Origin of the sequence: Streptomyces sp. 3214.6 (assembly GCF_900129855.1) — a bacterium.
Classification (GTDB): Bacteria; Actinomycetota; Actinomycetes; order Streptomycetales; family Streptomycetaceae; genus Streptomyces; species Streptomyces soliscabiei.
Genome location: NZ_LT670819.1, coordinates 6452820 through 6914192 on the forward strand (window position 1 = coordinate 6452820; position 461373 = coordinate 6914192).

Here is a 461373-nt window from a genome sequence, read left to right on the forward strand (position 1 = left end):
ACCCCGCCGAAGGCGCGGAGCAGGGTGCCGTACCACTCGTCCCATTCGTCGCGCCGCAGCACCCGCATGCCGTCCGCCGCCGGGGTTTCGTCGCGCCTCGCCTCAGTCGTCATGGGCTCATGCCTAGCAGTCCATTGCGGGACGAGCCAGGGAATTTCTCCCTCCTGGCAGCGCGAGCGCTTTCCGTGAAGTTCACTGTGAAGTTGAACCTCGGACGGGGGACAAGTGGGGCCTCCCGTGCCAAGCGGCGGGTTCGATGGATAGGGTCCCGAACTAATGGCAGCAGGACGACAGCGGCGCGCGGAAGCCGAGACGTTGGCGGCCCGGTTGAAGCACTGGATGCACCGGGTCCGCACCGGCGTGCGCAGAAGCGCCGTGGACTACTTCCGCGGCGACGGCTCCGACTGGATCGCGCTTGCCTTCCTGCTGCTCACCGTCCCGCTCATCGCCGCCACCACGCTCGCCAACTCGGTGTGGTGCTCACCGGCCGCCTTGGTGCTGCCGATCGTCGCCGGCGGCCTGCTGCTGCGCCCGTCGAGCCTGCTCGGTCTGTACGCGGCGGCGGCCACGGCCCTCATCGTGGAATCGGTGCAGCTCGGCCCCTACACCGAGGGCCCCTCACGCGTGACGCCCGGCGTGGTCCTCGTCGTCGCGGCATGCGGTTTCTTCGGCCTGCTCATCGCCCAGTTCCGCAGCCGGGTCGGCGTGCCCTGGCGGCGCGGCGGCACCATGCTCTTCGACCTGCGCGAACGCATCCGCGTGCAGAGCAAGCTGCCGAGTCTGCCACCCGGCTGGCACCGCGAGATGGCGCTGCGGCCGGCGGGCGGCCAGTCGTTCTCCGGCGACTTCGTCGTCGCGGCCCGTACCAACGGCGGCCGCACCATGGAGGTCGTCCTCACCGACGTCTCCGGCAAGGGCATGGACGCCGGTTCGCGCGCGCTGCTGCTGTCCGGCGCCTTCGGCGGCCTGCTCGGCTCCCTGCCCCCGCACGCCTTCCTCCCGGCCGCCAACGGCTATCTGCTCCGCCAGGACTGGGACGAGGGTTTCGCGACCTCCATCCACCTGGTCCTCGACCTCGACTCCGGTGACTACGAGCTGTACTCCGCCGGCCACCCGCCGGGCCTCCAGCTCAGCGCGGGCAGCGGCCGCTGGGAGGAGAAGGCCGCCGAGGGCCCCCTCCTCGGGGTGTACGACGGCGCCCAGTTCGACCCGGTGAAGGGCTCCCTGCGCCCGGGTGACGTGCTGATGCTCTTCACCGACGGCCTGGTGGAGACCTCCGACCGGGACATCGTCGAGGGCATCGACCGCCTCACCGGCGAGGCCGACCGCTATGTCGCCGGCGGCTTCCAGGGCGCCGCCTGGCACCTGATCGAGGCGGTGGCGAAGGACGTCAACGACGACCGCGCCCTGCTCCTGGTCTGCCGCGAGGGCCCGACGGCCCAGATGGCCCCGCTGTCCTGAGACATCACTCTCCCGAGGCGGAACTCTCCTGAGACGTAAGGGGACACCCATGCTCACCCTGGCCGAGGTCGAGGCCCTCGCCCGCGCCGCCCACGAGGGGCAGACCGACAAGGCGGGCCGGCCCTACGCCGAGCACCTTCAGGCGGTCGCGGAGGGCGTACGCGCGCGGGGCGGCGACGCCGACCAGATCGCGGCCGCCTGGCTGCACGACGCCGTCGAGGACGACGCCCTGTCCGCGGCCTGGCTGGACGGCGCCGCGCTGAGCGACCGCACCAAGGCGGTCGTCCTCTCGGTCACCAAACGGGCGGGGGAGACGCCGGAGGCGTACGCGGCGCGCATCCTGGCCACACCGGGCGCGCGGCTGGTGAAGGAGGCGGACCTGGCGCACAACGCCGACCCGGCCCGGCTGGCGGTCCTGGACCCGCCGACCCGCACCCGCCTGACCGAGAAGTACACCCACATGCGGGCACTCCTCGGCCTGTCCCCCTGACCGGCGCGTCTAGACGCCGGCCTTCGCGCGCTCGCGGGCGAGTGCGGCGGCGTCCCGCTTGAAGGCCCACTCCATCTTCGGTTCCACCACGAACCCGAGCACCCGCCGCACGGGCCTGGTGCACAACAGGGTGACGATGACGGCCACGAGGACGGTGACGGCGATCTCCCCGAGCGGGCGGTGCAGGGCCGGGTGGTCGAACCAGCCGCGGTAGTCGGCGGTCTTGAGCAGCAGACCGTGCACCAGATAGCCGTAGAGCGTGCCCGCGCCGAGCGCCGTGAACCACATCGTGCGCCCCGGCACCCAGGCGAGGAAGCAGGCGGTCAGCAGCAGGGAGCAGCCGAACAGGGCGAGCTGCATGACGGGACCGACCCACCACGGCACGCCCAGTTCCTGCGCGGAGCTGCGGTGGTAGAGCCACCCGCTGTTCATGCGCGGCACCGCCCACCAGCAGAAGGCCAGCGCGAAGACGAACACCGGCACCGCCGCGATCCGGACCGAGCGCCGGCGCACCAGCCGGAAGTGCTCCGGCTTCAGGTTCAGCCCCAGCACGAAGAACGGCAGGAACTGAAGAACGCGCTGGAGGTCCAGGTCGTCACCGATGTTCGGGGTGGCGGACGCCAGCATGGCGATGCCCAGCGCGAGCGGCACCGGATACCGGACCAGCTTCCAGATGGGCGTGGTCAGTCGCCAGATGAACAGCGCGCACAGGAACCAGGTCAGGTAGTAGGGGTCGAGCAGACTGATGTCCTGCGGGGAGCCGTCGACGTACGTCTTCAGCAGCGGGTAGGCGGTCTCGAAGACGATGTACGGCACGACGACGCCCGTCACCAGCCGCTTCAGCTTGCCGGGGCTCGCGTCGAAATTGCGGGAGAAGAAGCCGGAGATGAGGATGAAGGCCGGCATGTGGAACGTGTACACCAGCACGTACGCCGCCGTGAGCACCCGGCTGTCGCCCTTGAGGGGTTCCCAGGTGTGCCCCATCGCCACCAGCACGATCGCCAGGTATTTGGCGTTGTCGAAGAACGCGTCACGCTTGGTGACCGGCCGTGGCGACGGCTGCCCGGCGGATCTGTCCCCGGACGGATCGTGCAGATCGTGTTCGTCGCGTTGATCTTGTTGATCGTGTTGATCGTTCTGGCTCGGAACGAGAGACGGAGCGGCGGAGAACATTCGAGGCACCCTAGCGTCGCGTGCGCGTATTCGTAAAACCCCCCAGGTCATTCCTCGTTATTGCTCTCCGAGTACCTCACGGCTGCCCTTGATGTCACGATTCATCCCGACTAAAAGGTGCATAACGCCGGTTGTGTGCCTGTAGTTGACGTACCTGCGGCCATCATTCGAATTACCTGCGCACATGTTGTGTGGACAGGGAAACCAACTGCCCAGATTTTCACTGCGGATGGGCCCTCGAATTGCCGTACGGGGCACTCGTGCTCGGAAGGTCCACGCGATGATGCGTCACGGGCCGCATAGGGAGGCCGGGTTGGTGGCACGATGGTCTCGGGAGTGCGGACCGATCGAGGGTGTGTGATCAGTTGTGGCCATTTCACTGTCAGTGGTGCTGCTGTTGGCGATCATCCTGGTGGTACTGATCCGGGGAGGGTCGATCAAGGCGGGTCCGGCGATAGTCGCGATCCTCTTCGGCTTCTTCCTCGCCTCGACCGGCATGGCCCCGTCGATCAACCGCTTCCTCAACTCCCTCGCGGAGTCGATCAACTCGATCAGCTTCTGAGGCCGGCCCTCGCCGTGTTCCGGACATGTGCCCGAACGCGACGAGGGCCGGGTCGGAGAAGTACATCTCCGACCCGGCCCGGGCCGTACAGAGCGGGCGACGGGAATCGAACCCGCGTAGCTAGTTTGGAAGATCGCGTATGCGGACCGGGGCTGAGCTGGCAAGTTGCTGACGTGCGGGTTCTCGGGTGCCTCTCCGGTGTTCCCCGCTACTCCCCGCCGGTCGCTGCTCGATCAGACACGCAGAGGGCACGGGGCCGGGCACTCTGCTCACTGTCGTGGGAGCTACGGCTCACCCCACTCGGGGATGCACATCATGCGGTGAGCCGGCACGACGGGTTCGCTCGGTAGCGGATCGATTCCACGGACCCGTACGGCCACGATATCCGTGAGGATGGGGGATCGTCCCGGAAGTCTCGTCAAACGCCACCTGAAGGCCTCTGGGACGTCTTTGGCGGGCAACTCCACCATGGCGAGACTGACCCACCGGTCGTAGTTGGTGGGATAGATACGAACCAATGCGCCACATTCGGGGCAAAGTGGTGGCTCGATCCATGTCACGTCGTCGGGGTCGGGATCCGGTCTGGGTGCGGCTGTGGCCCCATCGGCTTCGGCCATCTCGTTGGCCAGGGTGTTCCAGCACCCCTCGCAGTAACTCGCCATGAGGCCGAACCGACCGCGCTCACGCACGGCATGGCTGGTCTCCCCGCAGCGATGGCACGCCAACTGGTCACGATCTCGAATCGCCCCCATGTGTTTGAGTGTGAGCGAATCTGACTGGATCCCAGTAGGTCGCGATTTGGCCGTATTCGATGCTCGGGGGCGCAGGTGGCCATCCATGCCCGGTGATGGGCTCGACCCGAGCCCGTGCCCTGAGGCGTCACCCCTCGAAAAAAGATGGGCTCGCCAGTCGCTTAGTCGGTACGATCCGCCTGGTCACGAGTCGTTTAGCGGCCTAAGACGTCGCGCTCGGGTTCGCCCCGACGCGGAAACCCCGGTTCGAATCCGGGCCGTAGCCACCCCCCTTCCTGGGGCGCGATCCCGCCTCAACCCACCACTCACCCCAGCTCCCATCCCGTCTGCCGTCGGCCCACACACCGTGGAGCGGGCGCGGTTCCTGGCGTCCAGGTGGAGCGCGCCACTGTACGAACGACCTGGACGCCAGGGGCCGTGTCTGCTCGGCTCTGCCTGGGTCGATGGCAGGCGGGATGGGAGCCTCCAGCGCACGCCCTCCACGGGCCGGCACCCGCTGATGGTGCCCCCGCCATCTCGGAGCCTGAGCGCCCCCGCCGGAGGCACTGCTGTGACGTGCTGCCGCCCTGCGGTGATCACCCCATGACCCCCGGACCTACCCGCTGTGGGCGCGCGTCGGCGCAGCGCGGGCGGAGCGGGCCGGAGGCAGGAGCGTCGCCCGCGGCGGAGCCGGGAGCGCGCCCGGCGGAGCGGAGCGCAGCCGGGGCTTGATGAGGTAGGGAAATCTGTAACAAGATCGGCTAGCCAACCGCGCTCCGCTCGGCCAAGTTGCGCAGGGCGTCGGGAACACGAGGTTCGGAGAGCTGCACCAAATCGCGGATGACCTCACGGGCTAGGTGATGATCGTGGATCTGCTCAGGTGCCCAGCTCTCGGCCTCCAAGAGGGCGGCTGTGGCCTCGCCGACGTGTCGCCGCTGCGCGTGTGCTCGCGCCACGTCCAACAGGAAACGCGACTGCCGTTCAGGCGAGAGACTCGACGCGTCAACCTGCTGGGCCACCTCCAAGGCCAATCCGGCGTCCCCCAGCTCCACAGCCGTACTCACTGCGTGGATCTCCACGTTCGTCGGCCCGAACTCGGTGTCGAAGTCGTTTCGATCCTCACCCAACCGGGCTGCGATTCCTCGCGCCCGCTCAATGTGCTCATGGGTCCGCCCTCGGTTGCCTTCTTTCGCATTGATCACTGCGAGTACGAGGTTCATGGCACCAAAGAGTGAGAGTTCCTCGGGCGGGCATGTGGGGGCCTGCGCTCTCGGTGCCATGACGGCTGCGGCGGACTGCGCTGCTTGCTCGGCCTGCTCCATGTGCTGTTGCCTCATGAAGGCGTGCGCCATGCGAAACAGGCTCGCCACCACCTCCAACGGCTGGCCCGCAAGCTCGGCTGCCTGTAGAGCTCGGTCGGCCGCGACCCACGCCGCGTCACCCTGGTCCTGCCGGGCGAAGCTTGCCGCGGCTACCTGGTACGCCTTGGCGAGGAGGGAGTGAAGTTCCGTGCGGTCGCCGGCTGGTGCGTGGCGTACTGCTGCCTCGATGCTCGGAAGCAACCCTGACAGGTGCTCGCTCAATGCCGCGTAGCTCGAAGAATGCGCGAGCGTCCAAGCCTCCTCTACGCGCTGGCGGAAGTCGGCCAAGGAAGGAATCGGGGCCGCCGGTGGCTGCGCGAACAGACTGCCCAAGGCGGGGTGCCCCGTGAGGGCTACCCGAAGTCCTTCGAGGTCGTTGCTCCTGCGGGGTTCCTCGGGCTGGGTCTGCTCAGTCGGCGCGGCATCCGGCCGCACCTCGCGCACGGGCACGTTGAGTGCGTCGGCCAGGGCCTGAAGGACCGACAACCGCTCAACGGGCTGTACACCCCTCTCGACCTGCGACACCCAGCTTTCGGAGCGTCCCATCGCGGCGGCAAGGTCGCTCTGCGACATGCCTGCGTCGCGGCGCAGCTCCTTGATTCGTTGACCGAGTGTTTTGGTGTCGGACCCGGTCACGCCCCGGCTCCGGTGGGGTACTTGCCGGCGTACGGCTGAAGCCGGTCAACCTCGGTCTTCTCGACGTACTTGGTGCGTTCCGTGAGGAAGTGTCGCGTGTGGGGCTGACGCTCGTGCTCCTCGAACGCCTCATGGTCGGCGTACAGCTCAAAGAAGATCCGCTCATTGGGCGCGCCCTCGACCTCGTGGCACGCGTACACCAGCGTGCCGGGCTCGTGAGCCTGGATGCCCGCTGCGGTCTCCCGGATCAGGGCGTCAAACGCCTCGCCTGCACCCTCGCGAAGCGTGAAGCGAACAAAAAGACCAAAGTTGTTCATTTCTCCTCCTTCTCGTCGCATTCAGTCTCGCAGAGGAAGACTTCTTCTGCTAGTCGCAGGTTTTCTGTTGACTCGCAGTTTTTCTGCGAGTAGCTTCGGTGGTGTCGGAACAACAAGACACCCCGGGCTACGTGCATCCGCCAAGATCACAACGCAGCCCGGGGCTCATCCCACTAGGGGAGACTCCATAATGCCGTCCTTCAAGATTGACGTGTCGACCGCCGTGGTGTTCGTGGCAACTGCGCCTGTGCCGAAGGTCGTCAGCCAGAAGACCGGTGAGCGGGCCATCGACCGGGAGACCGGTGCCGGCCTCTCGACCGTGGGCCTGCTGATCTCAGACGAGGGTGAGGGCAACCTCTACCAGGTGACCGTTCCGGAGACCGGTGTCCCGGAGGGCCTTGCGCCGGGCATGCCGGTGCGGGTGATCGGGCTCAAGGCCCGTGACTGGGAGAACGAGTTCAACGGCCAGAAGCGTCACGGGATCTCGTTCCGCGCGGTCGCCCTCACGGTGGGTGCCTGACCATGACGGACCTGTCCATGTGGCTGGAGGCCGGGGGCTTAGCGGCCGGTGCCGGCGGCCTCGGCTACGCGAAGGTGCGTGCCCCGCGCGTGTACTGGTCGCTGGTCGGCCTGCCGGTCGCCTGGGGTCGGTTCACCGTGACGTACTCCTCCACGATGGAGGTGTGCGGGCTGACGGTGCAGCCGTCGAGGATGCGAGCCTTCGTGACCCGTAACCTGGCCCGCCAGGAGGTCCGTCCGGTGCCGCCGAAGGCGCGCCGGGTCCGCCCGACTTCGACCGGCCTGCGAGTCACCTTGCGTCTTCCCGCCGGCCTCGAACCCGCCGACGTCGCCGCCTCCTGTGAGCGTCTTCGGCACGCCTGGGGTGTCCGTTCGGTGACCGTGGCTGAGGTCAAGCCGGGATACGTCGAACTGCGAATGACCGGCTACGACGTGCTCAAGCGGGTTCGGATGCCGCGTTCGGCCACGCCTCGTGACCTGGTCGTCCCGGTCGCGCTGCGGGAGGACGGCACGGTGTTCGAGCGGGACTACCGCAAGATCCCGCACGCCTTGACCCTGGGTGCGAACCAGTCGGGCAAGTCCATGCTTCAGCGCAACCTGGTCAAGGGGCTGGCTCGACTGCCGGTCGCCCTGGTTGGGATCGACTGCAAGCGTGGCGTCGAACAACGCCCCTACGCGCCCCGGCTGTCCGCGCTGGCCACCGACCCCGAGAGCGCTGGCCGCATGGTTGACGCCCTGGTCAAGGAGATGGAAGACCGCTTCGACCTGCTCGCCCTTCACGGGGTCTCCGACCTGTGGGCACTGCCGGACGATGTCCGCCCGGTGCCGCTGGTGGTCCTGATCGACGAGGTGGCGGAACTGTTCCTCGTAACCTCGAAGAAGGACGAAGCGGCCCGCGACCACACGGTCACACAACTGGTCCGGCTCGGCCAGATGGCCCGCGCGATCGGGATCTATCTGGAGGCATGCGGCCAGCGCTTCGGCTCCGACCTCGGCAGGGGCGCGACCGCCCTGCGCGCCCAGCTCACCGGCCGGATCGTGCACCGTGTCAACGACAAGCAGACGGCTGACATGGGCTTGGGCGACATCGCTCCCGATGCCGTGTCCGCCGTGACCGCGATCCAGCCGGATCGTCCGGGCGTCGCGGTCGCCGGTGACGCCTCCGGAGGCTGGTCGCGCATCCGCACCCCTGAGATCACCCCGGACGAAGCGGCGGCGGTCTGCCGGGAGTACGCCCACCTGACCCCCGAACTGCCGTTCCTCGCGCCGTTCCGTCCGCTCGTGCGGCCGGTGCCCGTTCAGGAACCCGTCTCGCCGCTGGTCGTCCCTCGCTCGGTCGCGGAGTGATCGCCGTGGCCGCGCGAAAGCCCGCCGCGACGAAGCCCGTCCAGTGCCCGGTGTGCAAGGGCACGGGGGAGGTCTCCCGGACCGTCCGTGTCGGCCGCAAGCGTCGCACGGTCGGCGCACAGACCGGCCTCTGCCTGAACTGCCTTGGCAGTGGCGAAGCCCCCTCGAACTGATCCCGTCGGCCCCGGGCGGCGCTGCCTGGCCCGCCCGGTCGGCCCGACTTCCCTCGAAGGGAGGTGAAGACCGTGTCTCGCTCGATCCGCTTCGACGCAGTCCTCATTCAAGCTGTGATCGCCGGTGCCCTGTCCTTCGCCCACCTGCACGACCTCGCCGCCGCTGCCGGACAGTCCGGCTGGAAGGCTTGGGCCTACCCGATCTCGGTAGACCTGCTGTTGGTCGCCGCCTGGCGTCGGCTGCGCACGGCTCGCCGGGATCGCTCGGCCTGGACCTGGTTCGTGATCGCGCTGACCGCCTCGCTCGGGGCGAACGTTGCGACCGCCGGCCTGCTCGACCTCACCGCCGTGCCCGCCTGGCTGCGCATCCTCGTCGCTGGCTGGCCCGCCCTGGCCTTCCTCGGCGGAACCCTCCTGGTCCACACCCCCGCGCCGCAGCCCGCGCCCGTGGCCGAAGCTCCGTCGGTGCCTACCGCGGACCGCCCGCCGGTGCCTACGCCCACCCCGGAGATCGTCACCCCGGAACCCGCTGCGGCCCTGCCGGAAGCGCTCCCGTCGGTGCCACCGGCCCTGATCGACCACGCCCGCAAGGTCGCCGCTGACCACCGAACCCGTACCGGCACCGCCATCGACACCGCCACTCTGCGCGCCCGCCTCGGAGTTCCTGAAGACCTCGCCGGCGCGATCGCTGCCCAACTCGCCTGACAAGTAAGGAGGTTCACCCGATGCGCCCGAACCGTTTCTACGACGTGATCCGCATCGGCCCGGTCAAGGTCGGCACGTTCCACAACGGCCGTGGCCAGACCAAGCACACCGCCGCCTGCACCGCCCCGAACTGCGGCTTCTCCACCGAGTACCGCGACCGTTCCGCCGCCGAACTCGCCGCCCGTACCCACAAGTGCACCTGAGGAGGGCCGACCCGTGCAGTTGCCCGAAGACCAGTTCCGTGCCGGCCACATCCCCGCCGACCTCTACCGCCGCATTCCCGCCGGTACCGACGTCCGCAAGGTCGTGATCGTCCAGGAAGCCCCGCGCTCCTACAAGGGCCCGATCGTCCTGACGGTCCTGATCGTCACGGGATCGGTTGCGGTGCTGCTGGTGCTCGCCTTCGTCGTCCAGGTCATCGCCGGCGCGGCCGTCGCGGTCCTGTCGGCCACCGGCGGCCTGAGCTACACGATCAACCGCGCGTCCAAGCGCAAGTAACGCCCTCCGGGACGGCCTCAACCGCCAAGTATCCGCCGCCCCGGACGGCTCCACCCATCCAGATCCAACGGACCCGAAAGGGAAGTCTCATCATGCCTCAGTACGCCCAGATCGCGTGCGTCTGCCGCGACTGCGCCGGCTTCGCCTCGACCATGGTCACGACCGGTGCCCGCCACCTCGATGGCACCCGCGCCACGGTCCGCGTCGACTGCCCGACCTGCAAGGGAACCGGCACCACCAGCCCCACCACGGCCCTCGTCCAGGCCGGTAGGTGACCGCGTGAAGAGCCTCACCACCTCGGCCCACATCGAGCCGGAAACCCGCTGCCGCGTCACGCCCTTCCCGGACCGCACCAACCCGTTCGTCAGCCTCCGCATCGAGGGCGACTCCATCGAAATCGCGCTGCTCGCCCGCGCCGGCACCTCCGAGACCCTGCGCGATCTCGCCGCCGCGGCGATCGAAGCCGCCGCCGCCCTGGACGCCATGGTCATCGACGCCCCGAAGGTGATCGGCCGTGGCTGACCTCACCCCGACCCCGGACCGTCCCGGCCTGCACGTCAGCAAGCCGTCCCCGTCCACCCCTGCGACCGCCTCGGCCGTCTGCCACTGCGGCGCGAGCGCCACCGCCACCGGTGACGCCCAGGTCCGCGCCCTGGTCGAGGGCTACACCGCCAACCACGGCCCCGCGCACGGCAAGAAGGGTCGGTGATCGGCATGAGCCTCCTGAACTGGAACTCCAGCCAGCACTACGACCCGAACGACAAGCCCTGCACCCAGTGTGACGGCCCGACCAATCTGCGCTCGCACAATGGTGAAGTCGTCCACAAGGTCTGTGCCGAGGACTGGAACGACTGCAACGCCACCGCGCCCCGCTTCGAGCACGAGGGCCGCGACCTCGGCACCACGCAGTTCCACTCCGACCTCCCGCGCAAGAACCGCGACGAGGGCACCGCATGACCACCGCCACTGCGGCGGGCCTGGACCCGGCCACCCTCACCGACGTGCTGAGGCTGGCCGGGTCCCCCGGCTTTGACCGCATCCAAGACCAGATCCGCCGAACCGGTGGGTGCACCGACCCGATCCATCTCCAAGGCTCAACCGTCACCCGCGACGCAACCACCGGACAGGTCCTCTACTCCTACAGCACCGACGCCGAGCCTGGCGGCCGACTCCGTGTCGCGTGCGGCAACCGCCGTGCCTCCCGCTGCCCGTCCTGCGCCTGGACCTACGCGGGCGACACGTACCACCTCATTCGTGCCGGACTCGTCGGTGACCCCGACAAGGGCACTCCGCACACGATCCGCGATCACCCCCGCGTCTTCGCCACCCTCACCGCACCCTCGTTCGGCCCGGTCCACAACCGCCCCGGGAACCGGTCCTGCCGCTGTGGCACCCGCCACGGAGAGGACGCGCCCGAACTCGGCACCCCCCTCGACGCCGGCACCTACGACTACGCCGGCGCGGTCCTGTGGAACAACCACGCATCCGACCTGTGGCGCTACTTCACGATCTACCTACGTCGTGAGATCGCCCGTCGCGCTGGCCTCACGCAGAAGGACGCTCGCGAACAGTCGCGGGTCTCGTTCGGGAAGGTCGCCGAGTACCAGAAGCGCGGTGCCGTGCACTTTCACGCCGTGATCCGCTTCGACGGTCCCGACGGACCGGACTCCCCGCCCCCGGCCTGGGCCACCCTCGACCTGCTCACCGACGCGATCCAAGCGGCTGCGGCCCGCGTCGCGGTCGACGTGCCCCCGGCAGGTGATCAGCCCGCACGAACCCTGCGCTGGGGCACCCAGCTCGACGTACAGCCCATCGGAGCCTTCGGCCGGGGCGAGGAGATCACCGAACAGGCCGTGGCCTCCTACGTCGCCAAGTACGCCACCAAGGCGGCTGAGACCACCGGCACCGTTGACCGCCGTGTCGGCAACAAAGAGGCCCTTGTCCTGCTCGGGGTGCCCGACCATCCTCGTCGGCTGATCGAAGCCTGCCTCGAACTTCACGTGGTCTACCCGGATCGCAAGCTCCGGGACTGGGCTCACATGCTCGGCTTCCGTGGCCACTTCTCCACCAAGTCGCGCCAGTACTCCACCACCCTCAGCGCGCTTCGCCAGACCCGCGCCGACTATCGGGCCGCCCAACAGCGCGAAGCCCTCGGCTTGCCCGACCCCGACGCCCCGGAGGCAAGCACGCTCACCCTCGCGCACTGGACCTACGCCGGCCACGGCCACACCCCCGGCGAATCCTGGCTCGCCGCCAACATCCGCCGCGACATCCAACTCAACCGCGAGACAGCACGCGAAGAACTGCTCAACGACGATTCGGGGAGGCACGAGGATGACTGACCGTTTGCTGAACGTAGCGGAAGTTGCCGTACTGCTCGGCACCTGGGAGGACAGCGGGGAACGCTTCCCTCGTCGCCTGGTCGAAGAGCGCCGGATCGAGTACGTCAAGGTCGGCCGATACGTCCGCATCCGGGAGAGCGTCGTAGAGGCCTACATCGCGGTCAACACCGTGCAGCCCCGTCGCCGCGTCTCCGCCCTCCGGGGGGTGGCTGCCTGATGGCTGGCAAGCGTCGACAGTTCGGCCGCGTCCGCAAGCTTCCGTCCGGCCGCTACCAGGCCCGCTACGTCGGCCCTGACGGGCTCCTGCGGCCCGCCCCGGACACCTTCGCCACCAAGCGGGACGCTGACGACTGGTTGGCCGACAAACAGACCGAGATGCGGCGCGGTGACTGGCACGACCCGGACGCCGGAAAGGTGCCGTTCAGCGAGTACGCCGCTGCGTGGATCAGGGAACGCGAGTTGGCCACGACCACACGACAGCTCTACGGGTCGCTCCTGCGTCACCACCTCGAACCCACCTTCGGCGCGGTCAACGTCGCTGAGATCTCGCCGCCGCTCGTCCGCCGCTGGCGCGCTGACAGGCTCGCCGACGGTGTGGGCCCGACCACCGTGGCAAACGCGTATGCCCTGCTGCGTGGGATCATGCGCACGGCCGTGAGTGACCTGCTGATCCGGCGCAACCCGTGCACGATCAAGGGAGCCAGCACCGTGCACACCCCCGAAAGGCCGACCGCGACCGTGCAAGAGGTCTACGACCTGGCCGACGCAATCCAGCCGCGCTACCGGGCGCTCGTGCTCATGGCAGGCTTCCTCGGTCTCCGCTTCGGTGAGCTGGTCGGACTGCACCGTCGTGACGTCGATCTCGACGGCGGGGCCGTCCGCGTCCGCCGGGCCGTCGCCGAACTGAACAACGGGCAGCGGGAGATCAAGGCACCCAAGAGCGCGGCCGGCAAGCGCACGGTAGCCATTCCGGCCGCGATCCTCCCGGAGATCCGCGCGCACTTGGCGGTGTACGCCGAACGCGGTGCCGACGGTCGGGTGTTCGTCGGTGCCAAGGGTGCGACTCCTCGCCGGAACCACTTCAACCGGCTGTGGCACAAGGCGTGTTCGGACGCCGGAATCAAGGGCCTGCACTTCCATGATCTCCGCCACACGGGCAACACCCTCGCCGCGTCGACCGGTGCCAGCACGCGTGAGCTGATGTCCCGGATGGGTCACAGCAGTGCTCGCGCCGCGCTGATCTATCAGCACGCCAGCGCCGACCGTGACCGGCTGATCGCCGATGCCGTGAGCGGGCTCGTCGACAAGGGGCGGAAGAAGGCTCGCAAGGCCAAGAAGAAGCAAGATCGAAAGCCCAAGGGGCACGAGGGGGACACGGCGGGCTGATCGGAGTCCCCGGAAACGATCAGGGCCAGGCGGAGAATTCAACCTCCGACCTGGCCCTGAGTCGTACAGAGCGGGCGACGGGAATCGAACCCGCGTAGCTAGTTTGGAAGACTAGGGCTCTACCATTGAGCTACGCCCGCACAGGACGCGCCGCAGGTCAGCCGACCGCGGCACTGCAGGCATCGTAGCGGGTCGGCGCCCTGTGTCGCACACCCCGTTTCCCGGCCCGGCCGCGGCCCGCCCCGACGCTCGGCAAAAGCGGCGGTCAGACGGCCTGCGGGCATGTACCCTACGTGTCGCACCAGACGGGGTGTGGCGCAGCTTGGTAGCGCGTCCGCTTTGGGAGCGGAAGGCCGTGGGTTCAAATCCCGCCACCCCGACCACCGACCGACACATCTGCGCGGTCACCTCGCTTGATCGCCTTTGGGGCGTGTCCTCGCTGCCGTTACTATGCAAGCTGCACGCCCGTATGTCCTCATCCACTGAAGTCTCCGGGCGGCGAAATCCGCCGGGCCGGTCTGGCTCCGGCAGAACCCAAGAAGTCAGCCCCCAAGGAGACCGAACCGTGAAGAGCGCCGTGGAGACCCTGAACCCGACTCGGGTTCGGCTCAGCATCGAGGTGCCCTTCGAGGAGCTCAAGGACAGCCTCGACGCGGCGTACAAGAAGATCAACCAGCAGGTCACGGTGAAGGGCTTCCGTAAGGGCAAGATCCCCGCCCGGGTCATCGACCAGCGGTTCGGCCGCGGTGCCGTGCTGGAGGAGGCCGTCAACGACGCGCTGCCGAAGTTCTACACCGAGGCGGTCAACGAGGCCGAGATCGACGTCCTCGGCCAGCCCGAGGTCGACATCACGGAGCTGAAGGACGGCGAGACGCTGAACTTCACCGCCGAGGTCGACGTGCGTCCCGCCCTGGAGCTCCCCGAGGACTTCTCCTCCATCGAGGTCGAGGTCGACGCCGTCGAGGTGACGGACGAGGACATCGACAAGTCCGTCGAGCAGCTCCGCGAGCGCTTCGCCTCGACCTCCCCGGTCGAGCGCGCCGCCGAGGACGGCGACGTCGTGACCGTCGACCTGGAGGCCAAGGTCGACGGCGAGGTCCTGGAGGACGGCGTCGCCAGCGGCGTCTCCTACACCATCGGCTCCGGCGAGCTGCTGGAAGGCATCGACGACGCCGTGAAGGGCCTGGAGGCCGGTGGCGAGGCCACCTTCACCTCCGAGCTCAAGGGCGGCTCGGCGGCCGGCAAGGAGGCCGAGGTCACCGTCAAGGTCACCCAGGTCGCCGCCCGTGAGCTCCCCGAGCTGGACGACGAGTTCGCGCAGCTCGCCTCCGAGTTCGACACCCTCGACGAGCTGAAGGCGGACAGCCGCAAGCGCCTCGAGAACATGAAGCAGTACGACCAGGCCACGCAGGCCCAGGAGCGCGTCCTGGAGAAGCTGCTGGAGCTCGTCGAGGTGCCCGTCCCCGAGAAGCTGCTCGAGGACGAGATCAACACCCGCAAGCACAACCTGGAGCACCACCAGCTCGGCCAGATGGGCCTCGACCTCGACAAGTACCTGGAGATCCAGGGCAAGACCGCCGAGGAGTTCGAGACCGAGACCCGTGAGGCCGCGGTCAAGGGCATCAAGACCCAGTTCGTGCTCGACGAGCTCGTCAAGCGCGAGAAGCTGAACGTCAACCAGGAGGAGCTCACCGAGCACCTCATGCGCCGTGCCGCCTCCTCCGGCATGTCGCCGGACCAGTTCGCCCAGGCGGTCGTCGAGGGCGGCCAGGTTCCGCTCCTGGTCGGCGAGGTCGCCCGCGGCAAGGCTCTGGCCACGGTCGTCGAGTCCGCCACGGTGAAGGACACCAACGGCGAGGTCATCGACCTGGACGACGAGGAAGAGGTCGAGGCCGCCACAGAGACGGTCGAGGCCGTCGAGGGCGCCGGCGAGCCCGAGGAGAAGCCCGAGGCCTGAGCGGCCTCGCGTCACTCCTGAGGCAGATCCGACGTAGACACGAGGGGCCCTGGGGCGGGATTCGCCCCGGGGCCCCTCTGTCGTACGCCGGGACGGCCCACCCGCGGGGCGCGGGGATCACGCTGCGTCCCCGGCGACTACGCCCCCGGCGAACACTCCTCTCTCCGGGATTCCCCGAAGGGACCCGCGCGTTAGGGTCCATGAATACGAGGGCAGGGGAGTCCCCGTTGCCCCCGGCAGTACACGTGAGACGGCCCGGCGCCGTCGTAAGACGAGCAGGTGGATACGTGACGAATCTGATGCCCACAGCCGCCGGCGACCCTATCGGTGGTGGCCTCGGCGACCAGGTCTACAACCGGCTGCTCGGCGAGCGGATCATCTTCCTCGGCCAGGCGGTCGACGACGACATCGCCAACAAGATCACCGCACAGCTGCTGCTCCTTGCCTCCGACCCGGACAAGGACATCTACCTATACATCAACAGCCCCGGCGGCTCGATCACGGCCGGCATGGCGATCTACGACACCATGCAGTACATCAAGAACGACGTGGTGACCATCGCCATGGGCATGGCGGCCTCCATGGGCCAGTTCCTGCTCAGCGCGGGCACCCCCGGCAAGCGCTTCGCGCTGCCGAACGCCGAGATCCTGATCCACCAGCCCTCGGCCGGTCTCGCCGGCTCCGCGTCGGACATCAAGATCCACGCCGAGCGGCTGCTGCACACCAAGAAGCGGATGGCGGAGCTGACCGCCTTCCACACCGGCCAGACGGTGGAGCAGGTCACCATCGACTCGGACCGCGACCGCTGGTTCGACCCGATCGAGGCCAAGGAGTACGGCCTGATCGACGACATCATGCCCACCGCGGCCGGCATGCCGGGCGGCGGCGGTACCGGGGCGGCCTGAGGGCCGCTGACGGCAGCAGGGCCGCCCAGGGCGCTCCCCGGAGCACCTTGAGCCTCTTCCGAAGCCGGAATCCGAAAGCCCAGGAGCCCAGGAGCCCCAGGGGTCCGGAAGCCCAGGAGTCCGAAAGCCCCAGAAGCCCAGCGGTCCGGAAGCCCCAGGACTTCAGAAGCTCCAGAAGCTCCAGGGGTTTCAGGAGCCTCCGAGAGGCTGAGGCCTCCCGGAGGCTCCAGGAAGCCTCTCGGGCCCTCCTGGAGGCCCTTAGGAGCCTCAGGCCCCCTGGGGTCACCCCGGGAGCCGCCCGGGGCCTCGGAAGCCGTCAGCACCCCGTCCAGCCCCTCCAGCCCACCGCCTCAAGCCCTCTCTCCAGGAGACACCGTGAACGACTTCCCCGGCAGCGGCCTCTACGCCCGCACCGAGGCCGAATACACCGGCCCCCGCGCCGAGTCCCGCTACGTCATCCCGCGCTTCGTCGAGCGCACCTCCCAGGGCGTGCGCGAGTACGACCCGTACGCGAAGCTCTTCGAGGAGCGCGTGATCTTCCTGGGCGTGCAGATCGACGACGCCTCCGCCAACGACGTCATGGCGCAGCTGCTGTGCCTGGAGTCGATGGACCCCGACCGGGACATCTCGGTCTACATCAACAGCCCCGGCGGCTCCTTCACGGCGCTGACCGCGATCTACGACACGATGCAGTTCGTGAAGCCCGACATCCAGACGGTCTGCATGGGCCAGGCGGCCTCCGCCGCCGCGATCCTGCTGGCCGCCGGTACGCCGGGCAAGCGCATGGCGCTGCCGAACGCGCGCGTGCTGATCCACCAGCCGTACAGCGAGACCGGCCGCGGTCAGGTCTCCGACCTGGAGATCGCCGCCAACGAAATCCTCCGGATGCGCGCGCAGCTGGAGGAGATGCTGGCCAAGCACTCCACCACGCCGATCGAGAAGATCCGCGAGGACATCGAGCGCGACAAGATCCTCACGGCCGAGGACGCGCTGTCGTACGGCCTGATCGACCAGATCATCTCCACCCGGAAGATGAACAACGGCTCTCTGCGTTGACGCAGGGGTTCGTCCCGTTCGGGCCCTCCTCGGCACGGTGTGACACGGTCCACGTCGCAGTGAACCGTGCCAAGGGGGACCCGAACGGGGGCCCAGGCAAGGTACCGTCGGAATAAGGCAGCACCAGGAGCCGCTGGATTCGAAAGCGTCCAGGCGTCTCCCAGGCGAAGGGGAAGCACACCGTGGCACGCATCGGTGACGGCGGCGATCTGCTCAAGTGCTCGTTCTGCGGCAAGAGCCAGAAGCAGGTCAAGAAGCTCATCGCAGGGCCCGGTGTGTACATCTGCGACGAGTGCATCGATCTCTGCAACGAGATCATCGAGGAAGAGCTCGCGGAGACGAGCGAGGTCCGCTGGGAGGAACTCCCGAAGCCGCGCGAGATCTACGAGTTCCTCGAGGGCTACGTGGTGGGCCAGGAGCCCGCCAAGAAGGCCCTGTCGGTCGCGGTGTACAACCACTACAAGCGCGTCCAGGCCGGTGAGAACGGCGGCGCCCAGGGCCGCGACGACGCCATCGAGTTGGCGAAGTCCAACATCCTCCTGCTCGGCCCCACGGGCTCGGGCAAGACGCTCCTCGCCCAGACCCTGGCGCGCATGCTGAACGTTCCGTTCGCCATCGCCGACGCCACGGCGCTGACCGAGGCGGGGTACGTCGGCGAGGACGTCGAGAACATCCTGCTGAAGCTGATCCAGGCCGCGGACTACGACGTCAAGAAGGCCGAGACCGGGATCATCTACATCGACGAGATCGACAAGGTCGCGAGGAAGAGCGAAAACCCCTCCATCACGCGCGACGTGTCGGGTGAGGGCGTTCAGCAGGCCCTGTTGAAGATCCTGGAAGGCACCACGGCCTCGGTTCCGCCGCAGGGCGGCCGCAAGCACCCGCACCAGGAGTTCATCCAGATCGACACGACGAACGTGCTGTTCATCGTGGGCGGCGCCTTCTCGGGCCTGGAGAAGATCATCGAGACCCGGGCCGGCGCCAAGGGCATCGGCTTCGGCGCGACGATCCGTTCCAAGCGCGAGCTGGAGTCGAAGGACCAGTTCGAGGCCGTCATGCCCGAGGACCTGGTCAAGTTCGGCATGATCCCGGAGTTCATCGGCCGTCTGCCGGTCATCACCTCGGTCCACAACCTGGACCGCGAGGCGCTGCTGCAGATCCTGATCGAGCCGCGCAACGCGCTGGTGAAGCAGTACCAGCGGCTCTTCGAACTCGACGGCGTGGAGCTGGACTTCGAGCGTGAGGCCCTGGAGGCCATCGCCGACCAGGCCATCCTCCGCCAGACGGGCGCCCGTGGCCTGCGCGCCATCATGGAGGAGGTCCTCCAGGCGGTCATGTACGAGGTCCCGTCCCGCAAGGACGTGGCACGCGTCGTCATCACCGCGGACGTCGTCCTGTCCAACGTCAACCCGACGCTGATCCCCCGCGACGCCCGCGGCGGCCGCGGCCCGGGCGAGCAGAAGACCGCCTGATCCACCCCCGTACACCGAAGGAGCCCCGGTCAACCGACCGGGGCTCCTTCGTCGTTGAGGCAGCGGCTCGGGCCGTCAGGCCTTGACGCGGACCTCGTTGCGCAGCTTCGTGGTGATGTCGATCGCGACGTCCTTGGTGATGCCCTTCGTGACGTCACCCGGCGAGACCATGGCGATGGTGCTGTAGTCGGCCCACGCGCAGAACCAGTCGGTCTTCTCCTGCTTGGTTGCCTTGTCGGTGCCCTTGGCCGCCTGGCACTTCATGACCGCGCCGTCGAGGTCGACCTTCTCCGGCTCGCCGACCAGCTTGGCGTCCGAGGCGGTGCTGCTGCCGGAGGAGCTTTTCTCGGACGACGCCTTGAAGTTGGCGAAGAACGCGTCGAGCGCCTTCTCGGGGTCGGCGATCGTCCCGTAGGCGCCGGCGTAGGTGATGCCCTTGGCCGTCGCGAGCTCGGACGGGTTGGGAGCGGTGCTCGGGTCGTTGGGGTCGTACCCGGTCAGGTCCGCCGTCGAGTAGACGCCGACCACGCTCTTGCCGTTCTTGACACCGCTCTTCTCCAGGTCGGCGGCCGAGTCGTCGCCCGCGCTCGCGCCGTCCTTGGACGCCCGCTTGTAGTCGGTGAGGACGGTCGCCGGGGTGTCCAGCTTGTGGGCGCCGTCGTCCTTCAGGCCGCCCGCGCCGCCGCCTCCGCCGATCACGAAGTACGCGCCCACGCCGATCGCCGCCACGACCGCGACCGCGCCGACGACGATGGCCGCCTTCTTGCCCCCGCCGCCGCTCGGCGCCGGGGGTTGCGGGACGCCGTAGGGAGGCTGGCCGTACGGCGGCTGCTGCCCGTAGGGAGGGGTCGGGGGCTGGCCGTACGGCGGCTGCTGGCCGTAGGGCGGGGCCTGCGGGGGGACGCCCTGCGGGGGCTGCTGCGGGTAGCCGTAGCCGGGCTGCGGGGCGGGAGGCTGCTGGGGGTAGCCGTAGCCGGGCTGGGGCGCCTGCGGCGGCTGGCCGTACGGACCGGGCTGGCCGTACGGTCCGGGCTGCTGGGGCTGCCCGCCGTACGGGCCCGGCTGGTTGTGACTCATCTCTGGGTTCCCCTCCAGATGCTTATGTGATTTTCACATCCTGGCTCAAAGCCAACACCTGCACGGCAGCGGGGGCCCGACCGTTACACGGCAAACACGTTTCGGGACGGCCCGGTGACACCCCTAAACTGGGCCCGTGACCGAGAACGCTCAGCAGCAGCCACCAGCGCCCCCCACCGAACTGCCGACCCAGTACGCGCCGGCCGACGTAGAGGGGCCGCTGTACGAGCGCTGGGTAGAGCGCGGTTACTTCGAGGCGGACGCGAAGAGCGACAAGCCTCCGTACACGATCGTCATCCCGCCGCCGAACGTCACGGGCAGCCTGCACCTGGGCCACGCCTTCGAGCACACGCTCATCGACGCCCTCACCCGCCGCAAGCGCATGCAGGGCCACGAGACGCTGTGGCAGCCCGGCATGGACCACGCGGGCATCGCCACACAGAACGTCGTCGAGCGTGAACTGGGCAAGGAGGGCAAGTCCCGGCACGACCTCGGCCGTGAGGCGTTCGTCGAGCGCGTCTGGCAGTGGAAGGGCGAGTCCGGCGGCCAGATCAGCGGCCAGATGCGCCGCCTGGGCGACGGCGTCGCCTGGTCGCGCGAGCGCTTCACCATGGACGAGGGCCTCTCCCAGGCCGTCCAGACCATCTTCAAGCGGCTCTACGACGACGAGCTCATCTACCGCGCCGAGCGCATCATCAACTGGTGTCCGCGCTGCCTGACCGCGATCTCCGACATCGAGGTCGAGTACCAGGACGACGACGGCGAGCTCGTCTCCATGAAGTACGGCGAGGGGGACGACACCATCGTCGTCGCCACCACGCGCGCGGAGACGATGCTCGGTGACACGGCCGTCGCCGTCCACCCCGACGACGAGCGCTACAAGCACCTGGTCGGCAAGGAGATCCGCCTTCCGCTGACCGACCGCTTCATCCCGGTCGTCGCCGACACGCACGTCGACCCCGAGTTCGGCACCGGCGCCGTCAAGGTGACCCCGGCGCACGACCCGAACGACTTCGAGATCGGCCAGCGCCACAACCTGCCGTCCCTCACGATCATGGACGAGCACGCCGTCATCACCGCCCACGGCCCCTTCCAGGGCCTGGACCGGCTCGAGGCCCGCTCCGCCATCGTCGCCGCCCTGCGTGCCGAGGGCCGGATCGTCGCCGAGAAGCGGCCGTACGTCCACAGCGTCGGCCACTGCTCGCGCTGCAAGACGACCATCGAGCCGCGCCTGTCCATGCAGTGGTGGGTCAAGGTCGGCCCGCTCGCGAAGGCGGCCGGTGACGCCGTCCGTGACGGCCGGGTCAAGATCCACCCGCAGGAGATGGAGAAGCGCTACTTCGACTGGGTCGACAACCTCCACGACTGGTGCATCTCGCGGCAGTTGTGGTGGGGACACCGGATCCCGGTCTGGTACGGCCCCAACGGCGAGGTCGTCTGCGTCGGTCCCGACGACGAGGCTCCGGCCGGCGAGGGCTGGCACCAGGACACCGACGTCCTCGACACCTGGTTCTCCTCCGGCCTGTGGCCCTTCTCGACGCTCGGCTGGCCCGAACAGACCGAGTCGCTCGCGAAGTTCTACCCGAACTCGGTCCTGGTCACCGGCTACGACATCCTCTTCTTCTGGGTCGCCCGGATGATGATGTTCGGCCTGTACGCGATGGACGGCACCCCGCCGTTCCACACCATCGCCCTGCACGGCATGGTCCGCGACCAGTTCGGCAAGAAGATGTCGAAGTCCTTCGGCAACGCGGTCAACCCGCTGGACTGGATGGACAAGTACGGCTCCGACGCGCTCCGGTTCACCCTGGCCCGTGGCGCCAACCCCGGCGTCGACGTCCCGATCGGCGAGGACTGGGTCCAGGGCTCCCGCAACTTCGCCAACAAGATCTGGAACGCCACGCGCTTCGCGCTGATGAACGGCGCCACGGTCGACGGCCCGCTGCCGGACGCCTCGAAGATGTCGGCGACCGACCGCTGGATCCTCTCCCGCCTCAACTCCGTCGTCGCCGAAGTCGACGCGCTCTACGAGGACTACCAGTTCGCGAAGCTCTCCGACGCGCTGTTCCACTTCGCGTGGGACGAGGTCTTCGACTGGTACGTCGAGCTGTCCAAGACGACGTTCATGGCGGGCGGCGAGCCGGCCGAGGTCAGCAAGCGCGTCCTCGGCGAGGTCCTCGACGTCACCCTGAAGCTGCTGCACCCGATCGTCCCGTTCGTCACGGAGACGCTCTGGACGACGCTGACCGGCGGCGAGTCGGTCGTCATCGCCGAGTGGCCGAAGGACAGTGGCTTCCGGGACGCGGTCGCCGAGCGGGAGATCGAGAGCCTCCAGTCGGTGATCACCGAGGTCCGCCGCTTCCGCGCCGACCAGGGTCTGCAGCCCGGCCAGCGGGTCCCGGCCCGCCTCACGCTGGACGGCACGCCGTTCGCCGCGCATGAGGCCGCCATCCGCCAACTCCTGCGCCTCCAGCCGGAGGGCGAGAGCTTCTCGGCGACGGCGACCCTGCCGGTCGCGGGCGCCACGGTCGCGCTGGACCTGTCCGGCACGATCGACGTGGCCGCCGAGCGCAAGCGCCTCGCCAAGGACCTGGCCGCCGCCGAGAAGGAGAAGGCCCAGGCGAACGCCAAGCTGGGCAACGAGGCGTTCCTCGCGAAGGCCCCGGACCAGGTGGTCGACAAGATCCGCACCCGCCTCGCCAAGGCGGACGAGGACATCGCCCGCATCCAGACCCAGCTGGAGCGCCTGCCCGAGGCGTGACGGCCGGCACCTGGGCGAAGGCCCCCGGAACCAGTACGGCTGCCAGTGCGGCCCATACGGCCCATACGGCCAGTACGGCAGCACGGTTCCGGGGGCCTTCGCCCGCGTCTGTCAGTGGCCGTCCGTAGACTGGCCCTGTGACTGAAAGCGACCCCTTCGACGAGATCGTCGCCGCCGAGACCGACCGCGACCCGGACCTCGCGGTCATCGAGGCAGGCAGCCGCACCCTCCGTACCCAGGGCGGCGCGCCGCAGGCCGACGTGCCGGGGCGTCCCGAGGACCCCGAGGTCGACAAGGCCCTGCGCGAGGTCGAGGCGGAGCTGGCCACCCGCTGGGGCGAGACCAAGCTGGAGCCGTCCGTCGGCCGCATCGCCGCGCTGATGGACGTGCTGGGGGACCCGCAGCGCTCGTACCCCTCGATCCACATCACGGGGACGAACGGCAAGACGTCCACGGCCCGCATGATCGAGGCCCTGCTCGGCGCCTTCGAGCTGCGCACCGGCCGGTACACGAGCCCGCACGTCCAGTCGATCACCGAGCGGATCAGCCTCGACGGCGCCCCGATCTCCGCCGAGCGGTTCATCGAGACGTACCAGGACATCAAGCCGTACATCGACATGGTCGACGGACAGCAGGAGTACCGGCTGTCCTTCTTCGAGGTGCTCACCGGCATGGCGTACGCCGCGTTCGCGGACGCGCCCGTCGACGTCGCCGTCGTCGAAGTGGGGATGGGCGGCTCGTGGGACGCCACGAACGTCATCGACGGTGACGTCGCCGTCGTCACGCCCATCGACCTGGACCACACCGACCGGCTCGGGGAGACGCCCGCCGCGATCGCCGTCGAGAAGGGCGGGATCATCAAGCAGGACGCGACGGTCATCCTGGCCCAGCAGCCCGTCGACGCGGCCCAGGTGCTGCTGAAGAAGGCCGTCGAGGTCGATGCGACCGTGGCCCGGGAAGGGCTGGAGTTCGGGGTCGTCGCCCGGCAGGTCGCCGTCGGCGGGCAGCTGGTCACCCTGCGCGGGCTGGGCGGCGAGTACCCCGAGGTGTATCTGCCGCTGCACGGCCCCTACCAGGCGCACAACGCGGCTGTCGCGCTCGCCGCCGTCGAGGCGTTCTTCGGCGTCGGCTCCCAGCGGCCCGAGCCGCTCGACATCGACACGGTCCGCAAGGCCTTCGCCGCCGTCTCCTCGCCGGGCCGCCTCGAAGTCGTACGGCGCTCCCCGACGATCGTCCTGGACGCCGCGCACAACCCGGCCGGCGCCCGTGCCACCGCCGAGGCGGTCGGCGAGGCCTTCGACTTCAGCAGGCTGATCGGCGTGGTCGGGGCCAGCGGCGACAAGAACGTACGGGGTCTGCTGGAGGCCTTCGAGCCGATCTTCGCGGAGATCGTCGTCACCCAGAACACCAGCCACCGCGCGATGGACGCCGACGAGCTGGCGGCGATCGCCGTCGAGGTGTTCGGCGACGACCGCGTGCAGGTCGAACCGCGGCTGCCCGACGCGCTGGAGGCGGCGATCACGCTCGCCGAGGAGGAGGGCGAGTTCGCCGGCGGCGGCGTGCTGGTCACCGGGTCCGTCATCACCGTCGGCGAGGCCCGACTGCTTCTCGGGAAGGGCTGAGGTCCCCGCCATGCGAACGCTCTGCTCCTCGACCCTGATCGGCGAGTTCTTCATCATCGGCTTCGCCGGTCTGGTCGCCATGAAGGACGCCGACCTGTCCACGTCCACGGTGTGGACGGTCTGTGGCATCGCCATGCTCCTCAGCGTGCTGCTGTGCGGTGTGGTCACCCGGCCCGGGGGCGTCGCCCTCGGCTGGGCGCTGCAGATCGCCCTCGTCGCCTCCGGCTTCTTCGTCCCCATCATGTTCTTCATGGGGGTCCTGTTCGGGGCCCTGTGGTGGGCGTCCGTGCACTTCGGCAGAAAGATCGACGAGGCCAAGGCCCGCTTCGCCGCGCAAGCCGCAGCAACCTCTCCGGATACTGCTGACGCTGCGTAACAGGCACCGGGACACGCCCTGTAACCTCATCCCACCGCACACACCGGCCGTACGAACCGGCTGTGGAATCCGGCAGTAGAAGGAGTCACCTCGTGAGCCAGCGCACCCTCGTCCTGCTCAAGCCCGACGCGGTCCGTCGTGGCCTGACCGGCGAGATCATCAGCCGTATCGAGCGCAAGGCCGGCTGGCAGATCACCGCGCTGGAGCTGCGCACCCTGGACCAGGACACGCTGGAGCAGCACTACGGCGAGCACAAGGGCAAGCCGTTCTACGAGCCGCTGGTGGAGTTCATGGCCTCCGGCCCGGTCGTCGCGCTGATCGTCGAGGGCGAGCGGGTCATCGAGGGCGTGCGCGCGCTCGCCGGTCCGACCGACCCGATCGCCGCCGCCCCCGGCTCCATCCGCGGCGACTACGGCGTGATCGTCCGCGAGAACCTGATCCACGCCTCCGACTCCGAGGAGTCCGCCGAGCGTGAGGTGAAGATCTTCTTCCCCGGTCGCGTCTGACACCGACCGCAGCCGAGTGGCCCAACTGGCCCAACTGGCCCAACTGGCGGAAGCGGCGAAGCGGCTGAAACGGGCGATCGAGGGAACGCGAGCCCCCGAACGCCCGTCTCCAGAAGCGAACCCACACAGCATCTGCAAACAATGGCGGAGACCGCTCCGCAGTGTTCGTGCAGGCGCGTTTACGATGGAAGCCTTCACGTCACAGCACCCACCACGCCGACCTGAAAAGCCCTCAAAGCTCATGGAAGGCCAGTCGAATCCTGATGGGGAACTCAATGTCGTTCATCGGCCGTGACATGGCTGTCGACCTCGGGACCGCCAACACGCTGGTGTACGTCAGGGGTCGCGGGATCGTACTCAACGAGCCGTCCGTCGTCGCGATCAACACCAACACCGGTGGCATCCTCGCGGTCGGCGCCGAAGCGAAGAAGATGATCGGGCGCACCCCCGGCAACATCGTTGCCGTGCGTCCGCTGAAGGACGGCGTGATCGCCGACTTCGAGATCACCGAGCGGATGCTCCGCTACTTCATCCTGAAGATCCACAAGCGGCGGTATCTGGCTCGGCCGCGGGTCGTCGTCTGCGTGCCCTCGGGCATCACGGGCGTCGAGCGCCGCGCCGTCATCGAGGCGTCGACCCAGGCCGGCGCCCGTCAGGTGCACATCATCGAGGAGCCCATGGCCGCGGCCATCGGCTCCGGGCTGCCGGTCCACGAGGCCACGGGCAACATGGTGGTGGACATCGGCGGCGGCACCACGGAGGTCGCGGTCATCTCGCTCGGCGGCATCGTCACCGCCCAGTCCATCCGTGTCGCGGGCGACGAACTGGACAACGCGATCATCCAGCACATCAAGAAGGAGTACAGCCTCCTCCTCGGTGAGCGGACCGCCGAACAGATCAAGATCACGATCGGTTCGGCGTACGACCTCGACGACGACCAGCACACCGAAATCCGCGGCCGGGACCTCGTCTCCGGCCTGCCCAAGACCGTCGTCATCTCGGCCGCCGAGGTGCGCAAGGCGATCGAGGAGCCGGTCAACGCGATCGTGGACGCCGTGAAGACCACCCTCGACAAGTGTCCGCCGGAGCTGTCCGGCGACATCATGGACCGCGGAATCGTTCTGACCGGCGGCGGAGCCCTGCTGCGCGGTCTGGACGAGCGGCTGCGCCGGGAGACCGGCATGCCCATCCACATCGCCGAGGACCCGCTGGACAGCGTGGCGCTCGGCTCCGGAAAGTGCGTCGAGGAGTTCGAGGCGCTGCAGCAGGTCCTGGACGCCGCGCCCCGCAGATGACGTAACGCTTCGATTCCGCCGTACGGGATGATCTCCTCTCGTGCGGCGGATCGTTGATATCGAGGCATAAGCTCCCACAAAGCGCCCTTGGTCATCTTGGCCCGGGGCTACCCGAATTCCTGGTTTTTCTCTCGAGGAAGGGCACGGCCGCCGCACGTGAGGGACACACGAGAGAGTCGGCTGCTCCTGGTGCTGCTGATCGCCATCGCGTTCGCGCTGATCACGGTGGACATCCGCGGCGGGGAGGACTCCCCGGTCGATGGTGCCCGGCAGGCCGCGGCCGCGGTCTTCGGTCCGATCGAGGACGGTGTGTCGTCGGCGGTGGATCCCGTCGGCAACGCCGTCTCCGCCGTCCGTGACTCCGGCGAACGCCATGACCGGCTCTCCGAGCTGGAGAAGGAGAACGCGGCCCTCAAGGCTAAACTCGGCAGTGACGACCGCAACCGCAGCCGCCTCGCGCAGCTCGACAAGATGCTGAAGATCGCCGGCGCGGGCCAGTACGGCATCAAGGGCGCCGAGGTCATCGCGATAGGAGCGGCCCAGGGCTTCTCCTGGACCATCACCATCGACGTCGGCGCGAACGACGGCGTCAAGCGCGACATGACGGTCCTCAACGGGGACGGGCTGGTCGGACGGGTCACCACCGTCGGGCCCGACACCGCGACCGTGCTCCTCGCCTCCGATCCCGACTTCACCGTCGGCACCCGTATGGAGGCGTCCGACGAGCTCGGCTTCGCGTCCGGGCAGGGCGACCGGCCGCTGCGCGTGGAACTCCTCAACGGCAAGGCCGATGTGAAGAAGGGCGACCGGCTGGTCACCTTCGGCTCGCAGGCCGACAAGCCCTTCGTGCCCGGCGTCCCCGTCGGCGTCGTCTCCCGTGTCGACCCCTCCGGCGGTGACCTCACCCGCACCCTCTACGTCACGCCGTACGTCAGCTTCACCAAGCTCGACATCGTCGGCGTCGTCGTCCAGGCCCCGAAGAAGGACCCGCGCGACACCGTGCTCCCCTCGAAGCCCAAACCGGTTCCCACGCCGACGGTGACCGTCACGGTCACTCCGAGCGCGAACGCACCCGAAGACGGCCAGCAGCAGTAGGAGCTGACAACCCCCATGCGCGTCAACCGGATCCTGCTCTCCGTCCCGCTGGTCGTCGTCGCCCTGGTGATCCAGGTGAGCGTGCTCGCCCGCCTCCACCTCCCCGGCGCCGTCCCCGACCTCCTCCTGCTCACCGTCCTGGGCCTCGCCATGGTCTACGGCCATGTCGGGGGCGCCCTCATCGGCTTCGGCGCCGGTCTGCTGGCCGACCTCGCGCCGCCCGCCGACCACGCCGCCGGGCGCTACGCCCTGGTGCTGTGCGTGATCGGCTACCTCGCCGGGCTCATCAAGCCCGAGACCGGCCAGATCAAGTCGGCCACCGGCCCCATGGTCGTGGTCGTCGGCGCCGCGATCGGCTCCACCCTGCTGTACGCGGGGGTCGGCGCCCTCGTCGGTGACACCACCGCCCGTCATGTCGGCCTCACCGGGCTGCTGTTCACGGCCGCCCTGTACGACCTGCTGCTCGCCCCGTTCGTGGTCCCCGCGATCATGTTCCTGGCGCGGCGCGCCGACAACGATCCGCTCGCGGAGACCAACTCCGCCAAGAACCCCGACATCTCCTCCGGCTGGCTCTCCTCCGGGACGGGTCTCAGGATCGGAGGCCAGCGCGGCGGCCTGAAGCTGAAGGCGGCCAAGTCTCGGGCCACCCGGGCGGGGCGCATCAAGGGGGTCAAGCGGCTGTGAGCGCGGGTGAGTTCGCTGGAAGGTTCACTCGAACGGGGAAGTTCGGGGGGAACGCGGCCTCACAGGCCGGTCGTTCATCATGCGTACGCACACACAGCCGTACGCACAGCCACACACACAGTCGTACGCACAGTCGTGCGTGTGGCCGTACGCACGTCCGTGCACACATGTCCGCACACATGTCCGCACACGCGTCCGCGCACTGAGAGGGGGAGGCAGCCGCAGTGACCAACATTCCCGAGACCGGTCGGACACCACGGGTCCAGATCCGGCTCGTCGTGATCCAGATCCTCGTCCTCTCCCTGCTCGGCACCCTCGGCGGTCGCCTGTGGTACCTGCAGATCCGGGAGGGCGCGGCATACGCCAAGGAGGCCTCCGGCAACCACGTCCAGCAGGTCGTCGAGCCCGCAGTGCGCGGCTCGATCCTGGACGCGCGGGGTGTGCCGCTCGCCGACAACGAGACGCGGCTGGTGGTCTCCGCCTCGCGCACGGACCTGCTGAAGCAGCGGGACGACGGCAAGGCGGTCCTCACCAAGCTCGCCGGTGTCCTCGGCATGAAGCCCGCAGAGATAATGCTGAAGGTGCGGCTGTGCGACGCCAAGACCCCACAGCCCTGTTGGAACGGCTCGCCCTACCAGCCGATCCCCATCACCGACGAGGCCACCGCCAAGCAGGCCCTGCAGATCCGTGAGCGCGCCGAGGACTTCCCCGGCATCACCGCCGAGCCCGAGGCCGTGCGCCGTTACGCCGCTCCCGGCAACGCCAACACCGCCCAGGTCCTCGGCTATCTCTCCCCGGTCACGGACGAGGAGATCACCAAGGCCCAGGACACCGACTCGCCGTTCCTGCGCTCCGACCAGGTCGGCCGCTCCGGCCTGGAGCGCCAGTACGACAAGGAACTGCGCGGCAAGGCGGGCGTCACCCGCTACGAGGTGGACAACCTCGGCCGTGTCATCGGCCAGGCACACGCGGACGCGGCTCAGCCCGGCTCCAACCTCGTCACGAGCATAGACGCCCGGGTTCAGCGGGTCGCCGAGTACGAGCTGAACAATGCGATGAAGATCGCCCGCACCCAGTTCGACAAGATCACCGGCGAGAATTACAAGGCCGACTCCGGAGCGGTCGTGGTGATGGAGGCCAAGACCGGCCGGGTCGTCGCCATGGCGTCCGCCCCGACCTACGACCCCAACGTCTGGGTCGGCGGGATCTCCGCCAAGGACTACAAGAAGCTCACCGGGAAAAACTCCGACTACCCGCTGCTGAACCGGGCCATACAGGGTCAGTCCGCGCCCGGTTCGACTTTCAAGGTGGTCTCCACGGCCGCCGCGGTCGAGGCGGGCTACGAGTGGGACGGCGGCTACCCGTGCACCAGTTCGTACTCGGTGGGCGGCCAGGTCTTCAAGAACTTCGAGGGGGAGAGCTTCGGCCCCATCTCGCTCGGCCGGGCCCTGGAGGTCTCCTGCGACACCGTCTTCTACGGTCTCGCCGACCGCGAGTGGAAGAAGGACGGCGGCATCAACCCCAAGAAGGGTGAGCCCAAGGACTACTTCTACAAGGCCGCCCACCAGTTCGGCCTCGGCAAGGAGACCGGCCTGGACCTCCCCAACGAGGTCACCGGCCGCGTCCCGGACCGCCAGTGGAAGGAGTCCTACTGGAAGGCCAACAAGGACTCCTGGTGCAAGTCCGGCAAGAAGGACGGAAGTTACGTCGAGAAGATCGCCTACGAGAACTGCCTCGAGGGCAACAAGATGCGCGAGGGCGACTCGATCAACTACTCCATCGGCCAGGGCGACACCCTCGTCACGCCGATCCAGGAGGCCGTGATCTACGGGGCGCTCGCCAACGGCGGCACGATGTACACCCCGACCATCGGCAAGGCGATCGTCAGCGCCGACGGCAAGTCCGTCCAGGAGATCAAGCCCAAGGCCAAGGGCAGGCTGCCCGTCGACCAGGCGACGATCAAGGGCATGGACGACGCCCTCGAGGGCGTCGTCACCCGCGGTACCGCCGCCTGGAAGTTCGGCGGCTGGCCGCAGGAGGAGATCCCACTGCACGCCAAGACCGGTACCGCGGAGGTCTACGGCAAGCAGACGACGTCCTGGCTCGCCACCTACAGCAAGGACTACACGGTCGTCATGACGATCGCTCAGGCCGGTACCGGTTCGGGTGCCTCCGGTGAGGCCGTGCGGCACATCTACAACGCGATGTACGGCGTCTCCGACGACGGCAAGATCGACAAGAAGAACGCCCTGCTGCCCACCCCGCAGACCGCCCTGCCGAAGGTGCAGGCGGACGGCACGATCAAGTCCCCGAAGGTCTCCAAGGACCCGGCGAAGGAGCAGCGCGCCAGCCAGCAGACCGCGCCGGAGCCGGACGGGACGCAGCCCGGGGCCACCGTGCAGCAGAACACGAACACCAACCGCGACACCCGCAGGCGACGGCGGAAGAGGGGAAGCCGGAGGATGTGCACATGACCGGCGCGAACAGCTTCTCCGTCTCCGGATACGGGCCCGAGCGGGCCGGCTGGACGCGGGTCTTCGCCCGCGACTCGCTGGCCCGGCGGCTGGACTGGCCGATACTGCTGTCGGCGATCGCCCTGTCCCTGATCGGCTCGCTCCTGGTCTACTCGGCGACCCGCAACCGCACCGAGATCAACCAGGGCGACCCGTACTACTTCCTCATCCGCCACCTGATGAACACCGGCATCGGGCTCGCCCTGATGATCGGCACGGTCTGGCTCGGCCACCGCACCCTGCGCAACGTGGTGCCGATCCTGTACGGCCTCTCCCTGATGGGGATCCTGGCGGTGCTGACCCCGCTGGGTTCGACCGTCAACGGCGCGCACTCCTGGATCGTGCTCGGCGGCGGCTTCTCGCTCCAGCCCTCGGAGTTCGTGAAGATCACGATCATCCTGGGCATGGCGATGCTGCTCGCGGCCCGGGTCGACGCGGGCGACAAGCCCTACCCCGACCATCGCACGGTGGTCCAGGCGCTGGGTCTCGCGGCCGTCCCCATGCTGATCGTCATGCTGATGCCCGACCTCGGGTCGGTCATGGTGATGGTGATGATCGTGCTGGGCCTGCTGCTGGCCTCCGGCGCCTCCAACCGCTGGGTCTTCGGGCTCCTCGGTGCGGGCGCGGCCGGCGCGATCGCCGTCTGGCAGCTGCACATCCTCGACGAGTACCAGATCGCCCGCTTCGCCGCCTTCGCCAACCCCAGTCTCGACCCGGCGGGCGTCGGCTACAACACCAACCAGGCACGCATCGCCATCGGTTCCGGCGGTCTCACCGGGGCGGGGCTGTTCCACGGCTCGCAGACCACGGGCCAGTTCGTCCCGGAGCAGCAGACGGACTTCGTCTTCACCGTCGCGGGCGAGGAACTGGGCTTCATGGGCGCGGGCCTGATCATCGTCCTGCTGGGCGTGCTCCTGTGGCGCGCCTGCCGCATCGCCCGGGAGACGACCGAGCTGTACGGCACGATCGTCGCCGCCGGCATCGTGGCCTGGTTCGCCTTCCAGTCGTTCGAGAACATAGGGATGACCCTGGGGATCATGCCGGTGACGGGCCTGCCGCTGCCGTTCGTCTCCTATGGCGGCTCGTCGATGTTCTCGGTGTGGGTGGCGGTGGGGCTGTTGCAGTCCATCCGGGTGCAGCGGCCCATGTCGGCGTAGGGGATCCAGGAGGCGCACGGCGTCGGACACCTTCTGGTCTCCCTGAGTTCAGCCGTGATTCGGATCCGGTGCGCACTGCCGTTCGCGCCCGACTGCGACTAGATTCGAATCATGGCGGAGACGAAACGCGAGATCGAGCGCAAGTACGAATCCGACGACAGTGGACTGCCCGACCTGACCGGCGCCGCCGGGATCACGTCCGTCCTGGACAAGGGCGTCGCCGAGCTGGACGCGACCTACTACGACACCTCCGACCTGCGGCTGGCCACGGCATCCATCACGTTGCGCCGTCGTACCGGAGGCTCCGACGCCGGCTGGCACCTGAAACTGCCGGTCGGCCCGGGTATCCGGGACGAGATCCGGGCCCCGCTCTCCGACGCCGTACCCGACGAGCTCGCCCAGCTGGTCCGCTCCCGTGTGCGGGAGGGACAGCTGGTGCCCGTGGTGCGGCTGCGCTCCAGCCGGGACGTCCGCGACCTCGTCGACGCCAAGGGCCGGCTGCTCGCCGAGGCCAGTGTGGACGCCGTACGGGCGGACCGGCTGTTCGGCGGACAGGGCACCGCCCAGTGGACCGAGATCGAGGTGGAGCTCGCCGACGGCGGCGACCCGGTCCTCCTCGACAAGGTGGAGAAGCGGTTGCGCAAGGCGGGCGTCCGGCCGTCGAAGTCGGCGTCGAAGCTGGAGCGGGCGCTGGCGGAGACGAAGGGCGGGCATCCGCGGCCGAAGGACACGGGCCCCGCCGAGCCCGTCACCGCCGGAGACCACGTGCTGGCGTACATCCGTGCCCAGCGGGACGCGATCGTCGAGCTGGACCCGGCCGTGCGCCGGGACGCCGAGGAGTCGGTCCACGACATGCGGGTCGCCACCCGCAGGCTGCGCAGCACGTTCCGCTCCTTCCGCAAGGTTCTCGACCGGGACGTCACCGACCCGATCGGGGCCGAGCTGAAATGGCTGGCCGGGGAGCTGGGCGTGGGCCGCGACCACGAGGTGCTGGCCGAGCGGCTGGGCGCGGCCCTCGACGAACTGCCCTCCACTTTGGTGTCCGGCCCGATCCACGACCGGCTGCGCACCTGGGCCAAGGCCGGCGAGCGCGGCTCCCGCCGCCGTCTGCTCGGTGTACTCGACTCGCGGCGCTATCTGACGCTCCTCGACAGCCTGGACGCCGTGGTCGCCGACCCGCCGACGCTCAAGGCAGCCGCCAAGAAGCCGGCCAAGGTGCTCGCCAAGGCCGTGCGCAAGGACTTCGGGAAGGTCTCCGCGCTGATCGAGGAGGGCATGGAGCAGCCGCCCGGCACCGACCGCGACCTCGGACTGCACGAGGCCCGCAAGAAGGCCAAGCGGACGCGGTACGCGGCCGAGACGGCTCACCCGGGCCTCGGCAAGCCGGCCAAGGCCCTCGTCAAGTCCATGAAGTCGCTCCAGAGCCTGCTCGGCGACCACCAGGACAGCGTCATGGCCCGCACAACCCTGCGGGAGCTGTCCGCGGTGGCGCACGCGGCGGGGGAGAGCGCCTTCACCTACGGCGTGCTGTACGCCCGTGAGGAGCGGCGCGCGGAGCGGGTGGAGGAGGCACTGCCCAAGAAGTGGAAGAAGACCAGCGGCTCGATGCGGGTTTAGGGCAGGTTCAGGGCCGGAATCCTCGCGGGCGGGGGAGTCCTCCGGGCGGGTTAGGCTTGATGGTCACCCCTGTCCCTGTCAGCTCACGAAGGTAACCCCGCGATGTCTGTCGAGTCGGTCTTCCCGCAGCTCGAAGCCTTGCTCCCGCATGTGCAGAAGCCGATCCAGTACGTGGGCGGCGAGCTCAACTCCACCGTCAAGCCCTGGGAGTCCTGCGACGTCCACTGGGCGCTCATGTACCCGGACGCGTACGAGGTCGGTCTGCCCAACCAGGGCGTCATGATCCTCTACGAGGTCCTGAACGAGCAGGAGGGCGTCCTCGCCGAGCGCACGTACAGCGTGTGGCCGGACCTGGAGGCACTGATGCGGGAGCACGCCGTCCCGCAGTTCACGGTGGACAGCCACCGCCCGGTGAAGGCGTTCGACGTGTTCGGCCTGTCGTTCTCGACGGAGCTGGGCTACACGAACATGCTGACCGCCCTGGACCTCGCCGGCATTCCGCTGGAGTCCAAGGACCGCACGGTCGACGACCCGATCGTCCTCGCGGGCGGCCACGCCGCGTTCAACCCCGAGCCGATCGCCGACTTCATCGACGCGGCGATCATCGGCGACGGCGAGCAGGCCGTCCTCGACATGACGAAGATCATCCGCGAGTGGAAGGCGGAGGGCCGGCCGGGCGGCCGCGAGGAGGTCCTCTTCCGCCTCGCGAAGACGGGCTCGGTGTACATCCCGGCGTTCTACGACGTCGAGTACCTGCCGGACGGCCGGATCGCGCGGGTCGTACCCAACAAGTCCGGCGTGCCGTGGCGCGTGTCGAAGCACACCGTCATGGACCTGGACGAGTGGCCGTACCCCAAGCAGCCGCTGGTCCCGCTCGCCGAGACGGTCCACGAGCGCATGTCGGTGGAGATCTTCCGCGGCTGCACGCGCGGCTGCCGCTTCTGCCAGGCCGGCATGATCACCCGCCCGGTGCGCGAACGCTCCATCACCGGCATCGGCGACATGGTGGAGAAGGGCCTGAAGGCGACGGGCTTCGAGGAGGTCGGCCTCCTCTCCCTGTCGAGCGCGGACCACAGCGAGATCGGCGACATCGCCAAGGGCCTGGCGGACCGGTACGAGGAGGACAAGATCGGCCTGTCCCTCCCCTCCACCCGGGTGGACGCCTTCAACGTCGACCTGGCGAACGAGCTGACCCGCAACGGCCGCCGCTCCGGCCTGACCTTCGCGCCCGAGGGCGGCTCGGAGCGCATGCGCAAGGTCATCAACAAGATGGTCTCGGAAGAGGACCTGATCCGGACGGTCTCCACCGCCTACGGCAACGGCTGGCGGCAGGTGAAGCTGTACTTCATGTGCGGTCTGCCGACGGAGACCGACGAGGACGTGCTGCAGATTGCCGACATGGCGATGAACGTGATCGCCGAGGGCCGCAAGGTCTCCGGCCAGAACGACATCCGCTGCACGGTGTCGATCGGCGGCTTCGTCCCGAAGCCCCACACCCCGTTCCAGTGGGCCCCGCAGCTCTCCGCCGAGGAGACGGACGCGCGCCTGGAGAAGCTCCGCGACAAGATCCGCGGCGACAAGAAGTACGGCCGCTCCATCGGGTTCCGCTACCACGACGGCAAGCCGGGCATCGTCGAAGGCCTGCTCTCGCGCGGCGACCGCCGCATCGGCGCGGTCATCCGGGCCGTCTACGAGGACGGTGGCCGCTTCGACGGCTGGCGCGAGCACTTCTCCTACGACCGCTGGATGGCGTGCGCCGACAAGACGCTGCCCGCCTTCGGCGTGGACGTCGACTGGTACACCACGCGCGAGAAGACCTACGAGGAGGTCCTGCCCTGGGACCACCTGGACTCGGGCCTCGACAAGGACTGGCTCTGGGAGGACTGGCAGGACGCCCTCGACGAAACAGAGGTCGAGGACTGCCGCTGGACGCCTTGCTTCGACTGCGGGGTCTGTCCCGCCATGGACACGACAATCCAGATTGGCCCCACGGGTAAGAAGCTGCTGCCGCTGACGGTCAAGAAGGACGCTGCGACCAGCGGACACCGGCACTGAGGTGGGTGAGGCGCTGCGGCGGATTGGCTGTGGCTGACGGTGCAGAGGATGAGGTGGCTGCGGCGCTGGGCGCACGGAGTGGTCTGACCCCGTCGTCTGCCTGAGAACGGCCTCTGCGAGCTTCTGGGCCCCCTCCTTGATCGGGAGGGGGCTCGGTCAAGTCCGGATCAGCTCTGACAGCCGCAGCCGCAGCCGCAGCCGCAGCCGCAGCCGCAGCCGGATGCCGCCTTCGCCGCGCTGACGCTGACGGTGGGGTCTGCCGACGTCTCGACCTCGGTGCAGCAGGCGTTCAGTCCGCAGCATGTGTCCGTCGATGTGTCCGTCGATGTGTCCGTCTGGGGGTCGGGCTGCGGAGTCACCGCCGGCTTGTACGCGCGGATGGTGGCGGAGTGCATGCCGTCGGCTACCGGATGCGTCGGAACGATCTCGATGTCCGTGAACCCGGCCGCTTCCAGTCCTGCGCGGTACTCCTCGAAGGAGAGCGCGCCCGCGATGCATCCCACGTAGTCGCCGCGCTCCCCGCGCTGGGTCGGGGTGAGTGAGTCGTCGGCGACCACGTCGGACACGCCGATCCGACCGCCCGGCTTGAGTGCACGGTAGGTCTCGGCGAAAACGGCGGGCTTGTCGGTGGACAGGTTGATCACACAGTTGGAGATCACGACGTCGATGCTGTTCGCGGGCAGGGGGATCGCCTCGATGGTGCCCCTGAGGAACTCGACGTTCGTCGCGCCGGCCTTCTCGGCGTTGGCGAGGGCCAGGGTCAGCATCTCGTCGGTCATGTCGAGGCCGTACGCCTTGCCGGTGGGGCCTACCCGGCGGGCGGAGAGCAGCACGTCGATGCCGCCACCGGAGCCGAGATCGAGGACGCGTTCGCCCTCGCGCAGCTCGGCGACGGCGCTGGGGTTGCCGCAACCGAGGGAGGCGGCCACGGCCTCGGCGGGCAGGGTCTCGCGCTCGTCGGCGGCGTACAGGGTCGAGCCGAAGTTCTCGTCGACCTCAATGGGCTGAGGCCCGCAACAGGCGGTGCCCCCTTCGCTGACCTGCACGGCCGCGGCCGCGTAGCGCTGGCGGACGGTTTCCCGTAGGTCGGTGGACTGGTCGGACATGGATCACTCCTGGGTGACTGGGCATGGCGGTGCCCTGAACGGCTTGTATTGACGTTCGTTGATTCAACCTTGCGTCTTGGTTCGAAAAACGTCAACATAGAAGCATGTCGAATCAAGAGCTGAAGATCCTCGGTCAGGACGGGGATGGTTCCTGCTGCGAGGGACTGGCCACTGCGCCCCTGGATGAAGAGCGGGCGGCCGACCTGGCAAAGATCTTCAAAGCCCTGGGCGACCCGGTGCGTCTGCGGCTGATGTCGATGATCGCCTCGCGAGAGGGCGGCGAGGTGTGTGTCTGTGAGCTGACCCCTGCCTTCGACCTCTCGCAACCAACGATCTCGCACCACCTGAAGCTTCTCAGGCAGGCGGGGCTCATCGACTGTGAGCGCCGCGGTACCTGGGTCTACTACTGGGTGCTGCCCGATGCCCTCGACCGCTTGGCCGGATTCCTGGCCATGCCGCAGACGGCAAAGGTATTCGCGTGAGTGCGCCCCTGGGCCGCCGCGTCGCTGCAGAGACGGTTGGTTCGGCCGCGCTGGTCGCGGTGGTCGTCGGCTCGGGGATCCAGGCGACCGAACTCTCACGGGACGTGGGGGTCCAACTGCTCGCCAACTCCACTTCCACGGTCTTCGGACTGGCCGTGCTGATCCTGCTCCTCGGGCCGGTCTCCGGCGCGCACTTCAACCCGGTCGTCACCCTCGCAGTGTGGTTCACCGGTCGGAGGAACGCGGACGGGCTGAGTCTGCGGGAGGTGGCCGCGTACGTTCCGGCGCAGATCGCGGGGGCCGTCGCCGGCGCGGTCCTGGCCGATGCCATGTTCTCCGAACCCCTGGTGAAGTGGTCTGCTCATGACCGCTTCACAGGGCACCTATGGCTCGGGGAAGCAGTGGCGACCGCCGGACTGGTTCTGCTGATCTTCGGCCTGAACCGGACGGGGCACGAGCGATTCGCTCCGGCCGCTGTGGCGTCCTTCATCGGGGCCGCCTACTGGTTCACCTCCTCCACCTCCTTCGCGAACCCTGCGGTGACCATCGGCCGGATGTTCACCGACACCTTCGCCGGGATCGCCCCGACCTCCGTCGCGCCGTTCATCGCGGCTCAACTGGTGGGTGCTGCCGTCGGCTTGAGCCTGGTGGCGTTGCTTTTCGGGCCCGCCGCTCCTGCCGAAACCGAGGTCGTCATGCCGCAGGGCGACACCGAACTCGCTGTTTCTCCTCGCTGAACCGTCTGCCAAGGAACCTCCGCCATGAGCGACTCCACTCCGCGCCCCTCCGTTCTGTTCGTCTGCGTCCACAACGCCGGGCGCTCTCAGATGGCCGCCGCCTTCCTCACTCACCTCGCCGGGGAGAAGGTGGAAGTCCGCTCGGCCGGCTCTGCCCCTGCCGACACGGTCAATCCGGTGGTGGTGGAAGCGATGAACGAAGTCGGCATCGACATCTCCGCCGAGACACCGAAGGTCCTCACGGTGGAAGCCGTGCAAGCGTCCGATGTCGTCATCACGATGGGGTGCGGAGACGCCTGCCCTGTCTTCCCGGGAAAGCGATACCTCGACTGGCAACTCGACGATCCGGCCGGCCAGGGCGTCGATGCCGTCCGCCCGATCCGGGACGAGATCGAGCAGCGGATCCGTGTCCTGATGAACGAGCTGATCGGCAGCAGGCGGGGAGCGGGCACCGTCACTGACTTGCGGTCATGAGCCGTCAGGGGTGTGCGGAGGGCCGGTCGACCGGCCCTGCGCACACCCCGTTGGCGTGTTGGCGGCCCGTCAGTTGGGTGTGACGGCTGTGCCGCTGTTGGTGGCGAGGGCCGCGGGCTGAAGGTTGACCCTCACCCAGGGCTGGGGGAGGCCCTGTGCGTCATTGCAGTTCAGGGTGGCATTGGGCTGGGTGTTCTGCTCTACGCAGGTGGTCTCCCAGACCTGGCCCAAGGTGGTGATGATGTCGAACTTGATGGGGTCCCCGGCGTTCTGGCTGTGGGCGTTGAGGCCGATGGCGCAGGCGAAGCCGACAGGGGCGCCCTGCGAATCCACACCACCCAGGGGGTAGTAGGGGTGCGTGCTGAGATCGGTCCACAGGAAGGGATGGGCATTGGTGCCCCGGAGGTCGCGGATACCCGCGAACGCCCGCGTGTCGAACAGCGCGGCCCGGAGTTCGAAGTTGTTCGAGTCCTGTGCCGCGTCGAGGTCGATGCAGGGGCCGGCAGCGCCCGTGGATCCCGTGGAACCCGTGGATCCCGTGGCCCCCGTGGCGCCGGTGGCCCCCGTAGCTCCGGTGGCCCCCGTAGCTCCGGTGGCCCCCGTAGCTCCGGTGGCCCCCGTGGCGCCGGTCGCGCCGGTGGCCCCCGTGGCGCCGGTCGCGCCCGTGGCGCCCGTAGCACCCTTGGGGCCCGTCGGGCCTGTCGGGCCCTTGCAGTGGTCCTTGGTGGCCAGCTCGGCCGCCCGGGGTTTGTGATGGCCCGGCTTGCACTTGTCGCCGCCGCTGGGGGTGGCCTCCGCCCGCGCGTAGTCGGTGACGCTGCGCGCCGCCGCGGCGGCCGGGCTGATCACGCCCGCCGCCAGGACCACGGCGAGCGAGGCCACCATGCCGGCCTTCTTGCATCTGTGCCGGGCCACCGGCCCGAGGAGAGAGTACGGTCCGAACTCAGGTCGCATTCTCGTGCTCCTTGCATCGAACGGTCCGGGTGGTCCCCGAACCTGAGGGCGAGCCTGACCCGAGGAGCGGGCTGCGGCGAGGCGCGTGACCCGAAAGCGTCTGTTTATCGACGTATCGGACTAATCGGTGCGTGCTGATGGGTCATTCTTCGCCGGGGTCGGCCGCCTGGGTGTTTTCGCGGCCGTTCGGGGAGCGTTGCGGCCCGCTTCGCGCGTGGATGAGCGGCCCCGCACCAGGCCTGTGTCACCTTGACGCCCGTGAAACAGCAGACCCTGTGCCTGTGCATGATCGTCAAGGACGAGTCGCGGGTGATCGAACGCTGCCTGGAGTCCGTCCGCCCCCTCATCGACTACTGGGTGATCTCCGACACCGGTTCCACGGACGGCACGCAGGAGCTGATCCGCAAGGTGCTCGACGGCATCCCGGGCGAGCTCCACGAGGAACCCTGGGTCGACTTCGGGCACAACCGCACGCAGAACATCCAGCACGCCCGCCGCAAGGCCGACTACCTGCTCACCCTCGACGCCGACCACGTCATGCGTCAGGACGCCCCGCTGCCCCGGCTGACGGCGGGCTCGTACATGCTGCGCTACGACACTCCGGGCACGCAGCACCGCTTCAAGCACCTCATGCGCGGCGACTGGGCCTGGCGCTACGAGGGCGTCACCCACGAGTACCCGTGCACCGACGAGCCCGATCGGCAGGAGAACCTGGACGCGCTCGTCATCGAGGACCACGCCGACGGCGGCTGTCGCAGCGACAAGTTCGAGCGCGACGCGCGCCTGCTGCGGAGCGAGTTGGAGCGCGATCCCAACAACCCGCGCACCGTCTTCTACCTCGCCAACACCGAACGCGACCTGGGACACGTGGATGAGGCGATCGCGCTGTACGAGCGGCGGGCCGGCCTCGGCGGCTGGGGCGAGGAGGTGTACTGCTCGCTTCTGGAGGCAGGGATCCTCAAAGCGGAGAAGGCCGACGACTGGCCCGGCGCCATGGACGCGTTCTCCCGCGCCTGGGAGTCCCGCCCCGCCCGCCTCGAAGCCGTCTACGAACTGGCCTCGCGACTGCGCCTGCAGAGCCGCTATCACACCGCGTACGCCCTGCTCGGCGGGGTCGTCGGCGCCCGCGAGCCGGACGACCTGCTGTTCACCAAGTCGTGGGTGTACCAGTGGGGTCTGCTCTTCGAGTTCTCCATCTGCGCCTACTGGGTCGGTGACCACACGGCCGCCGTCCGGGCCTGCGACGCGCTGCTGGCGATGCCGGACCTGCCCGACGCCATCCGTCAACAGACCGCGACCAACCGGGAGTTCTCCGTCCAGCACGTCAGGGCCGTGCCCCGGTCGGCCGCCCCGGTCCGTCGGCCGAAGGCCTCCAGGGCCGGCAAGGCGGCCAGGACCCGGAAGAGGTGACGACGCCTTGAAGGCTGCGTTCCGGCTGGTCAGTGCATCCGCCGGGGCGCCTGTAGCGTCTACGCCGACATGGACCTGCAGAAGCCGCCCGCCGCACCGCCTGCACAGGCGCCCACCGGGCCCCCCACCCGGACGCCCGACCGGGCGCCCGAGGGGTGTCTCGTCGTCGCGATCAGGCTGCCCGTGCGGATCGTCGTGCTCGTGCTGGTCGTGCCCGTGCGGATGGTGTGGGACGCGCTCGTCGTCGTCGGACGGTTCCTCAGGGACACGGTCCTCCGGCCGCTGGGGCGAGCCCTGTTGTGGCTGGGGAAGGCGCTGTTCGTCTGGCCGCTGATCGGGCTGTGGCGGTACGTCGTGGTCCCCGTGGGCCGGGTGCTCGGCCTGCTCGGGAAGGTGCTGCTCGTCGTGCCGGCGGTGTGGCTCTACGGGTACGTCCTCACCCCGGTCGGGCACGGCATCGCGTGGCTGGCGCGGGGGACCGGGGCCGGACTGGCGTGGGTGTACGCGCGCGTGCTGACGCCCGTCGGCCTTGCGGCGCTCTGGCTGCTGAAGGGGATCGGGGCCGTCCTCGCCGTCGTCGGCGTCGGCGCGTACTCCGGTGTGGCGTGGCTGGTGCGGTACCTCGTCGTCGTTCCGGCCCGCTGGGTCCACGCGTGGATCCTCGCGCCGGTCGGGCGGGCGATCGGCTGGTGCGCGCGAGGGGTGTGGCTGGGTCTGGTGATGCTGGTCAGGGGGATCGGTTTCGTCCTGTACTGGATCACCCGGATCGTGGTCGTGCTGCCCGCGCTGGCTCTGTGGCGCTGGGTGCTCGCTCCCGTCGGGCGTTTCCTCGCGGTTCTCGCGCGGGAGGTGGGGGACGCCCTCGGGCACGCCTGGCGGATCGCCGGACGGATCTCGCTCGCTGTCGGACGGTTCCTCGGCACCCTCTTCCGGTGGATCTTCGTCGAGCCGGTGCGCTGGGCGTACCGGACCGTCCTCACCCCGGTCGGGCACCTCGTCCGGGACGCCGTGCTGCGTCCCGCGGCCCGGGCCGCGCGCAGCGTGGGCCGCACCGTCCGGCAGACTCTGGCAGCCGCCCGGGAGACGGCCCGGCAGGCCCGCGAGGACGTGCGCCGGATGCTCTTCGGGCAGTCCGGGAAGCCGATCGAGCGGGAGGCCGTCGTCCGGCGGGAACCATCGGAGGGCGAGACACGTACTCTTGGTAGGAGTACGACCGCTCTCACGAAGGACTGAACGACACTGGGCAAGCGACAGCCCGAAGGCCCGCCGCCCGCACCCGCGGTGCAGCGCATCCGACTGCGCTACACCAAGCGCGGCCGCCTCCGGTTCACCAGCCACCGTGACTTCCAGCGCGCCTTCGAGCGTGCGTTGCGCCGTGCCGAGGTGCCGATGGCGTACTCGGCGGGGTTCACGCCGCATCCGAAGGTGTCGTACGCCAATGCCGCACCCACCGGCACGGGCAGTGAGGCGGAGTACCTGGAGATCGCGCTGACCGCGGCGCGTGACCCGGAGAAGCTGAGAATCCTCCTCGACGAGTCGCTGCCCGCCGGGCTCGACGTCGTCGACGCGGTCGAGGCCCGGACGTCGGGGCTCGCCGACCGGCTGACGGCCTCCGTCTGGGAGCTGCGGCTGGCGGGGGTGGACCCGGCCGACGCCGATCGCGCGGTGGAGGCCTTCAACGAGGCCGACACCGTAGAGGTCCAGCGCATGACCAAGAACGGCGTCCGCACCTTCGACGCCAGGGCCGCGGTCGTACAACTTGAGACGCACAGTGAACCTGCTGATAGGCCTACCGACCAGCCCTGTGCGATACTGCGGCTGGTTGTTCGGCACGTGACGCCTGCCGTACGACCCGACGACGTCCTGTCCGGTCTCCGCGCCGTGGCCGACCTGGCGCCGCCGGTCCCCGCAGCGGTGACCAGGCTGGCGCAGGGGCTTTTCGATGAAGAGACCGGCACGGTGACCGACCCGCTCGCGCCCGACCGCGAGGCAGCACAGGCCCCCACAACGGCCGTACCCGCTGCCGCCGCGAAGGCGCCCGCGTAGGGAAGGTTCCGCGAAGGGACGGACGTCGTAGCGCCGCCCTCGGACTCGGGAGCCACCTGGGTCGGGCAGCGCACCGACCAGAAGACTTTCGCCAGGCCGTACGCATTCGGCGTACGGAACCGGCGAGACAGGACACAGAGAGCTCCCGTGCGGCGCCCGCGCCCCGGACGGCGGCACCGCGCATCGCGCGAGCCGCGGACGTCAACGGCGATCGATCCCCCGTGATCGACGCCGGACCAGGTGCGGCGCCCGGGAGCCTGACGGGAGAAACGCCCGCATGCTCGAGCCAACAGAATCCGCAGAGTCCGTGACGGACTCCGAATCGAACACCCCCAGCGACACCCTGCCGCCGCGTCGTCGGCGCCGTGCCGCTTCCCGCCCGGCGGGTCCGCCGGTCGCCGCCGCCGACACCTCGGCCGAGATCACCACGCCGGCCATACCGGCCGTGGAGTCCGTCGAGGAGCTGGCGGAGGAGGATCTGCGGACCGCCGACGTCAAGGCCAAGGAAGCCGAAGAGGCCGCGGCGGTCGAGGAAGCCGCCGAGGCCGCGCCTCGTACGCGGCGCCGGGCCACCCGCCGTGCCTCCGCGCCCGCCGGCGCTCCGGCCGCCGCCGAGGCCGCCGAGACGGTCGTGCCCGTGGCCGCCGCCGAGCCGCTCGCCGAGCAGGCCGCCGCCGATGAGGCCGCGGTCGAGGAAACCGCCGTCGAGGACGCCGCTCCTCGCCGTACCCGCCGCCGGGCCACGCGTCGCGTGTCCGCGCCCGCCGGAGCGGCTCCGGCCGAGGTCGTCGAGACCGCCGCCCAGGAGGTCGCCGTCGTGGAACAGCCCGCCGCAGAGTCCGAGACCGCGCCCGCCGCCCCGGTGGCCGACGAGGCGCCCGCGCCCCGTACGCGGCGCAGGGCCACCCGCCGGGCGACCGCGCCCGCCGGCGCCCCGGCCCCGGAGGTCGAGACGCCCGCCGCCGACGCCGAGGCCCCTGCCGTGGCCGACGCGGCTCCCGCCGAGGCCGCTCCCCGTACCCGCCGTCGCGCCACGCGCCGGGTCTCCGCGCCCGCCGAGGCCGAGGTCACCGAAGTGACCGAGGCGTCCGAAGCGGCGGAGGTGACCGCGGCGGCCGCCGAACCGGTTGTCACCGCTCCCGCCGCCGCTGCCGCTTCTGCCGCCGCTGTCGAAGAGCCGAAGGCCGTCGAGGCCCCTGCCGCTCAGGCCGACGAGGACGCCGGTCCGCGGCGTGGCCGTCGTCGAGTGGTCCGGCGGGCCGCCGGTGGCTTCTCCGCGCCCGAGCCGGTGAAGGGCGACGGCGAGGAGGACGCGCCGCGTCGCCCTGCGCGGCCCGCGGTCGCCGTGTTCCAGGCGCCCGTGTTCGCCGAGCCGCAGTTCCAGACGCCGCAGCGGGCCGCGGCCGAGGCTGCCGCCGCCGTGGCCGAGGAGGTCGTCGAGGCCGAGGAGCCCGAGGAGGCCGCGGAGCCCCCGGTGGAGGAGCCGGCCGGTTCGCGCCGTCGCCGTCGCCGCCGCGGCGCCCCCGCGGTCGAGGAGACCGAGACCGCCGCTCCGGCCGCCGCCGTGACCGGCGCGCCCGCCGCCGAGGAGGAGCCCGAGGAGGCCGAGGAGGCCGCCGAGGACGTCGTCGAGGGTGACGACGAGAGCGAGGAGACCGGTTCGCGCCGCCGTCGCCGCCGTGGCGGCCGTCGCCGTCGTCGTGGCGATGCCGCCGACGGCGAGGGGGAGGCCGGGGACGCCGAGGCCGACGACCTCGCCGCCGAGCAGGCCGAGCAGGACGCCGAGGACACCGCCGAGCAGGAGGACGAGGACGCCGAGGACGCGGAGGACGGGGCCGGTGGCTCCACCGCCGGAAGCCGTCGTCGCCGTCGTCGCCGTCGCCGCGCCGGGGACTCCTCGACCGAGGCCGAGACGGGTGACGGAGACCCCGAGCGCACGGTCGTCAAGGTCCGCGAGCCGCGCAAGCCCTCCGAGCCGTCCGACGAGGTGCAGTCCATCAAGGGCTCCACGCGTCTGGAGGCCAAGAAGCAGCGCCGCCGGGAAGGCCGTGAGCAGGGGCGTCGTCGCGTCCCGATCATCACCGAGGCCGAGTTCCTGGCCCGCCGCGAGGCCGTCGAGCGGGTGATGGTCGTCCGCCAGAGCGGCGAGCGCACCCAGATCGGTGTCCTGGAGGACGGCGTGCTCGTCGAGCACTACGTCAACAAGGAGCAGGCCACCTCGTACGTCGGCAACGTCTACCTGGGCAAGGTCCAGAACGTGCTGCCGTCGATGGAGGCCGCCTTCATCGACATCGGCAAGGGCCGCAACGCGGTGCTCTACGCCGGTGAGGTCAACTTCGAGGCACTGGGCATGGCCAACGGCCCGCGCCGCATCGAGGCCGCCCTCAAGTCGGGTCAGTCGGTCCTCGTCCAGGTGACGAAGGACCCGATCGGGCACAAGGGCGCCCGGCTGACCAGCCAGGTCTCCCTCCCGGGCCGCTACCTCGTGTACGTGCCCGAGGGCTCGATGACCGGCATCAGCCGCAAGCTGCCCGACACCGAGCGGGCCCGGCTGAAGACGATCCTCAAGAAGATCGTCCCCGAGGACGCGGGCGTCATCGTGCGCACCGCCGCCGAGGGTGCCAGCGAGGACGAGCTGCGCCGTGACGTCGAGAGGCTCCAGGCGCAGTGGGAGGAGATCCAGAAGAAGGCCAAGAGCGGCAACGCCCCGACGCTGCTGTACGGCGAGCCGGACATGACCGTCCGGGTCGTGCGCGACATCTTCAACGAGGACTTCTCCAAGGTCGTCGTCAGCGGTGACGAGGCCTGGTCGACGATCCACGGCTACGTCTCGCATGTCGCGCCCGACCTGGCCGAGCGGTTGTCGAGGTGGACGTCCGAGGTCGACGCCTTCGCCACCTACCGGATCGACGAGCAGCTCGCCAAGGCGCTGGACCGCAAGGTCTGGCTGCCCAGCGGCGGTTCGCTGGTGATCGACCGGACCGAGGCGATGGTCGTCGTCGACGTCAACACCGGCAAGTTCACCGGCCAGGGCGGCAACCTGGAGGAGACGGTCACCAGGAACAACCTGGAGGCGGCCGAGGAGATCGTGCGCCAGCTGCGGCTGCGCGACCTCGGCGGCATCATCGTGATCGACTTCATCGACATGGTGCTGGAGTCCAACCGGGACCTGGTGCTGCGCCGGCTCCTCGAGTGCCTGGGCCGCGACCGTACGAAGCACCAGGTCGCCGAGGTGACGTCGCTGGGGCTCGTGCAGATGACCCGTAAGCGGGTCGGGCAGGGCCTGCTGGAGTCGTTCTCCGAGACCTGTGTGCACTGCAACGGGCGCGGCGTCATCGTCCACATGGAGCAGCCGGCCGCCGTCGGCGGCGGTGGCAAGCGCAAGAAGCGCGGCCGCGGTGGCGACGCCCATGAGCACGAGCACGAGACGGTGGCGGCCGAGGTCGTCGAGCCCCTCGTGAGCGTCGAGCTGGAGGCGGAGACCGAGGCCGAGATCGCCGCCGAGGTGGCCGAGCCCGTCGCGCTCGCCGCGCCGGAGTTCGCGGCCGACGAGGAGCTGTACAGCAGCATCGCCGAGGCGGAGGCCGCTGCCACGCGTGGCCGGGGCCGGCGCCGGGCGAGCCGCCGGGCGTCCGCTCCGGCGGGTGCGCCGCGCGGCGGTCAGTCGCGCAGGGCGGGCGGCTCCGGGACGTTCGCCACGCCGGAGCCCGCCGAGCCGGTCGCCGAACAGGTCGCCGAGCCGGTCGTGGAAGCGGTCGTGGAGGCACCCACCGCGCAGGAGGTCACCGTCGAGGCGGAGGCCGGGCGTCCGGTGCAGCCGGCCGAGGCCGTCGCCGCGCACGCCGAGCCGGTCGCCGTCGAGGACCCGGTCGTCGAGGCTCCGGCCGCCGAGGCCGCCGTCGTCGACGAGGCCGCGCCCAAGGGCCGTACGCGTCGTCGCGCCACCCGCAAGGTGTCCGCGCCGGCCGGTTCGCCGGCGGGGGCCGAGGCCGCCGTGGTGACGGTCGCCGAGTCGGCGCCCGCGCAGGCCCCTGTCGTGGAGGCTCCCGTCGCCGAAGTCGCTCCGGTGGAGCAGGCCGAGGCGACACAGCCCGACGAGCCCGTCGCCGAGAGCGCGGCCCCGGCCCGCCCGCGGCGCCGCGCCGTGCGCAAGGCCACCGCGCCGACCGCGTCCGAGGAGACGGCCGTCATGGTCGTCCCGTCGGCCGTGACGGAGCCCGCGACCGAGGAGGCCGCGGACACCGAGGCGCCCGCCGAGGAGGCGGAGGCCGCTCCGGCGAAGAAGACGGCCGCCCGCAAGACGGCTAAGAAGGCCACGGCGAAGAAGGCCGCCACCAAGAAGACGGCGGCAGCCAAGAAGACGGCCGCGAAGAAGACCGTCGCCAAGAAGACGACCGCCAAGAAGGCGGCGAAGGCCGTGTCGAAGAAGACGGCGGCGGCGCAGACGAGCGCCCCGGCCGTCTCGGCCTCGACGGAGGACTGACGTCCGGCTCGGGCCGACAGCGGCGGCGCGGGTACCCGGTACGTCCGGGTGCCCGCGCCGGTGCCGTAACCGCCCCGACATGCCCGCGTCGCCCTGAGTTCATGGGAGAGTTACTCTGTGTCTCGCTTGTGATGGAGGGCACCCGCGCGGTGGGTTTCGCTGTGATAACCCTGGGGAAAATCGCCGTCTCCGGGCTGGTAACGTGCACTCTGGTCCCGGTGGCCAAAGACATGCACACCGTGACCACAGCCGATGAGCGCATCCGGTCTTCCAGCCGGACACGGCTGACTTCCCGCAAGGAACCCGCACGGGGCGGGGCCCTGTGTACAAAGCCGTCCGCCCGCCCACAGGCACCGGCGGACAACCAGGGATGCGGCCGTGCTGCACTTCGACACGGTCCCTTCCCGACCATGCATGACGTGGTGCGCCTTCGAGGTCGCCGTAGAGGAGGGGATGTCGATGACCGACGCCCATGAGTTCATTCCGGCCGCCAAACCCGTGATCGGCGAGGAGGAGATCGACGCCGCGGTGCGCGTGCTGCGCAGCGGCATGGTCGTCCAGGGGCCAGAGGTGGCCGCCTTCGAGGAGGAGTTCTCGGACGTGGTCGGCGGACGCCACTGCGTCGCGGTCAACTCCGGTACCTCCGCGCTGCACCTGGCGCTGCTCGCCCTCGGTCTCGGCCCGGGCGACGAGGTCATCGTGCCGTCGTTCTCCTTCGCCGCCTCCGCCAACGCGGTGCGGCTGGTCGGCGCCGACGTGGTCTTCGCCGACATCGACCCGCAGACGTACTGCCTGGACCCGGCCGCGGTCGAGGCGGCCCTGTCGCCGCGCACCGCCGCGATCATGCCGGTGCACCTGTACGGGCACCCGGCCGCCATGGACAAGATCATGGCGATCGCCGAGCAGCACGGCCTCGCCGTCGTCGAGGACGCCTGCCAGGCCCACGCGGCCGCCCTGAACGGCACCCCGGTCGGCGCCTTCGGCGCCGTCGGCACGTTCAGCTTCTACCCGACGAAGAACATGCACAGCCTCGAGGGCGGCATGATCTCCACCGGGGACGCGGAGACCGCCCGCACCCTGCGCCTGCTGCGCAACCAGGGCATGGAGAAGCGCTACGCCAACGAGATCGTCGGCGCCAACGTGCGCATGACGGACGTCTCCGCCGCCATCGGCCGCGTCCAGCGCCGCAAGCTGGACGGCTGGACCGAGCAGCGCATCGCCAACGCCGCGTACCTCACCGAGCACATCACCGCGCCGAACGTGATCACGCCGAAGCTCGCCGAGGGCGCCCGGCACATCTACCACCAGTACACGGTGCGTATCCAGGGTGACCGCGACGCCGCCATGGCCAAGCTGACCGAGGCCGGCATCGGCAACGCCGTGTACTACCCGACGCCCATCCACCGGCTGAAGCCGTACTGGGAGCCGGACCAGAAGGCGGGTCGCACCTGGGACCTGCCCGAGACGGACCGCGCGGCCGCCGAGGTCGTGTCGCTGCCCGTCCACCCGGCCCTGTCGGCGCAGGACCTGGAGCGCATCGTCACCGCCGTCAATGCTCTGGGGGAGCAGCTGTGAGCACCGGGAAGTCGCTGCGAGCGGGTCTCGTCGGCCTCGGTTCCATGGGGCGTCACCACGCCCGTGTCCTGGCGGGTCTGGACGGCGTCGAGCTCGTCGCCGTCGTCGACCCGATGGGCGACAAGTTCGGCGCAGCCCAGGGCGTGCCGATTCTGGACACCGTCGAGGAGCTCATCGCCCTCGGTGTGGACTACGCCGTCGTGGCCTGTCCCACGCACCTGCACGAGGAGGTCGGCCTGGCGCTCGCCGCGGCCGGCGTCTGCGCGCTGATCGAGAAGCCGGTCGCGGAGACCGTGCAGGGCGCCCGTCGCCTCGTCGAGGCGTTCGAGTCGCGCTCGCTGGTGGCCGGCGTCGGTCACATCGAGCGCTGCAACCCGGCGCTGATGTCGCTGCGCGCGCGGCTGGAGGCCGGCGAGCTCGGTGACGTCTACCAGGTCGTCACCCGCCGCCAGGGCCCGTTCCCGCACCGCATCGCGGACGTCGGCGTGGTCAAGGACCTCGCCACGCACGACATCGACCTCACCGGCTGGGTCACCGGCCGCCAGTACGTGTCCATCGCCGCGCACACCGTCTCCAAGAGCGGCCGCGAGCACGAGGACATGGTCTCCGCGGTGGGTCGGCTCGACGACGACACCATGGTCAACCACCTGGTGAACTGGCTGAGCCCGCTCAAGGAGCGGTTCACCTCGGTCACCGGTGAGCGCGGCTGCTTCATCGCCGACACCCTCACCGCCGACCTCACGTTCCACTCCAACGCCGCGGTGACCACCGAGTGGGAGGCCCTGCGGGCCTTCCGCGGTGTCTCCGAGGGCGACATGATCCGGTACGCCATCCCCAAGCGTGAGCCGCTGCAGGTCGAGCACGAGCTGTTCCGGGACGCGGTGCTCGGCAAGCCCGCCGACATCTGCACCCTGCGCCAGGGCATGCGCACCGTCGAGGTGGCCGCCGCGGTGCTGGAGTCGGCGACCACGGGTAACAGCGTGTCCCTTCAGCCGGAGGACCTGGCCGCAGATGGCAGCTGAGCATCACACATCGGGGGAACGGTGCGTGCTCGGCGGGACTCCTATGTTCTGTGAGACTTTCCCCGCAGGACCCAGCCGGCCGTCGGCTGTCGGAGACCAGGAGCCGGAGAATGAGTGCTGCGCCTGACGTCAGCGTCATCGTTGCCGTCTACAACACGATGCCGTATCTGACCGAGTGCCTGAACTCGCTGGTCGGGCAGAGCATCGGCCGGGAGCGGCTGGAGATCGTCGCCGTCGACGACGGCTCCACCGACGACAGCGGGCCCGAGCTGGACCGTTTCGCGGCGTTGTACCCGGACACCGTCAAGGTGATCCACCAGCCCAACTCCGGCGGCCCCGCCGCGCCCAGCAACCGGGCGCTGGAGGTGGCCACCGGCCGGTACGTGTACTTCATCGGCTCCGACGACTACCTCGGCGAGGAAGCCCTGGAGCGCATGGTGAAGTGCGCCGACAAGCACGGCTCGGACGTGGTGGTCGGCAAGATGGTCGGCACCAACGGCCGGTACGTGCACCAGGCGCTGTACAAGGAGAGCGACCCGGACGTCAGCCTGTACGACTCCGCGCTGCCCTTCACCCTGGCCAACACCAAGCTGTTCCGCCGGGACCTGGTCGAGAAGTACAAGCTGCGCTTCCCCGAGCACCTGCCGGTGGGCAGCGACCAGCCGTTCACCATCGAGGCGTGCGTGCGCGCGAAGAAGATCTCGGTGGTGGCCGACTACACCTGCTACTACGCGGTCAAGCGGGGCGACGCCAGCAACATCACCTACCGCGCCGACCATCTGGCGCGGCTGCGGGCCACGGCCGAGATCATGGACTTCACGGCGGGTCTCATCGAGGCGGGCCCCGAGCGCGACCATGTGCTGCGCCGGCACTTCACCTGGGAACTCGCCAAGCTCGTCCAGGACGACTTCCCCGACCTGGAGCGCGAGGTGCAGCGGCAGATCTGCGCGGGCATCGCGCGGCTCGCCGACGTCTACTTCACCGACGGCATCCGCGACGCGATGGACGTCAAGCGGCGGGTGCGCATCGCGCTGGCACAGGCCGGCGCGATCGACGAGCTGGTCGAGGCGATCAGCTCGGAGCTGGACGACGGGGCGCCCACGTTCGTCGTGGAGGGCGGCCGCGCCCATGCCCGCTACCCCGGCTTCCGCGACCCGCGCATCGGCCTGGCCGACCGGGTCTACGAGGTGCTCGACGAGTCGGTGGCCGCCCCGCTCGCGAAGGGCACCCGGCTGCTTACCTCGGCCTGGGACCAGCAGGGCGAGGCGCTCACCTACACGGTGTCCGTGCGGGTGCAGGTCGTCGGCGACGTCGACGGCGCGGCGCTGCGGCTGGCGGGGAAGGCCATGCCGAAGTCGGCGGACAAGCCCGGGGCGCGCCGGCTGAAGGCGGACCACCGACTGCCCGCGCCGGTGGGCGAGATACGGTCGGAGCCCGGAGCGGACGGCGCCGGCACGGTGCTGCACGCCCGGGTTCCGCTGGACCACGTCACCGCGAAGCGGGGCGTGCGGGTATACCTGGACGTGGCAGGCGCCACGTACGAGGTGCCCGTGCGGGGCCAGGATCTGCCCATGCCGCTGGCCCGCCAGTGGGGCCGGGAGGGGGACCCCTACCGGGCGTCGGCCATCGTGAACGACAAGGGGCGGGTCGTGATCGACACGGCCCAGATGCATCCGCCGAGGAGGACCCTGGTCCTGCGGGCGCTGGCAGCTCCCGTCGAGAAGTTGAAGTCCCTGGCCGTCCGCGTGCGGGCGGTCGGCGTCAGAAAGTTGAAGTCCGCCGGTTTCAAGAAGCCGACCGGTTCCAAAAGGAAGTAGCGACCCTCCATGAACATCTGTGTAGTAGCACTCGGCAAAATTGGCCTCCCGCTGGCCGTGCAGTTCGCCTCCAAGGGCCACCGGGTCATCGGCGCGGACGTCAACGAGAAGGTCGTCGAGCTGGTCAACGCCGGCGTCGAGCCGTTCCCCGGTGAGCACGACCTGGACGTCAAGCTGAAGCAGGCCGTCGACGCCGGGCTGCTGAGCGCGACCACGGACACCGCGTCCGCGGTCGCCGAGTCCGAGGCCGTCGTCGTGGTCGTCCCGCTGTTCGTGGACGCCGAGGGCACCCCGGACTTCGGCTGGATGGACTCCGCGACGAAGGCGATCGCCCAGGGCCTCAAGCCCGGCACCCTCGTCTCGTACGAGACCACGCTGCCGGTCGGCACCACCCGCACCCGCTGGGCGCCGATGCTCGCCGAGGGCTCGGGTCTGACCGCCGGCGAGGACTTCCACCTGGTGTTCTCCCCGGAGCGCGTCCTGACCGGCCGGGTCTTCGCCGACCTGCGCCGCTACCCCAAGCTGGTCGGCGGCATCGACGAGGCGTCGACGGCCCGCGGTGTGGAGTTCTACGAGCAGGTCCTCGACTTCGACGAGCGCGCCGACCTGCCGCAGGCCAACGGCGTGTGGGACCTGGGCACCGCCGAGGCCTCCGAGCTGGCCAAGCTGGCCGAGACGACCTACCGGGACGTCAACATCGGTCTGGCGAACCAGTTCGCGCGCTTCGCCGACCAGAACGACATCGACGTCAAGAAGGTCATCGAGGCCTGCAACTCGCAGCCCTACAGCCACATCCACCAGCCGGGCATCGCCGTGGGCGGCCACTGCATCCCGATCTACCCGCGGATGTACCTGTGGAACGACCCGGCGGCGACCGTCGTGCGCTCCGCCCGTGAGGCGAACGCCGCGATGCCCGAGTACGCCGTCGACCTGCTGGCCGCCGCCTACGGCGACCTGACCGGCGTGGGCGTGCTCGTGCTGGGCGCCGCCTACCGCGGTGGAGTGAAGGAGACGGCCTTCTCGGGTGTTTTCCCGACCGTCGAGGCCCTCAAGGCGCGTGGCGCGGTCCCGTTCGTCTCGGACCCGATGTACACCGATGAGGAGCTCGCCGCGCACGGTCTGACCCCGCACGCCGGTGAGAAGGTCACCGCGGCGATCCTGCAGGCCGACCACGCCGAGTACCGCACGCTGACCCCGGCCGACCTGCCGGACGTCACCGTCCTGGTCGACGGTCGCCGTACGACGGACCCGGAGGCCTGGAAGGGCGTCCGCCGCGTCGTCATCGGCGGCTGAGGCGCAGACACGAGAACAACCCCGTGGCCCCGCCCCGGTATCCCGGGGCGGGGCCCTGGTGCAGAAAGGTTTCCCATGACCTGGCTGATCACGGGCGGTGCCGGTTTCATCGGCTCGCATGTGGTGAAGGCGATGACGGACGCAGGTGAGCGGGTCGTCGTCCTCGACGACCTGAGCACGGGCCGCGCCGAGCGGCTCCCGGACGGCGTCGTGCTGGAGGTCGGCACGGTCCTCGACGGCGACGTTGTGGCGCGGGTGCTGCGCGAGCACGCCGTGACCGGCATCGTGCACATCGCGGGCAAGAAGCAGGTGGCCGAGTCCGTGGACCGGCCGCTGTACTACTACCGCGAGAACGTCGAGGGCATGCGGGTGCTGCTCGACGCGGCCGTCGCCGCGGGAATCGGCCGGTTCCTGTTCTCCTCGTCCGCCGCCGTGTACGGCATGCCGGACGTCGACCTCGTCACCGAGAAGACGCCCTGCGCGCCCATCAACCCCTACGGCGAGACCAAGCTCGCCGGCGAGTGGCTGGTCGCGGCGGCCGGCGCCCGGCACGGCATCGCGACGGCCTCGCTGCGCTACTTCAACGTGGCGGGCGCGGCCACGCCCGAACTGGGCGACGACGGAGTCTTCAACCTCGTGCCGATGGTCTTCGAACGCCTCGACGCAGGGGAGGCGCCGCGGATCTTCGGCGCCGACTACCCGACGCCCGACGGCACCTGCGTCCGCGACTACATCCACGTCGAGGACATCGCCTCCGCGCACGTCGCCGCCGCACGCCGGCTGGCCGCCGATCCCGAGACCCGGCTGGTCCTCAACATCGGCCGCGGCGAGGGCGTTTCGGTGACCGAGATGATCGACGTCATCCGGGACGTCACCGGCCGCACGGACGCCGAGCCGAGCGTGACCGGCCGCCGCCCGGGCGACCCGGCCCGGGTCGTGGCCTCCGCCGACCTCATCCGCGAGGAACTCGGCTGGAGCGCCCGGCACGGCGTACGGGAGATGGTGGAGTCGGCGTGGGCGGGGTGGCGACTGCGGCACCCGTAGCCGCCGCTGTCGCAAACGCCAGGAGACAAACGAGGAAGGGCCCCCGGGATGTTCCCGGGGGCCCTTCCTCGTACAACCGGTCGCTGATCGTCGTCAGTTGTCCTCGATGAACAGCTTCTCGAAGTGCTTCTGCACCACGGGCCAGTCCCACACCGTCAGCGCGTGCTCGGTGGCGAGCTCGCCCGCACCGCGCCAGGACTCCTCCGTGGCCGTGACCTTCAGGATCCGCTCGGCCGCCTCTGCGGGCGAGGACACGACCCAGCCCTCGGGGTAGAGGGTGCGGGCGCTGTTGGGCTTGCCCGCGTAGAACGGCCAGTCGCGGACGACGGGGACGGCACCGCTGGCCGCGCCCTCCATCAGACCGACGTGGCAGCCCTCACGCACCGACGAGCTGAGGATCGTACCGATCTCGACGAGCTTCGACGGGACGTCGTCCGTCGGGCCGAGCCGGACCACCGCGCCGGACTCCTCCAGCGGGGCCAGCAGCTCCTCGAACTCGTTCAGGTACAGCCGGGTGGCCTGGCTGGTCTTCGGGTCCATGTCGCCGCCGACCAGCAGCAGCCGGTAGCGCTCGTCGTGCTTGCGGACCCGCTCCAGGACGTCCAGGGCCCACTTGGGGTCCTTGGCGACCTGGCTGATGCCGACCAGACCGAGGTTGAAGCGGGCCTCGGCCGGCTTCGTCCGGTTGAAGCCCGACAGGTCCATGGCGTTGTCGATGAGGTGGAACTTCGGAGCGTGCTCGCCGCGCAGCATCGGCACGAGCGTCGCGGTGAGGTCCTTCACGTGCGGGGCGACGAAGATCAGGTCGTCGATCCGGGAGAAGTCCGTCATGTGCGGCCAGCGCGTGAACGCCTCGTAGCTGTGCAGGCGCACCACGATCCGGGTGTCGCCCGGGTCGATCGAGGTGAGCATGCCGGCCGGGCCCGCCGCCCACTCCAGGAAGACGGTGTCGGCCCAGTCGAGGTGCGGGCGCATCAGACGCTCGACCTCTTCCTGGTAGTCGCTCGTGCCGTCGGCAAGACGGTCCTTGAGCATGCGCGGGGCCGCCCAGGAGATCCGCTTCAGGTGCTTGTTCGCCGCCAGGTCGAGGTACCGCAGCTCGACGCCGGGGTGATCGGCGAAGTGCTCCTTGATCAGGTGCAGGAAGTTGTCGTTGGCGCTCGTCGTCACCAGCAGCCGCAGCGGGCGGTCGGTGGGAGCGGGCGCGGCCGGCACCTTGCGGCCGCGGGGGCGGCTCAGCGCCTGGAACGCCTTGGAGCGGTGCAGCGGGGCCACGAAGCCCTCGGCGTCCTTGGCCAGCGGCGACGACAACTGGTCGATGTGCAGCACCCGGTGGAAGTGCAGGAACAGGGCGCGGTTGATCGCCTCGGCCGAGTCGTCGGTGCTGCCCTTGGCGAAGAGCGAGTCGGCGTTCGCGAGCTGGGCCGCGACCGCCTTGCCCAGGTACCGGGGGCTGATGCCCTTCCTCAGCTCCTGCATGCAGCCCTCGTAGTAGAGGTCCGCCCGCATCTGGAGATCGGAGATCTTCGCGGCGGCGTCCGCCAGGGTCAGCGCGGCGCCGCTGGTGCGGCCCGCCCACTGCATGCCCTCGGCGACATACCGCGAGGTCGCGGCGCGCACCCTGACGGGCATGCCGGGCGCGGTCACCGCCGAGCGCCACAGCCGGGCGCCGACGCCGGACCGCATCAGCGGCCGCGGGGTCGCCGTCCGCACGATCTGCGCGGGCAGCTGGTCGACCTTGCGCTTCATGCCACGGGTGACCGCGTGCAGCGGCGGCAGGACCGAGGAGCGGCGCTCCGTGACGCCGCCCTGCGCCTGCAGTTCCTCGACGGCCTTCAGCGCGGGCGCGAGCCCGAACTTGGCCGCGGCGGTGTGGTTGTACTCGGCGAGCCGCCACACCGTGTACACGGTCGCCACGTCCAGGGCGACGAGCACATCGGCCTTGCGGCCGTGCGAGCGCAGCCACCGGTCGCTCTTGATCTGCGTCCAGTTGCGCAGGCCGCGCGGGGACTTGCCGAGCCGGCGGCGGAGCGCCTGGCTGCGGTGCTTCAGGGTGCGCGGCAGCTGGTGCGCACTGGCGAGCCCTATGGCGGCGAGCTCCTCGGGGACGCCCTCCGCCTCCAGGTCGAACATGCCCGCCAGGTGCACGCGCGCGCCCTGGGCGTTGAACTTGCGCACCGCGTCGGCGAGCACGCCGAACTGCGGCCGTACGTACGCCACGAGCAGGACTTCGGTCACTTGGCGAGCTCCTCGACAAGGTTCTTGACGGCGACGGACATCAGCGCCTCACGAGTGAACTGGTCGGCGTGGGCCATCGCCTCGGCGTGCTCCTCGTCGGTCGTCTCCACCGCCATGTGGGCGGCCTTGATGAACGACTCGGTCAGGCCCGCCTCGTCGATGCCGGGGGCGCCCGTCCACAGCGGGTGACCCCGCAGCACGTTGGAGGCGTCGTGCTCGGCGGCGTGCGCCGACACGATCGGCAGGCCGGTCGCCATGTACTCGTACACCTTGCCCGAGGTGACGTACCGGCCGCCGATGAGGATCAGCACCATCGCGTCCCAGCTGGCGTAGATCGAGGAGACCTCGGCCTTGGCGGCGGGACCGCCGAAGACGACGCCGTCGGCCTCGGCCTCCTTGAAGACCTCGGCGTGCCGGTTCGCACCGCGGGTGGCGCCGTTGCCGAGGTGGCCGCGCAGCTCGAAGCGCGCGTTCGCCAGCAGCGGTTCCTTCTCCCTGGCGGCCCGCCAGGCGTTCAGCACCGTCTCCAGGTGCGGCACGGTGAAGTTGACCGTGCCGAGGTAGCCGAAGACCAGACCGGCGCCGGGGTCCGGGTTGTGCGCCCGGCCCGGCGAGCTGTCCGCGTCGTAGCCGTTGCGCACGACGTGCACCCGGCTCGCGAACTCGGGGTAGCGCTTGCGGTAGTGCTCGGCGATCGGGTCGTTGACGACCCACAGGGACACCGCGTGGTCGAGGATCTTCTGCTCCCACAGGCCCTCCGCCGAGTCGCGGGCGAAGGCCTCGACGCCGTCGATGACGTCGATGGACCAGCCGTCGCGGAAGTCCACCGCGTACGGCACCTTCGCGTCCTCCCACAGCTTCCAGGCCGCGGCGAGGTTCACGTACGGCACGCAGGAGGCGAGCAGCAGGTCCGCCGGGTGCTCCTTGTGGATGCGCAGCACCGCCTGCTCCAGGTCGCCGCGCCACTCACCGAAGTTGGGCTCCGGGAACGTCTCGGTCTGGCGGCGGCGCAGCTTTGCGACCCAGCCGTTGGGGTCCAGGGCACGCGCCTCGTCGAAGAGGCGGATGTCCGTCTCGAGGTCCTCGCGGGCCAGCGGCAGTTCGACGATCTTCACCTGGGGGTCGACCTGCTCCAGCAGGGAGAGGTCGATGCCCGAGTCGAGTTCCCAGGACTCCCGGGCGATGTTGACGACCGTGACGTCCCAGCCCGCCTTCACGAACTGGTTGGCGGTCTCCCGCATCCGGTACGTGGAGCTCTTGGCGGCCGGCGGGAAGCCGATGGCGAGGTAGATGACGTGCGGTCGCTTGCCTTCCGCAGGCGGCCCGGACGGGGGAGACGATGACATAGCGGTTGACGCTAGCACGCTGACATGCACGGATCGTGGCTCGCGTATGGCCGCCCGAAGGCGGCCGTGGACGGCCCCGGTTCCGCTGCTTCATGTCATGCGGGCCGGCTGCCCCCCTTCCATTCCTCCATGAGACGGACGACGTTGTGCGCCGCGCGGCCGTCGCCGTACGGAGTGCCGGGGTCGTCGGTCGGCACGGCACGGGTCACGGTCTCGGCCCACTCCTGGGGCGACAGCGTGTGCGGGTCGGGTACAAGGACGTTCCAGCCGGTGTTCACGGTTTCCACCCACTCCGTCTCCGGGCGGATCGTGGTGCAGATGCGCTCCAGCAGGAACGCCTCCTTCTGCAGACCGCCGGAGTCCGTGACCACGCCGACCGAGGCCAGTACGGCGGCGACCAGGCTCGCGTACGGCAGCGGGCGGCCGACGTGCAGGTTGCCCTGGGACAGGTCGATGCCGTGCTCCTCGGCGCGGGCGACCAGCCGCGGGTGGGCGGCGAGCGCCACCGGCACCGGCAGCTTGGCGAGCGAGTCGACGATCGCGGCGAGCCGCTCGGGGTCGTCGGTGTTGTCCGGGCGGTGCAGGGTCGCCAGCAGGAACGGCTTCGCCGGGTCGATGCCCTCGGGCAGCTCCGGCGCGGCGAACTCGCCGGCCCGGACCTGGTCGCGGATGCGCAGGCAGATGTCGACCATCACGTCGCCGGCCAGGCGGGTGCGCTCGGCGAGGCCCTCGTTGGCGAGGTGGCGCACGGCCTCCTCGGTGGGCGCGAGCAGCAGGTCGGCGCTGTGGTCGGTGAGGACGCGGTTGTGCTCCTCCGGCATCCGCCGGTTGAAGGAGCGCAGGCCCGCCTCCAGGTGCGCCACGGGCAGGTGCATCTTCACCGCGGACAGCGCGCCGGCGATGGTGGAGTTGGTGTCGCCGTAGACGAGCACCCAGTCGGGCTGCTCACGCTCGAGGACCGGGTCGAGCGCCGAGAGGACGGCGCCGGTCTGCACGCCATGGCTGCCGGAGCCGACACCGAGGTGGACGTCGGGGTCGGGGATGCCGAGTCCCGAGAAGAAGACGTCGGAGAGGTCGGCGTCGTAGTGCTGCCCGGTGTGCACGATGACGTGCTCGTGCTCGGTCTCGGCGAACGCCGCCGCGATGGGCGCGAGCTTCACCAACTGAGGACGGGCACCGACGATGCTGATGACTTTCACAGAGCACTCTTCTTCTGGGGGGCGGGCTTGTGAGCTTCTGGACTGTGGGGCGACTGAGCAAAAGAAATAGGCAAGGAAATGGTAGGCAGAGCGTTGGACGCACCAGGTCCGTGGGGGGTTGCCCCGCCGTGAGCGAGTCGTGTCCATGCCGTGGTGAGGCCGTGGTCAGGCCGTGGTCAGAACGCGGCTTTCGGGCTTCGACTCACTCGCATAACGATTTCGTGAATCTTACGTTTACACGGGTGGAAACCGGATCAACTCGGGCGCCTGTCGAGACGGCCCTAATGGGCGCGCTCGACGAGAGCCCCGTCCTTCTCCTCGTACAGGGAACCGGTCTGCGGGCACTCCCACACCCCTGGCTCGCCGTCCCGTTCGACCAGCCGCACACCGGCGTGCCCGACCCACCCGACCCGGCGCGCCGGAACACCCACGACCAGCGCGAAGTCCGGCACGTCCTTGGTGACGACGGCACCCGCGGCGACCATCGCCCAGCGACCGATGGTGATCGGCGCGACACACACCGAGCGCGCCCCGATGGACGCCCCGTCGGCGATCTTCACGCCGACGGCCTCCCAGTCACCTCCACGCTTCTGCTTGCCCTCGGGATCCACGGAGCGCGGGTTGTGGTCGTTGGTGAGGACCACGGCGGGGCCGATGAAGACGCCGTCACCGAGCTCGGCGGGCTCGTAGACGAGCGCGTAGTTCTGCAGCTTGCAGTTGTCGCCCATCCGCACACCGGACCCGACGTACGCCCCACGCCCGACCACACAGCCCGCACCGAGCCGCGCGCCCTCCCGGATCTGCGCGAGGTCCCACACACTGCTCCCGTCGCCGATCTCGGCACTCGCGTCGACCTGAGCGCTGGGCTGGACCCTGTAATTCACTTCTCCGCCTTCCGGTGTCTGGCTACGCCTGGCGAGCATACGGGGAGGGGCCGCCCGCGTGACGCGGACGGCCCCTGCCTGCCGAGCGGTGTGTGGTCGGTGCCCGGTCGGCGTCCGGTCAGTGTCCGTCGGTGGTGACCTGGGTGGCCGGAATCCAGTACCCGGCGAGCTCCTCCGAGGTGATCCGCACCATAGGCCGCCCGTTGACGACCGCCCTGCGGTCGAACTGGAGGGTGTGTGCCTCGGGGTACTTCAGCGTCTTGAGCGTGCCGGCGACGTTGTTGGTGCCGTAGTCGATCGCCTCGACGGAGGCGTTCGCGGCGATCGTGAGCGTGCGCGGCACCCGGTAGGTGACGGTGATGTGCTCACCGCGCAGGAACACCTTCGGGTAGGACTCGCCGACCCAGTAGCCCTTGTACGCTCCGGCGCTGATCCGGTACCAGACGCCCGCGCCCTGGATGCGCCGGCGCACGTCGATCGGCGCCTGGGTGGCCCGGGCGAAGACGACCTTCTTCGAGCTGAGGATCTTGTCGGCGCGGGACTTGTCCCAGCTGCCGTCCGCGTCGGTGTTCAGCTTGTACAGGGTGTGCGTGCCGGCCGCGATGGCGATCGCCGAGCCCGACTTCACGCCCGGTGGGATGTCCTCGATCAGCATGTCCAACTGGTGCGCGAAGACCGTGCTGTTGGTGTGCCAGTGCAGCTGCTGCCACAGCGCGATGTGGTGGTGGTGATACGTGTGCGCCGGGATCCGGTGCGTCTGGCAGTAGTACGAGAACCAGCGCGGGTTGCGCAGCAGCGTGAAGTACCGGGCGATCGTCGTGCAGGCGCCGTCGTACAGCTGGGCGGCGAGCTCGTTGCCGGTCAGCCGGAAGTAGTCCCAGATGCCGAACATGGCGAAGATCATGCCGTTGTACGTGTAGTCGCCCGTGCCGGCCGTCTTGAACGGGTACTCCTGGATCCAGAGGTAGCCCCCCTTGTCCTTGTTCACCACCCACGGGTTGGCGTTGTCGGCGCGCAGCAGCGAGGCGAAGGCGCCGTCGGCGGCCGCCTTGTACCGGGCCCGGTCGTCCGCGCTGAGCCCGTCCTCCAACGCCGCGAGCTGGGCGAAGAGGCTGATCGACTCGCCCTGGGCCATGCCGGAGTACCAGGGCGCCTTGTAGACGACACCGCTGTGCTCGGCGTGGGTGAAGTCGAACGGGTACGGGAAGTACCAGGCGCCGCGGGTCTCGACGCGCTTGGCGATCAGCCGGTCGGCCTGGGCCTTGGCGCGCTGGAGGAACACGGCCTTGCGGGTCGGGTCGTTCTCGACGCGGTAGCTGGTGAGGCAGCCGAGGCCGAACTGGATCTGCCCCACGGGGTGGTCGTAGGACTTCCCGCTCTCCGTGTACTTCATGTACACGCCGTCGGCGTTGAGGTGGTAGGTACCCGAGGAGAGGTTCGCGTTCGCCCAGGTCGTGGGCCGGTTGCGCCACGGCCGCAGGGCCTCCGGCAGATCCGGGACGATCTGGTAACCGGCCTTCTTGAACTCGAACGGCAGAGTGGTCGGAACGTCGGTCTCGGTCGGCGTGCCACCCGTGTACGGGATGCGCGTGCCGGAGCTCGGTGCGCTGACGCTGCCGCCCTCCAACGGGTCCGGCAGCGGCGGCACGGGGATCGTCTCCCCGCCTGTGCCGGACGGCAGGCTCAGCGCGATCGACCGCGGCATGTTGGCGAACGGGTCGGTCGGCGTGGGCGACTCGAAGACACCGGTGGCCATCGCGGTGACGGCCCCGCCCCCCACGGCCGCCGCCCCCGCGGCGGTGCCGCCGGCCAGTCGTATGAACCGTCTCCGGCCGTATTCGGCACGCCTCTTTCCAGCCATAACTCTGGTCCCCCCCAAGGGTGTTGATCAGCGGTGATCGACAGATGATCTTGATTGGCCGTGATGTGGATCGTATGTGAAACCTGTGGGTTTCCGTGTGGGTCAAGAGAAGTCCAACCGAAGGCGTGAGAGGGGGAGTTGGGGCATAACGGTGCGTTGCGGGATGTTCGGCGAGAGGTGAGGGTGTTCTGTGATGGAAATGTGATCTGTCGAATGTGTCGGTGCCGGATATATGCGCATGGTGCGAAATCAAAGGTCGGTAAAGGATCGAGGTCGTTTAACTGACTGTTCGGGGGCGGTGACTTTTGGTGTCCGGGGCGGGGATGGGCTTGAGGGCTGACGGGGGGACTGGTCGGGGGGCCGGTTGGCGACGTAGAGCCGCATGTGTCATATCGGCGGCATTTCTCATGTCAGGTGCATGCGGAATCGGTCCGTCGACTTCCGCCTACGCGGCGGGATGCACCGGCGGAGTGGACTCAGACTTCAACGGCGACGGCGTACGCGACACGGCGATAGCGGACCCTCAGGCCACGGTGTCGGGCCAGGAGGCCGCGGGCGCGATCCAGATCGTGCTCGGCGGCGGCAAGGGCGTGACCACGCTCACGCAGGACACCCCGAACGTCTCCGACGTCGCCGAGGCGGGCGACCAGTTCGGCTTCTCGCTCGCCGTGTACGACGCCAACCTCGACGGCTGCAGTGACATCGCCGTCGGGATGCCGTACGAGGACGTCGGCTCGGTCCAGGACGCCGGCCTCGTGCAGCTCATCTACGGCTCGACAGCGGGCCTCGGCCAGGGGACCACGGGCTCGCTCGGCTTCCGCCAGGGTGCCGACGGCAACATGGCCGACGTCTACGAGGCCGAGGACTGGGTCGGCTACTCGGTCGCGGGCGGCGTGTCGGCGACGGGCGTGCCCTTCCTCGTCATCGGGGTCCCGGGGGAGGACAGCTCGGGGCTCACGGACATGGGGCTCGCGGCGTATGTGGCAGGGGTTACTCCGGCTGTGACGTCGTTCCACCAGAACAGTCCCGACGTCTGGCACGACGCCGCGGCCGGCAACCGGTTCGGGTGGGCGGTGGCCGCGACCGGCCGCCACTTCGTGGTCGGCGCCCCGGGGGCGGCGATCGACGCAGCCGACCAGGCGGGTGCCGTCGTCGCGTTCAAGCCCTCTCTCAACGCCGACAACATCCCGCAGCCGCTCTTCGGTATCGGGCAGGACGCCACCGGAGACAAGGACCCAACGGCCGAGACCGGCGACGGTTTCGGTATCTCCGTGGCCATCGCTCCCTACCGGCCTTCGGGAGCCACCGCGACCACGGACTCGCTGGTGGCGGTCGGCGTGCCGAACGAGGACGTCGGCACGAAGATCGATGCCGGAGGGGTGCAGCTGCTCCAGATCGCGGAGGCGGGGACCGTGACCGAGACGCAGTGGATCACCCAGGACACCGCCGACGTCGACGAAACGGCCGAGGAGAGCGACTACTTCGGCCAGCGCGTCGCCGCCGCCAACACCAACCAGGGCGTGGTCGGCACGGCGACGACCATGCGGGTGGCGGTCGGCGTCCCGGGCGAGGAGACGGCCGCCGCCGCTCAGGACGCGGGAGGCGTGCAGATCTTCCCGATGCTGGGCGCCGCAGGGACCTCGGACAGCTGGCTGCAGCCGGGAAGCGGCATTCCGGCCGCCGCGGCGCCCAGGCAGTTCGCGGGCATGAGCGTCGGCGCCACCGGCTCGCTGCTGTACGTCGGCCTGCCGTACGGGCCGGCGGCAGGCAGGGCCGTCTACGGCTACGCGTGGACCGTGGCTTCGGGGGGTGCCCCCAGCCAGACCTGGAAGCCCGGTGAGGGCGGGATCCCGGCCGGGGCGGGAGCCTTCGGCGCGACGGTCCGCTGAGACGGCGGGGACGGGGACGGGGAAGAGCAGATGAGACCAAGGGTGGGGAGTTCAGGGGTGTTCGCTCTCAAGCGGCGGCGCCGAAGTCTGGCGCGTGGGGCGGTCGTGACCGTGACGGCGGGGGCCGTGCTCACGGCAGGACTGGTAGGCGTGCCCGCGAACGGGCCGACGACGCCGAAGGAAGCGGTCGCCGCCACCTCGGCGAGCGAGTCGGGTGAGACGGCCGGCGACGGCAAGGCACTGTCCGAAGAAGCGGCCCAGACGGAGGCCGCCGCGTCCGGCAAACAGGTGGAGGCCGTCAACCTGCGCACGGAGCGCAGCGAGACGCTGGCCAACCCCGACGGCACCTTCACGCTCCGGGAGTACGTCCAGCCCGTGCGGGTGTTCAAGAGCGGCAAGTGGGCGGAGCTCGACACCACCCTCGTCCAGCAGCCCGGTGGGGCCTGGACCCCGAAGGCGTCGACCGCCGACATGGCGATCTCGAACGGGGGCGACGGCCCGTTCGCGACACTGGACCGGGCCGGCAAGCGGATGTCGCTGAGCTGGCCGGGGCCAAACGCGCTCCCCAAGCCCAAGGTGGAGGGCAGCACGGCCACCTTCGCCGACGTGCTCCCCGGTGTGGACCTGACCGTCACCGCCGACGTGGACGGCTTCTCGCACCTCCTCGTGGTCAAGACCGCGGAGGCGGCGGCGGACCCACGCATGGCCGAGATCAGCCTGCCCGTCACCACCCGGGGCGTGACCCTTCAGGCCCAGGCCGAGGGAGGGCTCGTCGCCATGGACGAGGGGTCGGACGGCCCGGTGTTCGAGGCGGCGCAGCCCCAGATGTGGGACTCGGCGGGGGCATCGGGGGCCTCGGGCACTCAGCGCGGTCTGAGCTCGGCTGGCGGGAAGTCCGACCCGGCACGCGGTCGCGGCGAGGACCTCACCGAGGGCCCCGGGGAGGGCTCGCGTGTGTCTCCGGTGAAGCTGGGCCTCCGCGGTGGCGCGATGGTCCTCACCCCGGACCGGAAGCTGCTGAAGTCGGCGACGTACCCGCTCTACATCGACCCGGTGACCAAGACCTACACCCGCTCCGGTTGGACGATGGTCTCGTCGTTCAACAACCAGGCGGAGTTCTGGAAGTTCGCGGACCACGAGGGGGTCGGCCGCTGCCCCCGTACCGTCTCCGCGCTGTGCGCGAGTCAGACCGTTGACGATCTGAAGCGCCAGTTCTACGCGATCCCGACCGGAACGCTCGCCGGCAAGGACATCCTCCAGGCCGAGTTCGCGATCACGCTCGCGAACGCCTACAACGACACGGCGCGCCCAGTGGTCCTGTCGCGCGTCAACAGCACGGGAGGCGCGGCCATCGGCGCCGCGACGAACTGGGACAACCAGCCCTCGGCCAAGCAGACGATCACGTCCGCCTCCACAACGGCCCGCGCTGGATCCTGCACCGCGACGAACCAGAACCTCCGCTTCAACGTGGCCTCCGCGGCGCAGATGGCCGCGGACAACGGCTGGGCGACGACGACGTTCCGGCTGGCGGCCTCGGACGAGTCGAGCTACGCCTACTGGAACCGGTTCTGCGGAAACGGCCAGCTGGAGGTCAAGTACAACCGCCTTCCCCCGCAGCCGTCCAAGGCCGAGATGAGCATCTCGCCCGGCGGTAAGTGCGTGAACGGGGCGGGGCGTCCGTATGTGGACAGCGCGCCGACGATGACAGCAATCATCAGGGACTACGACCACAACGACGTGCCCGGGCTGGCCGAGACGCTGAGCGCCCAGTTCGTCCTGTCGAAGCTCGACGCGGCGACGGGTAAGTGGACGCAGGTGGCGGAGCCGTTCCGCGTCGCTCCCAAGACCTCGTACTCGGATCCGGCGGACAGCCAGACAGGGATGGCGAAGTTCTCCGCGAGGGCGGGGCTGACGGGGACATACAGCGCCCCCCAGACCTTCTCCCTCCAGGAGAACGTCGTCTACGCCTGGCAGGTGCGGGGCGGGGACGGCTATGGCTGGGGCCCGTGGAGCGGTCCGCCGCCGAAGGCGTGTGAGTTCGTCATCGACAAGACGACGCCGGCGGCTCCGACGGTGACATCGGCGGAGTATCCGGACGACGACGTCGCGCACGCGGGTGTCGGCGACTATGGGACTTTCACCTTCACGACGGCCTCGACCGATGTCGTGTCCTACCGCTACGAGTTCGAGGACGGCACGAGCGGCTCGGTGCCCGCCCAGTCGGGCACGGGGCGGCCGGGGACGCTGCGCTGGGCGCCGCCCAGGTCCGGTCCGCACACCCTGACGGTCACGGCTGTCGATGCGGCGGGCCGGTCGGGGCAGAGCCCGGGCGGCTACCTCTTCATCGTCGCCAACGGACGAGCACCGCGGGCCGCGTGGAGGCTGGACGACCAGGCCACCGCGACCGCCGCGGCGGGAAGAGCGGGCGACCCCTCGGCCGCCAAGGGCTCCGGGGTCACCTTCGGAGCGACGAACCTCGGCGACAGGAAGGAGAAGATCGCAGCCTCCTTCGACGGATCGCAGGGCGCTCACCTGTCCACGACGAACCCGGTGGTGGACACGGCCAAGTCCTTCTCGGTCGCGACCTGGGCCTACCTGCCCGAACTGCCCACCCGCGACATGACACTGGTCAGCCAGGACGGCACGGCGGAGCCCGGCTTCATGCTCGGCTACGACGGCGTCTCCCAGAAGTGGGAGTTCCGCTTCCCCGCCTCCGGCATCGACTCGCCCGGCGGATGGCGCGTGCTGGACGACACGAAGGCGGTCGCCGGCCTCTGGGTCCACCTGGTCGCCGTCTACGACGCGGATCAGCACACGATGCGCCTCTACAAGGGCGGAAAGGCCGCCGCGGCACCTGTGCAGCGCCGTACGTCCTGGAACGCCACGGGCGGACTGCAGATGGGACGTTCGCTGACGCTGTCGGGCTACACGGGGCATCTCAAGGGATCGCTGTCGTCGGTCCAGGTGTACGACCGGCTGTTGTCCGAATCGGAACTGGCGGAAGTGAGCGATTCGCCACCGAAGCAGCTTGCCTACTGGCCGCTCGATGAAGCGACGAACGGCGTGTCCCCGGAGACGGGTGGCACGGAAGGGCTGGCGCTGTCCGGCGGCGCGTCCATATACCGCGTGACGGACAACGCATGCGACGAGCTCGATCCGATCTGCTCGGCGGTTCCGGCCCAGCCGATGAAGGGCGACGGACACCTTCAACTCGACGGCACGAGCGGCTTCGCCCAGCGCGGCCCGGGGCTGTTCGCCGCGCGGGGCAGCTTCGCCGTCGCGGCACGGGCACGGCTGGCCTCGCCGGTGCCGGGGAAGGACCAGACGGTGTTCTCGCTGGCTGGGACACGGGGGCAGGCGGCGGTGGTCAGGTACTCGAAGGCAGCGGAGCGCTGGCAGTTGGCGGTGACCGACCGGGACGCAAACGACGCCACGACGGTGAGTGCTTCTCTACCCAGAGATCAGCCGCCACCGAACACGGAGAACTCCGGCGACCATCTGACGCTGGCTTACGACGCCGTCTTCGGCGAAGTGAGGCTCTACGTCAACGGAAAGCTGAGTGGTGTTCAGACCCTATGGCCGAACTCTTGGGATTTCTCCAGCGTGAGTATCCAGGTGGGCCGATCGCTGGTCGGCGGCACCACGGGCAGTGAGAACTTCTCCGGTGCACTTGACGAAGTCAGCGCTTATCAAGGCGTCGTCGATCAAGGCCAGGCCGCGCGATTCGTCGCTGAAGCCGACACCACCTCCTAGCAGGACCGCAGCCGTGGTGGCGGGTCAACCGCTCCGTCACCACGGCCTCCACGCCTTGTCCATTCCGTTCTTCATGGGAGCAACCATGTCCACGCCTGCGTGGTGGAGATCCCGTCCGGCGCTCTGGAACCACACAGTGCGACGCCGGGCGGCGGCCGTCCTCGGCCTGACGGTCGCGATCGGCCTGTTGCCGCAGTACGCGCCCCAAGCCGGGGCAAAAGACCGTGACCTGCCTGAACTGCAGCAGGACCGAGGCCCAGCCCGCGGCACCGACGCGAAGGCCAAGAAGCCGAAGAAGAACCCGGTCAATTCCGCCGTGGTCACCAACCCTGCGAAGGTGACCTGGCCGAACCCGGGCCGCGCCGAGACGGCGGTCTCCACCAAGCTCGTACAGGTCAAGGGCCTCCCCCTGAAGGCAGCCACCCCCACCACCTCGGGGCCGGACGAGCTGGCCGTAGAGGTCGTCGACCACAAGAAGGCGCTCGCCGCAGGCGTGGACGGCGTGCTCCTGAAGGTAGCCCGCACCGACGGAGTGGACACGGCAGGCAAGGCCAAGGTCCAACTCGACTACTCCAGCTTCGCCGAAGCGTACGGAGGCAGCTACGGCTCCCGTCTCCGCTTCGTGCAGTACCCGGAGTGCCTCCTCACGACTCCCCAGAAGGCGGAATGCTCCACTCCGCGTGAGCTGAAGAGCGCCAACTCCGCAGCGGACCAGACCCTGACGACCACGGTGGACGCGGCTCCCGACCAGACCGGCGTCACCACCCAGACCCTGAAGACGGCGTCCGCCGGCACCGCCGTCACGCTCCTCGCCGCCACCGCAGGCAGCTCCGGCGACCAGGGCAACTACGGAGCCACCTCGCTCCAGCCCTCCTCGGAGTGGAGCGTCTCCAACTCCTCCGGCGCCTTCAACTGGTCGTACCCGATGCGGACTCCGCCGGTCCCGGGCGGACTCGCCCCTTCGGTCAGCCTCGGCTACACCTCGCAGTCCGTCGACGGTCAGACGGCGGCCACCAACTCCCAGGGCTCCTGGGTCGGCCAGGGCTTCGGCTACGAGCCCGGCTACATCGAGCGCCGCTACAAGCCGTGCTCCCAGGACGGGCAGGCCAAGGCCAACGGCGACCTGTGCTGGGCGTTCTACAACGCCACGGTCACCCTGGCCGGCGGCACCTCCGGCGAGATCGTCAAGGATGACGCCAGCGGCAAGTGGCGGCTCTCCAACGACGACAACTCGAAGATCGAGAAGCTTCCCGGCGCCACCAACGGCGACAACGACGGCGAGTACTGGCGCCTGACGACCACGGACGGCACCGAGTACTACTTCGGCCTGGACCGCCTCCCGGGCTGGCGTGCCGACGACCCCGCGACCACGGGAACGGTGGACCCCGACCCGACGACCAACTCCACCTGGACCGTCCCCGTCTACGGCGACGACACGGACGAGCCCTGCCACGCCTCCACGTTCGAGGCCTCGTACTGCAGCCAGGCCTGGCGCTGGAACCTTTCCTACGTGAAGGACCCCCGCGGAAACGTGATGTCCTTCTACTACGGCAAGGAGATCAACTACTACTCGCAGAACCTGAAGTACACGGAGAACGGCAAGCCGTACGTCCGAGGCGGCTACCTCGCTCGCGCGGACTACGGACAGCGCGACGGTCAGGCGTACACGACCGCGGCCCCGGCCCGCGTGGTCTTCACGACGGACGAGCGCTGCCTCAATGCCGCCGCCGACTGCGAGCCCGGCGACCTGACAGACGCCACGGCCACCCGCTGGCCCGACGTCCCGTGGGACCAGAACTGCGCGGTCAACACGAAGTGTGAGGGCAAGAACTCCCCGACCTTCTGGACGCGCAAGAAGCTGTCGTCCGTCACGACGCAGATCCGGTCCGGTTCCAGCTACTCCGACGTGGACCGCTGGAAGCTGACCCACGTCTTCACCGACAACGGCGACGGCTCGAAGTCCCTGTGGCTGAACAACATCGACCATGAGGGCCGGGTCGGCACGGCGACGTCGATGCCGTCCATCGAGCTGTACGGCAGACAGTTGCCGAACCGCATCGACATCGCGGGCGACAACATCCAGGCGATGAACCGGTTCCGCCTGTCCGGCGTGCTCAACGAGTCGGGCGGCCAGCTCAGCGTCGTCTACGCACCCGCCGACTGCTCGGCCTCCTCGTTGCCGAAGCCGGGCGAGTCCACCAAACGCTGTTACCCGGTGAAGTGGAACCCGCCGGGCGTCGAGGAGCCGATCACCGACTGGTTCCACAAGTACGTCGTCAGCACGGTCACCCAGACCGACCTGGTCGGCGGCACCCCAGACATGGCCACGTCGTACGACTACATCGGCGACGCCGGCTGGCGGAAGTCCCGCGCGGACGGCATCACCGAGTCGAAGTACCTGACGTGGGGTGACTGGCGGGGCTACGCCAAGGTACGCGTGACGGGCTCGCAAGGGGGCGTCGCCGCGGCGAACAACACCCGTACTGAGCACACCTTCTTCCGCGGCCTCAACGGTGACACGACGTCGGCGGGCGGCACGCGCACCGAGACGCTGAAGGACTCGGCCGGCACCACATACACGGACGCGGACTACCTCTCCGGCTTCGAGCTGGAGACGACTACCTACAACGGCTCCTTCAGCGCGGACGCGATCGTCTCCAAGAGCATCAGCACCCCCTGGACCCAGCGCACCGGCTTCCGCAAGCAGGACTGGGGCACGACCGAGTCCTGGTACCTGCGCCCGAAGGACACCAACAGCTACACGGCGCTGGAGGGCTACACCGCGCAGAGCCCCAAGTGGCGGGTGACGAAGAGCACCAACACCTACGACACCGTCACGGGCCGGGCGACCAAGGTCGACGATTTCGGAGTCGACGGCGACGCCACGGACAACCAGTGCACGCTCACGTATTACGCGGACAACGCCGGCAAGAACATGCTGGCGTTCCCTTACCGGGTGCACACCACGGCGACCACCTGCTCCGACACCGCCAACCACGGCAAGGAAACACTCTCCGACGACCTCACCTTCTACGACGGCCAGGCCCTCGGCGCCGGCCCGACGAAGGGCGACACGACAAAGGTCCAGCGCCTCGCCTCCTTGACGGCCGACAACACCCCTGTCTACGAGACGATCACCGACCTCGCCCCCGCCGACTTCGACGCCTACGGCCGCCCGCTGAAGGTGAAGGACGCTGCGGGCACCGAGACCTCGATGGTCTACACGGACACAGGCGGCCTGGCCACCAGGAAGGTCGAGACGAACACGCTGGGCTGGCAGACCATTACCGACTACAACCCGGCCTGGGGCAGTCCGACAGGCCAGACCGACCCCAACCTCAAGCGCACCGACTTCGACTACGACGGCTTGGGCCGCCTCACCAGCGTCTATCTCCCGGACCTGCCGAAGGCGAACTCCGATCCGAGCATCAAGTACGCGTACACCGTCCGTAAGAACGCGCCGTCCGTCGTGACGACACAAAAGGTTCAGGTGGGCGGCGGATACACGATTCCCGAGTACACGCTCTACGACGGGAACCTGCGTCCGATCCAGGTCCAGACGGAGGGCCCGAACAGCGGCCGCATGATCGCGGACACGTTCTACGACGGTCTCGGCCGTGTGGTGAAGACCAACGCCGACTACTACACGACCGGCGCCCCCAGCGGCACGCCCTTCGCTGTGGTCAACGGTGACGTGGACACCCAGAACCTGACGCAGTACGACGGCGCGGGCCGTAAGACGGCCGACATCTTCGCGGTGGCCGGCGACGAGAGATGGCGGACCACATACGCCTACGGCGGTGACCGTGTCCATACTGACCCGCCGAACGGCCAGATGCCGACCACAGCGATCACCGACGGCCGTGACCACACGGTGGAGATGCGCCAGTACAAGGGCAGCTCTCCCTTGCCCACCGGCACCTCGGCGGACTACGTCTCCACCAAGTACACGTACAACAAGGCCGGCCTGCTGGAGACAGTGAAGGACGGCAGCGGAAACCTCTGGTCCTACGGCTACGACAAGCGTGGCCGCAAGATCAGTGCCGACGACCCCGACACGGGCCACACCGACTTCGCCTACGACGTCCTGGACCGGCTGACGTCGGCGACGGACTCACGAGGCAAGAAGACGTCCACGGTCTACGACAAGCTCGGTCGCACCACGGCCACGTGGGAGGGCGAGCCGACCACCGGCAAGCAGCTGAGCGCCTTCAGCTACGACGCGGTGGCGAAGGGACAGCCCTACGGCACCTACACCTACGTGAATGGCACGGTCTACGCCGCCAGACTGGTCACCGAGCTCGACACCTCCTACCAGCCCTTGACCATTCGCTATTCCGTGTCCAAGACGGCCGAACCGGAGCTGGGCGGCGCCTACGACTACAAGACGGTCTACAACACTGACGGAACCGTCCAGTCCACGACGATTCCGGCGGCGGGAGGGCTGTTGTCGGAGGGTCTGTTCCCCAAGTACGACGGGCTGCAGCGCCAGACCGCACTCGAAAGTTCCTACGGTTCTAAGCTCGACGCCAACCCGATCGTCAACCTGGCCAGCTACTCCAACACCAGCCAGTTGAAGCAACTGGAACTGAACAGCAACACCGATGGCGCCAAGAAGACCCGGCTCACCTACGGATACGAGCGCGGCACCAATCGGCTGACGAGCTCCCGAGTGGACAGCGAAGGCGCCACGGCGGTCACCTACGACGCCCGCTACACCTACGACCAGGTCGGCAACGTCACCTCCATCACGGACAACCCCACCGGCGGCCAGACGGACGCCCAGTGCTTCCAGTACGACTACCAGCGCCGGATGACCCAGGCGTGGACCAGTACGACGACGCCGGACAGCGCGATCGGCACGGGCACGACGAACGCGGCCTGCACCGCGACGCCGTCGGCGGCCACCGTCGGCGGCCCGGCCCCGTACTGGCGCTCGTACGAGTTCGACGACGTGACGGGCAACCGCAAGAAGGAGACGGCCCACGGTTTCGGCACGGCCGCCACACCGGACGTCACCCGCACCTACTCCTACGGCGACGCCGACCAGGACGGCACGACGGGCGAAGCCGGCGACGGTGGCCCGCACGCCCTGACCAAGGTCGAGACGCTCACTCCGGCCTACCAGGGCAACCCACAGGTCAAGTCCCAGGACACGTACAAGTACGACAGCGCGGGCAACACGACCACGCGTGTCCTGAGCGGCAACACCCAGACCCTGGACTGGAATTCGCAGGGCAAGCTCTCCAAGGTCACCGGCGCCAAGTCGACGGACTACGTGTACGACGCGTCGGGCGAGCGCCTGCTGCGCAACGTCGGCGGCGAGAAGACGCTGTACCTGCCCGGCATGGAACTGAGCCTCAACCCGACGACGAAGGCGGTCACCGCCACCCGCTACTACACCTTCGGCGGCGCCACTGTCGCCATGCGCACAGCAAGTGGCGTTCAGTTCCTGGCCGGCGACCCGCACGGCACGGCCGAGATAGCGGTCAACGCGACCACGGGCGAGATCACTCGCCGCCGCATGGACCCGTACGGCAACGAGCGCGGCAACGACGGCAAGACCTGGGTCAACGACAAGGGCTTCCTGGGCAAGACGGTCGACGAGTCAACCGGCCTGGTCAACGTCGGCGCCCGCGAGTACGAACCGGAGAACGGCAGGTTCATCTCGGTCGACCCGATCATCGACTACTCCGACCCACAGCAGATGAACGGGTACGTCTACGCCAACAGCAACCCCGTCAGCGGCAGCGACCCGAGCGGCACGATGTCCTGCGCCTCACCGGAGGAGTGCGGCGGCGGTGTGCAGTACGGCGTCAGCACACCAAGCAAGTCGCTTGAGCCGCTCAACTCTAAGAAGTGGGGCTGCAACGGCTGCACCGGTGAGTCGCCGGCCGCGCGCGCTGCGACAAGGGCGAGGGCGAGCGCCAACGAGGCCAAGCAGCGCGCAGCGGACATCGCCGGCGAACTCGCCGACATCGCGATGGAAGAACTCGGCATCAAGGACGCCCTGGACTGCTTCACCACGGGCAACCTGGGCGCCTGCGGCGCCACCGTTTTCAACGTCGCCAGCAGCTTCGCCGGCGGCCTGGCAGGCAAGCTGGCGAAGAAGTACGGGCTGCCCTGGAAGTGGGACAAGGCAGTTGCGCTCGGAAAGCGGATCTGGGGCCTGGTCAAGAAGCTCGGCAATGCGGTCACGGATTGGTTCAAGGCCAACAAGCTGGCGAAGCGGGCTGAGGAGGCGGCTGAATCGGCACTGGAAGCCGGACCGACCTGTAACAGCTTCGTGCCGAAGACGAAAGTCCTGATGGCTGACGGAAGTCAGAAGTCGATCGAGGACATCGACATCGGCGACCGCGTGGTCGCGACCGACCCGGAAACGGGCAAGACCGAGTTCCAGACGGTCACGGCGAAGATCAAGGGCACGGGTACGAAGCACCTGGTCAAGGTCACCATCGACACCGACGGGGCCAAGGGCACCAAGACCGCCTCCGTCACCGCGACTGACGGCCACCCCTTCTGGGTCCCTGAACTGCGCGAGTGGATTGGCGCAACGGACCTCCAGCCGGGTGAGTGGCTCCGCACGTCGGCCGGCACGCTCGTCCAAATCACCGCAGTCCAACGCTGGACCCAGCAGTCGGTCGTTCACAACCTGACCGTCAGCGACCTGCACACGTACTATGTGCTGGCGGGCGAGACTCCGGTACTCGTTCACAACAGCAACTGCCCTCTGTACACGGTGGGCGGGCCGAGGGTTCGCCCGGGGAAAGATATCGATGTGGATGCGGATGGCTTCGTCAATGGGCCTACTGCTGAGCAACTGAAATCTCTGGATGTGCAGGGGCTCTCGACGTTTGATTCGGTGGAGAACGCCAGCCGTATCGGACTGAAGGGGCAGGTTCGCACCCCTACGGGGCCACTTCCCGACGGGTTGGGTGTTATCGCCGACGGTAGAGGGGTCGGAGGTCCGCGCGCACTTGGTCACCACACCATCTACCCAACGCGTCGCATGTCGTTCGACGAGTACGTAGGGCTCATCCAAGGGATGAACTGGCAGAACATAGGAAAGAAGCTGTGAGTCCAGAAAGAGATGACCTGGGGATGGAGAAATGGCGTGCCTTGGTGGCAGCCGAACAAGAGGTCGCTCGATGTCGCGCCGAGGTGAACCAGTTGCCCTCGCGCGTGGACTTGCTGGCGAAGGCACTTTCAAGCAGTTCGGCGTGGGATCGGTCTTCCGCTCTGGATTTCCTCCACCTCTTCCCTGAGGACGTTCCGAAGCTGCTCGATCTGCTGGTTGACCTTTCCTTGTCGACTGGGTGGGCGCTGCCCGCCCGTGAGGCGATCCGGACAGCTCGGAAAGAAATTAATCCATCGAAATTCGCGCGGGTAGCGCTGGAGTGCCTATCTGACGGTGAAGTCGAAGACTATCTCAGGCTGGCTGACCTGCTGGCCGAGGTTGAAGCGTGGGAAGCTCTGAGTGCCGTGATCGGCAAAGCTGCCGAGAGTAGCGACGCTGAAATCCGGGAAGTTTCTCGCAGTTTCACTGAAAGTCACGGGGGCATGCTGCCTTGATTGGCGAGTAGCCTTCGTTGGTGAAAATGGGCCGAGTCCCGTGTTCGCCGAATTTCCGCCCTGCTGAAATTCGGGTCTATGACGGGTGTAGGTCTGCAAACCCGAAGCCCCGTCAGGTGCGTCCTGGCGGGGCTTCGGCACGTGGTGACGGCAGTAGTTGACGGCAACGTCAGCGGACGAGGGCGGCGCAGGGTGGCGGTTCGTCGCCGTCGGAGCGTGCCGTCTTGGTGTTCTCCGGGCTGCCGAGTGCGGTGCTGAGGGTGTCGATGGCGTCGTGCTGAAGTCGGAGCCTTACGTGGGCGTAGACGGTGGCGGTGACGCCGATGTGGGCGTGGCCGAGGAGTTCCTTGATCACGACGAGTTCGACGCCCTGTTCCAGGAGCAGGGTGGCGGTGGAGTGCCGCAGGTCGTGGAAGCGGATGCGGCGGAGGCCGGCCTTGCGGAGGAGCGCGATGAAGGTGCGGGTGAGGTTGGTTGGGTCGATCGGTCGGCCCTGCACCGTGGTGAACACGTGCCCGTCGTGCCGCGACGTGGTGCCTACGGCTTCCTGTTCGCGCTGCTGCTCATGGTGGAGCTTCAGCGACTGGACGCAGCGGGTGGGGAGAGCGATGCGGCGCTCGGACGCCCGCGTCTTGGTGGGCAGCGTTGTGAGCCCGCCTGCGGCGGTTCGCTGCAAGGTTCGGCGGATTGCGGCGGTGCCCGCGTCGAGGTCGAGGTCTTCCCAGCGCAGGCCGAGGAGTTCGCCCTTGCGGAGTCCGGTGTGGAGGGCGAGTTCGAACAGCGCGTGCAGCCGGTGGTCCTGGGCGGCGGTGAGGAACTGCCGGGCTTCTTCGGCGGTGAGGGGTTCGAAGCGTCGGGGGCGTCGGGTGCCGGTGCGGACGTTGCGGGCGACGTTGCGCGGGATCTCTTCCTCGCGGACGGCGTGTTCCAGGGCGGACTTGAGGACGGAGTGGATGTAGGTGAGCGTCAGCGGGGAGAGCAGCTTGTGGCAGCACTGGCCGGCGGCGCAGCAGCGGGGCTGGTCGCGCCGGGCGTCGATGCCGCGCGTGCAGCACTGGCAGGTGGTGCGGAGCTGGTTGAGCCAGGTTCGGACGTCCTTGGCGGTGAGTTTGGCCAGCTTCTTCTTGCCAAGGCCGGGGATGAGGTACCGGTGGACGCAGGCGGTGTAGCGGGTGTGGGTGTTCTCGCGGAGGTGGTGGACGGTGACGTTCTCCAGCCAGTACGTCAGGTACGCGGCCACGCTGCCCTGCGCGGAGGGGACGGGGAGGCCACGGTTGCTGGCGGCGATCTTCTCGGTGAGCTTGGCCAGGGCTTCCTTGCGGGTGGTGCCGTAGACGCGAACACGGCGGCGGGTGTTGCCGGGGGCGAGGACGTATCCGGCGGCTTCCCAGCGGCTGTCCTTGCGCTGGTAGACGGTGCCGTCGCCGTTGGCTCGGGTGCGGCGGGAGGCGGGGGTGTCTCGGGGTGTGGTCATCAGGCGGCGGCTTCCTGTTCGAGGCGGGTGCGAATGAAGTCGGTGAGGGCGTGGGCGGGGATGCGGCGGGCGCGGCCGAGGGTGATTGAGGCGAGCTGGCGGGTGCGGAGCAGGTCGTAGACGGCGGAGCGGCCGAGCTGGAGGCGGGCCATGACCTGGGGCACGGTCAGCAGCTCTTCCGGCGTATTCAGTCCCCGCCGGGGTGGGGCGGGTTCCTGTGCGTTCATCCGCAGCCCCCTTCGGCGATGAACCGGCGTTCCAGTTCCCGGCGATGCCAGACGTGGGCCGCGAGGAGCGCGCCGCCGGGGCTGTAGCCCGAGCCCTGGTAGGCCCAGTGGCCGACGACGAGGGTGGTGTCCGGGTCCGGCTCGGGCAGGCCGGCGTGGGCGCGGGCCTGTTCGGTGCGCCAGGCGCGGCGGGCGGCGCGCAGCGCGCCCAGGGTGGTCGAGTAGGCGCGGGACTTGGTGGAGAAGTGGCCTCGGAAGCCGAGCATGTGAGCCCACTTCCAGAGCTTGAGATCGGCGAACTCCGGCAGCTTGCCCAGCTCCCAGCAAGTGCGGATCATCTGCCGCACGTGCCGAGCGACAGCGAGCCGGGGCAACGGCCGGGCCTGTCCGGTGCCGTCGCAGACGGCGCACGGGAGCGAGGTTCCGTTAGGGAGGACGGTGGCACCGCGCCCCTGGCAGGGACGGCAGAACAGGGCACGATCGAGGGTGCCGGAGGCATCGGCGGACTTGGTGGCGTACTTCGCCACGTAGGCGGCCACGGCCTGGTCGGTGAATTCGGCGTCGGTGCCGAAGGCCGTAATCTGGCGTACGTCGAGCTGTTCGCCCCAGGAGAGTTCGCGTTCCCCGACCGCGTCCGACTCGACCCTGACGCGGACCCGCGCGGCGGCGGCGCGGACGGCGTCGGTGAGCACGGCGACGGCGGCGTACGGCGGCGGGGGCTGGCTGCTGCCGTTCGGGCCGTCGAGCCGGATGACGGCGTGGAAGTGGACCAGGCCACGCTGCTGGTACTCGGCGACCTTGGCGAAGGAGACCCGCAGGACCGCGTGGGCGGCCTTCTGGGTCATGCCGAGCCGGGCGGCGATCTCCCGGCGCAGGTAGGTGGTGAAGCGGGCCCACAACGCTCCGGCGTGGGCGTTGAAGAGGACCGCGCCCGCGTAGTCGTACGTTGCCGGGTTCAGCGGCGTCCCGAGCAGCGGGTCCGTGGGGCCGTGGAGCTTGCGGCATCGGCAGGGCCGGACGTCGCCGCCCGGGGTGGTGGGGCGGTTGTGGACGGGGCCGAAGGACGGCGGGGTGAGGGTGACGAAGACGCGGGGGTGGGTGCGGACGGCATCGGGCACGGTCTTGCCGCCGGAGAGGCCGGCGCGGATGAGGTGGTAGGTGTCCGCGGCGTAGGTGCGGGAGCAGGCCGGGCAGCGGGAGGCGCGTCGGTTGCCGCACGCGGTGAGCAGGCTGCCCGTGGGCTCGTCGGATGTGGCGTAGGAGCGCAGTACCTCGCCGGTCGTGGTGTCGACGGTGGTGGTGTGGCCGGTCAGGCGCACGGGTTCGGTGCAGCCGCCGAGGTGTTCGATCTGCTGCTGTGCGCGGTCGAAGTCGGGGTGGTTGACGAGGTGGAGCAGGTCCCGCACGGCGGGGCTTGCCACGTGGCGCAGGTCCAGGGTGACCATTCGGGGCGTGTCCCTTCTGTCGGGTGTGTGGCCCCGAGCAGTAACCGGCCGTGGATATGGGCGTGTTGGTGCTGCTCGGGGCATGGCGAGCCAGGCCCATCGGGTGGGCGTGGGGTTCAGGGAGAGGAGTTCCGGCCGGTGGCCGGGGTGGCTCAGAGCTGAGCGAGGGCGGCGGTGGCCACCGGCAGGGCGACGCCCATGCGGGTTGCAAGCTGGGCGGCGGTGACCGGCGCTCCGTGCTCGGCTTGGTGGGTGTCCGCGATGCGCCGCGCCGCACTCAGCAGTGCGGCGGGCAGGGCCGGGCGGGAGCCGGTGGCAGGCGTCTTGGCGAGGGCCGGGGCGGGCGCGGGGTCGGGCACCTCGATCACGGCAGGCACCTCGGCCCGTGGCAGCGCAGGTGTCGCGGCGGGGACCGGCTCAGGGGCCGGGGACGCCGTCTCGGGAGCGGGCGCGGAGGTGGGCACCGGCTCAGCGATGGGCGCGGGGGTATCTGTGTTGGCGTCCTCCAGGTGTGCGGCGGTGTGGAAGTGGGCGAGGAAGGCAGGGCCGACGTGGCCCCAGCCCAGGAGCAGGAGCGGGGCGACGGTATCCAGACAGGCCCGGCCGTAGCGTCCGGTCAGCAGTGGCTCGGCGGTGTTCAGCGCGAGGGTGAGCAGCCCGCACAGGTGCAGCAGCCGGGTGCTGGCTTTCAGGTCGTGCCCGGGGACGCCGCGCAGGGCCAGGAAGCGCAGCGCGACCAGGAGCCCGACGACGGACAGGTCCACCATGGGCGCGATCAGCGGCGCAATCGGGCGCGGGACGCCCAGCCGCAGGGCCAGCGCCCAGACGTTGCCGAAGGAGAAGACGAAGGCCAGGGCCGCGATGACCGCCATGACCACGGTCACGATGCGCCGGGTGAACCGTTCCTCCGCCATGCGCGGAACCTCCTCTCAAGGCGTGGAGTCAGGGCATTCAGGGCTTGGACAGGCTGACGGCCGGACCGTCCAGCCCGTCGTCGCCGGGGTTCGTGTGGCCGGTGGTGTCGAGGAGGGCGTCCAGGCACAGGGCGGGGTCGGCGGTCAGGTGGGAGGTGGCTTCCGCGATATGGGCAGCGTCGGCGTCGGAGACGTACGGGGTGCGGATGCGGGTGTAGCCGGGGCGGCCCTGCATCGCCATCACCGCGACCCCGACATAGGCGGGGTCCTGCAAGGTGACCGGGCTGGCGTCGGGCCAGTTGCGGATGTCGTCACCGAGTGCGGCCACCGCGGCTTCCACCGTCTTCTGCGCGAACGACAGCCCGACCGGACACACGTCGCGGATGAAGGTCGGGATGGCATCCCCGGTGGTCTTCTGGCTGATCAGGATCACCAGGATGCCGACGCTGCGGCCCTTCTTGACCAGGTCCTCCACCAGCCGGGCGTTCTCCGCCGTCAGTGCGGCCAGACGTTTCGTCTCGGCGTCGCTGCCCTTGTACTCGCGGAAGAACGTGTGCGCCTCATCGATGAGGACCACGGTGAGCGGCCACAGCCGCGAGGGGCCGACGTGCCACATGTTTTTCACGCCCAGCACGTCACGGATCACCGACGACCGCCGCCGACGCAGCGCCACCAGGCGCTTGAACAGCGCGTTCGCCTCGTCCAGGTCGTCACCGCAGAACGCGAACATCCGCTTGACCAGATCCGCGTAGTCGCCCTCTGAGGCCCGCGACACCTTCCCGTCGAAGCCCACGAACTGCACGGCCGCCGACGGCGCGAGGTCACAGACGAACTTGTTCACCGCCGAGGTCTTGCCCGCACCCGGGGTGCCGGCCACGGTTACCCCGGGCACGTTCGCCAAGGACACGCACACCGGCGCCGCATACTCGTCCACCCCCAACTCCCACCGCGACACCTCCTCCAGCGGGCGGCCGGTGGGACGGTGCTCGGTCGGCGTGGTCAACGGGTCGGAGCGCACGCCACGGATCACCACGCGACCGGGCCCGTCCGGCAGGACCGAGACCCGCGTGCACCGCCAGGCGTCGGCCAGGAACCGCGCCGCCTTCTGGTACTCCTCCAACCCCACCTGAGGCAGCGTCCTGGCCCGCACGATCACACCGAACCGGTCCGGCTTCACCTTGATCCTGGGAGTCAGCACCCGAGGGGCCAGCGCGGGGCCGTCCTTCTGCGCGGTGATCTGCGCGAGCAGACCCGGTGTCTTGTCGGTGACCGTCAGCCCGGCCATCCGAGCCAGGCGCACCCAGCCCCAGCGCACCCAAACGGCCTGCCGCATACTGACCCGCGTGCCCCGGTCGGCCCGCACGTAGCGGATCACGACCAGCAGCAGCGTCACACTGACCAGCATGGCCGCGACCAGCAGCGCATCCGGTCCGTAATCCGTCACGGCTTCCATGTCAGTCCCCCTCGGTCTCGGATATCAGGCGGAGGACGTCGGCCAAGTCCAGCCCGGCCGCGTCCGCCGGGGTTAGGCCGAGCACCGCGCCGGAGGTGGCGAACGTCGCCTTGCTCTCAGTGCCCGGCAGAGGCAGCAGCACAAGCAGCTCCCGCTGCGGACCCCGGTTGTCGAGGCCGGTCACTGGGCCGCCTCCGCCGTGACCAGCTCCAGGCGGGCGGCGCGGTAGGCGACGCCGTCGGAGAGCTGACCGTTGAAGATCCGCGCCCACGGGGTGGCGATCAGCTCCACAGGCCGGACCATCACGCCCGGCTTCAGTCCACCCGCGAGGCCCGTCTCCGGGACCGTGATCTTCAGGACCTCGGCCCGGCCGTCCTCCATGAGCATCACGGTCACGGTGTACAGCGACGCGCCGGTCTCCCGGTCGGTGGCGACCTCCCCGGTCTGCTGGTCCTTGATCTTCAGTACCGGCTCGGTGCCCGCGATGCACACCGCCGACGGCAGCAGAGCAACACGGATTCGAGACATGGCCATGCCATCACATCCTCGTCGTTCGAGATGGAGCCGCTTGATCGACTCGACACGACCATAACCGCACGCCCGCTACACCCGCAACACTCGATTCGTATCGATACACCTACGCGTCTCGGACGCAGGGGTGGCCGGGTATGCCGTGGGTGCTGGTCCGCCGCTACCCTCGTGTCATGACGCTGCCCCTGGACCAGGACCCCCGGCCGCCGTACGTGCAGGCCGCCGACGTCCTACGCGCCGCCATCCGTGACGGCGAGCTGCGTCCGGGCGAGCGACTGCCCTCCGCACGCGAGCTGCAACGGCGCTTCGGAATCGCGAGTTCGACAGTCCAGAACGCCCTGCGCCTGCTCAAAGAGGAGGGGCTGATCTACTCCGTCCTGGGGCGGGGCAGCTACGTGCGCGCCCACGACGGCGAGCCCGAGCCAGAAGGGGAAGAGGCCGCCGCCAGTGAGTCTGACCCCGCATACGTCGGACTCGGTGACCTTCGGCGGGGATGGCAGGTGGCACCCACCGACGACCCCCGCCCCCCCTACGTGCAGACCGCGGACGCACTCCGCCAGCAGATCCAGGACGGCCGGCTCGTACCAGGAGCCAAGCTCCCCTCCGCCCGCGAGCTGCAACAGCAGTTCGGCATCGCCAACTCCACCGCGCAGAACGCCCTGCGGCTACTCAAGGACGAGGGGCTGATCTACTCGGTCCAGGGCCGGGGCGTGTTCGTCCGCCAGCTCAGCCCGCACGACCAGTTCCTCAAGCGCTACCACGAGATGCTTGACAAGTCTGCGGCCCAGCGCCGCGCGGACGAAGAGGCCGTACGCCTCAGCGGCAAGACCGACGATGAAGTCGCCGCCGAACTGGAGGCCGCCGAGGAACGCTTCGCGAAGGCCAGCGTCGAATTCGAAGCCGCCACAGCCCACCGCGACGCGATGCGAGCCGTCATGGAGCAACGCAAGCGCCTCAGCGGCGACTGCACCCCCGAGGAGAAGGCCGCCAAGGCCCAACTCCTGCGCGACAGACTTGCCGAAGGCCGACGCCGACGCTGACCCCGAACCACGCCACGGCGTAGCAGCAAGGGGTTGACTTCCGGAGAGCTGTTCAAAGTTTCTTTACTTGATCAAGGGCGTCCCGCTGACGCGGACCGCCGCGCGCCGGCGGCCGGTGGCCGCCGCCCGCTCCTGTCTGCCGCCCCGCTGGCGACGGCCTCCGACCACTCGGCGCGCAGAGCCCGGGAGCATAGGCCGGACTGCCAACCGAAAGCCCCGCTGTCCGACCGCTCAGCAGCCGACCGGCCGGGCATCCGAGAGGCCGTCCGGCACGCTCGTACCGTGCGGCGTCAGTATCCCGGCGGTGCTGTCGTCCGGAACGCCAGTCGTGGTGCCTGGCTGGGGCCGTGACGATGGAGATAACTGGGCTGATGCCGGTGCGGGGTTGAGCGAGACACACGTGACGGGTGATCGGGCGGCATGCCCGCCATCGTGGCTGACTTTCTGGGGCTGAGGCCAGAACCTCACGGTCATGGGCGCGGCGCGCACGTGAAGGCCCGTCCCCGCCGAGGCTGACGAGGACGGGGGAGCCTCAATCAGTTACGCCCGGTAGGGACGGGAGTCGGGTGGGGCAGCGCGGTACCCGGGCGAGCAGGGTGGTCAGGTCTGCCGCCAGGCTCGCCAGGGCCGGGTGATGATCTCCCGGTAGGTGTGGTGGGACGGGTTCTGGCCGCAGTGCCGCAGCACCCAGTTCTGCGGTTCGGTGAAGTCCTCGCTTGCCGGGGACGTCTCGCCGTCCACGGCACACTGCATCGCGTACAGGACCGGCTCCGCGTCCGGCTCGCAGTCAGGCTGGAGAGTCCAGCTCTCGTAACGGAGGACCGAGCGAGGGGTCACCGTCCCCACCTCCGGTTGGCCACGGCCACCTTGGCGCTCAGCTCCTCGGACGGGGTCGGTGGACGTACGTCCTCGGGCGGCACGTCCCACTCCCGGCCACCGCGTGGCGGCCGGAGCTGCACGTACGGCCCGACATGCCCCATCACCACGCCCACCTTGCCGTTCCGCCGGTCGACCGCCACGGCGCCCACACTGGGCGAGGGGGTGCACTGGACCGCGTCAGAATTGCGGTCCGTCATCGTGACCACCCCGGCAAGGCGGTCCGCGACCGGGCATCCAGTCGCAGGGCGGGAACATAAGGGGTGGCGTACTTTCGCACGTAGACGCTCCTCAGCGGCGTGAATCCGTGCCCCTGGGCCTGTCGGTGCCGCAGGGTCGGCACCGATCCTCACGCCGGTCGCCAGGACGAAGGAACCTCCACCAAACCCCACTCCGGGACGTCCCGCACCATGTAGAACGTCCCTAGTGCCGTCCTGAGACGAAGGGGGAGACTCATGCCGAACGAAAGACTACGAGCCGTCATGTCGGCGGGAGGCTGGACGTACGCCGCCCTAGCTCAGGAAGTCGAGGTCGACCCCAAGTCGGTCGAGCGCTGGGTGAACCGCGGGCGCACGCCACGCCGGACCACAGCCCTCCAGGCGGCCCGAGCCCTGGGAGAAGACGTGCACGCACTCTGGCCGGCGCTCCGCCAGGCCCGCCCCGCCCGCGCCATCAGCCCCGAACTGGTCGCGCTCTACGAGCAGCGGGCCGACATCCCCGCCTCGACGTTCACCGACCTGATGGCCCAGGCCCGGGAGCGGATCGACATTCTCGTGTACGCGGCCGTCTTCCTCCACGAGGCGTACCCTCGGCTGAACGAACTCCTCACCGAACGCGCCGCCGAAGGCTGCACCGTCCGCATCGCGATCGGGGACGCCGCCAGCGACAACGTCCAAGCCCGCGGCCAGGAGGAGCGGTTCGGCCACGGCATCGAATCCCGCTGCCGTCTCGCCCTCATGCACTACAGGCCGCTCACCGGCAGCCCCGGCATCGAGGTCCGCACCCACGGCACCACTCTCTACAACTCCCTCTACCGCGCCGACGACCAGCAACTCGTCAACGCCCATGTCTGGGGCGTCAACGCGTACGCCGCCCCCGTGTGGCATCTTCGGCGACATGAGACAGGCGGCATGTTCGATACCTATGCCGAGAGCTTCGACGCGGTGTGGGCGACGGCGACGCCCGTACGAGAGGAAGGCTGATCGTGGCCCGCACCGAGTACTACGACGACCCGAACGCCCCCAAGCCGAACAGCATGGTCGTCGCCGCCTCCGCCGTCGTCACCGACGACCACGGCCGCATCCTCCTCCAGCGCCGCCGCGACAACGACCTGTGGGCGCTACCCGGCGGAGGCATGGACCTCACCGACTCCCTGCCAGGCACGGCCGTCCGCGAAGTCAAAGAAGAGACCGGCCTGGACGTCGAGATCACCGGCCTGGTCGGCACCTACACCGACCCGAAACACATCATCGCCTACACCGACGGCGAGGTCCGCCGCCAGTTCAACGTCTGCTTCACCGCCCGCATCACCGGCGGCCAGCTGGCAATCTCCGACGAGTCCACCGAGCTCCGGTTCGTACCGCCCGAAGAGATCGAGCAACTGCCGATGCACCACACCCAACAGCTCAGGCTCCAGCACTTCCTGGAACAGCGCGAGAAGCCGTACCTGGGCTGAACCGGCTGACGGCAGTAGCTGACGGCAACAACCCCGCACAACCACGGACCCCCACGCACGTTACCGGACCAGCAAATCGCGCTTGACCTGCATAAAAGCAGGTACAGGCGTCCGCGTAGCACACGTACTATGTGCTGGCGGGCGCTACGCCCGTCCTCGTCCACAACGTGAACAGGCGGTATGGCTGTGGTGTTGGCGGAGACGGCGACTCCTACTTTGGCAACGGCACGCCAGGACCCTACGAACGCCCGCCGGGAACGCCTACCGCTGAGCAGCGCGCGTCCGTTCAAGGAAAGCCGTGTGTGACGTGTGGCGAGATGGACGACGTGATGGTTGCCGACCACAAAGTGCCACTCGTGACGGAATGGTTCAATCGCTTTAAGATCAACATGACGCGGGCGAGATCGGTTGACGCAGTTCAACCTCAGTGCAGGGCATCTTCCGGAGCGCAAGGTGGAAAATTTTCACATCTCGCGAGGAAATGGGCGAGGGCATGGGGATTCGAAGATTGATCGGATTGGGGCAGCGTCCGGACGATGCCGAGCGCGCCATGATCGACAGGCAGCGAAAGCTGTGCTTGCGAGTCAAGGCGTCTTACTTGAGCGTCGGAAATGTGGAAAAAATCGGCGTCTCCAAAGGGGTTCTAGAAGATCCCCAATGGCCCATCCATGGGGTCAGAGTAAAGCCGGAACGAGGAACTTGCGGATGGTATATCTGGACTGGTAAACACGACCCAGACGACCCCGACTTTTTTGCGCCGGTGCATGCTAAGCATCTATTCGAGGTGCGTCCGGATATATGCGACTATCTCGGAATGTCACCTGGATGGCGCTTCTTGATCGCACCGAATCATGAAGACATCTGGTTTGATCAAGACGCACTGAAGTCCGATCATTAGCTAGCCGTTGGGCTCGGAATATTGATTCATCACACCGTGCACAGCTGACTACCTTGAAGCCCCGTCAGGTATTTCCTGTCGGGGCTTCTGAGTGAAGCGGGCCCGTGAGCTAGGCAGACTCGTCCACGACCGGCACGCGACGCCGGGGTGTGCTGGCGGGCGAGACACCCGTCTTGGTTTACAACTGCAATAAGAACCAGGGTGTGTACATCTTCAACGACCTGACCAAGCCGGGGAACGTGTACGTCGGGAAGACCAAGAATTTCGATACGCGCCTGGATCAGCACATACGTCTTGGGCGACTCAATGACAAGAGCGATGCAATATGTGTTCATGTCTGCGGTGATGACGCTGCGCTCCGAATTCGGGAACACATATTCAAGGATCAGTTTCAGAAGATGGGTATCAAGCTCAGTAGTGGCATCGAGGGGTACGGAAGGAATCTCTACAATGATCGAACATTCCGTACCACTCAACTGGAACTCCCATTCGATCAGTGAGGTGCCCTTGTGTTCGTCGATGGAAGCCGGGAACGGGAGTAGGTAGATGGGCAAGTGGGGCTACAAGCCGTTCGAGAATGACACGGCCGCTGATTTTTCTGGCGATCTTGACGAGGCGCCCGAGTCGGAGCGCCTTGAGCTGCTGCGGGCTGCCCTGTCTGCTGTGGCTGCGAGTGATGGCCATGTCGACGCCGGTCGCGCGGAAGTCGCTATCGCGGCCGCTGCGGTTGTTGCTCGCGATTTTCCTGACGGGGAACAGTTTCAATCCGCGGTGTGTGGTCCAACGCAGAGCATTCCCCCTGTGCCATCAGATTTTGTGACACTGGCAGCTAGGGCCGTCGATCGCCTGCTCGATGGGGATAACGACTTGAGCGATGACTGGAGTGGAGAGGTAGAAGGAGAGCGCTGGAACGGCACTTTGCGGTGCCTGAGCAGAGTCCTATCCGGTGAGCAGACGGATTCGCCGGAAAAGCTCTGGTAGTGCTGCAGTTTTAGTGCCGTGATCTTTCCGCGAGTCAGCAAAGGGATCGCGTTCTCAACAGCGAAAATGAAGCCCCGTCAGGTGCGTCCTGGCGGGGTTTCTACGTGGGGTGACGCTGCGGCAACGTCAGCGGACGACGGCTGAGGCGGGTGGGTCTCCGGCACCTGCGAGGATCCGCGCGCGCACGTTCGGAGATCGCTCCGTGGGGTGAAGCCCGGTGTCAGCGCGGGTCGGCCCCCGTATGCTGGCCTCGGTAGCCGCATACCGTCCTGTGGAGGTCTCGATGAGCACGCCCGACGCGGAGTACTCCGGCTATCCACCGCTTCGGCCCCGCGTTTCGGTCGAGGAGCTGCTGGCCGCGAAGAACACCCAGCCGCGCCGCCGGCACCTTCGAGTCGGACGAGGAACTGGGGGAGTTCCTGGCCTTCACGTACGCCGAGCGCCACCGCGACGTGGCCTGAGCCGCCGCCGTGCAACCCGTCATCCTTGACACCGACGTCGCCTCGCTGTCCCACAAGCGCAAGCTCGCCGGCCCGCTCGCCACCAGGCTGATCGGCCGTAAGCCGCTGATCACTTCGTGACCTTCGGCGAACTGACCAAGTGGACCGAGATCCGCCACTGGGGTGCCCGCAGCCGCCAGGAGCTCGCCGACCGGCTCTCCGGCATCCCGATCCTGCCCGGCGACGAAGCCGTCGCCGCGACCTGGGGCCGCCTGTCAGCCGCGGGCATCCAGCGCGGACGCCCACGCCCGATCAACGACATGTGGATCGCGGCCTGTGCCCTCACCTACGACCTGCCGCTGGCCACGCTCAACCTCAAGGACTACGAGGACTTCCGAGCCCACCACGGTCTGCGCATCCTCGGCGCGGAGTAGCCGCTCGCCACTGGCGTAGTCGGACCCGGCTCCCGGAACTGCGGGGAGACTTTCCGCCGGCCAATGAGTGAGGAGTATTTCTCCGCACTCGAAGAAACCGGTCGGCTCTCGCACACTGGCGAGACATTCACCTCCCCGACACATACCTGGACTATGGGGAGAGCCTGGCAGTTAAGGCCATTCGAGGGCTGGGATCCATTCCCGGCCCCGAGGCAGAACTGGCGCTAACACAGCTGCTCGATTCGGCCGAGGACGTGCTGAGGGAGCGGGCTTCCCAGCAGCTAAAGCGCCGTGCACGGTCACATTTCAGCGGTGACGCAGGCTGGTTATCAGGGCTCCGAGTTGGTGCGGGCCAGTGGTGACGATGGTTTCCGGTTCGTCGCTTTCGCGGAGGAGGATCGTTCCGGTGGGAGTGGTAGCGACGTAGACGCAGGAGGAGGCCTCCTCGCTGTATGTGGATTTCTGCCAGTTGAGTTCGGTCATGGCTTGGCCTTCAGGTGTCTTGGGCGATGCGGTGGATGAGGTCGCGGGAGGGGGCGGGTTCCAGGGTGGCCTGCTCCATGCGGTCCAGGATGAGTCGGTACTTGGCCAACTGTGCGACGGAGTCGATGAGTTCGCTGCCATGGGCCGCGTCGAGCTGGGCGGTGTCGAGGGCGGGGACCGGCCCGTGCGCGTAGTCCAGGCCGTGGCCGACGGTAGGGAAGGCCGTGCCGTCGAACGGGATCACCCGGACTGCGACGTGGGGCTGTTCGCTCATCTTCATGACGTGGTCCAGCTGGGCGCGTGCCACTTCGTGGCCGCCGAAGCCCATACGCAGGGCGGCTTCGTGGATGATCGCCGTGTACTGCGGAGGCCGGTTCCGGTGGAGGATTGCCTGGCGCTTGATGCGGTGGGAGATGCGGTACTCGATCTCATGTGGGCGTAGAGCCGGAACCACCTGGCGGAACAAGGCGCGGGCGTGCTCCGGCGTCTGGAGCAGGCCGGGGATGTTGATGACCTGGGCGACGCGTAGAGCGACGGCGTGATGCTCCATCTCCGCGACGTCCAGGAAGCGGGGTGGCAGCGTGTCCCGGTACTCCTCCCACCAGCCGCGTTCACGGTGCGTCGCCATGACTACGAGCGCGTCGACGAGGGCTTCGTCGGTGCAGTCGTAGTTGTGGGCGAGCGTGCGGATGCGCTGCTCGCTGAGCCCGAAGCGACCTGTCTCGATGTTGCTGATGCGTGCCTGGTTGGCACCGATCATCTCGCCGGCCGCGCGGGCGGTGAGGCCCGCCTGCTCGCGGAGCTTGCGCAGTTCGGCACCCAGGCGGAGTTGGCGTGCCGTGGGTGTCTGCCGTGGCGGCATGCTTCCGCTCCCTTGCCTTGCGATGTACGAGTCACCCACACGAGTGGAACGTCGGATACATCCGAAGATTCCGTAGGAACCATTCTACGAACCCCGATACGGTGAGTTCCGAGCCGCTCACCCGGCCCCGCCGATAACCCGGAAGCGCACCGCGCCGCACATCACGTGCATGTGCGGCACTGCCACCGACCGGTCGGGCCGGACCGTCGAGTGAGCCAACTTCCCCCACCGCAGGAGGCGTTCATGGTCACCGTATCCCCGTCGGAGTGCGAAGCGGTTCCAACCTGGGCGTACACACTTCAACTGCCCCATGACCCACGGGCCGCCCGGATCGCCCGCGTCACGCTCAGAGCCGTTCTCGCCGGACACGGCATGCGCCAACTACAGGACTCCGCCGAACTGTTGGCCACGGAGCTCGTCACCAACGCCTACCGGCACTCCGCAGGTCCAGCCGCCCTTCGCCTTCGCGGCCTCGGCGGCAGTCGGCTCCGCGTGAGTGTCTGGGACGCCAACCCGCACATCCCGCCTCCCTTCGACAAGCGGTCCGGGTCCCGACGTCTTCCCGTTCCGGCGGGCGCTGACGCCGAAGGCGGGCGCGGGCTCTTTCTCGTATGCCATTACGCCGAGACGTGGGGTGGGTATCCGCTCGGCGGCGGCCTCTCCGGGGGTGGTGGGAAGCTTCTGTGGTGCGAGGTGGGTGGAGGATCGTGGTGACCAGCATGTCCATGCACCCCCGGGGCATCGGCGTCCCGCCGAGCGGATCCTTCGGGGACGTGCTCCGGATCGTCGAGGAACTGGACACGCCGGCCGGATACAAGGCCGAGCTCATCCGCGGGAAGATCGTCCTGTCGCCGGGGCCGAAACTGCGCTACATGAAGGTCATCAAGTCGCTGCGGCTCCAGCTGGGGCCGCAAGCCCCCGAGGGGCACTACGCGGACGCGGCTCCGATTCTCTTCGCTTTCCCCGGCTCCGAGCGGGCATACGGGCCTGACCTGCACGTCGCCGACGAATCCGCCTTCGACGCCGAAGGCAGGCACGCCGACGGTGCCGCCCTCTCCCTCGCCGCCGAGCTGACGTCCGACCCTACCGAGGACGTCGACTGGATCGACAGGATGGAGACATACGGGCGGGTCGTCCCGGTTTACCTGCTGCTCGATATGTGGGCCGGGGAGATCGACGTCCTCTGGGATCCGTCTCCCAAGGGGTACCGGTCCCGGACCAACGTTCCCTTCGGGCGGCCCGTGCGTATCCCGGCGTCGTTCGACTTCGAGCTCGACACGTCCGGGTTCGCCGTAGGCCAGGTGTAGGTGAGGGGAGTGGCCCCGGCCCGGTTTGACCCCCGGAGAGACGGCCCGTAGCCTTGACCCTCGGCGTGTCGATTGACGTGCCACATCCCCGTAAACCTTTTCCTCCTGGTTGCCGGTACCTCGGTGGTCGGGAGAGGCCGTCCGTGTTCGTTCCCGGGTGGCTGGACTTCGGGGGTGCCGTCCCAGAGCGAGAGAGTGAGATCAGCGTGTACGCCATCGTGCGCAGCGGTGGTCGCCAGCACAAGGTTGCTGTCGGCGACATCGTTGAGGTTGACAAGATTTCCACTGCCAAGGTTGGCGACACGGTCGAGCTCTCGACCCTGCTCGTTGTCGACGGCGACGCTGTGACCAGCGACCCGTGGGTGCTGGCCGGCATCAAGGTCCAGGCCGAGGTCGTGGACCACCACAAGGGCGTCAAGATCGACATCCTTCGCTACAAGAACAAGACCGGCTACCGCCGTCGTCAGGGCCACCGCCAGCAGTACACGGCGATCAAGGTCACTGAGATCCCCGCGGCTGCGAAGTAAGGGACTGAGGAGACATGGCACACAAGAAGGGCGCATCGTCCACCCGGAACGGTCGCGACTCCAATGCCCAGCGGCTCGGCGTGAAGCGCTTCGGCGGTCAGGTCGTCAACGCGGGTGAGATCCTGGTCCGCCAGCGCGGCACGCACTTCCACCCCGGCGCGGGCGTCGGCCGTGGCGGCGACGACACGCTGTTCGCCCTGCAGGCCGGTTCGGTGCAGTTCGGCACCCACCGTGGCCGCAAGGTCGTGAACATCGTCCCGGTTGCCTGAATCAGCTGCATCACCTGATTCACGGCTTGACCGAACGTTTCGCGAGGCGGACCTCACTTCCCTTGTGGGAAGGCGGGTCCGCCTTTCGCGTGTTAGAGCAGTAGACAGAGCATTAGCTCGACCTTGACGTTTTCGTAGTGCTGGAGGCACCCACCATGACCACCTTCGTGGACCGCGTCGAACTGCACGTCGCCGCGGGTAACGGGGGCCACGGCTGTGCCTCCGTCCACCGTGAGAAGTTCAAGCCGCTCGGCGGCCCCGACGGGGGCAATGGCGGCCGCGGCGGCGATGTGATCCTGGTCGTCGACCAGTCGGTCACCACGCTCCTCGACTACCACCACAAGCCGCACCGCAGCGCCACCAACGGCAAGCCCGGCGAGGGCGGCAACCGCTCCGGAAAGGACGGCCAGGACTTGGTCCTGCCGGTCCCGGACGGCACGGTGATCCAGGACAAGGCCGGCAACGTGCTCGCCGACCTGGTCGGCCACGGGACGTCCTACGTCGCAGCCCAAGGTGGTCGCGGCGGCCTCGGCAACGCCGCCCTCGCCTCGGCCCGCCGCAAGGCGCCCGGCTTCGCGCTGCTCGGCGAGCCCGGCGATTTCCACGACATCGTCCTGGAGTTGAAGACGGTCGCCGACGTGGCCCTCGTCGGCTACCCGAGCGCGGGCAAGTCGTCGCTGATCTCCGTCCTGTCCGCCGCCAAGCCGAAGATCGCGGACTACCCGTTCACGACCCTCGTCCCGAACCTGGGCGTGGTGACGGCGGGCGAGACCGTGTACACCATCGCCGACGTGCCGGGCCTCATCCCGGGCGCCAGCCAGGGCAAGGGTCTGGGCCTGGAGTTCCTGCGCCACGTCGAGCGGTGCAGTGTGCTGGTGCACGTGCTCGACACGGCCACGCTCGAATCCGAGCGCGACCCGCTCTCCGACCTCGACATCATCGAGGAGGAGCTCAAGCAGTACGGCGGCCTCGGCAACCGTCCGCGGCTCGTGGTCCTCAACAAGATCGACGTGCCGGACGGCAAGGACCTCGCGGAGATGGTGCGACCGGAGCTGGAGGATCGCGGGTACCGCGTCTTCGAGGTGTCCGCGGTGGCCCACATGGGGCTGAAGGAGCTGTCCTTCGCCCTCGCCGAGATGGTGGGCACGGCGCGCGCGGCCAAGCCGAAGGAGGAGGCGACCCGGATCGTCATCCGTCCCAAGGCGGTCGACGACACCGGCTTCACCGTCAGCCTGGAGGAGGACGGTCTGTTCCGCGTCCGGGGCGAGAAGCCCGAACGCTGGGTTCGCCAGACCGACTTCAACAACGACGAGGCCGTCGGCTACCTCGCCGACCGGCTCAACCGCCTCGGTGTCGAGGACGCGCTGATGAAGGCGGGTGCCCGCGGCGGCGACGGCGTCGCCATCGGTCCCGAGGACAACGCGGTCGTCTTCGACTGGGAGCCGTCCGTGACGGCCGGCGCCGAGATGCTCGGCCGCCGCGGTGAGGACCACCGTTTCGAGGCCCCGCGCCCCGCGACCCAGCGCCGCCGGGACAAGCAGGCCGAACGCGACGAGGCGGCCCAGGAGTTCGAGGGCTTCGAGCCCTTCTAGCCCTTCGAGCCCTTCTAGCCCTTTAGCGCTCTTCCCTTCCCCCCTCACCCTTCCCCCTCACCTGTCGGACCCGTTGCGGCCAGCCCCGCGACGGGTCCCTCTTTGTTCGGTCACTTGTCATGCACGCGAATCCTGAATCGGGCCAATGGCAACCCCGTAAAGTCCGCCTCGCGGAACGTGTGGAATTCCGCGGTAATGGCCGACCCCTCATATGAAGAACACGTGTAGTCCGACCTCACGGGACGTGAAGATCTCGGATCGCGCCCGAGGCGGCCGCCGACGGCCTGCATGGGGCGCCGGCAGCGATGACGGCGACGACGGCTGCGGCGGCGCTGACACCCCTCCACAGACGTTAGAGTCAGCCTCGTCACCGCCGCTGTCACTGCCGTCGTCACCGCCGCTGTCACTGCCGTCATTCTCGTCACTCTCGGCAATGGGTTATGCCTTGTGGAGTTACTCACAGGATTTCCGGGAGGCTTCCAGGGGGCTTCCACGGGAAGCCGCGTCGACGGCTTAGCAATGGCCGACGGTGGAAGGTGAATGCCAGGTTGCGAGCATATTTGCAGCGAACGACGCTCACCTTGCATCGCGGTAACCGAAAGTGGGACGCTTTCACCGTCCCTGTCGTCCCAAGGTAGGTCCTCTGTGTCCCAGCGCATAGCCAAGCCCCGTACCACCGCAGTGATCCTGGCCGGTGGCACCGGTCAGCGGGTGGGTCTGTCGATCCCCAAGCAGCTGCTGAAGATCGCCGGCAAGGCCGTCATCGAACACACCTTGACCACCTTTGAGAAGGCCGACTCGGTCGACGACATCATCGTGCTGATGGCGCCGGGCTATGTGCCCGACGTCGAGAAGATCGTGTCCAAGGCCGGGTTCGAGAAGGTCCGGGCGATCATCGAGGGCGGCTCCACGCGCAACGAGACCACCGAGCGCGCCATCGCCGCCCTGGGTGAGGGACTGGCCGACGGCGAGGACCTCAACGTCCTCTTCCACGACGCCGTACGCCCCCTGCTCTCGCGGCGCGTCATCGACGACTGCGTGGCGGCCCTGGAGCGTTACCAGGCCGTCGACGTCGCCATCCCGTCCGCGGACACCATCATCGTCACACGCACGCACGGCGAGGACGGCGAGTTCATCACGGAGATCCCGGACCGCTCCCGGCTGCGCCGCGGCCAGACCCCGCAGGCGTTCAAGCTGTCCACCATCCGCCGGGCGTACGAGGTGGCGGCGGGCGACCCCAACTTCCAGGCCACGGACGACTGCACGGTCGTCCTGCGCTACCTGCCCGACGTGCCGATCCACGTCGTGGCGGGCGACGAGTACAACATGAAGGTGACCCAGCCCGTCGACGTGTTCATCGCCGACAAGCTGTTCCAACTGGCCTCCTCGGCCGCCCCCGAGCAGATGGGCGAGGAGGTCTACCGCGAGCTCCTCACGGACAAGACCGTGGTCGTCTTCGGCGGTTCGTACGGCATCGGCAAGGACATCGCCGAACTCGCCGGGTCCTACGGCGCCAAGGTCTACGCCCTGGGCCGCTCCACCACCGGCACACACGTGGAGAACCCGGAGGAGGTCGACGACGCCCTGTCCAAGGCGTACAGCGAGACGGGGCGTATCGACTACGTCGTCAACACCGCGGGCGTGCTCCGCATCGGCAAGCTGGCCGAGACCGACAACGCGACCATCGAGGAAGCGCTGAAGGTCAACTACCTGGCACCGGTGCAGATCGCACGTTCAGCTTACAAGTACCTGGCGGAGACGAAGGGCCAGTTGCTGCTGTACACCTCCAGCAGCTACACCCGCGGCCGTGCCGAGTACAGCCTCTACTCCTCGACCAAGGCCGCGATGGTGAACCTCACCCAGGCCCTGTCCGACGAGTGGGCGGGTGACGGCATCCGGGTGAACTGCGTCAACCCGGAGCGTACGGCGACACCCATGCGCACCAAGGCCTTCGGCCAGGAGCCCGCGGGCAGCCTGCTCTCCTCCGAGGCGGTCGCCCGCACCTCCCTCGACGTGCTGCTTTCCGAGCTCACCGGCCATGTCATCGACGTCCGTCAGCAGGACCCGACGGCAGCCGCGGGCAAGGCCTCCGGCTTCGAGCAGGCCCTGGCCGGCGTCCTGGACCGACAGGACGGCGTGGCATAATCAAGCGTAAATAGCCAGTGAATTTTCAGGCCTCTGTGGCTCCCTGTTTACGGAGAATTCACAGAGGCCTGAACCCGTAAAGCTTTCGAAACACCCGAAAAACCTCCGAAACCTTCACAAAGGATTTTCCGGACTTTTTAGGCACCTATGACCGGCCCCCTCCCAGAGCAGGTTTCTCCGTGATATCCACCGCTATTCGCGTAGCCCGGGTGGGCTCCGCGGCCGAACTGGCCGCGGCGGTCCTCATGATGCTGGGCTACCCCGGCCTCATGGCGGCCGCGCTCGTCCCGAGCGCCCCCGCCTTCGCCGCCGCGGCCGCCGTGACGTACCTGGCGGACCTCTACCTCCACCGCAAGGGCAGCCGCCTCATCGGCCTGCTGTCCAAGGTGCGGGCCGGTCTGTCCACCCGGTTCCTGGTCCGCGAGCTGCTGCTGATCCTGCTGCTGGCGAGACTGGACCTCTCCCAGGAGCCGGTCTTCTACGCGGCGATCGCGTGCTTCACGGTGTTCTTCGGTCTTCAGGCCCCGCAGGGCGCGCTGGTCACCCTGATCGGTAAGCGCCGTCAGATGCCGGTCGCGACCAGGAACGTCGACATGGCCTCCCGGCTGCGCATACCGGACGCCCCGCCGCGTCTCCTGCTGCGCCGCGCCACCGTGAAGATGCTCCACCTCGACCTCGCGGCCGTCGTGGGCCTGCTCGTCTGCGCGCTCACCGACTCGGTGCGCCCGGGCTACGCCGGCATCGCCGTCACGCTCGGCCTGGGCACGCTGTACGTCCTCGCCCTGGTGCCGCACCTGCGCGGGCGACGGCTCCCGCCGAGGGCCCCCAAGGTCCTGGCCGCGGTCAGCGCCTGGCTGCGCGAGTACCGCCCGGAGACGGTGCTGTACTTCTCCGGCTCCGACGACTCCGCCTACCAGGTCAACATGTGGCTGGAGACCATGGAGCAGATGGAGGCCCGGCCGCTGATCCTCCTGCGGGAGCGCACCATCCTGGAGAAGATGGCGCCCACCTCCGTGCCGGTCATCTGCGTGCCCGGCGGGATCCATCTGATGAACCTCGACCTGTCCATGGTGCGGGTCGCGCTGTACTGCGCGAACGTCGGCAAGAACATCCACCTGCTGCGCGTGCCGACCATGAAGCACGTGTTCATCGGCCACGGCGACAGCGACAAGGCCGCCAGCGTCAACCCGTTCACCAAGGCCTACGACGAGGTGTGGGTCGCGGGCCGCGCAGGCCGCGACCGGTACGCCATCGCCGACGTCGGCATCCGCGACGAGGACGTCGTCGAGGTCGGCCGCCCGCAGCTCGCGCCGATCGCGGCCGGGCAGGACGCTCCCCCGAGGGACCGGATCCCCACGGTTCTCTACGCGCCCACCTGGGAGGGCTGGGACGACAACCCGGGGAACACCTCGCTCATCCTGGCCGGCGAGAACATCGTCAAGAAGCTGATCGCGGCGGAGCCCCCGGTCCGCGTCCTGTACAAGCCGCACCCGTTCACGGGCAACCGCAGCGCCAAGGCGGCCGCCGCGCACCGGCGGATCACCGCCCTGATCAAGAAAGCGGCCGCCGAGCGCGCGGCCGACTCCCGCTTCACCGCGGACCCGGCCTCACAGGCGAAGGCCAAGGCCGAGCTGACCCGCCTCAAGGCCCGCCTGGACGGCCTTTCGCTGGCCTTCGACGAGCGCGCCGACGAGGCCGTGACCAGCCGTGACGGCATTGTCGACGTCCGCAAGCACGAGGAGGCCGCCCGGCTGCGCGCCGAGTGGAACGAGACCTACTGGCGCTCCTTCCCCTCCTTCGAGCACCGGGTGATCACCGGCGCGGGACCCCGGCTGTACGACTGTTTCAACGCCTCCGAGGCGATGGTCTCCGACATCTCCAGCGTGGTCTCCGACTTCATCGCGAGCGGCAAGCCGTATGCGGTGACGGACTCCGCGGAGCTGGGCGCGGAGGAGTTCCGGCGGCAGAACACCGCGGTGCGTGCGGCGGTGCTCCTCAGCAACAGCGCCGCCGAGCTGGACCAGCTGCTGGACGCGGTGCGCGACCCGGGGGCCGATCCGCTGGCCAAGGACCGCAAGGAACTCAAGGAGTACCTGCTCGGCACCGACGAGCCCACGTCCCTCGAACGGTTCGACACCGCGCTCACCGACCTGGCGCTGAAGGCCGAGGCACGCAACGTCGGCCAGGAGTCCCACGGCGCGGTGCTGATGGATCCGCTGGACGGCCCGCCGGACGACGAGGCGGAACTGCCCAAGGGTGTGACGGCCGTCTGACGCCCGCCTGACGGACGTGTGCTGAGGCCGGGCCCCTCGGAGGGATAATCTCCGAGGGGCCCGGCCTTTCGTGCATCCTGTGAAATGGAACACGTGGGGAAACCGAGGCAACCCTCTCTGTTCATCCATCGTCTACCGGATGTCCAGAGGTTCATTGGGGGGACAGTTGCGTGGTGAGAGGGAACAGTGACCGTTGCGCAGCCTGACGTCACCGTGGTCATCGGGGCGTACGAAGCGATGCCGTACCTGGTCGAATGCCTGGCATCGGTCGAGGCACAGACGCTGGACCCGGCCCGCATCGAGGTCATAGCCGTGGACGACGGCTCCCGGGACGGCACCGGGGAGTACCTGGAGGAGTTCGCCGCCCGCGCCCCCATGGCCGTCACCGTGATCCGGCAGGAGAACTCCGGCGGCCCCAGCGGCCCGCGCAATGTCGGCCTCGGCAAGGCCACCGGTCGCTATGTGTTCTTCCTCGACGCCGACGACAGGCTCGGCGCCGAGGCCCTGGAGCGCATGGTCGCCATGGCCGACGCCAACGGCACGGACGTCGTCCTCGGCAAGATCCAAGGCGTCAACCGCAACGCGGCCAAGTCGATGTTCGGCAAGAACGTCGGGCGTACGGACGTGTTCTCCTCCAACATCAAGTTCACGCTGAGCGCGCAGAAGCTGTTCCGCCGCGAGCTGCTGACCCGGCACGACATGCGCTTCGACGAGTCCCTGTGGACGGGCGAGGACGCCCTGTTCACCATGGAGGCCTATCTGCGGGCCGACGGCATCTCCGTGGTCGCCGACTACACCTGCTACTACCTGGTGGGCCGCACCGACGGCAAGCAGGTGACGAAGACCGGGAGCTACACGCTGCGCTTCGACTCCGCGCGCGCCCTGATGGGCCTGCTGGAGCGCCTGGTTCCGCCCGGCGCCAAGCGTGATGTGCTCATGGTCCGTCCGTTCCTGGTCACCGTGCTGCCGCAGTTCGGGCCCATCTTCCTGAAGAACGACGAGGAGATCCGGCGCACCAAGCTGGAGCTGGCCAAGCCGCTGATGGACGCCTACTGGAACGAGGGCGTGGCCCAACGCCTCAACGTCCATGAGCGGCTGCGCCTGGAGCTGGTCGCCCGGCAGCGCGCCGACCTCCTCGTGGACGTCCTCGAGTTCATGCAGGCCAAGACCGAGCCGACGCCGGTGCTGAAGAAGCGCAACACCCAGCTCTATCTGGCCTACCCGCACTACGGCTCCGCCGAGGCCGGCATCCCCGACCGCGTCTACCTCGCCGAACCCCGCGAGGCCAAGGCGTACCCGGGCTGGCGCAAGGACCCCACCGAAGCCTTCCTGCGAGGCTTCACCCGCAAGGTCCGCCGAAGGCTCAGCAGACTCCGCCGGCGCACGGTCAGACCGGGGGGACCCGCGGCGGCGTGAGGAAGCGATACGACCTTATTGCCGTACGCGAAGCGTGAGTGGGCGGTCATCGCTCCGCCACTGTCCGCGAAGTGAAACCCGCGCGCGGCCTGCGCCCCTGTTCGCGTAGATTGCCTGGCGGGTAGCCGTGGACCTACGCGAGGGGCGAAGAACAAGGTGGCAGGGGCAAGGCAGGCCGTGGGCGAGGCCCGCAGGATCGTCGTCAAGGTCGGCTCCTCGTCGCTGACCACCGCCTCCGGCGGCCTCGACGCCGACCGGGTCGACGCGCTCGTCGACGTCCTCGCCAAGAGCCGCAGCGGGGGAGAGAAGGAGATCGTCCTCGTCTCCTCCGGCGCCATCGCCGCCGGCCTCGCCCCGCTGGGCCTGCGCCGCCGCCCCAAGGACCTCGCCCGCCAGCAGGCCGCCGCGAGCGTCGGCCAGGGCCTGCTCGTGGGCCGCTACAACGCCTCCTTCGCCCGCTACGGCGTCCGCGTCGGCCAGGTGCTGCTGACCAGCGACGACATGAGCCGGCGCGCCCACCACCGCAACGCCTCCCGCACCCTGGACAAGCTGCTCGCGATGGGTGCGTTCCCGATCGTGAACGAGAACGACACCGTCGCCACCGACGAGATCCGCTTCGGGGACAACGACCGGCTCGCCGCCCTCGTCGCCCACCTCGTCCACGCCGACCTGCTCGTCCTGCTCTCCGACGTCGACGGTGTCTACGACGGCGACCCCAGCAAGCCCGGCACCTCGCGGATCGCCGAGGTGCGCGGCCCCGCGGATCTCGCGCACGTCGACATCGGCAGCGCCGGCAAGGCGGGCGTCGGCACCGGCGGCATGGTGACCAAGGTCGAGGCCGCCCGGATCGCGGCCGCCGCAGGCATCCCCGTGGTCCTCACCAGCGCCGTCCACGCGGCCGACGCCTTCACCGGCGGCGACACCGGCACCTACTTCCACCCCACCGGCAAACGCTCGGCGGACCGGCTGCTGTGGCTTCAGCACGCGTCCACCCCGCAGGGGTCGCTGACCCTGGACGACGGGGCAGTGCGGGCGGTCGTCGAGCGGCGCACCTCGCTGCTGCCGGCCGGGATCGCGGCCGTCGAGGGCGAGTTCAGCGCCGGCGACCCCGTCGAACTGCGCGACACCGCCGGGCGCGCGGTGGCCCGCGGCCTCGTCAACTTCGACGCCAAGGAGATCCCCCAGTTGATCGGCCGGTCGACCCGGGATCTGGCGCGGGAGCTCGGCGCGGAGTACGAACGCGAGGTCGTCCACCGGGACGACCTGGTGATCCTGCACCCGTAAACCGCTCGAACGGTCCGTACCGGTGGGGGACGTTCCGTGAAACCGCCCCACGAAGGCGTGCGGCCTGCTCAACTTTGTGTCAGGGACAGGCTGCGGGAGTCCGGCGGGCGACCGCGGCACACATTCCGCACGAGCGCTGCGTAAAGGAGGCCGTCGTGAGACGAGTGCGCCCTGGGGTGGCAGCGACCCGTGGGAGTACCGGCGAAACCGGATCGACGTCGTCCGTGTCGTCGGCGTCCTCGGCGTCGTCCTCGCGTACGGCCGGGTCGGCGTCGTCACGCGCGGCGGGTTCGTCGTCGCGGGCGCCCGGCGAGGAGCGCGCCCTGACCAGTGTGGCGGCCGGTGAGCGGTACCGGGCCCAGGAGGCCGCCGAGGCGAAGGGCGAGCAGCCCGTGGAGGTCGCCCGGCTGTGGCACGTCACCCTCAGCGTGTCCGGCGAGGAAGCCCCGGTGAAGGAGGTCCGGCGCGCCCTCGAACAGCTCGCCCACGACCACCCCTTCCTCCTGACCAGCAGATATGCGGGCGATCACGCCGAGATCCGGTACTGGGAGGAGGCCCGCGACCTGCATGACGCGGCCGCCGTCGCCCTGCGACTGTGGGGGGAGCACCGCCAGACGGCGGGGCTGCCGCCCTGGGAGATCGTCGGCCTGGAGGTCATCGACCGCCAGACCTACCACCAGCGCATCGCGGAAGGCTACGGCCCGGCACCGGCGACCCCCGTCGGGGTTCACCCCTATTGACACCGTTCGCGAGTGCGTCGCGGGGCGGGCGCGCTCGGGGGACACCTCGGGGAACGCCTCAGGGGTGGCCAGGCCCGCCTCGGGGGTGCCCCAGGTTCGCCTCAGGGATGTCTCGCGGGGTGGAACGCAGGGTGGACGGGTCCGCGTGGCGCACTACCCTTCCCGTATGACCACGCTTTCGCCGTACGACTCCATGTCCCCGGTCACCCGCGCCGCCTACCGCGCCAAGGCGGCCGCCGCCGACCTCGCGCCGCTGCCCCGGGCCGCCAAGGACGACGCGCTGCTCGCCATCGCGGACGCGCTGGAGGTCCGCACGAGCGAGATCGTCGAGGCCAACGCCGAGGACATCGCCAAGGCCCGCGAGGCCGGGACCAGCGAGTCGATCATCGACCGGCTGACCCTCACCCCGGAGCGGGTGCGGGCCATCGCCTCCGATGTGCGGGACGTCGTGGCGCTGCCCGACCCCGTCGGTGAGGTCGTCCGCGGCTCCACCCTCCCCAACGGCATCGACCTGCGCCAGGTCCGGGTCCCGCTCGGCGTCGTCGGCATCATCTACGAGGCCCGCCCGAACGTCACCGTGGACGCCGCCGCCCTCTGCCTGAAGTCCGGCAACGCCGTCCTGCTGCGCGGATCGTCCTCCGCCTTCGAATCGAACACAGCTCTCGTCCGGGTGATCCGTGACGCCGTCGGCGGCGCCGGGCTGCCCGCCGACGCCGTCCAGCTGGTGCCCGGCGAGGGCCGCGACAGCGTGCGCGAGCTGATGCGCTCCCGCGGTCTGGTCGACGTCCTCATCCCGCGCGGCGGAGCCTCGCTCATCCAGACCGTCGTCACGGAGTCCACCGTCCCGGTCATCGAGACCGGCACCGGCAACTGCCACGTCTACGTCGACGCCCACGCCGACCTCGACATGGCCATCGACATCCTGATCAACTCCAAGGCGCAGCGGCCGAGCGTGTGCAACGCCGCCGAGACCCTCCTGGTCCACCAGGACATCGCCCCCGTCTTCCTGCCCCGCGCCCTCGACGCCCTCGCGGAGGCGGGTGTGACCGTGCACGCCGACGAGCGCGTGCTGGCCTACGCCAAGGACTCCAAGGCGACCGTGGTCGAGGCCACGCCCGAGGACTGGGAGACCGAGTACCTCTCCTACGACATCGCCGCCGCCGTCGTCGACTCCCTCGACAGGGCCGTCGAGCACATCCGGCTGTGGACTTCCGGTCACACCGAGGCCATCGTCACCACGTCGCAGCATGCGGCCCGCCGGTTCACCCAGCTGGTCGACTCCACCACGGTCGCCGTGAACGCCTCGACCCGCTTCACCGACGGCGGCCAGTTCGGCTTCGGCGCGGAGATCGGCATCTCCACCCAGAAGCTGCACGCCCGCGGCCCGATGGGCCTGCCGGAGCTGACCAGCACCAAGTACATCGTCACGGGCGACGGGCACGTACGGCGCTGAGGTGTTCGCCGGGCCGGAGGGGCCGTGACAGGCGTCTCATCCGGCGAATGAATTTCCATACCGTCTGCCCAAATTGACCCCCCAGGTCTACTCTGGATCCGTGCCGGAGGACGTGGGGGGCATGCCGTTCCCTGACGGCTGGGAGCCCGACGACGACCACGACCGCGGAGTGTCGGACGAAGAGTTCGCCTCCGTGGTCTTCGACGAGGCCTTCGTACAGGCGGCCGTGGTGCACGAGCCGACCGCCGTCGAACGCCTCCTGGCCGCCGCGCAGGCGAGAGCCGAGGCCTCCGAGGCCGAGGCCCGCAGAGCCCGCGCCCGAGGCGACCGCTACGACGACGCCTACGGACCCGGCGTTTTCGGCCATGATCCGGATCTCGACGACCTGGATGACGCCGACCTCGTCGAAGGCCGCTACGGCGCTCCCGGGACCTATGGCAGGCAGGTCCGCTGGCACCGCCCCGTGGCCTGGATGCTGGCCGTTGTCATGGGCGTCGGCATGGTCGCGCTGGCCTTCGCCGCGGTCTACCGGGGCGCGTCCTCGGGCAGCCGCGACCCGGTGCCGCCGCCCGCCACGACCGGCCTCGAACAGGGCAGCGTGCCGCCTCCGTCGGCCTCCGCCAGCTACTCTCAGCCACCCGTCTCGGCGGACCCACGCACGCCCTGAACGCATGTGCGACGCAGGGCCGTGCGAGGGTCGTGTGTACAGGGCCGAAGCTGGTGAGAACCTGTCAGAAGTTGTCGTACAGCAGGGCGTTTACCTGGGGTCCGCGCGACCTACTCTGAAAGTATGGCCGGGCTTGGAGACCCACCGGAGGGGACACCCGAGGGCACTCCGGGAGGTGGCGAGGACGAGTACCGATCCGTCGTCTTCGACGAATCGTTCGTCCGTGCTGCCCGCCTCCAGGAATACTCCGCCCACGAGCGCATGGCAGCCCATGCGCCCGCCGTCCGCCGCCGCCCGCCCCTGCGGCGCGGGCTGTCCCGGCAGGCACTGATACTCGTCCTGCTGATCGCCGTGGCCTTCGGTACCGCCGTCTACATGGGCGTACGCAGCCCCTACCAGAGTGCGATGACGCGCGGGCCCGTCGAGCCCCTGCGGATGACCGTCATCCCGCTCTCCCCGCAGGGCGTCGTGCCCGGGGCGGCCGACCCCGAGTCCCTGTTCGCGCGCAGTCCCGCCGCGCAGTTCCGCATCGGCGCCGAGGGCATTCCGCTGCCCCCGTCGCGGAGCACCGCGCACTTCTCCGACAGCCAGGTCGTCACCGCGCTGATCACGGCCAAGGACTACATCGTGCACTCCTCGCTCTTCCCGGAGGTGCTCACCGGGCAGCAGGTGCGGCCCGTGCGCGCCCTGATCGACGCCGACCAGCTCGACCAGTTCGACGAGAGCTTCAGCCATCCGGCCGCCGACGGCAGGCACGCGCCGACCGGCTGGCTGGTCCGCTTCGACCCCGCCGAGGCCCAGCTGGCCGACAGCAGCATCCGAGTCCAGGGCACACTGCAGGCCGCCGAGACCGACTCCGCGACCCTCGAAGTCACCGCCGACCACACCTTCGTATACGCGCTACGGCCCACCGGCGCCGCCACGGCCCCGGCCTCCCTCTTCACCGTCCGCCGCGAGCTGCACTTCCGCTTCGACCGCGAGGACCTGCGCACCCACCAGGTCCAGCTGATCGTGTCCTACGTCCAGGCCGGCCCCCTGTCCTGCGCCGAGGACTCCACCAACCACCTGCGCCCCCTGCTGGCCGGCCAGACCGCGAAGGCGGGCGGACCGGCCGGCACGGACCCCTACGCGACCGGTGGCGCGACGCCCCTGTGCGGCGCTCTGGCGCAGAGCGCCCAGCCGAAGACATGAAGCGCGGGTCCCCGTCGCTCGAGCCGCAGGTTCCCGTCCGTCACGAGGGCTGACGGTGCCCGTCGCGAGGGCGGTCACTCCCCGTCGCGAGGAGGGGTGTCCGTCGGGCCGTTCGAGCCGTTGCGCGGCGGCTGGTCGTCCGACGCAGTCGGGCCCGTGAAGCCGCCGAAGCCGCGCCGCACCCGGCCGCCGAGGTCGCCCGCCCCGCCCGCGATGTCGCTGACCAACTTCATCAGCGGGTCCTTGGAGTTCTTGACGCTGGTCGCGTAGTGGGCGGCGGACTCGCGGAAGGAGTCCGTGACCGAGGTGTCCTTGTCCTCGCTGCGCCGTGTGTAGTGGCCGTCCATGATCCGCTGGTGGTCGCGGGACTCGGCCCACTTCTTCAGCTCGGCCGCACGCACGGTGGTGAAGGGGTGGGTGCGGGGAAGCACGTTGAGGATCTTCAGCACGGAGTCGCGCAGGTCGCCGCCCGCCTCGTACTCCTCGGCCTGCTGCAGGAACGCGTCCACGTTCATCTCGTGCAGGTGGTTGCCGCCGGCGATCTTCATCAGGCCGCGCATCGAGGCCTTCAGATCCTGCCCGACGAGGAGACCCGCGCGGTCCGCGGACAGCTCCGACTTGCGGAACCACTCGCGCAGCGCCGTCACGATCGCCATGATCGCGAGGTTGCCCAGCGGGATCCAGGCCACCCGGATCGCCAGGTTGGTCAGGAACAGCAGGATCGTCCGGTACACGGCGTGCCCCGACAGGGCGTGCCCCACCTCGTGGCCGATGACCGCCCGCATCTCCTCCTCGTCGAGCAGTTCGACGAGCCCGGTGGTGACCACGATGATCGGCTCGTCCAGACCGATGCACATCGCGTTGGGCTGCGGGTCCTGGTTGACGTACATCGGCGGGACCTTCTCCAGGTCCAGGATGTAACAGGCGTCCCGCAGCATGTCGTTGAGGTGCGTGAACTGCTGGTCGGAGACCCGCACGGAGTCGGACAGGAACAGCAGCCTGAGGCTCCGCTCGGGCAGCAGTGCGCTGAGCGCCTTGAACACCGTGTCGAAGCCGCTCAGCTTGCGCAGCGCCACCAGCGCGGAGCGGTCCGCGGGGTGCTCGTACGCACGCGAGGAGATTCCGGGGAAGCGCCTGCGCTGCCTGCTCGGCACGTTCTCGTGGCCCGTGCCGTCGTTGTCGTGGCCGTCGTCGGACATGTCTTCCCCCATGTGCGTCTGTGTGGCCTTTACCTGACCCTTTACGGACCCTTGTGCGGCCCTTTGCGCCCCCGAAGCAGGGCCCAGCCTAGGCGGAGTTACCTTGGACGGGCACTACACCGAAGGAGTCCCACGCCATGGAGCACCAACCCGCAGCCGCCTGGCTCACCGAAGCCGCCGGCGCCGCCCAGCAGCAGGGGGCGGGGAATCTGCTCCGCGTGGTACTGGTCGTGATGATCCTGGGCTGTGTGCTCACCGCGTGGTTCCTGCTGCGGGGCTACAAGCGGAAGGACGACTGAGCCGTCGGGAAGGTTCCCAATGGCGGAGTCGGCGTGATCGCCGCCGAGCCGCCCGCTTACGATGGGCCGACATCTTTATCCCACCCTCACCGGATAGGTCCTGCCGAAGATGAGCCTTCACAGCACCGCTGCCCAGTTGGTCACCCTCGCCGCCGAGGGCGAGGAGCACGGCGGCAACCACGAGAGCCTCAGCCCGTACCTCACCGGCGGCAGCGCTTTCGTCATCCTGCTGCTCCTGCTGTGGATCACCACCCGCTTCAACCGCGACCGCTGAGACACCACGTGTTCACCGACGGGCAGTCCGGCATAGCGGGGCGCTCCGGGCATCCGCCGGCCGGGGCCCCGGAACCGGGCCGGTAGGGTCTGCACGCATGGGAGAGCAGGACATGCCTACCGGCCCGTCGAACCCGGGCAAGCGCCGCCTCGGCGTCATGGGCGGGACGTTCGATCCGATTCACCACGGACACCTCGTGGCGGCCAGTGAGGTCGCCGCGCAGTTCCACCTGGACGAGGTCGTGTTCGTCCCGACCGGCCAGCCGTGGCAGAAGACCCACCGCAGTGTCTCCCCGGCCGAGGACCGCTACCTGATGACGGTCATCGCGACCGCCGAGAACCCGCAGTTCTCGGTCAGCCGCATCGACATCGACCGCGGCGGCCCCACCTACACCGTGGACACCCTGCGCGACCTGCGGGCCCTCAACCCCGACACCGACCTCTTCTTCATCACCGGTGCGGACGCCCTCGGCCAGATCCTGACCTGGCGGGACAGCGAGGAGCTGTTCTCCCTCGCGCACTTCATCGGGGTCACCCGGCCGGGACATGTCCTGTCCGACCCCGGCCTCCCGGAGGGGGGCGTCTCGCTCGTCGAGGTGCCCGCGCTCGCCATCTCCTCCACAGACTGCCGTGCGAGAGTCGCCAAGGGCGACCCCGTCTGGTACCTGGTGCCGGACGGTGTTGTGCGCTACATCGACAAGCGCGAGCTGTACCGCGGCGAGTGAGCCGAGAGGGGTACCGGTGAACGACCGATACGACGCGGGGTACGGCGACGACCCCTACGAACTCGTCGGCTACGACGAGTACGGGCAGCCCGTCTACCGGCAGGTCCCGCCCCAGCAGGTGCCGCAGCAGGCCTACGACCCGTACGGGCAGCAGGGCAGCCAACCGCACCAGAACCAGGGCGGGCACCAGGGTCAACCCCAGGGCCAGCCCCAGGGCCAGGGCCGGCAGGGGTACGGCTACGACCCGTACGCCACGGGCGGTCAGCAGACGCCCGCCTACGACCCGTACGACACCGGTCAGCAGCCGCCCACCTCCGCGTACGACACCGGCCGCCAGGCCCCCGTCGGCTACGACCCCTACGGCACCGCGACCCAGACCCCGTACGACCCCTACGGGCACACCGCCACCAGCGGTCAGCAGCCACGGGTCGAACAGCCCCGCGTCGCCGAGCAGACCGCCTACATCCCGCAGCAGGCCGGTCCGGTCGAGAACGAGACCAGGACCGGGACCGGCACCGGCAACGGCACTGGGAACGGGAACGGGAACGAAGCCGGGTCCGACGACGCGGCGGCCCAACGGGAGTACCACACCGAGCAGTTCGCCTTCGTGGAGGAACCTGACGGTGACTCCGAGGACGTCATCGACTGGCTGAACTTCACCGAGAACCGCACCGAGCGCCGCGAGGAGGCCAAGCGCCGCGCCCGCGGCCGCCTGGTCGCCCTCGTCGTGGTCCTGGCGGTCTTCGCGGCCGGCGGGGTGGGCTACCTCTGGTACGCCGGAAAGCTGCCCGGTCTGTCGTCGTCCTCGAACTCCGGCACCGGCACCACGACCGCCACCGCCGCCCAGAAACGCGACGTGATCGTGGTCCACCTGCACAACACCGCCGGGGGCGGCACCGCCACGGTGCTGCTCGTCGACAACACCACCACCAAGCAGGCCACCACGGTCCTGCTGCCCAACTCCCTCGTTCTCACGGACGAGGACGGCACCACGACGACCCTGGCCAAGTCCGTCGACGACGACGGCTCGGCCGGCACACGCGACGCCCTGGACACCGTCCTCGGCACCCAGATCCAGGGCACCTGGCGTCTGGACACCCCCTACCTGCAGAACCTCGTCGACCTCGTCGGCAACATCGAGGTCGACACCGACACGGCCGTGCCCGCCCCCGGCGCCAAGAAGGGCGAGGCCCCGCTCGTCACCAAGGGGGCGGACCAGACCCTCAGCGGCAAGATGGCCGTCGCCTACGCCACCTACCGTGCCGCGGGCGAGGCCCAGAACGCCCAGCTGGAGCGGTTCGGCCAGGTCATGCAGGGCGTGCTGCGCAAGGTGTCCTCCGACGCGCAGGGCGCCACCGTCACCGTCCAGACCCTGGCGCAGATCCTCGACCCCTCGCTGAGCGACAAGGAACTCGGCGCCTTCCTCGCCAAACTCGCCGAGCTCGCCAAGGGCGGCGACTACAAGACCACCCTGCTGCCCGTCCGGACCGACGGCACACTCAGCGCCGACGCGAGCGCGGGCGTCGTCAAGGACGTCCTCGGCGGCACCGCGAAGAGCCCCGACAAGGACGCGGCCGTCAGCGTCTCCGTCCAGAACGCCAGCGGCGCCAAGGCCAACACCGAGGACGCGCGCGTGGTGCTCCTCAACGGCGGCTTCACCTTCCTGGACGCCGGCACCCCGTCGAGCACGAAGGCCACCTCCCAGGTGCTCTACGCGGACGCCGCCGACAAGGAGAACGCCACCCAGGTCGCCAAGACCCTGGGCCTGGACGACGGCGCCGTGAAGAAGGGCACCGTCCCCGGGAACGCGGACGTGGCGGTCGTCCTGGGGGAGGACTACAAGCCCTCGGCGTCGGGGTGATCGCTTAATCGCGTGGGGTGCCGTCGGCGGTCCGTGAGACCCTTGAGCACAAGTGTCCGCCGACGGAAAGCCACGTAGTGACCGCCACCGACCGCTCCATCGAGCTCATCACCGCCGCCGCACAGGCGGCCGCCGACAAGCTCGCGCACGACATCATCGCCTACGACGTCAGCGATGTGCTGTCGATCACGGACGCCTTCCTGCTGGCCTCCGCTCCCAACGACCGTCAGGTCAAGTCGATCGTCGACGAGATCGAGGAGCGCCTGCAGAAGGAGCTCGGCGCCAAGCCGGTACGCCGAGAGGGCGACCGGGACGCCCGCTGGATCCTGCTCGACTACGTCGACATCGTCGTCCACGTCCAGCACAGCGAGGAGCGTGTCTTCTACGCCCTCGAGCGGCTGTGGAAGGACTGCCCCGAGCTGGAGCTGCCCGCCGACGCCAAGGCGACCCGCGGCAAGGCCCAGGAGCACGCCAAACTGCAGGCCGAGGAGGACGAGGCCGCCGGGTTCGGGGACCTGCGGTGAGTGCCCCTGCCGAAGCCGCCGACCGGGGGCCGGGCCGTGGCCGCCGTGTCATCCTCTGGCGGCACGGCCAGACCGCCTGGAACGTGGAGCGTCGCTTCCAGGGCACGACGGACGTCGAGCTGACCGAGACCGGCGTGGCGCAGGCCCGCCGCGCCGCCCGGCTGCTCGCCTCCCTGCAGCCCGACGCGATCGTCGCCTCGGACCTGTCGCGGGCCGCGAACACGGCCGCCGAGCTCGCCGCGCTCACCGGCCTGGAGGTGACCCACGACGAGGCCCTGCGTGAGACGTACGCGGGCGTGTGGCAGGGGCTGACGCACGACGAGATCATCGCCCGCCACGGAGAGGAGTACACCGCGTGGAAGCGCGGTGAGCCGGTTCGCCGCGGCGGCGGCGAACTGGAGACCGAGGTCGCCGACCGCGCCGCTCCCGTGGTGCTGCGGCACACCGAGAAACTGCCCGAGGACGGCACGCTCGTCGTCGTCAGCCACGGTGGCACCATTCGCACCACCATCGGCCGCCTCCTCGGCCTGGAGGCGCACAACTGGGAGAGCCTCGGCGGTCTCTCCAACTGCTGCTGGTCCGTCCTCGGCGAGGGCGCTCGGGGCTGGCGTCTGCTTGAGCACAACGCCGGCACCCTGCCCGAACCGGTGCTCGGCGACGACGACTGACCGCCCTGGGGGCGGCCGGGACCCGGATTTCACTTTCCGGCAGGTCGCAGGCTAAAGTTCTTCTTGTTCGCCCGCCGAGCGGGGAGAACATAAGGGGCTATAGCTCAGTTGGTAGAGCGCCTGCATGGCATGCAGGAGGTCAGGAGTTCAATTCTCCTTAGCTCCACAGATCGGCTGGTCGGTTGATCGACACTCTGTTGAGTTGTCAAAGATCGGTCGAGATCGGTTCACGAAGATCCCGTCCCTCAGGGGGCGGGATTTTTTGATGCCTCCTTCCGCAGCAGGGCCGCGCGCCGTGCCGTCTCCTCGTCGTTCGGCGTGTAGACGACGATTCGGCACTCCGGCATGCCGTTGATCGACAGTGACGTGGACGTCATCCGCAGCTCGCCCACCGCCGCGTGCCGGAAGACCTTCACGCGGCGGCCCGGCTCCGCCACGTCACCGGACCCCCACAGGCGCGCGAAGAGCGTGCTGGCCTCCGACAGCCTGCGTATGAAGTCCTCCCAGACGGGCTCACCGGCATGCAGCCCGTACGCGGCCCGCAGGGTCGCCACCATCACCGGCAGCTCCTTGTCCCGGAACATCAGCGGGCAGTCCTCCTCCCGCACCGTGAACAGCCGCCAGAGGGCGTTGTCGGGCCCCGGGGCGCAAGCTTCCACCGGCGTGATGAACAGGTCACGGTAGACGGGGTTGGCGGCGAGGATGTCGTAGCGCGAGTTGTAGACCACCGCCGGTCGGGGAGCCAGGGCGTCGATGATGCCCCGGATCTCCGGGCCCACGCTGTGCGCCAGAGCCTCCGGCGTGGGCGCGTAGGGTACCTCCGCCAGGTGGTACAGATGCTCCCGCTCCGGCGCGTCGAGGCGCAGCGTGCGCGCCACGGCGTCCAGGACCTGCGCGGAGGCGTTGATCGGCCGGCCCTGCTCCAGCCATGTGTACCAGGTCACCCCCACGCCCGAGAGCTGCGCGACCTCCTCGCGGCGCAGTCCCGGTGTGCGGCGCCGCAGCCCGGGCGGCATCCCGACGTCCCCTGGTGTCACCCGGGCCCGCCTGCTGCGCAGGAAGGCCGCCAGCTCGGGCCGGCGCCGATGTGCTGCCCCCGGCCCGGTCGTACTCCCCGTTTCCGGCTCGGTCCTCGTCCCCATCGTCACGTCCCCCATGGTCGATTCCCCACCCGTTCCCTGCCAGGTGCTGTCAGTACCAGCATCAGCGGGCTCTCGGCACCCGTACCGGATCCTCGGCACGCTCGACGGCATGACGACGACATCCCGGACAGGGCCGGTCCCCGCGACCGTGCCACCCGCTTCAAGTCCTGCTGCCAGTAAAGACCCTGGCACTGACAATCGGCCTCGGCGGCTGCTGGCGGTCGTACTCGCAGCCCAGTTCATGGCACTGCTCGACGTCTTCATCGTGAACGTCGCGGCCCCCACGATCGGTTCCGACCTGAACGCCTCCGGCGCCGACCTCCAACTGGTCGTCGCCGGTTACGCCATCACGTACTCCGTGCTGCTGATCACCGGCGCGCGCCTCGGCGACCGGTACGGGCACGGCCGCGTCCACCTCGTCGGGCTCGCGCTCTTCACGACTGCCTCGCTGGCCTGCGGGCTGGCCCAGGGCAGCACCGAGCTGATCGTGTTCCGGCTGGTGCAGGGCGCCGGGTCGGCGGTGATGATCCCGCAGGTGCTGAGCCTGATCCAGCGCACCTTCACCGGCCAGGCCCGGGTACGGGCGCTGGGCGCCTATGCGGCGGTCCTCGCCGTCGGCGCGGCGGCCGGGCAGGTGGTGGGCGGCGTTCTGGTCAGCGCCGATCTGCTGGACACCGGCTGGCGTCCGGTGTTCCTCGTGAACGTGCCGGTGGGCCTCGTCCTGCTGGCCGTCGGCAGGCGCGTCCTTCCGCGTGGCGGGGGAGCGCAGGGGGAAGCGGCGGGTGAAGGGGTGCGAAAAGGGGCGCGCGGCCTGGACTGGCCCGGTCTCGTGCTCCTGGGCGCCGCCGTCTCGCTGGTCACGGTGCCGCTCGTGCTCGGGCAGGAGGAGGACTGGCCGGTGTGGTCCTGGGTGTCGCTGGCCGTCGGCGCGCTCGTGTTCGTCGCGTTCCTCCGTTACGAGGTCCGGCTCGCCCGGCGCGGCGGTGCCCCGTTGATCGCGCCCCGTGTGCTGCGTCACGCCGGGATGGGGCTCGCCGCCCTGCGCGTCATGGTCGTCATGGCGGTCAACGGCGGCTTCCTGTTCGTGCTCACCCTGCACGTCCAGGGCGGACTCGGCTACAGCGCGCTGCGCGCCGGTCTCACCTTCGCGCCGACCGCGGTCGTCTTCGGGGTGGTCGGACTGACCTGGCGCAGGTGGCCCGCCTCCTGGCAAGGGGCCCTGGCCCCGGCCGGGTTCACGCTCACAGCGCTGTCCGTGGCCGGGGTGGGGCTGGCCTTCAGGGGCGGTGATCACGGGGGCGTGTGGCTGTACGCGGCGTACGCCGGCGTGGGCGTCGGGCTCGCCCTCGCCTTCAGCCCGACGCTCACCGGGGCGCTGGCGGCGGTGCGGCCCGAGGACGCGGCGGACGCCAGCGGGCTGCTCGCCACGGTCACCCAGCTCGGGCAGCTGATCGGCGTGGCGGTCTTCGGCACACTGTTCTTCAACCGGCTTGAGTCACTTGGGGCACCGGAGGCGTATACCTCTTCGGAAGCGCTTCTCACATGCATGTTCGCGCTCGCTACGACAGCCGTCCTCGGTGCCGTGTCCGGACTGGTACTGAGGCGTCGCTGACCGTATTGGCCCGGCCGTGGCAGAATCAAACGGCCGGAAGGGGGCGCGGCCCGACGGGAGGGAGTAGCGATGCCTGCGAGCATCTTCGGAGAGGTCGGTCACCTCTCCGAAGCGGTGGTGACACGGGACAAGGCCACCCGGCTCAGCTGCCCCTCCTGCGGTTCCGCCCATGTGGCCCAGGTTCTCGGTGACAACGGCGGGATTTCCTACGTGTGCACGGCCTGCGGCCACAGCTGGAGCTGATCGATGGGTGCACACAGGCGAAAGTGCGACTGGTGCGGAAGCGGCACCCCGATCGTCCGTGACATGGAGCCGGTCAACCCCGACTACCAGTACTGGTGCGAGGAATGCGCGCGGGCGCTGATCATAAAAGGCGACCCGATCGAGACGTACCGCGAGCTGGAGGGCGAGCCGATCTACGGCCGGCTTCTCGAGGAGCACTGCACGCTCAAGCGGTTCTATTCCTTCGTCACCGCTTGACCCCGCACACCACCCCACCTCTTATTTCGGGTGAAAGCGGACAGGGCGGAAGCGATTTGGTGGTCCGCCCCCGGACCGGTAAAGTTGGCGTCGCCGCCGGGGAAACCGGGTGGCACGGTCAAGATGCGGTTCCACCGCATGACCGCGAGGGGCTATAGCTCAGTTGGTAGAGCGCCTGCATGGCATGCAGGAGGTCAGGAGTTCAATTCTCCTTAGCTCCACAGCAGATCCCGCCGGATCGGATTCGATCCGGCGGGATCTTTTTTGCGTTCCGGACAATCCGTCAGATCCGGCCGGGGAAAGCGCGAGGGGCCGCCTGTACTCAGGCGGCCCCTCGCGTCGTTACGTCGCTCAGCGGCCCAGGGCGCGACGGCCGCGGCCCTGGGAGAGGACCGGGAGGTTGCGGGAGGGCGCCTGTGCGCGCGTGTCCTCCTCGATGCGCAGGGCCAGTGCCGGGCAGCGACGCACCGCGCGTAGAGCCTTGGCTTCCGCGTACTGCGGCACCTTCGCCTGCGCCACCGTCGGGAATCCGTCGGCGCCGAGCTGGAAGACCTCCGGGAGGATGTCGGCGCACAGGCCGTGCCCGCGGCACAGCGTCCAGTCGACGAAGATCTTCTGACGGCTGGAGCCGCTCTCCTCCGGTGCGCTGCCGCTCGTGATGCCCGCCGGGGCCATGCCCGCCTCGAAGAGCGGCAGAACGCCCTCCACGGGCCGTCCGCAGCCATTGCCGAGGACGTGCGCGGCCAGGTCGTCCGTGAACGCCTTGATGGTCGACTCCAGGAACATCGCGGAGCCGTCCGGGTGTGAGCACGCACCGCGCCGCTTGACGTTCTTGGCGACCTGCTTGAGCGCCTCCAGGGCGGCCGGGCCGCCGCCGTTGAGGATGTCCTCCATGCCGCGCGCGGCGGCCGGCAGACCGAGGTAGCAGGGACCGCACTGACCGGCGCTCTCGTCGGCCAGCCACTGTGCCACCCGCAGCGACTCGCCCAGCGGGCAGGTCTCCTGGCTGATCGGCAGGATGGCGCCGGCGCCGAGCGCCCCGCCCACCGCGTCCAGGGAATTGCGGGAGACGATCGCCTCGTTGACCGTCGCCGCGTCGATCCACTTGCCGTGGTAACCGCCGGTCAGCACACCCTGGGGCACCGGCGGAGCGCCGGCGAGCTGAAGGACGTAACGCAGCGGCACGCCGGTGGGGACCTCGATCACCATCGGGCGGGCGACCGCGCCGGAGACCGTCAGCATGACGGTGCCCGGCTCGTCGTACAGGCCGGTGTTGCCGTAGCGCTCCGGGCCGATGCGGGCGGCGATGGCCAGCTGGGCGAACGTCTCGGCGTTGGACAGCAGGGTGGGCGCGCCGCCGACGCCGTTCTGCGAGGCGCTGACCTTGCGGCCGGGCGGGATCGGCGGGCCGCCGTCGATCGAGCGGATCAGCGACGCGGCGGCGCCGGTGACCATGCGGATCGGGTTGCGCTGGACGAACGCCTTCAGTGCCGATCTACGGCCGTTGCTGAGGCCGCGTTCGGCGAGCGCGGCCTCCATGGAGCGCTGGGTGGATTCGCGGGTGACCCCCACCACGAGCGTGCGGGCACCCAACGCCTCCGCGACCAGCAGCGCGCCGTCCAGGATGAGGTGCGGGGCACGATTGATGAGCACCGTGTCCTTGCGGCAGGCCGGTTCGTCCTCACTGCCGTTGACGACGACGACCGGCCGTACGCCGCGCTTGATGGCCGCCTCGGCGACCGAGCGCAGCTTCTTGTGGAAGGGGAAGCCCGCGCCGCCGCGGCCCTTCAGGTTGATGTTCTCGGAGAGCTTCGCGAGCGCCTCTCCGCCCAGGGGTTCGAGCGGCCCATGCACCTTCAGGTGCATGGGCAGGTCGAGTCTCTCGACAAGGTCGAAGCCCGACGTGAGCTGCGGAAGGCCGACCACGCGGACTTCTGGGACGTCGGGCAGGGCCTCGTTCACCTATAGCCTCCGGAAGGCGTGTTCCAAGGTTCGCCCGAACCCGGTGCGTCGAACGACGCGCCGGGCGATGGTTCATTGGCGGGACCGCTGTTGTACGTGTCGTTCTGGTTGTACGTCCCGTAAGGGGGGTTCGTCTCACTGGTGTCGTACACGTCACGTCCACCGGTGCCCGAATTGTCATAGACCGGGATATTGAATCCGGTGTCCTGGAGCGGGTCGTAGGCCGACGGGGGCGCCTCGCCGACCGGCGGCGGGGACGGGATCGGCCAGCTGCCCGAGGTGCTGCCGCCGTTGTCGACGCGCGGCATCGCCTCGGTGGCCTGCACGTCGAACGGCATGTTCATGCGAGCCGTCTGGTCGGCCGGGAAGGGCTGCTGCTGACCGCGCGGAGGCGTGTTGACCGCGCGGTAGGCGGCCGCGAAGCCGTTGGCGGGCTCCGGGGCGGCGGGCGTGCCGTACAGCGGCGACGCCTGCGGGCTCATCCGGGTGGAGCCCGTTGTGTCGGTCAGCGGTGAGCGGGCCGGGCGGCCCTCGTAGCCGGGGAGCGCGGACGACCCGGTCTCGGCCACGCGCGCGCGTGACGCCTCGAGGCCGTCCATGGAGCGCTCCTGGGAGCCCCCCAGCAGTGCGGTGAGGCGGTCGGCGACCTTGCGCTTGAACGGGCGCGGGGCGGCGCGCAGGGCGAGGGCGGCCATGACCCCGGCCAGGCACAGTTCGTACGACACCATGAAGAACGGCTTCGCGGCGCGTCCGGCGTACAAGCCGTGGATCAGGGCCGCGCACAGGGCCGGGTAGGCCAGCATGTGCATCGCGCGCCAGCGGGCGGCGACCTCGGCCGGCGCGGCGAACTGGTTGCGCAGCGCGCCGGTGATGCCCACGAAGATCATGAGGAGTGCGGCCAGGGAGCCGAGACCGATGAGCCCGGCGCTGCCCTTGACGCCCAGGCTGAAGGGGATCAGCGCGGCGATCAGGACGGTGTGCTCCAGTGCCAGCTTGACCGTGATGTGGACCAGGAGGAACGCGATGGAGCCCACGGCGGTCACGCGGTGGATGCCCTGCGCGAGGATCCGCTGACGCGTGTTGAGGATGAGCCGGTCCTGGGCGACGAGGCCCCAGATGACCGAGCAGGTCAGGGATACCAGCGACAGGACGCCCGCACCGAAGTTGAGGAAGGCCTGCACCTGGTCGCCGCCGACCAGCACGACCACGGGTATGAGGACCAGGACGACAGCCGTCGCCAACCCGTAGACCGACCGGCCGGGCTTGGGGAGCGAGCTGTAACTAGGACGAGGGTTCATGGGGGCAACTCCGAGCAGTTTCGGGAAAGCGGTCCCGCTGCCGAACTCTAAGTGGCTCCATACCGATGGGTACGAGGTTTGAGTTATTGCGTTGTTATGAAACGACGATGTGGCTGGTGTGATGTCCTATAGCGACTGTTACGCGAAGTAACCATTGGCCTTGGCTCAGCTTCGACCCCCCCGTTCTCGCCTCCTCAACGTTGTCGCGACCATGCATACGTAAGTTCGTCGCGGCCTGCTCAAGGCCTGCGGTACCCTAACGCCATGCGTGCTGTACGCCTTCTGCTTAGCGAGCCGCGCTGATCAGTCCCGACCGCCGGTGAACGGACGGTTCGGAATCGGCGCGGCGTCCCCTCCTGTGCGAGGGGATTTTTCGTTTCCTGGACGACATGCCGCTGGCAGAGACGATCGATGGAGCTTTGAGGACCATGAGCGAGACGAACCCCGCTGCCGCCGCTGTCCCGGCGGAGGCCGCGCCGCACCGCTACACGGCTGCCATGGCCGCCGAGATCGAAGCACGCTGGCAGGACTTCTGGGACGCCGAGGGCACGTACGCCGCGCCGAACCCGAAGGGCGACCTGGCCGGTGACGCCGAGCTGGTCGCGCGGCCCAAGAAGTTCATCATGGACATGTTCCCGTACCCCTCCGGTGCGGGCCTGCACGTCGGCCACCCCCTGGGCTACATCGCGACCGACGTCTTCGCGCGCTTCCAGCGCATGACCGGCCACAACGTCCTGCACACCCTGGGCTTCGACGCCTTCGGCCTGCCCGCCGAGCAGCACGCCGTGCAGACCGGTGAGCACCCCCGGGTCACCACCGAGGCCGCCATCACCAACATGAAGTCCCAGCTGCGCAGGCTGGGCCTGGGCCACGACAAGCGCCGCTCGTTCGCCACGATCGACCCGGACTACTACAAGTGGACCCAGTGGATCTTCCTGCAGATCTTCAACTCCTGGTACGACGACGAGGCGAACCAGGCCCGCCCGATCGCCGAGCTGGTCGCCCGGTTCGAGTCCGGTGAGCGTCCCGTTCCGGGGCACACGCGCGCGTGGAGCGAGCTGACCGCCACCGAGCGCGCCGACGTCCTGGGCGAGTTCCGCCTTGCCTACGCCTCCGACGCGCCGGTCAACTGGTGCCCCGGTCTGGGCACCGTGCTGGCCAACGAGGAGGTCACCGCCGACGGCCGCTCCGAGCGCGGCAACTTCCCCGTCTTCAAGGCCAAGCTGCGCCAGTGGAACATGCGCATCACCGCCTACGCGGACCGCCTGCTGGACGACCTGGACGCCCTGGACTGGCCCGAGGCCATCAAGCTGCAGCAGCGCAACTGGATCGGTCGCTCCGAGGGCGCCCGCGTCGACTTCCCCGTGGACGGCGAGCAGATCACCGTCTTCACCACGCGCCCCGACACCCTGTTCGGCGCGACCTACATGGTGCTGGCGCCCGAGCACCCGCTGGTCGACAAGTTCACCCCGGACGCCTGGCCCGAGGGCACGCACGACGTCTGGACCGGCGGCCACGCGACCCCGGCCGAGGCCGTCGCCGCGTACCGCGCGCAGGCCGCCTCGAAGTCCGACGTCGAGCGCCAGGCCGAGGCCAAGGACAAGACCGGCGTCTTCACCGGCGTGTACGCGACCAATCCGGTCAACGGCGAGCAGGTCCCCGTCTTCGTTGCCGACTACGTCCTGATGGGCTACGGCACCGGCGCGATCATGGCCGTCCCGGCGGGCGACCAGCGCGACTTCGAGTTCGCGCGCGCCTTCGAGCTGCCGATCCGCTGTATCGTCGAGCCGACCGACGACCGCGGCACCGACACCTCGACCTGGGAGAACGCCGTCGGGTCGTACGACGCGAAGATCATCAACTCCTCCAACGAGGAGATCTCCCTGGACGGCCTGGGTGTCGTCGACGCCAAGGCGCGCATCACGCAGTGGCTGGAGCGCAAGGGCATCGGCGAGGGCACCGTCAACTTCCGCCTGCGTGACTGGCTGTTCAGCCGCCAGCGCTACTGGGGCGAGCCCTTCCCGATCGTCTACGACGAGGACGGCATCGCGCACTCGCTGCCCGAGTCGATGCTGCCCCTGGAGCTGCCGGAGGTCGAGGACTACTCGCCGCGCACCTTCGACCCGGACGACGCGAACACGTCCCCCGAGACGCCGCTGTCCCGCAACGAGGACTGGGTCAATGTGACGCTGGACCTGGGCGACGGCCGCGGCCCGCAGAAGTACCGTCGCGAGACCAACACCATGCCCAACTGGGCCGGTTCCTGCTGGTACGAACTGCGCTACCTGGACCCGCACAACAGCGAGAAGCTGGTCGACCCCGAGATCGAGCGGTACTGGATGGGCCCGCGCGCGGGCCAGCCGCACGGCGGCGTCGACCTGTACGTCGGCGGCGCCGAGCACGCCGTGCTGCACCTGCTGTACGCCCGTTTCTGGTCGAAGGTGCTGTTCGACCTGGGGCATGTCTCCTCCGCGGAGCCGTTCCACAAACTGTTCAACCAGGGCATGATCCAGGCCTACGTCTACCGCGACAGCCGCGGCTTCCCGGTGCCGGCCGCCGAGGTGGAGGAGCGCGACGGCGCGTCCTACTACCAGGGCGAGAAGGTCTCCCGGCTGCTGGGCAAGATGGGCAAGTCCCTGAAGAACGCCGTGACTCCGGAGGCGATCTGCGCCGAGTACGGCGCCGACACCCTGCGCCTGTACGAGATGGCGATGGGCCCGCTGGATGTCTCGCGCCCGTGGGACACGCGCGCGGTGGTCGGCCAGTACCGGCTGCTGCAGCGGCTGTGGCGCAACATCGTCGACGAGAACACCGGCGAGCTGACCGTCGTCGACGCCGAGCCCGACGAGGACACCCTGCGGGCCCTGCACAAGGCGATCGACGGGGTGCGCCAGGACCTGGAGGGCCTGCGCTTCAACACGGCCATCGCCAAGATCACCGAGCTGAACAACCACCTGACCAAGGCCGGCGGCGCGCTGCCGCGCTCCGTCGCCGAGCCCCTGGTGCTGCTGGTCGCGCCGCTGGCCCCGCACATCGCCGAGGAGCTGTGGCGCCGGCTGGGCCACGCCGACTCGGTCGTCCACCAGGACCTGCCGGTCGCCGACCCGGCGTACGTCGTGGACGAGAGCGTGACCTGCGTCGTGCAGATCAAGGGCAAGGTCAAGGCGCGGCTGGAGGTGTCCCCGGCCATCTCCGACGAGGAGCTGGAGAAGGCGGCGCTGGCCGACGAGGCTGTGGTGGCCGCACTGGGCGGGGCCGGTATCCGCAAGGTGATCGTGCGGGCGCCGAAGCTGGTGAACATCGTTCCGGCGTGAACAGCACCGGGACCGTCACGAAGCGTGACCATGGCGAGATTGTGACCATGGCGAGGGCGTGACCACGGCGAGGGCGTGACGATGGCAAGGGCGTGACCATCAGGGGCCGTGAGTACGGCTCCGGGTAGTCCCCTACGGGCAGGTTCGGGGTTCTTCTGGAACTCCGGGCCTGCCCGCGTCGTTTACGGTTTTAAGTGCGGCGCGCGAGCTGTGGCGCCGGATGTGTCGTGGCAGGCCGGAGGAGGAGCTGGTGGAAGCAGTGATCACAGTCGTCGCCCTGCTCTTCGTGCTCTTCCTCGTGCTCGGCGCCTACGCCACGGTTAAGGTGATCGGCGCCGCCAAGCGAGGCGTCGACCGCACCATCACCCAGGCCCGCCGCACGGTCGAGGACCACACCCTGCGGGCCAAGTCCTTCGCCCAGCTCGGACCGGCCGGGGAGATCGCCCAGCTGCGGCTCAAGCTGCGCACGTCGATGCGGGCCACACAGGACGCGCTGCACGCGGGCGTCGCCGAGGACGCATCCCTCAAGGAGTCCCTCGGTCTCTTCCAGAGGCTCAGCGCGCACGGGCACGAACTGGACGACGAGCTCAAGCGCCTGGAGTCCGAGCCGGACCGGGCGAAGCTCACCGAGCGGCTGCCCTCACTGCGGGAGCGCACCGAGCGCATCACGTCATCGGCGGAGTCGCTGCGCTGGGCGGCCCGGGACCGGGCCCGCCGCTTCGCGGACGACGACCTCGACACCCTCAGCGCCCAGATAGACGTCGAGGCCGGTGCTCTGCGGCACTGGACCACAGCGGACTCCACCCAGACATCGCCGCCTTCGCCGCCGTCGTGGCCCGAGGCTCCGGCCGCCGACGGTGCGGCGGCCGGACAGACCTGGCCGGAGACACCCGGCGCACGCACCCCGGAGGAGCCGGCCCGGCCCGCCATCACTCCGCCCGGACCGCGGCCCACCTACCCGTGGCAGAAGAAGCCGCGCCCCGAGAGCACCACCTGACGCGGGACAGCGTGGCCGCTGATGCCTGCGAGGTCCCGATCGCGGGTGTGATCGGGTCCCAAGTCAGGTGCTGCTCGGCGGTGGCACTTGATTCGGTCAAGGGTCCAGCGGCTGCGAGGGGCCGGGCTGCCGCTCGGAGGCTACGCCAGGTAACCTCCAGGTCATGTCCCGCCATGTCGCGATCGTCACGGATTCAACGGCCTACCTGCCGCAACGGACGATGGAGCGTCACGGCATCACCTCGGTGCCCCTGACCGTCGTCCTCGGCGACCAGGCTCTTGAAGAGGGCAACGAGATCTCGACCCGCTCCCTCGCCCAGGCGCTGCAGAAGCGACGCCCCGTCACCACCTCACGCCCCAGCCCTCAGCTCTTCGCCGAGACGTACCGCAGAGTCGCCGACTCCGGAGCCACCGGCATTGTCTCCCTCCACCTCTCCGCCGAATTGTCCGGCACGTACGACGCGGCGGTCCTCGCGGCGCGTGAAGCGCCGGTGCCGGTGCGGGTGGTGGACACCGGCATGGTCGCGATGGCGTTGGGTTTCTGCGCGCTCTCGGCGGCCGAGGCCGCCGGGACGGGCGGCACGGTCGACGAGGCGGTCACCGCGGCGGAGAAGCGGGCCGCCGGCACCTCCGCCTATTTCTACGTCGACACCCTTGACTACCTGCGCCGCGGCGGCCGGATCGGCGCTGCCCAGGCCCTGTTGGGCTCGGCGCTCGCGGTGAAACCGCTGCTCCAGTTGGACGGGGGGCACATCGAGCTTCTGGAGAAGGTGCGGACCGCGTCGAAGGCCATCGCCCGCCTGGAGGAGCTCGTGGCCGACCGGGCGGGCAGCGCGCCGGTCGACATCGCCGTGCACCATCTCGCTGCTCCCGACCGGGCGGGCGCCCTCGCGGACCGTCTGCGGTCACGCGTGCCCGGGCTCGCCGACCTGCACGTGAGCGAGGTCGGTGCGGTGATCGGGGCGCACACCGGGCCGGGGTTGCTGGGCGTCGTGGTCTCGCCGCGCTGAGGCTGAGGTCGAGGGTTCCCGGCTTCCCTCACTCGTGCGGGTGGCGGAGTTATCCACAACGGGGCAGTTGTCCCCGGAAATTGAGCAAGATCATCGCGGTTCGGTGAAGTGTCCCATCCTCGTGGCATGGCACTTCGATCACGCTCACGCAGCACGAACGCGACCAGCGGTCCCGGCCGGGTCCCCGGCTCCGACGGCCGCTCCCATCGTCTCCGTTCATCCGGCGGCGGCCCTGCGGGACACCGTCATGCCTCGGCGGAGCAGAACCGCCGCCGGGCTCAGGCGCTGTTCGCCCAACGGGCCCGGGAGCAAGGGGAGTCGGGGATGGGCCGCCGGGCGCGCCGAGGACGTCCGATGCGCCCGGTGTGGGGAAGGGCGACGTGGGGGAGGGCGGTGTGAGTGGGGGTGAGGGCGAGAGGCATGTCGTCGCTGCCGACGACGGCCCCCACGCGTACGACCGTGATCGTGACGTCGACGGCGACCGGGATGTCGGGCGTGGGCTCGGGCGTGGGCTCGGGCATGGGCGGGGGCGCGACGACGACGGTGACGTCGATCGCGGTCTCGGTCTCGGTCTCGGTCTCGGTCTCGACGAGGCTCGTGAGGGGGTGCCTCCTCGTGCCGCTCGGCTCTGGCAGGAGCGGGCCGGGCTGGCTCTGCGGGAGCGGATGCCGGTGTGGCTGCAGACGCGTTGCGGCCTGGAACGCAAAAGCGTGCTCGCACTCACGGTGCTACTGGTCGCCGCGGCCGCATTCGCCGTACAGCACTTCTGGGTCGGCCGGGTTCAGCCGGTAAGGGCTCCGGAGGTGGTGCGAGCCGCTGCCCCTTATGAGGCGGGTGAGCGGAGCCAGGCTGCGGAGCCGGCCGCTTCTGTCGGTTCGGTCGGTCCGCCGGGTACGGCGAGTACGGCCGGGGCCGAGATCGTGGTGGACGTCAGCGGCAAGGTGCGGAAGCCCGGGATCCACCGACTTCCGGCCGGTTCACGGGTGGTCGACGCGTTGGGTGCGGCCGGTGGAGTGCGACCGGGGACCAACACCGACGGTCTCAACCGCGCCCGTTTCCTCGTGGACGGGGAGCAGGTCGTCGTCGGCGGACCCGCGCCGCCCGGGGCCGCCGGGGCGGGAGCGGGGGCTGGGCCGGGAGCGGCGGGTGCTGCAGGTGCCGGCATGGGAGCCGGGCCCTCGGTCCCTGTCTCCCTCAACACGGCGACCGTGGATCAACTCGACAGCCTGCCCGGCGTGGGACCCGTGTTGGCGCAGCACATCGTCGACTACCGCGCCCAGCACGGCGGTTTCCGGTCGGTGGACGAACTGCGCGAGGTCAACGGCATCGGCGAGCGGCGCTTCGCCGACCTGCGGAACCTCGTGCGGCCATGAGGGGAGAAGACGCTGCGCGCACCGGGCCTGGGACGGGGCACAGCGAGGACGCCGAGGTCACCGGTGCCCGAGCCGGACGTGACTCCCGCACCCGCCAAGCCGTGCACGCAGCTTCAGGAAAGCGACTGGGCGATGCCAACCCGCGTCAGGAAGGGCCGGTGGATCTACGGCTCGTGCCACCCGCGCTCGCGGCCTGGGCGACGGCGGCGCTGACCTTGGACGCGCCACCCGCGCTGGTGGCCGGCGTCGTGACCGTCTGCCTCATGACAGCCGGCGTCCTTCTCGTCGTGGCGCGGCGGGGAGCTGGGCGCACCGAACGGTGGACCCCACGACGTGGGGCGGGTCATGGGGTGGGACGTGCTGTAGGTCAGGGCACGGGTCGTGGCGTGGGCAGTCCGCGGCCTCCGGGTGTTCGGGCCGTTGGCGGCCGGACGGCCTGGCCTTGTGTCACGGTCGCCGCGTCGCTGCTCTGCGTGGCCGCGGCTGCCGCGTCCGCCGGGCTGCACGGGGCGGATCTGCGCCGCGGACCGGTGCCGGCGTTGGCGCGGGAGTACGCGACCGTCACCGCCGAGGTGGAGATCACCTCCGACCCACGGCTCACCCGGCCCAGAGTCAGAGGGGACCATGTGACGCCGGACTCCGTCCTGATCAACGGGGAGGTGCGCAGAGTCGAAGAGGTGCTGCCCAGTGGCGCCGGAGCGGTCCGGGCGGCGGTGGCGACGCGGGCCCCTGTGCTGGTGCTCGTGGACGTCGGATCGCGCTGGGGCACGGGCGGGCAGCCTGCGGCGCTCGGTGGGCGGGAGCCGTCCGGCGTGGGGCGGGAGCCGTCCGGCGTTGGACGTGCGGCCTCCGGCATTGGGCGTGCGGCATCCGGTGGCTCGGGGGTGCCCGACGGTGGGGGTGTGGGGGCCGGCGGCCGGGCCGTGTCCGGCGGTGTGCGGGGTTCCGGAGTGAAGCCTGGGGCGGGGTCGTGGCTTGGGCTGTTGCCGTCCGCCCGGGTGCGGGTGACCGGGCGGTTGGCGCCCGCGTTGGCCGGCGGGGACCGGATCGCGGCTGTGCTGCGGGTACGGGACCGTGCGGTGCCGTCCGTCGTGCGTGAACCGTCGGCCGTACAGCGGCTGGCGGGGCGGTTGCGGGCGGGACTGCGGGCGGCCACCGAAGGACTGCCCGAGGACGCCAGGGCGTTGCTGCCGGGGCTGGTCGTCGGGGACACCTCGCGGATCACGCCCGAACTGGACGAGGCCTTCAAGGAGACGGATCTGGCCCACACCCTGGCCGTTTCCGGGAGCAACCTCACGATCATCCTCGCCCTGCTCCTCGGCCCACCCGGGCTGGCCCAGCAGGTCGAACGTCGCGGTCTGGCGCCTCGCCTCGGCGTCCCCCTGCGAGCGACGGCACTGCTGGGCGGAGCGCTCACGCTCGGATTCGTTGTCGTGTGCCGTCCCGACCCGAGTGTGCTGCGTGCCGCGGCCTGCGGAGCGATCGTGCTGCTCGCCCTGGCGACCGGCCGCCGCAGATCCCTCATCCCGGCGCTGGCGACAGCGGTGCTGCTGCTCGTGCTGTACGACCCTTGGCTGGCCCGGAGTTACGGGTTCCTGCTGTCCGTCCTGGCCACCGGGGCCTTGCTGACGCTGGCGCCGCGGTGGAGTGCCGCGCTGCGACGGCATCGGGTGCCCCCGCGGCTCGCGGAGGCCCTGGCGGCCGCGGGAGCCGCGCAGGCGCTGTGTGCGCCGGTGGTCGCGCTGTTGTCGGCGCGGGTGAGCCTGGTGGCGGTGCCCTGCAATCTCCTTGTGGAGTTCGCGGTCGCCCCGGCGACGGTGCTGGGCTTCGCGGTGCTGGCGACGGCGCCCGTGGCGATGCCGGTGGCCAAGGCGCTGGCGTGGTACGCGAGTTGGCCCGCCGGGTGGATCGCGGGCGTGGCGCGGACCGGGGCGGCGCTGCCCGGCGGGGGAGTGGACTGGCCCGGGAGCTGGGGCGGTGCCCTGTTGCTCGCCCTGGTCACCGCCGGGGTCGTGCTGCTGGGGCGGCGACTGCTCGGGCACCCGTGGCTGTGCGGGGTCTGCGGGGTGCTGTTTCTGCTCGCGGTGGTCCAGCCGCCGCCGCTGACCCGGGTGTTGACGGGTTGGCCGCCGCCGGGCTGGCGGTTGGCGATGTGCGATGTCGGGCAGGGGGACGCGACTGTCCTCGCGGCGGGCGAGGGAACCGGCGTGGTGGTGGACGCCGGGCCGGATCCGACGCTGGTCGACCATTGCCTGCACACGCTCGGGATCACCCGGGTGCCGCTCGTCGTCCTCACCCACTTCCACGCCGACCACGTGGCCGGACTACCGGGGGTGCTGCGGGGCCGGGCGGTGGGAGCGATCGAGACGACGGGGTTCGAGGAGCCCGTGGACCAGGTGGAATTCGTACGGAAGGAGGCGGAGGCGTGGGACGTTCCCGTGATGCGGGCGGTGGCCGGGGAGCGGCGGCGGCTCGGTGCTCTCGACTGGCAGGTGCTGTGGCCGCCACCGCGCCCGGCGCCGGAACCGGACGGGCCGAACGACGCGAGCGTGACACTGCTCGTGCGGTCGGCCGGGCTGCGGATGCTGCTGCTCGGTGACCTCGAACCCCCGGCCCAGCAGGCGCTGTTGCGTTCCCCGGCGGCCGCGTTGCTGCACGGAGTGGACGTGCTGAAGGTGGCCCACCACGGCTCGGCCTACCAGGACCCCGACCTCATACGCGCGGCGTCCCCACGGCTGGCACTGATCTCGTGTGGTGCGGACAATCCGTACGGGCACCCGGCGCCCAGTACGGTCGCGGCGCTGCGCGCGGGAGGGGCGGCGGTGATGCGGACCGACCGGGACGGGGCGCTGGCGGTCGTCGCGGGCACGGGCGGGGAGGTGCGGGTGGCGCGAGACTGAGGGCATGAATCCCGCCCAGACCGAGGACGGCGTTTGGACGGGTGGATTCCGGTCATGCGGGGCTACTTGTGCGTAGTACCAGCACATCTGCTGGTTTCCCGTGATGTGGGCGTGTCTTGCCTCGAAAGCCGCATCAGTGATCGAATACCTCTTCGACAACAAGTGGTGTCAAGTCGCGCAGAGGTGTCGTGGATGTTGGGCCGTTGGCTGGGAAACCGTACGAACCGGGTGCAGCGGACGAGTCCTCTCGCTGCGGTCCACACCCCGGCGAACGCCGGAGTGCTGAGTTGCCGGGTGCTCGACCCGGTCAACGAGCCGGTGCCACACGCGGAGTTCGCGGTGAGCGATGCGATGGGACGCAAGGTCGTCAGCGGCGGCATGGACCCCTTCGGGGCGTTCATGACGACGGTCCCGGCGGGGGAGTACCGGCTCGCGGTGTCCGCCGAGGGATACACGCCCTATCGGGCGACCGCGACGGTCGGGGAGAATGCGCTGGCCCAGCTCGGTGATGTGACGCTGCAGGTCGCGCGGCCGCCGGAGTTGCCGGCGCCGGGGGACTGGGAGATCGAGGCGACGCATTCCTCGATCGGGTTCACGGCGCGGCACATCGGGCTCGCCCGGATCCACGGGCGGTTCAACGCGTTCGCGGGGGCGGTGCGGATCGCCGAGCAGGTGGAGCAGTCGGCGATGCACGTGGTGATCGACGCGGCGTCCATCGACACGAACGTCAGGATGCGGGACGACCATCTGCGGTCGGCGGACTTTCTGGACGTCGAGCGGTTTCCGACGCTCGAGTTCTACAGCGAGCGGTTCGTGCACAAGGGCGGCAGCCGGTGGGCCGTCACCGGGGCGCTGTCGCTGCACGGGGTGACGCGGACGGTCACGCTGGACGCGGAGTACCTCGGGCTCGGCAACGGCATGGGCGGCGAGGTGCGGGCGGCCTGCCGGGCGCGGACCGAGCTGCACCGGGACGACTTCACCGTCAGTTGGCAGTCGATGCTGGCGCGGGGCATCGCGGTGGTCGGACCGAGCATTCGCATCGAACTGGACGTGCAGATCGTCCAGAAGGCCTGACCCACAGCCGGCAGCCCGCACACCCACAGCCCGCGGCCTGCGTACCCGCGGCCTGCGTACCCGCGGCCTGCGTACCCGCGGCCTGCGTACCCGCGGCCTGCGTACCCGCGGCCTGCGTACCCGCAGCCGGCAGCCCGCACGCCCGCAGCCCGCATGCTCGCCGACCCGCTCCTGTCCCCTGCCCGCCTACGCGGGCCGCCGTTCCCCCTCCCCCCTGACTGCCGACCCGGCCGTCAGCGCCTGCGCGTGTGCCGGAAAATGGGTGGGTGAGTGATGTGAGACATGTGTTGGTGCTGCCCGATCGTGATGCCGCGCAGGAGGCGGCTCAGGAGCTGGCCGAGCGGTTCGGGGTGCGCGAGGAGCCGCAGATCGTCCGGGACGCCCTGGCGGGGGAGGACGACGCGGAGGACGCGCAGTGGCTGGTCGTGCTGCGGGACGAGGACGGCCGGCTCGACGCGGAGGAGCTGGACGCGTTCGCGGGCGAGTGGGAGGGCTGGCGCGAGGAGCCGTAGGGGAGACGCTCGCGGGCCGCGTTGTCAGTGGCCCGTGCCATGCTTGTCGCAATGGCCAGGAAGACTGCGAATGACGACCCTCTCGCCTCGGTGACGCTCGCCGTGGGCCAGGAGGACCTCCTGCTCGACCGTGCCGTGCAGGAGGTGGTGGCCGCCGCCCGGGCCGCCGACGCCGACACGGACGTACGTGACCTGACCTCGGACCAGCTGCAACCCGGCACCCTCGCCGAGCTGACCAGCCCGTCGCTCTTCGCGGAGCGCAAGGTCGTGGTCGTACGCAACGCGCAGGACCTGTCCGCCGACACGGTCAAGGACGTCAAGGCGTACCTCGGAGCGCCCGCCGAGGAGATCACGCTGGTGCTGCTGCACGCCGGCGGGGTCAAGGGCAAGGGGCTGCTGGACGCCGCGCGCAAGGCGGGGGCGCGCGAGGTGGCCTGCCCGAAGATGACCAAGCCGGCGGACCGGCTGGCCTTCGTCAGACAGGAGTTCCGGGCGACCGGGAGGTCGGCCACGCCCGAGGCCTGCCAGGCGCTCGTCGACGCCATCGGCAGCGATCTGCGGGAGCTGGCCTCGGCGGTCTCCCAGCTGGTCGCCGATGTCGAGGGGACCATCGACGAGGCGATCGTCGGGCGGTACTACACCGGACGGGCCGAGGCATCGAGTTTCACCGTCGCCGACCGGGCGGTGGAGGGACGTGCGGCGGAGGCGCTGGAGGCGCTGCGCTGGTCGCTGGCCACCGGCGTCGCGCCCGTGTTGATCACCAGTGCGCTCGCCCAGGGCGTGCGGGCGATCGGGAAGCTGTCGTCCGCGCGCGGCGGCCGGCCGGCCGACCTCGCGCGGGAGCTGGGCATGCCGCCGTGGAAGATCGACCGGGTGCGGCAGCAGATGCGGGGGTGGACGCCGGACGGGGTGTCCGTCGCGCTGCGGGCGGTGGCCGAGGCGGACGCGGGAGTGAAGGGCGGGGGCGATGATCCCGAGTACGCCCTGGAGAAGGCCGTCGTGGCGATCGCGCGCGCGGCCCGCTCCGCAGGACGGTAGACACCGCGGGGAGGAGAATCGTGCGCATCGGCCGTCTGTCGCCGAACACGGAAAGGTGGCGATCACCGTGGCTGAACACCCGCACGCCAAGCTCGTTCGCGAGGGCTACGAGGCCTTCCAGCGGGGAGACATGGACACGCTGCGCGGGCTGATGACCGGAGACTGTACGCACCACGTACCCGGCTCGCACCCGCTCTCGGGGGACTACAAGGGGATCGACTCGGTCCTCAACGACTACTACGGCCGACTGTCCTCCGAGACGGGTGGCTCGTTCCGGGTCGAGCTGCTCAACCTGTTCGTCGACGGCCGTGGGCACGTCATGTCCATGCACCGCTTCACCGCGGATCGGGGCTCCAAGCACATAGAGGAGAACGGCGGCATCGTCTTCCGGATCGTCGGGGACAAGATCAGCGACCTCGACGAGTGCCTGGAGGACATGGACAGGGCCAACGACTTCTGGTCGTGACCGGCATGCCGAAGGCCCCGGTCGGCTCCACCCTGGGGAAGGGCGAGGGACCGGGGCCTTCGGGTCACGCTGATCAAGCTGGTGAGCCCGTACCCGCGTGGCGAACGCAGGCCGCGTACAGGCTCGGGGGTGCCGGACGGGAGCGGATGAGAGAGGGCCCGCTCTGGGTCCTTCCGGCGATCAGATCAGATAAGGGGTTCAGCCCTTGAGGGTCTCGACCTTGGAAGCAAGCGCCGACTTCTTGTTGGCGGCCTGGTTCTTGTGGATGACGCCCTTCGAGACGGCCTTGTCGAGCTGACGCGCGGCAGCGCGCTGGTACTCGGTGGCCTTCTCGACGTCACCCGCGGCAGCAGCCTCACGGGCCTTGCGGATCGCGGTCTTCAGGGAGGACTTGACGGCCTTGTTGCGCAGCCGAGCCTTCTCGTTGGTCTTGATCCGCTTGATCTGGGACTTGATGTTCGCCACGAAGTAAGCCTCTTCTATTTCAGGTTTCCGATGTGCCCCGCGCTGAGAGGGCATGAGACACAGCTGCCCAGACTACCAGCGGCCCCGTGAGTGGCCCAAACCGGTCCCCGGTCGCCGCCCGTGGGACCATGGAGCCTACGTATCGATCCGACCCGAGCCGCTGACCCTGCGGATATCTCAAGAATCAGGACCCTGCGTGCCCGCGACCCCTAAGAATGTGCCCGAGCCGAGCCGTACCGACCCGGCTCTGCTCCGCAATTTCTGCATCATCGCGCACATCGACCACGGCAAGTCCACGCTCGCCGACCGGATGCTCCAGCTGACCGGCGTGGTCGAGCAGCGGCAGATGCGTGCTCAGTACCTCGACCGGATGGACATCGAGCGCGAGCGCGGCATCACGATCAAGTCCCAGGCGGTGCGTCTGCCCTGGGCTCCGACCCACGAGCCCGGCAACACGCACATCCTCAACATGATCGACACCCCGGGGCACGTCGACTTCACGTACGAGGTCTCGCGGTCGCTCGCGGCCTGCGAGGGGACCGTCCTCCTCGTCGACGCCGCCCAGGGCATCGAGGCCCAGACCCTCGCCAACCTCTACCTGGCGATGGAGAACGACCTCACGATCATCCCCGTGCTGAACAAGATCGACCTGCCGGCCGCGCAGCCCGAGAAGTTCGCCGAGGAGCTCGCGAACCTCGTCGGCTGCGACCCGACCGACGTGCTGCGGGTGTCCGCCAAGACGGGTCTCGGCGTCGACGCGCTGCTCGACAAGGTCGTCAAGGAGATCCCCGCGCCGGTCGGTGTCGCCGACGCCCCCGCCCGCGCGATGATCTTCGACTCGGTCTACGACTCCTACCGCGGTGTCGTGACGTACGTCCGTGTCATCGACGGGCAGCTCAACAAGCGCGAGCGCATCAGGATGATGTCGACCGGCGCGACCCACGAGCTGCTGGAGATCGGCACCAACTCGCCCGAGATGCTCTCGGCCGACGGCCTCGGCGTCGGCGAGGTGGGCTATCTGATCACCGGCGTGAAGGACGTCCGCCAGTCGAAGGTCGGTGACACCGTCACCAGCCAGGCGAAGGGCGCGACTCAGGCCCTCGGCGGCTACAAGGACCCGAAGCCGATGGTCTTCTCCGGTCTGTATCCGCTGGACGGCTCCGACTACCCCGAGCTGCGCGAGGCCCTCGACAAGCTGCAGCTCAACGATGCCGCGCTGGTCTACGAGCCGGAGACCTCCGCCGCCCTCGGCTTCGGTTTCCGCGTCGGCTTCCTGGGTCTGCTGCACCTCGACGTGATCCGTGAGCGGCTGGAGCGCGAGTTCGGCCTCGACCTCATCGCCACCGCGCCGAACGTGGTCTACCGCGTCCTCATGGAGGACGGCAGCGAGCACGTCGTCACCAACCCGAGCGAGTTCCCCGAGGGGAAGATCTCGGAGGTGTACGAGCCGGTCGTGCGCGCCACGATCCTCGCGCCGTCGGAGTTCATCGGCTCGATCATGGAGCTGTGCCAGACCCGGCGCGGCACCCTGCTCGGCATGGACTACCTCTCCGAGGACCGCGTCGAGATCCGCTACACGCTGCCCCTCGCGGAGATCGTCTTCGACTTCTTCGACCAGCTGAAGTCCAAGACCCGCGGCTACGCGTCGCTGGACTACGAGCCCACCGGCGAGCAGACCTCCAGCCTGGTCAAGGTCGACATCCTGCTGCACGGCGACAAGGTGGACGCGTTCTCCGCGATCACCCACAAGGACGCCGCGTACGCCTACGGGGTGCGGCTCGTCGCCAAGCTGCGCGAGCTCATCCCGCGGCAGGCCTTCGAGGTGCCCATCCAGGCGGCCATCGGCTCCCGGGTCATCGCCCGCGAGACCATCCGCGCCATCCGCAAGGACGTCCTCGCCAAGTGCTACGGCGGTGACATCTCCCGGAAGCGGAAGCTGCTGGAGAAGCAGAAGGAAGGCAAGAAGCGGATGAAGATGGTGGGTTCCGTGGAGGTTCCGCAGGAGGCCTTCATCGCCGTCCTGAGTAGCGACGACAACGCGAGCTCGGGCAAGGGCAAGAAATAGCCACCATGGACGCCGATTTCCGGGGCCCGTCGCGCGAAAGCGTGACGGGCCCCGTGTCCGTGTCCAGGGGAAAGTGACCCTCTGTGGCCCCTTACGCCCGGGCCGGTCGGCCTCTACTCTGTCCCTGCCCGATAGTTACTCGCGAGTTAAACAAGCCAGCCGTTTAACCAAGCCAGCCGCATCGCCGCGGGCCCCGGAGGATGTCGTGAGCGACACACAGACCCTGATCGAGAACCGTCCGCCGTCCGTCGCGGGCCTCTTCCTGGAGCGCGTGGCGAGCACGCCCGACGCGGAGGCATACCGGTACCCGGTGCCGGCCGCGTCCGGTGAGGGCCCCGACGACTGGAAGTCGCTGAGCTGGGCGCAGACCGCCGAGCGGGTCTACGCGATCGCGGCCGGCCTCATCGAACTGGGCGTACAGCCGGAGCAGCGCGTCGCGCTCGCCTCCTCCACCCGGCTGGAGTGGATCCTCGCCGACCTCGGCATCATGTGCGCCGGGGCCGCCACGACCACCGTCTATCCGCAGACCAACGCGGACGAGTCGGCGTTCATCCTCTCGGACTCCGAGAGCAGGGTCCTGATCGCCGAGGACGCCGCCCAGCTCGCCAAGGCCGTCGAGAAGCGCGCCGAGCTGCCCGCCCTCACCCATATGGTCGTGATCGACCCGGCGGGCGTCGAGACCGCCGAGGACTGGATCCTCACCCTCGACGAGCTGGAGAAGCGCGGCGCGGCCCGGCTGGAGAAGGACGCCGGGCTGATCAAGGAGCGGGTGGCCGCGATCGCCTCCGACCAGCTCGCCACGCTCATCTACACCTCCGGCACCACCGGCCGGCCCAAGGGCGTCCGCCTCCCGCACGACAACTGGTCGTACATGGCGAAGGCGATCGCCGCGACCGGGCTGATCAGCGGCGAGGACGTGCAGTACCTGTGGCTGCCGCTGGCGCACGTCTTCGGCAAGGTCCTCACCTCCGGCCAGATCGAGGTCGGTCACGTCACCGCCGTCGACGGCCGCGTCGACAAGATCATCGAGAACCTGCCGGTCGTCCAGCCGACGTACATGGCCGCCGTGCCGCGCATCTTCGAGAAGGTCTACAACGGGGTCGCCGCCAAGGCCCGCGCGGGCGGCGGGGCCAAGTACAAGATCTTCCAGTGGGCCGCCGAGGTTGCCCGGGAGTACGCCAAGGAGGCGCAGGACAACTTCAGGCGCACCGGCACGGCCTCCGTCCCCTTCGGGCTGGGCGCCAAGCACAAGGTCGCCGACGCGCTCGTCTACGCCAAGATCCGCCATGCCTTCGGCGGAAGGCTGCGCGCGTGCGTCTCCGGGTCGGCGGCCCTCTCCCCGGAGATCGGCTACTTCTTCTCCGGCGCCGGCATCCACATCCTGGAGGGCTACGGCCTGACGGAGTCCTCCGCCGCTTCCTTCGTCAACCCGGGCGAGGCCTACCGCACCGGCACGGTCGGCAAGCCGCTGCCCGGCACCGAGGTGCGCATCGCCGACGACGGCGAGATCCTGCTGCGCGGCCCCGGCATCATGGAGGGCTACCACGGGCTGCCCGAGAAGACCGTGGAGGTCCTGGAGGCCGACGGCTGGTTCCACACCGGCGACATCGGCGAGCTCTCGCCCGACGGCTACCTGCGCATCACCGACCGCAAGAAGGACCTCATCAAAACGTCCGGCGGCAAGTACATCGCGCCCGCGGAGGTCGAGGGACAGTTCAAGGCGGTGTGCCCGTACGTCTCCAACATCCTCGTGCACGGCGCCGACCGGAACTTCTGCACCGCGCTCATCGCGCTGGACGAGCCGTCGATCCTCGACTGGGCGAAGGAGAACGGGCTGGCCGGAAAGTCGTACGCGGACGTCGTCGCCGCGCCCGCGACGATCGAGCTGATCGACGGCTATGTCAAGCAGCTCAACGAGGGCCTCCAGCGCTGGCAGACCATCAAGAAGTTCCGGCTGCTGCCCCGGGACCTCGACGTCGAGCACGGCGAGATCACGCCGAGCCTGAAGCTGAAGCGGCCCGTCGTGGAGCGGGAGTACAAGCACCTCATCGACGACATGTACGCCGGAGCGCGCGAGGCGTAGCGCGGGCGCGCGGTATCGAGGGGCGGAGCGCGCATGCTCGGATTCCGCCCCTCAACCGCCCCTCTTCGAGCACGCGCGTACACATGTGTACACACGCGTAGCACGGTTCTCTCCCAGGACGGCCGAGTTCGGTAACCCAGCGCTCATGGCCGAGATCGGTCTGTCACCCTGTGGGCATCCAAACCGTCCGGGGAGCTGCGCATGGGGGCCATTCCGACGCAACGGGAGACAGCCTCCCGGGCCGGCGGCGCGCCCGCGCGTCCGGGCGGGCTCCCGCACACCCGCGCGAACCTGGCCGGCAGTCCCCTCGCGCCCGGCGCCGCCCGCGACCTGGTCCGCGCCGCGCTGACGGAGTGGGCCGGCCTCGGCCTGCCGGGCGGCGAGGAACTCGACGAGCGTCTCGCGCAGGACGCCACGCTCGTCGTCAGCGAACTCGTCACCAACGCAGTCGTGCACGCCGGAACCGACGTCGAGCTGGGGTGCCGGCTGGAGGAGGAGCCCGGGCACCCCGGCGGCCGGCTCGCGGTCGTCGTCGAGGTCTGCGACCACCACCCCTCCCGCGCCCCACGCGACGACGGCGCCCCCGAACCGCCGTACGAGACACCGGAGTACGGCCGCGGGCTGCGCATAGTCGCCGGGCTCGCCGACGCCTGGGGGGTGACGTACCGCAGGGGGACGAAGACGGTCTGGGCCCGCCTCCTGCCGAGCGCCGCGCCCTACGACATCGACCTCGACGCCCTCGGCGACGACCCCTTCGACCCCGACCAAAACCACTACGAGCACCATGCGAACCACTCGGATCACGCGAACCACACGGACCACTCGGACCACTCGGACCACTCGGACCACTCGGACCACTCGGACCACTCGGAGCATCCGGATCACTCCGACCGCTGCGGCGAGCGCTCGGACGGCTTCCTCCGCCCCGCCCCGGGGCTCCTCGAAGCCCTCGCGCCCGAGCCTCGGCAGCCGGTCGGCCGCCGGGACCGGGAGTGGCTCAACCGGGGCGCGCTGTCCTTCCTCGCCGAGGCCTCCGACCTGCTCGCCGGACAGCTCGACGAGGACCTGGTGGCCGCGCTGACCGGACAGTTGCTCGTGCCGCGGCTCGCCGACTGGTGCGCGGTGTGGCTGGAGGACGAGGTCAGCGGGCGCGGCGAGTGGACCGGCGGGCCGGGGCCGCGGCTGGCCCGCGTCTGGCACGGCAGCGAGAACCTCATCGAGGACCTGCGCCGGGCCCTGGAGAAGGACCCGCCGTGTCCGCCGTGTCCGCCGGACGGCGGGCCGCGCTCCGGGCCCGAACTGTTTCCCTGGCCCGGCGCGGCGCTCGGCGGACCGGGCGCGGCCCTCGCGTACCGGCTGATCGCGGGCGGCCGTCCGCTGGGCACCCTGGTCATCGGGCGGGCCGGGCTGCTCGTCTTCCCCGACGAGGTCACCGGGCTCGTCGAGGACCTGGGCCGGCGGGTGGCGCTCGCCATCGGCGCGGCCCGCCAGTACGCCCGCCAGGTCACCATCAGCGCCGTACTGCAGCGCGGGCTGCTGCCCGGCGCGGTCGCGGAGATCCCCGGGGTGCGCAGTGCCCTCGTCTACGAGCCGCGTGAACAGGGCGGCCCGAGCGGCGACTTCTACGACCTGTTCCCGGCGGGCGACGGCCGCTGGTGCTTCGCGATCGGCGACGTCCAGGGCAAGGGCCCGGAGGCGGCCGTCGTCATCGGCCTGGCCCGGCCCTGGCTGCGGCTGCTGGCCCGCGAGGGGTACGGCGTCGCCGACGTCCTGGACCGCCTCAACCAGCTCCTCCTCGACGACGCGACGGAGGCCGCCGACGCCGCCGCCCGCGCCTTCGTCGGCCCCGCCGGACCGGGCGACGGCCCGCAGACCCGCTTCCTCTCCCTCCTCTACGGCGAACTGGCCCCCTTCGAGGGCGGCGTCCGCTGCACCCTCGCCTCCGCCGGACACCCGCTGCCGCTGCTGCTGGGCCCGGACGGCTCGGTCGCCACGGCCGCACACCCGCAGACGCTGCTCGGGGTCATCGAGGACGTCACGTACACCAGCGACAGCCTGGAGCTGCGGACCGGGGACAGCCTGCTGTGCGTCACCGACGGGGTGACGGAGCGGCGCTCGGGCTCCCGCCAGTTCGACGACGAGGACGGACTGGCCGTCGCGCTCGCGGGCTGCGCCGGCCTGGACGCCGAGCTGATCGCGGAACGCATCCGACAACTGGTGCACGAGTTCGGGGACCTACCCCCGGAGGACGACCTGGCCCTACTGGTCCTCCAGGCCGACTAGGCGGGGCAGGCGGGATAGTCGGGGGCCGTGTGGGGGTGCGGGACAATGGGCGTATGCCTTCCGCACTCCCCGATGGCGAACCGGTCCCCGGCGACGGCGCGCTTCCGGCGCACGCGCTCGCCGGCGCCGCCGACCGCCCCCTCGGGTTCTATCTGCACGTCCCCTACTGCGCGACCCGCTGCGGGTACTGCGACTTCAACACCTACACCGCCACCGAGCTGCGCGGCACCGGCGGTGTCCTCGCCTCCCGCGACAACTACGCCGACACCCTGATCGACGAGGTCCGCCTCGCCCGCAAGGTCCTCGGCGACGACCCGCGCGAGGTCCGCACGGTCTTCGTGGGAGGCGGCACACCGACGCTGCTGGCCGCGTCCGACCTCGTACGGATGCTGGGCGCGATCCGCGACGAGTTCGGCCTCGCGGCGGACGCGGAGGTGACGACGGAGGCGAACCCGGAGTCCGTCGACCCCGCCTATCTCGCCACTCTCCGCGAGGGCGGTTTCAACCGGATCTCCTTCGGCATGCAGAGCGCGAAGCAGCATGTGCTGAAGGTCCTCGACCGCACGCACACCCCCGGCCGGCCCGAGGCGTGCGTGGCGGAGGCGCGGGCCGCGGGCTTCGACCATGTCAACCTGGACCTGATCTACGGCACCCCGGGCGAGTCGGACGACGACTGGCGGGCCTCGCTGGACGCGGCGCTGGGCGCGGGCCCCGACCACGTCTCGGCGTACGCGCTGATCGTCGAGGAGGGCACGCAGCTCGCCCGCCGGATCCGCCGCGGCGAGGTCCCGATGACCGACGACGACGTGCACGCCGACCGCTATCTGATCGCGGACGAGGTGATGTCGGCCGCGGGCTACGACTGGTACGAGGTCTCCAACTGGGCCACCTCCGAGGCGGGCCGCTGTCTGCACAACGAGCTGTACTGGCGGGGCGCCGACTGGTGGGGCGCGGGGCCGGGGGCGCACTCGCACGTCGGCGGGGTCCGCTGGTGGAACGTGAAGCATCCGGGCGCGTACGCGGCTGCTCTCGCGGGCGGCCGCTCGCCGGGCGCCGGACGTGAGCTCCTGTCCGACGAGGACCGGCGCGTGGAGCGGATCCTGCTGGAGCTGCGGCTGAGGGAGGGGGTTCCGCTGACACTGCTGCGGGAGGCGGGGCTCGCTGCCGCGGGCCGGGCGCTCACGGACGGACTGCTGCAGCAGGGGCCGTACGACGAGGGGCGGGCCGCGCTGACCCTGCGGGGCCGGTTGCTGGCGGACGCGGTGGTGCGGGACCTGGTGGACTGAGGGTTTCGCCCCCGCCGCCCCTTCCCGTCCCGACCCCGGGGGCTGCCGCCCCCGGACCCCCGCTTTTCGGCCTGGACGGCCTCGTCCTCAAGCGCCGGACGGGCTGCCTCAAGCGCCGGACGGGCTGGTGGCAGTCACGAAGTCGATCAGTTCCTCCACCCTGCCGAGCAGCTCCGGCTCCAGGTCCTTGTACGAGGTCACCCGTTTCAGGATGGCCTGCCACACCGCCCCGGTGTTGTCCGACGGCCAGCCCAGGGCCCGGCACACGCCGGTCTTCCAGTCCTGGCCGTGCGGGACGCGCGGCCACCCCGGGATCCCCAGCGTCGCCGGCTTCACCGCCTCCCAGATGTCGATGTACGGGTGGCCGACGACCAGGGCGTGCCCGCTCGTGACCGACCGGGCGATGCGCCACTCCTTCGTGCCGGGCACGAGGTGGTCCACGAGGACGCCCAGCCTGGCGTCCGGGCCGGGGGCGAACTCGGCGACGATCGACGGCAGGTCGTCCACGCCCTCCAGGTACTCCACGACCACGCCCTCGACGCGCAGGTCGTCGCCCCACACCTTCTCGACCAGCTCGGCGTCGTGCCGGCCCTCGACGTAGATGCGCCCGGCGCGGGCGACCCGCGCGCGTGCGCCCGGTACCGCGACCGAACCGGAGGCGGTACGGGTGGGACGTACGGGCCCGGCGGACGGCGGTCTCACGAGGGTCACCACCCGGCCCTCCAGCAGGAAGCCGCGCGGCTCCAGCGGGAACACCCGGTGCTTGCCGAAGCGGTCCTCCAGGGTGACCGTTCCCGCCTCGCAGCGGATCACCGCGCCGCAGAACCCGGTGCCGGGCTCCTCCACCACCAGGCCGGGCTCCGCCGGGACCTCGGGGACGGGCTTCGGCTTCTTCCAGGGAGGGGTCAGGTCGGCGGAGTACTGGCGCATTCGGATGACGATAGGAGAAGCCGCGAGACGGGTTTACGGCGACACGCCGAACCGGGCCGCCAGCGCGTCCCGCTGCGCCCTCACGAACGCCGCATCCACCACCGCCCCGTGACCGGGCACATACAGCGCGTCCTCGCCGCCCAGCCGCAGCAGCCGGTCGAGGGCATCGGGCCAGCGGGAGGGGACGGCGTCCGGCCCGGCCTGCGGCTCGCCGGACTCCTCGACCAGGTCGCCGCAGAAGACGACCTCTGGTTCGCCGGGGACGACGACCGCCAGGTCGTGCGCGGTGTGGCCGGGGCCGACGTTCGCCAGCAGCACCTGCCGGCCGCCGCCCAGGTCGAGCGTCCACTCGCCGGAGACGAGGTGCCGGGGCCGGACGAGCGCGTCCGAGGCCTCCGCGGCCGCCGACTCGTCCAAACCGTTGCGTACCGCGTCCGCCCGCAGCTCCTCGCCCGGCACGGTGTCCACGCCCACCGCCCCGAAGACCTCCGCGCCCGCGAACGCCGCCGCGCCGAAGACATGGTCGAAGTGGGGGTGGGTGAGCGCGAGATGGGTCACACGTTGGCCGGTCAGCTCCTCGGCCTGCGCCCGCAGCCGCACCCCCTCCGCGAGAGTCGACCCCGCGTCGATCACCAGCGCCGCGCCCGCCCCCACGACCAGCCCCGCCGTGCAGTCCCAGCCCGGCAGCCGGCACCGCCCGACCCCGGCCGCGACCCGCTCCCACCCGAGCTCTTCCCAAGTCACCGTCATACCGCGACGCTAGCCCTACGACGCTGCACCGGGGCCGACCTTGCCCTCGGTGTACCCCACAGCCGTACACTGGGCCGGGGAACGCTGGCACTCGGATGTGAAGAGTGCCAGACGAGGCGCCCAGGGGACTGGGGGACGACTGCTGGAGGTGTGCGCGGAATGCTGAGTGAACGCAGGCTCCAGGTGCTGCGCGCCATCGTCCAGGACTATGTCGGCACCGAGGAGCCCGTGGGGTCGAAGGCGCTCACCGAGCGGCACAGCCTCGGCGTGTCCCCGGCGACGATCCGCAACGACATGGCCGCCCTGGAGGACGAGGGGTACATCGCCCAGCCGCACACCAGTGCGGGGCGCATCCCCACGGACAAGGGCTACCGGCTGTTCGTCGACAAGCTGGCCGGTGTCAAGCCGATGACCGGTCCGGAGCGGCGGGCCATCCAGAACTTCCTCGACGGCGCCGTCGATCTCGACGACGTCGTGGCGCGGACCGTGCGGCTGCTGGCGCAGCTCACCCGGCAGGTCGCCGTCGTGCAGTACCCGTCCCTGACCCGTTCGACCGTGCGGCACGTGGAGCTTCTCTCGCTCGCGCCCGCGCGTCTGATGCTCGTGCTGATCACGGACACCGGGCGGGTCGAGCAGCGGCTGGTGGACTGCCCGGCGCCTTTCGGGGAGACCTCGCTGGCGGATCTACGCGCGCGGCTCAACAGCAAGGTCGCGGGCCGTCGGTTCTCCGACGTGCCGCGTCTGGTGGAGGACCTGCCGGACGCCTTCGAGGCCGAGGACCGCGGTACGGTCACGACGGTGCTCTCCACCCTCCTGGAGACGCTCGTCGAGGAGAACGAGGAGCGGCTGATGATCGGCGGCACCGCCAATCTCACCCGCTTCGGACATGACTTTCCCCTCACCATCCGGCCGGTCCTGGAGGCCTTGGAGGAGCAGGTCGTGCTCCTCAAGCTCCTTGGCGAGGCCGGGGATTCGGGCATGACCGTACGCATCGGTCACGAGAACGCCTACGAGGGACTCAACTCCACTTCGGTGGTGTCGGTCGGCTACGGTTCGGGCGGCGAGGCAGTCGCCAAACTCGGCGTGGTCGGACCGACCCGCATGGATTACCCGGGAACGATGGGAGCGGTACGAGCGGTGGCACGGTACGTCGGACAGATCCTGGCGGAGTCGTAAGTGGCCACGGACTACTACGCCGTCCTCGGCGTGCGCCGCGATGCGTCGCAGGAAGAGATCAAGAAGGCCTTCCGGCGGCTCGCACGCGAGCTGCACCCGGACGTCAACCCGGATCCGAAGACCCAGGAGCGGTTCAAGGAGATCAACGCCGCCTACGAGGTGTTGTCGGACCCGCAGAAGAAGCAGGTCTACGACCTCGGCGGCGACCCGCTGTCCCAGTCGGGCGGCGGTGGCGCGGGCGGCTTCGGCGCCGGTGGCTTCGGGAACTTCTCCGACATCATGGACGCGTTCTTCGGCACGGCGTCCCAGCGGGGCCCGAGGTCGCGGACGCGGCGCGGTCAGGACGCGATGATCCGGCTGGAGGTGGACCTGGAAGAGGCTGCCTTCGGCACGACGAAGGACATCCAGGTCGACACGGCGATCGTCTGCGCCACCTGCAGCGGTGAGGGCGCGGCGCCGGGGACCACCGCCCAGACATGTGACATGTGTCGCGGTCGCGGTGAGGTGTCGCAGGTGACGCGGTCCTTCCTGGGCCAGGTCATGACGTCCCGGCCCTGCCCGCAGTGCCAGGGCTTCGGCACCGTGGTCCCCACTCCCTGCCCGGAGTGCGCGGGCGACGGCCGCGTGCGGTCCCGTCGCACGCTGACGGTCAAGATCCCGGCCGGTGTCGACAACGGCACCCGGATCCAGCTCGCGGGCGAGGGCGAGGTCGGCCCCGGCGGCGGTCCCGCCGGCGACCTGTACGTCGAGATCCACGAGCTGCCGCACAACATGTTCCAGCGGCGCGGCGACGACCTGCACTGCACGGTGACACTCCCGATGACGGCGGCGGCCCTCGGCACGAAGGTGCCGCTGGAGACGCTGGACGGCCTGGAGGAGGTCGACATCCGGCCCGGCACCCAGTCCGGGCAGTCGATCCCGCTGCACGGCCGGGGCGTCACGCATCTGCGGGGCGGCGGGCGCGGCGATCTGATCGTCCACGTCGAGGTGCAGACGCCGACGAAGCTGGATCCCGAGCAGGAGCGGCTGCTGCGCGAGCTGGCCAAGCTGCGCGGCGAGGAGCGGCCCACGGGGCAGTTCCAGCCCGGTCAGCAGGGTCTGTTCTCGCGGCTGAAGGACGCGTTCAACGGCCGCTGAGGCCCCGCGCGCATGCTGAGCAGCCCCGGAAGGGCACCCGCCACGGGTGCCCTTCCGGCATGTCTGCCAGAGGCCTATGCCAACCGACGGTCGGATTCGGACTTGTTCAAAGGACGTGACAACATGCCGTCATGTCCTCCGCACTGACCGATCTCTTCCCGCACCCGATCGTGCAGGCCCCCATGGCGGGCGGCGTCTCCGTCCCGAAGCTCGCCGCCGCCGTGGCCGAGGCCGGCGGGCTCGGCTTCCTGGCCGCCGGGTACAAGACGGCCGACGGCGTGTACCAGGAGATCAAGCAGCTGCGGAGTCTCACCGCCCGCCCCTTCGGCGTGAACCTCTTCATGCCGCAGCCCGAGCATGCGGAGACCGGCGCCGTCGAGGTCTACGCCCACCAGCTGGCCGGCGAGGCCGCCTGGTACGAGACGGACCTCGGCGACCCCGACAGCGGCCGCGACGACGGCTACGACGCCAAGCTGGCCGTGCTGCTGGACAACCCGGTGCCGGTGGTGTCGTTCCACTTCGGCGTGCCCGGCCCCGAGGTGCTTCAGGCCCTGCGGCGCGCGGGAACCTTCACCCTCGTCACGGCGACGACCGTCGAGGAGGCCCTCGCGGTGGAGCGGGCCGGCGCGGACGCGGTGATCGTGCAGGGCGTGGAGGCCGGCGGCCACCAGGGCACCCACCGGGACATCCCGGAGAACGACGGCTCCGGCATCGGACTGCTCTCCCTGATCGCCCAGGTCCGCGAGTCCGTGAGCCTGCCGATCGTCGCCGCCGGCGGCCTCATGCGGGGCAGCCAGATCGCCGCGGTCCTCGCGGCCGGCGCGAGCGCCGCCCAGCTGGGCACCGCGTTCCTCGCCACCGCCGAGTCCGGCGCGCCCGCCGTGCACAAGCAGGCGCTGACCAACCCCCTCTTCGTGCGCACCGAGCTGACCCGTGCCTTCTCCGGCCGCCCGGCCCGCGGCCTGGTCAACCGCTTCCTGCGCGAGCACGGCCCGTACGCGCCCGCCGCCTACCCGGAGGTCCACCACCTCACCTCGCCGCTGCGCAAGGCGGCCGCCAAGGCGGGCGACGCGCAGGGCATGGCGCTGTGGGCGGGACAGGGCCACCGGCTGGCCCGGGAGCTGCCCGCCGGGCGGCTGGTGGAGGTACTGGCGGCCGAACTCGCCGCGGCGCGGACAGCGTTGTCGGAGTCCGGGGACGGCGGCGCGGCATGACCGCGCCCGTCTTCGTCGTCGACGAACTGCCGGGCAGCGGCCAGGGCGGTCGGAGTGGGCAGGGCGGCCGGTTCGTCCTGGACGGTCCCGAAGGCCGGCACGCCGTCTCCGTGAAGCGGCTGCGGGCCGGCGAGGAGATCGTCCTCACCGACGGCGCCGGGCGCTGGGCGCCGGGTGAGGTCGTCGCCGCCGAGGGCAAGGACCGGCTGGTCGTGAGCCTGGGTGAGGTGACCGAGGAGCCCGCCGAGGAGCCCCGGATCACCGTCGTGCAGGCCCTGCCCAAGGGCGACCGCGGTGAGCTGGCTGTCGAGACGATGACCGAGACCGGCGTCGACGCGATCGTGCCGTGGGCGGCCTCGCGCTGCATCACACAGTGGAAGGGCGATCGCGGAGCGAAGGCGCTCGCCAAGTGGCGGGCCACCGCCCGCGAGGCCGGCAAGCAGTCCCGCCGGGTCCGCTTCCCCGAGGTCGCCGAGGCGGCGACGACCAGGCAGGTGGCGGAGCTGGTGGCCCGGGCCGACTTCGCCGCCGTCCTGCACGAGGACCGCGACTACGGCAGCGGGCCGCTCGCGACGGCCGAACTCCCGTCCTCCGGTGAGATCGTGCTGGTCGTCGGTCCCGAAGGCGGTGTCTCGCCACAGGAGTTGGCCGTGTTCGAGGAGGCGGGTGCGAAGGCGTACCGGCTCGGTCGTACCGTGTTGCGTACGTCGACCGCCGGGACGGCCGCGACCGCCCTGCTGCTGGGTCGCACCGGCCGCTGGTCCTGAGCTTGTCGTTTATGGTCCGGTGTCGAACGCGGCTCGAACTTGGTCGGCGTTTTCGCAGTCCAGCGGACGTGAAGGCGGCCTCCGTCTGATCCTGTGCTCCGTCACAGAGTGGATCAGCGCGAAGGCCGTGGTCGTGAGTTTGGTGCATCAGGGCGTCCTGCGGGATGCGTTCGCGGAAGTGTCACACTTCCGGTCGGAGCTGTACGCGTGTCTGACCGCGCGGGGCGACGCGTTGTTCGAGTTGTGCGACGCGCTGTTGTGCACGGACGGGCCAGTGCGGACGCTGGTTGATCTCGCGCTCGCTCCTGAACACCGTCGTGGTCACGGGGCTCTGTACGGCGGGCTGAACCAGGGTCGGATCGATGTCGCGAGGTTGCGTCGTGCCCTCGTCGGGGTGCCGTTGCCGAGGGCGGCGGATGGTCGGCTGGTGCTGGCGGTGGATGTCTCGCCGTGGCTGCGGCCGGACGCCAACACGTGTGCTGACCGGGCCTTTTGCCACACGTTCGGCCGGGGTGAGGGCAAGCACCAGATGGTGCCCGGCTGGCCGTACTCGGTGGTGGCCGCGCTAGAGACCGGCCGCACGTCCTGGACGGCGGTGCTGGACGCGGTCCGCCTGGAGCCCGGCGCCGATGTCGCTGCGGTGACCACGGTGCAGGTCCGCGAGGTCATTGAGCGGCTGGTCGTCGCCGGCCAGTGGCGACCGGGTGACCCGGAGGTCCTGGTCGTGCTGGACGCGGGATACGACGCTCCGCGCATCGCCCACCTGCTGGCGGGGCTGCCCGTCGAGATCGTCGGGCGGCTCCGTTCGGACCGCGTGATGCGGCGTCCGGCACCCTCCCGCAAAGAGTTCGGCCTGGCCAACCCCAAGGGCGGCAGACCGCCCAAGCACGGCGGCGAGTTCGTCTTCGGCGACCCCACAACCTGGGGCGCTGAGCAGGCAGTGACGACTACGGACACCCGGCTCTATGGGAAGGCGACTGCGCAGGCGTGGGACCGGCTGCACCCGCGGCTGACCCGCCGGGCTGCATGGCTCGACCACGCCGGGCCGCTACCCCTCATCGAGGGCACAGTCATCCGCTTGGTCGTGGAGAAGCTGCCGTCCGGTGGAGTCAACAAGCCGGTCTGGCTGTGGTGGTCAGGCACCGGCGCCACCGAAGCGGACGTCGAACGCTGCTGGCAGTCCTTCCTCCGCCGCTTCGATATCGAGCACACATTTCGCCTGTTCAAGCAGACTCTTGGCTGGACCAAGCCCCGGCTCCGCGACTCGGAGGCGGCCGACCGGTGGACATGGTTGGTGATCGCCGCCTATGCCCAGCTCCGGCTCGCCCGCCCACTGGCCACCGACCTGCGGCGGCCTTGGGAGAAGCCGGCCGAACCGAACAGACTGACACCCGCCCGCGTCCGCAGAGGCTTCAGAAACCTGCACGCGAAGACCGGGTCACCAGCCGGTGCACCGAAACCGTCCCGGCCCGGACCAGGCCGCCCTCCGGGTTCGAAGAACCGCCGCCAAGCCACCCGCCATGACGTGGGCAGAGTCCTTGCCACCGGCGAGGCATACAGCCGACCCGCCCACCACAAGATCGGCACCAAACCCCGCAGGACAGGCTGACAAACGACTTCGAGCATCAGCACACTGAGCGGATGCGCTACGAGGAGAAAGCGAAGCTCATCACAGCAAGGGCCCTGGTCCCGGTGGCCATCCTTGTCACCTCGCCAGTGCTGCTGATAGCCGGAGCGCCGATCCGTCGCCGGTACCTCCGCTACGTCTACCGGGATGAAGCCCCACTGATCCTGGACAAAAAGCACGGCCGAATCAGCGTCCACTGGTTCGTGGTCACCAGCCCTCTTCTCGAATGGCTCTGCTGGCCCACAGAGTCACTCGCTCGACTCATCTCACGCCGACGTTAAACGACAAGCTGAGAGCCTGTTCACATCCCCGGCCGGGCGCGCAACGCTTGGCACGCTCCGCCGGAGGGGGCGCCTTGTGATCGCACTGGTGCTGAGGTCGGCGTAGAACGGCTGTATGAGGTCTTCCGCGGCCCCTGCCCGAGTGGCACGCTGCCCTCCATGGGGGCTTTGAGGCGGATTTGGCTACTCACGGTCGTGGTCGTCGTGGCCGGCGCCGCCGTGGCGTGCGAGCCGGGCGGGCTGAGCGCCATGTCCGTGGCGTACACCACCGACCAGGCCGCGACGGCGGAGATCGAGCGGCGGGACGTGAAGGTGCGCTGGCTGACCTGCACGGCTCAGTACGAGGACCGGGCGAAGGCGGAGTCGGTCGCCTCCGTCGACTGCAGGGGACAGACCGGTGACGGGAAGGACATCACCGTCACCGGGAAGATCACGCGGGCGGTCGACGGTGCGTGCGTGCGCGGGGATGTGACCGCCGTCGTGGGCAAGAAGCAGCTGTTCCGGGTGAGCGGCCTCGGCGACTGCAGGTCGGCGACGCCGTCGCCGGTCAAGCCGTCCGGTTCCGCGCAGCCCGGCGGCCGACCGACCGTCACGGTCACGGTGACCGTCACCGAGACCGTGGACGGCGGCGGCGGGGCGGGGAAGTGATCGAAACCCCTGACCTGCGATGCCGTAGCTGAATACAGTGATCTGGTGACACAGTCCGCGACGCCTGCCGCATACTTCCGATTCCCGCACCTGCACGGCGAGTTGGTGGCCTTCGCCGCCGAGGACGACGTCTGGCTGGCCCCCCTCGACGGGGGTCGCGCCTGGCGGGTCAGCGCCGACAACATGCCGGTCTCCATGCCCCGTATCTCGCCCGACGGCACCACCGTCGCCTGGACCTCCACCCGCGACGGCGCCCCCGAGGTGCACATCGCGCCGGTCGACGGGGGACCGTCCACCCGCCTGACGTACTGGGGGAGTTGGCAGACCCGGGTGCGCGGCTGGACCCCCGACGGCCAGGTCCTCGCCGTCAGCACCCACGACCAGGCGACCCTGCGCCGCAGCTGGGCCCGTGCCGTCCCCGTCGACGGCGGACCCGCGACCACCCTGCCGTACGGGCCCGTCGGCGCGGTCGCCCACGGTCCGCACACCGTGCTGCTGTCCGCGCCGATGGGCCGCGAGGCCGCCCACTGGAAGCGCTACCGGGGCGGCACGGCCGGCAAGCTGTGGATCGACCGGGAGGGCCAGGGCGAGTTCGTCCGGCTGCACGAGGAGCTGGACGGCAACATCGAGTACCCGGTGTGGGCGGGGATGGGGGTCCCCCCGCTCGAGCGAAGCCGAGAGTGGGGGAGGCTCGCGTTCCTGTCCGACCACGAGGGCACGGGAGCCCTGTACTCCTCCCTCGCCGACGGCTCCGATCTGCGCCGGCACACCCCCCTCGAAGGCTTCTACGCCCGGCAGGCCGCCGGCGACGGCACGCGGATCGTGTACATGTCCGCCGGTGAGCTGTGGCTGCTGGACGACCTGGACGGCGCCGAACCGCGCCGGCTCGACATCCGCCTCGGCGGCCAGCGCACCGACCGCCGCCCCTACCAGGTGACCGCCGCCCGCTGGCTGGGCGGGGCCGCGCCCGACCACACCGCGCGCGGCAGCGCCGTGGAGATCCGCGGGGCCGTCCACTGGATCACCCACCGTTCCGGACCCGCCCGCGCGCTCGCCGCCGAACCCGGCGTACGGGCCCGCCTGCCCCGCACCTTCCGCACGGAGGGCGAGGAGTGGGTGGTGTGGGTGACGGACGCCGAGGGCGAGGACGCGCTGGAGTTCGCCCCGGCCACCGGCACGGCCCCCGGCGCCACCCCGCGCCGGCTCGCCGCCGGACAGCTCGGCCGGGTCCTCGAACTCGCCATGGCGCCCGACGGCAGCCGGGCCGCCGTCGCCGTCCACGACGGGCGGCTGCTGCTCGTCGAGCGGGAGACCGGCGAGGTCCGCGAAGTCGACAGCAGCCCCGACGGCGAGGTGGGCGACCTGTCCTTCTCGCCGGACTCGGCCTGGCTGGCCTGGTCGCACCCGGGCCCGCGCCCGCTCTCCCAGATCAAGCTCGCCAATGTCACGGACCTGTCGGTCACCGAGGCGACCCCGCTGCGCTTCAGGGACTACGCGCCCGTCTTCACCCTCGACGGCAAGCACCTCGCGTTCCTCTCCACGCGCGCCTTCGACCCGGTCTACGACCAGCACGCCTTCGACCTGTCCTTCGTGGCCGGCGCCCGCCCGCACCTCATCACCCTCGCGGCGACGACCCCGTCCCCGTTCGGGCCGCAGCGCCACGGCCGCCCCTTCGAGGCCCCCGACAAGGACGAGACGCCCGACAGCGAGGGCGCCCCGACCACCCGTATCGACCTCGAAGGCCTCGCCGACCGGATCGTGCCCTTCCCGGTCGAGGCCGGTCTCTACGCCGGCCTGGCCGCGGCGAAGGACGGCGTGCTGTGGCTGCGCTACCCCGTGCGCGGTGTCCTCGGCGCCTCGCGTGCCACCCCCGACGACCCCGATCCCGACACCGAGCTGGAGCGCTACGACCTCGCCCAGCAGCGCATCGAGCACCTCGCCGCCGACGCCGACGGCTTCGAGGTCAGCGGCGACGGCAAGCGGCTGCTGCTGTGGACCGACGGCAAGCTCAAGGTCGTCCCCAGCGACCGGCGCGCCTCCGGCGACGAGGACAGCGACAGCAACATCACCGTCGACCTCGGCCGGATCCGCCGCACCGTCGACCCGACCGCCGAGTGGCGGCAGATGTACGACGAGACCGGCCGGATCATGCGGGACAACTTCTGGCGGGCGGACCTCGGCGGCGTCGACTGGGACGGCGTCCTCGACCGCTACCGGCCGGTGCTGGAGCGCGTCGCGACCCACGACGACCTCGTCGACCTGCTGTGGGAGGTGCACGGCGAACTCGGCACCTCGCACGCCTACGTCATGCCGCGCGGCGGCCGCGGGGGCGGCGGCGCCCGGCAGGGCCTGCTCGGGGCGGACATCTCCCGTCACGAGGACGGAAGTTGGCGCATCGACCGCGTCCTGCCCTCGGAGACCTCCGACCCCGACGCCCGCTCGCCGCTCGCCGCGCCGGGCGTCGCGGTGCGGGCGGGGGACGCGATCGTCGCCGTCGGCGGGCATCCCGTGGACCCGGTGACCGGGCCCGCACCGCTGCTCGTCGGCACGGCGGGCAAGGTCGTCGAGCTGACGATCTCGCCGTCCGGCGGGGGAGAGCCGCGACACGCGGTCGTCGTCCCCGTCGCCGACGAGGAGGCGCTGCGCTACCACGCGTGGGTCGCGGACCGGCGGGCGTATGTGCACGAGGCCTCCGGCGGACGGCTCGGGTATCTCCACGTGCCTGACATGCAGGCGCCCGGCTGGGCCCAGATCCACCGTGATCTGCGGGTCGAGGTCGCGCGGGAGGGGCTGATCGTGGACGTCCGGGAGAACCGGGGCGGGCACACCTCCCAGCTGGTCGTCGAGAAGCTCGCCCGGCGCATCGTCGGCTGGGACGTGCCGCGCGGCATGCGGGCGTCCAGCTACCCGGAGGACGCGCCCCGCGGGCCCGTCGTCGCCGTCGCCAACGAGTTCTCCGGCTCCGACGGGGACATCGTCAACGCGGCGATCAAGGCGCTCGGGATCGGGCCGGTGGTGGGCACCCGCACCTGGGGCGGGACGATCGGCATCGACAGCCGGTACCACCTCGTCGACGGGACGCTCGTCACCCAGCCCAAGTACGCGACCTGGTTGGAGGGTTACGAGTGGGGCGTGGAGAACCACGGCGTCGACCCCGACGTCGAGGTCGTCTGCCGCCCCCAGGACTACGGCGCGGGCCGTGATGTCCAACTGGACGAAGCGGTGCGGTTGGCGTTGACGGCCCTGGAGACGACCCCCGCCAAGACGCCGCCGCCCCCGCTGCCCTGACCCTCAGAGGGCGCCGCCCCTGCTCCCCTGCCCCTGAACCCCGCCCCCGACTCGCTTGCGGGAAACGTGAGCAAACCCGGGACAGCAGCCCCCGGATACGATGCCCCGGCAAGAGATCACCGGCCAAAAGGAGACCCGCATGGCAGGGGAGCCGCAGGACGACTGCCTGTTCTGCAAGATCGTCGAAGGGCACATTCCGGCGACGATCGTGCGTGAGACGGAGACGACCATCGCCTTCCGGGACATCAACCCCCAGGCGCCCACCCACGTCCTGGTCATCCCCCGCGTGCACTACGCGAACGCCGCCGAACTCGCCGCCGCCGAACCCACGATCGCCGCGGACATGCTGCGCGAGGCGCAGACCGTCGCCGACGAGGACAAACTGGAGAGCTACCGCATCGTCTTCAACACCGGCGCCGGCGCCGGCCAGACCGTGTTCCACGCCCACGCGCACGTCCTCGGCGGCCGTGGCCTGCACTGGCCCCCCGGGTAAGTCGCCGTGTCCGTACGCGAACTCGTGGTCCTCGGGACCGCCAGCCAGGTCCCGACCCGGCACCGCAACCACAACGGCTACCTCCTGCGCTGGGACGGCGAGGGCATCCTCTTCGACCCGGGCGAGGGCACCCAGCGGCAGCTGCTGCGCGCCGGCGTGGCCGCGCACGACCTCAACCGGATCTGCGTCACGCACTTCCACGGCGACCACTCCCTCGGTCTCGCCGGCGTCATCCAGCGCATCAACCTGGACCAGGTCCCGCACCCGGTCACCGCGCACTTCCCGCGCTCCGGGCAGCGCTTCTTCGACCGGCTGCGCTACTCCACCGCCTACCGCGAGACCGTCGGCGTCACCGAGGCCCCGGTCGACGCGGACGGCCCCCTCGCCGCCACCGCCTCCTACACCCTCGAAGCCGTCAAGCTCTCCCACCCCGTCGAGTCCTACGGCTACCGGCTCGTCGAACCCGACGGCCGCCGCATGCTGCCCGACCGCCTCGCCGCGCACGGCATCAAGGGCCCCGACGTCGGCCGGATCCAGCGGGAGGGATCCATCGCAGGCGTCTTTCTCGACGACGTCAGCGAGCGCCGCCGCGGACAGCGGTTCGCGTTCGTCATGGACACCCGGCTGTGCGACGGGGTGCACGCCCTCGCCGAGGGTGCCGATCTGCTCGTCATCGAGTCGACCTTCCTCGACGAGGACGAGCCGCTCGCCGTCGACCACGGGCATCTGACCGCCGGCCAGGCCGCCCGCGCCGCCCGGGACGCCGGAGTCCGCCACCTCGTCCTCACCCACTTCAGCCAGCGCTACTCCGAGCCGGAGGAGTTCGAGCGGCAGGCGCGGGCCGCCGGATTCGAGGGCGAGCTGACCGTGGCCCACGACCTCCTGAGGGTGCCGGTCCCGAAACGGAGATGAATCGGCCGTACGATGCTTTGATGCCTCTCCCCAAAGCTGAACTGCACCTGCACATCGAAGGCACCTTGGAGCCGGAGCTGGCGTTCGAGCTGGCAGCCCGCAACGGCGTCGCGCTGCCGTACGCCGACACCGAGGAGCTCCGCGAGAAGTACCGGTTCGAGGATCTGCAGTCCTTCCTGAACCTGTACTACGAGCTGATGGCGGTCCTGCGCACCGAGCGGGACTTCGAGGACCTCGCGAACGCCTACCTCGCCCGCGCCGCCGCGCAGGGCGTGCGGCACGCGGAGATCTTCTTCGACCCGCAGGCCCACCTCGCGCGCGGTATCGACATGGGCACGGTGGTGGAGGGCCTGTGGCGGGCCCTCGGGAGCAGCGAGGCCGACCACGGCGTCTCCACCCGGCTCATCCTCTGCTTCCTGCGCGACGAGTCCGCCGAGTCGGCCCTCGCGACGCTGGACGCGGCCAAGCCATACCTCGACCGGATCGTCGGCATCGGGCTGGACTCCGCCGAGGTCGGGCATCCGCCGGTGAAGTTCCGCGAGGTGTACGAGGCCGCCGCCGCACTCGGGCTGCGGCGCGTCGCGCACGCCGGTGAGGAGGGGCCGCCGGAGTACATCACCGAGGCCCTCGACGTCCTCGGCGTAGAGCGCGTCGACCACGGGCTGCGCTGTATGGAGGACCCGGCCCTCGTCGAGCGGCTGGTGCGGGAGCGGATCCCGCTGACGCTGTGCCCGCTGTCCAACGTACGGCTGCGCGCCGTCGACGCCCTCGCCGACCATCCGCTGCCCGCGATGCTCGACGCGGGCCTGGTCTGCACGGTCAACTCCGACGACCCCGCCTACTTCGGCGGCTACGCCGGCGACAACTTCGACGCCGTACGCACCACCCTCGGCCTGAGCGAGGAACGGCTGCGCGAGCTGGCCCGCAACTCCTTCGTCGCCTCCTTCCTGGAGGACGACGAGGAGCGGCGGGCCCGGTGTCTCGCCGAGGTCGACGCGTACGTCTTCTAGGACGTCTTCAAGCGATCCGGCTTCTGTTCGGTCTTCTATTCGATGCCGAGGCGGAAGATCTTGTCCGAGCCGTCCGCCGCTCCTCCGTTGTTGTCGCAGTTGGTCGTCGACAGCCAGAGCTGGTCGGCTCCCGGCACCTTGGTGACGGTTCGCAGCCGCCCGTAGGTGCCCACGTAGTACGCGGTCGCCGTGCCGACGTTCTCCGAGTCGCCGTTGATCGGGATCCGCCACAGCCGCTCGCCGCGCAGCGACGCCATGTAGACGACGTTGCGGACGATGGCGATCCCGCTCGGCGAGGCCTCGGAGACGTTCCAGGTCTTCTTCGGGTTGGTCATGCCGGCGACGTCACAGGCGCCCTCGCAGGTCGGCCAGCCGTAGTTGGCGCCCGGCTTGATCAGGTTCAGCTCGTCCTTGGAGCTGTTGCCGAACTCGGCCTCCCACAGCCGCCCGTTGCGGTCGAAGGCGAGGCCCTGCGGGTTGCGGTGGCCGAGGCTGTAGACGTAGTTGCCGAAGGGGTTGCCGGGGGCCGGCTTCCCGTCGGTCGTCATGCGCAGGATCTTGCCGTTGAGGGAGTTCTTGTCCTGGGCGAGATCGGGTGTCTGGGCCTCGCCGGTGGAGACGTACAGATAGCCGTCAGGGCCGAACGCCAGCCGTCCGCCGTTGTGGTAGCGGTTCTTCTTGATGCCCTGGAGCAGGACGGTGTAGCCGGTCAGTGAGCTGCCGTTGTACGTCATACGAACGACCCGGTTGCCCTCGTCCGCCGTGTGCATGAAGTACACGTAGTGGTTGGTCTCCCACTTGGGGTCGACGGCGACGCCCATCAGTCCGCCCTCGCCGTTGGTGGTGACGGCGTTGGGCACGGTGCCGACCTGGGTCTTCGTGCCGTCCTTGGTCACCTTCCAGACCCGGAAGTCGTCCCGCTCGGTGACCAGGGCGCTCTGGCCGTCGGGCATCCAGTAGGTGCCCCAGGGGATGGTCCAGCCGGTGGAGACCGTGGCGATCGACGAGGGCACCCCGCCGTCCGTCGTGCAGGCCTTGGTGGTGAAGCCGACGGTGTTGCTCGCCTCCGACACATTGCCGGCCGCGTCCCGCGCCACCACGTTCAGTGAGTACGGGCTGTCGCAGGCGAGCCCGGTCAGTGTCGTGGACGTACCCGTGACACTTTTGTACACGGTGTCACCGCTGCGGATGTCGTACGCGGTCACCGCCCGGTCGTCCGTCGAGGCGCCCCAGCTCAGCGCGGCGCTGTTCGCGGTCACCTCGGTGGCCTTGAGCGTGCCGGGTTTGCTGGGCGCGCTGGTGTCGGTGCTCTTCGCGGTGGTGCAGTCCACGACGGGGCTGGCGGGCGAGGCGTTGCCTGCGGCGTCGCGGGCGATGACGGTGAGGTCGTAGGTGGTGTCCGGGCTCAGCCCGGTGAGCGCCTTGGAGGTGACGCTGCCCGCCGCCTCGCCGAGCTTGTTGCCGTGCTCGTAGAGGTCGTACGCCGTCACGCCCACGTTGTCGGTGGCGGCGCCCCAGGTGAGGGTGAGGGCGTTCTCGGTGATCGCGGAGCAGCCGGGTTGGCCGGGGCGGCTCGGCGCCTGGGTGTCGGCCGCGGCGCCGGTGCTGATCCGGTCGAGGTTGGGGCCGCCGTTGTCCGTGGTGGCGGTGGCGCGGATCTTGTTGGTGCCGGCGGCCAGGGGGATGTCGAGGCTCTTGCTCGCCCAGGTGTTCCAGTCGGCGGTGGCCGGGAAGGACACGCCGGAGGCTACGACCGTGCCGCCCACGGAGATGTCCATGGGCCGGTCGACGGCCGTGCCGTTGGCGTAGCGGAGCGTCAGCGAGGAGGTGCCGGCCGCCGCCGCGCTCACCGTGAACTCCACGTACGAGCCCGTGATGTTGGTGTAGTCGACGAAGCCGGTGCCCGTGTAGCCGGTGTGGTTGGTGGCCACCGTGCCCTGGGAGATGACGGCGTTCTCGGCCTGGTAGTCCGTGGCCGCCCGCGCGGTCGCCGCGCTCAGACCGAGCAGCGGGACCGCGAGGGCCAGGGCCGTGCCCAGCAGGGGGATTCTTCCGGGTTTCATGTTCGCCCTCTCAGCCCGTGTACCGGGCGAAGACCTTGAGGTAGTCGTACGGCTGCTGTGTCACGCCGCTGCATGCGTCCCCGGCGGAGCCGGAACCGCAGGCCCGGTCGCGGTTGACGGACCAGTAGGTGAGGCGCCCGATGTGGTGCTGCTGGGCGTAGGCGAGCATGGTCTTGAAGTCCGCGACGCGGACCAGCTCGCCGGAGTCGTCGGTCTTGCCGTTCATCGACGACAGGCCGATGTGGGCGTAGGCCGTGGCGTCGCTGTAGCCGTAGGCCGACTTGACGCGGGCCTTGAGGCCCTCCATGGCCTGGGTGGTGAGGGTGCCCATGGTGGTGGTGCCGCCGCCGAAGTCGAACGGCATGATGCACCAGACGTCGTTGGCGAGCCCTGAATTGGCGGCACGCTTGATCATGTCGACGCCGGTGGAGTCCGGGCCGCTGGTGGTGGTGCCGAAGGTGATGACGGTCTTCAGCCCGGTGTTGTTCGCCTTCACGGTCTTCAGCGCGTCGACGACCCGCTGGCGGACCGTGGCGTTGGACCACTCGGTGTTCTCGATGTCGATGTCGATGGCTTTGAGTCCGTAGGCGTCGATCACCTTCTGGTAGGCGCCGGCCAGCGCGGCGGCGCTGGAGCACTTCTCGCCGAGTTTGGCGCCGCTCCAGCCGCCGACGGAGACCATCACATCACCGCCGGCCGCCCTGATGGCGTTGATCTTCGACTGGTCGTTGCCGCCGGTCAGCGGGCGAGAACCGTCCCACTTCGGGTTGCAGCCGCCGTCGGACAGGATGAAGGCGAGCGTGAACCACTTGACGCCGGTCGCCGACATGACCGCCGTGGGGTTCTGCGGGCTGCCCCAGCCGAGATACTCGTAGGGGGCCACCGCCATACCGGGAGAGGCCTGCAGCGCGGCGTCGGCTACGGGCTTCACCCGGATCAGCCGGGTCTCCCCGGGGCGCAGCGTCGCACTGTACGAGTTGGCGATCTCGCCCTTGTGCGAGCCCGACCAGAGATCCGTCACATCGCCGGAGCCGGTGAAGCCGACCTGCGACCAGTTCACACTGACCGTCGAGTTCCCGGCCGTACCCGTGTTGAAGAGGGCGACGACGTAGTCGCCGTTGCTCTCCCGCTTGCTCCAGACCTGCTTCACCCCGCTCTTCACGAGGCGTTTCGCCGCGACCCCGTCCTGGTCGACGCCGATCAGCCGGTCGTTGGTGAGCATCGCCTTGTCGACCGGGTCGATGTTCGTCAGATCGGTGCCCAGCAGCAGCGGAGCCCCCGCCATGGCCCACAGGGTGAAGTGCGAGCGGCGCTGGTCGGCGGTGAGTCCCACCTGGTCGCCGTTGCCGATCTCCAGCGAGTCGAGGTCGTTCCAGCCGCCGGGACCGGCGTACTGCTGCCAGGAGGCGGCCGAGTCGAAGCGGGAGGAGACGTGCGACCAGTCGGTGAGGGGGTAGCCGCTGCCGTTGTCCCCCGGGCCGCAGTAGCACTCGACGTCACCCTGGGTGCGCCAGCTGTTCGCCAGTTGCCGCCAGGTGCCGCCCTGGGCGATCGGCAGGTTGTTGGAGAGCGCGAAGTTGATGGGCCGTCCGCTGGCCCGCAGCGCCTTGTCCCAGGCCTCGACGTCGGGGACGTCCTGGCTGCCCACACCGTCGATCTTCAGGTAGTCGACACCCCAGGAGGCGTACTGCCGGGCCCACGAGTTCACGAACTCCTGCGCGCCCGGCTTGGAGTAGTCGATGTAGTACATGTTCTTGCAGTTGTAGTTCTTCTCGGTCTTCGACGTGTCCGCGATGTCCTTGGCGTGATAGGGCGTCCCCTCGATCGGAGTGTTCGCGGTGACCGCGTTCTTGGCGATGCCCGGGGTGACGTAGAAGCCGAACTTCAGGCCCTTGGAATGGATGTAGTCGGCGAGCGCCTTGATGCCCGAGGGGAACTTGGCCGGATCGACCGCCCAGCGGCCGTAGGAGTCGACGACGAAGCCGCCTGCGTCGCACTTCTGGTAGAAGTCGTCGAGGTTGACGTAGACGAAGCCGTGGTTCTTCAGGCCGCTCGACACCATCGCGTCGGCCTGCGCCTTGAGCTTCGCCTCGGTCGGGGTGCGGCGTACCAGGCTCCAGCTGCTCCAGCCCATGGCGGGGCGCAGCGAGAGGCCGTTGTCGGAGGCGGCGGCCGGGTGCGCGCCGCCGAGCAGCGGAATCGCGGAGACCAGCAGCATCCCCGCCAGGGTGAGCACCAGCGATCTGATTCGTGTCATGAGCGTCCCCCGATCACATAGGAAGTACCGATCCAGGCCTCGTCGACCCGCAGCCGCTTGTAGCGGGTGGAGTCGGTGGACGCGGCCCAGGTGGAGTCGATCTCCAGGCGTACGTAACGGGCGTTCGCGGCGGTGAGGTCGATGCCCTGGACGCCGCGCCGGCTCGCCACCTGCCCGGTCTTGACCGCGCTTCCCCAGGTCGACCCGTCGTTGCTGAGGAACACCTTGTAGTCCTTGATCCGTGCCGACTGCTCGGTGTCGGAACGGGCGTAGGCGACGGAGTCCTCGCGCTGGTTGAGCCCGACGTACTGGACCTTCTTGGCCGAGCCGAGGTCGAAGGTGAGGTTGACGGGCAGGGTCTTGTCGCTGTCCCAGTAGGTGAGGTAGTCGCCGTCGCCGACTGCCGCGGCCGGGTGACCGCTCGCCGAGGCGCTCGCGCTCACCTTGACGCCCGACAGGATGCCCTGGCGTCCGGTGGTGGTGACCTTGAAGACGGTGTCGTACGGGTCCCAGCCGGAGAGTCCGTTCAGGGTGAGCACTCCCTGGGACTGCGTCCAGTCGACCGCCGCACCGGTACGGAGGTTGGTGACGGACGTGACGCGGTAGCCGTTGTCGCGGATGCGCAGGGTGGAGGTGGTGGGCGGGGTGAGCACATGGACGTACTGCAGGTCGGGGTTGCTCCTGCTGACGGTCGTCACACCGTGTGCGCCGTCGTTCCAGAAGCCGGGCTTCAGCCCGCCGTGCAGGTAGCCGCCGCCCTCGGTGCCGTGCAGTGACTCCCAGATGGGGTCGAGATAGGAGTCGGCGAAGTTGTTGAAGGCGGCCTGGTTGCTCGGGAACTTGCCGTTGACCTGAGCGGTCTCGGCCATCAGTGCCTTCACGGAGGAACCCGCGTTGGTGACGAGCCGGCCGAGGGTGAGCATCCGGTCGACGGCCGGGTCCGAGCCGTCGTACCACCAGGCGCCGGTCGAGGGGAGTTTGAAGTCGGCTTCCGTCAGGCGGGGTTGGGCGGTGTAGACGGCCTGCGGATAGTCGTACGCCGGCGACATCCCCGTCTTCTGCTCATTGCTGATCATGTCCATGATCGGCGTGTCCTCGTTGTTGTTGCTGAGCGTGTAGCCGGGCCGCTTCTGCTGGATCTGGGCGTACAGGTCGTGGCTCTCCCAGTACGCGTTGTCGTTGTCGATCCAGAACCCGCCCAGGTCGGGATAGCGGTCCATGACCTCGAAGAAGTTGTCGTAGCTGAACCGGCCGAAACCGTCACGGGTGGTCAGGTCGACGTTCTCGCCCTGGTAGGCGGAGTACGCGGCCGAGTCCAGCCACTCGTGCCCGCCCTCGGCGTGCCACTTGGGGTCGTCGGTCATGTAGAGGATGACCTTGAGGCCCTTGGCCTTGGCCGCCTTGATCAGCTCCCCGACGAAGTCCCGCCTGGTGGAGCAGCTGCCCGGGATCTTCGAGGGCCAGGGGCGGGCATAGCCGAGCCGGCTGTGGAAGGTGGCGAGCACCAGGTACTGGGTGTGCAGCTTCTGCGCCTCCTGGACCCAGTAGTCGGGGGTCCAGCCGCCGCTGGTGACGTCGTTCTCCCAGGCGGTGCAGCTGGTGTGGGCGGGGGCGGTGCGCTCGCCCCAGTGCAGGAAGAGGCCGCCGACGGAGCCCCGCAGGAACTCCTGACGCGGGTTCTCGAGGTCGAGGGGACTGGCCGGTGTGCCGCAGTCCTGGCCGCCCGAGACCCGCAGGGCGCCGCCGGAGGTGGTGTGACTGTCCGTGAGGCAGGCGCCGGTGGTGTTCTGGAACCCCACGTCGAAGGGCGAGTCGCCGCCCTTGTCCGCGGTGAACCTGGTGAACCGGATGCCGCTCGCCGCGTCGGCGATGACGGCCGGGCGCCCGTCGCCGGCGGCGAACTTCACCGAGCTGTCGGTGAATCGGACGTTGTCGGCGTTGTGCAGATACCAGCCGTACGCCGGCCGGGTGCCGATGGCCTTGGGGTTGTAGTCGTTCGGGTCGTTGCTCGGCACTGCGGTGGACATGGTGCCGTTGCCGCCGGGCACGGTGATGTTCACCTTGTTGAAGGTCACGCCGCTGATGCGGTGGCCGTTCTCGCCCCACACGGTCGGGCTGAAGGACGGGCTGCTGCCGGTGGCCGTGATGTCGTCGTACGTGATGTCACTGATGGACCCGATGCCGGGAGAGTTGCCGCAGCGTTTGCGGGTGCCGATCTTCTGCATGATCGGCGAGTGGACGCCGGTCATGGTGATGTTCCGGTAGTGGACGTCGGAGATCTTCGCGCCGTCCATGGAGACCATGCCGAGGCCGGACTTGTCTGCGCCCTCGATCCGGATGTTCTCGAACCGGTAGTCCGAGAAGTCGCCGCAGGTCTCGGAGCCGAACATCAGCGCGTTGCAGCACTTCGCCGAGAGATAGGAGTCGTTCACCCGGACATGGCCGTTGGGGAGCTTGGCGCCGAGGGCGTAGTCGCTCTTGAAGACCAGGGCGTCGTCGTTGGCCTTGATGTTCGCGTTCGTGACCGTGACGTTGGTGGTGGAGATGATGTTCCAGCCGTCGCGGTCGCTCGCGGTGTCGATGGTGAGACGGTCCGAGGTGACGTTCTCGCAGCCGTTGACGAGGGCCGCGAAGTGACCGCCCCTCCTGAGCGTGAGTCCGTCGCCGATACGCAGTCCGTCGCAACGGGTCAGGGAGATGATCTTGTCGGCCTCGCCGGACTTGGGGTTGCCGGTGATCAGGTTGCCGAGGCCGTCGATGACGCCCTCGCCGACGAGGCCGATGTCGGTCAGCCTGTCGCCGTAGATCATCGCGTCGTGGAAGTGGCTGTGTCCGTAGTCCTGGTAGTCGTCGTACGGGTTGGACTCGGCCTTGTCGTAGGTGTCGGCGCTGGAGCCCTGGAGCGTGGCGCCCTTGTCGAGCCGGAGCGTCACATGGCTCTTCAGGTGGATGGTGTTCTTGGACTTGTAGTCACCGGCCGGGAAGCGGACCGTGCCGCCGCCGGCTGCCGAGGCCGCGTTGATCGCCTTGTCGACGGCCGGGGTGTCGTTGGCCGAGCCGTTGCCCTTGGCGCCGTAGTCGCGTACGTCGAACTCGGCTGCGCGGTGCGGCGGTTGCTCGGCCGCGAGGGCCGGCGGATCGCTCAGGCCGAGCATGACGGCGAAGGCCAGGAGGACGGCCGCCACCCATGGCGTGCGCTGCTGCATGGGACCGTCCGATCAGACGAGTTGGTAGCCGCGCAGATTGGTGAGCAGCAGGTAGCAGTCCTGAAGGGACCCGGAGGTGTCGCCCAGGGAGCGGTAGATGCCCCACTTCGGGCGGACCCGGTCGGCGAGGAAGGTGTCGACACCGGTCTTGGAGGCGTCGATGACGGTGGTGGAACCGCTCTTGAGGATCCAGCGCACCGTGCCGGACGAGCCGTTTCCGATCTTGATCTGGAAGTCGACGTCGGTCCATTTGTCGTGCAGGGGATCAAGGTTGGTGCGGCCGACGAGGACATCGCCCTCGATGACCTTCAGCTCGATGGTCTGCACCCCGTTCACCCGGCGCAGCGACTGCACGACGATCGGCGAGCTGCCGGCGCCGGGCTGCTTCATCTGCATGATGTGGGTGAAGGCGGTGGTCGCCTTCAGAGAGCTGGGGATGTACATCGAGTACGTCAGCCGCCAGGTCTGGCCCGAGGTCCACTTGAGGTAGTTGCTGCCGCCGCCGTTGCGCAGCCCGGTGACCTCCTGGCGCTGGCGGTCGGTGGAGGTGTCCCGGTCGACCGTGTGCATGTTGAAGCGCCAGTTGTTGCCGGTGGCGAAGATGTGCGGCCTGGCCGCGGGGTGGGAGTCGGCGCGGTCGTCCTCGATGGTCTCGAAGGCGCCGAGGCCGTCGCTGCTCGCGGACGGCGCCCACTTCTGCTGCCAGGAGGCGGCGTGCGCGGTGCCGGGCAGACCGCCGACGGTGGCCGCCGCGGCGCCGCCGATCGTCGCGCCGAGCAGGGTCCTGCGTGATGTGCTCATGACAGTTCGCACCTCGTTGTGGTGGGGGGTGGGGGGCGGTCCCGTGGGCTGTGGACTGTGGACTACCGGGACCTGAGCTGCTCGTTCATGATCAGGAAGGAACCGAGACCGTGGAAGTCGTTGGTCTCCCGGGGGCGCGCGATGTAGAAGGCGTAGTCGCCGACGTTGGTGCCGATGGAGATGTCGGTGAGGCTGGTGCGGCCGTCCGTGCCGAGTGAGATCCGGGCGAGGACGCCCTTGTAGCCGCGCTGTGCGACGGCCTGGTAGCGCTTGTCGAGGTATCCCTGCTGGGCGCCGCGCGAGAGGGCGTAGGTGAACATGCTGGAGCAGGAGGTCTCGGTCCAGTTGTCGCTCTGTCCGCCCTTGTCGATCACCTGGAACCAGCGGCCGGTCGCCGGGTCCTGGTAGCGCTCCAGACCGGCGGCCAACTGCCGGAAGATGCGCAGGAGCTGCGGACGGCGGGCCTGCCGCGCCGGGATGGCGTCGAGGACGTTCACCATCGCCATCGAGTACCAGCCGACGGCCCGGCACCAGTGCTCCGGGGCGAGCCCGGTCGCCGGATCCGCCCAACTGACGGTCTTCGACTCGTCGTAGGCGTGCCGCAGCAGACCGCCCGAGACCTGGAGATGGCTGCCGTAGACGGCGAGCTGCCGGGCCGCCTCGTCGTCGGCGTAGGCGGAGTCGCCGAACTCCTTGCCGTACTCGACGAGGAACGGGTTCACCATGTAGACGCCGTCCGACCAGAGCTGGTGGGCGCGGCTGCTGGTGTCGGCGTGCCAGAAGCCGCCGTCGGAGGTGCGCGGGTAGCTGTCCAGCCGGTCGCGGATCGTGCGGGCAGCGATGCGGTAGCGGTCGTCGCCGGTCTCGTGGTGCAGGATCACCAGCAGCCGTCCGGCCTGCATGCTGTCGAGGCTGTTGAACTTCTGGTCGATGCTGCCGTCGGCGTGCACGAAGCGGTCCACATAGGTCCTGATGTACGAGAGATACCGCGGCTCGTGCGTGCGCCGGTAGGTGAGGTACTGGCCGTAGAGATACAGGCCGACGGGGTACGACCAGCCGCCGATGGTGCTCGGGGTGAAGCGGGCCGTGGTCGAGTCGACCATGGCCACGGACCAGTCCGTGGCGGCTGCCGGACGGGTGATGGACGGGGGCTGCGCGGCGGTGGGTGGGGCCGCGGCCGAGACCGTCAGCAGTCCCGCCGCGGCGAGCGCTCCCGCCGTGAGCACGGGACGCAGGGCCGGCGTGGCACGGAAACGTCTCATGTCTTTCCCGCCTTCAGGAGTCGACCGTTGTTCATATGTGTGTATGAGGTTCACGCACTGGGTTGATGGATGGGGAACAGAGTCCAGGCCCGACCGGGCGCGGTCAATGGTCCGGACCGATCGGCGCAGGCTCTTTTCCGGCCAATATCCCCTCAAGGCAAGGGGGTTGACGGGGCCCGTGGGGCGGGTCCACCTTGTAGCGCACTTGGTAAGGAAACTTTCCTATCAGAAGAAGGGTCCCCCCACAGTGCGTTCTCGAACATTGCCCCTCGCCGCGGCAGCGGCGGCCGCCCTCCTCGTCGCCGCCCTCCCGGCGACCGCCTCCGCAGGCCCCGCCTCGACACAGGAGGGCTCGGTCAGCGCGGCCGACCTGCTCGCCAAGGTGACGTCCTGCTCGCAGATCTCCAACGGCAAGTACAAGACCGACGACGAGACATCGGCCTCCGTCCCGGTCTGCGGCAAGAACGGCGCCGTCTTCTGGAAGGCCGACATGGACGTCGACTGCGACGGCCAGCGCACCGCCAAGTGCAACGAGAGCACCGACCCCTGGTACCAGGACGACACGGCCTTCCACCAGTCGGACGGCAAGGCGCTGCGCGCCGACTCGCTGCCCTACGTCGTCGTGCCCAGCTCCAGCTCCCTCTGGAACTACGGCTCCGCGGGCATAAAGGGCGGCGGGGTCGTCGCCGTGATCTACCAGAACAAGGTGGAGTACGCGGTCGTCGGCGACACCGGCCCCACGAAGATCATCGGCGAGGCCTCGTACGCGACGGCCAAGGCGCTCGGCATCGACCCCGACCCGGAGAACGGCGGCACGGACTCCGGCGTCACCTACATCCTCTTCAAGAACTCCAAGGTGTCCCCCATCGAGAGCCACAGCGCGGCGGTGACCCTCGGCGACCAACTGGCCAAGACGTTCATCCGCAACAACTAGGACAGGTCCTGGTTGTTACGGGCCACCGGCCCTGGCCTGTCAGGCTCCTGACCCCGGTGCGGCGCCCGCCGGCCGGGGTCCGGCCGTGTCGTACGCGTCCCGGTCGGGCACGGCCGGGGCCTCCACCGCGATCTCCACCACCGGCTGCTCCGGGCTGCCGCCGCCCCGCCGCAGGACCCCTCCGGCGAGCACCGGACGTCCGCCCGTGTGCAGGGCCACGGCGGTCATCGGGACGGCGACGACGAGCAGTCCGGCGCCCAGCACCAGCCCCATCACCGGGAACCCGGCCTGCGCCGACAGCACGCTCCCGGTGAGCGGCCCGGCCGCCGTCCCCAGCGAGCCCGCCGACCCGACGAGCACCGCCCAGCGTCCGCGCGGGTCGAGCGAGGCGGCGAGCCCGATCAGATACGACAGCACGATCGGGTAGAAGACGTTCCAGGCGATCTCGCCGGCCGCGAAGCTCACCGGCCCGGTCGCCGACGCGCTGGCGACGACACAGCCGGCGATCAGGACGGTCCCGGCGCCGATCGGCGCCGCCCGCCCCAGCCGCGTCCCGAGCGCGCTCGCGCCGAGCACGCCCATGAGCCCGGCGCCCAGCGCCACCGCGAAGACGACGCCGACGGCGGCCTCGGAGAGGTGAGCCTGCGTCAGGCCGATGCGTCCGCTGACGCCCCACAGGGAGTTCTGCACCAGCGACCAGCAGGGCATCGCGGCGGCCAGGACGAGGCCGGAGCGCAGGTGGGGGAGGCGGCCGGGGCGGTCCTCGGGGCGGGTGCGGACGGGAGCCGTCCGGTCGGGCAGCCGTCCGGTCAGCGGCCACACGGCCAGCGCGATGAGCGCGATCGCGGCGAGCGGCTGCCCGTGTCCCGCGCCGAGGTGCGGCACCGTCAGATAGACGGCGCCCGCGAGCGCGGAGACCGCGAGCAGGCCCAGCGTGGAGGCGCGGTGCGGGTCGGGCTGGGCGGCGACGCGGGTGGCGGCGACCGTCGTGGCCGTACCGGATCCGAAGCCGCCGAGGACCGCGCCCACGACGACGGCCGGCACGTCACCGGCGAGGGCGGCGCCGCCGTAGCCGAGGACGGCGAGGGTCAGTCCGATGCGGGCGAGGGTCCGCGCCCCGATCCGCTCCACGCGGGAGGCGAGCAGAAACCCGGCGGCGGCCGAACTCAGCAGCAGGGCACTGCCGACGGCGCCCGCCTCGGTGGCGGACAGCGGCAGCCCGGAGTCGAGGCGGCCGACGACGGTCGGCAGCAGGTAGGGGGCGAGGTACCCGGCCGTGAAAAGGGCGACGACGGGCCAGGGCACGGTGGTGCGAGGGGCGAACACGGGCGTTCCAGGGCATGCGAAAGGGACGGCTCAGGAAAGGAGGTTGGGCGCCGACCGTCGACGGACAGGAACGCGCGGGCAATTTGTATCAAGCACGCGGTTGCGGAAGAAGGGCGGGGTGGGTGATGTGGATCACTTTACGTTTGGGCTGCGTTTGAGGCGGGGGAGCCGGGGTAACCACGATGCCTCGCGCTGGTGGAGGAGCCCCTGCCATCGGCGGGCGGACCGCTCACATCGGCGGGTGGTCCGCTAGCGCCAGTGGGCGGCACCGCCGGAACCCGGCGTCGTCGCCTCGATCTTCGCCCTGATCTCCCGCATCACCGTCACGATCCGCTCCTCGTGCTCCGGCGTCAGTCGGGCCACCGGCACCGAGCAACTGATCGCGTCCTGGGCGGGGATGTCGTAGCGCAGGGCGAAGCCGAAGCCGACGATGCCGAGGACGCCCTCCTCGCGGTCCACGGAGTACCCGCGCGCCCGCACCCCCACGAGGTCGGCGAGCAGCGACTCCCGGTCGGTGTGGGAGTGCGGGGTCAGCGCCTCGTACGGCCCCTCGGGCAGCTCCTCGTCCGGCCGCTGCGCGAGCAGCGCCTTGCCCAGCGCGCCGACGTGCGCGGGCAGCCGTCGTCCGACCCGGCTGATGGTGCGCAGGTATTCGTGCGACTCTCGGGTCGCCAGATACGCGACGCCCCGGCCGTCCAGCCGGCCCAGGTGGATGGTCTCGCCCAGCGCCTCCGACGCCTCGTCGAGATAGGGCCGCACCAGCTGGACGCGCGGGTCGGAGTCGAGGTAGCTGGTGCCGGTCAGCAGGGCGTGGATGCCGATGCCGTAGAGGGAGCCGGTGACGTCCGTGCGCACCCAGCCCCGGCTGATCAGGGTCTGCAGCAGCGCGTACATCGAGCTGCGCGGCACGCCCAGCTCGTCCGCCAGCTCCTGCAGCCGCGCCGGCCGGTCACCGCGCGCCGCGAGCAGCTCCAGCAGCTCGACCGTGCGCGCCGCCGACTTGACCTCGCGGACGCCGCCTCCGCCATCTGTCTCCGCCATGAGCCGATCGTAGGCGGGTCGGGGCGCCCCATCGGCGACTCCCGTCGACGCCCTCATTGCCGTCCCTCATTGACGACTGGCGTGCACGTATCTAATCTCCATCTTCATACGTGGATTACGTCTACATAGGGAGATGACTCGGGATGAGTGGCGGCGGCGGTACGGACCCGGAGACCGTGGTGCGCAGGCTGCGGACCGGGATGGCGGACGGCGTGCTGTCGTTCCCGCTCACGAGTTTCCACGACGACGGCGCCCTCGACCCGGACGGCTTCCGCGCCCATGTCGCGGCGCAGATCGCGACCGCCCCCGGCGCGGTCTTCCCCGCCTGCGGCACCGGTGAGTTCTTCTCCCTCGACGAGGACGAGTACCGGCAGGTGGTGACCATCGCCGTCGAGGAGGCGGCCGGCCGCCTGCCCGTCGTCGCCGGGGTCGGCTACGGCTGGGCCCAGGCCGTACGGTTCGCCCGCATCGCCGAGGAGGCCGGCGCCGACGCCCTCCTCGTCCTCCCGCACTACCTCGTCGCCGCCCCGCAGGACGGCCTCGTCGCCCAGCTGGAGCAGATCGCCGCCCGCACCCGGCTGTCTCTCATTGCCTACCAGCGCGGTCAAGTCGCTTTCACGGCAACCTCGTTGCGTCGCATCGCCGCCCTGCCGACCGTCATCGGCCTCAAGGACGGCCACAGTGACCTCGACCGCCTCCAGCGGCTCACCCTCGCCGCACCCGAGGGCTTCCTCTTCTTCAACGGCGCCGCCACCGCCGAGATCCAGGCCCGTGCCTACGCCACCGTCGGCGTCCCCGCCTACTCCTCCGCCGTCCACGCCTTCGCACCCGAGATCGCGAACGCCTTCTTCGGCGCGTTGCGGGGCGGCGACGACAAGACCGTGGAGCGGCTGCTGCGCGACTTCTACGTCCCGCTCGTCGAGCTCCGCGACCGGGTACCCGGGTACGCGGTGTCCCTGGTGAAGGCCGCGGCCCGGCTGCGCGGACGCCCCGTCGGACCCGTCCGCGCCCCGCTCACCGACCCCTCTCCCGCCGACCTGGCCGACCTCACGACCCTCTTGAGCGCCGGCCTCGACCTCGTAGGAGCCGCCCTGTGAGCCCCGACCTCACGATCACGGACGTCCGCCTGACCCCGATCCTGGTCGCCGACCCGCCCCTGCTCAACACCCAGGGCGTGCACCAGCCCTACACCCCCCGGCTGATCGTCGAGGTCGTCACGGCCGACGGGACCACGGGCGTCGGCGAGACCTACGGCGACACCAAGTACCTGGAACTGGCCCGCCCCTTCGCCAAGAAGCTGATCGGCCGTCAAGTAAGCGATCTGAACGGCCTGTTCACCGTCGCCGACGAGGTGGCCGTCGACAGCTCCCGGGTCTCCGGCCAGGTCGACGTCGGCGGGCTGCGCGGCGTCCAGTCCGCCGACAAGCTGCGCTTGTCCGTCGTCTCCGCCTTCGAGGTCGCCTGCCTCGACGCCCTCGGCAAGGCGCTCGGCCTGCCCGTGCACGCGCTGCTCGGCGGCAAGGTGCGCGACGAGGTCGAGTACAGCGCCTACCTCTTCTACAAGTGGGCCGACCACCCCGAGGGCGTCGCTGCGGAGAAGGACGACTGGGGCGCCGCCGTCGACCCGGCCGGAGTCGTCGAGCAGGCCCGCCGCTTCAAGGAGCGCTACGGCTTCACCTCCTTCAAACTCAAGGGCGGCGTCTTCCCGCCGGACGAGGAGATCGCCGCCGTCCGCGCCCTGGCCGAGGCGTTCCCCGGCCACCCCCTGCGCCTCGACCCCAACGGCGCCTGGTCCGTTCCCACCTCGCTCAAGGTCGCCGAGGAGATCGGCGACCTCCTCGAATACCTGGAGGACCCGGCCCTCGGCACCCCGGCCATGGCCGAGGTCGCCGCGAGGACCGACGTGCCGCTCGCCACCAACATGTGCGTGACGACGTTCGCCGAGATCAAGGAGGCGTTCACCCGGGACGCCGTCCAGGTCGTCCTCTCCGACCACCACTACTGGGGCGGACTGCGCAACACCCAGCAACTCGCCGCGATCTGCCGCACGTTCGGCGTCGGCGTCTCGATGCACTCCAACACCCACCTCGGGATCAGCCTGGCCGCGATGACCCACGTCGCGTCGACCGTGCCCAACCTGCACCACGCCTGCGACTCCCACTACCCCTGGCAGTCGGAGGACGTCCTCACCGAGCGCCTCACCTTCACCGACGCCAAGGTCACCGTCTCCGACACGCCCGGCCTCGGCGTCGAGCTCGACCGCGACAAGCTGGCGTTCCTCCACCGACGCTGGCTCGACGACGACGGCGCCCTACGCGACCGCGACGACGCGGCGGCGATGCGCGCAGCCGACCCCGACTGGGCCACACCCCCCGTACCCCGCTGGTAACCGAACACCCGGTGGGATCGGGAGGGGGTGCGAGGTGGGAGGGGTGCGCCTCCCCAGTGCGTCGGTGGTGTGTGTGACTGGCCGCGGGTTGTCGGTGGTGTGGTGCACACTGGCCAGATCGGCACCACGTCAGGGAGCGCACCGTGACCGCGTCCACCGGAGAGGGACACCACCAGACCCGTCAGACCGGCCGGAGCAGTCCGAACGGCCCGGCCGGGCAGAGCGGCCGCGACTGCCCGGCCGCCGGGGTCGACCCGCTGGCCGCCCACCGCGCCCCCGACGATCCGCCGTGGGACGTCTACCTCACCGGCCCCATCTTCCTCGACATCATCTTCACCGGCCTCGACTCCGCCCCGGTGCGCGGGACGGAGTCCTGGGCGCGCGGCATGGGATCGAGCCCCGGCGGCGTCGCCAACATGGCCACCGCACTCGCCCGTCTCGGCCTGCGCACCTCCCTCGCCGCGGCCTTCGGCGACGACCACTACGGCGAGTACTGCTGGGACGCCCTCGAACGGGGCGAGGGCATCGACCTCAGCACCTCCCGCACGGTCTCCGGCTGGCACTCCTCCGTCACCGTCTCCATGGCCTACGAGGGGGAGCGCACGATGGTCTCGCACGGCCACGAGCCGCCCCCGCAGGAGCCCGCCCCCACCTGCCCGCCGCCCGCCCGCGCCGCCGTCGCCTCCCTCGCCCCCGGCAAACGCGACCCCTGGATCGAGCAGGCCGCCGCCCGCGGCACCCGCATCTTCGCCGACGTCGGCTGGGACGACACCGGCGCCTGGAACCTCGCCGGCCTCACCGACCTGCGGCACTGCGAGGCCTTCCTGCCGAACGCGGAGGAGGCCATGCGCTACACCGGCGCCACCTGCCCCCGCGCCGCCGCCCACGCCCTCACCGCGCACGTACCGCTCGCGGTCGTCACGCTCGGTGCGGAGGGCGCGTACGCCGTGGACCGCCGGACCGGCGAGAGCGCCGAGGTCCCGGCCATCGCCGTCGAGGCCCTCGACCCCACCGGCGCCGGGGACGTGTTCGTGGCCGGCTTCGTCACCGGCACCCTCGCCGACTGGCCGCTCGCCGACCGCCTCGCCTTCGCCGGCCTCACCGCCGCCCTCTCCGTCCAGGAGTTCGGCGGCTCCCTCTCCGCCCCCGGCTGGTCCGAGATCGCGGCCTGGTGGCGCAAGGTCCAGTCGGTCGAGGGCCAGGACCCAGAGGCACTGCGCCGGTACGCGTTCCTGGACGGCCTGCTCCCGGCGCCGCTCCTGGCGGAGGAGGAGGCCGCCCCGTGGCCGCTGCGCAGAGCGGTCCCGACGATCGGTTTCGGCCGCTCGGCATAGTCCGACAAGGGCATCGGAGCCGGGGCACCGGCCCCGGTAAAAGCCCTACGGCGTTGTCAGCCCCCTGGCGTACCCTTGAACTCGCCAGGCCGCCCTCGTGGCAGGCGAGACGCATCCGGGAGGACGCAGAGGCCTTCGGGCCGGCCTATGACTCAGACACCCACAGCTCACACGCCCGCGCAGGGCAAGGCGAGAGCACAGTTCACGGTTCCCGCCCAGCACCCCATGGTGACGGTGCTGGGGTCCGGAGACTCCCTTCTGCGCGTGATAGAGACGGCCTTCCCGGCGGCCGACATCCACGTCCGGGGCAATGAGATCAGCGCGGTCGGCGACCCACGGGAAGTCGCCCTCATCCAGCGCCTGTTCGACGAGATGATGCTGGTGCTCCGCACCGGGCAGCCGATGACGGAGGACGCAGTGGAACGCTCGATCGCCATGCTGCGGGCGAGTGAGAACGGGACGAGTGACGGCCAGGAGACCCCGGCCGAGGTACTGACTCAGAACATCCTGTCCTCGCGCGGCCGCACCATCAGACCCAAGACCCTCAACCAGAAGCGGTACGTCGACGCGATCGACAAGCACACGATCGTCTTCGGCATCGGCCCCGCCGGTACCGGCAAGACCTACCTGGCCATGGCCAAGGCGGTCCAGGCCCTGCAGTCCAAGCAGGTCAACCGCATCATCCTGACCCGCCCGGCGGTCGAGGCCGGCGAGCGCCTGGGCTTCCTGCCCGGCACGCTCTACGAGAAGATCGACCCCTACCTGCGCCCGCTGTACGACGCGCTGCACGACATGCTGGACCCGGACTCGATCCCCAAGCTGATGGCCTCGGGCACGATCGAGGTGGCCCCCCTGGCGTACATGAGGGGCCGTACGCTCAATGACGCCTTCATCATTCTCGACGAGGCGCAGAACACGTCGCCCGAGCAGATGAAGATGTTCCTCACCCGCCTCGGCTTCGACTCGAAGATCGTGATCACGGGTGACGTGACGCAGGTCGACCTGCCCGACGGCACCAAGTCGGGTCTGCGACAGGTCCAGGACATCCTGGAGGGGCTGGACGACGTCCACTTCTCCCGCCTGTCGTCCCAGGATGTCGTCCGGCACAAGCTGGTCGGCCGTATCGTCGACGCGTACGAGAAGTACGACAGCCACAACGGTACGGAGAACGGCACCCACAAGGGCGGCCGTAACAAGCGGAAGTAGACAAGCCAGCACCATGTCGATCGACGTCAACAACGAGTCCGGAACCGAGGTCGACGAGCAGGCGATCCTCGACATCGCCCGCTACGCGCTCGCGCGGATGCGCATCCACCCGCTCTCCGAGCTCTCGGTGATCGTCGTGGACGCCGACGCCATGGAGCAGCTGCACATGCAGTGGATGGACCTGCCGGGGCCGACGGACGTCATGTCCTTCCCGATGGACGAGCTGCGTCCGCCGTCCAAGGACGACGACGAGCCCCCGCAGGGTCTCCTCGGCGACATCGTGCTGTGCCCGGAGGTCGCGAAGAAGCAGGGCGAGGAAGCACCCACGCAGCACTCCATGGACGAGGAGCTCCGACTGCTCACCGTCCACGGAGTGCTGCACCTGCTCGGCTACGACCACGAGGAGCCCGACGAGAAGGCCGAGATGTTCGGCCTGCAGGCGGCCATCGTGGACGGGTGGCGTGCGGAGAAGGGCCTGACCGGCCCCTCGCCGGCCCCGACCGTGTCATGAGCCTCGCCCTCGTCTCCGGCGCGATCGCCCTGGTCGTCGTCGCCTGGCTCGCCGCCTGCGCGGAGGCGGGCCTCGCGCGCGTCTCCAGCTTCCGCGCCGAGGAGGCCGTGCGCGGCGGCCGGCGCGGCAGCGCCAAGCTGGCGCAGATCGCCGCCGACCCCACCCGCTATCTGAACGTGGCGCTGCTGGTCCGCGTCGCCTGCGAGATGGCCGCCGCCGCGCTGGTCACCTACGCCTGCCTGAAGGAGATCGACGGCACGGCCCCGGCCCTGTTCGCCGCGATCGGCGTCATGGTCCTGGTGTCGTACGTCGCGGTGGGCGTCTCCCCGCGCACGATCGGCCGCCAGCACCCCCTGAACACGGCGACGGCGGCGGCGTACGTCCTGCTTCCGCTGGCGCGGATCATGGGCCCGATCCCGTCCCTTCTCATCCTCATCGGCAACGCGCTGACCCCCGGCAAGGGCTTCCGCCGGGGCCCGTTCGCCTCCGAGGCGGAGCTGCGCGCGCTGGTCGACCTCGCCGAGAAGGAGTCCCTGATCGAGGACGACGAGCGCCGCATGGTGCACTCGGTCTTCGAGCTGGGCGACACCCTCGTGCGGGAGGTCATGGTCCCCAGGACCGACCTCGTCGTCATCGAGCGCTACAAGACGATCCGTCAGGCCCTGACCCTCGCGCTGCGCTCCGGGTTCTCCCGCATACCCGTGACCGGCGAGAACGAGGACGACATCGTCGGGATCGTGTATCTGAAGGACCTGGTCCGCAAGACGCACATCAGCCGGGACGCCGAGGGCGAGCTGGTCTCGACGGCCATGCGGCCGGCCGCGTTCGTCCCCGACACCAAGAACGCCGGCGATCTGCTGCGCGAGATGCAGCAGGACCGCAACCACGTCGCCGTCGTCATCGACGAGTACGGCGGCACGGCCGGCATCGTCACCATCGAGGACATCCTCGAGGAGATCGTCGGCGAGATCACCGACGAGTACGACCGTGAGCTCCCGCCCGTGGAGGACCTCGGCGACGACCGTCACCGGGTCACCGCCCGCCTCGACATCACCGACCTCGGCGAGCTGTACGGCCTGGAGGAGTATGACGACGAGGACGTGGAGACGGTGGGCGGGCTGCTGGCCAAGGCCCTGGGCCGGGTCCCCATCGCGGGCGCGTCGAGCACGGTCGACCTCCCGGACGGCCGGGCCCTGCGGCTGACGGCGGAGGCTGCGGCCGGCCGCCGGAACAAGATCGTGACGGTGCTGGTGGAGCCGGTGGATCCGGCGGATCCGCCCGAGAAGGAGAAGCCCGAGTGACGCCCCAGGAGCTGCGCGCCTTCTGTCTGTCCTTCAACGCGGTCGTTGAGGACTTTCCGTTCCGTCCGGAGATCTCGGTCTTCAAGGTCGGCGGGAAGCTCTTCGCCCTGACGACGCTGGACGCACGGCCCCTGACCGTGAACCTCAAGTGCGACCCGGACGACGCGGTGCGGCTGCGCACCGAGCACCCGGGCCTGATCGCCCCCGGCTACCACATGAACAAGCGCCACTGGAACACGGTGACGGTCGACGGCGAGCTCCCCGACCGGCTGGTCCGGGAGCTGGTGGAGGACTCCTACGATCTGGTCGTCGCCGGTCTGCCGCGCGCGGAGCGGCTCCGGCTCGACCGGCCCTGACGGTCATTCGATGCCGAGGGCCCCGATGCCCAGGTCCTCGCGCATGAGGTCGCGCATCCGGGCCATGGCCGTCCGCCGCTGTGCGATCAGGGGCGCGTCCTCGGCGGAGCCGACGGTGACGCCCCGGGCGTAGGCGTCGCGCAGCCGGCGCAGGCTGTGGAACGCCTCGTTACCGGCGGTCACGACCTGTTGCGGGCCGACGAGCCAGAGACGTTCGCTCGCCGTGTACAGGCCGGTGCCGCGGAAGGCCTCCCGGACGGCCGCGTCACGCGCCGCTCCTGACATGTGATCGCCCAGCGCGACGGCGCGTATCTCCTCACCGGCTGTCTTGAGCGCGGAGACGAACTCCGTGTACACCTCGCGTCGCATCTGGAGCGCGTGCCGGGACTCCTCGCGCCGCCACCGGTTGCGATCCGCGATCAGGGTGGCGGTGATGCCGATGACGGCGCCGGTCAGTGTGGAGAGCAGGGGCATCCAGTCCATGCGCCGCAGCCTTTCATCGTTTCCCGCACCAGAAAATGGGGTAAATGCGGCAAAATGCCCAACTTGTGGAGGACGTCATGCCGGCGAACATCACTCTGGACGACCAGGTCAGCTTCGTCACGGACCCGGTGAACCCGTGTTCGGGGACCGACTTCACGGTCACCTGGCAGGAGAAGAACGTCGGTGACGAGTCGTCCGCCGACTACCAGGACATCTTCGACATGGACGACCAGGGCTCCGGTGACAGTCGGTCGGTCTCGTGTTCGGCCCTGGGGGCGGGGGAGTCGGTGGCCCGGTCGACGACCTTCAATCTGCCCGCCGGCAACTACACGATGAGTCTCGTCATCAACGGCCGGGGTCCGCTCTCGCTGGGAAACGTCATCATCGACGACTGCGTCTGAGGGGGCGTTCCGTCCTCGCGGGCGGTTCTTCGTATGCTCGGGGCATGACCGACAGCAACGGGCTCGACCCCGAGGACCGCAAGATCGTCACCCTGGCCCGTTCCGCGCGGGCCCGCAACGGTGTGCCCGAGGGGGCTGCCGTGCGGGACGAGACAGGACGTACCTATGTCGCCGGGACCGTGGATCTGCCGTCGCTGCGGCTGAGCGCGCTGCGGACGGCGGTGGCGATGGCGGTGGCCTCGGGGGCGAAGTCGCTGGAGGCGGCGGCCGTGGTCACCGAGGCGGAGGGCGCCTCCGACGCGGACCGCGCCGCCGTCGCCGATCTGGGCGGGGCGGGGACGCCGGTGCTCGTGGCGGGGCCGGACGGGAGCGTGCGGCTCACCGTGTCCGCCGGCTGACGCACCAGGGGGCGCCGCCCCCTGGACCCCGCTGTCCCCAGCGTCCCACCCCTCTCGGTCGGATCGGAACTCACCGGCCCAACTAAGGCCGGAATTCAGCCTTGCCCTCCGCTTGTCGCTGACGCGTCAATGGAACCGTAATTTCCGACGGACCGTCAGATTCACCCCCCACCGGCACCGGTGTCCGCACCCACCCGTCCCGCCACGGCCGTCCGTCTCCCCACATCCGGGAAGGAGCCGGAAACGCCATGAGAGGCAAGCGAATCGGATCAGGTGCGGCACTGCTGGCAGGGGCCCTCGCGGTCACCGGGCTGGCACTCGCACCCTCAGCCGCCGCCGTCACCCCGACGACGGCCACCGTGACCGCCGGCTGCGGTCTCTTCGGGGGCGGCGCCGCCACCCTGACGGCCACCCAGACGGGCACGGCCGCCACCGTCAAACTCACGACCACCGCGATCACCGCGCCGATCGCGATCAACGCCAACACCATCGCCTCCACCCTCACGATGGCGAACTCGACCGGTGCCGCCCGTGTCTTCGCCGGCACGGTGAACCCCGCCATGGCCGTCGGCGACCCGATCACGGTCGGTCCGCTCAACGGCACCGTGGCCTCCGGTGACAAGCTGGACTTCTACAAGGGCTCCCTGAAGATGGTCATCTTCGGGATCACGGTCACCTGTACGACGTCCGCCGCCCAGTCGCCGGGGCCGTTCGTGTTCGACTGATAGCGGTTGAAAACTGAGCAGACGGTCCGTCAGTTTCCTTGCGGGACCAGGAAGCTGACGGTCCATCAGTTGACCTCGTCGCGTGCATTGACTTCTTGTGCGATCCGCACCTCAATGCCCCCTGTCGGCGCAGAAGAGCCGCTGCGCCCGCACCCCGGAGGAGGGGGCAATCATGGGTTCACCCCGAAGTTCCGGAAGTTCCCGAGGTTCCCGAAGACGGCACTGGGCGTCACTGCTCGGGGCGACCGCGCTAGCGGTCACCGCGGGCGGCGCGCTGGCGTGCCCCGCCGGCGCCGCGACCAACGTGGATTTCCCCACGCACTGCATCCCGCCGGCGATCGCCGGCCTCCCGCCGATCGACGGCACCACCACCGCCAAGGTCACGGTGGACAACCCCAGCCCGAAGGTCGGCGACACCGTCAACGTGACGTACACGGTGGTCACGCCCGCCGCCAACAACCCCACCGACCTCGCCCTGCCGGCCGACATCATGACGCCGACCGGGAAGGTCACGCTCGGCGGCGCGCAGACCGGCGCCGTCACCGTCGCGGGCCCGAAGAAGAACGTCCCGGTGCCCGGCCGCGGCGTCTTCCCGTCGTTCTCCATGACCGGCGCGTTCACGGTCACCGCACCCGGGGCGATCACCCTCTCGCCCGGCGACTACAACATCCACACCAGCTACATCCTCGAACTGGACACCCCCTGCACGGTGACCAACCCTCCCGCCCCGATGTCGGAGACCGTCACCGCCGCCAACAACCCCCCGGCCAACACCCGCAACATCAACCTGGGTTCGGCCTCCGGCAGCCCCGGCGCGAGCGTCACTGTCACCGGCAGCGGCTTCACGGCGGGCGCCGCGGTCACCGTCGCCGGCCGGTCCGGATCCGGCGAGACCGGCGACAAAACGACCCTGACCGCCAACGCGCAGGGCGCCGTCTCCGGCTTCCTCGTCGTCAACGACCTCACCACCACCGGGATCGTGGCGTACGAGGGCGCCACCTGGAGCGCCGGCCTGGGCACCCCGCCCGCCGCGTACGTCGTCATCGACAACACACCCGTACCCGCGGGCAGTCAGAAGCTGACGACCACCGTGAAGGCCGGCACACTGTCGATGTCCCAGGCCGGGGACGCCGTGGCGATGTCCGCGGTCGACTTCGGCTCCGGCCAGGCCTCGACCGGGAACCTCAACGCGGTGACGGTCAAGGACTTCCGCGGCGGACCCGCGGGCTGGTCCCTCACCGGCAAGGTCACCGACTTCACCGGCCCCGGCGCCAAGATCGACGCCGGCAAGCTGAGCTGGACGCCCGCCTGCACGACCAAGGCGGGCAGCCCGAGCACCTGTCAGGCCGGTTCGGCTGGCTCGGTCGGCGCCTCGGGGGCGACCCTGGCGTCCACGCGCGACGGCACCGCCACCGGCGGTCAGTTCACCGCCAACGCACAACTCTCCCTCGACGTACCGGCGTTCACGCCTCCGGGCAGCTACGCCGGCGTCCTGACCCTCACGCTCACCTGAGCGTACGCACCACGTCCACCGGTGGCCGGGCGCCCGCCCCACAGGTCCGCACCCGCCCGTCCACCAACCGTCGCAGCCCGCCCGTGGGGGGTCCGCACCCATGCCCATGCGCAAACCGCCCGTCCTCCTCCAGCCGTTCCTGCTGCCGTTTCTCCTGCCACTCCTGCTCTGTCTGCTCTTCGCCGCACCGGTCCACGCCGCCGACAACGGCAGCTGGTCCGTCTACCCCGTCTCCTCGGCCGTCGCCGCGCGGCCCTACTTCTATGTCTCGGCCGACCCCGGGCACACGATCCAGGACGACGTCGTCGTCGCCAACAAGACGGACAAGCCCCTCACCTTCCGGCTGTACGCGGCCGACGCCTACAACACCGCCCGCGACGGCGGGTTCGCCGTGAAGTCGCTCGGGGAGAAGATGCGGGGCGTGGGCGCGTGGGCCCAGCTCCCCAAGGACCGGGTCACGGTGCCCGCCGGCAAGACGGTCACGGTGCCGTTCAGCATCAAGGTCCCCGAGGGCGCCGAGCCCGGCGACCATCCCGGCGCGATCGTCGCGCTCGACGAACGGATCGACAAGGGCGACGGCGGAGTCGCGCTCGGTGTCCAGCGGGCCGTCGGCGCCCGGGTCTACCTCCAGGTCGGCGGCCCCACCCTGCCCGCACTCGCCGTCGAGAACGTCCACATCAGCCACCACCAGCCCCTGATCCCCGGCCTCGGCGACAGCACGGCGACGATTTCCTACACCTTGCACAACACAGGAAACGTCACCCTGGAACCCAAGGTGGAGCTGACCGCGAGCGGCCTGTTCGGCCGCACACTCCTCACCCGAGACCTGAAGAAACTCCCGTCCCAACTGCTCCCGGGCCAACGGGTCCGCCTCACCGAACGCTGGAGCAACGCCCCCCAGCTCGACTGGACGGACGTCAAACTCAAGGCAACCGCCAACAACACGAGCGAGTCAGCAACAGCGTCCTTCCTGGCGGTGCCCTGGCTGGTGACGGGGGTAGTGGTGACGATGACGGCAGCAGGGGTATGGCTGCTACTCAGGCTGCGGAAACGCACCAAAGGGGCGCGGGGAACTGCGCGACCAGCCACAACGCACCCGCAGCCAAATAAAATCGGCCACCCCGCCGGAGGCTGAAACTAGTCCGTGCGGCCAGCACCACCGCGCCGAACTTCGCCCGGTCGGCGATCGCGTCGCTGATCAGCGCGGCCGTGATGATCGCGAAGGTGAGGTGGAAGGTGGCGAACAGCAGGGTCGGGACGGTCCCCTGGACGCTGTCCGGACCGAGACCGGCCATCCCCGCGTGCTTCAGACCGGCGGTGGCTGCGAGCAGCCAGGCAGTGTCGCCGGTGTTCGCTTGGGCGGCGGCCAGAGTCACGGGGTCTCCAACGATGCGGGGGCTCGGCAGAGGCTCACCGCCCCGCGTTTCCGGTAATGCACGGATGTGTTTCCGTGACGTTTTGTTGCGTGGAGGTTTCCGGGAGCTCACGGCGCGGGCCATTGCCGCTCGTGTGTACGGCGGGGCTTCGTGGATCAGGGAGAATGGGGGCCATGAGCGTTCGTAACCAGTCATCCGAGCAGTCGGCCGAGTCCGTACACCGTGCCGGCTTCGCCTGCTTCGTGGGCCGCCCCAACGCGGGCAAGTCCACCCTCACGAACGCTCTGGTCGGGAAGAAGGTGGCGATCACCGCCAACCAGCCCCAGACGACGAGGCACACGGTCAGGGGCATCGTGCACCGCCCCGACGCCCAGCTGATCCTGGTCGACACGCCCGGCCTGCACAAGCCGCGCACCCTGCTCGGCGAGCGGCTGAACGACGTCGTACGCACCACCTGGGCCGAGGTCGACGTGATCGGTTTCTGTCTGCCGGCCAACGAGAAGCTGGGCCCCGGCGACCGCTTCATCGCCAAGGAGCTGGCCGGGATCAAGCGGACGCCGAAGGTCGCCGTCGTGACGAAGACCGACCTCGTGGACTCCAAGACGCTCGCCGAGCAGCTCATCGCGATCGACCAGCTCGGCAAGGAGCTGGGCATCGAGTGGGCGGAGATCGTGCCGGTCTCGGCGGTCGGTGACCAGCAGGTCGAGCTGCTGGCCGACCTGCTGATCCCGATGCTGCCTCAGAGCCCGCCGCTGTACCCCGAGGGCGACCTGACGGACGAGCCCGAGCAGGTGATGGTCGCCGAGCTGATCCGCGAGGCGGCGCTGGAGGGCGTCCGGGACGAGCTGCCGCACTCCATCGCGGTGGTCGTCGAGGAGATGCTCCCGCGCGCCGACCGTCCGGCGGACAAGCCGCTGCTCGACATCCACGCGAACATCTACATCGAGCGTCCCAGCCAGAAGGGCATCATCATCGGCCCCAAGGGCAAGCGCCTCAAGGACGTCGGCATCAAGTCCCGCAAGCAGATCGAGGCCCTGCTCGGCACCCCTGTCTTCCTCGACCTGCATGTGAAGGTCGCCAAGGACTGGCAGCGCGATCCGAAGCAGCTGCGCAAGCTGGGGTTCTGAGACGCGTCGCCCGACCGTCAGCCCTGTTCGTCGCGTTCCGCGCGGCGTGGGGTTGTCGTGGCCGCCAGTACCAGGCCCACCGCGCACAGCACAGTCGCCGTCACGGCGGCCGGGACGCTGTGCGGGCCGTGGATGGACCATGCCCACGGCTCCGGCGTGTTGTCCCAGCGCACACCGGCCAGCAGCGTGGGCCCGAACATCGCCAGCGGCGGCAACCAGGCGAGCCCGCTGCCGAACAGCCGGGCACCGATCATGGCCAGCCCGAGATAGCCCGCGACGTTGCGGACGGCGGCCACGGTGACCCCCGCGGACGCGCCCGCCGCCATCGGCAGCACGGCCAGCAGCGTCGCGTACAGCAGCACGGCGGTCATGTGCACCGCACGGTGCCGGTGCATCGGCTGCGCCGCCGTGTGCTCCAGGTCGGCCATCGGCGAGAACGTCGTTGTGGCGAGCACCACCGCGTGCACAACGGGCACGACGGCCGCCAACGGCACGCTGTAGTCCGTCAGATGGCGCAGCTGCGGCAGCGGCAGCTGCTGCCCGGCGTACACCGCGGCGGCGATGGCGAAGGCCAGCGTGACCAACGCCGCGCGAGGCACCCCTCGGCTTCGGGCGTAGCCGATGAGCGCACGCAGTCCCGGTGACGCCGGGGTGTACGAGAACACACGCCTCACTTCGTCGGCGCCGTTCACCGCGGCGGAGCGGGAACGGCGCGGCAGGCCCGTATGTCGGCGGCGGCGGCGGCCAGCCAGCGGTCCTGGTCGGCCGTGGGCGACTTGAGGAAGCGCTCCAGCGCGGCGGCGAACTCGTCGCTCCAGTAGCCGTTCTGGACCTGCGCGCGACTGCGGACCACGGCCTCGAAGAGGAAGGTGTCCGGGTAGTCCCCGATCTCCTTCATCAGGTGCGGGGCACAGCCCTGCGGCGGCTGTGGCAGGGACGCGGCGAGCATGTCCTGGGTCAGTCCCTCACGGTCGATCCCTGGTGTGTACACGGGCAGTTCGGCGGTCGGCGTGGCCCCGGACGGCGCGGTGAGCCCGCGCTCGTAGTACGTGCGGGTGAGGCCGGGGACGGTTCCGACGGTGCGGTCGACCCGGCGCAGCGCAACCCGGACTTCCGGCAGCAGATGCCGGTCGTCGGGCCACAGACAGGCCTGTGCGCCGCCCTCGGTGGCGCACACAGGTCGCTCCGGCTGCGGGGTCCGCTCGGCCCAGTACAGCTCGGGCAGCGGGGCACGGAAGGTGAACAGCGCCCCGGCGGCGACGACCGCTGCCAGTGCCACCGGCAGCAGGATGCCCAGTGCGGGACGCACGGACCGCCCGCGCAGCAGACCCGGCAGGGCAAGGACCAGCAGGCCGCAGGCGAGGCACCAGACGGCGGCGGTCAGCAGTCGGCCGGCGTTCGGCTGGAAGGCCATGTCCCAGTGCACGTCGAGCGCCGGCACCAGCGCCCACGGCAGCACGGACCGCTCGTCGGAGAACAGCGCGATGCTCACCAGGGCGCCGTACCAGCCGAGACCGACGAAGGGGACGGCGATCCGGGACGGGGAGAGAACGCCGACGACGACACCGACCGCGGTCTGCAGGCCGACCAGGGCGGCGCCGGTCAGCAGTGGCGACCACACGGGCGCGGTGACCTCGCTGACCCCGGCGGTACGGGAGAACGCCATGGCCGCGAAGAGAACGTACACGGGCAGTGCCCACGCCATGGCGGAGAGCCACACCATGACGTTCTGCTCCCAGCCGCTGCGGGCGGTCGTCTCCGCCCAGGCCAGGGTGCGATAGCGGCGCACACGGCCCGCGGTCCAGGCGGCGCCGGTGCTCACCAGCGGGCCCATCACCATCACGGCGAAGATCTGGACCTCGACGGAGCTCTGGGTCCACCAGCCGACCCAGTCGCTGGTCGCCGCGTCCGCGCCGAGGAAGTACCAGGCGCCGATCAGCGTCATGAGGGCGGCGATCCACCGGGACTCGCCGCGCCGCATCTCGGTCCACAACATGCGGATCACAGCACCGCCTCCTCAGGGCCGACCAGGTGCAGATAGCCCGATTCCACGGTGCCGTTCTCGCCGGGCAGTGCGCACAGCTCGGCCAGCGTGCCGTCGAAGCGGACCCGGCCCTCGAGGAGTACCGAGACCCGGTCGCAGGTGTGGACGACGTCCTCGGCGAGGTGCGTGCTCATCACGACGGCAGAGTGTTCCCCCAGCCCCTTGATGAGATCGCGGAAGCCGACGCGCTGGGCCGGGTCGAGGCCGACGGTCGGCTCGTCGAGGAGGACCAGCGCGGGCCGGTTGACAACGGCCTGGGCGATGCCCACGCGGCGCAGCATGCCGCCGGAGAGATCCCCCATCCGCCGGTCCGCGTGCTTCTCCATGGCGACCTGGCGCAGCGCCGCACGGGCCTGGTCGCGGCGCCCGCGGGAGGGCACCTTGCGCAGCCAGGCGGCGTACTCGACGAACTCGAGCGCGGTGAAGCGCGGGTAGTAGCCGAAGGACTGCGGGAGGACGCCGATCCGTTCGCGTACCCGCCGCACGGTTCTGCGGCCGCCCGCCCCCACTGGTTCGCCCAGCAGGGTGACGATGCCCTCGTTCGGGTGTTGCGCGGTGCTGAGCAGGGACAGCAGCGTGCTCTTGCCGGCGCCGTTGGGCCCGAGCAGCCCGGTCACGCCCACCGGGAAGCCGAGCGAGACCCCGTCGAGGGCGGTCAGCGAGCCGTAGCGGACGGTGGCCTGCTCCACGGCGGCGATCGTCTCCGCCGGTCGGGTCGTCCTTGTCTCCGCGGACCGGTCGCGGTCGGCCTGTGCGGGCGGGATGGGGCCCGCCGCGGCCGACTGGAGGTCGGCCGCGGCGGGGTCGTTGCCAAGGGACACAGTGTTCCTGGTTCCGTCGGTGCGGTTTCTTGTGTGTTTCTTCTACCGGCCGGCCGGGTCAGTTCTCGGCGGCCGCGAAACCGACGCCCCGGCTGCCCGGCACCGCGGCCCAGCTCACCTGCGTGTAGTACTTGTTGGACGTGCTGGTGTCCTTGTACGCGCCGCAGCCGTAGCCCTGCGAGTAGCTGCGGGACGCGGTGGCTATCTCGCGGTCGGGCGACAGCGAGATGTCCCGCCAGACGGAGGCGGTGAAGGTACGCGTGTCGTTGACCGGCACGTCGCCGCACGCCTTGACGTGGCCGGAGCCCGGGCCGGACCAGCGGTTACTGTCCTCCGCACTGCCCGCCGTGGCGACCGCGAACGGCAAACGGCTTCCACTGATCTCCGCGGCCAGCGCGCTGACGGTTGGAACGGCCACCACGAAGGCCGCCATCGCGGCCACCACGGCGGTCTTGTGCTTGTACGTCGTCAGACGGTTCTGCACGTGAACTTCCCCCTGTTCAGGGCCAATTGGTCGCTACGAAGACTATGTGTGACACCTGTTGCCTGTCTGTGTGAGAGATCACGGAACCGCTGACGGCGATTTGCCATCGCACTATTCACTCCACCCCCCTGATCCGCCCCACCAGCACCGCCCCCGCCAGGCCGATCACGGCGGCCACCAGGTACAGCACCCGGTAGCCGCCCAGGTAGGTCACGATCGGCGCGGCGAGGGCGGGCGCCGCGACCTGGGGCAGGGAGTTGGCGACGTTGATGACGCCCAGGTCCTTGCCCCGGTCCATGGCCTTGGGCAGTACGTCCGTCATCAGGGCGAAGTCCACGGAGGTGAAGACCCCGAACCCCACGCCCAGCACGGCCGCCGCGACGATCGCCCCCGGCCAGGTCTGCCAGGCCGCGAGCCCCGCCGTCGCCACCGCCATCAGCACGCCCGACCAGATCACGAACGGCTTGCGCCGGCCGACCCGGTCCGACCAGACACCCCCGACGACGACCGTGGCGAGCAGCGTCACCCCGTTGACGGCCGTCAGGATCAGCACGCCCTGCTCGGGGTCGGCGTAGTCCAGCCGGTCCCGCAGGTAGTACAGGAGGTAGAGCAGCACCAGCGCGTTGCTCAGGTTCATCAGGAAGCGCGTCAGCCACGCCCACCCCAGGTCGGGGTATCTGCGCGGGCTCAGCCAGAACCCGGCCGCGAAGCCCCGCCAGGACCACGCCGGCCGGTTCGCCGCCGGCAGCCGCAGATCCTCGTACCGCAGGACGTAGGGCAGCACGCCCACCACCGTGAACACCGCGCACGCCGCATATCCGGCCCCGACGCCCCCGGCGACCGTCGCGAGCCCCGTGCCGCCGACCACGCCCAGGATCTGCGCGGCCCCCAACCAGCCGCCCACCGAGCCCCGTTGCAGCCGTGGCACCCGGTCGGGCACCGCCGCCGTCACCGCCGCGAAGGCCGCGTTCAGCGTCAGCTGGACCAGGCACCAGCCCGCCGCCAGCGTCCAGACGCCGCCCGCGCCCGCGAGCAGCAGCAGCGACAGCGCGCCGCCCGCCGCCCCGGCCACGATCCACGGGGTGCGCCGGCCCCGGCGGGACGTCGTACGGTCCGACAGCGCGCCGAACAGCGGGTTCGCGGCCAGCGAGATCACCGCGCCCGCGCCCGTCACCCAGGCCAGCATCGTCTCCTTCGACATGCCGGAGCCGGGCGCGAAGTCCTCGGCCTGGGAGGCCAGCAGGATCTGCAGCGGGCCGTACCAGCCCACCCAGATCGCCCCGTTGGCCAGCGACAGGGCCGACGTCCAGCCCCGGCCCACCCGCTCGACCGGCTCGGCCAGCGCGGCTACCGGAACGCGGTCGGCCGTCGTCATCCCCGTGCCTGCGATCTCTGCGCCCGCAGCACGTCCCGCAGCCAGGCGTACGACGCCTTCGGGGTCCTGGTCTGGGTGGCGTAGTCGACGTGGACCAGGCCGAAGCGGCGCGCGTACCCCTCTGCCCACTCGAAGTTGTCCAGCAGCGACCACACGAAGTAGCCGCGCACGTCGACGCCCGCCTCCAGCGCCTTGTGCAGGGCGCGGAGGTGGCCGTCCAGGTAGGCGATGCGGGCCTGGTCGTCGAGGCCCTCGTAGGAGCAGCCGTTCTCGGTGATGACCACCGGCGGGAGGCGGTCGCCGTAGCGGTCCTTGAAGGTCGTCAGGACTTCGGTGAGGCCCTCGGGGACCACCGGCCAGCCGAAGTCCGTGACCGGGACGTCGGCTATCTCCTGGACGGAGAAGGGGAGTTCGGCCGGCATGGTGATCCCGCCGAACTCGATCTCGGTGCCCTGGGGGGCGCCCACCCGGGTCGGGGCGTAGTAGTTGATCCCGTACCAGTCGAGCGGCTCGGAGATCACCTTCAGGTCGGACGCCACGTCCCCCGGCATCAACTCGCCCAGCCCGTCGGGGTATTCGCCGAGCAGCAGCGGCTCAGCGAACAGGCGGTTCAGCAGGACGTCGTAGAAGGCCGCCGCCTCCAGGTCGGCGGGCTCCCGGGAGGCCGGCCAGGTCGGGCCGTGCGAGTTGGCGACGCCGATGTCGGTGGCGCCGGCCGCGCGCAGGGCCTGGACGGCGAGGCCGTGGGCCAGAAGCTGGTGGTGGGCCACCGGCAGCGCGTCGAAGAGCAGCTGCCTGCCGGGGGCGTGGGTGCCGAGCGCGTGCCCCAACAGCGTGTGTTCGGCGGGCTCGTTGAGGGTGATCCACTTCTTGACACGGTCGCCGAGGCGGTCCACGACCACCGACGCGTACTGCGCGAACCGGGACGCCGTGTCCCGCTCCAGCCAGTCCAGGTTCGCCGGGAGGTCCCAGTGGAAGAGGGTGGGGACGGGGCGTACGCCCGCCGTCAGCAGGGCGTCGACGAGGCGGTCGTAGAAGTCGAGGCCGCCGGGGGAGTTCACTCTCGGCCAGGAGATCGAGAAGCGGTAGGCGTCCACTCCGAGGCCCGCCAGGAGGGCCACGTCCTCGCCGTAGCGGTGGTAGTGGTCGCAGGCCACGGCGGCTGTGGAGCCGTCCTTCACCCGGCCGGGCTCGGCCGTGAAGGTGTCCCACACGGACGGTTCGCGCTGGTCGACCGCGCCCTCGATCTGATGGGCGGAGGTGGACACCCCCCACACGAAGTCGGCCGGGAACGGAGGGATCGGGGGAATCGGATGGGCCGCGGCACGCGGATCGTTCGCCATGGGCGGGATCATCCTTACCCACGGGTAAGCAAGTCAACGCCCGGGCGTGAAGTGGCAGTTCACGCCCGGCGCGACCGACCGGTCAGGCCCCTTCCTTCAGTACCCGCGAGATCAGCTCCCGCTGCTCCCGGGTGAGCCGGGGATCGGCCGCGTACACCGTTTTTCCGTCCACGGTGATCTCGTAACGGAATCCGTCGGGCACGCCCATGGGCGGCCGGCCCTGACCGGCGGCGACCGCCTGCTCGGCCAGGGTGTGCCAGTCGCCGGCATCGGGCCGCCCCGAGGTGTCCACCTCGGCCTGCCGCTCGATGCCCGCGAACCCGCCCGTGCGCCTCACCTGAATACGCATGGGTCCCTGTCTATCCCGCGGTCACAGAATCCGCACCCCCACCTGCTCCCATGCCTTCTCCACGGCCTGGAACTCCTCCCCGCCGTCGCCGAAGCGCTCGCGCGCGGCCTTCACCGTCAGCCCCGCGAAGTCGGTGAAGAAGGCCCTCTCGGTGAGCTCGCCGCCGGTCAGGACGTCGTACCAGATCTGGCCCGCCTTCTCCCAGGCGTGGCCGCCGAGGGCGGTGGCGGCCAGGTAGAACGCGTGGTTCGGGATGCCCGAGTTGATGTGGACACCGCCGTTGTCGCGGCCGGTGCGGACATAGCCGTCCATCGTCGCGGGCTGCGGGTCCTTGCCGAGGACGTCGTCGTCGTAGGCCGTGCCCGGCGCCTTCATGGAGCGCAGGGCGGTGCCGGTGACGCCCGGGGCGAGCAGGTCCGCGCCGATCAGCCAGTCGGCCTCGGCGGCGGTCTGGCCGAGGGAGTACTGCTTGATGAGCGAGCCGAAGACGTCGGACATCGACTCGTTGAGGGCGCCCGGCTGGCCGTTGTACGTCAGGTTCGCCGTGTACTGCGTGACGCCGTGGGTGAGCTCGTGCCCGATGACGTCGATGGAGGAGGTGAAGTCGACGAAGATCTCGCCGTCACCGTCGCCGAACACCATCTGTTCGCCGTTCCAGAAGGCGTTGTTGTAGCCCTCGTCGTAGTGCACGGTGGCGTCGAGGGGCAGCCCGTCGCCGTCGATGGAGTGGCGCCGGTAGGCCTTCAGATAGAGCTCGAAGGTGGCGCCGAGGCCGGAGTAGGCGCGGTTGACACTGGCGTCCTGGCCGGGCTCGGAGCCCTCGGCGCGGACCTTGACGCCGGGCAGGGTGGTGCCGTGCTCGCAGTCGTAGACGGTGCGCAGCGGCTGGTCCGACGGCGCCTTCGCCTTCGGGGCGGCCACGAGGCCGTACTCGGTGTTCACCTGGCGCAGGGAGCGCAGCTCGCTGTCGCGCAGGATGGTGCGCCGGGCGGGGCCGGCGAGCGCCGGATCGTCGCTCCTGGCCAGCCGGTCGAGGATGTGCGGCGGTACGACGGTGCAGAAGACGGGCTCGAAGCCCCCGTGAGTCGTCATGCCCGGCACCCTTGCATTGCGTTACCCCGCTGTCACCACAGGCCACCATGATCGGTGAAAAACTGTGACAAACATGGCCGATCCGTGGCTTCAAGTGGTATGGAGCACGTTTCGCCCCTTTTCCTATATTTGTTTCCGCCGGTCCCGCATACTGATACGGACCCGCGTGACACCAGTGCCTCGGCTAGGCTGCGGAGCACTATGCGTTTCGGGCTGCTTCTCCTTAGCTGCCGCGGCGAGGGCCTGTAGTCGAGGCCGACCCCCTCCCCGCGGTGCTTGGTGTTGCGCGTCGGCCGTCCTTCCGTCCGGACATTATCCGGTCACCCCGAGGAGCCAACGCCCCATGGCGAACCGCCAGCAGCCCAGCCAGATGCCGGTCCACAAGTACGGACAGTACGAGCAGGTCGACATCGCCGACCGCACCTGGCCGAACAACCGGATCACCACCGCCCCCCGCTGGCTCTCCACCGACCTGCGTGACGGCAACCAGGCCCTGATCGACCCCATGTCGCCCGAGCGCAAGCGCCGGATGTTCGACCAGCTGGTCAAGATGGGCTACAAGGAGATCGAGGTCGGCTTCCCGGCCTCCGGCCAGACCGACTTCGACTTCGTGCGCTCGATCATCGAGGAAGAGGGCGCCATCCCGGACGACGTCACGATCTCCGTGCTGACCCAGGCCCGCGAGGACCTGATCGAGCGGACCGTGGAGTCCCTGAAGGGCGCCAAGCGCGCCACCGTCCACCTGTACAACGCCACGGCCCCCGTCTTCCGCCGGGTCGTCTTCCGCGGCTCCAGGGACGACATCAAGCAGATCGCCGTCGACGGCACTCGCCTGGTGATGGAGTACGCGCAGAAGCTGCTGGGCCCGGAGACCGAGTTCGGCTACCAGTACAGCCCCGAGATCTTCACCGACACCGAGCTGGACTTCGCCCTCGAGGTCTGCGAGGCGGTGATGGACGTCTACCAGCCCGGTCCGGGCCGCGAGATCATCCTGAACCTGCCGGCCACGGTGGAGCGTTCGACGCCGTCGACGCACGCCGACCGCTTCGAGTGGATGGGCCGCAACCTCTCCCGCCGCGAGCACGTCGTGCTGTCCGTCCACCCCCACAACGACCGCGGTACGGCCGTGGCGGCGGCCGAGCTGGCGCTGATGGCCGGTGCCGACCGCATCGAGGGCTGTCTGTTCGGGCAGGGCGAGCGCACCGGCAACGTCGACCTGGTCACCCTGGGCATGAACCTGTTCTCGCAGGGCGTCGACCCGCAGATCGACTTCTCCGACATCGACGAGATCCGTCGTACGTGGGAGTACTGCAACCAGATGGAGGTCCACCCGCGCCACCCGTACGTGGGCGACCTGGTCTACACGTCCTTCTCCGGCTCCCACCAGGACGCCATCAAGAAGGGCTTCGACGCCATGGAGGCCGACGCGGCCGCGAAGGGCGTCACCGTCGACGACATCGAGTGGGCCGTCCCGTACCTGCCGATCGACCCGAAGGACGTCGGCCGCTCCTACGAGGCCGTCATCCGCGTCAACTCGCAGTCCGGCAAGGGCGGTATCGCGTACGTCCTGAAGAACGACCACAAGCTGGACCTGCCGCGCCGGATGCAGATCGAGTTCTCCAAGCTGATCCAGGCCAAGACCGACGCCGAGGGCGGCGAGCTCACCGGCTCCGACATCTGGGCCGTCTTCCGCGACGAGTACCTGCCCAACCCCGACAACGCGTGGGGGCGGATGCAGCTCAGGGCGGGGCAGTCGACGACCGACAAGGACGGCGTGGACACGCTGACCGTCGAGGCCGAGGTCGACGGCGTGGAGACGACGCTGGTCGGCACCGGCAACGGTCCGATCTCGGCCTTCTTCCACGCGCTCCAGGGCATTGGCATCGACGTACGTCTGCTGGACTACCAGGAGCACACGATGAGCGAGGGCGCGTCCGCGCAGGCCGCCTCGTACATCGAATGCGCGATCGACGACAAGGTCCTGTGGGGCATCGGCATCGACGCGAACACGACGCGTGCCTCACTGAAGGCAGTCGTCTCGGCCGTCAACCGCGCGACCCGCTGACGAGCCTGACCGGCGGTTTAGGGGCTCTGATCGTCGTATACGGCGATCAGAGCCCCGTCGATTTCGGCCAGCGGGGCGTGGAGGTCACGGAAAGGTCTCGTCCTGGGTGCTGACTACTCCTGCTCGATGTGGCTAACATCACGCAGACGCGGCGATGTTGCCGCGCCGTTAAGGAGGTGCGACGTGCTGCCAGGACGGGGACGAGACGGCCGTGTCACCAGGCTTGCCCGCATCCTGGGCACCCGCACCGCGTGGACGACCGTGGGCGACGGAGAGTTCTTCTGTCCGGGCTGCGGCGGCGACCGCAACTACCAGCGGCTGACCGGCCGGCGCCGCTTCACCGTCCTCGGCATGCCCGTCGCGCCGCGCGGCGCGACCGGGCCGGTCGTCGAGTGCGCCGCCTGCCGACGCCACTTCGGCACCGACGTCCTCGACCACCCCACCACCATCCGCTTCTCCGCGATGCTCCGCGACGCCGTCCACACCGTCGCTCTCGCGGTCCTGTCCGCGGGCGGCGTCTGCGCCCCGACGTCCCTGCAGACGGCGGCGGGCGCGGTGCGCGCGGCCGGCTTCGCCGACTGCACCGAGGAACAGCTCGCCGCCCTCGTCGACGCCCTCGCCGCCGACACCGGCCACAGCTACGGCGAACCGTACGGCGCGGGCCTCGCCATAGAGCTCCACGAGGCCCTCGACCCTCTCGCCCCGCACCTCGCGCCGGCCGGCCGTGAATCGATCCTGCTGCAGGGCGCCCGCATCGCCCTCGCGGACGGTCCGTACACCCCCGCCGAGCGCGAGGTCCTCGCGACGGTGGGCGCGGCCCTGATGATCTGCGCGGACGATGTGACCCGGCTGCTGGTGGCGGCCCGCACCCCGTCCTGACGTCGAGCTGACACGCCCCTGATACTCCCCAGGGAGTAACGCGGCCGCCCGGCCGCCCCCGGCAGTACCCCCGAACTCGCCCTCGCGTGCGACGAACCGCCCCTTGCGTGCCGGAAGTCTGGAGAGCGCAACCGGACGACCGTGCCGAAGGGAGGGCCCGTCTCATGGGGGCCGGGAAAAGGAAGAGCATCCCCTGGGTGATGCTCGCGCTGTGGGTGGGCGTGCTGGCGCTCGCCTCACCGTTCGCCGCCAAGCTCGCCGACGTGCAGCACGACAGGATCACCGACTACCTGCCGGCGAGCGCCGACTCGACCAGGGTCGCCAAGCTGCAGGATCAGCTGCCCGGCGGCGAGAGCACCGAACTCGTGCTGGTCTACCATCGGATCGGCGGGCTCACCGCCGCCGACCGGGCGACGGCCGGGGAGCAGGTCGCGCGGATCGCAGGGGACCACACGCTGACCGGTACGCCACAGGGCGTCCCGTCCGCCGACGGTGCCACGCTCATGTACCCGGTCGTCACCAACGAGCCCGGCGTCGACGAGGACAAGCGGGACGCGTTCGTCGACGACATACGTCAAGTCGCGCACAGCGAAGACGGGTTGACGGTCGAGGTCGGCGGGACGGGGGCGCTGTCCACCGACGCGAGCAAGGTGTACCAGTCGCTCGGTGGGCCGCTGCTCTACACCACCGTCGCCGTCGTCGCCGTCCTGCTGATCCTCATCTACCGCAGCCCGGTGCTGTGGCTGGTGCCGCTCGTCGTGGCCGGGATCGCGGACTACCTGTCCATGGGCGTCGCCTACGGCCTCCACCAGGCCTTCGGCACCTCGGTGTCCGGACAGAGCTCGGGCATCATGACCATCCTCGTCTTCGGCGCGGGCACGGACTACGCCCTGCTGCTCGTCTCCCGCTACCGGGAGGAACTGCGGCGCGTGGAGCGTCCGTACGACGCGATGCTGGCCGCGCTGCGCGGCTGCGGGCCCGCCGTGCTGGCCTCCTCCGGGACCGTCGCCGCCGGACTGTTGTGCCTGCTCGCCGCCGACCTCAACTCCAGCCGGGGGATGGGACCGCTCGGCACCGCCGGGGTGCTGTGCGCGCTCGTCGCGATGCTGACGCTGCTGCCCGCGCTCCTCGTCGTGCTGGGCCGCCGGGTGTTCTGGCCGCTGGTGCCCGCCTTCGGCAGCACGCCCAGGGCACGCCGGTCGCTGTTCGCCGCGATGGGCACCTCGGCAGAACGGCGCCCCCGGACCGTCCTGGCGGCCGGCGCCGTCCTGCTCGGCGCGCTGGCGCTCGGCGTGCTGAACCTGCCCGGCGCGGTCAGGCAGCAGGACGCCTTCGTCGACCGGCCGGAGTCGGTCGCCGCCATGGAGACCCTCGCCGGGGCCTTCCCCGAGCGGTCCGCCCAGCCCATCGAGGTCATGACCCCGACCGGGCGGGCCGACGCCACGCTCGCCGCGATCCGCGGCACGGACGGCGTCGCCGACGCCCGCGCCGACCGTACGGGGGGAGGCTGGACGGAGATCGCGGTGACCGCCTCCGCGCCGCCGCAGTCGGCGGCCGAGACGGCGACCATCGAGGCCCTCAGGGACCGGCTGACGGGCTCCTACGTCGGCGGGCCCAGCGCCCAGCAGATCGACCTGGTGGACACCAACGCCCGCGACCGGCTGATCGTCGTGCCGATCGTCCTCGTCGCCGTCCTGCTGATCCTCATCGTGCTGCTGCGGTCGCTCGTCGCGCCGCTGATGCTGGTCGCCGCCGTGGTCGCGGTGTGGGGCGCGGCGCTCGGCATCGGCGGACTGGTGTTCGGGCCGGTGTTCGGCTTCGAGGGCACGGATCCGGGGCTGGGACTGCTGTCCTTCGTCTTCCTGGTCGCCCTCGGCGTCGACTACGGCATCTTCCTGATGCACCGGATGCGGGAGGAGTCGGTGCGCGGCGCCGAACCCGGCACCGCCGCGCTGACCGCGCTGCGCACGACGGGCGGGGTCATCGCCTCCGCGGGCCTCGTCCTCGCCGCGACGTTCGCCGTGCTGACGAACATGGGGCTCGTCCAACTCGTCGAGCTGGGCTTCGTGATCGCGGTGGGCGTGCTCCTGGACACCTTCCTCGTGCGGACCTACCTGGTGACCAGCGCGAGCGTGGCGCTGGGGCGGCGGGTGTGGTGGCCGGGCCGCCTGTCGCGGGCGCCGAAACCCGAAGTCGCCGACCACGAGCGGCAGTTCGCGTGAGCACCCGGGCGCCCCTCCCTGTCGGAGGGGCGTCTGTGTGCCGCAGGATGAGGCCCGTGCAGGCAACCACGACACCCGGGCGTTCCCGACGAGCCGAACGCATCATGGCGGTGATCAACCGCGACCCCCGCTCGGCCCCGCACCGCACCCGCACCGACGCGCTGCTGGCCGCCGCGATCGCCGCCCTCGCCACGCTCCTCGGCCTCCTCGGCAGCGACGGGTCGCGCCCCGACGTGCTCGGCTGGACGCTGCTGCTCGCCGCGCACGTGCCCCTGGTGTGGCGGCGCAGCCGTCCGATGCCGGTCCTGTTCGCCTTGGTGGCCTGCATCGTCCCGTACCACGCCCTCGACAACGACCACACGGCGCCCGTCGCCGCGACCATGGTGGCGCTCTACACCATCGCGTGCACCGGCACCGCCCGCCGCACGCTGCTCACCGGCGTCTCCGTCCTCGGCGTGACGCTGACCGTCAACGCGGTCACCAACCCCGACGGCGTGCAGGAGGTGCTGCGGATCTCCGGTTGGGTCATCGCCGTCCTCTTCTGCGGCATGAGCGCCCGCTACTACCGCCAGTACGTCGCCGCCATCGTCGAACGCGCCGAACGCGCCGAACGCACCCGTGACGAGGAGGCCCGCCGCCGCGTCGCCGAGGAACGCCTGCGCATCGCCCGTGACCTGCACGACCTGCTCGCGCACACCATCACCCTCATCGGCGTGCAGACCTCCGTCGCCGCCCACGTCCTGGCTGCCGATCCCGACCGCCTCGACCGCACGGCCGTCGCCAAGGCCCTCGACGACATCGCCGAGACCTGCCGCAGCGCCCGCGGCGAACTCCGTACGACGCTGGAGGTGCTGCGCGAGAACGGGGCCCCCGACGCCCGCGGCCCGCTGCCCGGCCTGCACGGACTGTCCGACCTCGCGGAAACGGCCCGGGTTGCCGGGGCGAGCGTCGACCTGTCGGTCGGGGCGGGGGAGGTGCCGCCCGCGGTGGGCGCGGCCGCCTACCGGATCGTCCAGGAAGCGCTGACGAACGCGGTCAGGCACGGCGGACGGGCCGATCTCGCGGTCGGGGTGCGGGTGTACGAGGAACAGGGCGCCCTGCGGGTGACGGTGACCGACGACGGTGGCGGTACCCCCGCTCCAGCGAATCCGGGAGCAGGGGACGACGCCGGGGCGGGCCCGCCAGGGTTCGGACTCGTCGGAATGCGGGAACGGGCGCGCAGCGTGGGCGGCACACTGGAGGCCGGACCGAGGAACGACGAGGGGGAGGGGTTCGAGGTGCGTGCCGTACTGCCGACGGAGGCCGGCCGATGAGCCCGATCCGGGTGCTGCTCGCGGACGACCAGACACTGGTTCGGGCCGCGTTCGCGATGCTCGTCGAGTCCGCGCCGGACATGGCGGTGGTCGGCCAGGCCGGCACCGGACGGGAGGCGGTGGCGGTGGCCCGCGGGGAGCGCCCCGACCTGGTCGTGATGGACATCCGCATGCCCGACCTCGACGGCATCGAGGCCACCCGGCTGATCGCCGCCGACGAGGAGCTCGCGGGGGTCCGCGTGCTGGTCCTGACGACGTACGACACCGACGAGAACATCGTCGAGGCGCTGCGCGCGGGCGCCTCCGGCTTCCTGGTGAAGGACACCCGGCCCGCCGACCTCCTGGACGCCATCCGCACGATCGCCGCGGGTGAGGCGCTGCTGTCGCCCGGCCCGACGGCCCGCCTGATCGCCCGGTTCCTGCGCAGCCCCGTCGGGCCGCCCACGGCAGGCGGCCCGGAGGAGCTCTCCGAACGGGAGCGCGAGGTACTCGCCCTGGTCGCGCGCGGCCTGACCAACACGGAGATCGCCGAGGCGCTGGGCCTCAGCCCGCTCACCGCGAAGACCCACGTCAGTCGCATCATCGGCAAGCTGGGCGCGCGTGACCGGGCACAACTGGTCATCGTTGCCTACGAGTCGGGCCTGGTGACACCGGGGCGGGCCTCGTGACACCGGGGCGGGCCTGAACGCCCCCTACGGCAGGGTCCGCTCGTACGACTTGTCGTGGTCGGAGTCGTAGACGAGCTTGCCGGCCGCGTCGTAGCCCTTGATGTGCGGGGCCACGGTGACCTGCTGGTTCAGGATGCCGGCGGCGACGAACCAGCCGTGGTCCAGGGCGGCGGTGACGGGGCCGCCGTCGCCGTAGGAGACGGTCACCTTGGCGACCGACGGCTCGACCGTGCCGATGAACCCCCAGCGGAACGGCAGCTTCCAGTTGCCCTTGTCGAGGAACGACTGCTGGTACAGCTTGCCGCCGTTGATGTCGGCCACGACCGGACCCGCGTCCGGGGGGCCGGCGTCGCCCGAACCGGAGTTGATGCCCACACCCTCGCCGCTCCTGACGTTGCAGATCACCCGGAAGCCGGCCGGCCGCGTCTTGGTCGCGACGACGTACATGCCGTCGCCGGGCGCGTTGGAGTCACCGGTGCTCTTGATCGCCAGGATGATCCGGTAGTCCGCGGCCTTGCCCAGACCCTCGCGGCCCAGCGCCGACGGCGTGTTCTTCTGGTCCCAGTCGATGCACTTCTGCAGCCCGTCCGCCGCCTGCGCGAACGTGATCCCGTCGAACAACTGCCGGTCGGTGGCCGGCCGCGCGGGCCCGGTGGGTGTGGCGGACGGGGTGACGGCCGGGCTGTGCGGGGCGCTGACCGACGGCCTCGGCGCCGCCGTGTCGGCGCCCCGCTGCCCGTTCCCCCCGGCCACGGCGTACGCCCCCACGGGCACTGCGGCCAGCGTCGCCAGCGCCGCGCCGGTCACCGCCGCGCGCCGCCGCCGCTCGGCCAGTCCCCGGCGCCGGATCGCCGGATACGGCGCCGGGGAGGGCCGAACGGCGTACGCGTCCTCAGCGAGCAGCTCACGCATCCGCTCCTCGAACCCGAAGTCTTCCTGGTTTTCTGTGTTTGCCGGGTTGTCTGCCTCACCCACGGCTGCCTCCCTGCCCCTGAGCCCGGCCCTGGCCACCGGACACCGCGCGGCCGACGGGAGCCAGCCCCGGATACGTACGCAACTTCGCCAGCCCCTTCGAGGCCTGGCTCTTGACCGTGCCGGGCGAGCAGCCGAGCACCTCGGCCACCTCCGCCTCGGACAGGTCCTCCCAGTACCGCAGCACCACCACCGCCCGTTGTTTCGCGGGCAGTTGGGCCAGCCCGGCCAGCAAGGAGCCACGCTCCTCGACCCGCCCCGCGCCCTCGTCCCGCCCCGCCCGCTCCGGCGGCGCCGCGGTCAGCGCCTCGGCGACCCGCCGCTTGCGGAACCGGTCACTGTTGCAACTGACCAGCATCCGCCGGACATACGCCTCCGGGTTGTCGGCACGCGAGATCCGCCGCCACGACCGGTACGCCTTGGCCAGCGCGGTCTGTGTCAGGTCCTCCGCGTGGTGGACGTCCCCCGTGAGCAGATACGCGGTCCGCACGAGCCGGGACCACCGCGCTCTGACGAACTCCTGAAACCGCTCCTCTAGTTCCGCCTGCATCAAGCACCCTCCTCGCCCTCCAGACCACCGGATGGGCGGAATCGGTTGCCTGGATCCGGCGAGGGGTTCGGCCGAAGGACCGACGATAGACTGAGGGCTCCTCAGAGGCGGACCGTACGGCCGCCGGCAGCCGCCGGAGGAGCCCTACCGAGGAGGCGATGGTGTCGGCGCCAGCGGTCGTGATCGGTGCCGGAGTGATCGGGCTTACCACAGCCGTCCGGCTCGCCGAGGCGGGCCGGGACGTGCGAGTGGACGCCGAACTGCTCCCCGGCGCCACGACCTCGGCGGCGGCGGGCGCCTCGTGGGATCCGTTCCTGGCCGAGCCCGCCGACCTGGTGGAACGCTGGAGCAGGGAAACCCTTCTGGCCCTGCTGGAACTCGGCGCCGACGACAGGACGGGAGTCCGCCTGGTCGAGGGCACACACGAGTCCCGCCTGCCACGGGACGAGCCGGCCTGGGCCTCATGGGTCGACGCCAGTCCGTGCGAGCAGGGCGACCTGCGCCCGGGCTACGTCGAAGGCTGGCGTTACCGTGCTCCCGTCGTCGACATGCCCACATATCTGGACCATCTCGTCGACCGGTTGGTGAAGGCCGGCGGTCGGCTTCGGCAGCGCCGTTACGCGTCGCTCGAAGAGGCGCTGCCGGAGGCGCCCGTCATCGTGAACTGCACGGGAACGGGTTCGCGGGCGCTGGTCGACGATCCGTCCGTGCAGGCCGTGCGCGGTCAACTCGTCGTGGTGGAGAACCCCGGCATCGGGACCTTCTTCTGCGACGACACCCCCGACGCCGAAGAGCTCACCTACATCTATCCGCACTCCGACGTGGTGATCCTGGGCGGCACCTCGGACTGGGACAGCTGGGATCTTCGCCCTGACGCCGCGGCCGCCCTGGACATCGTCCGACGATGCGTGGCCGTCGAGCCGGCCCTCGCCGACGCCTCGGTGATCGCCCACCGCGTGGGACTCAGGCCGGTCCGGCCCCGGGTCCGGCTGGAGACGGAGCACCGGGACGGGACGCTGCTCCTGCACAACTACGGTCATGGAGGCGCCGGACTGACCCTGTCCTGGGGGTGCGCCCGGGAGGCCGCCGACCTGCTGCGCGCTGCTGAGGAACTCACTCCCTGATCTGCCACTGTCTGCGACCGGCGGTCCCTGCCTCGGGGCCGCGCCGGAACAGGTACAGCCAGGTGCGAGCGGCCAGGGCGCAGGCCAGCGCGGCGGTCCACGGCCAGCTGGTGGTCTTCGTCGCGACGACCGCCGCACCCATGAGGGGCGAAGCCGCCGTGAACGCCATGAGGACGATCTCCACCGCGCTCCTGCGGAACCGGTGGGCGATGGAGAACTCCGACTGCTCGTACCAGGCGATGCCCACGGTCAGGAGCACGGCCAGCACCATGGTCGTCTCCGGATCACCGCTCGCCTGTGCGTAGGTCACGGGGAGGGAGATGACGAAGGGCAGCACGCCACCGTATTCGGAGAGCACGTTGCCGTACTTCATGATCTTTCCGAAGGTGTTCGAGTGGATCCGGGCCAGTTCTCCCGAGGCACTGGCGTAGACGATCAGGGACAGCACCGTGCTGAACGTCGCGCCGATCAGGAGGAGACGAACGTCGTCCGGGAAGCGGGTCGATGTGAAGGCGAAGCCCAGGAGGAAGGTGATGGCCGCGAGCATCGCTCCGGAGAACGCGATGCCTGCCGCCGCCTCCCCGGACTGGAGGGTCGCGGGGTCGTCCCGCTCGAAGCGCGTGATCTCGAGTGCGGGTTCGCCGCCCAGCGACACCAACGAGGTCACGGCCTGATCCTGCGGTGCGAGGGACTCGATCAGCTGGGTCCGTGCGCTGAGGGGCACGAGATAGCGCGAGCCGGGGTCGATGTACTCGACGCGGCTCTTGTGCTGGAAGTGGAGGCAGATGCCGTCGACGTCCCGGCTGGTGCGCATGACCCGGGTGCCGATGAACCCGCTCTTCAGCAGCAGCCCCGACACCGGGACGGCGGTGGCCTCGACCACCGCCGAGAACAACGGGGCCGGCCCGGGCTGCTCCGAGATCCGCTGCGACAGCTCGGCCAGCAGCCGGAGAGCGACTCCCCGCCTTCGCAGGCCGTCGCGAACGGCGATCACCGACAGGCATACGTGTCCGGAAGAGGGTCTTTCCGCTGCGGCGCATCCGACGACCTCGCCGTCGGACTCGGCGATCCGGACCAGGCCCGCGTCGATCGAGCCGGCAAGAAGGCCCGCCGACGGCACGGCAGCGCTCTCACCGGTCTCCGTCAGTAGTTCACTGAGCCGCGGTAAGTCGCTCGCGTCGGCGTCCCGAGTGGACCATGCGCTCATGCCCATTGCTCCCCCCAGCCGGATTCGATCGTACCGAAAGTCAACGCACCTTCGTAGAAGGGGAGTTGCGGGAATCGAAGGGTCGCCGGAAGGCCGCCGTCGTCCCCGAGACGTCTTCCGGGCCGGGCGTCCCGGCCGCGCCGCGCCGCCACCGCGTGCGCCGCTCACCACCGGGAATCGCGCCCCGGTGCCCGCCGCTCCACCCGAGGGATCGGGCGGCCGGGCACGCCGCCCCCCGCGCGTAGGCGAGAATGGCCGTATGAGCCTGTTCCGCGACGACGGCAGTGTGCCGGGCACCCGGGTGTCGGGTGTGGTGGGCCGGGGTGTGCTTCGGGGCGAGCGTTGCGGTGGTGTGCGATGAGTCTCTTTCGGGACGACGGCATCGTCCTGCGGACGCAGAAGCTCGGCGAGGCCGACCGGATCATCACGCTGCTCACCCGCGGGCACGGGCGGGTGCGGGCCGTGGCGCGGGGCGTGCGGCGGACGAAGTCCAAGTTCGGGGCCCGACTGGAGCCCTTCTCCCACGTCGACGTGCAGTTCTTCGCGCGGGGCAGCAGCGAGCTCGTCGGGCGCGGGCTGCCGCTGTGCACGCAGAGCGAGATCATCGCGCCGTACGGCGGCGGCATCGTGACCGACTACGGCCGCTACACCGCCGGCACGGCCATGCTGGAGACCGCCGAGCGGTTCACCGACCACGAGGGCGAGCCGGCCGTGCAGCAGTACCTGCTGCTGGTGGGCGCCCTGCGGACCCTGGCCCGGGGTGAACACGCGCCGCACCTCGTCCTCGACGCGTTCCTGCTGCGCTCGCTGGCCGTCAACGGCTATGCGCCCAGCTTCGGCGACTGCGCCAAGTGCGGAATGCCCGGCCCCAACCGGTTCTTCTCCGTCGCCGCCGGCGGTTCGGTCTGCGCCGACTGCCGGGTGGCCGGCAGCGTCGTGCCCTCGCCGCAGACCCTGGTGCTGCTGGGCGCGCTGCTCACGGGAGACTGGGAGACGGCGGACGCGTGCGAGCCGCGGTACGTCCGGGAGGGCAGCGGGCTGGTGTCCGCCTACCTGCACTGGCATCTGGAGCGCGGCCTGCGCTCCCTTCGGTACGTAGAGAAATAGCACGTAGAGAAACAGCACGCAGAGAAACAGCACGCAGAGAAACAGGCAGCAGAGGAGACGAGAGACACATGGTGGTACGCGGGTTCCTGGGCCGGCAGCGTCGGGAGTACAGGACGCCGGAGCCGCACCCGTCCGGCGCGCGGCCGCCGAAGCTCCCCGGTGAGCTGGTGCCCGAGCATGTGGCGATCGTCATGGACGGCAACGGCCGCTGGGCCAAGCAGCGCGGCCTGCCGCGCACCGAGGGCCACAAGGTCGGCGCCGAGCAGGTCCTCGACGTGCTGCAGGGCGGGGTCGAGATGGGCGTGCGGAACATCTCGCTGTACGCGTTCTCCACCGAGAACTGGAAGCGCTCGCCCGACGAGGTGCGCTTCCTGATGAACTTCAACCGCGACTTCATCCGCAAGAGCCGTGACCAGCTCGACGAGCTCGGCGTCCGCGTCCGCTGGGTGGGCCGGATGCCCAAGCTGTGGAAGTCGGTCGCCAAGGAGCTCCAGATCGCCCAGGAGCAGACCAAGGACAACGACCGGCTCACGCTCTACTTCTGCATGAACTACGGCGGCCGCGCGGAGATCGCCGACGCCGCGCAGGCGCTCGCCGAGGACGTCAAGGCGGGCAGGCTGGACCCGTCCAAGATCACCGAGAAGACCCTGGCGAAGTACCTGTACTACCCGGACATGCCGGACGTCGACCTGTTCCTGCGGCCGAGCGGCGAGCAGCGCACCTCCAACTACCTGCTCTGGCAGAGCGCGTACGCGGAGATGGTCTTCCAGGACGTGCTGTGGCCGGACTTCGACCGCCGCGACCTGTGGCGGGCGTGCGTGGAGTTCGCCTCCCGCGACCGACGCTTCGGCGGCGCCGTCCCGAACGAGGAACTCCTGGCCATGGAGCGGGACATCGCGGGGAACCCGACCACCTCGTAGTCACCGGAGGCCCGGGGGCGGCAGCCCCCGGGGACCGTCACCCCGGGCTCACCGCACACCGCCCGCGCACCGCTCAGCCGCTGGAGGCCCCCGCGCAGTCGGAACACGTGCCGAAGATCTCCACCGTGTGGGCCACGTTGACGTAGCCGTGTTCCGCGGCGATCGCCTCGGCCCACTTCTCCACCGCCGGGCCCTCCACCTCCACGGCCTTGCCGCAGACGCGGCAGACCAGGTGGTGGTGGTGCTCGCCGGTGGAGCAGCGGCGGTACACGGACTCGCCGTCGGAGGTGCGCAGGACGTCGACCTCGCCCGCGTCGGCGAGGGACTGCAGGGTGCGGTAGACCGTGGTCAGGCCGACCGAGTCGCCCTTGTGCTTGAGCATGTCGTGCAGGTCCTGGGCGCTGCGGAACTCGTCGACCTCGTCGAGCGCCGCTGCCACGGCGGCACGCTGCCGGGTGGAACGGCCCTTCACGGGCGGTCCAGCGGTCGTCACCGTTGCCTCCTCACATCTGCGGCTTGCCGGGCCATTGTGCCAGTCCGGCGTGTGCGCGGTCAGACGCCGATCCCGTCCCCGGCCTTCCTGGTGGCCGGAATCGCGCACTCGGCGGGGTCCCCGGCGGGCTGCACCGCCGCCAGTGCGCGGGCGCGGCGGCGGGCCAGCGGAGCGGCCAGCACGCTGAGCGCGACGAACGCGGCGATGGTGAGCAGCACGATCGTCGCGCCGGGCGGGACGTCCTGGTAGTACGAGGTCACCGTGCCGCTGATGGTCACCGTCACGCCGATGGCGACGGCGATCGCGAAGGTGGCGGCGAAGCTGCGGCTGAGCTGCTGGGCGGCGGCCACCGGGACGACCATCAGGGCCGACACCAGCAGTAGGCCCACCACCCGCATCGCGACCGTCACCGTCACCGCCGCCGTGATCGCCGTCAGCAGGTTCAGCGCGCGCACGGGCAGGCCCGTCACCCGGGCGAACTCCTCGTCCTGGCTGACGGCGAACAGCTGGCGGCGCAGGCCGAGGGTGACCAGGACCACGAAGGCGGCGAGCAGGCAGATCGCGGTGACGTCCGATTCCGACACGGTCGAGAGCGAGCCGAAGAGGTACGACGTCAGGTTCGCGTTGGAGCCCGTCGGCGCGAGGTTGATGAACATCACGCCGCCGGCCATGCCGCCGTAGAAGAGCATGGCGAGGGCGATGTCGCCGCGGGTCCTGCCGTACCAGCGGATGAGTTCCATGACGACGGCGCCGAGGACGGAGACCGCCGTGGCCATCCACACCGGGGACCAGGACAGCAGGAAGCCGAGGCCGACGCCCGTCATCGCGACGTGGCCGATGCCGTCGCCCATGAGGGCCTGACGGCGCTGGACGAGGTAGATGCCGACGGCGGGGGCGGTGATGCCGACGAGGATCGCGGCGAGCAGCGCCCGCTGCATGAAGGCGTAGTTCAGGAAGTCCATCAGCTCAGCAGTCCCGTACGGATCGGTTCGGCGCCCGCGGGTGCGTGCGGGTGTACGTGGTCGTGGCCGGGCAGGGCGTGCTGGCCGACGGCCTGCGGGGGCGGCCCGTCGTGCAGGACGCAGCCGTCGCGGAGCACCACCGCCCGGTCGATCAGCGGCTCCAGGGGACCCAGTTCGTGCAGGACGAGCAGCACGGTCGTACCCGCCGCGACCTGCGACTTCAGTGTCTGCGCCAGGATCTCCTGGCTGGCCAGGTCGACGCCCGCCATCGGCTCGTCCATGATCAGCAGCTCGGGCTCGGAGGCGAGGGCGCGGGCGATGAGCACGCGCTGGTGCTGGCCGCCGGAGAGGGCGTCGACGCTGTCCTTGGCGCGGTCCGCCATGCCGACGAGCTTCAGGGCGTGCCGTACGGCCTCCCGGTCGGCCTTGCGGAAGACGCCGAAGCGGGTGCGGGAGAGGCGGCCCGAGGAGACGACCTCCGTCACCGTGGCCGGGACGCCGCCGGCGGCGGTCGTGCGCTGCGGGACGTAGCCGATCCGCGCCCAGTCCCGGAACCGGCGGCGCGGGGTGCCGAACAGCTCGATCTCGCCGTCGGCGATCGCCACCTGGCCGATCACGCTGCGCACCGCCGTCGACTTGCCGGAGCCGTTGGCGCCGAGCAGGGCGACGACCTCACCGCGCCGCACGGTGAGGTCGACGCCCCGCAGAACGGGGCGCGAGCCCAGGTCCGCGCGGACTTCGCGCATCGCGATGACGGGCTCGGCCATGTCGTCGTCCTCCGTACTGGTCATTTGCTTCCCAGGGCCGTCTGCAGCGCCTTGAGGTTGGCCTCCTGGACCGAGAAGTAGTCCGTGCCCCTGGACTTGCCCTTGACGATGCCCTCGATCGGGTCGAGGACGTCCGTCTTCAGCCCGGCGTCGGAGGCGATGGTCTTCGCGGTCTTGTCGCTGACGAGCGTCTCGTAGAACACGGTCGTGACGCCGTCGGCCTTGGCCATCTTCTCAAGCTCCTTCACGCGGGCGGCGCTGGGCTCCGAGTCGGGGTCGAGGCCGGTGATGGCCTCCTCGGTCAGGCCGTAGCGCTCGGCGAGGTAGCCGAAGGCGGCGTGGGTGGTGACGAAGACCTTGGTCCCGGTGTTCGCGAGCCCGGTCTTGAACTGCGTGTTCAGGGCGTCGAGCTTCTTCACGAGGGCCGCGGTGTTGGCCTTGTAGTCGGCGGCGTGGTCCGGGTCGGCCTTCTCGAAGGCCTTGCCGACGCCCTGGGCGACCTGGGAGTAGCGGACCGGGTCGAGCCAGATGTGGGGGTCGAGGCCGGCCAGTTCCTCGTTCTCGTGGTCGTCGTGCTCGGCCGCGTGGCCGCCGACCTCGTTGCCGTGCTTCTCCATCGTGGTGAGGGAGGCGGCGTCGATCTTGGTCTTGATCTCGGACTGGGACACCGCGGAGTCGACGGAGGGCTGGAGGTTCTTCAGGTAGAGCACCGCGTCGGACTCCTGGAGCGCGGCGGTCTGCTTGGCGCTGATCTCCAGGTCGTGCGGCTCCTGGCCGGGCTCGGTCAGGCTGGTGACGTGCACATGGGCCCCGCCTATCTGCTCGGCGAGGAAGGCCATCGGGTAGAACGACGCGACGACGTCGAACTTGTCCGTGTTGGCCGCGGCCGCGCTGTCGGAGGAGCAGGCGGACAGGGTGCCGAGGCCGAGGGCGGTGGCCGCGGCGACCGCGGTGCCGGATATGAGTCGTCGTGCGTTCATGACAGTCATTTTCAACAAATATGGAAACCGTTGTCAACAAGGATTCGGGTGAGGTCAGCGTAAGGGCCCGGTAAGCCCCGAAGGGCTGCGGTATGGCCCCCGCGAACGACCACCGATTTGGTCGAGGGGGAGGACCCGCCGGTACCCTGAAGTCTTCGCTGGAAGCATCTCGCTTCGTCGCCCGTCGTCGTTATGAAGAGAGCACCGTGGCCGCCGACAAGATCGACACCATCGTCAGCCTGAGCAAGCGCCGTGGCTTTGTATTCCCCTGCAGTGAGATCTACGGCGGACAGCGTGCCGCCTGGGACTACGGACCGCTGGGTGTCGAGCTCAAGGAGAACCTGAAGCGCCAGTGGTGGCGCTACATGGTCACGTCGCGCGAGGACGTGGTCGGTATCGACTCGTCCGTCATCCTGGCCCCCGAGGTCTGGGTGGCCTCCGGTCACGTCGCCACCTTCTCCGACCCGCTGACCGAGTGCACCTCCTGCCACAAGCGGTTCCGCGCGGACCACCTCGAAGAGGCCTACGAGGCCAAGCACGGCCGCCTGCCGGAGAACGGCATGGCCGACATCAACTGCCCCAACTGCGGCAACAAGGGCCAGTTCACCGAGCCCAAGCAGTTCTCCGGTCTGCTCTCCACCCACCTCGGCCCCACGCAGGACACCGGCTCCATCGCCTACCTGCGCCCCGAGACCGCCCAGGGCATCTTCACCAACTTCGCCCAGGTGCAGACCACTTCGCGCCGCAAGCCGCCGTTCGGCATCGCCCAGATGGGCAAGTCCTTCCGCAACGAGATCACGCCCGGCAACTTCATCTTCCGCACCCGCGAGTTCGAGCAGATGGAGATGGAGTTCTTCGTCAAGCCGGGCGAGGACGAGAAGTGGCAGGAGTACTGGATGGAGCAGCGCTGGAACTGGTACACCGGCCTGGGCCTGCGTGAAGAGAACATGCGGTGGTACGAGCACCCGAAGGAGAAGCTCTCCCACTACTCCAAGCGCACCGCCGACATCGAGTACCGCTTCCAGTTCGGCGGCAGCGAGTGGGGTGAGCTCGAGGGCGTCGCGAACCGCACCGACTACGACCTGAACGCTCACTCCAAGGCCTCCGGCCAGGACCTCTCCTTCTTCGACCAGGAGGCCGGCGAGCGCTGGACGCCGTACGTCATCGAGCCCGCGGCCGGCGTCGGCCGCTCGCTGCTGGCGTTCCTGCTCGACGCCTACGTCGAGGACGAGGCCCCCAACGCCAAGGGCAAGCTGGAGAAGCGGACGGTCCTGCGCCTGGACCACCGTCTGGCCCCGGTGAAGGTCGCGGTCCTGCCGCTGTCCCGTAACCCGGAGCTGTCCCCGAAGGCCAAGGGTCTGGCGGCCGCCCTCCGCCAGAACTGGAACATCGAGTTCGACGACGCCGGTGCCATCGGCCGCCGCTACCGCCGCCAGGACGAGATCGGCACGCCGTACTGCGTGACGGTCGACTTCGACACGCTGGACGACAACGCGGTCACCGTGCGCGAGCGGGACTCGATGAAGCAGGAGCGGGTGTCCCTCGACCAGATCGAGGGCTACCTCGCGGGGCGTCTGATCGGCGCGTAGCGCTCCGCTAGGGGGGCGAGGCCGAAGACGCCGGAGAAGCCGGAGAAGCTGACGGGGGATGTGAGGTCTCCCGTCAGCTTCTTGCCGTCGGGGCGGTACACGGTGCACATCACGTAGCGGAAGCCGTTGTTGTAGTCGGTCTCGGTTATCCAGGCGTCCAGGTCCTCGCCGGGGTTCTTCGCATAGGCCGAGGCGTACTTGTTCGAGCAGAGCTTCTGCAACTGGTCGTAGGCGGACTTGTAGGTCATGCCGTCGGGCGTCCGCACGAAGCCGATCACCTGCTCGTCGTGGGGGGCTGCGCAGCCGGCGAGGTACTGATGCGCGGTGTTGCCCGGGGCCGCCTTGTTGTTGATGCAGTCCCCGACCGAGCTGTTGGTCAGATAGGTCTCGGCGCCGGTGTGGCGGAAGGCGCCGGCCGGGCCGTACAGGGGGGCGGTCTTGTTGAAGACCAGGCAGGCCGTTCGGTGCACCCCGCTGTCCCAGCCCTGCTCGTTGGGCACGAGGGCGTAGGACTGGGCGTCGGCCATGGAGTGCACGAGGTCGGCGAGGAGCGTCTTGCAGTGGCTCGGGCCGTTCTGCTTCGCGTCGTCCGCGGATGTGGCCTCGTCCGTCTTGATCACCTGACCGTCCACTCTGTCGGGTGCCTTCACGCAGTCGACGACCGCGACGGAATTCGGCTCACCCCTGAGCGTCCCCTGGCCCCAGACCGCCGAGACGCAGTCGCCGGGCTTCAGCTGCTTCGTCAGGTCGACGTTCTCGCCGTACAACCGCACGGGCCCGGTCGGACTCGGGGTGTTCGTGCCACCGGCTCCGCCCCCGCTCGTCAGGGACGTACCCGCCCACACCCCGCCGCCGATGAGCAGCGCGGCGACGGCGAGGAGGGCGATGAGGCCGCCGCGGGATCTGCGGGGCTTGTGGAACCACGGCGGAGGCGGGGGCTCCGGTGGGGGACCGTCCGTGCGGTCGGGGCGGGGGACCACCACGGTCTCTTCCCGTGGCCCGGGTGGAGGGCGCGGGGGGACCGTCGGCGGGGGGACCGTCCTCTTCTCCGTCGGCTCCACCGCCTCTGCCAGTCTGCGATAGGCCTCCTCGCCGTCCATCCGTTGCTCCGGGCGCTTGGCCAGGAGGCCGGTCAATACGGGGACGAGCCCACCGGCGTGCTGCGGGGGCGCGGGGTCCTCGAAGAGGAGGGCGGTCAGGGTGGAGGCCTCCGAGTCGCGGTCGAACGGGCCGTTCCCGGTGACCGCGAAATAGAGCGTCGCGCCGAGCGAGAACAGGTCGGACGCGGCACTCGGCGGCGCGCCACGGGCCCGTTCCGGCGCGAGGAAGCCCGCGGTGCCGACGATTCCGGAGGCGGCGGTCAGCCGGGGCTCGCGGGAGTCGGGCTTGAGGGCGATGCCGTAGTCCGCCAGCAGGATCTGGCCGTGGCCCTGGTGACGCGGGGTGTCGTGGGCGGGCGGCGTCAGCAGGATGTTCGCCGGTTTGACGTCACGGTGGAGGATCCCGAGCCGGTGGCCCTCCAGCAGGGCGTCCAGCACGGCGAGGCCGACCCGGGCCGCCTCCGGGGCGTCCAGGGGGCCTCGCTCGCGGACGATCTCCTCCAGGGTCTTCGCGCCGGGCACGTACGCCATGACGATCCACGGCAGACCGTCTTCCTCGACGACGTCGTGCACGGTGGCGACGTGGGGATGGTCACGCAGCCGGGCGGCCATGCGCGCCTCGCTGCGGGCCCGGGCCACGCGGGCGGCGAGTTCCGGCTCCGGCAGGTCCTGCGCGAAGACGATCTCCTTGACAGCGACCTCGCAGGCCAGCTCCAGGTCGTAGGCGAGCCAGACCCGTCCCATGCCGCCGACGCCGATCCTGCTCATCAGCCGGTAGCGGCCGGCGATCACCCGTCCCGCACTGTCGTCAAAGCTCGACATGGCGAGCCTCCGTCGAGAAGTCCGGATGTGCGAACCCCTCCCTTTCGACCGTAGGCCCAGGTGGATGGGGCTGCAATCCGGGTGTGTGGGACGGCTGTTGGTTGCCTCGTCAACCGGATGTCAGTCCTGGTGCTCGCGCCGCTGGTGGCTGCGCAGCAGCACGTTGGCGTCGGTCTCCGCGCTGTAGTCGTGCGTGGCGCGGGCGTCGGCCCGTCGCGCCGCCAGGTCGACGCACTCGGCGCAGTCGGGCGTCGGCACGGGCGGGCGGGGGGCGCCGATGTCGACGAGGAACGGCGCGTCCGTACGCGCCCGTTGGTTCGCCGCACGCACGCCGGCGCTGAGTCGTTCCTGGGTGGTGGCCGGGCGCAGCGCGGTGGGGTCGGCCTGCCACTCCCGGCCGCCGCCGACCGGCCGCAGCATCGCGTAGGGGCCGGACCGGTCCTGATACTCGCCGACCTTGTCGGTGGCCGGGTCGTAGAGGAGAGTGCCGGGTTCGTGCTGCATGTCGTCCGCTCCTTTTACCCAACTTCCCTACGAAATGTGAGGGTTGGGATACTCTGGGTGGTGGGGGTTGTTGACACGATGGCCTTCGAGCGGGGTCGGCACGCCGTTGGCGGGCGGTTCTTCGTCGCCCCGCGGCGTAAATTCCACAAATTCCACGGAGGACGCGATGCCGCCGAGGCGAGTGATCACAGGCCGGAGTCAGGAGCCCAGGCAGCGGTTCGCGGAGGAATTGCGGTTACTCCGGGGCGGGAAGGGAGACAGCCTGCGGGAACTGGGCGAGAAGGTCGGCTGGGACTGGTCCCTGTTCGGAAAGCTGGAGACGGGTCACACACTGGGGAGTCCCGAGGTCGTCCAGGCGCTCGATCAGTACTACGGGACACCGGGGCTGCTGTTGGCTCTGTGGGAGCTGGCGATGGCGGACCCGACGCAGTTCAAGGAGCGGTATCGGCGGTACATGGTGCTGGAGGCGGAGGCGGTGAGTATGTGGCAGTACTCGCCGTGCGTTCTTCCCGGGTTGCTTCAAACTCCGGAGTACGCACGCGAGTTGCTCAGGGAGGGTGGGCTCAAGGGGGACGAGTTGGGGGCGCAGGTCGAGGCGCGCACGGGTCGGCGCGAGGTCCTGCTGCGGGAGAACCCGCTTCAGTTCCGCGCCATCCTCTCCGAGGCGGTGCTGCGTACCCCACTTGAGGATCCCGAGGAGTGGCGAACTCAACTGGAGCACTTGGGCATGATGGGGCACCGCCTCAACGTCGCCCTCCAGGTGCTGCCGCTGTCTGCCGGCCTTCACGGGCTGACGAACACCGACACCATTTTTCTGCGAGGCTCGGACGGCCAGACCGTGGCTTGGGTGGAAACCGGCTACTCGGGCGAACTGGTCCAGGAAACAACAGCAGTCGAACGCCTTCAGCTCCGATACGATCGAGTACGCGATGTGGCCCTATCCCCGGACGAATCGCGGCAGTTCATCGAACGGATGCTGGAGGAAGCGCCATGCGAGCCATTGACCTGAGCGACGTGACCTGGCGCAAGAGCAGCTATAGCAACCAGGACGGCGGCGCATGCCTCGAAGTCGCCGCCGACCTCCCCCTCGTCCCCGTCCGGGACAGCAAGGCCCCCGCCCGGGGTGTGCTCGTCTTCGGGGCGGAGGCCTGGGGGGCGTTCGTCGGGGCCTACAGGTCGACGTCCGCGTAGAGCGCCGCGTGGTCGGACGCCTCGTTGCCCTTCGAGGTCACCGTGTCGAAGGACTTGATGTCGTCCGCGAAGATTCCACGGGTCTCCAGGCCGACGTGCTGCACCTCCCGCCACAGCTCCGGCGCGAGCAGGAGATAGTCGATCTTGTTCCGCTCGCTCTTGCAGTCGCCGTGGGTGCCGGGCAGCCCGCGATAGGTGCGGTGGCTCATCACGTCGTGGATGCCGGTGTCCCGTAGCACCGTGACCGCGTCGCTGTCGGGGTCGTCGTTGAGGTCCCCGGCGACGATGACGTGCGGGGAGCGCTCCCGCGCCGCCGTGTAGATCTCCGCGACCCGCTTCGCCTGTGCCAGCCGCAGTTCGGGATCGTCCTGGAACTTGCTCTTCAGGTGATTGCCGAGGATCACCAGGGGCGTGCCGTTGAGCCGGATCTCGAACTCGGGGCAGTCGCGGCTGAAGAGCCGCTGGTCGGGGCGTTCCGGGTTGGTGTCGAAGATGTGGGAGCGGATGGACGTGATCGGGTGACGGCTGAGGATCCCGATGTCGATGCCCCGGCTGTCGTTGCCGTCGATCAGCAGGCTGTAGGGGTACGGCCGTCTGCCGAGCGCCCCCGCGAGGACCTGCGTGTTGAAGCGCTCCAGGGTGAGTCGGTCCTCGACCTCCACGGTGAGCAGGATGTCGGCGTCGACCTCTGAGACCACCCGGCCGGTGTTCCGCACCGCGTCCAGGTCGAAGTCGTCCTGCCCGAGTTCGGCCCAACCGGCCCACGCGGCACGGCCCTTGGCGGTCACCTCGACGGTGGTGTTCTTTCCCGACCCCGATGTCTTGAACAGCCCCGACTCCTTGCCCGGACGGGACTGGTTGACGTAGATCGGCGGCGGGTTCGTCGGGTCGATGTCGTACGCCCGGTGCTTCTTGATGAGCCCGGCGATCTTCGTCTTGTCGCCGTCCGAGTACACCGGCAGGTCGAGGAGGCCGACCAGCGTGGCGAAGTCGTCGAGGATCTCCTTGCGCTTCACAGGGTCCGGGATGCGGAACGCCGTGGGCCGGCGGAAGAGGTTCTCCATGTTGAACGTGGCGATGCGGATGCTCATGGCGGCCTCCATGGCGGCGCGGGGAGCTGCCGCTGGCCGGCGGCAGGCGCCGCCGAGGTGACTGCACGCCGACATCTCTCATTGTCCTCGGGACCTCCGGCCTGTCGACCGGACGACTGACAGATATTGAAATCTGTCAGCTGTCATGCCATGCTGTTGGGTATGACGATCCCCACACGCACCCTCGGCACCACCGGCCCCCAGGTCTCCGCCCTCGGCCTCGGCTGCATGGGCATGTCCGCGCTGTACGGCGACGCGGACCGGGCCGAGTCGATCGCGACGATCCACGCCGCTCTGGAGGCCGGCGTGACCCTGCTGGACACCGGCGACTTCTACGCCATGGGCCACAACGAGATGCTGATCGGCGAAGCCCTGCGCACCGCGCCCGCCGCCCGCCGCGAGCAGGCGCAGATCAGCGTGAAGTTCGGCGCGCTGCGCGACCCGGACGGCAGCTGGAGCGGCTACGACGGCCGTCCGGCAGCGGTGAAGAACTTCGCCGCCTACTCCCTCCAGCGCCTCGGCGTCGACCACCTCGACGTCTACCGCATCGCCCGGCTCGACCCGGCCGTACCGATCGAGGAGACGGTCGGCGCGATCGCCGAACTGGTCGAGAAGGGGTACGTCCGGCACATCGGCCTGAGCGAGGTCGGCGCGCAGACGATCCGCCGGGCCGCCGCCACCGCGCCGATCGCCGACCTCCAGATCGAGTACGCGCTGGTCACCCGCGGTATCGAGCGGGAGATCCTGCCCACCACCCGTGAGCTGGGCATCTCGATCACCGCGTACGGAGTCCTGTCGCGCGGGCTGATCTCCGGTCACTTCACCGCCGACCGGCAGCTCGCGGCGAACGACTTCCGCGCCCACTCGCCCCGCTTCCAGGGCGACAACCTCCGGCACAACCTGAGCCTGGTCGAGGCGCTGCGGAAGATCGCCGAGCAGAAGGGTGCCTCCGTCGCGCAGATCGCGATCGCCTGGGTGCTGGCGCAGGGCGAGGACATCGTGCCGCTGGTCGGCGCCCGCACCCGGGAGCGGCTCGCGGAGTCGCTGGGCGCGCTGGACGTCGTACTGGACGCCGACGACCTCGCCGCGATCGAGGCGGCCGTCCCCGCCGACGCCGCGGCCGGCGAGAGGTACGCGGCCGCCGCCATGGCGCACCTCGACAGCGAGCGCTGACTGCGTCCGGGTACGGTCTCAGCATGCCACCGACCACCGAGACCCTGACCGCCGAGCGCATCCTCGAAGCGACCGAGGAGGTGCTGCGCCGCCACGGCCCGGCCAAGGCCACCGTGGTCGACGTGGCCCGCGCGCTCGGCGTCAGTCATGGCAGCGTCTACCGCCACTTCCGCACCAAGGCGGCGCTGCGTGAGGCGGTCACGAAGCGGTGGCTGGACCACACGTCCGAGACTCTCTCCGGCATCACCGCCGACGAGACCCGCGACCCGGAGACCCGGCTGCGCGACTGGCTCGCGGCGTTGTACGAGGCCAAGCGTCGCAAGGCGGGCGGCGACCCCGAGCTGTTCGCCACATACATGGTGCTGACCGGCGAGAGCGGCTCGGTGGTGGGCGAACACCTCGACGACCTCACCGGCCAGCTGACCCGGATCATCAAGGCGGGCGTGGCGACGGGCGCGTTCACGGCTCCCGACCCGGCGACCACCGCCCGCGCCGTCTTCCAGGCCACCGCCCGCTTCCACGACCCCGTCTACTTCCAGGAGTGGGAACGGCCGGGGTCGCAGGACGACTTCCGGGCCCTGGTGGACCTCCTGCTGCAGGGGCTGCGGGTCCGATGAGTTTCGGCCGGGGCGCGAGTCTGTTGTGGTGTGCGTCGTAGGACGTCGTACGACGCTGCCCGGTACGAGACACCCCGGAGGACGCGATGACGACCACCCCAGACCACCCGACCGCCCCAGACGACCCGACCACCGCACCGCCCGGCCGCCCGCCCGTCGTCGACCTGGCTGCCTGGCAGGCCGCGCGTGACGAGCTGCTGGTCCGGGAGAAGGCCCACACCCACGAGGGCGACGCGATCGCCGCGGCCCGCCGCCGGCTGCCGATGGTGGAGTTCGACGGGACGGTCGAGGTCGTCGGACCCGATGGCCCGGTCCCGTTCCTCGACCTGTTCCAGGGCCGTGACGAACTCGTCGTCTACAAGCACATGTGGTACGACGGCGCGCCGCACCAGGGGCAGTGCGAGGGCTGCACCACCACGGCCTGGCATCTGAAGGACGCCGTCTACCTCAACGCCCGCGGTGTGTCGTTCGCCGTGCTGACCACGGGCCCGTGGGACGAGGTCGCCTCCTACGTCGAGTTCATGGGCTACACCCAGCCCTGGTACTCGGTACGGGGCGTGGACGGACCGGCCGGCGGCAGCATGGGGTATCTCACCTGCTTCCTGCGCGACGGCGACCGCGTGTTCCTCACCTACTCCACGACGGGCCGCGGCAACGAGCGGGTCAACGGGTCCCTGGGCCTGCTCGACATGACGCCCTACGGTCGCGGCGAGGCATGGGAGGACAACCCCGAGGGCCGGCCCGAGGGAGGCAGCGCGTGCTGGTCCTGGCGCTCGGACGCGGACGGGAACCCGACCTGGGGCCCGACCAGCCGGCCCGTGCCGCAGTGGACCCGTCCCGGCGCGACCCCCGTTCAGACCCTCGGCCGGCACGGCCACTGCCACTGACCCGCTCCGCCTTACTCCGTAGTACCTGGACTACCTGGACTACCTGGCGGTGCACCGCCAGAAGTCCCGCATCAGCGGGGTCGGGGTCGGGTTCTCCATCGCCACCTGGGTCAGCAGGATCGTCACGGTGCCCGTCTGCGGGACGATGTGGGCCGTCGTCCCGGTGCCGCCGACCCAGCCGTAGCGGCCCGGCACGTTCCACGGGTCGACGGGGGAGACATCGACCTGGCCGCCGTAGCCCCAGCCCTGGCCCTCCATGAAGAGCGCGCCGATGTCGCGCTGGGCCGCCGTCAGGTGATTGGCCGTCATACGGCTCACCGAGGTGCGGGAGAGCAGGCGGCGGCCGCCGGCCTCGCCCGCGTTCAGCAGGAGACGGGCGAAGGCCAGCCAGTCGTCGGCCGTCGACGCCAGGCCCCCGCCGCCCGACGGGAAGCGCGGCACGCTGCTCCACTCGCCGTCCGGGGTGTCCGACACCTCCAGCGCGCCCACGCCGTCGGGACGGTACGCGGTGGTGAAACGGCCCCGCTTCTCCTTCGGGACCTCGAACGCCGTGTCCTTCATGCCGAGGGGCTCGAACAGCCGCTCCGCGAGAAACTCGGGCAGACTGCGGCCCGACGCCCGCGCGATCAGCACGCCCTGCAGATCGGACGCCGTCCCGTACAGCCAGGCCTCGCCCGGCTGGTGCAGGAGAGGCACCCGGGCCAGGTCCGTCAGCCAGGTGTCCGGGTCGGGATAGGCCTGCGGGAAGCGGCCGTCCTGCTGCACGGCGAAGAGGGCCTGCACGGCCGGCAGGGAGAAGTCCGACGGGAAGCCCCAGCCGGGGCGCGAGCTCAGCAGGTCCTCGACCGTGATCGGACGGGCCGCCGGGACCAGGTCGTCCACGGGCGCGGACGGCGTACGGACCACCATCGGTTCCGCGAGCTCCGGCAGCCACTCGGTCACCGGCGCGTCGAGGCCGACCGTGCCGTCGTCCACCAGCGTCAGCAGCGCCGCCGCCGTGATCGGCTTGGTGATCGAGGCGATGCGGAAGAGGGACTCCCGGGTCATCGGGGCCGTGCCGTCGGCGTCCTGCGCGCCGACGGTCACCACCTCCACGTCGTCTCCGCGGGCCACCAGGCCCACCGCCCCCGGGACGGTGCCGTCGTTTACGTACTGTCGCAAGGTCCTGTGCAGATTGCTCATGGCCGGCCTTCCGGTGCGAGTCCTGGAGAGTCCTTCGCTTCACCGCTACGACTCCCCGGACGGCCGGAAGTCATCGCGGGTCGCGACCCTCCGTAGGGTCCACCTCGCCTGGTGCGCCTCGGCGAGGTACTCCTGCGCCTTCAGCCAGGGCAGGACCTGCGCCGCCTTGCGCCGGCCGCAGGTGTCACACCTGATCGGGCGCTGTACTCCGGCCCCACGCGTTGTCCGAGCCTTCCCGAACGCCGCCGCACTCAGCCCACCTTGCGTGGCAGCCGCAGACTCAGCAGCCCCGTCACGACCACCCCGGCCAACTGCACGGCCAGTGTGGTCACCAGGGCGTCGCGCATGCCCATCCCCGGGACCAGGGAGAGGAACAGCGTGCCGAGCGTGGCCACGCCCAGCGCCAGCGACGTCTGCTGGGTGGTCACCATCACGCCGCTGCCGACGCCCGCGCGGGCCGGCGGCACCTCGGACATCACGATCCGCATGACGACGGGCAGTTGGAGCGCCTGCCCAGCACCGGCGACCGCCGCGCCCGGCAGCAGCTCCACGAAGCCGAGGTCCGGCCAGTCGGCGCGCACGGTCAGCACGATCAGGAGGATTCCGACGCCCTGGAGCACCGACCCCGCCGTCACCACCCGCGCCCCGAACCGGGTCACCAGCCGCGGCCCGGCGAGCGAGGCGACGAAGAAGGCCACCGCCATGGGGGCCAGGGCGAGACCGGCCTGGACCGGGCCCAGGCGCGCCCCGCTCTGCAGGGCCACCGCCACGACGAACATGAACCCGCTGAAGCCGACCGAGAACGGCACCATGAGCGTCAGACCGCGCCGCAGCGTGCTGAGTTCGAGCAGGCTCGGGGGGATCAGCGGGGTACGGCCGTTGCGGTCGGCGCGGCGCTCGACGCCGTAGAAGGCCGCTGCGACCAGCGGGAACGCTGCCAGGGACAGCCATGTCCACAGCGGCCAGCCCGCCGCGCGGCCCTCGGTGAGCGGGGCGAGCAGCGTCAGCAGGGCGACGGCGAGCAGGGCCGTGCCGGGGCCGTCCACCGGTTCGGGGCGCTGGGAGCGGGTCTCGGGGACCGTGCGGACGGCGAGGAACAGTCCCACGACGACGACCGGGACGTTCACGAGGAACACCGAACGCCAGCCGCTGCCCGCGATGTCCGCCGAGACCAGCACCCCGCCGAGGATCTGGCCCGCCACCATCGACAGCCCGGCCGTGGCCCCGTAGAGGCTCATGGCCTTGGCGCGGCGGGCTCCCTCGGTGGAGGACTGGATGGTGGCGAGCACCTGCGGGACCATGGCGGCGGCCGACGCGCCCTGCGCGACCCGCGCCGCGACCAGCGACCACGCGTCGGGCGCGAGCCCGCAGGCCAGCGAGGTCAGGCCGAAGGCCGCCATGCCGCCCAGGAAGAGCCGGCGCCGGCCGAACAGGTCGCCGAGCCGGCCGCCGAGGACGAGCAGCACGGCGTACGCGAGCCCGTACCCGGCGACGACGAGTTCGAGGACGGACTCGCTCGCGGCGAGGTCCCGGCCCATGGTGGGCAGGGCGACGTTGACGATGAAGAAGTCGATGAGGGGCAGCGCCGCGCCGAGCAGCACGGTGAACAGCCCGAGGGAGCCGAGGGCGTGGGCCGGTGCCGAAGTGCGGTCGCCCGGTGGGCCGGCGGTCGTGGCGGTGGTTGTGGCGCTGGTCTGGGCGGCGGCCGTGGTGGTAGTCGTGGTGGTAGTCGTTGTCTCGGTCACGCCGTCGAGCTTGCGCCGCCCCTCAGCCGGGTACCAGAGTGTCCTTATCCTGGTACAAGGAGTACCTGGCAACAGGGTCCGGACGGCGGCACGCTGGAGGCATGACGACGATGGCCTACGAGACGCCCACCGGGACGCACACGGGGACGCCCACCGGGACGCCGGCCCGTGAGACCGTCGGCTCGGAGGTCCGGCGGCACGAACTGGCCGCCTTCCTGCGCAGTCGCCGCGAGCGCATCAAGCCCGAACAGGTCGGCCTCCCACGCGGAACGCGCCGCCGCACGCCGGGACTGCGGCGCGAGGAGGTCGCCCACCTCTCGGCGGTCGGCGTCACCTGGTACACCTGGCTCGAACAGTCCCGGGACATCCATGTCTCGGTGCAGGTCCTGGACGCCCTTGCCCGCACCTTGCAGCTCGACCCGAGCGAGCGGGCCCACCTCTTCCAGCTCGCCGGCTCCACGGACCCCACCCCGGCCTCCTCCTGCACCGGCATCTCCGACGCCGTCCGCACGCTGCTCGACCAGCTCGACCCGCTGCCCGCCTGCGTCCAGAACAGCCGCTACGACATCCTGGCCTACAACCGCACCTACGCCCACCTGCTGTGCGACCTCGACGCCGTGCCGCCCGAGGACCGCAACTGCATGATCCTCATCCACACCCATCCGCAGTGGCGCCAGTCGGTCGTCCACCTCGACGAGTCCATGCGCCTGATGGCGGCGAAACTCCGGGCCTCCATGGCCGGCCACCTCTCCGAACCGGCCTGGAAGATGCTGGTCAAGCGCCTGCAGACGGAGTCCCCGGAGTTCCGCGAGAACTGGGAGCGCTACGAGGTCGTGTGGTCCCGCGGCAAGACCAAGCAGTTCCGCAACCCCCACGTCGGCCTCCTCACCGTCACCCACACCGACCTGTGGCTGAACCCGGACCACGGAGCCCGCATGGTGACCTACGTGCCCGCGGACCAGAAGACCCGTGAGCGCCTGGAGAAGCTGCACGCGCTCGCCCAGGGCGCGCTCACGCCTTGATGCTGGTCGCCTCCCGGATCTCCGGGGCCTGAAGGCGCTGGGCGGCCCGTTCCGCCGTACGCCTGGCCCAGGGACCTGTGGTGACGACCCCCAGGACGAGGACGGCCAGGCCGCAGCCGGTGAGGATCCACCAGCCGGGGACCGCGGCGGAGACGAAGGTCTCGCGGTACGACGAGGTGCTCACGCCCGCCGCCAGGACCGCGCCGACGACCGCGACGCCCAGGGTCTGACCGAGCTGGCGGCTGGTGGAGGCGACGGCCGCCGCGACCCCCGCCTGACTGCGCGGCATGCCCGACACCGCCGTGTTCGTGATCGGCGCGTTCACGAAACCGAAGCCCACCCCGAACAGCACATACCCGAGGAACAGCGTCCCATCGGACGTCTCAGCGTCGAAGGCGGCGAACAGCAGGCCGCTCGTCGTCATCGCGACGCCCGCGATGAGCAGGGGCAGGCGTGGCCCCCGGGTGCCGACCAGCCGCCCGGACAGCGGCGCGCACAGGAACATGGGCACGGCCATGGGGAGCATCCACAGACCGGCGTGCAGGGCGTCCAGGCCGCGCACGTTCTGCAGATACAGGGTGGACAGGAACAGGAACCCGCCCAGCGCGGCGAACGCGCTGATCGCCACGACCGTAGCCCCGCTGAACGGGGCCGAGCGGAAGAACCGCAGGTCGATGAGGGGTTCAGCGCGTCGGGGCTCGTACCGCAGGAGACCGAGGAGCGCGACCAGGGCGACGGCCGCGAAGGGACCGCTGGTGGCCGCGCCCGCCTCCGGCGCCTCGATGATCGCGTAGGTCAGGGAGCCGAAGAGGACGATGACCAGCAGCTGGCCGACCGGGTCGGGACGGCGGGCCTTCGACGCGCGGGACTCGGGGACGTAGCGCAGGGTGGCCAGCAGGGCCAGCAGGCCGACCGGCAGGTTGAGCCAGAAGATGGAGCGCCAGCCCACGGACTCCACCAGCAGGCCGCCCAGCAGCGGGCCCGCGGCCATCGATATGCCCACCACCGCGCCCCACACGCCGATCGCCCGGGCGCGCTCGCGCGGGTCGGTGAAGGTGTTGGTGATGATCGACATGGCGACCGGGTTCAGCATCGAACCGCCGACCGCCTGCACCATGCGGGCCGCGATCAGCAGCTCCAGGTTCGGCGCGAGCGAGCACAGCAGCGAGCCCAGCGAGAACACGACCAGGCCGGCCATGAAGACCTTCTTGCGGCCGATCCGGTCGGCGGTCGAGCCCGCCAGCATCAGCAGCGCGGCCAGCACCAGCGTGTATGCGTCGATCGTCCACTGCAGGCCGGCGGTCGTGGCGTGCAGGTCGTGCTGCATCGCGGGCAGCGCCACGTTCAGGACGGTGACGTCGAGGCTCACGATCAGCAGGCTCATGCAGCAGATCGCGAGGACGAGGAGGCGTCGTCGAGGGCTGAGCTCAGACATGCGTGAATAGTACGGCTAACTAATGATTTTCGCGGCACTTCGTCCGGTGCGTGAGAATGGGGCAATGCCCACGCCCGTGTCCCCCTTGCAGATCGGCCCGCACGCCGTCCGGCCGCCCGTCGTCCTGGCCCCCATGGCCGGGATCACCAACGCGCCCTTCCGCACCCTGTGCAGGGAGTTCAGTGGTGGCAAAGGCCTGTTCGTCAGCGAGATGATCACGACCCGGGCGCTGGTCGAACGCAACGAGAAGACCATGCAGCTGATCCGCTTCGACGCGACCGAGAAGCCGCGCTCGATCCAGCTGTACGGCGTCGACCCGGCCACCGTCGGCAAGGCCGTCCGCATGATCGCGGAAGAGGACCTCGCCGACCACATCGACCTGAACTTCGGCTGCCCGGTCCCGAAGGTGACCAGGAAGGGCGGCGGCTCGGCCCTCCCGTACAAGCGCAACCTGCTGCGGGCGATCCTGCGCGAGGCGGTGTCGGGCGCCGGCGACCTCCCGGTGACGATGAAGATGCGCAAGGGCATCGACGACGACCACATCACCTACCTCGACGCGGGCCGGATCGCCGTCGAGGAGGGCGTCACGGCGATCGCGCTGCACGGTCGTACGGCCGCCCAGCACTACGGCGGCACCGCCGACTGGGACGCCATCGCCCGGCTCAAGGAGCACGTCCCGGAGATCCCCGTCCTCGGCAACGGCGACATCTGGTCGGCGCAGGACGCACTGCGGATGGTGCGCGAGACGGGCTGCGACGGGGTGGTCGTGGGGCGCGGGTGCCTGGGCCGGCCGTGGCTGTTCGCCGACCTGGTGGCTGCCTTCGAGGGACGGGACGACTTCCGTGAGCCGCCCCTGCGCGAGGTCGCCGAGGTGATGGTCCGGCACGCCACCCTGCTCGGCGAGTGGATCGGCGACGAGGCGCGCGGGGTCATCGACTTCCGCAAGCACGTCGCCTGGTACCTGAAGGGCTTCGCGGTCGGCTCCGAGATGCGGCGGCGCCTCGCCATCACCTCCTCGCTGGCGGAACTGCGCGCAGGGCTGGACGAGTTGGACCTCGACCAGCCCTGGCCCACCGGCGCCGACGGCCCCCGCGGCCGCACCTCAGGCAACAACCGGGTCGTCCTGCCGGACGGCTGGCTGAAGGACCCCTACGACTGCGCGGGGATCAGCGAGGACGCGGAGCTGGACACCTCCGGCGGCTGAGACCGGCCCCGGCGGACGGGGCCGGTTCCGGCGGACGGGGCCGATTCCGGGGGCCGAGGTCAGTTCCGGCGGCCGGGGTCAGTTCCCGGAAGGGTGCGGGGTGGACCCGTACGCCGTCAGGAACTTGTCGCGGAACGAGCTCATCTTCCACACCGGGGCGTTGTGGGCCGGCTTCAGGCCGTCCGTCCAGTTCCAGGCGGCGATCTTGTCGAGGACCTTCGGATCCTTGGCGACGATCGAGATCGGCACGTCCCGGCTGGCGTTGTTGCCGCTGACCCGGGCTATGGGCTGGTGGTCGCCGAGGAACACCAGGACGGTGTCGTCGGTGCCGTAGCGCTCCAGCCACTGGGTGAGGGCGGTCACCGAGTACTGGATGGACTTGCCGTACTCCTCCTTGGACTTGGCGCTGTTGGCGATGACCTCGGACGCCTTCTTGCCGGCCTTCTCGATGCCGTCGAAGACCGAGCCGTCGCCGAGGTCGTCCCAGCCGACCATCTTCGGGATCGGCGCCCAGGGCTGGTGGCTGGAGGTCAGGATGATCTCCGACATCAGCGGCTTGTCACGGTCCGTGCGGCTGTGCTCCAGCCGCTGGAACGCCTCCAGGGCGTACTGGTCCGGCATGGTCGACCAGCTGAACTTCGGTCCCTGGTAACCCATCTGGAAGGCGTTGTAGACCTTGTCCAGGCCGTAGAACTTCTGCTCCGGCCAGCCCTTCTGCACACCCGGCATGATCCCGACGGTGTCCCAGGCGCCGGTCTTCTTGAACGCCTTCGTCAGCGACAGGTGATCGCTCGCCATCACCGTGCGGTAGCGCTGCTGGTTGTCGACCCACAGCCCGGACAGCGTGGTGGAGTGACCGAGCCAGCTGCTGCCGCCGTACGTCGCCGACGTCAGCCAGCCGCTCTTCGCGTGGAACCCGGCCTTCGTCAGGGCCTGCGTGCTCACGTCGAGAGTCTTGTCGACGCCCGGCGCCATGACCGGGTCCTCGATGGCGCTGCGGCCATAGCTCTCGATGAACGTGAAGATCATGTCCTTGCCGCGCAGGTCCGGCACGAGCTGGTCGGCGGGGGTGGCGCCGAACGCGTCGGCGCGGGCCTCCTTGCCGAACGCGGCCTCGTCCCGCAGGGTGTCGCGCACCCGCCGCGCCTCCGAGGCGACCGTGTGCGCGACCCGGTCGGAGGCGACCGGCATCCCGGCGTACTGCAGACTGAGCACGGAGCACGTGATCCAGGCGGTGCCCGCGATCAGCGTGCCCCGGGTCGCCTGCCGGGTGTTGCTCACCAGGATGCCGCTCAGCCGGACCGTCGCCAGCGCCATGACCACCATGACCAGGACGACGAGGAGGACGACGCCGATCGCCGCGACGAGCGCGACCGTCCCGCCCATCGAGTCCGCGACGTAGGACTGGGCGTCGTCCAGCAGACCCCAGTCCAGGACGAGGTTGAAGTCGCGGCCCAGGTACTCCACGAACCCCATGTCGAGCAGGTTCAGCACGGTCAGCGCCCCGAGCGCCGCGCCGGCCAGCGCCGCCAGCGCCACCCGCGGCCGGCGCGGCAGCGCCAGCAGCACGGCCGCACCGATGATCGCCTCACCCGGCAGCCGCAGGAACTGGTTCACCTGAACCGCGAAGAGACGATTCGGCATCACCAACGCCCCGAGCACCAGCACGACAGCAAGAACCGTCACGCTCCACCACACCACCCGCGCCCCCCGAGGATGCCGCCCCCGCCAGGAGCCAACCCGCCCCCTGACCCCCCGAGTCCGCCGACCCGGGCTCTCCCCGCCCCCGGGCACCGACGCCGCGGGAGCCTCGACCTCCGCCGCGCCTGGTTGGGCGGGGGTCTTCGTCTCTGCCGGGTCCAATTCCGCGGTGGTCTTCGTCTCTGCCGGGTCCAATTCCGCGGGGGTCTTCGTCTCCGCCGGGTCCAATTTCGCGGTGGTCTTCGTCTCTGCCGGGTCCAATTCCGCGGTGGTCTTCGTCTCCGCCGGGTCAGAGGCTGCGGGGGTTTTCGTCTCCGCCGGGTCCGTGGCCTTCGGCTCCCGGGGGCCCGACACCGAGGCCTCTGCCTCAGTGGTCTCGGGCTTCGGGGCTGCCGGCTCTGTGGTCTTCGGCTTCGCCGCCTCCGGGGTCCCCGTTTCCTGGAGTGCCGGGTCTGGGGTGGTCGGGGGGTTGGCGGGGGTGTCCTCGGGAGGGTTTGGGGCGGGGTGTTGGGACGAGTGAGTGGAGACAGGCACCCGAGGGTCCTTCCGTACGAAGCCCGGCGGTTCGGCGGATCCGGTGTGGGTCGGATCCGCCACAGTTTCGTACGGCCTGCCCTTCGCCCGCGTTCAGCCCCCTGGGCCTGTGCTCGGCAAACACCGCGCAAACGTCACGTCAAGCACCTCCCGGGAGGGAACCTCACGCGCCCCCGACTGCCGTGAGCAGCGCCAACGGGGCCGCTGCCGAGCGGGATTCCCGTACGCACGCGTGGGGGTACGGTACCGGCTGCGCGTGCGTGTCGCGGCCGTAGCCCGCGAGGACCTCGGGCAGCCGGTGACCGGTCGCGGTCGCCGCGTCGACCAGCGCGTGGGCGACCGTACGGGCCTCGTCGTGCAGGCCGTAGCGGGCGAGCCCCAGCGTGATCAGCGCATTGTCGTGCGGCCAGACCGAACCCCGGTGGTAGGACAGAGGGTGGTACGCGGCCTGCCCGGCGGCGAGGGTGCGCACGCCCCAGCCGGAGAAGAAGTCGGGTTCCACCAGCCGCCGGCCCACGGCCTCGCCGTACTCCTTGTCCAGCAGGCCCGACCAGAGCAGATGCCCGGCGTCCGAGGCGAGCGCGTCGACCTGACGGCCCTCGCCGTCCAGCGCGAGCGCCGGGAACGAACGGTCCGGCATCCAGAAGTCCCGCTGGAAACGGTCCCGCAGATCGGCCGCGGCCTGCTCCAGCAGCGCCGCGTACTTCTCGTCCTGCCACACCGTGCGCGCCACCCACGCCGTACGACGCAGCGCGTCGTACGCGTACCCCTGCGCCCCCGCCGCCATCACCGCCCCACTCGCGCGGGTGCCGTCCGCGGAGCAGATGGCACCGGGGGAGTCCTTCCAGTTCTGGTTGGCCAGGCCGCCGTTGTCGGCGCGGTAGACCAGGTAGCCGCGGGAGGTGAGCCCGCCGTGGTCCAGCATCCAGCCGACCGCCGCGCGGGCGTTGGGCTCCAGGCGGCGGGCCGTCGCCGCGTCGCCGGTCTGCTCGACGTACGCGCCGAGCAGGACGAGGAACAGCGGGGTCGCGTCCACCGAACCGTAGTAGCGGCCGAAGGGGACCTGTCCGAAGTGGGCCAGTTCGCCGTGCCGCACCTCGTGCACGATCTTCCCGGGCTGGGACACCGACTCCCGGCCGGTCTCGGTCGCCTGCCCGGCGGCGAGCGCCAGCAGCGTGGCGGCGGCCGGCCGCGGCCGGTAGGGGAGGGTGAACAGCGAGGTGAGCAGGGCGTCTCGGCCCAGCAGGGTCAGGAACCAGGGGGCGCCTGCCGCCGGAACGCGCAGCTCCTCGCCGTCCGGCCCGGTCGCCTGCACCTGGAGCGCGGCCAGGTCCGCGAGCCCGCGAACGCAGGCGGCGGCCAGCTCGGGCCAGCCGGTCGGGAAGGCCAGGCCCTCCATGAACTCGCCCTCCTGCGCCCGGAGTTGTTCGGCCACCGCGGCCGGGGAACGGGGCACCCGCAGGGCCCGCTTCTCGCCGTGCGGCCGGGCCATCACCCGCAGGGTCAACTCGGCCGAGCCGTTCGGCTCCAGCTCCAGCGTCCACACCAGACGGCGGGCCCCGGTGCCGGTCTCCTCGACGCCGTCCGGCGCGGGCTCGGCCGTCACCGTCGTGCAGGACTTCCACTCACCGCGCCGGTAGGTGAACTCCACGCCGTCGTCGAGGACTTGACGGCGGCGGACGACCCCGGTCTTCGCGTACGTACGGTGGTCGGAGCGGAGTTCGAACTGGTCGGTGAAGTCGGCGTCGGCGGTGACCGCGAGCCGGACCGTCGTCGGCACCGGCCGGTTGCTGACGATCCGCAGCGACTCCACGAACGAGCTGTCTCCGACGGCCTGTTCACGGAACAGCGTGCAGGACGGCGGCTCGTTGCGCCCGCCGCGCGGCACGAGCACGCACCGCGTGACGTCCCCGTCCGTGACCGGCGCGAGCACCTCCGGCACGGCGCCGTCCACCGTCAGCTGCCAGCGGCTGAGGTGCCGGGCGTCCCGGACGAATAACCCCTCCGGGGACCCGGAGGCCGTGCCGGAGCCCCGTACGCCGCTGATGTCCCCGCGGTCGCCCACGGCGGCGAACGTCCCGCCGTACACGAGCAGATGATGCCGGTCCGTCATCCCCGGTCCCCTCCCTTGAGAGCGTTCGCCTCGTTCGCGTTGTTCGCCTGGTTCACTCGGTTGACTTGGTTCACTTCGGTCGCTTGGTCTGCTTGGCCTGCCTGGTCTGCTTCGCTTCGGTGCAGCAGGTCGAGCGTGAGCGCGGCGGTCCAGCTGAAGCGGGTCGCGCCGCAGGCCTCGCCGGTGTACGGGTCGACGTACTCCGCGAAGTCCGAGCCGGCCGCGATGTCCAGCACCGCCCGGCGCAGCGCGTCCGCGTCGGCCCGGTGGCCGTGCAGCCGCAGACCGCGCTCCAGCAGCCAGCTCGTGTTGAACCAGGCCGGGCCGCGCCAGTAACGGTGCGGGTCGAAGGCCTCGCCGAGCAGGTCGTAGCTGGGGACGAGGCGGGTGGTCGTGCCGAGCCCGAAGTGCGGGCCGCGCAGGGTCCCCACGACGGCCGTCACCACCTCGCGCGGCAGCCCGGGCAGCAGGAGGGGCACGAGCCCGGAGACCCCACGCTCACGGATCAGCGCCCCGCCCGGACCGCCCTGTGTGTCGGCCCGCGCCCCTTGTACGTCCCGGCAGAAGAACATGCCCTCCCTCGGGTCCCACAGCCGCTCGACCAGGGCCGTCGTCAGGCGTTCCGCGCGCGCGTGGCGGGCGCCGGCCGTCGCGCCCAGCTCCTGCGCGATGCGGGCGAGGGCGTGTTCGGAGGCGATGAGCAGCGCGTTGAAGGCGGGGTCCTCGACGGCGAACTCCCCGCCCCCGTCGGTATAGCCGCCGTCCCGGTACTCCGTCGCCAGCCGCACGTACCGCCCGTAGTCCAGGTCCGTCGGACGGTCCTGGGCCGCGCCGTGGTCGAGGTCGGCGCGCCGGAAGGAGCGGGCCGGGGCCGGGGTGACCCGGGCGAGCGGCGCGTCCCAGCTCGGCGCGTTGTCCATGCCCTGCTCCCAGGGGTGGACGACCGACACCAGCCCGCCCCCGCCGAGGTCCCGCCGGTGCAGCAGATACCGGTGCCAGGCGGCGAGCCGCGGGTAGACCCGGGCGAGGAAGCCGCGCGCCCGGGAGAGCCCCGGGTCGGCGCGGTGCACCAGCCAGGCCGCGAGCGCGTGCACCGGTGGCTGCACGATGCCGGAGGTCTGTACGGTGCGCGGGGCGCCCGCAGCGCGCCCCGCGGTCGAGGAGCGCCAGAAGTCGGGGCTCGGGAAGTACGCGTCGAGCGGTACGGAGGGGTTGAAGACGATGTGCGGGATACGCCCGTCGCCCCACTGGGCGGCCAGTAGCGTCTCCAGCTCCGTCTGCGCCCGACGCGGCGAGAGGTGCCTGAGCCCGATCGCGATGAACGCCGAGTCCCAGGACCACTGGTGCGGGTACAGCCGACGCGACGGCACGGTCGACGCGCCGGTCCAGTTGCCCTCCAGCACGGCTGCCGCCCGCGTGTGCAGCCCCCTGAGGTGCGGCGAACCCGGTGAACCTGGCGGAGCCGCCGGATCGTATGCAGCGGCGTACTCCGCCGGGCGTGCGATGAGCTGGGCGGTGCGATCCACTCGGGGCTCCCCGAAGACGACAAGGCCGACTGGTTCGGCAGTGGCTACCGTAGGGTTACGTCTATTTAACACGCAAAACTCAATATGTAATGCAGGCTTGGGAAACACAAGGGGGTGGGCATGACCGGGCGTTCGGGACGAGCCGTCGGAACCGGCGGGACCGGCGGGACCGGCGGGGCGGGCAGGACCGGCGGGACCGGTAGGGCGGGCAGGACCGGCAGCCAGGCCAGCGCCGGAGACCTGCTCGAACTGGTGCGCAGCGGGCGGGCGACGACCCGCGGCGCCCTCCAGCAGGCCACCGGCCTCTCGCGCGCGACCGTGGGCCAACGCCTGGAGCGTCTCTTCCGCGTGGGCTGGCTGCGCGAGGGCGCCGGCGGCCCGGTCGACTCCCCGCTCGGTGGCCGCCCCTCGATCACCCTGGAGTTCGACGACGCCCACGCGGTCGTCCTGGCCGCCGACCTGGACACCCGGCACGCCCGGGCGGCCGTGCTGACCCTGACCGGCGAGATCCTGGCCGAGCGCGGCGGCACCCTGGTCATCGAGGACGGTCCGGACGCCGTCCTCGGCGAACTCGGCGGCTGGTTCGCCGAGCTGCTGGAGAAGGCGGGCCACCGGCCGGACGAGGTCTGCGGCATCGGACTCGCCGTCCCCGGCCCGGTCGACAGCGAGACCGGCCGGGTCGTCCAACCGCCGATCATGCCCGGCTGGGACGGCTACGACATACGGGGCCGCCTCGCGCGAGCGTTCACACAGCGCACCGGGGCGCCGGCGGTCCCGGTGCTCGTCGACAACGACGCCAACCTCATGGCGTACGGCGAACAGCGCACCGGGTACCCGGACTGCTCGGCGTTCGTGCTGGTCAAGGTGTCCACGGGCATCGGCGCCGGGGTCGTGGTCGACGGCTCGATCTTCCGTGGCGTGGACGGCGGCGCCGGCGACATCGGGCACATCCGGGTGGGCGCGGAGGCGCTGTGCCGCTGTGGCTCCTACGGCTGTCTCGCCGCCGTCGCCAGCGGTGGCGCCGTGGCGCGGCGGCTCACGGAGTCGGGCATACCGGCGTCCTCGGGCTCGGATGTGCGCGACCTGCTCGCCGCCGGGCACCCCGAGGCCGCGGCGAGCGCCCGTGAGGCGGGGCGCCGCGTCGGGGACGTCCTGGCGACGGTCGTGACGCTGCTCAACCCCGGGGTCCTGATGATCGCCGGGGATCTGGCCGGAACCGCCTTCCTCACGGGCGTGCGCGAGCTGCTCTACCAGCGGGCGCTGCCCCGCTCCACGGCCCGTCTGGACGTCGTGACCTCGCGGCTGGGGGAGCGGGCGGGCCTGGTGGGAGGGGGTGCGCTGGTCGTGGAGCACCTGTACGCGCCGGAGCGGGTGGAGGAGCGGTTGCTGGCGCTGGGGGTGTGAGGGACGCTCGTATGACGGGCCGCACGACGGGCCGCACGAAGGCCGCACGACTGGCCGCACGACGGGCGAACGATGGGCCGCACGACGGGCGGCAGGTCGACGGCATGACGGGCGGGTTTCCGTCCCGAGACGCGTCCGCATGGTGAAATCGGGCGGCCTGTGGAAGCGTGATTCTCACCACCCCTGAGGGGGGTAGTGCTCAGATGAGCGGATCATGAGTCGCTGCACTTCTCCAAGGGGTGGCACTGAGTGCCATCGCTTGATCGTTCATCGATCGAAATCAATCGTGCCGTACAGCGCTCGTCTGAGCGGGAAGTGAGGCGCGTGGGAGGTGCTTGCGTTCAAGAAGTGAAAACATCCGCCGCTCTGGGCTTGCCAAGCCTTGACTTTCGATCCGCTGGCGGACGACTGGTTACGAGCACATGACGCGCGAGTAGACGTACCCAGACGCCTTTGATCTGGGTATGTTCCTGGCCGTCAGGGCAGCCACCGCGTCCTCGAGGAGTCGAGACCCGTGTCGGAAAACAAAGATCTCCCGGTAACCGAGCAGGCCGCGAGCGTTGAGGGCGTGAAGTTCGTTTACGACTTCACCGAAGGCAACAAGGACCTCAAGGACCTCCTCGGCGGCAAGGGCGCCAACCTCGCCGAGATGACCAACCTGGGCCTTCCCGTCCCTCCGGGCTTCACCATCACCACCCAGGCCTGCAAGGTCTACCTCGACAGCGGCGAGGAGCCCGCGGCACTGCGTGACGAGGTGAGTGCGCACCTCGCCGCCCTGGAAGAGCGGATGGGCAAGAAGCTCGGCCAGGCCGACAACCCCCTCCTCGTCTCCGTCCGCTCGGGCGCGAAGTTCTCCATGCCCGGCATGATGGACACCGTCCTGAACATCGGACTCTCCGACAAGTCCGTCCAGGGCCTGGCCAAGCAGGCCGGCGATGACCGCTTCGCGTGGGACTCCTACCGCCGGCTGATCCAGATGTTCGGCAAGACCGTCCTCGGCGTCGACGGCGAGCTCTTCGAGGACGCGCTGGAGGCCGCGAAGACCGCGAAGAAGGTCGCCGTCGACACCGAGCTGGAGGCGGCGGACCTGAAGAAGCTGGTCACCCGCTTCAAGAAGATCGTCAAGACCGAGGCCGGCCGCGACTTCCCGCAGGACCCGCGCGAGCAGATGGACCTCGCCATCAAGGCGGTCTTCGACTCCTGGAACGGCGACCGCGCCAAGCTGTACCGCCGCCAGGAGCGCATCCCCGGCGACCTCGGCACCGCCGTCAACGTCTGCTCGATGGTCTTCGGCAACCTCGGCCCCGACTCCGGCACGGGCGTCGCCTTCACCCGCGACCCGGCCTCCGGCCACCAGGGCGTCTACGGCGACTACCTCCAGAACGCCCAGGGCGAGGACGTGGTCGCGGGCATCCGCAACACCGTCCCGCTCGCCGAACTGGAGCACATCGACAAGAAGTCGTACGACCAGCTGATGCAGATCATGGAGACGCTGGAGAACCACTACAAGGACCTCTGCGACATCGAGTTCACCATCGAACGCGGTCAGCTGTGGATGCTCCAGACGCGCGTTGGCAAGCGCACGGCGGGCGCGGCCTTCCGCATCGCGACCCAGCTCGTCGACCAGGGCCTCATCGACGAGACGGAAGCCCTCCAGCGCGTCAACGGCGCCCAGCTCGCCCAGCTGATGTTCCCCCGCTTCGACGAGGACGCGAAGGTGGAGAAGGTCGGCCGGGGCATCGCGGCCTCCCCGGGCGCGGCCGTCGGCAAGGCCGTGTTCGACTCGTACACCGCCGTCAAGTGGTCGCGCTCGGGCGAGAAGGTCATCCTCGTCCGCCGCGAGACCAACCCCGACGACCTCGACGGCATGATCGCCGCCGAGGGCATCCTGACCAGCCGCGGCGGCAAGACCTCGCATGCCGCAGTGGTGGCCCGGGGCATGGGCAAGACCTGCGTCTGCGGCGCGGAGGAGCTCGAGGTCGACACCAAGCGCCGCCGGATGACGGTGCCGGGCGGCCACGTGGTGGAAGAGGGCGACGTCATCTCCATCGACGGGTCGAGCGGCAAGGTCTACCTGGGCGAGGTCCCGGTCGTCCCGTCCCCCGTCGTGGAGTACTTCGAAGGCCGGATGCACGCGGGCGCCGACGACGCCGACGAGCTCGTCGAGGCCGTCCACCGCATCATGGCCTTCGCCGACCGCAAGCGACGGCTGCGGGTGCGTGCGAACGCCGACAACGCCGAGGACGCGCTGCGCGCCCGGCGCTTCGGCGCCCAGGGCATCGGCCTGTGCCGCACGGAGCACATGTTCCTCGGCGACCGGCGTGAGCTGGTGGAACGCCTGATCCTGGCGGACACGGAGGAGGAGCGCGAGGAGTCCCTGAAGCAGCTCCTGCCGCTCCAGAAGAAGGACTTCGTCGAACTCTTCGAGGCGATGGACGGCCTCCCGGTGACGGTCCGCCTCCTGGACCCGCCGCTGCACGAGTTCCTGCCCGACATCACCGAGCTGTCGGTGCGGGTGGCGCTGGCGGAGTCCCGCCAGGAGTCCCACGAGAACGACCTGCGCCTGCTCCAGGCGGTCCACCGCCTGCACGAGCAGAACCCGATGCTGGGCCTGCGCGGCGTACGCCTCGGCCTCGTCATCCCCGGCCTGTTCACGATGCAGGTCCGGGCCATCGCGGAGGCGGCGGCGGAGCGCAAGAACGCCAAGGGCGACCCGCGCGCCGAGATCATGATCCCGCTGGTCGGCACCGTCCAGGAGCTGGAGATCGTCCGCGAGGAGGCCGACCAGGTCGTCGCGGAGGTCGAGGCGGCGACCGGCGTCGCCCTGAAGCTGGCGATCGGCACGATGATCGAACTCCCCCGGGCGGCCCTCACCGCCGGCCAGATCGCGGAGGCGGCCGAGTTCTTCTCCTTCGGCACGAACGACCTCACCCAGACGGTCTGGGGCTTCAGCCGGGACGACGTGGAGGCTTCCTTCTTCACGGCGTACCTGGAGAAGGGCATCTTCGGCGTCAGCCCCTTCGAGACCATCGACAAGGACGGCGTCGGCTCGCTCGTCAAGGCCGCGGCCGAGGCGGGCCGGGCGACCCGCCCCGACCTGAAACTCGGCGTCTGCGGCGAACACGGCGGCGACCCGGAGTCCGTCCACTTCTTCCACGAGGTAGGCCTGGACTACGTCTCCTGCTCCCCGTTCCGCATCCCGGTGGCCCGCCTGGAAGCGGGCCGGGCGGCCACGCAGTCGACGGGCAGCGACCACCGCTGAGGCCCGGAGGCCCCGGGGCCCTGAGAGGCCGCAAAGGACTGAGGCCCGGCCGCCCGGAGGCCCGGAGGGGCTGAAGGGTCCATGAACCCCGGAGCCGCCGCTGGTCCCCGACCCTCACCGATCGGCGGCGGCTCCGGCGCACCAAGGAGGACGGCACCCTGTGCGGGGGTGCCGTCCTCTTGTGTTGTGTCGTTTGAGGGCTGGTTGCACCGTTCGCACCCCGACATCTCCCCTGATGGCTGGTTCGGATGTGGTTTGCGCGGGAGTGTCTGGATTTCGATCACCTGATGTGATGGTGGTGGGGTGATAGATCGTTTCTGTCGACTTACGCACCGCTACAGTCCGTTACGCGTGGCGACGAAGGTGTCGCTGTTGGTTACGGAGGTGTGTGTGAAGAAGGCAGTGCTCGGCCTGGCCGCGGCGGGACTGGTACTCAGCGCGGCAGCGGTGGCGTTCGCGTCGCCGGTGGAGGGGAAGATCCCGAAGCTGGAGCCGCAAGGCGCCAAGTTCAGCCAGGGGACCTACAAGTTCAACCGGCCCGGGGTCAACCATGGCGCCTTCGAATGGTGGGGCGAGCTCAAAGACGTGATCGCCACTGACCGGCACAACGTCTATGTCGAGGTCAAGGTCGAAGGGCATGACTGGGTGCGCTACTACGGCAAGCAGCGGAGCACCGTCCATCTGCACAAGTCCAACTGGGACGGCGCGCAACGCTATACGAGCCGCGCGCACATCCGAGTCTGCCGCGATCAAGGCGCTCTCCGACCGGACAACTGCGCTCCGGTGCAGGACTACGAGTACAACTGGGACCGTGGCTGATCCCGTCCGACTTCTCGAGCCCAGGTAGATGTTCCTGGGCTCGTCCTCCTGAGAGGGGAACGAGATCAACACGTCAGAAGTCCTTTCCGCCAAGGGCGTTGACCTCTTCTACGGGGAGACGCAGGCCGTCAGGAAAGCGGAGATCGCCCTGCGCAGGGGAGAGGTCGCGGCGATCACAGGCCAGAGCGGATCGGGTAAATCATCGCTGTTGTATTGCCTGGCAGGAGTGCTGCCAGTTGCCTGCGGCGAAGTCTGTTTCGAAGGGCGCCTCCTCGGGACTTTCGACGACGAGGAGCTCAGCGCGCTTCGTCGTGAACGGTTCGGCTTCGTCTTTCAATACGGCGAGCTCCTGCCTGAGCTGACGGTGGAAGAGAACACCGCGCTGCCGCTCCGGCTGGCCGGACAGCGCAAGGCCGAGGCACTTGCCGCGGCCCGTGAGGTCCTGGGCCGGCTCGGCGTCGCGGAACTGCGCGAACGACGTCCGTCGCAGGTGTCCGGAGGTCAGAGTCAACGCGTCGCAGTTGCACGTGCGTTGGTGCACAGGCCGGCCGTCGTCTTCGCGGATGAGCCCACCGGCTCTCTGGACAGTAGTAATGCCACGACCGTGCTGGACGAGTTCCTCACCCTTGCGCGTGCACAGGGGACGGCTGTCGTGCTCGTCACGCACGACACGCAGGTGGCAGCCCGAGCCGACAACCGCTACACCATGTGCGACGGTCTGCTCACCGCCGAAGTGCGGGAGGCGTCGTGAACGAACTCCGTCTGGGCCTGAAGCTGCTGCTAGGAGGCGGGCGGGGTAGCCGGGTGCGTTTCCTGCTCATGGTTGTGGGCAGCGGGGTCGGGGTGTGCTGTTTGGCTGTCGTCCTTGCGATTCCAGGAATTCTGGCCGCGCAGGATGCCCGTAAGGCAGCTCGTGAGCCGGATTGCTCGAACGGGCGGGGTGTATGTCTTACAACCGTGGGGGACGGACGGGCGCTCACCAGAATGGTTCCCTATGGCTCCGAACCACTCACCCGGATCTTCGTAGCCGTGGGAGACACGCCCATCGCACCGCCACCCGGGCTGCGTGAACTCCCTGGCCCTGGGGAGGTGTTCGTGTCCCCTCGGCTGCACGAGCTTCTCGGAACGGATGCCGATCTCGCTCACCTTCTGCCGGGGAAAGAGATGGGTCTCATTTCCGCGCAGGGACTGGCTCACCCCGACGAGCTGTACGCCTACATCGGTGCCAGCGAAGGGGAACTCAAAACAGGCGGTCACATGACGGGTTTCGGGGGGCCATACACGCGTTTTCCCACCGTGGAGCCCTCGACACTCGACATCCTGCGCTTCACTTTGGCAGGCGTCGTGCTGCTTCCTCTGGCGGTATTTCTCTCCGTGTGTGCGCGGCTGTCCGCTGCCTCACGCATGAGGCGGTTGGCAGCGTTGCGCCTGCTCGGACTGAGCAGAAAGGGTACGCAGCGCGTCAACGCAGCCGAGACGGTTGCTGCGGCCCTGCTCGGAGCCGTCCTCGGCCTGGGGGCCTATTGGATCGTCAACCAACTGGTTTCACGGGTGGGACTGCCTGGATTCAAGTGGTATCCGGCCGATGGATCGCCGTCCGCGACCACACTCCTCATCTGCCTGGTGGGTTGTCCGGTGCTTGCTTGGTTCGTGGGCCGGGCCGGAGCACAAAGGGCTGCGGCCAACCCGTTGGCGGTGCGGCGCAGCGCAGTGAAGAAACCGCCTCGGCTGTGGGGTCTGCTCCCGCTTGTCCCAGGAGTTGGCATCGTCATCGGGTACTGCGTGGCCGGTGCGACGGGACACGTACCCACGGACACCGCGCTGTCCGCGTTCCTGATGCCGCTCGCCGTCGTGCTGGTCGGTGTCGGACTCGTGCTTTCGCTCCCGATCCTCTCGCGCGCCCTCGCACGGAAGGTGGCCCGATCCACCGGTTCCCTGTCCCTCAGCCTTGCGATGCGTCGCAACGAGGTTGAACCGGGTGGTGCCCTCCGGGTCGCAACCGGCCTGGTACTGCTGGTCTACGCGGCGTCGCTCACTCAGGGTGTGCTCATCGAACTGGATCACGTATCCAAGAACACCTCGCCGGTCCAGGTCTACACCATGGGGCTTGAAAACGTTCCCGAGAACAAAGAGTGGGCCCTGACGAACGTGCCGAGACTCCGCAGCCATATCATTCTCGCGGATTCGTGGACGGACGCCGACGGCGAAAAGTGGCCGACGAGCATCAGTGCTGTAATCGCCACCTGCGGGCAACTGCGAAGGATGGCCTCGGCGGTCGAGAACTGCGTCGAGGGACGCCCTGCGCGGCTGATGGTTCCGGGCTTTGCGTACGACGAGGAAAGCAAGCCAGGAAGCCGTTTCCCCTTCCGCCTGCGGAACTCTGAAGGACAACACCGGGTCGTCACGGTGCAGGTGCCACGCCAGACGGTTCGGTATCACGACGACACGGCACAGCAGTTGGTCGGCAGTGGCACCGTCCTGATCCCGCCGTCCTCCTTGCCCGCTGGCTATCGTCCTGAGGGCAGAGCCACTCTCGCCCTTCTGAGCAGCTCCGCCCCCGGGACCGTGCGCTCCGTACTCGAAGGCATCGCGGCCGTGGACTCTACGATCGAGGTCGAGACGCGGAATGTGGACCCCGCCGCCCTCCAGCAGATCACCGTCATCAAGACCCTCCTCGCCGTGGGCATGATCCTTGGCCTGATCATCGGCGTTGCGGCCTACCTCGTCGCCGCCACCGACCGAGCCGTGGAACGCCGGCCGCAGGTCACCGCGCTGTCGTTGCTCGGGGCCAGACCCTGGACGCTGCGGGCCGTTCAGGTCGCGCAGGTCGTATTGCCGCTGGCCGTCGGGCTGGTACTCGCGGTGGTGACCGGGAAGATGGCCGAGTCCAGTTACCTGGTGACCGGCGGCGGGGCTGTTTTCTGGGACAGCGCTGGGGTGCCACTGCTTCTCGCCTCCGCTTGCGGCGTTGTGGTCGTCGCCGCCCTTGGCGCTCTGCCGTTGATCGGGCGGCGGATCGATCCGGAGCTGATTCGGCGGGACTGACGGTCGCGCGTTGGAGTTGATGGGGCGGCATCCTGCGAGGAAGCCGCCCCACTTCCTGCCCGGCCGGTACCCGCCCGAGAACGAGGTCCCGAGACGAAGGGGCCGTTGCAGGAGGGGCTTCTACGCTGGGTCGGCCGCTCCCATTGCGGTGCCCGTGTCATGTCATCTTCCGGCGAGCCGGACCGTGCGTGTGGCTGACGAGCCCGACGTTGCAGTCCGACACCTTGGAATAGTCGCCCTTGGTGGCTGCCTGTCTCCGCTGCTCGATCAGGGCGAGGCAGACAACGCATCCAACTACGGGTTCGGGCTGGGCTGGAGGCAGCTCCAGGTGGACGGGCGCCGGCTGATCCATGGCGGTCACGTCGCCTTGCCTCCTTGCGCCCGCCGCCATGCCTGCCGCCACGTCCTCCGCAGCTCTGCGGACTCCGGGCATTCCTTCGTCCTGTCGGCACGACACTGCTCACAGTTGAAGCAGTGGTGGATCAGCGCCCGGTACCGCGCATCGGCCTGGCTGGTCAGGAACCGGTGCTTCGCGCCAGCCGTCATCCGGCCCGCTCCTCGCCCAGCCGGGGACCGAACGCGTCCGCAAGCGCGGAACGCAGGGCAGCCGCGTTCGTGAGCAGCCCGTTGTCGCCCGGGCACATCCTCCAGTGGGGGCCAGGGCCTTCTGTGCGACGAGTCGGAGGGATCGTCACTGAACTCCCCTTGCTAAGAGCCTTGGTGTTCTCGACGTCCCAATCGCAGGCAGTGCCGCGCTGCACGAAGAAGTACAGGATGTTCTTTCCCGGTGCTTCGACCACGGCACCGCAGCGGGAACCGAGGGCGGCCATCGCGGCGAGCCCGGTCTGGCGGGGTACGCGGATGGCGTCCCACTCCTGTCCGGCCTCGTGAAGGACGCACCCTGCGGCGGACGGTAGTGGTGTGCTCTGCATTGCGGCTCCTCGGGCTCCTGCAGGGATCAGGTGCGTCCAAGAGTCGCCCTTATGTACCTCGATTTCGAGGACTTCAAGAGGTCCTTTGTTCGTATGAAAGAGGACTTTCATTCAGGCAGGAGGGTGATAGCTAGCCAAATACAGGGCTTACGGGGAGACTTGCCGCAGGGTTCGATCGTGGAGGTGCAGCAGTGACCACGCCTGCAGGGAACACATGGCTCAAGGCCGCGCGAATCGCCGCTGGGTATCCCTCCCAGCAGGCACTTGCCGATGCACTCGGAGTGGGGGTCCGGCAGGTGCGCCGGTGGGAGTCGGACTCACCGCCGTGGCCGCAGCCGGAGGTCGCCCAAGCCCTGACCCGCCTCTTGGGACAGGACCTCGAATCCCTTGGATTTGCCTCTCCGAGTCGGGTCCCCGATCGTGGTCGGCGTGCGGTCTTTGGCGCAACCGCCGCCATTGGTCTCGCCACCGTTCCGACGCAGACTGTCGCAGTGCAGCCCGCAACCGCGGCCGACGACTACTGTGCGATCACACGTTCGCATAGGCGCCTGTACTGGTCTGTCGCCCCGGCCACCTTGCACCCCGCTGCCCTTTCCCATGCGGCCCTGGGCTGTGCGCTTCTCCCGGAGACCGCTGGTCAGACGCGGCAGCGGATCGCGGCTGCGCTCGCGGAGACCTGCCTGTTGGCTGGGCGGATCGAGTTCTTCGATCTGCGTGACCCTGCGCGTGCGCAGGACACGTTCCTGCGCGCACTCCAGGCTGCGGGCGAAGCCGACGATGCGCTGCTCGGAGCGGCGATTCTGGCGCACACGGCGTTCATCCCCGGCTGGGCGGGGGAGCGTGAGGCGGCGGTCGAGCGGATGGTGGCTGCGCGCACCTACGCTCGCCGGGGCCTTGCGTCTGCCCAACTGCTCGCTTGGTTGGACGCCGTTGAGGCGGAGTGCGAGACGCGCTGCGGCAACACCCGGACCGCACTGAACCTGATCGGGCACGGCGAAGACGTTCTCGCCTCAGGCGGCGAGTATCAGAGCCCCGAGTGGCTGGACTGGTTCTCGCCGGTCCGGCTGGCCGCGTTCAAGGGAAACACGCAGCTGAAGGCGAAGCACCTGCCGCAGGCCCGCGAGACCCTTCTCGGCGTACTTGAGGCCCTCGAACCCAGGGAGGAGAAGCAGCGCTCCGTCGTCTTCGGTGACCTGGCAGCCGTCGAGGCTGCCGTCGGCGACCTGGAGGCCGCATGCAGGTATGCGCTGCGCGCCCTCGATCAGTTGGAGCGGACGTGGTACGCGATGGGGATGGAGCGGGTGCGTGAGGTGAGGCGGTCACTCGCACCACACCAGCACGAGACGTGTGTACGCGAGCTGGACGACCGCCTGTACGGATGGGGAACGACGGTCAGCGCTCTTGCACGTTGAAGTCACGGATCAGGAACGGCAGTTCGAGAAGACTCTCGACCCGGAAGGTGGGGAGCTTCTCGGCCTCCTCCGTCCGCCACTGGATACTCGCCCATGGACCACGGTGGACGAGAGCTGTATGCATCCCGACAGCGACGGCCGGCCGAAGGTCGTTGTCTACGCGGTCGCCGACATAGAGGACCTCGTGGTTGGCGAACGGGGTGACCTCGGCAACACGCTCGAAGAAGACTGGGTCGGGTTTGCTGGTGCCCCAGTCGTCGGAGGTGCCGATAAGGTCGACGTCATCGGCGAACAGCTCGCGAAGGATGCCACCGGCGCGGATGGTCTGGTTGCCGGCGATGCCGAGCCACAAGCCGTCCGAGCGCAGAGCTGCGAACGCGTCACGGACGTCGGGATACAGGTCGGCCTCGCCGAATGTCTCCGGCTTCCCGGCCTCTGCACGCTTCTCCCGCTCCAGGTACAGGTCGAAACCTGGCCGGAACTCCTCGAACGTCTCGCGGTAGTCGCGGCCCTGGGCGATGACAGCGCCGAACATCGCCGCGAAGGTGTGACGTGGCACGCCGAGCCAGTCGGCCCAGGTGCCGTACTCGCGGGTCTCGTCCACGAGGCACTCACCGACGTCGAAAACCACTGCACGAATCATGGCCGCAGGGTAGCCGCAAACCGTTGCGGCATCCCGTGTGTCGCCCCTCGCCCCGTTCCACCGCGTGGATACGGGCAGCGGGCGAGGGGAATGGGCGGGGTTTCGGTTTGTTCTAGGTCTCGTGCGACATCGGCTCTCCAAGGCTCCGTGAAGCCGTGAATCCGGCTATCCGGCAAAGCCGTCCGGTGCTGCTATTCGCAGCCGACTCCGTCTCCGTCGCGGTCCAGGTGGCGGCTGTAGCCCGGGTCGCCCGCGTGTACGGGGGCGGCTCCGGCTGCTCGGGCGGCCGTGCAGTTTTCGTAGTACACGCTTCCGGAGTTGTCGTCCGTGCTGCTCTCGTTTGCCGCGTCGGCCCCGGCTCCAGCGCCGGCACCTGCCTGCGCCGTTACCGTCTTCGTTACCCGCACCGTTTCCGTCGCTGTTGCTGTCGCGGTGACCGTGCCCGCCGGTTTCGGTACGGCTGTTTCCGTTGCCGTGGTCGTCACGGTCACCGTCGGCTGTGGCTTTGCGGAGGTCGGCTTCGCGTCGGTCGTCTTGTTTCCGTCGCTGTTTCCGACGCCCATGCCGATGAACAGGGCCAGGGCGAGGGCGGGCAGGACGTATCTCTTGCGGGCCCACCGGGGAGCGGGTGGTGTGGGCGGTGCGGCGTACGGGTTGGTCATGGCGTCCCCCCAGGACTGTGGTGTGAGGTGACGACGGTATGGCCGATTTGCTTGTGGTGTATGGGGTGTGGCTGTTCTGTGACTTTTCTGTGCGTGTCGCCTGGGGTGGGTAGTCGATCACCGATCAATAGCCCTCCGCTCCTTCTCCCAGGCGGTGGTGCCACCAGGGGGACGACCGCGGTCGGGGGTCGGGCAGGGTGCGGTTCAGGTAGTGGCGGTCCAGCGTTCGTACCGTGCGGGCGAGTTCGGCTCGTGGCCTGGGCGGGAGGAGGCGAAGGGTCTCGGCGAGGACGTCCCGGGCGTGGCGGACGTCGTCGAGGCCGCAGCCCGGGCAGCCGGGGCACGCGGACGTGCGGGGATAGAGGATGCCGCGGCCCGGGGTCGTCACGAAGGCGTGGTAGCGGTGCAGGGCGCTCGCTGTCGCGCCGGGGAAGAGGTGGAAGTCGCCGCCCTCGTGCTCGATGTGGTGGATCGCGCGGCTGGTGCGGGCGGAGAGGCTGCGGATGCGGGTCGGCTGGGGGGCCTTGCGGGTGCGGGGGCGGAGGTCGGGAGACCGGCGGGCGCGCAGCGCGCCGGGGCGGCTACGCGCCATCTGCCTTTCGGCCGGCGGTGATGGTCGTCGTCATGCGTTCATGATGTCACCCGCCCGGGTGTCGGGTCGCGGTGCCGTCAGATCGGCACCGCCACCGCCGTGAACGTCGTCTCCGGGAGTTGTGGGCTGGTGAAGCGTGCGTTGACCAGGTAGAGGCGGTTGCCGTAGCGCGCGGCCGTGGTGGGGACGTCGAAGCGGGGGTCGGTGATCGTGCGGGTCAGGGTGGCGGTGGTGGCCGTGCGGTCCAGGGACCAGACGCTGATGAGGTTCAGGCGGTTCTGGACGACGTACAGGGTGCGGCCGATGAGGTGGAGGCCGTCGCCGTTGACGACGTCCGGCGCGCCGACCAGCTTGATCCTGGTGGCGTGGCCCGTCCTGAGGTTCACGTTGTACAGCTCGCCCGGTGTGCTCTTGACGACGATCAGGCCGCGGCCGTCCGGCGTGCCGACGATCCCGTTGGCGTTGATGACGTCGGGGAGCTGGACCCAGTCGCCGGTGAGGGGGAGCGCGCGGATGTCGCTGCCGGCGCGGCCGCGCGGGACGCCGTACAGGACCGCGTCCTGTGAGTCGGTGAACCAGGCGCGGTCGCCGAGCAGGGTCACGTCGTTGATGAAGTGGCCTGTAGTTTCAGTTAGTTGATGGGTCGTCACCAGTGTGCCCGTGCGGGCGTCGACCACGCGCGCCACTCCTGTGCTGCCCGCCACGTACAGCAGGCCGTCGTGGTCGAGCTTCAGGCCGACCGCGACCTGGCCGGCGCCGCCCGCGTACAGGACCCTGCCCTCGCCGGTGCGCAGGTCGGTGCGGTAGATGCCGCCGTTGGCGCGGGAGCCCTGGTAGGCGTACGGCTTGCTGCCGATGGCGATGCCCTCGGGGAGCCAGCCGTCGGGGAGGGGGTACTCGGTGGGCCAGGAGGGGGTGGGGGTGGTGGTGCGGGCTGTGGCGGGGGTCGTCGTGGCCGTGACCGTGAGGGCGGCCAGGGCGGTGCCGCCGAGGAACGTGCGGCGGGACGGGGATGCGAAGGGGGTGGGAGCCATGGTTACGTGCCTCCGGGGTGGGGTGCGGGCGGCGAACGGCGTAACACCGTGAGCTGTGGCCGCAGTGGGTGTGCGGCTTTGCTTCTGCTTTGAACTTCGTTGGCGAGTAACGAGCCGTCGCCCGCCCGTGTTCCTCCGATTGGCTGTCGAGTTCCTTTCAATCCAGTCTGGAGTCGTCGCCGTAGGCTGCGGCGAGAGCGCGGGAGCAGTGGAAGGAGTGCGGCCATGGCCGGCTGGAGTGTGCGTGACATGCCTGATCAGAGCGGCCGTACCGCTGTCGTCACCGGGGCCAACAGTGGGCTCGGATACGTCACCGCGCGGGAGCTTGCCCGCAAGGGTGCGCGGGTCGTGCTCGGCTGCCGGAGTGAGGCGCGGGGGTGGGATGCCGTCGCGCGGCTGCGTGGTGAAGTGCCCGGTGTGGAGGTGGAGTTGGGGCGGCTTGATCTCGGGGACCTCGCCTCGGTGCGGGAGTTCGCGGAGTCGTTGCCGTACGAGCGGCTCGACCTGCTCGTCAACAACGCGGGGGTGATGGCGATGCCGTACGGCACGACCGCCGACGGGTTCGAGACGCAGTTCGGGGTGAACCACCTCGGGCACTTCGCCCTCACCGGGCTTCTGCTGCCCGCGCTGCTCGCCGCGGAGGGCCGGTCGGCCGGGGTGCGGGTCGTGACCGTCTCCAGCATGGCCCACCTGCTCGGCAACATCGATGCGAACGATCTCAACTCCGAGCGGCGCTACCGCCGTTGGGCCGCCTACGGCCGTTCCAAGACGGCCAACCTGCTGTTCACGCACGAGCTCGCGCGCCGGCTCGCGGCGGCCGGGTCCGGCGTCGTGGCGGCCGCCGCGCACCCGGGGTACGCGGCGACCAACCTGCAGACGGCCGGGCCCCGCGCCGAGGGGCGCCGGGTCGCCGAGCGGCTGATGGCGCTCGGCAACCGGGCGATCGCCCAGTCGGCGGAGGCCGGCGCGCTGCCCACCCTGTACGCGGCGACCGCGCCCGGTGTCCGCCCGGACTCGTTCACCGGACCGTCCCTCGCGATGTGGCGCGGGGCGCCCGCACCGTCGCGGCGGGCGCCCTGGACCCTCGACGACCGGGCGGGGGAGCGGTTGTGGGCCGCCTCCGAGGAGCTGACCGGGGTGTCCTACGCGGCCGTCCTCAAGGCTTGAGCCCGCTCAACCCCGGCTACTGGTCGCAGGCCGTGGAGACGCGGACCTTGTTGGACCACGTGTTGGTGGCGATGTCCCACACCATCATCGTCGAGTCCTTCGCGTAGCCGTACGCCGTGCAGTCCAGCAGGCCCGTCGTCACGTTGAAGGAGCCGCCGGGGCGGCCGGTGATCCGGCGGGCGGTGGCGTCCTTTGTCCAGACCGGGATGCCGCGCGGGCCCGAGTCCCGGAAGAGGGCGAGCCGTACGGTGCCGCCGACGGTGAAGCTCTGGCCGTGCATGTCGATGCCGTAGATGCCTATGGTGCTGCCCCTGCGGGTGGCCCAGGCGTACGGGGTGCTGCGGTGGGCCTGGGCCTCGATGGCCTGACCCCGCCCTGGTGCTGGCGCCGGTGTCGATGCCGATGCCGAGGTTGCGGTGAGGGTGGTGACCGCCGCGACGGCGAGGACGGCCGCGATGCGCGAGACGTGCGAAAGGTTCATGATCGTTCCCCGATCTCCGCCGACCGCGCTGCGGTGCGCGGCCGATGCCCTGGGGGACACCTGACCGCGCACCGGGGTTGCAGCTTCGTCGGAGGGTCCGGGGGTGCGGAAGCACGGGGGTGGTGCGGAGTGGTACGGCGCCCGGCCGCACGTGACCTGTACCTACGCCGCCCGCCCGGGCCCTGTCAGTAGGAGGCGTAGCCCTGCGTGTACCCCCCTTCGTGGCTCTGGCCGTAGTCCTGCCCGCGGCTCTGGCGGTAGTCCTGGTCATAGTTCTGCTCGTAGCCCTGCCCGTGGTTCTGCCCGTGGTTCTGCTTGTGGCGCTTTGGGTCCTCCGGGAGGTATTCGTCCGCGGCCGCGTACTCCTCCACGTACCGCTGCGCGAAGTCCTCCGGCATCGGTGTGGTGTCCAGGTAGAACCACTCGGCGGTGGGGCCGGGGGCGGACGCGGTTACGGACGCGGTGGCCGATGCCGGGACGGGCTGGCGGCGCGGCAGCGGGGCGGACTGCGGGGGCGCAGCACGTTCCGTCGCCGGGGCCATGCCCTCGTCCACTGGTCCTACGGACCTCACGGACCCCACGGACCCCACAGATTGCACCGGCCCCTCGGCCCCCGCAGGCGATGGTGTCGCCGGGCCCGGCATCAGCAGTTCCACTCGTAGGCCCTTGCCGCGTTGCTGGGCGGTGAACTCCTCCACCTGGCTGCGGCAGGCGTGGTCGAGGTGGGTGACGCCGGTGAGGTCGAGCCGGATGCGGGGTTTGCCGGCCTCGGCGGCGGACTCCAGGGCCTCGATGACCTGGGGCAGCCGCAGGAAGGTCGCGTTGCCGGCCATCACCACCTTCGCGGTGTCGTCGTCGATGTGCTGCCGGATGACCGTCTGCGACATGCGCACCGCGGCCAGCACGATGCCCGCCGCGAGGCCGACCAGGACGCCCTCCAGGAGTGCTGTCGCCACGATGACCAGCGTGGTGAGCGTCATGACCGCGAACTCGCCGCGGTCCTGCCGCCACATCTTCGGGAACTCGGCGGGCGCGAAGAGCTTCCAGCCGCTGTGGACGAGCACGCCCGCGAGGACCGAGATCGGGATCAGGGCCAGCACCTGGGGGAGCAGGAGTGCGAAGGCCAGCAGCCACAGGCCGTGCAGGGTGCGGGAGAGCCGGGTCTTGGCGCCCGCCTGGACGTTCGCCGAACTGCGGGCCACCACCGCCGTGATGGGCAGCGCGCCGACGAGTCCCGCGAGGGTGTTTCCGGCGCCCTGGGCGATCAGCTCGGGGTTGTAGCGGGTGCGCGGTCCGTCGTGCATACGGTCCACCGCCGCGGCCGTGAACAGGGACTCCGCCGAGGCGATCACGGTGAAGGTGAGGATCGCGGTGATGATCCCGGCGTCCGCCAGTCCCGCGAACTGCTCTGGGCCGGGGACGTCGACCGAGGCCAACAGGTTGCCGACCTCGAGCGTCTTGACGTCCACGCCCGGGGTCGCGGCCACCGCGATGCCGATGCCCACCGCGACCAGGGCCGCGGGCACCTTCTTGATCGGCCCCGGCGCCTTCTTCCAGAGAAAGCTCAGGACGACGGTGACGACGCCCAGGCCCGCCGCGATCAGTGCCTGCGGGTCGGCGAAGGTGTTCGCGAGCAGGCCGGGGATGCCGGCCATGTTCTCCAGCGGGGTGCCGGGGGCCTTGGCGTCCATCGCCGGGTACGCCTGGCTGAACATCAGCGGCAGACCGATGCCCGCGAGCATGCCTTGGACGACGGCCAGCGAGATCGCCTGGAAGAACCGGCCCAGTCTCACCAGACCGAGGACGATCTGGAGGAGCCCGGAGAAGAGCACGATCACACCGAGCATGGCCACGCCGTACTCCAGCACGGTCTCCGCGACCAGCGCGGCGAGACCGGCGGCCGGGCCGCTCACCTGGAGCGTGCTGCCGCGCGCCGCGCCCACCACCAGACCGCCGATGACGCCCGAGATGATGCCCAGCTCGGGGGAGACGCCGGAGGCGACGGCCACGCCGATGCACAGCGGCAGCGCGACCAGGAAGACGACGAGGGAGGCGGTGATCTCGGTGGCGAGATCCGCCTTCGGGCCGCCCTTGGCCCCCCGCGGTCCTTTCTGGGGCTGCTGCTGGCGCTTCTGGGGCTGTTGGGGCTGTTGGGGCTTCGCCGTGTAACCGGTCATGTCCTCTGTAGGGGTGTCGACCCTGTTGCCGGGAGCCCTGTTGTCCGGGGCCCTGGGGTCGGGAGCCCTGGGGTCGCGGGCCCGCATGCCGCGGGTCCTCGTCGCGTGGGCGCCGCTCATGCCGCGTGCACCCGGAACAGACCGTCCGCGTCGAGCTCGTGCACCTGGCCGGTGTCCACCTCGTAGTACCAGCCGTGCAGTCGCAGCCGTCCCGCGTCGAGATGCCGACGTGCGGTGGGGTAACTCCGCAGCGCCGCAAGCTGGTTGACGACGTTCAGCTGGGCGACGTCCGGCATCGACGGGTCCTCGACGTCGCCGTCCAGGACGGACGCCAGCCTCGGGCGGGCCAGTTGCAGCCAGGCGTCCACGCCGGGCAGGGCGGAGAGGTCGTCGCCGGACTTGAGGGCGCCCATCGCGCCGCAGTGGGAGTGGCCGCACACCACGATGTCCTGAACGCCGAGCACCTCCAGTGCGTACTCGATGGTGGCGGCCTCGCCCGAGGCGCCCTGCCGGCCGTGCGGCGGAACGATATTGCCCGCGTTTCGCAGCTCGAATATCTCACCGGGCCGTGCGCCCGTGATCAGGGCGGGTATCACCCGCGAGTCCGAGCAGGTGATGAACAATGCCTCGGGATATTGGCCCTCGGCCAGCCGCCGGTATTCGCCGCTTTCGAAGTCGACCCGTCGTTTGAACGAGCGGGCGCGGTCCAGCAATGCCTTCATGGATCCTCCCAGGTCAGAGCTGGTCGTCGTGGGGGTCCGACCAGTTCCTCATCACCGTAGAGGGGCGTTTGCCAGGCGAAGGTTAGAGGAACACTAACCCGCCGACAAAAATGGGACAGTTTTCGTCCGGAGCTGAGCCGCTGCTCACATTGTCCGGGAGGGGTGCGGCGTTTTTCTTACCGTTCTTGTAGCGTGACGGAGCAACGGATCCACGGAACACGCGAATTCGGTTCACGGGAGAGACGGGAACGCATGGGTGTACGAGTCCTGCTCATCGAGGACGACCGGACGATCGCCGAACCGCTCGTCGAGGGCCTTGGCAACTTCGGCCTGACGGTGCATCACGTCGGCACGGGCAACGAGGGGTTGCGGGGCCCGTACGGCGATGTCGTCCTGCTCGACCTGGGGTTGCCCGACATCGATGGCATCGACGTCTGCCGGGGTATCCGACAGGCCTCCGACGTCCCCATCATCATCCTCAGCGCGCGGGGCGAGGAGGCGGACCGCGTCCTGGGCCTGGAGCTGGGCGCCGACGACTACCTGGCGAAGCCCTTCAGCATGCGTGAACTCGTGGCCCGGGTCCGCGCGGTGACCCGACGGACCCAACGGGGGCTTCAGGAACGGGACTTCGCCGAGACGACCCCCGGCTACAACGCCCAGCCGCAGCCGCAGCCGCAGCCGCAGCCGCAGCCGCAGTCACAGCCGCAGCCTCAACTCACTGGCGATGCCGTCGGCCCCCTCGTCGTCGACCGGCGCACCCGGCAGGTCTGGGTCGGGCCGGACTCGGTGACGCTGACGCCCAAGGAGTTCGAGCTGCTCGCGCTGCTCACCGAGGATCCGGGGGCCGTGTACTCGCGGCAGCAGATCCTCGACCGGGTGTGGGACCCGCACTACCAGGGGCCGACGAAGACGCTTGACGTCCATGTGGCCACCCTGCGAAGGAAGTTGGGCCACCCGGCCTGGATACAGACCCTGCGTGGAGTGGGCTTCCGGCTGGCCGTGCAGACCACCTCACCGGACACACCGCAGGCCCCCGCCCCCCAGTACGCCCCCGCGCCGCAGCAGGCACCCACGCCTCCCGCATACGAGCCGCCGGCCCCGTACCCCCACCGAACCCACGACTTCACCCAGACCCACGACTTCACCCAGACCCACGACTTCACCCAGACCCACGACTTCACTCAGGCCCACGACTTCACCTCGGCCCATCGGTTCGACGAGCCCCACCCCACGGCGGCCTACCGATGACGCGTCGGCTGCTGCTCAGCTATCTCACGCTCGCCGCGCTCGTCCTGGTCTGTCTGGAGATCCCGCTGGGCTTCGTGTACTCGCGGGGCGAGCGGGAGCGGGTGACGAACGCGGCGAAGGACGAGGCGGAGTCGGTGTCGGCGTTCGCCTCGCTGTCCATCTCGGCCGGCCGGGCGGCGCAGGACCTGCCCGAGCGGGCCGCGCACTGCGCCGAACGCATCGGCGGCAAGGTGCTGATCGTCGACGAGCGCGGCTCGCTGCTGGCCAGCTCGCATCCGCTCACCGCGAGCGAGGAGCGCGGCCTGCCCTCCTGGCCGGGCATCGCCGCCGCGCTCCAGGGGACGGCGACGGCGGACGTCCGCACGTCCACCATCGGCGGGGTGCAGTATCTGGCGGTGGCCACCCCGGTCCGGCACGGCGTCGAGGAGCAGGGCGCCGTCCGGATCACCCTGCCGACCCGGATGGTGTCCGAACGCGTCCACCACGTGTGGCTGTTGCTGGCGCTCGGCGGCCTCGCCGCGCTCACCGCGGTCGCCGCCCTCGGGTTCGTCATCGCCCGCTGGACCGGCCGTCCCATCCGTGAACTGGAGCACGCCACCCATGAGTTGGCCGTCGGCGGTGCCGCCACGCCCGTCGCGATCACCAAGGGGCCGCCGGAGGTCCGCAGTCTCGCCGCGACCTTCAACCGCACCGCCGCCCGTCTGGAACACCTCCTGGCCTCCCAGCGGGCGTTCGCCGGCGAGGCGTCGCACCAGCTGAAGACGCCCCTCGCGGCGCTGCGGCTGCGGCTGGAGAACCTGGAGAACGACATCGCCCTGAACGCGCGGGGCTCGCTCACCGCCGCGCTGACCGAGACCGACCGGCTGGCCCGGATGGTCGAGGGGCTGCTCGCGATGGCCCGGCTCGACGAGAGCGCCGCCGAACGGGAGACGGTCGATCTGGGCCGGGTGTGCGCGGAGCGCCACCGCGCCTGGACGCCGCTGTACGAGCAGCACGGCGTCTGGCTGGCGCTGGCCGGGGACTACGCGGGTGAGGTGCTGGCGCTGCCCGGCGCAGTGGAGCAGATCCTCGACAACCTGCTCTCCAACGCCCTGCGGGTGGCGCCCCCGGGCTCCACGGTCTCGATCGACCCCCGCCACCAGACCCCCGGGCGCACCCCCTCCCACGAGCGGCGTTTCCCGCACCGGCAGCCGAGTCGTCCGGCGGGTCCGGCGTGGGTCGAGCTGCACGTCATGGACGAGGGGCCGGGTATGACGGAGGAGCAGCGGCGGCGCGCCTTCGACCGCTTCTGGCGCGCCCCGGACGCGCCCAAGGGCGGTACCGGTCTGGGCCTCGCCCTGGTGCAGCGCCTCGCCCACGCGAGCGGCGGCGAGGTGGCCCTGCGGCCCGCGCCGCGCGGCGGCCTGGACGCGGTGGTCCGGCTCCCGGCGGTACCGGCCCTGCCCGGCGTGCCCACGCCCCGGTCGGCCAGACCCCTTGAGACCACGGCGCCCGGCCGCCGGTAGGCAGGACGGCGGGCAGGCAGGCAGGACAGCGGGCGACGACAGGACGGGCGGGCCCGTCAGACTGTCAACCGCTGCCCGTCAGACCGCCTGCCCGTCAACCGCTGCCCGTCAGACCGCCTGCCCGTCAACCGCTGCCCGTCAGACCGCCTGCCCGTCAACCGCTGCCCGTCAGACCGTCCGTCAACCGCTGCCCGTCAGACCGCCTGCCCGTCAACCGCTGCCCGTCAGACCGTCCGTCAACCGCTGCCCGTCAGGCCGTCCGCACCTCGTACGTCGCGATGCGTACCGTCTCGTCGTCCAGGCACTCCCCGCTGCGCAGGTCGAACCGCTGCTTGAGCAGTGGGGAGGCGACGAACGGGCGGCCCTGGTGGGTGCCGGTCAGGCCGCGGGAGAGGACGGCCGCGCCGCTGAACGGGTCGCGGTTGTCGATGGCGTACAGCTCGCCCGCCCGGTCGCGGAACAGGGCGACCTGGCGGCCGTCGGGCAGCAGGGCGGCCACGCCCCGGCCGGGGAGCAGCTGGGTGAGGTCGCAGACCGTGAACCAGTCCTCGCCGCCCTCCTCCAGCCGCAGGTGGACCTTGAGGTCGGTGGTCTCGATTGCCAGGGTCATCGCTGGGTGCTCCCTTCCAGGGGACGGTGGCCGATGGACAGCAGCGGCAGGTCGGGCTTGATCTGGTCGCGCTCGGGGACGAAGCCGACGACCGGGTCGGGGGTGTCCGGCGCGTTGACGAAGGACACGAACCGGGCGAGCTTCTCGGGGTCGTTGATGGTGGTCGCCCACTCGTCGGCGTAGTGCGCGACGTGGTCCTTCATCAGGGACTCCAGCTCCTCGCAGATGCCGAGGGAGTCCTCCACGACCACGTCACGGACGTGGTCCAGGCCGCCGGGGATGCGCTCCAGCCAGGTCGAGGTGCGCTCCAGGCGGTCGGCGGTGCGGATGTAGAACATCAGGAACCGGTCGATGAGGCGGATCAGTTCGGCGTCGTTGAGGTCCTGGGCGAGGAGGTCGGCGTGGCGCGGGGTGGCGCCGCCGTTGCCGCCGACGTAGAGGTTCCAGCCGCCCGAGGTGGCGATGATGCCGAAGTCCTTGGACTGGGCCTCGGCGCACTCGCGGGCGCAGCCCGACACCGCCGACTTGAGCTTGTGGGGCGAGCGCAGTCCCCGGTAGCGCAGTTCCAGGTCGATCGCCATGCGGACGGAGTCCTGGACGCCGTAGCGGCACCAGGTCTGGCCGACGCAGGACTTCACCGTGCGCAGGGACTTGCCGTAGGCGTGGCCGGACTCGAAGCCGGCGTCGACCAACCGGGTCCAGATCAGCGGGAGTTGTTCGACGCGGGCACCGAACATGTCGATGCGCTGACCGCCGGTGATCTTCGTGTAGAGGCCGAAGTCGCGGGCGATCTCACCGATCACGATGAGGCCCTCGGGGGTGATCTCGCCGCCGGGGATGCGCGGGACGACCGAGTAGGAGCCGTTCTTCTGGAGGTTGGCGAGGAAGTGGTCGTTGGTCTCCTGCAGGGCCGCCTGCTCGCCGTCCAGGACGTAGCCGCTCGCGCCGATCGTCGGGGCGAGGGACGCGATGATCGACGCGACGGCAGGCTTGCAGATGTCGCAGCCGTCGCCGCCCCGGGCGTCCTCACGGCCGTAGCGGTCGAGGAGGTCCTGGTAGGTGTTGATGCGCAGGGCGAGGACGATCTCGTACAGCTCCTCGCGGGTCTGCGCGAAGCAGCCGCACAGGCCCTTGTCGACCTCGACGCCGGACGCCTCCAGTTCGGCGGTGACGAGCTGGCCGAGGACCTTGACGCAACTGCCGCAGGTGGTACCGGCCTTGGTGCACTTCTTCACCTCGGGCACGGTGGTGCACTGGTGGTCGGTGACCGCGGCGCGGATGGTGCCCTTGCGGACGTTGTTGCAGGAGCAGATGATCGCGTCGTCCGGCAGCGCGGTCGGGCCGAGCTGGACGGACTCGCCGGCGCCGGCGGGCAGCACCAGCGACTCGGGCGAGACCGGCGGGACGGAACCGGTGAACGCCTTCAGCGTGCCGTACGCCTCCGCGTCGCCGACCAGGATGCCGCCGAGCAGGGTGCCGTCGCGGCCGATGACCAGCTTCTTGTACAGGCCCGAGCGGGAGTCGGAGTAGACGACGTCGAGGCAGTCGTCGGTCGCGCCGTGCGCGTCGCCGAAGGACGCCACGTCCACGCCGAGCAGCTTCAGCTTGGTGGACAGGTCGGCGCCGGTGAACTCCGCCTCGTCCTGGGCGATGGTTGCGGCGGCGGTCTCGGCCTGCTCGTAGCCGGGGGCGACCAGGCCGTACACCCGGCCGTCGGAGGCCAGCGCGCACTCGCCGATCGCGAAGACGTGCGGGTCGGTGACCGTACGGCACTGCTCGTCGACCGTGATGCCGCCGCGCTCGCCGACCGTGAGACCGCAGTCGCGGGCGAGCTGGTCGCGAGGGCGGACGCCGGCGCTGAACACCACCAGGTCGGTGGAGAGTTCGGAGCCGTCGGAGAGCTTCATGCCGGTGACCGCGCCGTTCTCGCCGACGACGATCTCCTGCGTGCCCACGCCCGTGTGGACGGACAGGCCCATGTTCTCGATGGTGCGCAGCAGGGCCGCGCCGCCGCCCTCGTCGACCTGGACGGGCATCAGGCGGGGTGCGAACTCCACGATGTGGGAGGTGAGTCCGAGGCCCTTCAGCGCGCCGGCCGCCTCCAGTCCGAGCAGACCGCCGCCGACCACCGCGCCGGTCGTCGCCGTCCTGGCGTACTCCTCGATCGCGAGCAGGTCGTCGATGGTGCGGTAGACGAAGCAGCCCGCGGCGTCCTTGTTCGGCACCGGCGGCACGAAGGGGAACGAGCCGGTGGCGAGGACGAGGGTGTCGTACTCGAAGACCTGGCCGGAGCGGGCGGTGACCTTCTTCGCCTCGCGGTCGATCGTCTCCGCCGGGTCGCCGACGTACAGCTCGATGCCGTGCGTCTCGATGAACGCCATGTCGGTCATGGAGAGGTCCTCGGGCGTCTTGCCCGAGAAGTACGAGGTGAGCGCCACACGGTCGTATGCGGGACGCGGCTCCTCGCAGAGCACGACCACGCGGTGCGTGGCGGTCAGGCCGCGCTCGGCGAGCGCTTCGAGGAAGCGCTGGCCGACCATGCCGTGGCCGACGAGCACGATCGTGGGGGTGGCCCCCAGGGTGGCGGTCATCAGGAGCCTCCATCGTTGGTGAGCAGGTGAAGCAGGGGGCCGCCGTCCGTGGGGAGCGGCTCTGCTCCCTCCCAGGCGCGGGCGAGTGCGCCGACGGTGCCGAGTTCGCCGACGAGGACCCCGCCGACCAGGCGGTCGTCGCGGACGACGACCTTGCGATAGGTGCCCCGGGTGGCGTCGGCGAGCTGCACGACGTCGTCGCCGGGGAGCGGCTCCGTCTCGCCGAACGCGGCGAGGTCGAAGGCGCTGTGCCCGGCGAGCGTGAGCCGGGTGAGGGCACGGGTGCCCAAGTAGCGGGAGTTGGCGACGCCGGTCAGCGACTCGGCGAGGACGTCCGCCTGTTCGAGCGCCGGGGCGGCCAGTCCGTACACGTTCCCGTCGTGCTGCGCGCAGTCGCCGATCGCGCGGATGTGCGGGTCGGACGTGCGCAGTTCGTCGTCGACGAGGATGCCCTTGTGGACGGCGAGCCCCGCGTCCTTGGCGAGTCCGGCGCGCGGGGAGACCCCGCAGGCCAGCACCACCAGATCGGCGCCGAGGGTGTAACCGTCGGCCATCTCGACCGAGCGGACGGCCCCGCCGACGCAGCGCACGTCGCGCACCCGGCATTCGGTGTGGACCTCGACGCCGAGGTCCTTCAGGTGCCGCAGCACCAGCTTGGAGGCGTTCGGGTCGAGCTGGCGCTCCATGAGCCGCTCGGCCTGCTGAGCGAGGACGACCTGCGCGCCGCGCATCGCCAGGGCGCGGGCCGCGGAGACCCCGAGGAGGCCGCCGCCGATGACGACGGCCCGCACGCCCGGCCGTACCGCCTTCGACAGGCCGAGGCAGTCGTCCATGGTGCGGAAGGCGTGGACGCCCTCCGGCAGCACGTGGTCGGGGGTGAACAGACCGCGCAGGGGCGGCAGCACCGGGTTGGAGCCGGTGGCCAGGACCAGCGTGTCGTATGCGATCTTCGAGCCGTCCGCGCAGGCCACCGTCCGTCGGTCGCGGTCGATGCCGGTGACCTGGGCCCGGACCAGTCCGGCGGGCGCGGGCAGCGCGATCACCTCGGGGGCGTACCGCCCGGCCAGCACCTCGGCGAGCAGGACCCGGTTGTAGGGCCGGTGCTCCTCCTCGCCGATCAGCAGCGCGGGCGTGCCCAGCTCGCCGAGCCGGCGGGCGAGTCGTACGCCCGCGAGGCCGGCGCCGATCACCACCACACGCGAATTCGAGGTCATGTCCAGGAGCGTGCGGTGCCGACGTTACCCGGCCGCATCACGGTTGTTTCCCGCGAGGAACGCTGCCCTCAGCGGGGGCGCAGGGTGGGTGTGAGGGTTGTCCCCGATGGCCGTCGCGCAGGTCCCGGCAGTGGTCGCATAGGGTTCCTGACCATGCCCGACATATCCCTGACCATGCTGGTGCTGCTCTGCGTCGCCGCTCTCGCGGCCGGCTGGATCGACGCGGTGGTCGGCGGGGGAGGGCTGCTGCTCCTGCCCGTGCTGCTGCTCGGCCTCCCGGCCGGGACACCGGCGGCGACCGCGCTCGGCACCAACAAGGCGGTCGCGATCGTCGGCACCTCGGGCGCGGCCGTGACCTACGCGCGCCGCACGCCCGTGGACGTACGGCTCGCGGTGCGGATCGGGCTGGCGGCGCTGGCCGGGTCGTCCGGCGGGGCCTTCTTCGCCGCGGGGATGAGCACCGAGGTGCTGAAGCCGGTGATCATGGTGGTGCTGCTGGGCGTGGCCGCCTTCGTGATCCTGCGCCCCGCCTTCGGCACGGCCCCCGCCACCGGCCCGGCCTCCCGCCGCCGGATCCTGGCGGCCATCGCCCTCGCCGGCCTCGGCATCGGCTTCTACGACGGTCTCATCGGCCCCGGCACGGGCACCTTCCTGGTCCTCGCCCTCACCGCCGTCCTCCACCTCGACCTGGTCACCGCCTCCGCCACCGCCAAGATCGTCAACTGCTGTACCAATGCGGGCGCGCTGGCGACCTTCGCCTGGCAGGGCGCCGTGCTGTGGCAGTTGGCGGCCGTGATGGCCCTCTTCAACCTCGCGGGCGGGACGCTCGGCGCGCACACGGCCCTGAAGAAGGGCAGCGGCTTCGTCCGGATCGTCCTGCTGACGGTCGTGTTCGCGCTGGTCGCGAACCTGGCGTACGACCAGTGGATCGCCTGAGAACGAGTGGGGGACCGTGCGGTGTCTGCAGGAGGTTCTGCCGGAGCGCTGGCCGGCGCGCGGTCCCAGGAGCGGTGGCGCAAGGTCCTCGACGGACTCGACGTGCTGTGGGTCGGTGTCCGGTGCGAGGCCGCGGTGGCCGCGGGGCGGGAGATCGTGCGCGGCGACCGGGTGCGGGAGACGGCCGAGCGGCAGGCGGAGCTCGTGCACCAGGGTGTGGTCTACGACCTGGAGGTCGACACCACGCACAGCGAGGCGCTGGACTGCGCGCGGACGATCGCCCGGACGATCGCAGCGACCGTGCTCAGCGGCTCCCGGTGAGGTGCGCGAAGACGACCACGTTCCCCTGGTAGCCGGTCGACTTGGAGTAGCCGCCCCCGCAGGTGATCACCCGCAGCTCGGGCCGGTCGGCCGCGCCGTACACCTTCTCGTCGGGGAAGTGGCTGGCCTCGTACACCTCGACGGCGTCGACGGTGAACAGGGCCGCGCCGCCGTCGCGCCGGTCCACCTCCACGGTGCTGCCCCTGCGCAGCGCGCCGAGGTCGTAGAAGACGGCGGGGCCGTCCGCGTTGTCGACGTGGCCGGCCACGATCGCGGTGCCGGTCTCTCCGGGCGTGGCACCGGCCTCGTACCAGCCGGCGAGGTTCTTCCTCCCGGGCGGTGGCACGTCCAGGCTGCCGCCGGCCGTCAGGCCCAGGCCCATCATCGGGGCGTTCACCCTGATCGCGGGGATGCGGATGCGGATGGGCGGGGACGGTGGCAGGGCGGCGACGGAGCGTACGTCCGTGCTCCCCGAGCGGGCCTGGGCCGCGGACGGCTGCGGCGGGGGGTGCGTCTCGGCGCCGCTGCGCAGCAGCCAGGCGCCGGAGCACAGGGCGACCGCGGTGACGGCCGCTATCGCGGTGTTGCCGACTTCGCGGCGCATCGTGGAACTCCTCTCGGTGACGGGCCCCGAGCCCCCTCCGGGCCGCGAGGGGCGTCGGACCCGGAGGGGGGAGGGGACATGCGGTACCTGCTGACGGACGGCGGAGGGTGTCCGTCAGAACCCGTCGCCTCTCGCCCGGCGATGCAGGAGCCAGGTACCGCCCGCGGCGGCGACGGCGAGAGCCGCCACACCGGCCGCGGTCTGTACGGGGTCGGTGCCCAGCGCGCCGCCGACCCCCGTCTTCACACTTCCGCGCGGAGCCGCCGGCTGCCGGTCCGAGGCCAGCGTGACCACCAGGTCCCCGGTGATCCGCCGCCCGTCCCCGCCGCACTCCGCGACGATCTCGTACGTCCCCGGCTGCGCGCTGGGCGGCACCTGGAACCGACCCGTGGCCTCGCCCTCGTGCGCGCTGGGCGCGAGCATGAAACGACCGGCGCCCACCGCGCCGGCGTCGCCCGCCGCCGCATGGCCGTTCCCGCACGCCGCCGTGTTCACCGACACCTGCCCGCCCGGCACCGCGATGGAGGGGTACACCTCCAGGTTCCCGGCCCGTGTGCCGGTCGCGTGGGCGGGTCCGGCGAGACCGGCCGCGGCGGTGACGGCGAGCGCGGTACCGGTCAGCAGCCGGGTGGTGCGTCGCATCGGTGCTCCTCACGAGCTGTTCGGGGTCTTCGAGGCCTTCGGGATCTTCTGAGGTTCTCTGCCTTTCCGAGGTAAGTCGCAGTGGCGAGTGCGCGCTTGCTGACTGTCGCGTCGGGAATGGGATGAATGGGTGTCAGATTCGGCGACGTATGGCTGCCGTCACCTGCGTTTGGGCAGGTCATCGCCGTGCGGGTGGCAAAGTGTGGAAAAGCTTCCGAAGAGGGTGTGAACGGGTGACCGGCCACCGCCGCGCGAGTGGCTCACCCCCGCGCGAGTGGCTGACCGCCGCGCGAGTCGGTCACCCCCGCGTGAGCCAGTCCCCGCCCTCGATCGGCTTCCCCCGGGCCCGCAGCCGGGCGGCGACCGCGGGCGCGGCGACGTACACCCAGGCGCGTACGGGAGTCGAGCCGTCCTCGCCGAGCACCGTCCGCTCGACACGCTCGTAGAGGTTGCGCGGGTCGCCCGGCCGGTATTCCTCCAGCCGGTCGAGCTCGGCGAGCAGCCGTGCGTACGCCGCCGGGAGGGCCGTCACGAGCTCCCCGACGACGGACGCGCCCGCGGCGCCCGGCTGTTCGACCACGTAGGGGTAGCCGGGGCCGTCGTACAGCACCGCGCCGCCGAGCCGGGCCGGCTCCTCGCGCAGGGTGCGGCCGCGCAGGAAGGCGTCGTGGTTGACCTCGCCGGGGCGGAGAGTGCCGTAGACGAAGAAGGGGAGTTCAGGGGCGGTCACGGAAACGATTCTCTCCCCTCACGGCCCCCACACCGGTCTCTCGCGTTGGCGCTATGGACATGACATGTCATGCCCTCTTAAATGCCAGGACGACATCAGCGCCACTCCCCAAGCACCCCCACACGCGCCCCCCACGGCGCCTTCCCGAGGAGACCGAAGACACTGATGAGTCGGATACGGCAGCACGTCCGAGGTTCCCGTCTCGCCACCGCCGGCATCGCCGCCACCACGGCCACGCTCCTGGCCGCCGTACTGTCCCCGGTCGCCGACGCGGCCGACAGACCGACCCGGGCCACCGCCCTGGACAACGCGGCGGCGGCCCTCGCCGACCACGCGACGGCCCTGGGCCTCACCTCCGTGCAGGGCACCTCCGTCCGCGACGTGGTCGTCGACAAGGACGGCGCCCAGCACATCCGCTACGACCGCACCTACCGCCAACTCCCCGTCCTGGGCGGTGACTTCGTCATCCACCTGGCCGCCGACGGCAGCTACCGCAGCGCGAACCGGGCGACGCGGGCGGCGATCTCGCTGGCGAGCATCACACCGAAGCTGTCCGCGCCCAAGGCCGCGGACGTCGCCGTCAACGCCCTGCGCGCGGCCAACCTGGGCGAGACGCTCAAGCAGGTGAAGGCCAAGCCGCAGCTGGTCGTCGACGCTCTGCACGGCGCCCCGAAGCTGGCCTGGCGGACGAACGTCGTCGCCCTGGACTCGCTCGGCAACCCCGTCGCCCGCGCGGTGCTCACCGACGCCCGCACCGGGGCGCAGATCGACGCCTGGGACACCATCGAGACGGCGACGGGCGACGGCAAGTCCCTGTACGGCGGCACGGTCCCGCTGGAGACGACCCTGTCGGGCTCGACGTACCAGCTCAAGGACCCGACGCGCGGCAACACCTACACCGGCGACGCGGCCAACAAGACCGATCTGTGCATCTTCGGCATCTGCATCAGCCGTGCTCCCGCGACCCTGTTCACGGACGCGGACAACCACTGGGGCACGGGGGCGAGCGCCGACCGCTCCACGGCCGCCGTCGACGCCCAGTACGGCACCGACGTGACCTGGGACTACTACAAGAACGTGCACGGCCGCAACGGCATCGGCAACGACGGCAAGGGCTCCTACAACCGCGTCCACTACGGCAACAGCTACAACAACGCCTTCTGGGACGACAGTTGCTTCTGCATGACCTACGGCGACGGTGACGGCACCCAGCTCGGCCCGCTGGTCGCCCTGGACGTGGCCGGCCACGAGATGTCCCACGGCGTGACGTCCAAGACGGCCGCGCTGACCTACTCGGGCGAGTCGGGCGGCCTGAACGAGGCGACGTCCGACATCTTCGGCACCCTGGTGGAGTTCTACGCGAACAACTCCTCCGACCCCGGCGACTACCTCATCGGCGAGAAGATAGTCCGCTCCGGCTTCGGCCGGGACGCCCTGCGCTACATGGACAAGCCGAGCAAGGACGGCAAATCCGCCGACAACTGGAGCAGTTCGGTCGGCAACCTCGACGTCCACTACTCCTCGGGCGTCGCCAACCACTTCGCCTACCTGCTGGCCGAGGGCAGCGGCACGAAGACGATCAACGGCGTGACGTACAACTCCCCTACCTACAACGGCTCCACGGTGACGGGCATCGGCCGCGCCAAGCTCGGCGCCATCTGGTACCGGGCGTTGACGGTCTACATGACGTCCTCCACGAACTACGCGGGCGCGAGGACGGCGACCCTCAACGCGGCGAAGGACCTCTACGGCAACGGCAGCACGGAGTACAACGCGGTGGCGGCGGCCTGGAGCGCGGTCAACGTGAACTGACCCCGCCGACGCTCCTGGGCGTGTGACGCGGCCGCCTCGGTCCTCGGGACCGGGGCGGCCGCCGTGTCGTCAACCCCGCTGTTTTCCGTACTTTCTGAAACCGTTTCTGTTCGGACCGTTGACACCCTGCACACCCCCTCCTAATCTCGCGCCAAACTTCCGACCATGTGACGGTATTTCGAACGGCTGAAAGGCAAGCGCACTGCGCACCACCGGAATCGGGATATACGTGACAGCCGCGCCCTGGCGCGGCCTGACGTATGCCCAGGTGTTCCGACCCGCAGTCGTCTCAGCGCGACCCGCCGCCTGTTCCCCCTGCCTGAACGTGCGCACCACGTCCCCGACGACGTCGGCGACCGTGCACGGAGCCGCCGCGGCGCACCGATCCCCCTGAGTCCGGTCCGCGGGTATGCCGTCACCCTCTCAACGACGAGAAGAACGAGGAACGATCACCATGCGCAACCGTAGAGCCGCGCTCGCCACGATCGCCGGAGCCGCCTCTCTGGCCCTCACCCTGTCCGCGTGCGGCGAGAGCACCACGGGCAGCTCCAAGAAGGCCGGCGGCACCATCGGCATCGCCATGCCGACCGAGGCCTCCGAGCGCTGGCTCACCGACGGAAAGAGCGTGGTCAACGACCTGAAGGCCGAGGGATACCAGGCCAAGCTGCTCTACGGCGAGGACGACCCGAAGACCCAGGTCTCCCAGATCGCGGGCCTGATCAAGGAGGGCGTCGACGCACTGATCATCGCGGCCATCGACAACAGGTCGCTGAACGGCGTGCTCCAGCAGGCCGCCGCCGCCAAGATCCCGGTGATCTCCTACGACCGGCTCATCCTCGGCACCCCGAACGTCGACTACTACGTCTCCTTCGACAACGAGCAGGTCGGCCGGTTCCAGGCCCGTTACATCATCGACAAGCTCGGCCTGGAGAAGGGCAAGGGCCCGTTCAACATAGAACTGTTCGCCGGGTCCCCCGACGACAACAACACCAAGTACTTCTTCGACGGCGCGATGCACCTCCTCCAGCCGTACCTGGACAACAAGCAGTTGGTCATCCGGTCCGGCCAGACCGCGCTCAAGCAGACCACCACCCTGCGCTGGGACGGCCCCACCGCGAAGAAGCGCATGGAGGGCATCCTCTCCGCGTCGTACGGCACCAAGACGGTCGACGCGGTCCTGTCGCCGTACGACGGCATCTCCATCGGCGTCCTGAAGGCGCTGAAGGAGGACGGCTACGGCTCCGGAAACAAGCCCCTGCCGGTCATCACCGGTCAGGACGCCGAACTGGCCTCGGTGAAGTCGATCATCGCGGGCGAGCAGTCGCAGACCGTCTACAAGGACCTCCGCCTGCTCGCCGGGGTCGCCGCGGAGATGGCCGACGACATCCTCACCGGCAAGACGCCGAAGATAAACAACAGGCGGGCCTACAACAACGGCGTCAAGACCGTGCCGTCCTACCTGCTCCAGCCGACGACCGTCGACAAGAGCAACTACGAGTACGTCCTGGTCGCGGGCGGCTACTACACCGACGCCGAACTCAAGTCCTGAGGCGAGTCGCCCCCGGAACCCACGCGGTCGCCGCGTCTACCAGCCGACCACTGCCGGCCCGAGGCTCAGCCCGGTCCCCTCGAGCCATTCCTCCTGGACGTCGCGGTTGCGGGTGCCTATGGAGAGGTAGACCGCGTGGGTTCCGGGGGCGGGTTCGGTGCACTGGTCGGTCCACACACTGTTGAGGCAGAGTTGCACTCCGCAGAGCTTCGACGAGGGCAGGCCCCGCAGACTCCCCTCCCAGGACACGTCGAATCCCAGCGGGCCCACGGCCTGGACCATGAGGTCCAACTCCGCCTCGGGGCAGCACTCGTCGGGCCCACGCCCCCTGAAGGGGGGAGTGCTCCAGCCGGGCAGGGACAGCTGCAGTCCCCGCTCCTCGAGCAGGGGCCACACCTCGGCGATCTCGGGGCGCAACTCGACTTCCACGCGGTAGGCGTCGCGACCGCGCACCGCGTCGGTTCGGGCGAGCACGTGCCAGAACTCCGCCAGTCCGTCCGGCGGAAGAGGGCTGCCGTCACGGCGTTCGACGTCACCCCAGGTGAAGTAGCGCCGTGCGTAGTGGAACTGATCGACCGTCACGACCGGGCCGACCTCGGGAGCGAACGGCTCCTCGGCCCACTCCGTGAGCGCGCCCAGCAGCCCACGGGCACGCCGCAGCGCGCTCACGGCGTCCGGCAACGGCTCGAGTACCTGGTAGAGCAGGGACATTCCCATGGCGCACCTCCGAGAGCGGAGCGTACGCACGGCACGGCCCGGCGTCGCTCGAATAACTCTCTTCCGCGTGGCTGGATCACCCGCTACGCTCCCCCAGCGCGCATCAGGCGCGAGCAGGCAGTACCGGGGGTAATAGGGGACATGGGGGACATGGTCGAGGAAGTTGCCGCGCCCGAGAAGGGCCCGAACGCATGGGCTCAGGCCATCGCGGCGCTGGTCGTGGTCGGGGCGCTCGGGGGCGGGCTGTTCGTGATCCAGAAGAACGACGCGAAGGCCGCCGACAAGCCGGCGACCTGCACCGCCGACGACGAGGACAAGAAGGCCGACCAGGCCGCGAGGGCGGCGCACCGCGTCTCCGGGACCCAGCTGTGCACGGCGCTGAACCGCGCGGACCTGCCGACGCTCCTCGGCACTCCGCGGGAGCACGCGCGCAGCGCCTACGGCAGTGACAGCTCGATCGAGACGGGCGGCTCGGAGACCCCGACTCCCGAGGGGACCGTCCAGCTGGACACCTACACCGTGCAGCTCTCACGGTCCTACGACGACTTCCCGGTCGGCGGGATGGAGGACCTGCTGAGCGAGGCGGAGAAGAAGCCGATCCTGGGCCACCCCGCGGTGCTCTACTCGGGCCGGACGATCGCCATCCAGTTCAACCTCGGCGGCGGCAAGTCCGACACCGCGCCCGGCGGCATCGCCCGCACCCTGGTCGTCGCCCCGGACAGCAAGGACGGCGGCGGCTCCTACGAACTCGCCATCTGGCGTCAGGACAGCGTCCGTCCGGACGACGCGGCGCTGCTGCGCGTCGCGCAGAAGGTACTGCCCGCGATCCCGGGCTGGACGGCAGCGGGCTGACGCCCGTCGGCTACCGGCCGGCGGCTCCCGGCCGACGACCGTGCCGAAGGCCGGCGCCCCCGCGGGGTGCCGGCCTTCTCAGTACGGGCGTCCAGCCGGTCAGGCGACCAGCTCCTGCTCCTCCACCGACGTGTCGAGCGAGGCCGTCGGCTGTTCCGGCTTGCGGTCCCGCATCACCAGGGTGGCCAGGACCGCCGCCGCCAGCACACCGATCGCGCTGACCGTGAAGGTCGTCGTCATCGAGGCGGTGAACGCCTCCCGGGCCGCCCGGACCAGGCCCTGGTCCCCGCCGGCCACCGCCAGCGCCCCGCCGATGGACTGCCGGGCCGCCGCGGGGGCGTCGGCCGGCATCTCGGCGGCGTAGCCGCTGGTGAGGAGGGAGCCGAGGATCGCGATGCCCAGAGCCGTGCCGGCCTGCTGGATCGTGTCGTTCAGGGCCGAGCCGACGCCCGCCTTGTCCGCGGGGATGGTGCCCATCAGCGCGCCCACCGCGGCCGGCATCGCCAGACCCGCGCCGAGGCCGAGCAGCCCGAGGGCGATCGCCGGGACGGTGAAGCCGGAGTCGGCGTCGACCGTCGTCAGCAGGGCGAAGCAGGCGACCATCACGAGCATGCCGGACAGGATCACGTAGCGGTTGCCGTACTGTGCGGCGAACTTGGCGCCCATGCCGTTGCCGATCAGCGCGGCGACGGCCAGGGGCAGGAAGGCCAGGCCCGCCTTGACGGGGGAGTAGCCGAGGACGAACTGCAGGTACTGGGTGAGGACCAGCAGCAGACCGCCGTTGCCGATCTGCACCAGGGCCAGCGAGAGCGAACCGCCGCTGAAGTTGCGGTGCTTGAAGAGGACCAGCGGGACCATCGGGGCGGAGCTGACGTTCTCCCAGATCACGAAGCCGGCCAGACCGACGACGGCGACCACGAGGCTGACGGTGGAGCGGCCGCCGAAGGCGCCGTGCTGCGGGAGCTCGATGATCCACCACACCAGGGCGGTCATGCCGACCGCGGAGAGCACCGCGCCCAGCGGGTCGGGCTTCTGCCAGGGCGCCTTCGACTCCGGCATCAGGACCACGGCGGCGACGACGGCCAGCACGACGACCGGAACGTTGATGAAGAAGATCGAGTGCCAGGAGAAGTGGTCGATCAGGACACCGCCGAGCACGGGGCTGCCGACCAGGCCCAGCATCGACACCGACCCCCAGGCCGCCATGGCCCTGCCGCGCTCCTCCTCGTCGAAGACGGTGATGAGGATCGACAGGGTGGACGGCATGATCAGCGCCCCGCCGACGCCCATCGCGGTGCGGACGGCGATCACCTCACCGGGGTTCGTGCAGATCGTCGCGGCCAGTGAGGCCGCCCCGAAGAGCAGCAGGCCTGTCAGCATCACCTTCCGGCGGCCGAAGCGGTCGCCGAGGCTTCCGGAGGTCAGCAGCAGACCGGCGAAGACCAGGATGTAGGAGTCGAGGATCCACTGCGTGTCCTGGGCGCTCGCGCCGAGGTCCTCCGTCATCGAGGGCACCGCGACGGTCAGCGCCATGCTGTCGATCGTCAGGACCAGCGTGCTCAGGCACAGCACGACGAGGATCCACCAACGGCGTGGGCTGCGGGTTTCCGACATGGGAAGTCCGGTCCTTTCGATGACTTCAGCGGCTGCGTACGGTGTTCCGTCCGCTGCGAACACTGTACGCATGACGGAACGGTGTGCGCAAGCCGTTAACGCTGTACGCTGGAGGCGCATGGTGTACGCCAGACCGTTGATCCGTTGATCCGTTGACCCCTTGACCGAGCACCTGGAGTGGAGCCGTGGCCGCCAAGACGAAGAACCCGCAGCCTGTCCCGTCCGTCTGGACCCGGCAGAAGCGCGAGCCCGACCAGCCCGCGCTCAGCCAGGACGCGATCGTCCGCGAGGCGGTCACGATGCTGGACGCCGACGGCATCGAGGCGCTGAGCATGCGCAAGCTGGGCGCGCGCCTGAACGCCGGCGCGACCTCCCTCTACCGGCACGTCGCCACCAAGGACGAGCTGATGGAGCTGGCCGTGGACGAGGTCGCCGCCGAGATCCACGTCCCGCCCGCCGACGGCCCCGACTGGCGCGCCGCCGTCACGGAGGCCGCGGCCTCCTTCCGTGCGACGGCGCTACGGCACCCCTGGCTGTCCTCGGTCCTCGGCCAGGCCGGCCTCGCCTACCTGGGCCCCAACCTGATGGCCTTCTCCGAGAGTCTGGCCGCCCTGTTCACCGCCGCCGGCTTCGAGGAGCCGGGCCGCGCGATCGAGCCGCTGCTCAGCTATGTCATCGGCATCAGCACCACCGAGGCGGCCTGGCTCACCACGGTCGCCCGCTCCGGCGAGAGCGAGGCCGACTTCATCGCCCGTCTGATGCCCGCCGCCCAGCAGGCCGCCGCCCCCTACGAGCACCTCGCCGACGAGTACGCCGTGAGCGCCGCCGAGGCGACCGACCCGGTGGCGCTGCGCGAGGACAAGTTCACCTACGGCCTGGAGGTCGTCCTGGACGGCCTGGCCCTGCGCCTGCCCCGCGACGCGTCCTAGAGAGCCGCCACCTTCTCCACCCGTACCGCGCACACCTTGAACTCCGGCATGCGTGAGGTCGGGTCGAGCGCCGGGTTGGTGAGGGTGTTGGCGCGGCCCTCGCCCGGCCAGTGGAACGGCATGAAGACGGTGTCCGGGCGGATTCCGGTGGTGATGCGGGCGGGTGCGACGGCGCGCCCCCGCCGGGACACGACCGCCACCGGGTCGCCCTCGGCCGCCCCGAGCCGCGCCGCGAGGCGGGGGTGCAGCTCGACGAACGGGCCGGGCGCGGCGGCGTTCAGCTCGTCCACCCGCCGCGTCTGCGCGCCGGACTGGTACTGCGCCACGACCCGCCCGGTGGTGAGCAGCACGGGGTAGTCGTCGTCCGGTTCCTCGGCGGCCGGCCGGTGCGTGACCGGCACGAACCGGGCCCGGCCGTCCGGCGTGGCGAACCGGTCGAGGAAGAGCCGGGGCGTGCCGGACGGCCTCCCCGCGGCCTGCGCCCCGTCCGCCCCGTCCGCCCCGTACCTCGCGCCGCCCGCGTCTGTCTCCTCCTCCGCCGGGCAGGGCCAGAACACGCCCTCGCCCGCTCCTTCCGCCAGCCGCGCGTAGCTGATCCCGGAGTAGTCCGCGATGCCGCCCGCACTGGCCCGCCGGAGCTCCTCGAAGACCTCCTCGGGCTCGGTCGGGAAGCCCTTCTCGACGCCCAGCCGGGCCGCCAGCTCGTGCAGCACCTCCAGGTCGCTGCGCACGCCCTCCGGGGCGGTGATCGCCTGCCGGCGCAGCAGCACCCGCCCTTCCAGGCTGGTCGTCGTCCCCGTCTCCTCCGCCCACTGGGTGACCGGCAGGACGACGTCCGCGAGTTCCGCCGTCTCCGACAGGACGACGTCACAGACGGCAAGGAAATCAAGGGACTTCAGGCGTTCCTCGACATGGGCCGCCCGCGGCGCGGACACCACCGGGTTGGACCCCATCAGCAGCAGCGAGCGGATGTCCGTGCCCAGCGCGTCCAGCAGCTCGTAGGCGCTGCGTCCCGGCCCGGGCAGTGAGTCGGGGTCGACGCCCCACACCTCGGCCACGTGCGCCCGGGCCGCCGGATCGTCCAGCTTGCGGTAGCCGGGCAACTGGTCGGCCTTCTGGCCGTGTTCGCGCCCGCCCTGCCCGTTGCCCTGCCCGGTGAGGCAGCCGTAGCCGCTGAGCGGGCGTCCCGCCCGGCCCGTCGCCAGGCACAGGTTGATCCAGGCGCCGACCGTGTCGGTCCCCTTGGACTGCTGCTCGGGCCCGCGCGCGGTGAGCACCATCGCGCTCTCGGGCTCGCAGAACAGCCGCACCGTCTCCCGGAGTTGTGGAACGGACACCCCCGTGATCCGCTCCACGTACTCCGGCCAGTGCGCCATGGCCGCGGCCCGCGCGTCCTCCCAGCCGACGGTCCGCTCCCGCACGTACTCCTCGTCGACCCGCCCCTCGGCGACGATCAGGTGCAACAGGCCGAGGGCGAGGGCGAGATCCGTCCCGGGCCGGGGCGCGAGATGCAGGTCGGCCTGCTCGGCGGTCTTCGTCCGGCGCGGGTCGACCACGATCAACGTGCCGCCGTTCTCCCGCAGTTCGTTGAAGAACCGCAGGGAGGGCGGCATGGTCTCCGCGAGGTTCGACCCGACGAGGATCACGCACCCCGTCCTCGGGATGTCCTCCAGCGGGAACGGCAGCCCCCGATCGAGGCCGAACGCCTTGATGCCGGCCGCCGCCGCGGACGACATGCAGAAGCGCCCGTTGTAGTCGATCTGCGAGGTGCCGAGCACGACCCGCGCGAACTTGCCGAGCGTGTACGCCTTCTCGTTCGTCAGCCCGCCCCCGCCGAACACCCCGAGCGCGTCGGCCCCGTGCACGTCCCGCACCCGCGTCAGCTCCCCGGCGATCCGGTCGAGCGCCTCGTCCCAGCCGGCCGGCACGAGCGTGTCGCCGGACCGCACCAACGGGGAGGTCAGCCGCACCCGGGACGAGAGCACCTGAGCCGCCGTACGTCCCTTGCCGCACAGCGCGCCCCGGTTCACCGGGAAGTCCGCGCGCTCGACCACCTCGACACCCCCCGTGGGCAGGGGCGACAGGGCCATCCCGCACTGCAGGGCGCAGTACGGGCAGTGGGTGGGTGTCGAGGTGGTCCGCATACGCCTCAGCGTGCGTCGGCCGTGTTACACCCCGTGCGGTCTCCTGTTACGGCGGTGTGGTGGTGCCCTCCCGACCGGCCCCGGCCCACCGTGAGGCGTCCGCCTCGCCGGACGGCAGACCCGCAGGCCCCGGCCGCCGCCCTCCCGCTACGGCCCGTCGGCCAGCGCCCTCGTCACGCCCTGCTCCTTCGGCCCGAGGAACCGGGGGTCCGGCTCGAACACCGCGTCCAGGGCCGCCTTGCCGGCCGCGAGGACCTCCCGGGCACCCCCGTAGTACCAGGTCACGTCGTGTTTCGCGGCGACGCCGACGCCGTACGAGTCCACGCCCGCCGCCTCGCACAGGGCGACGGCCCGCCGGATGTGGAACCCCTGGCTGATCAGCACGGCCCGGTCGACGCCGAAGATCTTCTTGGCGCGGACGCAGGAGTCCCAGGTGTCGAAACCGGCGTAGTCGCTGACGATCCGCGCGTCGGGCACCCCGTGCTTCGTCAGGTACGTGCGCATCGCGTCGGGCTCGTCGTAGTCCTTCCGGCTGTTGTCGCCCGTCACGAGCACGACCTTGATCCGGCCCTCCCGGTACAGCGTGGCCGCCGCGTTCAGCCGGTTCGCGAGATACGGCGACGGCTCGCCGTCCCACAGACCCGCGCCGAACACGACGGCTACGTCGGTGCGCGGCGCGTCCGCCGTCGTACCGAGCCGGTCCGTCGTCGTCACCCACATCCAGGTGGACGGCAGCAACGCCAGCACACACCCCGCCATCACGGCCTGCACCAGCCGGCGCCGTCCCGCACGGGTGCGCGGCAGCCGCGGTCGACGGATGTTCATACGGTGTCCCCCCGGGTCGACAACCCCTTCGGCCTGGGAAGACGCAGCGAACAGAGATCCGGTTCGATCCAGGTTCGATCCAGGTTCGATCCAGGTCCGATCCAGGTCCGATTCCGGTGCGCTTCCCGCGTCGCTTCCGCGTCCGAGCGGCATCTCACACCGCCGCCCCGCCCGCCGTGAACCCCCGGAAAGAACTCGTGACGGTCAGGCAACGGCAGTGCAACCTCGGCCCGTCACGATCGGTGCATGAGCCAGCCAAGCCTCGTCCACCTCGACGGCCGTCGGCGACCCGGCCCGCCCGCGCTGGTCGTCGTCGCCCACGGCAGCCGCGACCCGCGCGCCCTGAGCACCGTCCGCACGCTCCTGGACCGCGTCCGCGAGCAGCGTCCCGGCCTGCCGGTCCACCTCGGCCACATCGAGCTCAACGAGCCCCTGCTGACGGACACCCTCGCCGACCTCGACGCCCACGACACGACGGACGCCGTCCTGGTCCCGCTGCTGCTGGCCCGCGGCTACCACGTCAAGCGGGACATCCCCGAGATGGCGGCCAGGGCTCGGGTACGCACGCGCGTGGCGGCCCCGCTCGGCCCGCACCCCCTGCTGGTGGAGACGCTGCACACCCGTCTGGTCGAGGCGGGCTGGCGCACGGACATGACGGACGCGGAACGCCGGACGAGCGCGGTGGTCCTCGCGGCGGCCGGCTCCCGCGACCCCGACTCGGCCGTCGACACCCGCCGCACCGCCCACCTCCTGGCCCACCGCCTGGGCGTCCCGGTGATCCCCGCCTACGCCTCCACAGCGACCCCGACGGTCGACACGGCGATCCGGGCCCTGGCGGCGAGGGGCCGGGACCGGGTGGCGATCGCCTCCTACTTCACGGCCCCCGGCCGCTTCGCAACCGAGTGCGCGCGAGCAGCCCCCTGGACAGCGTCCGCCCCGCTGGGCACCCACCCCGCCATGGCCGACCTCCTTCTCCACCGCTACGACCAGGCACTGGAAGCGGGCGGCAAGAGCAACGCCGCCTGATCCGACAGCAGAACCCGGCAGACGAGTTGGAACCCATTTGTCAGTACCGCCGCTTACTGTCGAAGCATGGAAGGCACCGCACCCCTCACCGCCTATGACCCGACGTCAACCGAACGCTGGGCTCCCGAGCCCGACAAGCGTCCGGGCCGTACCGCCTTCCAACGAGACCGCGCACGCGTCCTGCACTCCTCGGCGCTGAGAAGACTCGCCGGCAAGACCCAGGTGGTCACCCCGGGAGAGCGCACCGAGGCATGGGACGCCACGCCCCGCACCCGTCTCACCCACTCCCTGGAGTGCGCCCAGGTGGGCCGTGAGCTCGGCGCGGCCCTTGGCTGCGACCCCGACCTGGTCGAGGCGGCCTGTCTCTCCCACGACCTGGGTCACCCCCCGTTCGGCCACAACGGCGAACAGGCCCTGAACGACTTCGCGCAGGACTGCGGCGGCTTCGAGGGCAACGCCCAGTCACTGCGCCTCCTCACCCGTATCGAGCCCAAGCGCTTCACCGCCGAGGGCTCCGTCGGCCTCAACCTCACCCGGGCCGCCCTCGACGCCGCCACCAAGTACCCGTGGCCCCGGGGCGCCCACCCCACGGACCCCGCGTCCCGCAAATTCGGTGTGTACGAGGACGACCGGCCGGTCTTCGACTGGGTCCGCAAGGAGGCTCCGGGCACGCGCACATGCTTCGAGGCACAGGTCATGGACTGGGCGGACGACGTGGCGTACTCGGTGCACGACGTGGAGGACGGCCTGCACGCGGGACACATCGACCCGGGCTGCCTGCACGCCGAACCGGAACGCCAGGAGGTCTTCCGGGTCGCCGTCGGCCGCTACGTTGCGGAAGACACCGATCCGGCCGAACTCGCCGCCGCCCTGGACCGTCTCCTGGACCAGGAGTGGTGGCCGCACGGCTACGACGGCACGGCGGTCGCCCAGGCCGGCCTGAAGGACGCCACCAGCCAGCTCATCGGCCGCTTCTGCCTCGCCGCCGAGTCGGCCACCCGTGCGCGATGGGGGTACCTCCCAGGCCGTTCAGGCACTGGGGGAGGCGGGGGCCGCCTCACGCGTTACGGCGCCGAACTCGTCGTCCCGTACGAGACGCGCCTGGAGTGCGCGGTCCTCAAGGCGGTCGCCGACCGGTACGTCATGCAGCGGGCCGAGCAGGAGCGCCTGCGCGCCGACCAGCGTGTCGTCATCAGCGAACTCGCCGAGGCGCTCACCGCGCGCGCCCCGGGCGGCCTCGACCCCCAGTTCCGCGCGCTGTTCGACCGGGCCGCCGACGACCGGGCCCGCAAGCGGGTCGTCGTCGACCAGATCGCCTCCCTCACCGACGCCTCCGCCCGCTCGCTTCACGCCCGTCTGACGGGGCAGACGACACCCTGACCGATGACCCTGACCGAGGGAGGGCCGGGTGCGCCCAAACGGGCCCGAACGAGCCCCGGCGTGCCTTGATCGGGCACGTCCCCCTTCCCCCATCACGCTGCGTGCGGGACGCTCGCATGTGGCGGCACGCTTACGAGGAGGCATCACGTGGTCGACGCGGATCAGACATTTGTCATCGTCGGAGGAGGCCTGGCCGGCGCGAAGGCGGCCGAGACGCTGAGGGCGGAGGGCTTCACCGGCCGCGTGATACTGATCTGCGACGAGCGCGACCACCCCTACGAGCGTCCGCCGCTCTCCAAGGGCTATCTGCTCGGCAAGGAGACGCGCGAGAGCGTCTTCGTGCACGAGCCCGCCTGGTACGCGCAGAACGACATCGAGCTGCACCTGGGCCAGACCGTCGACGCGATCGACCGCACCGCGAAGACGGTCCGCTTCGGTGACGACGGCACGCTCGTCCACTACGACAAGCTGCTCCTGGCCACCGGCGCCGAGCCGCGCAGGCTGGACATCCCCGGTACCGACCTGGCGGGCGTGCACCACCTGCGGCGGCTCGCGCACGCCGAGCGGCTCAAGGGCGTCCTGGCCGCCCTCGGCCGTGACAACGGCCACATCGTGATCGCCGGCGGCGGCTGGATCGGCCTGGAGATCGCGGCGGCGGCCCGTGAGTACGGCGCCGAGGTCACCGTCGTCGAACCGGAGCCGACCCCGCTGCACGGAGTGCTCGGCCCGGAACTGGGCGGCCTCTTCGCCGACCTGCACCGCGAGCATGGAGTCCGCTTCCACTTCGGCGCCCGGCTCACCGAGATCGTCGGCCAGGACGGCATGGTCCTCGCCGCCCGCACCGACGACGGCGAGGAGCACCCGGCGCACGACGTCCTCGCGGCGATCGGCGCGGCCCCCCGCACCGGCCTCGCGGAGGCGGCCGGCCTCACCCTCGCCGACCGCGCCCACGGCGGCGGCATCGCGGTGGACGCCCAGCTGCGCACCTCCGACCCCGACATCCACGCGGCCGGCGACGTCGCGTCCTTCCCGCACGGCCTCTTCGACACCCGGCTGCGTGTGGAGCACTGGGCCAACGCGCTGAACGGCGGTCCGGCCGCCGCCCGCGCGATGCTCGGCAAGGACGTCACCTACGACCGCGTGCCCTACTTCTTCTCCGACCAGTACGACCTGGGCATGGAGTACAGCGGGTGGGCGCCGCCGGGGACGTACGACGAGGTGGTGATCCGGGGCGACGCGGGCAAGCGGGAGTTCATCGCGTTCTGGGTCAAGGAGGGCCGCGTGCTGGCCGGGATGAACGTGAACGTGTGGGACGTCACAGAGCCGATCCAGAAGCTGATCACGTCGAGAACCCCGGTGAACACGGAGGCGTTGGCCGACCCGCACGTTCCCCTGGAGGACCTGGCCTCGTAGTGGCCCCGGGAGTGTCGGCCCCGCCCCGTAGAATCACCTCGTGGCTGGACGGATCAACGACGAGGACGTGAAGGCGGTACGGGACGCGGTCCCGATCGACGCCGTGGTGTCCGAGTACCTCCAGTTGCGCAACGCGGGCGGCGGCAACCTGAAGGGTCTGTGCCCGTTCCACGACGAGAAGTCGCCGTCCTTCCAGGTCAGTCCGAGCAAGGGACTCTTCCACTGCTTCGGCTGCCAGGAGGGCGGCGACACCATCACGTTCGTGATGAAGGTCGACCACCTCACCTTCTCCGAGGCGGTCGAGCGCCTCGCCGGCCAGGCCGGCATCACCCTGCGCTACGAGGAGGGCGGCTACAACCCCTCCCACCAGCGCGGCGAACGGATCCGGCTGGTCGAGGCCCACAAGATCGCCGCCGAGTGGTACGCGGAACAGCTCGCCAGCAGCCCCGAGGCCGACACCGGCCGGATCTTCCTCGCCGAGCGCGGCTTCGACCAGGCCGCCGCCGTCCACTTCGGCGTCGGCTACAGCCCCCAGGGCTGGGACCACCTCACCCGCTACCTCCGCGGCAAGGGCTTCACCGACAAGGAACTCCTCCTCTCCGGCCTCTCCCAGGAGGGCCGCCGCGGCCCCATCGACCGCTTCCGGGGCCGGCTGATGTGGCCGATCCGTGACATCGGCGGGGAGGTCGTCGGCTTCGGCGCCCGCAAGCTGTACGAGGCGGACAACGGGCCGAAGTACCTCAACACGCCCGACACGGCGATCTACCGGAAGTCCCAGGTGCTGTACGGCATCGACCTCGCCAAACAGCACATCGCCAAGACCAGCCGGGCCGTCGTCGTCGAGGGCTACACCGACGTGATGGCCTGCCACCTCGCCGGAGTGACAACAGCCATCGCAACCTGCGGCACAGCCTTCGGCGGCGACCACATCAAAATCCTCCGCCGGCTGCTCATGGACAACGGATCGGCCCGCGTCATCTTCACCTTCGACGGCGACGCGGCCGGCCAGAAGGCGGCTTTGCGCGCCTTCGAGGACGACCAGAAGTTCGCCGCCGAGACGTACATCGCGATCGCGCCCGACAACATGGACCCCTGCGACCTGCGCCTCGCCAAGGGCGACGAGGCGGTCGCCGACCTCGTCGAACCCCGCACCCCGCTCTTCGAGTTCGCGCTGCGCCAGATCGTCGTCCGCTACGACCTCGACACCCCGGGCGGCCGCGCCGCCGCGCTGGACGAGGCGGCGCCCATCGTCGCCCGCATCAAGAACAGCGGCGCCCAGCACGAGGTCGCCGTCCAGCTCGCGGGCATGCTCGGCATCCTTGACACCCAGTTCGTCGTCAAGCGGGTCGCCCAGCTGGCCCGTTGGGCCCGCGACGGCGGCGGCAAGAGCCCCGCGCCGGGCAGCCGCAGCCGCCAGCAGTACGACGCCGCCCCGCGCCCCGCCACCGCTGGCCCCGCCCTCACCCTCCGCAACCCCGTCTACGCCACCGAGCGCGAGCTGCTGAAGCTCGCCCTGCAGCGCCCGGAGCTGGTCTCCCCGGCCTTCGACGCGTACGGCGTCGACGAGTTCACCGCCGCCCCCTACGCGGCCGTACGCCAGACGGTCCTGGACGCGGGCGGCGCCGAGTGGGGCGTACAGGACGGCCAGGAGTACCTGATCCGCGTCCGCGAGGCCGCCCCTGACGACACCGTCCGCGCCATGGTGACCGAACTCGCCGTCGAGCCAATCATGCGCAAGACGGTGGACGAGATGTACGCCGGCGCCCAACTGGTCACCGTCCGCCGCCGCGCCGTAGAGCGCCGCATCCGCGACGTCCAGTCCCAGCTGACCCGACTGGGCGCAGGTGGCGACCCCGCCCAACTGGCCGCCGTACAGAACGAGCTGTGGGTGCTGCAGCAGTACGACCAGGCCCTACGAGAGCACGGCGCCGCCGCCCTCTGACAGCCCCTCGAACGTCGACCCCACCGCACGCACCAGCCGCTCGGCGAACTCCCGCTCGTCGTCCCTGAACTGCGGGTACTCGTCGACGAAGTGGTTCCACTCGACGTACCCCACCCCCTCGACCACGTCCTCGAACAGGATCTTCTCGCGGGAAGGGACCGGCCACTCGCCCGAGAGCCGGAACACCTCGTGCAGCAGTTCGTACGGCAGCGGATACCGCTCGGCGAGGAGCACCGCGTCGTAGAGGTCCTTGCCCTGCGCGTACATGTCGTTGATGATCCACATCAGCTTCCAGGCCAGCGACAGCTCCGGGGACGCCGCGAGCAGGACCGACCCGCCCGGCAGCTCCACCGGCTCGGGCGCCTCGGGCAGCTTCTCGTTGAAGACGAAGTCGAGCTGGACATGGCCGCCGGGCAGCCCGGGCGCGGACCACGGCAGCACCATGCGTCGGCCCGGCACCCGCTCGTAGGTCCAGATGTCCTCGACCGCCGCGCCCGCCGCGGAGATCCCCAGCTGCGGCCCACGCGCGCTTGCCAGCGCCTCGGCCGCCGCCGCGATCGCGTCGAGCATCCGGGCCGTCCGCGGGTCGTCGATCCCCCACTGCTGCGGTACGACGACGAAGTCCAGGTCACCCGGCTCGCGGGCGGCGTCTCCGAACCACGCCGACATCAGCACGCTGCCGCGCAGCACCAGCGAGTCCACCCACTCCGAATCGGAGATCGCGGCGAGAGCCAGGTCCAGCGCCCTGCGCCGCGCCGCCCGCCACGCCTCGGTCTTCGCCGGGTCGGCGAACGCGGGGTCGGCGGCGCGGTACGCGTTCGGGTACTGCTTCATGGCCGGGTCGAAGATCAGCCGCTGCGTCACCTCCTCGCCCGGCACGGTCCGCACGGTGCGCGGGAGCTGCTGGGCCAGGCGTGCCCGGTCGTCCAGTGGCTCCCTGGGCAACTCGCCCGACCATTTCCAGTCCTGCCACGACCCGCTCATCCCCGCACCCCTCGCACGCCTGGCACGCCCACGGTCTCCTCGATCCACCCGTCGTCCACCGACAGGTCACTGTCGTAGAGCACGAACTCCCGCTCCGCATCCCGCACGTCGAACCCCCGCAACTCCGTCAGCAACTCCTCCAGCGCCCGCCCCGCCCCCTCGGCGTCCACCCCGTGGCACCGCTGGGTCACGAACCGCTCGTGCCGCCCACCCACGGCCACCCGCCGTGCGTTCCACGACAGATGGGCGCCGTACGGGACGACCCGAGCCGCCAGCGCGGTCAGGTCGGCGTCCGCGTCGAGCAGCAGTTTCAGGTGGTGCTCGAAGTACTGCCCGCCGCCGCACGGTTCGCGCGGCACCTCCGGAGCCCACGGCGTCGACTCGATCTTCACGCGCACGGGGTGGAAGCCGTCCGCCACGAGCCGTGCCACCACGTCTTGCGCCCGAGCGGATTCCTCGGCGTAGGTCCGGGACCCGGACAGGGTGAGCATGGGCTGCTCGCGCATCCGGCCACGGGCCAGCACGATGTGCGTCAGCTTGAGACCGGCCGCGGCCGCCCAGCGGCGCAGCCGCCGCGACTCGGTCGGGCCGGGGCAGCGGACCGTCACGTGTGTTTCGTACAGGGAGGCGGACACCGGCGCATCGTCCCAGACCAGGGGTGGGACGGGCATCCGGGTTTACGGCCGTGACCGAGTGGCGGTCACGGGTCGGACGCAAAAAGTCACCGCACGCCCCTCGTGGCGGTGATGTGTCGTACTCCACACTGGGTTGCGGTGCCTGAGTCCTCGGAGCGCGGCCGATCCCGGACGACAGCGGCGTGGCCGCCGACTCCGCCCCCGTAGTACCGCTGCTGCTCACCTCAGCAGCGATCATCCTGGAGGTCGCCCCCGTGCAGACCCAGACCCAGACCCTGACCCACACCGACCGCACTGCCGACAGTACGAACGGCACGACCACCGGCACGACCACCGGTGCGGCCGACGGCGCGGAAGCCGACGCCGAGACCGACGTCCTCGTCGCGGTCCCGCCGCAGCAGCGTGCCGCGCACCACCCGGAGACAGAATCTGAGACGGAGACGGAAGCCGAGACGGAGACGGAAGCCGAGACGGAACCGGAGGCGGAGCCGGCGACGGCGGGCGAGCTCGAGGCCGAGCAGGAGGTCGAGCCGACCGCCGAGCTGCTCGAAGAGGCCCCCGAGCCCGTCATACCGCCCCGCGCCCGCACCGCCGACAACAGCGGCCCCTCCTCGGACCTGTTCCGCCAGTACCTGCGTGAGATCGGCCGGATCCCGCTGCTCACCGCGGCCGAGGAGGTCGAGCTGGCGCGGCGCGTGGAGGCGGGCCTGTTCGCCGAGGAGAAGCTCAGCGGCGCACCCGACCTGGACAGCGAACTCGCCCTCGACCTCGACCGGTTGGTCGTCATGGGCCGGATGGCCAAGCGGCGGCTGATCGAGGCCAACCTGCGGCTCGTGGTGTCCGTCGCCAAGCGGTACATCGGGCGCGGGCTGACCATGCTCGACCTCGTGCAGGAGGGCAACCTCGGCCTGATCAGGGCGGTCGAGAAGTTCGACTACGCCCGCGGCTACAAGTTCTCCACGTACGCCACCTGGTGGATCCGTCAGGCCATGTCCCGGGCGCTGGCCGACCAGGCCCGCACCATCCGCGTCCCCGTCCATGTCGTCGAGCTCATCAACCGGGTCGTCCGCGTCCAGCGCCGCATGCTCCAGGAACGCGGCTACGAGCCCACCCCCGAGGAGGTCGCCGCCCAGCTCGACCTGGCGCCCGAGCGCGTCGGCGAGGTGCTGCGGCTGGCCCAGGAACCGGTCTCCCTGCACGCCCCGGTGGGCGAGGAGGACGACGTGGCCCTCGGCGACCTCATCGAGGACGGCGACGCCACCAGCCCCGTCGAGTCGGCGGCGTTCCTGCTGCTGCGCGAGCACCTGGAGGCCGTGCTGTCGACGCTCGGCGAGCGCGAGCGCAAGGTGGTCCAACTCCGCTACGGCCTCGCCGACGGCCGCCCGCGCACCCTGGAGGAGATCGGCCGCATCTTCGGTGTGACGCGCGAACGGATACGGCAGATCGAGTCGAAGACCCTCAACAAACTCCGCGACCACGCCTTCGCGGACCAACTGCGGGGCTACTTGGACTGAAAGGGCCGCTCGCCGTCACCCGATGCGAGCGGCCCTCGAGAAGCCCTCGAGAAGCCCCCGAGAAGCCCCCGAGAAGCCCCCGAGAAGCCCCCGACGAGGAGACCGTCAGTCGACCTCGGCCACCGCCTGCGCGAACTGCGCCTGGTACAGCCGCGCGTACGCCCCGTCGGCCGCGAGGAGCTCGGCGTGCGCGCCCTGTTCGACGATCGAGCCGTTCTCCATCACCAGGATCGTGTCGGCGTCCCGGATGGTCGACAGCCGGTGCGCGATGACGAACGACGTACGCCCGTGCGCGAGCTTCGCCATCGCCTTCTGGATCAGCACCTCGGTGCGGGTGTCGACGGAGCTGGTGGCCTCGTCGAGCACCAGGATCGTCGGGTCGGACAGGAACGCCCGCGCGATGGTGATCAGCTGCTTCTCACCGGCGCTGACACCGCTGCCCTCGTCGTCGATCACGGTGTCGTAGCCGTCGGGGAGGGTGCGCACGAACCGGTCGGCGTGCGCGGCCCGCGCCGCCTCCTCGATCTCGCTGCGGGTGACCTCGCGCGCCGAGCCGTACGCGATGTTCTCCGCGATGGTGCCGCCGAACAGCCAGGTGTCCTGGAGCACCATGCCGATCCCGGCGCGCAGTTCGTCGCGGGACATCCGCGCGATGTCGACGCCGTCGAGGGTGATGCGCCCGCCGGAGACGTCGTAGAACCGCATGAGGAGGTTCACCAGCGTCGTCTTGCCGGCGCCCGTCGGGCCGACGATGGCGACCGTGTGGCCGGGCTCCACCGCCAGCGACAGGTCCTCGATCAGCGGCTTGAGCGGGTCGTACCGGAAGGACACGCCCTCCAGCGCCACCCGCCCGCGCAGCTCCTTGGGCCGCTCGGCCGCCACCGGATCCGCCTCCTGCTCCTCCGCGTCCAGGAGTTCGAAGATCCGTTCGGCCGAGGCGACGCCCGACTGCACCAGGTTCGCCATCGACGCGACCTGCGTCAGCGGCATCGAGAACTGGCGCGAGTACTGGATGAACGCCTGCACATCACCGATGGAGAGCGAGCCGGACGCCACGCGTAGCCCGCCCACCACCGCCACCAGCACATAGTTGAGGTTCGACACGAACATCATCAGCGGCTGCATGACCCCGCTGTTGAACTGCGCCTTGAACCCGGCCTCGTACAGCGCCTCGTTCTGCTCGGCGAACTGCTCGGCCGACTCCTCCTGGCGGCCGAACACCTTCACCAGCGTGTGCCCCGTGTACATCTCCTCGATGTGCGCGTTGAGCTTGCCGGTGGTGCGCCACTGCTGCACGAAGTGCGGCTGCGACCGCTTGCCCACCCGCGTGGCGACCACGAACGACAGCGGCACGGTCACCAGCGCGACCAGCGCGAGCAGCCACGACACCCAGAACATCATCACCAGCACACCGATGATCGTCAGCAGCGAGTTGACGAGCTGGCCCATCGACTGCTGGAGCGTCTGCCCGATGTTGTCGATGTCGTTCGTCGCACGGGACAGCACCTCACCGCGCTGGCGCTTGTCGAAGTACGACAGCGGCAGTCGCGACAGCTTCGTCTGCACGTCCTCGCGCATCCGGAACATCGTGCGGTTCACGGCCCTGTTGACCAGGCGCGTCCCCACCGCCATCAGCAGACCGGCGACGAGGAACACGCCGAGCGCGAACAGCAGGACCTCGCCGACCGCGTCGAAGTCGATGCCCTTGCCGGGCGTGAAGTCGGTGCTCTTGAGCATGTCGGCGACGCTGCCCTCGCCGCGCTCCCGCATCGAGTCGAGGACCTGCTCCTTGCTCGTCCCGGCCGGCATCTCCCGTCCGATGATGCCCGCGAAGACCAGGTCGGTGGCCTTGCCGAGGATCTTCGGCCCGACCACGCTGAGGCCGACGCTCAGCGTCACGCAGGCCAGCATCGTGTAGAGGGTGAGTCGTTCCGGCTTGAACTGGGCGAGCAGCCGCCTGCCCGACACCTTGAAGTCCAGCGAGCGGTTGTCGGGACCGGTGCCGGCCATCATGCGCCCCATGGGCCCGGCCATCAGGCAGCCTCCGCTTCCGTGAGCTGGGAGAGCACGATCTCCCGGTAGGTCTCGTTGTCCGTCATGAGCTCGCGGTGCGAGCCCGTGCCGACCACCCGGCCCTCGTCGAGGACGATGATCCGGTCGGCGTCGCGGATGGTCGCCACCCGCTGGGCGACGATCACGACGGTCGCCTCGGCCGTCTCCCGTCCGAGCGCCGCCCGCAGCGCCGCGTCGGTGGCGTAGTCGAGGGCGGAGAAGGAGTCGTCGAAGAGGTAGATCTCCGGCCGCTGCACGAGCGTACGGGCGATCGCGAGCCGCTGGCGCTGCCCGCCGGAGACGTTCGTCCCGCCCTGCGCGATGGGGGAGTCCAGGCCGTTCTCCAGCTTGCTGACGAAGTCCTTGGCCTGCGCCACCTCCAGCGCGTGCCACAGCTCCTCGTCCGTGGCGTCCGGATTGCCGTAGCGCAGATTGGTGGCGACCGTGCCCGCGAACAGGTACGGCTTCTGCGGCACCAGCCCGACGGTCTTGGCCAGCAGCACCGGGTCGACCTCCGCGACGGGCACCCCGTCGACGAGCACCTCGCCCTCGGTGGCGTCGAACAGCCGGGGCACCAGCCCGAGCAGCGTGGACTTGCCGCTGCCGGTCGAGCCGATCACGGCGGTCGTCTCCCCGGGCCGCGCCACCAGCTCGACGGCCTTGAGGACGGGCTCCTCGGCGCCCGGATAGCGGAAGCCCGCGCCCCGGATCTCCAGATGCCCGTGCCGGCGCAGCTCGGTGACGGGCGCCACCGGCGGCACCACGGACGACGAGGTGTCCAGCACCTCCTGGATGCGCTCGGCGCACACCTCCGCGCGCGGCACCATCATGAACATGAAGGTGGCCATCATCACGGACATGACGATCTGCATGAGATAGGCGAGGAACGCGGTCAGATCACCGATCTGCATCCCGCCGCTGTCGATCCGGTGGGCGCCGAACCAGACCACCGCGATCGACGACAGGTTCACCGTGGTCATGACCACCGGGAACATCAGTGCGAGCAGGTTGCCGGTCTTCAGCGAGATGTCCGTCAGGTCGGTGTTCGCCTTCCGGAACCGGCCCTCCTCGTACTCGTCGCGCACGAAGGCGCGGATGACCCGGTTGCCGGTGATCTGCTCGCGCAGCACCCGGTTCACGGTGTCCACCTTCACCTGCATGGACCGGAACAGCGGCCGCAGCCGCAGCACGATCAGCGTCACGCAGATGCCCAGCACCGGCACCACGGCGACGAGCACCCCGGACAGCGGCACGTCCAGGCCGAGCGCCAGCACGATGCCGCCCACACACATGATGGGCGCCGAGGCCATCAGCGTGAACGTCATCAGGGCCAGCATCTGGATCTGCTGGACGTCGTTCGTGGTCCGGGTGATCAGCGTGGGCGCGCCGAAGTGGCCGACCTCCCGGGCGGAGAAGGACTGCACCCGGTCGAAGACGCCGGCGCGCACGTCCCGGCCGAGCGCCGAGGCGGTCTTCGCGCCGTAGTAGACGGCGCCGATGTTGCACACGACCTGCGCCAGCGAGATGCCGATCATCACGCCGCCGAAGGACAGGATGTATCCCGTGTCCCCCTCGACGACGCCCTTGTCGATGATGTGGGCGTTGAGCGTGGGCAGGTAGAGGGTGGCGCAGGTCTGCAGGAACTGCAGCAGCACCAGCAGGGTGATGGGTTTTCGATAAGGCCTGAGGTACGTCCTCAGCAGTCGTATGAGCACGCTACGTCTCTCGGAGTCGACGGGCGGGGCTTGGGCATTCGGTTGCCCCTGGCCCCTATCGTCGGACACTCCACCCGCGTTACCTCAACCCATTAAGCCGACAGCAGTGTTTTTACGGCCTTCCGTGGAGAGCCCCAGGAGGGGCGTTACGGGCGAAACGCCCCGGGATGCGTCTGCTCCCGCACCGACACGAACTGCTGGCGCACCGCCTGCCCCACGGCCAGCTCCTCACCCGGGTCCAGGACCTGCGCCGCCGCCCCCTGCCAGGCCGGCGGATTCCGCGGATCGAGGGTGCCCTGCGACACCCCGAGCGCCCACGCCGCCTGCCGGGCCGCCCCGATCGCCGCGTAGTCCGCCGGCTGCGGTACGACGACCTGCGCCCCGAACAGGGCGGGCGCCGCCGCCTGCACGGCCGGCAGCTCGGCCGCCGCCCCGAGCAGGAAGATCCGCCGCACGTCCACGCCCCGGCCGCGCAGCACGTCGAGCGCGTCGGCGAGCCCGCACAGCATGCCCTCGAAGGCGGCCCGCGCGAAGTGCTCGGGCTTCATCGACTCGCGCCGCAGCCCGGCCAGCGTCCCGGCGGTGTGCGGCAGGTTCGGCGTCCGCTCACCCTCCAGATAGGGCAGCATGACCAGCCCGTGCGACCCCGGCGTCGACTTCATCGCCAGGTCCGACAGCGCCTGCAGATCGGCCGCCCCGACCAGCTCGGCGGCGCCCCGCAGGGTCCGTACGGCGTTCAGGGTGGTGACGACGGGCAGGTGCATGCCGGTCGCGTCCGCCAGGGAGGTGATCATCCCGCTCTGGTCGACGAGCGCCTCGGGGTGCACGGCCATCACGGACCCGGAGGCGCCCAACGACACGACCGCGTCGCCGAGCCCGATCCCGAGCCCCAGGGCCGCGGCCATGGTCTCGCCGGTCCCCGCGGAGATCAACAGCCCCTCCGGCGTCGTACCGGCCTTGTCGGACGGTCCGATCACCTCGGGCAGCATGGCCTGGTGACCGAGCGCCAGCTCCACGAGATCCGGCCGATAACCGCCGGTGGCCGCCGACCAGTACCCGGTCCCGGAGGCCCCACCCCGATCGGTGGTCCTCCTGACCGGCCGCCCGAGCAGCTGCCACACCAGCCAGTCGTGGGCCTGGAGCAGCACGGCGGTCCGCGCGGCGGCGTCCGGCTCGTTCTTCGCCAGCCAGCGCAGCTTGGTCACCGGCTGGGCCGCCTGGGGCACACACCCCACCGCCTGCGCCCAGGCCTCGCGCCCGCCGAGCGCGTCGACCAGATCGGCCGCCGCGACCTGCGCCCGCTTGTCACCGCCCACCATCGCCGGACGCACGGTGTTGCCCTGCGAGTCCAGCGGCACGACGGCGTTCTGCTGCGAGGACACCCCGATGGCCTGCACCCCTTCGAGCAGCCCACCGCCCGCGGCCTCGCCCAGGGACAGCAGCCAGGCCTGCGGATCGACATCGGAGGGCCGCCCACCGCTCTCGGCGCCTTCCATCGGATGCGGCGCGTATCCCTGCCGGAGCACGGCTCCGCTGTCCGCGTCGCAGACGACGATACGAGTGAAATCGGGCGAACTGTCCAACCCGGCGACTATCCCCATGGCGAAAATTCTGCCGCACACTCCGCTTGGGTTTGGCCGTGGAGACCGTACGACTGGGTCTGTTCTTGCCCGGCGGGTGCGTTCTGGCTGGTCGCGCCCGCGCGCAGAGATGCCGTTACGTGTTGCTGGTGCCCCAGTCGTCGCCTCCGCCGTTGTGGGCGCTGCGCTCCTTCAGAGCGCGGACCCGGCCCGCGACCGACTCGGGCATGTGGTCGCCGACCTTCTCGCTGACCGCGTGGTACGCCTTGCCCGCGTACTGGCGGCCCTGGTGGGCGGCGGTCTCGGCGGTGTTGCGCACCGCGGGGTTCTGGGCGACCTGCTGCGCCGACTTCTTCAGCTGCTCGTAGCGCTCGCGCCCGGCACGCGTGCCCAGTACGTAACCCAGAGCCAGCCCGACGACGAACGTGAGCTTGTAGCGCATGACGGCCACCTTCCCTCGTGTAGGTCCCTGGCACGGCATCGGCGCCGGGGGAACCGATTGGCGGAGCACCCCCCAGCTTGCGCTAATGTATGTGTCGCAGCGAGCGAGCGCCCCCTGGCGAATACCCAGGTAGGTACGTTCGATGCAACGAGGCATTCCTCCGTAGCTCAATTGGCAGAGCAGCCGGCTGTTAACCGGCAGGTTACTGGTTCGAGTCCAGTCGGGGGAGCTCGGTCCTCCGTAGCTCAATTGGCAGAGCAGCCGGCTGTTAACCGGCAGGTTACTGGTTCGAGTCCAGTCGGGGGAGCATCGTGAACGAGGACCCCATGGGGGTCCTTTTTCATGTCGGTCTCACGCCGACGGGAACCGTGCAGGCCAGGGCGCAGTCCTCATGGTCGTGCAAGGTCCACCAGCCGAAGCGTGAGATCGTATGAGCGGCTATGCTGCGGCAGACGGCGCGCACACATGTACGCGACACGCCGCTATGGGGCGGTAGCTCAGCCGGTTAGAGCAGCGGACTCATAATCCGTCGGCCGTGGGTTCGAGTCCCACCCGCCCCACCTTTGCAGGCTTCTGACCTGCGGAAACGTTCATTTTTGGGTGTCGGATCGTCAACTTTGCCTGAACGGACTGAATCCGCTGCTCGTAGGTTTGAGGTCCGGCAGCGTTCCGGGGAGATCCAACCCCTCTGACCTGCGGCGGAGTAGTTGTCTAAGGTTGCCGCTCTCGGTCCGGGCGACTGCGCTGCGGGTCGTCCCCAAGACCCAGGGGCCATACAGGGGCCGGGAGGGCGCGGCCGGGGTCAGGCCGAGAGTGTTTCCGGGCCGATTTCGTGGTCCCGTTTGCTGGTTCGGCGGCATGGAGCTGCCGTCCACCGTGCGGACGGTCGAGTGCCGGGCCGGCACTGGAGGCGGCGTGGATGCCGGTGCGTCTGGCAGACAGGCCCGAGGTCAGGGAACGGCCCGAAGAGGAAACGGTCCCATGGACGGCGCACCGCGTTCATCAAGGCTGAGCCATGTGCGGTCAGCGCACCATCTGGCGCCGGTGAGGAAGATCGCGGCCGAGCTGGAGCGCAGCCCCTCGACGCCGTCGCCGCCGAACTCAACGGCCGACCACGCAAGACGCTCGGCTGGGAAGCCCCAGCCGAGCGCCTGCATACACTCCTCACGACCGCCTCACACTGACCACGTGTTGTGCCGGCCTCGACGGCGCCGCCAGCCGTGTCTCGAACCTGCTCGTCCTTGCCCGTGGTGCGGTCGCACTCCGAGGGCGTGGTGCCTTGGCGGCCGTGGCGAGAAGGCATACCGCTTCGACATGGGTACGCATGGCGCCCGCTTCGACCGGGCCGGCGATGGCCCTCCTGCCGGCGTGGTCGGCCTCGACCAGGATGCCTTCGCCGGGGATGCCCTGGCCAGGGCCGTTCGTCGACCAGCTGCTGGTCCGCAAGGACCTGACCGGCATCGACGCCTACGTCGGCGCCGACTACCACGAACACGGCCCGAACATCTCCGACGGCGCGGCCGGCCTCAAGGCCGACCTGGGCAGCTACTTCGGCAAGTTCCCGCAGTCGAGTGTCACACCGAAACGCGTCATCGCCGAAGGCGACCTGGTCGCCGTGCACAGCCACTACGTCGACACGCCGGGCGAGCGTGGCCGGTCGGTCATCGACCTCTTCCGGGTCCGCGATGCCAGGATCGTCGAGCACTGGAGTTCCGAACAGGCCGTGCCCGAGACCGCCGCCAACGACAACACGATGTTCTGACAGTCGCCGGGGCGGGGCGAATCGTGTCCAGCCCCCACAAGAGCGACCGGCATTGGGCCATCAGCGCGGCGATCCCGAACCGTCGATCCCGTCGCTCTTGAACCGACGCCCAGCCGTCTCGATGATCCGCCGCCGCGTCTCCTGCTTGCGCTCTCGCCCGTATCGGGCCCCGCGCCCTCCTTCACTCGTCCAGCCGGCCGCTGGCCGTCACCCCGGGCCCCACTCAAGTGGTTCTTCGGGGGTGGGGGACACACCCAGGACGTGCCGTTCGCCTTTCGCGCGCGGCTGGTTACTCGTCGAGGAACTGAAGCGCGTGCTTCAGGAACCGCTCCGGGTACTGGAACTGCGCTCCGTGCCCGGCGTCGGGGTAGATCAGCAGTTGGGCGTTCGGGATGTTCTGCGCGAGGTGCCAGGAGTTGATCGAGGCGATCATCACGTCGTTCGTGCCGTTGAGGACCAGTGTCGGCTGGGTGATCGCGTTCAGGAAGGCGTAGGGGTTCTCGCCGGGCAGCGGTTCCCCGTAGGGGATGAACGCTTCGAACTGTGCCTGCCCGACTGCGGGCGAGCTCGGCGGGTCCTGGTCGGCCCGCTGGTGGCGTCGCTCCCAGAAGGCCCGGCCCGCTTCGACCGCGGCCTCGGAGCGGCCGAAGAACAGGAAGAGGAAGTCCTCCAGGCTGTGGACCGGATTCAGAGCCACCTCGGGCACCTTGGGGTCCATCGTCGGGTCCCCGCCGCGCAGGCCGGTGCCGAGCAGAAGGAGCTTGCGCACCAACTGCGGGTGGCGCAGCGCGACCTCCTGCACCTGCAAACCGCCGATGGAGAAGCCGAGCAGATCGACCTGCTCCAGCCCCAGTGCCTGGATGACCGCGGCGATGTCGTCGGCCATGTCCTCCATCCGGTTGCGCGGGGTGCCGGATGAGGAGGCGATGCCGCGCCCGTTGAACAGGATGACCTCTCGGCCTTCGGCCAGGCCGTCGGTGAGCAGGGGGTCCCAGTGGTCCATTCCCCCGCGGAAGTGCTGGACCAGGAAGATCGGGACGCCGGAGGGCTTGCCCCAGCGGCGGTAGGCGAACCGGTCGCCGTCGACCTCGATGTACTGAGTCGGTGCGGTGGCATGCGTATCGCTCATGGCCTGAGCCCTTCTGGTGGGGATGAGCAATACGATGACGTTCGTAATCTAAAAAGTCAAGCCTTTAGATGTCGATCGGCATCTATGTATGCTTGACCGTCGAGTATCGATCGTGGAAGGGGAGGCCGGCCATGCGAGTGACCAAGGCGCAGGCGGAGCAGAACCGTGCGCACATCGTCGCGACAGCCGTCAGGCTGTTCCGCGAGCGCGGCTATGACGGTGTCGGCGTGGCGGAACTCATGGCAGCCGCCGGGTTCACCCATGGCGGGTTCTACAAGCACTTCCGTTCCAAGGCCGACCTGATGGCCGAAGCGTCCGCGAGCAGGCTCTCGCAGATCGCGGCACGGGCAGAAGGCATGGACCCGGCCGAGTTCGTCGAGAGCTACGTCTCCCGGGAGCATCGCGACGGGCGCGGCGGCGGGTGCACCATCGCGGCTCTCAGCGGCGATGCCGCACGTCAGCCGGCGGACATCAAAGCGGAGTTCGCCGCCGGGATCGAGCAGTTGCTGACGGTCCTTCAGGCCCCAGGCGACACGCCGGCGGATGCGGACCAGCGTGGGGACCGCACCACTCTGATCGACATGCTCGCTCATTCGGTCGGCGCGGTCATGTTGTCGCGGGCATGCCCAGATGATTCTCCGCTGGCGGACGAAATCCTCGATGTCTGCCGCCAGGGGATTCTCGCCTCGCTGGCGCACGGCAGCAGCGATCAGCCGGCGGCACGGCGTCCGGAAGCCTGACCGCAGTCGACCGACACAGGGCCGACCACCCGAGGGTCAGACGTCCGCCCGATCCCGTCAGCTCGCTCTGGGAGAAGGCGACTGAGCTGGATAGGGTGACGAGGAAGCGTTTGGCCTGCGGAAATGGCCGCAGAGGCTCCGCCCGGAGTAGAGGGTCGGGGCCTCTGCGCGTTGGAAGGGAAATCCGCTGTGCGAAGGTTCTATCCCCTTGGTTGAACTGTGCGGACATGGCTGCTTCCGTGACGACCGTCGAACGCATCGACCTCCAGGGGCCGTTGAGGGGCCACAAGGACGTTGTCGGTGAGCATGTGCCAGATCGCGGTGATGATGGAGTGCTCGACGGCGACCAGTGCTTTCATCGGTCCGTGGCGGGCGGTCAGCCGTTTGTAACGGGCTTGCAGGTAGGTGTTTTTGGTCCTCACCGCGCCAAGAGCGGCCAGTCCGAGGGCGCCTTTGAGATACGGGTTGCCGGGGCGGACCTTGGTGTTCTTGGTGCGGCCGGCGGACTCGTGGTGGCCGGGGCAGACGCCGGCCCAGGAGGCCAGGTGCCTGGCGGAGGCGAACCGGGTCATGTCGCCGCCGGTCTCCGCGATGATCACCTCGGCGACGGCCCGGTTGATCCCGGGGATGGTGTCGAGGAGGTCGAGCGCGGGACGAAAGGGGGCCATCGCCTCCTCGGTCCGTGCAGTGAGCTGGTCGATCATCACTGTGAGCTGGTCGTACTGGTCCAGATACAGGCGAGCGAGGAACGCGTGGTGCTCGCGGAAGCGTCCGGTCAGCGCCTCGGTGAGTTCGGGGATCTTGTTGCGGAGCTTGCGTTTGGCCAGGTCCGCGAGAATCTGGGGGTCGTGTTCCCCGCTGATGAGGGCTTCGAGCATGGCCCGGCCGGAGACGCCCATGATGTCGGAGGCGACTGCGGAGAGTTTGATGCCGGTGCTCGCCGAAGCGGTGGTTGACGAGCGCGATGGAGCTCGGGTGCACCGTGGCGACGCCGCTGGCGGTGAAACGCCTCCGGTTGTTCTCCGCTGGCGTCCAGCTCGTGCACACCGGCCGCCGCCGCTGGCTCTGCATCCCGCCCGATGGTTCTGGACCGCCGTCATCACCCACGCGATCGTCAGGCTCCACGCCTTGCCGAACCCCAGCTGACAGCCACTTCGACCGTCCCGACAATCCGCACTACCCCACCGGTGAAGTGGAACCCGGTGTCTCCCCGATGCGAGAGCCGGGCCTTCGGCCCGCCCCAGCCCCGAAAAGACGGCCCCGAACAAACACAAGTCCCCGTCAGTAAACTGACGGGGACTCATGAACGAGGGGACTCATGAACGATCAAGGTTGAGTAAGGACTACTCATCCCTTCATGCTTCGGGAAACGGACGATGAAGCGCCCTGTATCCGTTTGTGCGTGAACTCTGGGATCGCTTATGAAATTTCGATATCCCGGCAGGCCGCCATTGCCGTCCGCGGATTCCCCCAGTGGTGACGCGGCCAAGTTTCTGCCTGGACGGGCAGAAGCTGGTGGGTGTGAGTGGCAGGGGGTCGCGCGGGTCGATCAGGTCGTCACCGAGGAGGACGGCGAAGGGTTCGTGGCCGACGTGCGGGGCCGCGCACAGGACGGCGTGACCGAGTCCCTTGGGGTCGCCCTGGCGCACGTAGTGCATGGTCGCGAGGTCGCTGGACTCCTGGACCTTGGCGAGCCGGCCGGCGTCGCCCTTCTTCTGGAGCGCCGATTCGAGCTCGTAGTTGCGGTCGAAGTGGTCTTCCAGCGGGCGCTTGTTGCGGCCCGTGATCATCAGGACGTCGTCAAGACCCGCCGGCGCGGCCTCTTCGACCACGTACTGGATCGCCGGCTTGTCGACGACCGGCAGCATCTCCTTGGGAGTGGCTTTGGTGGCCGGCAGGAACCGGGTGCCTAGTAGGGCTTGGTCAGGTCCGTATTGGTGTGGGTATGTCGCGGTGGCAGGTGGGGCAGGCGCCGGTCCATAGGGCGAGGAGGGTCTGTAGCTCGCGGACGACTTGGTAGAGGCTCAGGCCGGCCCCGTGTCTTTTGGGGCTCGGGCCAGTCGTTGCAGGGTGCAGAAGGCGTGCGCGACGGAGACGAGGGTGACGTGGTGGTGCCATCCGTTCCAGGTGCGGCCCTCGAAGTGGGCAAGTCCCAGGGCCTGTTTCATCTCCCGGTAGTCGTGCTCGATGCGCCAGCGGAGTTTGGCGAGGCGGACCAGTGTGGTCAGGGGCATGCCGGAGGGCAGGTCGGACAGCCAGTACTGCACCGGCTCGCTCTCGCCGGCGGGCCATTCGGCCAGCAGCCAGCACACGGGCAGTTCCGGGCCGTCGGCCATCTGTCGGACCTCGCGTCCGGCAGGCCGGATGCGCAGGGCAACGAAGCGGGAGTGCATCCGCTTGCGGCCCGAGCGGCCGGTGCCGGGCCGGGAGCCCTCCCGCCACTGCACCCGTCTGGCCGCTTTCCGGCCCGCCGCGATGACCAGCTCCTTCACCGGCTGCGGCTTGTCGGGATACTTCGCCACCGGCGGGCGGCCCATCCCGGAGTACGGCTCGGCCACCGGCACCGCGTCGGCGGGCTGGGCGGAGAGCGTGGTGGAGATCCCCACCACGTAATTCAGGCCGCGGGCCTGCAGTCCGTGCCGGAAGGCGGCGGCGTCGCCGTATCCGGCGTCCGCGACGGCCAGCGGCACCTCGAGTCCCCAGGAGCGGGTCTCATCGAGCATGTCCAGGGCCAGCTGCCACTTCTCCACGTGCCCGACATCGTCCGGGATGCCGCAGCCGGCACGGCGGGCGATCTTGTCGGCATCGGCCTTCGGCGAGGCGGGATCCCACGTCTGGGGCAAAAACAGCCGCCAGTTGACCGCCGCCGAGGCGTGGTCGGACGCGAGGTGGAGCGAGACGCCGACCTGGCAGTTGGTGACCTTGCCCGCGGTGCCGGTGTACTGCCGCGACACGCATGCCGAGGCGCTCCCGTCCTTGAGGAACCCGGTGTCGTCGAAGACCAGGGCCTCGGGCCCGATCGCCTCCTCCATCCGCCAGGCGAGCTGGGCCCGGATATGTGCCGGGTCCCAGGGGCTGGTGGTGATGAAGTTGGCCAATGCCTGACGATTGCCGTCCTCCCCAAGCCGGGCGGCCATCGGCTCGACCGACTTACGCTGTCCGTCGGTCAGCAGCCCCCGCAGATAGACCTGCCCCCACCGGCGCTGGTCCTTGCGCGCGAACGGCTCGAACACCTCCGCCGCGAACGCCTCCAACTCACCACGCACCGCAGCAATCTCGTCCGGAGTCACACAAACTCAACGCCACACCAGACCCGCAGGACACGCACCACAACAACCGACCTGACCAAGCCCTACTAGGCCCGCCGCAGGAATGACAGCCTTGCACAGGGGAGAGCGCGAACCCATGGGTGTTCGCCTTTCTGATCGTGCGCTTCAGGCGCGGGTCAGGGCGGTGTCCGCGGGGGGTTGCCCAGGAAGAAGGCCCTGGGCAACCCCCCTGCTGCTGATGGTGCCGGTGTTCGCTCGTGCAGCGGGAGCACCGGGGGGATCGCGACCTTCTCGGTGAGGAAGAGGTGTGTGACGATGCGCTCCGCCGCGTTTCCGTCGTCGTACTGGACGAACCGGCGGCGGAAGACCGCGCGGAGCTCAGCTGCCGCCGGGCCGTTCCAGGCGCCCGAGCGGAAGGTCTCGATCAGCTCGTCCTCGGTGGTCGCCGTCGCTCCCGGGGTCTCGCCCGGATTGTCCGAGAGAACGTCGAAGTACACGCCGCGCGCCTTGCGGTAGACCTCCCAGTCGTCCGCGTAGGTGATGATCGGGCGGTCGAGGCACGCGTAGTCGAACATGATGGAGGAGTAGTCGGTGATCAACGCGTCGGCCGCCAGGCAGGATCCTCCACGACCGGATACCTCGACACGTCCTTGATCAGGCCGCGCTCCTGGAGTGCGGCCAGGCGGGGGTCGTTCCGTAGAAGTAGTGGGTGCGTACGAGCAGGACATAGTCGGGGCCGAGTTCACGGCAGAACCGCTCCAGGTCGACGCGGGGGACGTATCCCTTCTGGTGTCAGCTATGCACGGTTGGGGTCGTTCACATGTGTGCCGCCATGGGCTCCGGTGCTGTCTCCTGGTGGGGCTGTGCTGGCGTGCTGCTCCGGCTGCGGTAGAGGAAGGCCGTGATGACGGCGCCGAGAGCGAAGATGCCGGCGGACCACCAGAAGGCGGTGGTGAAGCTGTGCAGTTGGGCTTGGGCGAGCGTGTCGGCGCTGGGGGTGTGGTCTGCCAGGTAGGCAGTCGCGGCGCTGGCGGCGAGAGTGTTGAGCAGGGCCGTGCCGATGGAGCCGCCGACCTGCTGCATGGTGTTGACGGTGGCGGAGGCCGCGCCGATGTCAGTGGGGGCGACACCGGCGGTGGCGATGCCGAGGGCGGGCGGCATGACATGGCCGAGGCCGAGGCCGATGATCAGCAAGGGCGGCAGGACGTGGCTGGCGTAGGGGGTGTCGAGGCCGATTCCGGTGAGCCAGGCCAGGCCGGCGGCTGCGAGCAGCATGCCGGCTGGGACGGCGATGCGGGGTCCGAGCCGCCGGACGGTGAGGTTGGTGGAGATCTGTGCGGACACGATGAGTGAGCCGATCATCGGGAGGAAGGCGACGCCGGTGCTCACCGGGCTGTAGCCGAGCGTGATCTGAAGGTAGTAGGTGAGGAACAGGAAGATTCCGAACATGCCGCTCGCGGCGACCAGAACGGCGGTGAAGGAGGCGGCGCGGTCACGGTCGCGCAGGATGCGCAGGGGAAGGAGCGGGTTGGCCGACCGGGTCTGCCAGAAGGCGAACGCGGCGACCAGTGCCACTCCGGCGGGCAGGAGGCCCCAGGTCGCCGCGGAGTCCCAGCCGTTGGACTCGGCCTTGGACAGGCCGTAGACCAGGCAGAACAGTCCTGCGGAGACCAGGGCCGTGCCGGGCAAGTCGAGAATGGGCTTGGCCCCGCGCTCAGTGCGGTGGAGGTGCAGGGCGCCTCCGACCAGGGCGAGTGCTGCGAAGGCCAGGTTTACGTACAGGGTCCAGCGCCAGCTCAGGTGCTCGGTGAGCAGACCGCCGAGCAGAAGCCCGATCGCGCCGCCGGTGCCCGCGATGGCGCCGAAGACGCCCATCGCCTTGGCACGTTCCTTGCCCTCGGTGAAGGTGACGTTCAGCAGGGTGAGGGCCGAGGGGGACAGGATCGCCCCGAAGACGCCCTGCAGGGCGCGCCCTACGATCAGCAGCTCGAAGTTCCCGGCGGCGCCCGCCAAGGCGGAAGCAACCGCGAAGCCGGTGACTCCGACGAGGAAGACGCGCTTGTGTCCGAACAGGTCCGCCAGGCGTCCGCCGACGAGGAGCAGGCTGCCGAAGGCCAGGGAGTAGGCGGTCACCACCCACTGCCGGTCGGAGTCAGAGAAGCCGAGATCGTGCTGGGCGGAGGGCAGGGCGATGTTCACGATCGTGGCGTCGAGGACGACCATCAGCTGGGCGGCGCCAATGACGGCCAGCACCCACCAGCGGCGGCGGTCCAAGGGGAGTGCCTCGGCGGAGCGGGGCGGTCGGACAGACATATGGAGGAACTCCTGTTCAGGAGGCGGAGGGAAGTGGCGCACGGTGCTGGCCGGCACGCAGAATCGGCGTCGTCGGCGGCAGCCCTCTAGAATGAATTCACCAGGTGCTGATATTTAATTCTGCACGTGGTGAATTGCTGTGTCAAACCCATGCCAGGAGGCTCGCCATGACCCCACCCACCCGGCTCGGACGCCGCCCGGGAGAAACCGGCACCCGCGAGACAATCCTGGAAGTGGCGCGCCGCAAGTTCGCCGAACTCGGCTACGACCGGACGACGATGCGGAGCGTGGCGGTCGAGGCCGAGGTCGACTCAGCCCTGGTCTCCCACTTCTTCGGCTCCAAGCAGCAGTTGTTCGCCGCAGCAGCGCCCCTGCCGTTCGACCCGGAGAGCGTGCTGGCCGAGCTGCTCGGCGGCCCAAGAGAGACCATCGGCCGGCGGCTGGCAGCCCACGTTCTGGGAACCGCCGACACCACGGACGGACGGCTGAAGATCACGGGGCTGATCCGTGCGGCGGCCTCCGAGGAGGCGGCCGCCAGGGTGCTGCGCGAGCGGGTCACCCAGGCCATGCTCGTTCCCCTTACCGAGGGGCTGAACGTGCCCCAGGCCCGGTTGCGCGCCGCCCTGGCCGCATCACAGGCGGTCGGACTGATCATGGCTCGCGATGTGATCGGCCTGGAGGTACTGGCCGAGACCGAGACCGAGATCCTGGCCGGAGCGGTCGGCCAGGTACTCCAGCACTACCTCACCGGGCCCCTGGTCCTCTGACCCGTCACGACAACTGCGCCGGAGCTGTCATGCACACGGACCACGTAGCCCACCCAGTACACCAGCCGGGCCTTCGCCGACGCCTGCCGCAAGGCCGGCGTCCGTCAGTCGATGAACGCGATCGGAGCCGCTGATCGAACCCGATCGGCACGAACGGTACGGACGGCAGATCGAGATCAGCGCGTTACCTTCCGTAGCCCACGTGGGGGGTGGGTCGTACACCTGCAGTCCTCGCTGACAGTGGACCCCGGTGGCGGGGGAGGATGATCGGATGCCTTCGGAGGGGAAGGCACTGGTGAGCGCCGCGGGTGGGGTGAGGGCCAGGAAACGTGGCTGGTCCCCGCGTGGTCGGTGCGCTGCTCTCGGGGACCGTTCGGTGGTACCGCTTGGGTAGCCTGCTGTCTCCTGGACCTCGGAACATGCACAAAGACGATGAGGTGGTGTGGCATGGGCTCGTCGTCATGGGGTGCCGAGCTACTGAGTGGGCTTAAGCCGTTGTCCCGGGTGGTGCTGTTCGTGTGCCTGTGCGCTCTCGCGCTGCCGTTGTGGTTCGCCGCGCAGAACACTTATCGGTTCATCGACGGGCACCGCACGAACACGGAAGGATACGTGCACTGCGAGTCGGGCGGCCCATGTCGCGGCGCGTGGCGTCTGCCTGCAGGGCAGCGTGGGACCGGTGAGATCCGCGGTCTCTCCTTCGCTGCCGATGAAGAGCTTCTGACGGACATACCGCTGTTCGCGGGCCAGGACTGGGCTGTCGCCGACCGCTGACCTGCGGAAACGTTCATTTTGTCCTGTCGGATCGTCAACTTCGCCTGAACGGACTGAATCCGCTGCTCGTGGGTTTGGGGTCTGACGGTGCTCGGGGAGCGCGAACTGCTCTGACCTGCGGCGGAGTAGGTGATCGAGGTTGTCGCTCGCCGTGCGGGCGACTGCCCTGAGGGTCTATGCCAAGATCCAGGGGCCGTACAGGGGCCGGGACGGCGCGGCCGTGTCCAGGCCGACGATGTCTCCAGGCCGATTTGTTGTTCCGTTTACGGGTTGCGTGGCACGTGCTGCTGTCCCCAGTGCGGGAGTCGAGCACTGGGCCGACAGCGGAGACAGTGCAATATCGGCACGACGGTGCGTGGGCGCGGTTAGGGCGACGGCGGCTGCCGTCTGCGCTGCGTAGGCGAAACATGGGTTGACGATCCGGTCCTAACGGATGGACCTTGCGCCGGCCGTGCCGGCGACCCGGTCGACGCAGAGACAGCCCTTGCCTTCGAGGCGTGTTGTCGAGCACGCAGGTGACTGCGGGAGCTGCAGCCATTCCCATTATGACGTCAGTGGTGTATGTTATCAGTGTAATAATTGCAGATGGGGGACGCCTGTATGGCTTGGAAGATTGTCGTGGTCGAGCCGGCTCTTTCGTGGCTTCACGGCCTGCGCCGCACTGACCGCGACACCCTGATTCAGGTCAGCCAGGCTGTCGCTGCCCTTCAGGAGGAAGGGCCCGCGCTGGGTCGGCCTCTGGTGGACACGATCAAGGGCTCGGTGCTGTCGAACCTCAAGGAGCTCCGCCCCGGGTCGGCAGGTGCCACGGAAGTGCGGTTGCTGTTCGTGTTCGACCCGGACTGTCAGGCCGTGATCCTGGTCGGCGGTGACAAGGCGGGCAACTGGTCCGGCTGGTACCGCGTCGCGGTGCCCCAGGCGGAGCAGGCGTATGCGGAGCATCTGAAGCGAATCGATGGAGAGGACGGGGCACGATGACTGATCACCTCAAGGACCCGCAGGCCGTCTCCTGGGGAGACCTGGCTGAGGATTTCGCCTTCACCGATGCTGAGAAGGATCAGATCCAGAAGGGGGCGCAGGCGATGGTCCTGGCTTCCCGTGTGCACCGCCTCGCCGAGTTGCGGAAGCGGCAGCACACCACGCAGGTCCAGGTCGCCGAAGCCATGGGTGTCACCCAGGCCCGCGTCTCCCGCATCGAGAAGGGCCAACTGGAGCGCAGCGAGGTCGACACTCTCGCCGCCTACGTCAAGGCGCTCGGCGGCAAGCTGAAGATCGTCGCTGACTTCGGTGATGAGACCTACGTCCTCGGCTGACCCGATCGGCAGGCTGTGACCCAGGTTTATGCGCAGTTCGGTGGACGAGCTCGCGTCTTGATGCCAGGGATGATGCTCCACCCCGAGACAAGGGGTGGAGCATCATCGCCTTGATCAGGGACTTCGCTGGGCGAAGATTCCCTCCTCTGGGCTGAACTGGGCAGAGTTGTCGCGAGCGCCCGTCTCGAACGAGCCAGCGGCCTTATTCCTCAGATCAGATCGCCACTACCGTGCCGGATGGCACGCGCCTACATGGCGAAGGTGCGCCGCAGGTTCGCGGCCGCCCGCTACCTGAGTCGGCTGTTGTTCGTGTCCGATGCGGGCGGGCGTCAGGACGCGGGGACGGACGCATCCTATTAGGTACCGGCGGTCGACCGGAGCAGGACGGCCCGCCGGAACCTGGGTTCGGGCGGGCCGTTGGCGAGGTCAGGGATCAGGGATCAGCACAGACAAGGATCCGTACCTCACCCCAGGCGCGAGACGTCCCTGTCCGTCAGCGCGCCCCAGTAGGCCTGTACCTCGTCCACGTCGCCATGCAGGTACTCGCCCCAGCCGTCATCGGACCTGGCCCGGCCGATTTGGAGGGCACCGGTGCTGTGCCAGCCGTTGGGGAGGCTCGCGGTCGCCTGGGCGTTGGTGTAGCCGTCGAGGTAGAGCCTGATCGTGTCGGTGGCGTCGTCGTAGACCACGGCGAGGCGATGGCCTTGGCCCTCGCCTCCGTCCGCGCCCACGATCTGGGACACCACCTTCTCGGGGGCTCCGGCCTCGTCCTTCTCCGGCATCACCAGTTGCCAGGTGTGCGTGGACGGCTCGTAGCGCACCTTGAAGGCGTCGGTGTGCTGGCCGGCCTGGGAGAGCACGGCCATCGGGTGGGCGGGCTCGGAGTCCGCGAGGCGAACCACGACGCCGAGAGTGAAACTGTCCCCGGTGTCCACGACGGGCCCGTCAGCAGCGGCGTACCCGCTCTCGCCGTCCAGCACCAGATGCCCGTCACCGACGAGTGGCGGCGGCACGTAGGTGCAGTCCGGGTCGATGTCCGGGATACAGGAACTGTCGGAGCCCCGGTAGATCGAAGCCCCCGCGCCGAGCCGCAGCGGCGAGCCGTCCGACTGCTCGGGGCTCACACCGTCCGTCGCGTTCTCCAGCGACCAGTGGCCGAGCAGCTTCGGCTTGCGGTATGCCAGTTCGGCTACCTCGTCCGGCACCACGACCCGGTCGTGAACCTGCACGTCACCGATGTCCCCGTGCCACTGGTCCTCATAGCCGGCAGCCCTGAGGGCGCGCCCGATCTGGAAAGCGCCGGCCGCCTCGGCGGAAGTCGCATTGGCCGCGGTGCCGGCCTCGTGGCCGTTGACGTACAGTCGCGCCTTTCCGGTCTCGGCGTCGTACAGCCCCAGCAGATGGGCCCACTCGCCGGTCTCGGGGGCGCCGCCGGACACCTGCGCGCCGCCGATCGCGAACGACCAGGCGGCCCCGGAGTCCTGGCGGCGCAGCCCCAGGTCGAAGCCGGGCGTGCCGTCGGCATCCTGGCTGACGACGGTCATGTTCCGGTCGGTTTCGGCGGGCCGTACCCACGCGCTCACCGCGAAGGTCTTACGGATGTCGGTCGCCGGGGCGTCCGGGGTGAGAAAGCCCTGGCCGCTGCCGTCGAGGCCGACCGTGGTGGTGGCCGTGGTGCCTGTGGGCGCCGGGCCGCCGAAGGTCACGCCGGTCCCGGCGCGGGCGGCGGTGCCGGTCTCGGCGGCGGCCGAGGTGGAGTCCGGGTCGTCGTCCAGCTTCCAGCGGGCGACGGGAGCACGGCCGGCCTTCACGTTGAAGTCGTAATCCGACTCCCCGCTGCTTCGGCCCGACCGGTCGATCGCGCGGACCGTCAGCGACTTGGATCCCGCGGAGAGCGGCAGGTACGGAATGGTCACGGCCGCGCCCGGCCGCTCCGCGGAGACGGTGCCGTAAGGGCCGCCCAGGAAGCCGTACGTGTATGACACCACGTCGTCGGAAGGCGAGTGCATGGTGAAGTGGCCGTAGACGCCCACTCCGTCCACCCAGAACACGTCCTCCGGGTTGGGGTATTCGGGAGAGGCGATCGTCGGCTTCTCCGGGCTCACGTCGTCGTACACGAACGAGCAGACCGAGCCGTCGCCCTCGTCGCTCCACGCGGAGGTCGCCTTGCCGTCGTTCGCGCGGACATGCCAGGAGACGGCGATGTTCGCCGGGATGTCGTTCGGCATCGTCCAGTACTGGCGCGACCCCGAGGAAAGAATGATGGTGGTGTAGGTACGCTGCTGCTTCACTCCGGCCGCGTCCGTCCACCAGGCTTCGAACTCGCCACTGAGCGAACTGTATTCGGAGGGCTGGTTGTCCTCCTCCGGGTCGTACAGCACTGCACTGAGCCTGGGCGGCGTCGAAACGTATGGCGTGTCGTCACCGGTCGCGCATGCCTTGCCTCCCGACTGGAGGTCTTGGACAAGCGGCTGATTCGGCGGCAGGTTGTCCACCGCGTACGCCGTACCGGCAGCCGTGGCCAACAGCGCCGCCGCACAGCTCCCCACCACCGTACGTCTGCGTCTTCCTGTCCTTGTGAACCTGGTCAAGTGGCCCTCCCCTGTGAGTGCTTGACACTCGTGGATCACACGAGCGCCTGAAGCTAACAGAGGCCACTGACAGCACGGAAAGGCTTTCCCGGCCGACCTGTTCCAGAACTTCGGTGTGGTCGAAGCAGAACAACCAACAACGCCGGGAAGGCTCGGCAGGGGCACGGAAGTGCGGTTGCTGTTCGTGTTCGACCCGGACCGCCAGGCCGTGATCCTGGTCGGCGGTGACAAGGCGGGTAACTGGGTCGGCTGGCATCGCGGCGCGGTGCCCCAGTCGGAGCAGGCGTATGCGTAGCAGCATCGCGTTGGAAGGGGAATCCGCTGCGGGAGGGGTTCCATACCCTCGGCTGAACAGGGCGGACGCGACTGCTTCTGCGGTAGGCGTACAGCTCATCGTTTTCCAGGGGTCATTGAGGGGCCACAAGGACAGGAACAGACCGACAAGCACTGCATAGTGCTGACACGGATCAGCACGTCTGACCTGCAAGAACGACGTGAATCGGCAATGATCGGCAAGGGCCGCCAAGATCCTCAAAGGACTCATAATCCGTCGGCCGTGGGTTCGAGTCCCACCCGCCCCACTGAGTAGGGCTTTGACCTGCGGAAACGTCTCATCTGGGGTGCGGATGCAGGACTTTGGGCTGCGGGGCTGAATCCGCTGCTCGTGAGTTCAACTCCATGGCCGTCAGTGTGCGTTGGGGCCGCTTTGACCTGCGCAGACGTATCGGCCTGCGGCTGGAGGATGGCGTCGTGCGTGGGCTGTGCGAGCGTCTGGACGTCGAATTCTGGACGCTGGCTGGACGCGAGGATCCGGAAGTGGTGTCGCCCGGTGACTCCTGGGTGTCGGGAGACGGCCCAGGCCACAGTGGACTGACCGCCAGGCGGCCAGGTCGGTCAGAAGCTCGGTGCCCGTCGGCACCGCGCGAGCATTACTGCCTGAGGTCGATCGTGCGGACCGGCTGCCCTGTCGTGCGGGCGATGGTTTCGAAGTCGCGGTCGTAGTGGAGCAGAGTGAGTCCCGCTTCTTCCGCGGCTGCGGCCACCAGGAGGTCCACGGGGCCCGCGCTGCGGTGTTCTCCCTTGGCGGTCAACTGTTCCTGGATGACGCGGCCGCGGCGGTAGACACCGTCGGGCATGGGGCACCAGGCGTAGTGGGCGTCAAGTGCCGACTTCAAGCGGGCGCGGTCCGTGGCCGAACGGGCCGAGTAGAGGACTTCCAGTTCGGTGAGGTCGCAGATCGCGACGAGGCCGGCGGCGATTCTGTCGTCCCATTCGGCCGTGTTCTGGCGGAGGAGGACGCGGGCGAGGGCGGAGGTGTCGATGAGGTAGTCGGCGAATGTCACTCGTGCGCTCCCGCGCCGCGGTCATCGTCCGCCGCGCCCGCGCTCGTGGGGCGGTATGCGCTTTTGTCCAGCAGTAGGTCGATGTCCAGAGCGCCCTCGGCCACAAGTTCGCGGGCCTCGTCGAGTGCTCGCAAACGCCGGTAGCGGACCGTGACTTCCCGCAGCGCGGTGTTGATGGTGTCGCGTTTGGTAGAGGTGCCGAGCTCTCTGGCAGCTGCCTCCAGTGCCTCGTCGTCGAGATCAATGACCGTCCGACTCATGGTGGCCTCCTCCACTTGAGTGTATAAGGCGAAGTGTATCAAGATACAAGATCTTTTGTATATTCCATGGTGCGGAGCCGCAACCGTTTGTGTGGAAACGGCCCGTACAGGAAACGGTACGAAGGGACACTCGGGGTGCGCGGAGACGACTGTGGACGTTCACCCCGTTCCGTACGAGGTGCTCGTCCTTTGGCGCGGGGGCGGGGCAAGCCCAGCCCGCGCGGGGCCGACGCGAGGTCCGTGCCGTCCCCAGATGTGGATGCCGGAGCTATCCCCGTGTGCATGGGACCGATGAGCGAGAGTTATGGACAGGGTTTGTTCTTGTCCGTTGTCCAATGCCCGTTGTGAGACCTCCGTCGTCGATCCCCAACCGGCATTCAGTTCAGGGTCTGACCGGCGTACAAGGCGCCGAGGGCTGCGGCGAGGGTGCCGAGCAGGAGGCGTAGGACCCGTTCGGGCAGGCGAGGTTGAAGGCGTGCGCCAAGGTAGCCGCCGATCAGTCCGCCGGTGCCGCAGGCGAGCCCGAGCCACCAGTCGGGGGCCACGTCCCCGGTGCTCACGAGCGACAGCAGTGCGTAGGCGGCGGCGCTGACGAGGGAGGTGGCGAAGGTGGCGGCGAGCGCGGCCGGGGCGACGCGGGCGACGGGCAGGCCGCGCCCGACGAGGATCGGGCCGAGGAGGGAGCCGCCGCCGATGCCGTAGATGCCGCCGACCACTCCGACTGCCAGGGCGAGGCCGGTGAGGGTACGTGGGGGCAGCTCGCCCGCGTGCGGCGGGCGGTGGCGTGCCGGGGCGAGGGTTCGCAGGCACAGCCACAGGCCGAGCGGCAGCAGCAGGGTGGCGACCAGGAGCCGGAAGACGTCCGGGCCGGGGAGGGCGAAGACACGGATGGCGGCGCCGAGTGCGACGCCGGGCAGCGTGCCCAGCACCAGGCGCCGGGTGAGGTCGCCGCGCAGGGCGCCGTCGTGGCGGTAGCGCCACAGGGCGCCGGGTCCGGCGACGACGTTGAACAACAGGTTGGTCGGCGTGACGGCTGGGTTGGGCACGCCGAAGACGCTCAGCTGGACCGGGAGGAGGAACACCGCGCCGGACACGCCGACGGGGGCCGTCACGGTCGCGATCAGCAGGCCGGCGGCCAACCCGCCCGGCACTGTCCAGTCCACCGTTGCCCCCGCCCGTCGCTCGCCCGGTCAGTATCAGCGCGTCGGGCGGCCATGTGGCCCTCCTGATACACGATGATCATGAGCAGCAGGTGCAGCCGGGTCGGCAGCCGCACGCGTCCGCGTCGTTGTGCGACGCGGCGGGCGCGGGGGTGGCTGTCGGGGTGCAGCAGCCTTTGCCCTGCCAGGCGTCGCGTCCTTCTTTGACGGCGATGACGGCGATGACCAGGGCAGCGATGGGGTCGGCCCAGGACCAGCCGAGGGTGGCGTTGAGGATCAGGCCGGCCAGGAGTACGGCCGAGAGGTAGGTGCACAGCAGGGTCTGCTTGGAGTCGGCGACCGCGGAGGCAGAGCCGAGTTCGCGTCCGGTACGCCGCTGGGCGGCGGACAGGAACGGCATCACCGCCAGGGAGAGGGCGGCGAGGACGATGCCGGGAAGGGAGCGTTCGGCCTCGCCGGTGCCGGTGCCGGTCAGGGCGCGGACGGCGTCGACGCTGACGTAGGCGGCGAGCAGGAAGAACGACACCGAGATGATCCGCAGGGTGGTCTTCTCGCGGGCTTCGCGTACGGCGTGCTCGCGGGCGGAGAACTGCCAGGCGACCGCGGCGGCGGAGGAGACCTCGATGACGGAGTCCAGGCCGAAGCCGATCAGCGCGGTGGAGGAGGCGATCGCGCCGGCGGTGAGGGCGACGGCCGCCTCGAAGACGTTGTAGGTGATTGTCGCGGTGACCAGCAGACGTATTCGGCGGGTGAGCGTCTCGCGGCGGGCCGGGGAGGGCCCGAGAGATATCGCGGTCATCAGCAGCAGCCCTTCGACTCCGCATCCGGGCAGGTCTTGTCCGCCTCCACTGCGACCACTGCGGCGCGCAGATCGTCGAGGGCGTGGCCGAGGCGTTCGTCGGCGAGTTCGTAGCGGGTGCGGCGGCCGTCGGGCGCGGTGATGACCAGGCCGCAGTCGCGCAGGCAGGCCAGGTGGTTGGAGAGCCGGGTGCGGGAGATGCCGAGCTGGTCGGCGAGGTCGGCCGGGTAGGCGGGGGCCTGGCGCAGGGCGAGCAGGATGCGGCAGCGGATGGGATCGGCGAGCGCGCGGCCGAAGCGGGCCAGCACGTCGATGTCGGAGGCAACGGTCAGCACACCATGACAGTACAGCGAATCCTGAATTCAAGAAACAGTGGACTATGGTGGCGTTCATGACGGACGACAGGCAGGACCTGGCCGACGCGCAGCAGATGCACTGGCAGGAGACGTACACCGCGCACCCCGGCATGTACGGGGAGGAGCCCTCGACTGCAGCCGTGCACGCCATCGGCGTCTTCCGTGCCGCCGGGACCCGTGACGTTGTCGAGCTCGGGGCCGGCCATGGCCGCGACGCTTTGTACTTCGCCCGCGAGGGCTTCAGCGTCCAGGCCACCGACTTCTCCACCACCGGCCTCGACCAGCTGCGGGCCGCCGCCCGACAGCAGGGGGTGGCCGATCGTGTGACCGCCGTCGTGCACGACGTCCGCGACCCGCTGCCTCTGCCGGACGCCTCGGTGGACGCGGTGTTCGCGCACATGCTGCTGTGCATGGCCCTGTCGACGAAGGAGATCCACGCTCTTGTCGGCGAGGTCGGCCGGGTGCTGCGGCCCGGCGGCGCCTTCGTCTACACCGTCCGTCACACCGGCGACGCTCACTACGGCACCGGTACCGCTCACGGTGACCACATCTACGAGCACGGCGGCTTCGCCGTGCACTTCTTCGACCGGGCCCTGGTCGACGCTCTCGCCGGCGGCTGGACCCTGAACGAGGTACACGCCTTCGAAGAGGGCGATCTGCCGCGCCGGCTGTGGCGCATCACTCAGACCCTGCCCAGCGGCGTGGGCTCCATGGTCTGGGGGTTGACCCGGTACACGTTGATGGTCAGGCCGGGGTGCTCGGCGTCTTCGCCTGTGTCGGTCACGCATTCAAGGTGCTCCGGTTACGGGCAGTTGCGCGGCGTCAATGCAGGCGTCAAACCGGCGACATAGGGGGGCGTCATTTCGGTGTCATTCCGGGCGGTGGAGGGCTACCGTGATCGCATGGCCACACCGAACAGCGCATTGCGAGCGGTCCGCATGGGCCTGCTCATGTCCCAAGACGACTTCGCCCGCGCGGTCCGTGAGGCCGGCGCCCGCGTAGGCGTCCCGAACGATGCGAACAAGCGGCTCGTACAGCGCTGGGAATCCGGCACCACAGCCGCGCCCCGACCCGTCTACGCCCGTGCCCTCGAAGATGTCACCGGCCTGCCCATCGAATCCCTCGGCTTCACCCTCCCCGTGCCCATGGCGCGAGTCTCCGACGACGGCCACGGCGGACACGACATGGAGGCGGGACCCGACGGCGTCGCCCCCGCGGTGAGCGCGCCGCAGGGCGTGCCGCAGACCTCGTCGCGCAACTACTCGGGGGTGTGGCTGTCGCGGTACGAGTACTTCAGCTCCGGTCGCGACTCTGCCTTCACGGGCCTGCACTACGTGGTGGTGCTGCAGCACGGCAATCGGCTGACGGTCCGCTCGCTGCCCGGCTCGTCGGACTCGCCGCTGACGATGGACCTGGAGGTGGACGGTCACGTTGCCACAGGCACGTGGACGGAGCAGACCGCATCCGAGGGTTACTACCGGGGCGCCCGCTACCACGGCGCGATTCAGCTCCTCGTCGAGCCGACGGGACGCCGTATGACGGGCAAGTGGGTTGGTTTCGGTAAGGAGTTCGACGTCAACACTGGCCCGTGGGAGCTCGTCTTCCAGGACGCCTCGACGAACAAGGCAACGCTCGCCGCCTACGACCGACGCCCCGAGGTCTGACCCCGGGCATGACGAAACGCCCCCTGTACGGCCGTAATGACCGTGCAGGGGGCGTCGTCATACGTACTGTCGGCGGGTGGGGTCGAGAGCCAGGGCGAGGGGGTTGTTGCCGTTGCCAGGCTCGTCGGGCTGCGGCGCCCCGTCCTTCCGGCACACCAGAGCGTCGGGGTCATACGTTGGGGCCTGCAGCGAGTCGCCGTCCGGGCACGATGGCCCCGCCGGACCCTGCTCCCCGGTATCACCCTTCTCGCCCTGGGCTCCAGCAGGACCAGAAGGCCCGGCTGGCCCGACGGGACCAGGCGGTCCCGACACCGTCGAGTCGGCGCCGTCCTTCCCCGCAGGCCCTCTCGCGCCCGGGCTTGGCGTGATCGTGGGAGCGTCCTTGCCCGCAGGTCCCCGCGGTCCCGGGATCGGTACCGGTACCTCCGCGCGCGCGGGCAGATCGTCCACGGCCTTCGTCGGATCCGGCGCCACCGGCGTCGCGCCCGCCGCCTGCACCTGCGCCCGCAGCGCCCGCACGTCACCGGCCAGCGTGCTGACCGCGTCGCCGCGCTTGTCGGCCTCCGCCGCGGCCGCCGCGTAACGCTGGTCCGACGCCTCGATGCGATGCCATGTGGCCCACGCGATCCCGAACAGAGCGTCGACGTCGAGCGGGTCTCCGTCGGCTCACCCCGTGGCAGGAAGCGGCCCATGGGAGCGCCCCGGCATCCAGCGCACTTCCCTCGCGTGGTCTGTTTGTGATCGATGGTTGCGCCCAATGTTGGTGATGTATCTTGGGTACATACATCGTGGATGCTGGAGGTGTCCGATGTCCGTCACGCAGATTGATCTCGACGACGAGGCGCTGGCCGAGGCCATGCGACTCATGGGCGTAACGACGAAGAAGGAGACCGTCAACGCGGCCCTTCGGGACTACGTGGCGCGGATCAAGCGGCTTGAGGCTGCGGAGAAGCTGGCCGCGCGGGGTGCGCGTGGAGAGTTCGAGCAGGCCGCGGCGGCGCATGAAGCGGAGAAGCGCGCGCGACGCGAGGCCTTCGAGTGATCACGTATCTGGTGGACACCTCGGCTCTGTGGCACCTGTTTCGCACCCCAGGCGCATTGCGGCCGTGGGAGGGACACATTGCCGCCGGTGTGTTCCACCTCTGTGAGCCGACACGTGCCGAATTTCTCTACTCGGCAATCAGCCCGTCCCATCGGGATGAGCTCGCAGAGGAACTGGACGCGCTCTGCTTGCTCTCTCCGGTTCCGAAGAACGCCTGGCGTTGGGTCGACACCGCCCAGTACAAGCTGACCCAGCAGGGCCAGCATCGGGCGGCTGGGGTGATCGATCTGTTGGTGTGTGCGACAGCTGTACACCATGGGCACACCGTTCTCCATGTGGACAACGACTTCGTGACGGTGGCCGGAGTCCTTAAGGAAGTGCAGCAGCGAGACGCACGAGCCTGATCTCCGGAGGCAGGATCACGTCTGTCGGCTTCTGACCTCGGTGATCGATGTCTCCGGGGCGCATCATCGGTCCTTCCACTGCACCGGCAATAAAACGCGGAGCTGTCCCGCCTGCTTGGGGGGGCGATCCACCTGCCCTTGAGGGTTCGTCGGCCAATACGCGGCACGGACAAGCCCCGGCCCCGTCCCGTCCCGCTCCGCCGGCGGAGCGGGACGCCTTCGACAGCAGGGGTGGCCTACTCCAGCGGCTTCTCGTCGAGGAAGCGCCGCAGTACGTTGCCTGTGATCTTCGCGATGTTGTTGTCGTACCCGTTGTGGGAAAGCGACCCGGTCCAGGCGATGGATCCGACCGAGAAGAATCCGCCGCCGCCCTCCAGCGCGCAGTAGACCATGTCCGAGCGGACCGCCGGCTGCTCGGTTCCGCCCATCCCCGGGAGCATTTCGAAGATCTCCTCGGTCACCAGCAGGTAGTTGTCGGAGAAGGGCCCGGAGGTGGCCAGGACCAGGGTTCCGGGCGGCGAGCCGAGCGCCGGGTTCCAGCAGTCGATCTCGGCGCCGGCCGCGCCGCCGCCGATGATGCCGAAGTCTCCCAGGAGCTCGTTCTCACCGACGCCGTCGAAGATGAAGGCCGCACGCGGATCCTGGCTGTCCGCAAGGCGCTCGTAGTAGGTGCAGCGGTCGAAGCCCTGGGCCGCCATGCCGACTCCTACCAGACGCTGCGGGGCCTTGCCCTTGTTGCGCCACAGGCCGCTGGCCTCGCCCGAGGTGGTGTGGCGGCGTTCGGCGAAGGGTGACTGGTGGGGGCGGGTGCCGCCGTCGGCCCGGCGCAGCTCCATCAGGTGCGGGGCGTCGGGGTCGTAGGAGACGGTCGCGAAGAAGCCGTTGCCGCCCAGGTACATCAGCCGGCCGCCGTTCGCGGTGAACTCCTCAAGGGCGTCGAGCTCGCGCCGCGTGACGTATTCGGGGTGGCTTCCGGTGATCACGACGCGGTAGTCGCGCAGCAGGTCGTGGCCTTCCCGGTCGAGGTCCTCGTCCGTGAGGGCGTCGAACTCGCACTCCGCGGTCTCCAGCCAGTGCACGAGGGACAGGTCGGCGGGCAGGCCCCAGGGGCCTTCGCTCATGAACGAGGCGCGGTACCGCGGCTGCAGGCTGATCAGCGGACGGCGGACGCTGCCGAACACCACGCCGGACCCGTCGTTGTGGATCTCGTAGAGGGAACGGCCGAACTCGGGGTGGTCCTGCAGGACCAGGTCTTCCTTGTGGACGATGGGCGTGTGCCCGAGGAGCATCTCCATGCCGTCCGCCTCGAATGCGATCCTGTCGTTGGCATACGCCAAGTAGGTCGCCGTGGGGAACAGGACGGCGACGTCCTTGCGGCGGCGGCCCGGCCCGACGAGGAAGGGCACGTGCTGCTCGATGCCCTCGGCCCGCAGCCGCACCGCGTAGACGCCGCTGGGCAGGTCCTCGGGCACCTCGAAGGTGAACGCCGCGGGCCACTGGGCGTCAGCGATGTCGTCGTCGTGGAAGTGGATGGCGTCGAACTCGTCGGGCGCAAGCCGGAAGTCCTCCACGACACCTTGGAACTCGGGCCCGGTGACGCCCCGGACGGGCGCGTTGACACAGCGGCCGTGCAGCATGTGAGGCCCCTCGTCGACCACATCCCACAGCAGCAGCCCGTCGGGGCGCCGGCTGCGGCCGAAGTGCCAGGCAGCCACCGGCTCACGCACCTCGGAGGCATCATCGGCGGCGCGTTCGATACGGACGCCACCGATCTTCCCGTTGAACGCGGTCGCCGCGAGCAGCCGGTCACCATCCCTGCGAGCCAGCGCGCCGATACGGAACGGCATCGAGGAAGCCGTCCGGACTGCCGAGGCGGCTGCGCTCGCCTGCTCGGGTACGGCGGCTGCGGCGGCCGGTGCCACCCGGTCCGCGCAGTGGTCCAGCGGGGTCTGCCGCAGGGTGATCTGCCCCGCCGACCGCGGCAGTTCGACCTCGAGCCGGTACCACTGGTGGGCCGTCAGCTCCTGTTCCAGGGTGAGGGTCCGCCGCTGACCGCCCTCGCTCCATACGACGGACGGCTTGCCGTCATCGAGCAGCAGGGCCCAGCCGGTCATGGTCGCCTCGTCCCAGGTGCCCATGACCGCCTGGCGCTCGCCGGTGAAGCCGACGGAGCTCTGGCTGACCCGATAGGCGCCCAGGCTCCCTGAACGGTTGTCACGCGGAAGCGTCGGGAAGACGGCGGCGCGGATGACCAGCGCGTCGGGGTCCGCCAGCAGGCCCCTCGGGTCAGGGACTTCGACGTAGGAGCCGGGCTGGCAGGCGTAGTAGTGCCCCGCGTACGTCCCATCGATGGTGGAAGGGACCTCGGTCTCCAGGAAACCCGGCCCCGCCTGCCCGTCGTAGCCGTGTCGCAGGCGTACCAGGGCGGCGTCGTAGGCCGACGGGCCCTCACAGCTGATGTGGAACGACAGGTGCTCGCCGGGACGGGCGGAGAAGCGATCGGTGTAGCCGAAGACGTTCTGGGTCGTCGTGCGGCCGCTGGGGAGTGGCATGACCCTCCTCGTTTCTTTCTAGTTCTGCAGTTCCGCGACACGCGCGGTGAAGATGTACCGCATGGCGACTTCGTAGTCCTCGAAGGACTGCTCGGTCAGGAGCAGGTTGCCGGGCATGCCCAGGACGATCTGCGCCACGCGCCAGGGGCCGTCGGGTCCTTCGGAGAAGACGATGTGCTTGCCCGAGACGGGCAGGCTGCGCAGCGCCCGCAGCACGCGTTGAGTGCGGTCGTTGTGCGGTCCCAGCGGAGCCGCGTCATGGGCAGCGACGACCTCGTCGGTGCACTCCTTGCGCAGGCGTTCCTCGCTGCGCAGACGGAACACTTCGAGCAGTTCGGCCGAGCGGTCTGCACTGGTGCGCATCAGTTCACCTCCTGCTGCTGGAACACCGTTGCGGTGCGACGGGACAAGGGCGATGGGCTCACGGGAGTGTGCCTTTCTTGTACTGAAGGAGCTCGCGAGCGCCGGGCAGCGACTGAGGCATTCGCCTCGATGTGACGGTGTCTCGGGCCGATGCCTGTGCTGCCCGGCGGTATGCGCGAGTGCGGTCAGGCGTCGGAGCCACCGAGCGCACGGCCGGTGAGCTTGAAGTACGCCGCCACGCCGAGGCCGATGACGAGCCAGCACGAGCCGACGATCTTGGCGTTGGAGTCCGCGTTCCACAGCGCGACCAGGAGGAGTGCGGCGCCGAGGATCGGGGAGACCCAGTGGACGAAGAAGCGGCGGCTGCCGCCTCGGACGACGAAGTGGGTGAAGACGCTGACGTGGAGGAGGACGTAGGCGGTGATCGCGCCGAAGGTCACCAGGGTGGTCAGCAGTCCCGCCTGCTCCACGCCGAGAATGCCGACTCCTACCGACAGGACTGCGATGAAGATCATCGCGTTGAGGGGGACCTGGTGCCTGTCGCTGACCCGCGACAGGAACTTCGGCAGCTGTCCGTCGCGGGCCATGCTGAAGACCAGGCGGGCGGAGGTGGCGTTGGAGGCGATGGTGTTGGCGAAGATCGCGATCAGGGCAGCGGTCAGCAGGACGACCGTTTTGAACCAGCCCGCCATGGCCGTGCCCACCACGTTGTAGAAGGCGTTGTTGACCGGGTCCCCGTCGGCGAATTCCGTCCCGCTCGGGACCAGCATGCCCGCCACGAAGACCTGTACGACGAACAGCGCGGTCACCTGGTAGAGGACGATCATGGTGGCCTTGGAGACGGTCCTGCCCCCGCCCTCGGCCTCCTCGTTCAGTGTCGAGATGGCGTCGAAGCCGATGTAGCTCAGGGCGGCGACGGGGACCGCACCGAGGACCAGGGACCAGGAGCCGCCGTCGGCGGGGACGAACGGGTTGAGCGACAGATGCGCCCGGCCCTGGAGGATGAGTACGGCCGCCCAGACCAGGAACACGGCCAGCACGACCAGCTGGATGCAGAGGAAGATCTTGTTCATCGTCGCGGTGACGCTGATGCCCATGATGTTGATCAGGGCGGTCGCGGCGACGAAGATCACCACCCAGATCCAGGCGGGCACCCAGGAGACCACTCCGGTCATCGCGCTGGCTGCGAAGACGCACAGCAGCGCGGGCAGCAGCAGGTAGTCGAGCAGGATGGCCCACCCGGAGACGAACCCGAGGAAGCGGTTGCTGCCCATCCGCACGTAGCTGTAGACCGAGCCTGCGACCGGGAACCGGACCGCCATCTCCTTGTAGCTGATGGCACTGAACAGCATCGCGATCGCGGCCACCACGTACACCGCGGCGACCGCGCCGGCGGCCATGTTGTAGACGATGCCGAACACCGCGACGGGGGCGAGCGGCACCATGTAGATCAGGCCATAGATGACGACGTCGGCCAGGCTGAGCGTGCGGGCGAGCTCCTGCTCGTAACCGAGCTCGTGCAGCCGGTCGCTGTCGTCATACGCGCCGTCAGGTCTTTCGGGCACTGCTTGCGGAGCTTCTGGAACGTTCATGGCCGGGCCTCCTGAGGGATGAACGAGCCCCGGTCGGCTGTCGGTCCCGTGGGCGGCAACAGCGGGGAGGACGCGGGGGTCGGCAGCAGCCGGCTCGGCGGGTGGGGGCCGCCTTCAGCGCGGGCTTCTCTTCACCTCGAATATGGCTTTCGGCCACCTTGCGCCTCAATACGCATTCCTACCGACAGCGGTGGTCAGCGGTCCAGGCGCAGAATCCCGTCGCGCAGCGCCGACGCCACCGCGCCGGCGCGCGACGGCTGCCCCATCTTGTGGAGGATCCGCTCCACGTGCGTGGTCACCGTGCGCAGGGAGACGTCTCGCTGCGATGCCAGCTGCTGGTTCGAGAACCCCGCTGCCATCCCGTTCAGGATGTCGTACTCGCGCGGCGAGAGGGAATGGGGCAGGCCGGCTGTCGGAAGCTCCTGCACCAGTACGGCCGGCTCCGGCCGTCCCAGCGGATCGGCCACCTTCAGGACCTGCAGCGTGAGCCATCCTTCGCTCGACGCCTGCAGCCCGGTGGCGGCGACCTGCGGCGAGGCCATGAAGCGGTGCAGGAAGCCGGTGAAGTCGGGCTGCGTGGGCGCGAGCGCCGGGGCGCACGACTCGACGGCCCAGGCACGGCCGGTGTGGTCGATCAGGGTGGCGTTCGCTCCCGAGGGTATGGCGCATCGGGTGGTCTGCCGTCGACCCACGTCGCACATCCGCGCCAGCGCAGGCGCCAATGCCTTGAGGAGTTCGAACGCGTCATCACGGAACGCGCCGCGCGCCGCCGCGGAGAAGTGCAGCATGCCCGTGTACACCCCGCTGTCCGAGAAGAGGCATGCGGTCATGCCGTCTTCGAAGCCGGCAGGTCTGAGCACCTCTCGGTACATCGGGGACACTCGGTAGTCGCCTGGCATGTCGTCGATCCGCATCGGCAGGTGCCGCTCCCGGACCGGCCGGTTCTCGGCGCTCGTCGCATAACGGTCACCCAGTGCGGCAACTGTTTCGTCGCCGTAGGTGACCGCAGCGAGCGCGCGGTGCGCATGGTCCGTCGGGTCCCAGATCATGAGGGCGCCGGCGTCGTGATGAGTCACCGGCTCGAGCAGCCTCAATACCGTCATCGCGGCCTCGTGCCGGTCACGGGCTCCGGCTGCATAGGCAGCCTCGGCCAGGACTCGGGTGTGGGATGGCTTCATCAGCGGATCCCTCTCAAAGCTGGGCTACCCCACCCCACGATAGCAACGTCTTCTCGGCCTCTGAGGATGAGAGCTGCGGTCGCGGTTGCACATCGCGCTCGCGGTGACCGCCTGAGTAAGGGAGTCGGCTGGCCCTGCTGACTGTCACTCGGCGAGGCGCCGATTTCATCGCTGTCCGGGACGGTTGCTTCCGAGAGAACCACTCCCTCAAGGGCCAACCGGAACGCAGCGAGGTCGACACTCTCGCCGCCTACGTCAAGGCGCTCGGCGGCAAGCTGAAGATCGTTGCTGACTTCGGTGATGAGACCTACGTCCTCGGCTGATCCGATCGACGCGCTGCGGCCCAGGGCCATGCGCAGTCCGGCGGACAGGGTCGCCTCTTGATGTCAGGGAAGACTGACTGACCCCAATCTGGACAACCGCATCTGACCTGCGGAAACGTCGCGGATGAGTATTGATCGGCAAGGACCGCCAAGATCCCCAAAGGATTCATAATCCGTCGGCCGTGGGTTCGAGCCCCACCCGCCCCACTGTGCAGGTCGCTGACCTGCGGAAACGTCTCATCAGGGTTGTGGATTCGGGACTTTTGGGTCCCGGGGCTGAATCCGCTGCTCGTGACTTCAAGTCTGTGGTTGGGGGCGTTAGTTCGAATCGCTCTGACGCGTAAATACCTACCGGCGTGGGCAAAACCGCAGGTAGCTGACCAGCTGACCTCCGCCTCCTGCGCTGCCACCCCGCAACGCGGTGTTGATCAAGGGCTATGGGGCCTTCAGCGTGCCCATTTACCCCTCCCACGGCGGCCGGCGAAGCCGCCCTGGATCGCTGACCTGTGCTGATGTGATGGCTTGGGCGTTGGGCGCGCCTCCATGGCCGACGTTTTCGAGGGGTTGGACGCCCGATTCTGGACGCTGGCTTGACACGAGGAATCGCAAGTGCCGTGCGTTGGCTCAGGTGATCGCGGGGAAAACGGCCCGTACTGGACACGGCCCAGCGCGCCCTTGTCTCATGCCGGGGTGCGTGCGCCGCTGTGAGACGGCGAGGCAGCCGACGAGTCCCATGATCATGGCCGTTCAGTGCAGTGGGGCACCCGGTCAGCGAGGGAGGTCTCGAGGCGACGGGTGAGGACATGGGCGGCCCGGAAGGCGGTCACCGCGCAGGGGTGTCGCAGCGTGGGTCGGGAGGAGAAACCCCTTCGCCTCCCCTGTGCTGGCCCCTGAACTGGGCTGCTGCAAGTGCAGTGCCCTGCGGTGATGCCGTAGCGGGGGATGCGGTGAGCGGGGCGAAAACGCGTCTTGTCGGGTATCAGATTCTCTGAGAAAATCAGGTCATGAAGACGATGACCGCTACCGAAGCATCACGGAACTTCGCCTCCGTGCTGGACAGTGCGGAACGCGGGGAAACCATTGTGATCACCCGTGGAGGCAAGCGTCTGGCCGTGCTGGCTCCCGCGCCCAAGGCCACGGGACGGGCGGTGAAGGACGCTCTCCTGCGTCATGTCGGCACCCTTGATGACGCCTTCGAGGACGACGTGACGGCCACCCGTGATCTGCTGACGCTGGACGATCCGTGGAGCGACTGATCCTGGACACCGGCGTGCTGATCGCGATCGAGCGCCGGCAGGTCTCCCTCGATCAGGCGCTGGCCGACGACGACGATCCGGCGATCGCCGCCATCACAGCGGCGGAACTGCTCCAGGGGGTGGAACTGGCGGGCGACACTAATCGGGTTGCCCGCCAGTCCTTCGTCGACACCGTCCTCGCCACCATCCCGGTCGAGGAGTACACCGTGGACGTGGCCCGCGCGCACGCGCGGCTGCTCGCGCATGTCCGCAGGGCTGGCCAGCCCCGAGGTGCCCACGACCTGATCATCGCGGCCACCGCGCTGACCACCGCGCGTACCGTGGTCACCTACGACAAGCGAGCCCGCTTCGACGACCTTCCCGGAGTTCGGGTACGTCAGGTGTGACAGGCCGTTGGCAGACGGCCGAGGGTTTCGAGGCCGTTCCGGGCAGCCTCGCGAGGGCCAAGGGACGTCGGGCAGGGATGTCGGTCCGCAAACCCCCGTACGCGCGACTCTTCGGTCAGGGGCTGCTCGCCGCGCCGAGTGTCTCCCAATGGAGCGTGCGCTCACACCAGCGGTTCAGGAGCGTACGGTCATGTCCTACGGCGAGGAGTCCCGCGCCGGTGGATCGCCGGTAGCCCGTCCACTCTCCGCGTTCCCGACCCTCGGGCCGGGCCGGTGTCTCCTCCTCCGCCGACGTCCTCGTTGACCGTCTCTGACTTCGTGGGGAAAACGGCTTTGTCGGAGATCGATGGGACAAGGCCACCGGTCTCCGGCGCGGTGCTCTACGGAACCTGTCGCGCCGACCCGGCCCTGCTCGCGGACCGGGCGGCCGAAGCGGTCGCCGACGCTTACCGGCGACTGGCCGCCGAGCCGGTCATCCGTGACGAGGTCCACCGCCGCCTGCGCCTGCTGTACGCCGCGCCGTCGGCGAGCAGTGCCGCTCGAAGAACTCCGCCAGGTTCATGCCGAGTTGCGGCGCATAGTCCAGCAGGTCCCCGAAGGTGATCTGCGTGGTCGGATGCTCGGCATGGCCAGCCGACGGGCTCAACCTCCGCCACGGCCTCGGTACCGGGCCCGCCCCTGGCACCCCGGGAACGCGACGTCCTGGCGCAGGTGGCACTGGGCTGCAGCAACGCCGAAGCCGGTCGCAAGCTCTCGCTGCTGCCCGAAACGGTCAAGTCGTATCTGCGCAGCGCGATGCGCAAGCTGGGAGCGAGCGCCCGCTTCGAGGCGGTGGTCGCCCGCACGTCGATAGACGATGCCTCCTCAGGGTGGGCGTAGTGGCCCCCCGGGCCGATGGGCGCCCAGCCATCGCCCGAGGGCCCGCCTCACCGCCACCCGCACTGGTCGTCCCGCGACCGACCCGTGCGTTTGTCAGGAGCCTGCAGCCACGCTCACGGTCAGATGCCTGTGCAACGAGGCCGGCCGTGCCCCTCTCAGGTGTGGCGCGGGCGAGGCAGCAAGGCGAACGCGCTCTCCGCTATCGAGGTCAGGCGGTCGGGGCCGTGGCCGTACGCGCCTACGACATCGCTCCCGCGGATGATCGTCAGCAGTAGGTACGCGAGGTCGTCGGGATCCGCGTCGGGGTCGATGTCGCCGTTGCGCTGCGCCGCTCGCACGCACTCGGCCACCGCCGCCCGGACCACGGAGAAGCAGTCGTTGGCCAGGCGTTTCACCTCGGGGTCGGAGGCGCCGATCTCCAGGGCCATCTTGGCGGCGAAGCAGGCCGCCCCCGCCCGGTCGGAGGCGGGGGGTACGTCCGCGGCGAGTGGTACCCCGTGGACGGCGCGGAGCAAGTACTGGTGCAGTCGTTCCAGGGCGCCCTCGTCCGGTCCGGCGAGCATCTTGCGCGGACCCTGCGCCAGCCGGGCGAAGTAGCCGGCCATCGCCTCCAGCAGCACGCCGTGCTTGCCGTCGAACGCGCCGTAGAGACTGCCGCGGCCCAGGCCGGTGGCGGCACTGATGTCGTCGACGCTCGTGCCGTTGTAGCCCGAGGTGCGGAACTGTCGCTCGGCGGCATGGAGGACGTGGTCGCGGTCAAAGCTTCGTGGTCTCGCCATACGAAGACCGTAAAGCCGACCCACCCTTCTTGACAACTCAGTACAGAACTGCCTAGGTTTCGGACTGTTCAGTAAACAACCGTCCTGAGCTCGCCGGACAGGCTTGGTCCGGGCTTGCAGGACCGGTGCGGACGATGTCGGCCTCAGCGCGGGCGACCCCGCACAGCGCCCGGCGAAGTCATGCCCACAACCGAAGGAACCACCATGCAGACAGTTCCCCGAGTGGCCCTCGTGACGGGCGCCTCCTCCGGGATCGGGCGGGCGGCGGCGCTCGCCCTGGTGGGCGCCGGCTTCGCGGTGGTCGGCACGAGCCGCAACGCGGTGAACGCCGAGCCGCTCGCCGGGGTGACGTTCCTCGATCTCGACGTGGCAAGCGACAAGTCGGTCCGCGCCCTCGTCGGAGAGGTGATCGATCGGTTCGGTCGGATCGACGTCCTGGTCAACAACGCGGGCGTGGGCGCGGTCGGCGCCGGCGAGGAGAGCTCGATCCACCAGGCCACGGAGGTCTTCGATATCAACGTCTTCGGCGTGATGCGGATGGCAAACGCAGTGTTGCCCCTCATGCGTGCCCAGGGCAGTGGCCGCGTGGTCAACGTCTCCTCGGTACTCGGTCTGATCCCGGCCCCCTTCATGGCCGTCTACGCGGCCACCAAGCATGCGGTCGAGGGCTACTCCGAGTCCGTCGATCACGAACTGCGCGAGCACGGCGTCCGGATGCTGCTGGTCGAGCCGGCCTACACCAGCACGAGTTTCGAGGCGAGCAGCATGGCACCCGACTCGCCCCTGCCGGTCTACGCCGCGCAGCGGGAGGTCTCCCGAGACGTGCTGGCCACAGCCGTGCGCAACGCCGACGCCCCGGACGTTGTCGCGAAGGTGATCGTCGCGGCCGCCACCGATTCGAAGCCCAAGCTCCGGTACACCGCCGGCTCGATGGCCAAACGCGTCAGCGTCCTGCGCCGGATCGTGCCCTCGCGCGCCTTCGACAGACAGATCCGCAAGCTCAACCGACTGGCCGGCTGACCCCGCAGTACGGGGCGGCGCCCGAGGAGACGCACATGTCCGAATCAGAGACACCGAAGCCGGCACCAGCATCTCTCGTCCGACCACTCCTGGACGCTGCGCGGACCGTCATCATGACCGTGGACGACGATCCCGGGGTGTCCCGGGCCGTCGCCCGTGACCTACGGCGGCGCTACGGCGCCTCGTACCGGATCGTGCGCGCGGAGTCCGGCGAGTCCGCGCTGGAGGCGCTGCGGGAGCTGAAGCTGCGCGGTGATCTGGTCGCGGTGATCGTGGCCGACTACCGGATGCCGCAGATGAACGGCATCGAGTTCCTCGAACAGGCCCTGGACGTCTATCCGGGCGCCCGGCGCGTGCTGCTGACCGCGTACGCGGACTCGAACGCGGCGATCGACGCGATCAACGTCGTCGACCTCGACCACTACCTCCTCAAGCCGTGGGACCCGCCGGAGGAGAAGCTCTACCCGGTGCTCGACGACCTGCTCGAGGCGTGGCGGTGCAGTGACTTCCGGCCGATGCCGAGCACCAAGGTCGTCGGTCACCGGTGGTCGGCGCGCTCGTCGGACGTACGGGAGTTCCTGGCCCGCAACCAGGTGCCGTACCGCTGGTACTCCACCGACGAGCCCGAGGGGCAGCGATTGCTGGCGGTCGCGGGGCAGGACGGGCAGCGGCTGCCGGTGGTGATCACGGCGGACGGTACGGCGCTCGTCGAGCCGGAGGTGCCCGACCTGGCCGCACACGTGGGGCTGGCGACGACACCCACGGCCGACTTCTACGACCTGGTCGTCATCGGCGGCGGCCCGGCCGGGCTCGGCGCGGCCGTGTACGGGGCCTCGGAGGGCCTGCGTACGGTGCTCGTGGAGCGGTCGGCGACCGGCGGGCAGGCCGGGCAGAGTTCACGGATCGAGAACTACCTGGGCTTCCCGGACGGGGTGTCCGGCGGCCAGCTCACCGACCGGGCGCGACGCCAGGCCACGAAGTTCGGCGCCGAGATCCTCTCCGCGCGGGAGGTGACCGGTCTGGAGAGCAGCGGGGCGGCCCGGCTCGTACGGTTCGCGGACGGGTCGCAGATCGCGGCGCACAGCGTGATCCTGGCGACCGGTGTGTCGTACCGGCAGCTGGAGGCGCCGGGTGCCGACGAGTTGTCGGGCCGCGGGGTGTTCTACGGGTCCGCGCTCACCGAGGCCGCCGCCTGCCAGGGCCACGACGTGTACATCGTCGGCGGCGCCAACTCGGCAGGGCAGGCGGCGATGTACCTGTCGCGGGGCGCCAAGTCGGTGACGCTGCTGGTGCGCGGAGCGGACCTCACCGCGTCGATGTCGCACTATCTGATCCAGCAGATCGCCGAGTCGCCGAACATCTTCGTACGGGCCCACACGGTCGTCGAGGCCGCGCACGGCGAAAACCAACTGGAACAGCTGACGCTGCGCGACACGACGAGCGGTCAGACCGAACTCGTCGACGCGCAGTGGCTGTTCGTGTTCATCGGCGCGGCCCCGCTGACCGACTGGCTGGACGGCACGGTGTCGCGGGACGAGCGCGGGTTCATCCTCGCCGGACCCGACCTGACCGCCGACGGGCGGCCGCCGGTGGGCTGGGAGCTGGACCGGCCGCCATACCACCTGGAGACCAACATCCCCGGCGTGTTCGTCGCCGGGGACGCGCGCGCGGAGTCCGCCAAGCGGGTCGCGTCCGCCGTCGGAGAGGGAGCCATGGCCGTGATGCTCGTACACCGGTATCTGGAGCAGTCGTGAGCGGGCGGCTGATGCCGTGCAGCGCGGCGGAGATCAGTTCGCTGTTTCTGTTCGAGAAGCTCAGCGCCGAGCAGATTGACAGGCTGTGCAGCGCGGGCCGGGTCGAACTGTTCGACCCGGGGCCGGTGTTCGCCGAAGGTGACCCGGCGACCGACTTCTACGTGATGATCGAGGGCACGCTCGTCATGTCGCGCCGGGTGGGCAGCGATGACATCGAGGTGAGCCGCACGTCCCAGCCAGGGGTGTACGCGGGGGCCGTGATGGCGTACCTCGGGGAAGGGAAACCGCAGCGGTACATGAACTCGCTGCGGGTGTCGGAGCCGACGCGGTTCTTCGTCCTGCCCGCCGAATCGTTCGCGAACTTCATGCACGAGTGGTTTCCGATGGCGATCCATCTCCTGGAGGGGCTCGCCCTCGGTTCGCAGACCTTTCAGCGGGCCGTCGGGCAGCGCGAACGGCTGCTGGCGCTGGGCTCGTTGTCCGCGGGTCTCACCCATGAGCTCAACAACCCGGCCGCGGCGGCCGTACGGGCCACCTCGTCGCTCAGGGACCGGGTCGCGCACATGCGCAACAAGCTCGGCGTCATCGCCTCGGGCCCCTACCACGGCGACGCCCTCAAGGCCCTGGTCAACCTCCAGGAGCGTACGGCCGAGCGGGTCTCCAAGGCGCCGCCACTGAGCCCGCTCGAAGCGTCCGACCGGGAGGACGAACTCGCCGACTGGCTGGACGACCACGGTGTCCAGAACGGCTGGCAGATCGCGCCGGCCTTCGTGCAGGGCGGTCTCGACGTCGACTGGCTGGAGCAGATCGCGGCGGCCGTCGACGAGCAGAAAATTTTGCCGAGTGCCATCGAGTGGCTCACCTACACGGTCGAGGCCGAGCTGTTGATGTCCGAGATCGAGGACTCCACCACCCGTATCTCGCACCTCGTCGACGCCGCCAAGCAGTACTCGCAGCTGGACCGCGCGCCCTACCAGGTTGCCGATGTCCACGAACTCCTCGACAGCACGCTGCTGATGCTGTCGGGCAAGATCGGTCCCCAGGTCAAGGTCGTGAAGGAGTACGACCGTTCGGTGCCGAGGATTCCGGCCTACCCGGCCGAACTGAACCAGGTGTGGACCAACCTGATCGACAACGCCGTCTTCGCCATCAACAGCGCGGGCGACGAAGGGACGTTGACCGTACGCACCGCTCTGGTGCACGACCGGCTGCTCGTGGAGTTCCAGGACACCGGACCCGGAGTGCCGCCGGACATCCGGGGCCGGATCTTCGACCCGTTTTTCACCACCAAGCCGGTGGGCGAGGGCACGGGGCTGGGGCTCGACATCTCCTGGCGGATCGTCGTCAACAAGCACCACGGTGACCTGAAAGTCGAGTCCGTACCCGGCGACACCCGCTTCCAGGTGCTGCTTCCCCTCACCGCCACCGACCCTGACATCGAGCCCGACACCGTCTCCGACCCGGCTCAGGAGCCCTCATGACCAAGGACACCGGAATCGACCGCAGCGGGGGAGACGTCGGCCAGGACGTCGACTCCAGAGCGCAGGCGGCGCTCTCTGAGACAGGACACTTCGGGCGACCGCACCTCTTTGCACCTGATCAACTTCACAGACCAACGAAATAAGTTGAATGCCAGAATTGCGGCATTCTCCTCACCGGAGAGGACAGAACCATGGAACGCAACGAGTCTCCCAACGCGACGTACGCGAGAACCTGGAGCAACGGCCACGGCGAGGTGCGGTTCTTCACCCGGGCCGACGGCTCGCGGCTGCGCTACTACACCGTGGGCACCGGCCCCGCCCTCGTTCTGATGCACACCGTGCGCGGCCAGCTCGACTACTTCCAGCGGGTGATCCCGCTGTTGTGGGACCACTACACGGTCTACGCGCTGGATCTGCCCGGGATGGGATGGTCCGACATCGTCCCCGGCGCACAGTACGAGGAGCCGCAGCTGCGGGCCGCGGTAGTCGAATTCGTCCGCGGACTGGACCTTCACGACGTCACCCTGTCGGGCGAATCGCTCGGGGGCGCCCTGTCCCTGTCGGCATCGATCGACCTGAAGGACCGGGTCAGCCGGGTCGTGGCGTTCAACAGCTACGACTACCCCCAGGGCGGGGAGCGGGGGAACTGGATCGCCCGCGGCATCATCTCCAGCGTGCGGATGCCCGTGCTGGGCCCCTTCTTCGCCACTCAAGAGCCGCGGCCCGTCTTTCGGGCAATTCTGCAGGGCGGCTACGTCGACAAGACCAAGCTGCCCGAGGACTTCATCACCGAGCTACTGAGGAGCGGCCGCCGCAAGGGCTACGACAAGGTGTCCCGAGGGATCTTCCGCAGCCTCAAGGGATTCGACCGGGCCCGCGAACGCTACCCGCGCGTGTCGGCACCCGTCACCCTTGTTTACAGCGAGAACGACTGGTCCCGGCCCGCCGAACGAGACCGCGTGGCCAACGCGCTGGCGGACGTCCACCGCATCACCGTGCCCCGTACCGGACACTTCTCCGCCTTGGAGCGTCCCGACGAGATGGCGCGGATCCTGCTCGACGCGGCCTGACCTGACCCGGCAGCTATCGGCACCCGCCGCCCATCCCCGTCAGGACATGAGGAAGTGCCATGACTCAGGCCGTCCCCCACCTCGTCAACCGCCTCGTCATCGACACCGACGACTCCTTCGATGACGTCCGTCGGCGCTACGAATCGCTGGTACCCGCCATCGATTTCGCCGAACTCGTCGAAGTGATCGCAACAGGTGACCTCGCACGGGTGCAGGCATACACCGCAGACCGCACACCCCATTCCTTCGCCGTCTTCTGGACCCTGGACCCGATGCCGGTGATGCGGCTTTCGGGACATCAACACCGCGCCGTCACCTACATGATGGGAAACAACGTCATCGCGGAAACCATGTTCCGGCACGACCCCGGCATCATCCTGTACGCCCCGCTGCGCACCGCGATCTACGAGACCGCCTCCGGCCGCGTGCAGTTCAGCATCGACCAACCGTCGAGCAAATTCGCCAGCTTCGGCGATCCCCGCATTGCCGAGGGCGGAGCACAACTCGACGCCAAAGTCGCTGAACTGCTCCGCCTCATGACACTGCCGGTACCACCGGAGCTGACCACGGCCTGACCCTTGGCACTCCAGCACCGTTTCGCTGTCTGACCTGGTCAGAGGCATCGTCGGGAGTGTAGGGGGCTGGTGGCCCGTCAGGGACGGTCTTGCCGGACCGCCCCTCCGATGAGAGGCATCGCCGCCGGCACAGCCTGCTCGGGTAGGACCGCCCCATTGCTGCGGGGGTCCCCCCATAACCGTGCGGGCCCGTTGTCCGAGCACACGGCTCAGGCGAACTGACCTGGGGCGGGGCGCCGAGTTCGGCCATGTCGCCTTCGCCGACGACGCCGCCCTCGCGGCCCCGCCCTGATCGGTGCATTGCTGCTGCCGTTGTGGTGAGCGAGGGTCGACCTGCCGTACTTGACAACTTAGTACAGAACCGCTTAGGTTTCTGACTGTTCAGTACACAACGGTCCTGAGCTCACCGGACAGGCTGCGTGCACGCCTGGCGTTGCGATGCCCTCCAGGCCGACAAGGCACGGTCTGATCCTGGCGATGGCGTTCATCGACGTACTGGATCTGTACATCACGAACGACCCCAGCAAACCGGGGCCGGACTCTTCGCAACAGCCCAAGACGGTCGCCGCCCGCATCCTGCGCTTCCTGAACGGCTGCCCCCTCCAACACCCAGAACTCGAAGGATTGACCGAACCATGACTGATCAGGAAAGGCAGGAGGCCGTGGCTGCGGCGACTCCTCCGTACGCGAGCGACGCTCTGCCCGAGGGGGCCGTCGACGCGGTGGTGATCGGCGGGGGCGCCGCGGGGCTGAACGGTGCACTGATCCTCGCCCGCTCCCGCCGCTCGGTCGTCGTGATCGACAGCGGCTCCCCGCGCAACGCGCCCGCGGAGGCCGTGCACGGCCTCATCGCTCTGGACGGCACCCCGCCGTCCGAGGTCCTTCGACGGGGCCGGGAGCAGGTGCGCCAGTACGGCGGACGCGTCGTGTTCGGCGAGGTGGTCTCGGCCGAGTCCGCCGCCCCGTCGGCGGACGGGGACCTGCGGTTCACCGTCACCCTGGCCGACGGCCGCAGCATCACCGCCCGCCGCGTCCTGGTGGCCACCGGCCTGAAGGATGTGCTGCCCGAGGTGCCCGGGCTCGCCGAGCACTGGGGACACAGTGTGGTGCACTGCCCGTACTGCCACGGCTGGGAGGTGCGCGATGAGCCCATCGGCATCCTCGCCACCGGCCCGGCATCCATCGGCCACGCGTATCTGTTCCGCCAGCTGACCGAGGACCTGACCTACTTCACCCACGGCACCGACCTGGACGAGGACAGCCGCGCCCGCTTCGCCGCCCGCGGCATCCGCGTCATCGACACCCCGGTCACCGGGGTCGTCGACGACGAGGACGGCGCCCTCGCCGGGGTGCGCCTGGCCGACGGCCAGGTCGTGGCCCGCCGCGTCCTCGCGGTCGCCCCGCAGATGCAGGCCCGCACCCATGGCCTGGAAGGTCTGGGCCTGCCGGTGCAGGACCTGCCGACGGGCCGCACTTTCGCCTCCGGTATCGACGGCACCACCGAGGTGCCGGGTGTGTGGGTGGCCGGCAACGTCACCGATCCGGTTGCCCAGGTCGGGGCCTCCGCAGCGGCCGGCGCGCTGGCCGGCATCGACATCAACAAGGTGCTGGCCATCGCGGACACCGATGCGGCCCTCCAGGGGATCGCCGAGGGAAGCCGACAAGGGGTCACAGGATGATCTTGAAGCCCGGAGATCTCAGCCCGTCATCCGCTCGTCGCACGGGCAGTCAAGTGATTCCGCTCGTCCGCCCCGTCCCTCTCAGGAGCTACTGATGTCCTTCCTTGTGAACACCCCCGTGGAGAAAATGACCGGGCCTTACGCGCGGCGCTGGTGGGCGCTGCTCGTGCTGTGCCTGAGCCTGCTGATCACGGTGATGGCGAACACGTCGCTGATCGTCGCCGCCCCCGACATGACCACCGACCTGGGCCTGAGCAGCAGTGATCTGCAGTGGGTCGTCGACAGCTACACCGTTCCGTACGCGGCGCTGATGCTGGTGCTGGGCGCGATCGGCGACAAGTACAGCCGGCGCGGCGCGCTGGTGCTGGGTCTGCTGATCTTCGCCGGCGGTTCGGTGATGGGGAGCCTGGTCGACGAGACCTCGCTGGTCATCGTGGCCCGCGCGATCATGGGTGTCGGTGCCGCGGTCGTGATGCCGGCCACGCTGTCCCTGGTGGTCGCGACCTTCCCTCGCAGCGAGCGGGCCAAGGCCATCACCGCCTGGGCCGCGACCTCCGGGGTGGCGGTAGCCGTCGGCCCGCTGGTCTCCGGCTGGCTGCTGGAGGACCACGCCTGGGGCTCGACCTTCCTGATCAACGTGCCGATCGCCCTCCTCGCCGTGGTCGGCGCGCTCGCCCTGGTACCGCCGTCCAAGGCGGAGGGCATGGGCCGGATCGACTACGTCGGTGGTCTGCTGTCGATCGTCACCGTCGGCTCCCTGATCTACGCCGCCATCGAGGGCCCGCACTCCGGCTGGGGCGTCGGCCCCGTCGCCGCCGCCGTGGTCGCCGGCGTCGGTCTGCTCGCCTTCGTCGCCTGGGAGCTGCGGCACCCGCACCCGATGCTGGACGTCCGAAAGTTCGCGCTGCGGCCCTTCACCGGTTCGATGCTCGCGGTGATGTTCTTCTTCTTCGGTATGTTCGCCGTGCTCTACTACGCGACGCAGTTCCTGCAGTTCGTCCTCGGCTACGACGCCCTGGACACGGGCCTACGGCTGCTGCCGCTGGGCGGGGCGGTGTTCCTCGGGTCCGCGCTGACCGGGGTGCTCGCCCCGAAGCTGGGGGTGAGGGTGATGGCCGTGACCGGCTTGACCGTCGGCACGGCGGGCATGTTCCTGCTCACCCAGATCGACAAAGGGTCGACGTACGGGGACTTCCTGGTGCCGCTGATGATGCTGGGCCTCGCGCTCGGTCTGGCCATCTCCCCGGCCACCGACACGATCATGGGCTCCTTCCCCGAGTCCGAGCTGGGCGTCGGCGGCGGTGTCAACGACACCGCGCTGGAGCTGGGCGGGGCGCTGGGCATCGCGGTGCTGGGCTCGCTGCTGGGCACGGCCTACCGCGACGAACTGACCGACCTGGTGGGCAACCGGCTCCCGGCGGAGGCGATGGAGACCGCCAAGGACTCGGTCGGCGCCGGCCTGGCAGTCGCGCAGCGGGTCGCGCAGGATCCCTCCGTCGGGCCCCAGCAAGCCCAGGCCGCCGTGGACGCCGTCCACCAGGCATTCGCCCACGGAGTTGCCCAGACCAGCCTCATCGGCGGGATCATCATGGCCGCCGGAACCCTGATCGTCCTCGCGGTCCTGCCGGGCCGGCGCGGGTTCGCGAAGAAGAGCGCCGAGCCGGGGGCCGGGACGACGGCGAGCGAGGCGGCGACTGTGCGGGAGCACACCGGGTCCCCCCGCTAGATCGCCGACGGGGCGTCCACCGGATCGACGGGGACGCGCCCGCCCGCCGGAGCGAGTGGCACCGCCTCCGCCGGATCACCCGCCAGGCGCGTCGGCCAGGAGCCCGGCGGCGCGAGACGCGCAGGGCGCGGGCGTGGTCCACGGTCCACGGCCACGGATACCCCTCGGGGCCGGCGCGGGGTATGCGCGGTGGAAGGCGAATCCGCTGCTCGCGCGTCCAAGGCCCATTGCCGAGCTGGAGCGATCGCCTCGGAAGCCGGCTTCACGTGTCCGTCCGGAACGCGTTCTGGACGCAGGTTGGACACAAGGATCGGAAAAGACACCTACGCGGCGCGAGCGAAGTGCGCCAGACGGACGGCGAGGGATCCCCGTGTGGGTGGGGCGCGCATGCGGGTGCGACCATCGAGAGGGTCGTGAAGCCATAGGTGCCGGCACCCGCCGCTGAGCGCCTGCGGCGCGACAGGTTCTGCCGCCTGCCGGCGGCCGACCCGGGGTCACCCCAAGCCGTCACCCAGAGAAAGACTCCCACGATGAACTCGTTGGACCGCCCCGCACACGGACCCGCGCCGGTCGACCACCGCGCCGCGATCGCGGTGGAGACCGCCCGACTCGTCGCAGCCCTCAAGGATGCCGACCTGACGACCGCCGTGCCGAGCTGTCCCGGTTGGAGCCTGGCAGACCTGGTCAAGCACACCGGTGGCGTCCAGCGTTGGTTCTCGAGTCTTCTGCGCGCGCGCATCCAGGAGCCCCCGCGCTCGCGGGAGGTGGACCTGCGGCTCCCGGAGCGGCGGGAAGAGTACCCGGACTGGCTGACCGACAGTGCGACCGTGGCAGCGCAAGCCTTCGCGGCCACCGACCCGGACCTGCCCATGTGGGCATGGGGCGTCGATCAGCACGCCCGCTTCTGGGCACGCCGGATGCTCTTCGAGACCCTGTTGCACCGGGTCGACGCCGAACTGGCCCTGGGCCGCCGGCCCACGATCGACCGCCCGTCGGCCGTGGACGGGGTCGACGAGTTCCTCGTCAATCTGCCCTTCGCCACCTCCTTCGCGCCCCACATCGCGAACCTGCGCGGTCCCGACAAGGCCATCCGCTTCCGCGCGACCGACGGTGAGGAAAACTGGCTTGTCCGCCTGCGGCCCGACGGCTTCGGGCTCGACACGAACCCGGGTGCTGCCGAAACCGCCGACTCGACCGTTCATGGAACCGCCGCCGATCTGTTGCTGCTCGTCTACGGCCGACTGCACCACGACGCGGCGAGCTTCGCACGTGACGGAGACGACGACCTGCTGAGTCACTGGTTCGCCAACTCCGCTTTCTAGGACGGATTTACGTCGTCCTGGTCTTCGTGGACCGGCGGCGGAGAACTGGCAGCAGGGCAGTAGTCGCCGGAGCCGCACTCCGATAGGTTACCGACCAGGCGGTACGTTTCGCGGGGTGTCCCGCCGCCTTCATGTGCTCGATGAACACCAACGTTTCATCCGTAACAGGACGGAGAGCCGCTCATGGCGCAGGCGCAGGCGCAGGCACAGAACCTGACCCGCGACAGCCTCGCCAACGCGCGCGAGACCTGGAGAACCCTCGAGCCCTACCACGGGGCCGTCTACTTCTCGCCCGAAGCGGCAGGCCGGTACGGCGAGTTGGGCGTGGACGCCAGGACGGGGTACTTCGCGTCCCGTTCGGCCGCGCTCGGCGCGGCTTCGGCGGAGGTGGTCATCGCCACGTTCTACAACTTCAGTCCACAACTGGTGCGCCGGGCCATACCCGCGGCATGGGAGGCCGCTACGCCGCAGCAGTTCACCGCTGCCCGGCTCGCGGGGATCGATGCCACGCTCCGCCGCATCCTCGGCGCGGAGGTCTTCTCACCGGCGATGGCCCGCGCGGCGGAACTGGCCCGTACTGCAGCGGAAGTGACTGTGCACCACCCGCAAGGCCGCCCACTTTTCGCCGCGCACGCCGCACTGTCGTGGCCGAGCGAGCCCCACCTCGTGCTCTGGCACGCGCAGACTCTGCTGAGGGAGTTCCGTGGCGACGGCCATGTGGGGGCACTGCTGACCGCCGGACTGAGCGGGATCGAAGCTCTCGTCACGCATGCCGCCGCAGGCGACGTCGATGCAGGGGTCCTGCGCGACTCGAGGGCATGGACGCCGCAGCAGTGGGGCGAGGCCGTGCAGAGCCTACGTGAGCGTGGATGGCTCGACGACGGACCGGACCTGGCGCTGACCGAGGAAGGGGCGCGGCGCAGGGCGGAGATCGAGCACACCACCGACAGGCTGGCCGCCCTCCCGTACCTCACGCTCGGTCCCACGGCCTGCGCCGAACTCAGCTCATTGGCCAGGCCGTTCAGCCTTGCTCTGGCGAAGGAACTCTTGCCGTGGGCGGTCGGCCGCCTGAACGAAGAGAGCGCAGGAGAGAGGGCGCCGAGGCCGGGAACGCCCGATGGTGCCTGAACCCCTGTGGAATTCGAGAAAATCAGCTGGCAGCGGGCCGTACGGGACCGCAAGAGGCCTGGCATGCTGGACCGGCGGCGCTTCGAGACGTTGGTGTTCACCTACCTGGCTGAGCACCTGCGGACTGTGGCGTGTGGGAGGCCGTGTACATCATCGACGAGCTGCTGAAGAACGCCTCCGAGATGAAGCCGGACACGATGCACGCGGATACGCAGGGGCAGTCGCTCCCGGCTGCCCCTCGTACAGCTCCGAGATGCACTCCGGGTCGCGCTCTGGCGGGCCCGCGCGGGCGCCAGCGCGTCCGGCACCCGCCGGTCCTCGCTGACCCCCTCGAACTCCAGCGTGCCCACCAGGTCGAACATCGGCGCCCGGTCCGGCTTGTGGAAGCGGGCGACCAGCACCTCGTGGTTGTTGCCGTGGTGGGCGGCCACCGCCTCGATGTCGGCGAACTTCGTGTCGAACGAGCCGGAGGTCAAAACCGCCTTCTGCTCCAGTGCCGGCGCGGCGGCCCGCTACGTGGCCGGCGCCCGCGACACCTTGCGGCGGGCCTTCTTCCCCGCATCTCGGGGGAACCTCAGAGCAGGGCGCTGCAGTAGAACCGTGTGCCCTGCGAGCCGCCGACCTCACCCGCGTGCTTCATCCACTCGGAGACCATCCACCCCGACCTGCGAGCCGCCAGGTCAGTTACCGGCCTTCTTGTCGAACCATCCGAGCGACTGGGCGACGGGCGCGCCGAACAAGATGATGCCGGGAGGAACGATCCTGAACCAGACGGCATCGGCTTTCATGGCCGCGAGCAGGGCGGTGGCGCCGATGGCCAGCGCCAGGAGCACGAGCATGCCCAGAAGGACACGAATCTTGGAAACCAACGGAGCACTCTCCAATGTTCAGCTGGGCTCTATTGACTAGACAGTGTTCGCTCCCCGTTGGACCGCCGGCGACGGTTGCCCAGTAGGGAGGCAGCAAGGACCCCGGGGTGACACCACGGCTCCGTCAGAAAGCTCATGGGCAAGCTCCCGACGCGAGGCACCGCTGACTACGGCGATGAGAAGGGGTACGACGAGCAGGGGTACAACGTGAGCACCCGGTCCACGAAGAGCCACAACAGGCTGCCCCCGGTCGCCAGGCAGGCGATGGCGGTCAGGAAAGCGGCGATGAACAGTCCGCTGCGCTTCGCCTGCACGTCGACCTCCTTCCTCGGCAGGAAGGTGTGTTCGAGTAGGCCGAAGTTTTCACGGGAAGCCAGTCCGGCGACTTCAGGGGGCGGGGAACCCGGCACGCTCATGCAGGGACCTCGGTTTCGTATCGGAGCGGCCTCGTCAAGGCTGCTTCAGCCGGTCGCGTGTTCCACCGGTCGTGTGCTCGATGAGCCGGGCTAGCAGACGGGCGCGGGGGACCATCCGCGCCACCTCGACGTACTCGCTGTCGGCGTGCGCGCCTGCGCCCACGGCACCCAGGCCGTCCAGCGTCGGACAGCCCACCGCCGCGGTGTAGTTGCCGTCCGAGGCGCCGCCGACGGCGATCCCCCGCAGCGGTTCCTGGCCCGACTCCGTGGCGAGCCGGGAGGCGAGGGCGAACAGTTCGGCGGACGATTCCGGTGTCATGGGAGGCCGTTGCCTGCCGCCCAGCACCTCGAGCCGGGCTCCGGGAGTCCGGGCGCTGAGGCCCCGCATGAGCTCGTCGACCCGGTCCTGCGCCGCAGTCGTCGGCACGCGCACGTCCACCGACACCCGGGCCAGCGCGGGCACCGTGTTGCGGGCAGTGCCGGCGGACAGCAGGGTGGGCGTGACGGTCGCGAGGCCCAGAACGGGGTGGGCGCCGCCGTCGGCACCCGACGAGGCTCCGAGTAACGAGGCTCCGAGGTCGGCGATGGACAGCACCTGATGAGCGGCCTCGACCGCCGCGTTGACTCCTTTCTGCGGTTCCAGACCCGCGTGCGCGGCCCGGCCGCGCACCACGACCTCGTACCGCGAGGTGCCCTTGCGGGCGGTCTTGAGCGCACCCTGCTCGTCCGCGGCCGCCTCCAGTACGAAAGCGGCCCTGCACCCCCGCGCGGCTTCCTCGATCAGCTCCCGGGATGTCGCGGAGCCGACCTCCTCGTCCCCGCTGACCAGTACGCACACCCCGTCCGGGGAGGGCAGGGAGGCCAGCGCGTGGAACATCTGCACCAGGCCCGCCTTCATGTCCAGGACCCCGGGGCCGCGGGCGATTCCGTCGGTCACCGACCAGGGGTGGTTCTGGAGCGAGCCCATGGGCCACACCGTGTCGTGGTGTCCCACCAGGAGGACCCGCGGGGTGCCGAAGGTCCAGCGCAGATGGGTCACTCCGTCGATCGCGATGGTCTCCGGCCCGGTTCCCAGAAGCGTCGTCCCGAGGGCGCCGACCACCTCGGCGCTGCGCGCCACCGCCGCGTGGTCGGCTGAGAAGGACTCGCAGAGCACGAGTGTCTCCAGATCGGCCAGCATCGTCGGCAAGGAGAGCGCGGCCCCCCGGGTCACCGGTCCCACCCCGTCTGGACTTCCTGTCGCAGCGACACATTTCCCCCTCGGATCTCGTGGGCCAGGGTGCGGCGGGGCGCATCCCCCTGCAGAGCCCCGCCGCGTGAACGACGTTATGGCCGGACACGGCATTCCACCAGCGACTGGATTGCATGGGATCTATGCGCTGAAGGAATGTGTCATGCGAGGATGGTGATACGGGGAGGCGGATCTCGGAGGGAGGAACGTGTTCGAGGTCGACGCGCTGCGGCTGCTGGTGGCCGTGGCCGATACCGGGTCGTTCACGAAAGCGGCGGTCCAACTCAACTACACACAGTCCGCGGTGTCCCGGCGGATCGCCGCGCTGGAACAGCAGGCGGGCGGGCCGCTGTTCCAGCGCCTCCCTCGGGGCGTACGGCTCAATCCCGCCGGCCGCACGCTGCACCGGCACGCCATGGAGGTGCTCGACCGGTTGTCGCGGGCGGAGCGGGAGCTGGCCGTGCTGCACGCGGGGCTCGGCGGACTGCTGCACGCAGGCGCGTTCGCCACCGCCAACATCTCGCTGGTGCCCACCGCCCTCCGGGCGCTCCGGGACACCAGGCCGGATGTCGAAGTCGTCGCGGTGGAGGGCTGGACCGACACGCTGATGCAGCGTCTTGCGGACGGGGCGCTGGACCTGGCCGTCGTCAGCGACTACCCGTCCGGTCTGCCGTCGGCCGACGGTGTCACGACGACCGTGCTGTGCGAGGACGAACTGTTCGTGGCTCTCCCACGCGGGCACCGCCTGGCCGGAGCAGGGGCGGTCGACCTGCGTGAACTGCACGACGAGGCATGGCTTCACAGCGCGTACGGCGACCGTCCCACGATGCTCGCCGACGCCTGCGCACGGGCGGGCTTCACGCCCAGGAAGATCATCCGGATCGCGGAGTGGACGGCGAAGTTCGGTTACGCGGCTGCCGGGTTGGGAGTGGCGCTGGTGCCCTCGCTGGCCGCACAGGCGGTCCCCGACGAACTCGTCCTGCGCCGCCTCACCGACTCGGCCCTGCGCCGGACCGTCCATGTGGCGCTGCCTGTTGCCCCGCTACCGGCGGCACTGAAACTGCGGGATCTGCTGCGCGACGCCGTCGACTGAACCGTCTCCAGAGCGATCAGCCACGGTGCGAGGTCAGTATCGGCCAGACGGTGATGGCCTTCCGGGTGATCGTGAAGGGTCCTGACTCTCCTGCCGAACGCCCTGCGGTTTCTCCCCGCCGGCTGTCTCGGCGGGGCGGATACGAGGACTTGGAGACCGACGAACCTCATCTGATCTCCCGCTTGCCGCAGCGTGCCGGCGCCTCCGCGGCCTCGCGTGTGCGCGGGTGGCCGCTGCCCCGGACACGGATCATGTCGGCCAGCAGCGAGGTGAGCAGGGTGGCAGCCCCGCCCCTGTCGCCCGAGCGTTCCAGGAGCTCGGCGCTGAACGAGCGCGAGGCGAACAGCCGCACGTCGAGCATCGGCACCGCGACACGTAGTTCCACGACGACGAACGCCACCGCGCCGACCACCGTCACGATCCACGCGGCCATCACGGGCGGGGCGGTGTATCCGTCCTGGCCGCCCTGGATGAGCGCGTAGACCAGAGCCGCGATCGTCACCGTGCCCAGCAGCGCACCGGCCACGTCCAGGCGTTCGCCGCGGGCCAGGGACTCCGTGGCGAACGGGACCGCGACCAGCAGCGTGATCACGCCCAGAACGGGGTTCGACACGAACACCGCGTGCCAGCTGGAATGGTCGAGCAGGACACCGGCGAGCAGCGGGCCGATGGCCAGGCCGATGCCCGACGCCGCCGCCCAGACAGTGATCACCTCGGTCCGCCGCTGCGGGTCTGTGAAGGTCGAACCGAGGATGGCCAGGCTGTTGGGCAGGATCAGTGCGCCGCCGAGGCCGGAGATCAGCTGCGCGGCGATCACCACGGCGGTGGTGTCGGCGGTCGCGGCGAGCAGCCCTCCCGCGATCATGACCACCGCACCGGCGCAGAACATCCGCTTGCGGCCGAGGAGGTTGCCCAGCGTGCCGGCCGACAGCACCAGACTGGCCACGACCAGCGTGTACGCGCTGGGAATCCAGATCAGCGCACTCGGGCTGACGTGCAGATCGGCCTGGATCGCCGACAGCGCCGAGATGGTGGCGGTGATGAGCAGGAACGTCATCATCACGCCCAGGCACATCGCCACCAGCGTGAGAAGTTCCCTGTGCTGCACGGCAGTTCGTCTGCCGGTCGGCAGGACACGGTCCCTGGTCATGGAGGTCCTTCCTCGTTTCCCCGCACGGCGCCTATGCCTGCTGGTTGATGAGCCCGGCGTAATAGCTGAGATTCCGCTCGATCTCATCGAGACCGACCTCGGCGATGACCTTGCCCAGCTGCGGACCGACTCGGCGAACTCCGCCCAGGACGCGCGCAGGTCGGCCACCGGCGGCAGCGTCGACCGGTTGATCTGCGCCTTCGCGCCCAGGACGGACGCCCTGTCGAAGGACGCGATGCGCGCTGCCACGCCGTTGACGAGGTCATCGAGCTCGGCGTCGGGGACGGCCCGGGTCACCCATCCGTACTTCTCGGCGCGCTCGACGTCGTCGCAAACCATCCCGAGCGCCCGACGGGGTCACCCGCCAGGACGAACCAGTCCGCTCTCGTAGGCCAAGACGACGGCCTGAATCCGGTCGCGAAGGCGCAGTTTGGTGAGGATCCTGGCCACGTGGGTTTTGACCGTGGTCTCGCCGAGGAACAGCTTCCCCGCGATCTCCGCGTTGTTCAGTCCGCGGGCCACCAGGCTCAGCACCTCGCGCTCGCGGTCGGAGAGCACGTCGAGCGTTGCGTCGGTGAGCGGAGCGAGGGCACCTGTGATGTAGCGGTCGATCAGCCGCCGCGTCACCGAGGGGGCGATGACCTTGTCGCCGCGCAGGACGCTGCGGATGGCCACGAGCAGCTCGGCGGTCGGCGCGTCCTTGACGAGGAAGCCGCTCGCTCCCGCACGCAGCGAGGCGTAGACGTACTCGTCGCGGTCGCACATGGTGAGGGCCAGTACCTGCGTCCGGGGCAACGCGGCCCGAACCTGCTCGGTCGCCGAGATGCCGTCCAGGCAGGGCAGCCGTACCTCCATGAGGACGAGGTCCGGGCGCAGGGTGAGCGCCTGCGCCACTGCCGCCTCGCCGTCCCCGGCCTCGCCGACGACCGTGAGGTCCGGCTGGCCGTCCACGACCAAGCGCAGGCCGGCCCGCATCAACTCCTGGTCGTCGCAGATCAGCACGCTGGCCTCCTGCGTCATGGCGCCCGGCCAAGGCCCCGGTCGGCCCCGGTGACGAGGACGGTGTGAGTGGAAAGGTTCATGGAAGGCTCCGGTGAGTCGGTCGGTGAGCAAGCGCATCGGTGGAGGTCAGCGCGGTGGGATCGGCTTCGCACGCGCCCTCCCCGGCTGATGGCGGTCTTCGAACACGGCCAGCGCGACGACTATTGCGGCGGCGACGACGGCCGACAGGCAGGCCGGCACCGCTGTCGTGACCGCGCATCCGACGACCAGGGCGGACAGCGTGACCAGCCGTGCCGGGCTCAGTGCGTCGAACAGGGTCGCCCCGTGCCAGGTCTGCGCCCCGATGTAGAGGGCCGGCCCGCCGAAGAGGAGCAGGTTCGTGGTGATTCCGGCGTGCTCCACCGGATGGGCGATGACCCGTTCGTCGCCCGCGGCGGCGGCGATGACTCCGGCGACGGAGGCCATGAGGCTGATGACGCCGCTGCGCCCCGCCCGTATGGGGTCCTCGGTCCGCTCGTAGTGGCGGACGACGTGTTCTGAGCGGCTGAAGAACAGCCAGAACAACGCGATGGTGCCGGTGAGCGCGACACCGCTGGTCAGCAGGGTCATGGGCGCGTACGGCGCCGTGGTGAGCGCGGTGCCGGTGGTCATGATCGTCTCGCCGAACGCGATGATCATGAACAGTCGGCCGCGTTCCAGCAGGTGGCCGCCGGCGAAGGCGACCTCTCGGGAGTCCAGCCTGCGGCCGGGCAGTGGATGCGCCGCCCAGGTGCCCGCCAGCTCGATCAGGATGGCGACGGCCCACCAGGTCAGCCGCGCGCCGCCGTCGACCGCCGCGCCGATCAGCCACAGAGGTGCGGCCGCGACGAACCAGACCAGGACGCGGATGAAGTGCTCCTGGTTGACCCGGTCGAGACCGACGGCCAGCAGCCACACGGTCCGGCCGATGTGAATGAGCAGGAAGGTGGCGACGAAGACCCAGCCGGCGTCGCCGAAGGCTCGTGGGATCGCGGCGTTCATGAACAGCCCCGCGAGCATGACCCCCAGCAGCATCCGCCTGGTCCGCGGGTTCTCGGCCGGGACGAGGGTGACCGCCCAGGTGGTGTACGCCCACGCCGCGTAGACGGCGAGGTAGAGCACGAGCGCCTGGGCGGCGCCGGTCCAGGTGGGATGTACGAGGAGCCGGTGTGACAACTGGCCGATCGCGAAGACATAGACCAGGTCGAAGAACAGCTCCAGCGGCGTGACCTCCCGGCGCGCCGGGTCGCTGGTCACCTGCACGATGACTCTCCTCAGTGCGGGAGGCGTCCCGACTTTTGTGGTGCCTCCTGTGGGGCCGGTGTCCGTGTGAACGGTCAGTCGGCGAGGAAGGCGCTCACCTGGCGGGCGAAGTCCTTGGCGTGCTGGAAGAGGAAGGCGTGCCCGGCGTCGCTGTAGGCGACGAGGGTGGCGTGGTTGAGGTGCTGGACGGCGGTGTAGGAGGCCAGGGCGGGGATCATCGCGTCCTGCATGCCGGTGGCGTACAGGACGGGTTGTTCGATGGACGCCAGGTGCGCCCGCACCTGCTCGAAGGGGATCTGCGCGTCCTTGCCGATCGCGGTGATCTGGCCCATGGCCGCTGCCTCGGACACGTCGGGGCGTCCGGTGGCCAGCCGGGTGGCGACCCGGGCGAGGTGTGCGTACCCGGCGGCGCGTCCGGTGTCCGTCTCGGGGAAGAACAGGAACACCAGGTCGTCCCCGGTGACTTCGGGCTTGGTCATGGTGGCTCGCACCTTGGGGTCCGGGTCGGGGGCGCCGGGCATCGTGCCGCCGGGGTTGGCGGCCGCCACGACCAGCTTGCGGACCAGGTGGGGCCGGGTGCGGGCGATGTGCTGGGCGACGGTGCCGCCCAGGGTCCAGCCGAGCAGGTCGACCTGCGTGAGGCCGAGGGCCTCGATGAACTCGACGGCGCCGTCGGCGAGTCCCTCGACGGAGTCGCGTGGGGCGCCGGTGGTGTAGCCGGTGCCGACGTCTCCGCACGGCGTAGGGCCACCCGCCATAACGGCCGCTGGGGCTCCACCCTGGGTGGCGGACGGACCTGTGCGCTGGAAGGGGAATCCGCTGCGGGCGAGTTCGAGAGCCCCTTTCGAGCTGGCACGATCGCATGTTAGACCCGTGCCATTTTTGCTGTGCGACGGAGTTGGGGACGCGTGGGGGAAATCGATGGTTGCGCCGGCTTCTGACCTCGGTGATCGATGTCTCCGGGGCGCATCAGCGGTCCTTCCACTGCACCGGCAATAAAACGCGGAGCTGTCCCGCCTGCGCGGAGCCGACGAGATCGCGACCACCGAATACCAGGGCGACTACGAGCTATCCCCGCGTGCGGGGCCGAACGGTGTCGTCACGGGTGCCGGCGTCCACCGCGGACCTATCCCCGCGAACAGGGGGGTTGGGAACTGCTGCCAGCTGACAGTGCCTGGGCACGTTTGAGCGTGCATGAGTAAGCGCTGCGGCTCCGACGCGCGGATTCGATGGAACGGGAGTTCTCGGGTCGAATGCGTGACCTTTGAGGGAGAGGCTCGTTGTGCGGTGAGGGATCTGCGGCATCGGGCGGGGGTGAGGGCATGGGCGGGCTGCGCGAGGTGGCGGCGCCGTTTGTCGCTCTGGGCCCTTCCGGTGTGGCGATCCGTACCCGGCTGGGGGACCTCACGCCTGAGGACGAGAAGGTTCTGCGCTTGGTGGGGGCGCACCTGGGCTCGCTCGCCTCGAAGGACCTCAAAGCGCGTTGCGCTGACGGCCTGGAGCACTCCGCCGAGACGTGGGCGGCCCGGAAGCGGGAGCTGACGGGCGAGGCGTCGTCCAGGTGGGCGGGCAGCATCACCAAGGCCACGCACGATCAGTGGGCGCTCGCCCGGCGACCACCTGATCATCTCCTCGCCGGTAGCGGGCGGCGTTTCGTGATCACAGGCCGGACGGCGGGAGTTCATCAGTCATCCGAATCTGCGCCCTGTGTCGTCGGAGAACAAGGCGTGCCGTAGAGGCCATGGCCTCGTCGACCATCTCGCCTTGGAAGGTCACAGCGCCCCTCCCGTCCTCCTGTGCCGCCTCGACCGCTGCTATCAGCTCTGCGCAGCGGTCCAGTTCGTCGGGGCTGGGAGAGAACACCTGGTTGATCACGGGGACATGGGAAGGGTGGATCGCCATCATCCCCTCGTAGCCGAGGGAGCGGTTCTGTTCGGCGAAGGCGCGGAGCCCCGGCAGGTCGGTGATGCGCGTCCACAATCCGCTGACCGGGCACGGCACCTCGGCTGCCCTGGCGTCCAGCAGAACGCGGGAGCGCAGTGCCACCGTTTCGGTTCCCTCTGGGCTCCAGCGGTAACCGACGGCGCGTTCCACGTCGCCGCCGGGTGCGGTGAGAGCGCCCAAGTAGGCGATACGCGGGACGGCTCGGGCGATGTCGTAGGCCTCGCGCAAGCCACGGGCCGTCTCCAGCAGGGGCACCAGGGCGACCTGTCCCGGGGACAGGCCCTGTTCCTGTTCGCACCAGCCCAGCAGGCGGTCGGCAAGCTTCACGTCCTGGGCGGAGCAGACTTTGGGGAGCACGATACCGGCGAGCCCGGGCCGTACGACCGCACGCAGTTCCTCGGCCTCCGCCCAACCGTCCAGGGGGTTGACACGGACGAACAGCGCCATCCGTCCCGCCTGATCCGCCGGCGCGGCGGCGGCCCGCGCGATGGCGTCGGCCACCTGCGCACGGGCAGCGAGCTTGCCCGGGGCGGGCACCGCGTCCTCCAGGTCGAGGATGGCTGCGTCGGCGCCCGCCGCTTGGGCCTTGGGCAGCCAGTCGGTTCTGGTGCCGGGGACGAAGAGCAGGGAGCGCAGCGGGGGCCGGTCGACCGCTGCCGCGTCCACCTCGGCAAGCCTCTTCGAAGACGCTTCAGATGACATCGCTCTTCTCCAGGTCGGCCAGCTCGTTCTCGCTGAGTCCGAGCCACTGCCCGTAGACGAGGTGGTTGTCCTGCCCGAGGGTGGGACCCGTCCGCCAGACCCGGCCGGGCCGCTGCCGGAAGTGCGGGATCACCGCCTGCATGCGCACCGGACCGAGGTCGGGGTCGTCGACGGTGATGATGTCTTCGCGTTCGGCGTACACGGGGTCGGCGGCGATGTCCGCGGCGTCGAACACCCGTGAGGCCACGACTTCGGCGCGGGCGAACTCCTCGAGGCACTGGCCGGTGCCTCGCTCCGCCACCCAGTTCCGCAGGCCCTCGTCCAGTAGTGCGCGCCGGTCGTGCTGTTGCCGCGCCGTGGCGAACTCCTTCTCGGGGAGTCCCAGCAGGCGGGCGATGTTGCGGACCGAGCGCAGCGTCGCGGAGGTCACTGTGATCCACTCGCCGTCGCGGGAGAGGTAGGTGTTGATCACGGCCGCGGGGGCGACCGCCAGCTGGTTGCCGGAGCGTTCGGGCACTCGTCCCAACTGGTCGTGGACGATGACCTGCCACTCGACGAGACGGAACAGGGACTCGAAGAGAGCGAGGTCGATCCACTCGCCGTCGAAATCGGGGTCGTGGTCACGGCGGTGCAGGGCGGCCAGGACGGCGTAGGCGCCCATCAGGCCGGTCACGGCGTCGCCGTGCGAGAAGCCGGTGTGGACGGGCGGGCCGTCGGGAAAGCCGGTCAGGTGGACGACTCCGCTGCGCGCCTCACCCATCTTGCCGAAGCCTGGGGCGTCCGCCTGTGACGAGGTGGCGCCGAAGCCGGAGATCTGCAGTAGTACGGCCCGGGGGTTGATCCGGTGCACGGAGGCCCAGTCGAGTCCCCAGCTGCGCAGGCGTCCGGCGCGCAGGGTGACGATGACGACGTCGGCCCAGGCGATGAGTCGGCGGGCGACGGTCCGGCCGGCCTCGTGATGCAGATCGAGGGTGACCGAGCGTTTGTTACGGCCGGCGACCTTGAACCACAGGGGGACACCGTCACGTTGCGGCCCCATGGCGCGGGCCGCGTCTCCGGTGCCGGGGGGTTCCACGTGTACGACGTCGGCCCCTTGGTCGGCGAGCATCGAACCCGCCAGCGGCCCGGCCACCACATGGGCGAACTCGACCACTTTCAGCCCTTGCAACTGCCCGCGTCCGGTGGTGTTCCGCTCGTCGTCCGACACTGATGTGCTCCCTCGCCCCTGCGGTTCGCCTCGGTTCCCGACCGCGTCGTCCGCGTTGGTGCAACACGGTCGTCGCGGTTCGGGTCTTCAGATTGCAGGAGCAGAGAAATGCCTGTCGAGCAACAGAAGGCCATCAATCCATGCGAAGAACGCATGAATCGGGAAGGGGTGGGAGCGTTGGGCGACCCGGGTGGTGCGGAGCCTCGGGCCCCTGGCACACCCCAGGCGGCCTCATGCCCAGGAAACCCCGGGCGGAAGAGCGCGGCCCTGGAGACGGAACTCTTCGAGCGTCTGAAGGAACCGCTCCGTCACGGTCGGGAGCGTTCGCCGAACGCGCAGCGCGATGTCCAGGCGCCGGTACACCACGGGGTCCACCAGAGGACGGCAGACGACGGGCCCGGCACCCATCAGCGGGAGCACGAGGGCGGGCATCGCCGACACCCCGAGGCCGGCGGCCACGAGTCCGCCCACCGTCGCGATACTGCCCGCCTCGGCCGCCGGTACCGCATGTACGTCGATCTGGGCGAACGCCGCATCGGTGAGGCGACGCACGCTCGAGTCGCGCCCGACGGCCAGGAACGGCTGACGAGCCAGGTCGTCCCAGGCGATCTCGGGGCGGTCGGCGAGCGGGTGGTCTTCCGGCAGCACCGCGACGAAGCGGTCCCTGACCAGGGGGCGGTGCTCCAACTGTTCGGGAGGGTCCCCGACAGTGGTGATCGCGAAGTCGGCGTCACCGGACAGGACCCGGTCCAGTACCAGCCGCTCCAGGCCGTCGAGGAGGCGTACCGCCACCTGCGGCCGCCGCTCGCGGAAGTCGGAGATCACCTGCGGCAGGAGTACCGCGGCAACCGAGGGAAGGGTCGCCACGGCGACTGTTCCCGACTCGCCGAGCAGGAATCGCCTGAGCTCCTTCATGCCCGCGCGGTGAGCGGTGACGATCTGCTCGGCGATACGCAGGGCTTCGACGCCCGCCGCGGTCAACTGCACATTACGGGTGTCCCGTTCGAGGAGTCGGACGCCGAGCAGTCGCTCCAGGTCCGCGACCGCGCGGCTGAGCGAGGACTGGGACACGTGCATCTCCGCGGCGGCCGCGGTGAAGCTCGCGGCCCGGGCGACGGCCGTGTACGCCGCCAGTTGACGCAAGGTGGTGGACTCCATGGCCCACGAGCGTAGGGCGCGCCCGCTTGAATTGATGCGCTTATCGCATGAACAGATCTCGGTTTGATGCTGGACACTGAGCCGTCGGTGCTTCGAAACTCTCGCGTAACACCTCGGTCTGTCCCCGCCCAGCCCCCGCCCACCGTCGCCGAGGGCCGTCCCCGAGAAAGCGAGCGCCGCCATGCTGGCAGCCCTGGGCTTCGCCACGATCGCCGGCTTACTGCTGCTCACCATGACCAAACGCGCCTCGGTGCTGGTCGCTCTGATCCTGCTTCCGGTGCTGGCGGCGCTCATCGGCGGCTTCGCGGGCGATCTGGGCGAGCTGATTCTCGGCGGGCTGTCCAAGGTGGCCCCCACCGGCATCATGATCGCCTTCGCGGTCCTGTACTTCAGCCTGATGGTGGACGCCGGGCTCTTCGATCCCCTGATCCGCGGCCTGTTGCGCGTGGCGCGGGGCGACCCGTTGCGGATCACCGTCGCCACGGCCGTCCTCACGCTGTGCGTGGCCCTGGACGGCGACGGCGCCTCCACCTTCCTCATCACCGTTTCCGCGCTGCTGCCGGTCTACAAGAGACTCGGTATGAACCCCCTGGTGCTGTCCGGAGTGGTCTGCCTGGGCGCGGGGGTGATGAACATGATCCCCTGGGGTGGCCCGACCGTACGCGCCATGGCGGCGCTGAAACTGGACAGTTCCGAGGTCTTCAACCCCGTGCTGCCCGCGATGGGCTTCGGCATCGCCTGGGTGCTGGTGGCCTCCTACCTGCTCGGCCGCCGGGAGCGCAACCGTCTCGGCGCGCTGTCCCCACGGGGTCCGGCCACGGACGTGCGCAAGGACGAGGACGAGTGGGACGAACCCGCCGCTTCGACGACTGCCACGACTGCCGCGGCTGCCGAGTCGAGCGGGCAGGCCACTCCCACGACGGCCGACGGGCACGAAGGGCAGGCCCTCCGATCCCCCGGGGACGGGCCCGGCACCGTCCGTGTCCCGCCGCTGCCGCGGACCTGGCTGAACATCTTCAATCTCCTGCTCACCATCGCCCTCGTTGTCTGCCTGATTCAGGAAGTGCTGCCGCTTCCGGTGCTGTTCGTCCTCGGGTTCGCGATCGCGGTGCTGGTCAACCACCCCACCTGGGAACAGCAGCAGGCGCTGCTCGACAAGCACGCCAAGAGCGTGGTCCTGGTCACCACGATGATCTTCGCGGCCGGCGTCCTCACCGGGATCCTCAGCGGCACCAAGATGCTCGACGAGATGACCGAGGCGCTCGTCTCCGTCGTCCCCGACTCCTTCGGGTCGCACCTGCCCGTCGCGGTGGCCGTCACCGGCATGCCGCTGAGCCTGCTCTTCACCCCGGACGCCTACTACTTCGGGGTGCTGCCGGTACTCGCCGAGACCGCGAACGGGTTCGGCACGGACCCGGCCGAGGTAGCCCGGGCCGCCGTCCTCGGCCAGATGACCACGGGGTTCCCGCTCAGCCCGCTCACCGCGTCCACGTTCATCCTGGTCGGCATGAGCGGTGTGTCCCTCGGCGAACATCAGCGCTTCATCTTCCGCTGGGCCTTCGCCACCACCCTCGTCATGACCGTCGGCGCCCTGGTGACCGGCGCCTTCTCCCTGTGACCGGCGCCCCGGGCCTGAGCGGAGCCTTGGCCGGCCGCGGACTCCCGGCGGCCACCGCACATGCCGCTCAGGCCCACAACGTGCCGCCCGCTTCCGGGAGTCCGGAGCCGGGCGACCGGATCCACACGACAGGCACCTGGTCCGGGTGCCCCACCGACTGAGACGAGGACCCATGAGAGGGATCACCAGACGCACGGTGCTCACCGTCACGGCAGGTGCGGTCACGGCGCCGGCGGTGAGCACGGCGACCGCCGCGGCCGCCGACACCACGACAGCCACATCCGAAGGACGACAGGCGGCCTTTGGACCCAATCCGGTCGTGCGAACGGACCTCGTCACGCGGGTGACGCCGAGGAACAACTGGCTGGTGACAGCCGTCGCCATCCAGTACTCGCATCGCATCGACTTACGCGGCGGGGTGATCCCGCCCTCCGCCTTCCAGGTGAAGGCCACTGTGGGCGGGCAGACAGCGGCTCGCACGGTGACCCGGGTCTACTCCAACACCGCCGCCGAAGTGGACGACCGGTCCGATCCCGGACAGCCGGGGGACCGCCTGATCGTCGAGCTCGACCCGAACGACTCCAATGCGCGGGCCGCCGGCACCGATCCCCTTCCGCTCGACCGCGCCTACTCCGTCAGACAGGTCGCGGACGTGCGCACCCCAGAAGGTGAACCGGTGCTCAAGGCCGGTCCGTTCGCGAGCCGGAACAACGACCTCATCACTCCCGTGGTCGACGACTTCGCCGCTGGTTCCTTCACCGACTCCACGGGTTTCGAACTGGACTTCCGGCTGTACCAGCCCGAGGGATTCGTACGCAATCCTCGGACGCGCACGCGCTACCCACTCGTCGTCACCCTGCACGGCGGAGGCGAAGTCGCCGACAACAACATGACCCAGCTCACTGCCAACCGGATCGCGGTCACGTTCGCCAAACCGGAACGACAGCGCCGCAACCCCGCGTTCGTCCTCTCCCCGCAGATCCCCCTGCCCCGTCCCATGGACGGACCCGACGGCACGGACTGGACCGACGCCAAGGTCCAGGCCGCGCTGATAGAACTCATCGACACCTTCGTGAGCGAGCACTCCCGCACCGTGGACACCGACCGGCTCTACGTCGTCGGCCTGTCGTCAGGCGGGCGTGGCATCTACAGCCTGCTGGCGAAGCGACCCGAGGTGTTCGCGGCTGCCCTGCCCACGGCCGGCTGGGGCGACCCGGCCGTCATGGAGAGGATCACGCACATTCCGATGTGGGCCGACCACTCCGTCGACGACCCGGTCGTCCCTTACCGGGAGGGCCGGTTCGGCAAACCCGGCACCTGGACACTGATGAACGCGCTGGAGACCGCCGGTGCACCGGTCAGCCGCGGAGAGTGGGCCAACGATCTGCCGAAGGCGCAATTCGAGGCCCGGTCACGCGAGCTCCTACGGCAGGCCCGGGCCGCGCGCAGTCACGTCCTGTTCACGAGCTATACGCCCGGAACGACACCGGTGAGCCCACACTTCGCATGGGCCCAGACATACGAGAACGACGTAGTCATCGACTGGCTCTTCGAACAGTCCCGGTAGCCGGCCGCACGCGGCGATCACCCGGTCCACCACCGTGGCGGACACAACCCGGTCACGTCCTCCCACGCCTGGGTGCTCGGCACCGGGCACCGGGAGGTGTGGGTCGGCTCCTCGTCGCGGAGGCTCCCCCTGTACTGCGGCGTCGACGTCATCCGCTCACCGCCCGGCTCGCACCATCGGCCGGGTGACGAGCCGCGTCTGATGCCGGGCCGGCCCCGGCCCGGCTCCCTCCCCCTCCACCACCAACGGTGTCGGCCGCACCGCCGCGGCCGGCACCCGGCCAGAGAGGTTCCCATCCATGACTGCCAGCAGAATGCGTACTGTCCTGGGCGGCGCGTTAGCCATGTCCCTCGCCGTCGTCGGGTTGCTGCCCGCGACGGCGTCCGCGAGTGCGGGAACCGTGGTGCCCACCGACAAGGGCGCCGTGCGCGGCGCCACCTCGAACGGCGTCGAGAGGTTCCTCGGCATCCCCTACGCGGCGGTGCCCACCGGCTCCCTGCGCTGGAAGCCGCCGCAGCCCGCGGCGCGGTGGACCGGCGTCCGGGAGGCGGCCGACTTCGGCAATCCCTGCCCCGTACTGCCCAGCGGCAACGGACCACGCAGCGAGACCGAGGACTGCCTCGACGTCAACGTGTGGCGGCCGTCGGGCGTACGGGCCGGCGCCCGTCTTCCGGTGCACGTCTTCATCCACGGCGGTGGCCTGACCAACGGCAGCGGCTCGCAGAACGACGAGTCGAAGCTCGTCAAGGAGACGGGTGTCGTCGGCGTCTCGCTCAACTACCGACTCGGCGCCTTCGGCTTCCTCGGCCTGCCGGCCCTCACCGAGGAGGGCGGCGAGTCCGGTAACTACGGGTTCATGGACCAGCAGGCCGCGCTGCGCTGGGTGCAGCGCAACATCGCCGCCTTCGGCGGGAACCCCGGTGAGGTCACCATCGACGGCGAGTCCGCGGGCGGCTGGTCCGTCTGCGGCCATCTGGTGTCGCCCGGATCGCGTGGGCTGTTCGCCCGCGCCATGATCCAGAGCGGCTCCTGTGTCAGCGGGCCGCAGGCCCGGGCGGAGGCCGCCGGGACGGCGTTCGCCCGGCAGGCGGGCTGCGACGGCACGGCTCAGTCGGCCGTCCTCGGCTGTCTGCGGTCGGCTTCGGTGGGTACGCTCCTCGACGCGAGCCGGACCTTCCCGGCCGGCTTCGTGGACGGGACTGCGACGTTCCCGACCGGAGCAGGCGAGGCGCTGGACAGCGGGGGATTCACCCGTGTGCCCGTGGTCGTCGGTGCCAACCGTGACGAGGGCCGCACCTTCGCCGCGGGCTACATAGGCGCGGGCAAGGAGGCCTACCTCGGCTACGTCCAGGGCATCGCCGGCGCCCGCGCCGACGAGGTCCTCGCCCGTTACCCCTGGCCCGACACGTCCGACCGGTACACCGCGGCGTACCTCATCGGCGGGATCATGACCGACTCGGGGATGATCGCGGGGATCGGCGGGTGCGGGCTCCGCTCGCTCGCCCGGACCCTTGAGCGGTACACCCCCACCTATGCGTACGAGTTCGACCACCGGACCGGCCCTGGCCTGACGCAGATCCCCGGCTACGTCTGGGGGGCCGGCCACGCCGCGGAACTCGCCTACATCTGGCCAAGCTTCGACAACGGCACACCCATCGCCCCGCTGTTCAACGCCGACGAGCGCCGGCTCGCCCGCGAGATGACGCGGTACTGGGGGGCGTTCACGAAGACCGGCCGGCCGGCCGTCGCCGGGCAGACGGTCTGGCCCGGCTATCACAGGGGCAAGGGCCTGACGCTGTCGCTGCGGGCGGGGGGCAGGAGTGCCCTGATCGACGACGACCGGTACTCGACGGAACACCAGTGCGCGTTCTGGGACACGATGCCGGGCACACAGCACTCCTGAGTAGGCCGGGGACTGGAAACGGAGCATCAGCCACCGCGCCAGTCCCCGACCATGCTCAAGGAGCGGCAGGGACCACAGAGGGACCGCAAGGACAGGAACCAACCGACAAAGACTATGCGGGGCCGACAGAGATATACACGCCTGACCTGGAAGAACGCCTTGAATTGGCGCGGATCGGCAAGGCCCGCCAAGATCCTCGAAGGACTCATAATCCGTCGGCCGTGGGTTCGAGTCCCACCCGCCCCACCTGCACAGGTCTGTGACCTGCGGAAACGCCTTTTCTGAGGTGCCGCAACGTCAACTCTGCCTGGGCGGACCGAATCCGCTGCTTGTGTGTTTGGAGTCCGGTGGCGCTCAAGAAAGCTGCAACCCATCCGACCTGCAGCGGAGCAGGTGATCGAGGTTGTCGCTCGCCCTCCGGGTGACCGTCCTGAGGGCCGATGCCGAGACCCAGGGGCCGTACAGGGGCCGGGACGGCCCAGCCGTGTCCAGGCCGACGGTGTCTCCGGACCGATTCGTTCTGTTTTGCTGGTTGCGCCGTACGGACTGCCATCCACCCAGAACGCAGACACCGGCACGGCGGGTGCGCGCGGGCGAGGTCGGCTGAGAGAGCGCCGGTCAGGACGATGTTTCAGACCTGGTGTCGCTGTTCTGCCAGGTGGCGGACGATGGGGGTTGCGTATGGCGCGGTCGGACAAGGCGATCACCGCCCCGCTGATCGGATGCGGCTCAGAAGAGCGAGTTGGAACTCGGCCTGCCTGCGAGCAGAGGGTGGGGAGACGAGGCGAGCAGGTCCGTCCCGAGCCCGAGTGCAGGGTGGGGAATTCAAATAGCCGCATCAGGGGCTCGCCGGCCGCGAGCCGCAGTCGCACGCGCAGCGCAGTGCGGCAGGGTCCACGGAAGTGCGGTTGCTGTTCGTGTTCGACCCGGACCGTCAGGCCGTGATCCTGGTCGGCGGTGACAAGGCGGGCAACGGGTCGGCCTGGTACCGCGTCGCGGTGCCCCAGGCGGAGCAGGCGTATGCGGAGCATCTGAAGCGAATCGATGGAGAGGACGGGGCACGATGACTGATCACCTCAAGGACCCGCAGGCCGTCTCCTGGGGAGACCTGGCTGAGGATTTCGCCTTCACCGATGCCGAAAAGGATCAGATCCAGAAAGGGGCGCAGGCGATGGTCCTGGCCTCCCGTGTGCACCGCCTCGCCGAGTTGCGGAAGCGGCAGCACACCACGCAGGTCCAGGTCGCCGAAGCCATGGGCGTCACCCAGGCCCGCGTCTCACGCATCGAGAAGGGCCAACTGGAACGCAGCGAGGTCGACACTCTCGCCGCCTACGTCAAGGCGCTCGGCGGCAAACTGAAGATCGTCGCTGACTTCGGCGATGAGACATACGTCCTTGGCTGATCCGATCGACACGCTGCGGCCCAGGGCCGTGCGCAGTCCGGTGGACGAAATCGCCTTTTGGCGTCAGGGATGGTGCTCCACCCCGGGTCGAGGGGCGGAGTGCCATCTCGTCGGTAAGGGACTCCGCTGCGCGACGGTTCCATTTTCTTGGCTGAACCGGGCGGACTCGGCGGCTGCTGTGGCGAGTGTCTGTCTCGGCTCTCAGGGGCCATCGAGGGGCCGCAAGGACAGGAACAGACCGACAAGCACCGCACGGGTCTGACGCTGATCAGCACATCTGACCTGGGAAAACGACAAAGATGAGGGCTGATCGGCAAAGGCCGCCAAGATCCTGGATTCACTTGTGGGCTTGCCAGGTCCGAATTGATCCCTTCACGGGTGTTCCGAAGAGAAAACGGTCCGGTTGGTACGCAGGACTGTCGGCGGCGGCTGAACCTGGGTTCTGGATCACTTTCAGTGCCACCACAACCGCGATCATGAACGGCCGTGGCTGATGTATTCCTCCAGGACCAAGCGCGCTGGACGACAACACCGCCGTCGGCCTGTGTCCCGCAGAACTGCTCGCGCGGTGGGCGGGCACCGAGCATCGCGCACCGACGTTCGTCGCCGACCGCGGCGTCTTCGCAGAATCCCGACGTCGTCAACGTGCCCGCGGTGTGGCAGTCCATAGCGGCCGACGCCCGTGTCCAGTTCCATCTCGCTACCACGGACCCGCTCGGCCGACCCACGCACGGCATCACCCGCACCCCGACCCCGCTTCGGGACTTCGACACGGACGACGCGGTCAAGTTCTCGCTGGGCGGCGGCCAGTACGCCTGGCCGGCCGACGCCTACCTCAACATCTGGGTCTGCCGGCTACGCAGCGGTCTGCTCGGCTATGCCCAGTTCCCGGGCGGCGCCGCCGCCACGGATGGTGTGGTCATCACCCACAGCGGTTTCGGCACCAACGGCACTGCCGCCGCACCGTTCAACGGGGGCCGCACGGCTACGCACGAGAAGGAGTCCCCGGCCTGCGGTGGCGCCGGCCGGGGATCCCTTGGTGAGTCCGGCAACTGACGGGGGCTGATCACGGCAGCCGCACTGAGCTCCTGCGGCAGCCGGGGTGTCCATGCCGTGGTCGGGCGGGGGCGATAGGCCGTTGGTCTGTGAAGTCCGGTTGAGCAGTGCCGTGAACGGCGTGTGCTCCGGGTACTGGGGGGAGGCTCACACGGCGCAGATGCCAGTACGTCTGGTGCGCAGGCCGGGGTGGGACGACTAACTGGTCAGCCCCTCGGGAGCCGAGGGGTCTTTTTCGTCTCCGGTGGTCGTTAGCGCAGTCGAAGCTCGGTCGAAGTGCGGACGCGAACCGGCCGACAGGCCTGTGATCCGTGGATCACAGGCCTGTCGGCCGATGGGATCGTCGCTGAACTCGTTGTCCGAAGTGGACGGTCAGGCGTTGGGGACCCGTAGCTTGTCCCAACTGGTTTTGCCGGGGATGCCGTTGGCGTCGTTGCCTTTGAAGCCGAGTTTCTGCTGCCAGGCGGCGAAGGACTTCACGTCGCCCGGGCCCCATACGTCGGCGTGGGCGCTCGACTGGTACCGGTTGCAGCCTTCGGCGACGAGCCGCTGGTGCATTGCGGCGATGATCGGCGATTTCTGTCCGGTGTGGAAGAACGACGCACCGGGGAACGGCTCGGTATCCGACCCGGGGACGGGGTGTGAATTCACGAACTGCGGCCACGAGCCGGGATCGACATGGTCGTTCTCGGGGACGTGGGCGTGTGCGTACCAGCCGCCCTTGGTTTCCCAGACGCTCTCGCTGCGATGCGAGGTGAAGTCGGTCGGACGGCCCATGGGCCAGGTGTCCGGCACACCCCAGGACCGTATCCACGCGTCGAGTTTTTCCCAACCCTTGCACGGCGTATCGGTCAGCTTGGCGTACACCTTGCCGTCGAGGCGGCAGTGAGGGAAGAACAGCGCCTCAATCTGGATCACCACCCTGCCGGCGCGGTTCGTGCGGGTGCCGCCAGGCTTTTCGAAGACTGCCTTACTTCGGGAGTCGGCGGGAAAGAACTGGGCGAACGTGCCAGTGAAGGGATCCCACAGAATGTGCGGGGCCGATTCCTTGCCGCCTCCGGTGAAAAAGCTCTTGAGGTTGGCGAACGGCACCAGATCTATGGGGTGCGCGGCGGTGGCTTTCTTGTCCGCAGTGATATGCGCAATCGCCTTTGCTGGAAACTGCACGTCACACGGGGCGTGATCGCCGACATCCGCCTTGATGGCGCCTGGCATCCACTTGTCGGCCATGGTCGTACTCCTTCCGTCGCCAGGTTTCAGATGATGACAAGCAGCGTCATGCCCAAGTCTTAGACGTTGGGGACCCGTAGCTTGTCCCAACTGGTTTTGCCGGGGATGCCGTTGGCGTCGTTGCCTTTGAAGCCGAGTTTCTGCTGCCAGGCGGCGAAGGACTTCACGTCGCCCGGGCCCCATACGTCGGCGTGGGCGCTCGACTGGTACCGGTTGCAGCCTTCGGCGACGAGCCGCTGGTGCATTGCGGCGATGATCGGCGATTTCTGTCCGGTGTGGAAGAACGACGCACCGGGGAACGGCTCGAATTTGGCGGGGCCGGCGGGCCCGCCATCCATGAACTGCTTGTAGGCTCCGTTCACGAACGTGGACCACTGCTTCCAGTTGTGTGCGTCCTTGATGGCCTTTGCCGTCTTGGCGTTGTAGACCGGGTCCTTGAGCTTTGCCGCAACCCTGAGTGTGTCCGGCGGGGAGAACTGCCCTGGATGCTTGAGGGAGCGTATCTGGAAGAGACCAATGGACGGCCCCCACTTGTGGTCGACCACATCCTGGTCTCCGATGACCTCTGGGTCGCCTTTGGACTCTGCCATGGCCACGGCCGCCGCGATTTTGATGTCATTTCCAGTGAACCCTGCCTGTGTGGCGAGGGCGCGCAGCTCGGTCAGGCTCATTCTCATTTTCCGACACCCCTCTAATGGCCGGGAGGGTAAGGGATAGCGCGGATCCTCTTAGCTGCACCTCCGTGGAGTGCGAGGCGGCTTTGCGAGGCGGCTTTGCGAGGCGATAAAGATAAGTGATTTCCAGCGTATGGCGAGTTCAGGGATCGTGCAAACGGAGCGCTGACAGCTCCAGCTCGTGCAGAAGCATGCGGCTTCAGTCGTTCTGGAGGCATCGACTGGCAATTGTGGCGCCGAAGTTGACAGCGGACCAACCCCGCCTCAGTATCGTCATTGGTGGCGGATTGTCTGGTTCAGATGAAAGATGGAAATGCACCGAAGGGGATGGAGCAGACGGAAATGAACGAACCGTCCGAACGCGCCCCAAGAAGAAGCCTCCCGGAGTGGTCACTCGGTCCTTTCGTGTGACGCTCCGTGGATTATGTGGTCAGGACGTCGGGGCGGTCGGAGACGGACCTCGTCCAGCTGCTTGAGTTACGGACCGCCGGTGGCTCAGTGTGTTCCGATGCCCAGCCACGCACAACTGAACGTAGCCAGGGTCAGCACCGGATTCAGCTCCTCCGGCGGTACGCACCGGGTGCCGTTCCGTGCGTTCGTTTGAACGCGTTGGCGAAGGCGAACTCGGATGTGTAGCCCACTTGAGCGGCGATGGATCTCAAGGGCGCGTCGGATGTCCGCAGCAGGCACGCCGCCGTGGTCATTCGCCACCATGTCAGGTAGCCGAGAGGCGGTTGACCAATCAGCAGGGCGAAGCGCCTGGCGAACGGAGCCCGGGAGAGCCCGGCTCCGCGGCGAGTTTCGCCACTGTCCACGGCGAAGCCGGGTCTCGGTGGATGGCGTGGAGGGCGGCGGTGACCGGGGGGTCGTTGAGTGCGGCAGCCCATCCGGTGGTGTTGCCCAGGGAGGACTGTCCGTTGAACCAGATGCGCAGGATGTAGAGCAGCAGCACGTCCAGCAGCGCGGGGACGGCCGCGTCCGTGCCCAGACGCGGGTTCTCCACCTCTGCGGCCAGTAGCACGAGGGCCGCGCTCAACTCTGGATGGCGGTCTGCTTGTGCCGGCAAGTGGATCAGATCCGGAAGGGTCAGCAGCAGCGGGTGAGTGCGGGACAGGTCGAGTTGGTAGGCCCCGCAGAGCACTACGGTGACCCGGCCGTTGTCTCCGCTCCGGTCGACGCTGTCGGAAGCGTAGGTGCCTGGCAGTTGGTGCTCGGCGGGGCCACAGGCGGGGGCGGTCACGGGGGTTTCGGGGCTGTCGGCCAGGGTGTGGCCGCTGCCCCTTGCCTCGGGTCCGGCCGCTGTCGCCGGCGGTGATCCCGTGCACGCATGATCCGGTCCGTGCGCCACAGCCTCCAGCGAGGCCACCCGTCAGGCGGCAACCCTCACCTTCGTTCCCGGGCCGGCCGACCCCCGCTGCCACTCTGCCCTCCGTCCCGGTTCCACGGCCGGCTCGCCCTCCCGGACGCGATGTCCAGCGCCGCCCCGTGCGGGTCGCAGCAGGGGCAGAGACCTCAGGAAGCGCCGTCCGCGGGTACGGGTTCGGTGAACTGGTCGAACAGCATGACGGCAACCCTTGTGACAAGGGACCAGTTTTCGTCGCCGTGCGGGTCCGCCAGGTCCCCGTAGCCGGCGATCCACCGCATGTGGAAGCCGTCCAGCAGGGACGCGATGCTGGTGGCGAGGTGATCGACCTGGTAGGGCGCACGCATGCGCAGCCCGTACGTGTCGAGCAGGGCCTGGTACGCCTCGCAGGCCACCTTCGTGAACGATTCGCCGTAGTGCCCGAGGGCCTCACGCACACGGGGGTTCGCGGCGCTGGCGTAGAAACCGAGCATCACCCGGTAGATCGGGTCCACCCGGTGGTTCCTGTGGTTGTCGGTCAGTACGTCATTGAGGGCTTCCTGCCAGGTGATGCCCTTCTCGACGGCTTCCTGGAAGCGTCGGATGCTGTCGGGCAGACCCGGTACCAGTTCCGCCTGCCGGGAGGTGAGGTGGAACAACAACTCGGCCTGGAAATCGGCCTGAGCCGGCCAGATCTGGTAGATCGATCCCGTGGTGACCGCCGGTGCCGCCTTGTCGCCCAGCCGGTCCCGGATGATGCGGGTGGCCTCTTCCGTCACCTGCTTGACCCGCACGTGGGCCAGTGCGGCGGAGACCGCGGCCTCGCTGGTGTCGGCGGTTCCCGCACAGACGAGTTTGGTCGCCGCTTCCAGCATGAGAGCCCGAGTCTCCTCGAGCGATCGCCGAGGCAGTCTGCGCCTTCCGGCCTGCGTCGTCACACCCTCCCCCTCCTCTGCCTGATCGTTAAATCGAGCTGCTTGATCGTTAAATCAAAGTGAACCGAGGCGTTGACAGGGGGTAAGCCTACACCTAGATTCCCGGTTCGTAAGAAAGTTACGAAACCTCGGGAAGGCCGTTTGAACAGGCCTTTCCGTGCCTCCGAGCCGCCCCTCTGCGCTGGTCACCCCATGCGCTCCGGGTCCCCGGCCGGCCGTTCGGCTCCCCGTTGTGCATGCCTCGGCATGACTCCCTTTCGCTTCGCCCACGGAGGTCTCGTATGCCTACCCATCCGCGTGTCCGAAGACTGAGTCTCATCGCCTCCCTCCTGGCGCCCGTCCTGGGCCTCACCGCCTGCAGTGCCGCGCAGAACCCGGGCTCGGCCTCGGCCGGAGGTGCCGCAGCCGACTCGTCAGCCGCCGCGGACACCCGCCCGTCGGCCGCCGTGGTGACCGACTATCCGAGTTACGTGGGAGGCAAGGCGGGCAAGGCCGACTCCGGCCTGTCCCCGGTCACGCTCGGCTGGGTGAACGTCGAGGGCGGCCCCGGCGGCAGCCCGGAGGCGACACTGGGCGCCAAGGCAGCCGTTCGGTACGTCAACGAGAAGCTCGGCGGAATCGGCGGCCACCCGCTCGCCCTGAACGTCTGCACGGTGGTCTCCGCCGAGGAGGAGGGGCAGAAGTGCGGTCAGCAACTGCTCGGCGACAAGGCCGTATCCGCCATCGCCCTCGGCAATCTGTACCTGGGCGACGCCTCCTTCAACTCCGTGGTGGCGGGCAAGAAGCCGGTTCTGGTCGGCGTGGCGACGGGGCCCACCCTGCCCATGGCGAAGAACACCTACAGCACCTTCGGTGACCTGCCGCACATCTTCGGCACCTGGGGCACGTACGCGCGTGACGTCCTCAAGGCGAAGACGGCGGCGGTCATCCACACGAACACCCCCGGCGACAAGATCGCTTCCAGCGCAGCCGTCAAGGGACTCAAGGCCGCCGGCCTCACCGTCAAGTCGGTCGGCTTCGACGCGCAGGCCACGGACCTGATCGGCCCGGTCACCGCGGCAGGCGCCAACTCCGCCGATGTCATCGTGCCCATCACGATCGGCTCCGGGTGCGTCGGAGTCGCCAAGGCGATCAAGCAACTCGGCATCGACAAGCCCGTGGTGTCCACGCCCCTGTGCATGTCACCGGACGTGGCCAAGGGCCTGGGCGGGGATCTGCCCACATGGACGTACGGCGTCGCCCAGACGCTGCCGACCGACACCTCGGCCCCCGACTCCAAGGCGTTCCTGGCGGCATCCGGCCAGGTGGGGCTGGACAAGGCCACCGCCTCCCAGGTCTTCGCACCCCTGGGCTGGAGCACGATCCTGACGTACGCCAAGGCGCTCAACGCCGTGGGAGCCGACAAGATCACCCCGGCTGCTGTCTCCGCGCAGCTGAAGAAGTTCACCGGGCCGGTCGTCATGGGTGCCGCCGAGGTCAAGTGCGCCAAGTACCCGGACGCCCCTGCGGTCTGCAACGACCAGGCGCGGTTCTACCAGTACAAGGGCAAGGGCGCCTTCCAGCCGCTGACCGACTGGCTCCGCCCGCCCCGGTGACCATCGCCCCCACCGTCCCCACCGTCCGCCCGGGTCGCCTCCGGCCCGCGACAGACCTTCCCGTGCCGTGTTCCCGAGTCCCGACGGCTCCCCTACGGCCTTCCTATGGCCTCAGGAACACGGCGCTCCAGGAGTAAGAAATGGAACAGATCCTGCTCTTCGCCGTGCTCGGCCTGGGCCAGGGGGCACTGATCGCCGGCATCGCACTCGGCGTCGTGGCGACCTACCGGGGTTCGGGCATCATCAACCTGTCGACCGGCGCCGTCGCGATGGTCGCCGGTTACACCTTCTGGGCTCTGAGCACCGGCTTCTTCGGCTTCTCCCTGCCGACCGCCGCCGCCATGGCGGGGGCGCTCATGGCGGCGCTCGCGGTCGGTGTGCTCACCGAGGCAGCCGTGTTCAAGCCCCTGCGCGCGGTCTCACCACTGGCCAAGCTCGCGGCGTCACTCGGCATTCTGCTCACCCTGCAGGCCACCGTGCTGCTGGTGTTCGGAACCCAGCCCCAGCAGGCCCCCAGCATCCTGCCCTCGGACGCCGTCACCGTCCTGGGCGTCACCACGCCCGTCGACCGTTTCCTCCTGACCGGGCTGGTGATCACCGTCGCGCTCGCCCTCGGGGCCCTGTACCGGTGGACCCGGTTCGGGCTCGCCACCCGCGCCGCCTCGGAGAACGAACAGGCGGCCCTGCTGGCCGGTCTGTCACCCAACAGCGTCTCCCTCGCCAACACCCTGCTGTCCGCGCTGATCGCGGGGCTGCTCGGGGTCCTGGCCGCACCCATCGTCCAGGTCGACTCCGTCACGCTCCCGCTGCAGGTGGTCCCCGCCCTGGCGGCGGCTCTCTTCGCCGGATTCACCTCACTGTGGATCGCCTGCTCCGCCGGCATCCTCATCGGCGTCATGCAGTCGGTCGTCTACTACCTGTCCACCCAGAGCTGGTTCCCGACCGACAACGGCAACGCCATGCCCGGACTCCAGCAACTGCTGATCTTCATCCTGATGATCGTCGCGCTCTACGTGAAGGGCGCGGGCCTGCCCCGCCGCGGTGAACTCGTCGAGCAGCGGCTGCCCGCCGTACCGCTGCCGGACCGACTGCTGCGACCGGCCGTCCTGGCCACGGCCGCCGCCGCCCTCGCCCTGATCGTGCTGCCGTTCGACTTCCGCCAGGCGCTGACGAACTCGCTGATCGGCGCGATCATCGTCCTCTCGTACGTCGTCATCACCGGCTACGTGGGACAGATCTCCGTGATGCAGCTGGCGCTCTCCGGCACCGCCGGTTTCGCCCTGTCCCACCTGGCGACCGGACTGCACATCCCCTTCCCCTTCAACGCCCTCGGCGCGACCCTGCTGGCCACCCTGCTCGGTGTGGCGGCCGGCATCTCCGCCCTGCGGGTCCGCGGCGTGAGCCTGGCCGTCGTCACGCTGGCCGCCGCGCTCGCGATGGAACAGGCCCTGTTCACCAACACCTCCTTCGGCGGCACCGCCGGAGTGACCGTGCCCCCTCCCCGCCTGTTCGGGGTGGACCTCGGTCCGGGGGCGGCCTTCCGCGGCCTGGACGGCAACGAACCCAGCCCCCTCTTCGGCTTCCTCGTCCTGTCCGTCGCCGTCGCCCTGGGCTTGTACGTGGCCAACCTCAGACGCACCGGACTGGGGCGGCGCATGCTCGCCGTCCGCTCCAACGAGCGCGCGGCCGCGGCGGCAGGCGTCAACGTACGGGCCGTGAAGATCGCGGCGTTCGCCATCAGCTCCTTCATCGCCAGCGCCGCGGGAACCCTGTACGGCTACAACTTCGGCTCCGTCAGCGCGGTCCGGTTCACCGCGCTGGCCGCACTCGGCCTCATCGGCTTCGCCTACATCGGCGGCATCACGATGGTCTCCGGAGCCGTCATCGCCGGCCTGATGTCCACCGAGGCACTCATCCCGCACGCCTTGGACAAGTGGTTCGGCATCAAGGGGACCTGGGCCCTGCTCTTCGGCGGCATCTCCCTCATCCTGACGCTGATCGCCAACCCGGACGGCATCGCGGGCGCCAACCACCGCCGCAAGAAGGCCAAGCAAGCCGCCCGCACAGCGAAAGCCGCCCAGGCCCACGCCGAGAGCGCCACGCCGGACACGGCCGGGGCCAACACGGCGCCCGCCCCCGAGGAGGTCGCACGATGAGCATGTTCAAGGTCCGTTCGCTGGGCGTCAGTTACGGCGGCGTCCACGCACTCAGCGACGTCACCCTGGATGTCGCCGAAGGCCAACTGGTGGGGCTGATCGGCCCGAACGGCGCGGGCAAGACCACCTTCGTGGACGCGGTCAGCGGGCTGGTCGGCGCCCGGGGCCGGGTGGAACTGGACGGCGAGGACCTGACCGGCATGCCACCGCACGCCCGGGCCCGCCGAGGCCTCGCCCGCACCTTCCAGAGCAGCGAACTCTTCGAGGACCTCACGGTGACGGAGAACCTGCGCGTGACGGCGGAACACCCGACCTGGGTCAGGGCGTTCGGCGAGACCTTCGGCCGCCGCACACCGCCGCCCTCCGCCGTCGCCGATGCCCTCACCACTGTGGGCCTGCAGGATCTCGCCGACGCGTCCCCGGCCGAGCTGTCCCAGGGGCAGCGCAAACTCGTCGGCGTGGCCCGGGCCCTGGCCGCCCGCCCCCGCATCATCTGCCTCGACGAGCCCGCCGCCGGCCTGGACACCGCCGAGAGCGCCGAACTCGGCCGCCGCCTGCGCGCCGTCGCCGACGCCGGCACCGCACTGCTCCTCATCGACCACGACATGGGCCTGGTGATGGGCATCTGCGACCACTTGGTCGTCCTGGAGTTCGGCAAGGTCATCGCGGCGGGACCCCCGAGCCGGGTCCGCGACGACCCCGCCGTCATCACCGCCTACCTCGGCGCGTCCGCCGTCCAGCCCGCCGACGCACCCGTACCGGACGGCGGCACTCCTTACTCCCTCACCACCGGCCGACCCGGGGTTACCAGCACCGCACCGGAGACATCATGAACACACCCGTCCTGGAAGTGGCCGGCCTCACCGCCGGCTACGACGGAGCCCCCGTCGTCCGCAACCTCGACATCACCGTCGGCGCAGGCGAGGTCGTCGCCCTGCTGGGCGCCAACGGCGCGGGCAAGACCACCACGCTCAAGGCCGTCTCCGGGCTGCTGCGTCCCTCCGCCGGCACCATCACCTTCACCGGAACACCCCTCGACCAGGTGCCGGCGGCGGCCCGCGCGCGACGGGGCATCGCCCATGTCCCGGAGGGCAGGGGCATCTTCTCCGGGCTGACCGTGGCGGAACACCTGCGGCTGGGACACCGGGGAGAACGGCTCGACGAGGAGGCGGCGTACGGGTACTTCCCGGTCCTGACCCGCCTGCGGGACCGCAAGGCCGGCCTGCTGTCCGGCGGAGAACAGCAGATGCTCGCTCTTGGACGCGCTCTGGCCCGTCGTCCCAAGCTGCTGCTGCTCGACGAACTCAGTCTCGGCCTCGCCCCGGTCATCGTCGAGGAACTGCTGCCCGTCGTCCGGCGCTTCGCCGACGACTCCGGCTGCGGGGTGCTGCTCGTCGAGCAGCACGTCGGCCTCGCCCTGGAAATCGCCGACCGAGGCTGCGTCCTCTCCCACGGCGAACTCACCGTGCAGGCCACGGCCCGGGAACTGAGAGCCGACCGGTCCCGGATCGTGGCCGGTTACCTGGGCGCCGGTTACTGACCGCTGAACCGGCACCGACCACGCCTCACCACTCACCCCTCCCAGGAGAACCATGTTCACTTTCGACAGCGGCAAGGACGGCGTGCGCATTCACGTGCACGTGTGGCAGCCCGCCGACCCGCCGCGCGGTGTGGTGCAGATCGCGCACGGCATGGGCGAACACGCCGGCCGATACGCCGAGCTCGCCCGGACGCTGACGGCTCAGGGCTTCGCCGTGTACGCAGGCGACCACCGGGGACACGGGCTCAGCAGGCACGCCGCACCCGGCCATCTCGGCGAGGACGGCTGGAACAGCCTCGTCGCCGATCTGGTGACACTCTCCGAGACCATCCGGGAGCGGCACCCCGGTCTGCCCTTGGTGCTGCTCGGTCACAGCCTCGGCTCCTTCGCCGCGCAGCAGTACGTACTGCACCACTCCCACCTCATCGACGCCCTGGCTCTGGCCGGCACCACCGCGGTCGACGCGATGCTCGCCAACCAGGCGGCCGACACAGGGGACCCGCTCGTCGCCCTCAACAAAGGCTTCGAGCCCGCTCGGACGCTGTTCGACTGGCTCAGCCGTGACCCCGAAGCCGTCGACGCCTACCTCGCGGACCCGCTCTGCGGCTCCAGCCTCGACGCCGAGGGAATGCGGCAGGTCGCCGCCGCCTCGACAGCACTCGCGCAGCCCCGGGGCATCCCGGCACACCTGCCTGTCTACGTCCTGGTCGGCGACCGGGACCCGCTCAACGCCGGGCTCGCGCTGAGTGACCTGCTCGTCGACCGCTACCGGCAGGCCGGCCTCACCGACATCACCTACCGCATCTACCCCGAAGCGCGGCACGAACTGTTCAACGAGACCAACCGCGCCGAAGTCGAGGGTGACCTGCTGGCCTGGCTGGAGCGGGCCCTCGCTCACATCGAGAACGAGCGGGTGCTGCCGTGAGCTTGACTTTGCCGGCCGATCCCAAGCCGGTCCTCGGGTACGGAGACATCTGACTGCTGTACCCGGCGGCTGGTCAGGCCCATGGCCAGGGCCCTTGGTGGGTGCCCCGTGGTCACGTCGGGGCGACGGCCGCCGTGTGCGGCATGATCGCCCTGACGTACGTCCTCACCCTGGAGCGGAAATCCTGAAAAGGCTCAATGGCTCCATTGGATAACTGCCCCAGCATTGTCTGATGAGTACATTTTTTTACCCGGTCACGAAGGTCGTCAGGCTCTGAGCGGGAAGCTGCCCTGTGAAGGAGCCGTTCGTCACGGCGATCCTGCCCTGGGACGCGAGATTTCTGCTCGCGTCCGTCACCCAGGACGACACGCCGGACGCGGTGTTGTTCTGTAGGGTGAACTGCTGATTGACCAGCGAGTTTCCCTTGTTGACGGCGACGATGACGATCCGGGAGCCGCTCCCTTTGTACGCCGAGAAGTAGACGTTCGCCTGCGGGTTCGGGGGCACTGCGATCCGCACATGCCCTGGGCGGACGAACTTCGAGAAGTGCGCCATGCCGGCACCGCGTTTGCTGATCCGCCCGTCCTCCCGCATGGGGCCGTAACCGCGCCGGATGTACCACCACACGTACGCCTGGAACTCGGCATCCACCATCGCGCGGTGGATGTGCTCTCCCACGTCGAGCGCCTGGGGCCACAGATCGGCCGAATCGCTGCTGTTGGGGTAGTAGACCTCGGTCATCCACAATTCCTTGCCCCCGCCCTTCTGCTTGAAGAGGGGGTAGGGGAAATTCTGGAACGACGTTCCGTAAAGGTGCGCCCCGAGAATGTCCAGATTGGCGAGTGCTCCCGCGTCGTTGAGGATCGGGTCCGAGAAACTCTTCACGTACTGGAAGGATTCCGGGGCGATGACCTTGGTACTGATGGAGCCGGCGTTCTCTCGCAGGAACCTGGTCATCTCGCTCGGAGTCCACCACGTCCAGTCATGAGCGTAGTCCGGCTCGTTCTGCACGGAGATGGCATACAGGTTCACTCCGTTGGTCCGCATGAACGCGACGAAGTCGTTCAGGTGCTGCGCATAAGCGCCGTACATGTTGTACCGAAGCCGCTTGGCGTCGGTCTGCTGGCCGCGGACGAAGGTCTCGACCATCTGAGCGGGGGGATTCCACGGCGATGCGAAGACGGTCGCCCCGAGCTCGATCGCGCGCTTCGCCGTCGCGACCTCGCGGTTCCAGTTCGCCCGGTCCTCGGAGACGAAGATCCTCAGCATGGAGAACCCGAGCTGTCCTTCGCTGTTACCGAACGCCGTGTCCCTCTGGGCAGATGTCAGGTCACCGATCCAGAGGGGGTGGTTCATGCCGCCGAATCCCCGGATGGTCTGCCGCGTCGCCGACGGGTCGACGGTCACCGCCGCCGCGGACGCTGTTCGGGATGCCGCCCTGGCCGGCGTCGTGGCCGCGAGGACCGGCAGGGCGCTCATCGTCGCCAGAACGGCCCGACGACTCGGTAATTCCGACCCCTCCCCGTCCCTGGATGCACCACGCTGTAACGACATGTGTTTCCTCCCTCTGGGACTTGGCACCGACCTGTGCTTTCTCGTCCCCGTGTCGGTAAACGCCTTGCCTCGTCGTGCCGTGCATCTGCGCTCCGCGCCTTTTACGGCCGTGCTGATACGTGCGTGGAGTTCGACGTTCGACGGACTGACCGCTGAAGGTGTGGCAGGCCCGTCGAATGTTTCGGTAGATCGACCGATCGTGCGGCGGTCTAGGGGACCGTAGGTCCCCCTCCTCGCATCGTCAAGCCTCTGCGGAGACGCTTGTGGCGGGTGGTACGGCCGGTCAGGCTTCCGCGGCGTCTTCTCCGCGCCCCTCGGCGAACTCCCACCAGGCGAGGGGGAGCCAGTCTCCGTTGACGAAACCGTCGACTGCCGACCCCCGGCCGTTGATCGACACGGCGGTTCCTGGGGGGTAGGTGGTGCCGGACAGTCCGGACACGGGGACGAGCAGGGTCCCGAGGCGTGGCGTCACGGTGGGCTTTCCCCTTCCCGGGGCATTGGTCAGCGGGCTCGCGTGATCCGCACGTACGTGATGACAGTAGCCAATTTGGCTTAAGGCGCACAACGGACAGAACATGAGATAGAGCACAAATGACCGAGGTGTGACACCAGCAGTGCCGAGCGGAGGTGCGTAGGCATGAAGGCCGTCGTCTACAAGGGACCGTTCGAAGTAGCGGTCGAGCAAGTGGAGAAGCCCGGGCTCCAACACCCGAACGACGTGATCGTCCGCGTGACGTCCACGGCAATCTGCGGTTCCGACCTGCACATGTACGAGGGCCGTACTGCCGCTGAGCCAGGCATCGTCTTCGGCCACGAGAACCTTGGGATCATCGAGGAGACCGGCGACGGCGTCTCGTCGCTCAAGGCGGGCGACCGGGTGGTCATGCCCTTCAACGTCGCTTGCGGATTCTGCAAGAACTGCACGGCCGGCTTCACGGGCTTCTGCGTCACCGTGAACCCCGGGTTCGCCGGCGGTGCGTACGGCTACGTCGCGATGGGTCCGTTCAGCGGAGGCCAAGCCGAGTACGTACGGGTGCCGTACGCCGACTTCAACTGCTTGAAGCTGCCGGAGGGCGACGCCAACGAGAGCGACTTCGTCCTGCTCGCCGACATCTTCCCGACGGGCTACCACGGCAACGAACTGGCCGACGTCCGTCCGGGCGAGAGCGTCGCGGTGTACGGCGGCGGTCCGGTGGGTCTGATGGCCGCCTACTCGGCCATGCTGCGCGGAGCCAGGAAGGTGTTCGTCGTCGACCGGGTCGCCGAGCGGCTGCAGAAGGCCGAGGAGATCGGCGCGATCCCCGTCAACTTCGGCGAGGGCAACCCGGTGGAACAGATCAAGGACCAGACGGAGGGACAAGGCACCGACAAGGGCATCGATGCGGTGGGCTACCAGGCCCAGGCACGGGGCGAGGAGCGCGAGGAACCGGCGACCGTCCTGAACTCGCTCGTCGAGACGGTGCGACCGACCGGAGCGCTCGGCATTCCGGGCCTGTACGTTCCCTCCGACCCCGGCGGCCCTGACGAGCAGGCCAAGCAGGGCAAGCTGCTGGTGGCGGTCGGCAGGCTCTTCGAGAAGGGGCTGCGGCTGGGTACCGGCCAGTGCAACGTCAAGCGGTACAACCGGCAGCTGCGCGACATGATCATCGAGGGGCGTGCGCGGCCCGGCTTCGTCGTCTCGCACGAGCTGTCGCTCGACGAGGCGCCGTCGGCGTACGAAAAGTTCGACAAGCGCGTCGAGGGTTACACCAAGGTCGTCCTGCACCCGAACCGGTGACCTGACCCGGGGCACCGGCCGCAGGAGGCGGGCCCGACCGCCCGTTCCGGGCTCAGCCGGTGCCCTTCGGCAGCGGTTCGTCCAGGAGGAAGGCCCGCAGCAGTGCGGTGTAGCGGTCGGGCTGTTCGCCCGAGATGGAGTGCCCGGCTCCCTTGACGGTCACCAACTCGGAGCCTGCGAGGGTGTGTTGGTACTCGGCGGTCACGGCGGGCTTGATGAAGTCGCATTCCCCTCGCATGATCAGAGAGGGGACGCGCAGGGTGCGCAGACGGGGCCGGGGGTCGGGGAGCCGCTCGAAGTCCTTGACGGTCAGCTGGTTGCTGTAGAAGCCCTGTGGGTTGTCGTGCGCCCTGGTGGGCGGAGCGTCCTGGCACGAGGTGCTGTCCTTTCCCTGGAGGGCGACTTCGTGCATCCAGTGGTCGACCTCGCGGTCGCCGACCAGCGCGTGCGCGGCGCCGGGGTTGATCTGGAGGAGCAGACTCGCCGCGATGAGGCGGGGTGCGCTGTTCAGCCGGTCGAGCCGGTCCTTCTGCGCGGGGGAGAGGCGGTGCCAGGGTTCCCCGGCCTTGGAGCCGGGGTACTGACGGCCCCACAGCGCGCCCGGCGAGGTGAAGACCGCTTTGGCGACGTGCTCGCCATGGGCGGCCAGGTACTGGGCGGTGAGTGATCCGCCCCAGGACTGGCCGACGAGGATGATCCGGTCGGCGCCGAGCGTGTGCCGGATCGCTTCCAGGTCGGCGACCTGGCGGGCGACGGTGTATCCGGTGACGTCCCGCAGCCGGGTGGAGCGGCCGGCGCCGAGCTGGTCGTAGGAGTAGACGTCGAAGCCGTCGGCCGCGAGTTCACGGCCCCCCGTGGGGACGCCCTCGGCGGGGGTGCCAGGACCGCCGTGCAGGAAGATCACCGGGGTCGGTCTGGCCTTGCCTGTGGCGGGGGCGTGGACGTAGGCGATGCGTGAACCGGTCGGCAGATCCCAGAACCGCACGCCGGGCGGGACGGGGGCGGCCGTCGTGGTGGGCATCGGACGCAGGACGGTGACGGCGGCGAGGACGGCGACGGCCGCGGTCAGGCCGGCCGTGAGGAACGCGGACGCCCGCAGGGCCCGGCGGCGGTCGAGACCGAACAGGGCGAACGCCGCCCGGCCCAGCAGTCCGCCGGCCAGGGCGCCGCAGCCGAGACCGACGACGACCAGGACCGGCACGCTCGCGGTGACGAACGCCGCGGCGAGGAAACCGGCCACCGCCACGGCAGGGGTCAGTGAGAGCGCCAGGAACAGCAGAACCCCGCCGGCGACACGGTGCAGAAGTATGCGTGACATGCCTTCGAGGCTAGGAAGCCGACGCGGGCGATCCGTCCAGCTCAGGGACGGTTCGGCCGCGGGCGAGGGCCGCCCTGCGGCGGGGTGTCACCCCCACCGCACGGCGGGGTGACGACTCACCTCACGGCCCGTTGCCGGGCCGGATCAGCCCCGTCTCGTACGCGGCGATCGTCGCCTGCACCCGGTCGCGTACGCCGAGCTTGCCGAGGAGGACGGAGACGTGGTCCTTCACGGTGGGCGGACTCACCCCCAGCACCGCCGCGATCTCCGCGTTGGACAGCCCCCGCGCGACCTGCCGCAGCACCTCCGTCTCGCGCGGGGTGAGCGGGTCGAGCCGGGCCGCGTCGAGCGGACCGGGCCCGTCCGTGAACCGGTCGATCAGCCTGCGGGTCATCGCCGGATCGAGCAGCGCGGCACCCCCGTGGACCACCCGTACCGCGTCGATCACCCGCTCCGGCTCGGCGTCCTTGAGCAGGAAACCGGCGGCCCCCGCGCGCAGCGCGGCGAACAGGTACTCGTCGAGACCGAAAGTGGTGAGCACCAGAACACGGGTCGCGGGGCTGCGTTCGGTGATCGCGGCGGTCGCCGCGAGCCCGCCGATCCCCGGCATGCGGACATCCATCAGCGCGACGTCCGGCCGCGCCGACAGGGCGAGTTCGACCGCCGTGTCGCCGTCCGCCGCCTGCCCGACGACGCACAGGTCGGGTTCCGCGTCGAGGATCGCCGCGATCCCGGCCCGTACGACGGCCTGGTCGTCCGCGACGGTCACTCTGATCGCCATGGGAACGCCTCCGGGAGCCACACACGTACCGCACCGCGGTCGGTCGTCGAGAGGCTACCGCCGGCGGCGTCCGCGAGGGCGCGCAGCCGCCGCTCCACCGCGGGAACGGCGGGTGCCGGACCGCAGACCTCCACGCCGTCGGGGAGCGTGCGTACGGTGAGGGTGACGCCCACGGCCATGAGCGCGGAGGCGGTCCGGTACGCGAAGACCTCCACGGCGGCGGGCAGCGGACGGCGTGCTCCGACGTACCGGACGACGGCCCCGTAGCGCGCGGCCAGCGCGGTGATCCCCGAGACGGTGGGCGGAGGGGCGTCGTCGGCGGCGTCCCCCGCACGCAGCCCGGACAGCAGGTGCCGCAGAGCGGTCAGTCCGGCGCGGGCCTCTTCCCGCACGGTCCGCAGGTCCCCCTCCTGCGCCGCGGCGACGACCGCCCGCGCGTGCCGGAGCGCCGTGTCCCGCAGCCCGGTGGCGAACAGCAGACGCTGCGCGGACACCGCCGCGTCGGCGTCCCCGTCGAGCAGGACCCGCCGCCGGGCGTCCGCGGCCCGCAGCCGCTCATGTCGCCGGGCGGTCCGGCGCCCCCACGACCAGACGGCGAGGGCGGGGAGGGCCAGCCCGCCCGCCAGTACGGTCCAGGCCGCCGTACGGCTGCCGGTGATGCCGCTGCCGCTCGCCAGCGCGAGCCCGCCCACGGCGGCCACGGCGAGCGGCGCGAACAGGCCTCGGCGCCACGGCAGACGCACTCCGACGCTGTAGGCGAGCGTCAGCTCGACCCACCCGTACACCAGGAAGATGTCGCTCACCGGCGGCTGGGTCCAGCCCGTCCGGTCGCAGGCCCACCACAGCAGCAGCGCCGACAGCACCGCCGCGAGCGCGCGGCCGGGCGCCCGTGAGCGCCAGGCCAGCGGCACGGCGTGCAGGCCCGACAGCACGACGGTCACCAGCGCGGGCAGCAGGCCGCCGAAGGGGGCCTCGGCCGTCATGAGGCTCGCGCCGAGCGACAGCGCGATCGCCAGGGCCACCAGCGCGTAGTCGAGCGCGGCCGTCCCACGCCACAGGGGCCACCGGCGGAGGGGAAGGACCGTCGCCGCGGGCAGCGAGGCCCGCACGCGCCAGCCTGCTCCCTCGCCGTGAGGTCCGGCGCGGAACGTTCCGCCCGTCGCGGTGACCGTGGCCGCCAGCCCCGCGAGACCGCGCCCGGTCCCGAGGCCCGGCTCGACGGCCGTACCGCCGTCGTCCGTGACGGTGACGACGAACAGGTGATCGCCGCCGGCCCGTACGGGCTTGTCCCGGTCGTCCGTCGGCTCGATCCGGACGCGCACTGTCGCGCCCTCGGCGTACCGGGCCGCGTTGGTCAACGCCTCCCGGACGACCCGGTACGTCGCGTCCGTGCTGCCCGCCGGCGCCTTGTCGACCGTGCGCCGGTAGTCCACCGAGTGCGCGGCGGCCAGCGCGTCGACCTCGGTGAAGCCGGCCGCGGTCGCGTCCAGTTCGGTGAGGCGCTCCAGTTCGCGGACGGCCTCCCGGCCCGCCTCGTCGGCGTGGCGCAGCGCGTGACCGGTCCGTTCCCGGTCGGCGAGCCTGAGCGCGGCGCCCGCGGCCACCACGATCCCGGTCAGCCGATGCGCGGCCACGTCGTGCAGCTCCGCCGCCAGCCGGTCCCGTTCCGCCAGCGCCGCGAACAGCGGGACCGCCGCCGTACCGGCCTCGTAGTCCGCCAGCGCGGACCGGCGGGCCGACCGGTGCCGGCGGGAGCGGCCCGTCGCCCAGACGACCGCCACCACCCCACCGGCCGTCAGTGCGACCCCCGCCACGTAGTGCGGCGGTTCACCGCGTACGGCGGGGATCGCGGCGACGGCCAGGGTGAGCACGACGGCTCCCGTGAGGGAGGAACCGGCGGTCCTGCGTACGGCCAGCAGCTGGACCATGATCAGCGCGCAGACCGCCGCGGGGAGGGAGAGGACCCACACGTGCCCCGCGAGGCCATTCATTGCCACTATGAGCTTCCGTCGGCGAGGCCGGTGCGGTGGGCGAGGACCACCAACTGCACACGGTCGCGGGCCCCGAGCTTGGTCAGGAGGTGTCCCACGTGGGTCTTGGCGGTTCCGTGGGTGATGTGCAGTTGCCGGGCGATCTCGGAGTTGGACAGGCTCTCGGCGACCAGGACAAGGACTTCGCGTTCGCGTTTGGTGATGCCTGTCGGCATCGGGGGTGCGGGGGCGGACCGGGCGGCGAACTCCTTGATCAGGCGTCTGGTGATGCCTGGGGCGAGCAGTGCGTCCCCGGCGGCGACCACCCGGACGACGGCGAGCAGATCCGCCGGCGGGGCGTCCTTGAGCAGGAAGCCGCTGGCTCCGGCGCGCAGCGCACCGTAGACGTATTCGTCCAGGTCGAAGGTGGTGAGCATGAGTACCCGTACGGGGCCGCTGCTCGTGATGAGCCTGCTGGCCTCGATGCCGTCCATGTCGGGCATCCGGACGTCCATGAGGACGACGTCCGGGCGTGTGTCGAGGGCTAGGGCGACGGCTTCGGTGCCGGTGGCCGCCTCGCCGACCACTGTCAGGTCCGGTGCGGTGCCGATGATGCCGCACAGGCCGGCGCGTAGGGGCAGGGCCGCCCGGGCCCGGCGGCTGCCGCCACGAGCCGAAGGCCGGTGCCGTGGGCAGGCAGACCCCAGGCCGACAGGCCGTACGCGGTGGAACCCGCGAGCTCCAGCGCGAGCCGGTTGTCCCGGCCGTAGCCGGGCCGGCAGCGGGGGGCTCGGATCAGGAGGCATGGCCCGAGCGTAGGCGCGCGGGGAGGGCGGGGCATCGGCCCTGCGGCGTATGCCTCCAGGCAGATGCGCCGGGTACCGCCCGCCCGTCACCTTGGGAGCCCCTTACGACTGGAGGAGCCCGGTGACCGACGATTCCCTCACAGCAGCAGCGTCCGCTGTCGGCCTCAGCAAGGTCTACGGCGAGCGTGGGACCCAGGTCACTGCCCTGGACAACCTCGGTGTCGAGTTCCTGCGGGGGCAGTTCACCGCCATCATGGGTCCGTCCGGCTCCGGCAAGTCCACACTGATGCACTGCATGGCCGGCCTGGAACCGGTCACCGCGGGCTCCGCCCGGATCGGCGACAGCGAACTGGCCGGCCTCGACGACAAGCGGCTCACCACGACGCGCCGGGACCGGATCGGTTTCGTCTTCCAGTCGTTCAACCTGCTGGCGACGCTCACCGTGCTGGCGAGCCGTCCGGCAACCTGGACTCGCGTTCCGGCGCGCAGATCCTCGCCTTCTTCCGCGACTGCGTGCGCGACCTCGGGCAGACCGTGGTGATGGTCACCCACGACCCGATCGCCGCCTCGTACGCGGACCGCGTGGTGTTCCTCGCGGACGGCCGCATCGTCGACGACCTGCCGGCCCCGACCGCGGACAGCGTCCTGGAGACGGCGACCGGGCCCAGGACGATCCGCTCAACACCGGTCGCTTAGGCTGGTTTCCTTGTGCCGGCGAGAAGGCGCAGGCCGCGGCGGCGTGAGCTCGCCGTCCGTCCGAGGGAGGCGTTCACGTGGCAGTTGCCGGAGGCCGGCCGACGAAGCGGCTCCAGCGGGGAACCCTTTCCCAGGGGCTCATCTTGGCGACCGCGCTGCGGATCCTCGACGAGGACGGGCCGGACGCGCTGACCTTCCAGCGCCTCGGCAAGGAGCTGTCCTCCTCCGCGACCGCGGTCTACCGGCACTTCGCGAGTCGCGACCACCTCATGGTCGCCGTCGCGGACGAGCTCGACAGGATCTCTCTCGAGGGGTACGAGCCGCACGAGTCGTGGACCGAGTCACTGCGGGACCTGGCGATCCGTGCCTGGAACACCGCGCTGGACCACCCTGCGGCCGCCGCGCTCTGCATGGGGAGAGTCACCCGGGGCGTGCACGAGTTGCGCGCCGTCGACGCCGTCCTGGAAGCGTTCCACCGCGGCGGCTGGCGCGACCGGGCGGCCGTCCTGCACTACCAGGCGTTCTCGAACTTCATCCTCGCCATGGCGAGCAACAACGCCTGGCGGCTCGTCAACCAGCGGTTCGGCGCCGAGGTGAACTGGGTGCAGGAATACCAGTCGGCGGATCCTGACGCGTACCCCTACGCCGAGGCGGCGAAGGAGCACCTGCGCAGCCTCGACATGACCGACGTCTTCCACCGGCAGATGGACATCCTCCTCGCGGCCCTCGAGGCGGAGGCGGCGACGCTTCCGCGCGACTGACACGCGTCAGTCCTCGCGGCCACCGTCCAGCGGCGTTCCAGCGGCCGAAAACCGGCGGCAGGGGTGGCACGCACAAAGATAGTTAACGCTATTGACTACGTCGTTCACTTGGCTGCATCCTCTCCACACCAAGTGCTCCACGGCTCGCTGCCTCAGCGGCGTCCACCGAGCGCCGCGCGCACCGCCTCCACCCCCGAACTGCTCGCGCTCGTCCCGCCCGATTCCTTGAGACCTGCGCAGAGCGCGACATCCCTCTCCAGGAGCACCCATGCGCCAGACCCGTACCCGCGCGGTCCCTGTGACCGCTGCCGTCGCCATGACGGCCGTACTCGCCGGCTGTACCACCACGGGATCGACGGCCGGAGACCCGAGCGGCGGTGATGCCGCCACGACGACGAAGATCCGCACGACGATCGACGTGCCGGCCGGCTTCGACCCGGCCAAGGCTCTGTCCCTGCCGGACTACCAGCTCGCCCGGGACAGTTACGACACCCTCGTGCGCAAGGACGACGGCGGGCTCGTCGGCGGGCTCGCCACCAAGTGGAAGAACACGCCGACCTCGGCCACGTTCACCCTGCGCACCGACGCGACCTGCGCCGACGGGACGCCGATCACGCCGACGGTCGTCAAGGGCTCCCTCGACCGCTACATCGACCCGAAGACGGCGGCGCCCGATCTCCCCACGATCTTCGGCCCCGGCAACACGGTGAAAGTGACCGCCGACGACGCGGCGCACACGGTGAAGATCACGCTCGCCAGACCGTGGGGCGACATGGTCACCGGCCTGTCGGTCGCGAGCACGGGCATCGTCTGCCCGGCGGGACTCAAGGACCTCAAGGCCCTTGCCGCCGGTAAGGCCAAGGGCTCCCAGTCCGGCCCGTACCTGCTGGAGAAGTCCCAGTCCGGGGTCTCGTACTCCTACACGCTTCGCCCGGAGTACAAGGCATGGCCCGCCTGGCGCACGAAGATCCCCGGCAAGGTCGCCACGACGCTGGAGTACCTGGTCTCGCCCGACCCGACGGCGACCGGCAACCTCGTGACCAGCGGTCAGCTCGACATCGGCAAGATCGACGCCTCCGGCATCCCGCGCTTCGACAATGTGGGCGGCCACAGCGTGAGCATCAGCCGGTTCTCCGACTTCTACCTGCTCTTCAACGAACGACCCGGCACGGTCTTCGCGGACGTCGCCACCCGCCGGGCCGTCGCCCAGGCCGTCGACCGCGCCGCCTTCACCAAGGTCGTCTCGAAGGACACGGGTGAGCCGTCGACGATGTTCGTGCAGAAGGGCGTCCCCTGCAACGACCCCAGCTCCTCCTTCCTCGTGCCGACGGACAAGGCCGCGGCGGCCGGCGTGCTCAAGGGCAAGAAGATCCGCCTCGTCGGGCCCCAGGTCGTCGGGCCCGCCGGCGCCGGAAACCAGTACATCCAGGAGGCGCTGCGGGCCGCGGGAGCGGACGTCACCCTCTCCAACGTCGACGTCGGGGCCTGGGTCGGGACCGTGTTCGGCAAGCCCGACGCCTGGGACCTCACGGTCTTCGCCGACCTCAACTTCCTCGGCAGCGTCGCCAACCCGCTCGGCCACTTCGTGGGTCCGACCGTCCCCGAAGGCGGCGGCAACCTCGGCGCGGTGAAGAACCCCGTCGTGAACAAGGCCTTCGCCCAGGGCGCCGAGGCGACGACCGACAAGGCCCGCTGCGCCGCCTACCAGACGGCCGCCAAGGCCCTGATCTCGCAGGTGGACGCGGTGCCGCTGGTCAATGACCCGTTCATCTACGCACTGCGCAAGGGATTCAGCGCGCAGATGCTCGGCGGCTCGCTCGACGACCCCATCCTGCGCATCACCGGTTGACGGACAGGCCCCCGCATGCCGCGGAGACGCACGCGGCGGAGACGCACGCGGCGCAGATCCACGTGGCCGTACCCGGCCGTCCGGCACGGAGAATCCCCGCCCTGTTCCGGCGCCGCGCCCCGAGACCCTTGCACCTTTCCGACAGGAGTCCCCTGGTGATCGACCCATTCAGCACCGCACAGCAGATCGCCGACCTCGTGCGCACGAAAGAGGTCAGCCCGGTGGAGGTGGCCGAGACCTACCTCGACCGCATCGAGCGGATCAACCCCGCCGTCAACGCCGTCGTCTGGCTCGACGCCGACGCCGTGCGCGCGGCGGCAGTCCGGGCCGAGCGGGCGGTGCTGCGCGGCGAGCCGCTCGGCCCGCTGCACGGCGTCCCCATCCCCATCAAGGACCTCAACTCCCTTGCGGGACAACCCAACACGATGTCCTCACTGGCCATCCGGGACACCCCGCGGACGGTCACGGACCCCGACATCCAGCTCCTCCTCGACGCCGGCGCGATCCCCCTGGGCCGGACGAACTCACCGGAGTTCGGCGCTCTGACCGTCTCCGAGAACGCCCGCCACGGCAAGACGCGCAACCCGTGGAACCCGGAGCACACCTCCGGCGGGTCGAGCGGCGGCGCGTCGGCGGCCGTCGCGGCCGGCCTCGCCCCGGTGGCGCACGCCTCCGACGGCGGCGGATCGATCCGGGTCCCGGCGTCCGTCACCGGCCTCGTCGGCCTCAAACCGAGCCGGGGACGCGTGCCCGCGCTCGTCCGGGGATGGGAACACTCGACGACCGAAGGCGCGATCACCCGCACCGTGCGCGACGCGGCCCTCATGCTCGACGTCATGGGCCGTGCCGACCGGCTCGCCTGGTACAGCGCGCCCGAACCGGGTCGCCCGTACATCGAGGAGGCCGGTGCCGATCCCGGGCGGCTGCGGATCGGCCTGCTCCTCGACGCGCCCACCGGGCTGCCGGTCGACGAGGACTGCCGCACGGCGGCGCTGACGGCCGCGCAGGCACTGCGCGACCTGGGACACGACGTCGTCGAGGCCCGCCCGAAGATGTTCTCCTACGAGGCGATCATGGGCTTCACCTGGACGATCATCAGTGCCTCCACCTACGCCATCGAGGTCGACGATCCCGACGCCGTGGACCCCTACATCCGGCGCCGCCGGGAGACCGCCCTGGAGGTCACCGCGGGCGACTACGCCCGGACGGCGGCCCGCCTGCAGGCCGAGTCACGCGAGGTGGTCGCCCAGTGGGGCAGGGACTTCGACGTGCTCCTCACCCCGACCACGGCGGTCGTGGCGCCCCCGGTCGGCCCCGTGTACGACGAGGCGAACTCCGACCCGGACGGCCCGCGGGCCACCGAGACCCGGATGGTGTCGTTCACCGCGTTCGTCAACATCGCCGGGCTGCCCGCCATCTCGCTGCCCGTCCACACGACCGCCGACGGACTGCCGGTCGGCGCCCAACTCATCGGCGCACCCTACGACGAGGCGACGCTGCTCCGCCTGTCCGCCCAGCTCGAACCGCGGTTTCGCTGGTACGAGCGGCACCCGGACGACGCGGCGCTCGTGGCGGCGACGCTGTGAGCGCCGGGTCCGCCGTCCCGACCGGGCCGCTGCCCGCCGCGGCCGTCCGGCGCGTTCCCCGGCTGCGGCTGGGCGGTGGCTGGGCCGGGTTCGCCGTCCGCCGGGCGGGCGGCCTGCTGATGTCCATGCTGCTGCTCGTCCTCGTGACGTTCCTCATCGTGCCCCTGCTGCCCGGGGACCCGGCCCGCGCGATCGCCGGCACCAGTTCGTCCCCGGCCACGCTCGCGGCGATACGCGCACGACTGGGCCTCGACGAGCCGATGGCGACGCGGTTCGTCCACTACCTCGGCGACATCGCGTCCGGGCGGCTCGGCACCTCGTTCCGGTTCGACACCCCGGTCGCGGACATCGTCACGACCCGGTTGCCGTACACCGTCCAGCTCGTCATCCCGGCCGTCCTGCTCTCCCTGGTCATCGCCGTCCCGCTGGGCATGGCCGTCGGCGTCCTCACTCGTGACGGACGCCGCCGCCGGCTCGGCGTCGGCTTCGGCACGGTCGCCGGACTCCTCGCGTCGGCGCCGGTCTACGTCGTCGCGACCCTCCTCATCGTCCTGTTCTCGATCAGCCTCGGGCTGCTGCCGTCCGGCGGCGCCACGACACCGAGCGCGCTCGTCCTGCCGATCGCCGCGCTCTGCATCGGCCCGGCCTTCGCCATCGCCCGGGTGGTCCGGCAGGAGACGGCCTCCGTGCTCGCCCAGGACTACATGAGGACCGCCCGCGGCCACCGCCTCGGATCCGTGCGTCTCCACCTCCGCCACGCGCTGCCCAACCTCGTGACGAGTGTCCTCACCCTGAGCGGTCTCGTCCTCACATCCCTGCTCGGCGGGACGATCATCCTGGAGAACGTCTTCACCTACCCGGGGCTCGGCACCGAGGTCGTCCAGGCGATCATCTACAAGGACTATCCGGTGATCCAGGGCATCATTCTCGTCGTCGGCATGCTCGCCCTGCTCGTCAACCTCCTCGTCGACGTCGTCCTCGGGATCGTCGACCCCCGCACTCTCGAGGGAGGTCGTCGTGGCCACTGAAGCGACCGCGCGCCGCCGGCTCCGCAACCCGTCACTGCTGTCCGGCGCCGTGATCCTCGGACTGCTCCTCCTCGTGGCCCTCGTCGCCCCGCTGCTGCTGAGCGGTTCCGCCGAGACCCTCACCGACGACGCCCGGCTCGGGCCCGGCGCCGGGCATCTCCTCGGCACCGACGCCTTCGGCCGTGACGTCCTCGCCCGGGCGCTCGTCGCGACCCGGCTCACCCTGCTCATGGCCGCCGCCGCCACCGCCGCCTCGTTCGTCGTCGGCGTCGCGATCGGCGCGCTGGTCCACCTGGCCCCCGGGTGGCTGCGCGAGACCTGTCTGCGGCTCATCGACTCTGCGGTGGCCTTCCCCTCGCTCGTCCTCGCCCTCGTCATCGCGGCGGTGCTCGGACCGGGCACGGGGTCCGCGATCGTCGCGATCGCCGTCGCCGGCGTCCCCGGCTTCGCACGGCTGACGGCGAATCTCGCCGCGACCGTCGCGGACAAGGACTACGTGCTCACCGCGCGCCTGCTCGGCGTTCCCGGCCTGCGCATCCTCGGCCGGCACGTCCTGCCGAACATCAGCGGGCCGCTGCTGGTGCTCCTCAGTTCGAGCTTCACCCTGTCCCTGCTCGACATCAGCAGTCTGTCGTTCGTCGGCCTCGGTGTGCAGAACCCGCAGTACGACTGGGGCCGGCTGCTCAACGAGGCGCTGCCGTCGATCTTCGCCCAGCCGTCGGTCGTCCTCGCGCCGTCGATCATGCTCATCGTCACCGGTGTGGGCGCCGTGCTCCTCGGAGACGGCGTGGCCTCGCTCGTCGACCCGCGCACCCGCGGCACGGCGCCCGCATCGACCGGGACGGCGGACGCGGCGGGACCGGCCGACCCGGCACAGGCGCCCCGGGCGCTTCAGGCGTCGGGCGGGGCGGGGGCAGCGGCCGGCACGGAGCCGGACGGCCTGCTGGCCGTCGCCGGGCTCACCGTGCGGGCCGGCGATCGGACACTCGTCGACGACGTGTCGTTCACCATCGGCGCCGGCCAGATCGTCGGCCTGGTCGGGGAGTCGGGCTCGGGCAAGTCCACCATCGCCATGGCGGTCGCGGGACTGCTCCCCGAGGGCGTGCGGGCGAACGCTTCGCGCCTGGCCCTCGGCGACCTCGACCTGCTCGGAACACCGCCGCAGCGACGCCTCGCGACCGAGATCGGCATCGTCTACCAGGACCCGATCGGCACGTTCAACCCCGCGCTGCGGCTCGGCACCCAGCTCACCGAGGTGGCCAGGACGCATCTGCGGACGCCCCGGCGCCGGGCCGCCCGGGACATGGTCCGCGCGCTGGCCGACATCCACGTCACCGAGCCGGAGCGGCGGCTGCGCCAGCACCCGCACGAGCTGAGCGGCGGCATGCTCCAGCGTGCCTCGATCGCCTCCGCGATGACGACGAACCCGCGGCTGCTCATCGCCGACGAACCGACGACGGCCCTCGACGTCACCGTCCAGGCGGAGGTGCTGCGGCAGTTCAGGCGCATCAACCGCGAGCACGACACGGCGATGCTGTTCATCTCGCACGACATCGGAGTGGTCGGCGTGCTCTGTGACACCGTCCTGGTGCTCCACGGCGGCCGGGTCGTCGACCGGACGACGGGCGACGACCTGCGCCGGGGGACGGTCACTCACCCGTACACCCGCGCGTTGCTCGCGGCGACGCCCGCCGCGGTCGAGGCCGGGGGAACCCTCAGCGCGGTCCGGTGGACGGCCGACGCGCACGCGGCGCAGCCGAGCGGGGCGCCGTCGGACGACCTTTCCGACAAGGCCGCGGACCTCCCCCAGGCCGCGGAAGGGAGCCGCTGATGTATGCCACCGCCACCGCATCGGACCCGCAGGCGGCCGCCCCGCTGCTGCGCGTCGAGGACCTCACTGTCGAACTCGGCCACGGCGTCGCGGCCCGCAGGGTGCTCAAGGGAATCTCGTTCGACATCCCCCGCGGCAGCACCCTCGCACTCGTCGGGGAGTCAGGGTCGGGCAAGACGACGCTCGCGCGGACACTCGTCGGCGTCCACAGGCCGTCCGGCGGCCGGGTCCTCGTGGACGGCGCCCCGCTGCGCACCTCGCGCGGACGGGCGGGAGCCGCGACGGTCCAGATGATTCCGCAGGACCCGTACTCCTCGTTCGACCCGCGGCGCACCGTCGCGCAGTCGCTCGCCGAAGCACTCGATCCGGTCCGGGCCAGGGTCAAACCGGCCCGGGCGCGGATCGCCGAACTGCTCAGCCAGGTGAGCCTCGACCCGGACACCATGGACCGCTACCCGCACGAGTTCTCCGGCGGCCAACGGCAGCGGCTGGCGATCGCACGGGCCCTCGCACCGCGTCCCCGGTTCGTCATCGCCGACGAGATCACCTCGGCCCTCGACCTGACGACCCAGGCCGAGATCCTCAACCTGCTCGCCGATCTGCGCCGCCGGCTCTCGCTGACGATGCTGTTCATCTCGCACGACCTGGCCGTCGTCCGGCACGTCAGCGACACGGTCGCGGTCCTGCTGCACGGGGACCTCGTCGAACTCGGCCCGACCGGAGCCACCTTCGCCGAGCCGAACCACCCGTACACCGCTCGACTCCTCGCGTCCGTCCCGGGCGACCCGAGGTTCCGCCTCGACGACGAGCCTGCCACGACGTGAACCGACCGGAGGTGCGTTCCCCGGCGGGCAGGTCTCCCCTGATCGGCCGTCCGAGGCGTCCGCGACGATTAGAGCGGCGTGCGATGTGATGGAGTGATGTGACTGAGACAACCCTTCTAACACAGGCATTCCATGCTTAGAGTGATGCTCTAATGTGAGCGAACTGAGGAGGTGTCCGCGGCATGAGACTGACTCCCACGGAGCGGGACCGGCTGCTGCTCTTCGGAGCAGCCGAGCTGGCTCGCGCCCGCCGCGCCCGCGGTCTGCGGCTCAACGTGCCGGAGGCGACCGCGCTGATCGCGGACACCGTCTGCGAGGCCGCCCGCGACGGTGCCCGGCTCACGGAGGCCATCGGGCGCGCCAGATCCGTGCTCGGCCCGGACGACGTGCTGCCGGGGGTCGCGGACGTCGTCACCGAGGTGCATGTCGAGGCGGTCTTCGACGACGGTTCACGGCTCGCGGTCGTCAGCGACCCGATCGGCGGGCGTCTCGGTGAGCGGGCCCCGGGCGCGCTGCTGCCGGGTCCCGAGCACGCCGAGCCCGAGGCGGCCGTCCGGCTGAGGGTCACCAACACCGCCACCGTGCCGGTCTCCGTCACCTCCCACTTCCACTTCTTCGAGGCCAACCCGCGGCTCGACTTCGCCCGGGAGACTTCCTACGGGATGCGGCTCGCCGTACCCGCCGGGTCGTCCGTGCGGTTCGGGCCGGGGGAGAGCCTGGAGGTCGGGCTGGTGCCCATCGGCGGCGACCGGATCGCCATCGGGTTCGCCGGTCTGGTCGACGGGGCACTGGACGCGCCCGGCGCCCGCGAGGAGGCACTGCGCCGCGCCGCCGCCTGCGGCTACCTCGGCGTACCGGAAACACCTGATCTGGAGGTCCAGCGGTGAGCCGCCCAGGCGGTCACCCCGCAGCGGCCCGCCGTCTCAGCCCGTACGAGTACGCCGCCACCCACGGCCCGCGCGCGGGCGACCGGATCCGGTTGGGCGACTCCGGCCTGACGATCCGCGTGGAGTCCGACTCCCAGCGCTACGGCGACGAGTTCCTCGCCGGGTTCGGCAAGACCGCCCGGGACGGGCTGCACCTCAAGGCGGCCGCCGTCCGGGAGACCTGTGACGTGGTCGTCAGCAACGTCGTCGTGATCGACGCGGTGCTGGGGATCCGCAAGGTCTCCATCGGCATCAGGGAAGGCCGGATCTGCTCGGTCGGGCGGGCCGGAAACCCCGACACCCTCGACGGGGTCGACGTCGTCGTGGGCACCGGGACCTCGATCGTGTCCGGCGAGGGGCTCATCGCGACCGCCGGAGCCGTCGACCCCCACGTCCACCTGCTGTCGCCGCGGATCATGGAAGCCTCGCTCGCCTCCGGCGTCACCACGATCATCGGGCAGGAGTTCGGGCCCGTGTGGGGCGTCGGGGTCAACTCGCCCTGGGCACTGCGGCACGCGTTCAACGCCTTCGACGCCTGGCCGGTCAACATCGGCTTCCTCGGGCGCGGTTCGTCGTCCTCCTCGGCACCTCTGGTGGAGGCCCTCGCCGAGGGCGGCGCGTGCGGCTTCAAGGTGCACGAGGACATGGGCGCCCACACGCGCGCCCTGGACACCGCCTTGCGTGTCGCCGACGAACACGACGTCCAAGTGGCCCTGCACAGCGACGGGTTGAACGAATGTCTGTCCGTCGAGGACACCCTGCGCGTGCTGGAGGGGCGGACCATCCACGCCTTCCACATCGAGGGCTGCGGCGGCGGACACGTCCCGAACGTGCTGAAGATGGCCGGCGTCCCGAACGTCATCGGCTCCTCCACCAACCCCACCCTCCCCTTCGGCCGGGACGCCGTCGCCGAGCACTACGACATGATCGTCTCCGTCCACGGCCTCAAGACCGACCTGCCCGGCGACGCCGCCATGGCCCGCGACCGCATCCGCGCCGGGACCATGGGCGCCGAGGACGTGCTGCACGACCTGGGCGCGATCGGCATCACGTCGTCGGACGCGCAGGGAATGGGGCGGGCCGGCGAGACCGTCCGCCGTACGTTCGCGATGGCCGGGAAGATGAAGGCCCAGTTCGGCGCGCCCGACGACCACGACAACGAGCGCGTCCTGCGCTACCTGGCCAAGCTGACGATCAACCCGGCCATCGCGCACGGCCTCGCCCACGAGGTGGGGTCGATCGAGGCCGGCAAGCTCGCCGACATCGTGCTGTGGCGGCCCGAGTACTTCGGCGCCAAGCCGCAGCTGGTGCTCAAGGCCGGCTTCCCCGCGTACGGCGTGGTCGGCGACCCGGGCGCCGCCACCGACACCTGCGAACCCCTCGTCCTCGGCCCGCAGTTCGGGGCCCACGGCACCACGCCCGCCGACATCTCGGTCGCCTTCGTCGCCCAGGCGGCCCTCGACCAGGCCAACGACTCGATGCCGACCCGGCGCCGCAGGGTCGCCGTACGGGGCACGCGCGGCATGGGGCCGGCCGACCTGCGCCTCAACTCCCGTACCGGAGCGGTCGATGTGGACCAGCGCACGGGGCTGGTCACGCTCGACGGAGAGCCGCTGCGCTCGGAACCTGCCGAGTCCGTCTCCCTCAACCGCCTGTATTTCCTTTGAATGTCACAGCCTGTGAGGATCACTCATGTCTGCTGCCGCCGACGGCTTCCGCATGCCCGCCGAGTGGACCCCGCACGAGCGCACCTGGATGGCGTGGCCGGGCCCGAACCCGACCTTCGACGACCCCGAGGACCTTGCCGCCGCGCGCGTCGCCTGGGCCTCGGTCGCCCGCGCGGTGCGCCGCTTCGAGCCGGTGACCGTGGTGTGCGGCCCCGGACAGTCGGCCGAGGCGCGCGCTCTGCTCGGGCACGGCGTCGACACGGTCGAGCGGGACCTCGACGACGCCTGGATGCGCGACATCGGGCCCACGTTCCTCACCAACGACGTCGGCGAACTCGCCGCCGTGGACTGGACGTTCAACGGCTGGGGTGCCCAGCACTGGGCGCGCTGGGAGCACGACGCGAAGATCGCCGCGTACGTGGGCGGCCTCGCGGGCTCGGCGAAGACGTACACCTCGGACCTCGTCAACGAAGGCGGCGCCATCCACGTCGACGGCGAGGGCACGGTCCTGCTGACGGAGACGGTCCAGCTCGGGCCGGAACGCAACCCGCACTGGACCCGCGAGCAGGTGGAGGCCGAGATCCACGCCCACCTCGGCACCCGCAAGGCGATCTGGCTGCCGCGCGGCCTCACCGGTGACTACCCTCCGTACGGCTTCGGCACCCTCGGCCATGTGGACATCGTCGCCGCGTTCGCCCGTCCCGGTGTGGTCGTGGCCCATGTGCAGCCGGACCCGGCCCACCCCGACCACGAGGTGACACAGGAAGTCGTCGGTCTGCTGAAGGCGCAGACCGACGCGTGCGGCCGCCGCCTGGAGGTCGTGGAGGTGCCCGCCCCGACCGTCCTGGAGGCCGACGGCCACTGGGCCGACTACTCCTACATCAACCACTATCTCTGCAACGGCGGCGTCGTCCTGTGCGGCTTCGACGATCCCCGGGACGAGCTCGCGGCCGGCATCTTCCGCCGGCTGTTCCCGCGGCGCACGGTGACACTGGTGGACGCGCGGGCGATCTTCGCGGGCGGCGGCGGCATCCACTGCGTCACGCAGCAGCAGCCCAGGGCCGTGGTCAGGTAGAACTTACGGGTGAATGTGCTGACCCGCGTCACCCGCGGAACACGGCTGATCCGGCCGCTGCGGCCGAAGCTCCTGTCCGAGACCGGCGGCTGCGGGGCGCCGGGGCGTGCGGCATGACCGCCCCGGGAGCCCGCCGCCGCACCCCTGCTCCGCCCCGCGAGGACGTGCTCGCCGCCGCCATGGCCATGATCGCCGAGCGCGGTCTGGAGAAGCTCACCATGGCGGCGCTCGGCCGTGAGGTCGGGATGAGCAGCGGCCATCTCCTCTACTACTTCCGCTCCAAGGACGAACTACTGCTTCAGGCCCTGGAGTGGAGCGAGGGCCGGCTCGGCGCCGAGCGCGGCCGGCTGCTGACCCGCACCACGTCCGCCCGTGAGCGGCTTGACGCGTATGTCGACCTGTACGTGCCCGACGGCCACCGGGACCCGCACTGGACGCTGTGGCTGGAGGTCTGGAACCGCTCGCAGAACGCCGACGACGCGGCCCGCGACCGCCAGGCCGCGATCGAGGGCGCCTGGCACCGCGACCTGGTGGCACTGCTGGCGGAGGGGGTGTCGAGGGGCGAGTTCCGGCCGGTCGACCCGGACCGTTTCGCCGCCCGGCTGCGGGCGCTGCTCGACGGGTTCTCCATCCATGTGGCGATCGGACTGCGGGGCACGGACCGGGCGCAAGTCCGGCGCCATGTAGGGGAGTTCCTGGACGACAGCCTCCTCGCGGCCTCCTGAGTCCTGCAGCGCGTCGTGCGTCTGCCTCGTAGGAGCCGACGATTCGCTCGATTCCATCGTCATTACACTTGAATCAAGCGTGTGGATCCGGCATTGTGCTCGAACAAGCGCAATGCCTGCCGTTTACGCAGGAGAGAGAGGTGTCGGATGGACGACATCGACCGGGCCATCCTGCGGGAGCTGCAGGTCGACGGCCGGATCCCTTACGCCGATCTGGGTCCGAAGGTGGGGCTGTCACCCTCGGCCGCGAGGCTCCGGCTGCAGCGGCTGATCGACACCAAGGCGGTCCAGGTCGTCGGAGTGACCGACCCGATGACCCTGGGCCAGCAGGCGATGGCCCTCCTGGCCCTGCGCATCGACGGCGATCCCCGGGCGGTCGCCGATGAACTGTCCCGGCACGACGAAGTCGTGTACACGGTCCTGACGGCCGGCGGCTTCGACCTGTTCGCCGAGGTGGTGTGCGCTCAGCCCCGGGATCTTCTGGACTTCATCAACGACGTCGTGCGGCCCGTCGACGGTGTCACGTCCGTGGAGAGCTTCCCCTACTTCGCGATTCACACCCACCGCTTCCTGTGGCACGTCGACTGAGGCATCCGAGCGTCCGAGCCCTGTTCGCCCGCACCAGCCGAGGGAACCCGCATGCTGCCCGACGAGTACCGCACGATCGACTTCTTCACCGAGGACGCCCTTCCCGTGCCCCGCATGGCGCCGGAAGAGGCTGAGCTCATCGCCGCCGAACACCTCGGCATCACCGCTCGCGCGCAGGCGCTGGGCAGCCAGCAGGACGCCAACTTCCTGCTGCGCGCCGACGACGGGACGCCCACGGCGATTCTGAAGATCGCCAACCCCGCCTTCGGTACGGTGGAGATCGAAGCCCAGGACGCGGCGGCCGACCTGATCGCCTCGGCCCGCCCGGAACTGCGCATCGCCACGGTCCTGCGCCGCCCCGACGGCTCCGCGTGGCGCACGACGGTGGACACCGGGACCGGTCCGGCCGTCGCCCGCCTGCTGCGCCACCTGCCGGGCGGCACGCTCTCGGGATCACGGCACCTGTCGCCCGGCACCGTGGCGGGCATGGGCACGCTCGTCGGCAATGTCAGCACCGCCCTGCGCGACTTCCGGCACCCGGGCCTCGACCGCGTGCTCCAGTGGGACCCGCGGTACGCCGATCGCGTCGTCGCCAAGCTCGCCGGGCACATCGGCGAACCCGACCGGCGCACCGCCGTCCGGACCGCGACGGCCGAGGCGTGGGCGCATGTCCACCAGCTCGCCGCCAGTCTGCCGGTGCAGGCCGTGCACCTGGACCTCACCGACGACAACCTGGTCCGCCGCCCCGACAGTCGTCCGCCGATGCCGGACGGGGTCATCGACTTCGGTGACGTGACCAGCAGTTGGGCGGTCGGCGAACTCGCCGTGTCGTTGTCCTCGATGCTCCATCACGACGGTGTCGAGCCCCACCACGTGCTGCCGGCCGTCCGCGCCTTCCACGCCGTTCGGCCGCTCTCCCCCGAGGAGGCTGACGCGGTGTGGCCGATCGTGGTCCTGCGCGCCGCCGTCCTGGTGGCCAGCGGGCGGCACCAGGTCGCCATCGACGAGGACAACGGCTACGCCACGGCCAACCTCGACCACGAATGGCGCATATTCGAACAGGCCACCTGCCTGCCCCTGACGGTGATGACCCGCCTCATCAGGGAGGCGACCGGCATGGCCGACGTGCCTGCTCGGACGGCGCGGGCCGATGCCCCGGTACGTCCGCTCCTGCGGGACCTCGTCGCCGACGACATCACCCTCCTCGACCTGTCCACCGAAGCGGATTCCATGGACCAGGGAGCCTGGATGGACGCCGGCACGGAGGCCCGGCTCGTGACCTCCGCGCTCGCGGACGGAGCGCCCGCCGTCGCCACCCGCTACGCCCGGGCGCGACTCGCCGGGACACCGGCGCTGTCGGCGGTGTCCGCCGCCACGGTGCCCACCGGAATCGACCTCTGGCTCGGCCGGGATGCCGTGCTCCAGGTTCCCGCCGCGGGGAAGGTCCTCGCCGCGGCGCCTGGCCACGTGGAACTCACGTACGGCACGCAGACGCTGTCGCTGTCCTTCCCCCGCGCGGTTGAGCCCCTGGTCACCACCGGTGCGACGGTGCGGGCGGGCGAGGACATCACCCACCTCGGCCCCGGCGCCTCGGTCCACGTCGCGCTGCGCGAGGCCGACGGCCCCGCCGCCCCGCACCTGGTCCGTCCCGAGTATGCCGCCGGCTGGCTCGCGCTCACCGCCGACCCCGCCCCGCTCCTCGGCCTCCCGGCCGACTCCGACCGCACCCGCGAGCGGGACCTCCTCGACCGGCGTGACGCCGTGTTCGCCCCCGTGCAGGAGCACTACTACGCCAACCCACCCCGTATCGAACGTGGTTGGCGCCACCATCTGCTGTCCACCGACGCCCGGTCGTACCTCGACATCGTCAACAACGTCACCCCACTGGGCCACGCCCACCCCCGCGTCGAGCGGGCGGTCTCCCGGCAGTTGCGGCGCCTCAACACCAACTCGCGCTTCCACTACGCCTCCGTGGTGGAGTTCACGGAGCGCCTCGCCGCCCTCCTCCCCGACCCGCTGGACACGGTGTTCCTCGTCAACTCCGGTTCGGAAGCGGTCGATCTGGGTCTTCGCCTGGCCATCGGGGCCTCAGGCCGGCCCGACGTCGTCGCGCTGCGCGAGGCGTACCACGGCTGGACGTACGCCTCCGACGCGGTCTCCACCTCGCTCCAGGACAACCCGAACGCCCTGGCCACCCGCCCGAGCTGGGTGCACACCGTGGACTCGCCCAACTCCTACCGCGGCCGCCACCGCGGACCGGACGCCGTGCGCTACGCACCCGAGGCCGTCGCGGTGATCGACGAACTGGCCGCTGCCGGCCGCCCGGCGGGAGCGTTCATCGGCGAGACCTTCTACGGCAACGCCGGAGGAGTCGCCCTTCCCGACGGCTATCTCGCCCAGGTGTACACGGCGGTACGACGTCACGGCGGCCTGGCCGTCGCCGACGAGGTCCAGGTCGGATACGGCCGCCTGGGGCACTGGTTCTGGGGCTTCGAGCAGCAGCAGGTCGTCCCCGACATCGTCTGTGTCGCCAAGGCCATGGGCAACGGACACCCCCTCGGCGCCGTCATCACGTCCAGGGCGGTCGCGGACCGGTACCGCGACCAGGGCTACTTCTTCTCCTCCACCGGCGGCAGCCCCGTCTCCAGCATCGTGGGCCTCACCGTCCTGGACACCCTGCGCGACGAGGACCTCCAGGGCAACGCGGCGCGCGTCGGCGGCCATCTGAAAAGCCGGCTCGAGGCACTGGCCGACCGCTACGGCATCATCGGCGCCGTCCACGGCTCGGGCCTCTACCTCGGCCTCGAACTCGTCCGGGACCGCGCCGGCCTGGAACCCGCCACAGAGGAGACCGCCGAACTCTGCGACCGCATGCTCGACCTCGGAGTGATCGTCCAGCCCACCGGGGACCACCTCAACATCCTCAAGATCAAACCACCGCTGTGCATCGACACCACCGCGGCCGACTTCTTCACCGACATGCTCGACCTGGCCCTCACCCAACTCGGCCACTCCCGCTGACGCCGCACATCCGCAGAGTTCGCCGCCCCCCAATCACGTCCAGCAGGGTGCGGGCGATCGGTCCGCGCAGCGTCAGCTCGTAACGGTTGCGGGTTCGCGTTCGTAGCGGGGGACCAGTCCGGGCCGGACGGGAACTCCGCGAGTGGTGCGACCGACTCCTAGGGCAAGTCAGTGCTGCTCGCGAGGGTCTGCGGTCGGCGCCGGCTTGACAGGAGACCGCGAGCAGGAGACGGGCCGTTGGGGCGCAGAACCTGCTCAGAGCGTGTCCGCGGACGCTTCACCAGCCAAGGAGACAAAGCCGATGCCGCTACGGGTGCAGATCCTCATGTTCGACGGGGTGGAGGAGCAGGACGCCATCGGGCCGCGTGACGTGTTCGGGCACGCCGTGCACGCGGGCGGCGAGGTGGAGACGACGCTGGTGCGGCCGTCGGCTCCTGGTGAGGTGACGTGCTTCTTCGGCACCAGGGTCACGGTGCCGGCCGCGTGGGAGCCCACCGACACCGATCTTCTGATCGTGCCGGGCGGCGGCGACCAGCTGATCCACGATCAGGACGTCCTACGCGACCTGGTACGGGCGCAGGAGGCGGGAGTCGTCGTCGCCGGTGTCTGCACGGGAGTCATGGTGCTGTCCGCCGCAGGCTTGACCAAAGGCCGTCCGTGCACGACGCACCACCTGGCCAAGGCCGATCTGGCCGCCCAGGGCGGCAAGGTGATCGACGCCCGAGTCGTCGACGACGGGAATCTGGTGACCGCGGGCGGTGTCACCAGCGGAATCGATCTGGCGCTCTGGATGATCACCCGCGAGTGCGGAGCATCCGTCGCCCTCGGCGTCGAATCCATCATGGAGTACGAGCAGCGCGGCGCCGTCTGGCGCAGCTCCTGACCGCAGACGTTCAGCCCGGTGAACATCTTTCGCACGCAGGGAGCCCTGATGCCGATGAACCGTCCGGTCACCACTGCCCTGGCCGCCGCCGCGGCCCTCTGTCTGCTCACAGCGGCATGCGGCGGTTCCTCCGACGACGACACGACGAGCACGGAGACGACCGCAGCCTCGAAGACCGGCTACCCGGTGACCCTGGACAACTGCGGCCGGAGCGAGACCTTCGAGAAGGAGCCCAGCCGGGTCGTCGTCATGAACGGCGCCTCGGTCGCCGAGGTCTCCACGCTCCTCGCCCTCGGCCTCCAGGACAGGATCGTCGCCAACCAGCAGAGCTACGGCATGTCCGAGGTCCCCGGCCGGGCTGCCGCCGTCAAGGCCCTGCCCACCGGCGACATCAAGCTCAACGAGGCCTACGACATCCCCCGCGAGGCCATGCTCGGCCTGCGCCCCGACCTCGTCCTGTCCGTCACCACGTACGGCTTCGACGAGAAGAACGGCTTCGCCACCCGCGACCAGCTGAAGCAGGTGGGAGCAGGCAGCTACGTCTCCCCGCAGGGCTGCGGCGACGACCCCTCCAGGATGACCGTCGCCGACAGCTACCAGCTGCTGCGCGACATGGGAAGGATCTTCAACGTCGGTGACCGGGCCGAGAAGCTGATCGCCGCCGCCGAGAAGAACATCGCGGCGGTCTCCGCGAAGGTCCGGGGGAAGAAGAAGCCGAACGTCATGGTGCTCTTCTCCAACATGACCATGGGCGGCAACGACTTCAGCGCGGTCTTCGCCCAGGGCATCGTCAACGACATCCTCACCAAGGCCGGCGGCGCCAACGCCTTCGAGGACACCGCCAGGACCACCTTCGCCGACCTGAGCAAGGAGAAGGTGGCCGCCACCGACGTCGACGCCCTCGTCGTCATCGGCTACCACGACCCCGACCCGGCGGCATACGCCAAGAAACTGCTCAAGGAGTTCCCCCAGTGGCCGGCCGCCAAGAACAACACGTACGTGACGCTGTCGGACTCGATGTACCTCGGCCCGAGCAACGACCTGGCCGTGGCGAGGATCGCGAAGATGCTGCACCCCGACGCGTTCTGAGCGCCCTGCGACTCCCGCTGTCCGTCGCCGCCCTGACGGCCCTGCTCGTCGCGGTCATGGTGGTGGCGGTGAGCATCGGCGCGGTCAACATCCCGGTCGGCGACGTGTGGGGGATCCTCCTGCACCATGTCACTGGCCGGGGTGGCACCGGCGATCCGGCGCTGGACCAGATCGTATGGACGTTCCGGGCCCCCCGCGTCGTCCTCGCCGCCCTGGTCGGCGCAGGCCTGGCGGTGGCCGGGGCGGTCCTGCAGACCCTCGTCTCCAACCCACTCGCCGACCCGATCGTCCTCGGCTTCTCCTACGGCGCCTCGCTCGGCGCCGTCCTGGTCATCACCCTCGGCGGCGTCACCCTCGGCGGGCTGGGCGGACTCGGCGTCTCGGGCGCCGCGTTCGTCGGCGCACTGGCAGCCGGGGCGCTGGTCTTCGCCCTGGGACTACGACAGGGCCGACTCGCCCCCACCCGGCTCGTGCTGGCCGGGGTGGCGGTCGGCTATGTCCTGCTGTCGATGACCAACTTCGTCCAGCTGATGGCCACCCCCACCGAACTGCGGACCGTCATGTTCTGGATGCTCGGCAGCGTCGCGGGCGCCCAGTGGAGCCAACTGCCCAGCGTCACGGTCGTGGTCCTCACGAGCACGGTCCTGCTGACCCTGTTCGGACGGCGCCTCAACGCCCTGCTGGCCGGCGACGAGTCTGCCACCGCCCTCGGCGTCGACGTCAACCGCCTCCGGGCGGTCCTGCTGGTCATCAGCGCGCTCCTCACCGGGACGGTCATCGCGGTCGCGGGCGGAGTGGGCTTCGTCGGCCTGATGATCCCCCACCTGGTCCGTCTCACCGTCGGCGCCGACCACCGACGCCTGCTGCCCCTGACCGCGCTCCTCGGCGCCGTCTACCTGGTCCTCGTCGACCTGCTCTCCCGCACCCTGACCCGTCCGAACGAACTGCCGCTGGGCATCCTCACCGGCCTGCTCGGCGCCCCCTTCTTCCTGTGGCTGCTGCGCCGCGACAAGGGCCTGGACACCGTATGAAACTGACCGTGGAGCAGCTCCACATCGCCCTGGATCGCGAACCGATCCTCCGCCAGGTGAACCTGGAGGCCGCCGAGGGAGACATCGTCGGACTCGTGGGCCCCAACGGCAGCGGGAAGTCCACCCTCCTGCGCACGGTCTACCGCTCGCTGCGGCCGGCCGCAGGGGCGGTGCGGGTGGGCGGCGACGACGTGTGGGAGCTGTCCGCGCGCACCGCCGCCCGCCGCACGGCGGCCGTCCTCCAGGACGTCGCCGCCACCACCGGCCTCACGGTCACCGAGATCGTCGCCCTCGGCCGCACACCCCACCACGGCCTGACGGGCCGCGACGGCGCCGAGGACCGCGAGGCCGTGGCCGAGGCGGTCGCCCGCTGCGGAGTGGGTCCCTTCGCAGACCGGGATTACGCCACCCTGTCCGGCGGCGAACGCCAGCGCGTGCTCCTCGCCCGCGCCCTCGCCCAGCGCCCCCGACTCCTCGTCCTGGACGAACTCACCAACCACCTCGACATCCGCGCCCGCTTCGAGCTCCTTGACCTCATCCGCAGCACCGGCATCACCACCCTGGCCGTCCTGCACGACCTCGACCTCGCCGCCCGCCTCTGCGACCGCCTCGTGGTGCTGCACCAGGGCGCCGTGGTGGCGGCGGGCCCCGTCCTGGAGGTCCTCACGCCCGACATCCTCCGAGACGTCTTCGGCGTACGCGGCGACACGGAACGGCATGCCGACGGCGTCGTCCGCATCACCTACGCGGCCCAGCCCCTCGCCGACGTGCGGTAACGCGTTCAGGTAGGTCAGTCGTGGGAGGAGTCGAGGTGCCAGACGCGAGCCTGGTCCAGCTTCACCGAGCCGTTCTCGGCGAAGACCTGTACTCCCTGGCTGGCGGGGTCGGGGAAGATCTGGTCGGTGATCACGGCCTCGCCGCTGCCGCCGAAGACCTCGACCGATGACCAGTCGACGAGGATCCGCAGCTTGACCTTGCCGTTGCGGGCCTTCAGCGGTGCGGTCTGGACGCCGGGGAAGGTGCTGTTGAAGTCCACGGCGCCGGAGTGGGTGCGGTCGACGTACAGCTCCTGCGTCGTGGTGTCGTAGCCGATGACGGTCTCTTCGCCGTCGGCACCGGTACGCACCTTCAGGCCGAACCGTTCGGCGTCCTTGAGGGAGAAGGTCGCCTCGATGTCGAGCGCCTTGCCTTTGGCCGCGGGGCCGATCAGTGGCTGGGAGGTGTTCTTGACGGTGACCCCGGTCGCGGACGCGGGGTGGTCCTGCCGCAGGGACGTCAGGCTGTCCACCGGCTTGCCGGTCAGGCGGATCCGGCCGTCGACGGTGCGCAGGGCCATCTCCCGGGGGATGCTTTGTGCGCCGCGCCACGGGAAGGTGGGGACGGCGCCGGCGTAGTCCCAGTTGTTCATCCAGCCGATCATGTACCGCTTGCCGCCCGGGGCGTTCTCCCAGGACACCGCCGCGTAGTAGTCCTTGCCGTAGTCGGCCCAGTCGGCCCGCTGCACGACGGACTTCGCGGGGGCGTCGGCCGCGGTGAACCGGTCGGCGAGGATGTGGCCCCAGCCGGCGGTGTTCATGTCGACGATCTGGACCTGCGCCTTCTTGCCGAGGTAGGGGCGCATGTCGAAGGAAGACCAGTCCAGGGTCTCGCTGTTGGAGCCGGTGGCGCTGCGGACGACCTGGCCGTCCACGATCAGGTTGACGGACGTCTCCTGGGAGACGGGCCGGGCCTGGGTGTCGGAGAGCATGATGTGGTCGACGTTGAGGTGGCCCCAGCCGCCGGTGTTGTCGTCGACGATCCTGACCCGCGCCTTCTTGCCGGCGAGGTCGCTCACGTCCCAGGAGGCCCAGTTGAGTGCCTCGGCGTCCTGCCCGGTGGTGCTGCGGACCACGTTGCCGTCGACGAGGAGTTCGACGGCGGTCGGGTTGGCGGAGCCGGCGGGGTGGTTGCCGCCGCCGATGAGGAAGTTGATGTGCTTCTTGTCGACGGTGAACTCGGGCGAGGTGAGGGTGCCGGTGGTGGAGTCGCCGTTCAGGTAGGTGTCGACCAGGCCCTGGCCCAGGAATCCGGAGACCTCCTGCTGGTTCGGCAGGGTGCCGGCGGCCGGTGCGGTGCCGAAGGCGTCCCCGGTCTTCGCCCAGTCGCCGTAGGTGCCCCCTTCGAAGTCGGCGAGGACCGTGCCCGCCGGCGGGGGTCCCTGCTCCGTGACGGTTCCGGGCAGGTGCGGGTGCCGACCGCCGCCGACCTTGAAGTTCAGGTACGGGCTGTCGACGGTGAACTCGGGCGAGGTCAGGGTGCCGGTGGCGCCGTCGCCCGCGTGGAAGCTGTTGGCGAGGCCCTTGCCGTCGAAGCCGTCCACGGTTCCCTGACCGTCCAGCGCCCCGGCCGCCGGCGCCTGGCCGAACGCGGTGCCCGTGGTCGTCCACGTACCGAAGTCGCCGCTCTCGAAGTCCTGCACGACCTGGCCGGCGGGCGGTGTGTAGGCGCCCTTGTCGTCCGCGGTGAACGTCTTTCCGTCGAAGTCGCCGACGAAGTACTGGGCCGCCGAACCACCCGCGATGCCACCGGGGTTGATGTTGACGACCAGGACCCACTTGATGTGGTTCGGGTCCCCGTCGACGGCGAGCGGGAACAGGTCGGGGCACTCCCACACGCCGCCCGTCGCGCCGGCCGGCCCGAACTCGCTGAGCAGGCTCCAGTCCTTGAGGTTCTTGGAGGAGTAGAACCGCACCTTGTGCTCGACGGACAGCGACACCGTCATCAGCCAGCTCTTCGTCGGCGCGTACCACTGGACCTTGGGATCCCGGAAGTCCCTGGAGCCGATGTCGATGACCGGATTGCCCTGGTACTTGGTCCAGGTGCGGCCGCGGTCGGTGCTGTAGGCGAGTGACTGGGCCTGGGTGCCGGTGGACTTGGAGTTGCTGGTGTAGATCGCCACCATGGGCGGGTTCTTCGTGGTGCCGAAGCCCGTGGTGTTGTTCCGGTCGACGACCGCGCTGCCCGAGAAGACCATCTCCTCGTCGTCGTGCGACAGGGCGAGCGGCAGCTGCTTCCAGTGCACGAGGTCCGTGCTCACCGCGTGCCCCCAGGACATGTCGCCCCAGGAGTCGCCGTTGGGGTTGTACTGGTAGAAGAGGTGATATTCGCCCTTGTAGTACACGAGGCCGTTGGGGTCGTTCATCCAGTTCTTCTCGGGCGTGAAATGGAACTGGGGCCTGTACGTCTCGGCGTACGGCGGGGCGACGGCGGCGACGGCGACGGCCTGAGGGGCGAGCGGGGTCGCGGACAGGGCGCAGACGGTCGCCACCGCGGCGATCATCCGGGTGCGGGCATGCCGGGATGCGCGTACAGAGCTCATGAGGCCTCCTGTGCTGCGGCCTTCCACGCGGTGGAGCCTGCGGCCCTGCGCGGACGGACCGAAAAGTGACGTACTGGTCGGTGTCGTCGTCCACGCCACCGACCAGCGATGTCATCGTTGACTTATGTCATCGTTGACACCAAGTGGCCCGATGATGGGCGCAACCCGCCCAACACGTCAACGGGTTGGGCGCGATTGCTCCGCCGCAGTCCCCCTGCGCGGCGGCACGCCGGCTGTCGTCGACTGAGGTATCGCGGCGACGAATCGTCCCGACGGACCGCACACACCTGCTCCGCCCGGTGGAAAGGCAAACCTTCCCGCGGCCGACGTCCACAGCCCGAGTGAATCATCCGGCTTTCCGCTCGGTGCCCGTGGTGAGTCTCGTACGGTCGGCGTCATGCTGAGGTTGGGGAAGGCACCGGACCCGCTCGGAGTCCGGACGAGTGGCTGCCGTCGGACCAGGGCCGCCCAGGGTGGTGGGCGGGCGAGCGCCAGGCGGTGCGGATGATGTCGATCGGACCGTCCGTCGGCTGCTGGGTGCTGACAGTCTCCCTGCTGATCCGGGTCGGGGGCGCGTGCGGACGGGTACGGACACGGCTGCTGCTGTTGGCGGGTTCCGCGGCCGCCGGCGGGGTCTATCGGGTCGCGATCGCCGTTCTGTCGGATCGGCCGGCACCGGGGCTGGACTCCCGAAGCCTGGTCGGTCTGGCGGTGGTCACCGGAGTGACGGTCGCGGTCGGGCTGGGGATGGCCGGTCTGGTGGTCGCGGCCGATGCCGGCACCGGTAGACACGCGTGGCTGCGGCGCCTGCTGGACGGGACCGTCACGGCCGGGGCCGTGTTCCTTTCGGGATGGGTGCTCCTCGGGAGGGCCGGTGACGCCTGGCGGCCCGAGACGGGAATGGTGGGCGTCCTGTGGACCGCGGAAGTCGTGTTCCTCAGTTTTCTGCTCGCCCTGCGTCGCCTCGTACGGAGCGACCAGCAGGCCACGCTGTGGGTGACGATCGTCGGACTGTCCCTCATGCTGATCGGCGACACCGTGCGACTGTGGACGGTCGGCCCGCACGGCCCCGAGGGGCCGTCCCTACTGGCCGACGGCTGCGATACCGCAGGACTGCTGATCGTCTCAGTCGCCGCCTGGGTGCCCGGCGGGGCGAGCGTCCTGAGCGCCGGCCGGCCGGCGCTGCGGTCCGGGATGGAAGGCACCGCGGCGTTCATTCCGCTGACCGTGTGCACGGTGACGGCGCTGGGATACGCGTTGGCGCCCCTCGCCAGCGACCCGGTGCCGCTGTGGGTCGGCGGGACGGCGCTGCTCAGCCTGTGGGCACGCCAGACGTTCCTGCCGAGCAGGAACGTCGGAGAGGACGAGTGAGGCAACCGGCCGGACCGGGGCCGGTGCCGCTGGGTGTGGAACGAATGCGTCGCCAAGTCCAGGGCCGTACATCTGCACAACAAGGCGACCGGCCGGAAGGCCGCGTGTGGTCCGGCGCAGCTCGACCGGATGTCTCGACCAGCCGCTGGAAGCCCTGCCACGGATCGGGGTCGGCCAGCGCCTCGGTGAGCGCCTGAGCACAGGTGTCCATCTGGTGCGCGAACGTGGCCCGCACCAGGGCTTCCCGCGTCGGACCGCCCGCGTGATGCTGGTCCGGGCTGGTCTCGACCCGGCTGGTGCCGATGGCGGAAGACCCCCTGGAGCGCTGCTCCAGGAGGCGGCCTGAGCCAGGAATCCCCTCCCCCTTCAGGGAGGGGAGGATTCAATCCATCGTCAGGCCGCCGTGGATGTCGCGGACCTGCACCACGTTCTTGGCGTGGCCGTGGAAGGAGTTGACGACGCCGTCGCCGGTCGCCTGGTTCCACAGGTTCTGGCATTCCTGACGGAACCCGGGGTCGCGGGTGAACTCCTCGTCCAGCGCCGTCGCCAGCCGCGCCTCGGACTCCGGTAGGTCGGGGCGACCCGCGAACCGTTCCCTGACACGCCGCAGGAGCGCGGGCAGAGCGGCGCCTGTGGATTCGCCCGCTCCGGTCGCGAGGCCGGCGGCGAGGGCTCCGGCGATGGCAAGGGACAAGGGATCCAAGGTGTCCTCCGCGCGGTGAGTTGGGCCCCGTCCATCATGCAGGCGCGGGAATGCGCGGGCCATAGGCCGTCACCTGCGCGGCAGCGCCAGGCCGGATCCCGCGGCGGGCTCAGCCGCCGAGCCGGCCGCCGATCGCGCGGGCGGCCTCCGTGTGGGAGAGGTACTCCACGATGCTGTGCGCCCGGTCGCGGGCGTTGACGACGGCGAGGTCGGACAGTCCGTCCGCCCAGTCGTCGCCCAGCGGGCAGCCGATGGCCACCGCGTCGGTCGGACACCAGACGTTCAGCCAGTCCGCCACGTTGTCCGGGCGCTTCGGCCCGCCGACGAGCAGCCGGCTGTACACGCTGTCCAGGCCGAGCGGGCTGCCCGCCGTGGTGAGGTGGACGGCGTGCACACCGGGCGACAGGCGGGTGGTGAGGTCCAGCGCGACGACGGTGCCCAGGCTGTGGCTGACCAGGACCATCTCTCCGTCGTCCGGCACGGTCTCCAGCACGCAGTCCAGGACCGCGTCCCGGATGCGCCGGTCGTCGAGGTAGGCGGACACGTCACGGAAGACCAGGGCGATGGCCCAGGCGTCGAGGTCGCTCCTGGCGGCCAGCCAGCTCAGCTGCTTCTGCAGGGTCCCCACCACGTCCGGCAGGCCGATGCGCTCGGTGGCCAGCTGCCCCTCCCGCGGCATGTCCCACTTGGCGGCCGCCTCACCGACGATCTCCTCGTACACCGTGCGCGCGGTGGGGGAGGAGGGCGCCACCACCTCCGCCGCCGTGGCGGCCGGCGCCTCCACGACGTGGGGGACGGCCTCGTGCGTGGTCAGGGCCTGCACCAGCCTGTCGCCGTAGTAGGGGAACCAGACGTCCGCCGGGTCGACCGGAGGGAGCCCGGCGCGCACCAGCCCCTGGTTGAGCCCGGCCGCCCATTCGCGGCGCAGCTTCTCGGGGTCCTTGCCCTCCTGGGAGCGACCGTGCAGGAACACCAGATGCCGCTTCCCGCCGAACGCCCCGCCGCGCCCGCGCAGTCCCACCCGCCCGGCGACCTTCTCGGCGGCCGGCCGCGACGCTTCGACGGCGGGAGCGGCAGCCGGAGTCGCAGCCGGAGTCGCAGCCGGAGTCGCAGCCGGAGCGGCCGCCCGAGTGGGCGCCGTCGCCGGAGCGACGGCGGCCTCCGCGAGGCCGAGGCCCGACTCCGGGCCCATCTCAAAGAGCAGTGCCTGCTGCGGGGAGGCCAGGGGCAGCGCGGCGAGGTGCTTCAGGAGGGAGCTGATGCGCACCCCCTCGTTGGAGACCCAGTCGATGGCGTCGTCGCCGTCACCGGCCTGCCAGACCTGTCCGTCACGGCGCAGGACACGGCCCTGTGCGTCCGTCTTCGGCACGCCGCTGTGGTGGAGCGCGACGACCTCCCACTGGTCGTTGAAGACGGGTGAGCCCGAGTTTCCCGGCTCGGTGTCCGTCGTGTACTGCAGGAAGTCGTCGAGCCGCACCTGGAGCAGGTTGTTGCGGACGGCGATCTCCTTCAGTCGGCCCATCGGGTGCCCGACGATGTTGACCGGTTCGCCGATGACCAGCTTTCCCGTCTGGGCGCTGAGCCGGTTCCAGCCGAACGTGTCACCCGGCGGCCGTCCGTCCGGGCCGGCGGCGACATGCACCAGGGCGAAGTCGAGGCGCTCGTCCGTCACGTAGAAGGCGTCGGGGTCCAGTTCCAGCGGCGCCGCCGGCTGTGGCGCGTTGTCGACGGTGACCTGCGCGTCGAACTCCACGAAGCACCCTCGGGCGGTCTCCACGTCGGTGAGCACGTGATGGTTGGTCAACAGCAGGCCGGGCGAGACCAGGAAGCCGGTGCCGAGCGGCAGTTCGCGGCCGCTCTCCCGCACCGAGATCCGGGCGACGGTGCGTGCCGCCCGGGCGCCGCGCGGCAGGAAGCTCCATGCCTGCAGATCCTTGGACACTCCGAGGATGCGTTCGTACGCGGCGGGCTGATCCAGCGGTTCCGCGCGGACGGCGGCCATGACCAGCGCGGCGGGCACCGCGTTCCGGTCGAGCAGTCGGGACGCGCGCGCCGCGAGTGCCTCCGGCGCGTCCGGGAAGGCGACCCCGGCGTCCCGCTGTAGTTCGATCGCCCGCCGTTCGTCGGCGGTCTCGCGGTAGCGTGCCGCGGCGGCCGCGACCTGCTGCCGCCGCTTCTCCTGGAGTGTTTCCACCACTGCCATGTCAGGTCACCGTCCCCGCGGCGTGGTGCCACGGCGCGAAGGCGTTCGTCAGCCCCGCGAGAGCCGTGCGCAGCTCCGGGTGGTGGCGCAGCAGCACCGTGCCCATGGAGTTGTCGTCGATCCAGGCCATGCCCGCCTTGGAGTACACCTCGGGGGTGTAGTACTCGGTGAAGAAGCGGTCGCTGTTCAGCCGGCGGGACGCCATCAGGATGAAGATGCGGAACGCGGTGTCGCTGAACGCGAATCCGGCCGGCAGCTTCTCCGCGTACAGCCCGACCATGAGGTCGACCTTCTCGATGTCACCGTCGTAGAGCTGCTCGATCCGCTCCGCCACCGCCCGGTTCTCCGCCAACTCCAGGAAGTTCGCCGCGGGCTTGAGCCGCAGCAGCCGCCGGAACTCGTTGTAGCGGGGGACGCCCAGCTCACGGGTGCGCAGGATGTCGGTGGCGGCGAGGTCCTGCAGACGTCCGTCCGGGCGCTCGAACTCCTGGAGGAACCGCGGGAAGTTGTGCAGGGTGACCAGTCCGGGGTGGAGCGTGCCGAAGCTGTACAGCAGATCGGCCATCTCGGTGGTCTCCAGGACCTTCAGCGCCCCGGGGCCCGAGATGTCGCGGAGGGTGCAGTGACGCAGGCTCGTGTCGTCGGCGACGGAGCGCAGATGCCACTCGTCGCGGATCAGCGGGTGCATGCGGTACACGGCCACGAACTCCTCGGTGAGGGAGTACGGGACGCCGTAGTGGTCCCGTTCGCCGCCCGGGATGCCGCTGACGACCTCGCTGTCGCTGATCCGGCCGAAGAGGTCGTGGACGCGCTCGCCCGCGATGCCCCACCAGTTGGCGCGCAGTGCCGTGACGGTCGTCGGGTGGCTGATCACGGCCGGCGTCCACTCCACGGTGTGGATCTTGGCGAGGAGCGCGGCGTTGACGAGCCGGGCACGTTGGAAGAGCTCCTCGTCGCCCCACGACGGGTACGCGCCGTGCAGGTGATCGCAGATCGCGTTGTGCTCACGGGCGAAGAGGTCGTGCATCATGGCGAGGCCCAGCCAGAAGCCGGGGACCTGCGAGGGGTCCCGGGCGGGATCCGAGGGGATCGGGGACTGCTCGTCGTCCCACAGATGCAGCTTGCCCAGCTCGCCGGCGCGCATCAGGCGCTGCTCGGTCTCGTTCGCCCCGTAGATCTGCGAGGCGTCCCACCAGTGGGAGGACACGTTGACGCGAGTGTCGGGCGTCCCGGCGGGCGCCTGCGGGTCGCGGGTCGGGTCGTCCGGCGTCCGCATGATCCGCATGGGGTGTTCCGGCCACGGGTCGTCGTCCATGAGGGGTACTTCCCAGGGCCGTTCGGTGGGACTGGTGCCGTGGCTGAACCAGTCGCGGATCATGAACTGAAGCCAGGCGGCGACCAGGGAGTTCACCGATTCGGCGGGGATGAGCTCGTCACGGGTGAGCACGGCACGGCTGACCTCGCGGGGGCTGGGCGTGGACAGGACGTCCTCGGGCGCGGCCGGGGCGATCCGGTCCAGCGGGATGTTCCGGCCGAAGCGGGTGCCCGCCATGCCCATGCGCGGCTCGTCGAGGTCGTTGTGGCTGCCGTCGGCGGTCCGGTTGACCTTGTGGGTCTCGGAGGGCGGCGCCGGATCGGGCAGATTCACCGAGGGCAGCCGGCCGGTGTCGTAAAGGTTCTTCTGCCGCAGCTTGACGCGCAGTCCGAGGAGCGTCAGCAGACCGGGCAGGACGGGCAGTCTGTCCCAGCCGACGCGCCGGTCCACGACCTCGGCGACGGCGGTGACGATCCGCCAGGGCAGGGACGTACGGTATCCGGCCGCGGAACGTCGTGCGGTGCCTCGTTGCTTGCTCATGGCGGTACTCCTTGCGGTGCTCCTGGGGGTGCTGCTCCGGGTGCTCCTTGCCGTGCTTCTCGGGCCGTTGCGAGGATCACGTCGCTCGCCTTCTCGCTGATCATGTAGATGGGGGCGGCGACGAAGAATCCGGGGATGCGGGGGAAGACCGAGGCGTCGACGATCCGCAGCCGGTCCACTCCGCGGACCCGGAACTCGCTGTCGACGACGGCCGAGGGGTCGTCCGCGCGTCCCATCCGGCAGGTGCAGGACGCGTGGTGGCCCCAGGCCTCGTCCCGCACGAAACGACGGATGCCGTCGCGGTCGACGGCCTTCTCGCCCGGCCACAGCTCCTCGGCGATCACGGAGCCGGCCCTGCGGTTCATCCCGCGCACGAACTCGACGGCGCCGGCCATGGCTTCGAGATCCACGGCGTCCTTGTCCGTGCCCTCGTCGAAGTAGTGGAAGTTCACCAGCGGGGTGTCACGGGGGTCGGCGGAGCGCAGCCGTACCCGACCCCCGGTGTTGTGGGTGCGGCTCTTGAGGATCGCCCAGGTGAACCGGTCCTGGTGGCGTGTCAGGTCGAGTGAGTAGCCGGGGCGGTAGCCGCGGAAGTCGAAGGGGCCGCCGAAGATGAACAGATCGGGTGCGTCCAGCTCCGGACGCGACTTGCGGGTGACGCCGACGACAGCGCCGTTGGTCGTGTACAGTCCCTCGCCGCGCCGCCAGGCCCGGTAGCAGTGGTCCGGTTCCGTCCCGGGCCGCGGCGCGTGGAAGGCACAGTCCCCGAGGACGGGGAACGCGCGGTCCATCCGGCTGACCACGCCGACCTCGTACCGGTCCTGCAGATTCGCGCCGACCCCCTGGAGGCCGACCCGTACGGGGATGCCGTGCCGGTGCAGTTCCTCACGCGGTCCGATGCCCGAAAGCATCAGCAGCTGGGGCGTGTTGAAGGCCCCCGCGGCCAGGATCACCTCACGGGCGGCGAGGACCCTGCGCAGGACCGGCGGCCCGCCGTCCGGCCGGCTCGCGGGGTCGGCGCGGTAGGCGTGCGCCCCGTCCAGATAGTCGACGCCGGCCGCGGCGCCGTTCTCACCCAGCACGATCCGGGCCGCCAGCGCGTTCGTCCGGACCACCAGGCTGCCCGGATGACTGCGCTGCACCGCCTGGACCCGCTCGCGTACGGCGCTGCGCCGTCCGTCCGCCGTGGAGAGGGGGATCTGCCACAGCCCTTGCAGGGCATGCGTCTGCGCCCGCCAGTCGTTGGGGTCGACGAAGGAGCCGAACCCCTCCAGCGGGGACAGCGGCCGATCCAGGAAGTCGGCCAGCGCGCCCTCCGCGGCCGAGAGGATCACCTTCAGCAACTGCTTGTCCTGGACGGCAAGTTCGGGATCGGCGAGGGACGTCGGCAGCCAGCCGTCGAAGCCGTGGCGTGCGTCGTTGCGGTACCGGGCGCCCACGAAGGGCAGGACCTTCAGCAGCCCGGCCGGCAGCGGGCCCAGCAGCGGGACGACGGGCGGCTCCTTGGGCCGCGGCCGGTACGTGCAGCGTTCCAGCCGCTCGAAGTAGCGGCGCATGGCCGTGCTGTGCCAGCTCGCGTCGCCGGTCTCCTCCGCGATCGCGTCCCAGTCGCGGTTGTACGGATAGACGGTGATCAGCGCGTGGTGCGCGGTGCAGCCGCCGACGGTCCCGGCACGCGGGTAGAGGACGCCCCGGTCCGGGACGAGTTTGCTGTCGCGCTGCTGCTGCCGCTCGTCGGCGTAGTGCCGTACGAAGTAGTTCCAGCACTGCAAGGGGTCCTCGGAGGCGTCCGCGTGGAAGGCGGGCACCCGGTAGGTGTCGTTGTCGGGGGCGCCGCCTGCGTCGAGCAACAGGGTGCGCCTGCCCGCGGCGGCGAGGTTGGCCGCGAGCGGTCCGCCGCCCGCCCCGGCGCCGACGACGACGTAGTCGAAGCCCGTCTCGGCCGGGGAGGCCACGCCGGGACCCTCGGTCATGTCGGCTTCTCCGTCATGTCGGCTTCCCCTTCACCGGGTTGGCGAGCGAGACGGCGGCCAGGACCGTGTTGGTGGCCGAGATGAGCGTGGTCAGCGCCGCGGTACGCGGCGCGACCCGGCCGCTCAGGCCCAGCGTGGCCGCCGTCGCGGTGTCACTGCCGTGGATCAGGACGCCGTCGCGCAGGCTTTCCCGCAACCGCTCGTCGCGGTGGGTCAGCAGATCGAGGCCGAGCAGGATCGTACGGATCCCGAAGAGCCGGAACGCGTAGACGGCCGCCGGACTGGGCGGCTCACGGTCGGGGTCGAGGCGCCGGATGAGCAGGTCGGGCGCGAGCAGTCCGGCGGCCCCGTTGACGATGCGGATACCGGCGAGCGCGTACACCGGGACAGCGCGAGAGACGGCTTTACGGGAGGCCATCACGTCTCCTGACGGTGCGGTGATTCATGCGGTGACGGGTGACTACCGCCGCACCCCCCGCCGGGGGAGACAAACACCCCGGAAACACTGCAACTACCACACTATGGGAACCAGGGTTCCCCTGCACCTCGAGCCCCGGGACTTCACCGGCGAGCCCCGGAGCCCGCGTGCGCCGCCGCCCCTGTGCCGCCGCCCCCCTGTGCCGCCGCCCCCTGCGCCGCTCAGGTCAGCGCCTCCTGCAGCGCCTCCTGCGGCGCGGGGACGGGAAGCTCGCCCGAGCCCCGAACGATCAGACGGGTGGGGACGGTCAGGGTGCGGGCACGGGAGCGGTCGCCGTCGAGCCGGGTCAGCGCGGTCGTCGCGGCGGCCCTGCCGAGTGCCTCCGCGTCCTGGGCGACGACCGTCAGAGCCGGCTCGAGCGCCTCGGCGAGTGCCACGTCGTCGAAGGAGACGAGAGCCACGTGCTTGCGCCTGCTGCGGGCCAGTTCGGCCACTATGCCCAGCGCCATGATGTTGTTCCCGGCGAACAGGGCGGTCGGCGGATCGGCCAGGCCGAGGAGTTGGGCGGTCGCGGTCTCGGCGCCCCGCTGGTCGTGGGCGTTGGTGACGAGCGAGCGGTCGTAGGGGATGTCGGCGTCCTGCAGCGCCGAGCGGTAGCCGGCCAGCCGCTCCCGGCGGGTGTACAGCTTCGGGGGCAGATCGCCGACGAAGCCGATGCGCCGGTGTCCGTGCGCGACGAGATGGGCGACACCGTCGTGGGCTCCGGCACGGTTGGAGCTGACGATGCTGTCCGTGACGAGACCGACCCCGGGTCGGTCGAGGAAGATCACGGGAAGTCCCGCCGTACGGTGGGACTTCAGGTGGGAGTGGTCGGCGCCGACGGACGGGACGACCATCAGGATGCTGACGCGGCGGGCGAGGAACTTGTCCGTCAGGGCGCGTTCACGTGCCGGGTCGTCCGCCGAGGAGCCCATCAGCAGGGTCAGTCCGCGTTCGCGGACGGTGTCCTCGATGGCGCGGGCCACGGCCCCGAAGAAGGGGTTGGCGAGGTCGGGAATGACCAGACCGATGGTGGTGTCCGGGCCGCCGACGCGGATGTTGCGGGCCATGAGGTTCGGCTGGAAGCCGAGCTTGGCCACTGCGGCCAGCACCTGTTCCCTCGTCTGCGCGGAGGCGGGTCCGTCCTCGTTGAGGACTCGGGACACCGTCTTGGCGCTGACGCCGACTTCGCGGGCGACGTCGGCCAGGGTAGGGCGGCGGTTCGCTGCCATGGAGGAAACCGTCTCCTGAGGGCTCTCGGTTCCGGCCGCGGCCTTGGCCGGAAACTGCGAGAGCCGGGTTGTGCTGTCAGGTGGCCTGGACTCCGGCGGCCTTCGCGGCCTCCGAATCCGCTACGACAGTATCTCCGGCCTCGTCGATGCTGAGCGCCCCGGTCATGATGGCGACCACCTCGGCCATGGAGTAGTCGGACGGCTTGATCAGGGCGGCGCGCCGGCCCAGCCGGTGGACGTGGATCCGGTCGGCGATCTCGAAGACATGGGGCATGTTGTGGCTGATCAGCACGACCGGCATGCCCTGGTCACGGACGCGGCGGATGAGGTCCAGCACCTGCCCGGACTCCTTCACGCCGAGGGCGGCGGTCGGTTCGTCCATGACGACGACGCTGCGGGCCCAGGCGACGGAACGGGCGACCGCGACGGCCTGCCGCTGTCCGCCGGAGAGCGTCTCCACCGACTGCGTCAGCGAGCGCAGCCCGATCTTCAGGTCGGCCATGTGCTCGGCGGCCTCCTGACGCATGCGCTTCTTGTCCAACATGCGGAAGACACTGCCGAGGACGCCAGGCCGGCGCAGCTCGCGCCCGAGGAACACGTTGGAGGCGATGTCCATGGAGGCGGCCACGGCGAGGTCCTGATACACCGTCTCGATGCCGTGGGCGCGGGCGCTCTGCGGACCGGAGAAGGTGATGGGCTCGCCGTTGAGCCGGATCTCGCCGGCGTCCGGGACCACCGCGCCGGTGAGCGCCTTGATCAGGCTGGTCTTGCCGGCGCCGTTGTCGCCGATGACGGCGAGGACCTCGCCGGGCAGCAGGTCGAAGTCGGCGCCGTCGATGGCGGTGACGTGACCGTAGCGCTTGACCAGACCGCGGGCCTGCAGCACGGGCGTGGGGGAGGAGGTGGCGGTCATCGTGCCTTCTTCCGGGAGATCTGGTCGACGGTCACCGCGAGGATCACCAGGACGCCGGTGATCAGGGTCTGGTAGATGGAGGCGACGCCCATCAGCTGCAGGCCGTTGCGGAACACGCCGACGATGAGGACGCCGATGAAGGTGCCCAGGACGGAGCCGCGGCCGCCGAAGAGGCTGGTGCCGCCGAGGACCACCGCGGTGATGCTGTCGAGGTTGTCGGTCTGCCCGGCCTGCGGGTCGCCGACTCCGGTGCGGGAGATGAGTAGCAGGGCGGCGATGCCGTACAGCAGTCCGGCCACGGTGTAGATGCCGATGGTGAGGCGGGAGGTGCGGATGCCGTTGAGGCGGGCGGCCTCGGCGCTGTTGCCCAGGGCGTAGACGTGCCTGCCCCAGCCGGTGCTGCTGAGGGTGTAGGCGAGGAGGAGGAACAGGGCGATGGTGACCAGGGAGCCGTAGGTGATGTCCGTGTGGCCCAGCGGGAAGGTCTCCCCGAGGGCCGTCAGCGGGCCGGGCAGGTTGGTGACCGTCTGCTCCGCGGAGTAGATGTGGGTCAGCGCGAACGCCACGTTGAGCATGCCGAGGGTGACGATGAACGGCGGCAGCGGGATCTTCTGCACCAGCAGCCCGTTGAGCAGCCCGAAGCCGGCGCAGACGGCGATGCCCAGGGCGATGGCGAGCAGCGGGGGCAGGGAGCCCTCGGCGGCCATCTTGGCGATCACGATGCTGCCGAAGGCCATCACGGCACCGCACGACAGGTCGATGCCCGCGGTGAGGATGATCAGGGTCTGTCCGATGGCGAGGGTGCCCACGACCATGACCTGCTGCACGATCAGCGAGAAGTTCCCGCCGGTCAGGAACTGGTCGGAGGAGAAGGAGAAGAAGGCGCAGGCCAGCAGGAGGGCGACCAGGGGGCCGGTGGTCGGCGCGGTCAGCAGTCTGCGGGCCGTGGACGGCGCTTTGAGCTCGGCATAGGGCGAGGACGTGCTCGGGGGCGTGGTCGTGGCTGTCATGCGAAGTCCTTGTCGGAAGACAAGGGGGCGGCCGCCCCGGGTCGGGGAGAGGTCGGGGCGGCCGCCCCGCTGAGAGGGAGAGACGTTTCGTACGGTCCTTGGGAGCGTCCAAGAAGCGGTAGGGCGCGGGGAACTGCGCGACCCCTGGGGCAGGTCCTAGCCCCAGCAGTTCTCCAGGCCGAAGGCGGTGTCCTTCGACGTGACCCCGGCCTGCGCCTTGTCGGTGATCAGCGTGACGCCGGTGTCGGTGTAACCGGACGCCTTCTTGCCGCCCTTGGCGTACGTCACGACGGCCTTGACGCCCTCGGCGGCCATCTTCAGCGGGTACTGCTGCGAGGTCGCCGCGATCTTGCCGTCCTTGACGGCCTGGGTGCCGGTGCAGCCGCCGTCGACGGAGACGATCAGCACGTCCTTCTCCCGGCCCTTGGCCTTCAGCGCGGTGTACGCGCCCAGCGCGGCCGGCTCGTTGATGGTGTAGACGACGTTGATGTCGGGCGACTTCTGCAGACAGTTCTCCATCGCGGTCTGGCCCTTGGCCTGATCGCCGCCGGTGTCCTGGGCGCAGACGACATCCTTGTCGGTGGCGCCGAAGCCCTTCAGGAAGCCGTCGTGCCGCTGGACGCCCACGGAGACGCCCGGCGCCAGGTCGAGGGCGGCTATCTTCGCCGTCTTGCCCTTCATGGCGGCCTTGGCGTATTCGCCGATCAGCTCGCCGGCCTTGAGGTTGTCGGTGGCGAAGAGGGCGTCGACCGCGCTCTGCGGCTCGGTCGGCGTGTCCAGGGCGATGACCAGGACACCCTTGGCCTTCGCCTTCTCGATCGCGGGCACGATCGCCTTGGAGTCGCTGGGGGTGATCAGGATGCCCTTCACCCCGGCGGCGACCATGTTCTCGATGGCGGTGACCTGCCCGGCGTTGTCGCCGTCGAACTTGCCTGCCGCGGTGGAGAGCTGGACGCCGTTCTCCTTGGCGGCCTTCTCCGCGCCCTCCTTCATCTTCACGAAGAACGGGTTGGTGTCGGTCTTGGTGATCAGACCGACCTTGACCTCGCCCGAGCCGGTGCTCGAGGAGCCCGATCCGGAGCCGGACCCGCAGGCCGTCAGGGTGAGTGCCGCGACGCCCGTGACCGCTGCGGCTCTGAGGAGGGAGGAGGACAGGCGAGTGGTGCGAGACATGATCGACTCCTGTGGGATAGCGGGCGGCACGGGGTTGGGATCAGAGCGTTGCCGCCCCGGGGTGTCATCGTTGACTTATGTCATCGTTGACACTGCCTGGCGAGGATGATGGACTCCGGATCCCGGCAACGTCAATGCCTTCCACTCGTCACAAATCGGCAACGTCCGTAGCCCCCGACTCCGCGCAGCAGGTCACCGCCGGTGTCGCCGCGGCGCCCTGTCGTCCGGTCCGTCCGGCCCGATCCGGTCCATCCGGTGCACCCCGTCCTTCCGAGCCTTCCGAGCCCTTCCGAGAGGGAGCAGCACATGAGCCCGCGTCAGATCACCGTCCTGGGAGAGTGCGTCGCGGACGCCTTCACCGAACCGGCGGACGCCTCGAACGAACTCGCCCTGAGGGTGCTGCCGGGCGGCGGACCTGCGAACACGGCGGTGTCCCTGGCCCGGCTCGGCACGCCGGCCCGCTTCCTCGCGCGCCTGTCCGGCGACGTCTTCGGCCGGCTGTTCCGGGCCCACCTGGACGCGTCCGGCGTCGACCTGTCGTACGCCGTCGCCGCCGCCGAGCCCAGCACGCTGGCCGTGGCGGAGCTGGACGCCGACGGGCAGGCCCAGTTCTCGTTCCACGCGCAGAACACGGCCGACTGGCAGTGGACGGCCGAGGAACTGGCACGGGTGGATCTGTCCGACTCGGTCTGTGTGCACACCGGTTCCCTGGCACTGGTCCGGGAGCCCGGCGGGCCGGTGGTGGAGGAGTTCCTGGCGGCAGCGGCCCCGCGGGCCACCGTCAGCATCGATCCCAACGTCCGGCCGCTGCTGGTGCGCCCCGAGGTCTACCGCGCCCGGCTGGCGCACTGGTGCGCTCTCGCCGACATCCTGCGGCTGAGCGAGGACGACCTGGCGCTCCTGCTGCCGGGCGTCTCGCCCGAGGAGGCGTGCGACAGCTGGCACGCGGCCGGGGCGCGGCTCGTCGTGATCACGCGGGGCGCCGACGGCGCCCTGGCCTCGCTCGACGGCGAACGGGTGCGGGTGCCCGCGGTGGCCACCCGGGTCGTCGACACGGTCGGCGCGGGCGACTCCTTCACCGCCGGACTGCTGCACCGCCTCGGCGCCCGCGGACTCCTCGGCGGCCGGCTGACGGAACTCCGCCTCGACGACGTCGCGGAAGCCTGCCGGTTCGGCGCCCGGGTCGCGGCCCTGACCTGCTCCGTCGCCGGTCCCAACCCGCCGTGGGGCGACCAGCTGGAGGAGCTCACGATCGTCGGCGGTGTCTGACGGGGCGGGCGGTTCGTGCCGGGCGGTCCCGCCCGAACCGTTGACGCGTCGGCCGGGTTGCGTCCATCATCGGGCGACTCGATGTCATCGATGACACAAGTCAACGATGACATCGACCTGGCTCGTCACGACCGAGAAGGACCCGAGACCGTGAAGAAGACCCTGCTCGCCGAATTCACCGCCCGTGAGGGAGCCCAGGACGAGGTCGCCCGCATGATCGGCGACTACGCCCTGAAGGTGCGCGAGGAAGAGGGCAACATCGCCTTCGACGTCTACACCAAGGCGGACCACCCGCGCGCCTTCTGGATCTTCGAGGTGTACCGGGACGAGGACGCCTTCCAGGCGCACCTGAACGCCCCGTACGGCGGCCCGTTCAACGCCGCCCTCGTCCCGCTGATCGAGGAGGACGCCTCCGTGCTGACGTTCCTCGACCCGCTGGCACAACGGGCATGACCCGGCGGGCCGTCCGCCCGCCGGGTCGCCAGGCCGTCGGGCCGTCGGGTCGCCAGGTCGTCAGCTCGTCTTCACCGCTTTCATCGTGAAGTGCGAGGTGACGTTCTTGATCCGCGGGATGGCCATGACGTGCCGGCTGAGGAAGGTCTCGTAGGCGGCCAGGTCGGCGACGCCGAGGAAGGACAGGGGTGCGTGAGTATCGGGAGGCGGCGCGGGCGGGGATGAGTACACGTACTCATCCCCACCCGGGGGAATCAGGCGACGGTGACGTCGTCCTGCCGGCCGTTCCCGTCGGCGCCCAGTTGGGCGACGGGGGTTGTGAACTGCTGCCGGTTGACGGTGCTTGGGTGTCAGAAGGTGATGGATCGGCCCTCGCGCTGCGCCTGTTGCGCGGTGTAGGAGACGCCGTGGACCTTGAGGCCGTCGGGGCTGAGGAGGGTGATGGTGCCGCCTCGGTTGCCGAGATGGAATCCGTTGCCGGCCGGGACGGTGAGGGTGGCGCCGGGCGGGAGCGGGCCGGTGGGCAGCGGGAGGGTCTGCTGGTTCTGGTCGGCGAGGAGCCACCCCCGGAGGTCGACCGGGGCGGGGGAGGCGTTGAGGACGGTGATGGTCTCGGCCTCGGGCGCGGGGCCGAGGGGATTGACCAGCGCGGCCATGATCCGCACCGGCTCCTCGCGGTCGCCGGGGCGGGGCGGTGCGGTGACGATGGGGTGTCCGGTGGTGTCGTCGGTGTGCCAGGCCTGGGACTGGAAGGCCAGGAAGACGGCGACCCAGCGGTTCTCGGCGGGCAGGTGCAGCAGCAGGGCTCCGTCCTGCCAGACTCCGTTGTCGGAGCGGAAGCGCCCGCTGCTGCCCTGGTTCATATGGATGTCGTGGACGCCGTTGCCGGTCCTGAACCCGAACACCTTGTCGTCCGCGCCCTCCTCGGGCCCCCACCGTTGCCCGAAGGCGTAGACGACGGCGGTGGGGTCGGCGATGGCCCGCTGCACATAGTGGTCGAGCAGGTCGGCCAGGTCGTTGTCGGCGCCCACGAGATCGGGCGGAAGGGTCCGCATCGAGGCGGGGTCGAAGAGATTGCCGCGGATGAAGTCCAGGCTGGCGGTGCCCGGCTGCGACGGCAGGTCGGTCCATCCGCTCCCGGCGGGTGGCAGCAGCTCCGTCAGCGGGTGGCGGAAGTCGTCGTCGGCCACGTAGAGCAGGTCCGGGGGGGCCTGCTGGGACTCGACGTTGACCGCGGCCCGGTAGTGGGTGCCGGCCTCGTCGGTGAGGTGGATCTGGTAGTGCGGGGTGTCACTGGATCCCTCCCGGCGCCGGTCGACGGCGCGGGCGGCCAGGACCCCGTATCTGTTCAACGGCATGACTCATCCTCCGGATCGGGGTGCCGGCGACCCTTGCCGCCCGCCGCTCCCTCCTGGTGTTATCCCCGGCCCTGCCCGGTGGGACGGCGCGGCGCCCGATGTTCACCCGCCCGGACCGCTTCCCGGCAAGGGGCCCCGGCCGACGGTGACGCCGGCCAGGGGCCCCTTGAAACGGTCACGCCATGTCAGCCGTCGGACTCCGGCGACGGGAGGTAGGCGCCCGGCACGTCGGCCGGTGCGTAGACCTTCTTGTCACTGGGGTACGGCTTGGTCCAGTCGTGCGTCTGGTACCAGGTGTAGCGGTTCATCTGCGTGGGGTTGGCGTAGTCGGGCACGGCCTTCGGGCCGGTCAGCCGCTGCTGCTTCGCCCAGGCCTTCCACTGCGCCGCGAGCTCCTGCTGCGCCTGCGGCACCGCGACGGACGTCGGCGCGGCCGCTGCCTTGCTGTCCTGGGGCGCCGGGGTGTCCGAGCCGCAGGTGGGCTGGGGGCTGACGCCGAGGGTCAGGGAGGTCCGGTTGGGCACCGCGGTGAACGGGGCCGTGTTCGCCTTCGGGGTGAACGCGCCGTACATCGGGGTGGCCGCGCTGTCGAGCTGGTTCATCGGGTGCATCCCGAGGATCTGCTCGATGGTGCGGACCATGGTGATCTGTGAGTAGTAGTGGCTGTCGACGGCGCCGTGCCGGGCGTAGGGGCTGATGACCTGGACCGGGGCACGGTGGCCGTCGACGTGGTCGAGGCCGTTCTGCGAGTCGTCCTCGACGACGAAGATCGCCGAGTCCTTCCAGTACTTGCTGTGGGAGATCTCGTCGACCATCCGGCCGACCGCGAGGTCGTTGTCCGCGACCTCGGCGGACGCGTTCGCCGGGCCGCCGGTGTGGTCGTTGGAGAACCAGAACATGTTCAGGTTCGCGGGACCGTTCTTCTCGAAGTCCTGCTGCCAGATCTGTTCCTTGTAGATGTCCGGGACGTCGAGGTCGAACAGCGGGAAGCCCTGCACCGACACCTTGTTCAGCGACGGGATCGCCGAACCGGTCTTGATGGGGTACTGGGTCTGCGCCCCGGTCGCGGCCATGTTCTTGCTGTCGCAGTACAGGTTCTGCCAGGTCGCGCCGGCCGGCTTGGTCTCCAGCGACTGGAACTCGCCGAAGTCCTTGACGGACTTGCCGGCCGCCTGCGCACCGGTCCAGATGAAGCCGGACTTCTGGTGGCCGAGGACGTCGTTCTCGGTGTCGTAACTGCGCTGGTACTCGCCCGCCGAGGACTCGGTGTACTCCGGGTTGTCCGACTGCATCAGCCAGTTGTGGCCCTCGGCGGAGTTCGTGCCGACGTCGTAGAAGTTGTCGTAGAGACCGAACTGCTCGGCCAGCGCGTGCTGGTTGGGCGTCACGTTCTCGCCGAACGTCGTGAGCGAGGAGTCGCCGTTGCCCTGCGGCATGTCGCCGAAGACCTGGTCGTAGGTGCGGTTCTCCTTGACGAGCAGGAAGACGTGCTTGATCGTCGAGGGGTCGCCGAGGCGCACCGGGACCGGCAGCGCCCTCGCGTGGCTCCTGCCCTTGGCCGCCCGGACCGAGCCGGGCGTCCAGCCGTTCTGCCTGAAGACCTTCGCCGTCTGCGACCTGATGACGCTGTCGGCGGGCAGCGTGAACTGCGTCAGGCTCGACGTCGTGTCGTGGGTGCCGTGGCCGGCGCCGGCGGTGGGACGGCGGGCGTCGATACCGCGGGTGTTGGAGACGACCACCTTCTTGCCGACGGTGGTGATCTCCGCGGGGAAGTAGTCCGTGGGGAGCAGACCGACGTAGCGGGCGGGTTGCTGCGGGGAGGTGTAGCGGTAGACGGCGACCGCGTTGGCGCGGCCCAGCGTCACCAGCAGACGGCCGTCGTCGGTGAGCGTCACCGCGTTGGGCTCGTAGCCGACCGACGCCTCGGGCCACGGCTGGGTGGCGATGGTCTGTACGACCTTGCCCTTGGCGGTGTCGATGACCGACACGCTGTTGTCGGCGGTGTTGGTGACGAACACCGCGCCCTTCTTGGCGTACACCGCGGTCGGGTGCAGACCGACGTCGATGCTCGCGACGGCGGCGGCCGGGGCGGCCACGTCGATGACGCTGACCGTGCCGGTGGTGGTGGCGCCGGTGTCCGGGTTCGCCGGGACGTCGGTGCCGTAGGAGTTGATCGTGGTGTCGCCGGCCTTGGCCGGACGCCCGCCCTCGTTGCTGACGTACAGCTTGCCGCCGACCAGGGCGAGGCCGCGCGGGGCGGTGCCCACGGCCCAGCTCTGCTTGACGGTTCCGGTCGCCGCGTCGATGGCGACCACCCGGTTCTGGCCGTTGACCGCGCTGTACACGGTGGAGCCGTCGGCCGAGAACACCGTGGCGCCCACGAGCGCGTGCTTGGCGCCGTCGGCCGGGATGGAGACGGTCACCGGGGTGGACAGGGTGCCGTCCGCGCCCACCGTGAACTTGGTGTAGCCGTCGGTCTGGCCCAGCCACAGCTGCTTGCCGCCGGGCGAGTACGTCGGGCCCTCCTGGCCGACGGAGCCGTTCTTGATGCGCAGGTCGTCGGCCGCGTTCGTGCCGACCTTCTGCTTCACCTGCCCGGTCGTGAGGTCCATGACGACCAGCGAGGCGTCACCGTCGGCGATCGCGGCCGCGAGATGGGCGCCGTCCGGGCTGACCGCCGACGACATGATCTTGCCGTCGTTGATGACGGTGCGGCTGCCGTACGGCTTGATGTACTGGTCGCTGGAGATGACCTGGCCGTCGGCGGTGGTCTGGGCGACCTGCTGGGTGCCGAACCGGTACGTCGAGGCGACCGCGGTGCCCGTGACACCGAGGGCGACCGCTATGCCCGCCGTCACCAGCACGGTGCGGCGGCCGACACGTCTGCCGAGGAGGTTGAGCTGCTCCTTCTGGCCCACCCGGCGCTGCCGTGTTACCTGCATGGACTATCCCTTCGAGGTGGTGTCAAGCAGCTCGACGTTGCCGTCGAACTGCCAGAGCGGGTTCGGTGCGTCCCCTGTCGAAGTCCGCACCAGGAAGTAGCCGTTCACTTCCTTCGGTCCGTCGCCGTCGGCCACGAACCGCCCGTCCGAGGTGATGTCGAGTTGGTAGACGGCGGACCCCGTGACCGGCACCCCGGGGAGATGCCAGGTCACGACGCAACGCCAGTCGTTGCCCGCGCCCTCCTGGGCGGCCCGGCCGTCGCTCTTGGTGCACGCCGCCGTGGCCCGCAGCTCCGCCTCCGTGACGGCGGGGCGGTGGAGCTGCCCGGTCTGCATGCGGTAGAGGTGCGCGAAGGCCGTGGCGACCGACCGCTGGACCTTGTCCTGCTGGATCCCGGAACCCGTCGACGGAGCCGCTACGGCGATCACCGCGACGGTGAGGGCGGTCAGTGCCGTCAGCGGCAGCAGCCCGAGGGTGAGCGCGCGGCGTCCGGCGCCGTCGTAGGCGAGATCGGTGAAGTCGCGCCGGAGGAACAGCAGATACGCCAGTACGGTCGCGAGCACGGCCCACACCAGGCTGACCGTGACGCCGATCAGGAGCGGGCCGAGCTGCGCGGGGCTGGTGAACAGGCCGTTCCAGGCGATGAAGGCGTAGCCGGGCAGGGCGAGGCGCACGGCGACGGGCAGCGGCAGCATCTGGGCGACCGACATCGCGAGGGCGACGACCGGGGGCAGCAGCAGCCCGGTCGGGGACCGCCCCAGTGCGACCGACCCGAGCAGTCCGATCGCGGCGAGCGCCAGCGTCGGGGCGAGGGCCGCGGCCCAGGCGAGCAGGACCCGGCCGGCCGCGTCCCCCGGCGCCAGCAGGTGACCGTCGAGGCCGACAAGCGGCTGGTCGCCGACCGACACCAGGCCGCCGACCACGCTGGACACGGCCAGCCCGGCCACGAGCAGCAGGATGACGGTGAGGCTGGCCAGCGACTTCGCCACGAAGATCCGCCGGGGCGAGCGGACCGCCACCAGCAGATGCCGCCAGGTGCCGAGCCGGTCCTCCGAAGCGAACACGTCACCGGCGACCACCGAGGAAAGCAGCGGCAGCGCATAGGCGCCCGCGAACCCGAGCATCACCAGGGGGCCGGCCCACCCCGTGGCGTGCATCCAGCGGCCGAAGAGGGTGTCGGAGGGGAGCGTGCTCTGCCGGCTCACCCCCGCGACGAAGAGGGCGGGCGCGACCCAACAGGCGAGGACCAGCAGGCGGATCCGCCACTGCGCGACCAGCTTGACCAGTTCGAAGCGGTAGCTGCGCGAGACCGGGACGCGGCGGGCGGCGCTGACGGCCTTCTCGTCGGTGAGGGTAGCGGTCACCGACCGGCCTCCTGCTCGGTGAGGGCGAGGAACGCGGCTTCGAGCGGCGACACCACGGGGGTCAACTCGCGCACCGCGATGCCCGCGTGGACGAGCCGTACGACGAGGTCGTCGAGGGCGGGCACCAGCGCGCGCACGACGAGCCCCTCGACGCCGCGTCGGGCCCCGGCGTCGTCCACGACGTGGATCCCGGCCGTGGCGGCGGCCTCCCGGTGGGCGGCCTGCGCGTCGGAGGTCACCAACCGGTAGTCGAGTTCACGGCTTTCGGCGGCCAGCTTGCCGAGCGGGCCCGAGAAGACCACCCGTCCGGTCGCGAGGATGGTGACCTCGGAGCACAGCGCCTCCAGGTCGTCCATACGGTGGCTGGAGAGCACCACGGCGGTTCCGTCCGCGGCGAGCCGGGTGAGGACACCGTGCACGTGCCGCTTCCCGGCCGGGTCGAGGCCGTTGGCGGGTTCGTCGAGGACGAGCAGCCGGGGTCTGGTGAGCAGGGCGGCGGCCAGCCCGAGGCGCTGGCGCATGCCGAGCGAGAAGCCGCGCGCCTTGTCGTCGGCGACGTCGGTGAGCCCGACCTGGCCGAGTACGTCGTCGATGCCCGCGCTCCGGGCGTCCTGGCCACGGAGTCGGGCCAGCGCGGCGAGGTTCTGCCGGGCGGTCAGCGAGGGGTAGAGGCCGGGCCCGTCCACGAAGCCGGCGACGCCGTCGGGAACGGCGAGCCCCCGTCCGACCCGCGTGCCCAGGATCTCCAGTCGGCCGCTGTCGGCGACGGCCAGGCCCAGCAGCAGGCCGAGCAGCGTCGTCTTTCCGGCGCCGTTCGGCCCGACCAGGCCGTGTATCTGACCCTGCGTCACATCCAGATCGATGCCGTCGAGCGCGACGACGTCTCCGAAGCCTTTGGTGATCCCGCGAGCCCGGACGGAAAGGAGGGTGTCCATGGGTTCCCTTTTTCGAAGGAAGGCGATCGCGCCTTCAGGGACCCTAGGGAATTCACAGAACGCAAGCAGCGACGATGGACTGAATGTTGCCGGAACGGCAGTCCATGGATTGCCCAGCGGCGAACCAGCATTGAGCAAAGCCCGGACATGCCGGGGGCCCGCCCCGGGAGCGGGACGCTGTTGGTAAATCGGGTGCGGGCGTGACGACGGCCTGTATGACCGCGTTGGGGTTGTGCGGGCCGTCGTCGTGTTGAGGGGTGGGTTCGGTGTCGTTGCGTGGGGTGGATCTGGGGGAGATCCCGGAGGAGACCGCTCGGCTGGCACGTGCGGTCTTCCCTAAGGGCTGCCTGGTGATGCGGGTGCGGGATGTGCTCGGGCCGGTGTTCTCGGATGCCGATTTCGAGGAACTTTTCCCGGTCAGGGGGCGGCCGGTGGTGTCTCCGGCCCGGCTCGCGCTGGTTTCGGTGTTGCAGTTCGCCGAGGGGCTGACCGACCGCCAGGCCGCGCACGCGGTCCGCTCGCGCCTGGACTGGAAGTACGCCCTTTCACTGGAGTTGGCCGACACCGGATTCGACTTCTCGGTGCTCAGCGAGTTCCGTGCCCGGCTGGTCGACGGCGAGGCCGGCCAGATGGTGTTCGACGCGGTACTCCGGGCGGCTGGCGAGGCAGGGCTGGTCAAGGCGGGCAAGCGGCAGCGCACGGATGCTACCCACGTGCTGGCCGCGACGAGAGACCTGAACCGGCTGGAGTTCGTGGTCGAGACACTGCGGGCGGCATTGAACCAGGTGGCGGAGGAGACCGGGGACTGGCTGGTGACGGTGTCGCCGCCGGAGTGGTTCGACCGCTACTCGGCCCGGCCGGAGGACAGCCGTTTCCCGTCCCGGTGGGCCGCGCGCGTCGAGCACGGCGACCAGTGCGGGATTGACGGCATGACGCTGCTGAAGGCCGTCTGGTCGGCTGCGTCACCGCCCTCGTTGCGCAGCCTGCCCGCAGTGGAGTTCCTGCGGCAGACCTGGGTGCAGCAGTTCCACCACGTCGAGGGCACCGTGCGCTGGCGCGGGACGAAGGACCTCCCACCCGGTCTGATCCGCTTACGGACCCCCTACGAGCCCGAGGCCCGCACTGGCTCGAAACGGGACCTGGGCTGGTCCGGTTACAAAGTCCACCTCAGCGAGACCTGCGAGCCCGACGCCCCGCATCTGATCACCCACATTCGCACCACGCCAGCGCCGGTCAACGACGTCCTCGTCCTGGAGGACATCCACACCGCCCTGGCCGAACGGGGTCTGCTGCCGGACGAGCACCTGGTGGACGCCGGATACATCGACGCCGAACAGATCCACCACGCCCGCCGCGATCACGACATCGAGCTGGTCGGCCCGGTCAAGTCCACCACCGTGAAGGGACAGGCGAGCGGAGAAATCTTCGACAACACCCGCTTCACCATCGACTGGGACCAGCGCCAGGCCATCTGCCCCGGCGGACAGACCAGCGTCGTCTGGCGGGAAGCCCGGAGCCAGTTCGACGCCCCGGTCACCCGGGTCCGGTTCGCCGCCCGGCACTGCGACCCCTGTGAGCTGCGGACCTCGTGCACCAGCTCCAGGACCGGCCGCAACCTGACCCTGAGACCGAAGACCGAGCACGACATCCTTCAGCAGGCCCGAATCGAGCAGGACACCGACCACTGGCGCCGACGCTACGGACACCGCGCCGGCGTCGAGGGCACCATCTCACAGGGCGTCCAGGCGTTCGGCCTGCGCAGATCCCGCTACCGCGGCCTCGCCAAAACCCGGTTGCAGCACCACTTCACCGGCGCCGCCGTCAACTTCGCCCGCATCGATGCCTGGCTCACCGGCAGACCACTCGCCAAGACCCGCGTTTCGCCCTTCGCAGCACTCCGCCCCGCTGGATGAGTCCAGCGGGGCGGAATTAACCAACAGCGTCCGGGAGCGGGGACGGGCCCTGAGTGGCGAGGTGGGTGCGGGGCTCAGTCGAGTTGGGTGACCTTGGGGTGTCGCCGGTGGACGCCGTGTCGGCCGGGGCAGGGCGAAGGGTAGATGCAGATGTTGCTGATCGTCGCGTTCGCGTACTCGCCGTAGGCGCTGGAGGCGAGTTTGCGGCCGATCCGGACGGGGCCGGTGGCGTTCCAGGGCGTCGTTGATCGACTTGTTGAGCCCGGCCTTCGCGGCGGCCCCGGAGCCTACTTCCTGTCCCAGGCGGAGAAGCAGGCGTCGGTGCTGAATCCGGGCTACGGGACATCGGTCAGCCGGGACATGTGCCTCGACTGCATTTCCTGGTTCCAGAGCAGAGCCCGGCAACTCGGAGTGCCGATATTCGTCTCCGATCCGGCCGGCGTCTCCATCGCGGAGTTGCTCGAGCGGGCCGAAGCGGCCCATGCCCGGGGCGACCTGGTGGGTGCGGGGAACTGATATTTCCACGCAAAACGCCGTTGGAGCGGCGGGTGCGGCGGACCGGATCACGGCCCTTGTACCCGGGTTGGAGTCGGCTGTCGCCCAAGGGGACGCTGACGCGAAGGCGCTTCTCGCCGCTGTTCTCCTTGACCGAGGGAGCGACCTGGGCCGGGCCGCCCGCCTTTTCGGCGAGGCGGCCGACGCGGGCGTTGTGGAGGGCATGCGTGAATGGGGATTCATGCTGACCAACGGCGTCGGTGTGGAACGCGATCCGGTGCGGGCAAACGTCCTGTTCCGGAAAGCGGCCGAAGCCGGGGACGGTTACGCCGCTTTCAATCTCTCCGTCAATTGCTATCAGGGGGAGCGGCACTGTCACACCCGGCGGCCAAGGCCCCGATCGCGGTCATCGCCCTTTGCCGCCACCGAAGTTGATCGTGTGTCAGGAGCTGATGCCATGAGCCTGCCGGCCGCCTTCGCGGACTTCTCCGGCGACCAGCGGTACGACGAGGGCCCCATCGGCTATCGCGGGACGCCGGTCCCCGCGCCCGAGGCCCCCGCCCTCCCGGGGCCGCGGCCGGCCGAGGACCTGGAGGCGGCCGTGCAGTCGCTGACCGACACCGCCCAGACCCTCGCCGCCCTGGCGGCCCGCCTGCGCCTGGGCTGAGCGGGCCGGCCGGCCGGGCTCAGCTCACTTCAAGTGAGCGTCGCGTAGACGATGAGGTTGTTCACCGGGTGGCCCTGGGCGTCGAAGTCGCCGTCACAGGTGATCAGCCGCAGCGCGCGGTCCTGGGTGGGGCCGTAGACCTTCTGGGTGGGGAAGGCGGTCTTGCTGACGCTCTCGGTGCCCGTGACCGTGAAGTGCGCCGACTTTCCCCGCACATCGGTGACGGTGATGTCCGCGCCCTCGGCGATCTTGTGCAGGTCGTGGAAGACGGCCTTGCCGAAGCGGGTGTCGTTGTGGCCGATGATGACGGCCGCACCGGGTTCACCGGGCACGGAACCGCCGGTGTACCAGCCGGCCGTCATGCCCTTCTCGGCGGGCGGGACCTCGACGGCGCCGTCCGTGGCGAGGCCGAGCTTCATCAGCGAACTGTTGATGCCGAGCGAGGGGATGGCCACCGCGGCGGGGGCCGCGGGCCGCTCGGCCGGCGCGGTGCCGCCGCCGGCGGGCACGGGGGCCCCGGCGGCGGACGGGGCGGCGGCGGAGGCGACCGGCACGGCGGGCTTCTCGGAGGCGGACGAGCAGCCGGTGAGCACGGCGAGGGCCACGGGTGCCACGAGGGCGATGCGGGCAAGGGCCGGCAGCGTGCCGAAGCGCCGTACCGGAGAGGGTGCAGGGGACACGACGGACTCCAGAGCAGGGATGGGTGCAACAGGCGATGGCGCCGCCCGACGAGGGACGGCGCCACAGATGTGTCCGGTCGGACGGCGGGCCGGATCAGCCCTCGCGGCGTCCGGCGGCACGGCGACGGATCACGACAGTGCCCGCACCCGCGAGCAGCAGGGCGCCGGCGGCCGAACCGGCAAGAGCGGTGGTGCTGGTACCGCCGTCCTCGACCACGGCCTCTCCGGCGTCGACGCCGCCGCGCGGCATCCGCTTCTCGGCCTCGCCCTTGCGGGCCTCGTCCACCGCGGCCGCCTTGCGCTTCTGCGCCGCGTCCTCCTCCAGCTTCTTGGCGAGGTCCTCCTTCTCCTTCGCCGCGTCCGAGTCGTCGGTTCCCATGACGGCGCTCGCCGACGGGGTCGGGCCGTCGGCGAGCGCCGCGCCGGCCGGGGCGAGCAGGGCGCTGGCCGCGACGGCGGTCAGGACGGCGAAACGCAGGGTGAGACGGCGGGGCATGCGGGACATGTAGGACTCCAGTTCTGGCCCGGCCTCGGTGGCCGCGGGCATGACCGAAGACTCGCGACCACTTGTGAGGAACCTGTCAGAGCGCCGTGGTCATCGCATCAGGGTGGTTTCGGGGTCGGGCAGGGCCGGCAGCCTCAGGGTGAAGACCGAGCCCAGTCCCTCGGTGCTCACCACGTCCACCGTGCCGCCGTGCGCCTCGGCGAGCTTGAGGACGATCGCCAGGCCGAGCCCGCTGCCGCCGGTGCTGCGGTTGCGGGACTTCTCCGCCCGCCAGAAGCGGTCGAACACATGCGGGAGGTCGTCCGCCGGGATGCCGCTGCCGGTGTCGGCGACCTCCACGGCCACCTCGTCCCCGGCCTTGTTCACATACGCGCGCAGCGTCACCCGGCCACCGGGTGGGGTGTGGCGTACGGCGTTGGAGAGCAGGTTGCTGACGGCCTGCCGCAGCCGCACCGGATCGGCCTCGATCAGCGGCGGAGCCGTCGGCGCGGGGGAGTCGGGCGGCGTGGAGTGCCGCAGGGTGACGCCCGCGGTCTCGGCCGGCGCCTGGTGCGCCGCGGCGACCTGGCCGAGCAGCTCGTCCACGCGCACCGGCTCCAGGTGCAGCCGCAGCGCGCCCGCGTCGGCCGCCCCCAGGTCCTGCAGATCGTTGATGAGGTGTTGGAGCTGCACCGCCTCGTCGAGGAGCGAGGAGACGAACGCCGGGTCCGGCTCGGCCAGCCCGTCGTGCGCGGCCTCCAGCCAGCCGCGGATGTTGCTCAGTGGGGTACGCAGCTCGTGGGCGACGTCGCTGACCATCGCCTTGCGCTGTTCCTCCAGCCGGGTCCGGTGCGCGGCCATGTCGTTGAACGCCGCCGCCAGCCGTCCGATCTCGTTGTCCGCGCCGACCGGCACGGGCGCCGAGTCCAGCCCGTCCCGCATCCGCTGGGCGGCGCCGGTGAGCGCGTGCAGTGGGCGCACGAGCCGGGCTCCGGCGAGCATCGACGCGCCGACGGTGAGGGCGAGGACGAGGGCCGTGACACCGGCGATGCGGGCGGTGCTGGCCGGGGAGAGGTCGAAACCGGGCACGCTGACGGCGCCGGGCCCGTCGATGAACAGCAGTGCGGGCGCGGCGACATACGCGGTGAGCTGCTCGCGGCGGGCGCTGCCGACGCAGGCGGCCACGGCCCGGTCGTACCCGCTGTCGCGCACCTTCCTCGGGTTGTCCGTCACGCCGTCCCTCGTGCCGTCGGTCGCGTCGGAACTCAGGTCTTCGCCCCGGCCGGCGGCCGCGGCCGCGGCGGCCTCCCGGTCTTCGGCGACCTTCCGCTGGAGCACCTCCTTGTCGGTCATGTCCTCGGTGATGCCGGTGTCCGGGACGGGGACCGGCGCCGACGCGCCGACGTCCGTGCCGTCCTGCCCGTATCCCCGCTCCCAGGACAGGCCCAGGTTCAGCTTCACACCCGTGCGGCCCTGCCGTTTCAGACAGGCGCCGGCGAGCAGTTCGAGCGCGCGCAGGGCCTTCTCCTCGGTCGGGGTGGCCTCGGCGGCCCCGCTGATCGCCAGACACTTCAGTTCCAGGGAGCGGTCGGTGGCGTCGCTCACGAACTGGACGCGGGGCCGCCCGCTAGGGCTCTGGACGACGTCCGCGGCGATGCCCGCCTCGGCGAGGCAGCCCACGCTGCGGGCGGTGGCCCTGCGCAGGGCCGCACGCTCCTTCGCGGGCAGCAGGAACGGACCCACGGCCCGTGGGTCGACGCGGTCCGCGCCGACCGGAACGGCGTCGGGCACCAGCACGGTGTCGACCGACAGCGGGTCGACGACCGCCGACGCCTGCGACGGCAGCGAGGCGGTGGACGCGGTGGACGAGTCGCCGTCGGTGTGGGCGGAGTCGAGGAGCGGGCGCCGGTCCTCGGTGGTCAGCACGATGCGGCGTCCGGACTGCTGGGCCAGTTTCCGGACGGTGGCGTCGGCGCCGACCCAGTCGGGATGGCCGGCCGCGTAACCCAGCAGGGTGTTGTAGATCTTCGCGTCGGCGCTGAGGTTCTGCCCCTGCTCCTGGCGGATCGCGACGGTGGTCGTCTGCACGGCGAGCCAGGCGGTGGCGGCGACCGAGCAGAAGGCCACCAGCGCCGACACGGTCAGCAGCCGGCCGAGCAGGCTCCGGCGAAGCGGCAGCCGCGCCCGCCCGGCCCGGCGGTCCCGCTCGTCACGCTGATCACGCTTCTCACGCGGGTCCTGCTGCTCACGCTTCTCACGCGGGTCCTGCTGCTCACCCTTCTCACGACGACGCACGGCGTATGCCCTTCGCCGGGTCGGTCAGCTTGTAGCCGACGCCGAAGACCGTGAGCAGCCGGACCGGCCGCCGCGGGGTCCGCTCGATCTTCTTGCGCAGATTCATGACGTGCACATCGACGGTGCGGCCGCTGATGAACTTGTCGAAGCCGTGCAGCTCCGCCAGCAGTTGCTGCCGGGAGAACACCCGGTCGGGCTCCGCCGCCATCGCCGCCAGGATGCGGAACTCCCCGGGCGTGCACACGACCGGCGTCCCGCCGACCGACACCTCGTGCCGCACCGGATCGACCCTGAGCGTGCCCACCGACAGCGTGTCGTCGTCCTCGACGGGAGCCGGGACGGGCTCGGGGGCGGCTGCGCGCTTGTTGCGGCGCAGCAGCGTGCGGATCCGGGCCACCAGCTCACGCGGGCTGAACGGCTTGGTCATGTAGTCGTCGGCGCCGAGATCCAGCCCGAGCAGCAGATCGTCCTCGGTGCTGCGGGCCGTCAGCATCAGCACCGGCACCTCCCGGGACTCGGCGCGCAGGATCCGTACGACGTCGAGACCGTCGGCCCGGGGCATCATCACATCGAGCACCACCAGGTCGGGTTCCCGGTGCCGCACCTCCTCGAGAGCCGCACGGCCGTCCTCGACGACCGTGACCGCGTGTCCCTCGTGCTCCAGGTAACGGCGCACCAGCTCTGCCTGCTTCGTGTCGTCTTCGGCGACCAGGATGTTTGCGCACACGCCGAGGATCGTAAGCGAGCACCGCACCGGGGGACGGCGGTAAGTGGCTTTGCCCCGAAGGGAGTTCCGCGGGCGCGCGCCCCGCGTCAGTCCGCGGCCGGCCCTGCGCGAAAGGCGTCCAGTACGGCTTCCAGCTGAGGCAGCGGTTCGGCGCCGACGACGCGCAGGACGACCGTGTCCGCGCCGGCCGCCGCCAGGGCGCGGATGTCGCCGACGGCCTGCGCGGGCGTCCCGGAGACGGTGAAGACCTCCTCCTGCGGGCGGCCCAGCCAGGCGCCGTGGCCCTCGGTGTGGGGGTGCAGGGTCCGGGCGACCTCGTCGGGGTCGTCACCCACGCACGTGAAGGAGAACACCGTGAGGGTGTGGTCGCTCCCGGCGCCGCCCTTCGCCGTCAGCTCGCGGATGTTCTCCAGGTCGCTCGGGCCGTGGCCCTCGGCGATCAGGGTGCCGTCCGCGACCCGGCCGGACAGTTCGAGGGACCGCGGCCGGACCACCCCGGCCACCACCGGCGGCACCTGCACCGGCGGATGCACCAACTGGACGCCGTCCAGCCGGACTTCCCGCCCGTCCACCTCAACCCGCTCGCCGCGCAGCAGCGCACGCACGGAGGTGATCGTCTCCTCCAGCAGGGCCAGCGGCGACCGGGGCGCGACACCGACCGAGACCATCCACTCCCGCACCCCGTGCCCGACGCCCGCCACGAGCCGCCCCGGGAACACCCGGGCCAGCGTGGCCAGTTCCATCGCCAGCAACGCCGGACTGCGCAACGGGGCGGGGGCGATCCCGATGCCGACGCGCAGCCGCTCGGTCGCACCCAACGCGACGGCCGCCGCCGACAGACCGCCGTTCCACCCGAGGTCCTCGACCACCCACAGATCGTCCACGCCGAGCGCCTCGACCCGCCGCGCGAATTCGGGGAGCCCTTCCGGCGCCCAGTCGCGGTCGAACATCACACCGATCCGTAGGTTCGTCATGTCCAGGAACCTACGGGGTGGGCGACGGTTGGATCAACGGCGTATGCCACGGCCCGGCCGAGACACCGGCCGAACAACCGCGCCGTGCAGCAGAGGCGCGCGACGGGACGGCAGGCGGCCCCACCCCATGCCTCGTCTCCCGCCAACCGGGCGGGCCCTCCCGGCGGGTCCGGCATGGCGTCATGCCGAGGCGCATCCTGCCCGGATGCTGATGACCATGGACGACGACCGCCCCCGCCTCCAAGAAGTCCGGCCATCGACATCCCTTGGCGCGGCCCCTGACACGTCCGGTCAGTCGGGGGTCATCGGCATCGCGCTCGCCGCCGTGCTGACGGCCGCCCTCGCGCAGGGTTCCTGGCAGTGGTTCGCCACCTACATCGGGGTGACGCTTCTCGCGGTGATCTTCTCCTACTACCGACCGCCGACATGGACGCCCGGCCTCGCATCCGTGTACATGCGGAGTCTGGCCGCGTTCTCACTGGTCGTCGGCCTGTGCGTGGCGATCACCCTGACCCCCGTGCTGCAGCGCTCGCCGTGGCTGTTTCCGATGCCAGGCACGCGACGCGGCTGCCCTGAGACGGGCAAGTACGAGGGCATCCAGGCCGAGGCCGCGCTGGCGAACCTGGTCGGCCGCGACAAATCCGCCCTGGCCCACGCCCAGCAGGCCAGGATCCATGAGGCCGTCGCCGACTGCCTGTCAGCGACGACAACCCTGTGGCTGCCGGCATACGCCTTCGGGGCGGCGGTACTGGTGGGTCTGGGCATGTGGTGCATGGACCGAACCCGGACGAGGAGGAACACGGCCGCCGCTACATCCCTCCAACGGACGTGACCGGCCACCAGCGAGTCCGCAGTAAAACCGTAGGCTCCCGATGTGATGGAAACCATTGTGTTCGACGTCGGCGAGACGATCACGCGGGACGATCGATACTGGGGCTCCTGGGCCGACTGGCTGGGAATCCCCCGCCACACCCTTTCCGCTCTCGTAGGCGCCGTCGTCGCAGAGGGTCGGGACAACGCCGACGCTCTGCGGCTTGCGCGGCCAGGCATCGACGTCGGGGCCGAATACCGTGCACGTGAAGCGGCCGGGCGCGGCGAGCATCTCGACGAAGGCGATCTCTACGACGACGTCAGGCCGTCCCTCGCGGCACTCCGCAGCGCTGGAGTGCGCGTCGTCATCGCAGGCAACCAGACCGCGTGCGCCGGTGAGTTGCTACGGGACCTGGACCTTCCGGCGGACGTGATCGTGACGTCCGGGGAGTGGGGAGTCGCCAAGCCTCAGCCGGAGTTCTTCGGACGGGTGCTGGAGGTCGCGAACGCTCCAGCAGACCGGACTCTGTACGTGGGTGATCACCCAGCCAACGACGTCTTCCCGGCGAAGGCGGCGGGGCTGCGCGTCGCACACCTTCGGCGCGGGCCCTGGGGTCACCTGTGGGCCGATGACCCGGAGGTCGTGGCGGCGGCGGACTGGCGGATCGACAGCCTCTCCGAACTCATTGCGATCGCGGAAGCTGCCTCATGGGACGGCCGGTCCCACTAGCCCTGAGCGAAGAGACCATGCGCTTACTTGCAGCGTATCCATGCGGGTACGGTTTGGAGCGGACGGCCGAAAGGGAGCACGAATGCCCGCACGCACCCCTGGCGGAGTGGGCGGTCGGATCGCCTACTACCGCAGCGTCATGCGTCCGAAACTGACACAGCAGCAGCTCGCGGACGCCGCCTGTGTGTCGCTGGGCGCCATCCGCAAGATCGAACAAGGGGAGCGCGGCGTCAGCGACTCCACTCTCGAGGCCATCGCGAGCGCGCTGGGCGTGGATCCTTCCCGGCTGCATTCCGACCGCAACGCCGCGTATACGCCGGTGCACGATGCGCTGCCTGCGCTGTCTGCCGCGCTGGCAACGTACGACTGTCCTGACGATGGCCCTGTCCGTCCCGTACACGAACTGCGCACGGCAGCCGAGGAAGCGGCTCAGTGGCGGCTGGCCGCCCAGTACACGCGTATCGTCCGTCGGCTTCCGGATCTGCTCACGGAACTCACCCGTGCCTACCACCAATCACCTGCTCACGAGCGGGCCGAGTTGGCCCAACTTCTGGTGAGCGCCTATCGATCGGCGGATGCTGTCGCGTACAAGTTCGGTGCCTGTGACCTCTCCGCGCGCATGGTTGACGTCATGAGGTGGGCAGTCCCCGAAGCCGATGATCCGCTCCTGACCGCTTCCGTCGCCTACGTACGCACGGAGACCTTCTTTGCCGCCCGAGCCCATGGCCCGGGGCTGCGCGCCCTGGAACAGGCTCTCGACACCGCTCCCGTGCCGAGGGAGTCGGCTCAGATTGCGATGCGGGGCAGCCTCCACATGAGGGCCGCCGTCATCGCGGGTCGAGCAAGCAATGCCTCGGATGCACAGATCCACCTCGACGAAGCCCGCGCCCTTGCCGACCAGTTGACCGAGGACGTGTACTACGGCACCGCGTTCGGCCCCGACTCAGTGCGCATTCATGAGGTCTCTGTCGCGGTCAGCCTGGGCGATGCCCACGTCGGCCGGGCTCTGGACGTCGCTCGCGAATGGAAGCCTCCAGTCGACATGCCCGCCGAGCGGCGCAGCGGTTTCTACATCGAACTCGGCCGGGCTCAACTGTGGTCCGGGCTTGCGGACCACGCTTTCGAGTCCCTCAAGGTGGCCCGCCATATCGCCCCGCAGCACACACGCGAGCACCCCTGGGTCCGCGAGGACGCGGCGACCCTACGTCGGTTGAAGCGGGCCGACTCGGAGACGCTGACGCACTTTGCTGAGTGGTGCGCCGCCATCTGAGCCGCTACTCCAGGTACCCCTCACAGGGGTACTTGTGACGTTCCCCAACCCCCAGCATCTGTTGCACGCACAGGAATCAGCAGATCGGAATGGGGATGCCCGACGCACTCCCACTCAAGCCGACGGTCGTAGACGTCGGCGTCAGCATCGTCCGACTGCATGGTGAAGCCTGCTTCGACTGTGGAGCTGTCGACAGGCCCTTGCGCGTGGCAGGACAGGTCGTTGTTCGCGGCTGCTCGCAGATCTGGCACATCTGCACGTGCGGATGCCAACACAGGGCGGTGGCGTGAACAGCGTTGGGAACGGCCATGTAGACCCCGGCGACCGCCCGAACGGCCCCGGGGAGTGGCCAACGCTTCGAAGGAGCGTCGACATGACGAACGGTACCGCCCCGCCCGTGGAGGACGCACGGGGCGCCAAGATGACGATCAGGGTGTACACGATCACCCCAGAGGGTCTGGTCACACCGCCGCGCACGACGGTCGTCGTGCCCCGCAAGGTCGGCCGGAGGACGACACCACCGGTGGACATCGCGACGATGCGTGAAACCGTGGAGATCGTGCTGAACCCGGATGCCGCCCCGGAAGCACTCTCCCTGCCCGCCGACGAGGTGGTCATGCTGACCCGGGCCCTGCGCGGACACCTGGAGCTGCTCATCCCCGTGGTCGAGCATGCCGCCGGGAGGCTGGGCAAGGAGAGCGTCCTCCGCTACTGCGCGCTGGCCTGTGTCGGGGAGGCGCGCGGGAAGCTCCGGTCCGAGCCGGACCCGAGACTCGGCGGGAGCATCGGTCACGCCCGCCGTCTTGCCCGCGTGCTGAACGCCCTGTGCGACCACCACGAGAAGCTCGGCGGCGGTCGCCCGTGACGACGGGCACCGACAGCGAGAGCCTGTCCGCCGAGTGCACGCTTGCGCGCAAGCCCGGCTACGAGGATGTACACGCTTGGTGCCGCCAGCTCAGGGACGTATTCCTGCCGCACTCCGCACAGGTACTGCTCGTACACCACTGCCGTTGCTCCTGCCACCGGCAACCCCCGCCCAGGGACCCCTCGTGAGGCGGCCGTGACTGCCTCCGTTCTCGTCCCGGTGCCGGCGCGAGCGCCGTACTGACACGCAACCCCACCGCCATCTCTCGAAGGAGAACGCATGACAACAACCGAAAGGCCCCAACCTGCCCGCTGCGGTGAGGCGTTCACCACGAAGCCGTGGGGGTTGTCCCGTATGAAGCCGTTCCCGGCCTCCGCAGTACTGAGTGCGGCTACGGTCGTTCTGGATCCGGAGAGTCAGACCGGGCGGTGGGTCGGTCCGGACGGTCTGAGCGTGCCGTGCATGGACCGGCACAAGCGCAGCGAGACGTCCAAGGAGACGGCGACGAAGACCTCGCTGGACGGCAACACGGACCAGGGCAGTGACCAGCAGGGAGACTCCGATTGATCACGACATCGCCCGTGCTGGTCGTCACGCAGTTGGACGACGCGACGGCTGATGTCGTCATCGAGGAGCTGAGAGGGCGCGGGGCACCGGTGGTCAGGGTCGACCCGGCGGACTTCCCCGACACCGTCACCGTGAAGGCGCGGATCGACGGCTCCGGGCTCGGCGGCGAGATCCGGACGGGGACACGGGTCGTGGCGTTGGACGAGGTACGGTCGGTCTACTGGCGCAGGCCACGTCCGTACGCCGCTCCCACCGGCCTCGCCGAGCAGGAGGCCCGCTGGTGTGCCGACCAGGCCCGCCACGGACTCGGCGGGATCCTGGCCGCGTTGCCGGGCGCGCACTACGTGAACCATCCGTGGCGCAACCGGGCCGCCGAGTACAAGCCTGCTCAGCTCGCGGCGGCAGCGCAGTGCGGGCTGCGTGTTCCGCCGACGCTCGTGACGAACGACGTCAACGAGTCACGTCGGTTTGCGGCCGAGTACGGACCGGTGGTCTACAAGCCCCTGTACAACAGCGACTACACCGACCCGCAGGGGCACGCCCTGACCGTGTGGGTTGAGGAAGTGGCCCCGGAGGAGCTCAACGCCGGCGTCGACCGGACGATGCACCTGTTCCAGCAGCGTGTGGACAAGGCCGCGGACATCCGGCTCACCGCCGTCGGCGACCGGCTGTTCGGCGTACGGATCGACGGATCTCCCGGCCTGGACTGGCGTCGGCACTACGACGACCTCACCTACACCCTCATCGATGTGCCGCCAGATGTGGCGAAGGGCGTGCACGACTACCTCACGGTGTTCGGCCTGACGTACGGCGCCTTCGACTTCGGGCTCGACTCCTCGGGCACCTGGCACTGGTACGAGTGCAATCCGAACGGTCAGTTCGCCTGGTTCCCCGCCCCTGTCACCAGCCGGATCACCGCAGCCATCGCCGACCAGCTCCAGCACCCCCACCACCAGGACCGCCGATGACCAGCAGCGCCTCCCTCCGTCAGAGCCTCGCCGAGGAGCTCGCCGAGCGCAGTCAACTCGCTCACCCTGCTTGGCGGTCGGCTGTCGAAGCCGTGCCCCGTGAAGCCTTCCTCGACGACATCGTGTTCCGCCCTACGGGCAACCGCTGGGAGCCGGTGCGCCGTGACCGGCTCGGCGACGACGAGTGGCTGCGGATGGTCTACTCGGACACCACATGGGTGACCCAGGTCGACGGCCTCGCCGCCGCCGACGCCACCGGCCCCCTTGCCGGCCGCCCCACCTCCTCCAGCACCCTGCCGTCTCTCGTCGTACGGATGCTGGAACTCGCGGAACTCCGCGACGGTGACAAGGTGCTCGAAATCGGCACGGGCACCGGTTACTCCACAGCCATCCTGTCCCACAGGCTCGGTGACAAGGCCGTGTACTCCGTCGAGTACGACGAGCATGTGGCGGCGACCGCCGCACAGCACCTCCGAGCCGTCGGCCACACTCCGAACCTCGTCGTCGGTGACGGCCTGCGCGGACACCAGGACGGTGCGGAGTACGACGTCGTCATCGCCACGTGCGCCGTTCGCACGGTCCCCCCGTCGTGGCTGTGGCAGCTTCGCGACGGCGGCAGCATCGTCACCACGATCAGCGGATGGATGCTCGCCTCGGGGCTGATCCGGCTTGCCCTTGACGACGAAGGAGTCGCCCAGGGCCGCTTCACCGGCGACGCGGTTTCGTATATGCTCGCCCGCCCTCATGACCGCCCGCCCCGCCCCACCTTCTATCCGCACCCCGGCGCCACCCGGCCCACCCGCGTCGATCCGGCGCTGCTGGACGATTGGACAGGTCAATTCGTCGCCCAACTGGCCTGTCCGTCCGCAGAGTTGCTACGTACTGGCGAGGGTGTCGCTTTGGTCGACGTAGGGACCGGGTCTCAGGCGTGGACGGAGTCCTCGGGCGGCGGCAGCGGCTGGACGGTCCACCAGGACGGCCCTCTGCGTCTGTGGGACCAGGTCGAGGACGCACTGACGGTGTGGCAGCAGGCGGGCGCGCCCGGTCAGACCGAGTTCGGAATGACGGTGACCGAGTGGGACCAGACCGTCTGGCTCGGCGACCCGGACGGCACGCATTGGCGTCTGCCGACCTGATCCCTGGGAGCCCGTCGGCTCCGCCGAGTTCTGCTCCTGGAACGGGCCCGGGGCCACTCCGGCCCGACGGATCGCTGTCGGGCGGCCCGTTGAGGGCGGACATAGGGGCGGGGCTCTTGGCCGCCTCGCGCTCACGCCGAGGCGGGGAACCTCACTCGTGCGTGGCCCATGGCCGACCCGGCAGTCACCCGACCGACCCTGGTGACCGTCACGGGCTGAAGCAACGCCGTTCCTCGGTCGTTCTCCTCCGTCCGCAGGTCAGCCGCCGTGGCACGGCTTCGGCCTCCACGACCAACGGGTCGTGGAGGCCGAAATGAGCGGACGTCAACGATCGAGAGACCTCAGCCCTTGACCGGCTTCCCCCGGCCCCAGCCCCACGCGAGGCGGTCCGCGCCGGACTGGTTGGTGGTGGCCAGCCAGGGGCGGGAGGCGGGGCCGGTGAGCTTCTGCAGGGAGTACGTGTCGTCGGTGCGCAGGCCCGGCCAGTACACGGAGCCCATCTTCAGCTCGCGGAAGGTGTCCGTGACGGCCTGGAGGTAGTTGATGAAGTTGTTGTCCGGGGTCTTCACGTTGTAGTTCAGGCCGGTCGTCATCGGGGAGCCGAACTCGTCCGCGACGGTCCGGTTCGCGCAGTCGCCGATGCGCACCTTCAGGTCGGCCACCCACTGGTCGTAGGTCGCGTAGTCCTTCCAGAACCCGTAGTGGTGCAGGGAGAGGTAGGTGCCCTTGAGGCGCGGGTCGGCGCAGACCGTGGTCACGTGGTCGTTGTAGCCGGCGCCGCTGACGAACACCCGGTTGCGCGGGACCTTCGAGTACGTCGACAGCCACTTCGCCGCGATGTCGGCCCACGCGGCGTCCGTGTAGCCGTGCGGCTCGTTCATCGGCTCGAAGTAGACGCGGCTGTCGTTCTTGTACGCCTTGACGACGGTGTCCCACATCGGCCAGTACGTGGCCTCGTCGTCGATGAAGCCGTCCTTGCGGTCACCCGTGCCCTCCCAGTAGGAGACGATGACCTTGAAGCCCTGGTCGGAGGCTGCGTCGATGACTCCGCGGTAGGACTTCCAGTACGCGCCGTTGACCGTGTACGGGTTGATCGGCAGCCGGACCGTGTTGGCGCCGAGGTTCGCGCGGAACGCCGCGATGATCCGGGTCGCCTTGGCGTAGGTCTGCTTGTAGGTGTCGGTCGTCGACAGACCGGACAGCTGAAGCAGGTCGTCGGCGAAGTTGTCGCGCGGGTCGGCCCAGTTCACACCCTTGAACTGGGTGGTGTCGGTGGCCGGGCGGGCGGCGGCGGGAGTGGCGGTCGCGGAGGCGGGAGTGGCGGCGAGGGTGCTGCCGCTGACCGCGGCCACGGCGACCGCGACGAGAGCGGCGCGCAGGCGGGGGGAGAGGGAGGCTCTGGCGGGGGACTGGCGCATGGACGTGCCCTTTCGGCTCTGATGTTTGCGTAAACATCGGAGCCCCGCAATGGCTGATGTTTGCGTAAACATGGCGGCGCCGGAATCGTGGCACCCGGCCGGGTGATCGTCAAGGTTTCACGCGAGTAACGTCTGATGCCGCCTGTGGCGGGTGTTGCCCCCTGGCACTGCCCGGACGCTCAGGCAGTGGCGATCGGCTCCAGCGTCAGGGGCTCGATCCTGCCCTCCAGCATCGCGCCCAGACCCTGCGCGGCGCAGATGTCGGGCCGCTCCGCGATGTGCACCGGCATGCCGGTGGCCTGGCGCAGCATCTGGTCGAAGCCCGGCAGCAGGGCGGAGCCGCCGACCATCATGATCCCGCGGTCGGCGAGGTCGGCCACCAGGTCGGGCGGGCACTCGCGCAGCACCCGGCCGATGCCGTCGAGCACGGCGGTCAGCGGCGTCTCGATGGCGTCCCGTACGGCGGCGGTGTCGACCCGCACGGAACGCGCGAGGCCGGTGGCGACGTCCCGCCCGTGGATCTCGGTGGACGTCGGCCCGTGCGGGGTGAGGCCGTTGCCGGAGAGGGCCAGCTGCAGGGGCCGTACCGACTGGCTGGGCAGCATCAACTCATGCTCGTGGCGCAGGTGTTGGACGATCGCGTGGTCCACCGCCTCGCCGCCGACCGGGATGCGTTCGGCGGTCACGATCGAGCCGAGGGAGAGCACGGCGACCTGGGTCGCGGCCGCCCCGCACACCATGATCATGGTGGCCTCCGGGCGCTCGACGGGAAGCCCGCAGCCGACGGCGGCGGCGATCAGCGTGTCGACGAGTTCCACGCGCCGCGCGCCGAGCCCGACAAGTGTCTCGATCGCGGCGCGCTGGGCGAGCGGGTCGGCGTCGTGCGGGGTGCAGGCCGCGGCGCGCAGGAACGGCTTGCGACGCAGCTGGCGGCGGATCTTGTCACCGAGGAGGTGACGCAGCATGCGCTGCGCCATCTCGATGTCGACGACCGTGCCGCCGGAGACCGGCCGCACCACTCGGATGTAGTGCGGTGTGCGCCCCGTCATCTTCTCGGCGAACTCACCGACCGCGATCAGCGCGCCGGTGCGGGTGTTCACGGCGGCGGCGGACGGCTGGTCGACGACGAGCCCGGCCCCCTTCACGTACACCCGCGTCCGCGCCGCTCCCAGGTCGACGGCGAAGTGGCAGCGGCGCAGCTGCTCCAGGCTGACGGTCATGACGGGTCCTCCCGAGAGCGCAGACCGTTCGGGCCGCCGGTCGGTCGGCCTCCTTCGCATCGTGCGGGCGGGCGGACGGGGCCGCCTTCTCAGGGGGGCCGGGCGGGGCGCGACCGAACGGGTCACGTGCGTGTCGCGTCCCCCTGCACCGTGCGTGTCGCGTCCCCCTGCACCGTGCGTGTCGCGTCCCCCTGCACCGTGCGCGCCGCGTCCCCCTGCGCCGGGCGTATGGCGTCTCTCCGCAGACGCGTTCTTCAGGGCGTGGGTGCGGTGAGATACCGCTGGACCGTGGGTCCGAGCCAGTCCACGATCTCCTCGCGACCGAGCGCCGTGCTCGCCGGGAACCGCAGCACGTAGCGCGTCAGCGCGAGCCCCAGCATGGTCGAGACGCACAGTGCAGCCCGCGCCTGCGCCTGCTCCGGCTCGTGGCCCAGCCGGCGGGCCAGCGGGATCATCTGCTCGCGCAGCACGCTCTGCATGCGATCGGCGGAGGCCGGGTCGGTGGCGCTGACCCGCATCAGCGCGGTGAACTCCCTGTTTTCCTCCCACAGGGTGAGGAAGTGGCGCACCAGCGTACGGCCGATCTCCTCGCGCGGTTCGAGGGGCAGGTCCAGCAACCCGGGATCGATCGCGACGGCCGCCGCGAACAGGCCCGCCTTGTTGCCGTAGTAGCGCATCACCATTGACGGGTCGATCTTCGCGTCGCGCGCGATGGCCCGGATGGTCGCCTTCTCGTAGCCGTCCGCCAGGAACCGCCCGCGGGCCGCGTCGAGGATCGTGGCGCGGGTGGCGTCGGAACGCCGTGCGGCCTGTTGGTTCTCCGTGGCGTCGGTCATGCCAACAACGTAGACCAACAGGTGTTGACAGTCCAGGACTGCGGCTCTACGTTTGCCAACAGCGTTGGCCAACTGTGTTGACCAACGGTGTTGGCAAGGTGCGGTCGCTGGTGGTCTTCGGGTCATCAGCGATGCCCTTGAGTGACCGTCAGATCCCCTCGTGCCGACAGTGAGAGGAAGTGCCGAAAATGGCCAAGCTGCAGAGTCTCGACCCGAATACGCCGATGTTCGCGCAGTTCAAGGAGAAGACCGGACCCGTCGTCCTGGCCAACACCTTCGTCGTCCCGAAGGAGGGGACTGAGGCGTTCCTGGCCCTCTTTCGGAGGCAGGCGGAGTTCATGAGGGCTCAGCCGGGATTCGTCTCCCTGCAGATGCACAAGGGAACGGCGGACAGCCGGCTTCTGATGAACGTCGCGGTCTGGGAGTCGACCGAGGCGCTCGCCACGGCTTTCGGCAGCCCGGAGTTCCAGCGCATGGCGGCCGAGTTCCCCGACGACATCGTGTCGTACCCGCACATATTCGAGCAGATCAACGTAGGTCGTCCCTGAAGCCGTCCCTGAAGAGGAGCCGCCATGCCCCGCAGGGGCGCCTACTTCCGCGACCCCGACGGACATCTCATGGAAATCCTCACCCCCGGCGGCGCCGGGTCGTGAGGCCGATGGCGGCCCAGCGGATCACGGCTCCGCCGCATCCGCCGCTGAACCCCTGCCCCACCCCAGGCTGAACGTCAAAGGAGAAGAACCATGTCGCTGAAGAACGTCAACACCGTCCTGGCCACCGTCTGCGCCCTGTTCGTCCTCTACCTCGGGTTGTCCTTCATCCTGGCCCCGGAGGCGTCCACTCAAGGCGTTGGCCTGCCGACCTTTCCCGCCGGCAACGGCGACGGCTTCCTCATCATGAAGGGCACCCGCGAATTCTCGATGGGCCTGGTCATCGGCATCCTCCTGCTGACGGGCCACCGCCGCGCCCTGGGCTGGGTCCTGCTGATGGAGGCCGTCGCCCCGTTCGGCGACATGATCAACGTCCTGGCCCATCACGGCTCCCTCGCCGCCGCGTTCGGCATCCACGGCCTGACCTCGGCGCTGATCGCGATCACCGGCCTGCTGACCCTCCGGGAGAACAAGGCCACCGCCCCGGCGCCCGTCGCACAGCCCGCCTGACAGCTGCATCGACGGCCTCGGGGTACGCCTCCTTCTTCCCCGGGGCCGGCTCTACAGCGTGCGTGCCGCCTCCAGGACGGGGGTGAGGGAGGAGACCGTCGCGTCGCAGCCCGCCTCGGTCAGGGCCTGTTCGGCGGTGGGGTTGCGGGCGAGACCGATGAAGCGCAGGCCCACGGTCTTGGCGGCGGCGAGCTCGGCGAGCGTGGAGCCGATCAGGACGCCGGTGGCGGCGGGTGTGCCGAGCGGGCGCAGGGCGCGCAGCAGACAGTGCGGGTCCGGCATGAGGCGCCGTAGGTCGTCGTCGCGGCCGTACACGCCCGCGAGGGGTAGCCGGTAGGCCTCCAGGGAGCGGCGCACGGCCTGTTCGCACACGTCCGTGACCACCCCCACCCGGCGGCCGGCGCCGTACAGGGTGCGGACGAGGACGACGGAGTGGTGCGTCGTCGGTGCGTCCGGTACGGCCCTCAGCTCCAGCTCGTCGAGACGGTCGCGCAGGAGCGGGCCGAGGCGGTCGCGGGCGAAGGTGCGCAGCACGTCCAGCGGGTGCGCGAACAACTCCCGCCCCGCCACGTCCGGGTCGCCCGGCGGACGACCCGCCAGGGCGTCCTCGGGGTCGCGGTGCTCGGCGACGATGGAGAGCAGGTCGAGGGCGGCCGCGCGGGCGCTGGGGGCCGTGAACAGGCGGGTCAGCGGGCCGTCGAAGCCGAACAGCACGGTCTCGGCGTCGGCGAGCAGCTCCGCCGGCGGGCGCGCGGCGGGGGCGGCGGGAGTACGCACCTGCGGGGGCGGCGCGTAGTCCGGCGCCAGCGTCACCGCACACGTCACCGCCAGCCCCGGCACCGGCCACCGGCCGAGCTGGGTGTTGAGCGCCCGCTGTGCGCCGGCCGCCCGGCGGACGGAGTGGTGACGGGTGATCCGCGACCCCGACTCCAGCAGCCACGCCAACAGCCGCCCGGACACGCCGGTGGCCTCCGCCCGTACGAACGCCACCGGGTCAGCCACCCGCCAGGACAGCTCCACGGCCGCCCTGAACTCGCCCTTGCCGGAGCTGGGCAGGGAGACCCGGTGGACGGCGTGCTGCGGGCTGAGGTCGACCTCGTAGTACGTCGTCGGACCCGGCGGGCGTCCGCCGTGGGGGTCGACGGGATCGAGGAGGGTGAGGGGGCCGTCGGGACGCGTGTGCACGATCGCGGTGCGGCCGGGGGCGGGTATCCCCAACTGCCGCAGATCTTGGGTGAGCAGCGGCCCTCGCACCAGATCCCGCTCCTCGTCCTCCGCGCGCGGCGCGGGCAGCGGGCAGTACCAGGCGAGCGGCGGCCCGTCCGGGGCGTCGCCGTACAGCGGCCGAAAACGATGGGGCCCGGAGGCGGCGGAACTGTGCGCGAAGTCGTCGTAGAGGTCGGGGTGGACGGTGAGGAGGACGAGGGCGCCGCTCTCCGGGGGTGCGGGGGCCTGCGGGCCGTTCCGGAACGTCACACGCAGGCGCGGCGGTTCGGCCAGGTCGGTGAGGGGGCCGGGGAGCCAGCGCAGGGCGGCGGCGAGGACGGGGAGCAGGTAGGCGTCGGGGTGGACCTGGACGACGTAGCCGTCCCCGCGGACGTGGATCTCGTACTGCTGGGGGGTGAGATCGCCACGGGCGAGGACCTCGTGGACGGCCAGTTCGAGGGTGATGCGGGTCTCGGGGTGGGCGGTGAGGTCGGCGTCGGTCTCGAAGCGGATCGACGGCTGGGCGGGCTCGTCCGCGCCCCCGCCCAGTCGGCGTACCGTCTCCTCGCTCACCGTCGCGAACGCCGGGCCGGTGTCGGTGCCCTCGGTTTCGACGGCGGCCGCCTCCGCGTGGAACTCGCCCGTCGTGTGGCCCGCGCGTTCGTCGATCAGGCCGCCGATGCGGTCCAGGAGTTCGCGGGTGCGGCCGCGGGTCGTGCGGGGCAGGGTGCGCAGAAGGAGGTCGCGTACGCCCGGCCGGAAGTCGTAGGAGCCGGGCGGGCCGGGGACGGTCGTGAGCATGCCGCTGAGAATGACCTCGGCCAGCTGCGCCGGGCGCGGGTCGCGGTTCACGGCGCGTTGGACCAGGCGCATCACCGGCACGGAGGGCACCGCGAGGGCCAGATGGCCGGCCAGCCGGAAGGCCTCCGGGGAGGCGGTGGCGCGGAAGCGCAGCACCAGGTCCTGGGCGGGGAGGCGGGCCGGGTCGGGGGCCTGCGGTCCGGCGGAGAGGGGCGGGGCCGGGGCCGGTGGGAGCCAGGCCGCCGCGCCCGGGGTGTGGGCGCCGCCGGGGCCCGCCACCAGCGCCGCCCAGTTGGCCAGCCAGGGCGCGCCCGGTTCCAGGACGGGCAGGGGGAAAGACGCGGCCGGCGGCGGCTCGGCCTCGGGGTCGTAGGGGGTGAACGTGACGGCGGAGAGCGGGGCCGCCGCGGTGGGGGAGGTGAGCAGCCCCGGCTCGGCCGGCAGCGCCGTCGTCGGCCACAGGCGCTCGGGGAGCGGCTGGACGACGGCCAGCGGCATCCGCGTCGCCCAGTGCCGCAGGGTGCCGTACCAGAGCTCGCCCGCCGGGCCGGGGCGCCACTGCGGGCCCATGCAGTCGCTGACGACGAGCGTGACCGTACGGCCGTCCGCCGGGTCGGGGACGTGCCGGGCGCGGCCGTCGGGGGTGGCCGGATGCAGGGTGACCGTGCGGAAGACGCCCGACTGGGCCAGGACGGTGTGCAGTTCACGGATGAGGGGCCGCCAGACCGGCATCGTCGGCCCCGTGTCGTGGACGAGGCTGAGGCGCAGCCAGCGGTCGCGCGCGGGCCGCAGGACGGGCAGCCAGACGTCGGGGTGGGCGCCCAGCCGGGCGATGCGGTCGACCGTCGCCCGCTCGTCGAGGAGCCGGGCGCGCACCGACGGCACCGTCCGCTTCAGCGGGCGCAGGGCCCGCTGGAGGGCGAGGGGGTGGGGGAGCATCGGCGGCGCGGGCGCGAGGACGGGCCTGCCGGCGGAGGCGGTGGGGTGCGCGGGGTCCTTGTGCGGTTCCGGGGTGGGGAGGTGCAGGGGAACGCGGTCGGCGGGGGACGGGGGCCGGGATGCGGGGAGGGGCGGGGAAGCTGCCGGCCGGTTCTCGCGGTCGGCGGGCGTGGGGTCGGCGGCCGGCTCCGGGGGCGCCGACGGGGCCACCGACGGAGGCGTGGCCCCGACGCCGCTCGGGTCCCCGCAGGGACCTGCCTCCGGGCCGCCCAACTCCCCGGCCAGCCACAGCAGTTCGGCCAGCTCACGGGGTGTGGGCGCCGTGCCCGACGCGGCCGTCAGCAGTGCGCTCAGCCGTTCCAGGGCGGACGGGCCACCCCTCGCCGGGTCCTCCCCCGACGGGTCTGTCCTTGGCGGCTCCTCCCTCGGCGGGTCTGTCCTTGGCGGGTCCTCAGAAGCCATCGCCGTCCGCCGTCGTGGTCAGGTAGGGCATCAGCTGCTCCGCCAGGGCGTCGCGGGAGTCCGCGTCGAGGCCGGCGACGCCGGTGAGGTAGAGGGCGTTCAGGAGCTGGTCGGTGGCGAGTTCGCCGTCGGCCGCCCGGGTCAGGAAGCGGTTGATGAGGTGTTCCGCCTCGCCGGGCGGGGTGTCGAGGTGGGCCCGGACGATCTCGGTGAGCTGTGCCCGGTCGGGCCGGCGCAGCTTCAGCCGGACGCAGCGGCGCAGGAAGGCGGGCGGGAACTCGCGCTCGCCGTTGCTGGTCAGGACGACGAACGGGAAGGCGCGGCAGCGGACCCGGCCGCGTGTGACGGTGACCGGCGCGTCCGAGCCGTCGGCCAGGACCTCGGCGGTGCCGTCGTCGACGCGGTGGCGGGCCGCGCGCAGGAGTTCGGGGATCTCGTACTGGCCCTCCTCCAGGACGTTCAGCAGGTCGTTGGGCAGATCGAGGTCGCTCTTGTCGATCTCGTCGACCAGGAGGGCGCGGGGACGGTCGTAGGGGAGCAGGGCGGTGCCGAGGGGGCCGAGGCGCAGGTGGTCCTCGACGCCCTCGGCGCCGGAAGGCTCGACCGGCTCCTCGGCGCCGGAGCGGCCGGTCCGTTGACGCCAGGCCACCTGTCGGGCCGCGTACAGCCGGGACAGCGGGTCGTACTGGTAGAGGCCGTCGGCCAGGGTGGAGCGGCTGGTGATGTTCCAGCGCAGCACCGGACCGAGCCCCAGCTCACGCGCCACCGCGTACGCCAGCGAGGACTTGCCGGTGCCGGGCGGACCGGTGACCAGCAGGGGGCGGCGCAGCACCAGGGCCGCGTTGACGAGTTGGACGCTCTCCGGGGTGGCGACGTAGGAGCGGGCGCGGTGGACGCGGTCGGGGGAGACGGCCGCCTCGTCGTCGGCGTCCCGGGGCGGCTGTACGACGGGCTCGCCGTCGAACGCGCGCCAGGGCGGCGGCGCGGGCAGCCGGTCGATGCCGTCGTGGGGCTCGCTGTTCCCGGTGTAGACGGACCAGTGCGGCATGGTTCTCCGAAACTCGGTGTGGCTCGGTGTGGCTCAGTGGGGGTGGTGGGGCGGTCGGGGCGGTAGGGGCGGTAGGGATCGCTGGGTGGAGGGGGGTGGGGGGGGGGGGCGCTGGTGGAGGGGTGGTTCAGGCCACGGGGGAGTGGGCGTGGGCGGGTACTTCGCCGTGCGGGTCGGTGAAGACGCGCGGGTCGTCCCACAGCAGTTGGATGTCGTGCGCCCAGTGGCCGTCCTCGACGTCGGCCTCCTCCCGCAACGCCAGGACGCGGCGCGGGAGTTCGGCGGGCGGGACGCCGGACAGGCAGGTGTCGAGCTCGTCCAGGAACACCTTGCCCGCGCAGCCGTCCCCGCCGGCGCAGGGCTCGTCCGGCCCGGTGGCGCAGCCCTCGCGGGACCAGACGACGATCGGGGCGGGCGCGTTGAGCGAGGATTCGAAGTGGGGGCGGGTGCGGGGCGAGGCCGGGGCGGTGGCGAAGCCGGCGAGACAGGCGTCGTCCTGACGCAGTCGCAGTCGCAGCCGGCGCGGTTCCTCGGTGCTGCCGCACTCGACGCGGTGCACGCGCGCGCCGGGCACGGTGTCGAGCCGGTTCCACACCCGGGTCAGTTGGTGCCGGACGCCCGGCCGGCGGCGGGCCTGGTCGGTGACGACCAGCGGGTACACGCAGCCGAGCGGGGTGTCGTCGTCGGGGGTGGACGCCCAGCGGTCGACGGGCAGGTCGATCCAGTCGCGGGGCAGCGCGAACGTGATCAACTCGTCGCAGCCGGGGGTCAGATAGCGGAAGGCGGCCTCGATACGGTCCTGCACATAGGCGCGCAGCCCGGCCTGCGGGACCGTGTCGGAGCCGACCGGATGCCGGCGGCCCCCGCTGTACGCGGACACCTCGACGCGGACGTGTCCGTCGCCCGCGCCGCTGTGCTGGAGGTCGACGAGGATGGGTGACCAGTCCGGTGCGGCGGCCGGCTCGGCGGGGGTCTCGGCAGGGGGTTCGACGGGGGGTTCGACGGGGGTCCGGTATAGGGAGGCCACGTGGGCGGTGAAGCGGGCGACGGTGGTGGCCGCGTCGTCGCCGTCGACCTCGCACAGCACGAACAGGGCCGCCGACCACAGGGAGTCGAAGCCCTCCTCGGGCGCGTCCGGGTCCAGCGGGCCGCGGGACGCCTCGTACAGCTGCACGCGCCGCCCGGCGTCGTCGTCCAGGCCGGCGCGGACGGCGCGCTCGACGAGTTCGCGCAGCCGGGCTCGGTCGGCGGTGCGGTGGTCGGAGGTGGGGACCAGGCCGCTCAGGGCCGGCCAGTAGCGGGCCATGACCTCGGTGGGCATCATCCGCCCGTTGTGCACGCCCCGGTCGCCGGCGGCCGCGGTGACCATGCCGACGACCTCGCCGGTGTCGACGAGGGTGACGGCGGCGCCGCTGAACCCGGGGGCGAGCGGCTGCCCGCCGGGCTGCCAGGCCTCCAGCTGGATCCACTCGCGGTTGAGCAACTGGGCGGCGGTGATGCGGTATTCGGCGAGGGTGCCCTCGTCGAAGCCGACCGGGAAGCCGTAGACGAAGAGTTTGCGGGGCCGGTCGGGCCGTTGTCCGTGGACCGCGTCCACCGGCGCGAGCGCGGCGGGCGCGATCGGCACGTCGTGGGCCAGCTCCAGGACGGCCAGGTCGCCGAGGTCGGTCGAGCCGCCGCCCCAGCCGCCGTCGGCGATCACCCGGGCCGGTACGGCGGCGGAGCCGGGGCGCTCGGTGAAGGTCACCGTCAGCGCGTCAGCGGCGGCTTCGTGCACGACGTGGGCACAGGTCAGCACCCTGCGCGGGGTGATGAGGAAGCCCGCGCCCACCACCTCGCCGGCGCTCTCGATCCGGGCGTGCCACTCGGCGCTGTTCATGAGGGCGTGGAGGGCGACCAGGTCAGTCGTACGACGAGGTGGCCCTCCGCCGTGCCCTTGGCGATGATCGCGCCCGTCTCCGCCGACAGCTTCACCCCGAACTCGATCTCCACGCCGTCCGGTCGCAACGCCCCGTCCCGGAAGACGCGCAGCGCGGACTCGGCGGCGGCGCGCACGCCGTCCAACGCGCCCTCGAAGGTGCGGGCCGCCTGGACCGTACCGTCGCCCCGGGCCACCAGGCGGGAACCGGGCCGCCTCTCCGTGGCCGCTTCGACGGCGATCACGGCGCCGTCGTCGGTCTTGAACTCCACCAGTCCGTCCACGGTGTCCCCGTTGCCCTTTCCGTTCAACTGCGGCTCTGTGCACATCCATTGTCACGGACGGTACTTGAGCTTGTCCCGCGTTCACCGCGCCTTCGTGAACCGCCCGGAAAGCGTCCCGTGCCGCCGTACGTCATGACGGCAGCGCCCGCTTCATGATCTTCCCCATGTCGTTGCGGGGCAGCGCGTCGAGGTAGCGCACCGCACGGGGCCGCTTGTGCGGGGCCAGCCGACGGGCCACGTGGTCGGCCAACTCGCCTTCCGCCGGGGGTGATCCGGGGTCCACCGGCACGACCCACGCGACGATCCGCTCCCCGAGGTCCGTGTCCGGCTCCCCGGTGACGGCGGCCTCACGCACCCCAGGATGCTCAAGGAGCGCGTTCTCGATCTCCCCGGCCCCGATCTTGTAACCCCCGCTCTTGATCAGGTCGGTGGCCTTGCGCCCCACGATCCGGACGTACCCGTCGGGATCGCGCACCGCCACGTCGCCGGTCCGGAACCAGCCGTCGGCGGTGAAGGCGGCGGCGGTGGCGTCGGGCCGGTTGAGGTACTCGGTGAACAGGTTCGGCCCGCGCACCTGGATCTCCCCGACGCTCTCCCCGTCGTACGCCTCGACGGCCGACCCGTCGTCCTGTACGAGCCGCAGTTCCACGCCGGGCAGCGGCACCCCGACGGTCCCCGCCCGCGCCTCCCCGTCCGCTCGGACGCTGGTGTTCATCAGCGTCTCCGTCATGCCGTACCGCTCGATCACCCGCCGTCCGGTCGCGGCCGCGATGCGCTCGTGGTCGTGCACGGGCAGCGCGGCCGAACCGGACACCAGCAGTCGTGCCCCCGAGAGCGCCTTGACCAGCTCCGGATCGTCGGGGAGCGCTTCGGCGATGCGGTGGTACATCGTCGGCACCCCGAACAACATGCTCGCGCCGCTGTTCAACTCCCGTGCGACGCCGTCCGTGTCGAACCGTCCGAGGTGCCGTAGGGACCCGCCCCGGCGCAGCGGTCCGAGCACCCCCAGCACCAGCCCGTGCACATGGAACAGCGGCAGCCCGTGCACGAGGACGTCCTGTCCGGTCCACTGCCAGGCGTCGGCGAGCGCGTCGAGCGTCGTGGCGATCGCCCGCCGCGGGACGACCGCTCCCTTGGGCGGCCCGGTGGTGCCAGAGGTGTAGACGACGAGGGCGGCCTCCTCATCCCCCACGGCCTTCCCCGCCACCGCTGCGACCCCGCGCACGTCGACGTCGATCCGCTTCAACCCCCGCAGCGCGGCAGGCAGTTCGTCACCCGGAGCCGCCAGTACGGCCCCCGGCGCACTGTCGGACAGGATGTGTCCGAGCTCCTTGTCGCCCGACTTCGGGTTCAGCGGCACGGCGGCCGCCCCGGCGAGCAGCACGCCCACCACTCCGACGGCCGTCTCCAGCGTCGGAGCGGCCCACACGGCGACCCTCCCCGGCGTGCCCCGCACCTGTTCCCCGACGGCGCCGGCCGCCCCGGCGAGTTCCGCATACGTCAGGGAGCGCCCGCCGAACCGCAGCGCGGGGCGGCCCGACGGGGTGTCCGTCAGGGCCGGGAAGAGAGAGGACGAGGACACGGGAGGGACTCCTTGGCGGCTGCGGGAACAATCAAGCCTGTTCCTACCCCGTCGCCCGGGCCCTCACCGCCGGCTACCGAGTGTAATGTCCGGGCCGGTGGTGTGATCGCGGACCCTTGTTAGCCTTCGGCTTATCGGACTGTCGTACGAAGGGTGGAATCCGTCGTGGCGTGTATCGCACTCGTCACCTACGACCCCCGACCGGAGCCGAGCAGGGACCGTGATCTGCCCGTGCTGCAGGCGGCGCTGGAGCGGGCCGGGGCCGAGGCGGACGGGGTCTTCTGGGACGACCCCGACGTCGACTGGGCCTCCTACGATCTTGTCGTCATCCGTTCGACCTGGGACTACAGCTGGCGCGCGGACGAGTTCACGGCCTGGGCGCAGAAGGTCGCCGATGTCACCCGGCTGGCCAACCCGGCCGCCGTCGTGCGCTGGAACGCCGACAAGCGGTATCTGGGGGAGCTCGCGGCGGCCGGAGTGCCGACCGTCCCGACGCGCTACCTCGCGCCCGACGACCCGGCCGACCTGCCCACCGACCACGAGTACGTCGTCAAGCCCACCTCCGGGGCCGGCGCCCGCTATGCCGCCCGCTACACCCCCGACCAGCACGAAAAGGCCGTAGGGCAGCTCGCGCGGATGCACGACGAGGGGCTGACGGCGATGGTGCAGCCGTATGTGCGGGGCATAGACGCCGGCGGTGAACGGGCCCTGCAGTTCTTCGGCGGCCGGCTGCTGCACGCCAGCCGCAAGCGGGCGGTCCTGGCCCCCGGCACCGCCTACGACGCGCAGAAGGTCGCCCACCCCGGCCTGGAGCCCTGGACCCCGACCCCGGCCGAGATCGCCGTCGCCGAGCGCGCCCTGGCCGCCGTACCGGACACGCCCGAGCTGCTCTACGCCCGGGTCGACCTCGTGGACGGCGACGACGGGCAGCCTTGCGTGATGGAGCTGGAACTGGTCGAGCCGAACCTGTTCCTGTTCCTGCACCCGGAGTCGGTGCCGGCCGTCGCGGCGGCGATCATGGCGGCGGCGGCCGGCACGCGCTGACGACCGCCACCACCTGCGGACGGCGCTACTCCCTGATCGTCGTCCGTTGCAGCAGCCCCCAGGTGAACTCGGCGACGACCTCATGCGGCGTCCCCAGCGCGTCGGGCGCGCTGAAGGCCAGGCCGCAGCGGGTCGGGGCGGTGCCCTCCAGGGGGCGGGCGGGGGCGAAGGCGGCCGCGACCTCGTCGACGGTGCAGGACCACGAGGTGAGATCGTCGAGGGTGTTCAGGGGCGGTGGCTCGGTGCCCGGGGCACGCACCAGCCACTCGTTCCAGACGCTGCCGTTCGGCGCGAGCAGCAGCTCGAAGCGCAGGTCGGGCCAGAGGGACACCGGCCACACCCAGACTTCGCAGTCGGCGTCGCCGACGCGGCGGGGTGCGCGGGACTCGGGTTCGCCGAGGGCGGCGCGGTAACGGGAGAGTGCGCCCCGTGCGTGCGGGGAGTGGGCCATCGCCTGCCAACGTTTGTTGGCCTCTCGCATCTGGGCCAGGGAGACACCCAGTCCATGACGGGTCTGCTCCACCAGGTCCTGGTTGTGGTCGGCCATACGGCGCAACAGGACCAGCTGGAAGTCGAGAGGAGTGAAGGAGCCGGCGAGGCGTTTCTGAGTCGGCATGCACCCCATCCTGGCGCACCCGCACGTTTCACGACCATTGCCCAGCGCAAAGGCTTATGACAGCCTGTGTTCGTCATGCCGATCGCCTGTTGAAATCTCGAACACAGGCACTGAGAACGACTACTAAGGGAGGGGGCCGGTCGTGGGACGCCTCGTACCTGCCGTGACCCGAGCTCTCGACATTCTCGAGCTCTTCCTCGACGGGGACGGTTCGCTCTCCGCCCCCGACATAGTGCGCAAGCTCCAGCTTCCGCGCACCACCGTGCACGAACTCGTGACCACGCTCTCCGCGCGGTCCTACATCGTCCCCGTGCCCGGACAGCCCGGACGGTACCGTCTCGGCGTCCGCCCGTACCAGCTCGGCAGCCGCTACGCCGAGCAGCTCGACCTCGCCGCCGAGGGTCAGCAGGTCGCGCGGTCCGTCGCTGAAACGTGTGACGAGACGGTCCACGTCGCGATCCTCGAGGGCGCCGACGTCATCTACATCGCCAAGGTCGACTCCACCCACGCGGTCCGGATGGTCTCGGCCGCGGGCCGCCGCCTCCCCGCCCACTGCACCTCCGTCGGCAAGATGCTGCTGGCCTCGCTCCCCGAGCCGGAGCTCAGCGCGCGCATCCCCGACGACGCCGACCTCATCCGGATGACCCCCAACAGCATCACCGAGCCCGGCGCCCTGCGGCAGGCCCTGGCGGAGATCCGGGAGCGGGGCGTCGCGGTCGAGAGCCGCGAGTCCAACCCGGACGTCAGCTGCGTCGCCGCACCGGTCCGCGACCGCACCGGGCAGGTCGTCGCGGCCCTCTCCATCTCCGTCCCCATGATCCGCTGGAGCGACGACCGCCGGGTCGAGCTGGAGCAGCTCGCGGCGAAGGGCGCAGCGGAACTGTCCGAACTCCTCGGTTACCGGAGCGTGGCATGACGACGTCGTACGAAGTGGCCGTGCGGGCCGAGGCGACCCTCGGCGAGGGCCCGACCTGGGACCCGGCCACCGGCCGCCTGCTCTGGCTCGACATCCTGGGCGCCCGCCTGCACACCTACGACCCCGTGACGGGCGGGCGCACGGTCCGGGTGACCGACCAGCACGTGGGCGCGGCCAAGCCCCGCGCGGGCGGCGGCCTGGTCCTGAACCTGCGGGACGGCGTGGGCCTCCTCGACCCCGACGACAGCTTCCGCTGGCTGCACCACGAGCCGGTCGCGGGCCGCCGCGCCAACGACGCCGCCGTCGCCCCCGACGGCTCCCTGTGGGCGGGCACCATGCGCTACGACGAGGCGCCCGGTGGCGGCACCCTGTCCCGCCTCACCGGCGACGGCACGGCGGACGTCGTCCTCGACGACGTGGCGGTGAGCAACGGGACCGGCTGGAGCCCGGACGGCACGCTGATGTACTACGTCGACTCACCGACGCGCCGGGTCGACGTCTTCGCGTACGCGGCGGACGGGCGTCTCTCCGAGCGCCGTCCGCTCGTCGAGATCGAGGAGGGCGCCGGCTTCCCCGACGGCCTCACCGTCGACGCCGACGGCTGTGTGTGGGTGGCACTGTGGGACGGGGGAGCGGTACGCCGCTACACCCCGGCGGGCGAACTGGACCGCGTGATCACCCTGCCCACCCCGAGGATCACGGCCTGCGCGTTCGGCGGCGCCGACCTGACCGACCTGTACGTCACCACCGCCCGCGTGGGCCTGGACGCCCCGCATCCGGTGGCGGGGTCGCTGCTGGTGATACCGGGGGCGGGGAAGGGGCTCGCCCAGCCGGCGTTCGCAGGCTGACTGCTCCAGCTATGCCGGCTATTGCAGCTACTCCAGTTCCGCCGCTTTCAGCTCCTGAGGCGTCAGCGGTGGCCCGCTCAGCGGTGGCTTGAGCGGGCCACGCGCCGCCGCCGCCAGCATGCCCGGCGTCAGCAGCACCTGCGCTCCTCGCTCCAGCGACATCACGTCCGTCACCGTCCTGGCGACCCGCCCGTTCCCCGTGGCCGTGTACGTCAGCCGGTCCACGTACGCGGCGACGAGGCGGTCCCGTCGGGTGGGGCCGTTCTCCGTCGCGCCCGGGAAGAACACGTCCTGCCCGACCGCGAGGTCCCACGCCGCCGAGACCGGCCGGGCCATCGCCTTCTGGATGCGCCGGGACAGCCCTGGCGAACCCCAGCCATGCCGCCGTACGACGTCCCGCAGGGCCGACGCGCCCTGGGCGGCGACCGACATGCCGTGCCCGTACACCGGGTTGTACGCGGCGAGCGCGTCGCCGAGGACGGCGAAGTTCTCCGGCCAGGCCGGCATCCGCTCGTAGAAGGTGCGGCGGTTGGCGGTCGTCCGGGTGAACGCCACCTCGGAGAGCGGCTCGGCGCGGGAGATCAGGTCGGCGACGAGCGGGTGCCGCAGCTCCTCGCGGGCGTACCGGTCGAAGTCGGCGGTGTCGGGCGACGGTTGGCCGCCACGCGTGCCGATCAGGGTGACCAGCCAGCACCCGTCCTCGATCGGCAGCAGGACGCCCGCCCGGCCGGGTTCGCCGGTGCGCGGGTCCGCCATCACGTTGACGACCGGGAAGCCGTCGCGGGTCGCCTCGGGCGCCCGGTAGAGGCGGCTCGCGTAGGCCAGTCCCGCGTCGACCTCGCGCCGCTCCGGGGCGGGCAGGCCCAGGTCCGTCAGCCACTGGACGGCACGGGAGCCGCGCCCGGTGGCGTCGACGACGAGGTCGGCGGCGAGGGTGCGTTCGGTGCCGTCGTGGGTGCGGACCCGGACTCCGGCGACGGCGGCGTCCGTGCCGTCGAGTCCGAGCACCTCGGTCCGGTCGGTCAACTCGACGCGGGGCTCGGCCAGGACGCTCGCCCGTACCGTCGCGTCCAGCAGGTCGCGGCCGCACAGCAGCATGAAGTGCGACTCGGCCCAGCGCCGGTACCACCCCTTCGGCGACAGCACGACCATGTCCGTGGTGACGGGCAGCCGGTGTGCCCCGGCCTCCCGCAGCCGCTCCGTGACGCCCGGCAGCAGCTCCTCCACGGCCCGCGCCCCGCCCGACCACAGCTGGTGGACGTGCCGGGCCTGCGGCAGCCCCTTGCGGGGGTGCGGGCCGACGGGCAGCTCGTCGCGCTCGACCACGGTGACCCGGTCGGCGACCGAGGCCAGGGCAGCGGCGGCGAGCATGCCGGCGAGAGAGCCGCCGAGGACGACGGCGGTGGTGGGGCGTTGGCTCATGGACGGGCACGCTCTCTGCTGCGGTCATCGGTGCTGCGGTCATCGGTGCTGCGGTCATCGGTGCTGCGGTGGTCACTGCTGCGGTCGTCGGTGCCGCGGCCGTCCACGGACCGGCCGGGGGCACCCGGCGCGAGTGCGGCGGCTGTCTGCCGGCGGACCGCCGCGATGGCGTCGGGGTCGCGCAGGGCGCGGGACACGGCCGCGATCTCCTGGAGCAGGTCCGTGGTGTCGGGATCGCCCGTGCCGTCGCCGTCCGGCGCGCGTCCCTTGGCGTCGGCCGCGTCCTGGACGGCCACGGCGGCGGCGAGCGCCTTCGCGCGGCCGGGCTCGAAGCCGAGGGCCAGCGCGGCCTCGTACGAGCGTCGCCGCCGCTCCTCGTCGATGCGGCGGGCCAGCGGGAGCAGGACGTCGCGGATGAACGTCTCCCGGCGGATCAGGCGCAGTTCGGGCGTGGCGTGCAGGACGAAGGGGGTGCTGCTGCCGTTGACGGTCCGCATCAGCGTGTACAGGGGTCGCAGTTCGTGGTGGGCGAGCCGCACGCGCCAGCGTTCGTGCAGGTACTGGCCGGCGTGCGGGAGGATGAAACCGACAGCGATCAGGATCGCGGACAGGCAGGCGACGGGCGGGGCCAGGTTCGTGCTCAGCCAGTCCAGGTCGTGGCCGGTCCAGCGGGCCACCACGGCGGTGAGCTTCGCGGCGTCGAAGATCAGGTTCATCCCGTAGCCGACGCCCAGCGACTTCAGACCCCAGCGCAGCCAGGCGTCGAGCCCGTCGGTGCGGACCCAGTTCCAGATCAGCCGGGACGTGATCAGGACGGCCACGGTGTGCGCGAGCAGGTAGGACAGGATCTCCTCGCGCATGAAGGGCGTCGAGGCGTAGTACGTGTCCAGGTCCCGGACCCGTTCGACCGGCGCGTCCGCGAGGGCGAACAGCACCCACAGCGCGACGACCACGCCCGTGTACAGGCACAGTACCCAGCGCATGGCGCGGCGGGTGGCCGCCGTGCGGTCGGACAGGCCGTTGCGCCAGGCGATGATCAGCAGCAGACAGGAGCCGCAGAACGCGGTGAGCAGGGAGTAGACGAGGGGGGCCGCGATGTTCGGCACGCCCGTGACCCGGTTGGTCCAGGCGATCGTGGTGGGCGCGGCGGACACGAACACGAAGCAGGCGAGCAGCAGCAGTCCGCCGACGGCGCGCAGCAGGGGGTCCCGCCACAGCCTGACGATGGTGGGCAACTTGATCACCAGGGCGGCGGTGAGGATCGCGGCGGGGATCCAGAACGGGATGTAGAGCTCGCCGAGGAGACCGGCCGGGTCGAGGGCCAGTTCGCCGGAGTCGGGGGCATGACTCACCGGGTCGTCCCTCCGTGGCCGCGGTAGCCGAACGCCCGTTGCAGGGGATCGAGGGGACCGCCGGCGCCCGCGCCGGACATCAGGGGCCGGACGGCGGAGGCCAGGCGGTGGCCGAAGTCGTCGGCCTCGGCCTCGTCCCGCTGGCGGGAGCCGTCGCGGGCGGCGACGGACAGGGCCGCGTCGCGCCAGCCGGGCCGGTCGGCGAAGGCACGTGCGGCGGCGGCCGTGCCGGGCCCGTGGTGGTGGCTGTGTCCGGCGTGCATGTGCCACAACTCATGGCCGAGAATGACGAGTTGCTGCACCGCCTCGGCACGCTCCTCGACGATGACCAGGTCGAAGTCCTGGAACTCCACCCACAGCCCGGTCACCTCGATCTCGTCGGGAAACCGCTCGAACCGCACCTCGACGAGCCGCCCGCCGCGCCGCGCGGACATCTCCTCGCACAGCGCCCGGCACACGTCCCGCACCCCGGACGGTCTGTAGGGGCGCGCCCGCACCGCGGCGGAGAGCTCGGCGCTCAGCTCGTGCATCGCCGGTCCCGTCCGCACGCGCCGCAGGGCCGAGGCGACCCGGGCTGCCCTTCCGCGCGCGCCCGCGATGTCCATCCGCTCCCCCTTCTCGACCGCCCTGCGGCAGCCTGTTCGAGCCTACGCGGCTGGTTGTGTCCGCGTCACGAGAAGTCCGTGAGGGTCACGGATAGAAAGCGCTATCAGAAGTCCTGTCGAAACCATTGACGCGCAAGCGCTTCGATCTTACGGTCCCGTTCGAAGTTACGAGCGTGATCCGAAATGTCGAACCGATCGAAGGCTGCATCGAGCACCGCGTCGAACCACGGCGAACACCACGTCGAACCACGGCGAACACCACGTCGAACCACGCGAACGACAGGGGCACGGTATGGGACAACCTGGCCTGAATCGCAGGCACCTTCTCGCCGCAGCAGGCGGGTTGGCAGTGGCGGGCAGTCTCGGCTTCGCCGCCCTCGGCACCGGCGCCGACGCGCTCGCCTCCGACGCGCACACCCGGGTGCGGTACTGGAACCTCTTCAGCGGCGGCGACGGCGCCAACATGATCGCGATGCTGGACGCCTTCCGTGGCGAACACCCCGACATCGACGTGAAGGACTCCACCCTCCAGTGGGGCAACCCCTTCTACACCAAGCTCGCCATGGCCGCCGCGGGCGACCGCGCACCGGAACTCGGCGTCATGCACATGGGCCGGGTCGCGGGATTCTCGCCGGGACGGCTCCTGGACCCGTGGGACGAGACCCTCCTCGCCAAGTACGGCATACGCAGGGAGGACTACAACCCGGCGCTGTGGAACCGCGGTGTCATCGACGGCAAGCTCTACGCCCTGCCGCTCGACATCCACGTACAGCTCTGCTTCTACCGCAAGGACGTCCTGAAGAAGGCGGACCTGCTGGGCGACGACGGCCGGATGATCCCCGTCACCTCCACCGACGAGTGGTTCGACGTCCTGAAGAAGGCCAAGCAGGTCCAGAAGAAGGGCCTGCAGACCATCGGACTGTGGACCAACGACCAGAACTTCCAGTGGTGGTTCTTCGTCGCCTTCTACACCCAGCTCGGCGGCCGGTGGTTCAGCGACGGCAACACCGACGTCCTCTTCGACGTCGACAAGGCCACCCAGGTCCTGGAGTTCCTCCGTAGGCACGTCACCGACGGATACGTCATCCCGGGCGCGCCGACCGGCGAGCAGTTCATCAACGGCGCCCCCTTCACCTGGGAGGGCAACTGGTCCGTCCCGGTCTTCTCCGGCGCGAAGCTGGACTACGGCGCGACCCCGCTGCCGCCCGTCTTCGGCAGGCAGGCGACCCACGCCGAGTCGCACGCCTTCGTCCTGCCGCACCAGGCGGGCCGCGGCGGCGCCACCGACGAGGCCGCGCACGAGCTGGCCGCGTACGTCGTCACGCACGCCCTGCAGTGGGCGGCCGGCGGCCACATCCCCGCGTACACGCCGACGCTGTCCACGGCCGCCTACAAGAAGCTCACCCCGCAGAACGAGTACGTCTCGGCCATGAACCACCAGGCCACCGAGCCGAAGGTGTGGTTCGCGGGCTCCACCGGCGTCCTCGCGCAGGATCTCGGCCCCGTCGTCGTCTCCTCGACCATGGGCTCCGCGAAGCCGGCCGCCGTCGCACAGCGGATGAAGTCCCATCTCACCAAGCTCCTCGCCTCGAAGAACCCGATGGACGGCAAGACCGCCGCGCAGGGAGGTGCGCTCGCTTGACGACCAGTGCCCAGACCGTCGTCGCACCGGCGCGGGCGAAGACCGCCGCCGCCACCGCGACCCTGCGCCGTAAGCAGGGCTTCCAGCACGGGGGCTGGTTCGTCGCCCCGTTCCTGCTGCTGTTCGCGCTGTTCGTGATCTGGCCGCTGCTGCGCGGTGGCTACCTCAGCTTCACCGACGCCAACATCTCCGGCGACGGCGCGAGCTTCGTCGGCCTCGACAACTACCGCGATGCCCTCAACGACCAGGCGATGTGGGACGCGCTCGGCCACAGCGCGTACTTCACGCTGCTCGTCGTGCCGTGCATCACGGTCCTGGCCTTCCTGCTCGCGATGCTCGCCCACCACATCGAGCGCGGCAAGTGGCTGTGGCGGCTGTGCTTCTTCGCACCGTTCCTGCTGCCGTCGACGGTCGCCGCCAACATGTGGCAGTGGCTGTTCACCCAGGGGATCGGCCTGTTCAACGAGACCTTCGGGCTCACCACACCCTGGCTGACCGACAAGTCGTACGCGATGCTCGCCATCGTCATCCAGACGCTGTGGTGGACGGTCGGCTTCAGCTTCCTGCTGTACCTCGCCGCGCTCCAGGGCATCCCCGACCACCTCTACGAGGCCGCCAAACTGGACGGCGCGAACGCCTGGCACCGGATGGTGCACATCACCCTGCCGATGCTGCGCCACATCACCGGCCTGGTGATCGCGCTCCAGGTCCTCGCCTCGCTCCAGCTCTTCGACCAGGCCGTCGTGATGATGGACTTCAGCCCCGGACCCGAGCTCAGCACCCGCTCCTTCGTCCAGTACACCCTCGAACAGGGCTTCACCAGCTACCGCGTGGGCTACGCCTCCGCGATGTCCATCATCTTCTTCGTGATCATCGCGGCCGTCGCCCTCGTGCGGATGGCGCTGCTGCGCAACCGTGAGGAGGGCGGCCGATGACCACCGCCGCGACCACCCCGAAGGTCAAGTCCCGCAAGCCCTGGACGCCCAGCCAGATCGTCCTCACACTGCTCGGCGTCGCCGTCTCCGCCGTCTTCGTGGCGCCGATCGCCGCCGCCCTGTTCACCTCGCTCAAGTCCGAGGCCGAGGCGGCCGAGATCCCGCCGCACTGGCTGCCGAAGGTGTGGACGGTCCAGGCCTGGAAGGCCCTCTGGGACACCGGCAACATCACGAACTGGTTCGTCAACTCCCTCGTGGTGTCGATCCTGGTGACGGCCATCGTGGTCACCGTCGCCGCCCTCGCCGGATACGGTTTCGCCCGCACCGAGTTCAAGGGCAAGTCCGTCCTCATGGGCGTCATGATGACGGGCCTGATGATCTCCCCGGCCGTCCTCGGCGTGCCCCTCTTCAGCACCGTCCAGCAGCTGGGGATGGTCGACACCTACTGGGGCATGATCCTTCCGCAGTGCGCGCCCGCCGCGATGGTCTACATCCTCTACAAGTTCTTCCAGGGCATCCCGCGAGAACTGGAGGAGGCGGCGTTCATCGACGGCGCCGGCCGCTGGCGGGTCTTCTTCACCATCGTGCTCCCCCTCTCCCGCCCCTCCCTCGCCGCGGTCGGCATCTTCACCTTCATCGCCTCGTGGAACAACTTCCTGTGGCCGTACATGGTGACCAACAACCCCGACCTGATGACCATGCCGAACGGCATCGCGACCGTCATGAACTCCTACGGCATCCAGTGGGCGCAGCTCATGGCAGGCGGCCTCATGGCGGGCCTGCCGCTGATCGTCGTCTTCGTCTTCTTCCAGCGGCAGATCGTGGCGGGCGTCGCCCACACGGGATTGGCGGGCCAGTGAACCTGAAACGTTACGTCGTGGCCGTTGCCGCAACCCTGCTGGCCATCCTCCCCAACTCGGCGCAGGCGGGCGTCACGTACCCCGACCCACAGCCCATCACCGGCCAGCAGATCATCCACGACCCGACCGTCATCCACCTCAAGTCGGGCGGATACGTGGCCTATTCGACCGGCGGCGTCATCGGCGCCCGCCGCTCCAAGGACCGCGTCCGGTGGGACGATGCGGGCAACGCCTTCGCGTCGCCGCCGAGTTGGTGGTACGAGTACAACGACACCGGCGACCCCTGGGCCCCGGACATCTCCTACCGTGACGGCCGGTACTGGCTCTACTACGCCGTGTCGTCCTGGGGCACCAACCACAGCGCGATCGGCGTGGCCACGTCCCCGTCAGGCCTCCCCGGCACCTGGACGGACCACGGCAAGGTCTTCACCTCCGAGACGACGGACTCCTGGAACGCGATCGACCCGGCCGTCGTCCGCGCCGACGGCAGGCTGTGGATGACGTTCGGCTCGTACTGGACGGGCATCCGCATGGTCGAACTGAACCCGAGGACGGGCAAGGCGATCCCCGGAGCGACGGTCACCCACCTGGCGACCCGCCCGGACGCCCCGTACGCGGTCGAGGGCCCGTACATCGTCGAACACGGCCGCTACTACTACCTCTTCGCGTCCTACGACGCCTGTTGCGCGGGCGTGAACTCGACATACAAGATCAAGGTCGGCCGCTCGACGAAGGTGACGGGCCCGTACGTCGACAGCACGGGCAAGCCCCTGCTGGAGGGCGGCGGCGACCTGTTGCTGGAGGGCCACGGCCGTTTCATCGGCACCGGCGGAGAGTCGATCTTCAAGGACAGGGGAAGAGATGTCCTGGCGTACCACTACTACGACGCAGAGGACGGCGGGACGCCCAAGCTGGGGCTCAACCCCTTGAGCTGGACAAAAACGGGCTGGCCCAGGCTCTTTTAGGGGCGCGGAGAACTGCGCGACCAGCCACAACGCACCCGCAGACAGAACTGAGACCCGAAAGGCAAAGATGAGGACCGCCCGCTTCACCCTCGACCCCGCCTTCACCATCGGCGAAGTAAACCCCCGCCTCTTCGGCAGCTTCGTGGAACACCTAGGTCGCTGCGTCTACACCGGCATCTTCGAACCGGACCACCCCACCGCGGACGCGGAAGGCCTCCGCCAGGACGTCCTGGACCTGGTCCGCGAACTCGGCGTCACCGCCGTCCGCTACCCCGGCGGCAACTTCGTCTCGGGCTACAAGTGGGAAGACTCCGTCGGCCCCGCAGAGGACCGCCCCCGCCGCCTCGACCTCGCCTGGCGCTCCACCGAGACCAACCGCTTCGGCCTCTCCGAGTACATCGACTTTCTGAAGAAGATCGGCCCCCAGGCCGAGCCCATGATGGCCCTCAACCTCGGCACCCGGGGCGTCGCCGAGGCGCTCGAACTCCAGGAGTACGCCAACCACCCCGAGGGCACCGCCCTCTCCGACCTCCGTGTCTCCCACGGCGACAAGGACGCCTTCGGCATCAAGTTGTGGTGCCTCGGCAACGAGATGGACGGCCCCTGGCAGACCGGCCACAAGACCGCCCAGGAGTACGGCCGGATCGCCGCCGAGACCGCCCGCGCGATGCGCCAGATCGACCCGGGCGTCGAACTCGTCGCCTGCGGCTCCTCCAGCCAGTCCATGCCGACCTTCGCCGCGTGGGAGGCGACGGTCCTGGAGGAGACGTACGACCTCGTTGACCACATCTCCCTGCACGCCTACTACCAGCCCGAAGACGGCGACGTCGACTCCTTCCTGGCCTGCGCCGTCGACATGGAGTCCTTCATCGAGAACGTGGTCGCCACCGCCGACCACATCGGCGCGAAGCTGAAGTCGAAGAAGAAGATCAACCTCTCCTTCGACGAGTGGAACGTCTGGTACATCTCGGAGTGGCACGCGATCGAGAACTCCGGCGCGCGGGACTGGGCGGAGGCCCCCCGCCTGCTGGAGGACAACTACAGCGTCACCGACGCCGTCGTCTTCGGTTCCCTCCTCATCGGGCTGCTCCGGCACGCCGACCGCGTCACCGTCGCCTGTCTCGCCCAGCTCGTCAACGTGATCGCGCCGATCATGACCGAGCCGGGCGGCCCGGCGTGGCGGCAGACGACGTTCTTCCCGTTCGCGCAGGCCTCGCGGTACGGCCGGGGCACGGTCCTCGACGTCCGGGTGGACTCGCCGACGTACGAGACGCGCAAGTACGGCGAGACGGATCTGCTGCACGCGACGGCCGTCCGCGCCGAGGACGGCACGGTCACCGTCTTCGCCGTCAACCGCAGCCGGACCGACGCGCTGCCCCTCGAAGTCGCCCTGAACGGCCTCGGCCTGACGAACGTCGTCGAGCACAGCGTGCTCGCCGACGCCGACCCGGACGCCCGCAACACCCTCGCCGACCCTGAGCGGGTCGCCCCGCACGCTGCCGAGGGAACGGCGTTGACGGCCGCCGGCACGCTGGCGGCGACACTGGAACCGCTGTCCTGGAACGTGATCAGACTGGCGTAGGGCTTGCGCGTCGAGTGTGCAGTCACTTCCGATCACCGCTCGGGTGGCTGCACACTGACGTCATGAACCGTCCGGGCCTGGCGGCACGGTGGGCGGGCAGGCTCCTGTGCTGGACCTTGGCCGCAGCCATGGCGTCCGCCGCCGTCGAAGCCGTCGTCAAGCCGGGCGCCGGCTGGTGGCGCACGGCCTGGCCCCTGCCCTGGTACCTGGTCCCCGTCTGGGCCCTGCTGTGGGCGGCGCTGCGGGCGCGGGAGAAACGAACGACCGGCGCGGGCCGCCCCGGTGCCGACGAGAACGTGCCGACGGACTACGACGAGATCGCCTGACCTCACCAGGGGACCTCACAATGGGGTCATGAGGATCTCGGCGCGGGCGGACTACGCGGTGCGGGCGGTACTGGAGCTTGCCGTACGGCAGGGCGGTGGGGACCCGGTGAAGGCGGAGTCGATCGCCGCCGAGCAGGACATTCCGCACAAGTTCCTGGAGGGGATCCTCGGCGACCTGCGGCGCGGCGGGATCGTCGACAGCCGGCGCGGCGGGGGCGGCGGTTATCGGCTGGCCCGCGATCCGGCGGCGATCACGGTCGCGGACGTCATCAGGGCGGTGGACGGCCCGATCGTCTCCGTACGCGGGGAACGTCCGACGGGCCTGACCTACACGGGATCCGCGCAGCCCCTGCTGCCGCTGTGGATCGCGCTGCGGGCGAACGTGCGGCGGATCCTGGAGGGCGTCACGATCGCCGACATCGCGGCGGACGCGCTGCCGACTCCGGTGAAGGAGCTGGCAGCGGAACCGGCCGCGTGGGAGAACCCGTAGCCCGCGGTGGGTCCGGTGGTCGGGTGCCCGGATGTCCGGTGGCCCGGTGGTCGGGTGGTCGGGTGGTCGGGTGGTGTGAACGGGACGGGGTGAATGGCCGGAGTTCGACCTGGGCGTGCCCCGAGGGCCTCCCTACGATGCGAGCGCCCCCCCAGTTCTTCACAGGAACTCCACAGGTGTTCCGTTGAACCAAGGAGAATCACCATGGCAAGTGGGCTGCTCCTGGGCGGCGCGGTCGCCGCGCTCCTCACCGCGGCGATACCCGCGCACAACTCGTCCCCCGTCTTCGACAACCCGCCCCCGGACAAGATCGTCATCGACGTCGCCACGGTGAACGGCTCCGGCTGTCCCGCCGGTACCGCGGCCGTCGCCGTCTCCGAGGACAACACCGCCTTCACCGTGACCTACAGCGACTATCTCGCCCAGGTCGGTGGAGGCTCCAACCCCACGGCGTTCCGCAAGAACTGCCAGCTCAACCTGATCGTGCACGTGCCGTCGGGCTTCACGTACGCCATCGCCAAGGCGGACTACCGCGGTTACGCCTCACTGCAGTCCGGCGCGACCGCCGTGCAGCGCGCCTCGTACTACTTCCAGGGCTCGTCGCAGACGGTGTTCAAGAACCACAACTTCAACGGCGCCTACAGCGACAACTGGCAGGCGACCGACACCACCGACTGGGCCCAACTGGTCTGGGCGCCCTGTGGCGTTCAGCGCAACTTCAACATCAACACCGAACTCCGGGTCAACGCGGGCACCTCGCCGTCGAGCAAGGTCAGCTTCATGACGATGGACTCGACCGACGGCGACCTCAGCACCATCTACCACATGGCGTGGAAGGAGTGCCCGGGCAAGTAGTCGGAGCGCCTCACCTCGCCGCGTGCGCCACGAAACCGGCCCACGCGGCGGGGGAGCCGGGCCGGTTCACGCGACCGCCCTGGCCGGGTCGTGCCGGTCGCCGCAGTGGCGGCAGACGCCGGTCGCGGCGGCCGAGGAGCGCGCGTCGGCCGTGAGCCGGTCGTGGGTGGGACCCAGCGGCCCCGTCCTGGGGGTGGGGCGTCCTGCGCGGTTGTTGTGGCGCCCGGTGAGGGTGTGCCATTCGAGGTTTCCCCGCATCCAGTGCCGCAGGCCGGTGAGGTAGCGGGCGAGTTCGGGCGAGGCGTCGTGCCTGACCTCGGGTTCCAGACACAGATAGTCGCGCATGAGGTCGTCGTGGAGCTCACCGGTCGCGCACATGCTGCGTTCGATGGACCAGCCGTGGCGTGCTGCGAGCACGGTGGGCAGGCTGTGACTGCCTATGTCGGCGCTCTCCTTGGCGACCGAGTACAGGTCGTTGACCAGCATGATCATGAGGGAGGCGGCGAGGGACAGGTCGCGGACCCCCGGCGATTCCCAGTCGCGGACGGACAGTTCGTAGCCGCCGACGACGTCGATGAGGACCAGACAGGCCATGCCCCCGTTGTACTTCCGATGAGCCAGGTACTCCGCGGGTTCGGGTACGTGCCCGGCGATACGCCAGGAGTTTTCGGCCGCCATCGCGAGGAAGGTGGCGATCGTCTCGTGGCGCAGTCGGCCCACTTGCGCCGGCGTGCCGAGGCGGGTGACGTGTTCCGCGGTCTCGCGGAGCGCACGGGTCACCGGGTCGCCGGCGACGAAGGCCTCGACCGAGGGGCAGTCGGGCAGCCGGGGGCCGTTCTCCAGCGCGGTGAGCGCACCCGCGAGCCGTGAGGCGCTCATGGCGAGGTGGACGCCTTCGATGCCCTCGTCGCAGTAGTGGTCGTCCGCGGCGAACAGGGCGGTCATGTTCCGGGCCGCGAGCATCAGGTGATCCTGGTCGACCGCGTCAGGGTGCGTCAGCGCGGCGAACGTGCCGAACCGGTACCCGTCCAGCTCGTTCCGCTGCCCCGGGAAGAGATCGAGGCTGAGCGCCCAGGCAACGATGTCGTCGTCCGCCTTGCGAGCCGCCGACTCGTCGTACGTGACCGGAAACGGGCACAACACACTCGGCACTGACAGTTCCCGTGTGGATGTGTCGCTATTCATGCATCTTATGGTGCGGTGTGAGGGCACTTCGGGGAATGGCTGGTTCTGGCCACAACATCGTTGCCTCGCCAACCATTTCGCCTCACAGCAGCATCGGCCGTTTCTGTCACAGGGGAGTTCATACCCCATCGAGCCGGGCGGCCGGGCCGGTTTGAGGGCACGTTTCGGCAATGTGACGGGGCCTGGTAACGGTGCGCCTGACAAGCCCACTTCGCCGGGTCGGGGCGATCGTCGGCCATCTCGGAGGTGTCGTAAAACCCGCCTGTCCGAAACTGGTTGGCCGAACGCCGACTGGACGCCACCCCAGTCGAGGTGACGTCCAGTCAGATGCGGAGAAGGGGATTACCGGGCGGCTGTCAGGACAGCGACTTGATCGCCTGCCAGCCCGTCGTGCCGACCGCCACCGGGGTGCCCACGAGCCCGCTCGCCCGGCCCGGCACGAACTCCAGGCCCGCCGACGTGTTGGCCGTCGTGGTCCACAGATCGGAGACCCCGTCGCCGTTGGTGTCGCCCGAGGCGGTGATCAGCGGCCGGGCCGCCGTCGTCCAACCGGTCGCGTACGCCGTCCGGTTGGCGCCCGCGCCCAGCGACGCCGGATCGGTGCCGCCGTCGGAGACCCCGTCGCCGTCCGCGTCGCCCGGACTGCGCCCGTGGTACAGCCACACCTCGCCGTTGGCCGTGTTGCGGCCGATCAGGTCGGTGAAGCCGTCGCCGTCCACATCGCCCGGGGAGGCGAGCTGCATGCCGCTCCAGCCCGAGTTCCCGATCAGATAGCCGGAGTCGACCGTGCCGCTCGCCTGGCCGGGCAGGAACCACAACTGGTCGCCGATCACCGCGACGAAGTCGGGATTCCGGAGCTCGCTGTCGGGCGTGATGTCGCCGACCGAGACGATCTGCTTGATGGCTGCCGTGTCCGTCGCCACCTCCGTCTCCGGGTCCGGGAAGACGTACACCTCCTGCTTGGTGTCCTCGGTGAACTCGCCCTGCCCGTTGTTGGGATAGAGCCACAGCTTGCCGTCGGAGCGCCGGGCCACCAGATCCTCGTAGAAGTCCAGCGACCAGTCGCCCCGGTGCGTCAGCAGCGCCCCGTTCCAGCCGCCGCCGGAGGACAGCGGGATCATCGTGTCCACCTTGCCGCTGCCCGTCCCGCCGTACAGTCGCAGGTTGTTCGAGCCGTCCACGGCGAACAGGTCCGGCATGCCGTCACCGTTGACGTCACCGGGCTTGTCCGTCACACCGGGGCTCTTGACGTAGAAGCGGTACGGGTAGATCGGGCCGGGATTCTTCGCCGCGTCCACGGAACGGACGTACAGCGTGTGCGGTCCCGGCGTGAGCGGGGTGATTTTCGCCTGCGCCGGGCCACCCTTCGTCGTCGGCTTCGCCGAACTGCTCGGCGGGGTGCGGTCCAGGCCGTACAGGTACTCGGCGGTGTCCGACACGCCGTTGGCGCCGAACTCGAACACGCCCTCGGTGCGCGCCAGCGCGCCCTCGACCGGCTCGATGTCGGGCGTCGTCTCGGGGTACAGGTCGTCCTTGGAGTCGACGGTCGGCATCACCGTCGGCGCGGTCGGGTCGAAGCCGAAACGGCAGCCGGGCGCGCCCTGCGTCGGCGTCCAGTCGGAGGCGAAGGCCGCGTCAGCGGTGTCCTCGGCCTGCGCCTTCCACGAGAACTGCCCGCCGCTCGCGCCCTTGTGCTGGTCGAGCAGCGACTTCGGCACGACGACCCGCGCCTGCGCGCCCTTGGAGTCGGTCGACTTGACGGTGACCTTCACCCGCTTGTCGAAGATGATCCCGGGCGACACGTCGTGCTTGCCGGTGGCCCACAGGTGGAACTGGACGTTCACCGCCCCGCCGTCCGGGTCCCAGGCCTGCGCGGTGAGCGTGACGTCCGTGTTGCCGACCGTCACGTACGAGGAGCCGTTGCCGCACTCGGTGGTGCTCACCTTGGTGCTGGGGATGGTGTCCAGGGCCCACGGGGCCTTCGGCAGCCGGTTGAACTCGACGATCAGCTTGGCATCCGGCTTGAACTTCTTCCAGCTGTACTCGTCCTTGTTGTCCTCCGCGCTCTGCGGGGCCCGCAGACCGAAGGTGATGTTCGACCACTTGCTCGCCGCGGCTTTGACGGCCGCGTCCTTCGCGTCGAAGTCGACCGCCGCGTTCGGGCAGCCGAACGTCTCATTGCCGTGCGCGACGCTGCGGCTGTCCTGGCGCGTCGACCAGGAGGGCTGCTTGTTCCAGGTGGTCGACGAGCTGATCGACCCCGTCAGATACAGCTCTACCGGCTTGGGCGTGCAGGACCAGGAGTGCGTCTCGGTGATCTGGAACTGCGCGTCGATCACCTTCACGCCCGCCAGGAACTTGGAGCCCACGCGGAAGAAGGAGCGGGCCGTGCCGCCCGTGGACGACTCGTAGCCGACGCGCGCCTCGCTCGTCGTACCGCCGTCCCAGCCCGTGCCGTTCCAGTAACTGCTCGTCGGATGCGGCTTGTAGGCGATCGTCCAGGCCTCGCGGGTGCCGGTCATCCGAGGGTCGATGTAGACCGGGAACTCGGTGTCCGGGGCGTCGAGCAGGTTCTGATCGGGTGTCAGGACAACACGGTCGTCGGCCACTTCCACGCCGACCTCGCTGCTCTTGGTGCCCGGGGTGAGCGGGGAGGGGTCGGAGACGGGGCCGGAGACGGGGCCGGCCGTGGACGCCGTTCCGGCTGCGGTCGAGCGCAGGCTCTTGAGCGCCGGGGCCTGTTCCGCCGTCCCCGACGAGTCCCACATCCGGGCCGTGGAGGAGGCGAACACGGTCTGCCCGGCCGCGTTGACCGCGCTGAGCGTGCCCGTCTCCGCGTCCTCACGCAGGTCCAGGCCCTCGGTGCGCAGGCCGAAGCCGATCTGCGCGAGCTCCGGGCGGTCGGCCGCCTCGGGAGTCTTCACGATCAGCGCCTGACTGAAACCGTCCACGCTCGCCTTCACGGCCAGGTCGACGCCCGGGAAGACCTCCCGATAGGTCGCCGTGGGGCCGTCGAGCACCGGCTCGGGAAGGTCTTTCGGCCAGGTCAGGGCCAGTTTGCCGGCACGGTCGGAGAGGGTGACGAGGCGGTTGTCGCCGCCGGCCGAGAACGTGACCCGGCCGGGTGCCGCCTTGGGCTGGATCCGGCCGGCCGTCTCGGCGAGCGTGGTGTCCACCGGCGTCCATGCACCCTCGCGTTTCACGCGCACGGGCAGGGTGTGCTGGGTGTGGCGGAGGTTGCCGTTGGGTAGTGCGTGAGTCTCGCTGGTCTCGGTGCGCTCGGACACCAGCTCCACGGGCTCACCGGTCTCGGCGGCCTGCCGGAGGGCGTCCTGTTCGGCGTCCGCGGCCACCGTCGCGGAGTCGGTGGCCGAGCCGGCGGTGTCGGTCGCGACCGCGGTGAGCGGCGTCAGCCCGAGCGTCCCGCCGGCGAGCGCCGCGACGAGCGCGAGGCGCGCCGAGCGCCCGTTCCGGCGCGTCCGGCGCTGTCTTCGGGATGTGTCTGGCATGGGCGAATCCCCCCGGAGTCCGTTGCCGTGCGAGCCCCGTCCCGGGGGCCGCCGCGAGCCCTTTCACCTGGGCCGCGTCGCCGAACAGTACACGCGACATGGCCAGTTCTTTGCCAAGGTATGGCGAAAGTGGGGATTGCCGCATTGCCTGCGCATTACTTGTCAGGGTGATCGACAGCGCTTACTGTCTGACCGTTCAACACTCGGTCACACAGAGTGAGGGGGAGGTTCTTTTGTGGACCACTTGATAAGACAATTGCGCTATTTCGGTCACTGGACCAGATTCACGTCCCTGTTCGTGGGGCTCGTGCTGTTCATCGGGCTGATACCCGACGACGCGAGCGCCGCCTCGGGGAGCACCCGGATCTCCGACGTCAAGCGCGATCCGTCCGTCCCGGGCCGGGACTTCAGCAAGAAGCGGCCCGCCACGCGCGACGAGGCCACGGGCGCCTTCAAGCCCGCCGCGGGGACCGTCCCCGCCCGCACCTTCACCACCCTGGTCACCGACCGGCGCGACAAGCTGCCGAAGCGGGCGCCGCTGACCGCCGGCGCCGAACCGGGTACGACGCCGGGAGCGACTCCCGTACAGGCCGGCCCGGTGAAGGTCCGTCAGCCCGCGGCCCAGGCGGCCAAGGCGGCCCGTGCTGCCGCCGCGGATCCCGGCAGCGCCGTCCAGGTCCAGGTCAAGGACGCGACCGCCGCCCGCAAGGCCGGGGTGCAGGGACTGCTGTTCACGGCGGCTCCCGCGAAGAACGGCCTCGGTCCCGCCGCGTCCGGCACGGTCGAACTCGAGCTGGACTACGCCTCGTTCAAGGACACCTACGGCGGCGACTGGGGTTCCCGGCTCCGCCTCTACCGGCTTCCGGCCTGCGCGCTGACCACACCCGAGCTGGAGCGCTGCCGTACCCGCAGCGCGCTGCCCGGCGCCAACGACGCGTCCGCGCACACCGTTTCGGGCAGCGCCGACCTGGCCGCCGCGAGCGCCGCGCCCGCCGTGTTCGCCGCCGCCGCCGAGGCCTCCGGCCCCGGGGGCAGTCACGCGGCGACCTCGCTGTCGCCGTCCGGCTCCTGGATGGCGGGCTCCTCCTCCGGCGGCTTCTCGTGGAGCTACCCGATCGAGGCCCCCGAGGTCCCCGGCGGTCCGCAGCCGGAGGTCGAACTCTCCTACTCCTCCCAGGCCGTGGACGGCCGTACCGCCTCCACCAACGCGCAGTCCTCCTGGATCGCCGAGGGCTGGGACTACGAGCCCGGCTACATCGAGCGCCGCTTCCGCTCCTGCTCGGACGACAAGGATCCGATCAAGGACGACAAGGGCGTCGAGCAGAAGCCCAACAACTCCGGTGACAGCGGAGACCTGTGCTGGGGCTCCGACCACGTCGTGATGTCCCTGGGCGGCAACACCACCGAACTCGTCAAGAAGGACGGCACCGACGACTGGCGCCCCGCCGACGACGACGGCTCCCGCCTCCAGCGCAAGACCGGCGCCGCCAACGGCGCCAAGGACGGCGAGCACTGGGTCCTGACCACCACCGACGGCACCCAGTACCACTTCGGCCTGAACAAGCTGCCGAACGCCCCCGACGGCACCGTCACCAACTCGGCACTCACCGTCCCGGTGTTCGGCAACCACCCGGGCGAGCCCTGCCACGCCACCGCGTTCATCGACTCCGACTGCGCCCAGGCCTACCGCTGGAACCTGGACTACGTGGTCGACCCGCTCGGTGACGCCATGACCCTGTGGTGGACCAAGGAGACCAACTTCTACGGCCAGAACATGAAGGCCGACCAGCAGATCTCCTACACCCGCTCCGCGCAGCTCGCCCGCATCGACTACGGCCTGCGCTCCGACAAGCTGTTCGGCGTCCAGCCGGCCGGCCGGGTCGCCTTCACCACCGCCGAACGCTGCATCCCCACCACGACGTTCGACTGCGCCGAGGCCAAACGCACCGCCGCCAACGCCAAGAACTGGCCGGACGTGCCGCTGGACCAGGAGTGCGCGTCGGGCGCCAAGTGCACCGACAAGTACTCCCCGACGTTCTGGACCACCAAGCGCCTGACGAAGATCACCACCAGCGTGCTCTCCGGCAGCGCCCTGAAGACCGTCGACTCCTGGGCCCTGGAGCAGTCCTACCCGGCCACCGGCGACGGCACCTCCCCGGCCCTGTGGCTGGACGCCATCGCCCGCACCGGCCACGGCGCCGGCGCGACCGCCGCGATGCCGAAGGTCACCTTCGCCGGCATCCAGCTCGACAACCGCGTCGACAAGGTGGAGGGCCTGCCGCCCTTCTCCCGCTACCGGGTGCACGCCATCGACACCGAGACCGGCGGCCGCATCGGCGTCACCTACTCGGCGCGCGACTGCCGGGCCCTGGAGCCCAAGCGGATGCCGGCGTCCCCCGAGTCCAACACCATGCGCTGCTTCCCGCAGTACTGGACGCCCAAGGGCGCCCTCAACCCGGTGAAGGACTGGTTCCACAAGTACGTCGTCACCGAGGTCCGCGAGGAGGACCTGGTCACCGACAGCCCCGCCAAGGTGACCAGCTACGAGTTCCTCGGCGGCGCCGGATGGGCCTACGACGACAGCGAGTTCACCGAGAACAAGCACCGCACCTGGTCGCAGTACCGCGGCTACGAACGCGTCCGCACCCGCCAGGGCGGCGGCGACGACGTCAAGCAGCTCACCGAGCACCGCTACTTCCGCGGCCTGCACGGCGACAAACTGCCCTCCGGGACCCGCAGTTCGTTCGTCACCGACAGCGAGGGCACGTCGTACGCCGATCTTCCGCAGTACCAGGGACAGTTGCTGGAGCAGATCGCCTACGAGTCCGACGGCGGCCCCGTCGACTCGGCGACCGTCACCACCCCCTGGGCGGTGAGAACGGCCACCCGTACCCGCGCCGGAACCACACCCCTGGAAGCGTGGATGACCCGCCCGGAGAGCGTCCGCACCCGCGAACGCGTCAAGGGCGACACCTGGCGCACCTCCACCGAGACCACAAAGTACGACAGCTACGGCCTGCCGTACGAGGTCGAGGAGAAGACACCGGGCGGCAAGGTCCGCTGCTCCACCGTCGGCTACGCCCGCAACACCACCGCGTACCTGATCGAGTCGGAGTCCCGCGAGAAGACCGTGCTCGGCGCGTGCGGCACCATCGGCGGCGAAGTCGTCGAGGACACCCGCACGTTCTACGACAACCTGGCCTTCGGCGCCGCCCCCACCAAGGGGCTGCCCACCGAGGTCCAGGAACTGAACGGCAAGGGCGACGGCTACGTCACCATCGACCGCACCGAGTACGACATCCACGGCCGCGAGACCGCGACCTGGGACGCGGACAACCGCAAGACATGGGTCGAGTACACGCCCGCGACCGTGGCCCGTCCGACGAAGCAGGTCTCCACCGACCCGCTGCTGCACACCGAGACCACGGTCTTCGACGACGTGCGCGGCCTGCCGCTCACCGAGACGGACGCCAACGGCAAGACGGCCACCATGCAGTACGACCCGCTGGGCAGGCTCCTGAAGGTCTGGGAAATCGACCGCGACCCGGCGACCCAGACCCCGACGGCCACGTACGACTACGCCGTGCGCCGCGACGGGCCGACGATCACCACCGCGCGCACCCTGAAGGACGACGGCGAGTACGCGGTCTCCTACGAGATCCTCGACGGTCTGATGCGCGAGCGGCAGACACAGGACGAGGCCGTCGGCACGGGCCGCATCGTCAACGACACCTTCTACGACAGCGCAGGCCGCAAGTGGAAGGAGAACGAGGGGTACTACAACACCGCCGAGCCCGAGGCGAAGCTCCTCCAGGTCGGCGACAACGAGGTCCCCTCCCAGAACCGCACCCTCTTTGACGGCCAGGGCCAGCCCACCGCCGACATCACCTACTACCACGGCACGGAGAAGCTGCGCACCACGACCGAACGCGACGGTGACGTCTCCACGACGATCCCGCCGGGCGGCGACACCGTCACAGCCGTCTTCGAGGACGCCGAGGGCCGCGTCGAGAAACTGCGCGAGTACACCGACAGCGCACGCACGAAGTGGCGGGACACCCTCTACCAGTACGACGCCCTCGGCAACCTGGAGAAGGTGACCGCCCCCGGCGGCGCCACCACCTCCTTCGAGTACGACAAACGGGGCCGCCAGACCGCGGTCGTCGACCCCGACGGCGGACGCACCGAGATGCGGTACGACAACGCGGACAACGTGATCGCGACCGTCGACCCGTTCCAGCGGACCCTCGTCACCACGTATGACGGCGGCGGCCGGCCGACCACCCTGCGCGAGGGCAGCGACACCGGCCCCAAGCGCCTGGAGTGGACGTACGACTCCCTCGGCAAGGGCCTGCCCACCGCGCAGATCCGCTACGAGGGCGGCCGTGAGTACCGCGAAGAGATCACCGCCTACGACAACGCCTACCGGGTGAAGTCGTCCAAGACGGTGATCCCGACGGAGGAGACCGGCCTCGCCGGCTCCTACGAGTACAGCTACTCCTACACCCCGACCGGCAACCTCGCCTGGGTGGAGGTTCCCGGCCTCGGCGGCCTGACGACCGAGCGGGTCGTCTTCCGCTACAACTCCGACGGCCTGCCCATCTCCATCGCCGGCGCCTCGGCCTATCTGGCGGGCGTGGACTACTCGGCGTTCGGCGAGGTCCTGCGCACGGACGCCGGCCCGGCCGGCAAGAAGGTCTACGGCTCGTACGTCTACGACGAGTTCACGCGCCGCCTGCAGTCGGCGACCTTCGACCGCTCGCTCGCCCCGGGCCGCATCAGCGAGACCCGGTTCGGCTACGACGAGGCCGGCAACGTCACCAGGATCACCGACGTGCCCGGCAGCGCCTCCCCGGACGCGGGCAAGACGGACACCCAGTGCTTCGTGTACGACAAGCTGCGCCAGATGACCTCGGCGTGGACGGCGAAGACGGAGGAGTGCGCCGCGACCCCGACCAAGGAAACGGTCGGCGGTCCGGAGGCCTACTGGCAGTCGTACCAGTACGACGAGGCGGGCAACCGCAAGACGCTCGTCGAGCACGACACGACCGGCGACCCGGCGAAGGACGTCACCCGCTCGTACCTGTACGGCAAGGCGGGCGTCGGCGGCCCCACCGCACTGGCCGAGATCAAGTCCGTCGGCCCGCAGGGCGAACGCCTCAGCACCTTCGCCTACGACAAGGCCGGCAACACCGTCGGACGCCAGAACGGCGGCACCGACCAGACGTTCGAGTACGACGTCGAGGGCCAGCTGCGCAAGGTGACCGAACCGGTCGAGGGCGGCGGTGCGAAGACCACGTCGTACCTCTACGGCGCGAACGGCGAACGCCTCATCCGCACCGGCGCGGACGGCAGCCGCACGCTGTACCTGGCCGAGGCGGAGCTGACCGTCAACGCGGCCAACGACAGCGCGAAGGCGGAACGGTTCTATCCGCACCCCGACGGATCGACGACGGTCCGCGCGACCGGCGGCGCCCGTCAGCTGATGCTCGCCGACCACCACGGCACGTCCCACACGGTCGTGGACATGGTCGACCCGGCCATGGGCGTCACACGGCGCAAGTCGATGCCGTTCGGCGAGGCCCGGGGGCAGCAGCCCGCCGCCTGGCCCGGACAGCGCGGCTTCGTCGGCGGCACGGTCGACAAGGACACCGGCCTGACCCGCCTCGGAGCCCGTGACTACGACCCGGCGACGGGCCGGTTCCTCCAGGTCGACCCCATGGTCGACTACGGCCAGCCGGCCACGATGAACGCGTACGCCTACAGCAACAACGCCCCGGCCACCTTCTCCGACCCCTCGGGCGAGTTCTTCCCGGTCGTGGTCCTGGCCGGCATCGCGGCCCGCATCGCCATCCAGGCGGCGATCCGCGCGGCAGCCCGCCGCGCGGCGATCATCGCGGCCCGCAAGGCGGCGCAGGCGGCGGCCCGTCGGGCGGCGGCGCTGGCCCGCAAGCGCGCCCTGGAGGCCGCGAAGCGCGCGGCGGCGAAGGCGAAGCGGGAGGCGGCCCGCAAGGCGGCCGCGGCGAAGCGAGCCGCGGCGCGCAAGGCCGCGGCCCGCGCGGCGGCCAAGCGGGCGGCGGCCCGCAAGGCGGCAGCCCAGGCCCGCGCCCGCGCGGCCCGGGCGGCGGCGAAGAAGGCGGCGGCCCGGCGGGCCGCGGCCCGCAAGGCGGCGGCCCGTCCGAAGCCGCGCGCCAAGCCCCGTTCACAGCCGAAGCCCCGTCCGAAGCCGTCGCAGGTGAAGCGGGCGGTGAAGAAGGTCGCGAAGGAGGTCCGGGAGGAGGTCAAGGAGACCGTCAAGGAAGAGGTCCAGGCCCAGGCCTGCGAGGTCAACAGCTTCGTGCCCGGGACGAAGGTCCTGATGGCCGACGGCTCGACGAAGCCGATCGAGAAGGTCAAGGCCGGCGACAAGGTCGTCGCCACCGACCCGAGGACGGGCAAGACCACTGTCCAGACGGCCACGGCGACGATCATCGGCAAGGGCAGCAAGGACCTGGTCCGCATCACCCTGACGGTCCACGACGGCTCGACCGCCGACGCCGAGGCGACGACGGTCACCGCGACGGCCGGCCACCCCTTCTGGGTGCCGTCCCTGCGGGAATGGGTCGACGCCGGTGAGCTGAAGCCGGGCCAGTGGCTCCAGACGTCCTCGGGCGCCTGGATCCAGATCGGCGCGGTCGAGGCATGGACGGCGAAGAAGGCCACGGTCCACAACCTGACCGTCACGGACGTCCACACGTACTACGTGCTCGTGGGGGCGGCACCGGTCCTGGCGCACAACTGCGGGGACGCGGGGTATGCGGACGTGTACCTGGATATGGCGCAGGGGCACGCCTCCATCTCGGTGACGCACAACGGTGAGACGCTGCACACCGAGGCGGGTTCCCGGCCCGGACAGGACTCCATCGTCGGCAGGCGGGACCGGCCGCATGCTCCCGGCACCGACGTCATCCGAATCCCTCTGCCGAACGCCCGGAACGCCATGAGGGCACAGAGGTACTTCCTGGACGACAACAACCGGGGCCCGCACAACAATGACACGAACAACTGCGTGACGTACTGCGCGGCGATCCTCAGGGCCGGGGGATACACCGTTCCGGAAAGCAGATCGCAGCGCATCGCGGGTTGGCTCCTGGAAACCATGTTCGAGCGAAGGAAGCTGTGACGGTGTCGGACGAGTACGAATGGCTGAGGAATCTGCCGCAGGGCTGGGACGCGCCCGAACGCCTGCTCACCCCGACCGCGTCACCGCCTCTCAACCTTGGGGTGCAGGTGATCGGCAGCAACATCGTCGGTAACGACGTGGTCGAACTCGCCGCGCTGTTCATGGCCGAGCACGCCAGGTTCGAACTGTGGATGGGCGGTCACGAGCCGCCCCTCGGCTTCCGGCAGCAGTTCGAGCGGGGCGTCGCCCCGAACGAGGGACTGCGCCTCGCCTACGAGGCATGGGTGGAGTTCGAGACGGCCTATCAGGCCTCGGACCGCAAGATTGATCAGGTGCGGGACGAGCGGGAAAGGCTGAAGACGGCTCTACGTGAGGCCACCGACGCTCTCGTGCGTGCCCGGAGCGAATAGCGAAGGACCGAGGTCCCGGCCGACAGCCTGTCGGCCGGGACCTCGCCTCGTCCGCCAAGGCGACGACGGTCACCGCGACGCGCGTGCGTGAACCGCAGGCGTGGGATGCGAGCCTGCCGGAATTCGACAGGCTCGGTGGTCGGAAGGCGTATCGAGAGGCGGCCGGGGACTTCATGCACGGCGATGGACCGGACAGCTCCATCACAGTGCGGACGCCCAGTGGTGCCATGCACCGGTTCGACCCCAGCACGGGCTACTACGGTTACCTCGACGATGCCTGCGACGGCTACGCGGGGACGTTGTTCGAATACTGGGACGAGCTCTCGGTGAGACGGTTCCTGCAGGGAGTACTGGACGATCCCGTCATCCGGGAGACCGCGGAGATCGACTGGTTCGCCGCGGAAGTGGCCCGGATCGACGGGAAGTTCAGGGAACTCCTCAACGCAGGGTTCGCGGTGCCGGGCGGTGGCCCCGAGTGGTGGGCTCGCAGGATTCCTCGGGTGGCCGACGAGGAGATGGCCCAGAACGTGAAGGACCACTTCGGCATCGAGCTGGAGATCGGCTGACGCCAGGCGGCACCGAACGAAAGCGAACGAGGCCCCGGGCCGACAGCCAGTCGGCCGGGGGCTTCGTCGTCCGGCGGCCGTTTTCACGGGCCGGGGAACGGCTGGGACGGGACTCCGCGCAAGTACCTCAGGTGGGTGGGCGCGACGGTCTACACGGCACGGGCCGCCTACACGGGACGTTCGGGTTCGGTGAGAGGAAATCCTGAGATGACCAGTCGAAGCGCAGGAACGAGCGAATGGACGGCGGGCCTGGCGAAGGCCGGGCTCGTGGTCCGGGACGGCTGCGGTGACCCGGAGGGGTTCATCCCTTCCTTGGTGACTGGCCAGCTGATGAGCGTCCCCCGGGAGGAGCGCCGCGGTGAGGCCTGGGCGGACATCGACGACCCGGAACTGCATCGGAAGGCGAACGCCGACTGGTACCGGCTGGCGGTCGAGGAGGGGCTCTTCCGGGCGGAGGACGCCCGGTTCTTCCTCGCCGCCGGTTCGTCCTGGGTCTGTGTGGAGTTGAGGCCCGACTGGGACGTCATGGGCGAGGGCGCCGCCGGCCCGCTCGGCAGCACCCACTGCCGCCCTGAGTTCACCATGCTCTCGCTGGACGGGAGCGTCCTGCTGGGCGCGACCACGAGTCAGTTCTCGATCGGCACGGTCGTGGTGAAGGAACCACACCGGTCGCAGGTGCTGCGGAAGTTCGCCGGGTGGGTGGTGCAGTCGGATTCCTCCCTCTGCGGCCCGCAGGACAAGGCGGCGGCCCGCCGCTGGCTGGACGACCATCCAGCCTCCGGCGTGTGACCTGAAGCAGAAAGAGCCGAGGCTCCCGACCGACAGCCAGTCGGCCGGGAGCCTCGGCTCTTTCGAAGACTGGTCAAGGTCGGCCGCGCCACCAGCGTCACCGGGCCGTACTACGACAAGAGCGGCGTCGCCATGACCGACAACGGCGGCGCCCCGGTGCTGGAGTCGCACGGGCGCTACATCGGCCCCGGCGGCCAGTCGATCATGCACGACAGCGACGGCGACCTGATCGTCTACCGCTACTACGACGGCAACGACAACGGCACACCCAAGCTCGGCATCAACCTGCTGAACTGGACCACCGGATGGCCCGTCGCCTACTGACCCGACCCCGGTCCGCCACTCAGCCCGCCTGTCCCATTCCCGCCGCGTTCGGCCAGCTCTGGGCGTTGGGCCAGCCGGTGGCCGCCGCGGGGGAGAGGCCGTTGGTGCCGCGGACCTGGGCGGCGGTGAGGCCGCCGCGGGCCGGAACGCCGGTGGGGGTGGGCCCCATCGGCGGGGCGGTGGGCGCCATCGGGGGGGCCATGGCCGGCGCCATGGCGGCCGGAGTCATCGCAGGCGCCATGGCTGCGGGTGACATGGCCGCGGGAGCCATTGCCGGGGCCATTGCCGCGGGGGCCATCGCGGGTGCCATGGCCGCAGGCGTCATCGCCGCCGCCGGAGCCATCGGTGGAGCCGCCGCCGGCACGGGGGCGGGAGTCGGGGCAGGGGCAGGGGCCGGTGCGGGTACCGACTGGGGGAAGATCTGCGCGGCCGCGGGCATCGGCATGCCCGCACCGTCGGACGGAGACGGCTGCGCCGCCGGAGCTGGCATCGCCGGGGCAGCCGCGGCCGTGGCCGCGACCAGCCCCGGCGCCGGCATGCCCATGGCCTGAGCGGCAAGGCCCTGCATGCCCGCCCCGTTGGTGACCAGCCGGTCCACTGCCGCCGTGCCCGAGCTGTAGCCGGCGCCGGCGCTCAGCTCGGGCACGGGGGCTCCCCTCCTGGTCCCGTAGAGCACCTGTTCCAGGCCGGACACCAGGCGACGCACGTCCACCTGGGGGCGCACCACGAGCCTCAGGAAGCGGCTGGAGGAGCCGATCTTGTTTCCGCACTCGCGGACCAGGATGCGGTGCTCGGCGAGCAGCCGGTCGCGCACCACGGTCCCCTCGGCGCCGACGGGAAGGCGTACGAAGAGGAAGTTCCCCTGGGAGGGGTAGACCGTCAGGCCCGGCAGCGCGCTGAGCTGGCTCGCCATGTCGAGGCGGTCGCGGCGGACCTGCATCAGGCTCTGCGCGTACTCGGCGCCGTGGTTCTTGAGGATGAACACGATGTGTTCCGCGAAGGAGTTGAGGTTCCACTTCGGGAGCATCGAGCGGACCTTGCCCGCGAGCGCCGGGTTGGCGACCAGGTAGCCGAAGCGGATGCCGTGCAGGCCGAAGTTCTTGCCCAGGCTGCGCAGCACGATCACGTTCGGCCGGAGCATGGCCTCCTGGACGACGCTCGGCTCGGCCTCCGCGTCCGCGAACTCCAGGAACGACTCGTCGATGACGACCAGGTCCAGGTCGGCCATCGCGTCCATGAACTGCACGATGGCGTGCTTGTGCAGAAAGCCGCCGTCGGGGTTGTTCGGGTTGCAGATCACGGCGACCCGGGTGCCGCGGGCGCGGATGAACTCGGCGTACTGGGCCAGGTCCAGGGCGAAGCCGCTGGACTCCTGGAGCGGGAACATGTCGACCCGCTTGCCGGTCTCCATGGGCTGGTCGGTCCAGCGGCCGAAGGTGGGGACGGGAATGGCGAGGGACTCACGGACCAGCAGGTGGTCGATCCAGGTGATGAGCTCGGTCGAGCCGTTGCCCATCGCCACGGCCTGCGGCGGAAGCTGGAGCAGACTGCACAGCTCAGCGGTGATCGTGTCGGCGCTGCTCGGGTAGTAGGTGATGATGTCGCGCAGCCGGGCGGCCATCTCGTCGAACATGGCCGGCGTCGGGAAGTACGGGTTGCACGGGATGCAGAAGTCCACCGGGCCGACACCCTCGCCGCCCTCGCGAGTCAGCGCCGCCATCGACGGGCTGTGCGCCGCGGTGTTGCGGAACAACGAGGAGACGTTGTCGGCCATGGAACCTCCGTATGGGGCGGGCCCGGCGGGGACGACCGGGCCCGTCGTCATTGGGTGGCCCGCGCGGGGGAGCGCGGGCCACCCGTAGATACGGAGGCGGGGGTGACACCGTTCAACCGTTGGGAAATCGGTAAGAACTTGTGGGCTGTCCGTGAAGGCGGATCAGGTTTCGAACGTGTGGATCGTGGTCGTCCGGTATGTCTGCCCGGGGCGCAGCACCGTCGAGGGGAACGACGGCTGGTTCGGCGAGTCCGGGAAGTGCTGGGTCTCCAGGCAGAGGGCGTCGCCCTGACGGTAGGTGCGGCCGCCGGTGCCGGTGAGGGTGCCGTCGAGGAAGTTGCCCGAGTAGAACTGCAGCCCCGGCTGGTCGGTGGCGATCCTCAGGGTGCGGCCGGAGCGCGGGTCGCGCAGGGTGGCCACGTGCACCGGCTCGGCGGTGACGCCCTTGTCCAGGACCCAGTTGTGGTCGTAGCCCTTGGCCCGGATCTGCTGGACGTGGCCGGCCCGCAGGTCGCGGCCGATCGTCTTCGGCTCGCGGAAGTCGAAGGGGGTGCCCGCGACCTCGGCGAGTTCGCCCGTGGGGATCAGGCCCGCGTCGGTGGGCGTGTAGCGGGAGGCGGCGATCGTGAGCTCGTGGTCCTCGATCGTGCCGCTGCCCTCGCCGGCCAGGTTCCAGTAGACGTGGTTGGTGAGGTTGACGACGGTGGCCCTGTCGGTGGTGGCCTCGTAGTCGATGCGCCACTCGCCGCGCTCGGTGAGGGTGTACGTCACCTTCGCCGTGAGCGTGCCCGGGAAGCCCATCTCGCCGTCGACGCTGGTGCGGCGCAGATACAGGCCGACGTCGGAGCCCTCGGTGAACGGCTCCACGTCCCACACGCGCCGGTCGTAACCGTCGGCGCCGCCGTGCAGGCTGTTGGCGCCGTCGTTGACGTCGACCTGGTGGGCCTCGCCGTCCAGGGTGAACCCGCCCTCGCGGATCCGGTTGCCGTAGCGGCCGATCAGCGCGCCGAAGTACGGGGAGTTCGCGACGTACTCCTCGACGGTGTCGAAGCCGAGCGAGATGTTCGCGTGCCGGCCGGCTGCGTCCGGGACCTGAAGGGACTGCACGATCCCGCCGTAGGAGAGGACCTTCAGTCGGGTCCCGCCGTTCTCCAGAGCCCAGCTGTGGATCTCCGTGCCGTCGGCGAGGGTGCCGAAGAGCGTCTTCACGGGCTTTTTCCGCCTTCCTCATGCGAAGGGCCCCGCCTTCCGGCGGGGCCCGATCCGGATCCGCGAAACCTACGAGCCGGACTTGCGCTTGTTCCACACGTCGAAGCCGACGGCCGCGAGCAGGGCCAGGCCCTTGATGACCTGCTGCCAGTCGGTGCCGACGCTGAGGAGGTTCATGCCGTTGTTCAGCACACCGAGAACGAGACCACCGATGATCGCGCCGAGGACGGTGCCCACACCGCCGCTCATGGACGCGCCGCCGATGAACGACGAGGCGATCGCCTCGAGTTCGAAGCTGAGGCCCGCCTTCGGCGAGGCCGCGTTCAGACGGGCGGCGACCACGAGACCCGCCAGGGCCGCGAGCGCGCCCATGTTCAGGAAGATGAGGAAGGTGACCTTCTTGTCCTTGATGCCCGACAGCTTCGCCGCCGGGAGGTTGCCGCCGATCGCGTAGATGTGCCGGCCGAAGACGGCGTTGCGCATGACGTAGCCGTAGCCGACGACCAGCGCGCCGAGGATGATCAGGATGATCGGCGCGCCCTTGTAGCTGGCGAGCAGCATCGTGACGGCGAGGATCGCGGCGGCGATGGCGACGAGCTTGAGCAGGAAGAGGTTCGTGGGCGCCACTTCCAGGGAGAACTCCTGCTGACGCTTGCGGTCGCGGACCTCCTGGAGGATCACGAACGCGAGCAGGACGAAGCCGAGCAGCAGCGTGAGGTTGTGGTAGTTGGTGTCCGGGCCGACCTCCGGCAGGAAGCCGTTGCCCATCTTCTGCAGACCGTCCGGGAACGGGCCGAGCGTCTGGCCCTTCAGGAACATCTCCGTCAGACCGCGGAAGATCAGCATGCCCGCGAGGGTGACGATGAAGGAGGGTATGCCGAGGTAGGCGATCAGGAAGCCCTGTGCCGCGCCGGCGGCCGCGCCGATGGCCAGGCACAGCACCAGCGCGAGCGGCCACGCCACACCGTGCTGCACGGTCAGTACGGCCGCGAAGGCGCCCGTGAACGCCGTCACCGAACCGACCGACAGGTCGATGTGGCCGGCGATGATCACCAGCATCATGCCGATCGCGAGGATCAGGATGTAGCTGTTCTGCAGGACCAGGTTGGAGACGTTGCGCGGCAGCAGCAGGTCGCCGCCGGTCCACACCTGGAACAGGATCACGAGCAGGCCGAGCGCGATCAGCATGCCGTACTGGCGCATGTTGCTGCGCAGGCCGTTCAGCACCAACTGCAGCAGCCCGCCGCCGGAGGCGGAGCCTCCGCTCTTCTCCGGCGGCGCGTCCGCCGGGCTCTTGGTCACGTCCGTGCTCATCGCGTTACCTCTTTGTCCTTCGTCATCTGGCGCATCAGCACTTCCTGCGTGGCCTCGGCCCGCGGGAACTCGCCCGTGAGCCGTCCGGCGGCCATGGTGTAGATGCGGTCGCACATGCCGAGCAGTTCGGGCAGCTCGGAGGAGATGAAGACGACCGCCTTGCCCTGGGCGGCCAGCTGGTCGATCACCGTGTAGATCTCGAACTTGGCGCCGACGTCGATACCGCGCGTCGGCTCGTCCAGGATCAGCACATCGGGACCGGCGAAGATCCACTTGCTGAGGACGAC

The 461373-nt window shown here is 70.1% G+C and carries 388 protein-coding genes, 8 tRNA genes and 18 pseudogenes (2 of these 414 running past the window's edge); 246 read left to right on the plus strand and 168 right to left on the minus strand.

The features are described 5' to 3' along the window. Positions 1–113, minus strand: partial view of a GNAT family N-acetyltransferase gene (locus B5557_RS29170; protein ID WP_079662246.1) — the 5' end (the start) only. The gene continues 1150 nt to the left of window position 1, outside the view; the window shows 113 of its 1263 coding nt (coding positions 1–113); it begins with the start codon at positions 111–113; the stop codon falls past the left edge of the window. 163 nt (positions 114–276) lie between these two features. Here B5557_RS29170 and B5557_RS29175 point away from each other — a divergent pair, with 163 nt between their 5' ends. Both B5557_RS29175 and B5557_RS29180 read left to right on the plus strand, forming a co-directional pair. Beyond that, complete coding sequence (locus B5557_RS29175; RefSeq protein ID WP_079662247.1) at positions 277–1461, plus strand: PP2C family protein-serine/threonine phosphatase; 1185 nt, start codon at positions 277–279, stop codon at positions 1459–1461. A gap of 49 nt (positions 1462–1510) precedes the next feature. Beyond that, positions 1511–1951 (plus strand): HD domain-containing protein, encoded by a 441-nt coding sequence (locus B5557_RS29180; RefSeq protein ID WP_079662248.1) that lies wholly within the window; start codon positions 1511–1513, stop codon positions 1949–1951. Between the two features lie 9 nt (positions 1952–1960). On the opposite strand, the gene B5557_RS29185 is transcribed toward B5557_RS29180, so the two are convergent. Beyond that, entirely contained in the window at positions 1961–3124 is a 1164-nt protein-coding gene (locus B5557_RS29185) for an acyltransferase family protein (RefSeq protein WP_079662249.1), read from the minus strand. Between the two features lie 367 nt (positions 3125–3491). On the opposite strand from B5557_RS29185, the gene B5557_RS29190 reads away from it, so the two are divergent. Beyond that, positions 3492–3686, plus strand: a complete 195-nt coding sequence (locus B5557_RS29190; protein WP_079662250.1) for a hypothetical protein — start codon at positions 3492–3494, stop codon at positions 3684–3686. A 284-nt stretch (positions 3687–3970) separates the two neighbouring features. Here the strand turns inward: B5557_RS29190 and B5557_RS45995 are convergent, their stop codons facing one another. Further along, positions 3971–4525 (minus strand): DUF6083 domain-containing protein, encoded by a 555-nt coding sequence (locus B5557_RS45995; protein ID WP_331716800.1) that lies wholly within the window; start codon positions 4523–4525, stop codon positions 3971–3973. A gap of 94 nt (positions 4526–4619) precedes the next feature. Between B5557_RS45995 and B5557_RS43935 the strand changes: the two genes are divergently transcribed. After that, a tRNA-OTHER gene (locus B5557_RS43935) sits at positions 4620–4704 on the plus strand. Between the two features lie 474 nt (positions 4705–5178). Here the strand turns inward: B5557_RS43935 and B5557_RS29200 are convergent. Both B5557_RS29200 and B5557_RS29205 read right to left on the minus strand, forming a co-directional pair. Beyond that, on the minus strand, positions 5179–6414 hold the full coding sequence (locus tag B5557_RS29200; RefSeq protein WP_079662251.1) for a helix-turn-helix domain-containing protein: 1236 nt from the start codon (positions 6412–6414) through the stop codon (positions 5179–5181). Beyond that, positions 6411–6731 carry a putative quinol monooxygenase gene (locus tag B5557_RS29205; protein ID WP_079662252.1) on the minus strand — a complete coding sequence of 107 codons (321 nt, stop codon included), beginning with the start codon at positions 6729–6731 and terminating at the stop codon, positions 6411–6413. Before B5557_RS29205 ends, B5557_RS29200 begins: the two co-directional genes overlap by 4 nt. 190 nt (positions 6732–6921) lie before the next feature. On the opposite strand from B5557_RS29205, the gene B5557_RS29210 reads away from it, so the two are divergent. The 12 genes from B5557_RS29210 to B5557_RS29265 all read left to right on the plus strand — a co-directional run bounded on the left by B5557_RS29210 (position 6922) and on the right by B5557_RS29265 (position 13701). Then, positions 6922–7251: an SCO3933 family regulatory protein gene (locus tag B5557_RS29210; protein WP_079662253.1), complete on the plus strand. Its 330-nt coding sequence runs from the start codon at positions 6922–6924 to the stop codon at positions 7249–7251. Between the two features lie 2 nt (positions 7252–7253). Further along, positions 7254–8597, plus strand: a complete 1344-nt coding sequence (locus tag B5557_RS29215; RefSeq protein WP_079662254.1) for an FtsK/SpoIIIE domain-containing protein — start codon at positions 7254–7256, stop codon at positions 8595–8597. A 245-nt stretch (positions 8598–8842) separates the two neighbouring features. Beyond that, entirely contained in the window at positions 8843–9475 is a 633-nt protein-coding gene (locus tag B5557_RS29220; protein WP_079665071.1) for a DUF2637 domain-containing protein, read from the plus strand. Positions 9476–9495: 20 nt separating this feature from the next. Next, on the plus strand, positions 9496–9678 hold the full coding sequence (locus B5557_RS29225) for a mobile element transfer protein (protein ID WP_079662255.1): 183 nt from the start codon (positions 9496–9498) through the stop codon (positions 9676–9678). A gap of 13 nt (positions 9679–9691) precedes the next feature. Beyond that, a complete protein-coding gene (locus tag B5557_RS29230) occupies positions 9692–9973 on the plus strand; it encodes a hypothetical protein (protein ID WP_079662256.1) in 282 nt (93 codons plus the stop codon). Between the two features lie 92 nt (positions 9974–10065). Then, a complete protein-coding gene (locus B5557_RS29235; RefSeq protein WP_079662257.1) occupies positions 10066–10248 on the plus strand; it encodes a hypothetical protein in 183 nt (60 codons plus the stop codon). Positions 10249–10252: 4 nt separating this feature from the next. Then, on the plus strand, positions 10253–10495 hold the full coding sequence (locus B5557_RS29240) for a hypothetical protein (RefSeq protein ID WP_079662258.1): 243 nt from the start codon (positions 10253–10255) through the stop codon (positions 10493–10495). Then, entirely contained in the window at positions 10488–10682 is a 195-nt protein-coding gene (locus B5557_RS29245; protein WP_079662259.1) for a hypothetical protein, read from the plus strand. The genes B5557_RS29240 and B5557_RS29245 overlap by 8 nt, the downstream gene beginning before the upstream one ends. A 5-nt stretch (positions 10683–10687) precedes the next feature. After that, positions 10688–10930: a hypothetical protein gene (locus tag B5557_RS29250; RefSeq protein ID WP_079665072.1), complete on the plus strand. Its 243-nt coding sequence runs from the start codon at positions 10688–10690 to the stop codon at positions 10928–10930. Next, a complete protein-coding gene (gene repSA / locus B5557_RS29255) occupies positions 10927–12315 on the plus strand; it encodes a replication initiator protein RepSA (protein WP_079662260.1) in 1389 nt (462 codons plus the stop codon). Before B5557_RS29250 ends, repSA begins: the two co-directional genes overlap by 4 nt. Next, positions 12308–12532 (plus strand): excisionase family DNA-binding protein, encoded by a 225-nt coding sequence (locus B5557_RS29260; protein WP_079662261.1) that lies wholly within the window; start codon positions 12308–12310, stop codon positions 12530–12532. Before repSA ends, B5557_RS29260 begins: the two co-directional genes overlap by 8 nt. Then, on the plus strand, positions 12532–13701 hold the full coding sequence (locus B5557_RS29265) for a tyrosine-type recombinase/integrase (RefSeq protein ID WP_079662262.1): 1170 nt from the start codon (positions 12532–12534) through the stop codon (positions 13699–13701). Before B5557_RS29260 ends, B5557_RS29265 begins: the two co-directional genes overlap by 1 nt. Positions 13702–13770: 69 nt before the next feature. On the opposite strand, the gene B5557_RS29270 is transcribed toward B5557_RS29265, so the two are convergent. After that, positions 13771–13841 (minus strand) — tRNA-Gly (locus B5557_RS29270). A gap of 166 nt (positions 13842–14007) precedes the next feature. Here B5557_RS29270 and B5557_RS29275 point away from each other — a divergent pair. From B5557_RS29275 to clpX, 5 genes are all read left to right on the plus strand, one after another. Further along, a tRNA-Pro gene (locus tag B5557_RS29275) sits at positions 14008–14084 on the plus strand. A gap of 182 nt (positions 14085–14266) precedes the next feature. Continuing rightward, entirely contained in the window at positions 14267–15658 is a 1392-nt protein-coding gene (tig, locus tag B5557_RS29280; RefSeq protein ID WP_079662263.1) for a trigger factor, read from the plus strand. 299 nt (positions 15659–15957) lie between these two features. Next, positions 15958–16563, plus strand: a complete 606-nt coding sequence (locus tag B5557_RS29285; protein WP_079662264.1) for an ATP-dependent Clp protease proteolytic subunit — start codon at positions 15958–15960, stop codon at positions 16561–16563. Positions 16564–16938: 375 nt separating this feature from the next. Then, positions 16939–17619 carry an ATP-dependent Clp protease proteolytic subunit gene (locus B5557_RS29290; RefSeq protein WP_079662265.1) on the plus strand — a complete coding sequence of 227 codons (681 nt, stop codon included), beginning with the start codon at positions 16939–16941 and terminating at the stop codon, positions 17617–17619. Between the two features lie 182 nt (positions 17620–17801). Further along, on the plus strand, positions 17802–19091 hold the full coding sequence (gene clpX / locus B5557_RS29295) for an ATP-dependent Clp protease ATP-binding subunit ClpX (protein ID WP_079662266.1): 1290 nt from the start codon (positions 17802–17804) through the stop codon (positions 19089–19091). Between the two features lie 75 nt (positions 19092–19166). Here clpX and B5557_RS29300 read toward each other — a convergent pair whose 3' ends face one another. Continuing rightward, positions 19167–20168: a hypothetical protein gene (locus B5557_RS29300; RefSeq protein WP_079662267.1), complete on the minus strand. Its 1002-nt coding sequence runs from the start codon at positions 20166–20168 to the stop codon at positions 19167–19169. Positions 20169–20304: 136 nt separating this feature from the next. On the opposite strand from B5557_RS29300, the gene B5557_RS29305 reads away from it, so the two are divergent. From B5557_RS29305 to B5557_RS29355, 11 genes are all read left to right on the plus strand, one after another. After that, entirely contained in the window at positions 20305–22929 is a 2625-nt protein-coding gene (locus B5557_RS29305) for a valine--tRNA ligase (protein WP_079662268.1), read from the plus strand. A 137-nt stretch (positions 22930–23066) separates the two neighbouring features. Next, positions 23067–24551: a bifunctional tetrahydrofolate synthase/dihydrofolate synthase gene (folC, locus tag B5557_RS29310; protein ID WP_079662269.1), complete on the plus strand. Its 1485-nt coding sequence runs from the start codon at positions 23067–23069 to the stop codon at positions 24549–24551. A 10-nt stretch (positions 24552–24561) separates the two neighbouring features. Continuing rightward, complete coding sequence (locus B5557_RS29315) at positions 24562–24927, plus strand: DUF4233 domain-containing protein (protein WP_079662270.1); 366 nt, start codon at positions 24562–24564, stop codon at positions 24925–24927. 92 nt (positions 24928–25019) lie between these two features. Next, positions 25020–25433, plus strand: coding sequence for a nucleoside-diphosphate kinase (ndk, locus tag B5557_RS29320; RefSeq protein ID WP_079662271.1), 414 nt, complete (start codon positions 25020–25022; stop codon positions 25431–25433). A 275-nt stretch (positions 25434–25708) separates the two neighbouring features. Next, complete coding sequence (locus tag B5557_RS29325; RefSeq protein ID WP_020127820.1) at positions 25709–26728, plus strand: rod shape-determining protein; 1020 nt, start codon at positions 25709–25711, stop codon at positions 26726–26728. 156 nt (positions 26729–26884) lie between these two features. After that, a complete protein-coding gene (gene mreC / locus B5557_RS29330; protein ID WP_079662272.1) occupies positions 26885–27823 on the plus strand; it encodes a rod shape-determining protein MreC in 939 nt (312 codons plus the stop codon). A 15-nt stretch (positions 27824–27838) separates the two neighbouring features. Then, positions 27839–28507 carry a rod shape-determining protein MreD gene (gene mreD, locus B5557_RS29335; RefSeq protein WP_079662273.1) on the plus strand — a complete coding sequence of 223 codons (669 nt, stop codon included), beginning with the start codon at positions 27839–27841 and terminating at the stop codon, positions 28505–28507. 224 nt (positions 28508–28731) lie between these two features. Continuing rightward, entirely contained in the window at positions 28732–30981 is a 2250-nt protein-coding gene (gene mrdA, locus B5557_RS29340) for a penicillin-binding protein 2 (protein ID WP_079662274.1), read from the plus strand. Continuing rightward, a complete protein-coding gene (gene rodA, locus B5557_RS29345) occupies positions 30978–32177 on the plus strand; it encodes a rod shape-determining protein RodA (protein ID WP_079662275.1) in 1200 nt (399 codons plus the stop codon). The genes mrdA and rodA overlap by 4 nt, the downstream gene beginning before the upstream one ends. A gap of 111 nt (positions 32178–32288) precedes the next feature. Then, on the plus strand, positions 32289–33794 hold the full coding sequence (locus B5557_RS29350) for a CYTH and CHAD domain-containing protein (protein ID WP_079662276.1): 1506 nt from the start codon (positions 32289–32291) through the stop codon (positions 33792–33794). A 102-nt stretch (positions 33795–33896) separates the two neighbouring features. Continuing rightward, on the plus strand, positions 33897–35849 hold the full coding sequence (locus tag B5557_RS29355; RefSeq protein WP_079662277.1) for a TIGR03960 family B12-binding radical SAM protein: 1953 nt from the start codon (positions 33897–33899) through the stop codon (positions 35847–35849). A gap of 167 nt (positions 35850–36016) precedes the next feature. On the opposite strand, the gene arsM is transcribed toward B5557_RS29355, so the two are convergent. Beyond that, entirely contained in the window at positions 36017–36955 is a 939-nt protein-coding gene (gene arsM, locus B5557_RS29360) for an arsenite methyltransferase (protein WP_079662278.1), read from the minus strand. Between the two features lie 104 nt (positions 36956–37059). On the opposite strand from arsM, the gene B5557_RS29365 reads away from it, so the two are divergent. The 3 genes from B5557_RS29365 to B5557_RS29375 are packed head-to-tail and all read left to right on the plus strand — an operon-like array spanning position 37060 to position 38648. After that, on the plus strand, positions 37060–37437 hold the full coding sequence (locus tag B5557_RS29365) for an ArsR/SmtB family transcription factor (protein ID WP_079662279.1): 378 nt from the start codon (positions 37060–37062) through the stop codon (positions 37435–37437). After that, positions 37428–38174, plus strand: coding sequence for an aquaporin (locus B5557_RS29370; protein ID WP_173877867.1), 747 nt, complete (start codon positions 37428–37430; stop codon positions 38172–38174). Before B5557_RS29365 ends, B5557_RS29370 begins: the two co-directional genes overlap by 10 nt. A gap of 24 nt (positions 38175–38198) precedes the next feature. Then, positions 38199–38648, plus strand: coding sequence for an arsenate reductase ArsC (locus B5557_RS29375; protein ID WP_079662281.1), 450 nt, complete (start codon positions 38199–38201; stop codon positions 38646–38648). A 69-nt stretch (positions 38649–38717) separates the two neighbouring features. On the opposite strand, the gene B5557_RS44535 is transcribed toward B5557_RS29375, so the two are convergent. After that, positions 38718–39602 carry a hypothetical protein gene (locus B5557_RS44535; protein WP_180291661.1) on the minus strand — a complete coding sequence of 295 codons (885 nt, stop codon included), beginning with the start codon at positions 39600–39602 and terminating at the stop codon, positions 38718–38720. 258 nt (positions 39603–39860) lie between these two features. Here B5557_RS44535 and B5557_RS29385 point away from each other — a divergent pair, with 258 nt between their 5' ends. The 9 genes from B5557_RS29385 (at position 39861) to galE (ending at position 54292) form a co-directional block, all read left to right on the plus strand. After that, positions 39861–41012 (plus strand): glycosyltransferase, encoded by a 1152-nt coding sequence (locus tag B5557_RS29385; RefSeq protein ID WP_231976068.1) that lies wholly within the window; start codon positions 39861–39863, stop codon positions 41010–41012. Positions 41013–41081: 69 nt separating this feature from the next. Further along, a complete protein-coding gene (locus B5557_RS29390) occupies positions 41082–42245 on the plus strand; it encodes a hypothetical protein (RefSeq protein WP_079662283.1) in 1164 nt (387 codons plus the stop codon). Between the two features lie 48 nt (positions 42246–42293). Then, positions 42294–43058 (plus strand): TIGR03936 family radical SAM-associated protein, encoded by a 765-nt coding sequence (locus B5557_RS29395; protein WP_079662284.1) that lies wholly within the window; start codon positions 42294–42296, stop codon positions 43056–43058. Positions 43059–43335: 277 nt separating this feature from the next. Continuing rightward, positions 43336–47541, plus strand: coding sequence for a ribonuclease E/G (locus B5557_RS29400; RefSeq protein ID WP_107472645.1), 4206 nt, complete (start codon positions 43336–43338; stop codon positions 47539–47541). Between the two features lie 459 nt (positions 47542–48000). Beyond that, a complete protein-coding gene (locus B5557_RS29405) occupies positions 48001–49116 on the plus strand; it encodes a DegT/DnrJ/EryC1/StrS family aminotransferase (RefSeq protein WP_099938207.1) in 1116 nt (371 codons plus the stop codon). After that, on the plus strand, positions 49113–50138 hold the full coding sequence (locus tag B5557_RS29410; RefSeq protein ID WP_079662287.1) for a Gfo/Idh/MocA family protein: 1026 nt from the start codon (positions 49113–49115) through the stop codon (positions 50136–50138). Before B5557_RS29405 ends, B5557_RS29410 begins: the two co-directional genes overlap by 4 nt. 110 nt (positions 50139–50248) lie before the next feature. Next, entirely contained in the window at positions 50249–51955 is a 1707-nt protein-coding gene (locus B5557_RS29415; RefSeq protein ID WP_079662288.1) for a glycosyltransferase family 2 protein, read from the plus strand. A gap of 9 nt (positions 51956–51964) precedes the next feature. Further along, positions 51965–53248, plus strand: a complete 1284-nt coding sequence (locus B5557_RS29420; RefSeq protein WP_079662289.1) for a nucleotide sugar dehydrogenase — start codon at positions 51965–51967, stop codon at positions 53246–53248. Between the two features lie 75 nt (positions 53249–53323). After that, positions 53324–54292, plus strand: a complete 969-nt coding sequence (galE, locus tag B5557_RS29425) for a UDP-glucose 4-epimerase GalE (RefSeq protein WP_079662290.1) — start codon at positions 53324–53326, stop codon at positions 54290–54292. 93 nt (positions 54293–54385) lie between these two features. On the opposite strand, the gene B5557_RS29430 is transcribed toward galE, so the two are convergent. From B5557_RS29430 to B5557_RS29450, 5 genes are all read right to left on the minus strand, one after another. Next, a complete protein-coding gene (locus B5557_RS29430) occupies positions 54386–56530 on the minus strand; it encodes a glycosyltransferase family 1 protein (RefSeq protein ID WP_079662291.1) in 2145 nt (714 codons plus the stop codon). Beyond that, positions 56527–57771, minus strand: coding sequence for a glycosyltransferase (locus B5557_RS29435; protein WP_173877868.1), 1245 nt, complete (start codon positions 57769–57771; stop codon positions 56527–56529). Before B5557_RS29435 ends, B5557_RS29430 begins: the two co-directional genes overlap by 4 nt. A gap of 200 nt (positions 57772–57971) precedes the next feature. Then, positions 57972–59075 carry a non-hydrolyzing UDP-N-acetylglucosamine 2-epimerase gene (gene wecB / locus B5557_RS29440; RefSeq protein ID WP_079662293.1) on the minus strand — a complete coding sequence of 368 codons (1104 nt, stop codon included), beginning with the start codon at positions 59073–59075 and terminating at the stop codon, positions 57972–57974. A gap of 281 nt (positions 59076–59356) precedes the next feature. After that, complete coding sequence (locus tag B5557_RS29445; RefSeq protein ID WP_079662294.1) at positions 59357–59959, minus strand: acyltransferase; 603 nt, start codon at positions 59957–59959, stop codon at positions 59357–59359. A 118-nt stretch (positions 59960–60077) separates the two neighbouring features. Then, positions 60078–61820, minus strand: a complete 1743-nt coding sequence (locus B5557_RS29450) for a D-glucuronyl C5-epimerase family protein (protein WP_079662295.1) — start codon at positions 61818–61820, stop codon at positions 60078–60080. Positions 61821–62290: 470 nt separating this feature from the next. Between B5557_RS29450 and B5557_RS29455 the strand changes: the two genes are divergently transcribed. The 4 genes from B5557_RS29455 to B5557_RS43940 all read left to right on the plus strand — a co-directional run bounded on the left by B5557_RS29455 (position 62291) and on the right by B5557_RS43940 (position 75034). After that, positions 62291–63709 carry an esterase gene (locus B5557_RS29455; RefSeq protein WP_107472646.1) on the plus strand — a complete coding sequence of 473 codons (1419 nt, stop codon included), beginning with the start codon at positions 62291–62293 and terminating at the stop codon, positions 63707–63709. Between the two features lie 150 nt (positions 63710–63859). Next, positions 63860–67462, plus strand: coding sequence for a LamG-like jellyroll fold domain-containing protein (locus B5557_RS29460; protein ID WP_079662296.1), 3603 nt, complete (start codon positions 63860–63862; stop codon positions 67460–67462). 85 nt (positions 67463–67547) lie between these two features. Continuing rightward, on the plus strand, positions 67548–74540 hold the full coding sequence (locus tag B5557_RS29465; protein WP_159424446.1) for a polymorphic toxin-type HINT domain-containing protein: 6993 nt from the start codon (positions 67548–67550) through the stop codon (positions 74538–74540). 23 nt (positions 74541–74563) lie between these two features. Further along, positions 74564–75034, plus strand: a complete 471-nt coding sequence (locus tag B5557_RS43940) for a hypothetical protein (RefSeq protein ID WP_143688251.1) — start codon at positions 74564–74566, stop codon at positions 75032–75034. A gap of 169 nt (positions 75035–75203) precedes the next feature. Here the strand turns inward: B5557_RS43940 and B5557_RS29470 are convergent, their stop codons facing one another. From B5557_RS29470 to B5557_RS29500, 7 genes are all read right to left on the minus strand, one after another. Continuing rightward, positions 75204–76508, minus strand: a complete 1305-nt coding sequence (locus B5557_RS29470; RefSeq protein ID WP_079662298.1) for a tyrosine-type recombinase/integrase — start codon at positions 76506–76508, stop codon at positions 75204–75206. Beyond that, entirely contained in the window at positions 76508–76735 is a 228-nt protein-coding gene (locus B5557_RS29475; RefSeq protein ID WP_079662299.1) for a helix-turn-helix domain-containing protein, read from the minus strand. The genes B5557_RS29470 and B5557_RS29475 overlap by 1 nt, the downstream gene beginning before the upstream one ends. Next, positions 76732–78180, minus strand: a complete 1449-nt coding sequence (locus B5557_RS29480) for a replication initiator (RefSeq protein ID WP_079662300.1) — start codon at positions 78178–78180, stop codon at positions 76732–76734. The genes B5557_RS29475 and B5557_RS29480 overlap by 4 nt, the downstream gene beginning before the upstream one ends. A gap of 152 nt (positions 78181–78332) precedes the next feature. Beyond that, positions 78333–79094, minus strand: a complete 762-nt coding sequence (locus B5557_RS29485; RefSeq protein WP_079662301.1) for a DUF2637 domain-containing protein — start codon at positions 79092–79094, stop codon at positions 78333–78335. Between the two features lie 37 nt (positions 79095–79131). Next, the gene (locus tag B5557_RS29490; protein ID WP_079662302.1) at positions 79132–80547 is read right to left on the minus strand and encodes an FtsK/SpoIIIE domain-containing protein; all 1416 of its coding nucleotides are present in this window, start codon (positions 80545–80547) and stop codon (positions 79132–79134) included. A gap of 1 nt (position 80548) precedes the next feature. Continuing rightward, positions 80549–80731 carry a hypothetical protein gene (locus tag B5557_RS29495; RefSeq protein ID WP_079662303.1) on the minus strand — a complete coding sequence of 61 codons (183 nt, stop codon included), beginning with the start codon at positions 80729–80731 and terminating at the stop codon, positions 80549–80551. Then, positions 80728–81081 (minus strand): SCO3933 family regulatory protein, encoded by a 354-nt coding sequence (locus B5557_RS29500; RefSeq protein WP_079662304.1) that lies wholly within the window; start codon positions 81079–81081, stop codon positions 80728–80730. Before B5557_RS29500 ends, B5557_RS29495 begins: the two co-directional genes overlap by 4 nt. A 170-nt stretch (positions 81082–81251) precedes the next feature. On the opposite strand from B5557_RS29500, the gene B5557_RS29505 reads away from it, so the two are divergent. Further along, entirely contained in the window at positions 81252–82118 is an 867-nt protein-coding gene (locus B5557_RS29505; protein WP_079665074.1) for a GntR family transcriptional regulator, read from the plus strand. A gap of 600 nt (positions 82119–82718) precedes the next feature. On the opposite strand, the gene B5557_RS29510 is transcribed toward B5557_RS29505, so the two are convergent. Together B5557_RS29510 and B5557_RS29515 are read right to left on the minus strand one after the other, a co-directional pair. Continuing rightward, complete coding sequence (locus B5557_RS29510; protein WP_079662305.1) at positions 82719–82964, minus strand: DUF7848 domain-containing protein; 246 nt, start codon at positions 82962–82964, stop codon at positions 82719–82721. Further along, complete coding sequence (locus B5557_RS29515; RefSeq protein ID WP_099938208.1) at positions 82952–83194, minus strand: hypothetical protein; 243 nt, start codon at positions 83192–83194, stop codon at positions 82952–82954. Before B5557_RS29515 ends, B5557_RS29510 begins: the two co-directional genes overlap by 13 nt. A 255-nt stretch (positions 83195–83449) precedes the next feature. On the opposite strand from B5557_RS29515, the gene B5557_RS29520 reads away from it, so the two are divergent. From B5557_RS29520 to B5557_RS43945, 3 genes are all read left to right on the plus strand, one after another. Continuing rightward, entirely contained in the window at positions 83450–84196 is a 747-nt protein-coding gene (locus B5557_RS29520) for a helix-turn-helix domain-containing protein (protein WP_079662307.1), read from the plus strand. A 2-nt stretch (positions 84197–84198) separates the two neighbouring features. Then, a complete protein-coding gene (locus B5557_RS29525) occupies positions 84199–84669 on the plus strand; it encodes an NUDIX domain-containing protein (RefSeq protein WP_079662308.1) in 471 nt (156 codons plus the stop codon). 481 nt (positions 84670–85150) lie between these two features. Further along, complete coding sequence (locus B5557_RS43945) at positions 85151–85567, plus strand: immunity protein Imm33 domain-containing protein (protein WP_143688252.1); 417 nt, start codon at positions 85151–85153, stop codon at positions 85565–85567. Positions 85568–85596: 29 nt separating this feature from the next. On the opposite strand, the gene B5557_RS45375 is transcribed toward B5557_RS43945, so the two are convergent. Further along, positions 85597–86121: a hypothetical protein gene (locus B5557_RS45375; RefSeq protein WP_231976070.1), complete on the minus strand. Its 525-nt coding sequence runs from the start codon at positions 86119–86121 to the stop codon at positions 85597–85599. On the opposite strand from B5557_RS45375, the gene B5557_RS29535 reads away from it, so the two are divergent. Beyond that, positions 86114–86548 carry a DUF4259 domain-containing protein gene (locus B5557_RS29535; RefSeq protein WP_079662310.1) on the plus strand — a complete coding sequence of 145 codons (435 nt, stop codon included), beginning with the start codon at positions 86114–86116 and terminating at the stop codon, positions 86546–86548. The two genes, B5557_RS45375 and B5557_RS29535, sit on opposite strands and share 8 nt — an antisense overlap. 577 nt (positions 86549–87125) lie before the next feature. Continuing rightward, a complete protein-coding gene (locus tag B5557_RS29540) occupies positions 87126–87422 on the plus strand; it encodes a PIN domain-containing protein (RefSeq protein WP_197697264.1) in 297 nt (98 codons plus the stop codon). Positions 87423–87728: 306 nt separating this feature from the next. Here the strand turns inward: B5557_RS29540 and B5557_RS29545 are convergent, their stop codons facing one another. Continuing rightward, positions 87729–87905 (minus strand): DUF397 domain-containing protein, encoded by a 177-nt coding sequence (locus B5557_RS29545; RefSeq protein WP_079662311.1) that lies wholly within the window; start codon positions 87903–87905, stop codon positions 87729–87731. A 10-nt stretch (positions 87906–87915) separates the two neighbouring features. After that, positions 87916–88767: a helix-turn-helix domain-containing protein gene (locus B5557_RS29550; RefSeq protein ID WP_079662312.1), complete on the minus strand. Its 852-nt coding sequence runs from the start codon at positions 88765–88767 to the stop codon at positions 87916–87918. Positions 88768–89010: 243 nt separating this feature from the next. Here B5557_RS29550 and B5557_RS29555 point away from each other — a divergent pair, with 243 nt between their 5' ends. From B5557_RS29555 to B5557_RS29615, 13 genes are all read left to right on the plus strand, one after another. After that, positions 89011–89481 carry an ATP-binding protein gene (locus B5557_RS29555; RefSeq protein ID WP_079662313.1) on the plus strand — a complete coding sequence of 157 codons (471 nt, stop codon included), beginning with the start codon at positions 89011–89013 and terminating at the stop codon, positions 89479–89481. 5 nt (positions 89482–89486) lie between these two features. Continuing rightward, entirely contained in the window at positions 89487–90074 is a 588-nt protein-coding gene (locus B5557_RS29560) for a Uma2 family endonuclease (protein WP_079665075.1), read from the plus strand. Between the two features lie 206 nt (positions 90075–90280). Beyond that, positions 90281–90601 (plus strand): 50S ribosomal protein L21, encoded by a 321-nt coding sequence (gene rplU / locus B5557_RS29565; RefSeq protein ID WP_007381993.1) that lies wholly within the window; start codon positions 90281–90283, stop codon positions 90599–90601. A 14-nt stretch (positions 90602–90615) separates the two neighbouring features. Beyond that, on the plus strand, positions 90616–90870 hold the full coding sequence (gene rpmA, locus B5557_RS29570) for a 50S ribosomal protein L27 (RefSeq protein ID WP_010041940.1): 255 nt from the start codon (positions 90616–90618) through the stop codon (positions 90868–90870). 155 nt (positions 90871–91025) lie between these two features. Then, entirely contained in the window at positions 91026–92462 is a 1437-nt protein-coding gene (gene obgE / locus B5557_RS29575) for a GTPase ObgE (RefSeq protein ID WP_079662314.1), read from the plus strand. Between the two features lie 645 nt (positions 92463–93107). Continuing rightward, the gene (locus B5557_RS29580) at positions 93108–94607 is read left to right on the plus strand and encodes a bifunctional cytidylyltransferase/SDR family oxidoreductase (RefSeq protein WP_079662315.1); all 1500 of its coding nucleotides are present in this window, start codon (positions 93108–93110) and stop codon (positions 94605–94607) included. Positions 94608–94816: 209 nt separating this feature from the next. Next, positions 94817–96880 (plus strand): hypothetical protein, encoded by a 2064-nt coding sequence (locus B5557_RS29585; RefSeq protein ID WP_079662316.1) that lies wholly within the window; start codon positions 94817–94819, stop codon positions 96878–96880. Positions 96881–97066: 186 nt separating this feature from the next. Beyond that, complete coding sequence (locus tag B5557_RS29590) at positions 97067–98296, plus strand: glycosyltransferase family 2 protein (protein ID WP_079662317.1); 1230 nt, start codon at positions 97067–97069, stop codon at positions 98294–98296. 156 nt (positions 98297–98452) lie between these two features. Beyond that, complete coding sequence (gene proB / locus B5557_RS29595) at positions 98453–99580, plus strand: glutamate 5-kinase (protein ID WP_079662318.1); 1128 nt, start codon at positions 98453–98455, stop codon at positions 99578–99580. Positions 99581–99735: 155 nt separating this feature from the next. Continuing rightward, positions 99736–100320, plus strand: a complete 585-nt coding sequence (locus B5557_RS29600; protein WP_443031280.1) for a hypothetical protein — start codon at positions 99736–99738, stop codon at positions 100318–100320. A gap of 166 nt (positions 100321–100486) precedes the next feature. Then, positions 100487–101773 (plus strand): glutamate-5-semialdehyde dehydrogenase, encoded by a 1287-nt coding sequence (locus B5557_RS29605; protein WP_079662320.1) that lies wholly within the window; start codon positions 100487–100489, stop codon positions 101771–101773. A 100-nt stretch (positions 101774–101873) separates the two neighbouring features. After that, entirely contained in the window at positions 101874–102440 is a 567-nt protein-coding gene (locus tag B5557_RS29610; RefSeq protein WP_079662321.1) for an SCO2584 family spore wall biosynthesis protein, read from the plus strand. Positions 102441–102563: 123 nt separating this feature from the next. After that, positions 102564–103631 (plus strand): SCO2583 family membrane protein, encoded by a 1068-nt coding sequence (locus tag B5557_RS29615; RefSeq protein ID WP_079662322.1) that lies wholly within the window; start codon positions 102564–102566, stop codon positions 103629–103631. Between the two features lie 74 nt (positions 103632–103705). Here B5557_RS29615 and B5557_RS29620 read toward each other — a convergent pair whose 3' ends face one another. Continuing rightward, on the minus strand, positions 103706–104830 hold the full coding sequence (locus B5557_RS29620) for a M48 family metallopeptidase (protein WP_079662323.1): 1125 nt from the start codon (positions 104828–104830) through the stop codon (positions 103706–103708). A 137-nt stretch (positions 104831–104967) separates the two neighbouring features. Here B5557_RS29620 and B5557_RS44290 point away from each other — a divergent pair, with 137 nt between their 5' ends. The 7 genes from B5557_RS44290 to B5557_RS29645 all read left to right on the plus strand — a co-directional run bounded on the left by B5557_RS44290 (position 104968) and on the right by B5557_RS29645 (position 109346). Beyond that, the gene (locus B5557_RS44290) at positions 104968–105129 is read left to right on the plus strand and encodes a hypothetical protein (RefSeq protein WP_099937332.1); all 162 of its coding nucleotides are present in this window, start codon (positions 104968–104970) and stop codon (positions 105127–105129) included. A gap of 109 nt (positions 105130–105238) precedes the next feature. After that, positions 105239–105403, plus strand: coding sequence for a hypothetical protein (locus tag B5557_RS44295; protein WP_099937333.1), 165 nt, complete (start codon positions 105239–105241; stop codon positions 105401–105403). Positions 105404–105500: 97 nt separating this feature from the next. Beyond that, positions 105501–106127, plus strand: coding sequence for a nicotinate-nucleotide adenylyltransferase (nadD, locus tag B5557_RS29625; protein ID WP_079662324.1), 627 nt, complete (start codon positions 105501–105503; stop codon positions 106125–106127). Between the two features lie 16 nt (positions 106128–106143). Next, positions 106144–107988, plus strand: coding sequence for an LCP family protein (locus B5557_RS29630; RefSeq protein WP_079662325.1), 1845 nt, complete (start codon positions 106144–106146; stop codon positions 107986–107988). A gap of 77 nt (positions 107989–108065) precedes the next feature. Continuing rightward, a complete protein-coding gene (gene rsfS / locus B5557_RS29635) occupies positions 108066–108512 on the plus strand; it encodes a ribosome silencing factor (RefSeq protein ID WP_079662326.1) in 447 nt (148 codons plus the stop codon). Then, positions 108509–109180 carry a histidine phosphatase family protein gene (locus B5557_RS29640; protein WP_079662327.1) on the plus strand — a complete coding sequence of 224 codons (672 nt, stop codon included), beginning with the start codon at positions 108509–108511 and terminating at the stop codon, positions 109178–109180. The genes rsfS and B5557_RS29640 overlap by 4 nt, the downstream gene beginning before the upstream one ends. Before the next feature lie 93 nt (positions 109181–109273). Next, positions 109274–109346 (plus strand) — tRNA-Ala (locus B5557_RS29645). A gap of 79 nt (positions 109347–109425) precedes the next feature. On the opposite strand, the gene B5557_RS29650 is transcribed toward B5557_RS29645, so the two are convergent. Then, on the minus strand, positions 109426–110337 hold the full coding sequence (locus tag B5557_RS29650) for a helix-turn-helix transcriptional regulator (protein WP_443031281.1): 912 nt from the start codon (positions 110335–110337) through the stop codon (positions 109426–109428). Positions 110338–110431: 94 nt separating this feature from the next. On the opposite strand from B5557_RS29650, the gene B5557_RS29655 reads away from it, so the two are divergent. The 4 genes from B5557_RS29655 (at position 110432) to B5557_RS29665 (ending at position 112635) form a co-directional block, all read left to right on the plus strand. Beyond that, on the plus strand, positions 110432–111934 hold the full coding sequence (locus tag B5557_RS29655) for an MFS transporter (RefSeq protein ID WP_269460187.1): 1503 nt from the start codon (positions 110432–110434) through the stop codon (positions 111932–111934). A gap of 69 nt (positions 111935–112003) precedes the next feature. Next, the gene (locus tag B5557_RS44300) at positions 112004–112177 is read left to right on the plus strand and encodes a hypothetical protein (protein WP_107472648.1); all 174 of its coding nucleotides are present in this window, start codon (positions 112004–112006) and stop codon (positions 112175–112177) included. A 3-nt stretch (positions 112178–112180) separates the two neighbouring features. Next, positions 112181–112414, plus strand: coding sequence for a hypothetical protein (locus B5557_RS29660; RefSeq protein WP_003976229.1), 234 nt, complete (start codon positions 112181–112183; stop codon positions 112412–112414). 148 nt (positions 112415–112562) lie between these two features. Next, positions 112563–112635, plus strand: a tRNA-Ala gene (locus B5557_RS29665). Between the two features lie 130 nt (positions 112636–112765). On the opposite strand, the gene B5557_RS29670 is transcribed toward B5557_RS29665, so the two are convergent. Together B5557_RS29670 and B5557_RS29675 are read right to left on the minus strand one after the other, a co-directional pair. Continuing rightward, a complete protein-coding gene (locus B5557_RS29670) occupies positions 112766–114376 on the minus strand; it encodes an NADH-quinone oxidoreductase subunit NuoF family protein (RefSeq protein WP_079662328.1) in 1611 nt (536 codons plus the stop codon). Beyond that, positions 114373–115674, minus strand: a complete 1302-nt coding sequence (locus B5557_RS29675) for a cytochrome b/b6 domain-containing protein (protein WP_173877748.1) — start codon at positions 115672–115674, stop codon at positions 114373–114375. The genes B5557_RS29670 and B5557_RS29675 overlap by 4 nt, the downstream gene beginning before the upstream one ends. 428 nt (positions 115675–116102) lie before the next feature. Between B5557_RS29675 and leuS the strand changes: the two genes are divergently transcribed. The 9 genes from leuS to B5557_RS29725 all read left to right on the plus strand — a co-directional run bounded on the left by leuS (position 116103) and on the right by B5557_RS29725 (position 128357). After that, positions 116103–118988, plus strand: a complete 2886-nt coding sequence (leuS, locus tag B5557_RS29680; protein ID WP_079662330.1) for a leucine--tRNA ligase — start codon at positions 116103–116105, stop codon at positions 118986–118988. A 250-nt stretch (positions 118989–119238) separates the two neighbouring features. After that, positions 119239–119985: a hypothetical protein gene (locus B5557_RS29685; protein ID WP_079662331.1), complete on the plus strand. Its 747-nt coding sequence runs from the start codon at positions 119239–119241 to the stop codon at positions 119983–119985. A 163-nt stretch (positions 119986–120148) separates the two neighbouring features. Further along, positions 120149–120994 carry a DegV family protein gene (locus B5557_RS29690; RefSeq protein WP_079662332.1) on the plus strand — a complete coding sequence of 282 codons (846 nt, stop codon included), beginning with the start codon at positions 120149–120151 and terminating at the stop codon, positions 120992–120994. 365 nt (positions 120995–121359) lie between these two features. Further along, positions 121360–122367, plus strand: coding sequence for a helix-hairpin-helix domain-containing protein (locus tag B5557_RS29700; protein ID WP_443031283.1), 1008 nt, complete (start codon positions 121360–121362; stop codon positions 122365–122367). Between the two features lie 263 nt (positions 122368–122630). After that, a complete protein-coding gene (locus B5557_RS29705) occupies positions 122631–125267 on the plus strand; it encodes a ComEC/Rec2 family competence protein (protein WP_231976486.1) in 2637 nt (878 codons plus the stop codon). Positions 125268–125459: 192 nt separating this feature from the next. Further along, on the plus strand, positions 125460–126341 hold the full coding sequence (locus B5557_RS29710; protein ID WP_079662336.1) for a YceI family protein: 882 nt from the start codon (positions 125460–125462) through the stop codon (positions 126339–126341). Between the two features lie 266 nt (positions 126342–126607). After that, positions 126608–126853: a hypothetical protein gene (locus B5557_RS29715; RefSeq protein WP_079662337.1), complete on the plus strand. Its 246-nt coding sequence runs from the start codon at positions 126608–126610 to the stop codon at positions 126851–126853. Positions 126854–126904: 51 nt separating this feature from the next. After that, entirely contained in the window at positions 126905–127891 is a 987-nt protein-coding gene (gene holA, locus B5557_RS29720; RefSeq protein WP_180291666.1) for a DNA polymerase III subunit delta, read from the plus strand. 67 nt (positions 127892–127958) lie between these two features. Further along, a complete protein-coding gene (locus tag B5557_RS29725) occupies positions 127959–128357 on the plus strand; it encodes a nuclear transport factor 2 family protein (protein ID WP_079665079.1) in 399 nt (132 codons plus the stop codon). A 198-nt stretch (positions 128358–128555) separates the two neighbouring features. On the opposite strand, the gene rpsT is transcribed toward B5557_RS29725, so the two are convergent. Continuing rightward, positions 128556–128822 carry a 30S ribosomal protein S20 gene (gene rpsT / locus B5557_RS29730; protein WP_020127768.1) on the minus strand — a complete coding sequence of 89 codons (267 nt, stop codon included), beginning with the start codon at positions 128820–128822 and terminating at the stop codon, positions 128556–128558. Between the two features lie 196 nt (positions 128823–129018). Here rpsT and lepA point away from each other — a divergent pair, with 196 nt between their 5' ends. The 4 genes from lepA to hemW all read left to right on the plus strand — a co-directional run bounded on the left by lepA (position 129019) and on the right by hemW (position 136539). Beyond that, positions 129019–130887, plus strand: a complete 1869-nt coding sequence (lepA, locus tag B5557_RS29735; protein ID WP_079662338.1) for a translation elongation factor 4 — start codon at positions 129019–129021, stop codon at positions 130885–130887. Positions 130888–131092: 205 nt separating this feature from the next. Further along, a complete protein-coding gene (locus tag B5557_RS29740; RefSeq protein WP_079662339.1) occupies positions 131093–132970 on the plus strand; it encodes an AMP-dependent synthetase/ligase in 1878 nt (625 codons plus the stop codon). Positions 132971–133171: 201 nt separating this feature from the next. Beyond that, positions 133172–135253 (plus strand): ATP-binding SpoIIE family protein phosphatase, encoded by a 2082-nt coding sequence (locus B5557_RS29750; protein ID WP_099937338.1) that lies wholly within the window; start codon positions 133172–133174, stop codon positions 135251–135253. Between the two features lie 53 nt (positions 135254–135306). Then, a complete protein-coding gene (gene hemW / locus B5557_RS29755) occupies positions 135307–136539 on the plus strand; it encodes a radical SAM family heme chaperone HemW (RefSeq protein WP_079662340.1) in 1233 nt (410 codons plus the stop codon). Between the two features lie 108 nt (positions 136540–136647). Here hemW and B5557_RS29760 read toward each other — a convergent pair whose 3' ends face one another. Next, a complete protein-coding gene (locus B5557_RS29760) occupies positions 136648–137469 on the minus strand; it encodes a DUF3097 domain-containing protein (protein WP_079662341.1) in 822 nt (273 codons plus the stop codon). Between the two features lie 33 nt (positions 137470–137502). Then, on the minus strand, positions 137503–138219 hold the full coding sequence (locus tag B5557_RS29765) for an MBL fold metallo-hydrolase (RefSeq protein WP_079662342.1): 717 nt from the start codon (positions 138217–138219) through the stop codon (positions 137503–137505). A gap of 159 nt (positions 138220–138378) precedes the next feature. Here B5557_RS29765 and hrcA point away from each other — a divergent pair, with 159 nt between their 5' ends. The 11 genes from hrcA to B5557_RS29820 all read left to right on the plus strand — a co-directional run bounded on the left by hrcA (position 138379) and on the right by B5557_RS29820 (position 150772). After that, entirely contained in the window at positions 138379–139395 is a 1017-nt protein-coding gene (gene hrcA / locus B5557_RS29770) for a heat-inducible transcriptional repressor HrcA (RefSeq protein WP_079662343.1), read from the plus strand. Continuing rightward, positions 139396–140532 carry a molecular chaperone DnaJ gene (gene dnaJ / locus B5557_RS29775; protein WP_079662344.1) on the plus strand — a complete coding sequence of 379 codons (1137 nt, stop codon included), beginning with the start codon at positions 139396–139398 and terminating at the stop codon, positions 140530–140532. A 131-nt stretch (positions 140533–140663) separates the two neighbouring features. Next, a complete protein-coding gene (locus tag B5557_RS29780; protein ID WP_079662345.1) occupies positions 140664–141746 on the plus strand; it encodes a nitronate monooxygenase in 1083 nt (360 codons plus the stop codon). After that, on the plus strand, positions 141743–142513 hold the full coding sequence (locus B5557_RS29785; protein WP_079662346.1) for a 16S rRNA (uracil(1498)-N(3))-methyltransferase: 771 nt from the start codon (positions 141743–141745) through the stop codon (positions 142511–142513). The genes B5557_RS29780 and B5557_RS29785 overlap by 4 nt, the downstream gene beginning before the upstream one ends. Before the next feature lie 133 nt (positions 142514–142646). After that, positions 142647–144122 (plus strand): NF041680 family putative transposase, encoded by a 1476-nt coding sequence (locus tag B5557_RS29790; protein ID WP_231976487.1) that lies wholly within the window; start codon positions 142647–142649, stop codon positions 144120–144122. A 32-nt stretch (positions 144123–144154) separates the two neighbouring features. Further along, positions 144155–144421 carry a hypothetical protein gene (locus B5557_RS29795; protein ID WP_079658125.1) on the plus strand — a complete coding sequence of 89 codons (267 nt, stop codon included), beginning with the start codon at positions 144155–144157 and terminating at the stop codon, positions 144419–144421. Positions 144422–144580: 159 nt separating this feature from the next. After that, a complete protein-coding gene (locus B5557_RS29800; protein ID WP_079662347.1) occupies positions 144581–145069 on the plus strand; it encodes a hypothetical protein in 489 nt (162 codons plus the stop codon). A gap of 45 nt (positions 145070–145114) precedes the next feature. Continuing rightward, positions 145115–148357: a S41 family peptidase gene (locus B5557_RS29805; protein WP_079662348.1), complete on the plus strand. Its 3243-nt coding sequence runs from the start codon at positions 145115–145117 to the stop codon at positions 148355–148357. Between the two features lie 139 nt (positions 148358–148496). Continuing rightward, complete coding sequence (locus tag B5557_RS29810) at positions 148497–148850, plus strand: histidine triad nucleotide-binding protein (protein WP_079662349.1); 354 nt, start codon at positions 148497–148499, stop codon at positions 148848–148850. A gap of 6 nt (positions 148851–148856) precedes the next feature. Beyond that, positions 148857–149762 (plus strand): ribonuclease Z, encoded by a 906-nt coding sequence (locus B5557_RS29815; protein ID WP_079662350.1) that lies wholly within the window; start codon positions 148857–148859, stop codon positions 149760–149762. A 20-nt stretch (positions 149763–149782) separates the two neighbouring features. Next, positions 149783–150772, plus strand: a complete 990-nt coding sequence (locus B5557_RS29820) for an adenosine deaminase (protein WP_079662351.1) — start codon at positions 149783–149785, stop codon at positions 150770–150772. A gap of 35 nt (positions 150773–150807) precedes the next feature. Here B5557_RS29820 and B5557_RS29825 read toward each other — a convergent pair whose 3' ends face one another. The 5 genes from B5557_RS29825 to B5557_RS29845 form a co-directional block, all read right to left on the minus strand. After that, the gene (locus B5557_RS29825) at positions 150808–152835 is read right to left on the minus strand and encodes a PQQ-dependent sugar dehydrogenase (RefSeq protein ID WP_079662352.1); all 2028 of its coding nucleotides are present in this window, start codon (positions 152833–152835) and stop codon (positions 150808–150810) included. A 10-nt stretch (positions 152836–152845) separates the two neighbouring features. Beyond that, the gene (locus tag B5557_RS29830) at positions 152846–155092 is read right to left on the minus strand and encodes an alpha-galactosidase (protein ID WP_079662353.1); all 2247 of its coding nucleotides are present in this window, start codon (positions 155090–155092) and stop codon (positions 152846–152848) included. Then, the gene (locus tag B5557_RS29835) at positions 155089–158298 is read right to left on the minus strand and encodes a glycosyl hydrolase family 28 protein (protein WP_079662354.1); all 3210 of its coding nucleotides are present in this window, start codon (positions 158296–158298) and stop codon (positions 155089–155091) included. Before B5557_RS29835 ends, B5557_RS29830 begins: the two co-directional genes overlap by 4 nt. A gap of 12 nt (positions 158299–158310) precedes the next feature. Next, positions 158311–159099: a Tat pathway signal sequence domain protein gene (locus tag B5557_RS29840; RefSeq protein ID WP_079662355.1), complete on the minus strand. Its 789-nt coding sequence runs from the start codon at positions 159097–159099 to the stop codon at positions 158311–158313. Positions 159100–159161: 62 nt separating this feature from the next. Further along, positions 159162–160361 (minus strand): glycoside hydrolase family 88/105 protein, encoded by a 1200-nt coding sequence (locus B5557_RS29845; protein ID WP_079662356.1) that lies wholly within the window; start codon positions 160359–160361, stop codon positions 159162–159164. 247 nt (positions 160362–160608) lie between these two features. Between B5557_RS29845 and B5557_RS29850 the strand changes: the two genes are divergently transcribed. After that, a complete protein-coding gene (locus B5557_RS29850; RefSeq protein ID WP_079662357.1) occupies positions 160609–161295 on the plus strand; it encodes a glycoside hydrolase family 75 protein in 687 nt (228 codons plus the stop codon). A 39-nt stretch (positions 161296–161334) separates the two neighbouring features. Here the strand turns inward: B5557_RS29850 and B5557_RS29855 are convergent, their stop codons facing one another. After that, complete coding sequence (locus B5557_RS29855; protein WP_079662358.1) at positions 161335–162621, minus strand: MFS transporter; 1287 nt, start codon at positions 162619–162621, stop codon at positions 161335–161337. Positions 162622–162870: 249 nt separating this feature from the next. Next, the gene (locus B5557_RS29860) at positions 162871–163662 is read right to left on the minus strand and encodes an IclR family transcriptional regulator (RefSeq protein WP_079662359.1); all 792 of its coding nucleotides are present in this window, start codon (positions 163660–163662) and stop codon (positions 162871–162873) included. Positions 163663–163805: 143 nt separating this feature from the next. On the opposite strand from B5557_RS29860, the gene B5557_RS29865 reads away from it, so the two are divergent. From B5557_RS29865 to B5557_RS29895, 7 genes are all read left to right on the plus strand, one after another. Next, a complete protein-coding gene (locus B5557_RS29865) occupies positions 163806–164759 on the plus strand; it encodes a 5-dehydro-4-deoxyglucarate dehydratase (protein WP_079662360.1) in 954 nt (317 codons plus the stop codon). Further along, positions 164756–166051: a glucarate dehydratase family protein gene (locus B5557_RS29870; protein ID WP_079662361.1), complete on the plus strand. Its 1296-nt coding sequence runs from the start codon at positions 164756–164758 to the stop codon at positions 166049–166051. The genes B5557_RS29865 and B5557_RS29870 overlap by 4 nt, the downstream gene beginning before the upstream one ends. A 143-nt stretch (positions 166052–166194) precedes the next feature. Next, positions 166195–167385, plus strand: coding sequence for a carbohydrate kinase family protein (locus tag B5557_RS29875; protein WP_079662362.1), 1191 nt, complete (start codon positions 166195–166197; stop codon positions 167383–167385). Between the two features lie 147 nt (positions 167386–167532). Next, entirely contained in the window at positions 167533–168591 is a 1059-nt protein-coding gene (locus B5557_RS29880; RefSeq protein WP_079662363.1) for a PhoH family protein, read from the plus strand. A gap of 13 nt (positions 168592–168604) precedes the next feature. Then, complete coding sequence (ybeY, locus tag B5557_RS29885; RefSeq protein ID WP_079662364.1) at positions 168605–169102, plus strand: rRNA maturation RNase YbeY; 498 nt, start codon at positions 168605–168607, stop codon at positions 169100–169102. Beyond that, the gene (locus B5557_RS29890) at positions 169099–170403 is read left to right on the plus strand and encodes a hemolysin family protein (RefSeq protein WP_079662365.1); all 1305 of its coding nucleotides are present in this window, start codon (positions 169099–169101) and stop codon (positions 170401–170403) included. The genes ybeY and B5557_RS29890 overlap by 4 nt, the downstream gene beginning before the upstream one ends. Then, a complete protein-coding gene (locus tag B5557_RS29895) occupies positions 170400–170759 on the plus strand; it encodes an MmcQ/YjbR family DNA-binding protein (RefSeq protein WP_079662366.1) in 360 nt (119 codons plus the stop codon). The genes B5557_RS29890 and B5557_RS29895 overlap by 4 nt, the downstream gene beginning before the upstream one ends. Positions 170760–170762: 3 nt before the next feature. Here B5557_RS29895 and B5557_RS29900 read toward each other — a convergent pair whose 3' ends face one another. Further along, positions 170763–171242 carry a hypothetical protein gene (locus tag B5557_RS29900; RefSeq protein ID WP_231976071.1) on the minus strand — a complete coding sequence of 160 codons (480 nt, stop codon included), beginning with the start codon at positions 171240–171242 and terminating at the stop codon, positions 170763–170765. A 77-nt stretch (positions 171243–171319) separates the two neighbouring features. On the opposite strand from B5557_RS29900, the gene B5557_RS29905 reads away from it, so the two are divergent. The 5 genes from B5557_RS29905 (at position 171320) to B5557_RS29925 (ending at position 175414) form a co-directional block, all read left to right on the plus strand. Next, positions 171320–171643, plus strand: coding sequence for a CARDB domain-containing protein (locus tag B5557_RS29905; RefSeq protein WP_079662367.1), 324 nt, complete (start codon positions 171320–171322; stop codon positions 171641–171643). Between the two features lie 44 nt (positions 171644–171687). Next, complete coding sequence (locus B5557_RS29910) at positions 171688–172041, plus strand: cytidine deaminase (RefSeq protein ID WP_079662368.1); 354 nt, start codon at positions 171688–171690, stop codon at positions 172039–172041. Between the two features lie 248 nt (positions 172042–172289). Beyond that, positions 172290–172766 (plus strand): hypothetical protein, encoded by a 477-nt coding sequence (locus tag B5557_RS29915; protein WP_079662369.1) that lies wholly within the window; start codon positions 172290–172292, stop codon positions 172764–172766. Positions 172767–172938: 172 nt separating this feature from the next. Beyond that, a complete protein-coding gene (locus tag B5557_RS29920; protein ID WP_173877749.1) occupies positions 172939–174279 on the plus strand; it encodes a beta-xylosidase in 1341 nt (446 codons plus the stop codon). A 106-nt stretch (positions 174280–174385) separates the two neighbouring features. Continuing rightward, on the plus strand, positions 174386–175414 hold the full coding sequence (locus B5557_RS29925; protein ID WP_079665082.1) for a WxL protein peptidoglycan domain-containing protein: 1029 nt from the start codon (positions 174386–174388) through the stop codon (positions 175412–175414). 25 nt (positions 175415–175439) lie between these two features. On the opposite strand, the pseudogene B5557_RS29930 reads toward B5557_RS29925, so the two are convergent. Further along, a pseudogene (locus tag B5557_RS29930) lies at positions 175440–175655 on the minus strand (hypothetical protein); the annotation flags it as partial. A gap of 173 nt (positions 175656–175828) precedes the next feature. On the opposite strand from B5557_RS29930, the gene era reads away from it, so the two are divergent. Further along, entirely contained in the window at positions 175829–176782 is a 954-nt protein-coding gene (gene era / locus B5557_RS29935; protein ID WP_079662370.1) for a GTPase Era, read from the plus strand. Between the two features lie 17 nt (positions 176783–176799). Here the strand turns inward: era and B5557_RS29940 are convergent, their stop codons facing one another. The 8 genes from B5557_RS29940 to B5557_RS29975 all read right to left on the minus strand — a co-directional run bounded on the left by B5557_RS29940 (position 176800) and on the right by B5557_RS29975 (position 184290). Beyond that, positions 176800–177447 (minus strand): hypothetical protein, encoded by a 648-nt coding sequence (locus B5557_RS29940; RefSeq protein ID WP_079662371.1) that lies wholly within the window; start codon positions 177445–177447, stop codon positions 176800–176802. Positions 177448–177470: 23 nt separating this feature from the next. Continuing rightward, positions 177471–178787: a hypothetical protein gene (locus B5557_RS29945; protein ID WP_079662372.1), complete on the minus strand. Its 1317-nt coding sequence runs from the start codon at positions 178785–178787 to the stop codon at positions 177471–177473. Beyond that, positions 178784–179647 carry an ATP-binding cassette domain-containing protein gene (locus B5557_RS29950; RefSeq protein ID WP_231976072.1) on the minus strand — a complete coding sequence of 288 codons (864 nt, stop codon included), beginning with the start codon at positions 179645–179647 and terminating at the stop codon, positions 178784–178786. Before B5557_RS29950 ends, B5557_RS29945 begins: the two co-directional genes overlap by 4 nt. Before the next feature lie 58 nt (positions 179648–179705). Further along, the gene (locus B5557_RS29955) at positions 179706–180131 is read right to left on the minus strand and encodes a hypothetical protein (protein ID WP_079662373.1); all 426 of its coding nucleotides are present in this window, start codon (positions 180129–180131) and stop codon (positions 179706–179708) included. A gap of 115 nt (positions 180132–180246) precedes the next feature. Then, complete coding sequence (locus tag B5557_RS29960) at positions 180247–181506, minus strand: MFS transporter (RefSeq protein ID WP_079662374.1); 1260 nt, start codon at positions 181504–181506, stop codon at positions 180247–180249. Further along, positions 181503–182849 (minus strand): GH1 family beta-glucosidase, encoded by a 1347-nt coding sequence (locus B5557_RS29965; RefSeq protein ID WP_079662375.1) that lies wholly within the window; start codon positions 182847–182849, stop codon positions 181503–181505. Before B5557_RS29965 ends, B5557_RS29960 begins: the two co-directional genes overlap by 4 nt. A gap of 82 nt (positions 182850–182931) precedes the next feature. Next, a complete protein-coding gene (locus tag B5557_RS29970; protein WP_079662376.1) occupies positions 182932–183198 on the minus strand; it encodes a protealysin inhibitor emfourin in 267 nt (88 codons plus the stop codon). 21 nt (positions 183199–183219) lie between these two features. After that, positions 183220–184290: a M4 family metallopeptidase gene (locus B5557_RS29975; RefSeq protein ID WP_079662377.1), complete on the minus strand. Its 1071-nt coding sequence runs from the start codon at positions 184288–184290 to the stop codon at positions 183220–183222. Between the two features lie 343 nt (positions 184291–184633). Between B5557_RS29975 and leuA the strand changes: the two genes are divergently transcribed. The 5 genes from leuA to B5557_RS30005 all read left to right on the plus strand — a co-directional run bounded on the left by leuA (position 184634) and on the right by B5557_RS30005 (position 191437). Next, complete coding sequence (leuA, locus tag B5557_RS29985; RefSeq protein ID WP_079662378.1) at positions 184634–186355, plus strand: 2-isopropylmalate synthase; 1722 nt, start codon at positions 184634–184636, stop codon at positions 186353–186355. Positions 186356–186538: 183 nt separating this feature from the next. Beyond that, positions 186539–187234: a TerB family tellurite resistance protein gene (locus B5557_RS29990; RefSeq protein WP_079662379.1), complete on the plus strand. Its 696-nt coding sequence runs from the start codon at positions 186539–186541 to the stop codon at positions 187232–187234. 164 nt (positions 187235–187398) lie between these two features. After that, on the plus strand, positions 187399–189456 hold the full coding sequence (locus tag B5557_RS29995) for an MMPL family transporter (RefSeq protein ID WP_079662380.1): 2058 nt from the start codon (positions 187399–187401) through the stop codon (positions 189454–189456). Between the two features lie 47 nt (positions 189457–189503). After that, positions 189504–190769, plus strand: a complete 1266-nt coding sequence (locus tag B5557_RS30000) for a sensor histidine kinase (protein WP_099937357.1) — start codon at positions 189504–189506, stop codon at positions 190767–190769. Next, a complete protein-coding gene (locus tag B5557_RS30005) occupies positions 190766–191437 on the plus strand; it encodes a response regulator (RefSeq protein WP_079662382.1) in 672 nt (223 codons plus the stop codon). Before B5557_RS30000 ends, B5557_RS30005 begins: the two co-directional genes overlap by 4 nt. Positions 191438–191461: 24 nt before the next feature. Here B5557_RS30005 and B5557_RS30010 read toward each other — a convergent pair whose 3' ends face one another. Next, positions 191462–192412 (minus strand): hypothetical protein, encoded by a 951-nt coding sequence (locus B5557_RS30010; protein ID WP_331716802.1) that lies wholly within the window; start codon positions 192410–192412, stop codon positions 191462–191464. Further along, entirely contained in the window at positions 192405–192959 is a 555-nt protein-coding gene (locus B5557_RS30015; protein ID WP_079662383.1) for a SigE family RNA polymerase sigma factor, read from the minus strand. The genes B5557_RS30010 and B5557_RS30015 overlap by 8 nt, the downstream gene beginning before the upstream one ends. A gap of 158 nt (positions 192960–193117) precedes the next feature. Here B5557_RS30015 and B5557_RS30020 point away from each other — a divergent pair, with 158 nt between their 5' ends. After that, a complete protein-coding gene (locus B5557_RS30020; protein ID WP_079662384.1) occupies positions 193118–194083 on the plus strand; it encodes an FAD-dependent oxidoreductase in 966 nt (321 codons plus the stop codon). Here B5557_RS30020 and B5557_RS30025 read toward each other — a convergent pair. Beyond that, positions 194073–195290 (minus strand): GNAT family N-acetyltransferase, encoded by a 1218-nt coding sequence (locus B5557_RS30025; RefSeq protein WP_079665085.1) that lies wholly within the window; start codon positions 195288–195290, stop codon positions 194073–194075. The genes B5557_RS30020 and B5557_RS30025 overlap by 11 nt on opposite strands. 357 nt (positions 195291–195647) lie before the next feature. Between B5557_RS30025 and recO the strand changes: the two genes are divergently transcribed. Both recO and B5557_RS30035 read left to right on the plus strand, forming a co-directional pair. After that, positions 195648–196397, plus strand: a complete 750-nt coding sequence (gene recO, locus B5557_RS30030) for a DNA repair protein RecO (protein WP_079662385.1) — start codon at positions 195648–195650, stop codon at positions 196395–196397. 68 nt (positions 196398–196465) lie between these two features. Further along, on the plus strand, positions 196466–197317 hold the full coding sequence (locus tag B5557_RS30035) for an isoprenyl transferase (RefSeq protein ID WP_079662386.1): 852 nt from the start codon (positions 196466–196468) through the stop codon (positions 197315–197317). 73 nt (positions 197318–197390) lie between these two features. Here B5557_RS30035 and B5557_RS30040 read toward each other — a convergent pair whose 3' ends face one another. From B5557_RS30040 to B5557_RS30055, 4 genes are read right to left on the minus strand one after another with little or no spacing between them, the layout of a single operon-like run. Next, positions 197391–197810 (minus strand): Fur family transcriptional regulator, encoded by a 420-nt coding sequence (locus B5557_RS30040; RefSeq protein WP_079662387.1) that lies wholly within the window; start codon positions 197808–197810, stop codon positions 197391–197393. 59 nt (positions 197811–197869) lie between these two features. Next, positions 197870–198772: a metal ABC transporter permease gene (locus B5557_RS30045; protein ID WP_079662388.1), complete on the minus strand. Its 903-nt coding sequence runs from the start codon at positions 198770–198772 to the stop codon at positions 197870–197872. Beyond that, complete coding sequence (locus B5557_RS30050; RefSeq protein WP_079665086.1) at positions 198772–199539, minus strand: metal ABC transporter ATP-binding protein; 768 nt, start codon at positions 199537–199539, stop codon at positions 198772–198774. Before B5557_RS30050 ends, B5557_RS30045 begins: the two co-directional genes overlap by 1 nt. A gap of 20 nt (positions 199540–199559) precedes the next feature. Further along, a complete protein-coding gene (locus tag B5557_RS30055; protein WP_079662389.1) occupies positions 199560–200519 on the minus strand; it encodes a metal ABC transporter substrate-binding protein in 960 nt (319 codons plus the stop codon). A 206-nt stretch (positions 200520–200725) separates the two neighbouring features. Here B5557_RS30055 and B5557_RS30060 point away from each other — a divergent pair, with 206 nt between their 5' ends. Further along, a complete protein-coding gene (locus tag B5557_RS30060) occupies positions 200726–202108 on the plus strand; it encodes a glycine--tRNA ligase (protein WP_079662390.1) in 1383 nt (460 codons plus the stop codon). On the opposite strand, the gene B5557_RS30065 is transcribed toward B5557_RS30060, so the two are convergent. Next, positions 202078–204030: a serine/threonine-protein kinase gene (locus B5557_RS30065; protein ID WP_079662391.1), complete on the minus strand. Its 1953-nt coding sequence runs from the start codon at positions 204028–204030 to the stop codon at positions 202078–202080. The genes B5557_RS30060 and B5557_RS30065 overlap by 31 nt on opposite strands. A gap of 120 nt (positions 204031–204150) precedes the next feature. Beyond that, positions 204151–204534: a hypothetical protein gene (locus tag B5557_RS30070; RefSeq protein ID WP_079662392.1), complete on the minus strand. Its 384-nt coding sequence runs from the start codon at positions 204532–204534 to the stop codon at positions 204151–204153. 166 nt (positions 204535–204700) lie between these two features. On the opposite strand from B5557_RS30070, the gene B5557_RS30075 reads away from it, so the two are divergent. Beyond that, a complete protein-coding gene (locus tag B5557_RS30075) occupies positions 204701–205543 on the plus strand; it encodes a helix-turn-helix domain-containing protein (RefSeq protein ID WP_079662393.1) in 843 nt (280 codons plus the stop codon). Further along, positions 205525–205725 carry a DUF397 domain-containing protein gene (locus tag B5557_RS30080; RefSeq protein ID WP_079662394.1) on the plus strand — a complete coding sequence of 67 codons (201 nt, stop codon included), beginning with the start codon at positions 205525–205527 and terminating at the stop codon, positions 205723–205725. The genes B5557_RS30075 and B5557_RS30080 overlap by 19 nt, the downstream gene beginning before the upstream one ends. Here B5557_RS30080 and B5557_RS30085 read toward each other — a convergent pair. Beyond that, the gene (locus B5557_RS30085) at positions 205704–206816 is read right to left on the minus strand and encodes an endonuclease/exonuclease/phosphatase family protein (protein WP_079662395.1); all 1113 of its coding nucleotides are present in this window, start codon (positions 206814–206816) and stop codon (positions 205704–205706) included. The genes B5557_RS30080 and B5557_RS30085 overlap by 22 nt on opposite strands. 162 nt (positions 206817–206978) lie before the next feature. Between B5557_RS30085 and B5557_RS30090 the strand changes: the two genes are divergently transcribed. From B5557_RS30090 to B5557_RS30100, 3 genes are all read left to right on the plus strand, one after another. After that, complete coding sequence (locus B5557_RS30090) at positions 206979–207989, plus strand: aldo/keto reductase (protein WP_079662396.1); 1011 nt, start codon at positions 206979–206981, stop codon at positions 207987–207989. Positions 207990–208012: 23 nt separating this feature from the next. Next, positions 208013–208606, plus strand: coding sequence for a TetR family transcriptional regulator (locus B5557_RS30095; RefSeq protein WP_079662397.1), 594 nt, complete (start codon positions 208013–208015; stop codon positions 208604–208606). An 86-nt stretch (positions 208607–208692) separates the two neighbouring features. Continuing rightward, positions 208693–209493, plus strand: a complete 801-nt coding sequence (locus tag B5557_RS30100) for a DUF899 domain-containing protein (RefSeq protein WP_079662398.1) — start codon at positions 208693–208695, stop codon at positions 209491–209493. A 39-nt stretch (positions 209494–209532) separates the two neighbouring features. Here the strand turns inward: B5557_RS30100 and B5557_RS30105 are convergent, their stop codons facing one another. Together B5557_RS30105 and B5557_RS30110 are read right to left on the minus strand one after the other, a co-directional pair. Next, positions 209533–210675 (minus strand): serine hydrolase domain-containing protein, encoded by a 1143-nt coding sequence (locus tag B5557_RS30105; RefSeq protein WP_079662399.1) that lies wholly within the window; start codon positions 210673–210675, stop codon positions 209533–209535. A 251-nt stretch (positions 210676–210926) separates the two neighbouring features. Beyond that, positions 210927–212420, minus strand: coding sequence for an MFS transporter (locus B5557_RS30110; RefSeq protein ID WP_079662400.1), 1494 nt, complete (start codon positions 212418–212420; stop codon positions 210927–210929). Positions 212421–212521: 101 nt separating this feature from the next. On the opposite strand from B5557_RS30110, the gene B5557_RS30115 reads away from it, so the two are divergent. Then, the gene (locus B5557_RS30115) at positions 212522–213442 is read left to right on the plus strand and encodes a helix-turn-helix transcriptional regulator (RefSeq protein WP_079662401.1); all 921 of its coding nucleotides are present in this window, start codon (positions 212522–212524) and stop codon (positions 213440–213442) included. On the opposite strand, the gene B5557_RS30120 is transcribed toward B5557_RS30115, so the two are convergent. Then, positions 213432–214877, minus strand: coding sequence for an MFS transporter (locus B5557_RS30120; RefSeq protein ID WP_079662402.1), 1446 nt, complete (start codon positions 214875–214877; stop codon positions 213432–213434). The genes B5557_RS30115 and B5557_RS30120 overlap by 11 nt on opposite strands. 64 nt (positions 214878–214941) lie before the next feature. Between B5557_RS30120 and dusB the strand changes: the two genes are divergently transcribed. Further along, positions 214942–216081, plus strand: coding sequence for a tRNA dihydrouridine synthase DusB (dusB, locus tag B5557_RS30125; protein ID WP_079662403.1), 1140 nt, complete (start codon positions 214942–214944; stop codon positions 216079–216081). Positions 216082–216159: 78 nt separating this feature from the next. Here the strand turns inward: dusB and B5557_RS30130 are convergent, their stop codons facing one another. From B5557_RS30130 to B5557_RS30145, 3 genes are all read right to left on the minus strand, one after another. After that, a complete protein-coding gene (locus tag B5557_RS30130) occupies positions 216160–217767 on the minus strand; it encodes a CDP-alcohol phosphatidyltransferase (RefSeq protein WP_443031286.1) in 1608 nt (535 codons plus the stop codon). 712 nt (positions 217768–218479) lie between these two features. Then, positions 218480–220429, minus strand: a complete 1950-nt coding sequence (locus B5557_RS30140) for an amylo-alpha-1,6-glucosidase (protein WP_079662405.1) — start codon at positions 220427–220429, stop codon at positions 218480–218482. Beyond that, a complete protein-coding gene (locus tag B5557_RS30145) occupies positions 220426–221955 on the minus strand; it encodes an MGH1-like glycoside hydrolase domain-containing protein (protein WP_079662406.1) in 1530 nt (509 codons plus the stop codon). Before B5557_RS30145 ends, B5557_RS30140 begins: the two co-directional genes overlap by 4 nt. Positions 221956–222075: 120 nt before the next feature. Here B5557_RS30145 and B5557_RS30150 point away from each other — a divergent pair, with 120 nt between their 5' ends. The 5 genes from B5557_RS30150 (at position 222076) to B5557_RS30170 (ending at position 230485) form a co-directional block, all read left to right on the plus strand. Continuing rightward, positions 222076–223359: an ROK family protein gene (locus B5557_RS30150; RefSeq protein WP_231976073.1), complete on the plus strand. Its 1284-nt coding sequence runs from the start codon at positions 222076–222078 to the stop codon at positions 223357–223359. Positions 223360–223873: 514 nt separating this feature from the next. After that, complete coding sequence (gene ppdK, locus B5557_RS30155; protein ID WP_079662407.1) at positions 223874–226621, plus strand: pyruvate, phosphate dikinase; 2748 nt, start codon at positions 223874–223876, stop codon at positions 226619–226621. A gap of 351 nt (positions 226622–226972) precedes the next feature. Beyond that, a complete protein-coding gene (locus tag B5557_RS45380; protein WP_231976074.1) occupies positions 226973–227440 on the plus strand; it encodes a hypothetical protein in 468 nt (155 codons plus the stop codon). A gap of 64 nt (positions 227441–227504) precedes the next feature. Continuing rightward, positions 227505–228191 (plus strand): ABC transporter ATP-binding protein, encoded by a 687-nt coding sequence (locus B5557_RS30165; protein WP_079662408.1) that lies wholly within the window; start codon positions 227505–227507, stop codon positions 228189–228191. 233 nt (positions 228192–228424) lie between these two features. Beyond that, complete coding sequence (locus tag B5557_RS30170) at positions 228425–230485, plus strand: FtsX-like permease family protein (RefSeq protein ID WP_443031370.1); 2061 nt, start codon at positions 228425–228427, stop codon at positions 230483–230485. Positions 230486–230642: 157 nt separating this feature from the next. On the opposite strand, the gene B5557_RS30175 is transcribed toward B5557_RS30170, so the two are convergent. After that, positions 230643–230837 carry a hypothetical protein gene (locus tag B5557_RS30175; protein ID WP_079665090.1) on the minus strand — a complete coding sequence of 65 codons (195 nt, stop codon included), beginning with the start codon at positions 230835–230837 and terminating at the stop codon, positions 230643–230645. Between the two features lie 190 nt (positions 230838–231027). Further along, positions 231028–231417, minus strand: coding sequence for a hypothetical protein (locus B5557_RS30185; protein WP_079662411.1), 390 nt, complete (start codon positions 231415–231417; stop codon positions 231028–231030). A 191-nt stretch (positions 231418–231608) separates the two neighbouring features. Here B5557_RS30185 and B5557_RS30190 point away from each other — a divergent pair, with 191 nt between their 5' ends. Next, positions 231609–232829 (plus strand): helix-turn-helix domain-containing protein, encoded by a 1221-nt coding sequence (locus tag B5557_RS30190; RefSeq protein WP_079662412.1) that lies wholly within the window; start codon positions 231609–231611, stop codon positions 232827–232829. Here the strand turns inward: B5557_RS30190 and B5557_RS30195 are convergent. From B5557_RS30195 to B5557_RS30210, 4 genes are all read right to left on the minus strand, one after another. Next, positions 232810–233472, minus strand: coding sequence for an HAD family hydrolase (locus B5557_RS30195; protein WP_079662413.1), 663 nt, complete (start codon positions 233470–233472; stop codon positions 232810–232812). The two genes, B5557_RS30190 and B5557_RS30195, sit on opposite strands and share 20 nt — an antisense overlap. 191 nt (positions 233473–233663) lie before the next feature. Next, a complete protein-coding gene (locus B5557_RS30200; RefSeq protein ID WP_079662414.1) occupies positions 233664–234134 on the minus strand; it encodes an excalibur calcium-binding domain-containing protein in 471 nt (156 codons plus the stop codon). A gap of 124 nt (positions 234135–234258) precedes the next feature. After that, entirely contained in the window at positions 234259–234726 is a 468-nt protein-coding gene (locus B5557_RS30205) for a hypothetical protein (protein WP_099937380.1), read from the minus strand. Positions 234727–234803: 77 nt separating this feature from the next. Further along, positions 234804–235760 (minus strand): SMP-30/gluconolactonase/LRE family protein, encoded by a 957-nt coding sequence (locus B5557_RS30210; RefSeq protein WP_079662415.1) that lies wholly within the window; start codon positions 235758–235760, stop codon positions 234804–234806. A gap of 225 nt (positions 235761–235985) precedes the next feature. Between B5557_RS30210 and B5557_RS30215 the strand changes: the two genes are divergently transcribed. Next, complete coding sequence (locus tag B5557_RS30215) at positions 235986–236927, plus strand: oxidoreductase (protein WP_079662416.1); 942 nt, start codon at positions 235986–235988, stop codon at positions 236925–236927. A gap of 16 nt (positions 236928–236943) precedes the next feature. Here the strand turns inward: B5557_RS30215 and B5557_RS30220 are convergent, their stop codons facing one another. The 3 genes from B5557_RS30220 to B5557_RS30230 form a co-directional block, all read right to left on the minus strand. Beyond that, entirely contained in the window at positions 236944–237408 is a 465-nt protein-coding gene (locus tag B5557_RS30220) for a hypothetical protein (protein WP_079662417.1), read from the minus strand. A gap of 185 nt (positions 237409–237593) precedes the next feature. After that, the gene (locus tag B5557_RS30225; RefSeq protein ID WP_231976075.1) at positions 237594–239705 is read right to left on the minus strand and encodes a SulP family inorganic anion transporter; all 2112 of its coding nucleotides are present in this window, start codon (positions 239703–239705) and stop codon (positions 237594–237596) included. After that, the gene (locus B5557_RS30230) at positions 239702–240307 is read right to left on the minus strand and encodes a carbonic anhydrase (RefSeq protein WP_079662418.1); all 606 of its coding nucleotides are present in this window, start codon (positions 240305–240307) and stop codon (positions 239702–239704) included. Before B5557_RS30230 ends, B5557_RS30225 begins: the two co-directional genes overlap by 4 nt. 252 nt (positions 240308–240559) lie before the next feature. Between B5557_RS30230 and B5557_RS30235 the strand changes: the two genes are divergently transcribed. After that, positions 240560–241555: a response regulator transcription factor gene (locus tag B5557_RS30235; protein ID WP_079662419.1), complete on the plus strand. Its 996-nt coding sequence runs from the start codon at positions 240560–240562 to the stop codon at positions 241553–241555. Further along, a complete protein-coding gene (locus B5557_RS30240) occupies positions 241552–243060 on the plus strand; it encodes a sensor histidine kinase (RefSeq protein ID WP_079662420.1) in 1509 nt (502 codons plus the stop codon). The genes B5557_RS30235 and B5557_RS30240 overlap by 4 nt, the downstream gene beginning before the upstream one ends. A 250-nt stretch (positions 243061–243310) precedes the next feature. On the opposite strand, the gene nirD is transcribed toward B5557_RS30240, so the two are convergent. The 3 genes from nirD to B5557_RS30255 are packed head-to-tail and all read right to left on the minus strand — an operon-like array spanning position 243311 to position 247475. After that, positions 243311–243670, minus strand: coding sequence for a nitrite reductase small subunit NirD (gene nirD, locus B5557_RS30245; RefSeq protein WP_079662421.1), 360 nt, complete (start codon positions 243668–243670; stop codon positions 243311–243313). Next, positions 243667–246261 (minus strand): nitrite reductase large subunit NirB, encoded by a 2595-nt coding sequence (nirB, locus tag B5557_RS30250; RefSeq protein ID WP_079662422.1) that lies wholly within the window; start codon positions 246259–246261, stop codon positions 243667–243669. Before nirB ends, nirD begins: the two co-directional genes overlap by 4 nt. Beyond that, positions 246261–247475: an NAD(P)/FAD-dependent oxidoreductase gene (locus B5557_RS30255; protein WP_079662423.1), complete on the minus strand. Its 1215-nt coding sequence runs from the start codon at positions 247473–247475 to the stop codon at positions 246261–246263. The genes nirB and B5557_RS30255 overlap by 1 nt, the downstream gene beginning before the upstream one ends. Before the next feature lie 153 nt (positions 247476–247628). Between B5557_RS30255 and B5557_RS30260 the strand changes: the two genes are divergently transcribed. Further along, positions 247629–248411: a sulfite exporter TauE/SafE family protein gene (locus B5557_RS30260; protein WP_079662424.1), complete on the plus strand. Its 783-nt coding sequence runs from the start codon at positions 247629–247631 to the stop codon at positions 248409–248411. Between the two features lie 48 nt (positions 248412–248459). Continuing rightward, a pseudogene (locus B5557_RS30265) lies at positions 248460–248732 on the plus strand (phosphotransferase-like protein); the annotation flags it as partial. Here the strand turns inward: B5557_RS30265 and B5557_RS30270 are convergent. From B5557_RS30270 to B5557_RS30280, 3 genes are all read right to left on the minus strand, one after another. Further along, positions 248716–249336 (minus strand): class F sortase, encoded by a 621-nt coding sequence (locus B5557_RS30270; protein WP_079662425.1) that lies wholly within the window; start codon positions 249334–249336, stop codon positions 248716–248718. The pseudogene B5557_RS30265 and the gene B5557_RS30270 sit on opposite strands and share 17 nt — an antisense overlap. A 114-nt stretch (positions 249337–249450) precedes the next feature. Further along, on the minus strand, positions 249451–249978 hold the full coding sequence (locus B5557_RS30275) for a hypothetical protein (RefSeq protein WP_079662426.1): 528 nt from the start codon (positions 249976–249978) through the stop codon (positions 249451–249453). A gap of 298 nt (positions 249979–250276) precedes the next feature. Continuing rightward, on the minus strand, positions 250277–250708 hold the full coding sequence (locus B5557_RS30280) for a gamma-glutamylcyclotransferase family protein (RefSeq protein ID WP_079662427.1): 432 nt from the start codon (positions 250706–250708) through the stop codon (positions 250277–250279). Positions 250709–250873: 165 nt separating this feature from the next. Between B5557_RS30280 and B5557_RS30285 the strand changes: the two genes are divergently transcribed. Both B5557_RS30285 and chvE read left to right on the plus strand, forming a co-directional pair. Next, positions 250874–252520 carry a M4 family metallopeptidase gene (locus B5557_RS30285; protein ID WP_079662428.1) on the plus strand — a complete coding sequence of 549 codons (1647 nt, stop codon included), beginning with the start codon at positions 250874–250876 and terminating at the stop codon, positions 252518–252520. A 454-nt stretch (positions 252521–252974) separates the two neighbouring features. Beyond that, positions 252975–254069, plus strand: a complete 1095-nt coding sequence (gene chvE / locus B5557_RS30290; protein ID WP_079662429.1) for a multiple monosaccharide ABC transporter substrate-binding protein — start codon at positions 252975–252977, stop codon at positions 254067–254069. A 36-nt stretch (positions 254070–254105) separates the two neighbouring features. Here chvE and B5557_RS30295 read toward each other — a convergent pair whose 3' ends face one another. After that, positions 254106–254786: a hypothetical protein gene (locus tag B5557_RS30295; RefSeq protein WP_143688255.1), complete on the minus strand. Its 681-nt coding sequence runs from the start codon at positions 254784–254786 to the stop codon at positions 254106–254108. Between the two features lie 150 nt (positions 254787–254936). On the opposite strand from B5557_RS30295, the gene B5557_RS30300 reads away from it, so the two are divergent. After that, a complete protein-coding gene (locus tag B5557_RS30300) occupies positions 254937–255638 on the plus strand; it encodes a DUF6215 domain-containing protein (protein WP_331716803.1) in 702 nt (233 codons plus the stop codon). A 99-nt stretch (positions 255639–255737) separates the two neighbouring features. Here the strand turns inward: B5557_RS30300 and B5557_RS30305 are convergent, their stop codons facing one another. Then, entirely contained in the window at positions 255738–257252 is a 1515-nt protein-coding gene (locus B5557_RS30305; protein WP_079662432.1) for an MFS transporter, read from the minus strand. A gap of 185 nt (positions 257253–257437) precedes the next feature. Between B5557_RS30305 and B5557_RS30310 the strand changes: the two genes are divergently transcribed. After that, positions 257438–258181 carry a TetR/AcrR family transcriptional regulator gene (locus B5557_RS30310; protein WP_079662433.1) on the plus strand — a complete coding sequence of 248 codons (744 nt, stop codon included), beginning with the start codon at positions 257438–257440 and terminating at the stop codon, positions 258179–258181. On the opposite strand, the gene B5557_RS30315 is transcribed toward B5557_RS30310, so the two are convergent. Both B5557_RS30315 and B5557_RS30320 read right to left on the minus strand, forming a co-directional pair. After that, on the minus strand, positions 258178–260325 hold the full coding sequence (locus tag B5557_RS30315; protein ID WP_079662434.1) for a molybdopterin oxidoreductase family protein: 2148 nt from the start codon (positions 260323–260325) through the stop codon (positions 258178–258180). The genes B5557_RS30310 and B5557_RS30315 overlap by 4 nt on opposite strands. Positions 260326–260472: 147 nt before the next feature. Further along, on the minus strand, positions 260473–261150 hold the full coding sequence (locus B5557_RS30320; protein ID WP_079662435.1) for a SanA/YdcF family protein: 678 nt from the start codon (positions 261148–261150) through the stop codon (positions 260473–260475). A gap of 246 nt (positions 261151–261396) precedes the next feature. Between B5557_RS30320 and B5557_RS30325 the strand changes: the two genes are divergently transcribed. The 4 genes from B5557_RS30325 to dnaG all read left to right on the plus strand — a co-directional run bounded on the left by B5557_RS30325 (position 261397) and on the right by dnaG (position 266911). Beyond that, positions 261397–262176 carry a sirohydrochlorin chelatase gene (locus B5557_RS30325; protein ID WP_079662436.1) on the plus strand — a complete coding sequence of 260 codons (780 nt, stop codon included), beginning with the start codon at positions 261397–261399 and terminating at the stop codon, positions 262174–262176. A 66-nt stretch (positions 262177–262242) separates the two neighbouring features. Continuing rightward, complete coding sequence (locus tag B5557_RS30330; protein ID WP_079662437.1) at positions 262243–263556, plus strand: deoxyguanosinetriphosphate triphosphohydrolase; 1314 nt, start codon at positions 262243–262245, stop codon at positions 263554–263556. 147 nt (positions 263557–263703) lie between these two features. Continuing rightward, the gene (locus B5557_RS30335; RefSeq protein WP_079662438.1) at positions 263704–264969 is read left to right on the plus strand and encodes an NAD(P)/FAD-dependent oxidoreductase; all 1266 of its coding nucleotides are present in this window, start codon (positions 263704–263706) and stop codon (positions 264967–264969) included. Positions 264970–265009: 40 nt separating this feature from the next. After that, positions 265010–266911 carry a DNA primase gene (dnaG, locus tag B5557_RS30340; RefSeq protein WP_079662439.1) on the plus strand — a complete coding sequence of 634 codons (1902 nt, stop codon included), beginning with the start codon at positions 265010–265012 and terminating at the stop codon, positions 266909–266911. Here the strand turns inward: dnaG and B5557_RS30345 are convergent. Both B5557_RS30345 and B5557_RS30350 read right to left on the minus strand, forming a co-directional pair. After that, on the minus strand, positions 266882–267895 hold the full coding sequence (locus tag B5557_RS30345) for a nucleotidyl transferase AbiEii/AbiGii toxin family protein (RefSeq protein ID WP_079662440.1): 1014 nt from the start codon (positions 267893–267895) through the stop codon (positions 266882–266884). The genes dnaG and B5557_RS30345 overlap by 30 nt on opposite strands. Beyond that, the gene (locus tag B5557_RS30350; RefSeq protein WP_079662441.1) at positions 267892–268566 is read right to left on the minus strand and encodes a hypothetical protein; all 675 of its coding nucleotides are present in this window, start codon (positions 268564–268566) and stop codon (positions 267892–267894) included. The genes B5557_RS30345 and B5557_RS30350 overlap by 4 nt, the downstream gene beginning before the upstream one ends. A gap of 146 nt (positions 268567–268712) precedes the next feature. Between B5557_RS30350 and B5557_RS30355 the strand changes: the two genes are divergently transcribed. Further along, on the plus strand, positions 268713–270044 hold the full coding sequence (locus B5557_RS30355) for an RNA polymerase sigma factor (RefSeq protein ID WP_079662442.1): 1332 nt from the start codon (positions 268713–268715) through the stop codon (positions 270042–270044). Positions 270045–270149: 105 nt separating this feature from the next. On the opposite strand, the gene B5557_RS30360 is transcribed toward B5557_RS30355, so the two are convergent. The 4 genes from B5557_RS30360 to B5557_RS30375 all read right to left on the minus strand — a co-directional run bounded on the left by B5557_RS30360 (position 270150) and on the right by B5557_RS30375 (position 275833). After that, on the minus strand, positions 270150–272078 hold the full coding sequence (locus B5557_RS30360) for an ABC transporter ATP-binding protein (RefSeq protein WP_079662443.1): 1929 nt from the start codon (positions 272076–272078) through the stop codon (positions 270150–270152). Further along, complete coding sequence (locus tag B5557_RS30365; RefSeq protein ID WP_079662444.1) at positions 272078–273811, minus strand: ABC transporter ATP-binding protein; 1734 nt, start codon at positions 273809–273811, stop codon at positions 272078–272080. The genes B5557_RS30360 and B5557_RS30365 overlap by 1 nt, the downstream gene beginning before the upstream one ends. A 146-nt stretch (positions 273812–273957) precedes the next feature. Continuing rightward, positions 273958–275412, minus strand: coding sequence for a xylulokinase (locus B5557_RS30370; RefSeq protein ID WP_079662445.1), 1455 nt, complete (start codon positions 275410–275412; stop codon positions 273958–273960). 115 nt (positions 275413–275527) lie between these two features. Then, complete coding sequence (locus B5557_RS30375; protein WP_159424448.1) at positions 275528–275833, minus strand: YtxH domain-containing protein; 306 nt, start codon at positions 275831–275833, stop codon at positions 275528–275530. Positions 275834–275989: 156 nt separating this feature from the next. Between B5557_RS30375 and B5557_RS30380 the strand changes: the two genes are divergently transcribed. The 5 genes and pseudogenes from B5557_RS30380 to B5557_RS30400 all read left to right on the plus strand — a co-directional run bounded on the left by B5557_RS30380 (position 275990) and on the right by B5557_RS30400 (position 277595). Next, a tRNA-Asn gene (locus B5557_RS30380) sits at positions 275990–276062 on the plus strand. 5 nt (positions 276063–276067) lie between these two features. Beyond that, positions 276068–276140 (plus strand) — tRNA-Asn (locus B5557_RS30385). A gap of 179 nt (positions 276141–276319) precedes the next feature. Then, a tRNA-Ile gene (locus tag B5557_RS30390) sits at positions 276320–276393 on the plus strand. Positions 276394–276864: 471 nt separating this feature from the next. Further along, positions 276865–277017 (plus strand): annotated as a pseudogene (locus tag B5557_RS46335) (IS30 family transposase); the annotation flags it as partial. 218 nt (positions 277018–277235) lie between these two features. Then, a complete protein-coding gene (locus B5557_RS30400) occupies positions 277236–277595 on the plus strand; it encodes a nuclear transport factor 2 family protein (RefSeq protein WP_231976076.1) in 360 nt (119 codons plus the stop codon). A 289-nt stretch (positions 277596–277884) separates the two neighbouring features. Here the strand turns inward: B5557_RS30400 and B5557_RS30405 are convergent, their stop codons facing one another. After that, positions 277885–278724, minus strand: coding sequence for an alpha/beta fold hydrolase (locus B5557_RS30405; protein ID WP_079662449.1), 840 nt, complete (start codon positions 278722–278724; stop codon positions 277885–277887). Between the two features lie 131 nt (positions 278725–278855). On the opposite strand from B5557_RS30405, the gene B5557_RS30410 reads away from it, so the two are divergent. After that, complete coding sequence (locus B5557_RS30410) at positions 278856–279464, plus strand: TetR/AcrR family transcriptional regulator (protein ID WP_079665092.1); 609 nt, start codon at positions 278856–278858, stop codon at positions 279462–279464. A 287-nt stretch (positions 279465–279751) separates the two neighbouring features. Here B5557_RS30410 and B5557_RS30415 read toward each other — a convergent pair. The 5 genes and pseudogenes from B5557_RS30415 to B5557_RS30440 form a co-directional block, all read right to left on the minus strand. After that, positions 279752–280393 (minus strand): annotated as a pseudogene (locus tag B5557_RS30415) (transposase); the annotation flags it as partial. A gap of 600 nt (positions 280394–280993) precedes the next feature. Further along, positions 280994–281377 (minus strand): annotated as a pseudogene (locus B5557_RS30420) (UTP--glucose-1-phosphate uridylyltransferase); the annotation flags it as partial. Positions 281378–281488: 111 nt separating this feature from the next. Then, complete coding sequence (locus B5557_RS30430; RefSeq protein ID WP_079658614.1) at positions 281489–282754, minus strand: IS701 family transposase; 1266 nt, start codon at positions 282752–282754, stop codon at positions 281489–281491. 155 nt (positions 282755–282909) lie between these two features. Further along, positions 282910–283525, minus strand: a pseudogene (locus B5557_RS30435) (CDP-glycerol glycerophosphotransferase family protein); the annotation flags it as partial. 24 nt (positions 283526–283549) lie between these two features. Further along, positions 283550–285046, minus strand: coding sequence for an MFS transporter (locus tag B5557_RS30440; RefSeq protein WP_079662450.1), 1497 nt, complete (start codon positions 285044–285046; stop codon positions 283550–283552). A gap of 167 nt (positions 285047–285213) precedes the next feature. On the opposite strand from B5557_RS30440, the gene B5557_RS30445 reads away from it, so the two are divergent. The 4 genes from B5557_RS30445 (at position 285214) to B5557_RS30460 (ending at position 287897) form a co-directional block, all read left to right on the plus strand. Beyond that, a complete protein-coding gene (locus B5557_RS30445; protein ID WP_079662451.1) occupies positions 285214–285813 on the plus strand; it encodes a TetR/AcrR family transcriptional regulator in 600 nt (199 codons plus the stop codon). A gap of 447 nt (positions 285814–286260) precedes the next feature. Further along, complete coding sequence (locus tag B5557_RS30450) at positions 286261–286584, plus strand: hypothetical protein (protein WP_079662452.1); 324 nt, start codon at positions 286261–286263, stop codon at positions 286582–286584. Between the two features lie 600 nt (positions 286585–287184). Continuing rightward, positions 287185–287562, plus strand: coding sequence for a type II toxin-antitoxin system RelE/ParE family toxin (locus B5557_RS30455; RefSeq protein WP_107472650.1), 378 nt, complete (start codon positions 287185–287187; stop codon positions 287560–287562). After that, positions 287559–287897, plus strand: coding sequence for a helix-turn-helix domain-containing protein (locus B5557_RS30460; RefSeq protein WP_079662454.1), 339 nt, complete (start codon positions 287559–287561; stop codon positions 287895–287897). The genes B5557_RS30455 and B5557_RS30460 overlap by 4 nt, the downstream gene beginning before the upstream one ends. A 464-nt stretch (positions 287898–288361) precedes the next feature. On the opposite strand, the gene B5557_RS30465 is transcribed toward B5557_RS30460, so the two are convergent. Next, positions 288362–290449 (minus strand): LamG domain-containing protein, encoded by a 2088-nt coding sequence (locus tag B5557_RS30465; protein ID WP_079662455.1) that lies wholly within the window; start codon positions 290447–290449, stop codon positions 288362–288364. Positions 290450–290657: 208 nt separating this feature from the next. Between B5557_RS30465 and B5557_RS45390 the strand changes: the two genes are divergently transcribed. Further along, a complete protein-coding gene (locus B5557_RS45390) occupies positions 290658–290783 on the plus strand; it encodes a hypothetical protein (protein ID WP_231976077.1) in 126 nt (41 codons plus the stop codon). 634 nt (positions 290784–291417) lie between these two features. On the opposite strand, the gene B5557_RS30475 is transcribed toward B5557_RS45390, so the two are convergent. From B5557_RS30475 to B5557_RS30495, 5 genes are all read right to left on the minus strand, one after another. Next, positions 291418–291831 (minus strand): PIN domain nuclease, encoded by a 414-nt coding sequence (locus B5557_RS30475; protein WP_079662456.1) that lies wholly within the window; start codon positions 291829–291831, stop codon positions 291418–291420. Beyond that, positions 291828–292091, minus strand: a complete 264-nt coding sequence (locus tag B5557_RS30480; RefSeq protein ID WP_079665093.1) for a type II toxin-antitoxin system VapB family antitoxin — start codon at positions 292089–292091, stop codon at positions 291828–291830. The genes B5557_RS30475 and B5557_RS30480 overlap by 4 nt, the downstream gene beginning before the upstream one ends. A gap of 377 nt (positions 292092–292468) precedes the next feature. Continuing rightward, positions 292469–293254 (minus strand): sulfite exporter TauE/SafE family protein, encoded by a 786-nt coding sequence (locus tag B5557_RS30485; protein ID WP_079662457.1) that lies wholly within the window; start codon positions 293252–293254, stop codon positions 292469–292471. Between the two features lie 76 nt (positions 293255–293330). After that, entirely contained in the window at positions 293331–294050 is a 720-nt protein-coding gene (locus B5557_RS30490) for a cation transporter (RefSeq protein ID WP_079662458.1), read from the minus strand. Continuing rightward, positions 294050–294385, minus strand: coding sequence for an ArsR/SmtB family transcription factor (locus B5557_RS30495; RefSeq protein WP_059205556.1), 336 nt, complete (start codon positions 294383–294385; stop codon positions 294050–294052). Before B5557_RS30495 ends, B5557_RS30490 begins: the two co-directional genes overlap by 1 nt. A 56-nt stretch (positions 294386–294441) precedes the next feature. Here B5557_RS30495 and B5557_RS30500 point away from each other — a divergent pair, with 56 nt between their 5' ends. From B5557_RS30500 to B5557_RS30520, 4 genes are all read left to right on the plus strand, one after another. Further along, entirely contained in the window at positions 294442–295257 is an 816-nt protein-coding gene (locus B5557_RS30500) for a class I SAM-dependent methyltransferase (RefSeq protein WP_079665094.1), read from the plus strand. Between the two features lie 51 nt (positions 295258–295308). Continuing rightward, positions 295309–296070, plus strand: coding sequence for a helix-turn-helix transcriptional regulator (locus B5557_RS30505; RefSeq protein ID WP_079662459.1), 762 nt, complete (start codon positions 295309–295311; stop codon positions 296068–296070). Positions 296071–296878: 808 nt separating this feature from the next. Beyond that, positions 296879–297112 carry a type II toxin-antitoxin system VapB family antitoxin gene (locus B5557_RS30515; RefSeq protein WP_079662460.1) on the plus strand — a complete coding sequence of 78 codons (234 nt, stop codon included), beginning with the start codon at positions 296879–296881 and terminating at the stop codon, positions 297110–297112. Then, positions 297109–297516, plus strand: coding sequence for a PIN domain nuclease (locus B5557_RS30520; RefSeq protein ID WP_079662461.1), 408 nt, complete (start codon positions 297109–297111; stop codon positions 297514–297516). The genes B5557_RS30515 and B5557_RS30520 overlap by 4 nt, the downstream gene beginning before the upstream one ends. 236 nt (positions 297517–297752) lie before the next feature. Here B5557_RS30520 and B5557_RS30525 read toward each other — a convergent pair whose 3' ends face one another. From B5557_RS30525 to B5557_RS30540, 4 genes are all read right to left on the minus strand, one after another. After that, positions 297753–300068 carry a N,N-dimethylformamidase beta subunit family domain-containing protein gene (locus B5557_RS30525; RefSeq protein WP_079662462.1) on the minus strand — a complete coding sequence of 772 codons (2316 nt, stop codon included), beginning with the start codon at positions 300066–300068 and terminating at the stop codon, positions 297753–297755. Positions 300069–300086: 18 nt separating this feature from the next. Beyond that, positions 300087–300431, minus strand: a complete 345-nt coding sequence (locus tag B5557_RS30530) for a hypothetical protein (RefSeq protein ID WP_079662463.1) — start codon at positions 300429–300431, stop codon at positions 300087–300089. 185 nt (positions 300432–300616) lie between these two features. Beyond that, a complete protein-coding gene (locus B5557_RS30535) occupies positions 300617–302023 on the minus strand; it encodes an APC family permease (RefSeq protein WP_231976078.1) in 1407 nt (468 codons plus the stop codon). 194 nt (positions 302024–302217) lie between these two features. Next, positions 302218–303201, minus strand: a complete 984-nt coding sequence (locus B5557_RS30540) for a helix-turn-helix transcriptional regulator (RefSeq protein ID WP_079662465.1) — start codon at positions 303199–303201, stop codon at positions 302218–302220. A gap of 209 nt (positions 303202–303410) precedes the next feature. On the opposite strand from B5557_RS30540, the pseudogene B5557_RS46000 reads away from it, so the two are divergent. The 3 genes and pseudogenes from B5557_RS46000 to B5557_RS30555 all read left to right on the plus strand — a co-directional run. Continuing rightward, positions 303411–303524: pseudogene (locus B5557_RS46000) on the plus strand (transcriptional regulator); the annotation flags it as partial. Between the two features lie 1004 nt (positions 303525–304528). Next, a complete protein-coding gene (locus tag B5557_RS30550; RefSeq protein WP_079662466.1) occupies positions 304529–304780 on the plus strand; it encodes a type II toxin-antitoxin system Phd/YefM family antitoxin in 252 nt (83 codons plus the stop codon). Continuing rightward, the gene (locus tag B5557_RS30555; protein ID WP_079662467.1) at positions 304768–305166 is read left to right on the plus strand and encodes a PIN domain-containing protein; all 399 of its coding nucleotides are present in this window, start codon (positions 304768–304770) and stop codon (positions 305164–305166) included. Before B5557_RS30550 ends, B5557_RS30555 begins: the two co-directional genes overlap by 13 nt. A gap of 115 nt (positions 305167–305281) precedes the next feature. On the opposite strand, the pseudogene B5557_RS46340 reads toward B5557_RS30555, so the two are convergent. Further along, a pseudogene (locus B5557_RS46340) lies at positions 305282–305398 on the minus strand (ABC transporter ATP-binding protein); the annotation flags it as partial. A 446-nt stretch (positions 305399–305844) separates the two neighbouring features. Here B5557_RS46340 and B5557_RS30565 point away from each other — a divergent pair. Beyond that, complete coding sequence (locus B5557_RS30565; protein ID WP_079662469.1) at positions 305845–306045, plus strand: response regulator transcription factor; 201 nt, start codon at positions 305845–305847, stop codon at positions 306043–306045. A gap of 155 nt (positions 306046–306200) precedes the next feature. Here B5557_RS30565 and B5557_RS30570 read toward each other — a convergent pair whose 3' ends face one another. After that, complete coding sequence (locus B5557_RS30570) at positions 306201–306824, minus strand: TetR/AcrR family transcriptional regulator (RefSeq protein WP_079662470.1); 624 nt, start codon at positions 306822–306824, stop codon at positions 306201–306203. Positions 306825–307028: 204 nt separating this feature from the next. On the opposite strand from B5557_RS30570, the gene B5557_RS30575 reads away from it, so the two are divergent. From B5557_RS30575 to B5557_RS46345, 11 genes and pseudogenes are all read left to right on the plus strand, one after another. Beyond that, the gene (locus tag B5557_RS30575) at positions 307029–307844 is read left to right on the plus strand and encodes an oxidoreductase (protein WP_079662471.1); all 816 of its coding nucleotides are present in this window, start codon (positions 307029–307031) and stop codon (positions 307842–307844) included. Between the two features lie 35 nt (positions 307845–307879). Next, a complete protein-coding gene (locus B5557_RS30580; protein ID WP_079662472.1) occupies positions 307880–309598 on the plus strand; it encodes an FAD-dependent oxidoreductase in 1719 nt (572 codons plus the stop codon). Continuing rightward, entirely contained in the window at positions 309595–311079 is a 1485-nt protein-coding gene (locus B5557_RS30585) for an ATP-binding protein (protein ID WP_079662473.1), read from the plus strand. The genes B5557_RS30580 and B5557_RS30585 overlap by 4 nt, the downstream gene beginning before the upstream one ends. 191 nt (positions 311080–311270) lie before the next feature. Next, entirely contained in the window at positions 311271–312149 is an 879-nt protein-coding gene (locus tag B5557_RS30590; protein WP_079662474.1) for an alpha/beta fold hydrolase, read from the plus strand. 59 nt (positions 312150–312208) lie between these two features. Further along, complete coding sequence (locus tag B5557_RS30595) at positions 312209–312724, plus strand: DUF302 domain-containing protein (RefSeq protein ID WP_079662475.1); 516 nt, start codon at positions 312209–312211, stop codon at positions 312722–312724. 477 nt (positions 312725–313201) lie between these two features. Next, the gene (locus B5557_RS43950) at positions 313202–313363 is read left to right on the plus strand and encodes a hypothetical protein (protein ID WP_159424450.1); all 162 of its coding nucleotides are present in this window, start codon (positions 313202–313204) and stop codon (positions 313361–313363) included. Further along, a complete protein-coding gene (locus B5557_RS30600) occupies positions 313360–314403 on the plus strand; it encodes an NAD(P)/FAD-dependent oxidoreductase (RefSeq protein WP_231976079.1) in 1044 nt (347 codons plus the stop codon). The genes B5557_RS43950 and B5557_RS30600 overlap by 4 nt, the downstream gene beginning before the upstream one ends. Positions 314404–314497: 94 nt before the next feature. Continuing rightward, positions 314498–316129 carry an MFS transporter gene (locus tag B5557_RS30605; RefSeq protein ID WP_079662477.1) on the plus strand — a complete coding sequence of 544 codons (1632 nt, stop codon included), beginning with the start codon at positions 314498–314500 and terminating at the stop codon, positions 316127–316129. Positions 316130–316659: 530 nt separating this feature from the next. Continuing rightward, the gene (locus B5557_RS30610; protein WP_079662478.1) at positions 316660–317451 is read left to right on the plus strand and encodes a maleylpyruvate isomerase family mycothiol-dependent enzyme; all 792 of its coding nucleotides are present in this window, start codon (positions 316660–316662) and stop codon (positions 317449–317451) included. A gap of 183 nt (positions 317452–317634) precedes the next feature. Next, on the plus strand, positions 317635–318579 hold the full coding sequence (locus B5557_RS30615; RefSeq protein WP_079662479.1) for an SCO6745 family protein: 945 nt from the start codon (positions 317635–317637) through the stop codon (positions 318577–318579). A 125-nt stretch (positions 318580–318704) separates the two neighbouring features. Beyond that, positions 318705–318809: pseudogene (locus B5557_RS46345) on the plus strand (Tn3 family transposase); the annotation flags it as partial. 450 nt (positions 318810–319259) lie between these two features. On the opposite strand, the gene B5557_RS30625 reads toward B5557_RS46345, so the two are convergent. The 3 genes from B5557_RS30625 to B5557_RS30635 form a co-directional block, all read right to left on the minus strand. Continuing rightward, on the minus strand, positions 319260–319418 hold the full coding sequence (locus B5557_RS30625) for a hypothetical protein (protein ID WP_231976081.1): 159 nt from the start codon (positions 319416–319418) through the stop codon (positions 319260–319262). Between the two features lie 197 nt (positions 319419–319615). Then, positions 319616–319864: a hypothetical protein gene (locus B5557_RS30630; RefSeq protein WP_079662482.1), complete on the minus strand. Its 249-nt coding sequence runs from the start codon at positions 319862–319864 to the stop codon at positions 319616–319618. A 34-nt stretch (positions 319865–319898) separates the two neighbouring features. Next, complete coding sequence (locus B5557_RS30635; RefSeq protein WP_079665095.1) at positions 319899–321044, minus strand: M20 family metallopeptidase; 1146 nt, start codon at positions 321042–321044, stop codon at positions 319899–319901. 259 nt (positions 321045–321303) lie between these two features. On the opposite strand from B5557_RS30635, the gene B5557_RS30640 reads away from it, so the two are divergent. After that, positions 321304–322188 (plus strand): LysR family transcriptional regulator, encoded by an 885-nt coding sequence (locus B5557_RS30640; protein ID WP_079662483.1) that lies wholly within the window; start codon positions 321304–321306, stop codon positions 322186–322188. A 166-nt stretch (positions 322189–322354) separates the two neighbouring features. On the opposite strand, the gene B5557_RS45400 is transcribed toward B5557_RS30640, so the two are convergent. The 4 genes from B5557_RS45400 to B5557_RS30665 all read right to left on the minus strand — a co-directional run bounded on the left by B5557_RS45400 (position 322355) and on the right by B5557_RS30665 (position 326379). After that, the gene (locus B5557_RS45400; protein ID WP_231976082.1) at positions 322355–323677 is read right to left on the minus strand and encodes an MFS transporter; all 1323 of its coding nucleotides are present in this window, start codon (positions 323675–323677) and stop codon (positions 322355–322357) included. A gap of 18 nt (positions 323678–323695) precedes the next feature. Next, a complete protein-coding gene (locus B5557_RS30655) occupies positions 323696–324358 on the minus strand; it encodes a response regulator (protein ID WP_079662484.1) in 663 nt (220 codons plus the stop codon). 108 nt (positions 324359–324466) lie between these two features. Continuing rightward, on the minus strand, positions 324467–325621 hold the full coding sequence (locus B5557_RS30660; protein WP_079662485.1) for a low temperature requirement protein A: 1155 nt from the start codon (positions 325619–325621) through the stop codon (positions 324467–324469). 74 nt (positions 325622–325695) lie between these two features. Further along, entirely contained in the window at positions 325696–326379 is a 684-nt protein-coding gene (locus B5557_RS30665) for an alpha/beta fold hydrolase (protein ID WP_079662486.1), read from the minus strand. Between the two features lie 564 nt (positions 326380–326943). On the opposite strand from B5557_RS30665, the pseudogene B5557_RS45405 reads away from it, so the two are divergent. Next, positions 326944–327237 (plus strand): annotated as a pseudogene (locus B5557_RS45405) (hypothetical protein); the annotation flags it as partial. Positions 327238–327280: 43 nt separating this feature from the next. On the opposite strand, the gene B5557_RS30675 reads toward B5557_RS45405, so the two are convergent. The 3 genes from B5557_RS30675 to B5557_RS30685 all read right to left on the minus strand — a co-directional run bounded on the left by B5557_RS30675 (position 327281) and on the right by B5557_RS30685 (position 330632). Next, complete coding sequence (locus B5557_RS30675; RefSeq protein WP_231976083.1) at positions 327281–328231, minus strand: HpcH/HpaI aldolase/citrate lyase family protein; 951 nt, start codon at positions 328229–328231, stop codon at positions 327281–327283. 25 nt (positions 328232–328256) lie between these two features. After that, positions 328257–329474: a CaiB/BaiF CoA transferase family protein gene (locus B5557_RS30680; RefSeq protein ID WP_079662488.1), complete on the minus strand. Its 1218-nt coding sequence runs from the start codon at positions 329472–329474 to the stop codon at positions 328257–328259. A gap of 231 nt (positions 329475–329705) precedes the next feature. Continuing rightward, entirely contained in the window at positions 329706–330632 is a 927-nt protein-coding gene (locus tag B5557_RS30685; RefSeq protein WP_079662489.1) for a LysR family transcriptional regulator, read from the minus strand. Between the two features lie 181 nt (positions 330633–330813). Between B5557_RS30685 and B5557_RS30690 the strand changes: the two genes are divergently transcribed. From B5557_RS30690 to B5557_RS30715, 6 genes and pseudogenes are all read left to right on the plus strand, one after another. Further along, positions 330814–332250, plus strand: coding sequence for a CitMHS family transporter (locus tag B5557_RS30690; protein WP_079662490.1), 1437 nt, complete (start codon positions 330814–330816; stop codon positions 332248–332250). A 319-nt stretch (positions 332251–332569) separates the two neighbouring features. After that, on the plus strand, positions 332570–333817 hold the full coding sequence (locus tag B5557_RS30695; protein WP_231976084.1) for a prolyl oligopeptidase family serine peptidase: 1248 nt from the start codon (positions 332570–332572) through the stop codon (positions 333815–333817). A 298-nt stretch (positions 333818–334115) separates the two neighbouring features. After that, complete coding sequence (locus B5557_RS30700; RefSeq protein WP_231976085.1) at positions 334116–335720, plus strand: carboxylesterase/lipase family protein; 1605 nt, start codon at positions 334116–334118, stop codon at positions 335718–335720. A gap of 899 nt (positions 335721–336619) precedes the next feature. After that, a pseudogene (locus B5557_RS30705) lies at positions 336620–336787 on the plus strand (type II toxin-antitoxin system RelE/ParE family toxin); the annotation flags it as partial. Further along, a complete protein-coding gene (locus B5557_RS30710) occupies positions 336784–337122 on the plus strand; it encodes a helix-turn-helix domain-containing protein (RefSeq protein ID WP_079662454.1) in 339 nt (112 codons plus the stop codon). The pseudogene B5557_RS30705 and the gene B5557_RS30710, both read left to right, overlap by 4 nt. 486 nt (positions 337123–337608) lie before the next feature. Continuing rightward, positions 337609–338178 (plus strand): hypothetical protein, encoded by a 570-nt coding sequence (locus B5557_RS30715; RefSeq protein WP_180291669.1) that lies wholly within the window; start codon positions 337609–337611, stop codon positions 338176–338178. Between the two features lie 372 nt (positions 338179–338550). Here B5557_RS30715 and B5557_RS30720 read toward each other — a convergent pair whose 3' ends face one another. The 4 genes and pseudogenes from B5557_RS30720 to B5557_RS30735 form a co-directional block, all read right to left on the minus strand. Further along, positions 338551–339408 carry a peptidoglycan-binding protein gene (locus B5557_RS30720; protein ID WP_079662493.1) on the minus strand — a complete coding sequence of 286 codons (858 nt, stop codon included), beginning with the start codon at positions 339406–339408 and terminating at the stop codon, positions 338551–338553. A gap of 59 nt (positions 339409–339467) precedes the next feature. After that, a complete protein-coding gene (locus B5557_RS30725; RefSeq protein ID WP_079662494.1) occupies positions 339468–340079 on the minus strand; it encodes a peptidoglycan-binding protein in 612 nt (203 codons plus the stop codon). Positions 340080–340636: 557 nt separating this feature from the next. Beyond that, a pseudogene (locus B5557_RS30730) lies at positions 340637–341361 on the minus strand (AraC family transcriptional regulator); the annotation flags it as partial. A 233-nt stretch (positions 341362–341594) separates the two neighbouring features. Beyond that, positions 341595–342299, minus strand: coding sequence for a hypothetical protein (locus B5557_RS30735; RefSeq protein WP_079662495.1), 705 nt, complete (start codon positions 342297–342299; stop codon positions 341595–341597). A gap of 341 nt (positions 342300–342640) precedes the next feature. Between B5557_RS30735 and B5557_RS30740 the strand changes: the two genes are divergently transcribed. The 5 genes from B5557_RS30740 (at position 342641) to B5557_RS30760 (ending at position 348575) form a co-directional block, all read left to right on the plus strand. Continuing rightward, a complete protein-coding gene (locus B5557_RS30740; RefSeq protein WP_079662496.1) occupies positions 342641–343954 on the plus strand; it encodes an ABC transporter substrate-binding protein in 1314 nt (437 codons plus the stop codon). Between the two features lie 140 nt (positions 343955–344094). Then, positions 344095–346110, plus strand: coding sequence for a branched-chain amino acid ABC transporter permease (locus B5557_RS30745; RefSeq protein ID WP_079662497.1), 2016 nt, complete (start codon positions 344095–344097; stop codon positions 346108–346110). Further along, the gene (locus B5557_RS30750; RefSeq protein WP_079662498.1) at positions 346107–346943 is read left to right on the plus strand and encodes an ABC transporter ATP-binding protein; all 837 of its coding nucleotides are present in this window, start codon (positions 346107–346109) and stop codon (positions 346941–346943) included. Before B5557_RS30745 ends, B5557_RS30750 begins: the two co-directional genes overlap by 4 nt. Then, positions 346940–347650 carry an ABC transporter ATP-binding protein gene (locus B5557_RS30755; RefSeq protein ID WP_079662499.1) on the plus strand — a complete coding sequence of 237 codons (711 nt, stop codon included), beginning with the start codon at positions 346940–346942 and terminating at the stop codon, positions 347648–347650. The genes B5557_RS30750 and B5557_RS30755 overlap by 4 nt, the downstream gene beginning before the upstream one ends. A 52-nt stretch (positions 347651–347702) precedes the next feature. After that, complete coding sequence (locus B5557_RS30760) at positions 347703–348575, plus strand: alpha/beta hydrolase (protein ID WP_079662500.1); 873 nt, start codon at positions 347703–347705, stop codon at positions 348573–348575. A gap of 246 nt (positions 348576–348821) precedes the next feature. Here B5557_RS30760 and B5557_RS30765 read toward each other — a convergent pair whose 3' ends face one another. Together B5557_RS30765 and B5557_RS30770 are read right to left on the minus strand one after the other, a co-directional pair. Continuing rightward, the gene (locus B5557_RS30765) at positions 348822–349982 is read right to left on the minus strand and encodes a glycoside hydrolase family 30 beta sandwich domain-containing protein (protein WP_269460188.1); all 1161 of its coding nucleotides are present in this window, start codon (positions 349980–349982) and stop codon (positions 348822–348824) included. A 430-nt stretch (positions 349983–350412) separates the two neighbouring features. Continuing rightward, the gene (locus B5557_RS30770) at positions 350413–350601 is read right to left on the minus strand and encodes a hypothetical protein (protein ID WP_079662502.1); all 189 of its coding nucleotides are present in this window, start codon (positions 350599–350601) and stop codon (positions 350413–350415) included. A gap of 165 nt (positions 350602–350766) precedes the next feature. On the opposite strand from B5557_RS30770, the gene B5557_RS30775 reads away from it, so the two are divergent. Continuing rightward, on the plus strand, positions 350767–351906 hold the full coding sequence (locus B5557_RS30775; protein ID WP_079662503.1) for a glutathione-independent formaldehyde dehydrogenase: 1140 nt from the start codon (positions 350767–350769) through the stop codon (positions 351904–351906). A gap of 52 nt (positions 351907–351958) precedes the next feature. On the opposite strand, the gene B5557_RS30780 is transcribed toward B5557_RS30775, so the two are convergent. The 4 genes from B5557_RS30780 to B5557_RS30795 all read right to left on the minus strand — a co-directional run bounded on the left by B5557_RS30780 (position 351959) and on the right by B5557_RS30795 (position 356616). Continuing rightward, positions 351959–353224 carry an alpha/beta fold hydrolase gene (locus B5557_RS30780; RefSeq protein ID WP_079662504.1) on the minus strand — a complete coding sequence of 422 codons (1266 nt, stop codon included), beginning with the start codon at positions 353222–353224 and terminating at the stop codon, positions 351959–351961. A gap of 121 nt (positions 353225–353345) precedes the next feature. Beyond that, positions 353346–354005: a response regulator gene (locus B5557_RS30785; protein WP_079662505.1), complete on the minus strand. Its 660-nt coding sequence runs from the start codon at positions 354003–354005 to the stop codon at positions 353346–353348. Then, positions 353990–355996, minus strand: coding sequence for an ATP-binding protein (locus tag B5557_RS30790; protein ID WP_079662506.1), 2007 nt, complete (start codon positions 355994–355996; stop codon positions 353990–353992). The genes B5557_RS30785 and B5557_RS30790 overlap by 16 nt, the downstream gene beginning before the upstream one ends. Before the next feature lie 5 nt (positions 355997–356001). Beyond that, on the minus strand, positions 356002–356616 hold the full coding sequence (locus B5557_RS30795) for a response regulator (protein WP_443031371.1): 615 nt from the start codon (positions 356614–356616) through the stop codon (positions 356002–356004). A 214-nt stretch (positions 356617–356830) separates the two neighbouring features. Here B5557_RS30795 and B5557_RS30800 point away from each other — a divergent pair. From B5557_RS30800 to B5557_RS30880, 17 genes and pseudogenes are all read left to right on the plus strand, one after another. Then, positions 356831–357477, plus strand: a pseudogene (locus B5557_RS30800) (ABC transporter ATP-binding protein). A 77-nt stretch (positions 357478–357554) separates the two neighbouring features. After that, positions 357555–358238: a TetR/AcrR family transcriptional regulator gene (locus B5557_RS30805; RefSeq protein WP_231976088.1), complete on the plus strand. Its 684-nt coding sequence runs from the start codon at positions 357555–357557 to the stop codon at positions 358236–358238. A gap of 268 nt (positions 358239–358506) precedes the next feature. Continuing rightward, positions 358507–360087: an ABC transporter substrate-binding protein gene (locus B5557_RS30810; RefSeq protein ID WP_079662509.1), complete on the plus strand. Its 1581-nt coding sequence runs from the start codon at positions 358507–358509 to the stop codon at positions 360085–360087. A gap of 155 nt (positions 360088–360242) precedes the next feature. Further along, on the plus strand, positions 360243–361673 hold the full coding sequence (locus B5557_RS30815; protein WP_079662510.1) for an amidase: 1431 nt from the start codon (positions 360243–360245) through the stop codon (positions 361671–361673). Further along, positions 361670–362701: an ABC transporter permease gene (locus tag B5557_RS30820; RefSeq protein WP_079662511.1), complete on the plus strand. Its 1032-nt coding sequence runs from the start codon at positions 361670–361672 to the stop codon at positions 362699–362701. The genes B5557_RS30815 and B5557_RS30820 overlap by 4 nt, the downstream gene beginning before the upstream one ends. After that, positions 362691–364532: an ATP-binding cassette domain-containing protein gene (locus tag B5557_RS30825; RefSeq protein ID WP_079662512.1), complete on the plus strand. Its 1842-nt coding sequence runs from the start codon at positions 362691–362693 to the stop codon at positions 364530–364532. The genes B5557_RS30820 and B5557_RS30825 overlap by 11 nt, the downstream gene beginning before the upstream one ends. Further along, positions 364532–365356, plus strand: coding sequence for an ABC transporter ATP-binding protein (locus B5557_RS30830; RefSeq protein ID WP_079662513.1), 825 nt, complete (start codon positions 364532–364534; stop codon positions 365354–365356). The genes B5557_RS30825 and B5557_RS30830 overlap by 1 nt, the downstream gene beginning before the upstream one ends. 182 nt (positions 365357–365538) lie before the next feature. Beyond that, positions 365539–366243: an urease subunit gamma gene (gene ureA / locus B5557_RS30835; protein ID WP_079662514.1), complete on the plus strand. Its 705-nt coding sequence runs from the start codon at positions 365539–365541 to the stop codon at positions 366241–366243. Next, entirely contained in the window at positions 366240–367949 is a 1710-nt protein-coding gene (locus B5557_RS30840; protein WP_079662515.1) for an urease subunit alpha, read from the plus strand. Before ureA ends, B5557_RS30840 begins: the two co-directional genes overlap by 4 nt. A gap of 25 nt (positions 367950–367974) precedes the next feature. Continuing rightward, positions 367975–369024 carry an agmatine deiminase family protein gene (locus B5557_RS30845; protein WP_079662516.1) on the plus strand — a complete coding sequence of 350 codons (1050 nt, stop codon included), beginning with the start codon at positions 367975–367977 and terminating at the stop codon, positions 369022–369024. Between the two features lie 113 nt (positions 369025–369137). Beyond that, complete coding sequence (locus B5557_RS30850) at positions 369138–369749, plus strand: TetR/AcrR family transcriptional regulator (protein WP_079662517.1); 612 nt, start codon at positions 369138–369140, stop codon at positions 369747–369749. A gap of 147 nt (positions 369750–369896) precedes the next feature. Continuing rightward, on the plus strand, positions 369897–370337 hold the full coding sequence (locus tag B5557_RS30855) for an Lrp/AsnC family transcriptional regulator (protein WP_079662518.1): 441 nt from the start codon (positions 369897–369899) through the stop codon (positions 370335–370337). 51 nt (positions 370338–370388) lie between these two features. Further along, positions 370389–373358, plus strand: coding sequence for an aminotransferase (locus B5557_RS30860; RefSeq protein WP_079662519.1), 2970 nt, complete (start codon positions 370389–370391; stop codon positions 373356–373358). Positions 373359–373659: 301 nt separating this feature from the next. After that, positions 373660–374241 carry a DJ-1/PfpI family protein gene (locus B5557_RS30865; protein WP_079662520.1) on the plus strand — a complete coding sequence of 194 codons (582 nt, stop codon included), beginning with the start codon at positions 373660–373662 and terminating at the stop codon, positions 374239–374241. Positions 374242–374289: 48 nt separating this feature from the next. After that, positions 374290–375330, plus strand: coding sequence for an ABC transporter substrate-binding protein (locus B5557_RS30870; RefSeq protein WP_079662521.1), 1041 nt, complete (start codon positions 374290–374292; stop codon positions 375328–375330). Between the two features lie 56 nt (positions 375331–375386). Beyond that, positions 375387–376361 (plus strand): FecCD family ABC transporter permease, encoded by a 975-nt coding sequence (locus B5557_RS30875; protein ID WP_079662522.1) that lies wholly within the window; start codon positions 375387–375389, stop codon positions 376359–376361. Next, positions 376358–377137 (plus strand): ABC transporter ATP-binding protein, encoded by a 780-nt coding sequence (locus B5557_RS30880; RefSeq protein WP_079662523.1) that lies wholly within the window; start codon positions 376358–376360, stop codon positions 377135–377137. The genes B5557_RS30875 and B5557_RS30880 overlap by 4 nt, the downstream gene beginning before the upstream one ends. 14 nt (positions 377138–377151) lie before the next feature. Here B5557_RS30880 and B5557_RS30885 read toward each other — a convergent pair whose 3' ends face one another. Continuing rightward, positions 377152–379719 (minus strand): glycoside hydrolase family 32 protein, encoded by a 2568-nt coding sequence (locus B5557_RS30885; RefSeq protein ID WP_079662524.1) that lies wholly within the window; start codon positions 379717–379719, stop codon positions 377152–377154. 504 nt (positions 379720–380223) lie between these two features. On the opposite strand from B5557_RS30885, the gene B5557_RS30890 reads away from it, so the two are divergent. Next, positions 380224–381090, plus strand: a complete 867-nt coding sequence (locus B5557_RS30890; RefSeq protein WP_079665096.1) for a hypothetical protein — start codon at positions 380224–380226, stop codon at positions 381088–381090. 90 nt (positions 381091–381180) lie between these two features. On the opposite strand, the pseudogene B5557_RS45410 reads toward B5557_RS30890, so the two are convergent. Further along, a pseudogene (locus tag B5557_RS45410) lies at positions 381181–381343 on the minus strand (TetR family transcriptional regulator); the annotation flags it as partial. Here B5557_RS45410 and B5557_RS46350 point away from each other — a divergent pair. After that, positions 381338–381436 (plus strand): annotated as a pseudogene (locus tag B5557_RS46350) (RNA-guided endonuclease TnpB family protein); the annotation flags it as partial. The pseudogenes B5557_RS45410 and B5557_RS46350 sit on opposite strands and share 6 nt — an antisense overlap. A 36-nt stretch (positions 381437–381472) precedes the next feature. On the opposite strand, the gene B5557_RS30900 reads toward B5557_RS46350, so the two are convergent. From B5557_RS30900 to B5557_RS30940, 9 genes are all read right to left on the minus strand, one after another. After that, the gene (locus tag B5557_RS30900; protein WP_079662525.1) at positions 381473–381784 is read right to left on the minus strand and encodes a hypothetical protein; all 312 of its coding nucleotides are present in this window, start codon (positions 381782–381784) and stop codon (positions 381473–381475) included. Positions 381785–381902: 118 nt separating this feature from the next. Beyond that, positions 381903–383996 (minus strand): trypsin-like serine peptidase, encoded by a 2094-nt coding sequence (locus tag B5557_RS30905; RefSeq protein WP_079662526.1) that lies wholly within the window; start codon positions 383994–383996, stop codon positions 381903–381905. 1 nt (position 383997) lies between these two features. Beyond that, complete coding sequence (locus tag B5557_RS30910) at positions 383998–385851, minus strand: peroxidase family protein (RefSeq protein ID WP_079662527.1); 1854 nt, start codon at positions 385849–385851, stop codon at positions 383998–384000. Next, positions 385848–387824, minus strand: coding sequence for a GMC family oxidoreductase (locus B5557_RS30915; protein ID WP_079662528.1), 1977 nt, complete (start codon positions 387822–387824; stop codon positions 385848–385850). The genes B5557_RS30910 and B5557_RS30915 overlap by 4 nt, the downstream gene beginning before the upstream one ends. A 13-nt stretch (positions 387825–387837) precedes the next feature. After that, the gene (locus B5557_RS30920; protein WP_079662529.1) at positions 387838–388242 is read right to left on the minus strand and encodes a hypothetical protein; all 405 of its coding nucleotides are present in this window, start codon (positions 388240–388242) and stop codon (positions 387838–387840) included. 221 nt (positions 388243–388463) lie between these two features. Then, the gene (locus B5557_RS30925) at positions 388464–389513 is read right to left on the minus strand and encodes a LacI family DNA-binding transcriptional regulator (protein WP_079662530.1); all 1050 of its coding nucleotides are present in this window, start codon (positions 389511–389513) and stop codon (positions 388464–388466) included. 76 nt (positions 389514–389589) lie between these two features. Beyond that, the gene (locus B5557_RS30930) at positions 389590–390426 is read right to left on the minus strand and encodes an ATP-binding cassette domain-containing protein (RefSeq protein WP_079662531.1); all 837 of its coding nucleotides are present in this window, start codon (positions 390424–390426) and stop codon (positions 389590–389592) included. Further along, a complete protein-coding gene (locus tag B5557_RS30935; RefSeq protein ID WP_079662532.1) occupies positions 390423–391436 on the minus strand; it encodes an ABC transporter permease in 1014 nt (337 codons plus the stop codon). The genes B5557_RS30930 and B5557_RS30935 overlap by 4 nt, the downstream gene beginning before the upstream one ends. 156 nt (positions 391437–391592) lie before the next feature. Then, on the minus strand, positions 391593–392609 hold the full coding sequence (locus B5557_RS30940) for a sugar ABC transporter substrate-binding protein (protein WP_079662533.1): 1017 nt from the start codon (positions 392607–392609) through the stop codon (positions 391593–391595). Between the two features lie 306 nt (positions 392610–392915). Between B5557_RS30940 and B5557_RS30945 the strand changes: the two genes are divergently transcribed. Beyond that, positions 392916–393878: a carbohydrate kinase family protein gene (locus B5557_RS30945; protein ID WP_079662534.1), complete on the plus strand. Its 963-nt coding sequence runs from the start codon at positions 392916–392918 to the stop codon at positions 393876–393878. Positions 393879–394028: 150 nt separating this feature from the next. Continuing rightward, positions 394029–394331 (plus strand): putative quinol monooxygenase, encoded by a 303-nt coding sequence (locus B5557_RS30950; RefSeq protein ID WP_079662535.1) that lies wholly within the window; start codon positions 394029–394031, stop codon positions 394329–394331. Between the two features lie 60 nt (positions 394332–394391). Here B5557_RS30950 and B5557_RS45415 read toward each other — a convergent pair whose 3' ends face one another. From B5557_RS45415 to B5557_RS30970, 5 genes are all read right to left on the minus strand, one after another. Beyond that, entirely contained in the window at positions 394392–394562 is a 171-nt protein-coding gene (locus tag B5557_RS45415) for an Lrp/AsnC ligand binding domain-containing protein (RefSeq protein WP_159424453.1), read from the minus strand. A 119-nt stretch (positions 394563–394681) separates the two neighbouring features. Continuing rightward, entirely contained in the window at positions 394682–395689 is a 1008-nt protein-coding gene (locus tag B5557_RS30955; protein WP_079662536.1) for a DUF2278 family protein, read from the minus strand. Positions 395690–395874: 185 nt separating this feature from the next. Beyond that, complete coding sequence (locus B5557_RS30960) at positions 395875–398631, minus strand: bifunctional YncE family protein/alkaline phosphatase family protein (RefSeq protein WP_079662537.1); 2757 nt, start codon at positions 398629–398631, stop codon at positions 395875–395877. 3 nt (positions 398632–398634) lie between these two features. Continuing rightward, on the minus strand, positions 398635–399996 hold the full coding sequence (locus B5557_RS30965; RefSeq protein WP_079662538.1) for an ABC transporter permease: 1362 nt from the start codon (positions 399994–399996) through the stop codon (positions 398635–398637). Beyond that, entirely contained in the window at positions 399993–400931 is a 939-nt protein-coding gene (locus B5557_RS30970) for an ABC transporter ATP-binding protein (RefSeq protein ID WP_079662539.1), read from the minus strand. Before B5557_RS30970 ends, B5557_RS30965 begins: the two co-directional genes overlap by 4 nt. A gap of 266 nt (positions 400932–401197) precedes the next feature. Between B5557_RS30970 and B5557_RS30975 the strand changes: the two genes are divergently transcribed. The 4 genes and pseudogenes from B5557_RS30975 (at position 401198) to B5557_RS30985 (ending at position 404006) form a co-directional block, all read left to right on the plus strand. Continuing rightward, positions 401198–402844 carry an IS1182 family transposase gene (locus B5557_RS30975; RefSeq protein WP_079665097.1) on the plus strand — a complete coding sequence of 549 codons (1647 nt, stop codon included), beginning with the start codon at positions 401198–401200 and terminating at the stop codon, positions 402842–402844. A 225-nt stretch (positions 402845–403069) separates the two neighbouring features. Next, on the plus strand, positions 403070–403360 hold the full coding sequence (locus tag B5557_RS30980) for a hypothetical protein (protein ID WP_079662540.1): 291 nt from the start codon (positions 403070–403072) through the stop codon (positions 403358–403360). 202 nt (positions 403361–403562) lie between these two features. Further along, positions 403563–403649 (plus strand): annotated as a pseudogene (locus tag B5557_RS46355) (SEL1-like repeat protein); the annotation flags it as partial. 147 nt (positions 403650–403796) lie between these two features. Then, positions 403797–404006, plus strand: coding sequence for a hypothetical protein (locus B5557_RS30985; protein ID WP_079662541.1), 210 nt, complete (start codon positions 403797–403799; stop codon positions 404004–404006). 29 nt (positions 404007–404035) lie between these two features. On the opposite strand, the gene B5557_RS30990 is transcribed toward B5557_RS30985, so the two are convergent. The 5 genes from B5557_RS30990 to B5557_RS31010 form a co-directional block, all read right to left on the minus strand. Then, positions 404036–404686: a class F sortase gene (locus B5557_RS30990; RefSeq protein ID WP_099937431.1), complete on the minus strand. Its 651-nt coding sequence runs from the start codon at positions 404684–404686 to the stop codon at positions 404036–404038. A 94-nt stretch (positions 404687–404780) separates the two neighbouring features. Next, entirely contained in the window at positions 404781–405233 is a 453-nt protein-coding gene (locus tag B5557_RS30995) for a hypothetical protein (protein ID WP_231976089.1), read from the minus strand. 48 nt (positions 405234–405281) lie between these two features. After that, on the minus strand, positions 405282–407348 hold the full coding sequence (locus B5557_RS31000) for a sensor histidine kinase (protein WP_099938222.1): 2067 nt from the start codon (positions 407346–407348) through the stop codon (positions 405282–405284). A 103-nt stretch (positions 407349–407451) separates the two neighbouring features. Continuing rightward, positions 407452–408192, minus strand: a complete 741-nt coding sequence (locus tag B5557_RS31005) for a response regulator transcription factor (RefSeq protein WP_231976090.1) — start codon at positions 408190–408192, stop codon at positions 407452–407454. Between the two features lie 86 nt (positions 408193–408278). Next, positions 408279–409166, minus strand: coding sequence for an LLM class flavin-dependent oxidoreductase (locus tag B5557_RS31010; protein ID WP_079662543.1), 888 nt, complete (start codon positions 409164–409166; stop codon positions 408279–408281). 205 nt (positions 409167–409371) lie between these two features. On the opposite strand from B5557_RS31010, the gene B5557_RS31015 reads away from it, so the two are divergent. From B5557_RS31015 to tgmC, 7 genes are all read left to right on the plus strand, one after another. Further along, positions 409372–409998 carry a hypothetical protein gene (locus tag B5557_RS31015; protein ID WP_231976091.1) on the plus strand — a complete coding sequence of 209 codons (627 nt, stop codon included), beginning with the start codon at positions 409372–409374 and terminating at the stop codon, positions 409996–409998. 45 nt (positions 409999–410043) lie between these two features. Further along, entirely contained in the window at positions 410044–410706 is a 663-nt protein-coding gene (locus B5557_RS31020) for an HAD family hydrolase (protein WP_197697265.1), read from the plus strand. A gap of 82 nt (positions 410707–410788) precedes the next feature. Beyond that, positions 410789–411976 carry a helix-turn-helix domain-containing protein gene (locus tag B5557_RS31025; protein ID WP_079662545.1) on the plus strand — a complete coding sequence of 396 codons (1188 nt, stop codon included), beginning with the start codon at positions 410789–410791 and terminating at the stop codon, positions 411974–411976. Positions 411977–412349: 373 nt separating this feature from the next. Beyond that, entirely contained in the window at positions 412350–412841 is a 492-nt protein-coding gene (locus B5557_RS31030; protein WP_099937435.1) for a DUF6415 family natural product biosynthesis protein, read from the plus strand. A 279-nt stretch (positions 412842–413120) separates the two neighbouring features. Next, positions 413121–413408 carry a putative ATP-grasp-modified RiPP gene (gene tgmA, locus B5557_RS31040; RefSeq protein ID WP_079662547.1) on the plus strand — a complete coding sequence of 96 codons (288 nt, stop codon included), beginning with the start codon at positions 413121–413123 and terminating at the stop codon, positions 413406–413408. Then, positions 413405–414376 (plus strand): ATP-grasp ribosomal peptide maturase, encoded by a 972-nt coding sequence (gene tgmB, locus B5557_RS31045; RefSeq protein WP_099937436.1) that lies wholly within the window; start codon positions 413405–413407, stop codon positions 414374–414376. Before tgmA ends, tgmB begins: the two co-directional genes overlap by 4 nt. Next, positions 414373–415512: an ATP-grasp peptide maturase system methyltransferase gene (tgmC, locus tag B5557_RS31050; RefSeq protein ID WP_079662548.1), complete on the plus strand. Its 1140-nt coding sequence runs from the start codon at positions 414373–414375 to the stop codon at positions 415510–415512. The genes tgmB and tgmC overlap by 4 nt, the downstream gene beginning before the upstream one ends. A 341-nt stretch (positions 415513–415853) precedes the next feature. Here the strand turns inward: tgmC and B5557_RS31055 are convergent, their stop codons facing one another. The 3 genes from B5557_RS31055 to B5557_RS31065 form a co-directional block, all read right to left on the minus strand. Beyond that, the gene (locus tag B5557_RS31055) at positions 415854–416930 is read right to left on the minus strand and encodes a glycoside hydrolase family 5 protein (RefSeq protein WP_079662549.1); all 1077 of its coding nucleotides are present in this window, start codon (positions 416928–416930) and stop codon (positions 415854–415856) included. A 179-nt stretch (positions 416931–417109) separates the two neighbouring features. Further along, entirely contained in the window at positions 417110–418150 is a 1041-nt protein-coding gene (locus B5557_RS31060; RefSeq protein ID WP_079662550.1) for a rod shape-determining protein, read from the minus strand. Positions 418151–418404: 254 nt separating this feature from the next. Beyond that, positions 418405–418986, minus strand: a complete 582-nt coding sequence (locus tag B5557_RS31065) for a TetR/AcrR family transcriptional regulator (protein WP_079662551.1) — start codon at positions 418984–418986, stop codon at positions 418405–418407. Positions 418987–419174: 188 nt separating this feature from the next. On the opposite strand from B5557_RS31065, the gene B5557_RS31070 reads away from it, so the two are divergent. Continuing rightward, positions 419175–419534: an antibiotic biosynthesis monooxygenase family protein gene (locus B5557_RS31070; RefSeq protein WP_079662552.1), complete on the plus strand. Its 360-nt coding sequence runs from the start codon at positions 419175–419177 to the stop codon at positions 419532–419534. A gap of 195 nt (positions 419535–419729) precedes the next feature. Next, positions 419730–420146 (plus strand): DUF4267 domain-containing protein, encoded by a 417-nt coding sequence (locus B5557_RS31075; RefSeq protein WP_079662553.1) that lies wholly within the window; start codon positions 419730–419732, stop codon positions 420144–420146. Between the two features lie 51 nt (positions 420147–420197). Here the strand turns inward: B5557_RS31075 and B5557_RS31080 are convergent, their stop codons facing one another. The 5 genes from B5557_RS31080 to B5557_RS31100 all read right to left on the minus strand — a co-directional run bounded on the left by B5557_RS31080 (position 420198) and on the right by B5557_RS31100 (position 428386). Beyond that, positions 420198–423554 (minus strand): SAV_2336 N-terminal domain-related protein, encoded by a 3357-nt coding sequence (locus B5557_RS31080; protein ID WP_079662554.1) that lies wholly within the window; start codon positions 423552–423554, stop codon positions 420198–420200. Then, positions 423544–424602, minus strand: a complete 1059-nt coding sequence (locus B5557_RS31085; protein WP_079662555.1) for an AAA family ATPase — start codon at positions 424600–424602, stop codon at positions 423544–423546. Before B5557_RS31085 ends, B5557_RS31080 begins: the two co-directional genes overlap by 11 nt. 127 nt (positions 424603–424729) lie before the next feature. Then, complete coding sequence (locus tag B5557_RS31090) at positions 424730–426481, minus strand: VMAP-C domain-containing protein (RefSeq protein WP_079662556.1); 1752 nt, start codon at positions 426479–426481, stop codon at positions 424730–424732. Next, positions 426478–426804, minus strand: coding sequence for a CU044_2847 family protein (locus B5557_RS31095; RefSeq protein ID WP_079665104.1), 327 nt, complete (start codon positions 426802–426804; stop codon positions 426478–426480). Before B5557_RS31095 ends, B5557_RS31090 begins: the two co-directional genes overlap by 4 nt. 130 nt (positions 426805–426934) lie before the next feature. Beyond that, a complete protein-coding gene (locus B5557_RS31100) occupies positions 426935–428386 on the minus strand; it encodes an acyl-CoA synthetase (protein WP_079662557.1) in 1452 nt (483 codons plus the stop codon). A gap of 165 nt (positions 428387–428551) precedes the next feature. On the opposite strand from B5557_RS31100, the gene B5557_RS31105 reads away from it, so the two are divergent. Next, complete coding sequence (locus B5557_RS31105; RefSeq protein WP_079662558.1) at positions 428552–429430, plus strand: ATP-grasp domain-containing protein; 879 nt, start codon at positions 428552–428554, stop codon at positions 429428–429430. Between the two features lie 25 nt (positions 429431–429455). Here the strand turns inward: B5557_RS31105 and B5557_RS31110 are convergent, their stop codons facing one another. After that, entirely contained in the window at positions 429456–430046 is a 591-nt protein-coding gene (locus tag B5557_RS31110) for a hypothetical protein (RefSeq protein ID WP_443031287.1), read from the minus strand. 142 nt (positions 430047–430188) lie between these two features. Between B5557_RS31110 and B5557_RS31115 the strand changes: the two genes are divergently transcribed. Beyond that, complete coding sequence (locus B5557_RS31115; protein WP_079662560.1) at positions 430189–430962, plus strand: IclR family transcriptional regulator; 774 nt, start codon at positions 430189–430191, stop codon at positions 430960–430962. Next, on the plus strand, positions 430959–431810 hold the full coding sequence (locus B5557_RS31120) for an SMP-30/gluconolactonase/LRE family protein (RefSeq protein WP_079662561.1): 852 nt from the start codon (positions 430959–430961) through the stop codon (positions 431808–431810). The genes B5557_RS31115 and B5557_RS31120 overlap by 4 nt, the downstream gene beginning before the upstream one ends. A 27-nt stretch (positions 431811–431837) precedes the next feature. Here the strand turns inward: B5557_RS31120 and B5557_RS31125 are convergent, their stop codons facing one another. From B5557_RS31125 to B5557_RS31135, 3 genes are read right to left on the minus strand one after another with little or no spacing between them, the layout of a single operon-like run. Continuing rightward, the gene (locus B5557_RS31125) at positions 431838–433232 is read right to left on the minus strand and encodes an FAD-dependent oxidoreductase (protein WP_107472654.1); all 1395 of its coding nucleotides are present in this window, start codon (positions 433230–433232) and stop codon (positions 431838–431840) included. Then, positions 433229–434584 (minus strand): MAB_1171c family putative transporter, encoded by a 1356-nt coding sequence (locus tag B5557_RS31130; protein WP_443031288.1) that lies wholly within the window; start codon positions 434582–434584, stop codon positions 433229–433231. The genes B5557_RS31125 and B5557_RS31130 overlap by 4 nt, the downstream gene beginning before the upstream one ends. Further along, a complete protein-coding gene (locus B5557_RS31135; RefSeq protein WP_173877750.1) occupies positions 434581–435189 on the minus strand; it encodes a toxin-antitoxin system, toxin component family protein in 609 nt (202 codons plus the stop codon). Before B5557_RS31135 ends, B5557_RS31130 begins: the two co-directional genes overlap by 4 nt. Positions 435190–435481: 292 nt before the next feature. On the opposite strand from B5557_RS31135, the gene B5557_RS31140 reads away from it, so the two are divergent. The 8 genes from B5557_RS31140 (at position 435482) to B5557_RS31175 (ending at position 442844) form a co-directional block, all read left to right on the plus strand. Next, on the plus strand, positions 435482–436831 hold the full coding sequence (locus B5557_RS31140) for an extracellular solute-binding protein (protein WP_079662562.1): 1350 nt from the start codon (positions 435482–435484) through the stop codon (positions 436829–436831). After that, positions 436828–437766 (plus strand): carbohydrate ABC transporter permease, encoded by a 939-nt coding sequence (locus tag B5557_RS31145; RefSeq protein ID WP_079662563.1) that lies wholly within the window; start codon positions 436828–436830, stop codon positions 437764–437766. The genes B5557_RS31140 and B5557_RS31145 overlap by 4 nt, the downstream gene beginning before the upstream one ends. After that, complete coding sequence (locus B5557_RS31150; protein ID WP_079662564.1) at positions 437763–438626, plus strand: carbohydrate ABC transporter permease; 864 nt, start codon at positions 437763–437765, stop codon at positions 438624–438626. The genes B5557_RS31145 and B5557_RS31150 overlap by 4 nt, the downstream gene beginning before the upstream one ends. A 17-nt stretch (positions 438627–438643) precedes the next feature. After that, positions 438644–439591 carry an arabinan endo-1,5-alpha-L-arabinosidase gene (locus B5557_RS31155; protein WP_231976092.1) on the plus strand — a complete coding sequence of 316 codons (948 nt, stop codon included), beginning with the start codon at positions 438644–438646 and terminating at the stop codon, positions 439589–439591. 67 nt (positions 439592–439658) lie between these two features. Beyond that, positions 439659–441173 (plus strand): arabinosylfuranosidase ArfA, encoded by a 1515-nt coding sequence (arfA, locus tag B5557_RS31160; RefSeq protein WP_079662566.1) that lies wholly within the window; start codon positions 439659–439661, stop codon positions 441171–441173. A 62-nt stretch (positions 441174–441235) separates the two neighbouring features. Further along, positions 441236–441499, plus strand: coding sequence for a hypothetical protein (locus B5557_RS31165; RefSeq protein ID WP_079662567.1), 264 nt, complete (start codon positions 441236–441238; stop codon positions 441497–441499). 28 nt (positions 441500–441527) lie between these two features. Continuing rightward, a complete protein-coding gene (locus B5557_RS31170; protein ID WP_079662568.1) occupies positions 441528–441989 on the plus strand; it encodes an RrF2 family transcriptional regulator in 462 nt (153 codons plus the stop codon). A 204-nt stretch (positions 441990–442193) separates the two neighbouring features. After that, positions 442194–442844: a DUF4360 domain-containing protein gene (locus B5557_RS31175; protein WP_079662569.1), complete on the plus strand. Its 651-nt coding sequence runs from the start codon at positions 442194–442196 to the stop codon at positions 442842–442844. A 66-nt stretch (positions 442845–442910) separates the two neighbouring features. Here the strand turns inward: B5557_RS31175 and B5557_RS31180 are convergent, their stop codons facing one another. Continuing rightward, positions 442911–444029 (minus strand): terpene synthase family protein, encoded by a 1119-nt coding sequence (locus B5557_RS31180; RefSeq protein ID WP_231976093.1) that lies wholly within the window; start codon positions 444027–444029, stop codon positions 442911–442913. 356 nt (positions 444030–444385) lie between these two features. Further along, complete coding sequence (locus B5557_RS31185; protein WP_079662571.1) at positions 444386–447538, minus strand: VCBS repeat-containing protein; 3153 nt, start codon at positions 447536–447538, stop codon at positions 444386–444388. A gap of 298 nt (positions 447539–447836) precedes the next feature. Here B5557_RS31185 and B5557_RS31190 point away from each other — a divergent pair, with 298 nt between their 5' ends. From B5557_RS31190 to B5557_RS31210, 5 genes and pseudogenes are all read left to right on the plus strand, one after another. Beyond that, positions 447837–454700 (plus strand): polymorphic toxin-type HINT domain-containing protein, encoded by a 6864-nt coding sequence (locus B5557_RS31190; protein WP_231976094.1) that lies wholly within the window; start codon positions 447837–447839, stop codon positions 454698–454700. A gap of 2 nt (positions 454701–454702) precedes the next feature. After that, entirely contained in the window at positions 454703–455110 is a 408-nt protein-coding gene (locus B5557_RS31195) for a hypothetical protein (protein ID WP_079662573.1), read from the plus strand. 227 nt (positions 455111–455337) lie between these two features. Further along, on the plus strand, positions 455338–455676 hold the full coding sequence (locus B5557_RS31200; protein WP_079662574.1) for a hypothetical protein: 339 nt from the start codon (positions 455338–455340) through the stop codon (positions 455674–455676). 207 nt (positions 455677–455883) lie between these two features. Further along, positions 455884–456465, plus strand: coding sequence for a hypothetical protein (locus B5557_RS31205; RefSeq protein ID WP_079662575.1), 582 nt, complete (start codon positions 455884–455886; stop codon positions 456463–456465). 72 nt (positions 456466–456537) lie between these two features. After that, positions 456538–456789 (plus strand): annotated as a pseudogene (locus tag B5557_RS31210) (family 43 glycosylhydrolase); the annotation flags it as partial. Between the two features lie 19 nt (positions 456790–456808). Here the strand turns inward: B5557_RS31210 and B5557_RS31215 are convergent. The 4 genes and pseudogenes from B5557_RS31215 to mmsA all read right to left on the minus strand — a co-directional run. Then, positions 456809–458563 carry a pyridoxal phosphate-dependent aminotransferase gene (locus B5557_RS31215; protein ID WP_079662576.1) on the minus strand — a complete coding sequence of 585 codons (1755 nt, stop codon included), beginning with the start codon at positions 458561–458563 and terminating at the stop codon, positions 456809–456811. A gap of 162 nt (positions 458564–458725) precedes the next feature. Then, positions 458726–459781, minus strand: a pseudogene (locus B5557_RS31220) (aldose epimerase family protein); the annotation flags it as partial. A 60-nt stretch (positions 459782–459841) separates the two neighbouring features. Further along, complete coding sequence (mmsB, locus tag B5557_RS31225; protein WP_079662578.1) at positions 459842–461086, minus strand: multiple monosaccharide ABC transporter permease; 1245 nt, start codon at positions 461084–461086, stop codon at positions 459842–459844. Beyond that, a protein-coding gene (gene mmsA / locus B5557_RS31230) for a multiple monosaccharide ABC transporter ATP-binding protein (RefSeq protein ID WP_079662579.1) crosses the window boundary here: on the minus strand, positions 461083–461373 show its 3' end. It continues 1260 nt past the right edge of the window; only the last 291 of its 1551 coding nucleotides appear in the window; its start codon lies off the right edge, out of view — the gene reads right to left on this strand; it ends in the stop codon at positions 461083–461085. The genes mmsB and mmsA overlap by 4 nt, the downstream gene beginning before the upstream one ends.

Excerpts from the sequence above, each read along its gene's own strand:
- B5557_RS29175 (WP_079662247.1), top strand. The coding sequence starts at position 277 with ATGGCAGCAGGACGACAGCGGCGCGCGGAAGCCGAGACGTTGGCGGCC.
- B5557_RS29180 (WP_079662248.1), top strand. The coding sequence starts at position 1,511 with ATGCTCACCCTGGCCGAGGTCGAGGCCCTCGCCCGCGCCGCCCACGAG.
- B5557_RS29185 (WP_079662249.1), bottom strand. The coding sequence starts at position 3,124 with ATGTTCTCCGCCGCTCCGTCTCTCGTTCCGAGCCAGAACGATCAACAC.
- B5557_RS45995 (WP_331716800.1), bottom strand. The coding sequence starts at position 4,525 with ATGGATGGCCACCTGCGCCCCCGAGCATCGAATACGGCCAAATCGCGA.
- B5557_RS29205 (WP_079662252.1), bottom strand. The coding sequence starts at position 6,731 with ATGAACAACTTTGGTCTTTTTGTTCGCTTCACGCTTCGCGAGGGTGCA.
- B5557_RS29210 (WP_079662253.1), top strand. The coding sequence starts at position 6,922 with ATGCCGTCCTTCAAGATTGACGTGTCGACCGCCGTGGTGTTCGTGGCA.
- B5557_RS29215 (WP_079662254.1), top strand. The coding sequence starts at position 7,254 with ATGACGGACCTGTCCATGTGGCTGGAGGCCGGGGGCTTAGCGGCCGGT.
- B5557_RS29225 (WP_079662255.1), top strand. The coding sequence starts at position 9,496 with ATGCGCCCGAACCGTTTCTACGACGTGATCCGCATCGGCCCGGTCAAG.
- B5557_RS29235 (WP_079662257.1), top strand. The coding sequence starts at position 10,066 with ATGCCTCAGTACGCCCAGATCGCGTGCGTCTGCCGCGACTGCGCCGGC.
- B5557_RS29250 (WP_079665072.1), top strand. The coding sequence starts at position 10,688 with ATGAGCCTCCTGAACTGGAACTCCAGCCAGCACTACGACCCGAACGAC.
- repSA (WP_079662260.1), top strand. The coding sequence starts at position 10,927 with ATGACCACCGCCACTGCGGCGGGCCTGGACCCGGCCACCCTCACCGAC.
- B5557_RS29260 (WP_079662261.1), top strand. The coding sequence starts at position 12,308 with ATGACTGACCGTTTGCTGAACGTAGCGGAAGTTGCCGTACTGCTCGGC.
- B5557_RS29265 (WP_079662262.1), top strand. The coding sequence starts at position 12,532 with ATGGCTGGCAAGCGTCGACAGTTCGGCCGCGTCCGCAAGCTTCCGTCC.
- B5557_RS29285 (WP_079662264.1), top strand. The coding sequence starts at position 15,958 with ATGCCCACAGCCGCCGGCGACCCTATCGGTGGTGGCCTCGGCGACCAG.
- B5557_RS29300 (WP_079662267.1), bottom strand. The coding sequence starts at position 20,168 with ATGAGTCACAACCAGCCGGGCCCGTACGGCGGGCAGCCCCAGCAGCCC.
- B5557_RS29315 (WP_079662270.1), top strand. The coding sequence starts at position 24,562 with ATGCGAACGCTCTGCTCCTCGACCCTGATCGGCGAGTTCTTCATCATC.
- B5557_RS29325 (WP_020127820.1), top strand. The coding sequence starts at position 25,709 with ATGTCGTTCATCGGCCGTGACATGGCTGTCGACCTCGGGACCGCCAAC.
- mreD (WP_079662273.1), top strand. The coding sequence starts at position 27,839 with ATGCGCGTCAACCGGATCCTGCTCTCCGTCCCGCTGGTCGTCGTCGCC.
- rodA (WP_079662275.1), top strand. The coding sequence starts at position 30,978 with ATGACCGGCGCGAACAGCTTCTCCGTCTCCGGATACGGGCCCGAGCGG.
- B5557_RS29350 (WP_079662276.1), top strand. The coding sequence starts at position 32,289 with ATGGCGGAGACGAAACGCGAGATCGAGCGCAAGTACGAATCCGACGAC.
- B5557_RS29355 (WP_079662277.1), top strand. The coding sequence starts at position 33,897 with ATGTCTGTCGAGTCGGTCTTCCCGCAGCTCGAAGCCTTGCTCCCGCAT.
- arsM (WP_079662278.1), bottom strand. The coding sequence starts at position 36,955 with ATGTCCGACCAGTCCACCGACCTACGGGAAACCGTCCGCCAGCGCTAC.
- B5557_RS29365 (WP_079662279.1), top strand. The coding sequence starts at position 37,060 with ATGTCGAATCAAGAGCTGAAGATCCTCGGTCAGGACGGGGATGGTTCC.
- B5557_RS29375 (WP_079662281.1), top strand. The coding sequence starts at position 38,199 with ATGAGCGACTCCACTCCGCGCCCCTCCGTTCTGTTCGTCTGCGTCCAC.
- B5557_RS44535 (WP_180291661.1), bottom strand. The coding sequence starts at position 39,602 with ATGCGACCTGAGTTCGGACCGTACTCTCTCCTCGGGCCGGTGGCCCGG.
- B5557_RS29390 (WP_079662283.1), top strand. The coding sequence starts at position 41,082 with ATGGACCTGCAGAAGCCGCCCGCCGCACCGCCTGCACAGGCGCCCACC.
- B5557_RS29400 (WP_107472645.1), top strand. The coding sequence starts at position 43,336 with ATGCTCGAGCCAACAGAATCCGCAGAGTCCGTGACGGACTCCGAATCG.
- B5557_RS29405 (WP_099938207.1), top strand. The coding sequence starts at position 48,001 with ATGACCGACGCCCATGAGTTCATTCCGGCCGCCAAACCCGTGATCGGC.
- B5557_RS29415 (WP_079662288.1), top strand. The coding sequence starts at position 50,249 with ATGAGTGCTGCGCCTGACGTCAGCGTCATCGTTGCCGTCTACAACACG.
- B5557_RS29420 (WP_079662289.1), top strand. The coding sequence starts at position 51,965 with ATGAACATCTGTGTAGTAGCACTCGGCAAAATTGGCCTCCCGCTGGCC.
- galE (WP_079662290.1), top strand. The coding sequence starts at position 53,324 with ATGACCTGGCTGATCACGGGCGGTGCCGGTTTCATCGGCTCGCATGTG.
- B5557_RS29435 (WP_173877868.1), bottom strand. The coding sequence starts at position 57,771 with ATGCGGGAGACCGCCAACCAGTTCGTGAAGGCGGGCTGGGACGTCACG.
- B5557_RS29450 (WP_079662295.1), bottom strand. The coding sequence starts at position 61,820 with ATGGCTGGAAAGAGGCGTGCCGAATACGGCCGGAGACGGTTCATACGA.
- B5557_RS29465 (WP_159424446.1), top strand. The coding sequence starts at position 67,548 with ATGTCCACGCCTGCGTGGTGGAGATCCCGTCCGGCGCTCTGGAACCAC.
- B5557_RS43940 (WP_143688251.1), top strand. The coding sequence starts at position 74,564 with ATGGAGAAATGGCGTGCCTTGGTGGCAGCCGAACAAGAGGTCGCTCGA.
- B5557_RS29470 (WP_079662298.1), bottom strand. The coding sequence starts at position 76,508 with ATGACCACACCCCGAGACACCCCCGCCTCCCGCCGCACCCGAGCCAAC.
- B5557_RS29475 (WP_079662299.1), bottom strand. The coding sequence starts at position 76,735 with ATGAACGCACAGGAACCCGCCCCACCCCGGCGGGGACTGAATACGCCG.
- B5557_RS29480 (WP_079662300.1), bottom strand. The coding sequence starts at position 78,180 with ATGGTCACCCTGGACCTGCGCCACGTGGCAAGCCCCGCCGTGCGGGAC.
- B5557_RS29485 (WP_079662301.1), bottom strand. The coding sequence starts at position 79,094 with ATGGCGGAGGAACGGTTCACCCGGCGCATCGTGACCGTGGTCATGGCG.
- B5557_RS29490 (WP_079662302.1), bottom strand. The coding sequence starts at position 80,547 with ATGGAAGCCGTGACGGATTACGGACCGGATGCGCTGCTGGTCGCGGCC.
- B5557_RS29500 (WP_079662304.1), bottom strand. The coding sequence starts at position 81,081 with ATGGCCATGTCTCGAATCCGTGTTGCTCTGCTGCCGTCGGCGGTGTGC.
- B5557_RS29505 (WP_079665074.1), top strand. The coding sequence starts at position 81,252 with ATGACGCTGCCCCTGGACCAGGACCCCCGGCCGCCGTACGTGCAGGCC.
- B5557_RS29515 (WP_099938208.1), bottom strand. The coding sequence starts at position 83,194 with ATGACGGACCGCAATTCTGACGCGGTCCAGTGCACCCCCTCGCCCAGT.
- B5557_RS29520 (WP_079662307.1), top strand. The coding sequence starts at position 83,450 with ATGCCGAACGAAAGACTACGAGCCGTCATGTCGGCGGGAGGCTGGACG.
- B5557_RS43945 (WP_143688252.1), top strand. The coding sequence starts at position 85,151 with ATGGGCGAGGGCATGGGGATTCGAAGATTGATCGGATTGGGGCAGCGT.
- B5557_RS29535 (WP_079662310.1), top strand. The coding sequence starts at position 86,114 with ATGGGCAAGTGGGGCTACAAGCCGTTCGAGAATGACACGGCCGCTGAT.
- B5557_RS29545 (WP_079662311.1), bottom strand. The coding sequence starts at position 87,905 with ATGACCGAACTCAACTGGCAGAAATCCACATACAGCGAGGAGGCCTCC.
- B5557_RS29550 (WP_079662312.1), bottom strand. The coding sequence starts at position 88,767 with ATGCCGCCACGGCAGACACCCACGGCACGCCAACTCCGCCTGGGTGCC.
- B5557_RS29555 (WP_079662313.1), top strand. The coding sequence starts at position 89,011 with ATGGTCACCGTATCCCCGTCGGAGTGCGAAGCGGTTCCAACCTGGGCG.
- B5557_RS29560 (WP_079665075.1), top strand. The coding sequence starts at position 89,487 with ATGTCCATGCACCCCCGGGGCATCGGCGTCCCGCCGAGCGGATCCTTC.
- rpmA (WP_010041940.1), top strand. The coding sequence starts at position 90,616 with ATGGCACACAAGAAGGGCGCATCGTCCACCCGGAACGGTCGCGACTCC.
- obgE (WP_079662314.1), top strand. The coding sequence starts at position 91,026 with ATGACCACCTTCGTGGACCGCGTCGAACTGCACGTCGCCGCGGGTAAC.
- B5557_RS29605 (WP_079662320.1), top strand. The coding sequence starts at position 100,487 with ATGACCACGCTTTCGCCGTACGACTCCATGTCCCCGGTCACCCGCGCC.
- B5557_RS29615 (WP_079662322.1), top strand. The coding sequence starts at position 102,564 with ATGGCCGGGCTTGGAGACCCACCGGAGGGGACACCCGAGGGCACTCCG.
- B5557_RS29620 (WP_079662323.1), bottom strand. The coding sequence starts at position 104,830 with ATGTCCGACGACGGCCACGACAACGACGGCACGGGCCACGAGAACGTG.
- B5557_RS44290 (WP_099937332.1), top strand. The coding sequence starts at position 104,968 with ATGGAGCACCAACCCGCAGCCGCCTGGCTCACCGAAGCCGCCGGCGCC.
- B5557_RS44295 (WP_099937333.1), top strand. The coding sequence starts at position 105,239 with ATGAGCCTTCACAGCACCGCTGCCCAGTTGGTCACCCTCGCCGCCGAG.
- nadD (WP_079662324.1), top strand. The coding sequence starts at position 105,501 with ATGGGAGAGCAGGACATGCCTACCGGCCCGTCGAACCCGGGCAAGCGC.
- B5557_RS29650 (WP_443031281.1), bottom strand. The coding sequence starts at position 110,337 with ATGGGGGACGTGACGATGGGGACGAGGACCGAGCCGGAAACGGGGAGT.
- B5557_RS29655 (WP_269460187.1), top strand. The coding sequence starts at position 110,432 with ATGACGACGACATCCCGGACAGGGCCGGTCCCCGCGACCGTGCCACCC.
- B5557_RS44300 (WP_107472648.1), top strand. The coding sequence starts at position 112,004 with ATGCCTGCGAGCATCTTCGGAGAGGTCGGTCACCTCTCCGAAGCGGTG.
- B5557_RS29660 (WP_003976229.1), top strand. The coding sequence starts at position 112,181 with ATGGGTGCACACAGGCGAAAGTGCGACTGGTGCGGAAGCGGCACCCCG.
- B5557_RS29675 (WP_173877748.1), bottom strand. The coding sequence starts at position 115,674 with ATGAACCCTCGTCCTAGTTACAGCTCGCTCCCCAAGCCCGGCCGGTCG.
- leuS (WP_079662330.1), top strand. The coding sequence starts at position 116,103 with ATGAGCGAGACGAACCCCGCTGCCGCCGCTGTCCCGGCGGAGGCCGCG.
- B5557_RS29690 (WP_079662332.1), top strand. The coding sequence starts at position 120,149 with ATGTCCCGCCATGTCGCGATCGTCACGGATTCAACGGCCTACCTGCCG.
- B5557_RS29705 (WP_231976486.1), top strand. The coding sequence starts at position 122,631 with ATGACAGCCGGCGTCCTTCTCGTCGTGGCGCGGCGGGGAGCTGGGCGC.
- B5557_RS29710 (WP_079662336.1), top strand. The coding sequence starts at position 125,460 with ATGTTGGGCCGTTGGCTGGGAAACCGTACGAACCGGGTGCAGCGGACG.
- holA (WP_180291666.1), top strand. The coding sequence starts at position 126,905 with ATGGCCAGGAAGACTGCGAATGACGACCCTCTCGCCTCGGTGACGCTC.
- B5557_RS29750 (WP_099937338.1), top strand. The coding sequence starts at position 133,172 with ATGGGGGCCATTCCGACGCAACGGGAGACAGCCTCCCGGGCCGGCGGC.
- hemW (WP_079662340.1), top strand. The coding sequence starts at position 135,307 with ATGCCTTCCGCACTCCCCGATGGCGAACCGGTCCCCGGCGACGGCGCG.
- B5557_RS29760 (WP_079662341.1), bottom strand. The coding sequence starts at position 137,469 with ATGCGCCAGTACTCCGCCGACCTGACCCCTCCCTGGAAGAAGCCGAAG.
- B5557_RS29765 (WP_079662342.1), bottom strand. The coding sequence starts at position 138,219 with ATGACGGTGACTTGGGAAGAGCTCGGGTGGGAGCGGGTCGCGGCCGGG.
- hrcA (WP_079662343.1), top strand. The coding sequence starts at position 138,379 with ATGCTGAGTGAACGCAGGCTCCAGGTGCTGCGCGCCATCGTCCAGGAC.
- B5557_RS29780 (WP_079662345.1), top strand. The coding sequence starts at position 140,664 with ATGTCCTCCGCACTGACCGATCTCTTCCCGCACCCGATCGTGCAGGCC.
- B5557_RS29785 (WP_079662346.1), top strand. The coding sequence starts at position 141,743 with ATGACCGCGCCCGTCTTCGTCGTCGACGAACTGCCGGGCAGCGGCCAG.
- B5557_RS29795 (WP_079658125.1), top strand. The coding sequence starts at position 144,155 with ATGCGCTACGAGGAGAAAGCGAAGCTCATCACAGCAAGGGCCCTGGTC.
- B5557_RS29800 (WP_079662347.1), top strand. The coding sequence starts at position 144,581 with ATGGGGGCTTTGAGGCGGATTTGGCTACTCACGGTCGTGGTCGTCGTG.
- B5557_RS29810 (WP_079662349.1), top strand. The coding sequence starts at position 148,497 with ATGGCAGGGGAGCCGCAGGACGACTGCCTGTTCTGCAAGATCGTCGAA.
- B5557_RS29820 (WP_079662351.1), top strand. The coding sequence starts at position 149,783 with ATGCCTCTCCCCAAAGCTGAACTGCACCTGCACATCGAAGGCACCTTG.
- B5557_RS29825 (WP_079662352.1), bottom strand. The coding sequence starts at position 152,835 with ATGAAACCCGGAAGAATCCCCCTGCTGGGCACGGCCCTGGCCCTCGCG.
- B5557_RS29830 (WP_079662353.1), bottom strand. The coding sequence starts at position 155,092 with ATGACACGAATCAGATCGCTGGTGCTCACCCTGGCGGGGATGCTGCTG.
- B5557_RS29835 (WP_079662354.1), bottom strand. The coding sequence starts at position 158,298 with ATGCAGCAGCGCACGCCATGGGTGGCGGCCGTCCTCCTGGCCTTCGCC.
- B5557_RS29840 (WP_079662355.1), bottom strand. The coding sequence starts at position 159,099 with ATGAGCACATCACGCAGGACCCTGCTCGGCGCGACGATCGGCGGCGCC.
- B5557_RS29845 (WP_079662356.1), bottom strand. The coding sequence starts at position 160,361 with ATGAGACGTTTCCGTGCCACGCCGGCCCTGCGTCCCGTGCTCACGGCG.
- B5557_RS29860 (WP_079662359.1), bottom strand. The coding sequence starts at position 163,662 with ATGGCGGAGACAGATGGCGGAGGCGGCGTCCGCGAGGTCAAGTCGGCG.
- B5557_RS29865 (WP_079662360.1), top strand. The coding sequence starts at position 163,806 with ATGAGTGGCGGCGGCGGTACGGACCCGGAGACCGTGGTGCGCAGGCTG.
- B5557_RS29880 (WP_079662363.1), top strand. The coding sequence starts at position 167,533 with ATGACTCAGACACCCACAGCTCACACGCCCGCGCAGGGCAAGGCGAGA.
- ybeY (WP_079662364.1), top strand. The coding sequence starts at position 168,605 with ATGTCGATCGACGTCAACAACGAGTCCGGAACCGAGGTCGACGAGCAG.
- B5557_RS29890 (WP_079662365.1), top strand. The coding sequence starts at position 169,099 with ATGAGCCTCGCCCTCGTCTCCGGCGCGATCGCCCTGGTCGTCGTCGCC.
- B5557_RS29900 (WP_231976071.1), bottom strand. The coding sequence starts at position 171,242 with ATGGACTGGATGCCCCTGCTCTCCACACTGACCGGCGCCGTCATCGGC.
- B5557_RS29905 (WP_079662367.1), top strand. The coding sequence starts at position 171,320 with ATGCCGGCGAACATCACTCTGGACGACCAGGTCAGCTTCGTCACGGAC.
- B5557_RS29910 (WP_079662368.1), top strand. The coding sequence starts at position 171,688 with ATGACCGACAGCAACGGGCTCGACCCCGAGGACCGCAAGATCGTCACC.
- B5557_RS29915 (WP_079662369.1), top strand. The coding sequence starts at position 172,290 with ATGAGAGGCAAGCGAATCGGATCAGGTGCGGCACTGCTGGCAGGGGCC.
- B5557_RS29920 (WP_173877749.1), top strand. The coding sequence starts at position 172,939 with ATGGGTTCACCCCGAAGTTCCGGAAGTTCCCGAGGTTCCCGAAGACGG.
- B5557_RS29925 (WP_079665082.1), top strand. The coding sequence starts at position 174,386 with ATGCGCAAACCGCCCGTCCTCCTCCAGCCGTTCCTGCTGCCGTTTCTC.
- era (WP_079662370.1), top strand. The coding sequence starts at position 175,829 with ATGAGCGTTCGTAACCAGTCATCCGAGCAGTCGGCCGAGTCCGTACAC.
- B5557_RS29960 (WP_079662374.1), bottom strand. The coding sequence starts at position 181,506 with ATGACGACGGCCGACCGCGTTCCGGTAGCCGCGCTGGCCGAGCCGGTC.
- B5557_RS29965 (WP_079662375.1), bottom strand. The coding sequence starts at position 182,849 with ATGGCGAACGATCCGCGTGCCGCGGCCCATCCGATTCCCCCGATCCCT.
- B5557_RS29970 (WP_079662376.1), bottom strand. The coding sequence starts at position 183,198 with ATGCGTATTCAGGTGAGGCGCACGGGCGGGTTCGCGGGCATCGAGCGG.
- B5557_RS29975 (WP_079662377.1), bottom strand. The coding sequence starts at position 184,290 with ATGACGACTCACGGGGGCTTCGAGCCCGTCTTCTGCACCGTCGTACCG.
- leuA (WP_079662378.1), top strand. The coding sequence starts at position 184,634 with ATGGCGAACCGCCAGCAGCCCAGCCAGATGCCGGTCCACAAGTACGGA.
- B5557_RS29995 (WP_079662380.1), top strand. The coding sequence starts at position 187,399 with ATGGGGGCCGGGAAAAGGAAGAGCATCCCCTGGGTGATGCTCGCGCTG.
- B5557_RS30000 (WP_099937357.1), top strand. The coding sequence starts at position 189,504 with ATGAGGCCCGTGCAGGCAACCACGACACCCGGGCGTTCCCGACGAGCC.
- B5557_RS30005 (WP_079662382.1), top strand. The coding sequence starts at position 190,766 with ATGAGCCCGATCCGGGTGCTGCTCGCGGACGACCAGACACTGGTTCGG.
- B5557_RS30015 (WP_079662383.1), bottom strand. The coding sequence starts at position 192,959 with ATGCAGGCGGAACTAGAGGAGCGGTTTCAGGAGTTCGTCAGAGCGCGG.
- B5557_RS30020 (WP_079662384.1), top strand. The coding sequence starts at position 193,118 with ATGGTGTCGGCGCCAGCGGTCGTGATCGGTGCCGGAGTGATCGGGCTT.
- B5557_RS30025 (WP_079665085.1), bottom strand. The coding sequence starts at position 195,290 with ATGAGCGCATGGTCCACTCGGGACGCCGACGCGAGCGACTTACCGCGG.
- recO (WP_079662385.1), top strand. The coding sequence starts at position 195,648 with ATGAGTCTCTTTCGGGACGACGGCATCGTCCTGCGGACGCAGAAGCTC.
- B5557_RS30035 (WP_079662386.1), top strand. The coding sequence starts at position 196,466 with ATGGTGGTACGCGGGTTCCTGGGCCGGCAGCGTCGGGAGTACAGGACG.
- B5557_RS30045 (WP_079662388.1), bottom strand. The coding sequence starts at position 198,772 with ATGGACTTCCTGAACTACGCCTTCATGCAGCGGGCGCTGCTCGCCGCG.
- B5557_RS30050 (WP_079665086.1), bottom strand. The coding sequence starts at position 199,539 with ATGGCCGAGCCCGTCATCGCGATGCGCGAAGTCCGCGCGGACCTGGGC.
- B5557_RS30055 (WP_079662389.1), bottom strand. The coding sequence starts at position 200,519 with ATGAACGCACGACGACTCATATCCGGCACCGCGGTCGCCGCGGCCACC.
- B5557_RS30065 (WP_079662391.1), bottom strand. The coding sequence starts at position 204,030 with ATGTCGAGCTTTGACGACAGTGCGGGACGGGTGATCGCCGGCCGCTAC.
- B5557_RS30070 (WP_079662392.1), bottom strand. The coding sequence starts at position 204,534 with ATGCAGCACGAACCCGGCACTCTCCTCTACGACCCGGCCACCGACAAG.
- B5557_RS30075 (WP_079662393.1), top strand. The coding sequence starts at position 204,701 with ATGCCGCCGAGGCGAGTGATCACAGGCCGGAGTCAGGAGCCCAGGCAG.
- B5557_RS30080 (WP_079662394.1), top strand. The coding sequence starts at position 205,525 with ATGCGAGCCATTGACCTGAGCGACGTGACCTGGCGCAAGAGCAGCTAT.
- B5557_RS30085 (WP_079662395.1), bottom strand. The coding sequence starts at position 206,816 with ATGAGCATCCGCATCGCCACGTTCAACATGGAGAACCTCTTCCGCCGG.
- B5557_RS30090 (WP_079662396.1), top strand. The coding sequence starts at position 206,979 with ATGACGATCCCCACACGCACCCTCGGCACCACCGGCCCCCAGGTCTCC.
- B5557_RS30095 (WP_079662397.1), top strand. The coding sequence starts at position 208,013 with ATGCCACCGACCACCGAGACCCTGACCGCCGAGCGCATCCTCGAAGCG.
- B5557_RS30100 (WP_079662398.1), top strand. The coding sequence starts at position 208,693 with ATGACGACCACCCCAGACCACCCGACCGCCCCAGACGACCCGACCACC.
- B5557_RS30105 (WP_079662399.1), bottom strand. The coding sequence starts at position 210,675 with ATGAGCAATCTGCACAGGACCTTGCGACAGTACGTAAACGACGGCACC.
- B5557_RS30115 (WP_079662401.1), top strand. The coding sequence starts at position 212,522 with ATGACGACGATGGCCTACGAGACGCCCACCGGGACGCACACGGGGACG.
- B5557_RS30120 (WP_079662402.1), bottom strand. The coding sequence starts at position 214,877 with ATGTCTGAGCTCAGCCCTCGACGACGCCTCCTCGTCCTCGCGATCTGC.
- dusB (WP_079662403.1), top strand. The coding sequence starts at position 214,942 with ATGCCCACGCCCGTGTCCCCCTTGCAGATCGGCCCGCACGCCGTCCGG.
- B5557_RS30140 (WP_079662405.1), bottom strand. The coding sequence starts at position 220,429 with ATGACGGACCGGCATCATCTGCTCGTGTACGGCGGGACGTTCGCCGCC.
- B5557_RS30150 (WP_231976073.1), top strand. The coding sequence starts at position 222,076 with ATGACCGGGCGTTCGGGACGAGCCGTCGGAACCGGCGGGACCGGCGGG.
- B5557_RS30170 (WP_443031370.1), top strand. The coding sequence starts at position 228,425 with ATGGTTCCCTATGGCTCCGAACCACTCACCCGGATCTTCGTAGCCGTG.
- B5557_RS30175 (WP_079665090.1), bottom strand. The coding sequence starts at position 230,837 with ATGGATCAGCCGGCGCCCGTCCACCTGGAGCTGCCTCCAGCCCAGCCC.
- B5557_RS30185 (WP_079662411.1), bottom strand. The coding sequence starts at position 231,417 with ATGCAGAGCACACCACTACCGTCCGCCGCAGGGTGCGTCCTTCACGAG.
- B5557_RS30195 (WP_079662413.1), bottom strand. The coding sequence starts at position 233,472 with ATGATTCGTGCAGTGGTTTTCGACGTCGGTGAGTGCCTCGTGGACGAG.
- B5557_RS30200 (WP_079662414.1), bottom strand. The coding sequence starts at position 234,134 with ATGACCAACCCGTACGCCGCACCGCCCACACCACCCGCTCCCCGGTGG.
- B5557_RS30205 (WP_099937380.1), bottom strand. The coding sequence starts at position 234,726 with ATGGCGCGTAGCCGCCCCGGCGCGCTGCGCGCCCGCCGGTCTCCCGAC.
- B5557_RS30210 (WP_079662415.1), bottom strand. The coding sequence starts at position 235,760 with ATGGCTCCCACCCCCTTCGCATCCCCGTCCCGCCGCACGTTCCTCGGC.
- B5557_RS30215 (WP_079662416.1), top strand. The coding sequence starts at position 235,986 with ATGGCCGGCTGGAGTGTGCGTGACATGCCTGATCAGAGCGGCCGTACC.
- B5557_RS30220 (WP_079662417.1), bottom strand. The coding sequence starts at position 237,408 with ATGAACCTTTCGCACGTCTCGCGCATCGCGGCCGTCCTCGCCGTCGCG.
- B5557_RS30225 (WP_231976075.1), bottom strand. The coding sequence starts at position 239,705 with ATGAGCGGCGCCCACGCGACGAGGACCCGCGGCATGCGGGCCCGCGAC.
- B5557_RS30230 (WP_079662418.1), bottom strand. The coding sequence starts at position 240,307 with ATGAAGGCATTGCTGGACCGCGCCCGCTCGTTCAAACGACGGGTCGAC.
- B5557_RS30235 (WP_079662419.1), top strand. The coding sequence starts at position 240,560 with ATGGGTGTACGAGTCCTGCTCATCGAGGACGACCGGACGATCGCCGAA.
- B5557_RS30240 (WP_079662420.1), top strand. The coding sequence starts at position 241,552 with ATGACGCGTCGGCTGCTGCTCAGCTATCTCACGCTCGCCGCGCTCGTC.
- nirD (WP_079662421.1), bottom strand. The coding sequence starts at position 243,670 with ATGACCCTGGCAATCGAGACCACCGACCTCAAGGTCCACCTGCGGCTG.
- nirB (WP_079662422.1), bottom strand. The coding sequence starts at position 246,261 with ATGACCGCCACCCTGGGGGCCACCCCCACGATCGTGCTCGTCGGCCAC.
- B5557_RS30255 (WP_079662423.1), bottom strand. The coding sequence starts at position 247,475 with ATGACCTCGAATTCGCGTGTGGTGGTGATCGGCGCCGGCCTCGCGGGC.
- B5557_RS30260 (WP_079662424.1), top strand. The coding sequence starts at position 247,629 with ATGCCCGACATATCCCTGACCATGCTGGTGCTGCTCTGCGTCGCCGCT.
- B5557_RS30270 (WP_079662425.1), bottom strand. The coding sequence starts at position 249,336 with ATGCGCCGCGAAGTCGGCAACACCGCGATAGCGGCCGTCACCGCGGTC.
- B5557_RS30275 (WP_079662426.1), bottom strand. The coding sequence starts at position 249,978 with ATGCGACGCACCACCCGGCTGCTGACCGGTACCGCGCTCGCCGTCACC.
- B5557_RS30285 (WP_079662428.1), top strand. The coding sequence starts at position 250,874 with ATGAGTCGGATACGGCAGCACGTCCGAGGTTCCCGTCTCGCCACCGCC.
- chvE (WP_079662429.1), top strand. The coding sequence starts at position 252,975 with ATGCGCAACCGTAGAGCCGCGCTCGCCACGATCGCCGGAGCCGCCTCT.
- B5557_RS30295 (WP_143688255.1), bottom strand. The coding sequence starts at position 254,786 with ATGGGAATGTCCCTGCTCTACCAGGTACTCGAGCCGTTGCCGGACGCC.
- B5557_RS30300 (WP_331716803.1), top strand. The coding sequence starts at position 254,937 with ATGGTCGAGGAAGTTGCCGCGCCCGAGAAGGGCCCGAACGCATGGGCT.
- B5557_RS30305 (WP_079662432.1), bottom strand. The coding sequence starts at position 257,252 with ATGTCGGAAACCCGCAGCCCACGCCGTTGGTGGATCCTCGTCGTGCTG.
- B5557_RS30315 (WP_079662434.1), bottom strand. The coding sequence starts at position 260,325 with ATGCGGACCACCTCGACACCCACCCACTGCCCGTACTGCGCCCTGCAG.
- B5557_RS30320 (WP_079662435.1), bottom strand. The coding sequence starts at position 261,150 with ATGAACATCCGTCGACCGCGGCTGCCGCGCACCCGTGCGGGACGGCGC.
- B5557_RS30325 (WP_079662436.1), top strand. The coding sequence starts at position 261,397 with ATGAGCCAGCCAAGCCTCGTCCACCTCGACGGCCGTCGGCGACCCGGC.
- B5557_RS30330 (WP_079662437.1), top strand. The coding sequence starts at position 262,243 with ATGGAAGGCACCGCACCCCTCACCGCCTATGACCCGACGTCAACCGAA.
- B5557_RS30345 (WP_079662440.1), bottom strand. The coding sequence starts at position 267,895 with ATGAGCGGGTCGTGGCAGGACTGGAAATGGTCGGGCGAGTTGCCCAGG.
- B5557_RS30350 (WP_079662441.1), bottom strand. The coding sequence starts at position 268,566 with ATGCCCGTCCCACCCCTGGTCTGGGACGATGCGCCGGTGTCCGCCTCC.
- B5557_RS30360 (WP_079662443.1), bottom strand. The coding sequence starts at position 272,078 with ATGGCCGGGCCCATGGGGCGCATGATGGCCGGCACCGGTCCCGACAAC.
- B5557_RS30370 (WP_079662445.1), bottom strand. The coding sequence starts at position 275,412 with ATGGGGATAGTCGCCGGGTTGGACAGTTCGCCCGATTTCACTCGTATC.
- B5557_RS30375 (WP_159424448.1), bottom strand. The coding sequence starts at position 275,833 with ATGCGCTACAAGCTCACGTTCGTCGTCGGGCTGGCTCTGGGTTACGTA.
- B5557_RS30400 (WP_231976076.1), top strand. The coding sequence starts at position 277,236 with ATGCCCTGGCCAGGGCCGTTCGTCGACCAGCTGCTGGTCCGCAAGGAC.
- B5557_RS30405 (WP_079662449.1), bottom strand. The coding sequence starts at position 278,724 with ATGAGCGATACGCATGCCACCGCACCGACTCAGTACATCGAGGTCGAC.
- B5557_RS30410 (WP_079665092.1), top strand. The coding sequence starts at position 278,856 with ATGCGAGTGACCAAGGCGCAGGCGGAGCAGAACCGTGCGCACATCGTC.
- B5557_RS30440 (WP_079662450.1), bottom strand. The coding sequence starts at position 285,046 with ATGTCTGTCCGACCGCCCCGCTCCGCCGAGGCACTCCCCTTGGACCGC.
- B5557_RS30445 (WP_079662451.1), top strand. The coding sequence starts at position 285,214 with ATGACCCCACCCACCCGGCTCGGACGCCGCCCGGGAGAAACCGGCACC.
- B5557_RS30450 (WP_079662452.1), top strand. The coding sequence starts at position 286,261 with ATGGGCTCGTCGTCATGGGGTGCCGAGCTACTGAGTGGGCTTAAGCCG.
- B5557_RS30455 (WP_107472650.1), top strand. The coding sequence starts at position 287,185 with ATGGCTTGGAAGATTGTCGTGGTCGAGCCGGCTCTTTCGTGGCTTCAC.
- B5557_RS30460 (WP_079662454.1), top strand. The coding sequence starts at position 287,559 with ATGACTGATCACCTCAAGGACCCGCAGGCCGTCTCCTGGGGAGACCTG.
- B5557_RS30480 (WP_079665093.1), bottom strand. The coding sequence starts at position 292,091 with ATGAGTCGGACGGTCATTGATCTCGACGACGAGGCACTGGAGGCAGCT.
- B5557_RS30490 (WP_079662458.1), bottom strand. The coding sequence starts at position 294,050 with ATGACCGCGATATCTCTCGGGCCCTCCCCGGCCCGCCGCGAGACGCTC.
- B5557_RS30500 (WP_079665094.1), top strand. The coding sequence starts at position 294,442 with ATGACGGACGACAGGCAGGACCTGGCCGACGCGCAGCAGATGCACTGG.
- B5557_RS30505 (WP_079662459.1), top strand. The coding sequence starts at position 295,309 with ATGGCCACACCGAACAGCGCATTGCGAGCGGTCCGCATGGGCCTGCTC.
- B5557_RS30515 (WP_079662460.1), top strand. The coding sequence starts at position 296,879 with ATGTCCGTCACGCAGATTGATCTCGACGACGAGGCGCTGGCCGAGGCC.
- B5557_RS30525 (WP_079662462.1), bottom strand. The coding sequence starts at position 300,068 with ATGCCACTCCCCAGCGGCCGCACGACGACCCAGAACGTCTTCGGCTAC.
- B5557_RS30530 (WP_079662463.1), bottom strand. The coding sequence starts at position 300,431 with ATGCGCACCAGTGCAGACCGCTCGGCCGAACTGCTCGAAGTGTTCCGT.
- B5557_RS30535 (WP_231976078.1), bottom strand. The coding sequence starts at position 302,023 with ATGAACGTTCCAGAAGCTCCGCAAGCAGTGCCCGAAAGACCTGACGGC.
- B5557_RS30540 (WP_079662465.1), bottom strand. The coding sequence starts at position 303,201 with ATGAAGCCATCCCACACCCGAGTCCTGGCCGAGGCTGCCTATGCAGCC.
- B5557_RS30550 (WP_079662466.1), top strand. The coding sequence starts at position 304,529 with ATGAAGACGATGACCGCTACCGAAGCATCACGGAACTTCGCCTCCGTG.
- B5557_RS30570 (WP_079662470.1), bottom strand. The coding sequence starts at position 306,824 with ATGGCGAGACCACGAAGCTTTGACCGCGACCACGTCCTCCATGCCGCC.
- B5557_RS30575 (WP_079662471.1), top strand. The coding sequence starts at position 307,029 with ATGCAGACAGTTCCCCGAGTGGCCCTCGTGACGGGCGCCTCCTCCGGG.
- B5557_RS30580 (WP_079662472.1), top strand. The coding sequence starts at position 307,880 with ATGTCCGAATCAGAGACACCGAAGCCGGCACCAGCATCTCTCGTCCGA.
- B5557_RS30590 (WP_079662474.1), top strand. The coding sequence starts at position 311,271 with ATGGAACGCAACGAGTCTCCCAACGCGACGTACGCGAGAACCTGGAGC.
- B5557_RS30595 (WP_079662475.1), top strand. The coding sequence starts at position 312,209 with ATGACTCAGGCCGTCCCCCACCTCGTCAACCGCCTCGTCATCGACACC.
- B5557_RS43950 (WP_159424450.1), top strand. The coding sequence starts at position 313,202 with ATGGCGTTCATCGACGTACTGGATCTGTACATCACGAACGACCCCAGC.
- B5557_RS30600 (WP_231976079.1), top strand. The coding sequence starts at position 313,360 with ATGACTGATCAGGAAAGGCAGGAGGCCGTGGCTGCGGCGACTCCTCCG.
- B5557_RS30605 (WP_079662477.1), top strand. The coding sequence starts at position 314,498 with ATGTCCTTCCTTGTGAACACCCCCGTGGAGAAAATGACCGGGCCTTAC.
- B5557_RS30610 (WP_079662478.1), top strand. The coding sequence starts at position 316,660 with ATGAACTCGTTGGACCGCCCCGCACACGGACCCGCGCCGGTCGACCAC.
- B5557_RS30615 (WP_079662479.1), top strand. The coding sequence starts at position 317,635 with ATGGCGCAGGCGCAGGCGCAGGCACAGAACCTGACCCGCGACAGCCTC.
- B5557_RS30625 (WP_231976081.1), bottom strand. The coding sequence starts at position 319,418 with ATGCTCGTGCTCCTGGCGCTGGCCATCGGCGCCACCGCCCTGCTCGCG.
- B5557_RS30630 (WP_079662482.1), bottom strand. The coding sequence starts at position 319,864 with ATGAGCGTGCCGGGTTCCCCGCCCCCTGAAGTCGCCGGACTGGCTTCC.
- B5557_RS30635 (WP_079665095.1), bottom strand. The coding sequence starts at position 321,044 with ATGCTGGCCGATCTGGAGACACTCGTGCTCTGCGAGTCCTTCTCAGCC.
- B5557_RS45400 (WP_231976082.1), bottom strand. The coding sequence starts at position 323,677 with ATGGTTTGCGACGACGTCGAGCGCGCCGAGAAGTACGGATGGGTGACC.
- B5557_RS30655 (WP_079662484.1), bottom strand. The coding sequence starts at position 324,358 with ATGACGCAGGAGGCCAGCGTGCTGATCTGCGACGACCAGGAGTTGATG.
- B5557_RS30665 (WP_079662486.1), bottom strand. The coding sequence starts at position 326,379 with ATGGCGGGTGGCCCTACGCCGTGCGGAGACGTCGGCACCGGCTACACC.
- B5557_RS30685 (WP_079662489.1), bottom strand. The coding sequence starts at position 330,632 with ATGGAGTCCACCACCTTGCGTCAACTGGCGGCGTACACGGCCGTCGCC.
- B5557_RS30690 (WP_079662490.1), top strand. The coding sequence starts at position 330,814 with ATGCTGGCAGCCCTGGGCTTCGCCACGATCGCCGGCTTACTGCTGCTC.
- B5557_RS30700 (WP_231976085.1), top strand. The coding sequence starts at position 334,116 with ATGACTGCCAGCAGAATGCGTACTGTCCTGGGCGGCGCGTTAGCCATG.
- B5557_RS30710 (WP_079662454.1), top strand. The coding sequence starts at position 336,784 with ATGACTGATCACCTCAAGGACCCGCAGGCCGTCTCCTGGGGAGACCTG.
- B5557_RS30720 (WP_079662493.1), bottom strand. The coding sequence starts at position 339,408 with ATGGCCGACAAGTGGATGCCAGGCGCCATCAAGGCGGATGTCGGCGAT.
- B5557_RS30725 (WP_079662494.1), bottom strand. The coding sequence starts at position 340,079 with ATGAGCCTGACCGAGCTGCGCGCCCTCGCCACACAGGCAGGGTTCACT.
- B5557_RS30735 (WP_079662495.1), bottom strand. The coding sequence starts at position 342,299 with ATGCTGGAAGCGGCGACCAAACTCGTCTGTGCGGGAACCGCCGACACC.
- B5557_RS30740 (WP_079662496.1), top strand. The coding sequence starts at position 342,641 with ATGCCTACCCATCCGCGTGTCCGAAGACTGAGTCTCATCGCCTCCCTC.
- B5557_RS30745 (WP_079662497.1), top strand. The coding sequence starts at position 344,095 with ATGGAACAGATCCTGCTCTTCGCCGTGCTCGGCCTGGGCCAGGGGGCA.
- B5557_RS30750 (WP_079662498.1), top strand. The coding sequence starts at position 346,107 with ATGAGCATGTTCAAGGTCCGTTCGCTGGGCGTCAGTTACGGCGGCGTC.
- B5557_RS30755 (WP_079662499.1), top strand. The coding sequence starts at position 346,940 with ATGAACACACCCGTCCTGGAAGTGGCCGGCCTCACCGCCGGCTACGAC.
- B5557_RS30760 (WP_079662500.1), top strand. The coding sequence starts at position 347,703 with ATGTTCACTTTCGACAGCGGCAAGGACGGCGTGCGCATTCACGTGCAC.
- B5557_RS30775 (WP_079662503.1), top strand. The coding sequence starts at position 350,767 with ATGAAGGCCGTCGTCTACAAGGGACCGTTCGAAGTAGCGGTCGAGCAA.
- B5557_RS30780 (WP_079662504.1), bottom strand. The coding sequence starts at position 353,224 with ATGTCACGCATACTTCTGCACCGTGTCGCCGGCGGGGTTCTGCTGTTC.
- B5557_RS30785 (WP_079662505.1), bottom strand. The coding sequence starts at position 354,005 with ATGGCGATCAGAGTGACCGTCGCGGACGACCAGGCCGTCGTACGGGCC.
- B5557_RS30790 (WP_079662506.1), bottom strand. The coding sequence starts at position 355,996 with ATGAATGGCCTCGCGGGGCACGTGTGGGTCCTCTCCCTCCCCGCGGCG.
- B5557_RS30810 (WP_079662509.1), top strand. The coding sequence starts at position 358,507 with ATGCGCCAGACCCGTACCCGCGCGGTCCCTGTGACCGCTGCCGTCGCC.
- B5557_RS30830 (WP_079662513.1), top strand. The coding sequence starts at position 364,532 with ATGTATGCCACCGCCACCGCATCGGACCCGCAGGCGGCCGCCCCGCTG.
- ureA (WP_079662514.1), top strand. The coding sequence starts at position 365,539 with ATGAGACTGACTCCCACGGAGCGGGACCGGCTGCTGCTCTTCGGAGCA.
- B5557_RS30845 (WP_079662516.1), top strand. The coding sequence starts at position 367,975 with ATGTCTGCTGCCGCCGACGGCTTCCGCATGCCCGCCGAGTGGACCCCG.
- B5557_RS30850 (WP_079662517.1), top strand. The coding sequence starts at position 369,138 with ATGACCGCCCCGGGAGCCCGCCGCCGCACCCCTGCTCCGCCCCGCGAG.
- B5557_RS30855 (WP_079662518.1), top strand. The coding sequence starts at position 369,897 with ATGGACGACATCGACCGGGCCATCCTGCGGGAGCTGCAGGTCGACGGC.
- B5557_RS30860 (WP_079662519.1), top strand. The coding sequence starts at position 370,389 with ATGCTGCCCGACGAGTACCGCACGATCGACTTCTTCACCGAGGACGCC.
- B5557_RS30865 (WP_079662520.1), top strand. The coding sequence starts at position 373,660 with ATGCCGCTACGGGTGCAGATCCTCATGTTCGACGGGGTGGAGGAGCAG.
- B5557_RS30870 (WP_079662521.1), top strand. The coding sequence starts at position 374,290 with ATGCCGATGAACCGTCCGGTCACCACTGCCCTGGCCGCCGCCGCGGCC.
- B5557_RS30875 (WP_079662522.1), top strand. The coding sequence starts at position 375,387 with ATGGTGGTGGCGGTGAGCATCGGCGCGGTCAACATCCCGGTCGGCGAC.
- B5557_RS30880 (WP_079662523.1), top strand. The coding sequence starts at position 376,358 with ATGAAACTGACCGTGGAGCAGCTCCACATCGCCCTGGATCGCGAACCG.
- B5557_RS30885 (WP_079662524.1), bottom strand. The coding sequence starts at position 379,719 with ATGAGCTCTGTACGCGCATCCCGGCATGCCCGCACCCGGATGATCGCC.
- B5557_RS30890 (WP_079665096.1), top strand. The coding sequence starts at position 380,224 with ATGATGTCGATCGGACCGTCCGTCGGCTGCTGGGTGCTGACAGTCTCC.
- B5557_RS30905 (WP_079662526.1), bottom strand. The coding sequence starts at position 383,996 with ATGGCAGTGGTGGAAACACTCCAGGAGAAGCGGCGGCAGCAGGTCGCG.
- B5557_RS30910 (WP_079662527.1), bottom strand. The coding sequence starts at position 385,851 with ATGAGCAAGCAACGAGGCACCGCACGACGTTCCGCGGCCGGATACCGT.
- B5557_RS30915 (WP_079662528.1), bottom strand. The coding sequence starts at position 387,824 with ATGACCGAGGGTCCCGGCGTGGCCTCCCCGGCCGAGACGGGCTTCGAC.
- B5557_RS30920 (WP_079662529.1), bottom strand. The coding sequence starts at position 388,242 with ATGGCCTCCCGTAAAGCCGTCTCTCGCGCTGTCCCGGTGTACGCGCTC.
- B5557_RS30925 (WP_079662530.1), bottom strand. The coding sequence starts at position 389,513 with ATGGCAGCGAACCGCCGCCCTACCCTGGCCGACGTCGCCCGCGAAGTC.
- B5557_RS30930 (WP_079662531.1), bottom strand. The coding sequence starts at position 390,426 with ATGACCGCCACCTCCTCCCCCACGCCCGTGCTGCAGGCCCGCGGTCTG.
- B5557_RS30935 (WP_079662532.1), bottom strand. The coding sequence starts at position 391,436 with ATGACAGCCACGACCACGCCCCCGAGCACGTCCTCGCCCTATGCCGAG.
- B5557_RS30940 (WP_079662533.1), bottom strand. The coding sequence starts at position 392,609 with ATGTCTCGCACCACTCGCCTGTCCTCCTCCCTCCTCAGAGCCGCAGCG.
- B5557_RS30945 (WP_079662534.1), top strand. The coding sequence starts at position 392,916 with ATGAGCCCGCGTCAGATCACCGTCCTGGGAGAGTGCGTCGCGGACGCC.
- B5557_RS30955 (WP_079662536.1), bottom strand. The coding sequence starts at position 395,689 with ATGCCGTTGAACAGATACGGGGTCCTGGCCGCCCGCGCCGTCGACCGG.
- B5557_RS30960 (WP_079662537.1), bottom strand. The coding sequence starts at position 398,631 with ATGCAGGTAACACGGCAGCGCCGGGTGGGCCAGAAGGAGCAGCTCAAC.
- B5557_RS30970 (WP_079662539.1), bottom strand. The coding sequence starts at position 400,931 with ATGGACACCCTCCTTTCCGTCCGGGCTCGCGGGATCACCAAAGGCTTC.
- B5557_RS30985 (WP_079662541.1), top strand. The coding sequence starts at position 403,797 with ATGAGCCTGCCGGCCGCCTTCGCGGACTTCTCCGGCGACCAGCGGTAC.
- B5557_RS30995 (WP_231976089.1), bottom strand. The coding sequence starts at position 405,233 with ATGCCCGCGGCCACCGAGGCCGGGCCAGAACTGGAGTCCTACATGTCC.
- B5557_RS31010 (WP_079662543.1), bottom strand. The coding sequence starts at position 409,166 with ATGACGAACCTACGGATCGGTGTGATGTTCGACCGCGACTGGGCGCCG.
- B5557_RS31015 (WP_231976091.1), top strand. The coding sequence starts at position 409,372 with ATGCTGATGACCATGGACGACGACCGCCCCCGCCTCCAAGAAGTCCGG.
- B5557_RS31020 (WP_197697265.1), top strand. The coding sequence starts at position 410,044 with ATGGAAACCATTGTGTTCGACGTCGGCGAGACGATCACGCGGGACGAT.
- B5557_RS31025 (WP_079662545.1), top strand. The coding sequence starts at position 410,789 with ATGCCCGCACGCACCCCTGGCGGAGTGGGCGGTCGGATCGCCTACTAC.
- B5557_RS31030 (WP_099937435.1), top strand. The coding sequence starts at position 412,350 with ATGACGAACGGTACCGCCCCGCCCGTGGAGGACGCACGGGGCGCCAAG.
- tgmA (WP_079662547.1), top strand. The coding sequence starts at position 413,121 with ATGACAACAACCGAAAGGCCCCAACCTGCCCGCTGCGGTGAGGCGTTC.
- tgmC (WP_079662548.1), top strand. The coding sequence starts at position 414,373 with ATGACCAGCAGCGCCTCCCTCCGTCAGAGCCTCGCCGAGGAGCTCGCC.
- B5557_RS31055 (WP_079662549.1), bottom strand. The coding sequence starts at position 416,930 with ATGCGCCAGTCCCCCGCCAGAGCCTCCCTCTCCCCCCGCCTGCGCGCC.
- B5557_RS31060 (WP_079662550.1), bottom strand. The coding sequence starts at position 418,150 with ATGACCGTCAGCCTGGAGCAGCTGCGCCGCTGCCACTTCGCCGTCGAC.
- B5557_RS31065 (WP_079662551.1), bottom strand. The coding sequence starts at position 418,986 with ATGACCGACGCCACGGAGAACCAACAGGCCGCACGGCGTTCCGACGCC.
- B5557_RS31070 (WP_079662552.1), top strand. The coding sequence starts at position 419,175 with ATGGCCAAGCTGCAGAGTCTCGACCCGAATACGCCGATGTTCGCGCAG.
- B5557_RS31075 (WP_079662553.1), top strand. The coding sequence starts at position 419,730 with ATGTCGCTGAAGAACGTCAACACCGTCCTGGCCACCGTCTGCGCCCTG.
- B5557_RS31080 (WP_079662554.1), bottom strand. The coding sequence starts at position 423,554 with ATGGCTTCTGAGGACCCGCCAAGGACAGACCCGCCGAGGGAGGAGCCG.
- B5557_RS31085 (WP_079662555.1), bottom strand. The coding sequence starts at position 424,602 with ATGCCGCACTGGTCCGTCTACACCGGGAACAGCGAGCCCCACGACGGC.
- B5557_RS31090 (WP_079662556.1), bottom strand. The coding sequence starts at position 426,481 with ATGAACAGCGCCGAGTGGCACGCCCGGATCGAGAGCGCCGGCGAGGTG.
- B5557_RS31110 (WP_443031287.1), bottom strand. The coding sequence starts at position 430,046 with ATGCCGACTCAGAAACGCCTCGCCGGCTCCTTCACTCCTCTCGACTTC.
- B5557_RS31120 (WP_079662561.1), top strand. The coding sequence starts at position 430,959 with ATGACGACGTCGTACGAAGTGGCCGTGCGGGCCGAGGCGACCCTCGGC.
- B5557_RS31125 (WP_107472654.1), bottom strand. The coding sequence starts at position 433,232 with ATGAGCCAACGCCCCACCACCGCCGTCGTCCTCGGCGGCTCTCTCGCC.
- B5557_RS31135 (WP_173877750.1), bottom strand. The coding sequence starts at position 435,189 with ATGGACATCGCGGGCGCGCGCGGAAGGGCAGCCCGGGTCGCCTCGGCC.
- B5557_RS31140 (WP_079662562.1), top strand. The coding sequence starts at position 435,482 with ATGGGACAACCTGGCCTGAATCGCAGGCACCTTCTCGCCGCAGCAGGC.
- B5557_RS31150 (WP_079662564.1), top strand. The coding sequence starts at position 437,763 with ATGACCACCGCCGCGACCACCCCGAAGGTCAAGTCCCGCAAGCCCTGG.
- arfA (WP_079662566.1), top strand. The coding sequence starts at position 439,659 with ATGAGGACCGCCCGCTTCACCCTCGACCCCGCCTTCACCATCGGCGAA.
- B5557_RS31165 (WP_079662567.1), top strand. The coding sequence starts at position 441,236 with ATGAACCGTCCGGGCCTGGCGGCACGGTGGGCGGGCAGGCTCCTGTGC.
- B5557_RS31170 (WP_079662568.1), top strand. The coding sequence starts at position 441,528 with ATGAGGATCTCGGCGCGGGCGGACTACGCGGTGCGGGCGGTACTGGAG.
- B5557_RS31175 (WP_079662569.1), top strand. The coding sequence starts at position 442,194 with ATGGCAAGTGGGCTGCTCCTGGGCGGCGCGGTCGCCGCGCTCCTCACC.
- B5557_RS31180 (WP_231976093.1), bottom strand. The coding sequence starts at position 444,029 with ATGAATAGCGACACATCCACACGGGAACTGTCAGTGCCGAGTGTGTTG.
- B5557_RS31185 (WP_079662571.1), bottom strand. The coding sequence starts at position 447,538 with ATGCCAGACACATCCCGAAGACAGCGCCGGACGCGCCGGAACGGGCGC.
- B5557_RS31200 (WP_079662574.1), top strand. The coding sequence starts at position 455,338 with ATGCACCGGTTCGACCCCAGCACGGGCTACTACGGTTACCTCGACGAT.
- B5557_RS31205 (WP_079662575.1), top strand. The coding sequence starts at position 455,884 with ATGACCAGTCGAAGCGCAGGAACGAGCGAATGGACGGCGGGCCTGGCG.
- B5557_RS31215 (WP_079662576.1), bottom strand. The coding sequence starts at position 458,563 with ATGGCCGACAACGTCTCCTCGTTGTTCCGCAACACCGCGGCGCACAGC.
- mmsB (WP_079662578.1), bottom strand. The coding sequence starts at position 461,086 with ATGAGCACGGACGTGACCAAGAGCCCGGCGGACGCGCCGCCGGAGAAG.